The sequence below is a fragment of the Brevibacillus brevis genome (assembly GCF_031583145.1).
Taxonomy (GTDB): domain Bacteria; phylum Bacillota; class Bacilli; order Brevibacillales; family Brevibacillaceae; genus Brevibacillus; species Brevibacillus brevis_E.
Map to the genome: position 1 here is coordinate 4,727,024 of NZ_CP134050.1, position 461,373 is coordinate 5,188,396.

The window sequence follows — 461,373 nt, forward strand, 5'->3', positions numbered from 1 at the left end:
GTCTGCGATTGCGGAAAACCAGCAAAAGCCCTCTCGCGCATTCCGACGAGAGGGCTTCGTTCTTTCTTTTGCTTACGTCAACGATCGATCCGGGCGAACTCCAAACCACAATGCAATCGCGAAAAGAATGGGGACGATGCTGATTGCCAGCGCCCCTTCCCAGCCGATCGTTTCCGCGAGCCAGCCGCAGAGGAGCGGTGACAAGAATGCGCCGATATTTCCCCAAAGATTCATCCAGCCGGATACGGAGCCGGCATATTCATTCCCTAGATCAACGGCAACAGCCCAGGAGGTGACCACAGGGAAGCCAAGAGAGCCCAGAGCAAATGTCAGCCAGAGCACATTTAGCCAAGGAGTGCTCGTGTACGCGGCTAAATACATCGTAACCGCGAAGACCGCAAGTCCCCCGATCGCCAAGAATCCCCGTGCGACCATCTTGGATCTCCCCTTTTTCACGAGCCAGTCCGAAAGTGTGCCGCCCGTCATAACCGTGATAAAGATGGCCAGCCATGGCAAACTCGCGGCAAATCCCATCTTTTCAAGCGAGAATTGTCTCGCCTCCATCAAATAGGTAGGCAGCCAGACAAGGAAGAACGTAACGATATAAAGGACGACGAAGTATTGTAAGCCAAGTGCCCAAAAGCGCCCATTTTTCAAGAACTTCCCCCACGGGGCAATCTGTTTTTTCTTTTCGGTAACCGTTCTGTTCCTGACAATCAACTCCAGCTCTTCTTTGTTGACGAGCGGATGATCTTCCGGTTTGTCTCGCCCCAGCCAATACCAGACGAAGGCCACGACAACCCCGATCGCTCCAAAAATGTAAAAGACCGATTGCCATCCCCACGCTTGAAAAATGGCGACAGTAAGGACAGGAGCAATGACGGGACCAAAATAGGAGCCAGCCAGCAAGGCACTCGCCGCGCGTCCTTTTTCAGACTTTTGAAACCAGTACGTATTGAAGACGGCGTTTCCCGGATACATGGGGCCCTCTCCGACACCGAAGAGAAAGCGTACCGCAGCGAGCAGGCCGTGGGATTTTACCATGGCGGTCAAGCCCGTAAACACAGACCACCAGATCAGGGAAAGAAATACGGTGCGGCGTGCTCCGATACGTTCGGCGAGGATCCCCGCCGGAATCTGGGTTACCGCATAGCCGAGAGAAAAGAGGGAAGCCAATAGTCCAAACTGAATCTTGTCCATCGACAAGTCTTCCATCATCGGCTTGGCAATGATGGAGATATTGGAACGGTCCATATAGGCAATCAGGCCGATCAAGAAAAATAGAAACGCGAGCCACCAACGTACACGGGAAGCTGGTTTCGCCACGCTCCCTTGCTTCTCTCCATTTGTTTCTGGCATGACCTTACTCATTAAATTTTTCCCCCTTCATCTCCTTGCTAGATCTGTCCGATTTTGCGCCAAATCGCTTTCCGCTTTGTCAACCCGATTCGTAAGCGTTTGCACAACATTGAAAAAAAGCAAGCTTTGGAAGCCGATTTGCTCTTGAGCCTGTTCACCTCCTCCAGTTGTCATGAATCGACTGCCGACGAATGGTGTATTATGTGTTATGTATACATAAATACTTCAAAAAAAAGAAAAGGTGTGTCGCTGCAAGACAGCTGAAGGACCCGTCCCGCTTTACGCATCCTCCAGGCCGCGAAGAGAATCTCTCGTGTTTGCCAGATGCCCGATAATCGCCTCCGCTGCTACGGTTGGCTCCTGTGACCGCAAGGCACCGATAATTTGGCGGTGCTCAGCCAGCACTTCGACCATCCGATTTTTCCTTTTCACCGCTTGCAAGCCAATCAGTGTGCAAAGATTGTGCAAATTGAGCAGGATTTGCTCAATCAGCTCGTAATGGGCAAAACGGGTGATCGTCAGGTGGAATTCCTGATCGAGTGTAATAAAGGCGACCTCATCGCGGTTGTTCATCGCTTCTTCCTGTCCAAGGCAAATCTGTTCCAGCACCTGCAGCTCTTCGTCCGTGATGCGGTTGATCAGCTTTTGGATCACTTCACTCTCAATCGACTTGCGCAGCAAAAAAACCTGTTCCACTTCGATCGAGGTGACTTTGCGGACAGCAAGCCCCTTGCGTGGAATGGCGACGATCAGCCCTTCTTTCAAAAGATCCTGAAGCGATTCCCGCACAGGCGTACGCGATGTGTTGAGCGTGTTCGCCAATTTCACCTCTGTGAAAATCTCCTCAGGAGAAATGCGACCGCTCAAAATGGCCCCTTTGATCTCTTTGTATACGCGTTCTTTTGTGGTTTCTTCTTTGACAATGGGGCTGAGATTTAAATCATTCATATGCTTCACCCTACCACCATAAAGGTTTTTCAATTAGATTTTATTTGTGTATACATAATACAGTATTCAACACTCCGGAGTCAATGCATCTTTATACCTGCGAAAAGGCATGCCGGCTGATTGCACTCTCCTTTCCCCATTGACTATCACACCTGGGCACTTTTCCGAATAAGATGGGTTCAAAAACCACCAAGGGGATTACAGCAATGGAAAATCCTTCAACACTCTCTCCAGACTCGATGCTTTCTATCATCCGAAACGGGCTGCCCAAAACGTCCTCTCCCAAACGAATCGTCATCGTCGGAGCGGGTATGGCCGGCCTGGTTTCCGCTTCTCTGCTAAAGGACGCAGGGCATCACGTGACGATACTCGAAGCCTCCGACCGGGTTGGCGGCCGGGTCTTCACCCTTCGTTCCCCTTTTTATGACGGGCAGTACATCGAAGCAGGGGCGATGCGGATTCCCAGTACCCACCGATTGACATTGGAGTACATTTCGAAATTTCGCCTGCCTCTGAATGAGTTCAAAAACCTCACCCCAAACGACCTGCTGTATATAAACGGAGTGAAAACGCGCCGCTGGATCTACGAACGGGATCCCGACATACTCCGCTTCCCTTTGGCTCCCCATGAAAGAGGCAAGACGGCCGACCAATTGGCCTTGCTTGCGGTCAAGCCGGTACTGGATTTCGTCAAACAAAACCCCGATAAGCATTGGCCCACGGTCGTCAAACATTTTGACAAGTACTCCATGGAGCTCTTTATGCGCGAAAATCCGGCAGGCCCGTCCTTGTCCGCTACAGCGGTGGAAATGATCAATGTAATGTCGGGCTTTGAAGGATTCCCCGAGCTCTCCTTTCTGGAGATTTTGCGCGACTTCAACCTCTTCACGCCCTCTACCCGATTCTTCGAAATCTCAGGGGGCTTCGACCAGCTGCCTCGCGCGTTCCTCCCACAGCTGCAAGAGGATCTTTCCTTCCACTGCAGGATGACTAAAATCACGCAGCACGGAAAAGAGGTCACGATCTTTGGGGAACAGACTCTCACCTCGGAGCCTTTTTTGTTAACGGCAGACCTCGCGATCATTACCGTTCCGTTTACAGTACTGCAGTTCGTCCAGGTAGAACCTTTCGACCTGTTCTCTTACCAGAAGCGAAATGCGATCCGCCAGCTCCACTATGTTTCCTCCACCAAAATCGCCATCCAGTTTTCGCGCAGGTTTTGGGAGGAAGACGGGTTGTACGGAGGCCAGACCGTCACCGACCTGCCCAACCGCCTTTCGTACTACCCCAGTCATGGGTACGGAGAACAAGGAGGAGTCGTATTGGCGAGCTACGTGTGGGAGGATGACGCGCTGCCCTGGGTCAGCATGTCGAAGGAAGAGCAAGTCAGGATGGCGCTTCGGAACATGGCTGACATCCACGGCGACGTCGTATACGAGACTTTTGTCACGGGAGCCGTGAAAAACTGGGTGCTGGACCCCTTTGCGGCCGGGGCCTTTACGTTGTTTAAGCCCTTTCAGGAAACGGAAATCGGCCCGTTCATTGGTAGCCCGGAAGGCAGGGTCCATTTTGCCGGGGAACACGCATCGGATTATCACGGGTGGATTCAGGGAGCGATCCAATCGGCCATACGGGTAGCTCATGAGATCAATGCTGTCCCGCTATAGCCGCTCCTTTTCTGAAGGTGCTGCTTCCCACTTTGGCGCGGCGTACTCTTCGGGTGGGAGGAAAATAATAGAAATGTACAGAATCTATTTACCAGATTCACTCACGCTATCCCCTCATTGCTTTTCTCACCGGGATCGAAAACGGCCATGGGTTCCACATCACGATCCCGACGGCAACGTATTGATGTTTTGTCAAAGCTGAGGAGGTACCTATGCATCACATCCGGAATGTCCAGGAACACGATTACACCAGCGTGATCGCTGTCCTCAACGATTGGTGGGGAGGACGGCAAATGTCAGACATGCTGCCCAAGCTGTTTTTTGTCCATTTTCAACCAAGCAGTTTTATCGTGGAAGAGAACGGGGAGATGGTCGGATTTCTCATCGGCTTTTTGTCTCAGACCTTCCCCGGAGAGGCGTATATCCATTTTGTGGGGGTCCATCCCGACAAACGAAAGGAAGGAATGGGCGCGGAGCTGTATCGCCACTTTTTTGCAACAGCCAAGTCAAAAGGCTGCCATACGGTTCGCTGCATTACCTCTCCCGTAAACAAAACCTCGATTGCCTTCCACACGAGGATGGGATTCGAGATCGAAAAAGGCGATCATGTAGTGGACGGAATCCCCGTCTCCTCCAACTACGATGGAAAAGGAAACGATCGGGTCTTGTTTGTAAAACAGATCTGATCGTCTTTTTTCGTCCCGAACGGGTCCGATTTTAGGATTTCGGACTGTTATTCTCCGGCAAGAATGGAGAAGATATGTACCGTTACTCTTGAATACTCTTCAAGGAGGGACTGACTTGGGGAAATATCGCTGTTATTACTGTGAACACGAAACTGACAGCGTCCACCAAATCTTTTTTTTCCAAGGCAAACAGGATCGCGAGGAGCTTCTTTGTGACACGTGTTATGCGGACTGGATCGAATCCTTAAAGAGTGAGCCTTAGGGCAGAGTAACAACCCTGCGCCCACCTGGAGCGGACATGCTCTTGGGTGGGCTCGGTTTTTGCCGGCTAGCCAGACGCTTTTACTTCTTCGATGCACGCTGGAACGTCATTCTTGGCATTTCCCACCAGCGGCGAAACCGGGTATGCTTTCATCTCCTCTGCCGGGAAAGGGCGAAGGAGACGTAACAGCGGCTTCGGATCCTGGAGGCTGCGGTTCAGCCAGACGGCTTCGTCCTCGGGGTGCAGGATGACCGGCATCCGGTCGTGAATTCCGGCCATCAGCGAATTCGGGGAAGTGGTGATGATTGTACAGCTGCTCACCTTCCGACCGTCGGGCGATATCCACGTATCGTACAAGCCGGCCAAGCTAAACAGCTTTTGCGAGGTGAGCATGATTCGCATCGGTTGTTTGCCCGTCTCTGTTTTTTTCCACTCATAAAAACTGTCTGCCGGGATGATGCACCTCTTGCGTTCAAACGGGACGCGGAAAGCGGGCTTTTGCAGCAAGGACTCCGCTCTCGCATTGGTGATAGCCGTTTTTTCATCCTTCGCCCAGGAAGGGACCAAGCCCCATTTCAGCTTTCCTATCCGGTTTTTTTGCCCGTCATGCACCACTGCGATCACCATCTGAGAGGGGCTGACATTGAAGCGGGCGGTATGCTCGATCAATGCAGGGTCTTCAATGCGGTAATACTCCATCAATGCTTCCAATGAGACGGTTAACGTAAACCTGCCACACATACGACGACGACCTCCCACAAGCGTGTTTCCTTCTCCTGCTCCTTCCGATTTCTACATCAGGGCTCTTGTTTCCCCCTCTTCTTTCTCCTAGCGTGATCGTTTTACCCTTTCTCTATGATACCGACCCTCTTGCCTTCTAAACGGATCCATCAAAATTTCCTCTCGATTACCCAATCTTGTCCCTGACATCGCACGGGCGGACAACTTTTTACATAACAATGTCTTAGCGATAGAACAAGTTCTGTTTGTACACCTTGTTCGTCGCTAGCTTTGGCAAAGGAGGGGATTCTTATGGGAAACAGGCACAGGCGTGAAAACGAAGAAATTCGGGAATTGGAACGCGCCATTGAAAGGGCGATTCGCGCTCTCAGGGAGGCTCTTCGCGAACTGAGGGAATTTGACGAAGACGAAGATGAAGACGAAGACTAAGTCAGCTAGCATATGATGGCGGGCCCACCTGAGCATGTGAGGTGGGCCCGTTCGCTACAAATCATGTCTCATGCAAAGGGCAGCCCTGCCATTTCAGGACTGCCCTTCGTTTTTATTCGTCGTCCATGTCCACTACCCACTCTTGCGCATACCCCGTGTAAGAAGTGGCCCGCAACACGAGCTCCCCGCCATCGTACGCGAATGAAGGAATATCGAATTTGCCGCGTTTGATCGTTCCTGCCGCGATGACCTCATCATCGTGCATGAGCTCTACTTTCATGACCGCGGTATCGTCATACAGATCCCCTGTCATGCGAAAGCTCGATTCGTTTCCATCATCCCTACGGCTTAGCTTTTTGACACTCACGCTGCCCTCATCAAACAGCTGGATGGGGAGGGTGATGATCTGTTCCTTTTTCCTCGAGCCATCCGCATTTACGACGAGCTGCACTTGCCGGGGCAAATCAGCCCTCTCGTCGAACAGACGGGCAAAGGAGAACGAACGGCCATCGTCATCCATGTCGGCGTCTTCGCTCTTCTTGCCGATCTGCACTTGGACGGAGAGCTTTTCCTCGTCCGGCAGCTTTCCGTTGATCCGCAATTCCACACCGTCCGCAGACTCCTCGAGTGCTACCTCCACTTCCCGTTCATCGACCCATGGCTGATCGTACACGTTGACGAGGAAGGAGACGGAAGCATCGTTGAATGTTGCAGTGAGCAGAGTGGAGCCTTGCCCATTGGCGACGATTTTTCCTTTGGACGCGGAAGCGACTCTCCGGTTCTTCGACGACCAACGCGCTTCTTCGGTCACATCGCGCTTCGTGCCTTGGGCATATAAGGCAAAGATGCGAATCTCCTCGGTGTCTTTCGGCCTCATGACGAACATCCGCGTATCAGCGGTCAGCTCGACGATTTTGCCAGCTTCTACTTTGACGACCGCCTTGTCTCTTACTTTGCCGTCCAGACTCGATACAGTGATGGTCGCGGTCCCGCTCTGTCGGGCGACGAGCGTGCCCATCTTGTCGACCGTCACGACAGAGGTCCTGCTCGATTTCCAGACGAGCAGATTTTCGGTGTCCTGCTCGGGCTCTACTCGCACAGCAAGCGTGACGGGATCGTCTCCCTCCGTCATGGTCAGCTTGTGCTTCTCCAGCTCGATCTTGGTGATCGGCTTGTACGCTTTCTCCACGGTCAGCTTGTACGTTTTTCGGGCGCCATTTTGGGCGGTGACGATCACCTTGATGTCGTTGGTTCCCGGCTTGAGCGCGATAGGACCGCTGGATGCGCCGCTCTCCACTTCCTCTCCATTTACCGTCACACTGGCTGCAGCGTGTGACGTCGTCGGCGTCACACGAATGCTGTTCACTTCCTCGGCCACTTTGACCGCGTAGCTGGTGCGCCAGTAGTTGAAGGATGGAGAGAGCTTGCCTTCGGATACGCGCAAGGACGCCAGCGTTGCATCGTTGCTCGCTTTGCGGCTGATCGTGACGGTGGCCACGTTGGAGTCCGCTTTTCCGTCGTTCACCTTAAACGTAAAGCTGTCCTCGCTGATCGTGGAGCTTCCCTTTTTGGGCGTGTAGGTGTACGCGCCCGTCTCGGCGTTGGTCAGGGTGACCTTCCCTTTGCTCGCCTGGCGAACCAACTCGAACGTCAGTGGATCCCCGTCCTCATCCTTGGCTTGCAGCACGCCTTTTGCCAGCTCCGCCTTCTCCGCCAGCAAGAAGCCGTTCAACGCCCTTGGCGGATGATTGACTTCTGTCACCGTGACGCGGAAGGTTTCGCTCGCGCTGTACTTCCCGTCACTGACCACAACGGTAATCGCCGCGGTGCCATGCTCGCCCGCTGCCGGTGTCACCCGTATCGTCCGGTTGGCTCCGCTGCCGCCGAGCTCGATTCCCTCATTCGGGATGAGCGTTTGGTTGTCGGAATACGCGGTGACCGCCAACGTACGCGGATCGTCGTCGAAGTCGCTTACCTGGAATGCCACGTCTTCGGTATGCCCGCCCTGCTCGATGGTCTGATCAGAGATCGCGCTGATCGTCGGCGGATACACCGGCTGAGGTGGTACGACGACTGCCGAAATCGTCACTCTCACCGTGGCCCTGTTGGAATCCAAAGCGCCATCATTTGCCACATATGTGAAAGAATCGCTTCCGGTCGCATTTCGAGTCGGCGTAAACGTAAACTGACCGGTCGCGGAGTCGATCCTGACAGTACCCTTGGCAGGAGAACTCGCCAAGGTGTATGTGAGCGCGTCTCCGTCCACATCGCTCGCGTCAAGCCAGCCCTGCTTCACCTGGTTTTGCGTCAGTCGCAATGTCACGTCACGTGCCACCGGCGGATCGTTCACAGGAGTGATGGTCATAGAAATTCGGGCCGGTACGGTGGCGTACGCCTGTCCATCTGAGCCATTCCAGAAAAAGGAGGTACGGCCATTCCAGTTGGGATCAGGTGTAAAGAGCAGCCTGGACAAGCTGGACAAGCCGGCGACCGGAATCTCTTCTGCCGCTGCCACGTCCCTCCCATCCAGCGTCAGCTTCCCATGTGCCGGCAAGCTTTCGATCCGTACGGTCTGCAAACCATCCCCGTCTTCATCGCGGTAGACAAAGTCGCTCTCGGCAAAGTGCAGAGATGTATCCTCCGCCCCGGTCAACGACTTGTCAACAACTGTAGGCGGCCGGTTGCCTACCGTTTTCTTGATGTTGATCGTGACCACCGCCGCTGCCGCGGAATAGCCTGTGCCGTCGTGGCCTTTCCATTGGAAATCGACAGTGCCGCTCCAACCGCTCTCCGGCACATAGCTCAACTTCGACAGGTCGGATGCCGGGATGACCTGCCCGGACGTCACCGGACCTCCATCCAACTGCAGGCTGCCCGAAGCAGGCAGGCTGGCAATCTGGACCTGCTTCAAAGAATCACCTGGATCCGCATCGACAAACGCGCTCACGAAATCCTGCGCGGTAAAGGCAATAGGCTGATCCACCACCCCGGTCTTGGCGAAGTCCTTTACCGTTGGCAGCACGTTCCCCTGGGAAATGGCGAGCGAAAATTCGGCGGCCTGATCCGAATAGCTCGTACCGTCATACCCCTTCCAGGCAAACGAGTCGCTTCCTGTCCAGTCTAGGTTTGGCGTATAGAGCAGTGAAGGCGTGTCTGCCGCCGGTATTTCCTGATTGAGCACGACCGCAGTGCCATTCAGCGTCAAGACGCCGTTTTCAGGCAGCTGCACGATCTGTATCTTTTGCAGATCCGCTTTTTCCGGATCGTCAAAAACAGAGGCAAAATCGCTTTCCGCAAAACTGATCGGCCCGCCTGCTTGTCCGCTCTTGCTGCTGCTCCGCACTACAGGAGGCTCGTCTACATCCTGAATCGTGATCGTGAAGACCTGATTGCTGCTCCAGCCGGCGGAATCATGCGCCACCACGGTAATTTGGTACGTCCTTTGCGTCTCATGGTCAAAAATCTTGTTGGACAGCAGTTTATCTCCACTGATTACGAAGCTGTCCGTATCCCCGGCGGCCAGCGAGTAAGTGTACGTCGCTCCCGGGTTCGGCCCTTTCGTCTGCAGGGTGCCGATTTCGGTCAGAAGCGGTTGGTTCTCCGCGATCCCGCTGTTCGTCAGCGTGAGTTCGGGAGGTGTGCCCGGTTCGCCACGGTTAACGACAATTTGATAGACGGCTTTGACGCCGGTACTCGATGTCACTTCGATCTGCACCGTCGTGCTGCCCGGGCCGATGGAAATGGCACTGCTTGGCGTTCCGTTGGCTAACGGCGTACTCTTTTCGTTTTCCCTCAGGACCATGGTCGCCTTTTTTTCCTGGGTAGACGGCGTCATCGTCATGCTGGTCGTCGTTTCCGGGACACTGACCGTATAATTGAACACACTCGCAGAAAAATCCGGCGACAAGCTTCCCGTGCTGAGAACGAGTCGTTTCAGCTTTTCCGAAGGCTCTTCCTGTGTGAGCAGAACCGCTGTGTCCCCTCCGCCGACCGTGACCAGCTGTCTTTGCTCGGCCGAGTAGCCGATGCTGTACAAGTCGTCAGAAGTGCCCGACGATTCCTCGTCCGTCCAATTTTCTGCATCCGGGGAGACCAGCAGTTTGCCTTTTCCCCCTGCAGCCACGTATTTTCCGTTTCCGTACGCGACGGTGTAAATCTCTCCTGTAACCGTTCCCGTGGCTGCGGACCAGGAGCTCGCGTCTGTGGATGAATAGATCGAGCTGGAGCCAGTCGCCACGAATTTTCCGTTTCCGTAATGGACTCCGTAAAGCGGACTGCTCGACATATTTTTTTCACTCCAGACCATCCCGTTTGCCGAGGTGTACAGGCTGCCGGAAGAGCCGACTGTCACGAATTGTCCGTTGCCATAGGCCACACCAAACAGCGTTTCTCCGGCGTCTCCGGGGAAAATTTGCTCGTCCCACTCGATGCCGTCTGCTGACGAGAGCAAGATGCCATTGCCCACTGCGACATAGGTACCTTGGCCATCATACGCGATGCCGTATAGGTCATGATCTGTATTCGAGGTTTGAGAGCTCCAGCCGCTCGCTGCCGTCTTTCCTGCAGAACGGTAAATCTTCCCGCCGCTCCCGACCAACAGCCAGTGCTGACCGTCGTGGACGGCATCGGTCCATTCGTTCGAAGCACCTGCAGGTTCTTCTCTCTCCCAATTGGTGCCATCTTCGGAAACGATGACCGTCGCGGATGCTCCTGCAACAAGCCACTCCCCTCCGCCGTAGCGAACGGTCTGCAAGACATTTTTCGTCGGTAGCCCGGTTTCCTCGGTCCATGATGCCGCGGCTGCCCTTGCCGGCTGCGGGAAAGGGAAAGCGACGGAAAGCAGGAGCAAGCATGCGAGCATCATCCAGCAGCTCTTTCGCAGCCGGCGGATGAGCTCTCGATGAAGCAGAGGCCTGTCCATATGGAATCCCTCCATTCTTCATGAATCTTTGCGTCCATTCATTCCCTTGGGGGGAATTGCCCATCCAAGCAGATGATAAAATTCACCGCAAGATACGGCTGTCGGTTGTTATGAGGCGTACCGGATCCTGCATTGGACAGCGCCAGGACGTTCATCTGTTTGCCTGATTCCGGCGAACCCTGGTAGAGCGGGGTTTCCCGCTTGACGAACTTTCCTTGCTTGGGTGCTTGCGCCCAGACGGCATTTTCCGGGGAGTTCGTGCTTCCGACCTGATCGGCAGCCCGTGCTGTATGGCGATGGGCTGGCATCTCGATTTCCTTGAGACTGACACTCTCGGAGCCGACCTGCTGGCCAAGCTCTCTTGGGGATAGACCGCTTCCTTGTCCCCAGTGCATGGGAGCTCGACCTTGCAGATCCGGCAAAGCGAAGTTCCTCACCCCATCCCCGCCGTACCTGGGCCCGATGATCGAATAGAGGGCGGCGTACGATTCGATCGGCAACGTTTGTCCATTGCATAAAGCCCACCCGCTCGGGGCGAAATTCCCCCCAAACATTCGGATTTCACCAAGGTACCCCTCCACCAGACTCGCCCCTTCGCCTCGGGGTGGAAAAACCCCTTGCAACGCGATACAAAAATTCATGGCGAGATAAGGCTGCCGGTTTTCATGCGCCTGTCCCCCGCCTGCCGATGTCAAAGCCGCCGGTGACATGGCGAGGTTCATGATTTTGTCATCGACTGGAGCGTAGCTGTTTTCCTTGGCTGCCCATACGCTGCCTTTCGGCGAAACTTGCTGCGCCTCCTGTGAGGATACGGAAGCAGGATGGGTGTGCGTCGGCATCTCCGACCACGTCAACGTGTGCGCTTCCTCCCCGCCGAATTGCCCGAGAACGACAGTGGGGCTGGGGTGGACGGGCGCTCGCCCTTGAAGATTCGGAAGGGCAAAAGTGGTTTTGCCGTCACCGCCGTACGCTAAGCCGAGAATGGAGAACAAGGCCGTATTTTGCTGTAAAGGCATGAGCTGCCCATTGCAAAGTGCCCAGCCTTTTGGAGCGTAGGTACCTGCGAATAAGCGAATTTCCCCGATGAACGGTTCCATGCGGATTCCCCCATTTCATCCATGTGATTCCATTTGAAAAAACTAGTCCCTCGGTGGAAAAATCCCCACCAATGCAATCATGAAGCTGAGCCCGAGGGATGGCATCATATTGTCGTGAGGCTGGTTTCCGCCAGCGCTCGCTATGGCTTCTACGCTCATGTCGACCAGAGAGTCGAGCGACTTCGAATAAGAAGTCTGCGGCTGCACAGCCCAAGTATTGCCCACTGGCGTATCTGCACCTGATGCGGATTCCGCCGCGATCGTATGGGTATGGTTGGGAATCTGGTTCAGAGTCAATGTCACGCGCTCGACTCCCCCCCTCGAGCCTAGCAGGTAAGGGGTGCCGTTGTTCAAATTCCCCGTCCCGACCGGAATTCTCCCGCGCAGATCAGGCAGGGCAAACGTATTTACCCCGTCACCGCCATAGTTGGTCCCAATCAAAGAGAACAGCTCAGTATTTTGAGCAATCGGAATGAGTCTCCCGTCGCACAACGCCCATCCAGGCGGAGCGTAATTCCCCGCGAACAGGCGGATTTCACCGATATACGCCTCTGCCATTTGCAAATCCCTCCCCGTTTCATTGTTGGAAGCGCAATTGGTCTCAGGACCACTGCATGCGCACGTACACCCCATCTCCCGAGACCACCGAAAAACCCAGCCTGTCATACAATCGCTTGGCTGGGTTGGATACATGTACGCTCAAGGATAAGGTCTTTTTTTGTTGAACCGCCTCCTGCTGCAACTGCCGCAAGATGCCGGTGCCGATGCCTTGGCTGCGAAACGCGGGCAAAAGGGATACATCTACCACGTGAATGGCAGAGTCCGTCCGATCGAGGATGAGCCGACCGGCCTTGACCTGATCGACCGCGATGATCTGATGATCCGCACCGGGATACAGCAATCGGTACGATTGCGTTTGCGCCATCCATTGCATGCGAAAAAACTGTTCAGCCGTCTTTTGATCGAATCCCCAAGATGCGATTTCGTCTTCTCGGGTAGAGGCGAACAGTTGGAATAAGAAGAGGTCATCGTCTGCACAAACAGGAACGGTGGCAATCATGTAGCTCCTCACAAAAACAGATATGTACATATGGCAAGTTTTTCATTTCTCATTCTATGGAATCGGATTCTCGTAGTCAATCATCTCTCTGAAAGGATATGGTAGACGAATGGATGACTATGGTATAACTGGAGTAGATAACGTAGATCGTGATGCCTGTGCCGGATAGATTGCCGAAGCGGCTACCGTTACACATTTTGATAGATTCGGAGAGGAGATTGGGTAATGGGTCTCAAAGTAAGCAGACGCTCTTTTATCAAAACCGGCGTCGTTGCCACTGTTTCCGGCATGCTCTGGAGAGACGCCGCTCGCGTGCTGCCGATTCAGACAGCACAAGCGGCGTCTTCGCCCAAGCAGACCAAATCAGCCGACGTGATTGTAGTGGGGGCGGGCATTTCCGGCCTGGCAGCCGCAGATGCTTTGCGAAAGAACGGCTACAGCGTGATCGTCCTCGAGGCCCGCGACCGGATCGGCGGGCGGATCTGGACGGAATACGAGGGCGGCACTCCTACCGAGCTTGGCGCTTCCTGGCTGCATGGCATTCATTACGGGAGTCCCGCTCCGTTCTTGGCACAGACCTACGCCCTTGGGAAAGCCGACCCCGCCAAAGGCTTGGACTATACGTACCGCGATTGGCTCTCTCAGCTGGACATCCGCCAAAATCAGATCGTCCACGGTGTCTCCCACGATGACAACGGCGTGAGAATCGCCACTTACAGCGATGTGTTCAACGCCAAGTACGCCGTCATCACCCTCCCGCTCGGAGTGTTGAAAAGCGGAAGCGTCGCATTTTCACCCGAGCTTCCCCTACGCAAGCAGGAAGCCATCGATCGGCTGGATACGGGCTTGATGAACAAGCTGTACCTCCACTTCCCGCATGTGTTTTGGGAGCAGGATGCCGACACCATCCGCCTGGAGTCACCTTCGGGAGATGCACAAGAATATGTAAACCTGCACAAATTTACGGGGCAACCTGTACTGCTCGCCTCCTTCACGGCCCAGGCAGCCGCGGAGCTGGAAAAATGGAGCGACGAACAAATTACGGAGCATGCCATGGCTGCGCTCGTCCGGCAATACGGCGACAGCATCCCGCATCCGACTGCCAGCAAATCGACGCGCTGGGCATCTGATCCGTTTGCCCGCGGCTCCTATTCCTACCATTCTGCTGTGACGTCCGGAGAAGACATGCGCATCCTGGGGGAGAGCGTGAACAACCGGCTGTTTTTCGCGGGAGAAGCGACCAATCCCGACAACTGCGCCAGCGTCCACGGCGCGTATTTGACCGGTTTGCGGGAAGCCCAAAAAATCATGGGCATCGCCTGACCATTGCGCAGTTCCCCCCTCTCCATAACACCTCGTCGGAGAGGGGTTTTTGCGTCCCTAGCTACAGCACCCGCTCCAGCTGGATGTCCAGCGGCTCCTTTTCATAAATCCTCGGGTTGATTTCAGCTGCCAGGACGCAGCCTACGGAGCGGTAAAACTGCTGGGTTTCGACAGACGGGTGGGCAGCGATGTACAGCTTTTTCGCTCCTTTTTCCCTGGCCAGCCGGCAGCAGGAAGCAAACAGCTTCTTGCCGATCCCCTTACCTCTATGCTCGCTGGATATGTGTATGTACGGAAGCTCGAGATATTGGCCCTTGCTGCCGAAGAGCGTCCCTTCGACATTGGCAAACCCGATCAGCATTCCCGCATCGTAGGCCCCTACCACGCTGCCGCCCGTACGCACGCAATTCTTCAGGTCTTCAATGACCAGCTGCTTCTTTTGTCCATCCCATTCATCTATGAAAAAGTCGTCCTTTTGCTTCCACTCTCCGTCTTCGATATACCAGACGCGGCGGGTTTCTTGCCTCCGATGAAAGCCGCTCAGGAAATCTCCCCCCAGATCTGCAAGATTCAGTTCCCTCAGCACGCATTCCGCCATCTGATCACGCCCTCGTTTTTCTTTTCATCTTAGCACGGAAATCCCTTTTTGACTTGATTAGGGAAAAGGGTTTGTGGAACAATGAAAACTAGCAAGATCATCCAATCACGAGGAAAACGCTATCGAAAAGGGGTCCTCTCCACATGACAGCAGAACGCTTTGTTCGGGAGACGCGCACATTCAAGGCAAGTCACGTCCTTCCCCCGGACACGAACAATCACAATACGCTATTCGGGGGCAAGCTGATGTCCTACATCGATGACGTCGCTTCGGTCTCGGCCATGAAGCTGGCCCGCGGACCTGTCGTGACCGCTTCCACGGATTCCGTCGACTTCCTGCATCCGATCCCGGTCGACCACGAAGTGTCGCTCGAAGCCTTCGTTACCTGGACGCACAAGACCTCGATGGAAATTTTCGTCAAAATCGTCGCAGAAGACCTGCTGACGGGTGAGCGGACGGTTTGCGCCACCTCGTTTTTGACCTTTGTTGCGCTGGGGGAAGACGGCAAGCCAACCATGGTACCGAAAGTCATCCCGGAGACGAAGGAAGAGATTTTTCTGCACGACAGCGCTCCCGAGCGGGCAGAAGCGCGAAAGCAAAGGCGGACCCGCAGCAAGCACCTGGCTGACTTGCTTGGGACGCGCAGACCCTGGGAGCCCTAGAAACAAACTTTCGCCAGCCCCCTTTTCATCCGGAAGGGGGCTGATTTATGAGGTGAACCATGATGAATCAATTGGAACTCACGACCTTGATTGCCTATCTCGCCTTTACCGTCTTTTTTCTCGTCGCGTACAAGCTGGATCAGGTGTCGCTTCTTGGGCTCGTCCTGTGCCTGATCGGCACGGCTGTCCTGGCCGTGCTCTTTTACGTCCTCATGGGTCGTTTCTGGCCCTCATTTTGAACAGGACTTCACGCAAAGACCATTGAAAAAGGCGTAACGACCATGAATTTCTCATGGAAGTTGCGCCTTTTTGCCGTCGCTAGTTTTGAGCCAGGTAAGCCGCGAGCAGTTGCTTTGCCTGCTTGTTGTACTGATCTGTCAAGGTCTGGAGCGCTTTTGCCATCGTATCCTGCGGCAGCGGCAACGGGAGCTGTTCTACCGGCTTCCCTCCCACCAGAATCATGGAGGTCAGCATTTGCTTCTGGGCTGGTGTGAGTGCAGCGGCAGACAGCTTTTTCGGTTGGGCCGCCTTCTTTCCGGCTGGCGTGTGCAGCAGCTCCCGGAAAAACAGCTCATGGTAGTAAGCATACAGGTCCATGATTGGCTCCGGATTTTTCCCCCTCACCAGTCCTCTGCTGTTCGCCCAGCGAAGGAGATCAAGGGAAGTCATTTGGCTCGCCTGCCCCGTCTCCATGTAGTAGCACAAGGCGTACAAGTCGTTTTCACTCATGATTGTGCGATTTGCATCCTCCTTGATGATGCCTTTGGACACGAGATAGGCCAGCACTTCCTCTTTGCCCGCTTCCTTCGGCAAGCCGAGATAGAGGGCCAGGTTCGCGAAAAACTGCCGCTTGCTGTCGATGCCGACCTGCCAACTGTACGGCTTGTCGAGAGCGATCAGTTCCAAGGCGTTTTGCCGGACCAAAGACTGGTAGGCGGGAAACGCCTGCACTGTCATAGGCCGGTACGTCAAGACCGGGCTTTTGGTGAGGAATGCCGTGTGGAACAGCTCTTTCCCGTCTTGACCGAGGTAGCCGATTTGCTGCCTCGCCGTGAACAGGTAAGGAGGCTGACCCGCATCGTTCCAGATCTGCGGGAAAACGCTCTTGCTCAGGTAGATGTTCTCGTAGTTGGGTCCGGTCAGGACGTTTCCGCCGACACCCAGCAGCCCGTACAAGCCTGTCCTCGCATCCTGGTACGCGATCGCACCCGGCTTTCCGTCGCCTGTATCCAAATAATTCAGCGAGCGGTACCCCCCATTTGTGACTCGTTTCCCTTCGGAGGTATAGACGTCCCAGCCTATGCCTTGCCGGACGAACAACCGGTCCAGGCCCTCCTGGGCAACGAGCTCGCTGATCCCTTCCAGCTGCCGTGCCATCTGGCCGTTCAATTTGGCCCACACATCGTAGGATCCGTCTGGACGGCTCAGCATGAAAAACAGTTTTCCAGACGTGTTTCTCGCGGTGACCGTTTCATAGGCGAAATCCGTCACCGGCTGTATTTGACCGCCGGCAATCTGGATCAACGCCACTTTATCCGAATCCGCTTTGACCCCTGCCGTATACGTCACGTTGTCGATCGTGGCAAAGGAAACAGACGGTTGGTAAGGAGAGTCCGGCACCTGAGGAATTTGAATGTCTTTTGTCAAAAGCTCGCCTGTCTCCGAATACAGATCAGCTACCTTCGCGCCTATCGCAACGATCAGCTTGGAGCCTCCACGCTCCATATAGATGCTGCGGTACGCCTTGCTGATGGTCTCCCCCGTCTGCCGGTCCACGAGAACATACCCGGTTCCGGGGGTTCCGGTGCTCTTGAGACGCTCAGACAGAACTTCCTCTCTCGGCGGCGCGCTGTCCCCTTTGATTTCTCCGTCAAAGCCGTACGCCGTCGTTTTCCCGTCCGCCGTCCTGACGAGCACCTGGTTCGTGCTGGAATCGTAGGAGATGACGGTATTTTCCTGCGGCGGGAAAATTAGACCTTTGGATTCCGAATACAGGCCGATCCGATTGCCGTCCTTTATGCTCAGCATGCTGTACGAGCCCAAGGTGGTGTAGGAATCGAACCAAAATTCCGGCTCGCGCATCGGCTTGTTCCAGCCGGGAATGAGTCCTTTCTTTCCATCGGCGCGAACCAGCACCTGTGCGGCTGGCGGCCCCTCCACTTTCGGGTACGCAAACGGCACGACCGTCTTACCGCCGATTTCAACGATGCCGTACAGTCCTGTCTGGGTATCCTGTCCCAGCACGTAGCCGTCGCGCAAGTACTGCGCCCCTTTCCGCAGCGTGTGAGAGGTCCGTTTGGATATCGAGTAGTAAGTGACGGTGTCTTTGTCCATGGTCAGATAGACATCTTTTTCGTTGCCCAGGATCTCTACGCCGGCGAATTGCGGCTCAGCCAGCATCCGGCCGTCTTTCCACAGACCGGCGCCCTTTGGCCCCTCCACACGGACGAAGCCGTTGTTCCAGAAGTACAAGGCTTTGTAATTCGGGGCAAGCACGTTTTTCCCCGAAACGTCGACGAGCCCTTCCTTGCCGCCGGACCTGACTTTGAGATAGGCCGTCTTCGGTCCGCCTTCATTTGGAATCAGCTCGGCGTTTTTGAGCGTAAACTTCGGAGCGAATGTCGCGGGATCGTACAGCGTAATCTGCTTGCCTACGCTCGCCAACGGATAACGCACGGGATTGGCATCCGGATTGTCCGCGTCTTGGGGATTCACGAGCTCCACGAAGGAAAGCTTGCCGGCAAAAGGCTTGATCAGCTCCTTTCCGGACGGATCCAGAAGCATGGAGGTCTGTCCGACCATGTTGATCACCGTATCATGCGCCGCTGACAGGTAGTACGTATGGGCACCCGCAAACTTCGCGGACAGCTTGCCGTTCGTCAGATCCACATATTGAGACCATCCGCCTTTTTGGACGATGGCGATCTTGCCCGGACTGGGCAGCTGGATGTTGTCCCAGATGGCCGGAGTGATTTCTTTCCCGGTCTTGTTGTCCAGAATGCCCTGTTTGCCAGCCTTCGTCACGATCGTGTAGTTCGAATAGCGGCTGAACTCGTCGTACACCGGCTTGGAAACGAGCTTGGCACCATCGGTAAATCCGTATTTGTAGTCGGTCAAATAAGGCTGAATGGATGAAAACGAGGCTGCCTGTGCGGCCGGCATCCAAGCGCCTGTGCCGAGCAATAGAGCCGTGCAGGCCGTGATAATGCGTCTTTTCATAGCGCTGTCTCCTCCCTGTGGAGTCTCCATCTTGCTCTTATTCAGACGCTGGGGAAAGGAAAAGGTTTCAGCTGCCAAAAGCCATTTCAGGCTCGGACACATGCTTCGTTACCCGAATTGTGAATTTTACAGAAAAAGGAAGGTACTTAAGACTGTCTACCCGAACTCTATCAAGGACTTGTAAATCGTTAGGAGGGTGAAAGCGAATGTGGACAAGGAAGAAGTTTATTCAGGTTTGCGTAAGCCTCTTATTGTTGGCGTTGTCGCTGGGCGGAGGAGGAAGTCTTGCCGGGGCAGCAGGCAGTCCTGTTACGATCTACGAGAATTCGCACAGTGTCAGGATCGGTTTTTTGCCGATGTCGTACTATACCGTCACGATAAAGAAAGCGGACGTGCTGGTAGGCCAGGCGACGAGTCACTCCCTTTCCTACCATGGCTCCTATCTGTATGACGTCCCTCTGGATACCTCCTTATTTCAAGCAGGAGATACACTGACCGTCGATATCCAGTCTCCCATCCCCAGTGAACGGGTCACCTACGATACGGTCGTACAGGCTGTAACCAACGAGAAAACAACCGATCTCCCCTACGATCTAAGCTACCTGGATGACCTGAGCGGAAAAGTGGCGGGGAAAGTCTCAGGTTATACCATCATTACGGTAAAGAGAGAGGCCGAAGTGGTCGGACGAGCCGTTTCGCTTCCGGGGGATACGGGATTTGATTTCTTTTCCCTGACGCTTCCACCCGGCAGTCTCCACGCCGGCGATATCTTGACCCTCACCAGTGAAATTCCCGGCCGCCTGGAAAGCGATCCGGTGGAAGTCCGCGTGTTTGCCGTTGCCGAGACGGTCGCCCGCTCGAAAGAAAAGCTTTCCTGGAGTCTGTCACAAACGAACATGCCGACAACGGACGATTTCGGCTCCACGATCAGCTGGTGGTCGAGCAATCCCGATGTCATCACCACGACTGGCAATGTCTATCCTTCCACCGAAAAAGAGGAAAACGTCACGTTGAGAGCCACCATCACCAGAGGAGATGCGAGCGATACCAAAGAATTCAACGTGACTGTCCCGCAGGACCGCCCCTACCATCCGGAGCTCTACGAAAACAGCAAGTTCTTTTTCATGTCGGCGCCGTACAGTTGGTTGACCATTACGATCAAAAATGGCGAAACGCTCCTCGCTACCGTCACAGCAACGGGACAAGAACGTTCCACCTACCATTACTTTTCCTACCTCGATACCTCGCTGTTTCAAAAGGGCGATACGGTTACATTCTCCATCTATGATCCTGCAAAGGAAAAAACGTATACAGTCCCTGTCGCAGTAAAACCCGCAGCCGACAAGAAAAGCCCTCAGCCTTCGAAAATCACGGCTATCAAGGAGACGGACACAACGATTCGCGGCGAGGTCAAAAATGGGCAAAAATCATGGGTGACCATCACGAAGAACGATACGCTCATAGGCCAGGGCGTCACGAGCCCAAACTACGACAGTGTCCAATCCTTCTTCATACCCATCATGGATGGGGCCACACTGAGAGAAGGAGATCCGGTGAGAATCACGATCGAGACCCCTGGGCTCTTGCCAAGCGATCCCTTGGAAACCATCGTACATTCAGCTGATTACTCGGCAGAAGACGACGAAGCGGTCAACCAGGCCGTGCTTTGGCTGCAAGAGACCATGAGCCAGGTGACTTACACCCCTCCCAGCGTGTATCTCCCGACGGACGGCATCTATGATACGACCATTTCGTGGTGGTCCAGCAATCCCGATGTCATCTCCCCTGCGGGTGAGATTTCCCCTCCAAAACTCCAAAAAGCCCGTCTCCATCAAAAAGGACGGCACCTATCTCCTGGCGTATCGTAGCATCGACAAAGCCGGAAATGTAGAAGAAACCCACGAGCGCGAATGGAAGCTGGACCAGACGCCGCCTCAAGTAAAAGCGTCCGTCGACAAGCCAGCGTTATCGCCGGTCAACCATGAGTTGGTTCCCATTCAAGTCAGCCTCGCCTACAGCGATTCGTTGTCCGGCATTCAATCGGCGGAGTTGGCATCCATCACCAGCAATGAACCGGATATGGACCCGAGCGATATTCAGGATGCAGATTTCGGTACGGAGGACACTTCCTTTATGCTGCGGGCTGAACGGACAGGCTCCGGAAAGAAGAACTCGCCCCGCATTTACTCCATTACCTATGTCGTGAAAGACAAGGCTGGCAATGCGGCTTCACAGGTCGTAAAGGTGACGGTTCCTCGGAAATAAAAGAAGAAAAACGAGCTGCCCCATAGGGTAGCTCGTTTCTTTGATGGGGTAGGCTTTCGGGCTTAGACTTTTTTCCACCATGCCCACACTTTACTTCTCAAACCATTTGATCAAGGCCTGCGTCCCGTTGTCCTCCAACCCGTTTGCCGCCAGCTCGTCGTAGAGCGATTTGGACAGCTCCAGCCCTGGCGTGAGCAGCCCCATTTCCTTCGCCGCTTCCAGAGCGATGCCCATGTCTTTGATGAAATGCTTGATGTAGAAGCCCGGCTCGAAGTTGCCGGCGATCATGCGCGGCGCGAGATTGCTGAGCGACCAGCTGCCCGCTGCACCTGCCGCGATGCTGGAGAGCACGCGCGTCGGGTCGAGCCCCGCCTTTTTTGCGTAGGCGATGGCTTCGCACACGCCGATCATGTTGGTGGCGATGGCGATCTGGTTGCACATCTTGGTGTGCTGCCCGGCTCCCGGTCCGCCCTGCAGCACGACGTTCGTTCCCATGATTTTCAGCAGCGGCTCGACAGCATCGAAGGCTTCCTGATCGCCGCCGACCATGATCGTGAGGCGGGCTTCACGGGCACCGATGTCCCCTCCGGAAACAGGAGCGTCCAGCGAGTGCAGATCGCGACCTTTGGCTTCCTCGTAGATTTTTTTCGCCAGGGAAGGCTTGGAGGTCGTCATGTCGATCAAATAAGATCCCGGCTTCGCGTGGGCGACGATTCCTTCTGCTCCCAGATACACTTCCTCCACGTCGCTCGGGTAACCGACCATCGTGATGATGACATTCGACGCCTTCGCCAGCTCCGACACCTGTTCTTTCCAAACGGCGCCTTGCGCTAGCAAATCTTCCGCTTTGGCTTTGGTCCGCGTATACACCAAGACCGGGTAGCCCGCTTGCAAAAAGTGCGACGCCATGCTCTTGCCCATGACGCCCGTCCCGACGAATCCAATCACGGTCTCTTTCGCTTGCAAATTCACATGTACCACTCCTATCGTTCATCTCTTCTCCCCTTTAGTAGTTCTCTGAATCCTGCCGCGTTTCCTGCCTTTTCGTGACCGGCAAGATTGACGCCCACGTTTGCTCGCGGGCGCCTTCGAGGTCTTGATCGTCTTTGGCAAAGGGAAATAAGGAGTATCGCCGCCCGCCTTATTCTTTGCCGAGCTGCCCCGGATTCAGCCCCATCAGCGCTTCGTGCACGAACAGTCCGTCCTTGCGTATGAGTCTGTCGTCAAACCAGATCTCCCCGCCGCCGTACTCGGGCCGCTGGATACTGACCAAATCCCAGTGGATCGTACTCCTGTTGCCATTGTCGGTCTCTTCGTATGCCCGGCCAGGAGTCAGATGGAAGCTGCCTGCGATCTTTTCGTCAAACAAGATGTCTCCCATCGGGTGCAGGATGTGCGGGTGAACGCCAATGGCAAACTCCCCTGTATACCGGGCGCCCTCATCGCTGTCCAGGATCTGCCGGAGCTTTTCCGGATGATTGGCGGTCGCCTCCACGATCTTACCGTCCCGAAACACGAGCCGGACGTTTTCAAACAGCGTTCCTTTGTACGGGCTGGGCGTATTGTAGCTGATCGTCCCCTGGATCGAGTCGCGCATCGGTGCTGTGTACACCTCTCCATCCGGCATGTTGCGCTTGCCTGCCGCGATCTTCGTCCCGATGCCCTTGATGGAGAAGGTCAAATCCGTACCCGGTCCGACGATGCGGACGCGCTCCGTCTGCTCCATCAGTGCGTGCAGAGGGCGGCAAGCCTTCTCCAGCTTTCGGTAATCAAACGAACATACGTCGAAGTAAAAATCCTCGAAAGCTTCCGTGGACATATTGGCCTTCTGCGCCAAAGCCGCCGTCGGATAGTTGATGCGTATTCCTTTGATATGATTGTCGACATGGTGAAAGATCGATTGGAACGCTTCCCCATACAGCCTGCTTTTTTCCTCAGGGACGTCGCTCAGCTCGCTTGCATTCGTCTCCCCGTGAATCCCGATATAGCCATGGATTCCCATCCACATGCTCTCTTCCCAGCTGACCAGCTGATCGAGCTGCTCCGTTGACAGTCCCTTCAGCCATTCGCGTTGCACTTTGGGTTTTACAAAGCGGACTTGCGGATACGCGCCTTTTCGGTACAGCTGCTTGACGAGCTCGACCGCCAACGGCTCCCCTTCGTCGTGCACCATGATCATGATGTGTTCTCCCGGCTGTACGTTCAGACTGTAATCCAGCAATTGATTCGCTATTTTCGCTATTCTCTCGTCTCTCATGTCTTCACGCCTCTTTCCTCTTGGAATGGTTACCGTCAGCATACATGCCTTTTGTCAGAGGAATATCAAAAGCAAAAAGCCAGGAACGTCCATTCCCTGGCTGGTAACATGATCGTGGCTAGCGTCATTCCCGAAAAAGTGTGAAGCGGGAGAACGCCCTGTTTTCTTTTCCCTGCAAGGACTGCTTGTACGTCAAATACCCCGTGCTTCCGGCAATGGCGAACAACATGATCGTCGAAAGCCCGACAGCCTCCATGGATGGCGAAATGGAATCAGGGGACATCCCCATCTGCCATGAGCAAACCAGTTCGAACAAGGCGAAATGAGCACCGCTTGTCCACATCACCGCTGTCCCCAAGCCCGCTCTCTTTTTTTTGCGCTTGAGAATGTAGCCGTACAGGAGCGGATAGGCAATCAGGTAACCGTAAACGATCAGAGCCAGCTGCGTGTCCTGGATGAGAATGCCGATTCCCCGCGGAATGGCTACCAGCCCGAATGGCGTCATCACCAACGTCAACAGATACATGTGAAGCGAATGAAGAATCCCTTCCAGCATGCGAGTTCTCATCCCCCCGATTGGCTGCGCTTTTGCGCCTGTTTCTCCATTAGCGTACCAAATCGGGACCGGGTGCGAATCTAACTAAAGTTAGGTGCCGGGCAAAATCCCCCGCTCCGTTGCCAGCATGATGGCATGGGTCCGGTTTTTCGCTCCCAGCTTGCTGAACAACTGGTTGTTGTAGCCTTTTACGGTTCCCAAGGAAATCTGGTAGTGCTGAGCGATTTCCTGATTGGTGAAGCCTGCCTTGATCAGCGACAAAATCTCCTTTTCCCGCTTGGTCAACGGCTCGATCCATTCAGCCTGGACAGGCTGCGCCTTCTCCTTTTTTTCTTGCTTGGCCTGCCGGCGCATGTGCGCTTTGATCCTCGACACGAGGATCAAGGGATCAAACGGCTTCGTCATGTAGTCATCTCCGCCCAGCTCCAGGCCGGAAACGATATCCTCCGTGTCGTTTTTGCAGGTCAAAAACAGCATGGGAACCTCGCTGCCGTTTTGGCGCAGCGTCCGGCACAGCTCAAAGCCTGTCCCGTCTGGAAGCAGCACGTCCAAAATCATGAAATCCGGATGCTCGTGCTGAAGCATGGCCTGGGCCTGGCTGATATCCCCTGCCTCTCTCACCTCGTAATCATTGGCCATGAGATATAGCCCGACCAGCTCCCGGATGCTCGGATCGTCCTCGACCAGCATGATGACCGGTTTGTCCATCGCGTTCACCTTCTCCTTCCCCGATTTTGAGGCGGACAGGCAGCGAAAAGGTAAAGGCGCTCCCTGCTCCGACTTCGCTCTCCACACGCAGATTCCCTTGATGATGGTCCACGATTTCCTTGCATATGGCCAATCCCAACCCGGCTCCCTCGCCTTTGCGGGGACCTTTGCCTTTGTAAAAACGGTCAAATACGAAGGGGAGTGTCTCGGCATCCATTCCGCTTCCCGTGTCGCGCACACAAATGCGGGCCAATCCGCCGGATCCCGCTGTGCACTCCCACGCTACCCGCAGCGTGATGGCTCCTCCCGCAGGCGTATACTTCTGGGCGTTGACCAGCAAATTGGCGACCACCTGCTCGATTCGGACCGGATCCACCCACAAGACCGGTTCCCCTTCCACTTGGGCGGGACAAGAGGTTTCCCAGTGGAAGCTCAGCCCCTTCTCTTCAATATCCATGCGATATTTCTCGTACAGCTGACGAAAAAACGGGAGGAGCATGACAGGCTGGTAATGAAAGCGGATTTGGCGGGCCTCCATCCTGGAGAGCTCGAACAAATCGGTGATGATCCGGTGCAAATAGATCGTTTTGTCGTAAATGATGTGCAGGTAGCGGGAGTCGTCCGACTTGACCACGCCATCGATCATCGCCTTGATAAACCCCTGGATGGAAGTAAGCGGCGTACCCAGCTCATGCGCGATATTGGACAGGAGCTTTCGCCTCGACTCCTCCATCCTGCGGAGCTCTTCGTTCTTCTCCTTCAGCGCCTGAGTGCGGCGCGATACCTTCTCCTCCAACGATTCATTGATTTGTCTCAGCTCAAGGGACAGCTGCTCCACTCGCTCAAAAGAGAGCGCGATCATCCGCGACAGGTTGATCATTTGGGTGACGAGGAACACCAGCAATCCGAGCGGCGCACTGTTTTCAAAAGGCGAGAGGTTCGCATAAAACAGAATTTCGCCTATGACCGACAAGAAAAAAACGAGCAGTCCGATCCCGTTCAGCAGAGATCCCGTCCTCTTGCGGGCAGCCGCTTTCCCGTAGGCAAGGAGCAAACAGCCGAAATTGACGACCAGATAGGCTTCCATCACGGCCAGTCCTTCGGTAAAGATCCAGGTGGGCAGCAGGAGCACCAGGCTGCCGAGGATTCCCCCCGCCAGCAGCGCTCCCTTCACATAGCCACGCTTCAGTTCCTGCGGGTATTGGGAACGCACAAACAAGAGCAGCGCCATCATGGCTACGAAAGAGGTGAGGTATTCCAGCTTCACCCCTAGACTCCAGGGAAACACGGGGATGAAACGGTAAGCAAGCGTCTCTCCAAGCAGGAGGGTCCGAAGGCTGACCGCCATGCAGCACACGCTGAAGTAGAGGGCGGATTTCTCCTTTCTGCGCAGCGGGTACAGGATCAGATGGTAGATGCCCATGACAAACAGGCTCCCTGCGATCAGAGCCTCGTACACCAAGCGGGATTCCCGCTGCAGGATAATGGACTGAACCGGCCCGAGCCGGATGGCTTCCCACACTCCCCCGTTTCGCTGCACAAAATTGGAGACCTGCAGCACCACCTCCGCTTCCGGATGCTTGGGCCGGAAGACGACTACCTTGCTGTAATTTTGGGGGACCATTTCTTCGCGGCTCTTTCCGACAACGCCATTCTGTCCCAGTCTCTGTCCGTCGATCCACAGCTCGTATGCGGACGCTACGCTCGGCATGTACAAAGCGAACTGCTTGTTCGCGGCTTCTTCGTCAAACAATATCCGGAGCCGGTAGGTCGCAAAGCCGTGATTGGATACCGTCTGCCCGGCCACCCCTTTCTTCCAGGGGGAAGGAACCGGCATATACATCGATGTCTGACGATTCTGACTGGAGCCAAAAGAGTTCAGCAGCTGCTGCCAGTACACCTCCCATTCCCCATTCAGCAAAACAACATCCTGCTGCTGCCAGTTGACCCCGCGCAAGTCGATGACCCCTCTTGCTGCGAGCGGCGACGGCTCAGGGGACTGGGTTGCGGCGGCAGCTACCGATGGCACGAGCAACACAAACAGGCACAACAAGAGTGCGCAGCGGACGAACCTTCGTCTCATGTCTTTTTCCGAATCCCCTCTCATGCGGCCAGCCTATCTCTATTTCTTCCTATCCTACCAGAAAAGCAGGCAAACAGGTAGAAAGGCCCAGAATCCCTTTTCAGGATTCCAGGCCTTCCTCGTCTGCCAACTCTTCTCAACCGACGCTTTGCTGCTTCACAGCCCCGGACTTTTCGCTGTTTTCCACTCGCCGATGCTGGACATCCTCAAAGCGCTGGCTGATCCTTGCCAATGCAAACGAGACGACAACGGAAAAAATGACGATCCCGTAAAAGCCCGCGCCAATCCCGATCCCGATCCCTCCGGCAAAGAAGATCATCGCGGCCGACGTCAACCCTTTGACCTGCAAGCCGTCCTTCAGGATCACGCCTGCCCCCAAAAAACCAAGGCCTGTGACGATCTGCGCAGCCAGCCGCATCGGATCCATCATCGTGCCGCTGTTCGGGGAGCTGTACACCTTGGTGCTGTAAATGGACACCAAAGTAATCAGCGTACAGGCGACGGAGACGTACATGTACGTTTTCAGGCCGGCCGGCTTGTTTCGGTGCGAGCGATCCCATCCGATGAACATGCCGAGAACGGCGCTGACGATTACGCGAATATACATTTCCAGATTCATATAATCCATTCCATGCACCTTCTTTTTGCGATAGAGACATTATATGCGGTCGTTCGTCGAATAGACCGGCGGGATCGGATTGGGCACAAAAACGGCGGAGATCAGGGAAATGGCGCCGATCACGATCAGGAAAAGACCGACCGGGATCCAGGAGCCGGCGAAAGAGTGAATCAGCGCCGTGGCGATCAAAGGAGCCATGCCCCCTGCCAACGCCGCTCCGACCTGATACCCGACGGATATGCCGGTGTACCTCACTCGCGCTCCGAACATGTCGGAGACGAGCGTACCCATCACCGCGGTGACCACGCCCCACAGCCCCATTCCCAGAACCGTCGCCAATGTCAGCGTAAACACCGATTGGTAGGAAAGCAGCTGGAAATAGGGAAACGCAAAGAGAATGATGCCGGAGGTTCCCACGATGAAGATGCGCTTTTTGCCGACCTTGTCCGCAAGCATCCCTGCAGCGGGGATGACAAAAGCGGAGAACAGCGTCCCCAGCGTGACGGCATTGAGCACCGATACCTTATCCATGTGCAGCTGCCCGGTTGCGTAGGAAATGATGAAGGTCGCGAAAATATAGAAGGGGGCCGATTCTACCAGCTTGACTCCGACCGTCAGGAGCAGCTCCATCCGGTGATGACGCAATGCCTCTCCAAGGGGGAAGCGGGAAATGGAACCGCTTTCTTTTATTTGTTGGAAATCGGGAGTTTCCTCCAGGCCGCGGCGGATCCAAAGCCCGACGAAAACCAGCACGACACTGAGCAAAAACGGGACGCGCCAGCCCCATGCCAGAAACTGCTGCTCCGGCAGCAGCCCCACGATCGAAACCGTCACGGTCCCCAGCAGCATTCCGACAGCCGAGCCCATCATAGGGACGCTGCCTCCGAAGCCTCTCCGGTTTTTGGGCGAGTACTCCACTGCCAGCAGCAGCGCCCCTCCCCACTCCCCGCCGATGCCGATCCCCTGAATGAGCCGCAGCAAAATCAGAAGGCATGGAGCCCAGATGCCGATGGTGGCGTAATCAGGCAAGCATCCGATGAGCACCGTGGAGGCTCCCATCAGGGCGAGAGTCAGCACGAGCGTTTTTTTCCTGCCCATCCTGTCGCCGATATGGCTGAACAGGATGCCGCCGAGCGGACGAAAGAAATACGGGATGCCGAACGAGGCGTAAGCCAGGAGCAAGCCCGCAAACGAATCCAGTGTCGGAAAAAAGAGCCTGTTGAAAACTAGCGATGCCATGGTTCCAAACAGCAAATAATCGTAATACTCGATGGAACTGCCAATCAGACTTGCGACCAACGCTTTTCTCGTCTGCGTCGCCTGCGATTGCTTCATGACCACTCCTCCTCTTTCGCCCGACCGGTCCAAAGGGCTGCAAGCTGCGCTTGTAGTAAATTGAATTTTCTCAATTTTACATCTGCTAAGATGCGGCTGTCTATAGATTTCTTGCGTTTATTTGTTATTGGTTTTACTTAAATGAATATTTTGTTGTATTTATTTGTAAAAAATCATTTACACAACATAAACAAACAAATAACACAAAAATAACGCAACAAAATACACACAAAATTGCAGAGCCATGTTATACTCATTTCGAACATCCGAATGTTCAGACAACTCACATTCATTTTGGAGGGGATTTGACGTGAAAGTGCTTTGCTTGGGTGGGGCCGGGAGGATTTGCCGAGAGTCGATTCTGGATCTGGTGCAGTACTCCAGCTTTGAACGGATCACCGTCGCCGATTTCAACGAAACGGAAGGGCGTGCCGTCGTCGCGGCACTGAACGACCCGCGCGTCGACTTTGTACAGATCAACGTACGGGACCATGCCGATACGGTGAGCAAGATGAAAGGCTACGACATCGTCATGGACGGAACGACGATCACGCTGAACGGCCTCTCCACCGCTTGCATTGCGGAAGCAGGCTGCCACGGCATCAACCTGAACGGCTTCGGTGCAGAAGATGCCTACGACGATTTGTTCCGAAAAAACGGCAAAACTTGTGTGCCGGGCTTCGGCATGACACCTGGCGTCACGCAGATGATGGCCATGCATGCCGCTGAAAAGCTCGACACAGTCGAATCCGTCCGGGTCAGCCACGGCGCTTTTCGTCCCATTGCCTTTTCCCGTTCCATCACGGAAACGACAACCTACGAGTACGATCCCCTCTTGCCCGGCCGAGTCGTTTACGAAAACGGCGAGTTCATCCAGGTCCCGCCTTTTGCCCGTCCGCGTGAAATCGAATTGCCTGCACCTTACGGCAAAACCGTACAGTACATCATCCCTCATGCCGAGACAAAAACATTGGCAGCCGCCCTCGCGCACAAAAACGTTCAGCTGATCGAGGTACGCGGTACATGGCCGGCGAAAAACATGCAGCTCGTACGCGCGCTCTACGATTGGGGCTTCATGCGAAATGACCCGATCACCATCAACGGCAAGGAAATCGGGATTCTCGACTGTATCAGCGAATATTTGTTCCACTCCACGGAAGGACAGGAAACGGAGCTGTACGGCTATTCCTTGCACGTGGAAGTGATTGGCGTCAAAGACGGGCGCCGGGTCCAGCATGTTCTCTACCATACGCATCCTGCTTCGGATGGCTCGGTGGAAGGCTGGGAAAAGCTGCGGGCGTACACGCGCAACGTCGGCATCCCGATGGCAATCGCGACGGAGATGATCGCCAAAGGCCAAGTAAAAAAGACGGGCGTACTGATTCCGGAAGAGGCATTCGATCCGGCGGAAATTTTTGCGGAGCTGGAAAAGCGCGGAATCTTGCTGCATGAGGAAATTACCCAATTGGATGAGACCGTGCAGGTGACACAGTAGCCTTCCCTTCCCTTCCCTTGTATAATCAGGAACCAGAGGACGCGGGTTTTCCGCGTCTTTTTTTGACATGGGGAGACAGAAGGTGGATAAAATGCTGGCTGTCATTGCAGCAAAAAGGGCAGTCATGAAGAATGTGGCAATCCAGAAGAAACGAAGCGTGCGCCGCTATGATACAGTAATCCTGAACAATCCAAATACCGAAAGGAAAGGATGTATGCAGATGGGAATTTTGCAGCCGTTCATTTTCTCTGAGGATGCGAGAGCGCAAGCTGATTTCTACGTGAAGTCGCTTGGCGGTGAGATCGTATCCATCATTACGTATGGGGATACCATGGGGACGCAATCCGAAGGGAAGGACAAAGTCCTGCACATGTGCGTTTCTGTTGCCGGAGAAAATTCCATCTTCATGGCGGATTCCATGGAACCGATTTCCCAAGGATCGGGGATTTCCCTCAATGTCCGGTACCGAACAGAATCCGAAGCCCGGGAAGCGTTCGAGAAGCTTGCTGAGGGCGGGATTGTAAAGCAGCCTATAGGTTGGCAGCCTTTTGGCTTGTATTTGGGAGAGCTTACCGACAAATACGGGATGATGTGGATGATTAATGCCGAACCGCAAACGAAGCCTGAATGAGTCGTCCATCACGATGGCGGCTTTATAGCAGCCAGGCCAAACCGTGCGAAAAAGACGGCTGGGCGTGCGGACCAAGAAGAGCGGCAAAAACAGGCAAGCCTTTTGTACTCGGCTTGCCTGTTTCTATGGCTGCGCTATCGTTTATTCCCTCTCTATCGTCACATCCGGGCCGACGAACACCTCAAACAGGCGCTCCCACGGCAACACAATCTCGACGCCGTCCAGGCTTGCGATTTTGCCCGTGAAGGTGTGCTTGCCGCGCTTGCCGGTAGCGATGGACTCGTCTGCAAAGTAGCTTTCGTACCAGTCGTCCACTTTCGGGGAAAGCTCTTCGACCACGAAATCGTTGACCTCGTCGAAATCATCGCCCAGCCCCCATTCGTTGCCCCCCAGCTTTTGCACCAGCTTTCGGGCGTCCGCCATGACTTCGTTTCGGTAGTGGTGGTCGTTGACAAAGGACGACAGCAGCAGATTGACGTGAGCCTGCGCGGCGTCTACGGTCAAAGGCACGCCGAATTGATTCCCTTTTTCCAGAAAAGCGCTGCGCTGCAAGGCTTGTCCCAAGGCACTGCCCATGTTGTTGCCCGCTGTCCCCCACGCTGTGTAGGAAAGCAGATCAGGCAGCTTCACTTTGTCCTGCAAGCGTTCGATCAGATCGGGATCGGCCTTGTTGGTGACCGTCACATCCGTCACGGCTACCTGCTTGCCGTCCTCCAGGTGCTCGTTGATCCCTGCGACAAAGCCGTCCAGTGCTTCTCTTCTGTCCGCCTTGCTGGTACCTGCTTCGGAAGGGGTATTTACCATCAGGACGAGATCGGCGTCGTCGGCATCCTCCACCGGCTTTTCTCCTGCCGCTCGAATGTGCTTCTCGACGCTCTCATCAAACGTCGTGTCTTCAAAAGGCGCGATCCAATCGCTTCCGTCCATTCCGGAGTACTCGACGGCTACCTTCGGATGGATGCGGAGCGAATCGAGGGACAGCCGGCTGACAAGCACCGTGCCCACTTCATCCGCCCCGGGAAAGACAACCGTTCGGTCTTCGACGTGCAGATCCTTCGCCTTTTCCACCAGCGCCTCCCGCTCTGCCCGGTGCAGCCCGTGCGGAGCCGCGTCGTCCTGGGCGAGCACGAGGTAGTCGATGGTGCCGTCCTTGACCCAGTCGATCAGGAGCGAATTGATCTTGTGATTGCGCTCCCTCGCATCGAGGTAATCCTGCAGCACAGCTTCCGGGATCAGCTCCTCCAGCTCCTGCAGACGGTCTTCCTTTTCCGTCATGCCGAGGTTGTGGACCTCGTCGTACAGAATCGCCCACTCTCTGATCTGATCGTAATACTTCAAGGTCTCCGGATCGGTGGCGGTGACAGCGAGCCTCTGGATCGTGTCGAACACGTAGATCGGCTTGTCCGGCTCCTTTGCCTTCAGCCGCTTGATCGCCTTGATGTTCGCCAGTGCATCTTCGTACGACTGGTCGGCCGTACGGGAAGCGACCAGACCTCCGTACGCCAGCATGCTCACCGAAATGACCGAGCCGTCCACTTCATCCGCCGTATCGAGCAGCCAGTCCCCGATCTCCTCGCCATCTCCCGGCGTCGTGAAGTGCCCCAGCATGTCATCGTCCGGCATCACCGTCTCGACTCCCCCAGCCTTGGCGGTCATCTGCGGGAAATACGTGTTCACCGGCCGGTCATCCAGAGGGACCAGGGCGATTCGGGCGACCGGCTTTGGCGACTTGGCCTCGGCTGTGCCCAGGTGCCCGAACGGTATCCCCCCGGTCACAAGAGCTGCCGCAGCGACAGTGGAAATGAACCATCTCAACTTCTTCATCGTCTCGACTCCTTTCCATATGAACGGATCGTGCAAAGGACGGCACCTGACTGACGCAGAAGCAGGACAGAGGGGAGATGCCGTCCATGAAGCTGCCACGGCTTTGCTTAGAGAACGGCGCCAGCCTGACGCAGCGCTTCCTGCAGCCTGGATACGTTGATTTTCCGTGGAACGGTCCCATCCAGGTGCGAGATTGCAGCCGCTGTGCCCGCCGCCTGGCCGGTCGCCATGCAGCTCGGTGTGAGCCTGGTCGTCGCCAGCGCTTCGTGGGTGGTGGAAATGCAGCGTCCGGCTGCCAGCAGATTGTCGATCCTTTGCGGCAGCAGGCAGCGGTACGGGATGTCGTATGCCCCGTCTCCCTGGATGTCAGCCGCCGTCACTCCTTTGCCGGACGGATCGTGGATATCGACGGGGTAACCGCTGCGGGCGATCCCATCGTGGAACTTGCGCCCTTGCACCACGTCATCGATCGTCAGGCTGTATTCACCCGCGATTCTGCGCGTTTCGCGGATGCCGATCTGCGTGCCTACGGAGGAGATCGACGCCTGGGAGAAACCAGGAACCTTGTTTTTTAAAAATTCCGACATCAGCAGCACCTGACGTCTCCCGATCTCCTCCGCCTCCGTCAAATCCTCCACATCCGTGCCGTCCAGCCCTTGTACCCGTGTGCAGTTGATCAGCACCTCGTCCTTTTCCGGGCCGGTGAAAAAGAGCACTTGGTCGCGATTGATGGGGACCCCTGACGATTTCCATTGCGAGTAAAAGCCTTGGACGCCGGTGAGCGGGAGCTTGTTCAGCTCACCGAACGGCGTCTTGTGGTAAAAGTCTTCCGGGTGAGCCAGCATATACGCTCTGACCTGCTCCAGATCGACGCCGCGCATGCGGAACTTCATCGTCATCGGCTGGGTGCGGCCGTCGCCCTCCCGCCCCTTGCTCGTCGGCGCGCCTGATAAATGCGCCACATCGGCATCGCCGGTGGCGTCGACGAAGACCTTTCCGCGAATCTCGTACTTGCCCGATTTGGTCGTGATCTGGACTGCCGCGATTCGGTCGCCTTCTACCGCCACATGGTCGACGAAGCTGTGGACGAGCAGCTTGACCCCGGCCTCCTTCAGCATTTCCACTGCCAGCAGCTTGTAGATCTCGGGATGGTACGGCGTGACCGTATGAACGAATCCCACCGTATCCCGCAGATGTCCCGGAGATCCGCCCCGCTCCTGCAAGCGCTCGACGATCTCCTGCGCGATGCCTTTGATCACCTGCTCTCCTTTTTCTGTATGAAACGTCATCCAGGGGTACACCAGCGCTGCCGTCGACATTCCACCGAGGAAGCCGTACCGCTCGACAAGGATCGTTCCCGCCCCCAACCTGCCGCTTGCCAGCGCCGCATTGATACCCGCCGGACCGCCCCCTACGACGACGACATCCGTTTCTATCACACGTCCCACTTTCATCCTCCTCCCGTCAGTCCTTCATTCCTGTCATCGAGACGCCTTCGATAAACTGCTTCTGCGCGAAAAAGAACACGATCAGAAGCGGCAGCGTCGCCATCACGGACGCGCTCATCAAATGGTGCCAGGCCGTTCCCGCTTCATCCGTAAACAGCGACAGAGCGAGAGGCAGCGTCATCAGCTCCCGGTCGTTCAAGAAAATGAGCGGATCGTAAAAGTCGTTCCAGCTCGTCAAAAATGTAAAGATGGTCAGAGTCGCAATCGCCGGCTTCGCGAGCGGCAGCATGATGCTCCAGTAGATGCGCCAGCGCGAGCAGCCGTCGATCATCGCCGCCTCCTCCAGTTCCTTCGGGATTCCGAGAAAAAACTGCCGCATGACGAAGACCCCAAAGATCCCGCCCGCCCCGAAGATCGGCAGGACAATCAGCGGCACATGCGTATTGATAAAGCCGAGCGCCCGCATGAACAAAAACATGGGGATGGACGTCACTTCGTTCGGAATCATCATCGTGGACAGCAGGACCAGAAAGACGAGGTTTTTCCCTTTGAACGGAATCCTCGCAAACGCGTAGCCCGCGATGGATGCGAAAAAAACGGTGCCAACCGTCACGAGTACCGCGATGTACAGGCTGTTCCAGTAAAACAGGTGAAACGGCGTGCCCGAGAGGACCTCCGTGTAGTTTTCCAGCCGGATCGGCCACGGAATCAGCTCGGGCGGAAAGACGAAGATTTTGGCCGGTTCCTTCAGCGACGTCGACAGCATCCACAGAAACGGAACCAGCATGACGAGGGAGACGACCGACAGCACGATGTAGTTTAGAGAAATCCCGATGATCTTGCCGGGTCTGTTACTCTTCATGGAACACCCACCTTTTCCGATACTGCCATTGGAGCAGCGTAAAGACGAAAATGATAAAGAACAGCACAAAGGCGAGTGCGGACGCGTAGCCAAACTCGAAGTTTTTGAACGCCTTTTCCCAAATGTAGTAGACGAGCACCTTCGTGCTGCCGTCAGGACCGCCTTGGGTCATCACGTAGATTTGGCCGAATACCTTGAGCGAGCCGATAATCGTGAGCAGCGTCGTCAAGAAGATGGTCGGCGAGATCAAGGGAACGGTGATCCGGAAAAACTGCCGGGCCCGTCCAGCCCCGTCGATGCGGGCCGCTTCGTACAGATGCGCAGGGACTTGCTGGAGCGCTGCGATGAACAGCACCATGTTCAAGCCGACGTTTTTCAGGACGCTGGTGACGATGACGACCGGCATGGCCAGCTTCGTATTGTACAGCCAGGCGGGACCCGTGATTCCGAACAGCTGCAGAATCTGGTTGATAAAGCCCGTGTCAGTGGCAAACAGATACTTCCACACAATCGCCCAGACGATCAGGGAAGTCATCACGGGCACGAAGATCGCCGTACGAAAGATCCCAATCCCCGGCAGCTTCCGGGCGAGCAAGAGAGCCAAGCCCAGCGCGAGGACGATGTTCATCGGAACGAGGCCAGCTGCAAACGTAAACGTATTTCCGACGACCGTCCAAAATTCCTCATCATGAAAGAGCGCTTGATAGTTTTCCAATCCGACGAAGGTCGGCTCGCCCAGCAGGGGCCAATCCGTCATACTCATGTAAAAGGCGAGCAAGAGCGGACCGAGCAGCAAAGCCAGAAAACCGAGCACCATCGGGCTGACGAACAGCCAGCCGGCCACATTTGCTTCTCTGCCGAGCGGATTTCTTGTCGGTTTCGCTTTTCTCTGCGCAGAGGCGGGGACGTTCAAGTTGCTCTCCATTCGCTTTCCCCCTTTAACGGTCGATGGCCTCACGCAATGCTGCAACCGACCTTTTGATCTCCTCCGCTGTCGTCCCGATGGACATGGCTCCCGCGAGCAGCACCCGCACCCCCGTGTCCTTCAGAGCGGGAATGTCTTTCGGCACAATCCTTCGCTGCGTGGGAACCATCACCGGAATCCCGGCCTTCTCGACCAGTACCCGGTATTTCAGCAGATCGGAAAACACCAGCGGAGTGCCGTACTGCTCACCCGGAATGACCGACGCTTCCAGAGCCGTCACGGGAAAGTGCCTGACTGCCGAAAGGAGCGGCAAATCGAACCGGTCGTCGATGGCAAAGGTAGTCGCCACGCCCTCGGTCTGCAGCATGGACGCCGGCAGATGGTGTCCGTAGATGGAAATAAAATCGAAGCCGACGGAAGCAAGCTGTGCGAGCTCACCCGGATCGAGCGCCTCCGGAGATCCGGCAGGGACGATGCCAAGCGGCCCGTCGAACCGGCTCCGCATGGCGGCGAACACGTCCCGGTACTCCGTCAGGGGGCCAAAGCCGTTACCGCTTGCCCGGTGGTAGACATTCATGTGCACCTTCAGCCCGTCCGCTCCTCCTTCCAGGGCGGCTCCCGCCAGCTCCTCGTCATTTCGCGGCAGGCTCACCAGGAGCAGAAAAGGCTTTTGCGCCAATGCTTGCTGAAAACGGTTCATCGTGACCTGCGGCCTCCTATCACGCCGCGGCGGCCTGCTGGGCAGACCGCCGCGGCTCCGCTATTTTTTCAAAATCGGGTTGATCTTCTCTTCCAGCGACTTCATGATGTCAGCCGGCTGGGCGGTTTGCCCGAACAGCTGGTCGAAACCGGCGAGAATGGTATTGTCGATTTTTTGCCATTCCACATGGCCCGGCTGGAAGTGCGCTTTCGGCATCTCCTCGATGACGGCTTGCTTGATGTGCGCCGGGTCCGGATTGTCCGGCTGGTTCAGGAACAGGTCGGAGTTCAGCACGGAAGTACGCGGCGGCACGAAATACGCGGAAGTCGCCTGCACGCCTTCTTCGCTGGCGATGAACTTGAGAAACTCCTTCGTCTCCTCCAGGTGCTTGGTGCCTTTGAAAATGGAATAGCCCGCTTGCCCCAGCATCGGTGCGGATCCCTGGGAGCCGGACGGCATCGGCGCGATGTCCCACTTGAAGTCCTTGATCGCCCGCGCCTTGGACACGTAGCTGTAGACGTCGAAAAACATCCCGATCTTGCCTGTTTCAAAGCTGACCTGCTCCCCTGCCTTCGGATGCGATCCGTCCGCAAACATCATGCGCTGGAGCATGCTCAGCGTCTCGACGCCGTACTGGTCGTTCCACGTAAACTGGTTCATGTCCTTGCTGAACGGCCCGCTGCCATTCGACCACGAGTACGAAGACAGGATGATCCACGTCTTCCAGTCGCGGAAGAAGTTGGCCCCGTAGATCTTGCTTGCGCCCGTGCCGCTCGTGATGGCCTTCGCAGATTTTTCAAATTCTTCCCACGTCCACTTGCCTTCCTTCGCCAGGTCGTTCGGCGATTTCAGACCGGCCTTGTCAAACAGGTCTTTGTTGTAAAACATCACGGTAGGCGGTGTGGAAAAAGGAATCCCGTACAGCTTTTCATCCTTCTTGAACAGCTCCAGGGTCGAGGGGATGAAGTCATCCATTTTGAAGGAAGCATCCTGTTTCAAATCCGAAACATCCTCCAATATTCCGTTGGCCATGAACTGCGGAACCATCCGCTCGGATACCCAGCCTATGTCCGGCAGCTCCTGTCCGGCCGCCAAGACCGTCACCTTTTGCTGGTAATCGGGAAACGGGACCGATTCGAGCTTGACCTTGATGTTCGGGTGGGTTTGCGTGAATGTATCGATCAGCTTTTGGTACAGATCGAGATGAGCCTGATTGCCCCATGTCAAGAAGGAAAGCTCGACGGGTTTGTTTTTGTCTGCCGTCGAATCGCCGGACGACTGCGGCGACTGCGTGCTGCCGCTACAGCCCGCAAAAGTAAACGCTGCCAAAAGGATCGACAATGCCAAAACGATCGCCTTTTTCATGGAGTACCCCCTTTTCTCACTGAAATCATGAACTGCTTTCAGTATAAATTTGCGGGAATATTACGATAAATCATCCAATTTACAGATTTGGTATGGGATTTAAAGATCTTCTCCTTCCTCTCCCCCTTCCCGATAGCTGCCGGGGGTCATTCCTACCTCTTTTTTGAAGACGATCATGAAATGCTTGGGGCTTTGGTACCCGACCAAGCGGGATATGTCGTATACCTTCAGGCTCGTTTGACGCAACAGCTGCTTCGCCCGGTTCATACGCATTCTCGTGACGTAGTCGGAGATGTTTTCACCTGTCTCGGTCTTGAACAGCTGGCTGAGGTAGATCGGATGGAGATGGACGACTTCAGCCACTGTCTGCAAGCGCAGGTCGCCGTCCGTATGGTCCTGGATGTACGCCTTAACTTTGCGGATGATCTGCCTCTCCTCTCCTCCGCCGGACGGCGCGGGATCGCGCGGCTGCTTTTTGCGCTCCAGCGACTGGCGTATTTTTTCCAGCGTACCGGCCAGCTCGATCCGGTCGATCGGCTTGAGCAGGTAATCCGTCACTTTGTGCTTCAACGCCTTCTGCGCGTATTGGAAGTCCCCGTAACCGCTGATGATCACGATCGGCAGGTCTTCGTACATCTCCCGGACTTTGGCGATCATCGCCAGACCGTCGACCTCGCGCATGCGAATATCTGTGACGATCAGATCCGGCATTTCCGTGCGCAAATAGTGCAGCGCTTCATTGCCGTCCGCCGCTTCCGCCGCGACCGTGAAGCCTCCGATCACCTTCTCGATCAAGGTCTTGAGCCCCTCGCGAATCACCTGTTCATCTTCCACCAGCAACACTTTGTACATGCTTCTCCCCCCTATGTCCGCCATCCAGCGGGATTCTCATCGAAAAAACCGCTCCCTGGCCCGGCTCGCCGTCAATCGACAGGCTGTATTTCGGGCCGTACAACAGCGAGATCCGCTGATGGATATTGCGCAGGGCCGTTCCGGTGCGTTGTCCGCCTTTTGCCTCATTCAGGTGGAAAGGAAGGCTCACCATCGCCTGCAGACGGCTTAGCTCCTCCCGGGACATCCCCTTCCCGTTGTCACGCACGCTGATCACCACATCCGCATCCTCCTGCACCACTGCCAGTCGAATCGTCCCGCCGTTTTCCTGGCGCTCGATCCCGTGATAGATGGCGTTTTCCACCAGTGGCTGCAAAAGCAGCTTGGGGATCGGCACATCCAGCAGCGCTTCGTCTACATCCTGCTCCACCCGCAGGCGATCCCCCAGCCGCACCTGCTGGATGCGGACGTACGACGCCAGCGAATCCAGCTCCTGCCGAAGCGTCACGAACCCATCCCCGCGCCACGCGGTGTAGCGCATCAGCTTGCCAAGCGATGACACCATGTCCGACACATCGTAATTTCCCGCCCGGATCGCCATCATATTGATCGCCTCCAGCGTGTTGTAGATAAAATGGGGATGAATCTGGCTTTGCAAGGCTGCCAGCTCCGCCTCCCGCTCCCGCAGGCTGATGACGTACACTTCATTCACGAGGCGGTTGATCTCTTCGACCATGTGGTTAAACTGCTCGCTCAGCTTGCCGATCTCATCCGACGAGACGACCGGGACCCTTTCGTGGAAATGCCCCTGCTCCACTTGCAGCATTTTCTCCTTCAGGCGGACGAGCGGTTTGCTGAGCGAGTAGGCAAAGTAGCTGGCCAGTCCTCCCGCGACGACCAAAAAGAGGGCGGCGATCACCATCGTAAAGCTGCGCAGTTCCCTGGAGTCCTTGAGCAGGCTGTCCACCGGGACGATGCTGATGACGCCAAGGCCTGTCTCGGCCGACTGGCTTTCGATCAGCAAGTAGCGCTCCCCTTCCAGACTGATGGTTCGCGCTGCCTGGGACGACGATCGCAGATTTCCTGTCTGTCTCAGCAGCGCGAGGAAATCCGGCGCCTGGTCGTCCTCCCGCTTTTCATAGAACAGCTCGTTTTGCTGATTGGCGATAAACAGACTGCCCTCCTTGGTAAACGGCATGTTGGCCAGGAGCTGGTCGATCATCTCCATCTTCAGGTCGATCTTCATGACCCCGAGCGGCAGATTGGTGTTGGGCTCCCGAAGCAGGCGAGCCACGGAGAAATACGTCTCCCCCGACCGATCCACATAATAGCCCGGCCGGTGCAGCGGAATGATCACCGACGCTCCGTTTCCTTCCAGCACCCGGCGGTACCACGGTTCTTCGCTCCACTTGATCGACGACGTCAGCAGCGACGGATCGAGATCGGAGAACACCATGCCGTTCATGGACAGGATCTGGATGCCTTTCACCTCCGGACGGCTGTACGCCAGGCTGGAGATGTACAAGGTCATTTTTTGCCGTTTTTCCGTGGACAGGTAAGGAGGAGCCGAAGTTCCGTCGCGCAGCTCCCGCAAGATGGCGAGAATGCTGTTGTCGTAGAGGGGATTTAAGGAGAGGCGCTTCAGCTCTTCCATGTTCCGGTCCAGATTGCGGTTGATCTGATGGACGATTTGCGCCGTGTACTCCGACGTTTTCTCTTCGGTGGAGGCAGAAAACCTGCTGTACGTGATCATGCCTTGCAAGCTGAGAGGAATCGCGATGAGACAAAGAAACAGCGCGAGCATCTTGGCGCGCAGCGTTCCCCGGAAGGGCAAGGTCGATCGTATGCTTCGAAATGGGTTCAACGGAAGACACTCCTCACGTAATTCCGACAATTTTGACTATTTTCTCTGTCGGATTGCCGATCCCTGTCTGGGCCACTCAGGCAGCTCTCCGTGCAGGCTTGGCAAAACTCGTCTTCTTCGTTTTTGATTCTGGAATCGTCGATGCATGCAAAGTTATAATAAAAATAGCGTAAAAGACTGGCTTTGCGCGATCCATGAATGGTAAACTGATGCGGCTCAGGTTACATCCTGCAGCCGTTTCTTTGTCGCAAATTCCCTGAATTTGTCATGCAGCCTTTTGATCCGGAATGTTTCTACCACGATAATCGAACGAAGGAGTCAGGCTACTTTGTCGGACATGACAAACAAGATCGTCAAATGGAAGACCGTTCTTGTCGTAAGCCTGTTTCTGCTTGTTCTGACAGGCTCCCGCATACTCTGGATCACCATCTTTCAAAGTACGGAGCAGCCGTATGCCAAAGACGGACTCCTGGATTTGCGAAACTGGAATGCAGCCGAAGGTCAAACCATCGAGCTGGACGGCCAGTGGGAATTTTATCCCCACGTATGGCTGATCGACCCGGAATCTTCGCAGACAACGGAAAAATCCAGCCCCCAACTGATTCAAGTTCCGGGAGACTGGAATTCTCTCATGCAGCCGGGGGAGGACACGCCGTACGGTTACGGTTCGTACCGCTTGCGAATCCTCGTCGATCCGAAGCAAGATTTGACCTACAGCATTCGCATCCCCAGCGTCCGCAGTTCGTCTGCGCTCTATGTAAACGGCAGACTTCTGGCCAAAGCGGGGGAGCCGGGAGTGAACAAGAAGGAGTACAAGGTGGGGAATGTTCCCTACACCTCCTCCTTCGCAGCGAACGGCAGCAGTGAAATTGAGGTTGTCATCCAGGCGGCCAATTACGACGACCCTGGCAAAAGCGGCATCGTTCGTTCGATCAAGTTTGGAACCGAAGAAGCGATTGCCCGCCAGACCCAGCTTTCGATGACCATGCAGCTGTTGGTCGCGATCGTCTCCCTGCTGCATGCTGTTTACGCATTGATTTTGTATCTGCTTGGGAAAAGGGACCGTAGATTGCTCTTTTTCTCCCTGTTGCTTGCCAGCGCCACTTTCATGTATCTTCTTGCAACCGATGAGAAATTGATTCCTTACTGGTTCCCGATCGATTACGAGACGGGCATCAAGCTGGTTTCCTATGCCATCATCGCCCTTTCTTGCTCTCTTCTGCTGTGCGTCAAGCAGCAGTGGCCTGCATTCTGAAAAAAAGCATTTCCGGCGTATGGCATGGTGTGCGGAGCCTATGCGTTGTCGGCATTGTTTTTGCCTGCCAAGCATCTCATGAAGCTTCTGCCTCTGGATCTCTCGATTATGGGGACTTCCTTGCTCATCACCATCGTGTCTCTGCTTCGCACATCCACCATAAAGGATATCAAGGGCAATACCTTGTTGCTGCTGGCGCTTGTCGCTTTTGTGAACAACATCGTCTGGTGGGGCTTGACGGATGCGATGGGAATCAAGGTCTTGTCCTACCCGTTTGATCTCATCATCGCGCTTGCCTGCTTTGCGTCCAGCCCGAGGATATCGAAAACGGATTTCGAGCAGGCGCCAACGATTATGTATCGAAGCCGGTAGATTCGTGGGAAGTGCGGTCTCGTGTCAAAGCGCTTACCGAGGTGAAACGTTCTGTCCGGGAGCGGCTGCGAATGGAAGCAGCTTGGCTTCAGGCGCAAATCCAGCCTCACTTCCTGTTTAATACCTTGACTGCCGTTTCGGCTTTAAGCGAAATCGATCCGGACCGGATGCGCAATCTCCTGGGAGTTTTCAGCGACTTTTTACGCGATAGGTACAGGCTGCAAAATATGGACGAGCTTGCCCCCGTAGAAGACGAGCTGAGCATCGTCCGCTCTTACCTCTTCATCGAAAAAGAGCGCTTTGCGGAAAGACTGCAGGTCGTGTGGGAGATAGACGATTGCCAGGAGTTGAGGATCCCCCTGTTTACGATCCAGCCGCTCGTGGAGAATTCCGTAAGACATGGCATCATGAAGCGTTCCCGAGGCGGGACGATTGTCATCCGGATCGTCAACCACGAGACGTATGCCGAAATTTCCGTCGAGGACGACGGCGTTGGGATGGAGGAATCCGTCTTGCAGCAAATCCTTGATAAACGGATGGACGACGAGTCTGGAGTCGGCCTGCTGAATACCGACCTTCGCCTCAAACGCCATTATCGCGAGGGTCTTCGCATCAAAAGCCAACCGGGAGTAGGGACGTCGGTATCGTTTGTCGTACGAAAGCACCAGAAAGGGTAAGCCGCTGCGTGCATCCATCGGGCAGAAAAGAAAAAAGTCCCTCGGGATTTCCCCCGAGCGGACTTTGCTTGTCTAGCGGTTTTCTTGCTGAAAAAGCCTTTGTCCACGAGCTGCACATTCTCAAGCCTGGGGCTCCCCCGTCGGCTTGATCAATATCCCGCGCTTGGCGTAGAACCGTGCAAAGGTCTCCAGACTAAGGTGGACATGCTCCTGCGTCTCGGGCGTATGGCCGGACGGATTGTGAAAGATGACCTCGCGAGACTCCTGTTTCCTGCCAAACACGTACACCAAATGTCCCCCTTGCTTCGGCGGCGCCACTTCGGGCGTGCGGATGCCGGGATGGACGGAAGCGATGTACACATAGCCCTCGCCCAGCAAATCGTAAATGTCCTCGATGGGCGTGTGCTCCTTCAGCTGCGCTTGCATGCCGAACTTTTCCTCGAGAAACGAGACAAAGGGACGGTAGATCAGGCCCTTGATGGAACCATCCTCCTGGACGACGTAGCCGCCGTATGCCCGGCATTCCCGCATGAGGTGCATCGTCGGAATCACCCGGTTCTGCCAATGGGCGAGCAGCATTTTCAGGCAGGCCATGCCGCAAATATGGGAGCTCCACTCCGCATACTCAGCCGGGTCTGTCGCGCCGGACTGCTGCCAGAGCGGGTCGTCGGCCGGATCCATCCTCCCGCTTACCAGATCGAGCACGCGATCGCGCGACTCGAATTGGGCAAAATACGGCACTCTCTCCATGTTTGATCCCCTCTCCCCGAACTGGTATCCCTCTTCCTTTTCAGAGTACCTCTCCTTGTCCGATTCCCATTAGAATCTCACGATGACCCTGCCGCGCATCTGCGCCGCCACTATTTTCGACAAGGCGGCGGGCAGCTCTTCCAATCCGATTTCTTCATCGATAGAATCTTCGAGTCCATCCGGTTTCAGATCGTTCCCCAACCGCTCCCAGATGACCTTTCGCAATTCCATCGGGCAGTAGACCGAGTCAATGCCCAGCAAATTGACCCCGCGCAGAATAAACGGAAAGACCGTAGCCGGCACATCGGTACCGCCGGTCAAGCCGCTGACGGCGACAGAGCCGCCGTAGCTGATCTTGCTCAGGACGGACGCGAGCGATTTGCCCCCTACAGGATCGACCGCAGCTTGCCAGAGCTGTTTGTCCAACGCATTGATTTTGTCGCCGGCGACTTCCCCGCGGGGGATGACCTCTTTCGCTCCGAGCTTGTACAAGTAATCATGCTCGGACTCTTTGCCCGTACTGGCGACGACGTGGTAGCCCCGCTTGGCCAGGATGGAAACCGCGATGCTGCCTACGCCTCCTGTCGCTCCGGTCACCAATACCTTTCCTTTTTCCGGTGACACGCCATTTTCCTCCAAGCGATGGACGGACAGCGCTGCCGTGAATCCGGCCGTACCGAAGACCATTGCTTCTCGCAAGGTCAGCCCTTTTGGCAAAGGAACGATCCAGTCTCCAGGGATTTGCGCAAACTCGCTGTACCCGCCGAAATGGGAAACGCCGATCTCGTAGCTGGTCGCAATCACTTCGTCTCCCTCGCGAAAACGCGGATCCTCCGATGACACGACGATACCCGCCAGATCAATTCCGGGGACGAAGGGGTAGTTTTTGACGATCTTTCCATTCGGGATGCTCGCCAAGCCGTCCTTGTAATTCACGCTCGAATAGTGGACCTTGATGCGTACATCCGCTTTGGGCAAGTCGCCGAGCGCAATGGTCTTCACGTCTGCTGAAAAACCGTGCTCGTCCTTGTTCACCACGAAAGCTCGAATCGGTTTTTGCATGGTTATCCGCCTCCTTCAATTGAAAAGGTCACCGTTCATTCCTGTTCATTTTACCATCGAAACTCCCCCTCCGTCCGATGCAAACTGTCGCAGGGCAGACACATCGGGAACAGAGGGCGGACAACGGATACGACCACAAACGCAAGTCGACCTAATCCCTCGGCTGGTTTTTTCAAAATCCCGTAAACGGTAAGCTTTTGGGTGTCAGGCATTGCGTTTATTTTCCAATTCCTCTTTCCGAAAGAAGGTCGAGACATTGAAACGTCCTTTGGCTTCCCAGCGCTTTTTTCGATTCGCAGCCTATTTTGTTGCCCTTCTCCTGTTCTTTTTCAACTCGCCGCAGATTCCCACAGCAGATGCAGCCTCGTCCCGCTTCCACGAGGAGCCTGTATCCATCCAAAGCCAGGATCTGAAGCTGGCCGGAACTCTCCTCGTGCCGGACACGCCGGGACAGCACCCTGCGGTTGTCATGGTGCACGGCTCCAGCTCGTCCGATCGCGAGAAGTATCGGGGAGAAGCGGAAATGTTTGCAAAGTCCGGAATCGCCGCCCTGATCTACGACAAACGCCCCGACGGCTTCTCGAAATCCCGGGGCGGTGACCGATCCTATCAAATACTGTCGGAAGATGTGGTCGCAGCCGTCCAAGCGCTGCGCTCCCGTGCGGATATTGCTCCAAGTGCAGTCGGTCTGTGGGGAATCTCCGAGGGAGCGTGGGTCGCTTCGCTCGCTGCCTCCGAGCCAAACAGCCACGTCGCTTTTCTCATCACCGTCGGCGCCGCCGGAGTCCAGCCCGTACAACAGCAGTCCTGGCAGCTCGTGAACCGCCTGCATGACCAGGGCGTCACCTCCGCCTCGATGATTCGTTCCGTCACCAGACACGGTCTGCAGCTTGCCGTCTCCGCTGGACTTTTCGCGGAGGCTACCTACGATCCCCTCCCTGCCTTTTCATCCTTGCAGCAGCCCGTACTCGCGATCTGGGGAGACAAGGATCGCGTAGAGCCCGCCTTGGAGAGCTCTCGGAACATCCAGCATGCGTTGGAACAAGCGGGCAACAAACACGCCGTCATCCGCTTCTTTCCGGATGCGGGTCATCTGCTGCGGCTGTCTTTGGACGGAACGACGCAAACGGACGAATTTGCCCCCGGCTACTCCGAGGCGATGACATCCTGGGTCCACCAGGTCGTGCAGGGCAACGCTCCTCGCTCTTCCGTCATTGGGGCTGCACCGCAGCAAGAGCATCTCTCGCCTGCCGGAATCGGTCAGCTGTCCTGGTATCACTCAGCCTGGGTGCAATTGGGAGCGGCACTCCTTCTCCTTGCCATCTTCGGGACGTTTCTGCTCGGTTCCTTGGTCCGCGCCCTGCGGAAGCGCGGTTCGAAGCAACCGAATGATCGGCGGTCCGGATATTCCCTCCTGCTGGCAGGCAGTACGACCGTGGCGACTTTCGGGTTCTTGGCTTACTTCGGCTTTTTGATGAGCTCGGGAGCCAAGCATCTGGACCCTCTTCTGTTTGACCGGACGCTCATCTGGGGCCTGCTCCAGCTGTCTTCCTTCATCGCGCTGGCCGCTGCCGTCCTCCTTGGCTGCTCCTTGTGGCGTTCCCTGGTCACGGATCGTTCTCCTGTGGGGAGGGAAAAGGAGCGGATTTGGCTCATGATCGGCGGCATCCTGTTTGTGCCGTGGGCGCTTTATTGGCAGCTCTTGATTCCATAATGAAGGGCGGAAGCACGCCTAGCTCAGCTTGATGATGACGACCCCCGCCAAGATCATGCAAATGGATACCCATTTTACGAAGCTCACCTGCTCCTTCAGCCAGACGATCCCGATGATCGTGGCGAAGACGATGCTGATTTCCCGAACGGAGGCTACGTACGTGACAGGCGTGGTCTGCATGGCGTATACCGCCAGCGAGTTGGATACGAAGACGAACAGCCCGCCCGCCAGCGTATGCCACGGATAGCGCCTTGCCAGCGACCGATAGGAAACGTGGGAATGCGCCCTGCGGTCGATGATCCACTTGCCCGCGAACATTCCGATAAACACGACGTATTTGAACAGCAATCCCGACATCATGGAAGCGCCCATGCCGTCCATCACGCTGCTGAGGGCCGAACAGCTTCCGGCCAGGAAGACCCACTTCATGTTGTGCCAATCTTTCAGCAAATGACTGAGCTCGCGAAGCGAAAAGGAGCGCTGGTTCATGAACACGACTCCCGCGACGATGATCAGGATCCCCAGAAACCCGGTCCAGGCAATCGCCGCTCCGACGAAGACGGTACTGATGATGGTCGTCACGATGGGGGCTGTTCCCCGCAGGATGGGGTAGGCGTAGCTCAGCTGGTTGGTTTTGTACGCTTTGCCCAGGGCGACGAAGTACAAAACCTCCGAGCAGGTGCTGAGCAGCAGCCATTTGATGGCGGACGGCGGAAACGGCGAGGTTCGCCACAGGTAGAAGGCCAGTGGAAAGTACAGGATGACGGAGACGCCCAGAATCAGGGTGAAAAAGGCGTCCCTTTCTTCGATTCGCTTGGAGAGGGCGTTCCAGACGGCGTGGCAGATGGCGGCGAACAACAGGATCAACAAAATGGTGGTGGACATGGTTTTCCCAGCTTTCTGATTTGTTCTCTGCTTGTAAGGGTGAAGCTTCTATGCTCTCTTTGCGTCTGCCCGTTCGGGCTTCGGTGCTGGGGCGGAAAAAGGCGAAAACGCTCCAGGTTCGTAGGGACACTTGCATGGAAGGCATCCCTGTCCGGCTCCGCTCCAAAAGAGGAACGGCGGCCAAAGTAGTCGTCTCGAAGAAGCTTCTCATGGGTGGCCGCTCAGGCGTGTTTCCCTTTTTCCGCTTCGCCTGGGCGGCGTCCCTAATACCTTCGCTTTTTTCGCCTTTTTCCTGGACAGCTGTTGGGGACAGGCGGGCTTCTCTAAGGCATTTGCAAGCTTCTTCTTCGCGGTCTCGGGGAACTGCTAGTGAATGCAGAGCAGCTTGCGGGTTTCGCTTCGAAGCTCTCTTTGCGTCTGCCCGTTCGGGCCTCGGTGCTGGGGCGGAAAAAGGCGAAAGCGCTCCAGGTGGGTAGGGACACTTGCATGGAGGCATCCCTGTCCGGCTCCGCTCCCAAAGGGGAACGGCGGCCAAAGCTGTCCTCTCGATGAAGCTTCTCATGGGTGGCCGCTCAGGCGTGTTCCCCTTTTTCCGCTTCGCCTGGGCGGTGTCCCTAATACCTTCGCTTTTTTCGCCTTTTTCCTGGACAGCTGTTGGGGACGGGCGGGCTTCTCTAAGGCATTTGCAAGCTTCTTCTTCGCAGTCTTGGGGAACTGCTTGTGAATGCAGAGCAGCTTGTGGGTTTCGCTTCGAAGCTCTCTTTGCGTCTGCCTGTTCGGCCCTCTGTGTTGGGGCGGAAAAAGGCGAAAACGCTCCAGGTTCGTAGGGACACTTGCATGGAAGGCATCCCTGTCCGGCTCCGCTCCAAAAGAGGAACGGCGGCCAAAGTAGTCGTCTCGAAGAAGCTTCTCATGGGTGGCCGCTCAGGCGTGTTTCCCTTTTTCCGCTTCGCCTGGGCGGCGTCCCTAATACCTTCGCTTTTTTCGCCTTTTTCCTGGACAGCTGTTGGGGACAGGCGGGCTTCTCTAAGGCATTTGCAAGCTTCTTCTTCGCGGTCTCGGGGAACTGCTAGTGAATGCAGAGCAGCTTGCGGGTTTCGCTTCGAAGCTCTCTTTGCGTCTGCCCGTTCGGGCCTCGGTGCTGGGGCGGAAAAAGGCGAAAGCGCTCCAGGTGGGTAGGGACACTTGCATGGAGGCATCCCTGTCCGGCTCCGCTCCCAAAGGGGAACGGCGGCCAAAGCTGTCCTCTCGATGAAGCTTCTCATGGGTGGCCGCTCAGGCGTGTTCCCCTTTTTCCGCTTCGCCTGGGCGGTGTCCCTAATACCTTCGCTTTTTTCGCCTTTTTCCTGGACAGCTGTTGGGGACGGGCGGGCTTCTCTAAGGCATTTGCAAGCTTCTTCTTCGCAGTCTTGGGGAACTGCTTGTGAATGCAGAGCAGCTTGTGGGTTTCGCTTCGAAGCTCTCTTTGCGTCTGCCTGTTCGGCCCTCTGTGTTGGGGCGGAAAAAGGCGAAAACGCTCCAGGTTCGTAGGGACACTTGCATGGAAGGCATCCCTGTCCGGCTCCGCTCCAAAAGAGGAACGGCGGCCAAAGTAGTCGTCTCGAAGAAGCTTCTCATGGGTGGCCGCTCAGGCGTGTTTCCCTTTTTCCGCTTCGCCTGGGCGGCGTCCCTAATACCTTCGCTTTTTTCGCCTTTTTCCTGGACAGCTGTTGGGGACAGGCGGGCTTCTCTAAGGCATTTGCAAGCTTCTTCTTCGCGGTCTCGGGGAACTGCTAGTGAATGCAGAGCAGCTTGCGGGTTTCGCTTCGAAGCTCTCTTTGCGTCTGCCCGTTCGGGCCTCGGTGCTGGGGCGGAAAAAGGCGAAAGCGCTCCGAACAAAAAAATGCTTGTGCTTTTCCGGAAGCAAATGGATAAATAACAGTATACATGCCTTGCCAAAAAAAGGAGGGAAGACTTATGAATCGAACACGTGTATTTACAGGATCGCCTTGGGAGCCGGTGGTCGGTTACTGTCGGGCGATACGGATCGGCGACAGGATCGAAGTGGCCGGGACTACCGCGATGAAGGACGGCGAGGTCGTCGGCGAAGGGAATCCGTACGAGCAAGCCCGGTTCATCCTGCAGACGATTGAAAAGGCGCTGCAGGAGTTGGGGGCGGATATGTCCCATGTGGTGCGGACGAGGATGTTCGTCACGGACATTTCCCAATGGGAAGAAATCGGAAAAGCGCACGGCGAATTTTTCCGGGACGTTAAGCCGGTTGCGACGATGGTCGAGGTAAAGGGGCTCATCGACCCGCGGCTGCTGGTGGAAATCGAGGCGGAAGCGGTCGTTTGAGCGGCCAGGCTTCAGCAGGCGGTAAAGCGCAAGGAAACGACAAAAGGTGTAGTCTTCCCAGGAAGACTACACCTGCTTTTCTTTTCACTTCTCCTGGGTCACCTCGTATGAGTCGACGATTCCGACAATGACCGCATCGATGGGGACCGTCCTGCCTGGAAAAAGGATCCGTGCGGATGATCCGGACGAAACAATGACTTTTTCGCCGACACCGGCCCCGATGCGATCCGCTGCGATCACCGTTCGTCCGCCCTCCTTGTCGTTCCAGTCAACGGGCTGGACAACCAAGAGCTTCAAATTTTCCATGCCCTCTTCTTTTTGTGTGGACCAGACGCTGCCGATCACTTTTCCCAAAAACATGGCGCTCCCCCCTTCAGCGGACGTAACGGACTACAATCCCTTTCTCTTTCAGCACATCCATCGCAAGCGGAGAGACGATCGCTCCGTGGCGCAGGATCAGCATCTGATCCGGGAAATCCGCTTGTGATTGTACCCAGTCCGCGGTCACGAGCTTGGCCGCGACCGGCTGCCGGCTTTGCGGCGCGTGCTCGCCTGATCCGGCGAGGACCACCTCCCGCTGAACGTCTTCCTGCTTGCGGATAATCGCGTCCGCCATGCCGTTTTGGGCCGCAAATTCTACGCCGAGCTCCCTCATGCCGTCCAGATGCCGCAGAAACAGTGTCCGATACGGTCCGGGCAAAGACAGCGTGCGAAGACAGCGGCGGTCGGCGCGTTTGATTCCCGGCACGTCTTCTCCCACCAGAACCGGCTTGCCCAGCACGAGCGCGGAGAAGATGATCTCCGCTTTAATCGTCCCTTTCAATCCCGTTGCCACCCTGGCGGCATTGTCCAGATCGATTTCCGGGATGGCGATGCCGTCGTACTCTTTCGGCAATTCCAGCGGGGCGGGAGCGTATTCGTCCGTCGCGATGATTTTGCCCGCTCCGCCGCACTCGATCCGGTGCATGCCCAGCCACGAGGACGTCTCCCCGTCGAGAAACAAGATGTCGTGACAGATGCCGTGATTTTGCAAGGCGATGAACTGGTCGGCGAACGGCTCATGCGCCGTGCTGTCGCAAAAGATGAACAGCCATTTGGGCCTCTTTTCCTGGGAACCATTCATGGACTGCAATAGCTCGCGCGTGATGGACTCGATCATCTGACGGACATCCACGCCTACCACCTCCCTTGTGTGGAAAACAGTTTGCCATTGATCCCGATCAGGCACGCCTGGTCACCCGTGGACAGGTTGGCCGCATTCGCTTCGTCCAGGTCGATGTGAAAATCGAGCGCATAGCGCGGGCTCACCCGCACCGTCACATCCGGAAAGATGAGGGCTCGCTCGCCCGCCATCCGCAGGATCAGGCTGTCCCCGTCTTTCACCTTGGCTGCGCGGGCATCCTCCTCGGACATGTGCACATGGCATTTCGCCACGATCACGCCGCTCGGGAGCACGATGCAGCCGCTCGGGCCGATGATGGTGACACCGGGCGTCCCTTCCAGCGCGCCGGACACCCGGATCGGGGGATGAATGCCGAGCTGGAACCCGTCCGTTTTGGAAATTTCCACTTGGGTCGCGCCTCTCGCCGGCCCGAGGATTCGTACTCCATGGATGATTCCCTTCGGCCCCAGCAGCGTCACCGTTTCCTTGGCGGCAAACTGCCCGGGCTGAGAAAGTGGCCGCAGCGCTGTCAGCTGATAGCCTGGACCGAACAGCTTTTCCACATCCTCCGGCGACAGATGCACATGCCGGTTGGATACTCCCACCGGAATGCAAAGCTCCTGGATGCTTTCGCTATCCGAAGAAAGCCCGCAGGTCGATTGGTACGCTTCCACTTTGATACCTCTCCCCTTCAAAAAATCGATGGCTGCCGGAGTGAATTTGTCTTCGGCGCGTACGAGATAAGGATTGGGAATCCCGGATGGCAGCATGGCCCGCAGCGTCGTCTCCGTAATCAGAGCCATGGGCTATGCATTATCCTTCCAGCTTGGGCAGGATGAGCTCGATGTCCGAGTGCGGACGCGGGATGACATGCACGGATTTCAATTCGCCCACTTTTTCCGCCGCTGCCGCGCCCGCATCGGTCGACGCCTTCACCGCTCCCACATCGCCTCGCACCATGACGGTCACCAGACCGCCGCCGACGTGTACCTTTCCGATCAGCTTGACGTTGGCTGCTTTGACCATGGCGTCAGCCGCCTCGACCGCACCGACCAATCCTTTCGTTTCTACCATTCCCAGTGCTCCTGTTTCTCCTGCCATTGTTTATGCCTCCTTACCGATTGGTAGACTGTAGTTCCAGCAGTACGCTCTTGATGATTTCCGCGATTTCATCCCGGCTGATCGCTGGACCGGCTGCAGCCGCCGCGGCTGTCGCCTGTACGGAGGCCTGCGGGCCCTCCAGCTTCATCTCGCGGAGCCCAAAGGCCACGCGCTTGATGTTGAAAAGGTGCTCCGGTCCGATATTGTCCGAAGTCACATTGTTGCCAAACGAGCCGCAGCCCAGCGTCAGCGAAGGCGCGATGCCCGTCGTAGCGCCGATCCCGCCGAAGGTCGTGCCTGCATTCACCACGATCCGGGATGCCGGCTTATCCAGCACGAACGACTCGATCACATGCGAGTCCTGGCAGTGCAGACCGATCGTATGGCCCAGTCCGCCGAGCTCCAGCAGCCTTGTGCACAGGCGGCTGGCCTCGGCAGTATCGCTCACTGTGTACAGCGTGAGAATCGGGGCGAGCTTTTCGATCGAATACGGATGGTTCATACCGACCTCCGTCTCCTCTGCGATCAGGAGCGTAGCGTCTTCCGGCACCAGGATGCCTGCCAGCTCGGCAATCGCTTGCGGCGATTTGCCCACGATCGCAGGATTGAGTCCTCCTGCTCTCATGATGATCGCGGCTACCCGCTTGTGCTCGTGATCGTCGAGGAAATAGGCCCCCTGGCGCTTCAGTTCTTCCACGACCTTGCGCTTGATCGATTTGTCTACGACCAAGGCCTGCTCCGAAGCGCAGATCGTTCCGTAATCGAACGTCTTGCTCTGGACGGTTTGGCGCACAGCGGCAGCGATATCGGCGCTGGCGTGAATGTACACCGGCACGTTGCCCGGCCCTACGCCAAAGGCGGGTTTGCCGGAGCTGTATGCCGCTTTTACCATCGCGGTGCCACCGGTAGCGAGGATCACGTCCGTATCGCTGTGCCGCATCAACTCCTGCGAGGCTGCCAGCGTGGGGTGTGCAATGCAGCTGATCAATCCTGCCGGGGCACCTGCCCGTTCTGCAGCCGCCTGCATGACAGCAGCCGCTTCCTTCTTGCATTTGGCCGCGTGGGGATGCGGGCTGAATACGATCGCGTTGCCTGCCTTTACGGAAATGAGCGCCTTGAAAATGACGGTTGAAGTCGGATTGGTCGAAGGCACGATCCCTGCGACCACCCCCACCGGCTGGGCGATCTCCCACACCCGTTTTTGCTCATCGCGCCGGATGATCCCGACGGTTTTCTTGTCTTTGATGGATTCATACACATCCACAGCGGCGAACAAATTTTTCACGGTTTTGTCCGCCACGCGGCCGTAGCCTGTTTCTTCCACGGCCATGCCTGCCAGGCGTCCTGCCTCGGCACGGGCCGCCTCTGCCATGCGCTGCACGATCTGGTCGATCTGCCCCTGCGACATTCCCGCCAGTCTCTTCTGGGCTTCCCTGGCTCCTTGCAAACAATGGCGCACTTCCTGTACGGATTGCAAATCTGCATCTAGCATCACGATATACCGTCACCTCTTCTCAGCCGTTTGCGAGTCTTGCGAAAGGACCTCAGCAGACATCATTGCGATTGCTCGAGTTTGGGCAAAATCAGCTCAATATCCGTATGTGGCCGCGGGATGACATGGACAGAGACCAGTTCGCCTACCTTTTCCGCCGCGGCAGCCCCGGCATCCGTCGATGCCTTGACCGCTCCCACATCGCCCCGCACCATGACGGTGACCAGCCCGCCGCCGACGTGCACCTTGCCGATCAGTTTGACGTTTGCCGCCTTGACCATCGCGTCAGCGGCCTCCACCGCTCCGATCAGCCCCTTCGTTTCCACCATGCCCAGTGCATCTCCCATGACTATTCCTCCTTGCTTGTTTGCGTAGTCGTCGCCTGCTGGCTGTTTTTCGGTTTGCTCGGCTTCACAGGCTGCTTGCCTTTTTCTTTCTCCAGCTGCTGCAGCACCATCTGCATGACGCTTTGTTCTGGCCTCGGGATGACGCGGGAGTGGCGCAGCTCTCCTACCCGTCTCGCCTCCGCTTCTCCTGCGGCGACGGCCGCCGTTACGGATGCGACGTCTCCAACCACGTAGATCGTGACAATTCCCGCATCCGCCCCTTGGTAGGTGACACAGCGGACATCAGCGGCTTTTGCGGCTGCGTCGGTCGCCGCCACCAGAGCGGGAAAGCCCACCGTCTCGATCATCCCCAAGGCGTAGCCGTTTTCGAACATGTCGGATCCTCCTTTGCTGCCGTTTCTCTTTTTTCAAATGAATACCACGTTTATTTTTTGACTCTTTGTTTCTTTCCTTGATTTTCGTTGGGACTATGGGCCAAAAATGAAGGGCTTCCCGCTCGCCCCGCTTCACTCGGCCACTATCCAGTTCACGCCTGTTGCTTCCAGTTTGTTCGCCCACTCCTCCGGCGGATGCACGTCGCTGACGACGATCTCCGTTTCCCGCAGGTCCGCTACCTTGTAAAACGTGCTGACGCCGATTTTGGAGTGATCCGACAGAACGATCGTCTCCTTTGCGTTCTCGATGAAACGTCTGGCCAGCAGCGCCTTTTCCGCGTCGTACGAGGAGATGCCGTACTCCAATTGGACTCCGTCTATCGCAAGAAAGGACTTGTCGATGAAAAAGTCAGTCATCATTCTTTCGGCGTGCATGCCTACGGAGCGAAAGTGCCTGGCTTGCACCTTGCCCCCGAGAAAGTAGACGTCCCCCGACCACAGTCCCTGGTTTTGGTACTCTAAGAGAAGGTTCAGGGCCGGTACAGAGATGGTGATGAGGCAGAGGTTCTTGCGGCTCCTCAGGTACGGCAGCATGTGCATCGTTGTCGTCCCGTCATCGATCAGGAGCACGTCGTTGTCCTGCACGAGATTCGCAGCGGTGCGCGCGATGCGCTTCTTTTCGTCCGCATGGGCGACTTCCCGCGTGAGGTGGGAAGGCTCTTCCTGGTCATACCCGGTTTTGATCGCCCCGCCGTACACCCGCTTGAGCCGATTGTCCCGCTCCAGCTCTTCCAGATATCGCCGGATCGTCTCCGAGGATACCTGCAAGGTCTCCACCAGCTCGCTGGTTTTCACTTTCCCATTGCCGTTCAGCCGATCCAGGATGATTTTTTTGCGCTCTTCGCCGGCCAGAGACATAGGCCGCTACCAGAACAGGTTTTGCTCGACCGCCTGTACCAGCCGCTTCATGTCGTGCGGATATACCTCACCGATATTGCCGATGCGGAATGTGTCCGCCACGGAGATTTTTCCCGGATAGATCACGAAGCCTTCCTTTTTCAAGCGTTCGTAAAACGCCGCAAACGTGAACGCCGGACTGTCCGGATAGTAAAAGGAAGTGATGATCGGCGACTGCAGCTCTTTGGGCAGCAGCGTGACGAAGCCGAGCTTCTCCATGCCTTCTACCAGTGTGCGTTGGTTTTCCCGGTACCGGACGCAGCGCTTTTCCACGCCGCCCTCCTCCTCCAGCTCCGCCAGCGCCTGGTAAAACGCGCGAACGACGTGGGTAGGCGAAGTGTAGCGCCACTTGCCGTTATGCTTTTCCATCGTGTCCCACTGGTCGTACAGATCAAGCGAGAGGGACCGCGCCTGGCCACTGCATTTTTTCAGTTCGTCGATCTTTGCCACAACGAACCCAAAGCCGGGCACTCCCTGGATGCACTTGTTGGCGCTGCTGATCAGAAAGTCGATTCCCAGGCCGGGCACATCGATCGGGACGCCGCCGAAGCTGCTCATCGCGTCGACGATCAGCACTTTTCCATGCGCTTTCGCCACCTTCGCGACCTCTGCGATCGGATTGAGCATGCCGGTCGTCGTCTCGCAATGCACCACCGCCACGTGAGTGATCTTCGGATCCTGCTCCAACGCCTTCTGCAAAGCATCCGCCTCGGCAGCGGCCACTTCGCCAAAGTCGATGACCTGCGTCTCGATTTTCAGCACCTGAGCCATCTGGGCCAGCCGATTGCCGTAGGCTCCGTTGGTCATTACGACCAGCTTGCCGTCCGCCGGCACGGCCGAGCCGACTACCGCTTCTACGGAAAAGCTGCCGCTGCCTTGCATGAGAACGGCGGTGTAATCGTCCTGGCTTGCTTCGGCCAAACCGACCAGCTTGCGCCGAATCACCTGGACCAGATCGTTGTACTCGCTGTCCCACGTGCACCAGTCTCGCAGCATGGCCGCCTTTACACCCTTTGAGGTCGACAGCGGACCCGGGGTCAACAAGAGGTACGGATTGTCGGGCAATTGCGTGAGTTTCATCGTCATCTCTCCTTTTGCGCCAGGCGCAGGTTGATTTTCGGGATGAGCGTATCCAGCTCGCCGATGGATTCAATCACATAGTCGGCTCCGACCGCCTTGAAGCGCTTGGCCACCGCCTCCATTCTGTCGTACAGAACATCGGGGTCGCATTCCTGCACTTCCCGTTCGGTCATGCCCAGCTCGCTGCTCCCCTTGATCACTCCGACGGCCCATGCCCCGGCTGCCACCGCTTCTTTAATATCGCTGGTGGTGTCTCCCACCTTGATGATGTGCTTCATGGGGTGGACGTCCAGGTTGATCGCGTTTTGATAGCACATCCAGGGCAAGGGCCGTCCAGCCGGCATCTCGCTGGGCGTGACCATCGAGTCGGGAGCGTATCCCTTCTTCTTGGCTTCCGGCGCCACGACGGCCATCATCTCCGCCGTGTATCCCGTAGTCGATCCGATTTTGATGCCGGCGGCCCGCAGCCGCGCCACCAGCTCCAGCACTCCCGGTATCGGAGTGGTGTAGTTTTTCAAAATGGAAAACAGCATCGGCTCGAAATCGGCATACAGCATGTCGACGTCTTTCTTCTCCGGAAGCCTGCCGTATTTCGCTTTCCACAGATTTGCAATCCTGTCCATTTTCAGCATCGTGTCGATGTGATCCCACTTGAGCATCCCCATCGGCTCTCGCGCTTCCTCGTGCGTGACTTCGATGCCCCGCTTTTTGAACACCTCCAAAAAGACGTCGAGGGGCGCGAAGCATCCATAGTCAACGGTTGTTCCGGCCCAGTCAAAGATCACTGCTTGAATCATCTCTTCTCCCCACCTTTATCTTTTTTGCCATGCCCCTGTCTTCTCTCTCCATTTTTTCGTGCCGACCTCGTAGACGACCCGCACCACTACATTGGTCAGGACGATCAGCACGGACATCGCGGCTGCGGGAGCCACATCCCCGGCGTCGTCCATATTGACGATGGAGACGGAGGCGAGTTTGAAATCGGCCGAGTACAGAAAGACGACGGCTGAGATGGTCACCATGGAGTTGATGAAGTAGTAGACGGCGTTTTCCAGGATGGCTGGCAGCGACATCGGCACCGTCACCCGCCAAAACGTGACATAGAATGGAACGCCCATCGACTCGGAGGCGAGCTCGAATTCCTTGTCCAGTTTTTTCAGCGCGGTCGTTGCCGAGATGAACGGTACGGCGTAAAAGTGAATGAGATTGGCCAGCACCAGGATCATGATCGAGCCGTACATCCAGTTCAGCGGATTGTCCGGATGGTTAAAGAAGTAAATGTAAGCCAGACCGATCACCAGACCCGGCAGGGCGAGCGGCAGGATGGAAAGGAAGTATCCGACCTGGCGCAGCCCTTTCAGAAAGCGTGTCTTTTCTATCAGGTACGCATTGATGAAGGTAATGATTGTGCCGGCCACTGCGCTGTAAAAGGAGACGAGCAGGCTGTTCCAGAACGGCTGCATTCCTTCTCCTGCCACCTTGGAAAAGTCGTAATGCGTAAGCGACAGGCTCAGGTCGTACGGCCAGACCTTGATCAGCGAGGCGAAGATCACCGTCCCCAGCATCAGGAAGATCGAGGCCGTGATCAGCGAGCAGTAGACGAAGAAGGCTGTGTCCCGTCCCCGCTGTTTCGTGATCTTGTACGGTGTGGACTTGGCCGAGACGGAGGAGTTTTGCTTGCGCTCCACGATCCGGTCTACGATGAAGGCGAGAATGGCCGGCAGGATCAAAATAATTCCTACGGTCGCGCCCATTGTCGTGTTTTGCTGCCCGATCACTTGCTTGTAAATGTCCGTCGCGAGCACGTTGTACTGCCCGCCGACTACCTTGGGGGCTCCGAAATCCGTAAAGCTCAAGGTAAAGCAGACGAAGACGGCGCTGATCAAGCCGTATTTGACGTTGGGCAGTGTCACGGTGAGAAACTTGCGCAGCTTGCCCGCCCCCATCGTCTCCGCCGCTTCGTACAGGTTGTAGTCCGCAAAGGAAAGCGATACCGCCATGATCAGGTACGCCTGCGGAAAGGTGTAGATCACCTCCGACAGGATGATTCCCAGCGGCCCGTACAGCTCCAGGTCGAAGCCGGGCAAGACTCCGAAAAAGCCGGTCGTAATGATTCCCTGGTTGCCGAACAGGTAGGTCAGCGCGATCCCGTGCATCATGGTAGGCGCAAAGAGCGGCAGCAAGGCGACGTAGCGGAAAAACGCCTTTCCTCTCATATCGGTCCGGGTCAGGGCGAAAGCGTACAGAAACGCGAGCGCAACCGATAACACCGTGGTGACCCCGGAGACGTACATCGTGTTGCCGAAGGACTGGACGAGCGCCGGAGTCGCAAAGTACTTGACGAAGTTGGCCAGCCCGATGAACTCGCCGCGCTCGCTCAGGAACGCTTTGCTGAACAAATCCCCGAGCGGCAGCAGCACGCTGACAAGCAGGGTGACGACGATGCCGGCGATCAAAATCTTTTGCAGCCATTCATCCCGGCCCATCTTTTGCCGAACAGTGCGGGTGCTCATCGCTCAACCACTCCCCGTCTTCTTCGTCACGGCTGCCTGGTCGAACGCGATCAGGTTTTCCATCGGCAGCTCGAAAGCGACCTGTTTGTCGCGCGCAAGTCCCATCCGATGCGTCTGCTTGACCGGCAAGTCGATCGTGACCAGTTGCGGGAGCAGCCCGTTCTGGCGGTTGACCAGCTGCAGCGTGACGCGGTAGAACGAACCGCGAAACTCCAAGTCTTGCACGATCGCCTGGAGACTGTACTCGGCAGCGTGCTCGGTCAGGTGGATGTTTTCCGGCCGGATCGCAAACAGCCGGTCCTGGCTCACGCCTCCGCTGCCCAGCACGGATTCCTCCAGGAAGTTGATCGCCCCTACGAAGTCGGCGACGAACGGGCTGTTCGGCCGCTCGTACACCTCCTGCGGGGATCCGACCTGGACGACCTCCGCATTGTTCATCACCACGATACGGTCGGCCATCGTCAAGGCTTCATCCTGGTCGTGCGTCACCATGATCGTGGTGATCCCGATCTTCTCGTGCAGGCTTCTCAGCTCCCGGCGCAGCTTGAGGCGGACTTTGGCGTCCAGCGCAGACAGCGGCTCATCCAGGAGCAGGAAGTCGGGGGACAGCGCGATGGCCCTCGCCAAAGCGACTCGCTGCTGCTGTCCGCCGGAAAGCTGCGACGGATACTTGTCGCGGATGTGCTCCAGATCGATCAGTCCCAGCACTTCCCGCACCTTTTCCACGATCTCTTTTTTCGACCATTTCTTGGCTGAAAGCCCGTAGGCGATATTTTGTGCGGCCGTCAGATTGGGAAAGAGCGCGTACGACTGGAACATCATCCCGAAGTTTCGTTTGGCTGGCGGGAGAGCCGTGATGTCTCGGCCGCCTACGAAGATGCGTCCGCTCGTGGGCTGCTCCAGCCCCGCCAGGATGCGGAGCAATGTCGTCTTGCCGCAGCCGCTGGGACCGAGCAGGCAAATGAACTCATTCTTTTCGATTTCGATGTCGATTGACGCAAGTGCTACAAACTTGCCAAACGTTTTTCGGATTCCTTGAATGTGGAGATAGGGCTGTGTCATACGCTCCTCCTTTCCTCCTTTTGTGCGACTGGCGAGAGGATTCATGCCTGGGCGAAAGCTCATTGCTTCGGCTCGCTCTTCGTGCTGTAACGCTTATCCCACTCCGCCAGAATGCCGGCCCGGTCTGCCGCCGCTTTGTTCAGGTCGTTTTTGACCAGCTGCGATTTCGGATCTTTCGTATAGCCTTCGGGGATGCCGCCGCCTGCGTCCTTCAGCGTGATGATGGCGAAGTTTTTGTTGTACTCCTTCATCGCGTCGTCGGTAATCGCCCAGTCGAGGAAGGTTTTGGCCTCGGGCTTGATTTGCGGCTTTTTCACAAGCGCGTTGGCCTCCACGTCCCAGCCTGCTCCCTCCTGGGGAAACACGATCTCGAGCGGCGCTCCTTTCTTCTTCTCCGTGATCCCCCGATAGCCGAAGGAAATGCCGATCGGGTATTCCCCGGAGGCTGCCATTTTGGCCGGCTTGGATCCGGAGTGTGTGTACACGGCGATGTTTTCGTGCAGCTTATCCATGTAGCTCCACGCCTCTCCGTCACCCTGCAGCTCCAGCCAGGCCAGAACGGTGAAGAATCCGGTTCCCGAGGAGGAAGGGTTGGGCATGACGATCATGCCTTTGTACTCGGGCTTGATCAGGTCGGCGTAGCTTTTCGGGATCGGCAGGCTGCGCTTTTCCAGCTCCTTGGTGTTGACGACGAAGGCCGTCTCAAACGCGTCGATGCCTACCCAGTGCGCCGGCTCTCTGGAATCCTTGAACTCGGGGTCGATCCTCTCGATTCCTTTGGGAGAGTACGGCTCGAGCGCGCCCTGCAAATCCGCACCGAGCAGTTCGGTCGCTGCTGTTCCCCAGACGACGTCCGCTTGCGGGTTGTCCTTTTCGGCAATCAGCTTGGCGACGATGACGCCTGTCGAGTCCCGGACAATATTCAGCTTGATCTCTGGATGCGCCTTGTTGAACGCCTCGACGTACGCCTTGATCTGATCGTCCTCGAGAGCCGTGTACACCGTCAGCTCCGAAGAGCCCGATTTGCCGCCGGAAGCCGGGCTGGAAGACTGACCGCACCCTGTCAGTGCCGCCACAAGCATTACACCTGCGAAGAAAGAGCTGTACCATTTTTTCATTCATGACCCTCCCCTTTTTCCTGCACGAGTCTCCCACTCCACCTGGGCTTCCGGTTAAGACAACACTAATCCCACAGTAATTAGTTTGTTTTACCGTTTTTTAGTTGTTTTTTGTTTTTATTATACCTATTTGTCTAAACATTTCAAATCTTTTTTGGAAAAACAAAAAAGCAAGTCCAAGGCGGATATGGCTCGCTTCGGAAACCGCTTGCGAATCGAGTATCCGCGCGCATGGTTGCAAGTAAAAAAAGATCGGGACCTCACATGCTACACGGTCCCGATCACGTATGTGGTTTCTGTGACGATCACCGACTTTCAGCGCATCGGGACCCATCAGAAGGTAAAGCCGTCTTTACCCTTCCGTCTGCATTCGTTTTGCTTCCGTATAAAGGGCTTGAATGAATTTTTTCATGTTGATCCGGATGGACGAGCCTGACCCGGACGCGTTGTCTTTCAGCTCCCCCATCCGCTTCCACACGCTGGTGAAGTCGAAAAATTGGGACGCGTATTTTTCAAATTTCCAGTTGGACACATCCGCAAGGCCAAGCGAAGCCAAATGATTCAAGGACTGATAAATGGCCCGCCTCACCCGCTGCTCGGAGGCTTTGACTACCTTCCCCAATTGCTGCTCATCTGCGGGCTCGTCCAGCCTGGCTTGCGCGACCTCCCAAAAAATTTCCTTCAGGGCTGGAAATCCGCTTCTGAACGTATGCTTTTGTTCAAACTGATGGAGATACTCCACGATGTCCAAAAGGTCATGACTCCCGATGTCCCCCGAGATGCCCAATTCCCCCAAGAGATAGTGGCCTGTCTCCCGGATCTGTTTGCCTTCGGAGGCCGCTTGCTGACCGGCGGGGGACGGATCTTTCTGAAAAACGGCGTTCAAGGTTTTGTGGATATCCTGGATGGACTTCTCCAGGCGAATTTTCTCCATTACCTTGGAGATGATGGTCACCACCTCGATTCGGTTGACCGGTTTGATGATGTAGTATTCGCTGCCCAGCGAGTATGCCTTCGCGATCAGCTCCTTCGATTCCACTTGCGAGATCATGATGATCTTCCCCTTGAAGGCCGGCCTGATCTTGCGAATGGTCTCGATTCCGTCCTGGGTCGGCATCAGCAAATCGATCAGCAAAATGTCCACATTCCGCATGGCCAGCATGTGCCCGTCGAGGAGCGACCCGTCCTCCGCCTCCCCCACGACCTCTCCCAAATCCTCGTCTTCGATGATTTCCGTCAACATCAGCCGGACAGCCTCATCATCATCCACGATGTAAAACCGCATGTCTCCTCACTCTTTCTGCATGAAATGTTCGACTCGCAAGCGAATTTGGAAAGTCGTCCCCTCACCCGCTTCCCCATCCTGAACAGAAATGTCGCCACGAAGCTGCTCCACCATTTCCTTCACGTAGGACAGCCCGATTCCCGTGGAGGGATTTCCCAGGCGATCGTACTTCGTGGTAAAGCCAGGCTTGAAGATCAGCCGTTTACGTCTGGGCGAAACGCCGGGGCCGTTGTCGCTGACCCTGATGGTCACCCAGTCCCCTTCCCTCTCCACCTTGATCGAGATCGCACCTTGTCCTGAAATCGCCTCGACCGCGTTGGCCACCATGTTGTTGATGAGCGACAGCACGGTGAACACGTGATACGGGGGATGGCTGCCTGCGATCACGCTGTTGAATTGGATGTCCTTCTCCAGCAGTCCCGCATACTTCCGGTTCGAGCGGATGATGATTTCCACGAGCTGATGGATGTCCATATAATCCGCCAGGCTCTCTTCGGAAATGAGCTTGGACAGCCCGGCAAAAATGCGCTGGTTGTCTTTTTTGATTTCATGAACTTCGCCGGAAATGATGAGCGCCTGCCTTACCCACTCATCGGATATGGCTTGGGAGGATTGGCGCAGCTCCTGCAACCCCTGGTATAAATCAAAGGATTTGACCGTGATGTTTTCCGCGTTTTGCAATGTTTTTTTGAGGTGAATCGATTCTTCGTACAAATTGGAGACGAGCAGCAGCATGTGCTCATTTTGCATCCTGGTCTGCTTTTCCCGCGATTGCGCTTCGTAGAGCTTCATCATGTTCAAAAAGCTCAGGACAATAAAGCTGTGGGAAAGCGCGATCGTCATCATCTCCTGGAGCCCCGCCCATGTGATGATCGTATGGAAGACCCAGCGCTGGACGAACAGCTCCATCAGGTCTGCCAGCACTTCGATAATCATCCCGATACCGGCGACGAGCAATGTCCGGTCGTGAAACCGTTCCATCCTGACCAACTGAAACAGGGCGGCGTACGTGAAGTAAAAGAAAAAGGCGGAGTAATGGGCCTCTATGGAAGCGGAGAAGGCAAACGGCGCATTGCCCGCCAGGTCCAGGAGGATGCGGAACGCCACCACGACTGCCCCGGTCAGAAAACCCGGCACTATAGCCGGCGTGTTTTGAAACAACAGCAGGAAAAAGAAAAAGGTAGGAGCTCCAAAGCTGATCCGAAAGGTTTCGTTGACGGGATAGAACTTTAATTCCCCTGCGAGAGGAACCGTCACCAGCATGAGAGCAAGGATATACCTGTCCTTTTTGGCGATGGAACCGAATGTCAATCCTTCCACTTCCCCGTTTCTTTCTGTAAATGGATAACCTCTCACCCTCCTATTCTTATCGAAAGGATAGAAGAAGAACAAGCATAGAAAAAAAATTTATATAGCTGCCCGGGATAAGCTGTGACTTTTCGTTTGATTCTGTAGGTTGGGTGATACGCTGTAGGCATGTGCGCTAAAGAAAGAGTGGAAGCGCTTTCGCTTCTCTTGTCTCCAGGCATAGGCGAGAGTTTTGGGGGGTTCAAACATGGTTCAAACAGGTACGGTAGAGGACAGGAAGCAGGGTGTGCAACGATGGGAGAGTTTGGACAAATGGGTGGCAGAATGCCGTTCGATGTCCAAAAACGGAGCATGCGCGAGCTACATCCCCGCATTGAAACGGGTAGATCCCGGACAACTGGGCATCTGCATCATCGAGCCTGACGGAAACATGACCGTCTCAGGCGATTGGGAAGCCTCTTTTACAATGCAAAGCATTTCAAAGGTGATCAGCTTGATTGCCGCGTGCTGCCATCACGGCATTCCTTATGTGCTGGAGCGCGTAGATGTAGAGCCGACGGGAGACGCGTTCAACTCGATCATTCGCTTGGAAATGCACAAGCCGGGCAAACCCTTCAACCCGATGATCAATGCGGGAGCGATCACGGTCGCTTCGCTTCTCCCGGGGAAGACTTTTGACCAAAAGCTGACGTACGCAAACAGAATTTTCCAAAACCTTACAGGCGCTCAGCCCACGGTGAACGAGGAAGTCTATCGTTCGGAATGGGAAACCTCTCATCGGAACAGAGCCCTTTCCCACTATTTGAAGGATACGGGCTATCTGGAGTGCGAGGTAGAGGAAGCACTGGAGGTCTATCTGAAGCTCTGCTCGATCGAAGTGGATACCCGGCAAATCGCTCTGATCGGACTGATCTTGGCCCTGGACGGCTTCCATCCGCTCCGCCATGAGCAAGTCCTCCCGAAACAGGTCGTCAAGCTGGCCAAGGCCCTGATGCTCACCTGTGGAATGTACGACGCTTCCGGCAAGTTCGCCGCCCATGTCGGACTGCCCGCCAAAAGCGGTGTCTCGGGCGGGATCATGACAATGGCTCCTCCCAAATCGAATGCCGCCTCCCCTTTCCCCAACGGGTGTGGAATCGGGCTGTTCGGACCCGCCATCGACGAATGCGGAAACAGCGTGGCCGGAGTCCAGTTGCTTCAACGTCTCGCGAGTGAATGGGATCTGAGCATTTTTTAACCAACATTACGGATACGAGGTGACCTCATGCAGCAAATTGTTCAAGATTTGATCAGCTCCATCAACGACTTTTTGTGGTCCAATGTCCTCATTATCATGCTTGTCATTGTCGGCCTGGTTTTCACTTATAAAGGCAAATTCCTGCAAGTGCGCATGCTCAAAGATATGGTGGGGGCGATCAAGGAAGGGAAAACCGGTCCAAAAGACGGAATCTCCCCCTTCCAGGCGTTCTGTATCAGCATGGCGGCACGGGTGGGTACCGGAAATATTACCGGGATCGCGATTGCCGTCGCTTTGGGAGGACCCGGCTCCGTCTTCTGGATGTGGGTGATGGCGATCATCGGCTCGGCGTCCAGCTTCGTGGAGAGCACACTCGCCCAGATCTACAAGGTGAAGGATCAAGACGGCTTCCGCGGCGGCCCCGCCTATTACATGGAAAAAGGACTGAACAAGCGCTGGATGGGTGCGTTGTTCGCCGTTTTGATCACCCTGTCCTTCGGGCTCGTCTTCAACGCTGTTCAGTCCAATACGATTACCGTCGCTTTTGAAAACTCGTTTGGAACGAATCGTCTCACACTCGGCATCATCATGGCTGTTGTTTTTGCCCTCATTATTTTTGGCGGAGTGAAGCGGATCGCAAAATGGTCCGAATATATCGTGATCGTTTTGGCCGTCTTGTACATTGGCATGGCGCTGTTCATCATCCTGATGAATCTGGGGAAAATGCCGGCAGTGCTCTCCCTGATCGTGAAAAATGCCTTCGGGTTTGACCAGATCGCGGGTGGAACGCTCGGTGCCGCCGTCCTGCACGGGGTCAAACGCGGCCTCTTCTCCAATGAAGCAGGGATGGGGAGCGCGCCAAACGCCGCCGCTACGGCAACGACCAGCCATCCTGTGAAGCAAGGGCTGATCCAGGCTTTTGGCGTATTGACCGACACCTTGATCATCTGCACCAGCACGGCCTTCATCATCCTGCTGTCGGATGCGTACAAGCAGCCGGAGCTGAGCGGTATCGAGCTTTCCCAAGCCGCCCTCAGCGCCCATATCGGCTCGTGGGCATCGGCCTTCCTCGCCATCATGGTGTTCCTGTTTGCGTTCAGTACCTTGATCGGAAACTACTACTACGGGGAAACCAATATCGAGTTTTTGAAGACCAACAAAGCATGGCTCATGCTGTACCGAATCAGCGTGCTCGCCATGGTCCTGTTCGGCGCCGTAGCAAAAGTCCAGCTCGTGTGGGACATGGCGGACTTGTTCATGGGCTTCATGGTCATCGTCAACCTGATCGCCATCTTCCTTTTGTCCAAAGTCGCCTTTGCTGCCCTGCGTGATTACACGACGCAGAAAAAAGCAGGGAAAGATCCCGTGTTTTATCGCGACAGCATCGACGGCATCGAAAACGCGGAAGCGTGGGACTTCTCCCCAGGGTCTGACGTTTCGGCAAGAAAGAGCTCCTAATTCCATCTGCTAGATCCAAAGCCGGCCCCTCTGTCGGCATGTCCGTAAAACAACGAAAGACGTGACTGGTCGGTACGCATGAACATGCTCCGCCGGCTCACGTCTTTTGTCATTCACGGGCAGCATGTTCCTCCCCCGCGCTTCAAATACTTCGCTTCTGCACTCTTTTGTTAAATAATTCCCTATTTCCCAGTTGCAAGAGATATAATTGATTTTATGTTGGACTTGTTTCGGAGGTGTAACTGATATGGAAAACCAATTTGGAATAGGCTGGGGAACCTTGGCACTTATCAATGCCGGACTTGCCCAGGCTAAAAATCGCAGCGGAGCGAACTGGTTCTTGCTTTCCCTGCTTTTAGGACCCATTGCAACCCTGATCATTGTGGTATGGGATAAACTCCCCGAGCAAAAAAACCTGTCTCAGTAAGCATCGTGATCTTTCGCCAAGCAGTCTTACAGGAAATGAGGTGCTCTATTTGCGATGGTTCTTCTCGCCTGAGGAGAAAATGTACAAGTATGTGGTAAAAGCCGTAGTCTTCTCCTCTCTGGTCCATCTGGTATTTTTCGTCATTGTCCCAGTGTTGTCGGGATTACTTCTTACCTGCTTCTATGTGCCTGATGTCATCGACGCGTATAACAACGTGGAACATTTGCAAAACGAAGTAAGATTTGGCTTCGTCCAAAGATCAGGAAATGCGGCTAGCATATTCGTTCCGTTTTTTCCTCTGCTTTGTCGCTTATTTTTTTATTCTTTTTGTGATGAAAAAGAGGAAAAGAAAATGAAAACGATAAACCTCCCACGTAATGATAACCAACATAGGGGAAACAAAAATCCATACAGGGAGGAACACAATGGGGAAACGAGGAAAAATACAACTTTTACCGTGATTGCATCCACCATTCTTGCAAGACCAACGACGAAATATACCGATTTGAGAAAAGGCAGCCGATCACTTGTCGGCTGCCTGCTTGTCATGATTCAACGAACTATATTGCTAATCTTAAAACTCCAGCCCAACCTCCATCGCCTCTCACTTCGTTTCGTACTTTGGATATGCCGAGTGTTTCTTTGCAAATAATAAGATTGTTACACAGTAAAATGGAGGAGGATTCGCATGCAACAGGATCAGCAGGCTGATGAGAATCTGGGTATGATCATGAACCCGGAATTTGCCGGAACAGATGCCCAAAAAGTGAAACAAGAGATCGAAAAAGATATCCGCGAAGGACAAGGCGCCATGACTGCACGCGAGGCAGGAGCGATGCGCGATTAAAAAACCACTCTGCGTGGTTTTTTATTTTTCCTTTCCGCTCGACGGTAATCTCTATCCGCCAAATGACGCCCCTCATTCATCCAACGAAACCATTTTGCGCTCCCTCCGCTCGAACGTGGCGATTTCCCGATAACCGGCCATTCGCAAAAGCTCCCGCGCCCCCTCCAGATGACTGCCCAGATGATCCGGAAAATGGGAATCCGAGGACGTCGTGATCGGCACCTCGTGCTCGTGCAGGACTTGCAAAAAGTGGCGACTCGGACACATTTCCCGTACCGGATAGCGATAGTACAGCCCGGTGTTGATCTCCGTCGCGATCCGATGCTCGCGGAGGGCGCGGGCAATCCGCTGATAGAGCGGAAGCAGCTCTTCCTCCGGAGGGCGATGGCCGAATACTTTCAAATTGTCCAGGTGCGCGACGATATCGAACAACCCGCTCCGGATGGCCCTTTCCACCACCCCAAAGGTCTTTTCGTAGAGAGCTGGGAGGTCCGTTTGGCCGAAACGCTCCTGGGCATCCGGATTGTCGAAGCCCCAGCCATCTGAAAAATGAATGGACCCAATGACATGATCCCATGGATAGGAAGCAACCATCGGGGCGAGGACCGCTTCCCCTCCCACGAAGTAATCCGCTTCGATTCCGAGGCGCAAGGCGATTCCCTCTGCCTCCCAAACCGGCTGCTGAGACCTTATGAACGACACGAATTCATCGATAGAAGCCGTGCACACCTGATCCAGCCACGTACGCTGCAGCCTCCCCAGCTGGTCGTTCCCGAGGTGAATGTGTTGCTCAAAATACGGCTTGAACTCGCGAAATCGATAGAGATGGTCCACAATCCCTACTTCGCGCAGCCCGAGCTGCTTGGCTCGCTTCCGGTAAAGGTCAAGCCATTCTGGGGAAAATGCTCCTCGATTGAGCCGCTGAGCCATCCAAGCCGCCACCTGCTCCATCCACTCCAAGGTATGCCGATCGTATGGCGACTGTCGAAAGGCGAGGAGCGCCTCCGCTGTACGATTCCACCAGCGAAGCGAGTACGGCCCTTCTTCCAAATGAACATGATAGTCGACTTTCATATTCTCCCTCCTCGTGTTTTTCTGTGCATTTCCGTTGTTTTTCTGGGTTTATCTTTCCATTATAGGAAATCGAATGTATGAGTCACAATGATTTTTATATAAACAAACCTGTTCCTCTCCCAATAAAAAACGGAGCCGCTTTGACTGGCTCCGGTCTCTCATATCTGCTTCCCCGCTGTCACGATACTGCATCAGCAGTGGGCCCCTAGCTCACCCGCCGCTTTTTTCCCCCATGTATCACAGGGAGTGGAGTGGAGCCGTTGACAGCCACATCCTACGGACAGGTGATCCGATACGGATATCCGGGCAGCTGCAGGATTTCTCCCGTGGCGCCTTCCACCTCGATCTCAACGGGATGGACCGTTGCTCCGCGATCGGTCGGGTACCATGGCCGATGCTTACTCACCAGTACGAGTACCCCTTGCGGATCGCCGTAAAAGGTGAAAGACTCAGACTCCTGCTCGTATTCGTTTGGCAGGGGAGCCAAACGAGTCAACGCGTCTGAAACGTTCTCGACCGGGAGTCCGATCTCCTGAACCGATAGCCACCGGGTGCCGGGGGCTCCGGAAAAAGCGAGGACTTCTCCGATGTTTCCCTCTGGATCTTCGAAATACACTTGTTTTCCCTTCCACATGTAAGAGATGTCTATCTCCACACCTGTTTGGTTTGCGAGGAGGCACGAATGCTCCTTCAGCCTTCGATAGCAAGAATCAAAAGCGTGCTCGCTGATTCCAAACGCAAAGTGGTAAAAGGGTTTTTCCTCCGATTTCTTTTGAAACGTCAGCAGCGTGGAGCCGGCGGCCATAGTGATGGAGTCTGCCCCCTCCTCGGTCATTGGAAACTGCAGGACGTTCCCGTAAAAGCATTTCATCTCCTCCAGCATGCTCGTCTGCAATGTGAGCCTTCGAATGTTCATGGCGCCCTCCCTGACTGGTTCATTCTTCCTCCTGCTTCAAGAATACTCAGAAACCGAACTTTCGCCAAGCTGCTCCGCCGCACCTCATCCGCTAAGCTGCCCCCACATATCCATCCGCGCGTCGGAGGGCTGTTGCCGATGCCGTCTGCTTTCCCCGCTGCTCATGCCAAAAAGCCGCCTGGTTTGCCCAGACGGCTCTTTGCTACATATGCTTGGTTCGGTTGAACTTCTTTTGGTAGTAAACCGAGAAGCCGACGATGACCGGGACGAGCAAAATCGTCGGGAGAAACCAGATGAACGGGTGGACCGAGCTGACTCCCAGGAGGCGGGGAGCACCGAATACGGTAAAAGCCGTGATCGTCGCGATGCAGCAGCCCAGCATGCCGCCGAGGTGCTCCATCCACCAGTGCATGTTTCGAGTGGGCGGGCGGAGCCAGTACGCCAGCTGCGAGATCCCCAGTGCGATGCCGATGATCGGGAACCACGTGATCAAAGGAAACCCGATGATGGCGCCGTAGATGGAAATCCCGATCCCCGAGAGGAGCATCAGTGCGGGAAACAGCAGGTCGAGCCATTCGCGGTGGCCGGTCCGGCGATTTTTGAAGCGCAGTACCCGGAGGCCATACCAGGCGGTTGCCGAGCTGAGAATGCCGACGAAGATCAGGAACCAGGCAAAGGCGACCGACTCGACAGTTTTTGCGGGGTCAAACCCGATCCGCCAAATCCCCATGAGCAGGGCGGAGACCGCCACCACTCCCATTGCTGCCACGTATATCCACCCTACGCGGACGTGCGCTTTGCCGCCTTTCCTGGTCACGATCGGGATCCAGAAGACGCCAAGCGCCGTAAAGCCGGCGATGATGTGCAAAATCTTGAAGAGAGAAAAAAAGAACATGCACGTGCTCACCCTTTCTCTTTCATCCCTGTGACAGCTTCTGATACATCATCTGGTGCAGGTCATCCATGGAAAACGATTTCGCGTTGGGCGACATCACCGACTGGACGCGAATGCCGTACGTCAGCACGGTGAACAACGTCGCCGTCTTTTCCGCGTCGAGGCTTTCCGGGATCACGCCTCCTTTTTGCCCCAGCTCGATCCATTCCCTGGAATTCTCCACGCTTTGATTGTAAATATCGGTCAGCATCTCCCCGATTGTCGGGTCGTCCTTTTTGCTCAGCAAATAGAGTATGATCTGATTGGTGACGTCTTGCGGGTCCTGGATGTGGCGCAGGCCCTCCATGATTGCCTCCAGCGGGCCTTCCAGTTCATTTTTGCCCAGGTGCACCTTTTCGTAAAAATAGGCGCCGATCTGATCCAGCCGCTTGCGCAAGAGCAGTCCCAGCAGTTCATCCTTGCTTCGGACGTAATGGTAGATCGCTCCCTTCGACATCCCGGATCGCTTGATAATGTCCTGCAGCGTCGTCTGATGGCAGCCTTTTTCCTCGATCAATTCCTCGGTGATGGACAATAGCATCTGGAACGTCGGATTTTGATGGATGGATTGCATGGTTCCTCCTTCGGGTGAGTCATCATCTTTCCTATCCCTATAATACAAACCGTCGGTCGGTTTGTCAATTCCAACCAGGAGCCTATTGCGTGATCACCAGTAAATTACTTATGGAGATATGCGAGTATCGCTCGCGAACCGGATCTTTTGCCAAGCAAAACAGCGGCAAGTCCGAGAGCTTATTTTTTCCCTCTCAGGCCGCCGCTGTTTCGATTTTATCATTCAATATCCCGCAGAGCCGGCGGACTGCCTTCCCCCCATCGACCCCTCATGCGGAGCACAGAGCGAGAGGCAGACTATGTTCCCCACCATCAGTCTCTGCTTCAGAATTAATACGTTTGCGACACTTTTTTAACAATAGGGCGAACAAAGCGGATGACGGTGAGCGATGCGACGATGGCAAGTCCTCCCGCGAGCAAAAATGCCGAGGCGAACGAACCTGAAGTATCCACCAAATATCCGGTCAGCGTCGGACCGATGATCCCTGCCGTATTCGCCAGGAAGTGCATGAACCCGCCCACGGAGCCTACGTTGTTTTGATCGACGACGTCCTGGACGATCGCCCAGTAAATCGCCCCTGTCAAATAGAGGAAGAATACGGACAATGCGACGAGTGCAACAGCGCTGACCGTAGTGGAGACGATTCCCGCCACCCCGATGCACACCGCCGATACAAACAGGCAGGAAACCAGGACGACTTTCCGCGAGAACAGCGTTCCTTTTGCGGCAAATTTCTTCCGCACGTAATCGGAGACGAATCCGCCAGCTGCAAGTCCGATAAAGCCGAGGACCCAAGGAATCACCGTGATGATGCTCATATCCTTGACACTGACGCCGTGCGCCTTCACCAGGTAGCTCGGGAACCATGTCAGGAAGAAGAACAGGATGTAGTTGTACGCGAAGAAGGCGAATGCGGTAAACAACACGGTTTTTTGCTTCAGGTAAAACGTAAGCGGAATTTTTTCTTTCGGCTGCTCCTGTTGAACGGCTGTGCTTGCAGCCGCTGTCCCTTCCGGCTTTTCTTTGACGAATTTCCACCACAGCACGGCCCAGATCAGACCGATGATCATAATCAAAATAAACGAAACCTTCCAACTGTAAGCGATTGCAATAAATCCAACGATCGGACCGGAGATGGCTCCCCCGAGAGGTGTGCCGCTATTGGTCAATCCGATGGCGGATGCGCGCTGGTCTGCAGGGAACCAGTTGTTGACCATTTTGTTGATGGTGGCGGACAACGGTCCTTCTCCCATCCCGAACAGGATGCGGATGACGATCAGGCTGACAAAGCCGACGGCCAGAGCGACGGCGCCGCTAAACAGCGACCAGACAATCATGGCGACGAACAGGGTAAGCTTGGCCCCGTACCTGTCCGAAGCCACGCCGCCCAAAAAGTTGAATACGGCGTAGCCGACGGAGAAGCTGCTGAAAATAATCCCCATTTGCGTAGCGGAGAGCGTCAGATCGTCCTGGATGAACGGGGCCGCGATGGACAGCGCGGAACGGTCCAAGTAGTTGATCACGCCAGCTAAAAAAAGCAGGATAATGACGGAAAGCTTGCCTTTTGCAAACACAAAATCTCCTCCTTTGTATCTATGGATTTGCGTATCACCGAATTCGGAAAACGCATTCATTTTTTTATCTACCAGCAGGGGTAAATCGGTTTAGTATTCGAGATGAAAAAGGGAGGCCCCTTCTTCATCCCTGCAAGCATGAACTTCTTACGATGATTGCCGGTGCAAACCGCTGGATCATGGGGCTGAGCTCCTCGTGTTCCTCTTTTTTGATCCGTTGAAGCAACCGCTCGACAGCACTCTTGGCCATCTCCCTCGTCGGCTGGGCAATCGTGGTGATAGACGGGGTATAAAAGCTGGCAAACGGCACTTCGTCGATTCCGATGACCGCTGCATCGCCCGGTATTTGCAGGTTGTTTTCTTTCATGTACTTCAACACTTCAATCAGCACAATGTCATTCCCCGCCAAAATCGCCAGCGGAGGCAAAGGCTGCGCAAACAGCTCGTCAAGCGCTCCCGCGATCTGATGGGCGTCCACGGTTTTGATGTACGACTCCCGCACCTCGATCCCGTGCGATTGCAGGGCGCTGCGGTACCCTCTGATCCGCTCGACGCGCGGACTGATATTGCGAATGATGGAGGTCGTCACGATAGCGATTCGGCTGTACCCGTTTTTCACAAATTCGTCGATAGCCAGTTTGGAAGCGAGCTCGTTATCCAGCATGACAGTGTCGATTCCCAGATGCTCGATCGTGCGGTCCATGAAGACGATCGGGAATTGGTCTTCTTTCATCTGTTCGTACAGGTCGAGGTTGCCCCCTGTAGGAAAGATAATAATGCCATCGACTTGCTTCGCACGCAGCATTTCAATGTACTTCTTTTCCTTTTCCGGCTGGTCGTCCGCATTGCAGACAATGATCTGGAAATCGTGCTCGTGGAAAAAGTCTTCGACTGCCCGTATGATATGGGTGGAAAACGTGTGCAAAATATTCGCCACGACTACCCCGACCGTGAACGTCGACTTTTGCTTCAGACTTCTGGCGACGATGTTTGGCTGAAAGTTCAGTTCTTTGATCGTCTCTTCAATTTTCTTTCTGGTCTTTTCGCTCATGTAATCGTATCGTTTGTTCAGAAATTGGGAGACGGTGCTTTTGGATACATTCGCGTGCTTTGCCACATCGGCAATGGTAATGTTTTTCATGAACTCACCCATCTTTTGCTACTCATATTCTGTAACCCTTCTACTAAAGCAGATCTCGTCTGGCTTCGTCAAGGAATATAAAACGTTTTAGTAAAACGGTTTATCTTATCATAGCAAAATGATAGTGTGGATGAAAGCGCTTCTTTCACAACCCGACCAGCCGGCTACTGGAGGATCGCCGAGCAACGATGCTGCCAAAGGGACGGGAAGGCCCACCGCTTCTCGCGGAAAATGGCCATCCCGCATGGCAGTAGAGTGCCGCTGCCGAATCGAGGACTTCCGGCTGCGTCCCGATCGTCAGACGCCGGAGTAGGCCATGAATCCCCCGTCTACCGGTACGGTAACACCGGTGACGAACCCGGAATATTCGTCGTCTACCAGCCAGAGCAGCGTGCCGAGCAGATCGCTTGGCTGGCCGAATCGCTTCATGGGCGTTCCAGTCAAAATCTTTTGCGAGCGGGCGGTGTAGTTGCCTGCTTCGTCCAGCAGGAGATTGCGGTTTTGCGTCGTCAGAAAGAAGCCTGGAGCGATCGCATTCACCCGCAGCCCGGCTTCGGCAAAGTGAACCGCCATCCACATCGTAAAGTTGTTGATGGCCGCCTTTGCCGCGCTGTAAGCAGGCACCTTGGTCATCGGCGCGTAGGCGCTCATGGACGAGATGTTCAGAATGACCGGGGCTGGCGCGCTCAGCATCTCGGAAGCGAATACCTGGCTGGTCAGGAAGGCTCCGGTGAAATTGCTTTGAAACACGTGCGTGAACCCTTGCTCGTCCAGATCGAAGAACGACTTGCCGGGAGCGTCTTGCTCATACACTTCCGAGTCGGTAATCGCGGACGGGTGGTTTCCTCCCGCCCCATTGATCAGGATGTCGATCCTTCCGTACGCGGACAAGATTTCTTCCTTCGCCGACTCCAGCGAAGCCCGGCTCAGCACGTCTGCGGAAATGGACAGGGCGCTGCCGCCGTTTCCCTCGATTTCCTCGGCGATCTGCCGGCCGTTTTCCGCATTCCGATTCAGGATCGCGACCTTGACTCCATGTCTGGCCAGTTCCTTTGCCATTTGCGAGCAGAGCACTCCGCTGCCTCCTGTGATGACCGCCACTCTGTCTTTCAGATTTTCATGAATCGGTTTCATAGGGCCTGACCCTTCTTTTTCGTTTCATAGGCGTCCCACAGACCGAGCAGGTACATGATGCCGAGCGCCCTGTCGTACAAGCCGTATCCGGGACGGCATACTTCACCCCAAATATGGCGGCCGTGGTCCGGTCTGACGTATCCGGTGTAGTTTTGTTTGCTCAGCGCTTCGACGACTCCACTGACGTCGATGGACCCGTCCTGCGTGTAGTGCGACGTCTCGACGAAGTCACCGTTTTCGTAAATTTTCACGTTTCGGATGTGCGAGAACGGTGCGCGAGAGGCGTATTTTTCAGCGATTTTCACCATGTCGTTCTGCGGGTTTGCGCCCATGGACCCCGTGCACATCGTGATGCAGTTCGACGGGGAGTCGGAAATCGCAAAGAGTCTTTCATAGCTCGCCGCCCCTGTAATAATGCGCGGCAGGCCGAAAATGGACCACGGCGGATCGTCCGGGTGAATGGCCATCTTTACGCCGCATTCCTCGGCGACAGGCAAAATTTCGCGCAGGAAGAAGCCCAGATTGGTCCACAGCTGTTCCTCGTCCACACCTTTGTACGCCTCGAAGAGCTCGGAGATGCGGGCCAGCTTTTCCGGCTCCCAGCCCGGCAGCGTCAGATCGGAGGCCTCCGAAACCGTGCGGATCAGCTCGTGCGGGTCGAGATTGTCCACCTTTGCTTTTTCATAGAACAAAGCGGTCGAGCCATCCTCCAGCGGGTGAAACATCTCGGTGCGCGTCCAGTCGAAGATCGGCATGAAGTTGTAGCAGATGACTTTGACGCCAGCTTCCGCCAGATTGCGGATCGTCTGCTTGTAATTGTCGATGTATTTCATGCGCTCTTCGTTGCCCAGCTTGATAGACTCGTGGACATTCACGCTCTCCACGACATCCGTATGGAAGCCGAACGACTGGATGTACTTCACTTCTTCCTCGATTTCGGCCTTCTCCCATACCTCTCCGACAGGCTTCTGATGCAGAGCCCAGACGATTCCCCTCGTCCCGGGAATTTGCTTCACCTGATCGAGCGACACGGTGTCATTCCCTCGGCCGTACCAGCGAAACGTGATATTCATAGTGCCCCCTCCTTACTCCACGCTCTTGCGCGTATAGTTTTGGCTCAGCGCGACGACGGCTGCATGTCCGCCACTCCGATAGGCCTTGTTCAAGTCCGAGCCGATCCCGACGGCTACCGCACCGGCGTCCAGCCAGTCTTTCATGTTGCCCAGATGGATGCCCCCGGTCGGCATGACTTTCACATGCGGCAGGGGACCGTTGACGGAGCGGATAAACGACGGTTCAAAGCTGTTTGCAGGGAACAGCTTCAGCACGTCACAACCTGCCTCGAGTGCCCGCACCATCTCCCGGATCGTCATGCAGCCCGGCAGATAAGGCACGCCGTAGCGATTGCACAGAACCGCGACCTCCTCTTGAAAATACGGACTGACGATAAACCGGGCTCCGGCGAGCAGCGCATGTCTGGCCGTCTCCGCATCCAGCACCGAGCCGGCTCCCAGCAGCACGTTCTCCGACTCCAATGCCCGAAATACGTCTGCGACATGCGGGGTCGTGTAGGTAAGCTCAATGGCACGGATTCCGCCCTCGATCGCAGCCCTGGACAGCGCGGTCGCTTCCTCGGCGCTCTCCCCGCGGATGACCGCGACGACCTTCGATTCAGCTAGTGCTTGCAACACCTGGTATTTCTGATTCACCTTCTCCACCTCCTTATTCGAAGACAATCAGCGCTTTGCGGACTTTGTCCGGATTTTTCTCCACGTAGTCGAACGCTTCCTGGACACGCTCAAGCGGGAACGTATGCGTAACCAGTCCGTTATGTCTGAGCTTGCCTTCGTTCAGGAGGCGGACCACCTGGCTGAACTGGCTGGTCTGCAGGCGGGAGCCGACGATGGTCACTTCCTTTTTCGTGATCGGAAGCTGCGGAATCGCGGACGGACGCTCGTCAAAGCCGAGTACCACTACGGTTCCCGCCGGGGAGACGACATCGACCGAAAGCTCGAAGGTCATCGGCAGGCAGACAGCATCGATGGCGACATTCACTCCTTCGCCGCCGGTCCACCGCGCCACAGCTTCGCGTACGTCTTCGCGGGAGGCGTTGACTGTGACATCCGCCCCGTTTTCTTTCGCGAAATCCAGTCGCTCGTCGCTCAAGTCCGTGATCATGACCCGGGCGCCTTGCAGTTTGGCCATTTTCAGAATGCAAATGCCGATCGGACCCGCTCCCTGAATGAGCACTGTCTCCCCCTGCTCCACCTGGCCTCTCCAAACCGCCTGGGCGCCAATCGTATACGGCTCGGCCAGCACGATCTCCTCCCAGGGCAAGCCCGCATCTACCACGTGAAGCTGCTTTTCGGGAAGGACAAACCATTCGCGCATCCCTCCGTCTTCATGCACGCCGAAAACAGACAGGGAGGCACAGACATTCGGACGCCCTTTGCGGCAGGCGTAGCACTCGCCGCAGTAGCGAATCGGCTCCACTACCACGTGATCGCCCACTTTTACGTTTTTCACTTCCGGGCCCACCTCGACGACTTCTCCCGCTACTTCATGCCCGACGACCCGTGGCAAGGTCGCAAGCGGATTCGTGCCGTGGTAAATATGCATGTCGGAGCCGCAGATCCCGACTCTCCGCACTTTGACCAGGACGTCTGTCGGCTGCCCGATCCCGGGCTTTTCCACTTCGCTTGCAACCAGCTCATGTGCTTTTCTCACTTGAACCGCTTTCATTTTTCCACCTGCTTTGTCAAAAAGTCGTACACGCTTTTTGCGATGGCAATGCCGTTTTCGCGATTGCGCTCCTCATGCAGCTGCTCGATCTCTCCCGGCACATAGACGCGGTCAAATCCGGGGGCCGGTTCGACAGCTCGCAGCTCATCCATCATCCGATCCATCTGCTCGAGGAACACATCCGCATCCGTAAAGAAAGCGGGGTTGACCGCGCAGAAGTAATGACCGAGCTTACGCTTCTGATCGAGGTCGCCGTACATTTTGCTGATGTGCGGACCAAAGGCGGCTCCGGCCAGCAAGCCCGAGAAAATATCGACGACAACCGCCAGTCCATAGCCTTTTGGACCGCCGAACGGCGTCAAGGAAACGACCTTGTGCGGGTCGGTCACGGAAGCTCCCGTCTCGTCGACGCCCCAGCCTTCCGGGATGGATTTTCCCTCTTCCCGCGCCTGCAGAATTTTGCCGAGGGCCACGTTGGAAGTCGCCATGTCGAGAATAAAAGGCTTGCTCGTTTTCGCCGGTACGCCGTACGCGATCGGGTTCGTTCCCAAAAAGGACGTTTTGCCGCCGAACGGCACGACGATTTGATCCGTATGGGACATCGCGATGCCGATCACCTTTTCATGGGCGGCTTTTTCGACGAAGTAGCTGAGCGCCCCGCAATGGCTGCTGTTGATGGCGGTAACCATCCCGACACCGTTTGCTTTCGCCATCTCGATTGCATGCGTCATAGCCAGATCCGCGATGACATGACCGAAGCCGTCGTCACCATCTACTACGCCGGTAACCGGACCTGTCTGGTTGAACGAGGGGCGGGCATTCGGATTGATTCCACCAGCTTTGAGACGATTGACGTAATGCTCCGTCCGCAGCACCCCGTGAGAATTCACATGGCGCAAATCGGCGTGCACCAGAACGTCTGCGACCTTTTCCGCATCATCGGTATGTAGGCCGGCTTCCGTCAGTTTCCTGACCACCAGTTTTTTTGCTTCTTCCGCCTGAATCACGACCGTTGACATTCGCATTCCCCCTGCTTCAAGTTGGCCTGTCTTGCCTTTGCGCGAATCGTTTGTCTGTCAGCAAGCTGTCAAATCATCGCTGCGTCTGTGCGAAAAGGAACCGCCCGATCGAATGGTTGCCGAGCGGCTGACCTTCGCCGCCCCTCCCCTTATCGCTCGATTACCGCTTCCTGACGAATAAAAGGGAGCACCTCTTCCAGATAAGGAAGTCCCTCGTTGTCGCCGGAGACAGTGGTGACCAGAGCCCCAATGCCATTGGCGAAGACGAGACGCTCTTCGCAGGAATAGCCGTGGAGATAACCGTAAACATAACCGGCATCGAATCCGTCGCCTGCCCCTACCGTGTCCACTGCATTCACCGGAAAGGCTGCCTTTTCGTGCCATTTGCCTTTCGTGAACAGCTTCGATCCGTTTGCTCCATCCTTGATCACCAGCTGATCGATGGCGTACTGCTCGGCGAAAGCGGCGAGCGCCTCATCGCTGTCCTCTGCCAGAATCAGCCGGATTTCGTCTCTTCCTGTCAGCAAGATGTCTACGGATGGGAAAAGATCAAAGTACGCTTTTCTCGCTTCTTCTATACTCCAGAGCTTCAGGCGAATATTCGGGTCAAACGACACCGTGATGCCCCGCTCTTTCGCAACCTGGATGACGCGCTTCGCAATCGCGATGTTTTGCGGATCGATCGCCAGGTACACGCCCGTGAGATGCACCAGGTCAATCCCGTCAAACATCGCTGGCTGAATATCCTCTGGCTTCAACGTCAGGATCGGGGACTGGTACCGGTAATAAAACGTCTTTCCAGAACCATCCTCACGAATCTCCTTGAAATTCAGCGACGTCGGGTACCCTTCCATCAGCTGCACATCGCTCATGTCGAGCCCCTCTCCGCGTGCAAAGGAAGCGATGACGCGCCCGAACTCGTCTCCCCCCAAGCGGCTTACCCATTTCGTCCTCAGCCCCAGCCGCGCGCAGCCGATCGCAAAGTTCAATTCGGCGCCTCCCACCTTCCTCTCGAAGCTGGAAACATATCGCAGCGGCCCCTTCACGGACGGGTTAAAGGTAATCATTGCGTCACCGATCGTAAATACACCAAAATTCGATGCCATCTTCCTTCCTCCTAAGATCCTCTACCACCATTCCGAACTCAATATTTGAAGTTTTTCGCAACAGTTTTGTGAATACTAAATCGGTTTACAAAACCGGTTTAGTGCGATTATACTTGAAACCCTTTTCATCGGTCAACAGAAAAATCAAACTATTGCGTCCTTCCATCTCTCGCTGCGAGGCTTCCCGGCCCTCTGAACAAAAAAAGCCGCCTGCCGGATAGACAGGTGGCTTTGGACCATTTCCTTATGCGAGACGAACCAGCTGTTTGCCCACGTTTTCCCCGCTAAACAGCCCAAGAAACGCCGGGACGATATTCTCGAAGCCTTCCACGATATTTTCGGAGTAGGTCAGCCGTCCTTCTTTAAACCATTGGGCCAATTGAGCGACTCCCTCGTCCAATCGCCCTGCGTAGTCCCCGAGCGTAAAGCCCTTCATCATCGAGCTGGTGATGAGCAGCTGGCTCTGCATGCGCGGGCCTACGTCCGGCTTCTCCAGGTTGTACAGGGCAATTTGCCCGCAGACGACGACTCTCGCCTGCCGATTCAAAAGAGCAAGGACTTCGTCCGATATTTCTCCGCCCACATTGTCGAAGTACACATCGACTCCGTTCGGGCAAGCCGCCTTCAATTGGGCCTTCCGATCAGCTTCCTTGTAATTGATGGCAGCGTCGAATCCGAGCTCCTCCACCAAATAACGAACCTTGTCCTTCGATCCGGCGATGCCGACCACGCGGCAGCCTTTGATCTTGGCGATCTGCCCGACGACGGTGCCGACTGCCCCCGCAGCCCCCGACACGACAACAGTCTCTCCTTCTTTCGGCTGCCCGATGTCAAGCAGCCCGAAGTACGCAGTCAGCCCGGTCATGCCGAGGATCCCGAGCGCAGTAGACACGGGAGCCACCGTTGGGTCGATTTTTTTCAACTGATTCCCCGCTACGACCGCGTGCGTGCGCCAGCCGTAATGCCCCAGCACGATGTCCCCTGCCTGCAGCTCAGCCGTATTCGATTCGACCACTTCGCCGACGACGCCGCCTGTGATGACCTCGCCTACCGTATAGGGGGCCACATAAGACTTGCGGTCATTCATTCGGCCGCGCATGTACGGATCGACGGATACGTACATGCTGCGCACGAGCACTTCTCCTTCGCCCGGCTGTGGAATCGGCGCTTCCACCATTTTCAGGTCCTCTTCCGTCGGCATCCCGACCGGTCGTTTGGCCAGGATGATTTGCTTGCAGGTGTTTGCTGTCATGCATGTTTCCTCCTTGTTATCACGTTAATTAAATTGTGCACAATTTAATATTACACAATTAAACATAACTACATTTCTGCTTGTTGTCAACGAGCTTCGGTTTTTGACAGTCACCTTGAATCGATGTAAATTGTATTGTACACAATGAATCAGCAGCTTTCGATCCCTCCAAATCAGGGATTCGCAGCCTGCCGGAAAACGGAGGAACCGATCCTGTGGAACCGAACGATCCGATGAAATTGGATAATCAATTGTGCTTTGCCATTTACGCCTGCTCCAAGGAAATGACCCGATTGTATCGTCCCCTGCTGGATGAGCTCGGGATCACGTATCCGCAATATCTCGTCCTGCTGTTGCTATGGGAAACCGACGGCCTGTCCGTCAAAGAGCTCGGGGAGAAGCTGTATCTGGATTCCGGGACCTTGACCCCTTTGCTGAAGCGGCTGGAGGCAGCCCAGCTGGTAGAGCGAAAGCGATCGCGCGAAGACGAACGGAAAGTCCTCATTCACCTGACGGAACAAGGGAAGGCCTTGAGCGCGCGGGCCGCTTCCATTCCTGGGGAGATCGTAAGCCGCAGCGGCTTGTCTGCGGAGGAAGTCCCCTTATTGCTGCATACGTTCAAAGAGCTTTTGTCCTGTATCCTGTCCAAGCAGGAGAAGCCCTGATCAATAGCGGACGATTCCTGCATTGACGCTGGAGGAAATCGTTTGGTAAAATAAACCTGGTAACCATCAATTTCGTCTTGATTAGTTACATCGTTCTTTTTTTGAAGGAAACATGTGCTAAGCGGAAAGGGGGGTACTGTGATGCTGATTGCAGGACGAAACCAACTAAAGGAGAGGTTTGCCCATGATTACCGTACGCCCCATCCACGCCGATGAAATAGAGGCCTTTGCCGCCATCGGCAGCGATTCTGAGGAAATTCGCAGCTCCGTCCGGACGTATGTAAAAGACATGCTGGAAAGAGGCGCTATGCGGCTCGACTGGTGCTTTGTCCTCGAAGAAAACGGAAACAGGTGCGGGCGCGCTGCCTACTGGACGCTTCCCGGTCACGACAAGCCGCTGGATGTCGTATTGTGGGAACTGCCGTGGCACAGGGAGGACTGCCTGACACTGGCGAAAAGCCTGTTTGAAGACATGTTCGTACGCTTGCTCGAACACAACTGCACCCAAGTCGGCTATATCCTGGATTCTCCATCCATGGCTCCACAATGGCAATCCTTTCCGGAAAGCCGACAGAAAATTTTGGCTGCTCTCGGTTTCCAGCTCCAGCGCGAGACATGTCGCTTTGAGCGGCATATCGGAATCGAGGATACGGCTTCAAAAGGGAATCTGACTTACCGCACCTTGCCTGAAGTGGGGGAAGAAGCATTCGTGGAGGCGATTTTGCAGGTATCGCAGTCGACAGGCGACCGCTACATCAGCCGCGAACGGGAGACCAAGGGAGCGAAGACCCAGGCTTGGGAAATGTTTCGGGAGCTGCAGCGCATGGACTATGATCAAGACTGGTGGCAGCTTGCCTATGACGTCGACGGCCAGCTGGTCGGATTCGTCATGCCGACCAAGGCTCCTGCCTTCGCTACGATCGGCTACATCGGGGTGGTTCCCGAGCAGCGCGGCCGCGGACACATCGATTCGCTGCTGCATCGGGTTTCTGTCATACTTGGCGCTGCCAACGAAACCTATCTCCGAGCGGATACGGATATCGGAAATACGCCGATGGCCAAAGCCTTTGAACGGGCCGGTTACCGCCATTTTGCCAACCGGCAGGAGTATTCCCTGTCGCTTCGTCATCCCGGATAAAAACGGTGCCTGCTATTATTCTTTCCACCAGCCACGATCCTTTCATGCACCGGCTGGCGAAATAGGAAGCAACAACAAACTCCCTGGCTGCCATTTCAACCAGGGAGTTTTGCTTTGGGAATGAAGCCAGTCGTACAGAACCAGCAGCTCGGCCTTTTATTTGGTGGTTACCGTCACCTTTACCTGGGCCGTCTTGCCGGCATACCGGACCGTAATGGTGGCCTTGCTGCGAGCCTCCGCATCGTCCGCTACTCGGACCAGTCCTTCGCCGTCCACGGACACCACGTCCGGATCGCTGGACTCGTAAGCGATTCCCTCCGCTTCCGTCACGTCTTCCTTGCTTCCGTCAGCAAGAGTGGCCGTCACTTTCAACCGGCTTTCTTCCCCCTGCGCAAGCTTCAGGCTGCTCTCCTTCACCGCGATAGACTTGATCGAGATTTCACCGATCACGTATGAAGCCGCCTTCTCGGCTGTAAAGACTGCCAGATCCCCTTCCACGGTCAGATCTTCCGCTTTCCCCTTCCCTTTTGTTACCGGTGTCCACGACTTGCCTTGGTACATAAAAGCCTGAAGCTCGCCGCCCGCTTCGTCAGAGACGGGCAAACCGAGCAGCACCTTCACATTTCCAAAGCTGTTCAGTTCCTTGCCGTTCGTCCAGACGTGCACGGCGTACGGATCACCGGGATGAAGCACATTTTCCACCTGCTCTTTCGCTGGCAGAAGAGCGAGGCCGATTTCCTTTCCGCGGTACTTGTTCAGGAAAGACGCTGGCGCCTGAACCCACGCGTCTGACGGAACGGTCATCCGGACACTCACCCCGTATGTTCGCAAAAGCTCGCCAAGCTTCTCTTCCAGGACAAGCATCGGTTCCGCCTTCTCTTTCTTCTTGCCGGAAGCCGCATCCGCTTCTTTTTCCCCGCTCACCCGGATGAACAGGGTCGGTTCAAATCCGATCCGGTCCTGATGCTTGGCGATTGCCTTCATAAAGCTTGCGATCAGGTCGACAATCTCTTTTGCCTCAGGATCCTCTGCCCGGATCTCCTCTCCCTGCTCCACCTGCAGGGTCCCCGCTTTTTCAAGCAGGGCCTCAGCCAACGACCGCAGCTGCTTTGCCAGCTCGTCAGATACCGATTTCTTGGCCAGCGGCTCCAGCGCTGTTTGCGCCAAAGAAGTCAATGCCTGGAAGCCTTGGCGAGCCAGCTGTTCATCCTCTTCTCCGCCTGCCTCGCGCATCGATTCGAACGCCTTCTCGAGGAAGTCGCCCGTTACATCGGCGAATGCCTGCTCGCGGATGGTTCCGCGGTCTGCATGTTTTGCGGCAGCCTCCAGCACCGTGTCGATGGTATGCTGAACCGTCTCCCACTTGTCGGCCGCTTCTACCTTCTCGGAGCGGAGCACGTTTTCGAGGCTGTCCAACACCCGTGCCACTTGCCGAATGATTTCTTCTTCGCCCTTGGCTGCCCGGATCAAATCTGCCGCCTGCTCATTCAGCTCACGCTGGCTGTCCGGGGTAGGGTCGATGGGCTCCGTCACCGTCTTGGCCGGCACACGGACCCTGATAGGACTGGTTGCCGCGACGGATTGGTCGGACTCCTTCTTTACCTCGAAGACCAGCTCCACATCCGTCTGGCTTGCAGGCGGTACGATGGTGCCATCCAGCGCGATGACCTGCGGCTCGCTGGAGGATTGGATCCGGATGGAGAAGCCTTCCGGAACCTCGGGGAGAGCCAGGCGGGTCGCATCGGCAGCTGGCTGCGCAACCTCTGTAATTTTCGCCGCTACCTCCTGGGCAGTCGGTTCCGCGTCCCCGTGACTGCGCACTTTGATTTGAGCCAGGACCGGATCGTGGTCGCTGACACGGCCCTCTTTTTCCGTAAAGCCGGCATTGACGTGAACGATGTCAAAGTCGGCATCATCCGCGAGGTGATTGCTGACCAGGATTTGGTCCAGCACCTGCGAGTTGCCCTGATAGACATACGTGTATTGCTTGCCCTTCGGCAGCTCCTCCACCAGATTCGTCAAGACGCCATCTTTCAGGGCCTGGACGGGACGGGAGAAAGGAAAATCGTTCAAGTCGCCCAGTACGACCACGTTGGCTTTCGGATCGGCGGCGTGAATCTCTTTTACAAAATCATTGAGCACATGGGCGATTTTCATCCGCTGCGCTTCGCTCACCAGCTCGGGAGGCTGTTGTTTGCCGTACAGCCCGCCGTCTCCTCCCTTGGAGTTGAAATGGTTGGCGATGACGATGACCGGCTTGCCCTGGAAGACAAATTCGGCTGCCAGCGGCTTGCGGCTGTTGTCGAACGCTTCATTCGCCGGATCGACCCGGCCCGGATTCAGGGACAGGTGGGCGATTCCGTCCTGAGACACTACCTGCACGGCGGTGACGGCATCCCCTGCAGTCCCCTCCGCCAGCTGCACTCGCTCTGGATTGTAGAAAAATCCGACGCGGATGTTGCCGCCCGGCTGGCCGCCGTCCTGGTTGTTCTGCGGAGCGATGTCCACGTACCGGTACAGAGGCCCGCCTTCCGCCTCCACAGCATCGATCAAGGTTTGCGCAGACTCCCGCGCTTCGGTAACGCCTGTGTCAGTCGGTCCGTTGTTGTCCTGCATTTCCACCACGCCGATGACATCCGGCTGTTTCAGGTTGTGAACGATGGTTTCCGCGAGTCTCGCCACTTTGGCCGGATCATCTTTGGCGGAAAAATTCTCGATGTTGTAGGAGGCGATCGTCAACTCGTCCTCCTTGGGATCGATTTTCGTCACAGTCGGCTGGTAATCGCTCGGCGTGACTTCGAACGTCTCGGTATGGTACAGCTTGTAGTTTGTAAAGCTGTAGTCGATGATCCCGACAAGCGGCCCAGTCAGCCTGTCTCCCACTTTGGGCTCGGACGTGATCGGGAGCAGCTTGTCCGCCACGGTAATCCGCTCCGGGTGACTGTCGTCTGCCTGCAGCAGCACGCCTCCCGCCGGAGTGCGCGGCTGATCGGGATGCGCCTCGTCGTCGATGATTACGAATTCCACGCTGGCCGGATTGGCGAAGGTCTTGGTTTCTCCCACGACAATCGGATGGTTGATTTGCACCAGCATCCCCTCTACGCTCTCCCAGAAGTCGATGCCGTCTTCTTCGGGGTCGAATGCCGCCATGCTGTCGTTGTCGATCACGCCTTTCGGATACGCGTAGCTGCCTTCGCCCAAGACCACCGGCTGGGGAATCGGCTGCTCCCGGCTGACAATCGTGTACCCGCTGGCGTCGATCTGGGTCTGGGTCAAGTCGGTAGCTGCCCTGCTGGAGCTGACGTACTCCTTCACCACGCCATTCACCCGCACCAGATCGCCCGAGGCAACCGTTGCTCTCGGTTCATACACGTAGATGCCCTCGGATGTCCGCGGATCGCTGTCGGGCTGGGAATCCTGCATATAAAATCCTTGGACGGTGCTTCCGATTTTGACCACCGCGGTGACGATTCCTTCCACGCCGTTTACGGTCGCGTTGTCGTACTCAGACGTATGGGAGTGCCCTTGGATGTCGTGAATGCGGACGGCATCCTTCTGAATGGCGTAGGTGTAGGTGGTAATGTCGCTGTCCTTGTACCCGTCCTTTACGGCGAACGCCTTGATGGTCATCGCTGCGTCCACCTGGATCGGTCCGGTATACGTATGGCTATCGCGCGTGGGCGCAGAACCGTCCGTCGTATAGTAGATGACAGCGTCCGCCAATGCCGTTGCGAGTGTGACCTTGGTCCCTGCCGCCACCAACGGGCCGGCCGGATCTGCAGTGACCACCGGCACTTTGCTCGCGTCGGTCACCAGATCAGCCGCCGAACGGGGCACCAGCTTGAAGACGTTGAAGTCGTAGGTAACCACGCCCGTGATGCTCTCGTAGGTCGTGCCGATCGCCAAAGGCAGCGACGGCCCGGGACGTGAAACAAATGTCCCCTCGGCATCCCGCAGCGTATAGTTGCCACTTTCATTTTTTTCGACGGTGACATTGTGGAGGGTAACGAGCTGCGCTTCCACGCTTTCGCCTTTCCCTGCGGAAAAGTCGGCCGATGTGACCTGCCTCGGCACCGGTACGCCTGCTTCCGGCTGAAGCACGGTGACGTCGCCGGCGCTCGCCTCGAGCTGAGCAAGACCGTAGTACTGGTTGGTTTTCCCTTTGGCACGGATCTTGTCTCCCATGCCGACCTCGCTGGCCAAATCAGCCGCCCGCAGCACGATACCAGCCGTTTCGTCCTGCATGTACACATTGTTTTGACCGCCGGCCTCAAAGATAGCCGTCACCGTTCCCTCCACGGCAACAACGGTTCCATTGGCCTTTATCCTCGCCTCGGAAATCGGGATCGGCCTCACATCGCCGGGATTCTCTCCCGGAGGCCCCTGTGTCCCGGAAGAATTGAGCGGGCTTGGCTCAGCTGCGAGAAAATCCGCACCATTGCTATCGGTGTCCCAGCCGTTCCCTTCTCCCGGGACGATGCTGCTATCATTGGTTTTGCGGGAGATTCCCACAGTTGCCGACGGTGCTGGGGCAGGGGCGCCTCCTTCCGCGGCATTGGCCGTCGAGCCGTACCCGACGAAATCGATCACGCCGGCTTGACCCGCCGGATTGGCTCCGCTCAAAGCAGTGGCACGGTTGACCAATGCCACCTTGCCCGCAGCCGCTCCCATCGCGATGCTGCCCTGTGCGTCAGGAACAGGCAGGCTCTGTGTTCCACCCGAGCCCGCAGCCTCCTGGACCAAATAGTATCCACGGGGGGGAATGCTGCCCGAAAGTTCGGTCTTTTGCCAGGTCGCCCCAGCAGCAGAGGCGTACTGAATCGTCCAGCCGGAAAGCGAAACGGCTTGTCCCGTAGGATTGTACAGCTCGATAAAGTCATGGGTGTAGAAAGCTCCGCTGTTCCCTCCGCCCCCGTACACTTCGCTGATGACCACATGATCGGCTGTCTGTGCCTTCACCTGCGGCAGCCAACCAGACGGAGCCATCGCCCCGTACAGTACCGCTGCCGTGAGCGCCAGCTTTCGGAAGCGACTGACATTGCTCCTCTTTTTCACCATACTCTCTCTGTTCCTCCTCTATCCCGATTTGGACCTGCTTGTCTCCAAGCGTATACAAGCTGTCTAAATTTTACGTAAATAAATGGTTAATAATACAGCATAACCTTCCATTTCCATGAAAAAACCGCCGAAAGGCATAGGCTCCTTTGGCGGTTCGTAGGTCTTTTTTCATTCACCCGAGAGTCGCTTGAAGTAAAAGACGGAGGCATCCAGCTTTCCATCGGCCGATTCCGCATAATCGGGGATCTTCCCGGCCTCGGTGTAACCCAGGGAAGCGTACAAGCCGTTGGATGGATCTCCTTCGCGCGTATCCAGCACCAGCAGGCTGCGCTTTTCCTCTCTTGCCCTTGCTTCGGCCGCATGCATCAGCGAACGGCCGATTCCTTTCCGCTGGGAAGAGGGATGCACCATCAGCTTGGCGATCTCCGCCCGGTGCCGTCCGTTTTGCTTGGCGACGAGATGCAACTGGACGCTCCCGACGATGTCCCCGTTCAAGCGAGCGACCCACAGGCGGACGTGGTCTCCCAGCACCATCGACCAGTACACCCGCGCCACGTGCGGATCCAGCGGGGGCAGAAACCCGATGGAGGCTCCGTCCTCCACGACATCGACCAAGAGCTTGGTAAGTCGGTTCGCGTCTTCCGTGTTCAATTCCGTCAGTTCCTCGATGATCCAACCAGTCGTCATTGTATACTCCCCCTTGTATTGGAAAAAGAATGGAGCCCTTTCCTCTTACTATAGAGAAGGGGCTCCAAAAAGCAACCAAAAATGTTAGTTTTTCTGACATAACAACCAGTGACTCAGAGATCTCTTGTGCAGATGAACATGCCTGCGATTTAATGGGAGAAGGAAGACACTATTTTCGACAGGAGGATCGAACCTTGATCATCAAACGAATCCCGAAAGAAGCGACGTGGGAGCTTCGGCATACCGTCCTTTGGCCAAACGAAGACTTTTCTTACGTTCAGATGAAAGAGGATGAGGACGGCCTTCACTTCGGGCTGTATGCCGAACAACGACTCGTCAGTGTCCTCTCTCTGTTTGTCCGCGACGGGGAGGCGCAATTCCGCAAGTTCGCCACCTTGCCAACCGAGCAAGGAAAAGGGTACGGGAGCATGCTGCTGCGCCACGTCATCCGGGAAGCCGCCGAGCTGGGAGCGACCCGCATCTGGTGCAACGCCAGAGCCGCCAAATCGGGCTTTTACGAGAGGTTCGGCCTGCGTGCGAAGCCGGGAGAATCGTTTGAAAAAAACGGCGTGGCCTTCTGTGTGATGGAAAGGCCGCTTCCCTGATCATGGCCGGTATCCGTACATGCCGAAAATCACCATCAAACCAAAGAAAACAATGCCTGCCGGAACCATGGTGAATGCGACTCCTACCTTTTTTGCGGTCCCTCTCGTTTGCCGAAGCCAGCGGTAGTAGTTGAACAAGAGGATCAGCAAAAAGGGCAGAAAATAAAAGCCCATGGAAATCGAAACCCATTGGCTCTTTGCGTCCCAGTACGCCGTCGGTACGGGCAGTGCATAGAACTGTCGGCGGATTTCTTTCAGCTGCGTAATAAACACATACGAAAAAGCGCAATAATAAAGCGTGATGACGGCTTTGTGCCAAAAACAAAATCCATTGGTCGTCCACGTGATCAGCAAAATAATGACGAGCACAAACCACAGCGCCATGTATTCCACGGGTATCCCTCCTCAAAATGGGATTATAGTTGGATCCCGGTTGGCTCATAAGTACCAACTTTTTCTGGTACCCCCCCTCGTGCCATGAGTCGACAAATTTTGGAATAGTCCCTATAATAGACATGTAGAAAAACAGCTCTCTATTACTTATAGGAGATGGTTACGATTACATACGCTCTCTCGTTTGTGCTGTCGTTTTGTATCGTGCTAGTGTTGATTCCCCCTCTGGGCAAGCTTGCCTTTCGTCTCGATTTCGTGGACAAGCCCCGGAAGGACGTGGAACGTAAAATACATCGCGAGCCGATCCCGTTGACCGCCAGCTACGCGATCTTCGCCGGATTTGCCGCTTCTTACCTGCTTTTTTCCAAGGAGTCTGCCGTACAGACGACGGCTGTCCTGATCGGCTCCATGATGCTGCTCGTAATCGGGACCATTGACGACTGGTACAAGACTCAAGGAAAAGACTTCTCGGCCTTGCCGAAAATGATCGTCCAGGTGTCGGCCGCTGTCGTTGTATACTTGTCGGGGATCACGTTCTCCGGCTTTTACAACCCGTTTAGCGGCGAATACATCCTGCTTCCGGTTTGGCTGCAGTTCATTCTCACTATCCTGTGGATTTTTGGCGTCACGACCGTCATCAACTTTTCCGACGGAATGGATGGACTCGCGGGAGGGCTGTCTGCGATCTCTGCCGGAACACTGTTCGTCGTAGCGTTGACCAAAGGGCAGAGCACCTCCGCCGTCATGGCGATCAGCCTGATCGGTGTATCGCTGGCCTACCTGCGCTACAACAAACCGCCCGCGAAAATCTTTATGGGAGACGCCGGAGCGACGTTCCTCGGCTTCATTCTCGCCGTGATCGCACTGGATGGAGCTTTCAAGCAGGCTACGCTGCTGTCGCTGTTCATTCCGATTTTGGCCCTCGGCGTCCCGATTTTCGACAACCTGTTTGTCGTCACCAAGCGATTTCTGCAAGGCAAGCCGATCTACCAGGCCGACGCCAGCCAGGTGCACTACCGCTTGCTGCGCACGGGACTCAATCCCAAGCAGGTCGTGGCCTTCCTGTGCCTGATCAGCGTTTGCTTCAGCCTGACCTCGATCATCTTGCTGCTGCTCGGGGTGTAAAATGTTTGAAACTAGACCTGAATCAAATTACAACAGCGGCGACCTAAGACCTGGAAAGAAAGTCTTAGACTCGCCGCTGTTTTATTACGGGTTCCATTCATTATGGTGTTAGTTTTTTTCCATATACCACTTATGGGCATTTGAATACAGAACTTTCTTTGTGCCTGTTTCTCCAAGCGCTTCAGCGATAAGCTCTATGTCTTCTGCTGCGAATGGGCGTTTTGCTCTTGTCGAAGGAAGGTCCGTGCCAAACAGAAGCGCTTCTGGGTTTTCGGTATAAATCCGTTGCAGGGCTTTTTTGACATCAAAATCCACCCTTCCAAACCCTGAAGCTTTGACTTTTACACCTTGGCTGACAAGTCTAAGCAAACCGGGAAACCCTTCCTCTACCAAACCCAAGTGATCGATGGATACGGCAGGAAGACGTTCAATGATGGGTGACAATTCCTCCAGGTCAGACGAGGCAACGTGTAGTTCTACATGCCATCTCGCCAATTCATAAACTCGTTTTGCCATGGATGCCAACTGATCATGGGAAAGCGAGAGTCCATTAAAGATGTTGAACCGTAACGCTCTAACCCCTGCTTCCGCTAACTCGATTATTTCTTCATCGGTTGTTTCGTAGGGAAGCTGAACCACCCCAACGAAACCCGCCCCAAGTTGCTTGAGAGCTTCCCTTAGATAAGATTGGTCGTAGCCTTGATAAGAGGCGGAAACAACCGCTCCACCTACAATATTGAGCGTCTTGGCTCGTTTTGCATATTCATCAAAAGGGAAATATTCCGGTAGAAATCCTCGATTGGGTATCAAGGGAAACTTCGGATCAATAATATGAAAATGAGAGTCAAATACCTTTTGCATAACTACCCCCTACAATATAAACATCAAAATCAGTGTTGCAACAATAGCGAATCCCAATCCTAAAGGCGTCGCTTTATAAAGCAGGTCATTATAGAATTTCCTGGAAACTTCCTCGCTTAAACCACTGTTGCCCAGTATCAAACTACCGCCTGTAGAAAACGGCGCTAAAGCGGTTGATTGGGCGCCCACAATAATAGCAACTGCTATCAGCGAAGCACTGTAGCCTGTAGGACCTACGATCCCGGCAATCATAGGGAACATAAGCGGTGCTACAACACCCAAAGTACTACTGAAGATGGACATAATGCCGGCAATGATTGTCACAGCAATCGGAACAAGAATGGACGGCATATTATTGATCAAAGAAGCTAATAAATCGATTGTACCTGCTTTAACGGCAACATCAATTAACATACCTACCCCTGAAACAAGCCATAGTGTATTCCAAGGTACTCTTGCCAATACTTCTTTTGGTTTGTCCTCCGCCAATTTCAATAAGTAAGCCGCGATTGCGAATACCACTGCCAGCAAGGTAATGTCCGTACGTGAGTTGATAAAATGAATCGCTTTATTTTCTGGCAGGAAAGTAGCGAGCATCGGTACTCCCAGTACAAATATCATCAGAAGGATAATTAAAAAAATATTTACTTTTTGTTTTTTGGAAAAGCCTTCTGGTTTTTAATATTCAATGCAGCAATTTGACTGTTTTTTCTATCAAAAAACATCAGAATCAACATGATAAAGATAGGATAGATAAAGGAAACAACAAAGATATCCCTTGTCAGAACACTCGCCTGATCAGCCACAGCTGTTTTGCTTAGCAAAGAGTGAAAGAGCACCCCATGCGCACTGTACATGAAATTCGCACCAGAAAGGGAGCCTAATGAAACAGCGAATGAAGCATGCAATTTATTCATTCCTGATGATTTGCACAATGCCATTGCAATCGCACCCATGACTGCCACAGAGGTAAAGAAACCGGCACCCATTCCTGAAACCAGCGCTGTAATAAAGTAAAAAATGAGAGGCAGCCATTTTGTGTGTTTTTGAAATCGATACAGTAAAAAATGAGCGATTTTTTCCAAAGTACCATTCACGACTGCAAAATTAAAGAAGAGCGCTAAGGTGAAAATAACCAGGAATAATTTTGTTGGGAATGTATCCAATAAATCATTGACTGACATTCCCAAAACAAAGCAGCCGATCAAATAAGCAAAGGCTAAAGCAACCAAACCCGTATTAATGTTAAGCTTTTCCCCCAGATAGATCGAGATAATAATAGCCAGTATGATTAAAATAGAATATAACATAGCTCCTCCTCCATATCTCTACCGCTTGTATCATAGGCATTGTGTTCTTTACTGAGAGTAATCCGTATTTCTAGAACCCCGATCTTCCTAACATATTTTTTCTTATTCTAAACGTAATACGGATTTGTATTTGTACATGTCTCCACGATAGGAAGAAGTCCCTGTGAGGACGCAACATTTTTTTGCTCGTAAGTCAACACTTCTATACAAAATGGGGGAACCTGCGGAAATCCCAAGAATTTCCGAAACCTCTTCACTAGCCAGAACTGCTTCTATTTCAATTTCTCCTTCTGTAAGCGACATGTTGAATTTATTGAAAAATAGATGTGAGAAAGAATAATGAACATATTCTTCATCCGTAATTTGTTCCCCATACTTTTTTAAAAGATAACGGTTATCGATAACAACCGGGATCCCCTCTGAAAGACGTAAACGCTTTACCTGATAAACCTCTTCTCCAGGTTCTACCCCCAATTTTGCATCTACCCCTTCTGGACATGGTACGGGTCCCCGAGATAGCAGCTTAACATGAAAGCTTTTTTCCAAATACCACCCTTGAAAGAAAGTATCCAACTTGGCAATATCGGTTTGTAATTTGTCTTTTCGAACGATAAATGTGCCTTTTCCTTGGATCCGTTTTAAAAGCCCTTCTTTTACAAGCAATTGAACTGCCTGACGAATAGTCATTCTAGAGACTTCAAACATTTTTATCAGTTCATCATCGCTTAGGAATTTGTCTTTTCCCTCTTTGGTTAATTCTTCTACTTTTGCCCTTAAATGTTCTGCAATCTGAGCATATTTCGGAATAGGCAACTCGTCATTAATCATAGGTTTCCTCCCATTTATAGGCCTAGATAACGTTTACAAAAGCAACCGCTTTCATCTAGTCATCTAGATGACTTTAGTTATCTTACAACTTTGTTTAATTCGTGTCAATCTTCAGTTTAGTCCTTATAAACTATATCATTCCCCGAGCCCATGGGTTCTATTCCCTTTCATCCATTCCAACCAAAGGAGAATAACGCCCTCCTTTTTCATTCACTCGCATTTATGGCGCATCGGCAGTCTCATATTTTTGTTTTCAACGAACAAAAGCAGCCATAAAAAAATGCCGCTCGGCTCTGTAGCCTGCGGCATTTTTGCTGTTTTTGCGTCCTCCGTACTCAGGGCTGCTCCACCACTGCTTTTTCCGCCGCCTGCTCGAGCTGCTTTTTGTGCTGCTGGAGGCATGCTTGGCACTTTCGGCTCTTGCGGCCAAACTCGGTGTAATACTTGCTTTTTTTGCAAGACCGGCACGTGATGTACAGCGAACTGGACAGGTTGTAGTTTTCCACCGGCGTATTTTTCACCAGATGCACGTCCTTGTTGAATTTGACCAAAAGATGGGCCGTATGTATCGCATCGACAAGAGCGGAGTGAAGCCTGCCCTCCTGCACGATTCCCGCGGCGTCGATGGCGTCCTTCAGACTCATTTGCTTGCGGTCGGCCAGCATCATGCTGATGGGCGGCTGGATGTCGTTGTAGTTGCGCAGCCAGCCAAACTCGATCCCGAACCGAGCGCAGTGCTCAATCATCAAGCGCTTGTCGTCCATCCCCCACGAGCACAAGTAAAAATCCTCATCCTCCCCGATCCACTCAAGAAAAGCGGAAAAGGCCCTGCGGAACGGAATGAACGTCGGCATGTTGTCCTTGTCCAAACCGACAAATTTGCGAGTCCGCTCGGTAATCCTGCGCTCGATCGCAGGAAACGTGTATCGCTGAAACGTATCCACCTCGACCCCGTTTTTGCCAGGCACGATCTTGGCCGCCCCGATCTCGATGATTTCCGGTATCTTATCGCGTTGATGAGTCAAAGTCGTTTCCAGGTCAAATACGATGATTTGCATGAACGGTTCACATCCTAAGAGTATTCCTGCTCTCTCTATTATGACAGGGAAGTGGGAGGAAAAGCAAAGAAAGGAAGCGAACCGCTCCCCCCTCCATTTTGATATTCTGAGCGCCCCTCTCCTTTTTCCGCCCCCGCTGCGCCCCAAGAGCCACAGCGTTTTCTCCTTTTTCCGCCCCTGAGGCAGCATTTTCGATTAAAGAGGGCTTTTCAGCACTGGCAGTCTGATCTGGCTCGGATACCTCCCATCATGGTAAACCGTCTGCTCCGCGACGATCGACTCCGTCTCCGTCGCCAGATCCCTTCCCGTATTCGGATTTGGAAACGAGAAGTTTTCGGCCCCCGAAGTGACCGAGACCCGAATCCGATGGCCCTTTTGAAAGACGTTGGCGATTTTGGTCATCCGGATCTCGTAGCGCTCGATTTGTCTCGGCTCCAGCAGCTCCGGCTTCTCGAACGAATGGCGATAGCGCGCGCAGATGATTCCGTCCGAGAGGCGGATGGAATTGCCCTGTTCGTCCACATCGCACAGCCGTACCAGCCAGTCCGTGTCTCGAGCGGACGAGGAAGCGTACAGGACCGCCGAAATTTCACCGGCGATGGCCAGATCTTCCTCCAGCGGCTCCGAGGTGTACACGAGCACGTCCGACCGCTTTTCCACTTCCCGATAGTTTTCCGGAACGCTGTTCTCGTTTTCCGACAAATCCAGCAGGTACGGGGCCGCATCCTCAGGATCGTACGAGTAGGTATCTGCAGGATCATCCTCCGGTACGGAGAATGACAAGGTCCCGTCTCCTCCGCTCGTATTGGCCCGTCCGCCGCTGCTGAGGTACAAACTGACGTTTTGGGCCTCCGCAGGCGGCCAGCTTTCCGATGTCTTCCACTCGTTTTCGCCGACCATGTAGTACTCGACCCGCGGCTCTCTGTCTACACCGTTATCTATCCCCTTCAAATAACGGTCAAACCAGCGCAGCTGCGTGACGTCCAGATCGTAGCGGATCGCGTTGTTGCCAAACGGCACGTCGTGAATTTCCCGCGTCGTATTCGCCTTGTGGTACCACGGTCCGAGGATGAGGCGAGCATGCTCGGGCACATTGCGGGAGACGATTTCCCACGATTCGCTCGTTCCCATGCCATTGTCGTCATACCAGCCGGAAACGAGCAGCGCTGGCACCTTCACCCGATCGGCAAACCGCTTCCAGTCGGACTGCGCCCAGAAGTCATCCCCATCCGGATGCTCCATCCACTTCGTCCAAAACGGGATTTCCTTGCCCAGCACTTTTTGGGGAATTTCCTTGATGGGACGCACCTTGATGACCTCGTTCCAGTCGTCGCGGAAAAGCGCGGCGACGTTTCGCCGCTTTTCCGCCATCATGAAAATCCACGAGAGACCGCCCAGGATCGTTCCGCCTTTGCGGGGAATGTCCACGTACGGCGTCCCTACGGTCACGTAGCTCAGGATCGCTTTCAGGTGCGGGTTGCCGCTGGCTGCAGCCGCCCATTGCACATAGCCGACATACGAGCCGCCCAGCATCCCGACATTCCCGTCTGACCAATCCTGGCGGGCGATCCAGTCGAGCGTGTCGTCGCCGTCCTCTCGCTCATGGACGAGCGGAATCCATTCTCCCTCGGAGTCTTCCCGTCCCCGCGTGTCCTGCACGACCAGGGCATAGCCGCGGGCTACGAACGGTAAGCGGCGGAAAATACCATCCAGCCGACCGTACGGAGTGCGCATCAAAATGGTCGGGACGCGCTCGCCCTCCCGCAAGCCTGCCGGCAGCCACACCTCTGTCGCGAGGCGAACGCCATCTCTCATCGGGACGTCGTGTCTTCCCAAATGCAGGACGCCGTGGCTCGGCGGGGACAAAAGCGGATCCTGCCACAGCTTGAGCGGAGTCACGTCCTCCCAGCCCGCTTTTGCCAGGACGACGCTGTCACCGCGCCCGGTCAGGACGAATGCGATCACTTCGTTGCCCGAGATGATCAGGTCGATGGGCTGTTTGGCTTCCCGGACTGCCCATATCCAGGCCTGCTTTCTCTCTCCGAAGGCGACGCCCTCGATCTGCTCATGACGACGGTAATGGCCGCCGCCAGTGGAATAGACGACCTCCTCCTTGTCCCAGTCGATCCGCTTCCATTCCGCGAGCTTTTGTCCCAGCTCGGTAAGCGGGAGCTCATAGCCGGCATTCCCTTCGTCCATCTGGACAAACGGGCCAACTGCCGCCTGCGGGGCGTCCCATCCCGTGCGCCTGTGCCAGACTCCTGCCTCGTCATAGCGGATCTCGGCCGTCAGGATGCCGGATTGATAGTAGCCAAAGACTGCTTCTTCCAGTGGATGGTGCTGCATGCCGATTTCCCCCTGTTCGCTCTCCCTACTTCCACACTTCCTCGTAAATCCTCAGGAAATTGCCGCCAAGGATTCCTTCGATTTCTTCGTCCTTGTAGCCGCGCTTCATCAGTTCCCGGGTAAGATCCGGCATGGCCGCATGCGTCTTGACGACATCAAACGGCATCTCTTTCACCTTGGCGATTTTGTCCAAGGGCAAATATTTGGTCAGATCGTCGCACAAATCAAGCCCAAGTCCGATATGCTTCGCACCGACCAGCTTTTTCATATGGTCCACGTGGTCGACCAGCGCTTCGATCGTCGCCCTGGCACTTTCGCTTGCGGTAAACATGCTGCTTGCATTTACTCCGATCAGCCCGTCCTTGAGAGCGATCGCCTTGATCTGGTCGTCCGTCAAATTCCGCATCGTCGGGACAAGGCTGCGGCAGTTGGAATGCGAAGCGATCACAGGCTTCTCGGAAAACTCCATGACGTCCCAGAAGCCTTCGTCGTTCAGATGACTTACGTCGATGACCATCCCCAGCTTCTCCGCTTCCGCGATCAGGCTGACGCCAAAATCGGTGAGGCCGCCCTTCTTCCCCTCCCGCACCGGTGCGAAAAAGCTGCCGTCTCCGGCAAAATTGCGCCTGCTCCAGACCAGTCCCAGCTTGCGGACGCCCAGCTCGTAAAAGACGCGCAGCAGACTAAGATCGTTGTAAAGCGGATCCGCCCCTTCCAGCGACAGGATGAAGGATACCTTTTGCTCCGCTCGTGCCCGGCGCAAATCGCTGACGTTCCTGGCGATGACGATGCGCTCCGGCGACTCCGCCGCCTCTGCGTGCAGGGCGCTGACCTGGTTCAGCGCTTTGCGCAAAGCCATCTCCGGCACGTAAGCATCCTCTACGTACACCGCCGCAACGATGGTGTGAACACCGCCAGCCGCAAAGCGCGGCAAGTAATCCGTCTCGATCATTTTCGTGCGTCCGTAACCGCGCTGGATTTCCACATCCATCAACAGGTCAAAATGTCCGTCCAGCACATGGACACGATCATGAAACTGCCGCGCCTGCTCTCGGGTTGCTTCTGACATCGAGCTCATCTCCCGTCTTTTTTATCCAAATAGCTATAGACCGTGAACTTGGATACATCCAACAAATCGGCGACGTGCTGCACCGCTCCCTTGATCAGGAAGAGACCTGCCTCATCAAGCAAACGGATAAACTGGATCTTGTCCTCCTTTTGCATCAGGGCGATCGGTTTTCCTGTCCGTTTGAGACAGTCGTCGATCATCTGTTCCATGAGAACGGCGACAGTGGGAGCGAAGTTCTCGTCCTCTTTTCTCTCATCCTGCTTGTCTTCGATCTCCATCATGGAGCCCAGCACGGCGTGCGCCATAGCCAGGTGAGTCACGTCGATATTGATGCATAGGCTCCCGATCACTACTCCAGCCTCATCCTTGATGTAGATGGAGCTCGATTTGATCTGTTTGCCTTTGATGGTCTCGTTGCGATAGTTCAAGTCGTACGGCTCCTCGCTGACTTTGGCGCTGCGCAGCGCTTGCAGGGCCAGGTTGGTAACCGGTGAACCGACCTGCCTGCCGCTGACGTGGCCGTTGTGGATCGCGATAATGGACGAGGCAAGATCGTCCGTCAAATCGTGTAGAACGACCTCGCAATGGTTGCCGAACGTCTTGGCCAGCCCCTCGACCACCGGAATGTAGCTCGCCAAGATCGGATGGGTTTTCTTCATGGCTGCCTCGCTTTTCCCTGACTTCTTGGATTCCTGCGGATTCAGTTCCGGATTCATGCCGGGCTAACTTCCACAATCATCTCGATTTCAATCGGATTGTTGAAGGGCAGCACGGACGTACCCGCAGCCGAACGCGCATGCTTGCCCGCTTCGCCGAAAATCCCGATGAAAAAGTCGGATGCCCCGTTGATGACCTGCGGCTGCTCGTAAAAGTCGGGAGCGCTGGAGACAAGGGCAAACAGCTTCACGATCCGCGTGATCCGATCCAGATCGCCAAGCTCGTCCTTGAGAATCGCCAGCAAATTCAAGGCTGTGACCTTCGCCGCCTCGTAGCCTTGCTCGATCGTCACGTCTTCCCCCAGCCTGCCGTGATACATGGGGCTGCCGTTCACGTAGCAGCCGGCTCCGGACGTATAGACGACATGGCCCGTTTGCACGCACGAGACGTAATTGGCCATTTTCGGGGGGACCGGGGGCAGTTCATACCCCAGCTCCTTCAAACGCTGCTCCACTTTGGACACAAGCATCACCTTTCGCTTCCTTTTCTCCTAACCATACTATTCTGAAGATTCCTGATCAACAACTTTTTGTATAGCGTAAAATTTCTTTTAAGCCAAAACAAAAAGCTGTAAAAGAGTACGCCGCGATGCGTACTTTTTTACAGCCTGGTTGGCAGGAAAACCTCGACGCGCGTTCCGGCGCCTAGGGTCGAATGAACGCAGATGCGCCCGCCCATCTCCACGGCCAGTTGCTTGCAGATCGCAAGCCCCATCCCTGTCCCTTCTTTCTTTGTCGTGAAAAAGGGGGTAAACAGTTGTTTGATCTGCGACTACGTAATGCCTCGCCAGATGGTGCACCCGCTCGCACACCGCACGAAGCTCCACCAGACTTGTGTGACGTTCAGCGCTTTCGTTTTTCCGGGCGAGATTCAAAAACCCGTCACCTAAGCGTACGGACTATTCGAAAACCGTGCAGGCAGTTCCCCCTCGCCTTGCAAACAAAAGAACAATTCGTTGGAAAACCGAATTGCCCTTTGCACGATTTTTACTTTTCTTTGTTCTTCTCCTTCAGCAGTTGACGCAGCGCGTAGCTCATCCGTACGATCTCCCCTGCTGGCGATCGAAAGAAGTCGATCCAGACAACGTAGTTCCCCCGCTTGAACACGAAGCCGTCCTTTTCCACGGGAATCAGCGGATAAGAAAGCCCGTCGCTCTCCACGATGCGCAGACAGCCGTCCTTTTGCTCGATCGTCGCGGAAAGCCATTCCTCCGATACGTAGCGGCCCGTGTACTCCACCTGGTTTGCAATCGGCAGTTCGATGGGGACAATGGGATAAAGCTGTGCCTCCGCCGGCCTGCCCGCGATTGTATGGAGCAATCCCAAAGCCAGTTGGCGCACGGAAACGCCGTCGAGATTGCACAGGATCACCCCCGTCAGTCCCTTTTCGGGAAGGGCAAAAATATGGGAGCTGATCCCCTTGAGCGATCCCCCGTGCTCGATCATGAGCCCGTCGGGAAAACCTTGTGCCACCATCAGCCCGTACCCGTAGGAGCGATGCCCGTCGCATCTGGCGTAGGCTTCCTTCATCTGCCGGATGCTCTCTTGCGACAAGACTCCCTTCGCATCCGCCTCGGGTCCGATGCAAAAGATGCCCAGGTACGTCAACAGATCGCTCGCCGTCGATTTGAGAAAGCCGGCAGCACGCATGGCCGGTGCGTCGTGCCAGTACGGTGCCGCCATTACCTCGCGTACGCCCTCGATTTTTTTCGTGGTGTACAGGACGGTCACATCTTCCGGATGCTCCAGCTCCTGCACGTCAAACACCGTCCGGGACATGCCGAGCGGTCGCAGGATGCGCTCGGTGACATACTGCTCATACGGCTGGCCGCTCACCCGTTCGATGATGGCACCGAGCAGTCCGTACGCGTCGTTGTTGTAGCTGAACACCTCGCCCGGCTCTCCCAGCGGCGCCCCGTTGAAATCCGAAATGGCTGCCAGCACTTCTTCGTACGTGTCGAGATACGGGAGCTTCTGCAGCTCCGCTTCGGCCTCTGTGCCCCGAATGGCAGGGTCCTGCTCCAGGCTGCGCTTCATGGCTCCATCCAAAAAGGGCAGCGGAGGCATGCCCGGCGTATGCGTCATGAAGTGGTGAATGGTGATTTTGTTTCGCCATTCCTCCGCCCCCATCCGCAGCTCAGGCAAGTACTTTACGACCGGGTCGTGGACGGAGAGCTTCCCGGCCTCCTGCAGCTGCATGATCGCCACGCAGGTAAACGACTTCGTCACGGAAGCGATGCCGAAAACGGTATCCATGGACAGCGGCAATCCCTGCTCCCTGTCCCGGTATCCAAATGTTCCCTGGTACAGCCATTCGCCATTCTTTTTGACGCCGACCACCGCCCCCGGCGCCTTCGCTTCCCCCAGCAATGTCTGGGCATACGCTTCAAACGAATCGATCCAGCCATTCATGCTTCTCAGCCCTCCGTCGCCTGGTCGTACACGGCTTTCGCGATCCGCGCAATCGTCTGCTCCGCCGCCAGCTTGTCCTGAATGCCGCGCGACAGTACGGTGATCGCGATCGTCCCTTTTCCCTGCGGCAAAAAAATGAGTCCCGCGTCGTTGACGACTTCGTTGACTGTCCCCGTCTTGTGCGCCACCTTGGTTCCCGGAGGCAGCAAATAAGGCAGCCGGCTGTTGAACTGCTGGCGGCGCAAAATATCGAGCATCAGGTCGCACGAGGCAGGGGTCAGAATTTCTTTTTTCGCGATCATCGCGAGCAATCGATTCAAGTCGGCGGGGGTCGCCACGTTGTTGTCCAGCGTGGGCAGGGAGACGTCCAGCAGGATGTCGTACTCGCCAGTCTCCTCCCGCCGCTCGTACTCGGCAAAACCCTCCGGTGACGGATGCGGCTCTTCCATGCCGACGCAGGCGTTAAGCAGCTGCCAGCAGGTATGGCGCAGGTAGATTTGCTCAAGGCCGAGCTCGCGCATGTGCGCATTGACGTTTTCCAGTCCGACCAGTCCGAGGATGAGGTCTGTCGCGTAATTGTCGCTGACGATGGTCATCAGTGTCGCCAGGTCCTTTACCGTCAAAGCGGCTCCCGCATCCAGCTCCTGCAAAATGCCGGAGCCAGGCACGCGCTCCTCCCATTTGAGCGTCACCCGCTGGTCGAGCCTGATCTTCCCATCCTCCACATCTCGCATGAGCGTGACCAAAATCGGAATCTTGAAGGCGCTCGCCAGTTGGAACAGCTCGTTTTCCAAATGCCCCGCCGTCTCTTCCGTCTCCAGGTGAGCTGCCGCTACTCCGAATACGCCCGGCGCATCCTGCAATACTTCGTTGATCGCTTGTTGCCATGTCCCCATACGAATCCCTCCCACATCAGTGGTGAAACCTATTGCTTACGTCCATTCCCGCCTGCATGGAAAGGCCAACACGTAAAAAAGTGTCGGCCAGTCCTGCCTGAGTCTTATCCTATGGCTCCTTGTAGCCCCATTTGAAGTCGATGTAGCCCAAAGGGTCCACCGTGATGCCTTTCACCTTGTCGTTTTGCACCCAGGAATTGACGCTGCTGTAGATACCGGTGACCGGCATCTGCTCCATCAAAATGCTCTCCGCCTCCAGCAAGTACTGATTGCGCTTCGTCTCATCCGGCTCGGCGTACGCTTTGTGCACCAGATCGACGTACTTCTCGTCGTGCCAGAAGGTGGAGTTGTTGCCGCTGTTTTTCTCCATGAACAGCTCGAGGAAGTTGACGGAGTCGTTGTAGTCGCCCGTCCAGCCGGAGCGGGAGATCATGTAGTTTCCATGCTCCTGATCGTCAAACATGACTTTCAGCTCTTTGTTGACCAGCTTGACGTCCACTCCAAGCACCTGCTTCCACTGCGCCTGCAGCGCTTCGGCGATCTTTTTGTGCAAATCCGAGGTGTTGTACAGATACGTGATGTCCGGCAGCTTGGAAATTCCCAGCTCCTTCATTCCTTCCGCCAACAACTGTTTCGCCGTCTCGGTGTCGTTATCCTTGAAGTACCCTTCTTTTTTCAGGGAAGCGGACAACGGAACGAAGCCCATCAGCGGTGTCTGCCCTGCCTGGCCGATGTTGTCGGCGATGTCCTTGCGATTGACCGCGTAGGCAAACGCCTTGCGAATCTTTTCATTGGTGAATGGGGCTTTTTCCGTTTGAAACAGGAGGTAGTAGTTGGTCGCGCGTTCCATCGTTTGCAGCTTGCCTTCATCATGCAGCGGCCCGATCGCGTCGGCGGGCAGCGCGCTGATAGGTCCGCCCGCCCAATCCAGATCCCCTTTGTTGAACATCTCCAGCTCCGTGTTCGTGTCTTCGATCATGGAAAACTCGATCTTGTCCAGCTTCACGGCATCCTTGTCCCAATATTGGTCGTTTTTGGCCAGCTCGATCTTGTTTTTGTGCTCCCATGCGGCGAGCTTGAACGGGCCGTTGGTGACGATCGTCTCCGGCTTTTTCGCCCAGTCGGCGTTTCCTTCCACGACCTTCTGATTGACGGGATAGTAAAAAGTCGCGAGTGTCAGGAAGTACGGCGTCGGGCTTTCCAGCGTGACCTCCAGTGTCTTGTCATCCACGACCTTGATGCCGACCTCGTCTGCCCCTGCCTTCCCTTGGAAAAAGGCCCGGGCATTTTTGATCGGGTAAAACTTGTAGGCGGATCCGCTGCCGGTTTTCGGGTCGAGCACCCGCAGCCAAGCGAACGCGAAGTCGCGAGCGGTCACCGGATCCCCGTTGCTCCATTTCGTATCGCGCAGCGTGAAGGTGTATACTTTTTTGTCATCGGAGACCTTGATCTCCTGCGCGACGGAGTTTGCCGGCTTGCCGTCCTTGTCGAGTCTCACCAGAGCATCGTAGAGCGAACGAATGAAGGCGCCTGAGATTACGTCGTTGGACATGCCCGAATCGAGCGTCTCTGGCTCGGCGGCATTCATCCGCAGCATTTGCTCGGCAGCCTGAGTCTTCCCGGTTTGCGGAGAGGCGGATTCGGATGAAGGGGGCTGGCTGGCTGTATTGCCGCTGCACCCTGCGAAAAGACCGCCCAGCAGGACGAGCACGCTCATGATGGCAAAAGATCGTTTCATGATTTCCCTCCTGGTATGGATTCGATTGCGGAATATAGAAATATTCTGCAAATTTTATGCCATCAGCTTTCTTGCCGGGTTTGCCCCCATGTTCTATTCATAGATGAATACTTTTTCGAAAGCGCGCCTTCCGTTCTACTATTTTCGTGTTCATTCGACAGCAAAGAGAGGTATTCGCGAGTGAATATTTCTATTCACGGACGAATACCTCTCTTCTGTCCCGCTTCGCTCTAGCTGATGACCGGTTCGTACAGGTCGACCGCGTCACAGGAACGCCTGCAAAAGACGATCGGCACTTGTTTTTGTTTGGCGAGCTTCTTGATATTTTTGCAGAGATTGTGATTGACAAAGTTGATAAATACCAAGATCAGCTCTGTGTCCGATGGAATCATTGCCTTGACATCCGACTTTTTTCTGCCCGATACGTGATAAACATGGCGAAATCCTTTTTCCTGCAGCCTGTTCTCGATTGCCCCCACCCGATCTCCGCCAATTACCAGAACGCCAGCCATTCCTAGCTCCTCCCCTCTTTTGGGCTTTTCCTGCCTCTTCATTTTCCTGCGCGAATCGGCATGTTTTTGGCCTCCGCCTTTTCCGAGGGAAGCCGATACTTCTCGGTCCGCTCGATTTGCACCACCTGGGAATCGTGCACCACGATGTGAACGGAGCCGTACTCCAGGTTTTCCAGCGCCTCTGCAATCTTCTCCTTGAGCCGATCGTCCAACGCTTCCCGTTTTTTTGCCATCCGGTACCCTCCTCGAGATGTGAGCCAAAATCCAATTTATATTATTCCTACCGTTTTACTTTGTTTTATGCTCATGATACCTCCCTCCTTCCCTTTTGTCAATGAACTCCTTGATTTTTCTGGAAGGGGAGGCGCACTTCTGGGCAATCCCTACTGTTTGTACAGCCCGTATCGGATCATGTCGCAAAACGCTCCGATCTCCTCTTGGAACAGGGCCAATCGCTCCAATCCCCTGTAACGCGCTTGGGATTGGTCTCGCACGTGCTTTTGCGTCAGCGCCTCGATGGCGGCGAGGATGAAGGAAAGCGACTGCTTGACATCGAGCTGCTCCCGCCATTTCGACGTATCCACGTCGTTCAGGAACAACGAAAAATACCGTTCGTTGAATTCCGCTTCCCTCGCCTTTATTTCATCCCGGCAGCCGGCCGGACAATCGATGAAGGTCGATACCGCCATCCGGTACAGATGAGGCTCCTCTGCAAATAACTCCATTTTCACTCGCTGGATCTGGAGAAGGCGCTCCAAAAGATCGTCAGACAGCTCTTTCAAGCGCCCATCGAGGTAGGCGAAAAAATACGCGATACACGCGTCGACAACCGCCAGGAACAAGGTCTTTTTGTTGGAAAACAGGTGGAACAGCATCCCTTTGGAGACGCCTGCGCTTTGTACGATCTGATTGGTAGACCCGCCTTCATACCCCTTTTCCGCGAATTCCAGCAGGGCAGCCTGCAGCAGCTTTCTTTTGACAGGCTCCATCTGATCGTCGTCTTGCCAGATCGAAATCATTTTCTCACCTTTTTCTTGTCCGTTTTCTCTCGTTCATCATAGCGCATCTTGACCAGGTGGTCAAAACTCGTGTACGATGACATTGACCACCTGGTCAAAGGCACTTTTCATCCATTTCAAGAGGGGGATGCGTTCCGTGAAAAAACGAATAGCAGCCTTGGCCCGCGTGCTTTTGGGACTGATCTTGCTGGGGGCCGGCTTCAACGGCTGCCTGGTCATCTTCGGCTATCCGCCTTTGTTCCCTACAAGCCCTGCCGCGATGCAGCTTTTGCAGGGCTATTTGCTCGTGCTGGTCAAAACCACGGAGGTGATTTGCGGTCTGCTTCTCTTGGCCAACCGCTGGGTGCCGCTCGCCTTGACCGTCACAGCGCCCGTCGCCGTCAACATTTTGGCGTTTCATCTCTTTGTCGACCACGATTTGCTCTTGCTGGGGTGCCTGGTCGCAGGACTGACGATTTACCTCTTCGGATCCTATCGTGAGCACTTTCTCGGCTTGCTGGCCTTCTCTTCTCCGGAGGGACCCGATCGAAAACCTCGCTCGCGGCCAGCTTCAGGGTGAGAGGGCCCAGCGAGAGAATGGGCATGCTTGCTGAATCGGCAGGGCTGCAAGGCTTCCCCTAAGCCATGGAGGGCTCTGAAACAGCAAAAAGCTGCCGATCCCGGGTGAACTGCACCTCCTCTTGTTAGATGTGTCTAACAATTGGGGAGCAGTTCAGGGGAAAGGCAGCTTTTATTCGACAGAGGCTTGCCCTATGCTTACTTGTTGGAATAGCCAGACAAAGCTTTTGCGGCTTCGCGGACCGCCGGGATGATTTGCGAGTCGATCACGCTTTCGTTGATCATGCTCGTCGGCGAGGCGATATTGATCGCGGCCGAAATGACGCCGTCCCGGTCGAAAATGGGGAACGCCACCGAATAAATTCCGATCTCGAATTCTTCATTGCTGACAGCGTAGCCTTGCGCGCGAATCTCCTCCAGCTGCGCTTTCAAGTCTTCCATCATCGTCTTCGTCTGCGTCGTAAACGATTGCAGCTGGATCGACTCCATCACGGACGCCCGTTTTTCCTCCGGCAAAAACGCCAGCAGCACCTTGCCCATCGATGTGGCATGGGCAGGGAGCCGCGAGCCGATCATGACGTTCAGCGTGGAGAAGTTGGTGGAAGTGGCGGCACGTGCGATGTACACGACTTCGGTTCCGTCCAGAATGCCGATGTGGGCGGAGGCTCCCGTCTGGTCCCGCAGCTTTTCCAGATACGGGCGGGCCAGCTCGGGAAGGTGCATGGTGTTCAAGAAAGCGAAGCCCAGCTCCATGACCTTGGGGGTCAGCTGATAGCGCTTGGTCGTTTCATCCTGAAAGAGGTAGCCCAGATGCTGAAGCGTATAGAGAAATCTGAATGGAACGGTCCGGCTTACCCCCATCTTGGCGGCGATCTCCGCCAGACTCAGCGTCGAATGGGATGCGTCGAACATTTTTAAAATTTCCAACCCCCTGATGAGGGAATTGGAGAGATACCGATCTTTCTCCGTTTTCGGCATGAGCGCTTGTTACTCCTTTCTGCTAAAGGGACATGCAAGTGGTACCTTTTCACCTATTGTAGTCTTCACACGTCAACGTAACAAGTGCGAACCCGGGCAAATCCGCCGGTTATCCGATCGAAATGCGCTCGGTCTGCTTCTTTAATGTAGAAAGAACACTCAAGGCGGCGAGATAGCTCGTCTTCGGATTGTCCGGCATCGGGTCGTTTTCCAGCTGGATGCTCATCTTCCCGAATGCTCCGACCGCTTCGATGCAGTGCGTGTTTTTCGTTGCTTGCGGATCGGCCACGATCGTCACGCGGGTGTCGTCGCAGCCGAGGCCCGCGAGCGACAGGACGATGGCCACGTTGATGTTTTTCGGGAAGCGGCTGATCGCTTCCGTAGCGGTACCGGCGAAGACCACTTGCTCCTCCTCCACCCGATGCCCCAGGAGCGACGCAGCCGGCTTGCGGGTCGTGAGCGTGACCTGGTCGAGCTGTCCCAGCGCCATCGCGGAATGGATCACATCCAGACCGCCGATGGCCCCGGAAGGCAGCAGGATGCGCGTGCCCAGCTGACGGCACATTTCGCTTAGCCGCTCATACAATTTCGGATCCACAAGCGCTCCTACGCTGATGACCACGAGGTCCTTGCGCTTGGAGATGACCTTCTCGGCGTAGTCGCGCACCGCTTCGACCGTCGCCGCCTCCACCACGATATCAATCCCCGACGAAAGAAACGCCTCCAGATCCGTAAAGGCACGTGTCCCGTACGTGCGCTCCCACTCGTCTGCCACTTCCGGCCTCCTCAGCAAGGCGGAGTCTACCGTACAGCCGGGGAGCCGTCGATCGATGTTGATGCTTTTGGTCAGGAAGGTCGCTACCGTTCCTCCCCCGATGATCCCGATCTTCATCACGCTTCCCCCTTGTCAAACTTGTGCAGGAACGACAGCACGAGACGGTTGAACTCCTCCGGCTGCTCGATGTAGCACACGTGGCCCGCACGCGGGATGAGATGAAGGGTGGCACCTTCGATTTTCTCTGCGACGATACGCGATTCCGGCACCGGAGTGACCTTGTCGTCCTCTCCGCAAATGAGCATCGTCGGCAGCTTGATGGACCCGAGCAGCTCCGTCTGATCCGCATGGTAGAGGGAGTAAGCCACAGAGCGGTAACCGGGCGGCCTCACCATCGACATGATGCGCTTGGCTTCGGCGATGATTTCCGGCGCGGCGTACGGAGAAAACATGTCCGGCGTGCGCAGCTCGGCCAGCTCCTGCGGCGGCAGGTTTTCCACGTTGTGCAGGCGATTCTTCAGCTTGCGCTCATTCGTCTCCGGATTCGTCCGGCCGCCGCGGGTGCTCGCCGCGAGGATCAGTGCTTCCACGTATTCCGGATACTTCGCGCAAAACTCCATGGCGAGCGTGCTGCCCATCGAATGTCCGAGCAGGAAGATTTTCCGGAAGCCCAGAGAATCGATAAAGCCTTTGAGCAGTTCAGCAAGTTCGCCAAAGGTGCGAAACTCCGGATCCGGATCGGAGCTGTCTCCGTAGCCGGGCGTGTCCCAGGCGATGACCTGGAAGTGATCCTGCAGACCCGCAAGCTGGCGGGACCATGATTGTGAATTGTTGCCGAGACCGTGCAGCAGGAAGAGCGGCATTCCTTCGCCCGCCGTCCGGTAGTGAATCCTGAGCGATCCGACTTGTGTAAATGGCATGGCTATCACCTCGTGTGCGATTGGTTTTCGTTCCGGAAATGAAAAGACCCGGCCGTTGTTTGTGCCGGTCTTTTCGCTGTATGGGCAGGCAGCGGGAGCCTTGCGCAGGCTCCCCGATCCGCCTTTTTATTTTTGTTGCTCGGCCGCTGCCGCCGCTGCTTTTGCTTTTGCGCGTTCGACGCGGATTTTTTCCAGCTCGCTGCCTTCCGGGTAAGTCGGGATTTGCGGTTTTGGCGCGCCCAGCATAACCGCCATGATCGCTTCTTCATCGCCATCGTTGCGAACGCCGCGGTAGTAGCCTGGAGGAGTCCAGATGCAATCGCGCTCGCCGAGCTTGATTTCATGAACCGTTTCGCCGATTTGCACCAGTGCGGTGATGCTGCCTTTGATTACGAAGAATACTTCTTCCACGTCGCTATGCAGGTGCAGAGGGCCTTCTGCGCCAGCCGGCAGGTACATGTTGCTCAGGGTGAAGTGCTCGGCTTGGATGACGTTGCTGTCAGAAGTAGCGACGCCGCCGGTCCCGACATAACGGCATTGCGCGCGACGGTAAGCAGGGTTTACTTGCTCCTGGAAAGAGAGTGCATTGTAGTCGAGTTTGCGGGTTTCCAGACGTGCTACGTATTTTTGCTCAAATTCTTGAATGGAGATGTTTTGTTCACTCATGGTAATGCCTCCTCAGATTGTTTTGTATAAAAAACAACGTTTTGTATTTAAAATTATAGGTCTCTTTTCCGCAAAAGTCAATATTCGAAAGTGTAAGATAATTGCAAGCAACTACTGCCAAAACACGTACTTTCGCTGCACGACCTGAAGCAGCAGGTTGAGCAAATAGCCGACCAAAGTAATCAAAAACACGCATGCCAGCACTTTTTCCTGCATCAGCGAGGCCGACATGTAGCTGAGCAGATACCCCATCCCGATAGTCGAGCCAATCATTTCCGTCAGCACCGCGATAATAAACGCCAGCGGGAGCGCAATTTTCAAGCCGGTAAAAATCGAGGGCATGGTCGCCGGCAGCAGCACGCGCCAAAATAGTTGACTGCGACTCGCCCCCATGTTTTGCCCTGCCCACAGGTACAGCTTGCCTACCCGCGTGGCTCCGTAGTAGGTGTTCAGGACAACGGGGAACAGGCATTCAATAAAAATGAGGGACACCTTGGACGCGGAGCCCAGGCCGAGAATGAAGACGAGAATCGGGTAGAGCGCTACGCGTGGGATTGGGTAGCCGAGCGAAAAGAGAGGCTGCATCACGTCGTTGAGCATGGCGGAGCGGCTCATCAACAGCCCGAGCGGCACACCGATCACTGCCGCCAGTACAAACCCGGCAAAAACGCGGAACAGCGTCGTCGGCAGATTTTCCATGAGCATGCCGGACGTGATCAGGTCAAGCGCCACCACGACGACCTTGCCCAGTGACGGAAAAAGGCGCTCGGGCATGATCTGCAGAGAGGCGATGACCTCCCACAGGACGACGATCCAGATGAGCGATTGGTATTGAATGAGGAGATTCCATCCTTTTTTCATGTCGGTCTACCCCCTGTTCTCTGTCCACCAGAGCATGCGCGCGCGGACAGCCAGTAAAATGCGGTCGAACAAAAAGCCGAGCAAGGCGATGATGAAGATCGAGACGAACATCAAGTCGGTGCGGCCTGCCATGTCGGCGGTCAAAATCATGAAGCCGAGCCCGAGGCCGTTGGAGGAGCCGATCATTTCCGAGGAAAACAGCATGACGAACGTCAAGCCGAGCGAAACGCGGAGACCGTCGAAGATTTTCGGCAAAGCGGCCGGGAGAACGACCTTCCACAAGATTTGTATGCGGCTGACCCCCATGTTTTGCGCGGCCCAGACGTAAACCTGCCTCACTCCGTGCACGCCATCCTGCGTCGCGATGAAACAGGGGAAGAACGCCGTCAAAAAGATGAGCAGCACCCGCGTCGTCTCGGATATGCCGAACCAGACCATCAGGATCGGCAAAAGCGCGATTTTCGGAACCGGATTCAGCACGTCCACGATCGGGGCAAAAAAAGTGCCGATCGGTTTGAAGTGCCCTGCGGCGATGCCGAGGACGATCCCTACGACGGTCACCAGCAAGAAGCCGACAATCGAGCGATATAAGCTCGCGGCCGCATTGCTGAACAAGTCGCCGCTCGCGATCATGGCAAACAGTTCCTTGCCGATCACGGCAGGGCTGGACAAATACTCGGGAATCCACTGCAGGGTCGCGAGCAGCTGCCAGAGGACGAGCAATGCGACGACCTCGATCAGGGCGATTTTGTGCAGGCGTTTGTCCATCAAAACTCCTCCTCACCGCTTTGGCTGTGCTCCTGGTGAAGCAAATCCCAAATATGATTGCGGATCTCCATGAATTCCTGCGTCTTGTGCACATCGAGCTGACGCGGACGCGGGAAGTCGATCTCGATAATCTCCTTGATGACGGCGGGCCGGCCGCTGAACACAACCACGACGTCGCTCAAAAAGACGGCCTCGTCGATGTCGTGCGTGACGAACATGACGCTCTTGTTGGACTCTTGCCAGATGCGCTGCAGCTCGACTTGCATCTTTTCCCGCGTCTGGGCGTCGAGGGCACCGAACGGCTCATCCATCAACAGGACGTCGGGATTGAAGGCGAGCACGCGAGCGAGGGAAATGCGCTGTTTCATCCCGCCCGACAGCTCGGAGGGCAGGTTGTTGCGAAAATCCCACAAGTGGACCAGCTTCAGGTAATGCTCCACGATCTCGTCGCGCTTGGCTTTTGCCACGCCTTGGACCTCGAGTCCCCACGCGACGTTGTCGAACACGTTTTTCCACGGAAACAAGGCGGACTCCTGAAACATCATGCCTCGGTCCGGGCCTGGCTTGTCGACTTCCTTGCCGCGAATCCGCACGGTTCCGCCCGACTTGGGGATGAATCCGCCGACGATGTGCAGAAAGGTGCTTTTTCCGCAGCCGCTCGGCCCCACGATGCTGACGAACTTCCCTTCCGGAATTTGCAGGCTGATTTCCCGGATCGCCGTCACTTCTTCCTTTCCTCGCGTGTACACTTTGCGCAGTTTCTCGATCTCGATAGCGGGTGTCTTGGTTTGCATGGCCACTTCTCCTTCGCTGTGTCGTAATAAACAAGCGGCCCCTATGTTGGGAAATAGGGACCGCTCAACGTTTCGAGCGTTTCTTTGGAATTAGTTGGGCAAATAGGACATGTCGATGATCGCATTCAGGTCGACCGGCTTGTCCAGCCATTTTTCCTGAAGCAGGACGTCCTGGATCTTGCTCCAGCCCTCCGGATCGACCTTGCCGTCAGCAGAACGGTTGTTGTCGGTCATATTGATGTACACGTCGGGCTCTGCCTTCACTTTTTGTTTTTCAATCAACAGTTTGCGCGCTTCTTGTCCGTGCTCGTTGTAGTATTTCAGCGCGGCGACGTAATCGCTGAGGAAGTCTCTGACTGCCTGCTCATTGTTTTTCAGGAAGTCGGGATTGACCATCATGGACAGGAAATCTTCGTCTGCCTGCACTCCTGTTTTTGCGTTGAACACTTCTTTGAATTCTCCCGTCTTGAGTACCGTTGCCGCGAACGGCTGCGGGAACATCCCGATGTCGATCTTTTTCGACCTCACAGCTTCCTGCATGGATGGAATAGGAATAATGGCGTATTTCACGTCTTTGTCCGGGTCCATTCCGGCGGAGCGGATGGCTGCCCGGGCCCACATGTCCGTAGGAGATTTGAAGTCGGGAATCCCGATGACCTTCCCTTTTACATCCGCGATGCTGTTGATCCCGGAATCCTTGGAAGCCATGAACAGCGTGTTGAAGCCCTTGCCCGGCGTCTCCTTGATGACGGAGGCAATCACTTTGAGCGGGATGCCTTGGGAAGCGGCGACCAGCGTAGCCCCTTGCCCGATGGAGGCGATGTCGATCTGGTTCGCCTGATAGGCGTTCAGGCGGTCCGCATTCGCGCGGAATTGCGTGATGTTCAAGGTGTAGCTCTTCCCTTGATGAGGCGTCAGCGACGGATCGACCTGCATCAGCCACAGCGGCTCCTCCGAAGAAAATCCGCCGCCTAATCTGATCTCTACAGGCCCGCCTCCTCCGCCCGCTTGCTGTCCGCCGGAAGCCTGCCCAGAGGATGGCTGGGCGGATTGCCCCGCTCCACAGGCTGTCAAGCCGACCGCCAGACCCAAAATCATTGCGATTTTTCCCATGCTTTTTCTCATACGCGACCCCCTGGAAATAATCTAGCATTCCTAGTTGTTTTAAATAAGAAACTCAGTTTTGCTATATAAATATTATTCTACGGTTATAAAGTTGTCAATATTGAAAAACATTTAAAAAATCAGAAAAATATTTAACTATAAATGAAATGGAATAAGTGAGGAGACTAACGTGGCAGAAGCAGATTCCCGCTCTTCGCTTCGTGCTTCGCCCCTCTTGGAAGCGTAGACTGGCCGCTGCGCTGCGTATTCGCGGGGGAGCGGTAAAGCCGTAGCCGCTCCGCAGCGGATTCAGGGTACCGCTCCTTTTGCCCGCGAATGCGCTGCTCCGCTCGGTCGGGCTTCGCAAGGCCTGCGACCGGGAATCTGCTTCTCGAGCGTTTTGTGGATGTTCGGCTCTGATCTCTTTGGATGCTGTCTCGAAGACGAATGTTGGGTTAAGCAGGACGCCCTTTGAATCGTAACCGTTGGGAGAAGCAGATTCCCGCTCTTCGCTTCGTGCTTCGCCCCTCTTGGAAGCGTAGACTGGCCGCTGCGCTGCGTATTCGCGGGGGAGCGGTAAAGCCGTAGCCGCTCCGCAGCGGATTCAGGGTACCGCTCCTTTTGCCCGCGCATGCGCTGCTCCGCTCGGTCGGGCTTCGCAAGGCGCTGCGACCGGGAATCTGCTTCTCGAGCGTTTTGTGGATGTTCGGCTCTGATCTCTTTGGATGCTGTCTCGAAGACGAATGTTGGGTTAAGCAGGACGCCCTTTGAATCGTAACCGTTGGGAGAAGCAGATTCACGCTCTTCGCTTCGTGCTCCGCCCCTCTTGGAAGCGTAGACTGGCCGCTGCGCTGCGTCTTCGCGGGGGTGCGGTAAAGCCGTAGCCGCTCCGCAGCGGATTCAGGGTACCGCTCCTTTTGCCCGCGAATGCGCTGCTCCGCTCGGTCGGGCTTCGCAAGGCCTGCGACCGGGAATCTGCTTCTCGAGCGTTTTGTGGATGTTCGGCTCTGATCTCTTTGGATGCTGTCTCGAAGACGAATGTTGGGTTAAGCAGGACGCCCTTTGAATCGTAACCGTTGGGAGAAGCAGATTCCCGCTCTTCGCTTCGTGCTTCGCCCCTCTTGGAAGCGTAGACTGGCCGCTGCGCTGCGTATTCGCGGGGGAGCGGTAAAGCCGTAGCCGCTCCGCAGCGGATTCAGGGTACCGCTCCTTTTGCCCGCGCATGCGCTGCTCCGCTCGGTCGGGCTTCGCAAGGCGCTGCGACCGGGAATCTGCTTCTCGAGCGTTTTGTGGATGTTCGGCTCTGATCTCTTTGGATGCTGTCTCGAAGACGAATGTTGGGTTAAGCAGGACGCCCTTTGAATCGTAACCGTTGGGAGAAGCAGATTCCCGCTCTTCGCTTCATACTTCGCCCCTCTTGGAAGCGTAGACTGGCCGCTGCGCTGCGTATTCATGGGGGAGCGGTAAAGCCGCAGCTGATTCAGGGTACCGCTCCTTTTGCCCGCGCATGCGCTGCTCCGCTCGGTCGGGCTTCGCAAGGCGCTGCGACCGGGAATCTGCTTCTCGAGCGTTGATCGTGATTAGAATGCTATCTCAAAGATGGATGAAGGCAGGGCATAACGTCCTTCAAGGCCCAAACAGTTGAGCTGATTCGTTTTCCCCTCTTGAAATCCCCTCAAAACTCGGCAACTAGAAACCACATAAGCTCGCTGGAAAAGCAGGTTTCCAGGCGGAGCGACTCTCGGACCCGGCTCAGCGGAGCAACGAATCCACGGGATCAAGAAGCGGTACCCTGTATTTACTGCGGAGCGGCTACTAGCCTGCCGCTTCCTCGTGAATCGTTGAGGAGCGGTCAGTCTATTCCCCCTTGCAGGGTGGAGAATGGAGCGCAGAATGGAAACCTGCTTCTCCTCGCTTCAGCGATGTTGGTGTATCCCACCATTTAAAAGGTCGTTTGAGATAGGAAAGGAACCGTGAAAAAACCCCTCCACCCGGGCCCTTTGAGGCCGGTGAAGGGGTTTCGCTTTTTCCCATCGTCATGCCAATACGCGAGTAAAGAAAGCCAAGGTTTTCTGCCAGGCGTCGCGGGAAGCGGCTGCGTGGTACGCCCCGCGGGTATCGTTGAAAAACGCATGGTGGGCACCGTCGTAGATCTCGTATGTGAACGACTTGCCCGCTTCCTGCATCGCTGCGGCGAACTCGGGAACGTGCGAGGTGATGCGACCGTCCAGTTCGCCGAAAAACCCGACGACCGGGCACTGGATGCCCGCGATCTGTTCCTTCCCGAGCAGGTGCCCATAGTAGACCGCCGCTCCGGCCAGACGCGGCTCGGAAGCCGCGAGCATGAGGGACAGCGCTCCTCCCATGCAATAGCCGATCGAAACCGCTTTCTGCCCCTTGGACAGCTCATAGCCTTCCAGGTAGCTCACGGTCGCCTGCAGAGTCTCCAAAAGCTGCGGCAGCCGCTTCAGGTTGGCAAACACATCCGCATACGTGGCGCGCAGCTCCTCGCGAGCCTTTTCCGGCTGGTTCGCCAGAGCAGCCTCGCGAGCTTCCGCGTCGTGCCAGGATGGCGGCGGCAGCGCTTCGAGAAACGCCTTGATCTGTTCGATGCGCTCGTCCGTCATGCTCGCGGGCCGATCTCCATTCACCGCGTACAAATCGGGAGCGACAGCCAAAAAGCCTGCCTTGGCGAAGCGCTCCGTCACGTCCCGGATGTGGGCGTCTGTCCCCCAAATCTCCTGAATGACGATGACCACGGGCAACGGGGTCTTCGCCCGTTCCAACCGAGCAGTGTACAAGCGATGCTTGCTGCCGTCTTGCTCAAAGGTGATCCATTCCGTTTTCAGCGACAACTCATCCCCTCCCTTTTACATGCTGGTAGCCGTAAAAAGCGGACAGCTTTTCGGCTGCATCGCAAATCGCCGGCAATACACAGTTTGCCACATGGTCGTCCGGCAAAAACGACTCGTGCGCAGCGACACTGACGGCGGCCACCGCTCGCCCCGTCTCGTCGAAGATGGGAGCGGACACGGAGCGGATCCCCACCTCGAACTCGCCGCTGGAGACCGAATACCCTTGCTTCCGGACCACGTCCAGTTCCTTGAGAATGGCTGTCATCATGGTCTTCGTGTCTTTCGTGTACGATTGCAGATCGGACAGCAGCAGCAGCTCTTCCCACGCGTCCTTCGGCTGGAAGGCCAGCAGGATCTTGCCTACCGCCGTCGCGTGAGCAGGCAGACGGGAGCCTACGGACACGTGGACCGTCGACGGCCCTCTCGCCTGCTGCACGGCCACAAACACCACAGCCGTATCGTCGAGAATCCCGATGTGGGCGGAGCCGCCCGACCGGTCTCGGAGCTCTTCCAGATAGGGTCTGGCTACTTCCGTGATCTGCAGCGTGTTCAAGTACGCAAACCCCAGCTCCAGCACCTTTGGCGTCAATTCGTACCGCTTCGTTTCCTCGTTTTGCCTGAGATAGCCGAGAGACTGCAGCGTAAACAGCAGACGGAACGGCGCCGTCCGGCCGATCCCGAGCTGATTCGCGATTTCCGCCAGGGAAAGCGTCGGTTGCTCTGCCCGAAACAGCTTCAGGATTTCCAGTCCTCTGACGAGCGAGCTGGCACTGTATCGATCTTTTTCAAGTTTTGCCAACCTCTTGTCCCCCTCACATCTGGAATGGGAGCCACCCGTCCCTCCCCTCGACTTACGCGTCGAATTTTTCCAGCAGCTCTATGATGACATGGTAGTCCGAGGTCGTGTCCATGTAGGCATATCGGCCTTTCCCGTTCCAAAAGTTCCCTTTCTGGATGACCGGATAGCCTTTTTCCTCGAGGAGCGCGATCTTCTCGTCCATGTTTTTTACCAGGAAGGAAATGTGGTGAACACCCTCGCCTTTCGTCTCCAGGTGTTCCTTCCACGTGCTCGGCGAATCCCTCGGCTCAATCAGCTCGATCTCAATGAGCGGCGTCTTGATGAACAGGAACCGCGCCTTGGCTTCTGTCGGCTCTCCGCGATACACGACCTGTGTCACTTCGCTCGGTCCTTCCTTCAATACGGCCGGCTTCTCCACCCCAAGCAGTGTGCAATACGCCTCGGCTGCTGCATCCAGATCTCGGACGACGAACGCGATTTGCGTCACGGTGTCCGTACCGAGCAGCGGCTGCGGGTCGCTTTCTCCCCTCGGCTTCACTGGTGGGATCGGCTGCGGTTCATCGCGCTCCAGCAGCTCGACCATGGTCTTTAGATCCGGTACGGAGTCCACATAGGCGTAGCGGCCTTTGCTCGCAGTAAACTCGCCTGTCTGAATGACGCCGTAGCCGTGCTGGCCGAGCAGCGCCAGCTGTTTTTTCATGTCGTCCGTGTTGAAAGCCACATGGTGAATGCCTTCCTGCTTGTTCAGAAAATCGCGCATGGTGCTTGGCTCCAGGTCTGGTTCGATCAGCTCGATTTGCACGGAAGGGGTGTTGATGAAGATCAGCTTGTTGCGGGCATCGGTCGGCACCCCGTTGTACACGATTTGGGATACTCCGCGCGTCCCTGTCAAAAACCAATTCGGCTTTTCAATTCCCAGCAGGGTCGCGAACGCTTCCGCCGCTTTTTCGATGTCGTGCACGACAAAGCAAATCTGGTTCAACTCGCTTGTCCCCAATAACGCTTCTCTCATCTCTGGTTCCTCCTAACCGAGACCGCGGACGACCAGGCCGCCGTCGCTGGCCAGCACTTCTCCGGTGATCGCGCGCGCTTTGTCCGAGGCGAGCAGGATGTAAGCCCCCACGTGATCCTCCGGTTCCATCGCGATCTGGAGCGGGTTTCTGCGCTTGATGTTCTTCGCCTTCGTCTCGTTGTCCACGACGTTGACAAACGGACGCAGAGGAGCGATGACCGACAGGGCCGTCAGCGTGCCGCCGGGAGCCACCGCGTTTACCCGGATATCCGGGGCCAGCTCGAAGGCAAGCTGCCGGAGCAGACCGATCTGCGCGTGCTTGCTCGCCGTGTACCACACGCCTCCGCCATCCGGGTAGAAGCCTGCGCCGGAAACGGTGAAAATCATGTTCCCCCGTGTGCGTTTCAGCTCATCCACCGCCGCTTTTGCCGCGAAAAAGCTGCCTTTCACATTGATCGAAAACAGCACGTCGTAGGCCTCCGACATCGCTTCCGGAGTGACGTCGACGAATTTGGCAAACGCGTCGAAAACACCTGCGTTGGACACGAGGACGTCCAGCTTGCCGAATGACTCCACGGCACATTGCACGGCACGCTGATGATTCTCGTACACCGTCACGTCACCCATGATGGTACGGACGCTGTCGCCGAACTGCTCTTGCAGAGCGCGTAGCCCTTCCGCCGAGCGGTCCAAGACGGTCACGACAGCTCCTTCGCTGATGAATGCCTCCACAACCGCCTTGCCGATCCCGGAGGCCCCTCCTGTGAGATATACCGATTTGCCCGAAAGCTCCGCCATGCCGCTCACGCCTCCTTCTCTCTATACGAAAATTGCCAGATTGCGCGTATTGATCGTCGTCTGGTCGATGACGAAGAAGCGCTTGGACAGCTTCCATTCCCCGTCTACGTACGTAAACTCATCTGTCCGCTCGCCGGAGACCAGATCGTGGTGGATGTCCGTCGAACGGCTGCGATACAAGAGCAGGTAGCTTTTGACCACGGCTTTCTCGTTTGGCACATACTCCTCTACCCGGACGTTGTTGACTGAACGGCGGGTCCGGGACGGAGGGATCTCCGCCCAGGCGTAATCCGTCTTCAGACGCTCCACGCGCAGCGACAGCAGATGATGGTCGTCGTGGAACGCGAACATGTCCTCCGCGTAGTCGGGACGCTCCACGCCTTCTTTGTTGACGCGGACCGGCATGATGTACTGAATGTCGGGATGCATCAAGGAAAACCAGCCGTCAAAATCAATGTCGTCCAGCAATTTCGCCTCGCGGTACAACCATTGCTGGAATTCGTAGGTAGCCAGCATCATTTCCATGCTCATGGCGCCTTCCTCCTTCACGATTACGAGTTCATCAGATCGAGCCAGTACCGGTAGTAGTTCCGGGAGTTGGCTTCCGAGAATTTATCCCCATAGGCGACGCCTGGTCCCGGGAAGTCTTTTACCGGCTCTCGGTGCATCCCCATGGTGTAGTTGTAGGTCAATTGCTTGGCAAACGGCATCGTACCGCTCGCTGCCGCTGTAATGTCCGTAAACACTTCGGTGTCGTCCTGCTCGAAAATGCCGGATGGGCTAAAGGTGAGGATGTACGACTCGCGCGAACGCTTCTTCCAATCCTCCGACGCGTTTTTCTCCACCATAAACCAGGTCATGACCTCCATCTTGTCCGGTCCGACCGGCTTCCACAGGCGCATGGTCGTATTGGAGATGAGCTGCCCCTTCACCTTCGTGTGGGACACCAGGATCGACAGGTTCGGGAACAGCGTGCCGATCAAGTTTTTCAGGTTCGACAGCAGTTCGAACTGCTCAGGCGTCAAATTGGCCTTGTATTCATCCTTCAGCTCTTCCGGGAATGCAAAATCCGGGTTGGGCATCCCGATGAGGCAGCCGTGTCCATTGTCGGTATGCACCTGGTAGCCCTTTTTGGAATACGTAGCGCTCGGAACCATCCCCAGCTGCGCGATGGAGCCGTGCGTCACCATGGTGTGGTAGGAGTCGCTCACGAAGTTGTCGGAGCCGATCTTCCAGTTGGAATGGACGATGAACTTTTGCGGCGGTCCCACGACTTCCATCTCCGTGCGTCCAAGGGCGATGTCGAGGTACCATTTGAAATCGCTGAGGAAATCGTCCAGCGGCTGCGGATTGTCGTTCCAGGTGCCGAAGATGAGGCCGCGATACGTCCCGATCGTCACTTTGTGCAGGCTCATCTTGGACGTGTCCAATTGGCCGCCGTAAATGTCGTTTTGCAGCGGTACGCCGATCAGCTCGCCGCTGTTTTTGAAGTTGAAGCCGTGGTACGGACAGGTAAAGTTCGCCTTGTTGCCCTTGTCCGCCCGGCAGAGCTTCATGCCGCGGTGCGTGCACATGTTGTAGAACGCGCGGATTTCACCGTCCTGTCCCCGGGAAACGATCACGGAATAGCCGGCGAGATCGCGGAGCATGTAGTCGTTTTTATTCGGGATTTCGGAGACGTGCCCCAGCAGCACCCACGTTTTCATGAAGATTTTCTCGTGCTCGATCTTGTAAATCGTCGGATCGGTGAGGATGTAGGCAGGAATGGCCCCTTCTTCCGGCTTCAGCGTTTCGTTCAAATATTGCAGGGCCTCTTCCCTCGTCATTTCGTCCAAGCGCACTTCAGGCTTACCCATACGTGATCACTCCAATCTCAAATTACAGTTTCGGCCGTCTTTTACACGGCTTTCGGACGTTCCGTCTGCTTGATCAGCGTGGCTTCTGCCGCTTCCCGTTTCAAGGTGAACAGGTAGGCCACAAATCCGACCAGGCTGATGACAATGAGCATCAGGATGGATGGACCGAAGTCCCCGCCGGAAATATCGCGCATCCAGCCCATGATGTAGCTCGCAAAGCCGCCCAATATATTCGTGAAGCCCATGAGACCAGCCGCACGCCCCGCCGTTTCTGGCGTGGAGAATTTCACAATGAACAGGTTGCTCAGATGGAAGACACCACCCTGCGTCCCCATGGCAAGTCCGATGGAGATACCCGCGATGACCGGGTTCGTCGCATTTACCGCAATGCCGAGGAAGATCGCGCAGAGTCCGAACAGGATAGCCGCCAAAAGGCCCGGGCGCTTCGTTTTGTCCGACAGGTAGCCGCACACCAGCACGAAGACGAGAGCGAACAGCCAGGAGAGCGAGGTGATTCCCGCCATCGCCTCACGGGCGAAACCTTTGCCTTGCGTCAGGTACGTGGGTAGCCAGATGCTCAGCCCGAAGAACAGGAAGGACGCGACCAGCATGCCGATCCAGACGACCCAGTAACGGAAATCCTGCGCAAAGCTTTGCTTTTCTTCGGCGACCTCATCGGCGCTGCGGATGTAGGCCAGCTCTTCCTTGCTCAGTTTCGGATGCTCTTCCGGCGTATCCCGCGTCATGAAGTAGAACATCGGAATGTTCAGAATCAGGTTGCATGCCGCCAACAGGAAGAACGAGAAGTGCCACGTCATGTTGGCGATCAGGGCAGACAGGACGAGCGCTCCGAGCGCAGGCCCGATGTAGTTCCCGGAAATCCACGAGGCTTGGGCTCGCCCCAGCTCGTTGCGGTTGAACCAGTTGGCGATGAACTTGCCGGACACCGGAATCATGATCCCTTCCCCGATCCCCAGAATAATCCGGGAGACAACGAACATTTCGTAGGAAGTGGAGAGGCCGGCGAGCACCATCGTGACCGTCCATACCGCAATCCCCAGCATAGCGGTCTTGCGGGCGCCCAGCTTGTCGATGACGACTCCCCAGAACAGGTTGGACAAGGCGTACGCCACGGTAAAGATAAAGGTCAAAAAGCCGATTTTCGCGTTTTTATCGGGACCGATCAGTCCCATGTCCTGCAAGAAGCCCGGATCCGTCTGGATGACAGATATCCCCAGCTTGTCGATCTGGCCAAAGAACCAAAAGAAGAAGATTGGCAACGAAATATAAACCCATCGCATGTTTTTGCTAAGCATATCTGCAACAACCCCCTGATGACCGGACACCTGCTATGTCAGTCGTAGTTGAATGGCAACTTTGGCAAATGCTTTTGGTTAATTGGCGAATCCGTACGTATCGGCGAAGAGATCGATTCCGCACATTTGCGTCTCCCGGCTCAATCCGCTTTCTTTCAGACCCGGGAAGTCGTAGTGCAGGTCTTGGAAAATCGTGTGGTTATTGAAGAACACGGCACCCGCATCCAGCCGGTCGGCAATCGCTTCCGCGCGCTGCTGGTCGGCTGTCCACACCGAGGCGCGCAGGCCGAATTCCGTGTCGTTGGCCATGGCGATCGCTTCCTCGACATCACCGTACTTGAGGACCGGGATGATCGGACCGAATTGCTCGGCGCGAACCAGCTCGCTCGATTGGCTGACGCCAGTCGCGATGGACGGTAGCAGGAAGTAGCCTTGTTCCCAGCTCTCTTCATCCAGCTTGATCCCCAGCGTCTGGACGTCCGCTCCCTCCTGCTTCGTGCGTTCGATCAAGCCCGTCACAAAGTCATACTGTGCTTTGTTGTTGATCGGCCCCATCATGGCGTCAGGCTGCATGCCGTTTCCGACGATCATGCGCCCGAACTCGCGGGTCAGCTTGCCCATGAACTCGTCGTAGCGGGATTCGTGCACGTACACGCGCTTGATTGCGGAGCATACCTGACCCGCCGCTCGGAGGATGCCCATGCGGATGCGCAGCATCGCGGTGTCATCCAGGACGGCGTCAGGCAGGATCAACGCCGGATCGTTTCCGCCCAGCTCCATGTACAGCTTTTTCACCGTGCCGGAGGACATGCTCATGATCTGTTTGCCTGTCTCGGTGCTGCCGGTGAATGCGATGGTGCGGACTCGGGGGTCGCTGCAAATTTGCTCGCCGACCAGTGCGCCGGAGCCGGTCACGATGTTGATGACGCCGGGCGGCAGCTGCTGCGCGACGACTTTGAGCGTCTCCAGCACGGTCAGCGGACAGTCTGTCGCCGGTTTGACCACGACTGTATTTCCTGCAAGCACAGCCGGGATCACGCGTTTGAAGGTGAGGATCATCGGAGAGTTCCACGGCGAAATGACAGCGGTTACACCGCGCGGCCGCCTGCGGAGCTGGACCATCTGCCCGCCCGGGATGGACTGCACCTTCCACCATTTCACCAAGGCGTCCGCCCCTTGGCTCATGATCTCTACGCAGCGCATGATGTCTTTTTTCGCTTCGACCAGCGGCTTTCCGTTTTCGCGGACGAACAGCGGCACCGTTTGTTCGATGAGCGGAGCCAGCTTCGCAGACGCTTCCTTGACCAGCGCCGCCCGCTTTTCCGCCGGCGTCTGTGCCCATGCCGGGAATGCCTGCTCGGCGGCGTCGATTGCCTGCTTTACATCCTCTTTGGTGCACAGGGCGACTTCCCCTACCACTTCGTTCAGAATGGCGGGGTTGGTCACATTTGTGACCTTTGCCCCTTTGATCCATTCCCCGTTGATCAGAAATTGGCCGGAAATGCTTGGATATGCGTTTGACATGGCGGATCAGGCCTCCTTACAGTTTTTTCGGTTTGAACGCATCCGCTGCTCCCGGAGGGCCTCCAAACGGCTTGGCCATCGGACCGACGGCATTCATGTCCACGACGATCATCGACGGCTTTCTGCGCGCCACTGCCGCTTCCAGCTCGGCTACGAACTCTTCCGGCGAGCCGATGCGATTCGCTTCGAAGCCCATCGATTTCGCCAGCAGCACGAAGTCCGGGCTGACCAGATCGACAGCGACCTGACGACCGTACGCCGCATCCTGAATGTTGCGGAGCACCCCGTAGCCAGCGTCGTCAAACAGAATGACGATCAGCGGCAGGTTTTCCTGAACGGCTACAGGCATTTCACCCACGTTCAGCATGTAGCCGCCATCTCCCGCCATCAGCACGACGACTTTGTCCAATTGGCCCATTTGTGCGCCGAGCGCTGTCGGCAGCCCTTGGCCGATCCCGCCGCCCGATGCGTGGATGGAGGTGCGAGGCTCATAAATCTCAAACAGACGGCTGCCCCATACGTTTGCCGGTACCGTCACGTCCCGTACCAGGATGGCGTCTCTCGGCAGCACCTTGCGCATGCCGTCTACAAATTGTTCATACGGTCCGAGCGTATCGCGGAGGATGCCGCGGATTTTTTCCCGGACGGCTTTCACTTCGGCTACATAGGCTGCATCCGGAGTCACGCCTTGCGCGGCAAGCGCTTCGTTTAAGGCGCTCAGGATCGGTTTCGCTTCTCCCAACAGTCCGTGCGTAATCTCGTAGTTGCGATTGAATGCGCTCCAGTCCGCATCGATGCTGATGTGCGCCTCCGGAGCCGTCACTTTCCAGTTGGCCGTCTCGTTTCCGCGGAAGCGAACGCCGACGCTGATCAGGAGGTCCGAATTCTTCAACAGTTCCCGTACGTCTTCATACGCCGCAAAATGGCCGATGCACTGCGGGTGGTCTTCCGGAATGGAGCCTTTCCCCGACTGGCTGGTGATGACAGCAGCACCGGTCAGCTCGGCCAGCTTGGTCAGCTCGGCGGACGCTTCCGAGGAGATGACGCCGCCGCCTGCCCAGATCACGGGACGACGGGCAGAGGCTGCCAGCTTGGTTACCTCCGCTGGGATAAACGGCGCCGCTTCCTGCACGACAGCCGGTTTAACCGCTTCGATCACGCTGTTTGGAATGATCGCGGATTGGAAGTCGATCGGAATCTCCAGCGATACCGGACCGCGTGGCGCCGTCGTCGCCATCTGGATGGCCCCACGCACGACTGCTGCCGCTTGCTCCGGCTTGCGGAGACGATACGCCTCTTTACAGCAGCCCTTCATCATCGAGAGCTGGTCTTTGCACTCGTGAATGTATCCACGGCCTGTCCCCAAATACTTGGAGGAAACTTCCCCGGTCAGATGCAGAACAGGAGTGCCTGCCGCCCAGGCTTCCACGAGGGAACCGGCCGCGTTGCCCGCTCCGCTTCCCGTGCTGGTGATGACGACGCCCAGCTTGCCGGTCGCCCGCGCGTAGCCGTCCGCCATGTTGGCTGCGCCGCTCTCGCCGCGAGAGCATACGATGCGGATGCTTCCTTCGCGCAAGAGCGCATCGTAAATCGGCATATTGTGAATGCTGACCACACCGAAAACCACTTCTACTCCGGCACGCACGAGCTCCGCTACGACAGCGTCAGCCGTGGTGAATTCCATTTGTGCATTGGTTGTCATGTTTTATCCCGCCTTTTCCTTTACAGCGCTTTTCCCAAAGCTCCCGCAACTTCGATTGTCGATCCGGATACATAGCTTGCCTGCTCGGAAGCCAGGAAGAGAATGACGCTCGCGACTTCTTCCGGCTGCCCTACTCTGCCAAGCGGAATATTGCGCTTCTTGGCCAAATCGTTGTAGTATTCCTGCGGATCCATCTCGGGCGCGTTCTTCATCCGTCTGCGCTCCCATTGATCGGTCGCGATCAGGCCGAGGCTGACCGAGTTGACCAGAATGTTGTTTGGTGCCAGCTCGTGCGACAGCGTCTTGCTCAGATTGAGCAGACCGGCGCGAGTCGCTGCCGTGGCCACCATGTGGCGCTCCGGTTCTTTTGCCAGCGTCGCGTTGATGTTGATGATTCGTCCCCCGCCGCGCCTCAGCAGATGAGGATGCACCGCGCGAACGGCGTTGATGATCGCGAAATATTTAAGGTCGATCTGCTGTCTCCACTGTTCGTCGGTAATGTCGAAGAAGTATCCCATGACGCTTTGTCCGGCCGCATTGACCAGAATGTCCACGCCTCCGAATGTTTCCGCCGCCCCGTCGATAAACCGGGTCACGTCTTCCTTGTTGGTCACGTCGCAGGTTTCGGCGAACACGTGCTCAGAAGGAGCGAAGGGGGCGAGATGAGCGACCGCTCCTTCCATCCGCTGTTGGTCCCGTCCGCAGATCGCTACTTTCGCGCCCTCCTGCAAAAACATTTCCGCCGCCTTGAGCCCGACTCCGGACGTTCCGCCCATGATTACCGCGACTTTATTTTTCAGTCCCAAATCCATCGGTTTCCCCACTTTCCGCAAGCTTATTTTTTGCCGACGAGCCTGGTTGCCCAGCCCTCGTCCGGGTCGCCTTTCATGGATGCGCGCGCCCCTGGCGGCGGTCCACCGGCAATGCCCCATTGGTCCATCAAATGCGGTACGCGCTTCCAGACCAGCGCTTGCCATTTCTCATCGTCTTCGATCGAAGTCAGGTAACAGGTGTACTCCATGACGTAGCCTGCCGGATCGCGGAAGTAGCAGAAGATGTTGTTCCCCGGGCCGTGGCGTCCAGGTCCCCACATCGGCTCGACATCTGCCTTGCGCACATTGGCGATGCCGCGCATGACCTCGTCCACGCTCTCCACTTCATAGGCGATGTGGTTGACGGATGCGTGCTCATCCTGGTTGAAGGCGATCGAGTGGTGGTTTTTGTTGCAGCGCAGGAACACCATCTGATGCTCGCTCCAGTCGCTTACCTTGAAGCCGAGCACCTTCGTGTAAAAGTCGCAGATCATATCGATGTCCTTGGTGTTCATCACCACGTGGTTGAGCTTGATCGGATCGACGTTTTTCTTGCTCCAGTCCTTCGTGTGGATCTCCACCCAACAGGACAGCTCGATGCAGCGGCCTTCCGGATCGAGGAAGCGCAGCCCGTAGCCGCCGCCGGCTTCGTCCAGATAACCTGGCTCGGAAATCAGAGGAATTCCAAGTTCTCTCAGCTTTTCCGCTGCCGCATCCACGGCGTTCTTGTCGACCATGCCAAAGGCGATGTGATGCAGTCCGCGCTTTTCTCCCGCCTGCAAATGCAGAATGTGGTTCTCGGAGCCGGCTCCGCGGAAATAGACGTTGTTTTCGTCTTCGTGCAGCTTATCCAATCCCCAAATCTTTTCGTAAAAATCCGCCTGTTCCTGAAGTACCGGTGTGAACAAGCTGATGTGACGCAAATGGGTGATACCTAGCATCGTTTTCACCTCTTGATCGTCTTTATTGTTTTGCATACAAAACACTGTTTCTGCAATCTGTTAAAAAAAAGCGAGTTCTGCTTTTACCGCCTTGTAAACCCAAGCCACATTCTGCTGGAAACTCGCCTTTTTGCGTTTCTAATGTTTTATATACAAAACATAGTTTCTAATATAAATCCATTGTAGATTTTTTGTAACTATGGTGTCAATACCAAAGATTTTGATTATTCACCATAGCCAGTCATATCCAATTCATGATGTTATGCCTGCCTCTAGTTTGGCTGCTTTGCAGCTCGGACAACGTGTCTGCTATCATTCCGATTCCTTTTTCGACCTTCGCCGGATCTGTTTGAATAATGCTGAGCCGCAGGCCATTCTCTCTCGGAAACGTCCGCAGGTAGTTGTGCTCGGTCGACACGACCCGCACCTTTTGCGAGTGAAGGGCTGTGATCAGATCGTGCAGGCTGATCTCCTGCGGCAGAACCAATCGGGAAAAGATCCCTCCTCTGCCGGTCCGCAGGTGAAATGGCGGCGGCAGCAAGCGCTCGGCGCACTCGGCCAGCTTCTGCATCCGCATGGTGTACCGTTCGCGCACCAGCGAAGCGTGGTGGTCGTACATGCCGCAGTTCAAATACAGCTCAAGCGCGGCTTGGGACAGTGCCGCCGTGCTGGAATCGCTGGACGCTTTGAACAGGCGAAACGTCTCCATCAACGAAGCGGGAAGGACGACCGTAGCCAATCGCAATCCGGGGAGCATGATCTTGGAAAAGCTTTTGACGTAGATGGCTTTGCCCGCGTCATCGTAGCTGTAGATCGGGTCTGCTTTCCCGTCCGTCTCCATGTCAGCGAGGTAGTCGTCTTCCAGGATATAGACATCATATTGCTTGGCGAGCTTGGCAATTCGCTTTTTTTGCTCAGTCGTGTAGCTCGCTCCGAGCGGATTGTGAAAGCGGGGAACCGTATAGAAAAACTTGATGTGATTGTTGCGAAAATGCCGCTCCAGCTCATCCAGATCGATGCCGTCCATCGTCCTCTCAATGCCGAGCACGGTGACGCCCATCAGATCGAGGGAGCGCAGCATCCCGGAAAACGTGGGCTGTTCCACGAGCACAGCGCTCTTGCCGTTCGGAAACGGCATCGAAGCGAGAAGATGAAGGGCTTGCTGCGCACCCGACACGACGCAGATTTGCGAAGGTGCGGCAAACACCTGCGACTTCGCCAAATGCCCTTCCAGCGCCCGCCTCAATGTAAAAAAGCCTTGCGGGTCCGAATAGGAAAACAGGTGGTCTTCATACAGCTCGATCGCGCGGTTCAAACAATGCTGAAAATCTTTGTACGGCATCACATCCGCAGCAGGGCTGGCGGAAGAAAAGTCGATCCACTCCTCTCCCTGCTCCTTCCCCTGGGGCGAGCGCAAGACCGCGTAGTAGCCGCTTTTGGGAACGGAGTAGATCAAATGCTCCTTCTCCAGCTCTTGATACGCGCGGATCGCTGTATTCTTGCTGCATGACCACAGCTCGGATGCTGCGCGGATCGAAGGCAGCCTTTCCCCGGGCTTGATCGCGCTCGACAACAGCTGCTCTTTTAAAAGCGCTTTCACAATTTCGTATTTGTTTTCCATCCCCCATCTCCTCTCGAGGTCTGTATGGGTACAGAAGTGAATTTTCACTGTTTTTATATCTGGTAATGTTCAGTATATTGGATCATATATCGGGTGTAAAGTGGATATAGGAGGGGTACAGATGAAAGTAAATCACGAGCTATTACCTTATTCCATCAGTGATATAAAGGAGTTGTTGGACAGGGAACAGATTTTCCAATGGCTGTCTGGTTCGTATTGGGCCTCGGACCGCCCGAAAGAGGTGGTTTTCGCCAGCATGGAGCATTCTTTGTGCTTTGGCATTTACGGGGAAGCCGGGCAAGTGGGATTCGCCCGCGTCGTCACCGATTACGCGACGTTTTCCTGGATCTGCGACGTGTTTATCGATCCTGCCCACCGCGGCAATGGCCTCGGGAAATGGCTAATGGACACGCTCGTCCACCATCCCGCCATCGCCCATACCAACATGAGCCTGGCTACGCGTGACGCGCATGGCCTTTACGAGCAGTATGGCTTTACCCGCAGAGAAACGATGCGGCGGATGGCGAACGAAGGCATGAATGCTTCGGTGGCCAGATAAAACGGGAGAGGTCTTTCTGTTTTCACGCAGGAGGCCAATCATGGAGGGCTAGTTCCTTCTATATATTATATAGAAGAAACTGCCATTTTTTCCTGAGAGACGAGCCTGCCTCTCGTGGAATACCATGTTCTGGATTGGAGTTACGGCTACCCCCTGCAAATGAAACAGCGGCTGTCCGAGGCTACACATATAGCCTTGGACTGGCCGCTGTTTTTATGGAACGAACGGTACCCGATCGCTCATTGACGGAGAAACAGCTCCCGTACGAAAAATAAAGCCTAGCCATTCCGTTGTTTTGCTTAAGCTTAATACAAGGTTTTCGCCGCTTCGGGCGTAAAGGGAAGCAGCTCCTCGAGCCGGCCGTCGCGTATCTTGCTTGCCCATGCGGGATCGGCCAATAATGCCCTGCCTATGGCCACCAGATCGAATTCACCGCGCTCCAGTCTTTCGATCAGGCCGTCGATCCTGGTGACAGTCGAGCCCTTGCCTTCTGTAAAGAAACTCATAAATTCGGTATCGAGGCCGACCGATCCGACCGTAATCGTCGGTTTTCCCGTCAACTTTTTGACCCATCCGGCCAGATTCAGATCGGAGCCTTCGAACTCGGGCTCCCAGAAGCGGCGGGTGGAGCAGTGGAACACATCGACGCCCGCCTCGATTAACGGCTTCAAGAACTGCTCCAGTTCAGTCGGCGTTGCCGCCAATTTCGCCGTGTAGTCGGACGACTTCCATTGCGAGATACGAAGGACGATCGGGAAGTCCGGACCGACGGCGCGGCGGCACGCTTCGATGACTTCTACCGCAAAGCGGGTGCGCTTCAGGATGTCGCCGCCATAACGGTCGGTCCGCTGGTTCGTTCTTTCCCAGAAAAATTGGTCGATCAAATATCCGTGCGCTCCGTGCAGCTCGATGCCGTCGAAGCCCAGCCGCTTGGCTTCGGCTGCCGACTGAGCGAATGCCTGGACGATGGCGGCGATCTCCGCTTCCGTGTAGCTGTCGACTTGGCCGCGGGCTCCCATATGCCAAAGCTGCGGGATGATCCGACCGCCTGCCCCGTGTACCTCAGCCAATACGTTCGCCCAACCGTTTAATGCGGCTTCGCCGTAGAAATGCGGTATGTTTGGTTGGTTGGACGCATCCGGATGATTGACAGTCGTGCCTTCAGTCACGATGAGGCCGACGCCGTTCTCCGCTCTGCGGCGGTAATAGGCAGCCACATCAGGGCCCGGCACGCCTTCCGGGGAGAATTGGCGAGTCATCGGCGCCATCACGATGCGATTCGACAGCAAGAGATTTCCGCTTGTGAACGGTTGGAACAAGGGTTGAACGGATTGCGAGTATGTCATAAGAGCCTCCCAACTTACTTATCGTTTTTATTGACTGTAAGGTCAAGAATCTAACAAAAAAATGAGCCTTCCTGGCGCAAAAACATGCTACCTCTTTATTTTTCCCCAGTTGCCCCTGAACAATCCCTAAGCCCCACCTCCTTGATTTCTCGCCCGCCCGGAACGGGAGAGGATCGAGCAATCCCGACTCTACGGATCGTAGCCGGAATCGCCCCCGCTATCCTCCCGCCTCCCACTCCACTTTGAACGAGCATTCCAACGGCGCCACCAACGCCTAGCTTTCGCCTCGGATGGCCCGACTCTAGCGAGTGTTCTCCGAAATGATCAGCGCAAATGACGTACGCAGCACCGCTTCGATCTGCTCCCGGCTAGCGCCTGCCTTCTCCATAACCTTCGCCCCGACAAGCACGTTGTTCAGGTAGACTGCCAGCTCCTTGCTGGACTCGCGTGCCGTAATGAACCCTTGCTTCTGGCCGTCGCGAATGATCTTTTCGAGAATGCCTTTGACCTGATCGGACATCAGCGTTACTTCGCGGTTGACTTCGCGGTTGACTTCCCGGTCGTCCTCTCCGAATTCCAACGCGGAATTGACCATGAGACATCCCCGGCGCAACGTTTCATCCTTCTGATGCAGCATCGAGCCGCAGATAGCCTCCAGCTTCTCCAGAGGCGACGCCTCCCGGGAGGCCACCTCTTCCAGCATCGCTATGCTTCGTTTGCGATACAGTGCCAACGCTTTTAGGAACAATTCCCGCTTGTCCTTGAACACGCAATACAGACTCTGCTTCTTCACTTGCGTCGTGCGAGTCAAATCTTCATAGGAAGTCGACTTGAAGCCTCTCTCCCAGAACACTTCCATAGACTGTTGAAGCGCGCGGTCGACATCAAATTCTCTTGGTCTACTCATAGGGGCATCTTATCAATTGTTGACCGCGAAGTCAACAATTGAACCGGTTACCATTTGCCGTTTGGCTTACAATGTCACGAGCGACTAAATTCGCCATCGTTCCTATTGGCATCCGTCTGCTTGCTGTTTTTAAATCTCAGCGACAAGACGAAACAAATCAGCAAAATCATACTTGCGAGCACATACGGATAGTTGATATCCAAATCAAATAAAAAGCCAGCTACGATAGGACCTGCGATATTGCCAAGGCTGGTAAAGGCTGAGTTTAGACCAGCTACATACCCCTGTTGATCCTTGGCAAGCATCGACATTTGGGTACTGATAGCCGGTCGCAAAATATCGGTCGCCAGAAACACGATAAACGTTACGGCAAAAATCATCCAAAATGTGTGGACAAAAAGCGTCAGAACAATAAACAAACCAGCAAAGAGCAGGCTTACCGAAATGACAGCTCGCTCACCAAAACGATTCATGATCCAGCCAAAAGCCGTAAGCTGGACCACTGCACCCGCTATGGAGCCGAATGTAATGATAAAGGCGATATCTTTCGGCTCAAATCCAAACTTATGGTCCACAAACAAGGAAAAGACCGTTTCAAAATTAGCCAGTCCGAAAGACATGACAAATACAATGATCAAACTGAAAAAATAGGGCTCCCGATAGGAAAACCATAGCTGGGAAAGAAGGCTGCCTTGATGTTGCTCACTAGAAGCAGAGTCAGACAACGATTCTTGACTAGGTCGGGATTCCCTGAGGATGAACAAGGTGATGCATGCCGCAATCATCCCCGCAATCGCGGCGGAATAGAAGGGTACGCGAATACCGAATTCAGCAATATATCCGCCAATACCAGGCCCGATAATAAAGCCAGTTGTAATGGCAGCGGTAATATATCCCATCCCCGTCGCGCGTTCTTCATTCGTTGTCATATCAGCTGAGTAAGCCATGACGGCCGGCATGATCAATGCCGCACTAATACCCCCCAGCAGCCTGGATACAAACAGCAGTACAGGAGAACTCGCAACGCCAAATAGCACTTCCGAGATGGCAAACACGACCAATCCGATGACAATCATTCTTTTTCTCCCGAATGAATCGGCCAATCGGCCAGCTACGGGTGAAAAAAGGAGCTGCGTCAGCGAAAAGGCTGCGACCAACAAGCCGATAACGCCCCCGGAAATCCCCAAATTCTCCATGTACTTCGGCATAATCGGTATGACAAGCCCGATCCCTGTAAAAACAAGGAAAATACTGAACATCAGTATCAGGAGGGCTCCTCTATTTTTTAATAATAACGCCATGGTTTCTTCCTCCAATCAAAGATTACAACACTGAATACTCATTCTAGATAAGCGTGTAAAAAAAGCTAGCGGGATGGTTTCGCGATGCCAAATAAAAACACATCCATTGCCAGCCGAAAAGTCGCCAGCGCTTCCTCGCGCTGCATTCGTCGGGTGTGTTGATTCAAACCAAACATCAGGCTGTCTAAGATAATGGCGACTCCGGTTACATTCGAGATTTCAAATTCGCCGTTGTCGAGCCCTTTCTGCAGCAGCTGCCGGTTAAATTCGATATATCCATGGACCATTTCGTTAATGCGTTCCTCCACTTCCGAAGACTTTTCAGACATGTCGAATTCATCTGCGGCCTTGGTCAGCGGATGGTTCATGTAATCAATCGCAAAATGTTCGGCCATTCCATATAATTTATCCATCGTAGTCGGGTAGAGATGTTCTTTCTCCAGCCAATTCTCTTCCCATTCCTGATTCCAAATTTCAATGAGATGTAAAAACAGCCCTTCCTTGCTCTTGAAATGGTAGTAAATGTTGCCGCCGCTGTATCCGGTAGCTTTCACAATATCTTCAATGGATGTGGCCTTATAGCCTTTTTGTGCAAATAAAATTCTGGCCGCATCAGCTATCTTCTTCTTCGTCTGCTCCGTCTGCTGCTTTTTTTTATTCAATGCTGCTTCACCAACTTCCGATCTTTTTTGCATTTCATTCACACCCAAAAACACTGAACGTTTATTCAGTATTATAAGCGTTCCAAACAGACTTGGCAATCCGCGAAGATTACCCGTTCAAATTTGGAAATGGAGAAATCCCCACGCAAACGCAAACAGGAGCATTCGCCGGCAATCGCATCGGGCAAAATCCTCCTGTTTTGATTTGCTGCACTTCTGAAACGGGTGAATCGTCTTCCTTTATCGTTGCGCTGCCGCCGAGTTGACTGCCAGATTCTTCACCTGGCCCGTTTCGTCCACCTTCACCTGGTACGACAGTTTGTTTAGCTTGTCGATCATTTTCTTTTGGCTGGCAGCGTCCATCGGGGCCGGCTGGCCGTTCACGATCTTGACCGGTTTGACTTTGGAGGCCGTTTCCTTTTCGGAAAAGGACAGCTCGACCATCATCGCTTCCCTGCCTTTCGGGTTGTAAGACGTGGTGAAGACGAAATTGCCGACGCTGTAATAGATCGGCGCCCCCTTGTAGTACTCGACTCCCATAACCGAATGGCTGTGCGAGCCGACGACCGCATCCACCCCGCAATCGATGAGCTTGCGGGCCATCTCGCGGGCATATGGCTCAGGCACATCCTTGTACTCCAGATTCCAGTGCATGACTGCGATGGTCACGTCGGATTGCGCGACCGCCTGTTTGACATAGGTGAGCATCGGCTCGTACGAGTAGGCGTGGGCCAGGCCCGGCTTGTTTTTTCCGGCGAACCATTGCCGATTGGGCAAGACATGGGAGAGGCCGATGACCGCGACGCGCTTTCCTTTGATCGTTCGGATGTACGGAGCGAACGCCTCCGCTTCGTTTTTCCCCGCCCCGACGTAGCCGATCGACTGCTCGCGCAGATGCTGCATCGTGTCAAACAGCGCGTCCATCCCATAGTCCAATGAATGATTGTTCGCCAGATTGACGACATCGATCCCTGCGTTTTTCACTCCCTGAAGTGTCTGCGGTTTGGAGCGGTACGTATACTCTTTCTTTGCCGCTTGTCCGCGCGTGCTGACCGAAGTCTCCAGGTTGCCAATCGCCAGATCTGCCTGACGCAAAAAGCCGGCCGTCTTTTGAAACGGGTAGTCCACCCCATGTCGTCCGATCTGTACCCCCACACTTTTGTCCAGCATGATATCCCCTACAAAAGCCACGCGAATCGCCTGGTCCTCGGCCGCTGCCACCCGGGAGCCGTTGGCAAAAACCTCGCCGCTCACAAGGCTTCCCGCCGCAGTGAGCAGCACCGCGACTGTCAGCGCCGCAGCCTTCCTCCACCTTCCGATATCCATCCATCTCCCTCGCCCTAGCTTTTAGCTTTATTCTAGCTGGCGTCTGGCGGGAAGCCTGTTGAAGCCTGTCCGGCAGCGGCAAACATTTTTCGTAAAAAACTGACGGAGACGGACAAAGCGGGATGGAAGCGACAGCGTTCCTTTTTATTCGTTTTCATGTCGAGTGCTGCCGGAATTCCAGTATAATGTAGAAAATGATGAATTCCATCCCGGAGGATATCGTGAAAAGAGAAATCGTGCTTCCTCTCCCGCGTTCCATCATGCTCAAAACCAAAATGTCGTTGCCTGGCATTCGCCCAAGCAGCGTACAGCGCGATCAGCTGCTGCGGCAGCTGGATGCAGGCTTGGCATGCAAACTGACTGTCGTGCATGCCCCCGCCGGCTACGGAAAAACGACCCTGCTCAGCCAATGGGCACACAGGCAAGCGACGCGTCCCGCGTGGCTCTCCCTCGACGAAATGGACAACGACCTGATCCGGTTTTGGAAATACGTGCTTCATTCCCTGTCAGAATCCTGCCTCCCCGGGCTGGGTGATCGGTTGGAGCTGTTGATGAAGGCGATTACCCACACGTCCATTCTCACCTTTCTGGACTCGCTGCTCTCCGAACTGGATTCCGCCAATCAGCCTGTCTCGCTTCTCCTGGACGACTATCACGTCATCGCCGATGAGCAGATTCATGCCAGCCTGTCGTATTTCATCGACTATTTGCCCCTCCACGTCCATCTGTTTGTCGCAAGCCGAAGCGCAATGCCTTTTCCGACCTCCAAGTGGACACTGCACGGACAAGCCTGCCAGGTCACGCTCGATCAGCTTCGCTTTACCGAAGAAGAGACGGTCCGTTTTTTTAGCCTTGCGCTGGGACTCGCACCTGGCCCAAACCAGATCGGTCAGCTCCTGGCTTCCACGGAAGGCTGGGTAGCGGGACTTCAGATGGCTGCCATTTCCCTCGCCACCAACCGGGAAGACCCGGAGCGCTTGTTTGCAGGTTTCCACGGTACCCACCGCCAAATTTCGGAGTATTTGCTGCACGAAGTCTGGCTGCGGCTCCCCTCCGACATGCAGAGCTTTTTGCTCGCGACATGTGTCTTGCCGCGAATGGATGTCGCACTCTGCAACCGAATGGCCAACCGCTCCGACAGCGGACAAATGCTGGCGCACCTGCAACGGCAAAACATTTTTCTCGTCCCGCTCGACGACTACCAGACCTGGTACCGCTACCACCATCTGTTTGGTGAATTTCTGGAAGGCCGGCTCCGGCAGTCGGATCCTTCGAAATGGAACGAGCTGCACAGAAGCGCCAGCCAATCGTTTGCCGAACGGGAATTGTACGACGAGGCGATCGATCACGCGATGACCGCCGCCGACTATTCGTTCGCAGCGATGCTCCTGGAGACCCATTACCCGCAGCTGATTCAGCGTGGGGAATTTTCGACGCTGCTGCGCTGGCTGGATCGTTTTCCGCGCTCGTCCGATTTTCTCTCGCCGACGCTGAGGCTTTTGTACACCTTCATCTTGATTCTGTCTGCGCAGACGGATCGGGCTGCAGAAGAAATTCCTGCACTGGAAAAAGCCTGCGCCGCCGTGGAAAATCCGGAGGAGCAGCAGCAATTTGCCAGCGGGCTGTTTTTTGTGAAAGCCAACCTCGTCTTTGCCACCGGCCAGTTCGAAGCCTGGATCAAGGACGCGGGGACATTTCAGGAGAGGCTGCCTGAAAACCCGCTGTTTTTCAACTTTAATTACAACACGTCCGAGCCGCTCATCCGGCGGTCTTCTCTTGGGCTGAAAGGCATGCTGTCCCCGCAGACCGAATTTGTGGGAAAGGCGTTTTCGGATATTCTCGCCGCGCATGGATGGCAATCCTCGCTGTTTCATATGTACGTCGTGCAGGCCCTCGCAGAAGGTTATTACGAGTGGAATCGGCTGGAAGACAGCGCTGCGCTGCTAGAGCAGGTCGAACCGGTGGCTCGCCACAAGAAAACGCCCGGGCTTCTGGTGCCCCATGCGTTGACGAAAGCGAAACTCTCGCTTGCAAAAGGGTCCCCCCGCGAAGCGCGAGCCGTTGTGGAGGAAGCGCTGGACACCGTCCGCGTCTGGGCTGACGACTACTGGACCAGCCCGCTGTACGCGTTTCTCGCCCGGATCGACCTGGCAGAAGGCCGCGTCACCGAGGCACAGGAACGACTCTTTGCGCTGCCGCGAGACTATTGGGAAAAGCCTGCGCTTCAAAGAGAGCTGGAGGTGCTGACCTATGTCCGGCTGCTTTTGAGCCAGAAGCGGGAAGAAGAAGCTCTCCTCCTCTTGCCGTCGCTGAAGCTGGCGAGCAAACGGGAGGAGCTGCTCACCAGCCAGGTGGACATCGCGATCCTGCAAGCATTGGCCAAACAGCGGCTCGGTCAGACGGAAGAGGCGTTGTCCTTATTGCAGGAAGCGCTCGCCATCGGTGCAGCCAACGGCTACGTGCGCAGCTTTCTGGACGAAGGCGAGGAGATGCACAGGCTGCTGCTGGCCTTCCGTCAACAAAGGCAAAAGCATCCGCAAAACCAGAAGGCGCTCGCCACGTACGTCAACGGACTGCTGAACTTGTTCGCCGGGAAGAGAGAAAAAGGAAAAAAAGATCACTCCTCTTCCCTCGTCGAACCGCTCACGGGAAAAGAAATGATCATCGTCGCCATGCTGAGCCAGGGCGCTTCCAACAAACGGATCGCAGAAGAGCTGGGCAATACGGTCGGCACGGTCAAGGTCTATTTGCACCGCATCTATGGCAAGCTCGGGGTCACGAACCGGACGCAGGCGCTGCTCAAAGCGCAAGAGCTTTCCTTGCTGGAAGGCGATTCCCCCAGATGGTAAAAGGATCGGCCGAACTACCGGGAAACCAGTGCTGCCATCTGCCCAAGGTCGACGTTTCCGCCCGAAATGACGGCAACGATGCGCTTTTCGCGCAAAGCTGCCTTGCCAAACATCGCGGCTGCCACGGTAGTAGCGCTGGATGGCTCGATCAACTGCTTCATCCGCTCGAGCACGAAGCAAAACGCTGCGCGAATCTCCTCCTCGCTCACCAGCACGATATCATCGAGGTACTTGCGCAAGACGGGAAACGTGAGCTCGCCGGGCTGGCTGGTTCTAAGGCCATCCGCAATGGTAGACGTCGCCGGAATCGAGACGAGCTGATTTTGTTTCAGCGAGAGGTAGGTGTCGTTTGCCAGTTGCGGCTCTACTCCGATGACCTGAACAGACGGCTTTGTCTCCTTGACCGCCGTCAGAATCCCTGACAAAAGTCCGCCTCCTCCGACCGGCACGAGGATGGCGTCTACCTCCTCCAGCTGTTCCACTATCTCAAGGCCCACCGTTCCTTGGCCTGCCATGATGTACGGATCGTCGTACGGGGGAACATAGACCCCGTTCTGCAGCTCCGCCAGCTGCTTCGCCCGTGGCAGCCGGTCCGCCGAGGTAAGCCCGCACTTCTCCACTTTGCCGTCGTAGGCCTGGATCGCCTCCATCTTGCAGGCGGCCACATCCTCTGGAACTACGATCGTAGCGGGGATGCCGAGCTGCTGAGCGATAAAAGCGACCGCTTGCCCGTGGTTGCCGGAAGACGCGGCTGTGACAGACTTGGCCCCTTCGCGCACCGCCTGCTTCACCTTGTTCGTCGCACCCCGAATTTTGAAGGAGCCGGTTTTTTGCAGATGCTCGGCTTTCAGGAACAGATCGTTTCCACATAGCGAAGAGAGCTGCTGGGAGGACAACAAAGGAGTCGTCCGCACGATGTCCGCAATGTTCTCCCGAGCAGCGACGATGTCCGCTTTCTGTATCATGCTGCTCACTCCTCTCCCTGTCGCTTGACCGCGATGATAAAATCGATTTCGACCGGCGTATTGCCCGGCAGCTCGGCAGCGCCGACAGCCGTCCGGGCATGGCGTCCTCGCTCCCCGAAGATGCGCTCCAGCAGTTCGGAAGCGGCATCGATGACCTGTGGCTGCCTGGAGAAGCCCTCGGCAGACTGGACGTAGCCGGTGACCTTCAGGATGCGCTCGACGCGGTCGAGGCTGCCGATCTCTGCTTCGAGGCTGCTGAGGCCTTTCAGCACGCAAATCTCCGCGAGCTCTCTCGCCTGCTCGATGGTGACATCTTTGCCGACTTTGCCGACGTACGGAAGCTCGCCATCGACGCGCGGGACCTGGCCGCTGATGTAGGCGATGCCTTCGTGGACGACGACGGGGACGTACTGGTAAAGGGACGGTGCGGGCTCGGGGAGCTTTACTCCCAGTTGTTGCAAGCGTTCTCGGATCATGGGGGCCTCCTTTGGTTCGCTTTTTCTGAATGTTCAATTTCGTCTCACCCCTATTATGGGTGGAATGGTTGGGAAATGCTACCGTTTCTTGTAACCCCTTTATCCATACTCTTGCCTCGGGGGCGGAAAAAGGAGAAAACGCTGTGGCTCTTGGGGCGCAGCAGGGAAGCGTCTACTGGCCAGCTCCATTCCAAAAGAGGAACGGCGTCCAAAAGCAGCGGTTTCGGGGGAGTCTCTCATGGTTGGACGCTCAGGCGTGTTCCTCTTTTTCCATTGCGCTTGGGTTGCGCCCCAAAGGCCTTCGCTTTTTTCTCCTTTTTCCGGGGCGAGCTTTGGGTGAAAGGCCTGTTTGGGCTCTGCTTCGTCGTTTTGAAAAGCCCCTTCATCCAACGCTTGCCTCGGGGGCGGAAAAAGGAGAAAACGCTGTGGCTCTTGGAGCGCAGCAGGGAAGCGTCTACTGGCCAGCTCCATTCCAAAAGAGGAACGGCGTCCAAAAGCAGCCGGTTTCGGGGGAGTCTCTCATGGTTGGACGCGCAGGCGTGTTCCTCTTTTTCCATTCCGCTTGGGTCGCGCCCCAAAGGCCTTCGCTTTTTTCTCCTTTTTCCGGGGCGAGCTTTGGGTGGTCCCAAGGCTTTTTGAGCTCAGCTTCGTCGTTTTGAAAAGCCCCTTCATCCAACGGTTGCCTCGGGGGCGGAAAAAGGTGAAAACGCTGTGGCTCTTGGGGTACAGGGGGGAGCTCACCTGCTTAGTGGGAACGACAACATGTGGTCCGACCAGCGCCATACACCGCCACAACGTCTGCCGGGAGTGGCACACGTCTAAATTTCGGCCGATTCATTCCATTTCATTTTGACTGGGAGGATGCACTCGTGGAATATATGGGAGATAGACAGTTTTGGGATGACAAATTTGCAAGCAGGGGGAATCAGCCGCTCCCGCCGGAAAAAGCTTTGGTGGAACATGCTGCTTGCTTCAAGAAGGGTTCAGTGCTTGATATTGCATGCGGGGACGGGAGGAACTCCCTGTTTCTTCTCGAGCGTGGGTTTCATGTTACGGGGATCGATTTTAGCCGGGAAGCATTGAAACGTCTTGAAAAGTTTGCTCGTCAAAGAAACCATTTGGTTGCGACAAGGCAAGTTGACTTGAATGAACCGGATGCCCTTGCCGATTTGGGAACCTTCGACAATATCGTCATCAATCACTATCGATTGAACAAGGAATCGCTTGCCCGACTGCATTCCCTCGTTACCGATGAAGGCATCCTGTTCGTCTGCGGTTTTGGGCATGAGCATACGCATGACCCCACCATTCGCCCGGAGGACTTGATTCAACCCTCTGATTTTGACGCTGTGCAACCGCATTTCCGGCTTCTGACGTATTTGGAGGAGCAAAACGAAATCGGATCGATCGTGACGTATATGTTTTGCAAGGAGAAGGGGGAGAAATAAGCTCGATCTTGGGGAGCGCAAAAACGATCGAAAAAGCGGATGTCACAGTCTCTTATGACAGCCGCTTTTTCTTTTGCAAGGTAGTGCTGATTCTCATCTCACCGACCTGATTTGGAAACTTCTGGGACGTCCTTCGCGTATTACTTACAAAGAGCGAAGGAGCTGATTGGAATGCGCTACATAGCAGGGGATACGACCGTCACTTGTCCATGCTGCAAGCACTTCCTGTTTGACAAGGACTATCGCCAGCTAAACTCCAGAGGGGCCACCTTCTTTGGACTGGATTGGGCGAACAAGGAGGCGACGATTTTGATTTGCCAGCGTTGTTCCTATATTCTGTGGTTCATGGATGAGCCGAAAAGCCATTGAATACGTTCGAGTCACGGGGCTTTCATAGCCCCCTTTTCCATCGACGGTTTGCCCGCTACCATACCGCAACAAAGGGAACCGTCCCCCATTTTTTCATTAGGAGGCGATCCGCGTTCGAAAAGCGACCCGTTTTGCCATCTATCTGAGCTATGTCGTCCTTGCATGTTTCTGCCTCGTAGCCTTGATGGAGTATGAGCAGGTCCTGGTCGAACAGGCCAAGCTGACTTACCATAACGAATCGCTGCTCTGGTATAGTACCGTCTATCCCATCGCCATCGGGCTTTTGTTCGGCGCGCCTCATTTGATCCGCGTATGGAAAACCGATGGCCACTGGAGCTACGACTGGATCAAAGCGATCACGATCGGACTTCCCGCTCTTTTCGGATCGGCCATTTTTTTGATCTACTTCTCACCGCTAGGCGCACTCTTGCCCACTGTCTTCGTTTTGATGCTGGGAACCAAATTTTCGATGGTGTGCGGCGTTGTGTTTGGATTCGTCGTCCTGACTTGCTTGCAGAAAGCTGCCCCCACCGCCTGAGACGCCAGAGCCTCGAAGCCTGGCGTCATTCCATTTGGGAGGGAATGCCACTCCATGCTGATCGACCTTCGCAATCGTGCAAATGAACCCGTAGTTCAAGAGCTGCTCTCGTATGCCATCGGGATGCCCGTTCCTGAGAAACTGAAGCAAATAGCAAAATCATATCGGGAAGACGCGAACCTCGCCTTGTGGGGGGTTGAAGATGACGGATCACTCATTGGCTGCCTGGGCGTCCGTTGTTCGCCCCATGGGGATGTGGTAATCCTGCATCTGTCCGTTCATCCGGCGTACAGGCGTCGCTATGTCGCCAGCCGAATGATCGAGAGCTTGTTGCAATCGGGCGCAGTCCAAACCGTTTCCGCCTAAACCGACCAGGATGCCGTCGATTTTTATGCGCGCTGCGGCTTCGCCATTCGCAGTCTGGGAGAAAAATACCCCGGCGTGGAGCGATTTGCGTGCGTCTACCCTCCGTCGTAGTCACTCACCCTTTTGGGCGAATGCACATATCCTGAAATTGTCACGAGGAGGGAACATCATGAAGAACGACGTCGACGTACGCGACCACATGCTGTTTGAACACCGGTTCTGGCTGCAAATTTTGGGCGACCATGCCCGTTTTATTCACGATTCTCTCGCTCCCAAGGAAGGAGAAGAGATCGAGAGGGCCAAGTATTTCATCGAGTCCTTCGACACCCTGCTGGAATTCGCACGAAAAAACTTGTCCGCAGAAGAGCTGAATACCCTCACCCAGCATGCCAGCGCCGAGACCGAGCAGCTGCGCGAATTTAAACTCCACCTGCTGGAACGGCATCTGGTCGGGAAAATTGCAATCAGCCTCTCCCCTACTTTTCTCAACCACATGGTCAATGAGCTGGAGGAATATGAACGCATCCTGCACGCCTGTTTTTCCGGCACGCTGCCTGCCACTCACGCAGTCGACATCCATCTGCTGTGGCTGTCAGACGCCGTCGGTCATGCCGCTACCATCACTTCGCTGTTGGATATGGTCGAGTACGACACGAAACAAAAAAGCGAGAAATTCACGAAGCAGTTTCAGCACTACTATCAAAAAGCCATTGAATTGGCGGGCTACCTCCGCACGAATTTGCACAACTTCCCCGCCCTTCATCGGTTTAATCACCAGGCCGAGATGGAAATGAAGCTGTTTCAAGTCTTTTTGCACGAGCTGGAGGAAATGCGGATGCAAAACGAATTGCTCGGCGTGTTGACCCCGCTCATGGCTGACCATATGTCGCGGGAAGAGTGCTACTACCTGATGAAGCTGTCGGAAGTATCCGATGTGCAGGCGCCTGACTGTTATCCGACCAAACCGCGTGTGGAGTCATGAGCTGTTACACGACCGCAATCCACTACAGGGGCGAAGCGTACGCGCAGCAGACCGCCATTCATCATCGCCACGATCCTCTGTAAACCTTGACGCGCACATTGCGCGTTTTTTTCGTGCATGCAGGACGTATGGGACTGCTCTCATGCAAAGAGGCCCCGCTCCTCCTCCAAGCAGGCGGAGCGGGGCCTTCCTCTTCTTCTCTCTATTTCGGCTGCATCCGAATGGCGCCGTCCAGACGGATCGTCTCGCCATTGAGCATGGTATTTTGGATGATGCTTTCAGTGAGCATGGCGAATTCGGCGGGGCGGCCCAAGCGCGGGGGAAAAGGGACGGCGGCGCCGAGCGCTTCTTTTGCCGGACGGGACAGCTTGTCGAACAAGGGGGTGTCGAACAAACCCGGGGCGATGGTCATGACGCGGATGCCGTACGGCGCCAGATCGCGGGCAATCGGCAGCGTCATCCCGACGATGCCACCCTTGGAAGCGCTGTATGCCGCCTGCCCGATCTGGCCGTCAAAAGCGGCGACCGATGCCGTATTGATAATGACGCCTCGCTCCCCTTGCTTGTTCGGTTCATTGCCCGCCATCTGCTCGACAGCCAGGCGGATCACATTGAACGTGCCGATCAGGTTTACCCCGATGACCCTGGAAAACGACTCCAACGGGTGAGGACCGCTGCGGGACAGCGTCTTTTGCGCCGTGCCGATTCCTGCACAGTTGACGGCGACGTGGATGGTGCCGAACCTGCTCGTCGCCTGCTCAATCGCCTCACGCACGCTCCCTTCACTCGTCACATCCGTCTGGACAAACATCGCGTGGTCATTCCCCAATTCCTCCGCCAATGCCTGCCCTTTCTCCTGAGCCAGATCCAGAATGGCGACTTTTCCGCCGCTTTCGACCAGTTGCCTCGCCGTTGCTTCTCCCAGACCGGAAGCCCCACCCGTTACAATGGCTACCGCATTTTGAATCTCCACGCCATTCTCTCCCTTCAGGATATCCGCATTTGAAAAAAAGGGATGCAAGTTCGCTGCCATCTGTCTTTTCCTTGCATCTGCTGGTTTTGCCGCCTGTTGCCCTTGTCCCAGACAGGCGATGGGCGGTCAGGAATCAGACACCTTTGTCCGGCAGCAGGACACCTCCCACAAAAAAAGCTATCTCCACCGGGTTTTTGCCCGTTAAAGATAGCTTATTACCAACATCTGCTACTTATCTCCGGAAAAGATACAATCCAAAGCCCAGCGTATCCCTTCCCCACCTCAAGTACGTTTGGCGCCATGCCCGGATTTTTTGCAAATAGGCTCCGCAGTCCGGATCCTGCGGATTTTCATGGCAATAGGTTTCAACTGACATCGAGTAGAGCCATTCGTACTGATCCCAGTCATCCTCGCTGGCAACGCTCGACCACATGGTGATCAACCCCAGCTCCTCGGCTGTCCGGACGTTCTCATCATGGCTTTTCAGCTCGGACTCCTCTGCTCCGCCCAGCGCCTCGAGATATTCCCGGCTCGGCCGCTGTTTCCAGTAGCCTTCCCCGATCAAGATGTATCCGTCTTGCTTCACGCATTTCTGCAAAGCCTTCAAGGTAGGAACCAGTCCACCCAGGGCATGTGTCGATCCGATGCAAATACCCAGTGAAAAGCCGGGCTGTTCGTAGGCTTCCATTGCCACCTTGGCATCTGCCAGAGACCATTCCAACTGGTCTTCTGGAATTCGGCCCCGTGCTTTCCTTTTTGCCGTTTCGATCGCGCCTTCGTACGATTCAATCGCCGTTCCTCTGATCCCTCTGGATTCGGCCAAACGTATCAAAAGCTCGCACGTTCCCGCTCCGATATCGATGACCGTGTCGTCCGGCTGCAAGGGAATATGGCCCAGTACTTGATTAAGCTTCGTTTCCGGGATCGGATGATAAAAGTTGTGATTGCGATGAGCGATAGCCGAAAATTGGTTTCTGTCCATGTAGGCAGATCTCTCCTTTTCTTCTGACTGTTTGGTCGTTCTCATGCCACATATGGATATCCGAAATCATAATACCGCCCACCTCTCGTTTGATTCTCCTATTATAGCAAAGGGCGATCCCGAATGGCCCAACGGTTTATAGCTGCTTGGTCAAATGCAGCGGATCTGCTGTATCCCCAGCCTTTCGGAGAATAAAACCATTGCCATGCTGTCAAAAATAAAATTGACATGACACCATTCAGTGTCCTATAGTAAAGACACCAAAAACTGATTGCTTCATGGTCGACTGGACGCAAAATTCGTGAGGGGTGTTTCTTAATGGCGAGTGGTACATTGAATCCTAAGGTGGATGAATTTTTAACGAAATCCAAAAAGTGGAAGCCGGAATTTGAGAAGCTGCGAGAGATTGTGCTTGACTGTGGGCTGACAGAAGATTTTAAGTGGATGCATCCTTGTTACACATTCGAGAAGAAAAACATCGTTCTCATTCATGGATTTAAAGAATATTGTGCCTTGCTGTTTCACAAAGGTGCCCTGCTCCAGGATGCCCAAGGGATTCTCATCCAGCAAACGGAGAATGTACAGGCGGCACGCCAGATTCGGTTCACCAATGTTCAGGAAATAGTAGACATGGAACCCATCTTGAAAGCCTATATTCTTGAAGCCATTGAAGTGGAAAAGGCAGGTCTGGAAGTGGAATTCAAGAAGACGACAGAATTTACGGTTCCTGAAGAATTTCAAATGAAATTGGATGAAAACCCTGCCCTGCAAACTGCTTTTGAGAGATTGACGCCGGGACGGCAAAGAGCATACCTTCACTATTTTTCCGAACCCAAGCAAGCCAAAACTCGAGAGTCACGAATTGAAAAATATGTGCAGCAAATTCTCGATGGAAAGGGATTGCATGATTCCTAGATGATCAATACGGTACAGGTCTAAGAGACCGGGACTCCTTTCGAATACACGGAGTCCCGGTCTCTTCCTTTTTGATCGTGCCACAAGGGAAGCTTTGGTCCCTTATTGGACATCCCCTATCGACATTCGCAGGGCCATGCTTTAGAAGCGGGCGTAGCTGAGTGCTCTGAGAGAATAAAGTTTTAGACTGACTCGGCTGATCCTACGCGGATTTTGAATTGCAAAACCAGCCCTGGCGTTCCTTCACGGCATGTTGTCGGCATGCGCCATCTGCTTTCTTTTGTGGAGGTTCCCATTGACAAGCAGGATTCCCCCAATGATGACGGCCCCCCCGGCAAGCTGGATGGGCAAAACCGTCTCTTGCAAAAATGCATGTCCGCCCAAGACCCCGACGATCGGCACGAGATTGAGATACATCGTCGTAGCCGTAACATCCAGTTTTCGCAGCGCATAATTGTACAGCAGGTAACAGCCGGCGGAACAGAAAACGGCAAGGAACAGAATATGAAGCAGGATGGAAGGCGGAAACGCTCTCCATTCCTGATATTCGGTCAGAGCCAAGGGCACTAGCAGGATCGTCCCGAACGCATTTTGGCAAAACGTTGTCATCAAACCGGAATATTTGCTCCCGAACGCTTTGCTGCAAAACGTATACAGGACCCATGAGACCATCGCGCCCAAAATGAACAGGTTGCCCGTCAAATGGGCGGAATCGAGCTGTACCAGCCCGTTCGCCGTGATCGCGAAATACGAGCCGATCATGGCCAACGCCATGCCCGCGCATTGAACGGCAGAGATTCTCGTTTTGTACAAGATCGCGTCCAGCGCCGTCGCCAAAATCGGTATGACGGAAGTGATCAACGCCGCATTGGAGGCAGTGGAAAGTCGAATTCCCGAATTTTCAAGAAAAAAATAAAGCGTGACACCCAAAAAACCGGACACGCCCATCCTTAGCCAATCTCTTCGCTCCAGCTTCGCAGACGGCTCCCATTTTTTCAGCAGCAGCCATAGAATAAAACTCGCAAGCAAAAACCGCAAAAGAGCAAGCGTGATGGGCGGAACCGCGCTGACCGCGATTTTGATGCTCACAAAGGACGTTCCCCAAAACAATACCGTAATGACCATAGCCCCATTGCCCAGGAGATGATACTTTTCCGCTGTGTTTAGCAAGTCCTTCCACTTTCCTGACGCCACGATTTTCCCAACCCCTTCTATGTATGTTGCAGCCATTTTACAGAAGGGAGGGGAAAAGCGTATTGTAAGAAATTGCGGTTTCCTTTTTATCGAAGAAAACAGGTTATTCAACGATTCTGCCCGTTAGCTCAACAGCGGAATAGAACAACTGATGCTCCAAGATCGTGTTTATTTTTTTGTAGTCATTCATACCGTAGAGCGTCAATCGGATTCAATCTGGCTGCCTTACTCGCCGGGTATAGTCCAAAGAAAATACCAATCGCACTGGAACAGCCAAATGCAATGAGGATGCTATCCCACGTAACCAGCGGTGGTACATCGACGTATTGCGAAACGATGGAGGCTGTGCCAATACCACATAGTATCCCGAGCGTGCCGCCGATCAGACAGACGATGACGGATTCGTTCAAAAACTGCAATAAAATATCTCTGTGGCGTGCCCCTAAAGCCTTGCGAATACCGATTTCTCTGGTCCGCTCCGTGACGGATACGAGCATGATATTCATAACCCCGATTCCGCCAACAAGCAGCGCAATCCCGGCAGCAACACTGAAGGTCGTCGTAAGCGTCCCGGAAAAGCGATCAAACCCTATCAACGAATCCTCGATACTTTCAATCTGGTAATAATTTTCGCGTTCATGCTTGCGATTTAAATAGTGGACGGTCTGATCCTTTGCAGCCTGGATGGTCTCTTTTGAAGACGCTTTGACCGACATGGTTGAAATGTACTTCGTTCCGTTCACGTTTTGCATATACGTAATGGGCATATACGCTGTCATAGCTCCCCCTTGATCAAGCGAGAGCTTATCTTCCTTGACCACTCCGACGACGATTGCCGCAGCCAGTTTAAACGTAACCCGTTTGCCTATCGGATCTTCATTACCAAACAGCCCTTGCGCCAATTCTTGATCCAAAACGATAACACGCTTTGCTTCTATGACTTCCTGTCTGGTAAAAAATCTGCCTTTGACAAGAGTCAGATTCGGTTTAATCTTGAGCAAATCTCCATTTGTACCTAGCACTCTCGCATTCTGTTCCTTTTTCGAACCATGGATTGTTCCGTAATTGGGAAAAAACGGCACAGCTGCATCGATATAAGGCGAAAGCTGAGGGAGTATGTCCGCATCCTCAACTGTTAAATCAGTGACTTTGCTTCCCAGTCTAGCATCCCAGTTATAATAAACACTAAACGTCGTCGCTCCCATTTTCTCCAGTTGATCGGTGTAGGCCTGTTGACTGCCATTGCCGAGTGTCATGACGGCGATGACAGACGTAATTCCGATGATGATTCCGGACATCGTCAGGCTGGCACGGAGCTTGTTGGCTCCAATTCCGTCGAGGGCAGAGCGAATGCTTTCCAGTAGATTCATGTAAGAATCACCTCTTCGGACGCTGTTGCAAACAAACGATCTATTACTTGCTCATCTTTTATGATGCAGCCGTCCTTGAACGTAATGACACGCTCGGCATGCTGGGCTATATCTGCTTCATGCGTAACCAGCAGGATCGTCACCCCTTGCGCATGCAATTCTTGAAAGATTGACATGACCTCCATACTTGAACGACTATCCAGATTACCCGTCGGCTCATCAGCCAGCACAATAGACGGTTGGTTGACCAACGCCCTGGCAATGGCGACCCTTTGTCTTTGACCACCAGACAGTTGAGACGGTTTATGCCCCATACGTTGGCCGAGACCAACCCGTTGCAATGCAGCGGTCGCTCTTTTTTTCCTTACTGCCATCCCTACTCCGGCGTACAGCATCGGTATCTCGACATTTCGCAGGGAAGTAGCACGCGGCAGTAGATTAAAGGATTGGAACACAAAGCCGATTTTTTGATTGCGGACACCAGCGAGCTCCTTGTCTTTTAACCGGGTGACTTCGATGCCGTCTAATACGTACGACCCAGAAGTGGGTCGATCCAGGCAGCCAAGCATGTTCAAGAATGTTGATTTTCCTGATCCAGACGGACCTACGATTGCTACGAATTCGCCTTTGGACACGTGAACGTTGATATTTTTCAGCGCAAACAATTCTACTTCATCCGTCTTGTATTGCTTGGTTAACCCCTCGATGTGCAGCATAGTATCCTCCCCTCCTCCATGAGCTCAAGCGGATGGCGCCTGGAAGACTGTTTGATTTTCTTGTAGCGATTCCGGCGGATTGGCAATCAGCTCTTCCGTTCCATCCAAACCGCTTTTAATTTGGACAGACAGCTCGTTTTGGATGCCAGTCGTCACTGTTTTTTTCTTTGCTTTGCCATTTTCCGATATCCAGACGAATGTGGAACCATCCTGGTCAGTGATGACACACTCGCTCGGTACTTGCACGGCGTTGGCTTCTTTTTGCAAAACGATGTCTACGTCAACATGAAAGCCCGACTTCAAATATTCGTTGGTTTCATCCAGATCGATTATGACAGTGACCCGCGTCTTTTCGCCTTCTGTCCCTTGGGTTGTTACCGCTATCGGAGAGATCCGCGACACCTTGCCTCCCAGCTGTTCGCCACCCAAAGATATACCTGTAACGACAGCTTCCTGTCCGATTTTTATTTTTCGCAGATCGGATTCGCCTACCTCGGCCTCGACTATCAAGTTGCTGGTATCGCCAATCGTGAGAATTTCCTCGCCTTTGCTTAGCACTTTACCTCTTTTTACTTTGGTGGAAAGCACGGTCCCGTCAATCGGTGAAACGAGACTGCTTTGGACACGCTGCTTTTCATATTTGGCTTTTTCCAGATTCAGCTTCTGTATTTGCGCTTCATACGATTGAAACTCGGTCTTGTCTGGCCCTTTTTGCTTCAAAAGCAGGTTTTGCTTTGCGACCTTTACCTTTGATTCTGCCGTCAGCAGCTTTTGCTTCGCCTGTTCTACATCCTGCTGCGTGGATACTCCTGAAGAAAACAGCGATTGCGTGCGCTCAAAATGCTGCAATGCCGCCTGATAATCACGCTCATCCTGTGCCAGTTCCTCCTGGAGCTTGGTGATTTCCTCCGGCTCCACACTTTTGGATAGCTTGGCAATATTGGCTTGCAGGATCGCGATTTGCGCTTCGATATCCATGATTTGATTGCTCACGTCCGATGTATCAATGTTCCCAATGACCTGCCCTTTTCTGACTTTGTCACCGTCTTGGATGGAATAATTGCGTAGATCACCGGAGCTGCTCGCGAACAAGGTGTGCTCATTGCTTACTTTGACAATCCCGGACGTGAGAATCGTGCTTTCCATATCGGCTGTTACCGCTGTTGTCAACATGACCGAAATCCCTTGGCTCAGCATTTCCCTTGATTGAAAGGCGTAGCTACCGCCAAGACCGATTGCCAGCACCCCCGCACCCAGCACAATCCACCAGTACTTTTTCATCATAAATTCCTCCCTGCCCGAATCGAAAAGCCAACGTTTTTCGTCACGGATATACGGTTACAATGACCCCTTCCCGATTGTCTCCGGAAATCACATATTTGCGATTTGTCGGTACCTGGATCATGGCGTCCTGCGCAACCGGGTAATAAAAAATGCGATAGCTCTCACCCTCAACAGTGACTGTCATCTCTTTCACCTCTTTCAAGTAATCGAGGTACTCCTCTAGCGTAAAGTGCTTCTCCTGTATAATCGCGCTGTGCGGCAAGCCGAGATAGCGATAATGCCAAGGCTCGTACTGAATGCCCGTAATCGCCACCTTTTCTTCGGGATAGCGCAAAATAAATCCGTATTTCCAAGCGTTTTTCTTCAGCCACTTTCCTTCTGGTGCCTGCTCCATCTTCATTTGCGTTGATCCAATGTCCATAGACAGACCGAGATTGTGCTCGCTATACCCTTCTCGCAAAGCATAGTCGGGCCCCATTTTTTCATAGAGCCTGCTTTGTTCTTCAAAACCTCGATAGCCGCTATTTATCATAAAATGGTTCACATGATCAGCATTTGCTGCCTGGACCATCTCCAAAAAGGCTTCCGCCACTTTCTCTGACAATTCAATGCTATCGTCAATCAGTCGATAACCATCGACCAAGTAAGCATGCATAGACAAATTGACTACATCGGATGCCACCCCCTCTCGATGAACGGGATAATCTTTGTTGACCAATAATAAATTCCCTTGGTATACCTGAGATTTTTCAACGCTGATTGTTTTGTAGTTCAGTGTTGCTCTTTCTTGCTCTTGATTGCTTCCCTCTTGCTGCTTTTGTCCTCCCCACACGATTGGCTCCACAACCTGATAGCCGACAACCAAAAGCACGATGAAAAACAAACAACCCCACTTTTTCATTGCAGTTTCCTCCCTGGCTCGTCACTCATACAGGGTAGGAAAAACTGTTAAAAGAAAAAGTGGGGTAAAGATAAAATTTTTCTAAAATCATAAATCGCGGTTACTATCTATTCACACGGATTCTACTGGCAATCGCACTTCAAAAAGCGTTCGGATCACATCGCTTTGGGCAGATACGGTTCCCTGATGCTGCTCCACAATATTTTTGGCGATGAACAGCCCAAGTCCCGTGCTTCCTCCCTGATGAGTGCGTGCCTGATCGCCCGTATAAAACATTTCAAACAGATGTGGCAGTTCTTCTTCCGGGATCTGGTTGCCGTAATTGATAATCTGAACAACGACTTCGTCGCCTTCCCGATAGCCGTTGAAATCGACATATCTGCCATCCTTCCCGTATCGAATCGCATTGCTCAGGAAATTTTCGAATACACGTGCCAACAGCTCCCCATCTCCACGAATAAACAATTGGGGAGTCACATTCAATCTTGCTTCCAGATGATTTCTTTCAAAGGCAGGGTACAGCTCTTCGTTTAACTGAACGAGCAATTCTCCAAGGTCGATGACCTCTTGTTCAATCGTGATCATGCCGTAGTTCATCCGGGTGATTTCGAACAGCTCATCAATCAGCTTTTCCAAACGCTGCGACTTGGTGTACGCGATCGTCGCATAATGCCTGGTTTGTTCCGCGGTCATTTGCTCATCCTGCAAAATCAGATCCAAATACCCAATCACAGAGGTCAACGGCGTACGCAAATCATGTGCCAAATTCAAAACCAGCTGGTCCTTGCTGCTTTCTGCGAAATCTCCTCTTCGTACCGCTTGCTGCAATTTTTGGCTAGCCAGATTCACGTCTTTGGCAATATCCCCGAACTCATCATCGGAGGAAATTTCTACGCTTTTGGTGAAATCCCCATTTGCCAGATGATGAATCCCAGTTGAAATCTCTTGAAAATACGTGGCATACCGTTTGGTGAAAAGAAAGAAAAACAAGATGGCGAGAGGGATAAAAAAGATCAAGAAGAAGTTGATATCCCCAAATTCTCGGATGAAATAACGGATCGGTGTCAGCGGATTTTCAAACTTCACTTGTGTTCGGTAGTAAAGCTGAAGAACTTTATAGAGCGAGTAGGTGATGGTGCCTGAAAAAAGCATGCTAAGCCCGAGTAACGCGATCATTTTAAAGCGAAAGCTTCGTAGAAGTTTAGCCATTAAACGAATACCCCACGCCCCAGACCGTCTTGATTACTTTGTTTTTGGCTTTTTCCTCGCCGAGCTTCTTGCGCAAGGTTCGAATATGCACCATGACTGTATTGCACCCTTCATAGTACGCTTCGCCCCACACATGCTCAAATATGTTTTCGGCACTAAACACCTTCTTCGGATAGCTCGCCAGCAGATACAAAATATCAAATTCTTTTGGCGTCAGCTCGATCGTTTCGCCGTACATGGTGACGATGCGCTGATCCGGATAAATCGCAAGCCTGCCTGCTTCCAGAACCTTTTGGTCTACTGCTGCTGGTTGATTGAGCTGGGTGTAGCGACGCAGCTGAGCTTTGACGCGGGCCATCAATTCCAACGGATTGAACGGCTTCGTCATATAGTCGTCTGCCCCCATGATCAGTCCCGAAATTTTATCCAGATCGGACGCTTTGGCGCTTAGAAAGATGATCGGCATATTGTGCTTCTCGCGGATGACCCTGGTCACGTCATATCCGTTCATGCCTGGCATCATGATGTCTAGTATCGCCAGGTCAATCGAATGGGTTTGAACCGCTTGGACGGCCTCTTTTCCATCCAAGGCAATGACCGTTTGGTAGCCTTCTTTTTTTACATGCATGGCAATCAATTCGGCAATCTCGGCCTCATCGTCTGCGATTAGTATAGTGATGGGTTTCATTACGTGATGAGCCTCCCTGTAGGTGGTTTGGATTTTTAATTGTATTAGGTCGAGTGAGGTGTAGCTGTGGACGACTCTGATTATCAATTTTGTCACCCGATAGATTTATCTGTAAATGGGAAGTTTCGTTGTAGTGTTTTATTTCGAAAATTTAGGGGTATTCCAACTAACACCATTAAATATGCAAATTGAGAAAATGCTAGATAAACAGTATATTTTCCGAGTCTACAACATTATTTTCTTCGAACTGAGAGTCGTGCGATGCTTCATTCAGGCCATTACGTAACACAGGCTCGAAAGATTCGACTTGGCGCTGGACGCGCTATTTTTCGGACTGGCGGCAAGAATTCCTGCTCCTTCGTAGAGCGGGCTGCTTGCCGCCTTCCTTTAGCCTCACCACCACCGGCACATGATCGCTCCAAGCCCGCCACTCCTCATACGTCCCTACAGTCACCGCCTCCACCCGCGCCATCCACCGCTCGGGCAAAAAAGCGTAATCGATGTGATACCCTTTTTCCTTGGAATGGTGAAAGTAGTACGTCGGGACAGACTCCTCCCCTTGACGCTCCTGAAAAAAACGATGATACGCACTCTCCAGCCCGTACCCCCGGAGCATTTCCACGACAGCGGTATGGTTTCCCACACGCGGGTGGCTGTCCCAGATGGCATTGCTGTTGAAGTCCCCCGCGATGAGACACGTCTCCTTTTCCAGGAGCTCCTGGTACTGTTGCAGCGCCAAAAACAGCTGCCCTACGTAGCTTTGACGACGTTCTCTGTGATCCTTGGTCCAGACGGCCAACAGCGTAAAAGGCTCCGGGCCCGCGACCCGGATCGGGACGACCCAGCGATAGCGGTCATCGTAGGCGGGATGCACGGTCAACGGAATGTCTCCCGAGCTGAACACCCCGAGCCCTTTGTTCAGATTGTCCCCAAACCAGAGCGCATGCGAAAACAACGGTTCTTGGCTCCCCCTCAGCTTTTCGAGCGACTCGCACTCCGATATGACCGCGAGCTGAGGGGCAAACGGTTGCAGCCTCTCGACTTTTTTGCGAAAAGCTTGCCGGCAATTCCATGCGACGAGATTCACATGAGCCCCCCCTTCCTAGGTAGCATCCAGACCGTACTTCTCCAGCTTCCGATACAGGCTCGCCCGATGTATGCCAAGCAGGCTCGCCGCCTTTACCTTGTTTCCCTCCGCTTTCTGCAAGGCGTGCAAAAGCACCTTCTTTTCTGTCTTGGCCAATTCCGCTTCCAAATCCAGTGTCACGCTCTCCCCGTTTACGACGACTCTGCGCTCCTGCAGGTACGGGGGCAGATGCTCCAGCTCCAGGGTGCCGTGGTCGGCGAGCTGGATCGCCCGCTCCAGCACATTGTGCAGCTCCCGCATGTTCCCCGGCCAGCTGTGGGAACGAAAGACGTCTTCGACTCTCGGGCTGAAGCCGGATACGGAAGTGTACAGCTCGCGGTTGAGCTTGTGGATCAGGTGCCGAGCCATCGCGATGATGGAACCGCTCTGGACGCGCAGCGGCGGGATGGTAATGGTGAAGACGTTGAGACGGTAGTACAAGTCTTCGCGGAACTTTCCTTCCTCCATGAGCTTTTCCAACGGGCGATGGGTCGCAGCGATGACCCGGATGTCCACCTGGACGGGACGGGTAGCGCCGATCCTCTCCACCTCTTTTTCCTGCAGTACCCGCAGCATCTTCACCTGCATATCCAGCGGCATGTCGCCGATCTCATCCAAAAACAAGGTGCCGCCGTGGGCCAGTTCCACTTTCCCCGGCTTGCCGCCCTTTCTCGCTCCGGTAAACGCCCCTTCCTCGTACCCGAACAGCTCCGCTTCCATCAAATCTTTGGGGATGGCTGCGCAATTGACCCGGACGAACGGCCCCTCGGAGCGCGGACTGACTCCATGGATGGCTTGGGCAAACAGTTCTTTTCCCGTTCCGCTCTCGCCCAGAATCAGGATAGAAGAACGCGAGGACGCCGCTTTTTTCGCCATGTGAATCGTCTCCCGCAGCAAGTGGTGGTCGGCAAAAATGGAATCGAAGGAATAGCGAGTCCCCACCGCCCGCTTCAGCTCCTGCCGGTAGTAATCCAGCTTTTTTTCCATGAGGTTGCATCGCTCCACCAGACTGCGCAGCTCCCGCAGATCGTTGAAAATCACTTTGCCCATCGCGCCGATGACCCTGCCGCCTTCGCGCATCGGCACACGGCTCACGATAATGTCGCGGCTCCCCACTTTCATCAGGTGACCGAGCTCTGGCTGACCCGTCTCCATCACTTGCGGCATGCGCGTGTTTTCGATGACCTCGGTAATCGGCCTTCCGATCGCCTCCTCTATCGTCGTGCCGAGAAAGTCGCAGTACGCCTGGTTGATCATCGTCACGATCCCGTTCCGATCGCACATCACAAGCCCGTCGTAGAGCTGTTCGATCAGCTCCCGGAGCTGGTGCAGCTCCCGCTCCTGCTCGGAAATCCTCCTCGCTGCTTCCGGACTGGGTGTCATGTCCTGAATGACGGAAATCGCCCCGATGATCTTCCCCTCTTCCGTATACGGGACGCGATCCACGAGAAGCAGCTTGTCGCCGAAGCGCACCTCTGTGCGCAAGCTCGCTTTTCCGCTTTGCATGACGTCCAAGATATCCGTCCCCGGGTCGATCCGCGAGATGTGTTGTTGTCTGACTTCGGAAAGATCCACTCCCAATAGCCGGCACCCGGCTTGGTTGAGATGGAGAATGATGCCTCCCCGGTCGATGACCATCAAGCCAAGGGGCAAGGAATCGAGTAAATCCAGAATGTGGGCAGACAACATGGCAGCGCCTCCTCATCAAAAGCTCGTTGTGTTCTTGTCGCACATTTGCATCATGTCGCGTTCATGAGACTTAATATCTGTCGCTACTATGCGACACGTCCTCATTTCTATGTACGTTTTCTCCCTTTCTTTCATTCGGTACGATCCTTGCTTTTCCTAGTAGCAGATGCAAACGCTTTCAACTCAAAGGAGGATCTCATGAAAAGAAACTGGCTCCCTCTCTCCCTGGCAGCTTTGCTGCTCTCTCCGTTCGCTGTCGCGTCTTCGCCCGCAGCGCCTGCAAGCGCGGCCTACTCCCCTGTCATTCCCGGAGCCCACAGTGTGACCGTGACTGCTTTCGACGGCAACGACGGAAACTGGCTGACCACCAGAAACCCGGCGCAATTCGCAGCCGCGACGCTGTACGGCAACATCGGGCTGGCCCCCAGCGCCTGGGGTTCCAAGGACGACGGGACCGGCTGGTACCGGATGTACCAGCCGGCTAAAGTAGCGGGCACGCAAGTAAATGGCATGTTCGACGACGCCAAATTCGTCATTCGCGTCCCCGAGGACTGGAATGGAAAACTCGTGGTCGCCGGCATTCCGGCCACCCGAAACGAGACGTCCACCGATCTGTTGTTCAGCGACTACGTCCTGGAGAAAGGATACGCCTTCGCCGCGATCGACAAAGGGACGCAGGGAGAAATCGATCCCAACGACCCGTTCGCCAAAGTAAAGAATGCGCTCGTCTCCGAAGACGACTCCATCCGCGAGTGGAACATGCGCTACCGCCAGCTGACCAAGGCGGCGCAAGCGTATTTGGCCGAGAACTACCCTGACGCGCTGATCGACCGCAAAGACAAGTCCAACCCGGCAAGCCAGCTCGTCTCCAAAAGCCATCCCGTCCCGACATACGCGATGGGCATTTCCAACGGGGGATACGTCGTCCGCTACGCGCTGGAAAACGACGATCCGAAAAAGACGAAAGAACCTGCGCTGTTCGACGGCGGCGTCGACTGGGAGGGCGTGTTGTGGCGAGCCAAGGAGCCGAACCTCATTTCGACGCTCACTCCCGTGGTGAACAACGCCGAGGCGGCTGTTTTCGGCTCTGGAGAGGAACAGGAAAAAGCAGCGGAAGCGCTCTATGCGGCCGGCGTGCCCAAAGGCTCGGAAAAGCTGTGGGCGTACCACGATCAGGTGTACTGGTTCGTCACCCTCAACATTTACCGGGACGAGTTCGATCCCAAAGCGCCGCACCGGCTTGACTGGCGCGACTACCTGAAGTTCGACGAAGACGGACTGCGTGACCGCAGCAAGGACGACTCGTTCGAGGGCTACGACTACTTCAAGCGTCCCGGTACGGTGAAGAACAACGTCGCCGCCATCGAAAACACCGGAAACATTCGCGTCCCTCTCATCTCCGTCGCCGGCACATGGGATTCCCTCATCTTCCCGGATGTGCATGCCAAAGGCTATGAAGAGCTGGTGAAAAAGGCCGGCAAAGGCGACTTGCACCGTCTGTACATGGTGGAGAAGGGCAACCACGTAGACAGCCTCGTCTGGAGCAAGGCGGACGCCGATCACGAGCTGCAGCCGCTGCTTCCGTACGTGCACCAGAGCTTTGACATGCTCGTCAAATGGGTGGAGGAAAACGAGGAAGCCCCCGAAAGCAAAACCATCCCGACGCCGGCGGACAACACCCGCGTGATCGACATCGAATCCGGGGAGGAAATCGAGCCGTACTAACCTGCGGCCGTCCCACCCCCCGATTGACGCAAAGAAGCCTTGTGTCGCCAACTTCCTGTGCGACAGCAAGGCTTCTTCGCTTCCTGATTATTCGATCATCATCCGGACAAAATCGTCCAGCTTTTCGTTCGAGATGATATTGTGGTTGCAGGTCTGGCCGTCCTGGCAAATGTAATTTCCGCGCTTCGTGTAGCTTCCGTCCCCGGAGCTCTTCACTTCGGAGAGGAACATCCCTACTTCCTCGAAGCGGTTGCACAAGGCGCACACGCTCTTTTTGTTCATCGGCGCAAACGTGCCATGGAAGCCGTAGAACTTCCCCCCAACCTCGGCGATGATGTACTTTCTCTGCGTCCCGTCATCATGCCAGCTCATATAAGTCAGCTCTGTCAGATTTATGTCTTTCATAGCCGGAGCTTTCAGTTTTTTCGCCTTGGGAAACAGCTTTTTGATCGTTTGCTCGGTCACCGTCGGAAACGGGAGCACCAGCGGCTGCAGCTGGGACAGGAATCGCTTCGCATCGGCGTTTTCCTGGATGTCCCCGATCTGGATCAGCAGTGCTTTTTGCTCCTCGTTCATGTCTGGAAGCAGGCTGAGCACATTTTCCACCGCGATGTCCTTCCTGGCCCGTGCGACATTCGGATCGCTGGTGGCTGCAAGTCCGTTCAGCAAGATTTTCGTTTGCGCTTTGATGTAGTTGTATTGATAGCTTCTCAAAAAAGGATTCAACGTCCTCACTCCTTCTGCCGCCAAGCGGTTGTCGTCGTTCCACCTTCTATGCTAAACCTTCGCCCCAGCCATTCAAATGGAGAAGACGCTTCGGAACCGAACTTGGCATAAAGAGCGGGGAACGGCAAAAAGCACTGGCTGCGCTCCTGCCGCCAGTGCTTCTATCGTTGTCATAGTCATTTCGTATACACGATCTTCTTGATCGTCTCCACGGAAAGGCAATGCTCCATCGCCAGCTGCTCGAGCGACCTGCCGCTGCGAAACGCCGCTTTGATAGCGCGGTTGCGGTCATCGATGAGCTTCCTCCCGCCTGAGCGAGTCCCCCATTTCTGGTAGGCGTCCTGAGGCTTGGGAATGTAGATGGTCTCGCCTTGCACGTACTTCTGGATTTCTTCGACCAGCTTGTCTGGTAAGATCGCGGTTGCATTCACGTATTTCACTTCTGCCAGCCCCTTATTTTGTATTGAAAAATAAGGTGCAAAGCCAAAGGAACGGGACATGCAATACGCATCACGGGCGATATTGGATTACAGCGTCCGCCCCATGCAAAGTATCGCCTCTCTCATTCCAGGCTTTGCATGAGTAGCTGCAGTGTTAGGCAAACAAATCTGATTTGCCATCTCTTCACCTCCAGGTCGCTTAAAAAAGCTGCCGCTTCCTCGCTAGTATAAAACAAATCGCGGCAATTTGCAGTATGTTCCTGCAAAAAGCACTCCCTTTTAGTCAGGAGTGCTTTTGCTTTCCAGATAGGGTCAGCCAGCATCTACGCCTTCCGAAACGTATTCGTCAACCGTCCCAAATTCTCGATCTCCACGGTCACGACATCGCCGTCCTTCAGCCATACTTGCCGATCGGCCGGGTAGCCGGTGATGACTCCCTCCGGCGTTCCTGTCAGGATCACGTCGCCCGGCTCGAGCGTCATGTGGCGGGAGATGTAGCTGATGATCTGCCGGCAGGAGAAGATCATGTCCGAGGTGTTGGAATTTTGCCGCACCTCTCCGTTCACGAACGTGCGAATCTGCAGTTGATCCGGGTCGCCTGCCTCATCGGCGCTCACGAGGTAGGGGCCGATCGGGCAAAACTTGTCGCACGTCTTGCCGAGCAGCCACTGCGAGGTCGTGAACTGCAGGTCGCGGGCGGATACGTCGTTGGCGCTGCAATACCCGTAGACATACGACAGCGCTTCCGCTTCGCTCACATGGCTCGCCCGCTGACCAATGACGATGGCCAGCTCCGCCTCGTAGTCGACCTGTGCGGATGCGGCTGGCAGAGGGATGTCTTCTTCATGTCCGGCGAGCGCGTTGGCGAACTTGCTGAACAGGATCGGAGTGGCGGGATACGCCATGTTGCATTCGTCGGCGTGCTTTTTGTAGTTCAGGCCTACGCAGATAATCTTGGAAGGTGCAGGAACAGCCGGGGCATACGTGAGCGTTTCTTCGGGGTGAAACAGGCTGTCGTCTTCGTAGACGGCATCCGTCAAGCGGGCCAATGCCTGCTTGCTCGGCTCTCCACCCGAAATCAGGTCTGCGACGGATGTCGGAGCATCGCTTTCTCCTGGATATTTGGCCAATGCCGACTGGACGTCGAGAATTCCTTTGTCCGTCTTGACGCCTAACGCAATTTCCCGGTTCTTGGTAAAAGCGACGGTAATCATGAGTTCCCTCCCGCTGATTAGGATTGGATAAAGACGGTCTTGATCGAGGTGAAAAATTCTATCGCTGCCTGCCCTTGCTCGCGGGAATGGGAGCTGGACTGCTTCATCCCGCCAAACGGCGCCTGCAGCTCCACCCCAGCAGATTCGGCATTCACCCGCACGAGTCCTGCCTCGATCTCGCCGATGAAGGAGAGGATGCTCCCGATGTCGCGGGTGAAGATGGATGCGCTCAGGCCGTACTGGACATCGTTGGCGAGCGCGATTGCTTCATCCAGGGTGTCGACCTTGAGCAAGGCGAGCACCGGACCGAAAATCTCTTCCTGGGCGATGGCCATGTCGGCTGTCACGTCCTCAAAAACGGTCGGCTCCACGAAAAAGCCGCTGTCCAGTCCGTTGTCCATAAGCCTCCGTCCCCCGTAGATCAGAGTGGCGCCTTCTTCCACCCCTTTCTCGATGTAGGACAGGACGGTCTTCAACTGGCTTTCGCTCGCGCAAGGCCCCATCCAGGTGTCGCCTTGCATCCCGTCGCCGATCTGCAGCTGTGCGACTTTCGCCAGCAGCCTCTCGCGGAAAGCGTCGTAGATTCCGCTCTGTATGATGACCCGGCTGGTGGCCGTGCACTTCTGGCCGGTCGATCGCAAGCCCCCACTGATCGTCGCTTCCACCGCTAGATCGAGATCGGCGTCGTTCGCGACGATTACCGGATTTTTGCCGCCCATCTCCAGCTGGTACTTCGCCCCGCGAGCAAGTGCGCCTTGGCCGACACGCTTGCCGACGGCGTTTGAACCGGTAAACGTAATGCCGTTGATGTCCGGATGGTCGATGATGCCTTGACCGATGACGGAGCCGGGACCCGTCACCATGTTGACTACGCCGGACGGCAGCCCCGCCTCGTCCAGGCATTCCACGATCTTGGCCGCCGTCACCGCCGTCTCCTGGGCGGGCTTAAACACGACAGAATTGCCGTACACGAGAGCCGGGGCCATTTTCCAGATCGGGATGGCGACGGGGAAGTTCCACGGCGTGATGACGCCGACAACTCCCAGAGGGACGCGGGTCGTAAACATCAAACCTTCGCTGGCGGTCGACGGGATCACATCGCCTACCTTGCGCATGCCTTCTCCGGCGTAGTAGCGCAAAATGGCGATTCCCCGGGCCGTTTCGCCTTTGGCTTCCCCGAACGTCTTGCCCATTTCCCGTGTCATGGTCTCGGCGATCTCATCGAGCCGCTTTTCCAGGGCATTGGCCGCTTTGTACAAGTACTCGCCCCGGGCCGGAGCGGGGAGCTTGCGCCACGCCGGCTGCGCCTCCTTGGCAGCGGCAACCGCCTGCTCCAGATCGCCGGCGCCGGACTTTTGCACGTAGCCGACGACGTCCTCCCGATTGGCCGGATTGACGCTCGGTTCGACCTGGCCGGACGACGCCGGGATCCATGCGCCGTTGATGTAGTTCAAATACGTTTTCACGTCTGTTTTTACTGTCATCTCTCTGCACTCCTTTTCTGCAAATGGATCGTTTGCTAGTGCCCCTTTTGAATACAAAAGCTGCTAAAAAACAGGGAGAGGGACGGAGCTGCGGTGGGAGAAGCATATTTCCGTCTTCGCTTCGTGCTTCGCCCCGCGAGGAAGCGGGGACTGTCCGCTACGCCGCGAATTCGCGGGGGAGCGGTAAAGCAGCAGCCGCTCCGAAGCAACTCAAGGTACCGCTCCTTTTACACCCCGTAAACCTGCTTTACCCCACCTCGAGTACGTCCCTGCCTCTGATCAAAAAGTCGGGCCAATCCGCCAAATGCCAAAATCGTGCTGCTTCAAAATTTCGGCCTTGGTCAGCTTGCCGGAAGCGACCTGGGCAACCTCCTCGAAAAGCCGTCGGCCGACTGCCTGGATCGACTCGGTCCCGTCGATGATCGTGCCTGCATTGACGTCGATGTTGTCCTCCATTTTGGCGAAGATGGCGGAGTTGGTAGCAATTTTGATGACAGGTGCGATCGGCGAGCCGGTGGGCGTGCCTCTCCCCGTCGTAAACAGGACGACTTGGGCCCCGCCCGCCACCATCCCGGTCAGCTGCTCGATGTCATGGCCGGGCGTATCCATCCAGACCAGCCCCTTCTTGCTCGGGGTCTGGGCATAGTCGATCAGCTCCTGGAGAGGACGGCTACCCGCCTTGTTCGCCGCGCCCAACGACTTTTCCTCGAGAGAGCTGAGGCCGCCCTTGATGTTGCCCGGGCTGGGATTGCCTGTACGGATGTCTACGCCCATCAGGAAGGCCCTATCCTCCATGGCCTTGATCACTTCGTACACCCGCTTGGCGACTTTCTCATCGACGGCCCGCTCGGCGAGCAAATGCTCCGCCCCGATCAGCTCGGTCGTCTCCGCCAGAATGGACGTGCCGCCGTGATCGACGATGAGATCGCTGACGACGCCCACTGCCGGATTGGCCGACAATCCCGAGCAGGCATCGGAGCCCCCGCATTCGGTTCCTACGATCAGCTCGCTGAAGTCGCAAAGCTCCCGCTGCAGTATCGAAGCGTCCTGGACCATCCGCGCGGCGATTTTGGCCCCCTGGGCGATGGCCAGCAAAGTCCCGCCGTGATCCTGGATCGACACGACCTCCACGGGCTTTCCGGTCTTCGCGATTTCCCCCGCCACGCTCCGCGCCTGATGCGTCTCGCAGCCGAGGCCGAGTACGACGACCCCGTACACATTCGGGTTGGCCCCCATGCCTGCGTATGTCCGAAACGTTTGCTCGTAGTCGACGCCGACCTGCGCGCAGCCGTGCTGATGAATGAAGGAGACCGTCCCTTGCACCAGCTCCGTGATCTGTCTGGCCGCTTGCGTCGCACATGTGATCGTCGGCAGGATGAGCACGTGATTGCGCACCCCGACACGCCCATCCGGACGTCGGTATCCCCAGAATTTTCCGCTATCTGGCTTCGCCAAGCCGATCCCCCCTTCCCCTTTTGCCTTCGAGATTGTGGATGTGAACATGCTCGCCCGGTCCAATCTCCCGGGTCGCCACTCCGATCACTTCCCCGTACTTGAGGATATCTTCTCCTTGCCGGATCGCGACGACCGCAAACTTGTGCCCGAATTCGATCGGATCGCTGAGAGTGATATGAAAGGACCGATCTTCGCACACGACGGAGACTTCAGCACCTGCCGGAATCGGCTCCAGCGCTACCGCCACTTTGTCGTGCGGCTTCATCATGACTGTCTTGTACGCTTCACCCATGGGTTTTCCCCCTTCCGGATCTACCTGGCCGTCAGACCGCCATCTGCCACGAAATTGCTCCCGGTAATAAACGACGCTTCGCTGCTGGCCAGAAAGCAGACGAGGTGCGCGATCTCCTCGGGGGTTCCCATCCGTCCGATCGGCTGGCGAAGCTCCATCTGCCTTCTCGCTCCCTCCGGATCCGCCTGTCCTGCCAATATCTTTTGGATCCAGGGAGAGTCGACCGTACCCGGCGAGATCGCGTTCACGCGGATCCCGTGCTCGGCGAAATCCGATGCGACCGACTTGGTCAGCCCGACGATGGCCGCTTTGGAGGCGCAGTATCCCGCTCGGTTCAGCACCCCGTCCATCCCGGCGACGGAGGCGATATTGACGATGCAGCCGCGCTCCTCTTGCGTCAGCATCTGCTTGACCGCGTACTTGCAGCCGAAAAACGCCCCTTTCGCATTGACGCTCATCATCGCATCCCACTCCGCTTCCGTCTGCTCCAGCACCGTCCCCGCCTTGCCGACTCCCGCGTTGTTGACCATAATGTCAATTTTCTGATAACGTTCTGCGATTGTCTGCAAAACCTGGCTGACCTGCTCCTCGCGGCTCACATCGAGACGAAAAAACTGCCCGCGTCCTCCATCCAGCGCAAGTTCACGCGCGACCCGCTCGCCGCCAGTCTCATCCAGATCGCATACCGCGACGAATGCTCCTTCCCGGCCCAGCCGCCTGGCGATGGCCTCGCCGATGCCGGAAGCAGCTCCCGTGACGACCGCTACTTTTCCCGCCAGAGCCTTCATACCAGGAGGCTACCTTTCGCCTGGCTTCTCACCGGGTTCGCCAGCACGCCGATGCCGCCAATCTCAATCTCGATCCGATCTCCATCTGCGAGCGTAAAATCATCCGGCGGAACGATGCAGGTCCCGGTGAGAAGCACCGTTCCGTCAAAAATAGTGTTGTCCCGCAAGAGGTACGCGACCAGCTCGTCAAACCTCCGCTTGAGCTGCCCGGTGCTGGCGCTTCCCTCCACTACCTTTTCCCCGTCTCGGAAAATGCGGCACACGATCTGAAACGCATACGGATCCTCCACCGTTTCCGCCAGGCGAATGGCCGGCCCGATCGAGCAGGAGCCCTTCCACATTTTCGCTTGCGGCAAGTAGAGCGGATTTTCGCCCTCGATATCGCGGCAGCTCATGTCGTTGCCGATCGTGTACCCGACGACTCGCCCGTCACGGGAAAGCACCAAGCCCAGCTCCGGCTCAGGAATTTGCCAGTTGGAATCGCTTCGCAAATACAGGTCGCGGTCTGGAGCAACCGTCCGGGCTGCCGTGGATTTGAAGAAAATTTCCGGGCGCTCGGCATCGTACACTTTATCGTAAAAGGTCGTCGTGTCCAGCCGCCCTCCCGTCGCTTCGTAGTTGCGCGCATCCCGGCTGCGCTCGTACGTCACGCCGCACGCCCACACTTCCGCTGCTTCCAGCGGAACCAGCAGCTCCAGCTCCTCCGCTTTGACAGCAAGGGGCTCGCTTGCGGCAATCGTCTCTTGCACCAGCTCTAGCGTCGTCCGCTGCCGTACTTCCGCCTCCCTTACCAGCTCCATGAAGTCCGTTTGCCCGAGCAGATACACCTCGGATTGATCCGTCAACGCTGCAAGCACCGGCTCTGAACCTTCTTGTAAAAAGCGAATGATACGCATATGGCACCTCCACTTTAGTTTTATATTATCAAACACAGTTTTGCATTATGCTCGTGCATAAGGCTCTCCGAAATAGGCCCGTTAAACGCTTCTAGCGCCAAACCCGTAGCCCATCTCCTCGGACATCTCCTCGGCCGCTTTTTTCAGCAGCGCCAGGAATTGCTCAAGCTCCTGATCATCCACACGCGTCACCAGGGTAGAAATGCTCACCGCCGCGATAGCCTGCCCCTGATGATTGCGGATCGGCACGGCAATGCAGCGGACCCCCGGTTCGTTTTCCTGATTGTCGACCGCGTAGCCTTGCTCGCGGACTTTTTTCAGCTCCGCGCGAAAATCCGGTTCGTTTGTGATCGTTCTGGCCGTCTGTGCCACGTAGTGATAATCTTTCAAAATATGCGCCAGCTCTTTTTCGCTCTTCCAGGCGACCAGCGCCTTGCCTACCCCGCTGGAATGGACCGGGATTCTCCTCCCGATGCGCGAGTACAGGATGGTAGCCTGCGGGCCCTCCACCTTGTCGATGTAGACGCCTTCTTTGTCGTCCAAGATGACGAGGTGCGTCGTCTGTCCGGTCTTCATCGACAGGTCGACCAGATACCTTTTGGCTACTTTGCGTACATCCAAACCATGGATGACAAAGTTTCCTCGTTCGAATAGCTTCATTCCGAGCCGGTACTTGCCGTTCTCCGGGTTTTGGTCGATGTAGCCGTGCACCTGGAGCGTCTTGAGCAAGGAATGAACCGTGCTTTTGTGCAACTGCATACGCTCGCTGATATCTGTGATCTTCAGCTCCAAATCCTGCTCGTCAAAGAGATCGAGAATTTTCAGCGCGCGTTCCACAGCTTGAATAATCGGCATTTTATCCATCCTTTAACGTCGTAATCACGGAATGATTTTGGTGTTATCTTACCATAGAATTACGACCGATGACTCATCTTTTGCCGCCGCTGTCCCCGCATTCCAGCCGCGCTTGGCGGACGATTTCCACGTACGTTTTGGCCGCCTTTTCCACTTGGGCATAGTCGCCTGCCGCGATCGTCTTCCGATCGAGCAGCGTCCCGCCAATCCCCAGCGCAGTCGCCCCCGCCCGTATGAACGAAGCGGCATTGCCTTCGTCGATCCCGCCGGTCGGGATGACCGGAATGTGCGGAAACGGAGCTTTGACCGCCTGAAGATAGGCCAGTCCAAGGCTGGCGGCGGGAAACAGCTTCACCAGATCCGCTCCCCACTCGATGGCGTTGATCATCTCTGTCGGAGTCATGACGCCCGGCACGCTGATCTTCCCGTGACGCGCCGCCGCACGGATGACGTCGAGGTGGAGACTCGGGCTGAACAAAAAATCCGCACCGCTTTTGATCGCCGCCGCAGCCGCCTCCCCGTCGATTACTGTGCCCGCCCCGACGACGGCCCGCCCTTGCAATCTCCTGCTGAGCCTTTTGATCGTGGCAAACGCGTCCTCCGAGTCCACCGTGATTTCCAGGGCGGTGATGCCCCCTCTCACCAGGCTGTCCGCCACCTCTTCCACTTGCTCCCGGGGAATGCGGCGGACGACCGCGATCACGCCGCTTTCCCGCAATTTTTCCAGGATAAACGCTTTTTCCTGCAAATCGTCTCCTCCTTCTCGGCGCTCTTACCGATACACTTCCTCGTGCTCTCCCATCACTTGCGACCAGAACGGATAGCCTTCTACGTCTCCCGCCACCGTCAGGGCATAGGCGCCGATGCGGTTGCCCAGCCGCACCGCGTCACGGTACGGCCAGCCTCTGATCAGTCCCGACAGGAAGCCTGCGGCAAATCCGTCCCCCGCGCCGATCGGATCGACGATCTCCTGTACGGGAAAGCCCGGCACGTATTCTCTTCCTTCCGGCGCAGCGAAGTAAGCCCCTCTCTCTCCGAGCTTCACGACCGCTGCTTTGGCCCCGTTTTGCAGCAGCCGCTCCGCGATATTCTCCGGACTGTCTTCACCCGTCAGCAGCCGCCCTTCGTCCCAGCCGGGCAAAACGATGTCACAACGGCCCGCGATGTCGAACAGAACGGTCTGCGCCTCCTGCTTCGTCCACAGCTTCAGGCGGACATTAGGGTCGAAAACGACCGTCACGCCGTGCCTTTTCGCTTTGTCGATCGCCTGGTAGACCGCTTCCCTGCACGTGTCGCCGAGCGCCGGCGTGATGCCGGTCAGATGCAGAAACTTCGCCTGCGCGATCAGGTCTTCGCCGATGTCATCCGGCCGCATGCGGCTCGCGGCGGAACCTTGGCGATAGTAGTACACTTTCGGCTCTTTTCCCTGCTGCCTTTCCTTGAAAAAGACAGCCGTCGGATAGCCGGGGTCAAACACGACGTGCGAAGTATCCACCCCTTCCCCGCGAATGAAGTTGCGGATGTACAGGCCGAACTCGTCGTCCCCCAGGCGGCTGACCCAGCTCGCCTGATGGCCGAGTCTGGCGAGACCGATCGCCACATTCGATTCCGCGCCGCCGATGGTCTTGGCGAACTGCCCCGCAAACCGCAGCGGCCCTGTTGTCAGCGGGTGAAACAGCACCATCGTCTCGCCAAAGGTCACGACGTCCATACGCGTTCCTCTCTGACCGGCGAAGTCGGGACGGCCAGGCCAGCCGCGCCTTTTTGCGACACCGCCAGCTCGGGCGCGTAGCGGCGGATCATGTCGAGTCCGATGCGGGCGCGGCGTACCCGCTCCCGGCACAGGCTGATCGATGTCGGCTCGAGATGCTTTCCGGACGGATAGATATTCGGCGAATTGCGCAGACCGAACTTGATGTACACTGGCGCGGCCACCCGGATGATTTCCGGAATTTCATAGTGGCGGATGAAGCCGCCGATGTCATCCGGCGCCTCCACGTAGATGTCGATCGGGATGTCCACGGCGTGACGGATCGCCGCCAGCCTGGCCAGCGTGAGGTCTGTCGGCACGTTGTACGTGCCCGCCCCGATTTTCTCTATCAGGCGGATCGACACCGGATTCGCCTGCGCCATCTGCACCGACACCTTGACGAGCAAATCGGAGGGCAGCTCGCCGTTTTTCTTGAATTCGTTCACCAGCCAAAGCAGTCCCTCGTCCGCCACCAGGATGCTGCGGATGCCCATCCGGCAGGCTCGCTTGACGTCCTCGATGGCGTAGACGAGCTGATCCATGCCCTGCGAGCGCAGCCCGGCGATCTTGCCCGCGCTGGCCCAAGACATCGGAGTGATGTCCCACGTCCCCCGCGGTCCGACGAACAGGCTTACCTCGAGGTTTTCCCGTCGGCCGATCGCCGCCATCTGCTCCAGCTCTTCGTCGGTCAGGAGCATGATCCCGCTTCCCTGGGAAATGCGGTGGATGGTCACCCCGTAGTCGTTGCACGCCTCCACGACCGCTTCAAACGACGCAGGTCCTTCCACGCTGGGGATTTCCACGCGATACTGGGCGCCGTCCGGAAAGCGCTTGGCCGAACTGGGGAGATCATGGCAGTCACCGGGCGGAAAGCCCAGCTTCTCGATCATCTCTCTCGTTTGCTTCATCGTCCTGTCCCTCCCTGCTCAGTCTGCTTGCAAAAGATGGCGTCTGTCCGGTAATCCAGCACGGCTTCCTCCCACACGCTGAGCGGCACGACACCGTTGGCGGCATCCGTATGCCCCGTCATGCGGTTGCCTGCCGCCACCTGCCGCTGCCGGTGGCGGATCGCAGCCAGGCGCTGCTCGGCCAATTCGGCACGTGCCTCCCGCACAGGAGAGAACGCAAAGGCGAGGCTGCCCTGGCGAAACTGGGCTTCGTCCAGCAATTGGATCTGTCTCTCGCGCAGATCGAGGTACAGCAGATCTCCTGTCTGCAGGTACAGGATGCCGCCGCCTTCCGCTGCCTCCGGCGTCATGTGGCCGATGGCGGCTCCGTACGTCACCCCGGAGTAGCGTCCGTCGCTGATCAGCGTGGCGAGCCGTTTCAGATTGCGGTTGGCGTTGATGTGCTGCATCGGCGTGAACATCTCCGGCATGCCGAACGCAACCGGCCCTTGACCGGAGATGACGACCGAGATCTTCAGCGCCCCCTGCTCGGCCATGCGCTCGAACAGCTCGTCGTATGCCAGATCGCACCAGTCCTCGTAATGCTCGGGCGCATTGTGCCGAAGGACGGCCAGCAAGTTCTCCTGTGCGAAGCTGCGGCTCTCTTTCAGCTTCTCCAGCAATTTCGAATCGAGCAGGCTGCGGTTGGCGTCATCCTCGTTTTCGTAATAGAGGACGAAAGCAGCTTTCTTGTCGAACTCATCGAGCTGTTTTGTCGTCATCCCGCTGATCTTCACGACCGCGCTCTCGAAAAAGTTGCCGGTGAGCACATCGACTCCGCTAAACGGACGGCGCGGGGACGTCAGGATGATCGGATTTTCTTTGACGTGTGCAGCGGACAGCCGCTCCTGATCCGCCAGCCGCTCCCGCCAGGTCGTTCCCGTGACGGTGGGTGCATCTACGTCCATCGGCACGCCGTTTTGCATAAGCTCGTAAAACAGCGTCTCCATCCCCCGGCTGTTGCCGCTGCAGCACTGCATCGCCAAGGCAAAAATGTCGCGGCCCTGCGTCAGGCTGTAATCGAACAAGTCCGGCACCGGATGGGCATGGTGGATGCGATCCAGCTCCCACAGGCTGAAGCGGTAGCCTCCGTACAGCATCCCGGCAACCATGTGCATCATCAGGTTGGTCGAACCGCCGGACGCGCTGTGGATGCGGATCGCATTGCGAATGTTGGCTGCCATCACATTGGCGGCGCCGAAGGCCGGTTCGTTGATCAAAGCAGCCAGACTGTCTACAGCCTGGTTCACCTGCTCCTGGGTAGGCGGAGCCGTCAGCAGCTCGACAGCGGGATGGACCAGGCCGAGACCTGCGACGAGATGCCGGGAGCTGTTTCCTGTCCCGTTGAACGCGCATACGCCCCCTTTGCCGTCACAGGTGGCGACAGCCAGCCGCTGCTCGTATCCCTTATGCTCCGCTTTCGTGATGATCCCCCGATCGACTGCCCGCTCCAGCACGCCCTGAAACGCCGTATTGGAGGAGCACTGGAGAATGTACGCCATCGCATCACGCAAATCGTCCGCGATATCCGGCGCTCCGGCTCCTTCCGCTTTGCGGGCTACCTGCTCCAGCTCGGCAAACAGGTCCTCGGGAATCGTCCCTCCCTGCAGGACGTGGGCCGGGGCAAAGGTGGCGAAAAACGGGGCCTCCCCCCGGTATTGGCGCAGCCTGTCGAGATGAGCCACTGCGCTGACTACCCCAAGCGGCTGCTTGTCGCATCCCTGGATGACGAAGGCGCCGTGGTAGCTGTGCGACTCGAGCTGGTTCACGACCATTTGCGCGACGGCATTGCGGCTCTGCAGCGAATAGCTCATGCCCTGGTTGCTCTGCGCTGTGCCGTCGCACATGACAGGGGTCGAGAAGTAAAACGGCACGCCGCCGTTTTGCCAGATGCGGATCGCCGCCCGGCTGGAGGTCTGGAAGTCCATGATATGTGCCGGATGGTCGGGCGAGCCTCCGATAATGGCGATACGCGGCGCGTTTTCTTCCAGCCGGTTGTAGATTTCATCCAGCGTCCAGTCCGGCGCGGATCCTTCGTACGATGAGCCGAGCAGCTGCTTCGCGCGGTCGAGCAAGCCCGCTACGCAGATCGGTTCGTTCGCCTTTCCCTGGACGTTGTCGCGATACGGGTTGACCCGGCTCTGAATTTGCGGAAAACGTATGGACATGGTGCGCTTTTCCTCCTTGTCAGACGGAATTGATACTTACCACTCGGCCACGCTGCCGTCTTCGTGGCGCCAGACAGGGTTTCGCCAGTCGTGGCCCTCTTGCGCCGCCCGCGCGACCTTTTCCTCGTCGATCTCGATGCCGAGACCGGGACGGGAAGGCAGGCCGACATAGCCATCCCGATACGCGAACACGCTCGGATCGACGAGGTAGTCGAGCAGATCGCTCCCCTCGTTGTAGTGGATGCCGAGACTCTGCTCCTGGATGATCGCGTTGGGCGTGCAGGCGTCGACCTGCAGCGAGGAGGCGAGTGCGATCGGACCGAGCGGACAGTGCGGCGCTACCGCCACGTCGAAAGCCTCGGCCATCGCAGCGATTTTTTTCACTTCGAGAATCCCTCCGGCGTGGGACAAATCCGGCTGGATGATGTCCACGTAGCCGTCCTGCAAAAGCTGCTTGAAGCCCCAGCGCGTGTACTGGCGCTCGCCGGTCGCGATGGGAGCGGTCGTATGGCGGGCGATCTCCCGCAGCGCCTCGTTGTTTTCCGGCAAGACGGGCTCCTCCAGAAACATCGGGCGATACGGCTCCAGCTCCTTGGCGAGCAGTTTCGCCATGGCCTTGTGTACGCGTCCGTGGAAGTCGATGCCGATGCCGACATCCTGGCCGACTGCCTCGCGGACAGCGGCGATTCGCGAGACGACCGCCTCTACCTTGGAATGCGCGTCGATGTAGTTCAGCTCTTCCGTCGCGTTCATCTTCACGGCCGTATAGCCTGCGGCCACTTTTTCTTTGGCGGCGGCTGCCACGTCGTGCGGGCGGTCTCCGCCGATCCACGAATAGACGCGAATCTTATCCCTCGCCGCCCCGCCGAGCATTTGCCAGACGGGGAGGTTGAAATGCTTTCCGGCGATGTCCCACAGCGCCTGCTCGATCCCGGACAGGGCGCTCGTCAAGATCGGCCCGCCCCGGTAAAACCCGCCGCGGTAGAGCGTTTGCCAATGGTCCTCGATGGCGAGCGGCGATTTGCCGATCACGTATTCCGCAAGCTCGCGTACGCACGCTTCCACTGTTCCGGCTCTGCCCTCTACGATCGGCTCCCCCCAGCCCGAGACCCCTTCGTCCGTCTCTACTTTTAGAAACAACCAGCGCGGCTTTACCCGGTACAGCTTGAAGCCCGTTACTTTCATGCTCTCACCCCGCCTTGTTCGAATCCGTGCGAAAAATTCATCACGATCGGCTCTGTCAGCACTTCCACATCCGACCGGCTTCTGGCCTCGGGAAGCAGACTTTCGGAAATCCAGATGTCGCGCACATGCAAGGTGTTTTCGATGCGAACGAGCCGCACCTGGCCGAGGTCGAAGGCGTTGCACGTCTTGATCGCCGCTTTCACCGCCAGCTCCCCCGTATCGAGGAACATCGGCAGCTTCACGGTGCCAACGACCGTGCTGGTCAAGGCGTTGGCGTACCCTTTGACCCAATCGATCTCCTCGAACACCTCGCGCGTGGTGATGTCGGCCAGCCCGATCCCGTTTGCGTTGCCGTGCGTTTTTTCCGTGAGCCGGAGCACGACCGTCCGCGCTGCGTTCACTCCTCCGCTGGCGTACGGCGTGGCAAAACGTCCGGTAATGTTCGGGTCCATCCCGTCGCCCGAGATGTCTTTGCCGATTTCGTCGACGACTAGCACGTCGAGCGGATCAAATAAGATTTTCGGCATCAGCGCCTTCGCTTCGAGCAGCAGCTTCGGCTCCTCGTCCGCCAGCCGCTCGGCGGGGATCGCCACGGCCTTGGCGGGACGGTCGAAGGCGTTTTCGATCGTGCCGACTCCAAAGACAATCGGGGTGCGCTCGATCATCACTTTCGCCATCTCCTGCACGTGCTCCGCCATGTACTTGAAGCTGTAGGCATGGGCTGCCTCGGCGCCGCGCTGCTTGCCGAGGCCGATGGTGATCATCTTCATCAGGCCGCTTTCCACGGGACCGCGAAAGGCCGTATGGGGCTTGATCCGGTTGATTACGACGACCTTGTCGGCGTGGTAGGCGTTGTGGTCCATGTAGATGGGCAGGCCGTTCGGCAATCTGCCCACCTCCACGACCTCCATCGTCGCCTCAATCGGCGCTTCCACGAACGATTCCGTGACTCCCAGCGATTCCAGCACTTCCTTTTGTCCCTGCGCCGTCGCCCCTCCGTGGCTGCCCATCGCAGGCACGATGAATGGCCTCCCCCCGGCGGCTTTGATCATCCGCACCACTTCCCGCGTGATGACGGGGATCTCGGCGACGCCGCGGCTTCCGACCGCGATCGCGACCCGATCGGCCGGAGCTATGCGCGACAGCACACCGGATTCGTCGATCGCCTGGCGCACGGCCCCTGCCACATCGGGCAGCTCGGGCGCGTAAAAGTGCTGCCGGACCTTCGCCATGCGGGGGATGGGGATCGCGCGGAGCAGCTCTTCGATCACCTGCATGTATCTCTCCCCCTTACTTGCGCACTTTGGCGACCTCGTCGTACATTTCCTTGACCAGATCTTCGCCGATCTCTTTCGCGAACTTGTCGATGACCGGCTTGATGATCTCCTGCATCCGAGCCTTTTCTTCCGCCGACACCTCGTTGACCTCCATGCCTGCTGCCTTCAATTCGTCCAGTGCCTTTTGATTCTCCGTCTGGTTCAGCTCGCGCTGGTACTTCCCGGCCTCCGCGGCTGCATCGCGCAGGATTTGCTGCTCTTCCGGCGACAGCTTATCCCAGAATTTCTTGCCGACGAGGAACACGAACGGCGTATAGACGTGCTTCGTGACGCTGAGGTACTTTTGCACCTCGTTGTACTTGTTCGACTTGATCGTGGCGAGCGGATTTTCCTGGCCGTCGACCGTACGGCTCTCCAGGGCGCTGAACACCTCCGAGAACGCCATCGGCGACGGGTTGGCGCCCAGTGCGGAAAACGCTTCGAGATGCACCTGGTTTTGCATGGTGCGGATTTTCAGCCCTTTGAAGTCCTCGGCTGTAGCGACAGGATGCTTGCTGTTCGTCAAGTTGCGGAAGCCGTTTTCCCAATACCCCAGTCCGATCAGGTTGTGGGCCGGCAGCTTTTCCAGCAGCTTTTGCCCCAGCGGACCGTCCAGCACGGCATGGGCTTCCTTCTCTTCGTTGAAGACGAACGGGAAGTCGAAGATGGCGTATTCCTTGATGTCCCCGACCAGCGGCGACGTGGACGGGATGGTGATTTCCTGCGTCCCTGCCTGGAGCGCCTCCGTCATTTTTTTGTCGTCCCCGAGCTGGGCCGCATAGTACGGGATGACCTTCAGCTTGCCACCGCTCTTTTCACTGACCAGCTCGGCAAACTTCTTGAGCCCTTGCCCTTCCGGGTGGTCCTCGTTCAGGCCGATTCCCGCCTTGATCGTCCGCTCCTGTATGCCCGACGCCGGTGCGGATGAGGATGCCGTCGAAGCGCTTCCCCCTCCGCCGCCTCCTCCGCAGCCAGCCAGCAGCAGAAGTGCCGGAACCACACACCCGACTACCCATTTACGCGTCCACTTTTTCATGTACAATCCCCCCGTTTTTATCGGCTCCCCGCTGCGCCAGTGCTGCATAGCGTTCCGTGGAGCGGCTCTCTTTCCATTGCAGGCGTTCTTTCACTTCCCGATTGACCAAATAATTTGGATATTCGCCATACAGGAGCACATCGGCTACGCCCATCGCGGCTTTTGCCCTCATTTCGGCTGCGGCTTCCTCGGAGTACCAGGCCACATGCGGCGTGAGGATGACGTTGTCCATGGCCAGCAGCGGATTGTCCGGCGAAATGGGTTCTAGCTCCACCACGTCCAAGGCGGCTCCGGCGATTTGCCCCCTTTGCAGCGCTGCGATCAGCGCCTGCTCGTCGATGACCGGCCCTCGCGACGTATTGATGACGATGGCCTCTTTTTTCATCTGGGCGAACTGCTCCTCCCCGATCATGCCTTTCGTCGAAGGCATCAGCGGGGCGTGGACCGAGACGAAATCGGCCTGGCTGCACAGCTCTTGGAGGGTCGCCAGCTCCACGTCCAGACTGTCCGCCACGGCCTTTGGCACATACGGATCGTAGGCAATGACGCGCAGCCCGAGCGGCTGGACTTTTCTGGCGAGCGCCTGCGGAATCTTGCCAAAGCCGACCAGCCCGAGCGTCCTGCCGCGCAGCCTCATAATCGGCTGTGTCACCTTGAAATCCCATACGCCGTTTCGGATGGCCTGATGGGCGACGACGACCTTGCGCGACCACGCCAGAAGCAGTGCGAGAGCGTGATCGGCGACCTCGTCCATGCAGTAATCGGGGACGTTTGCCACACAGATGCCTTTTTCCGTGGCGGCCTGAAGATCGACGGTGTTGACCCCTACTCCGTAGCGGGTGATCACCTTGCACTTCTCCAGACTTTCGATGACCCTGCGGCTGAGGGGCGCGTACTGGTTGATCAGCGCATCGGCGTCACGGCAGGCGGCGATCACCTCCTCCTCTGTCCGGCACTGAGCGGGCACCAGCTCGATCTGCTCGCTCCCCAGCACTTGCTCCTCGTAGCGCAAGTCGGCGTACTCCCAATCCGTCACGACAACCTTCCATTTCTTGTCCATTTCGATACCCCCTTTACGTGAGCCATTCGAGCGGCACTGTCACAAGCGACGGGAACAGAATCAGCAGGATGAGGACGATGACCTCGACCAGCAGGAACGGCCAGATCCCTTTCATAATGTCCTCCATGCCGATTTTCCCGACGCCGCACGCCACGTTGAGTACCGTGCCGACAGGCGGTGTGAGCAGGCCGATGCAGTTGTTCAGGATAAACAGGACCCCAAAGTAGATCGGATCGATGCCAGCCTTGTCGATGATCGGCATCAGGACGGGGGTCATGATCAGAATCGTCGGAGTCAGATCCATCGCCGTCCCCACCAGCAGCACAATCGCGTTGATCACGATGAGAAGCAGAAGCGGATGATCGATGAGCGGCCCAAGCAAATCCGTGAGCATCACGGGGATGTTGGCCACGGTGATCAGCCAGGCGGACACCATCGCCGCCGCCGCGAGAAACATGACCACGCTCGTCGTCTTGGCCGAGACGATCAGAATGTGGTAAAGCTGATTGATTTTCAGCTCCCGATACACGACGATGCCGACGAACAGCGCGTAAAAAGCCGCGACCACGGCCGCTTCCGTCGGGGTAAACACCCCGCCGCGCAGCCCGACGATGATGATGATCGGCAAAAGCAGCGCCCAAACCGCTCCTTTCGTCGCGTCCCAGATCTCTTTGAGCGACTTGCGCGGGTACGACTGAAAGCTTCCTTTCCGCGTGATGATCGCCCAGGTGACCATCAGGCCGACACCGATCAACAGTCCGGGCACGATCCCCGCCATGAACAGCTTGGTGATGGACAGGCCGCTGGTGACGCCGAATACGATCATCGGAATGCTGGGAGGGATGATAGGAGCGATGATTCCGCCTGCTGCGATCAGACCAGTGGAGCGGTTCCGATTGTACCCCGCACTCACCATCATCGGGATCAGGATCGCGCCGAGCGCGGCTGTATCTGCCACAGCCGAACCGGAAAGCCCGGCAAATAAAATGCTGCCCATGATGGCCACGTAGCCCAAACCGCCGCGAATGTGTCCGACGAGAGCCAAAGCGAAGTTGATAATGCGCTTGGAAATGCCTCCCGCATTCATCAGCTCTCCGGCCAGGATAAAAAACGGGATCGCCATCAGCGGGAAGTTGTCCGCGCCGCTGATCAAATTTTGCGCGATGATTTGGCTGTCGAAGATGTCCATGTAGATCATCAGAGCGACGCCGCTGAATAGCAGTGCGAAGGCGATGGGCATGCCGAGGGCCATCACGCCCAGCAGCGAGCCGACAAAGATTCCGAGCGTCATCTACCTTCCTCCCCCTTCCGCTATTTGCTGCGGTGCCGGCACCAGCATTTCCTCTTCCGACTCCTTCACGCGGATGAAGTCGTCAACCGGACGCTTGCGGAACAAGACGCGATACAGATTGGCCACGACGACAATCGCCATGCAGATGCTCATCAAAATGCCGATGCCGTACATGAAGCCGAGCGGCATCCCGGTAGCCGGGGCCTTGCTGTCAAGGTTGATCAGCGTCATTTTCCAGCTGCCGTCAAGCACGAGCCACAGCACGTACAGGATGAGTCCGTTCGTGATGACAAACACGACTTTTTTCCAAAAGTCAGGCAGCCTTTTGACGAACATGTCGACGCCGAGATGCTCGTTGTCCGTCAGCGCGCCGATTGCCCCCAGAAAGATCAGCCAGACGAACAGGAAGCGCGACATTTCTTCCGACCATGTGATTCCCGAGTTGAACAAATACCGCAGCACGACGTTGCCGAAGACGAGAATCGCCATGAGCGCCAGGGCGGCGGCCATGATGACGTTCAGCGACGAGCTCAAAAATTTCGATGCGCTTTTCACGCGGATTCCCCCTCTCTCTTATTTGGCCTCTGCCTTGATTTTCTCTACCATTTCCTTCGCCCACGGATACGTCTGATAGATCTCGTCGTAGAGCGGTCCCGCAGCGGTCTCCATGGCCTGCCGGAAGGACTCGTCGGGCGTCGTGAACCTGATTCCCTTTTCCTGAAGGAACTTCTTGTCATCCTCGTAGCTCTTCTCCAGGAGCTCCCATTCGTAGTCGGCGGCAGCCTTGGCCGCCTCCTCGAGGATGCGCTGCTGCTCCGGTGTCAGCTGGCTCCACAGCTTGCCGTTGATGATGTACAGGTTGGGGCTGAACATGTGCTTGGACTCCAGCACGTCGGTCTGCACCTCATACCAGCCGGACGCCTTGAGCGTAGCGATCGGGTTGTCCTGCCCGTCGACCACCTTTTGCTCCAGCGCGGTGAACACTTCCGAGATCGGCATCGGGGTAATGTTGGCTCCGAGCAGCTGGCCCAGCTTGATGTAGTTCGGGATGTTGGGCATCCGGATGCGCATCCCCTGGAAGTCGTTGACGCTGGCAATCGGCCGGTTGCTGGAAAACATCCGGAAGCCGTTGGCGCTCCAGGCAAGCGCGTGAACGCCGTGCTTGCTCTCCATCTCGTCCGTCATCTCTTTGCCGATCGGGCCTTCCAGCACTTTTTTGGCGTGGGCGAAATCCTTGAACAAAAACGGCCACTCGCCAACCGCCATCTTGGGCACATCCGCCTGCATGATGAGCCCCGGTATGCCCATCTCGATCGTTCCGTTGCGCACGCCGTCGTAGAACTCCTTTTCGGCCCCGAGCTTGCTGTTGTCGTAAATTTGCACCTGAAGCGACCCGCCCGACTTTTCCTCCACCATCGGCTTGAACTTTTCCCGCAGCGCCACGTTCTGCGGGTGGTCCGTGGCGAAGTAGTTGGCTACTTTCAAGACGTGGGGCTTGCCTGCCGTCCCGCCACCGCCTGCTGTGCCGGACGCATTGCCGCCGCCTCCGCCTGCACAGCCTGCCAGGACGAGGCTTGTGGCGAGCAAAAAGCTCGAAAGGGTTGCCATTGTTTTTTTCACCTTGCATGCCTCCAATCTGCTTTCCGTATCGTTCGATCTGTTTTCTTGGCGATGGTCCGCCGCTTCCGGACGGCTAGCGGCGGAGATGTGGATGTGCTTGCGGTTCTTGGCGAATCTCGGGCAAGTCCGCTTACTGCCGGGTCTCTTCAATCGGGTTTTTGACGATGAACCAGTAGCAAAGCGCCGCGCACCCTGCGATGATGCCCCCGGAAACGAAAGCCAGCAGGTAAGAGCCCGTCGAGTCCACGATCAGCCCGGCCACCACTGGCGAAAAGGCCCCGCCGAAATACCCGCCGAAGTTTTGGATGGAGCTCACCGAAGCGACCAGGGCGGGGGGTGCCACATCGCCCGCCAGCGCCCAGGCGCTCCCCGTGATCGCCGAAATAAAGGCGAGAGCAAGCGTAAGCAGTGTAAGCGTTGCCACAATTCCTTGCACAAACGGGATGAGGATGACCACGGCAGCCGCGCCGATCGCACAGATGGCGATCAGTCTTCGCTTCGCGTTGATCGGAGTGCAGTAGCCTCTATCCACCATTCGCTTGGTGAGGTAGCCCCCGAAAATATTGCCGCAGATGCCTCCGATCCACGGAATGCTTGCATAGATGCCTAGCTGGGCCATGGAAATGTGATGGACCTCGACCAGATAGAGCGGAAGAAAGACCAGAAAGATGTTCCAAATCCAGATGGTGCAAAAGAATCCGAGGATCATTCCCCACACGCTGCGGTACGTAAACAAGGTCCGCCACTTGATCCGGGTCTGCTGCAGCCCTTGCTCAGCCCCGGCTCCATCCGCTTGAATATACGTCCGCTCCTCCTCGGAGAGCTTGCGGCTGTTTTCCGGATTGCGGTAAAACAAAATGAAGAAGATGGCAAATACAATCCCGACGATTCCGGTAATGTAAAACAGCGCGCGCCAGCCAAAGCTGACCAAGAGCAGTACGAGGATCGGCGGAGCGATGGCCGGCCCCCATTTCGATGACGAGTCCCAGAACCCCGTCGCGAGGCCGCGCTCCTTTTTCGGAAACCAGCTCGAGGTGATCTTGGCCGCCGTCGGAAAGCACGGTGCCTCTCCGACCCCAAGCAGCAGCCTCGCCGCGATGAAGGATGACATCTTGTTGACCGCCCCTGTCATGAACGTGGCGACGCTCCACCAAATGACCGCGACGGAGTACACCTTTTTCGCGCCGAATCGATCAATCAGCCAGCCGGACGGCAGCTGCATCAACGCATACGACCAGGAGAAGACGGTCCCTAAAAGCCCGATGTCCGTTTTGCTCAGTCCCAGCTCTTTCATCATTTCCGGCGCTGCGATGGAAAGATTCGCGCGATCGAGGTAGTTGATGATGCCCCCGATCAACAGCCAGATGACGACGGTCCAGCGGTAATTCTTCTTCGTCTCCAAAGGAAGGCTTTCTTTTGGCGATGGTACCGACGGAGTGCTCATGGAAACATCCCTCTTTTCCTAGAGTGGTGATCCTTATTTTGTTTTACATTATAAAACTCAGTTTTATAATGTGGCTTGAAAAAAAGCTTTCCCTAGCGAATGGCTGAAAGCGTTGTCAATTGTATGAAGCTCAAATGCTGAAAAACAACGGCACCTACCTCCTTGTTTTATATTATAAAACTCAGTTCTGAAATAAATCGGTTTAGAAAGCGCACCTAAAGATGCGCTGTGAATATTCCGTTAATTCATTCTATTCTGTTAACCATTATACTAGCGGCTGACCGGAATCATGTCAACGAAAAAGTTTCCAGCATCTTCCCCTAATAGACCCAAGCGAAATTCAGGAAAAAATGCCCTATTCCAACGGACAGCGGTTCCCTATAATGGTCAGCAAAACGACAACAACTGTCTGAGGAGAAGCCATGAAGAAGATCGTACTCAAAACAGCCGTCATCGCAGCCTTGCTGCTGTCTGCTTCCTCTCCTTTTCCGAAGCAGGCGCACGCTTTGCCGGCAGGAAATGCCGTCGTGCTGGCCACATCCCTGAACGTCCGCAGCGAACCCGCGCAAAAGGCGAGCATCGTAGGTTCGCTCCCGTATGGCGCGGTTGTCTCCGTTTCCGGTGAGGCTTACGGCTGGGCGCAGATCAGCAGCGGCCAGACGAAGGGCTGGGTCGCCGGACAATACTTGAAGAAAACAAACGCTGCGGCCCGAAGCGGCCCTGCAGCCGCGCCCTCAGCCGGCAGCCAGGGAAGCGCCAAAAGCGGCCAGACGGGAACAGTCCTCGCAGATGCCCTCCGCATGCGGAGCGGCCCCGGATTGGATCAAGGGATTTTGCGCGTACTTCCTATGAATACCACTGTTGACATCATCAGTCAGCAAAACAGCTGGCTGCGCATTCGGACTTCCTCAGGTGAAACCGGGTGGGTTTCCGCCGAATATATCGGGAAGAAAAAGCAAGGGGCTACAGCCGCTTCGATAAGTACCAGTGGGGCGAAGCCAAAAGGAAAGCACGGTCTGCAGGGAAAGCTCATCGTCATTGACGCGGGACACGGTGGGAACGATGTAGGGGCGATCGGGACCAAATACGGCGTCCTGGAAAAAACGGTCAACCTGCAGACGGCATCGAGGCTCGCGGACCTGCTACGGCAAAAAGGCGCACGAGTCGTCATGACACGGACCGGGGATAAGCAAAATCCGGCCCTGCACGATCGGGTCGCTGTCAGCGAATCCCGCAATGCCGACGCATTCGTCAGCATCCATTACAACTCCTCCCCTAAAAATGTGAGCGGCACCTTGACGTTTTTCTATTCCGAACAAAAGGACATGCCGTTGGCCCGTGCCATTGAGGCCCATCTCGGGGAGCTCGGCGGGATGAATAGCAACGGCATTTCCTTCGGCAACTACCACGTCCTGAGGGAAAACGACCAGCCCGCGGTGCTTCTGGAGCTGGGGTTCCTGACCAACTCGAAGGACGAATCGCTCGCGCGGACAGCCGACTATCAGCGGCGTTCGGCCCAGGCGATCGCGGAAGGCCTCGCGGATTACTTTGGGGGATAGGCCAAAAAAAAAGCGCTTGGATTATTCCAGGCGCTTTTCCCTATTCTTCCCATCGACTAATTCGAAACGCTCACAAACCAGCAAGAGGTCTTCCGAAAATTCCATTCCGATGGTGCGCAATGCTTCCGTAAAAAATGTTTCGTGAGCTTCCTTCCAGTAGCGATACGAGCGATCTCCTTCGCCCTCCGCAATGGCAAATTCCTCTGGAACCTCGTTCATGGGCATGATTTTTACGTCGACCGTTTGAATGATCGCGACAGGCTCGTCCCTCCCGTTTAGAATGATGCTGTAGTCTCCAGCACAAGGCAGCGGCTCGTTTTCCCTCTCATAAAAAACGAATGCAGAACAAGTGGCCGTCTTCACTCCATCGATGACCAACTGGGCCAACTGGTCCGGATTCGCTCCGAATTGCCACGCACTTACCGATGTTGGCTTTTCTTTTCCTTGAGATTCCCAATATTCATTCCAATACGACTGTGCTGCCTGGTTCATGCTTTTCCCCCTCGTAAAATGAATTCCTTTTGCTTCATTGTTCCCGTCGATCGCTCCGCCATTTCGCCGGTTTGCTCATTTGCTTCCGAATACTTGATCGATTTTCTCCCTGTCATAATCCAGTATCCAGCTGTTGAATTTCGTGTACAAAGGCGCAAGCGCCCCACGGTGATTGGAAACGACATCCAAGCCCCGATCGTCGTACATGTGAAAAATGAGATTCTTGTACGGGGCTCAAGCGGGAGATCCGGAAACACATGCTGGAGATAGTTTTGTAGCTTCATAGGCAGCCTCTCCCATTCAGCTTTTCGTTGAAGAACATCTGTTTCTTTTGCGTTCGTCTATTGATCCGCATTGGCGTTATGTGACCGACATCACTCGTCCGCCAGTCATTTGGACGAGCTGGTCCGGCGTCAGCCGAAAGACAGCTTTGGGATGGCCTGCCGCTGCCCAGATGGTCTCGAATCGGAACAAGTCTTTATCCACGATCGTCTCGATCTTCTCCGTATGGCCGAGCGGCGCTACGCCGCCTATGACAAAGCCTGTGCGCTCGCGGACAAAATCCGCGTCGGCTTTTCCCAGCTTCTCCCCCAGCCTGGATGAAACGAGTTTTTCGTTCACCCGGTTCCCCCCGCTGGCCACGACGAGCAACGGACGATCATCCGCCAGCCGAAAGAGGATCGACTTGGCGATTTGCGCTACCTCGCAGCCGATCGCGTCGGCCGCCTCTTGTGCCGTCCGCGTGCTGTCCGGCAATTCTATCACCTTATTGGCATATCCGAGCTCGAGCAATTTCTGCTGAACTCGAAGGGCGCTTTCCTTAAGTGGGTTCATCCCTGCCATTCCTCCCTTCTCTTTCAAAAGCGTGAACGCTGAAGCTTCCTCCGTTCACTTTTTATACAAATAATCCCAAACCCAGTTTCCTACCATTTTCTCACTGGAAGCACCAAATAGCCAGTCCTTTGCGCAGGCAAGCTGTCAAGAGCCATGGCAACGAGCCTGTTGGGACGAGTAACCAGTACGATGCAACGCTTCGCCGGATTTCCATATAAAAGGGGGGAGTCCCACGAGGAAGTGGGGCACGCGAGGGTAGGTGATAGGAAAATTTCCAAAATAATGGAAACCCACTCTGGATTTTCTCTTCTAACTGACAGAGGTGATAGACGATGAAGAATCATCGATTTCGTCGGCAAGGATTCAGCCTGTTCATGGCTTTGCTCATTCTGATCTGTTCTCCTTCTCCTGCCACGGCTTGCAGCTGCAGCGTGGGCACCGCCACTGAAGAGCTGCAGAAAGCGAAAGCGGTCTTTTCGGGTACGGTGTCGGAACTGAGAGAAGGGGAAGAGGCTGTCGAGGCCGTATTGGATGTGAAGAGCACCTGGAAGGGCGAAGTGCAATCTACGCGCATCGTACATTCTCCATTCGGCAGCTGCCAGTATCCATTCGAGCTTGGGCCCACCTATCTCGTCTACGCCAAACAGCGGGACGACTCCTCGCCCTATGTCGTGCACGACTGCGGCAGAACCTCGCTTGTTTCCTCGGCCTATCCGGACATCCTGGAGCTGGAGTTCGGACCGAATGCGGCTAGGAGCATTCAGCTGATCCAGCTGCAATTCTATGCGTTGCACAAGCCGCTTTACCAGACACTGGAGAATTGGCATGAAAAGGTCAAGCGCTATCTACTTCTTCATCCGCATGTGGAAAAAGACTCAAAGCAGTACGGGTTTTATTCCGCACACTTTCCCGGGGAATGAAAAGCCAGGTACCAGGAAGTTGCTCTAGATACGCAGGGCCACGTGCATGGAGAGCTCCTCGGAGAAGTATGCTGGAACCGGCTGGAGGTGCACGATTTGTTTGTCAGCCAAGAACTTCGCCGTTCGGCTAATGGTACCCAGCCGATGGAAGCGGCCGAAAGCATGGCGCGTGAAAAGCGCTGGACTATTCTTCCAAGCCAGGCTTTGAGATTTACGGGGAACTGCAAAACGCAGGCGGGTTCACGCATTACTACTTGAAGAAAGACCTGGCGATGGTATGCTTGCAACCAACGAACAAAAAGAGCAAGAGGGCCCTGCTCCTCCTTGCTCTTTTCCCATTTGTCTTTCCTTTTAAGCGATGACAGCCGACATCTTCGCCAATTCAGCCAAAGTGTGATCGTCTACTTCCAGACCCAATCCGGGGCGCTCCGTCAGCCGGATTGCCTTGCCCTCGTACGGAAACGGGGCGACATCGCGAGAGAACATGAGCGGACCGACGAGCTCGTTGGAAATAATCGCTTTCTTGGCAGCCGACAAATGCGCTCCCGCTGCCGTCGCCACCGCGGATTCGACCATCGAGCCGACTTGGCATTCCAAACCGGCCATTTCCGCTTGCGCCACCAGCTTCAGTGCCGGGTAAATTCCCCCGCATTTCATCAGCTTGATGTTCAGCTTGTCCGCCGCCTGCTTGACGATGGTTTCCCGCATTTCGCGGTCGCCGTGTACGCCCTCGTCGATCATGACCGGAATGTGGATTTGCCTGCGAATCTCAGCCATCGCCGAGATGTCGTCCGCGATCACCGGCTGCTCGATCCAGTCGATGTTGCAGTCCTTCACCTGCTCCAGCACCCACATGCTGAGCGCCCGGTTTTTCCAGCCCTGATTCGCGTCGACACGCAGCTGCACATCTTCCCCGATCGCTTTTCGCACCGCGCGAATCCGCTCCACATCCAGCGCCGGATTGTTGCCTACCTTGATTTTGATGGTACTGTAGCCGTCTTGAAGCGCCTCGACCGCCTCCCGGGCCATCTCCTCGGGAGGCAGGATGCTGACGACGTACGGTACCGGCATGACTCCGCGGTAACGTCCCCCCAGCAGATTGTAGACGGGCTGGCCTGCCGCTTTGCCCATGATGTCGTAGCAAGCGATGTCGATCGCTGCCTTCGCGGAGGGGGCTCCATAGACCGTCGCTGCCATCCGCTCGTGAATGCGCTCGATTGCAAACGGATCCTCCCCGATCACGAGCGGCCCCAGCTGATGAACGAGCATGCTGTACGCGCTCTCCCAGGTCTCGCCTGTGACGTGCTGATCCGGCGTCGCTTCTCCGTAGCCCGCGATGCCTGTGTCGGTCTCGACCTTGACCAGCAAGGTAGGCATGTCGTCGTACGTTTCATACGCGACGATAAAGGGGCGAATCAGCGGGAGCCTGATCCCCCAGACCGTAATCGATGTGATTTTCACGCAAAAGTCCGCCTTTCCATCCACGTGTAAAATTTCGCGAGCGGGATCGCTCCTCCATGAGGTAGCTGCTGAACTCCATTCCTCATTGGTACCCGCTCAAATGTGCAATGGTGACGAACAACGCCCCCAGCAAGTAATGCCCGATGATCAACGGCATGATCCACTTCGCCCATTTGACCCACGAGACACCCGCCAAAGCGAGGCCCGCCATGAAATAACCGGATGTCGGCGTGAAGATGTTGGATATTCCGTCCCCGAGCTGAAACGCCAGCACGGCTGTCTGCCGCGTCACACCGACGAGATCTCCAAGAGGAGCCATGATCGGCATGGTGACGGCCGCCTGCCCGCTGCCCGACGGGATGATGTAGCTGATCAGACATTGGACGATGTACATCCCGATCGCAGTCAGGCCGGATGGAAGCGAGCCGACAGCGCCTGCCAGTCCGTACAAAATCGTGTCCATGATCTTGCCGTCCTGCAAAATAACCAGGATGCCGCGAGCGACCCCTACGACCAGGGCACCCATCACCAAGGTGCGGCAGCCCTCGATAAATGCTTCCGCGATGTCGCTTGGCGACAGCTTGCAGACGAGCCCCATCAGTACGCCCATCAACAGGAAGAGTCCGGCGATTTCCGTCAAATACCAGCCCAGCTTGGAGACGCCGACGGCCAGGGTGACCAGCGTCGCCAGCAGAATGGTCAGGACCAGCTTCTGTCTTCCGGTCAAGCCGGTGAACGCTTCCGCCGGAGCTGCCTTTTCTTTCATCGCCGCATCCGAATCGTAGGTGATGCTTTTCGTCGGATCTTTTTTCACCTTGTCAGCATAGCGCATGACGAACCAGATACTGACCCCGACAAACACGGCCCACATGACCAGTCGCAGCCCAAGCCCGGAGAACACGGGAATCTGCGCGATTCCCTGGGCGACGCCGACCGTAAACGGGTTCATGAAAGCCGAAGCGAAACCGGCCGACGTCCCGAGCAAAACGACCGCTGCACCTGTCATCGAGTCAAAGCCGAGGCGCAGCATCAGCGGAACGAGAATCGTAATGTACGGGATGGTCTCCTCTGCCAGCCCCAGCATGGCGCCGCCCAATGCAAAGAAGACCATGAGGACCGGGATGATCAGCTTTTCCCGCCCCGCCATCCGCCTGGAGATGCTCCCGACCGCCCCTTCGATGACGTTCGTCGAGCGCAGGATGCCGAATGAGCCTCCCACGATGAAAATGTAAAAAATAATGTCAGCCGACTGCTTCATTCCGGTGTAGATGGATTGAAACACATCCATAAACCCGGCTCTCTCCGCTTCGACGGCATGGTAGCTGCCATCCACGGCGATCATGCGGCCATTGGCGTCCTCCACCCGATCGTACTCCCCAGGCGTAACCACATACGTCGCCACGGCAGCCAGGAAGATGACAGAAAACAATATGACCAATACGTGCGGCACTCTTGAAGCCATGACAGACACCCCCTTCCAATATTTACCGACAAATGTCGTAATGTAGTCGTTAATTTATAAAAAATAATAAGGAGGTTTCCTGTCAGAGTCAAGGCAATTTTCTAAAAATTGATGCGATACACCGCCCGAGGTCTCCCTTGCTGGTACGGCTGTTCTTCTCCCACGCTTTCGACGAACCGATGGGTCATGAGCTTCTTTACGATGCGCTCTGCGCTTCTCCTGCTCAATTGCAAATACTCGGCCAGGTCTGTCGCTGTGAACCGGTTGTCGCGGCGCAGCTTGACGAAGCCGGACAGCTTGCTGAGCGTGGCCACGCTGACCCCGGTTTGCTCGGATACGCGCAAGAGCTCCCGATCCTCGCTTTTCAGACGATAGGCCTTGGTGCCTGTCCCGAGCGGACCGATCACCTCTTTTTCATTCGTCACCAAAAAAGCGCTGCTGCCCGCCTGCTTGCGAGCGTGGAACAAGCCGATCCGCGCGTGGGCTTCCGCCTCTTTCGCAGTCATGCCGAAGCCGAAGCCCATGCTGACGGTCACGCCGAAGAGGTGCTCCATCTTCCCCACGACCGGCATCCGGGAAAAACGGTCGGTCATCCGCTCGATGCTTCCCCGCGTCCCGTACAGGATAAACTGGTCCAGGCCGAGCTGTTGAATGGATGCGTCTGTCTCCTTGCCCAATTCCAGCAGCATCTGCTGCAGCATGATACCGGCATCCAGCCCGCCTTCCTCCTGCTCCCATTGATTGATCGCCGCGAGTCCTACCGCGATCTGCGCGTTTTCGCTGATCAACAGTTGGCCGTAATGCGCTGCTTTCGCGACAGTCTCCCGGATGCTCTTTTCCGGGACGATCATGTTGATGCAAGGCACTCCCTGGGCACGCAGCCGTTCGTAGACGTAATCCACGCTGGTCAATACCAGATTGCTGCGTCCGCTCTCGTAGTTTTCCAGGTGAAAACGGATGATCCTCTCCGGATCGAAGGGTGCTCCGTCCTCCTCGATAATCTGGCTGTAATCCGTCACGGACCATCCGGAGCTGTCCAATTGCCACTCTGCCACGGCTTGTTCCAGATACGCCTTCTTTGGGGTATCCACGGACAGTGCCCTCAGGCCCTCATTCCGGTTGAGCAGGATGTATCCCAGATTCAACGTCAGCGTGTACTCGTCTGAAGGAATGTACACGGATGGCTTGCTTCTTTTGGCGAGGGCCTTGGTACCGAAGAAGTAAGGAAGTGGTCCGGCAAACAATAGGACGTCGCACTCCTGGATTTGCTCTACCAGTGTGCCGCATTCCATCGGATTTCGATAAAGATATGTCGAAAATTTAAGATTGCTGAATTCTGCCGCATATGCCGTAATACGGGGGGCAAAATCCTCAGGCGTTATGACAGCTACCTGTGTCCACATGAATCCCATCGACCCTCCATCCGCTCTCCCGAAAAGCCAGCGAGTTTTCCTTTTTTGCGCAAAACCAAAATACAATAATTGGTAACCGTTTACATTCCATCAATCGGGAGAGATACCTTTACGGTCGTCCCTCTTCCTTGTTGGCTCTCGACCTCGAGCGTGCCTTTGTGATGCTGCACGATTTTTTGCGTGATCATCATGCCGAGACCTGTTCCTTTTTCTTTCGTCGTGAAAAAGGGCTCCCCGATCCGCTCCAGCTTTTCTTTGGAAATACCGCAGCCTTCATCCTGAAAGGCAATGAACAGGTGATGATGGTGCCGTCTGGTCGAGATCGTCAGCTTGCCGCCATCCTGCATCGCCTCGATCCCGTTTTTCATGATATTGACAAATACTTGCTTGAGCTGGTTTTCGTCGCAAAAAATGGGCGGAAGCGTCGGCTCCAAAGACAGCACCACCTCGACATTGCTCATGTTGGCCTGAGATTCCAGCAAGGTGACGACCTCATGCAGCACTTGATTGACGCTGCGCAGTTCGAAGCGCTCCGGCTTCGGCTTCGCCAGGACAAGCAGTTCGCCGGAGATCAGCTCGATCCGCTCCAGCTCTCCTTTCATGATGTCAAAATAGCTCTGGTTTGCATCGGGGAACTCGTGTTGCAGAAGCTGCGTAAATCCTTTTAAAGAAGTGAGAGGATTTCTCACTTCATGTGCCACTGCTGCCGCCAATTGCCCGACGGCCGCCAATTTGTCCGATTGCCTGAGGATTTCGTCCATTCGCTTTTGCTGGGACGTATCGCGGCTGATGGTGAAATAGCCGGTCACTTCATCACCCACGATAATCGGGATGTTATGCGTGTTCACCTCGAAGGACTGCCCGTTTTTATGAAGCAGCTGCTGCGATATCGTGAAGGGAACCGCTTCCCTGACAAGGGTATCCCAGATGACGCTGGTCTGCTCGGCTTCCTCCGGCCGAACCAACTGGCGGTAGGTCATTTGCTGCAGCTCCTCCCGCTTGTATCCCGTCATCCTCTCAAACGCCGGATTTACCTCGAGATAGGAGCCGTCCAAATTCATCGCCGCTACGCCGTCGGAATTGTAGGTCATCAGCGACTGATACCGTTTTTGGCTCTCGATCAGCAGCTGCTCCGTTCTTTTCTGCTCGGTGACATCCTGGATGACTCCGAACATTTTTCGCGATTCGGGTTGGTAATGGGCCAATTCTCTCTGTGAACGGACCACTCTCTCCTCGCCATCGGAGCGAATAATCCGGTATTCCAGACGGAGCGGATGGCCGTTTTCGGCTTTTTGCAGTTCCTGTTTCACCCGCTCCCGATCCTCGGGATGCACCTGCGCCATTATCCACTCCAGCGAGACAGGCCCCTGTGCGGGCTCCAGTCCAAAGATGCGAAACGTTTCCTCCGACCATTTCGACACCCTCGCCTGAAAGTCCACTTCCCAATAACCGATTCCGGCGATCCGCTGCGACTGGGCGAGCGCCTTTTCGCTCAGCCTCAGCGCCTGCTCCGTCTCCTTCTGCTTGGTGATGTCCTTGGCGATCCCGTACACTCCGACGATCGCACCGTCGACGATAATCGGCACGTGGGTAATCAGCAAGTCTACCGGTTCTCCGCTTTTCTTGAGGATCCTCGCCTCAAACCGTTGCGCTGTTCCCCGCGCCGCCTCTTCGAAAAAGTGGACGACCTTTGGCAAGTCTTCCGAAAAAACATGTGAGCGAAAATTTCTGTTTTGAAGCTCCGCCCTGGAGTAGCCGATGATTCTTTCCGTAGAAGGATTTACAGTCCTGTAATTGCCCTCGAGGTCCATCGCGTAGACCGCATCAGGATGCTGCAAAAAAAGCGAGCGGTAATACTGCTTCTCCACCGTCTCCTTTTGCCTTTGCTCGGTCACGTTGCGAAACAGTACAGCCAACCCTTCCAGAGTCGGGAAGGCTTTTACTTCGAACCACGTCTGCAGCTCGGAGGCATATTCGGCAAAGTTCACTTCTTTGTTGCTCTCCCAAGCCGCATGCAATTTTTTATAGAAGGCCGACTCGTTGTAGGCAGGAAAACGCTCATAGATGCTTTTTCCGATCAAATCTTCGCGATTGCAAAACAAAAGACGGCAGCCTTTTGTGTTCACAGAGATCACATTCCAATGGCGATCAAACGCTATGAACCCGTCGCTGATGTTTTCCAAAAATTGAAGCTCGAATCGTTCCCACATCTCTAACAGCGCCATGTTTACCCTCCATCGTTATTGCGTCCCTCAGATGCATTTACCTGGTGCTTGTATCCCGTATGGACTTCTGTGCGCCACAGGAAAATCCTCTTTCTCCTTCTCTCTATGTAAATCCGTACACAAAATCGCCATAAACTCCGTTGCTTCTGTTTTGTCCACGTACTCTTCCAGTCGAAAAAATAAAAAGAGACAGGAATCCATCTCTTTTTATTCCTGACTCCTTCTATTTCTTGGACCGTTCCATCAATTCTTTGATTGCATCAATCACGTAGTGAGGCTGTTCGCGCTGGATCGAATGCCCCGTTCCCTCTGTCAAAACATACTTGCTGTTGTCCGACAGATTGGCCAGCTCCCGTTGTCTTTCCTGCCAGAAGGACTCAAAGCCTTCCAGGTAGAAGGTAGCGTCCCATTTGCTATCGTCATCCGATTTTTCCGATACACGGGCCGGGGCAACCAAGACGGTCATCGGCACATGCTTCAAACTGGGTCGGGCTCTGTAAACTTCTTCGCCGCTCCTAAGGAAATCGTCCCAGTTTGCCCATTCCGGATGGGAATCCAAAGACTCCTTCATGATGGATGTGTATTCTGGTTTGGTGTAGGGGATGTACCCCTTCTCATCGAGGAAGCGGTCAGGGGTTCCGTCTACGACCACCAAACCTTGCACTTCATTCGGATACAGGTTTTGGAACATGCGGATGTAACGTCCTCCTATGGAATGCCCGACGAGGATATAAGGAGGTTTGACGTTTGCTTTTTTCAGCAGCTCGTGAAGGTCTTCCGCGATTCCGGCTGCGGTTCTCGGACGAAGGCTGCGATCGCTTTGCCCGAGTGCTCCACGATCATAAACAACCGTACGGGCGAATTTTTCCACTTCCGGTTGTACCAGATGCCAGGTCTCCGAATATTCGCCATACCCAGATTCGAAAATGATGGTCGGCTGACCTTTTTTCTGTTCGCCCTCCACGTCCAGGAACAGACTGTATCCGCCGAGGTCGATCTTCCCTTCTTTCACTTCCGGGGAAGCGAACGCAGGCGCTTCCATAGTGCCGATGGTTGCTGCGGTTGCAAGTGCGAGTGCGGCGAGTCCAGTCATCCATTTCTTCATTTGGTTCAAAAGCTCCTCTCCCGTATTTATCTGTACTGTACTGCCTATTTATCATATGGTAATTGTATACATTTTTTCAAGCATAAACCTATTTATCCGCTTGCTTCACCAACAAAATTGGAAAAGGGAGAAAGAAACCTCCTGTTCGCCGGGTAGGAAAGAGTGAAAAGGAAAACATTGGAGAGGTTGTGAGGATATGAATCGATTGTGGAAACGCTATGCCCTCCCTGCTGCTGCAGCTGCGGTGCTGACTGTTTCTTTGGGACTTGAAGCAACGCCGATGGCTGCTGCGGCCACTGAAGCCAAACAGGAGGCCCCTCGCCTGCTGACGCAGGAAAGTGCATCTGCGCAGGCCGGTTTTCCGGTAAAGCTGCCTTCCTACTTGCCGGCGGGCTATTATTTGTCCGATCTGGTGTACGTGAAAGACCTCGGCCAGGTCATCGGTACCTATTTGAGAAATGCGGGCGGCAAACCGGCCTATTTGCGAATCAAAAAAGGGGAGATTGCCAAGGAAGCGACCGGTTTGACAGAAGTGACGATCACAAAAGGAAAAGCGTATGCAGGCAAACGGCCGCAAGAGTACGGCGAAATGAATCTACTGCTGTGGGAAGAAGAGAAAGGGATTGTCTATCAATGGGCAAGCGGCCTCGCTGTTGATGAACTGAAAAAGATGGCTGAATCAGTCGGAGTGGGGACACCTCCTACGCCCCCCGATCAATACGAGGTCGAATCCGATACGAAAGAGATTACGGCAAAAGAAGCCGAAGAATGGCTGGGCTCTCCGCTTCCATTGCCTACGAAGCAGCCTTTGGGAGCTGTCATCTCATACCGCTACGTGAAGTCGGGGAAAGAGGAGACTGTGACCGTCAATTTCGAGAGTCCGACCAATCCGGAGGACCGCTTTTTCATCGACATCATGAAAGGCGACATACAGGAAAAGGTAGGGGAAGTTCCGCTCATTGACGGCAAAAACACGGTGAGAGAAATCAAGCTGGCAAACGGAATGACTGCGTATGCCTGCCAGTATAAGGCGTGGAGCGCTCAGGATCCAAACCTGACGGCACTTCAGGTGCTGTTCTGGGAGCCGAGCAAAGGCGTCATTTACAAAACGTTTGGCCTCAAGCCTATCGAAGAGTATGTGAAAATTGCAGAGTCGATGAAATAAACGTGTGGAAGGACGGCCCAGAAGCCGTCCTTTCTTCCTTTTCCGGAGCATTCGCCCTCCTGGCTGCTTCCAGAAATAAAGCTGCCGTTGCATGAACGGCAGCTTCGCTATCTTCCCTATTTCCGCATGTTCTTTTTCGTCGCCAGCTCGGTATAGGCATCCGTCTCCTGACCGACATCCCGGGTAAAGGCTGTGCTGTCTGCGTAGTCGGGCTCTACCTGGATGTCGGACAGCTTCTTGGCAAACGCCGGATCCTTCTCCATCTTGGCGATCGCGTCCTGCCATTTGGCGATGACGTAGTCCGGAGTCCCTTTCGCAAAAGAGACGCCGGTCCACCAGAAGACGGTCAGGCCTTTGACTCCCATCTCTTCCGCCGTCGGCACATCAGGCAGGAAGGGGCTCCTCTCCTCGCCCGCCACGGCGAGAATCCTCACTTTGCCAGCTTGCAGCATCGGCATGATTTCCCCTACGGTATGCACTGCCAGTACAGCATGGCCTCCCGCCACTTTGGGGACGGAATCGGCTGCACCTTTGGTCACGATCATTCGGGTCTTGGAAAAGTCGGCTCCGATCACGTCCAGCCACTGCGCCACGCCAAAGGCAGAGAAGCCTGCCGGCCCGACAGACGTCCAGGTCAGCTCTTCCGGATGGGCCTTCACCCACTGGGAAAACTCGGCGAAGTCTTTCCATGGCGCATCTGCTTTGACGGCGAACGCGAGCGTCCCCTTGCCGATTCGCGAGGTGTAGATCTGGTCTTCGTTTTTCACGGGTGGATTCGTCATCCCTGCTGTCAGCATCGTCGTGTTCGAGACGTTGACAGCGAGCGCCGTGTAGCCGTCCGATTTGGCCTGCTTCAAGGCGTATTCCGCGCCAACCGCTCCGCCTCCGCCCGCTTTGTTGACGACCACGATCGGCTGCCCCCATTCCTTGCTCAGGTAGTCGGCCGTCGCGCGCGCTACCAGGTCCACTCCGCCGCCTGCGGCAAAAGGCACGACCAATTCAATTTGCTTGGTCGGATAATCGGGTCCTCCCTTCGCCGCTGGTTCGCTTACCGTCTGTGCCGGTGCGGCCGGAGCCTGTTTGGCGGCCGGTGGCGCGTCTTTCGCTCCGCAAGCGCTGACCGAGATGGCCATCAAAAAAGACAGCATGACTGTCGTCCACTTCTTATCCACTTTCAATTCCGATTCCTCCTGTACATTCCAGCTGCGCTAGGCAACGTCCATCCCTCGCGCTCGTTCTTCCCTGACCCTTTGATTCGTCCGTCTATTCAGCAGGATGGAGACGACCAGCAACGCCGCGGCTGCGACCAGGATGGCGAGCGAAATCGGGCGCTCCCAGATGATTCCGATATGTCCCGAGCCCATCGCCATCGTCTGGATAAAGGACTCCTCCAGGAGCGGTCCCAAAATAAAGCACAGCACCAGCGGCACGACCGGCCATTTGTACTTGTGACACAAATATCCAAGCCCGCCAAATAGGAACGCGACTGCGACATCAAACATGCTGTTTCTCACGCTGTACGCCCCGATCGTGCAAAACAGCAAAATAATCGGAGCCATGATGCCGTAGGGGACTCGCGTCAGCTTCACCCATACCCAGACCAGCGGCAGATTCAGCACCAGCAGCATCGCATTGCCGACGAACATCGAGGCAATGACCGTCCAGACGAAGGGGGCGTGCTGTTCAAACAGCACCGGGCCCGGCGTGAGTCCGTAGATCATCAAACCCGCGAGCAGGATCGCCAGCGGCGGCGAGGAAGGAATCCCCAAGGAAAACAGCGGGATAAAGCCTGCGCTGCTCGTCGCGTTATTGGCAGCTTCCGGTGCCGCGACTCCCTCTATCGCTCCCTGCCCGAATTTCTCAGGGTGTCTGGATACTTTTTTTTCCAGATCGTACGCGAGGAAAGCGGTAATGGCGGCGGAGCAGCCCGGGAGCAGCCCGAGAAAGAAGCCGACCAGTCCGCCTCTGAGCATCGGGGCCGCGCTTTTTTTCAGATCCGTCTTTTGCGGATAGACGCTCCCCGGGCGGGTGATCGCCGTAGCTGCCCGTTTCTCCTCGATCCCCTTCAGGACCTCGGTTACGGCGAAAAGCCCGATGATGATGCTGATCATGTCAAAGCCCCCCACCAGCTGGGAGACGCCGTAATCAAATCGTGGCATGCCTGACGAGGGACCCAAGCCGACCAATGCCAGCGCATAGCCAAACGCTCCCATCAAAAACGACTTGATTAAGGAACCTCCCGACAGGCTGACCATCAAGGTGAGGGCCAGCAGCATGAGAGCGAAGTACTCGGGAGGCCCGAATTTGAGCGCCTGATCCGCGAGCACCGGGGCAAAAAAGACCAGCCCGATCACCCCCAGCACGCCGGCCGCGAAGGAAGCGATCGCGCAGATGCCGAGGGCTGGCCCGCCTCTTCCCTTCTTCGCAAGCGGATAGCCGTCCAAACAGGTAGGAACGGAAGAGAGCTCTCCCGGAATATTGAGCAGGATCGCGGTGGTCGAACCGCCGTACATGGCCCCGTAATAAATGCCCGCCAGCATGATGATGCCTTGCGTCGGCGCAAGCACTCCGGTCAAGGGAAGCAGAATCGCGATGGCCGATGTCGGTCCCAGTCCCGGCAACACGCCGACGAACGTCCCAACCAAAGCGCCAATCGCCGCCATGAGCAAATTTTCCGGCGACGCAGCGGAAGCGAAGCCGTCCAGCAGCAGTTGAATGGTATCCAACGCGCCTCCCTCCTTTCAGTCCAACAAAAATCCGGTCGGAAATGTGATTTGCAGCCAACCGATAAAAATTCCGTACAGTCCTCCCGTCAAAAGCACGGCTAGCAGGATGGCGGGCCCCAGCCGGTAGGAGCCGATCAGGCGAAACAGCAGGAAGGAAGCGATCAAGGTAGCCGGGAAATAACCCAGCGCTTCCAGCAGCCATGCGTAGAGGAACAGCACGCCCAGGCACAGCAGCAGCCGCGTCCTCTCCCCTGCTTCAGCGACAGGCTCGGCACCTATATCATCCGCCTCCGACAGTTTGGGGCGACACGATTGAACCAGCAGGACCAGACCAAGTACAATAAAAGAGATCCCCAGGAGGAACGGCAGGGTATGATCGCCTACGAACGCAGAGGCGGCATAGCTCGATAGCCGGTACGCTTCCAGACTTACGGCACAGCCCAGCGCCATGCACAGGAGCGCACCGATAAAATCAGGCAAATTACGCGGGCGTATCACTTCATCACCTCACCAGTCGGAAACTATCCACAGCCTATGGCACAAACGCCCATTGTGTGCGATTCCACTTGCGTACTTTCCGGCTGTTTTCATCCCCGAATTAGAAAACCTGGCTACGCCATGCCTTTTGGCGGAGCCGCGGTTGCCCTTATACTGGATAGGAATTTTATAAATTCCTATCTGTATCAAAAAACCGCGCGGATGCAGCATCCACGCGGTCGCTTTTGCCGTTTCCCTTTACGATTCTTTCAAAAGGCAGTCATTGGCACGGGAAACAAGCGCAGGCAAAAACTGCTTATCGGTTGTCAATCAGGTTATCCGCGGTGAACTGGATGCGTGCAATAGAAAAAAGCTGCCTTCACCGTCTTCCAAAAGAAGATCAGTGAACGGCAGCTTATCCTTTTCCTTACCTGGCGGGCCGCACTACTCCATCGTCAAAACGACGCGGCCGTTGATTTGCCCTTTTTCCATCCGCTCAAACACCTCGTTGATCTTGTCGAGCGGCTGCGTCTCGATAATCGCGCGAACCTTGCCGCGTGCCGCGAAGTCGAGCGCTTCCTGCATATCCTTGCGCGTGCCCACGATGGAGCCCTTGACGGTCACGCCATTGAGCACCGTATCGAAAATCGGGATCGGCAGCTCCGCATTCGGCAGGCCGACGACGACCAGCGAACCGCCGCGGCGAACCGATTTGTACGCCTGCTCAAACGCTTTTTTCGTGACGGCTACGCTGATCGCCCCGTGAACCCCGCCGACTTGCTCCGTGATGGCTTGCACCGGATCGACCTCGCTGCTGTTTACCGTGACGTCCGCGCCCAGCTCCCTGGCCAGCGCCAATTTTTCATTGTGGATATCGACCGCCACGACGTTGTACCCCATCGCTTTCGCGTATTGAAGGGCGACGTGGCCCAAGCCGCCGATGCCGTAGATGGCGACCCACTCGCCTGGCTTCACATTGGCTACCTTCAACGCTTTGTACGTCGTCACCCCTGCGCACAGGATCGGTGCGGCATCCACATCGCTCAGCTCTGCCGGGATTCGAGCCACGTAGGCCGCCGGCGCCACGCAGTATTCGGCGTAAGCCCCGTCCGCCGAGTAGCCTCCGTTCAGCTGCTTCTGGCAGAGCGTCTCCCAGCCGCTCAAGCAATAGTCACACTCGCCGCATGCGGAGAACAGCCACGGAATCCCGACACGATCGCCCAGCTTCAAGGAAGTGACGCCAGCCCCCAGTTTTTCGACCACCCCTACCCCTTCATGTCCGGGGATCAACGGGAGCTTCGGCTTGACGGGCCAGTCCCCGTGGGCGGCATGCAGGTCGGTGTGGCAGACCCCGCATGTCTTGACACGTACCAACACCTCGCCATGCCCCGGTTCGGGTACGGGCACTTCTTTTACCTCCAGTTTTTTCTGAAACTCGTTCACAACCGCTGCCTTCATCTCAACTTCCCCCTCTTTTCTTCGCTCGGCGCTGCCGATAATTTTGTGTACTGCCGTTTTCCTATAGCAATCGCCGTGCCAAACTGAAAGCGCTTTAATTTCCCGGGATCCGCCGTCCCCTTGCCAAAGACCGGCCGAAAATTCGGCCCGTTTTGCCAAAAGTACGGCTGCCGAGCCAACCTTCCGGCCAGAAAAGGGATTTGCTCCCCGGTTGCGGTATTACTAGGTGGAAGGAAAAAGGGGGACGAAGGCATGCAAATTTCCAAGTTCATGACACCGGAAATCATCTTTGGCAACCAGTCCATCGCCCAGATCGGGGAAAGCTTGCGCAGGCTGGGGGCGACCCGTGTCTTCCTGGTCAGCGATCCCGGCGTGGCCGACGCAGGCTGGGTGGAGCGAATCATGCGGTACCTCGATCAGCAAAAGCTCGACTACCATCTGTGGACCCATGTCACGGCCAATCCGAAGGACTATGAAATCCACGCCGGCGTGGCGGAATATCGAGCGCACGAGTGCAATGCGATTCTCGGCGTCGGCGGCGGAAGCGCGATCGACGCTGCCAAGGCAATCGCACTCCTCGGCACGAATGACGGCGACATTGTCAAATACGAGGGCGTAGACCACATCCGCCACCCCCTCCCCCCTATGGTCATGGTCCCGACCACGGCCGGCTCCGGCTCCGAGGTTTCGCAATTTTCCATCATCGTCGACAGCGCCCGCAAGGTGAAGATGGCGATCATCTCCAAGTCGCTGATTCCGGACATCGCGATCATCGATCCGCAGACGCTGATGACCAAAGATCGGCAGCTTACAGCCAACACCGGCATGGACGTCCTGACCCATGCCATCGAATCGTACATTTCGCTCGCCGCCACGCCCTTGACCGAGGTGCATTCCCTGCAGGCGATGCGGCTGATTGCCAAACACCTGCGGCCGTCTGTGGCCAGCCAGTACAACGCGGAAGCGAAACAGGCGATGGCGATGGCAAGCCTCCAGGCAGGGATCGCTTTTTCCAATGCAATCCTCGGCGCCGTCCACGCCATGTCCCATCAGCTCGGGGGCTTTCTGGACGCGCCGCACGGGGAAGTAAACGCCATCCTGCTGCCCCATGTGCTCGAATACAACTACATTGCCGCCCCCGAAAAGTACAGGCAGATCGCGGAGTGCCTGGGGGAGAACACCAGCGGCCTCAGCTCCCGGGATTCGTCCCGCCTGGCCATCAAAGCCGTAAAGGAGCTTGCCCGCGATCTGGACTGCCCCGAGTCGCTGTCCGACATCGGGCTCGTTCCCGAGCAAATCGAGCTCTTGAGCAGATCCGCCCTGCTCGACGTCTGCATGACCACCAATCCGCGCGACATGAGCGCCCAAGACGTAGCTACCCTTTTCCGCCAAGCCTTGTAGGAGGTCGACCATGCAGAACAAACAGGAAATTCTCGAAAAGCTGACCGGCATCCAGTCCTCCCGAAAAAGCTACTATACGGAACTGATCCACCTCGTGGAGGAAATGAAAAAGAAGAACCGGCAGCTGGCCGTCATCAATCAGTTGACGCAAATCCAGATCAGCGCCACCTGGCCGGAAACCAGCATGTACATCGCCAGCCAGCTCACGCAGATTTTGCCGTTTGCCCACTTCGCACTCACACTCGTCAAAGGCAGCAGCTACTCCTCCTACCTCTCGAGACGGGATGGCGAAGGGTGGCAATGCCATACGCTCGTAGGCGCCGTGCCATCCGAGCTGCCCGTCCACTCCCTGGACCGAGTGCTGCATCCAGCCTTTGCCGAGCTGTTTCCTGACCACTACGCCCTGTCCGTTCCGCTGCGCAGCCAGCTCAACCAGACATTCGGCTATCTCACCCTGCTGCAAGCGGATGAACAGCGGTCAGTGCCGGAGGATGCCGAGCTGTTCTCCCTGATCGCCAGCCACGTCGGCGTGTCCGTGGAAAATGGCCTGCTCTTCCAGGATGTGAGCGAAAAGATCAAAATCGAAGCCCAGCTCGTCCAGTCCGCCAAGATGGCCGCCATCGGGGAAATGGCAGCAGGTGTCGCCCATGAGCTGAACAGCCCGCTCACCGCGATTCTCGGCAACTCCCAGCTGCTCCTGCGGGAAATGAAAGAAAGTCCGGCCGCTCCCTTGATGAACGACATCTACCAATGCGGGGTGCGCTGCAAAAAGATCATCCAAAATCTGCTCACCTTCTCCAGGCAGGACGAGTACCTGTTCTCCACCGTCCCGCTCGACGATGTCGTGGAGGATGCGCTCGGTCTGGTTGGTTACCAGCTTTCCGTCTCCGGGCTGACAATCGTCAAGGAGCTGGTGCAGCCTCCTTTGCTCTTTCACGGAAGCCGGCATCAGATCGAGCAAATCGTGATCAACCTGCTGCTCAATGCCCGCGACGCCCTCGTCGGACGAGACGATCCCCGCATCGAGCTGCGTTCGTTTACACGAGAAGAAGACGGGCGGGCCTATGCAGGACTGACTGTTCGCGACAACGGCGCGGGGATCTCCCAGGACCAGCTCCCGCAAATCTTCCAGCCGTTTTATTCTACCAAGGACAGGACCAAGGGAACGGGGCTCGGCCTGTCCGTCAGCCTGGGTATTGCGGAAGCCCACGGAGGCAAGCTTTTTGCCGAAAGCCAAGAAAACAAGGGCAGCACTTTCACCCTGCTGCTGCCGCTGTTGCGAGAGGAGGCCCGGAATGGAGAAGAAACGGATGCTGATTGTGGATGACGAAACGGAGGTCACCTCGTTTTTCACCTACTTGCTCCGGCAAAAAAACTGCGACGTCACCGTGGCAAATACGGGCAAAGACGTGGATCGCCTGCTCCGGGGCCAGCCTGCAGGATTTCACGCCGCTCTGGTCGACTTAAAGCTGCCGGATGCGGACGGGCTGGAGCTGCTCAGACGGATCAAGGCGGCTCAGCCTTCCTGCGAAGTACTGATCATGACCGGATACAGCACCATCAAATCGGCGGTGACCGCGATGCAATGGGGCGCCAAGGATTACCTGGAAAAACCGTTCGACGACCTCGACAGCCTGGAGCGGATCATCGATGCCGTGCTGGAGTCGTCGGGACACGAGGAGGATGAACTCTCGAAGGAAGCCGCCCAGTACGGGATCATGTACGCAGAAGGCAGCCCGATGGCGAAGGTCGTCGCGATCGCCAAAAAGCTGGCGAAGAAAGCCATCCACATCCTGATCGAAGGGGAAACCGGGACGGGCAAGGAGCTGATGGCCCGCTTCCTCCACGGAGCCAGCTCACGAGCCCAGCAGCCGTTCGTCGCGTTTAACTGCGGGGCTGTCCCGGAATCGCTGCTGGAGAGCGAGCTCTTCGGCTACGAAAAAGGGGCGTTTACGGGGGCGCTCAAAGCCCGCAAAGGACTGTTCGAGCTCGCCCACAACGGCACGCTGTTCCTCGATGAAATCGGCGAAGCGCCGCCCTCTATCCAGGTCAAGCTCCTGCGCACCCTGGAGACGGGCGAATTCATGCGAATCGGGGCCGAGCAGGTCGGACAGAGCAACATCCGCTTTCTTTCCGCCACCAACCGCAATCTGGAGCATGAGGTGGAAATGAATCGCTTTCGCAGCGACTTGCTCTACCGTCTGGAAGGAATCAAGCTGTCGATTCCCCCTCTGCGGGAGCGGCTGCAGGACATTCCGGCAATCGCCCACGCCTTTTTGCAAAAACGGAACGGCTCCCCCAAAGCGATCGATCCGAACGCGCTGGAGCTGCTGCAGCGCTATGACTGGCCGGGGAACGTCCGACAGTTGATCAACGTGCTGAACCAGACCATTGCCCTGCACGAATGCGACACGATCGGCCCCGAGCATTTGCCGGCAATCCTGCGTGAAAAACCGGCGATTCCCGCCCCTTCTTCTGCTGCGCCCGGCCAGCATGCCATCCTCAGGGAGATCGACCTCGAGTGCGAGCGGTTCGTCGAAGCGATCGCCCGGAAGGTCACTTCCATCGAAGAAGTCGATTTTGATTATGTAATCAAGCGGATCAAGCTGCTGGAAGGAGAGGTAGGAAGGACGATTATCGAGAAAGGTCTTTCGGAAACACGGGGCGATCGGAAGCTGCTCAGCAAGAAGCTCAACATTACCAAGCGGACGATTCGCTATATTTTAAATGAAAAAGGATCAGGCACGAGCTGATCCTTGTTTGGGAGGCTATGTGTGTGGCATCATCCAACCCGCGCGGTTCTCATTCGGCGATCAGCCGTATCTCGGCAGACTTTTCCGTGTCTGCTCTGGTCGTCGGCCTGATCGCCACGCTGGTATCTTACGCAGGGCCCTTGTTGATCGTCTTTCAGGCAGCCAAAGCGGCCCATGTAAGCGACGAGCTGCTCTCCTCCTGGATCTGGGCGATCTCGATCGGGAGCGGACTCACCGCTATCGGGCTCAGTCTCCGCTACCGGACTCCGGTCATTACGGCGTGGTCGACACCCGGGGCTGTCCTTTTGGTCGGGAGTCTCTCGCTCTACCCTTTTCCTGACGCGATCGGCGCCTATCTATTCTCGGCGGCGGCGATTACGCTCATGGGCGTCTCCGGGCTCTTCTCCACCATCATGAAGCACGTTCCGGCTGCCATCACGACCGCGATGCTGGCTGGCATCCTGCTGTCGTTTGGCGTGCAGGTGTTTGTGTCGCTGCAACAGCTCCCGGCGCTTGCTCTGCCCATGATCCTTTGCTACTTGCTGGCAAAGCGCTGGTCTCCGCGTTATGCGGTAGTGTTTTCCCTGCTCGTCGGAGTGCTCGCGGCGCTTGCCATGGGCCGCTTTGCTCTTGGCACCATCCAGGTCGCGCTCGTCTCCCCTGTCTTCACCTATCCCGCCTTTTCGCTGGATGCCATCATCGGTCTCGGGATTCCGCTGTGCATCGTCACGATGGCTTCCCAAAACGCCCCGGGGATCAGCGTCTTGCAGGCAGACGGTTACGACACGCCGGCCAGTCCGCTGGTCGCGACGACAGGGATCGCTTCGCTCCTGCTCGCCCCCTTTGGCGCCCACGGAATCAATCTCGCCGCTATTACTGCCGCGATCTGCACGGGACGGGAAGCCCACCCGGACCCGGCCAGGCGCTACATTGCCGGAATCGCATGCGGCGCCTCTTATCTCGTATTTGGCATGTTCGGCGCCACGATCGCTTCCGTGTTTTCGGCTTTCCCGAAAGAGCTGATCGCCGTCATCGCCGGACTCGCCCTCTTCGCTTCGCTCGGATCCAGCCTCGCCTCTGCGATGGGCGATCCCGCTGCACGGGAAAGCGCGCTGATCACATTTCTCGTGACGATCTCCGGCATTACCGTCGCCGGCATCGGCTCGGCATTTTGGGGACTCGTCGCAGGGGTGATCACAAATGCGCTGCTGACCGGCAATGTCCAGAAGTGGATGTCCTCGAAACGGCATTCATCCTCCTGAAGGGCTTGCCGCGCCTGTGGCCTCTGGAGTGGCCGATGATCGGGGAATGAGCGGCGGCTGCAAGCCAAAGGCCGGAAGCTACTTCCGGCCTTTTTGCTTGTCTGACGATTTTTACGACGGTAACGCTTCCCGGTTTTCGCTCCAGACGCGTGCCGCCCCATCCCTGCCGTTCTCCTTGGCCCGATACAAAGCCTTGTCACAGGCGATATAGAGCTCGTCCAGCTGGGTATGCCTGTCAGGAACGACGGTCAAAAGCCCCATGCTAAGGGTGAATGTCACGGGCAGGTCAGCCGCTGCCGCTTCCCTTGTTGTCCTTTTGATCTGTTCGGCGACGGCAGATGACTCGGCCTCGTCCATCCCGGGAAAGAGGATCGCAAACTCGTCGCCGCCGTATCGTCCGAACAGATCCCCTTCTCCCAGCACCCCTTTGATCGTGTCAACCAGATGTCGAAGGACCTGATCCCCGATGTTATGGCCGTACGTATCGTTAATTTTCTTGAAATGATCGACATCGAACAGCAAGAGCGTAATCGGTTTTTTCTTTTTGGCGTACATATCGAGGCATTGCATGGCCCGAGCGACAAACGTCCTCCGATTTAGGATGCCCGTCAGCTCGTCGAGGCTGGCCATCCGTATCAGCTCCTGGTCGGCCTGTTCCTTGAGCAGCAGGACGAAGCCCGTATTTCCCAGGATCATCACGAGATAGAGGGCCAAAAAGGAGAAGGTCTGGGCGACTCCCGGCGTGAAGATGTCCATGTTGTTTACCGATGTCAGAGCGGCCACGCCCCTGCACGTCAGCGATAGGAAGACGAGGAAATACAGTGCGCCGATCATTCTCATCAGCAGGGAGGCGTTGCTTTCTTTAAACAGCCTGTAAGCCGGAATGACCAAAAAGAGGGCGATGCCCAGCGATGCAAAACCGATTCTTGCCGCTCCGGTATTGTAGAGGTGAAGCAGCAGGTGAAACCCGCCGATGCTCAAGGCCATAAGCGAGATGTAGACCTTTCTGGCGCCCCTGTCAAAGGCCTTTACCAGCATCAGCATCGCAATCGCCTCCAGGGAAGTGCCCACGAACAGCAGCGTATACGCCATGGAAATGGATAGCCAATCGGGGATTCCCCCGCGCAGCGCAAGCAGCAGCCACGCCAACGCCTGCGTGCACTTTGCAAAAAAGAAGCTCGTGATTTTGGCATCTTTTTTGTGGTGGCGCCAGTACGCGCTGATCAGGATGACGGTAAATAAGTGCCCGACACCCAGCGAGAGAATGATTGTTTTCATATCCAGCAAGAAGTCCATCAAAAATTCACCATTCCTAGTAAAAAGAGCATGCAAATCAAGGAAGAGTATATCAAAAAAGGATGGCTTTCCATAGAAACGATTTGGAAACGATTTGGACACATTTCATCAGGCAGGAAAACAAAAAGGACCTTTCCGCTTCCGAAAGGTCCTCCCCGCTTCTTTCATCCTCTTTGCTGTTAAAAACCCTGCTCCTTCGCGTAGTTTCCCCAGTGCGGCCGGCTTCCGTCCCGGTCCGTAAACGGATACTCCTCGGACAGCCCCCAGGTGCTCCAGGCTTTTCCCGACTTCTGCGCGATATCCGGGTCCGTGGCAAGGGCCACGACTGCCCGGCCGATATAAGCGGGGGTCTCCGACATGAGGAAATGCGGGTCTTTTTTCGCGGCGTCCCGCCAATTTTCCTCGGTCACGCCGAAATGGTCCAGCATCTCTTCGGAACGCAAAAATCCAGGGGTCAGCGCCAGTGCCGCAACGCCGAACGGGCGCAAATCCTCGGCCATCGCCTGCGCCACGTGGATCACAGAGGTTTTTGCGAGGCTGTAATACAGATTCCCCCTGTACCGATAGTCGACGCCGTCGGTGATTTCAATGATCAGGCCGCGTTTTTGCCCGATCATGAGCGGCGCTGCATAATGGCTCGTGATCAGATGCGTATGGATGGCCCGCGTTTGCATGAGCAGCCCTTTTCCGAGCGTGTTCTCCCAAAACGGCTTTCCCCACTCAGTCAGCGACTCTCCGCCCCAAATATCGTTGACCAGCAGATCCAGTTGCCCGTTTTGTTCTTCTTTCACGCGCTCGAACAACGCTCGCACCTCTTCTTCCTGCGTGTGATCCACCCGCACCGCGATCCCTTTTCCCCCGGCCGCCGTGACCATCTCGGCCGTTTCCTCGATCGTCTCGGTGCGTCCGATATCTGACAGGTTTCCCCGCACGCTGCGTCCTGTCACGTAGACGATCGCTCCCGCTTCGCCCAGCGCCACTGCGATTCCCCGGCCTGCTCCACGCGTGCCCCCGGCGACCACTGCCACTTTTCCCTGCATAGGCTTTGCCATTTCCATTTTTCTTTCCCTCCCGGATTCCTGTGCTTGCTAAGCCTCTTCAGTGTACCGCCGGCAATATGACAACTGCTGTCATATTCGGTAAGATACAATCAGGAGAAGATCAAGGAGAAAGGGGAGGGTGACATGCGGGCAGATCGCTTGGTATCGATCCTATTGCTGCTGCAGAACCACGGACGGATGACTGCCAAGGAGCTGGCGGAAAAGCTGGAAGTATCGGAGCGGACGATTCACCGGGACATGGAGGCCCTCGGCATGGCGGGAGTGCCGGTCTATGCGGAGCGCGGGACAAACGGAGGATGGGCCTTGACCCAAGGATACCGTACAGACTTGACGGGACTTACGGCAAACGAGCTCCAATCGCTCCTGCTCGTCTCGCCGACCGCCACGCTGGGCGATCTGGGAATGCGCGGAAGCTTTGAGGCGGCGTGGCAAAAGCTGCTGGCGGCCTCCCCCGCAGGCACCAGGCAAGGCGCCCAGTACGCCAGGGAGCGCATCCACATCGATGGCGCTGGATGGCATCAGTCCGAGGAGTCCATTCCGTACCTGTCCATGGTACAGGACGCGATCTGGCAGGAGAGAGCCCTCTTCATCCGCTATCTGAAAAACCCGTTTCAAAAGTCTTATCAGGAAGCCGACTCTTCCGTCCGGAACTCACCCGGCTCCCCTGCGCCCACCGGCGCAGAAGACACCGTGGAGAGAATCGTCCATCCACTCGGACTGGTGGCCAAGCGCAGCACGTGGTACTTCGTCGCCCAGGTAGGAGAAGACACACGTACTTACCGGGTCTCACGGCTGGCGGAGGCGCGCCTGTTGGATGAATCCTTCGAACGCCCCGCGGACTTTGACCTCGCCGAATACTGGGAGCAATCGACAGTCGCCTTTCAATCCAGCCTCCCGCGCTATCCCGCACGTATCCGGGTAAAAGAGCATTCGTTTGCCAGGCTGAAGCAGGAGAGGTACGTCCAAATAAAATCCACCCATCCCGCAGACAAGGAATGGGTGGAGGCCGATGTGCAGTTTCATACGCTGGAGTCCGCTTGCGAAATCGTGCTTGGGTACGGTTCGCGCATGCAAGTGATAGAACCCCTGGAGCTGCGGACAAAGGTAATCGCGGAGGCGACAGCAACCCTCGCGCTGTATCCCACCTCTTAGGCTGGACTGGCCGATCCCGTCTCCCGCGTCTCTTTACCAAGCCCGAGCAACACGATGGTCCCGATCAAAAGCACGGCCGTGAACATGCCGAAGATAAACGAGTAGCTGTAATGCAGCGACGTGTAGTAGCCTACGAGATACGGCGCAATGATACTGCCGATTCTGCCGACCCCGGAGGCAAAGCCCGAGCCTGTAGCCCGCAGCGGAGTCGGGTAATTCTCCGGGGTGTACGCGTAAAGTGCGCCCCACGCTCCGAGGTTGAAAAAGGAAAGCAAGGCTCCGGTCAAAAGGAGCATACCTGTCCCGGTGCTATTGCCAAAAGCGTAGGCCATCACGCCTGTCAGGAACAAAAACGTAGACAGCGTCTGCTTGCGGCCCCACTTCTCCACCAAGTACGCCGCCGCGAAATATCCCGGCAGCTGGGCAAGCGTCATGATCAAGACATACTGGAAGCTTTTGATCATCGTGAAGCCTTTGTCGACCAGCACAGACGGCATCCACAGAAACATGCCGTAGTAGGAAAAGGTGATGGCGAACCAGACGATCCACAGCGTGATCGTTTCCCTTCGGTGTGAAGTCAGCAAGTCTTTCAGAGGGACTCGCTTCTCCTGCTGCTGGAACTTCGGCGATTCGGGGATCGTCCGCCGGATAAACCACGCGTACACCATCGGAAGCGCCCCGATTGCCACGGCCGTTCTCCAGCCGTATACCGGAATCACGAAATACGAGATGACGGCGGCCAAAATCCAGCCCACTGCCCAAAAGCTCTCCAGCAAGACGACGGTTCGTCCCCGCTTCTCCGGCGGAGCGAACTCGTTCACCAATGTGGAGGCGACGGGAAGCTCAGCTCCCAATCCCAGCCCGATGAGAAAGCGAAACAACAGCATGACCGAAAAGCCGGTGGCAAACGCGCTGGCCAGGCTCGCCGCTCCGAACAGCAGCAGCGTTAGCATGAACACCGGCCTGCGACCGATCCGGTCCGCCAAATAGCCCCCGACGAATGCCCCGATCGCCATTCCGACCGTATTGCCCGTCCCGAGCATGCCTGCTTCCTCTCCGGACAACCCCCATTCCTGCCTGAGCGCAACCATAATAAATGATAAAAGTGCCACATCCATCGCATCGAACATCCAGCCGAAACCGGAAGCCCAGAAAACCCTTTTATAGTCCGCTGACATAATTCCCCTCCTTTTCAGTTTTGCTTTCCTAAGTTTTTCCTGTTCGGCCATAGTGGATTCGCTCCAGCAAAATCGCCAGGCAATTCCCTTGCCGGTCACCAGGGAATAATTACACATCCAGAACCAAATTCCTTTATATACCCGTTTTTTATTCATGTGAAACATAAATTTCATGATACTTTCCAAAACTTGACAAGTTATTTTTTAGTAGTATAGAATTTTACAGAATCCGACATTAACTTACACAATTCGAAGTTAGTTGACAGAGAATTGCCTCTGAACATCCCTTTTCCGATGGGAGTGACGCCTTAGGAGAAGATCGAGTGAAAGAAGCAAGAACACAATCCGATTTAAAAAAGAGAGAGAGAAACATTGTTGTGGAGTGGGAAACATGTACAAACAAGTAGATTCTGCCAAAACGTTGGAACTGTTCCATCAAATCAAGGAAACGGTCTGGAGCTCCATGGGCTTTGAAATGGAGTATGCCAAGGATGGCTCCGATTTGTATTTGCTGATCGCGGAAGACGGTCAGGCAGGTGGCACTTTTGAGTTCACGCCGTATGCGAAATCGAACGCGTTTATTCATTCGCTGTTTGACGATGTCGTCACAGACGAGATGAAGGTCATGGAGGTCGACAGTCTCGCCGTTTTGCCTGCGTATCGCGGAAAGCTGGGCAGAGAGGGAATCTGCCTCATGATCGATTATGCCGAAAAACATGGCTATACACACGCGATCGGCATCGCGGACCCCTCCTTTTTTCGTTCGGTGAACGAGAGGTACCGCATACGCGCGACGCAAGTCAAAGAAAACATCTTCTATAAAGGGGCTGAGGCGATCCCGACTCTGTTTCACCTGAAAGAAGTTTATGCCGATAAAGAAAATGAGAAGTATTCGTGGTACCAACCATCCCATCCTAAAAAAGTCGAGGTCATGAACTGATATGGATCTTTTACGGAGAAGGAACAACTGGGTCGTCACCGTCTTTGCAAGCATTATCACCGTTGTTCAAATCGTCAATCTGCTGGTTGGAGTCCCGCTCTCCTTCGTTCTGACAGTATTGGGAATCCTGTATGTCGTACTGGCTCCTTTTACCTACATCTCCAACCGGCCTGAATTGCGGGAGAAAATGGCTCCCTTCATGAAGTATTTCAATTTTGTCGTGATCGGGATCTTCATGTTCGTCATCGTGCATTTGGATCCGTATATGGTCAACATCATGACGATCATGTTTTTTGTGGCTGTAATGGGCATCTATCAGGATAAGATCATCAACGCGCTGACCATTGTGACTACACTCGGTATCGTGTCGTACTACTTCTTCACGCAGGGCGAAGGGATTTTCCATACCACCTCCCCTGTCGACCTGATGTACTACCTGCTTACCTTCTGCTTCGTTTCTGTCACCAGCATGATGCATGCGTTCTTCAACAACAAGCTGCAAAAAGAGAGCGAAGCGCAAAAGCGGGAGGCCATCGAGTCCAAAGAATCGCTCCAGCGCGTATTGGATCGAATCAACCACTCTCTTGCTTCGGTACAGGAATACCAGGAAAATCTCAATAAAGTAACCGATGGCGTCAATATTCGAGCAGTCGAAACCGTGAAATCCCTGCAAGAGATTCTCCAATCGTTCAGCGTGCAAACGGACAACACGAACGAGCTGAAGAACGAAATGGCTTCCACCAACGTCCAAGTCGAGGACATGACCCGCTCCGTGACGGAGATGCACGACTACGTAGAGTCTACGAAGGAAGCGACTCAGGAAAGCCGGAAGCGCATCGGCAACATCGGCAGCGACTTCGAGCGGTTTATCACAGACATCCAAGGGACGAACAGCCTCATCCAGGAGCTGTACAAGGAAACGGAGTCCATCGAAAAAATCATCCAGACGATTTCCGACATCTCGGCTCAAACCAATCTGCTCGCGCTCAACGCGACGATCGAGGCTTCCCGGGCCGGCGAACACGGCAGAGGCTTTGCCGTCGTAGCGGACGAGGTGCGCAAGCTGGCCGAATCTTCCAAAGTGTCGTCCGAGTCGATCGCCACGCTCTTGATGACGATTCGCGAAAAAATGAAGAGAGTCTCGGACATGATTTCGTCGTCACAGCTTTCTTTTGAAAAAAATAGCGAAGGCATTCTGGAAGTGCAGGAGATGTTTGCGAATGTCGACAACTACATGCAGGACTTCGCGGACAAAACGAAGTATTTGCAAGAGTTTATCGTCCATGTGCACAGCATGATGCAGGAAGTCGGGGCGAAAGTCGACCTCAACGCCGATATCACGGACAAAAACAAGGAGAGCCTGGAGGATGTTCTCGTCCTCGTCTCCGAGCAAAAAGAAGAAGTGGTCAAAGTCTCCGGCGGGTTCGAAAAGATCGAACAGCAGATTCGCGGGCTGAACATCTAAGGCACCAAGCAAAGAATACTCTTTCGAAACAGAACAAGCTGGCGACGGCACTCATGCCGACAGCCAGCTTGTCTTTTTTTCGGGAAAAGGTCCACACCTGCTATTCATTCGTCACGGCGATCGCTTCGATCTCGATGAAAAACTCTTCCCTGATCAGCTTCCTCACTTCGACCGCAGAGCTGGCGGGCGGAGTCACGGTGTTTACGTACGCGTCGCGGACGTCCCGGACCGTTTGCATCTGCGTGATGTCAGTGACGAAAAAAGTCAGCTTGACGACGTCGTCGAAATCGGCCCCCACGGCTTCCAGTGCCGCCTTGATATTTTCGAAAACCTGACGCGTCTGCGCTGCAAGGTCTCCCTCTCCGACGAGCTGTCCGTCGCGGTTCAATGGCACCTGTCCGGAAATATACACCGTTTTTCCGCCCCTCGCCTCTACGACGTGTGAATAGCCAAAGGACCGGGGCATCGTGTCCGGGTTCAAAAAGGTCAGGCGCTTTTCGCTTGTCATGTGCGTTTTCCCCTCTCTCGTCTGTCGTTCCTCTACAGAGATTACACATCCCTGCCCGGAATCCTGCCAGCTATGTTCCCGATCGGCTAAACGGATATGCGACGGCATCAAAAGGCCGCGTACGTCAAAAAGCCAACTCCGACTATTGCAGCCGCGGGGGAAAACATGGTATGCTTTCCTTACACAAAAAAGAAGATACGAGCTCACGATGATACCGGGAGCCTGATATGGCGGAAGGCAGCGACCTTCACGCACAGTCAGGCTCCTTATTGTTTGTTATAGGGCCACGATTCAGGAAACAGGCAGCGAGAGTGTCCTCGGCCCGAATATGACGAAAAGGGTGTTGCACGTGAGGGAAGTTTTGAGGAATCGCCAGTTTCGCAAGCTGTTCCTGGCCAATTTGTTTTCGGGATGCGGCCAGGGCATGACGATGATCGGCATTTCGTGGTATTTGGTAGAATCGACTGGCTCGGCCGGCCTGCTTGGCACGACGATGCTGATCTCGTCGATTTTGACACTGCTCGTCGCCCCGTATTCCGGTACGCTGATCGACCGCTTCTCGCGCAAGGCGATCCTGCAGCTCGAACAGCTGGGCGGCTTTGTGGTTCTTGCCTGCTTGGCGGCGTGGGGGTTTTGGGGCGATTACCAGCCTTGGATGATGGTTCTCATCTTTTTGGCGTCGCTGCTTCTTTTTCAGCTTCATGAGCCGACCCAGGCGGCTTTCGTCCAGGAGACGTTTGCGCCGAAGCAGTACCACGCAATCAATTCTCTTTTGGAAATCGAAAACCAAACCGCCCTGGTCCTCGCCGGTGCGTTGGCCGGTCTGCTTCTGGAGAGCTACGGGCTGCATATCGTTCTGCTGCTGAACGCGTTGACGTACCTAGTCGCCTTTTGGCTGATGACAGGGATCGAATATGTGTCTGCGATTCGGCAGCAAACCAAAAAGTCCCACCCTGTCTCCTGGGTGGAACAATTTCGGCAAAGCTGGGTGTACATCAAAGAGAGGCGAGGCTTTCTCACCTTTGGAACCGCCGCCCTGATGCCGTTCATCGCCGTCATGCTGGCCAATCTGCTCAACCCGGTCTTTGTGAGCCAGACGCTCCGCGAAGACGTAAAGATCTACTCCCTGGGAGAAGTGACGTACTCGGCAGGAGCGGTGGCCGCCGGCATGCTGATCCTCTGGATTCAACGAAAGTGGGGCGCTTACGGGACGATGCTGGCTCATTACGCTTGGATGGCGTTTGCCTTCATTCTGACCGTAGCCCTCCCCTCAGGCTGGATGTTCATCCTGCTCTCGGCGATCATGGGCTGGTGCAACGTCTCCACCAGACTGATCCGCCAGACGATGTACATGGAAATGCTGCCCAACCGCCTGATCGGCAGAGTGATGAGCTTTTTCAAGTCCGTCGGCACGCTGATGAGGCTGCTGCTGCTCGCGCTGTTCACGACCATGACGGATTCGATCGGTCCTGCTGCCGGCTACCTCGTACTCGCGGGTCTTCTGCTGGCGGCAATGCTGGGGGTTGCCGTCTCGATGCCATTCTTGATGCGGCAGGCGGTCGCGGCGGAGGAGTAAAACTCTGTCAGCTTCCTTTGCCGACCTTTTGACGCTCCGCGAACCAGGTGAGCTCACTCACGAGCTGTCCGACTGAGTCGCGGAGACGCTCAGCCGCTTGTTCCGCTACCTGGGTCGTCCCGTCTTCCTTTCGAACCACGAGCGAATCGAGCACGAATGCTCCGGCCAGTACGTGTCTCGCTCCCAGTGCGGACAATACCGGCTTCAGGGCGTAATCGATCGCCAGCAGATGTGCGATCGTCCCGCCGATCGCTACCGGCAAGACGAGCTTGTTCTCCAATCCTTTTTGCGGCAGGAGGTCCAGATACGATTTCAGTACGCCGGAGTACGCAGCCTTGTAAATCGGGATCGCCACCACGACGGCATCTGCCTTTGCGATCAGCTCGTTGGCGGCCGCGATGGCGGGACTGTCGAAGCGAACATGCAGCAGATCTTCTGCCGGCAGATCGCGGACATGGATCCATTCAGCCTGCTGTCCTGCCTCCCGCAGCAGCTGATCTGCGTATCCCAGTACGCCATCCAATCTGGAACCTTTGTAGGGACTTCCTGATAGTATTACGATGTTTGCCATGCTTCTTCTCTCCTTTTCTACTGTGTTCAGATGTGCTCCTGTCTTGCGGATCGAAGCTGTCTCGCTCCTGCGCGCAGGAGCTTCATCCGTTGTAGCTGTCGCGCCATTTCAGCCATCTTTTTTCAAGGGAGCGGACCAGCGAGTCCGTCGCCTTTCCAACCAGGGCAAAAATAACGATCCCGACAAACACGACGGCGGTCTGGGAGAATTGCCGGGCGTCCATGATCAAGTAGCCGACCCCTTCGCTCGACCCCATCAGCTCTGCCACGACCAGTCCCAGCCACGCTGCTCCCAAGGACAGCCGCACTCCCAGAAGAATGTTGGGGAGCGCCGCAGGGAGAATCAGGTGAGTGATTTGCTTCCAGCGGCTGAACTGAAGCACTCTGGCTACGTCAAACAGCTTGGCATCGACACCCCGTATCCCCAGGAATGTATTCACATACAGCGGGAAAAATGCCCCTTTGGCGATCAGCAGCACCTTGGAAAACTCGCCGAAGCCAAACCACAAAATGAACAGCGGCGTCACCGCCAGATGCGGGATTGTTCGTAGCATTTGAACGGACGGATCGAGCGTTTGCTCCACCCGGCTGGAAAAGCCGACGGCCAGCCCGGCTGCGAGACCGACTGCACCTCCGAGAAAAAAGCCTGTCGCCGCCCGTACGACGCTGATATGCAAATGCGAAAGCAGCTCCCCGCTCGCCAGCAGATCATACGCTGCGAGCCAGATCCGTGCGGGCGTCGGCAGCATCGTCTCGGACACGATCCCCAGCTCTCCCGCCAATTGCCATGCGATCAGGACGACAGCCGGGAGGATCAATCCCTTGAGCCAGACAGAGGCCTTCGTGCTTGTGCCTGCTTTCTCCAGCCCCCTCGTCTTTTTTCGGTTCAGTCCGGCTGAAGCCGGGGCCGCTGCAGAAATTCCTTCCGCTTGATTCCTCATGTCTTCGCCACCTCCATTCAAATCCCCGATCGGTCGACCAATTCCAACTCTTCTACCTTCTCAAATTCCCGCAAGACAAGATGACGCAGCTCCTGAAAGGAACGGTTCGCCTTTTTGCGCGGGGCAGGCAGGTCGATCGGCACGATTCGCTTGATGGAGCCCGGGCGCGCATTCATGATGACGACCCGGTTGGCCAGGTAGATGGCTTCGTCGATATCGTGGGTCACCAATATCATCGTCGTCCTGTTTTTCTGCCAGATGTCCAGCAGCACATCCTGCATGTGCGAGCGCGTAAACGCGTCCAGCGCACCAAACGGTTCATCGAGGAGCAGCACCTGCGGACTGCGCAGGAGCGCCCGTGCGATCGCTACACGCTGGGCCATTCCGCCCGACAGCTCGCGGGGATAGGCTTTTGCAAAGCCTTCCAGGCGCACGAGCTGGATCAGCTCCTCCACACGCTGGCGAACGCCTGGATCTTTCAACGGCAGATTGGCAGCGATGTTTTTTTCTACCGTCAGCCAGGGAAAAAGCCGCGGCTCCTGGAAAATGAAGCCTTTATCGATGCTCGGTCCGAGCACGGGCTGATTCGCGAGCCGGACGCTCCCGGAATGCTCGGTATCCAGACCGGCAATGATCTTCAGCAGCGTGCTTTTCCCGCAGCCGCTTGGCCCGATGACAGTGATGAACTCGCCTTCCTTTACCGAGAGCCGGATGTCCCTGAGCGCTTGGGTCACTCCCTTGGGCGTCTCGAACGATTTGTCGAGCTGACTGATCTCCAGCAGCGCTTTCATATCCGCACTCCTTTCGCTCGCTGTCTTTCCTTGAGCTTTCTCTGACCCAACTCTCATCCACTCCTCCTCATGTGGTTGCAAAAAAGAGGCACAGTCGAGTGGACTTCCACAAGACCGTGCCTCCAGTTGTCTGGTTGGCAGAACCGATTTTAATCCCTATTTGTTTTGTCGGTATTGAGCGCTATGGTATCATCTCGCCTTGATCCCTGTCAAGGGAACGTCGTAGAAACGTTTTTCATATTCGGGTTGACGCCCTTCTCATTTGTTGCTATGATCCATTTCATACTTGATCACTCGGATTTACCCCTATGCCGACCGGACTACCGGAGGCCTCCTTCCCAAAGCGACCGCTACCATCGCTGACGGAAAGAGGCCTTTTTTCGTCCACGTGCGGCCATTCTCTTAAGAGGTGATGAGACATGAGCACTCCCACGCGTACGCTGCATCTGAATCTTTTCCTGTCCAGCATGGGACACCACGAAGCCGCCTGGCGCCATCCATCCTCCAAGGTAGCGGACATCCTGGAGTTTTCCCACCTGCAACGGCTGGCTCAAAAAGCGGAGCAGGCAAAGCTGGACTCGCTGTTTTTGGCGGACCGGTACGCGACTTCGCGGAAAGCCGTGAAATACGGAGCCGTCAGCGGACTGGAGCCGCTCACCCTCCTGTCCGCCCTGGCCGTCGCCACCAGACGGATCGGCCTGATCGCCACCGTCTCCACGAGCTTCAACGAACCGTTTAACATCGCCCGCCGCTTTTCCTCCCTCGACCATCTCAGCAACGGCCGGGCCGGCTGGAACATCATCACTTCCGGCACTGACGGCGAGGCGCAGAACTTCAATCACGAACGGATTTTTGAACACCACGCCCGCTACGAAAGAGCCCATGAATTCGTCGATGTGGCGCTTAAGCTGTGGGACAGCTGGGAGGCGGATGCCCTGCTTCAGGACAAATCCTCCGGCATTTACGCCGACAACAGCAAGGTGCACGAGATCAACCACAAAGGCAAGCATTTCGCGGTGCGCGGTCCGCTCAATCTGCCCCGTTCTCCCCAGGGTCGCCCGCTGCTCGTCCAGGCCGGCTCGTCCGAAGACGGAAAGGAGTTTGCCGCCCGCTATGCGGAAGCCATCTTCACCGCCCAGCAGACACTGGCCGACGCACAGGCGTTTTACGCGGATGTCAAGTCGCGGGTCGTCCAGTACGGACGGTCGCCTGAGCATGTAAAAATCCTGCCCGGGATTTGCCCGATCATCGGCGAAAGCGAAGCCGAAGCCAAGGAAAAGGAAGCCGAGCTGCACGAGCTGACCCATCCTGCCTACAGCCTGCTCCAGCTCTCCAACCGAATCGGCTTTGACTTGTCCTCCTACCCGCTGGATGGCCCGTTGCCCGAGCTGCCTGCGACCGAGCAAATCGCTGGTCACCAAAGCCGCACCCAGCTGATTCGTGACCTGGCTCAACGGGAGGATTTGACGATCCGCCAGCTGCTGCTGCGGCTTGCCGGGGGGCGCGGTCATCGGACCATCGCCGGTACGGCTCGGCAAGTCGCGGACGAGTTGGAAGCATGGTTTACACAGGGAGCGGCGGACGGCTTCAACATTATGCCGCAATTGACGAGCGGCGGGCTCGACGACTTTCTCGATCAGGTTGTCCCCGAGCTGCAAAAGAGGGGCCTGTTTCGCACCGAGTACAGTGGACGCACCCTGCGCGATCATTACGGTCTGCCCGTCCCGCCCAACCAGTTTTCGCAGGCGAATGCCATTTCCCACCAATTTCAATGACGGAAGGCTGCATGGTACCGTCCGCCGTGAAAAAGAAAGGAAGAAGCTGCTATGTCTCAAACCAATCAAGCTGCGTTTTACTGGAGCCGCCTCCTCCTTGCATCGCTGCTTCTCCTGCTGACAGCGTGCGCCAATGGGCAGACCGCCACCGGTGGTTCACAGCAGGGCCAGACGGCAGCCCAGGCTGGGGCGAAAGAAAAAGTCGTGGTCAACATCGGCATCCAGGGCAGTACCGGCATACTGGCCTACGCCAGGGACAAAGGGATTTTTGAGAAAGCCTTTGCCCAGGCGGGTGCTGAAGTAAAGTGGCACGAATTCGCCAGCGGCCCTCCCCACTTTGAAGCGATTGCCTCCGGACGCCTCGATTTTGGCGCAACAGGCGGTACCCCGGTCATTTCGGCGCAAACCGGCGGCGTCGATTTCAAAGCAATCGCCGTGACGAGCGACGGAAAGCGAAACAATGCCATCGTCATCCCGAAAGACAGTCCGATCACGGACATCCGGGAGCTCAAAGGCAAGAAGATCGCGGTCGCAAAAGGCAGCAGCGCTTACAACTTCCTGTACATGGTGCTGGATCGGGCAGGCCTCAAAGCCGATGAAGTGCAAATTATTCACCTCCAGCCGGACGAGGCGAGACCCGCCCTCGATACGGGTGCCGTCGATGCGTGGTCCGCCTGGGAGCCGTACGTCACGACCGCGCTCGTCCAGACGCAGGCAAAAGCCTTGGTAACCGGAGAAGACCTGAATATTTTCGCCCCCGGATTTTTGGTCGCGCGCACCGGCTTTACGTCAGAGCACCCCGAGCTGACCGTCCTGTTCCTGAAAACGTACGAAGAGACACGCCGCTACTACGTAGCCCATCTGGACGAAGTGACCGACGAGCTCGTGAAGACGAGGAAGCTCGAGCGCGAGATCATCAGCAGAGTCCTGCAAAACTCGAATCCCATCCTCTCTCCCGTCACGCCGGAATTCGCCGAGGCGCACCAGGAGCAGGCGGACTTTCTCTACTCCGTCGGCGCGATCAAAAAGAAGCTGGACACGTCGCAAGTGCTGGACAGCAAATTCGTAGAGCAGGCGCTGCGCGAGGCAGGTCCTTGAAGCCACTCCCGCTCCATTAAGAAAAAAACCAGGACACCGCAAGATAGCGATGTCCTGGTTTTTTGCCCGTATCATCAGGCTGCCGTACTCATCTGCAAGCCCGCTCCAGCGCCTGCAGCACCGAGGACAAATCTGCCCGAAGCTGCTCATCCGTGATGGCGCCGTTTTTGTCCATCTTCATCGTGATGTGCGGGATGATCAGCGTCCCGCCTTCCACCACTGCCGCATTGATCATGCCCAAGGTCAACAACAGGGAAGCGTGGGCCTTGTCGCCGCCCATTGGGGTAGGCGAGGCGCTGATCACGGCCGTCGGCTTTTGCAGGAAGACGGTTGTGGACACCAGCCAATCCAATGCGTTTTTCAAGACGCCCGGCACGCCGTTGGCATACTCGGGGGTGCAGATCAGCACTGCATCGGCTGCCTGTATGTGCGCCCGCAGCTCTCTGACCTCGACAGGTCCGTCTCCGTGGTCGTCGTCCGGATTGAAATGCGGGAGATCGCCCAATCCTTGATAGATCTTCCAATCCATCCGCGATGGCGCCAAGCCGATCATGGCGTTCATCAGCGCAGTGTTGGACGAATGCTTGCGCAAGCTTCCCGAGATCGCCAGTACGCTCAACTCTTTTTTCACTGCCTCATCTCCCTTTTTTTTGCACGGCCGTTTGCCAATCAGTTTCCGATCGGACAGCCAGCTTTGTCAGCTCCAGGCGATAGCGAGCCACAGCAGGATATTCAAGGCAGCCTGCGACGTCAAAAGCACCCGGCGCACCCATCTGGCAGCCAGCTTTTGCTGCTGTTCATTGATCGGCAAAAGCGGGTACCGGTTGCGGTGGCGAGCCTGGTTCCCGATCCCTTTGAGCTGGCTCGCGGACAAAAGGAGGAACAGCACGAGGACGGCCGCTTTGGCCCAAGTCCCGGGGAGCATCAGGACCAGCAGCGAACTGAGAATGACCAGGCGGAGGTACATCCCGGCCAAGTCCCCTCCGCGAAGAAACGAGGTGAACAGCAGGAGCCGTCCCGCATTGGCCGGCTTGTACGGGATCAGCCTGGCGACCCAGACGAGCCATTTTCTCGGCTTTACGCGCTGCTGCAAGGAGGGGACATCGCGAAACTGGTTGGCGATCTGGTAAAACCTGAGCCGCAGTCCGCTTTCCATCTCCAGCAGGCGGTACCACTGGTAGGCGTGTCTCTTCCACATACGCATCAGCCGGACATGGAACCAAACGAGGAGCAATGCCCACGCCAGCACGCCGTACGGAATGTGCCCGTAGGTGAGGAAGCTCCCTTCGCTGAGCATCCAGGCGAGCGCGAAGTACGTCAGGCAAAAGCGGGCCAGCGCGTACATTCTCTGCTGCTTTCTGTCGGGCAGCCTCAGCGCGATCCAGCTGCTGTATACGTTCCACCCTTTGAGCAGCAGCGGAACCAGCCAATACCACCACTTCTGAGCGCCGCTGACGCCGACTGTGCCCTGATATAGCGGCAAAAACAGCAGCAGGACGAGAAAGACTCCCACGCTTTGCACGGCGAAATTGTAGACTTGCGTCTTTCGAAAATAGCGGGCCATCTTCGTTTCCGCAGGGGTCAAAAAGAGCAAATCCGCCTCCTGCAAAAAAGTCCGGTGCGGGCTGCGGGTGACGAAGAAGGCGAACACCGCCGCGAGCGCGTACGGAACGGGAAACCACGCGGGAACCGCCTGCACAAGTCCCGGGTAGTAATAGGCGAGCAGTCCGCAAAGGAAGACGGCCACCATGAGGACGCCCCCATTTGCCATGTACTGCCCGTAGCGTACGAGCTCCGTGGAAAAATGCTTCAGCCGCGCGCGAAAAATCGCATCCAAATCGAGATTCATCTTCATTCTTCTTCCACCAGCTGCAAATAGATATCGTCCAGCGAGCGGTCGGGCATCCCCGTGCTGCGCCGCAGCTCATCCAGCGTGCCCTGTGCCTTGATCCTTCCTTTGTGCAAAATGATGAACCGGTCGCAGTACTTTTCAGCCGTCGCCAAAATATGGGTGGACATCAGGATGCCGGCCCCCTGCTCCTTGCAGCGCTCCAGCCACGTCAGCAAGGTGCGGATGCCCAGCGGATCGAGTCCGAGGATGGGCTCGTCCACGATATACAGCTGTGGACGAACCAGCAATGCCATCATGATCATGAGCTTTTGCCTCATCCCTTTGGAAAATTGTTGCGGGAACCGATCCTTGGCCTCTTCCATGCGAAACTCCTGCAGCAGCGGAAAGGCTCGCTCTTCGAACACCCGCTTTTCCAGGCCATGACTCATCGCAGCCAGCTCCAGATGCTCCCAGAGCGTCAGCTCCTCGTAATAGATGGGAGACTCCGGAATGTAGCCGTAAGCGTGGCGATAGCTGTCAGGATCGGTATGAAACGTCTTCCCGGCGATGCTGATCTCGCCTTCCCTCGGCTCAAGCAGGCCAAGGATATGCTTGATGGTCGTGCTCTTGCCGGCTCCGTTCAGCCCGATCAGCGCGACGATCTCCCTCTCCCGGATGTGAAACGAGACATCCTTGATGACCGCATGGTTGGCGGAGTACCCGCCCGTTACCCCTTTTACTTCCAGCAAGGTTGCCATGACCACTCTTCCCTTTCGTTCACTTGCTCATCCGAATAGCAGCGACAAAAATGCCTCGCGATCCAGATTGCCGAAAAACTCCTGCAGATTGACCTCTCCCAGCACCTGTCCGACGGCTTGGCGGTCGTAAGGCACATCGCGCAGCAACGCTTCGAGCTCGGCCACGTCCCGCACCCCGAAGAAATCGCCGTAGATCTTGGCTTCCTGGATCCGTCCTTTGGCAATGTCCAGCTGGACTTCGACCGTCCCGACATCGAATCGCTTGGATGCCCGGAAGTTGCTTTTCGGAGACTTTCCGTAGTTCCAGTCCCAGCTTTGGTAGCGAGCCTTCGACAGCTCGTGAATGTTCGTCCAGTCTTCCTCGGTGAGCTTGTACTCCTCGATCTCCCCGCCCCCGAATATGGAGTGCAGAATGGCCAGCCGGAACTCCTCGATGGTCATTTCCTTGTCCAAAAATTCCACGATGTTGGCGACCCTGCTGCGGATCGACTTGATCCCTTTGGATTGGATTTTCTCCGCATTGACTTTCAGGGCGTTCACGACGTTTTCCATCTCGGAGTCGAACAGCAGGGTCCCGTGGCTGAACATCCGGCCCCTGGTCGAGTACTGGGCGTTGCCGGAAATTTTCCGCTCTCCCACCTGTATGTCGTTGCGGCCGGTCAGCTCGGCTTCCACGCCCAACTTCTTCAAGGCTTGCACGACCGGCTCCGTAAATTTGCGGAAGTTGTGAAAGGACTGTCCGTCATCGTTGGTGATGAAGCTGAAATTGAGGTTGCCCAGATCGTGGTAGACGGCCCCTCCCCCAGACAGCCTCCGGACGACGTGAATGCCGTGCTCCGCCACGTAGTCTGCGTTGATTTCCTCGATCGTATTTTGATTCTTGCCGATGATGATGGACGGTTCATTGATGTAAAAGAGCAGATAGTCATCGCTGGCGGGCAAATGCCCCAGCGCGTATTCTTCTATGGCGAGATTGATCCGGGGATCCGTGATTCCCTGATTGTCGATAAATTTCATCGGACTAGCCTCCATCCCAAACAGTCTTTCCTTCATCATACCATGTTCAACCAAACATCGCTTCTTTCGCCCGGCCCGAAACCGGCAGTCGGGTGCAATCGCCCAGCCTTTGAGCGGTGGTCCTGTCAGCCCGATCGCATTGTTCGGATGCGTCTTTTTATTTTCAGACTAAATTTTATCTTCTGTCATGTCGATATAAACGGTATACTCACACAACGCAACAAGGTAGGTGTCCGCTTCATGAAATCCGTTCAACCAGCCAAGACCGTCCAGTCCCGGTCTTTGAAAACCAAGCTCGTTCTGATGTGTCTGATTCTGTTGGCGATTCCCAGCCTGATCATCGGCATTCAAGGTTATCTTTCGGCGAATAACAGCTTGAATGAACTGGGAGCTCGCTCGCTCAAAAACAACGTCAACTTTACCATCGAACTCATCGATTCCTTGCAGACGTATGTTGACGCGGGGAAAATCACCCTGGAAGAGGCCCAGGAGCAAGTCAAGTCCCACATCCTGGGGCCGAAGCAGGCAGACGGTACCCGGACGATCAATCAAAATATCGACGTCGGTGAAAACGGTTACATTTTCATCCTGAGCGACAAGGGGACTATGCTGGCCTCGCCTAAAATGGAAGGGAAGGAATCGTGGGATGCCAAAGGACCGGATGGCAGATTATTTACCCAAGAAATCATCGGGAAAGCAACCTCCGGCGGCGGATATACCGAATACCAATGGGCATCTGCCCACGACCCCAACGTCCTGGCACCGAAAATCACCTATTCCGAGCAAGATCCGGATTGGGGCTGGATCGTCTGCGCAGGGACGTATATGGAGGATTTCAACAAACCAGCCAAAACCGTCATGTACAGCGTCCTCATCTGTTTGGGCGTGTTCCTCTGTCTCGGAGCCGCCATCTCCTGGATTTTTGCCAGCCGCATCTCCAAACCGATCGCCGCGATGGCAGCTGCCGTGCGCCGTGTAGCCGATGGAGACCTGACAGTAGGACAGGTAGCTGTGAAAAGCCGCGATGAGGTCGGTCAGCTCGCGAGCGATTTCAATGTCATGACGGAAAGCCTGCGCGGGCTCATTCAACGCGTAGGCATGAGCGCCGAGCACGTCGCTTCCACATCGGAAGAGTTGACGGCGAGCGCCGAACAGACCAGCAAGGCGACCGAGCAAATTGCGGTTACCATGCAGGAGGTCGCGGCAGGCAGCGACGCACAGACAAAAACTGTCGAGGATGCCTCCCGCACGATCACAGATATGTCGACCCGTCTGCAGCAAATCGCCGTCAGCAGCGAACAAGTATCGGAGACGGTAAAGGGAGCCTCGGAGGTCGTGAACGGCTGCAAGCAGGCGATCGGCACCGCCATCTCGCAGATGAACTCGATCAGCAGTACCGTCAGCGGGCTCTCCACCTCCATCCAGCTGCTCGGTCAACGCTCGGCGGAGATCAGCAAGATCGTCGAAGTGATTACATCGATCGCCGAACAGACTAATCTTTTGGCCCTGAATGCCGCGATTGAAGCCGCGCGCGCAGGGGAGCACGGGCGAGGATTTGCGGTCGTGGCAGACGAAGTCCGGAAGCTGGCCGAACAGTCCGCCCAATCGACCAAACAGATCACCGGCCTGATCGCGGCCATCCAGAACGATACGAGCGAAGCCGTCCAGTCCATGCAGTCGACCACTACGGAAGTCGCTGCAGGGATCGAAGTCGTCAACAGCGCCGGACAGTCTTTCCAGGAAATATGGAACGGCATCCAGGTCGTCGTCGAGCAGATCGCGGAAGTGACGAAAGCCACCACGTTGATGAGCGCAGGCGCTTCCGAGGTCGTCCGCTCCATCGATGTCATTACGCAAACGGCGGAAGCGACCGCATTCGGCACGCAAAATGTCTCCGCCGCTGCGGAAGAACAGCTCGCCTCCATGGAAGAGATCGCTTCTTCCGCCGCTTCCCTCTCGCAGATGGCGGAGGAGCTGCAGACACTGGTACAGCGGTTCAAGGTGTAAGAACGAAAACTCCCGCAGCGCAGAGAAAGCGCCAGTCGGGAGTTTTTTTGCGGATGGGAGAAGCCACAATTCGCTGACGACCGAAGTGTGGATGTGATACGCTATATCTCAAAAGGAGGTATGATCCCATATGACTACTGCGCCAAACGTCGGAGAAATTGCCGTTCTGATCGGGGAGCCTTCCCGCGTCGCCATGCTGTTGAGTCTCATGGGCGGCAAGGCCCTGCCTGCAAGCGAACTGGCCCGGGCCGCCCGCATCACGCCCCAGACTGCAAGCTCCCATCTGTCCAAGCTGGTCGACGGGGGGCTGCTGGTCAACGAGTCTTACGGACGCCACCGCTACTACCGGCTGGCCAACGCAGAGGTGGCCCACGCCCTGGAAGCGTTGCTCGCCATCGCAAGCCCCAAACCGGTCCGTTCGTTGCGCGAGTCCGATCAGCTGCGGGCCATGCGCTACGCCCGTACCTGCTACGATCATTTGGCCGGAGAAATCGGGGTGGCGCTGACGGATCAATTGCTGGCCATGCAGCTGATCGAGGAAGCGGAGCACGACTATGTGCTGACGAAGGCTGGTCAACAAAAGCTATGCCAGCTGGGCGTCGATGTGGCGCCCAACCCCAAGAGTCGGCGGCGCTTTGCCCGTCCTTGCCTGGACTGGAGCGAGCGGCGCCATCATCTGGCGGGAACGCTGGGGGCATCGCTGACGAATCGGCTGTTCGAGCTGGGCTGGATCGAGCGTATGCCGGACTGTCGGGCCGTTCGCCTTACGTCTTCGGGGGCTAGCGGACTTGCCGAGCATTTCGGGTTGACGCTCACGTAAACCTCGTCGTGTTTCAGGCTTTCCGATTGGACTGCTTTTGGTTTCATCACTGCTTCTTGAAAAGCATAAAAGCGTGTTTGGGTGATCGCTTCGTAGTTCTTTCTTTGGCCTGCTCGGACTCTTGTGCCGGGGACGGAAAAAGGGGAAAACGCTCCAGGTTCGTAGGGACACTGCTTCTACGTCCTACCTGGCCGGCTGCACTCCAAAAGGGGAACGGCGGCCAAAGTTGCCTTATCGATGAGGCTTCTCATGGATGGCCGCTCTAGCATGTTCCCCTTTTTCCGCTCCGCCTGGGTCGTGTCCCTAAGACCTTCGCTTTTTTCCCCTTTTTCCTGGACAGCTTTTGGTTCCATCACTGCTTCTTGAAAAACGTAAAAGCGTGTCTGGGTGTTCGCTTTGCAGTTTTTTTTGGGGGCTCGCTCGGACCTTGTGCCAGGTACGGAAAAAGGAGAAAACGCTCCAGGTTCGTAGGGACTCTTGCACGGATGCCTTCCCTGGCCGGCTCCGATCTGCTTGGTCACTTTTTGAGAGCCGTCACAGCCAATGGCTGCTTCCGTTTGGCGGAAAACGTCCAGTTGACCAGAAAGATTCCCGCGAAGATGAGCAGGCCGCCTGCGTATACATGCCATTGGACGATCTCACCCAGCAGGAGCCAGCCAGACAGGACGCCGAAAAACGGGGCCAGGAAAAGAAAGGCGCTGGTCCGACCGGGGTCTCCCTGGTTCAGCAGGTAGAACCACGTGGCGAACTGGACGATCGAAGCCATGATTGCAAGCCAGAGGACGATGGCGATAGATGCGGGGGTAAGCACCATTTTCGGGACTTCCAGCGTCACACCCATTGCCAGGAGGAGCATGCCTCCGATCAGCATTTGATAAGCGGTCATGACCCAGACATTGAAGCGTGCGCCCCACTTTTTTACCAGAAGCGTGGCGATTGACCAGGAGACGGCGGAGCCGATGCCGAAAAGCGTGCCTGTCTCCCATTGCAGATGGGACCCGAGCGTGATGAATACGCCGACGATTCCGAGAATCACTCCTGCCCACTGCGCGAAGCGGTATTTCATGCCGAGGAAAACCGTTCCCCAGATGACGACCAAGAGTGGATTCATGAAGGTCAAAATCGATGATTCGCCAGCCGTAATCGTGCGCAGGCTGAGAAAAATGCAGCCCATGACAGCGGCGGTCTGCAAAAAGCCGATGAGACCTATTTTCGCCCATTCGCCGAGCGATGACGGTAACGGTTTTTTCCGCACCCACCACGCCATGAGCAGCCCCGCGATCGTAAACCGGAAGCCAACCAAGAGCAGCGGCGAGAAATAAGCAAGCCCCAGCTTCCCGACGGCGAAAGAAGACCCCATCAGCGACGTGGTTACGATGACCAAAACAGCGAACAATACCGGATTCATGAGAATTTCTCCCATCCTTCCCACAGATCGTTTTTTCTAGTGTATCTGATGGTTATTTCGACGGGAGACGAAGCATGAAAGAATTATTTCCGCATCGCTCTCTTGCCCCCTGGCTTGAATACGGAAAGAAAAAAGATTGCGGCGAGCGAGAGAATCTGCAGGATGATGCCGCACCAAAGCAGCGCGCTGCTTTGGCCGGACGCCGCAGCTCCAAAGGTCCAGACGTACATCCCCACGGGTCCAAGCAAAATGGCGAGAACTGACAGTACCTCCTTTGCGATGACCCAGTGATAGCGCAGAAAGCCCCAATGCGTCCATGCTGACAGCAACAGCCCGGTGACCAGCGTCCCGATGGTCGATGCCCTGACGGAGGTTTTCGACAGAGCGTGCATGACCGTGTAACACGACTGGGTCAGACCGGAATCTTGGGATGTCGTCGCGACGATGCTCAGGACGAGAAAGATGACGGCACCTCCGAGCATGATGGCTGAAAAAATCACGTGCAGCAGCAGAAGCCACTTTTTTTGCGTCATGCTGATCTTGTTCATTTATGCGTTCACCTCGTTCAGTCGGTAGGTGAAACATGCAAACGTGTCGGGTAAGCCAGTCGGGAGGTAGGCAAAGAAAAGGATGGGAGGTTACGCATCTAGCGTGGGACAAAGTACAGGTGGATTGCCAGAGAACGGGGGTAAGACCAAAGCTCACAGCATAAAGCGATAGCCCACTCCCCAAACCGTCTCAATGTATTGCGGGTTGGATGGATCGGCCTCGATTTTTTCCCGCAGCTTGCTGATGTGGACGGTCACCGTCGCGTTGTCCCCATACGCGTCCAGCCCCCAGATTTTTTCAAACAGCTCATCCTTGCTGAATACCCAGCCCGGATGAGCGACCAAAAACAGCAGCAGATCGTATTCCTTGCCCGTCAATGCGGTCTCTTTTCCGTTCACGTACACTTTGCGAGCCGGCTTGTCGATTCGGATTCCCCGGATGTGGAGCTCGTCTGTCGGCCGCTTTCGACTTTCGTCCGCGAGCAGCCGATCGTAGCGGGCCAGATGCGCCTTTACGCGCGCGACCAGCTCGCCCAGGCTGAACGGCTTGCTGATGTGGTCGTCCGCCCCGAGCCCCAAGCCGCGTATTTTATCGACGTCCTCCTTTTTGGCGGAGACCAGCAGAATGGGAATGTTTTTGGCTTCCCGCACCTGCTTGCAAATGGCGAAGCCGTCGATTCCCGGCAGCATCAGATCGAGCAGGATCAGGTCGAACTCTTCATGCAGCGCCTTCTGCAGCCCGGCATCCCCTGTTTCGGCTACCTCCACGGCATAGCCGCTCGCTTCCAGATAATCTTTTTCCACTTCGGCGATGACCTGATCGTCTTCAATGATTAGAATGCGTCTGATGTCCGTTCCCTCCCTTGCGTCTGATGCCGCGGCAGCGTAAAGGCAATGCAGGTGCCCTCGCCGAGACGGCTGTCTGCCCACACTGATCCTCCGTGGGCGTCTACGATTTGCTTTACAATGGCAAGGCCGAGTCCGCTGCCGCCCGTATCCGTATTTCGCGACGGATCGCCCCGATAAAACCGGTCGAATATGTGCGGGAGAGCCGCCGGGTCGATGCCCGCTCCGTTGTCCTCGATGCTGACCGTCACTTGCTCAGGGCCTTGTGACAGCGCGATCCGAATGCGCTTTTCTTCCTTCTCCAGGTATTTCAGGCTGTTGTCGAAGATGTTTTGCATGACCCTCCCGAGCTTTTCCCGATCCGCGAGCACCGGAAGCGGCTGGCTTTCGTCAAGAATGCAAGAGATGTGAACGTCCTCCCATCGCGGATCGAGCTGCAGCTCCTCTGTAAACGCGACGATAAACGACGTCATATCCAATCGCTCCCAGTGGAACGGGAACTTTTTTTGATCCAGCCTGGAGTGCAGAAACAGCTCGTCGATCAAGCGATTCATTTGCTCCGCTTTGTTTGCCACCATTTTCAAATACTTTTCCCGTTTGGACTGTGTATCGGCAATGCCTGCCTGCATCGCTTGCACACACGCCTGAATCCCCGTTATCGGCGTCTTTAGATCATGGGAAATGCTGGCGATCAGCTCTTTCCGGTTCTCTTCGTACTGGAGCTGGAGACGTACGGAATCGTGCAGCCGTCCCCTCATTTCCTCGAATGCTTCTCCCAGCTTCCCCAGCTCGTCTTTGCGGTTCAGGGACACTGAGCGCTCGAGATTGCCTTCCTTGATCTCCTCCGCCACTTGTTTCAGCTGGTGGAGCGGTCTGATAATGCTGCGCGAGACGAAGTAAGTCAATACGCCGTTGGTCAGGCCGATGATGACGAGAAGCGAAAGAACCAGCGTGAGCACGAAAGCCCTGCCGCTGGCAAACAGCTCTCGCGGATCCGAAAGAAAGTAGAGCGTCCCCCGGCTCTGGTCTCCGAAGGCAAAGTCAAAAGAATCCACCATAAAGCTGCCGTTTGCAGGTCGGTAGGCCATTTCGGCTGGAGGCTGCGGTCCGTGCACGAGCTTTTCCAGCTCCGCTTTTGTCACAGAGGGAGAGGCGAATGCCACCTCCCCGTTTTTTACCAGAACCATCTCGGCCTTCGCAGCTCCCAGCTCACCGTCTACGCTCGCGAGCATGCCTGGATCCAGCAGCCGGTCCGGCTCGTGGCGGGCCATGAATTTCACTCCCGCCACCAATTCGGTGCGCTGGTTAAATACATGCCAGAAAGGAGGTTTGCCGGATTCGTTGCCGCCTCTCGCCATGTCTCCGAAAAAGACAGTTGCCCAGGTCGAGGCTGCCAGGCCGAACAGGACGACCGGCACGATAATCATGGCGATATAGGAAAGCAAGAGTCTTGTCTTGATGGACATCGGCATCCTCCCCGTCTTCTCACCCAAAGGCGCTTCCACATTTTCCCGATCCAACACGGTACAAGCATTATACTACACGCAAACCAAGGGATCCTATGAAATGCGGCGAGCTTATTTTTCGGCAGGATGGCGCCAGCCGCTGACGCGCTCCACCTGTTTTCCAGCCGGGTCGAAGTGCACTGGCTGCGTTTGCGAAAAGTCGCTAAGGCTGACGTCCACCTTCACGACAAGCTCATGCTTTCGGCCCCTCTCGTCTGTACCCGCCACATGAATTTCAGCGGATTGCCCGGCGATCCGATTATCCCGGTCGATCTTCGCTTGAAGGGTGACTTGCTCCACCTCAATTTCCTGCTTCAGTTTGGGCAGCTGCAGCGGTACGTTGTGAATGTCGGACTCGCCAGGCTGCTTCTCCTCCGCGACTTTGGCAAAGAACTTCTCCGCGATCTTGTTCGCGAAAAAAGGCAGTTCTTCCTCGGTTAGCTGCAGATCGACTTCCTTGCTGCCATCCGGCAAGCTCTCTACCGTCGAGAGATCCCGGAAATGTCCGAGCATCATATCGTGTACGTGCTCCACGATGACAGGCGGTGCTGCCGGAGCATCTTCACGTTTCTTTTGCCAGCCGCCGGTCTCGATCAGCTGATACACATCGCTGTCTCCCTTTTTCACGATGACGCTGCCATCCTCTCGATACGCCTCGAAGCTGCGGCTCTTCCCGCCGACCAAATCCTCCAGCGTTCCCGCTGCGCTCATCTCCTGCCGGTCGCGGTCGATTTTGGCCTCGCCGGACAAAGTCGCCAGCCGCTTCCCGTTGTCCGTCACTTCTACCTGCACATGCGCTGTCATGCTAGTCTCCGCCTTCGTATGCTTCATCGCTTCCTGATAGATGTCCAGACCGGAATTGCCCGCGCTGGCCGGAATACCGACTCCCCACAGCAAAACTGCTCCCAATCCTACGCTCGCTCCCGCTACCCACCATTTTTTCTTCACTGCATGTCACCACCGTTTTTTGATTGTGGGCGTCTTGTTTCCCTTCGCCCTGTCTTCAAGGATAGCCATGGGGTCTTAACCGCCTCTAAACCGATTCTAAAAAAAGGCTAAAGTTTTGCGGGGCTCCTTTCTCGTACAGAAAAGAGCCCCTGTCACCTTCAGGATTATTGACAATTTGCAAAGGTAGGGTTAGTTTAAATGTGGATATGAATTAAAAAATGGATAATAAGGTAATTTTTTACTTGCCGGAGGAAACTAGTGAAATGAAAAGGAACCGCGTGTTTGACGGTTACTTTCTTGGCTATCTGCACACTTCTTGTAAAAAGACTTGGTCCTTTCTGCTACTGCTTTGCCTTTCAGTCATAATGAACGCCTGCCAAGCTCCCCCCACTTCTAAACAAAAAACCGAGACAATCGATCAAGAAACGAAATTACTTTCGGACTTCTACTATCGTGAATTAGCGGATTTGGTGCAGAAGAGTCGTTACACCAATAAAACCTGCTGACCATTCGAATATCAACAATCCGTTTAACATAGCAAAAAAAGCCACCTTTGCCACTTCTAACGAAATGGCAAGGGCGACTCAAGACTGAAGCTCATCCGCGCAGGCCCACATATTTGTCGTACACTTCGTAGACATACCGAGTAATGACAGCCGCAGAGCGTCCGCCATATCCGCCTTCCGGGACGATGACTGCGACGGCCAGCTTCGGGTGGTCGCTCGGGGCGAAGGAGATGCTGACGCCGTTGGTGACCCTTGCGTGCTTTCTCCACTGCGTCTTTTTCTTCCCTGTCTTCTCGTCGGTGATGGTGACCGGGACGTAAATGTCTTGCTCCGACGTACCGGTCTTGGCGGCGACGGAATACGGCAGCCCTTCAAAGGCCCGAACCGCCGTCCCTCCCGGCTGCGTCACCATGACCATCCCCTTCGTCAAAATGTCCCAATACGCATCAGGGTGCGGGAACGTGCTCAAGACATGCGGGGTGAACGGACGAACGACCTTTCCATCCGGCCCAGTTATTTTTTCGACCAGCTGGGGCTGCAAGCGGACTCCCTTGTTGGCAAGCGTCGCCGCATATTGCGCCAGCTGCATGCTGGTCGCGCGAATCTGCTGGCCGAAAGAGGCTTGGACCATGGCAGCCAGCGGGCCGTAGTTTTCGTTCATCACCAGATAGTCCTCTTTTCCGCTGCTTTCGTTCGGCAGGTCCACGCCGGTCTGAATTCCCAGGCCAAACATATGATAGTAGCTTTGCAGGATCGAGGCGGATTGTTTTCCCTTTTTCTTCGACAGCTCCTCTCCGATCCGTGCCATGTATGTATTGGAGGACTTCTGGATGGCTTTCTCCGGCGTCAGGACCCCATAGACGTGGCCATTGTCGTTTCTGACCCGGTCCGTCCCCCTCCCGTACTGATACGAGCCGGGATCTTGCCAGTGATCTTGCGGGGTGATGAGCCCTTCCTGCAAGCCGAGCAGAACTGTAATCGGCTTGACGACGGAGCCGGAGGGCAAGATGGAGCGCGGGTGCTTGTCGTTTTCCCGCAGGGCTGCCTCACCCGTCAGCGGCCGGGCGTCATACGGCGCCTCCCGGATGGTGCCGTTGGTGACGGCGTATTGAATCTGGTCGTACATGCGCTGGTCCGGGCCTTCGATCCAGACGTTCGGGTCGTATTCCGGATAGCTGACCATCGCTACGACTTTTCCGGTCTTGACCTCGATGGCAACCACGTACGCTCCCTTGGCATACTTCGCTTCGGGGATCGTGGCTCGCAATTGGGGCAGAAAGAGGGAGACCTCATCCCGGATCCCCAATTGGACGCGTTCGTCGATCGTAAGGGTCACATCGTTCCCGCGAACGGGCGGGACCTTCTCCAGCTGCTTCACCACGGTCTGGTCGGCGGCCACTTCGTACAGTCGATATCCGTTGACTCCCCTCAGCTGCGATTCGTAGGACAGCTCGATGCCATCCAGCCCGACGAACTGGGTCGGCAGGTACTGCTCCTTTTCCTTCCGATAGGAACCGATATCCAGATTTTCTGCGATGTGGTACGGACGGACGTAACCGACGGCCTGCACGGCGATTTGCTTCGGATCGTACTGCCGGATCGGCTTGGTGACGACCTCGATCCCTTTCAGCTCTCCACGATGTTCCCCCAGCACCGCGATCTCTTTTTCGGTCAAGTCGCTTTTCAGTTCCCTTTCCACGTATTTCGGCGTCTGTCTGGCCGTTCGGACGACGGCCCCTTTCTCGTAGGCATAGCCGACATCCATCTTCTTTAAAAGCGTCGCGCGATCGACGCCAGTCAATATTTTCTCCAGCTTGCCGACCAGGCTGACATAGTCCTCTTTCCCCATCCCGTCCTGCTCGCGAAAGACGACCAGAAAGGAAGGCCTGCTCTCCGCAATGATGTGCCCGTTGCGGTCGTAGATGTTGCCCCGCATCGCGGGAATCGGGTCTTTTTTGTAAGAACGGGTCATCAGCTCGCTGGCATACTCGGCACCTTGCTGAATTTGCAGCTGCGCGAGTCGCAAAATAATCCCGGCAAACAGGATGAACACCAGGAAGTAAACAATTTGCAGACGGGTGATGCGGTCTTTTCTCTCCGGATTTACGGGTGATTCCTTCACGTTCTTTCTCCTCCACTGCTAAGGACAGGCTGTACTCTTACCTTTTCACACATTTTGGAAAACTATCCAGATCCGGTATGCAGCGCCAATCAGCCGCCCCAGGAGAGAGCTTCGCCAGAGCGTTTTCCAGCATTACCCAAGCATCTTTCGCATTAGGCTAAGACGCTGCAGGCAGCACGATCGTTACGCGCCCCCAAATTCATCCGGAACCTTTTTTGTTGTGCTCCCCCACCTTCCCCAACTGACGGAGAATCAAAAGCTGCCGCATCCTCGGGGGAGCAGCAGCCTCTTCCTTTCTTTATGGCAGTGCGTACGAAAAAAGCCGTTTGATCTTGGCGTCGAGCACATGGCTGCCGCCTCGCCCGCGAACGTCCTCCACCATCATGACGAGCAGCAGCTTCGGGTCGTCCACATTGAATGCAGCATACCAGCCGTTCTCTTTTCCGGCCTCCCCTTTTTTCTGCTTGAGCTCTGCGGTCCCCGTCTTGCCGGCGATCCGGTGCCCCGGGACACGCGCACCCCGTCCCGTCCCCTTGGGATCCTCCATGACTTGCAGCAAATCGCGCTGAATGGCTTGCGCGCTTGCTTTTGACATGACCCCGGGCTTCCAGTACGTTTCGTGCCGCTCTCCCAGAAGGAGCGACGGATATACGATGTTCCCCTCGTTAACAAATGCGCTGTAGACCAGAGCCAGATGCAGGGGAGTCATCGTCACCTCTCCTTGGCCGTAGCCGGAGTCGGCCAATTGAATGTCGTTTCGCATGCCTGCTTGGGTGAGCTTCGACGAGGCGAGCGGAAACGGAATCGGTATGGGCTCCTCGAAGCCGAACGCTTTCGCCTGCTGCAAAAACCGTTCCTCCCCGATAGCGAGCGCAGCCTGGGCGAAGTAGATGTTGTCCGAATAAACCAGCGCTCGTTGCATGTTCACCGGCACTCGAGGGTCGCTGACGCGGGTGACTTCATAGTTTCCCCAAGACGAATCTTTTTGCCAGTGCAAGCCCGTGATGTTCTTTTCCTCTTCCGGGGTGATGGCCCCCGTATCCAAGCCGATCGCGGCTGTGATCGGCTTGAAGGTGGAGCCGGGCGCGAAGCCGCTGGCGAAGCGATTGAGCAAAGGCTTTTTGGGATCTTCGTTTAGCCGCTTCCACTCCTCGGATGACATGCCGAGAACAAAATCGTTGGGATCGTAGGCCGGGGTGCTGAGCAACGCCACGATTTCGCCCGACTTCGGATCGATCGCCGCCGCAGCGCCGGCCTCCTGCTTTATTTCCTGGTACATGCGCTGCTGGAGCTCCGCGTCAATGGTGAGCTTGATCGTCTCTCCGTTTTTCGGCAGCGCTTCGGCTACGATTTTCTTTTCCACTCCGTTTGCATCGACGATGGAAATGCGTCCCCCGGCCGTCCCTCGCAAGCGATCCTCGTAGTGCTGCTCGAGCCCCGCTTTTCCGATCCGGTCGGAGGCGCGATAGCCTTGCGCTTCTTTCTTTTCCAGCTCTTCGCGGCTGATCGCACCCGTGTAGCCGATCAGGTGCGCCAACGCTTCCTTGTACGGGTAGTACCTCACCTGCTTCTTTTGCAGGACCATTCCTGGGGTCCCTGTCAAAGAGAAAAGCCGTTTATCGTCCTCGGCAAGTGTCGCGACTCGGACGAACGTGCTGTTGGCCGCCGTTCCTGCATCCGAACGGGCCGAGAGCTCCTGCTGGGGGATGCCCAGAAGCTCGCTGACCCGCTTTTTCTCTGCCGTTGGCTGCTTGCTCCACTCATCCGGTTTGAGCCCGACCTCCACGACTGTCCGGCTCGTTGCCAGTCGCCGCCCGGCCCGGTCAAGGATCTCCCCGCGTTTCGGAGCAAGTGTCGAAGCCCGGACCTTGTCCCCCTCCTGCATGTCCGGAAGCAGAAAGCTCGGATTCCAGACGACGTACCAGCCTTCTTTTCCTTCCTGCTTTTCTTTGACCAGAGTGGTCTTGCCCGTAAACGCGATCGGATCGACAAACGTATCCATGCTGAGCCGGTAGTGCAGCAGGACGGTTCCATCTTCGCCCGGCTCCACAGGTCCGTTTATCAACGGCTGGACCGTCATGTTTTGTGCTTCAATTCCTTCATATATATTTTGATAGCGAGAAATGAACTGCTCCTTCGTCACTTGCTGTTTCGTCTTTGCGGACAATTGCTCGTACATCTCCGCGAACTGTCTGTTTTGCCAGTGGGACGTAAAAGCTTTAAAAGCCGACTGTGCCAGCTCGCCATCCCTCTTGGGGCTGTCTTGCCAAAGATTCCAATACACAAGGCCAAAACCGGCGAGCACCGCCGCAAAGACTGTCCAAAACCAAATCCAGGTCTTTTTCACGCGGATCTTCTCCCTTCCATCCACCACGATAATATAGCGGGTCTGGAAATTATATGGAGGGAAGCTGATAGGAAAGTAACAAGCTGATCAGAAGCGGATGATAATATTTTAAAAATTCTGATGTTAATTCGGCGGCAGACTCCCACAGAGGCGGGAACTCTCGCCAGTTATTTCGGGATGTTGGATGCCATAAAGCGCCCCTCTCCTTTTTCCGTCCCCAAAGCAACCGTTGGATCAAGAAGGCTTTTCAAAGACGGCGAAGCGTCGCCCCCAACTGCCTTTCCCAACCAAAAGCTCGCCCCGGAAAAAGGAGAAAAAAGCGAAGGCCTTTGGGGCGCTACCCAAGCGCAATGGAAAAAGAGGAACACGCCTGAGCGTCCAACCTTGAGAGACTCCCCCGAAACCGCTGCTTTTGGACGCCGCTCCTCTTTTGGAATGGAGCTGGACAGTTCACGCTTCCCCGCTGCGCCCCAAGAGCCACAGCGTTTTCTCCTTTTTCCGCCCCCGAGGCAACCGTTGGATCAAGAAGGCTTTTCAAAGACGGCGAAGCGTCGCCCCCACGCCTTTCCCAACCAAAAGCTCGCCCCGGAAAAAGGAGAAAAAAGCGAAGGCCTTTGGGGCGCTACCCAAGCGCAATGGAAAAAGAGGAACACTCCTGAGCGTCCAACCTTGAGAGACTCCCCCGAAACCGCTGCTTTTGGACGCCGCTCCTCTTTTGGAATGGAGCTGGACAGTTCACGCTTCCCCGCTGCGACCCAAGAGCCACAGCGTTTTCTCCTTTTTCCGCCCCCAAAGCAACCGTTGGATGAAGAAAGGCACGAAAAAAAGAGGCTACTGCCAGCCTCCCTCTTCCGTTTCCCACATATAGCCATACCGCGGTATCGTCGTCACTTTCTCTCCATAACGCCCCAGCCGCTTGCGGAGCCTGTACACGAGCGCGTTGATCTCAGCCCGCCCGACATCGGGGACCGACTTGTCCGTGCCGGCCAGGCGTTCCGGCCAGATCAGCACCATGATTTCCTCGTAGCTCACCGCCTGATTCGCACGCCCGTACAACAGCATCAAGAGATCCATGTCTTTTCCGGTCAAATGAAGCCGTTTGCCGTCCAGCCGGATTTCCCTGCGTTCCAGATTGATCGCGAGCCCTGGCAGCTCGGACGGTGCCGTATTGAGGGGAATCACATATTCACGCGTGGCGTCCAGCTCGTTTCCTTCCGCAAAAAAGACCAGCTCGACCGCCCCTTTTGCCAGACAGATCCGGTCGCCGTCATGCAGCAGCTGCGGCGTATCGTGGACGGGGACACCATTGACCTCCGTGCCGTGCTTGCTCTGAAGGTCTGCGATCGCATATTGGCCGCCCATCTTTTGCAAGACGGCATGCTTGCGGGATACGTACAAGCTGGAGAACGCGATATCGGGCTGGAACTGCGTACCCCTTCGCCCGATGGTATACGTCTCCTTCGTCAAAAACTTCCGTTTGTGCAGTTGATCGGGATCGCCCTTTTTCACCAATAGATAAATACTGTCATCCAACGTGTATCACCTCAAACCAGATCGGGGCTGCCAGCTTCTCATTTACGCAGAATTGAACCATTCGATTGATACTTTCTCATGAAGAGAGACCGCATCTCGAAAATTACACACGCGCTCCCCAAATTTTCATAGCGTCCACACTATTACCATCCTATACGTGAAAAATGGCTCAAAGTCAATAGCTTTGCATTCTAGCAACTCTCCCAGACTCGCTCACCACGTAACCGTCTACCGGAGAAAAGTAATACGCGCTCCCGTCACAATCAAACTCGTAGAATTGCCCGTAGACACCGGCAAATCCCTCCAAATTCTTGGTTCCGACGTATCTGACCGATTTTGCCGGCGGCTCGACTTCCGGACTGTTTTTCATGTACACAGTCGCTTCGGAAATCGTGAGGCCAAACCCGCCCTCCGGCATCTCCTCTCTGCGCTTCTCATCCAGCAGCCAGCCTCCGCCGCGCTTGACCAGCGTGCTGATCTCGTAATAGCCGCTGTTCAGGTCATTGGCGAACCACATCGTTTTCACGACGATGCGGCTCTCTGTCCGCTCCTGAATCGCGGTGCGTGCCAGCAAAGCGCCTGGATCGTAGTGAAACAGGTACAGACGGGTAGGGTCAACGCCACCTTTGTAGTATTGCTCGAGCTGCTCCTCGTCGATAAAGCGGTCGGTCATGAACAGCCGCACCTCTTCCCGCACCGATTCAAAAGGCAGTTCCTGACTTTTTGCTCCTGCCAATCGCTGATACGACTGATTGGAGATTTCCAGCAGACGGTCCGCGGCCCACTGCGGGCTTCCTTCCGGCGAAGCGGACGCGGCCACGGCTGGCGTGCCTATGGCTTCCCCTACTTCGGACGACGACGCTGTATCGGGTGCCGCAGGCTGCTGCGAACAGCCCGCGATCCCCAGTGCAAAGAAAACGCCAAGAAACCTTGCAAAAGACTTCATCAAAACTCTCACACTCCCCTGAAAATTGCAAATGGATCATTTCGTTGTCAGAAATGCTTCTTGCCACCCCGTACAGAAAACTGATATAAACTGATATGTAAAACCTACTCTCGTAAAAGCGAGGAATCCTATCATGATCGTGACGCGACTCTGGAAGTTGTTTCTCTCATTGTCCATATGCATCTGCTCACTCGTCATCGGGACTTTTCCGGCATCCGCTGCCACTGCCGCCTCCTCTGGCATCACGGTGCTAATGGACGGCTATCCATTAGCCTTTCCGACGCCGCCGGTGATCGAGAAGGGCACGACATTGGTGCCATTCCGCGCCATCTCCGAAGCAATGGGTGTCGACGTTCAGTGGGACGGACCGACGCAGACGATTACGGCGATTCAGACAAATGAACAAGATCAAAAAACGGTGAAAATGACGCTGGGCAATCCGCAAATTTTCGTCAATGGACAGACGGTTGGGCTCGCCGTCGCTCCGTATGAACGAAACGGCAGCACCCTCATTCCGCTGCGCTTTTTTAGCGAACAGTTCGGCGCAAAGGTGAGCTGGGACGAATCGACCAAGACTGTCTCCATTGTCTCACCCGCACGAGATATGTACAGCCTTGCCTTTTACGCGATCTCGTCTTTTGCGCAAAAAGACTTGATTTCCCGCTTTGACTCTGTCGCATTTGGCTGGAGCCGCATCGACAAAGACGGCAGCCTGACCCTCTCCGGCAGCGACTTTTACTGGCCGCAGCCAGCGGGCTCCACGACGCCGGAGACGATCATCGGCGAAGCGAAGGCGGCCGGTACGACACCTTATCTGATGGTCTTTGCGGCAGACGGGAGCGGCGAGCTCACCACCCTCCTGACCGACAGAAGCTTGCGGGAAAAGGCAATCGCGGGTATTGTCAAAATCGTGCAGGAAAAAGGACTGGAAGGCGTCGTCCTCGATTTCGAAGGTCTGGGAATGAACGGTCAGGCCACCGAAATCAAGCAAGACTACAACGAGTTCGTGCAGCTGCTCTCGGGGCAAATCAAACCGCTTGGCGCCAAGCTGACACTGGTGCTCCACCCGCTGAACGGGGCTTACCAAGGCTATGATTACGCCTCTCTGGGGAAGCTGGCGGATGATCTCGTGATCATGGCGTACGCGTACGAAAACGAGAAGGGTCCTGAGCCCATGGACAAGGTCGATCAGGCGATTCGACTGGCTTTGGCTAAAGTGCCAAAGGAAAAGCTGATTCTGGGCATCTCCATGGGAAGCGAAAACGATCAGTCCGTGAACCAAAAAATCGGTCTGGCGAAACGCTACGGCCTCAAAGGGTTTGCGCTGTGGCGGCTCGGCTTGATCAGTCAGGCGGCAATGAGCCGTGTGCAGGAAGCCGTCTCGATGAAGTAAAGAATCAGGTGAGGAAGTGTTAAGCTCCCGCAGATCGTCGGATCGCGGGAGCTTTTCCATGCGGAAAGGAAAAAGCGTGGTCTCCAGGCCGTCCGGAGAAGTTTCGCCACCGCTGTTTTCCTACGTCAAAAAGCTGTCAGGCATCCGGTCCTTTGGTCGGCCAGACACTGACAGCTTCGTTCATTTTACGAACAGTGTTGAAGTTTTGCTTGCTGTACGCCAGGCTCGATCGCGAGGACGTGACATTCTCCGTTCGGAACATAGAGCTTGTACGCCACTCCTTTGGGAACGACGATGAGCTCCCCTGCCTCTACCCATATGTTACGCTCATGATACATCATGAGCAGTCTGCCTTTTACTACAATCAGGAGTTCATCTTTGTCATCGTGCTGCTGCCAGGCGAATTCCCCTTGCAGCTTTTCCAGCTTGATTGCGGACCCGTTCAGTTCACCGACAATCTTGGGCCCCCACGCTTCCTGAAACATTGAAAAATGATGAGCGATGTTTACTTTTTCCATGATGATCTTCTCCCCTTTTGTACCTTGATGATACGAAAACGAGGGGGGAAGATAAATAGAACACGTCTCACAGTTTGTCTCACAATACCCTCATAAGATGCAGAATAGTGAAACAAATACGCGGATCACCCGCAGATTCTCCTTCGGACGAAATCCAGCACTACAGACACGTACAGCTCGTGTTCGTCCTTGATGACGCTGTGGCTGCTGTTTTCAAAAATGACGAGCTCGCTTTCTGGGATCAGACTGGCGATTTGCTCGGAATCTTCCACCGGAGTGATCCAGTCGTGGCGAGCTCCCATGACCAGCGTCGGCGCCGAGATGGCGGGCAACTGCTCCCGCAAGTCGAACGTCTTCAGGAAACCGCCGAACCCCGCGTTCAGCGCCTGATAGGAGCGATTGGATCGCGCTCGTGCATCCCTCGCCTGTTGCCGCTCTTCCTCGCTCGGTTCCGGATTGTGAGTGAACGAGTAAAGCGGGGCCATCCGTTCGTAGAAGAGCTGGAGCTGCTCCTGGGAGGAGAACGCCCCGTCCCACAGCACCTGGGCGATCTCTTTCATTTCCGGCGTCCCTCTCTCCTCGACGATTTTTTTCGCCTTGTCCAAGAACTCGTAGCTGGGCGAGGTCGTGAGCAGCAAAAGGCCCGCCACGTGCTCCGGATAGCGCAGGGCGTACGCTTGGGCGACCATGCCGCCGTACGAATGGCCGTGCAGGACAATCCGGTCCAGCCCCAGGTGCTTTCGCAGCGCCTCGATGTCTTCCAGGTTGTTTTCCAGTGTGTACGTCTCCATCGGGCCTTGCGCAGATCGTCCGCTTCCCCGATTGTCGATGTAGACGAGCTGCATCTCGTCCGCCAGCGGCGTCAATCCTGGCTTGTAGCCCGTGTGATCGCCGCCCGGCCCGCCGTGCAGGACAAAGCAGGTCGGCTTTTGCCGCAGCGTCGGTCCGTCCGGTACCCATCCCATCCCTTCCACGTCAAAGAAAATGCGAGTCCCGTTTACGTGTGCGTACATGTGCAGTCTCTCCCCTTTTTAGGAATATAGATGACACTTGACCATCTGCCCGTTCACCATCGTTTCCGCAGGCACCTTTGTCCGGCAAATGTCCATGCAGCTCTGGCAGCGCGGGTGAAACCGGCACCCTTTCGGCGGATTCGCCGGGGAGGGCAGATCTCCTTGCAAAATGATCCGCTCCTTCTTTTCGTCCGGGTCGGTGACCGGGATGGCGGAGATCAGTGCCCTCGTATACGGATGCAACGGATTTCGAAACAGCTCCTCCTTGGAAGCCAGCTCCACGATTTCTCCCAGGTACATGACCGCCACCCGGTCTGAAATGTGCTCGACCACTCCCAGGTCGTGGGAGATGAAGATGTACGTCATCCCGAATCGCTCCTGGAGATCTTGCAGAAGGTTCAGGATCTGCGACTGGATCGACACATCCAGCGCAGAGACCGGCTCGTCCGCGACTATCAGGGCGGGACGGAGCATGAGCGCCCGGGCGATTCCAATGCGCTGCCGTTGACCGCCTGAAAATTGATGGGGATAGCGGTCGAGCTGGGAAGGATGGAGTCCGACGACGCGAATGGTCTCTTCGATCAGCGAGCTCCACTTCTCTTTGGCTACCTTCTGGGCAATAAGCGGCTCTTCCAGGATGCGGCGAATCGTCAGCTTGGGATTCAATGTCGCAAACGGGTCCTGAAACACCATTTGCAGCTGGCTCCGCATGGCCCGCATCTCTTTTCCCGTCAGCTTGGTCAAGTCCTTTCCCCGGTACCGGATTTCTCCCGCCGTCGGCTCCAGCAGCCGCAGCAGGCAGCGCCCTGTCGTCGACTTGCCGCAGCCCGACTCGCCGACAATGCTCAAGGTCTCGCCCTCGTATACGGTGAGAGTGATTCCGCTTACCGCCTGGATGGACGATGCAGGCCGAAACCAGCCGCGCTTGGAGGCAAAGTGCTTTTTCAGTCCCTTCACTTCAAGGATCGGCTTTTTCACGATGATTCCCTCCCCACTGCCGCAGCCTCTGCCTCGTGCAGCCAGCATCGGCATGCAGAGCCGTCCGTCATCTTCATCAGCTCAGGATTTTGCTGCTGGCAGATCGGCATCGCCTCCGGGCATCTCGGAGCGAAGCGGCAGCCTGCGGGCCACTCCCCTGGAGAAGGTACGTTTCCCGCAATGGCGTACAGACGTTTTTCGCCGCGGGCGTTATGCGGCACCGACCGGATCAGGCCCATTGTATAGGGATGCTTCGGGCTGCGCAGCAGCGTGCGGACATCCGCTGCTTCGATCACTTGACCGGCGTACATCACCAGCACGCGGTCGCACATCTCCGCGACCACTCCCAAGTCATGCGTAATCAGCATTACCGACATCCCCGTCTCTTGCCGCATGTCGCGCATGAGACCAAGCATTTGTGCCTGGATGGTCACGTCCAGGGCCGTCGTGGGCTCGTCGGCAATCAGCAGCTGCGGCTGGCAAGCCATGGCCATTGCAATCATCACGCGCTGCCGCATCCCGCCGGAGAGGCGATGCGGATACTCCCCGTAGATCTCGCCGGCCCTGGGGATCCCTACCTGGGCGATCAGCTCGATGGCGCGACGCTTGCGCTCCTCCTGCCCGAGAGAGGTATGGAGCTTCAACACCTCCCCGATTTGTCTGCCGATCGTCAGCACGGGATTGAGCGAGGTCATCGGCTCCTGGAAAATCATCGCGAGCCGATTGCCGCGAATTGACCTCATCTCCCTTTCCTCCAGCTGAAGCGTGTCCCTTCCCTCGAACAGGACACTGCCCGCCACCACTTTGCCGTTTTTCCCCAACAGCCGCATGATCGACAGGGACGTCACGCTCTTGCCGCAGCCCGACTCTCCGACGATGCCGAGCGTCTCTCCTTTTTGCACGGTGAAATCGACCTGGTCCACGACCGTCACCGCTTTTTTGCGGCCGGTAAATTGGGTGGTCAACCCTTTTACTTCCAGCACAGGCGGTTGGCGATTCATTCGGTACCTCCGATCCGCAAGCGAACTTGCCGTTTTGTGTTATACTTCTGCTCATATTCAAAGAGAGTAAATATTCTGAAAGGGGATTCCACCATGAACATGGACAATATTGAGGCATTCCTGTATGCGTTTCAGCTCGGCAGCTTCAACAAAGCCGCAGAAGCCCTCTATTTGACCCAGCCTTCCATTACGGCCAGGATCCAGACGCTGGAGAGGGAACTGGAAGGCCCGTTGTTTCACCGGGACGGCGGCAAGCAGATCGTCCTGACCGAACGCGGCAAGCAATTTCTTCCCTATGCCCAAAAAATCCTCCACGCCTATCAGGAAATATCCTCTACGCTACGCGAGCAGCCGCATACGGAAAACAGCCTGACAATCGGCTGCACGCTCTTGATGTCGACCCATATCCTCCCGGAAATACTGCCGATCTACCGCAAAAAGTATCCGGGGGTGGGCATTCGAATCCTCGTCGGCTCTTCCGCTTACGTCATGGACAAGGTCTTGAAGAAGGAAGCCGATTTCGGCCTGGTGCGAACGGTGTCCCATCCTTTGATCGAATCGTATCACTTGCATACGGACACGCTGCGTCTGGTCGTGCCGCCCCAGCATCCGTTTCGGGCGCTGCCGTCCCACAAGCTGAACTGGGAGCAAGTGGGCAGGGAACCGCACATCGTCCTCGCCCACGGCACCATCGAGTGGCTGATGGTCCAGCGCCACTACCACCGAAATCAGATCAACCCGCACATCATGATGGAGGTCGACAATTTCGAGGCAGCGAAAAAGATGGTTATGCGCGGAGTCGGCATCAGCTTCCTGCCCGAGCTCTGCATGGCCGAAGAGCTGGCGAACGGCCTGCTTCACGAAATCAGGCCGCAGCCCGCAGCCCAGCTCACCCGCAAAATCGAAATCATCCATTTGCGGGACGCCAATCGGGAGCTGGTCGAGTTTTTCATCCATGCCGTCAAATCATTGGACCGGAAAACGCTATTGAGCAAATCCGTCTAGCTCGCTTTCGGGTCAAAGATGTCCCGCAGCGCGTCACCCAAAATGTTGACGGCAAATACGACAATCGTGATCGAGAGTCCGGGAAAGGTAGCCAGCCACCAGGCGTCGTGAATGTATTCCTTCCCTTCGCTCAGCATCGTCCCCCACTCGGGCGTAGGCGGCTGCGCCCCCAGTCCGATAAAGCTCAGCGCAGCCGTGTCGAGGATCGCGATTCCGATCTGCAAGGTCGTGTACACCAGCAGCGGGCTCATGATGTTGGGCATGATTTGGACGAGCAGGATCCGCGCATGCGAGGTGCCGACCGCCCGGCTGGCCTCGACGTATCCGGAAGCCTTGACAGTCAAAGTGGCGCCTCGCGTCAGCCTGGCGTACTTGGGAATGCCCGCAATCCCCACGGCAATCATCGCATTGGTCAAGCTCGGGCCGAGAATGGCCACAATCGCCATCGCCATGATGATATTGGGAATGGCGAGCAGCATATCCATGATTCTCATCAGGACCAGGTCGACGGCTCCGCCGACGAAGCCGCTCGTCACCCCGATGAACGTGCCGGTAAAAAAGGTAATGGACACCGCCATGACGGCCACCAGCAGCGTCACCCTGGCTCCGTGCAGCAGCCGCGACAAGACATCGCGTCCGATCGAATCGGTCCCCAAGGCGTGATCGGCCGATGGCTCCGACAATAGCGCCTCGTAAAACGGCTGAGTCGGATCGTGGGGGGCCAGCCATGGACCGGCGATTCCTACCGCGATGACGACCAGCAGCACTCCCAGGCTGTACCGCGCCTTCGGACTGCGCCAGAGTTTTTCCAGAAAGCTGTCCTCCCGCATCCATGTCGTCTTGCCTGCCCCTTTTTGCGAAGGAGCCTCAGGCGGCGCGGGAAGAACCGGACTTGCCTGATTCATGCTTACGTCCCCTCCCTCGGCTGTCCGACTTCGATTCGCGGATCGATCACGCTGTACAGGACGTCGACCAGCATGTTGATCAAGACAAACATGACTCCGATGAACAGGATGATCCCCTGGACGAGCGGGAAATCGCGGGACGCGATCGCGCTGATCGCGAGCGATCCGAGCCCCGGCCAATCAAACACCCGCTCGATGATGACCGTGCCTCCCAGCAAGGAAGCGATCTGCAGCCCTACGATCGTCACCACGGGGATCATCGCGTTGCGAAACGCATGGATGAACAACACGGCGCCTTCGCCCAGCCCTTTTGCCCTGGCCGTGCGAATGTAGTCAAAGGAAAGAACTTCGACCATCCCGGCTCTCGTCAACCGGCTGATGACGGTGGACGCCAGCACGCCGAGCGTAACGGCGGGAAGCACGAGATCCCGCAGCCCGGTGCCGCCCGCGATGGGAAACCACCCGAGCTTCACCGTGAAGAGCATGATAAGCAGAATCCCCAGCCAAAAGCTCGGAACTGAGACGCCGAGCGTGGCGATGCTCATCGCCGAAAAATCCAGCAGCGTATCTTTGAATTTGGCGGCCAAAATCCCCATCGTAATGCCGATCAAAATGGCGAGCAGCATTCCGCTGGCCGCGAGCTTCACCGTAGCGGGAAAGCGCTCCATGATTTCCGTCAGGACAGGGCGTCCGGTTTTGAAGGACGTCCCCAAATCCCCTTGCAATACGCTCGACATGTAGTGTACGTACTGCGCCGCAAGCGGCCGATTCAGTCCGAGCTGTTCCCGCAGGGCATGGACTTGCTCCGCCGTCGCATTTTCCCCCAGCATGATGCGAATCGGATCGCCCGGTATCAAATGGATCAGCGCAAAGGAGAAGAGCGAAATCCCCAGAAGAACGATCAGCCCGGAACCGAAGCGTTGGAGGATAAACGATCTCATGGCTGGTTCACCCAGCTATCCTGGTACATCAACCCTCGCAGCGGATGGATCCGGACTCCTTCCACCGGCTTGCGCACGACGTTGAACTGCTTCTCGGTGTAGAGTGGCACCCACCACGCCTGCTCTACGACGTACTTTTGAATCTCCGTGTACACTTCCTTGCGTGCCGCGCTGTCCACGGTGGTCCGTCCTTTGACGAGCAGGGCGTCCAGCTTTTCGTCGTGGACGGCGCTGAAGTTCAGCCCATTGGCGATCTGGCTCGAATGGAGGAACAGGTAGAGGACATCCGGGTCGTTCAGCGTGTATCCCATCAGTGTCATGTCAAAGTTTCCTTTGGTCGCGGTGTCTACCAACGCGCCCCACTCCAGCGTCACGATCTTCACCTCGACCCCGACGTCCTTGAGCATCGCTTGAATCAGCTGCGCCGCCTGGGCCCACGTCCCGGTTTGCGCCAAAATTTCCAGCGTCAGCGGTTTGCCGTCCTTCTCGAAGATTCCCTGCGCATTCTTTTGGTAACCGGCCTTTTCCAGCAGCGATTTCGCTTCGTCCACCTGATAGCTATATCCGTACTCCTTGACGTTTTCATCGTAGCCGAACAGCGACGGGGGCAAGGGACCGTAAGCGACGACGCCCTCGCCCTGGATGACCGCCTTCATGATCGCCTCCTTGTTGATCGCCTTGTTCAAGGCTTGCCTGACTTCCAGCTGTTGAAACACGGGTTTTCGCGTATTCATCATGATGAACAGGCCGAGTCCGTTGCGGAGCATTTCCTTTACCTCGTATTTGGGATTGTCCTTGTACTTCTTCACGTCCTTGGCGTCGATTTTCGAAGCGATATCGATGGAGCCGCTCTCCAGCGCCGCGAGCATCGTCTGGTTTTCGCTGATGAATTTGTACACCAGCTTGTCCGGATAGACAGCACCCTGGTTTTTGGCGATCGGGTCGGCCCAGTTGAAGTCCTCGTTTCGCACGAAGGAGATGGACTGCCCATTTTCCCAGCTGTCGAACTTCCACGGTCCGACGCCTACCGGTTGACGACCGTACTTGTCTCCCGCCTTTTGGATGGCTGCCATGGACAGTGGCTGCAGCCAGCCCGGGTCGCTCAAGTACTGGAGCAGCGGTGCGAACGGCTCCTTGAGGGTAAGGACGAGCGTCTTGTCATCAGGCGCTTCGACAAAGGCCACTTCGGACAAGTTGCTGCCCGCCACCTTGGCTGCCGTCGCCGGATCGAGCGCGCGACGGTATGTGTCGGCAAACGATTTGGCCGTCAGGGGAGTCCCGTCGTGAAACTTCACCCCGGAACGAATGGCAAACGTCCACGTCTTTCCATCCTCGGAAACTTTCCAGCTCTCCGCCAGATACGGCTTGAATTCGAGTGTTTCGGGGTCCTGGGTGACCAGACCTCCTCCGAGGTTGCCGGCGATCTGATTTGCGACCGCCATCCCGGTTTTTTGAATGTCCAACTGGTCCGGCTCGTCCTTGATTCCGATGGTGATGGTTCCGCCTTTTTTCGGCGCAGCACTGGAAGCTGCCGGCGTCTCTGCGGAAGGTGCCGTGGAAGCCGGTGTGGATGACGTCGTCGTGCTTCCGCCGCACCCTGCCAGCAGCGAAACGGACAGGGACAGCATCGCTGTCGTCGCCACCCATTTTTTTACAGATACGCTTTTGCGCATTTCATCGCCCCCTGAAGAGTGAACAAGATATATCAATACCGTACCATTTTTTCTGAAAATATAGATTATTGGACATTTCTATAGGGTATAGAGGGACGCTCGCACGCAAAAAAGCGGCCGACTCTACCAGCCGGCCGCTCATTTCTTATTTCCCGGTTTCATCGATTTGGCGGTTTTCCAAAGGGATCCACCCGCTCAAAAGGGCACCGCCTTCCGCATGATTGGCCACAGCGAGGTCCCCCCCGTGCTGGCGAATGATTCTTCGTGATATGGTAAGCCCCAGTCCTGCTCCTCCCGTGGCTCGGCTTCTCGACCCTTCCCCGCGATACAAGGGTTCAAAAGCGCACCGAAGCTCCTCCTCGGAAAAGCCCTGCCCGGAATCGCGAACCGCGAACGTTACTTTGCCATCCTGCTGCCGGCACTGCACCACAATTTCGCCATCATCCGGCGTATGTCTGACCGCATTTTCCAGCAGGTTGGTCCATGCGCGTTCCAGCAGGTGTGCATCGCCACTGATCATGCAGGAAGGCTCAACCGCGTTCTCCACGATCGAGATGTTCTTTTGCCTGGCTTGGAGCCTCAGGGATTGAATCGACCGCCCGATCACACCTGAGAGGTCAACGGACTGTCTGCGAAGCCCAACGTCCGGGTATTCCGTCTTGGCATACGTGAACAGATCCTCCACAAGTCTGTCCAGCTGGGCTGACTTTTCCTTGCAAACCGCTACATACTTGGCCATTTTCTCCGGAGATCGGGCGATGCCTTGCGTAAGTCCGTCCAGATAGCCTCGCAAAGCGAATAAGGGCGTACGCAAGTCATGTGCCATGGCAGCCATGACAAACCGCCGTTCCTCTTCCAGCTCCACTTGCTTCCGGAACGATTCCTTGAGCCCGGAAACCAGCACCCGAAACCCTTCTCGAACTTCTGCCATTTCCGCTATGGCTGCTGGAGGCAGCGTTCCATCAAAATCCCCTTTTGCCACCTCCCGGGCATGAAGGCTCAATTCTTCGAGCGGCTTGATAATCAATCGTCTCATGGCAACCCCGATGATGACCAAGGCGAGAAAGAAACCGGCAATCGCTGCCATCATCTGCATGGCCCTCGGATTGGATTCGTAAATCGCCACTCTGCCGATTACGCTGCCGTCCTGCACGACTGAAAACCTCTCCGTTTTCGCGAAGGCTGGTTTCTTTCCCGCGTTCGTTTGAAAAATCACCTGGTTGTCTCCCGAGAGGATGGATGCCCCCAAACCCATTTCTTCCAGCTGACGGCTCAGTTGGCTTTGCCATGCGGCGTCCGTCCATTTTTCCGGATGGTTCTCCACCAGTCGAACCGCTTGCTCTACTTTTTCCTGTTCGGCTTCATTCGTTACAAAGCGGAACGTTTTCGTTTCCATAAAATGGCCCGCCAAAAAGAAGATCCATGGCAGTAGAAACACCAATAGCAGGCTGAGAATGGTAAAATTACGAATGCGTATGGTTATCATGCTTTTCTCCCATGAACCGATATCCGATCCCCCACACGTTGACGATCCATTTCGGGTGATTCGGGTCCGCTTCTATTTTGTCCCGGAGTCGACTGAGATGGACGCGAACGGTGTGCCGGTCTCCCACGCCATCCCAGAACCGATCCAACAGTTGATCGTAGGAAAAGACGTATTTCGGGTGTTCGGCAAACAATCGCAGCAATTCGTACTCTTTGGGTGTCAGAGCGATCATCTCGCCATTGGCCCGTACCTCCCTCGCCGATAAATCCAGGATGAGACCTCCGTAATCCAGGACTTTTCTCTTGGACTCTTGTTGAACATGGGCGCGCCGCAAGACAGCCTTCACTCTCGCGACAATCTCCCCGGGCGAGGCTGTTTTGACGATGTAATCATCGCCTCCGAGCGCCAGCCCCCGAATCTTGTCTACGTCATCGCTGCGTGCACTCAAGAAAAGGATGGGGACATTGCTTGTTTCCCGGATGTGCCGGCAAAACTCGAAACCGTTTTGTCCCGGCATCATGATGTCGAGGATGATGCAATGAATGGTGTCACGTCCCAGCACAGCCAGTGCTTGAACCGTGTCACAAGCGGTTTGTACCCGAAAGCCATCGTTCTCCAAAAAATCCCGCAACAGCTCGACGATGCTTTGATCGTCGTCTACGACTAGAACCGTCTGCCATTCCTTCACGCATGCCGCTCCTTTCCCGTAGGGCCTTACTCTTCGAACACTTCAGTCCTCTCAAGTTACCTTTTTTTTCGCCCGGGAACAAGCCGGCGCATGCAGATTGTGATGGTTTGTTGATACTTTCGTGACAGTTTCCCCGCTTTTTTGGTGACAGCTGGCCGTTATTCTTTTCGGAGTGGCAGCGCCTGGGAACGATCCTGCAAGGCATACACTTGATAAACGCAAGGGAGAGCAAAATCATGAAAAAGACCGTGAGCCTATCCATTTTCGTCATCTCGCTGATGTGGGTATTGCATACCTTTTCCAAAAATTTTGTGGTGGACCCGAGTATCGCGAAATTCCTCTCGAACAAGGATCAGCTGATCCCGAATGAAGCCCTGTGGCTTTTCATGATTCGGCTTCATATTTCGCTGGCCATTGTGTCCCTGATTACCGGCCCTCTAGGCGCTCTGAAAGCGGTCCGGGCGAAATCGAAAAGCTTTCACCGCTGGAACGGCCGCATCTACGTCCTGTCGATCCTGCTCAATTTCGTCCCGGGGATGTATGTCTCTTTCTTCGCGACAGGAGGATGGCCGAGCACCGTCGGCTTTCTCCTTTTGAACACGCTATGGCTGGGAACGACCTTCCTCGGTTACCTTTTCATCAAACGGAAAAACACGATCCTGCACAGCCAATGGATCGTACGGAGCTTCTTTTTGTCCTTTGCCAATATGACGATTTACGTATTGGTGGCCATCTCCCATCACGCACTGGGCTTTTCCTATGGGGATTCGTACCGGATCGCCGTCTGGCTGTGCTGGATCATCAACCTGCTGCTTGCAGAGCTTTTCATCCGGAGGAAGACATTCCTGTAAGCGCAGAAGCACGAGCCTGCCAGGATGGATCACAAACAAAAGGAGCGTGCCGAGGCAGCTCCTTTTGTTTTCCGTTATCGGCGAACTTTCATGGGCAGGCGAGACAAGGCCTGGCCGGCAGCTGAGGGCTGCAAGCTCGCCTCCAGATCAAAGCCGGATACGGGTTCAATGTGCGAGAACGTTTCCAGAAACGTTCTCATCGCTTTGTTCACTTCCATTCTCGCCAGAGGCGCTCCCAGGCAGAAATGCGGCCCGTTGCCGAACGTCTGATGCCGGTTGTTGTTTTCCCGGTGGATGTTCAGCGTGAACGGATCTTCGAAGACTGCCTTGTCGACATTTGCCGCACTCATCCAGGCGATCACCATATCCCCTTTTTTCAGTTTGACGCCGAGGACCTCGTTATCTTCCTTCACCATGCGATCCATTTTGCTGATATGAAAACGGTAGCGCAGCATTTCTTCGACGAACGGGGACACGAGGTTGGGGTCGCTCCTCACTTCCCCGTAAAGCTTGGGATCGTCGTACAACAGCGAGTAGAACGAGTTCGCGAGCAAGTGGCTCGTTGTTTCCATGCCTGCCCCGAGGAGAAACATCGTCATCCGGACAATCTCGTCATCCGTGAACGTTTCTCCCTCGAATTCGGCTTGAATCAAATCCGAAATGATATCGTCGGCGAGGTTCGCCCTCTTTTCCACCACGAACGGATGCAGGTACGCAAAATACTCCTTCGCTGCCTTCTCCTTCATTTTGTTGACTTCCTTGGCGTTTTCCTGATGGAACGGCATGAACAAAATATCGACCCATTTTTTGAACAAAAGCTTGTCCTTGTGCGGGACGCCAAGCAAGTCGGCCATGATGATGATGGGAAGGGGTGTCGTAAAATCCCTGACGATATCAATCTCCTCTCCCATCTCGCCTATCAGATCGTTCACCACCTGCTGAATCCGCGGTTCCCAGGCTTTCAGGCTTCTCGGGGTGAATGCAGCTGAAAGCAGGGAACGGGACTTGCGATGCTCCGGAGGGTCACTGCTATGAATGTTCAGGCGGTCCGGGACGCTGCCTTCCTCTGTGCCGGTACCGACAGCCGTTACGGTACGGTCGCGCTTGCTCGAAAACAGCTCGTAGTCTGACAGCACGCGCTTCACATCTTCGTATCGAAACACATTCCAGGTATCCGTCCCTGCGTGATAATGAACGGGTTCGTCCTCCAGCATCTTCCTATACCACGCCATCGGGAAGAATTCTTCGGATTTCTTCCGGAAGCCCGTAATATCATTCCGATGAATAATTTCGCTTTGCATCAATCTGCCTCCCACTGGTTTCATAACCCTTATAGCATGAGTAAAAAATCGGCTGCTATCCGTCGTTTGGGAGGGAAAAGCATCGCTCGAACTGTCGCGGAGGAATAGACCAACCGTCCAAGGCAAACATTATCACTGTCAAAAACTTCAAGGAGGGCACCCGGAATGAACAAGCAACGTGCCAAAGAAATTGCTGCATCCCCTGTCATGGCGAATGTGACCTGCGACGGAATCCCCGTCTATATCCAGCATGTAGATGAAGAAGCCGACTTGGCGCGAATCTACCCGCTCGATCAGCCGGAGAACCAGATGAGCGTGCCTGTGAATTCCTTGATCGAACACCGGTAAGCCTGCGCAATCAAAACCGGCTTGGCCCGGTCGGACCCGGCCGAACAAAAACAGACAGGGGAGCAACGGCGGAAGCCTCGCAAGGCTCCAATCGCTGCTCCCCTACTTTTGTGCATGCCCGCGGCTTGACGGGATACCCAGTCAGTGCAGCACGTTGAGCAAAAACGTCAACGTCCCCACGCTGATCACCGTCGTCACCAGCACGCTGCTGGATACGAACTGCGGCCGCATGTTGAACTGGATCGCGTAGATCGCCGTCGTGGCGGCGGAAGGCATCGCGGCGAGAATGACCAGCACATTGCGCAGCAGCGGATCGATGGGAAAGAAGAGGCAGATCAAATACGCCAGCATGGGGGATGCGATCAGCCGAATGACGCTCGCGACGCTGAGCCCTTGCCATTCGAGGTTGGTGGACGATACGTTGGCCAGCTGCATCCCCAGGATCAGCATGATGACCGGAATCGCCGCCTGTGCTACCAGATCGATGGCCTGGTAGTAGCTCTCTGGGATGACGATCTGAAACTGCTGAAACAGGATCGCGACGATCACCGCATAGTTGGACGGCTGCTTGAAGACCGCCCGGATGGCGCTTCCTACCCCGCCTTTGCCCCGCGAAGCAAAATAGACCCCGAACACCCCCATGATGATCGAGTGCAGGACCATGATCTGTACGGCGTACGTAAACCCGGCATCTCCAAACGCGAACAAAATGATCGGCGTCCCGTAGTTGCCGCTGTTCATGAAGGCGGTCGACAGCATCATGGCGCTTTCCTGCTGCTTGTCGTACTTGAACAGCCTCGCAGTGAGCTGCGTGATTAGAATCAGCGCGACCAAGAGCAATAGCGAGATGATGACGATGTAAAAGAGCTGAAGATCCAGAGCCGTCTTGTAAAACGTGCGGAATACCAGGGCCGTCGTCAACACGTAAATCGCCAGCGTCGAAATCGGCTTGAGGTCCAGCTTGAAAATCCGCTGCAGAATGTACCCCGAGAGGAAGATCAACAGGACCGGCAAAATGACTTGAAGAAAGATCATGCGCGTACCCACTTTCCAAATCGAGTGAATGATACGAATAGTATATCAAAGCCGAAACCCTGCCCGGCGGTTTTTTTCTGACATTCTTCTGCTGCCAAACACGGAATGGGCATTGACAGTGATAATGATTATCAATATTATAATCTGTATGAAAAATGGGACGCCGTTCAGAAAGGAACATGACCATGGAACGAAGGGAACACGTCCATCCTTTTTTGCGGGACACGCTCCTGGAAATCAAGCAAACGGGCAAGCATTTCTACCCGCATGGCACCCCTGGCACCAAGGAAGCTGTACATACCCACACCCTTTTGTACGGAACAAAAGGAAAGGGCGAAGTGATCATCGACGGTTCCTCTGCCAAATTTGCGCGCAAGTCGCTTCTGCTTCTCCCCCCGCAGACGAGCCTTCAGGTGGTTCCCTCATCCCTGCAAGGGCTGGAGATGTATGCTCTTTCCTTTGAGCTGTATCGTCTCGCGGCAGCCGAGGATCACCGAAGAGTTTACGAGCTCGACCTTTCCTTTCCGCTTCGTGGTTTGGTGGAAAAGACGGGAAGCCGTACGCAGTACCTGCTCCGCCAATTGGCCAACGAAGTTCTCTCCTCGAAAGGGAGCCGCTCCCGATACCTGCTGGATCCCTTGTACGAACTGTTGGAGTTGTTGCTCGAAGAAAATCCCGACGAGGAGAGCCCGGCACTCCCCGTTTTGGAGGCCCCGGAGAGATGGCTGCCGCTCACCGTCCAATACATGCAGGAGCATTTTGACCGCGACATCAGCGTGGAAAAGCTGGGGGAACTGGCGGGGATGCACCCTGCTTATTTTTCTCATCTGTTCAAGCAAAAGATGGGCAAGACTCCCCACGAGTTTCTCACCCATTTGCGGATGAACAAAGCAAAGGAAATGCTGCTGGTCTCGGACAGAAAGATCAAGGAAGTCGCTCGTGCGGTCGGATACATCGATGAGTTTTACTTCAGTCGCCGATTCAAGACCGCCAGCGGCTATGCGCCCACCACCTATTCCAAGCAGCCTCACGTGAAAACAATCTCGCTCTCCTTTCCATATACCGAGCATCTGTTGACACTCGGGGTCATACCCTGTGCCGCCCAGACGCACGAGTACCTTCCCGCTGCCGTCAAAAGCCTGATGCTGCCCTTTCACGCGACCGACCCGTGGGAAATCAGCAGGCAGACTTTTTTGAAAATCGCCCCGGACCTGATCATCTGCAAGGACAATGTCTCCCGGATGGCGCGAGAAAACCTGAGCGACATCGCCCCGATCGTCACCGTTCCGTGGGCGAGCCTGGACGTCCTTGAGCATTTGCACAGGATTGCCGGAATCGTGAACAGGCAGCAAGCGGCCCAAGTCTGGATCGACCAGTACGAAAAAAAAGCGGAGCAGGCTCGTCGGCTGGTCACACAGCGAATCGGCGCCAACCGCTCTGCGGCGATTTGCGTCCTGCGGGAGACAGGCTGGCGCCTGTACGGCATGCGCAACATCGGACACGTGTTTTATCGCTCTCTGCAAATGTCCCCTCCTGATCGATTGTCGGCGGAAATGCAAAGACGCAGCGACGGGACCATGCCTACATGGGTAGCCATCTCCATCGACGAGCTGGGCCAATTTGAAGCGGATTACCTGTTCATGGTAGTCCCCTCGCGAGAAGAAGCGAAAAGGCAGTGGGAGCTGTTGCAAAGAAACGAAGCATGGCTGTGCCATCCTGCAGTCGCACAGGGCCGCTGCCGCTTTCTGGAGTGGGACCAATGGAAGGTATACGCACCCTATTCGCTGGAGAGGCAGTTGGACATGGCGGTGGATTTGCTTACCTCTCCCGTTAGCAGCGTCAGCTTGTAGCCATCGCCGCATCCCGAAAATCCAGTCTGGCGTGTCACGCTCTTCCGAATGTCTGCACGTTTTGGAAAAGTCCAAGGAGAAAAATCTTCATTTATGACATGTTCGAAAAGCAATTGGGTTCTTACAATAAACCTAACAGATAATGATTCTCACTATTAATGACAAGGACACCGAATCGATGAAGGGAAAAGTGTTTTCGATTGTCTTCGTGCTCGCGGTCATCGGACTTTTGCTGTCCATGTTTCTGGCCGTCTCTTACGGCGCCAAGGAGATCACGCTCACAACTGTGTGGAGCACGGTATTCGCCTACGATCCGGCCGTGACCAGCCATCAGATTATTCACGAGCTGCGCTTGCCCCGCGTGATCGGCGCTGCCGTGATCGGTGCCGCTTTTGCGGTCGCAGGAGCCCTGATGCAGGGGGTGACCCGCAATCCCCTGGCTGACGCCGGAATTCTTGGGGTGAACGCCGGCGCCACATTTGTCGTGGCGCTCAGCTTTGCCTTTTTCCCGCAGCTGCCGTACTCCGCCCTGATGCTTCTCTCTTTCGTCGGTGCTGTCATGAGTGCATCTTTCATTTTCCTGCTCGGCTCGGCAGCCCCCGGCGGCCTGACTCCCCTTCGCCTGACCGTTGCCGGGGCGGTGGTGGCAGCGCTGCTCCACTCGCTGAGCACCGGCATTGCGATTTATTTCGAGCTGAGCCAGGATTTGGCGTTTTGGTATGCAGGCGGACTGGGCGGGATCAAATGGTCACACGTGCAATGGCTCGCGCCCATCATTCTGCTGACGCTCCTGTGGACTCCGCTCTTGGGCCGCTCCATTTCCGCCATCGCACTTGGACACGATGTCGCCAGCAATTTGGGCGTGCAGACGAAGCGAATTCAAGTCATCGCGATGGTGGTCGCGGTCGTACTGGCCGGCGTCTCCGTATCGGCTGTCGGCTCCATCGGCTTTGTCGGACTGGTCGTCCCTCACATGGCACGCAAGCTGGTGGGAGTGGATTACCGCTTGATGGTTCCATTGTCCGCCGTGCTGGGAGCCATCCTGCTCGTCCTGGCCGATCTGGGCGCCCGGATGGTCAATCCCCCGAAGGAGCTCGCGATCAGCGTCATGGTGGCACTCGTCGGTGTCCCGTTCTTTCTCTACCTCGCGAGGCGGGAAAGGGGGGATTACTAGATGAACCAGCAAGAGGCGGCCAGACAAAAACGGGCTGTCCTAGTGAGCTTCTGGCTCATCCTGACCTGCGTGGCAGCGATTCTTTACAGCCTGCACACCGGTTCGATTCGCCTGTCTCCTTACCAGGTGCTCATGACCCTGCTCGGTTACGGTAGTGCGGATGATTCGCTCGTCCTGTTTGCGTATCGCCTGCCGCGCATCGTCATCACCATGCTGGCGGGGGTCGGCCTGGGGATATCCGGCGCGATCTTGCAAGGACTGTACCGCAATTCCCTGGCTGATCCAGGCGTTCTCGGACTTCATGCGGGCGCTGCTTTCGGGCTCGTCATCTTCGTCAGCTTCTTCCGCTCCCTGGAAGGCATGATCTCGCTCATCCTTCCGCTGTTTACGTTCGCGGGAGCCGTCCTGGCCGCGATCCTGATCGTCCTGCTCGCGTACGACCGCCACAGAGGCGTGATGCCGATCCGGCTGATCCTCGTGGGCATTGCGCTCGCTGCCGGGTTCAGCGCGGTGACGCTCTTTCTCTCTCTTCGTCTGGACGAGGGCACGTACGCTTTCGCCGCCAGGTGGCTGGCCGGGAATGTCTGGGGCCGGGAATGGGCGAATGTCCTGGCATTGCTCCCGTGGATTCTCCTCCTGGTGCCGTATGTCATCTCAGAGGCCAAGGTCCTGGATGCTTTTCTGCTGGGAGAGGAGGTCGCGATCGGGATCGGGACGCCTGTCAGACGGCAGCGTTACGTGCTCCTGTTTGCTGCCGTTGCCCTTGCGAGCGCCAGCGTCTCAATGGCAGGCGGCGTCGGCTTTATCGGGCTCGCCGCTCCTCATCTGGCCCGCCGGCTGGTCGGTCCTCTGCACCGATACATGCTGCCGATCTCGGGCCTGATCGGACTGGTCATTCTTGTCGTGGCGGACACCATCGGCCGGTCGATCTTTCAGCCGAATGCGATACCTGCGGGAGTCGTCGTGGCTGCTGTCGGCGCCCCCTACTTTCTCTACGTATTGGCAAAGACAAAATCATAGGATAGGTTGGGAATTCACCATGAAAAAATTCGTTGTGACCATGCTTGGCGCGCTTTCCTTGCTCGCCGTAACAGCCTGCGGACAAGCGCCGCAGCCGAGTGCCGAGAACACATCTGCACCCGCTGCAAACACGGCCCCTGCCAGCGCAGAAAATCCTGCCGGAGACGGCGATACGAAAAAGATCGCCTCCATGTCGATTCATTTGACCAACAATCTGTTGGCGCTGGGAATCACTCCTGTGGGCTCCGTCATCGGCGGGGATACCAAAGCCTTTTTGCCTCACGTGGCCGATCGCCTGAAGGACACCAAGCCGCTCGGCGTCGTAACCGATCCGGACATGGAAGCACTCCTGGCGTTGAAGCCGGATGTCATTTATCTGGACGAGAACTATTCGGGGAAAGATGTAGCGAAATACGAAAAGATCGCTCCTGTGGAAGTATTCAACCTCGATGACGGCACGTGGAGGGATACCCTGAAAAAAACCGGGAAACTGGTGAACCGGGAAGCCGAAGCGGAGAAATTTGTGTCCGACTACGACAAACAGACCGCTCATGTGAAGGAGCTCATTCATGCCAAGCTGGGCGAAGGAGCCAAGGTCATGGCGATCCGCGTCACCGCAAAGGAACTGCGCGTCTTCGGAATGAAGCGTCCGATGGGCCCCATCCTGTTTGATGATCTCGGCCTGAAGCCGGCCAACGGTGTGGAGAAAATCGACAAAGCGTACGAAGTGATTTCCCAGGAGGTACTGCCTGATTTTGATGCCGACGCCATTTTCGTGGTCGTGAATGCCGGCGACGAAGCCAAAAAGGTGTACGAGCAGCTCCAGGCGAATCCGCTCTGGCAAGGCTTGAAAGCCGTGAAACAGCATCACATCTACACCATCGGCGCACAGCCCTGGCTGGACTATTCCGCCCTTGGGAACAAAATGGCCATGGACGAAGCGGAGATCTTTTTCAAATAAGCGGTCTCCCTGCAAACGAACGAGCCCTGCCCTTCGCTTTTCACAAGCGGAGAGCAGGGCTTTGCAATATTTTTCCGGAGTGAAAAATGACCCCAGCTGACACATTCGAATGCGTGCCGCTAGCTTGTCCTCTCTATGGCAAAAACAGCTGCGGCGCCGTGTACAGAGCCGGCGAACCGCCTGTATGCAGGAACAGCACTTGGTCCTCCTTGGCAAACCTTCCTTCGCGAATCAACCCGATCAAACCTGCCATTGCTTTTCCCGTATAGACAGGATCGAGCAAAATCCCTTCCGTGCGGGCGACGAGCTGGACGGCTTCCACCATTTCCGCAGTGGGGATGGCATAGCCTGGACCGACGTACCGGTCCTCGCATTGGACGGTATCAGGACTCGGCTCACCCTTCAGCCCGATCGTCCTGGCCGTACTGCCGAGCAGCTCCAGCACCTTGGCCTCCTGGGATTGGCGGTCGCGGCTGACGTTTACCCCGATCACCCGCGTGTTCGAATTCCTCGCCCAAAATCCTGCCAAAAGTCCTGCCTGCGTCCCTCCGCTGCCGGTAGCGGTCACCACATAATCGTACGGCGTCCCCGACTCCCACGCTTGCTGCTCGATCTCCTCCGCGCAGGCCATGTACCCGAGCGAGCCGACTTCATTCGAGCCGCCGACCGGGATCAGGTAGGCTTTGCGTCCCTGGCTTGCCAGTTCATGCGCCAGCTTGTCCATGGCCGCGTGCATGTCGCCATCCGCCTCGATCACTTCGATTTTTTCCGCTCCCAGGAGGTGAAACAAAAGATGGTTGCCGCTCGCTTGCGGATCGTAGCCCCCCTCGGGCTCCGTCAATACCAGCTGGCATTTCAGCCCCTCGCGCACCGCCGCAGCCAGAGTCAAGCGGCAGTGGTTGGATTGGACGGCGCCGCAGGTGATGAGCGTGTCGGCTCCCTGTCTGACTGCGTCCGCCACGAGGTACTCCAGCTTCCGCGTCTTGTTGCCTCCTGCGGTCAGCCCCGTCAGATCGTCCCTTTTGATGGAAATGACAGGCCCTCCCAATTCCCTCGAGAGTCGCTCCAGTTTTTCGATCGGAGTCTGTCCAGTCGTGTAGCGCCTGCGCTCATAGCGAATCGGATTCATCGTTTTTCTCCTCTTTTCCTGCGTATCGTTGTCCTCTCCGATACAATACTCCCCTTTCGCCGGGATTCCTGCTGGAAACACGGCCGAAGGAGCCAGCGCCGGGCAAGCGAAAGAGTGCTCCCGCTATCTTTTCTTCCGCCTTTTCTTATGCGTTAGCAATGGAATGCCGATACATGTGGAGTGGGCAATCGCAGGATTTGCCTTCACGCAGATGCTCCGGCCTGTCTTTCAAACCCGCTGCTCTGATAAGGCCCGAATGGTTTGCGCTCCGCGAAACAGGGAAAAGATTATCTCCGGGCTTTCGACCGAATTTGGCAAAAGGAGTTACCATGATCAAAAGAAGAACCTATACCCTTCGATTCATTCTCGAGTGGCTCGTGGTCATTTCCGTTCTCGTCACGATGCTGATCGGGCTTGTTTCCTCCATACACGTCAATGAAGCCTCGCTCTCCGCCAGCTATCTGGAAAACAACTTTCGATACGCCCAGAAACTGGCGGGCAACACCACCGAGGTCGTGAGCGGCATGCAGAATACCGTGAACGCCTTGGCGATGCACACGGCTGAGCACCCGTTTTCCAACAAGGATCTGGACGACTGGTTTTCAGTCAACAAGCAGTACTTTCAATCTCTCTTCATCGCAGACGCCCACGGCATCATCCGTCAAGTCAGTCCCTCCGTCAAAGGGATCCTGCCCGGCACACAGCTTACCTCGCCCGCGTCACAGCAAGCCCTTCGGTTGAAACAGCCGTTTATCTCGGAGCCGTATTACGGCAAGGCAGGCCATCTCATCATTCTCGTTTCGTCCCCAATCGTGGACCAACAAGGGACGTACCAGGGCTTTGTCGGCGGAACCATTTACCTGGAAGAGGAAAATGCACTCAATCGGACGCTGGAGGAGCATATCTACGGAGACGGCTCCTATGTGTTCGTCGTCGACAAAACCGGCAGGCTCATCTTTCATCCCGAGAAAAAGCGCTTGGGGGATATTGTCACCATGAACCCCGCTGTCAAGCAAGCGTTGGAGGGCAAGAGCGGATACGCCGAAATCGTCAACAGCAAAGGCGTTTCTTTTTTGGCCGGGTACTCGCACGAAAAAATCACAGGCTGGGGCATCATCTCCCAGACTCCGCGCTCAGTCCTGGACAAATCCAACCGCCAGCTGGTCGGCAACCTGCTGTTGACCGCCCTGCCTTTTTTGCTGGTCACGGTCGCAATCGTCTGGCTGATCTCCAAAAACATCAGCAGCTCCTTGTCCAAGCTGGCCTTGTACTCGGATCGGTCCGTCGGGTCCGGAGGGGACGAGCCGGAGATCCCGACGACGACCTCTTCCATTTACGAGGTGCAAAAGCTGTACCAGAGCACGAGAATGGCGATCCGAAAAGTAAACCGGCGCTTGACCCAGCTTCAGGCAGAGGTCAGAACGGACGGATTGACCGGGCTTGCGAATCGAAAAACGTTCGACGCCGCCCTCCAGGAGCGAATCAGAAGGCAGGCTCCGTTTTCCCTCGTGCTGCTCGACATCGACCATTTCAAGAAGGTCAACGACTCGTTTGGTCACGTCACGGGAGACGAAGTCCTCAAGCAGGTGGCAAAGACGATGCTGGAGCAGACGCGGGAAGACGATCTTTGCTTCCGCTACGGCGGCGAGGAATTCGGCATCCTGATCGACGACGAGCACGTGCAGCTGGCCTGGCACATCGCCGAGCGTCTGCGTACCGCGATCTCCTCGCAAAAGCAGCAGACGGGCACCTCCATCACCATCTCTTCCGGTGTGGCCAACTTCCCTCTGCACGGAGCCAGGCCTGTCGAGATCGTGAGCATGGCCGATCAGGCGCTTTACCAATCCAAAGCAGATGGAAGAAACCGCACGACGCTTTTTCAGCCCAAGCAGGCTCGCTCCAGGCACGTACGCTGAAGCCTCGGTCGTTCGCCCGCCTCATGACAAAAAGCCGGTCATTCAGGACGGACTGTTCTGAATGTTCCCGGCTTTTTGCCTTTGTCATATCCCTGCTTTCTGCGCCAGTGATTCCATGACTGCCTTGCTTTCGTACAAGATGCGCTCTTCGTCCAATGTGAGCAGCTCGCGGTTTTTCATGACCAGCTTGCCGTCGATGATGACGTCCTCTACATCTTTGCTTGTGACGGATTCCACCAGGGAATTCACGAGATTGCGCGTCGGCCAGATGTGCGGCTGTTCGATGTTGACCAGAATGACGTCCGCTTTCTTCCCGACCTCGAGCGTGCCGATGTCGTCCTCGATTTGCAAGGCCTCCGCTCCGCCGGCCGTAACCATTCGCAGCAGGTCCTTGGCAGGAAGCACAAGCGGGTCAAAGACGGGCAGCCCCCAATAGGCATGGATGCCGGAGCGGAACACCCGGATCTCGTCCCACAGGCTGAGATTGGAGCCGGAGGACCCGTCCGAGCCGATGCCGATGGACATTCCCATCTGCATCATCCGCGGCGTTTTGGGAAATCCGTGCGAATTAAAGTTGGCTCGCGGGCAGTGGACGATTTTCACCTGCCGGTCCCGCAGCAGCTCCAATTCCTGCTCGGAGTACACGACGTTGTGCGCCGTCAGCAGGTTCGGCCCCAGCGCCCCCAAGGAATCCAGATACTCCACCGGCCGAAGTTTGTACTTCTCCAGGCAGTATCGTACTTCGTCGCGGTGCTCCGCCAAATGCGCATGCAGACCGGTCTTGTACGCTCTCGCCTTTTCGGCCGCCGCGGAAATCAGCTCGGGCGAGCATGACATGACCTGGCGAATGCCAAACCAGACCTGGATTCTGCCGTCCCCTTTTCCGTGGTATTGCTTGTACAGCCACTCGTTGTTGTCCAGAATCGCTTCCATCGGCTGCTTCATCGTGTCCGGCAGGAAGTCCCCGATATCGATGGACGAGCGCGTGATGGCAGCCCGCATGCCCGACTCGACCGTCGCTTCGATTACCTTGTGCATGTGGACGCCTCCCGCATCGGCAAACGCCGTCGTGCCGGACTTGATCATTTCCAGACAGCTGAGCTGGGCGCTCACATACGAATCATGCTCGTTCATGTTGCCCTCGTACGGAACCAGGATACGGGACCAGATCATCGGCAGCTCGTCCATCGTCCTCCCTTTGAGCAATTGCTGGCACGTATGCGTATGGGCATCGACCAGGCCCGGCATGCAGAGCTTTCCTTTGCCTTCGAGGACACTGGCGGCCTCGTACTTTTCCTTGAGCGCCGCATAGCTGCCGATCTCGACGATGCGGGAGCCGGCGATCGCGATCGATCGGTTCGGGGCAATCTCCCAATCAGGGGTGAGCAAGCTGCAATCCTTGATGATAATATCGCATTTCATGAAAAAACATCCCTTCCTTCGCGGGCCGCACTCAGCCGAGTGGCGGCCCGCATTCTGGTCAGACTCAACCGATTCGGTGGAAAAAGTCGTTCATAAACCGGTCCGCGTCCACCTGCACGCTTACCCTCGTAGTCGGCTCGGCTTTGCCTGTCCGATTCAGATCTTCCGTCGTCCGGCCCAAAGCGTCTTCCTCCAGATCTACCTGGATAAACATAGGAATGGTCCGCACCAGATCCGGATAGGCCGCTACCCCCACCGCCAACGGGTCGTGCAGCGCGCATCCCGGCAAATACGGGTGGAGTTCTTTATAGGCATCCAGATAAAATTGCGCGCTCGGTGCAAGCCGCTGTGCCAGTTTGCTTCCTCCATCCCGCCAGCGTTTCACATCCCGCGCCGTCAAGAGCGTTTTGCGGGTCACATCGAGCCCCACCATGGTGATCGGCAAAGTAGAGCCAAAGACGAGACTGGCCGCTTCCGGATCAATGATGATGTTGGCTTCGGCAAATTTGGTGACGTTGCCCACAGTCATGACCGCTCCGCCCATGATAACGACCCTTCCTACCATCTCCGCGATTTCCGGCGCCTTTGCGAGCGCCATGGCGAGATTCGTCAGCGGAGCGGTCGCCACAATCGTGAGCTCGGACTTGTACTTGTAGATGTGCTCGATCATGGCATCGACGGCATGACGGGTAGCGACTGGCGCTTCCACCGGACCCAGGGTGTTTCCCAAGCCGTCCGTTCCGTGGATCCTCCCGCTGTACGCGCGCGTGCGGGTAAGCGGGTTCTCCGCGCCTTTCCATACCGGCACGTCGACTTCCGCATACTCCAGTATTTTGCAGGTATTTCGATAGGAAAAGTCCACTGGCGCCATCCCGTACGTCGTCGTGATTCCGATCAGCTCCACATGGGGCAGAGCGGCGGCGTACGCAATGGCAAGAGCATCATCGATCCCCGTATCTACATCCATCAAGATCTTTTGCATCGCTAGCTTCCTTTCATGTCAGACTTGTCCTTGCGCAGATGTCCCCGGCTCCCTTTGACCGAACTCTTCCTGGCGGTTGAAGCTCTTGCCGAACACACTGACGAAAAGCCACGTCGCCAGGCCGATCAAGATCATGAGCACGAGCGAGACGTTGCTGAACAAGGCTGTTTGCGTATTCGCGGAAAAGTCCACGATCTTCGTCATCATGAACGGCTGGCCGTAAAGCATGGCGACAAACGCTCCGCCAAGGGAAGCCGCGATCGTGACCACCAGTTTTTCGACCCCGATCCCGGCACCGTGCTGATGCGTGGGCAAAAGCTGCGTGAAATTCGCCAAATACCCGGAGAAGAACAGTACGTAGCCAATGTTGAACAACCCCATGCCCACGAACGAAAAGACAACGGAAAAGCCGACGAAGAAAGCAATCATGCCCAAGCCGGCGAAAATGAATGTCCCTCCCAGCAGCGCGATGTTGCGGTATCCGATCTTTTTGATGATGCGCCCCGTGAACATCCCGATGATGAACGCAGCGATGTTTGTGATCGTGTAAAACGCGCCGATCGTGCTGGTGGACATGTGGTACGTCTTGTTCACGATAAACGGGAAGACGAAGTAGAAGCCGATTTGCGTGGCGTAGAACAAAACGCCGACGATCAAGGAACGCGTGATGCCCCGAGTCCGGAACAGTTCCGGCTTCAGGAACGGATTCTTGCTCTTGAACGTATGCCAGACGAACAAGGCTGCACAGACGACAGCACCGATCAGAAGGAGCGGGTATTGCATTTTGAATGTCAGGTACGTGATGAGGAAGGTGGAGATCGCAGTCATCAGGATCATGCCCACGGCGTCGAAGGAACCTTTCAGCGTCACTTCTTTCGGCAGGTTTTTAAACAGCACGGGCAAGCCGAAAATCGTCAGGACCGGAATCAAAAAGACGAGATTCCAGCTCAAGTACTCCGCGATGTAACCGCCGAACAAATGGCCGGCCGCGCTCGCCAGTTGATAGATGGCCGTGTTGTAGCCCAGGTATTTGGCAGCCGTCAGCTTGTCGAAGTACTTGATGGCGATAATGATCTGCAAGGCGACCGGGGCAGCGATCGTCACCGCGAAGAGAATGCGCGAAACAACCAGAAGGGTAAAGCTGTCCTGCGAAAATACTCCCAGCAGGGTGGCGACCGGAAAGGCGACACTGGTGAGCAGCATGACTTTGCGAATACTGATGATATCGGACAAGGCCGTGTACACAATCGAAGCAATCCCGAAAAACAGCTTGCTGAACGTCACAATCAGGCTGATCGTGGAAGGCGTTACCCCGAACTGCTCCGACAGGTTGGGAGTAATCAAATTGAACACATTGTCGTTGAATGTGTAGAAAAATTCGAACAACAGGATCCAGGGCATGCACCTGGCTACTCTTCGCTGGATGTCTTCCTTTTGCAATTCGTTCATCGAGGCTCCCTCTTTCCCCATAAAAATCAGGATTCATGGTGCAATGAATCAATTTGCTTCTCGGTTCGCGCCGGCATGACTACCTTCCTCACCTCCTCAGCCGAGTTCCCGATACATTCAAATGGAAGCACTATCCCAATTCGTTCTTATTTGAAGGACGTTGTTCTTCTTATATTACAAAAAAAATTATCGGGCACCCAGCCGCTTGGATATGTCATGCGCCGCCTGCTGGCATAGCCAAAGCAAACGATCTTTGTCTTTGCTCATTCGGATCTCCAATCCGGAAATCGAAAGGCCCGCGACGACATTGCCCGTATAATCGCGAATCGGCACGGCGATGCCCATCCCGCCCAACGAAAAATCGTTCGCGGAAATCGAGTAGCCTTGCTCCCTGATCGTCTCCAGCTCCCTTTGCAGCTCGGCCGGATCTACGACGGTGTACTTGGTGAAGCTCGGCAGCTCCTTTGAAATGATTTGCCGAATCCTCTCCTCCGGCAGGTAGGCCAGCAGGATTTTGGTGGTCGCACCGGCGTGGAGAGGGACGCGTTTCCCCATAGGCGACGTGTAGCGGACACTTTGGGAAGACTCGACTTTTTCGATGCAAATGCCATCCAAATGGTCTACAATCATTAGCATGACCGTCTCGTTCGTCTGCTCGCACAGCTCTTCCATGATCGGTTTGGCAATGGTGCGGATGTTGATCTGGCTGGCGGCGATCATCCCCAGCTCAAACAGCTTGATGCCGAGCGAGTATTTTTGGTTCTCCGGATTTTGTTTCACGAAGCCGCGATTTTCCAGCGTCACGAGCGCCCTGTGCACTACGCTTTTGTACACCTGCAAATGCTCGCTAAGCTCGGATACTCCCCACTCCGGCTTTTCCAGGGTAAAGCATTCCAAAATCTTCAGAATCCTGTCCCCAGTCTCTAATTTGGCTGTTTTCTTCGTTTCCATGGCACACCTTCGTTCTGCAAATAAGAACATCGTTCTCTATTTATGTTTTCTCCATTATAGTTGAGAATTTTCTCGTTGGGAATAGCGGCTCGCCAGAAAAAGAAATCTTGCCATTTGAAAAAACCCCGTACGCACCGGGGTTTCTTGTTCGTTCACCAGTTGCACAAGCCGGACTTTCCATCGGGATTCAACCCTTCGGCCGAAACAAGAGCGCCATAATGAACCCAAATACAATCGCCGCCGATATACCGGCACTGGTCACTTCAAAAATTCCCGTGACAATGCCGATCAGTCCCGTTTTTTCCGCTTCCGCCATCGCGCCGTGCACCAGCGCATTGCCAAAGCTGGTAATCGGCACGGTTGCCCCCGCGCCTGCAAACTTGATCAACGGTTCGTACAAGCCTACGCCATCCAGCACCGCCCCGGCCACTACCAAGGACGACATGGTGTGGGCCGGGGTTAATTTCACCACATCAATCAGAAACTGTCCGATCAGGCAGATCGTTCCACCCACCAGAAATGCCCAGAGAAACGTCATGCTCCCCCTCCTTACCGCTATTTACGCTTCGATCGCTACGGCGTGGGCGATGCACGGAATGCTCTCGCCTTGCTGGTACGAAATGGGGGAAAGCAGCGCTCCCGTGGCAACCACCAGCATCCGCTTGATCTTGCCTGCCTTCATTTTTCCGAGCAAATGGCCATACGTGACAGTCGCGCAGCAACCGCATCCGCTTCCTCCTGACCATACTTGGGGATTGTCCCCGTAAATCAGCATGCCGCAATCCACGTATCGATCCAGCGGAATATGTACGTTGTGATTGGGGAGCAGTTCAGAGAGAATGGAATGCCCGACCTTTCCCAGATCGCCAGTGACGACCAGGTCGTAGTGGTCGTGCGGTAGCTGCAAATCCCGAAAGTGCGTCTCCAATGTCGCCAATGCTGCCGGCGCCATGGCTCCTCCCATGTTGAACGGGTCGCTCAAGCCCATATCCACGATTTTGCCGATGGTCGCCGCCTGGATGCGCGGCCCGCTCCCTTCCTTTGCGACGACGGCTGCCCCGGCTCCCGTGACGGTCCATTGGGCGGTAGGCGGTTTTTGCCCGCCGTATTCCGTCGGATAGCGGTACTGCTTTTCAGCGGCAGCATTGTGGCTGCTGGTAGCTGCCAATACGTAATCAGCAGCCCCGCTGTCTACCAGCTGGGCTGCCAGGGCCAAGCCTTCCATCGAGGTGGAGCAAGCGCCGAAAATTCCGAGGAAAGGGATGGCGAGCGTGCGGGCCGAAAAGTTGGCGGAAATCGTTTGATTCATCAAATCGCCGGCCAGCATGAAATGAATTTGTTCTTTGGTGAGATTCGCCTTCGCGATGGCTTTGTCGCAGGCTTCCTCCAGCAATACCCGCTCCGCCTTTTCCCAGCTGTCCTGGCCCATCATGAGGTCGCCGTGAAGCGTATCAAAATCTTCGGCCAGCGGTCCCTTCGCCTCGAATGGACCGCCAATCGCAGCCGAGGCGGCAATGACCGGCTTGCTGGGAAACACCCAGGACTGGTGACCTTGGCGCATGCTTCATTCCCCCATTGTTGACAAGATGTTGAACACGGTCTTGATCAGCCCAATGAAAAATGCGGAAGTGACCCCAAATACAATCACGGATCCCGCCAGCTTGAACATGTTTCCGCCTACTCCCAGGACGAATCCTTCGCTGCGGTGATCGATCGCCGCAGACGCGATGGAATTGGCGAACCCTGTAACCGGGACGCTCGTTCCCGCGCCGGCCCACTGAGCGATCCGGTCATACAGCCCCAGTCCGGTCAGCAGGGCTGAAAGGAAGATCAATACGGCCGCAGTCGGATTGCCTGCCGTCTTCTCCGTGAAGTCAAAATAACGAATGAACATCTCCTGCAGAGCTTGTCCGATCAGACAAATGACGCCGCCCACCAGAAAGGCCCTGACGAAGTTTCGTGCCAGAGGCCGGGGAGGCTCATGCCGTTTGGCCAGCTCCTGATATTTCAGTTGCGTCAACGTAAGCTTTTTCTTTTTTTGGTCAGCCATGCAAATCACTCCCGTCAGCGTATCAAGAGCGGCCTTACCTGATCGATCACGCCCTGCAGCTTTTCCGCGTCGTACTGGTAAAACCGTTTCATCCGCTTGTCCTGTGTATCCAGGGCAAACAGCTCCAAATCCGCCTGGCATTTTTTCAAGGTGGCATACGTCAGCTTCATCTCAATGGGCTGGGCTACCTGCAATTTGTCGTCATACAAGTCCAGATACAGCTGCCCGCCTTTGTCGACTTGCCCGAGAAATACGTTCTCCAGCGCAACTCCGGCTTTTTCCAGCTCGGTCCTCAGCCATCTGCGGTTCAGCCCGATCGTCGCCAATGGTTCGTCCATGATGACGCCGTCCATAATGACCGCCTGGGGCTCTTCCGCAGGAGAGACGACCAGCTCCAGGTGCTGTGGAGTGACAGGCTGATTCTGCGACTTGAGCAGCACGCTTACTTCTCCGTTCGCTTCCATCAAGGCAAATTCCACGTCTGCCGCACGGAACACATTTTTAATTCGCAATTGTTCCAGCAGGTCTTCCGTCGTCAGCCGCTCTTTTTTCAGGTTGTCTTCCAGAATCTTGCCGTCTTTGATGAGAATCGTGGCGTTGCCCTCCACCAGATTCCGGATTGTCTTGCTTTTCAACGACAGCCAATCCATTAAAACGGGAAACAGCCCGATGATGGTCAAGGCGATCAGACTGTGGTACATGGGGCCATCCATGTCCGTCGCCATGAAGGCAGCGATGGATCCGATGGTGATTCCCACGATGTACTCGATGTATGTAAGCTGACGAATCTGCCTTTTTCCAATCAGCTTGGTCAGCACAAACAAATACACGATGGCTACTACGGACCGGATGACAAGATTAAGCCATTCAGGCATGTTCCACCTACCCCCAATTCCCTTCAGGGACCGGAAGAGGAACACTCCTCTTCCTGGCACCTGGTTGGAAGCAATTAGAATCCTTTATATTGCGGTTCTTCGTTTTCCAGTTCTGTCACGCGTTGTTCCAGGTTGGTGAGAATGGATTTGGTCTGTTCAGCCGCTTGTGTATACAGTTGCTTTGCCTGTTGGTTTTGGGTGCTGAGTGCAAACGATTCCAGATTCGCCTGCGCGCCCTTCAAACTTGCCAGGGTTTGCTTTACTTGGGATGCTACTGTCATTTTTATCACCTCCTACCCCCATTAGAATCAACTAGGTGCCAGCGTTTTATCCTTTCGCGAAAGTCTGCCGCAGCAACACATTCAGGAAGAAGAGGGAACAATATCCAATCGTCAAGAAGTCGCTCGACCGTTTCTGCGTGCCGAATTGTCGTTCGGCATCCTTGCATTTTTGTGCGGGAAAAGCAAGGCTTTGCTTCCCAACTCCCTGTATACTGGAAACAAAAGGAGGACGACCATGGCTTGGATGAAGAGAATGAACGACGCTCTCGGCTACATAGAGGAAAACCTGGCAGGCAGGATTGATCATGCCCAAGCGGCGAAAATCGCTTGCTGCTCTGTCCATCATTTTCAACGGATGTTCTCGTTTATCGCAGGAGTACCGCTCTCCGAATACATCAGACGAAGGCGGCTGACTCTTTCCGCTTTCGAACTGCAAACCACCGGCGGCAAAGTGCTCGACATCGCCCTCAAGTACGGATACGATTCTCCGGAAGCATTTGCTCGCGCTTTTCACGCGTTGCACGGAGTTGCTCCGACCGCTGCGCGGAATTCCGGTGTACCGCTGCAGGCATACCCGCGTATGGCTTTTTCCCTTACCGTGAAAGGAGAGGTCGGAATGAAGTATCGGATCGAACAAACCGAAGCGTTTTCAGTCGTAGGTTTCAAAGAACGGGTCCCTATGAAGGACGCTTTTCAAGTGATTCCCCGCCTGTGGGAGCAGGCAAAAGAAAAGGGACAAATGGATCAGCTCATCGAGCTCCTTTGGTCGGAACCTACACGTATGCCACGAGGAATACTCGGAATTTGTGCCGACGGAAATTTCGGAACCAATGACGAGTTTGATTACTACCTGGCTTCCCTTTCCGATCGGGAGCCTGCAGAAGGCATGGAGAAGCTGAATTTCCCAAAGAGCACCTGGGCCGTGTTTGAAATTACTCCGGACTTGGATGTTCAAGGAATTTGGCAAAGGCTGTACACCGAGTGGATTCCTACTTCCGAGTACGAACTGGCAAACGTGCCCGGCATCGAATGCTATTGTCCCCCTGGGCACCACCCCCAAGCCGAAGTATGGATCGCGGTCGAAAAAAAGCAGGGCAGATGATGGATCCTCTACTTCCGGATGTTTCTCCAGAAGACATAACCGATGAACACGAGCACGAGAAGCAAACCGACGAATGCCGTACCTACGGTTAAAATCGCATACCCCTCCACCTTTCCGCAAAATGGGTGCCTGCTGTGTTTGAAGTATGCGCCCTCTCTATTTTCCCTATACGGCTTCCCGCTTGCTTGCCCATTCTTTCCCCTCCTTTCTTCCGATGGGACAAATAAACATGCAAAGTATCGAGCCCGTACATAGAAATACAGTATTGACTGGCTTTCCGCCATTTTGGGCTCTCCGACGCCTGTTTGGCTCGTCCGGGATGCTTGCAAGCTACCTTCCTATACTGAGAGGGATGAAAAGTGGGATCACATCGAAAGAAAGATGGGGATTTGGTTTATGACTACATTATTGTCGGGACAGGTCCGGCCGGGGCCGTGTTGGCAAAAACGCTGACGGATGATAAAAAAACCTCCGTTTTGTTACTGGAGGCAGGGGACAATAACGATCAGGATGAACCGATCCGAGATTCAACATTCGCTCCCGAGCTGGAAGAACTATTCTTTCCACAGTATTTTTGGCAAGGCGAGGGAGTCCCCCAGGAAGCCCTGGACGACCGTTCCTTTGAATGGACGACCGGCAGGCTTTCGGGCGGCGGATCATCGATCAACGGCGAGCAGTATGTCCGACCTACATCAGCTGTGCTTGCAGAATGGGAAAGGCTCCTCGGTCCCCTTTGGTCGCCTCAGCTGGCACTGGAGCGCTTCAAAGCCTTGGAGAATTTTCACGGAATCTCGGGCACGTCCGAAGTACATGGACACAACGGTCGTATCGACATTCGCCAGGCCCCGACGGATCCGACGGTCATGGCCAGAAAGCTGGTTAGAGCGATCGAGCAGGCAACGGGATTCAAAGAAATCGTCGACTACAACAATCCGCAGACACCACTCGGCCCTTTTACCCGCTGGCAGTTGTATCAAATGCCAAATGGTCAACGGGAAAGCTCCTCCACCGCTTTTCTCTCATCGGATATCATGACTCCTGCCGGCCGTGGGGTTCAAGGCCGAAAGCTGCGGGTTCTTTATAAGTCGACAGCCCTTCGCATCCTGTTTCGTCAGCAGCGTGCCGTTGGCGTGGAATTTCTCAGGGCTGGCCAGCGCGTCCGTGCTCATGCTCGCCGGAAAATCATCGTTTCGGCCGGAATCAATAGTCCGCAGCTTTTGATGCTCTCCGGGATTGGGCCCGCTTCCATGCTTGAACAAGCAGGGATTCCTGTCATATTCGATAATCCGCACGTGGGTCAAAACCTTACGAACCACACGCTAAACTTCGCGACCTTTACCACCAATCCGCTCGATCGTCCCCTGCCTTTGAATGATCCGAATGCTCTGTATACAGGCGGAGCCTTCTTGCCAGATCCCACTCCCGGCTCCGATCAAAGCCGTCGCGGAGTGCAGCTGATCGGGCTGGGATCGGAAAATCAGCTGACGATCGCGATTCTTTATTTGCAGCCCAAAAGCCGTGGCTCCATTCAACTGCAGAACAACGATCCTTTGAAGATCGTGCTCGCAGATGAAGGATTTTTGAACAACCCGGCGGACATGGAAGCCGTAAAAGCCATCTACAGGACGTACATCAGGAATATCGCGGCAAAGCTGACGGCGATCGATCAAAGGTACCGCCTGGTCTCACCCACCCTGGATATCATCAACAACGACGCCAGGCTGGAGGACTTCATCCGGCAAAATTTTGACCATAACCATCATCAGCAGGCGTTCTTGCGGATGGCTCCTTTGCGCGAGGGAGGCGTGGTCGATCGGCGGGGGCATGTCCACGGCGTGGAAGATTTGATTGTGGCTGACGCTTCCATCATTCCGTTTACCGTTGACGGAAATACTTCGGCTGCTGCTTATCTGATTGGGTATACGATTGCTCAGCAATTGCGGAAAAAGTAGCGTTTCTTGGTTGCAACTGTTGCCGTGGGGGCGGAAAAAGCAGAAAACGCTGTGGCTCTTGGGGCGCAGCAGTGAAGCATTGACTGGCCAGCTCCATTCCAAAAGAGGAACCAACAAAAAGAGGCCGCCTGTCCGTATTTGTCTACGGATGGGCAGCCTGTCTTATCGACTGGGAGTCAAGAAATCTGTCTTGCCGTTTTAACCCAGGAACGCAATCGCTCGTTTGCTTTTTCTCGCAAAGGCGACAGGGTTGTCGATCGATTCCCAGTGAATGTACATGAGACGGGGGTTTTCAAACAGCCAGTGGTTGTGCAGAGCGGTCACTTTGATGCCTTGTCTGCGCAGGTTGGAAATCAATCGGTTGGCTTGATTTTGGAAGCAGGCGGTTTCACCCAGGCAGAGGGCACGTCCCGAGCTGTCCAGCCTTTCGAACGAGAACAGTTGGTACCGTACCAGTGGCGATGTGGTCTTCCTTCCCAAAATCGATGCGTTCAACTTTCTGGCCCTGCTCACAAAGCAAACCGGACCGGGATCAATTTCGTGCTCCCCTCCCAAGATCCTTGCAAATTGGTTGCAAAGCATTCTGAACCGCGGGCTAACTTTTACTTTTGCCATGCTGATCCTCCTCCTTTTACCATATCGTATGGACCAAGCAATCGGAGGGATTGTACACATCACCCGCTATAGTGACACATTTTTTATAAAAGGACTCCTGATAGTCAAAGCCCAATCGAAAAAAGGCCAACCAGATCTTTCTGGTTGGCCTTCCCCCGGGACATTTCCCCGGCAATCCTGGCTTACAGCTAGTTACAAGACAAAGAACAGGAAACGCAGCACTTCCATATAATCATCGGTCTCAAAGGCAACTGTTTTGGGGCCAGTTTGCTTGGCGCCAGGGTAGAATGAACCGCTGTACGCGTGGTAGTGCTCGCGAAAAGCGATCTCGACGTGGAACGATTCAGGCAAAGGAACGAGGTACTTGGACAGGTCGTCCTTATCCCCGAGAACCGTCTTTACCTCTTCCTTGATCTTTTGCAGCGCCAGATTGGGGTGGATCGAGAGCGACGCGTTGCCGATCCCTTCGCTGACGGGAACGATCCTGATGTTCGGGTTCAGCTTCTGGGCATCCTCGCAAATCAGCTTGTCGCCGGTCGCGAGCAAGACGGGTACGCCCTTGTAGGAAGCCGTGAAGGCATTGATCATCAGCTCGCTGGCGATTTCTCCGTTGATTTTCACGTATTCGTTGCGCATGTTCATGGTATGGGCGAGCGGGTTGCCGTTTTTGCCTCCGGCCGAGTGGTAGCCGATAAAGAACACGCCGGCAAAACTTTCGTCCAGCCCGGCCATCATGAGAAACGGGTCTTTCGTCCAGCCGCGGAGGATTCTCACTTTTTCCGGCAGCTTCGACGGGTCGAGGTTGCGGGCCGTGCTGTGCGCATCCTTGACGAGAATATCCTCTACTCCGGCTTCGAATGCCGCTTCGCAGGCGGCGTTCACTTCCTTGCTCATCTGCTCGGTGAAATACTTGCTGAAGGACTTCTCGATGTCGGCTTCGTCCCAGTTTGCAATCCCCGTGATACCCTCGATGTCTGCGCTAATGAACAGCTTCATACAGCTACCTCCTTTTTATAGGCAAGCGATGCCTGGACAAACGCCTGGAACAGCCCCGTGAACTTCGGGTGCCGCTTGGTCATGGCCTCCGGATGCCATTGGACGCCCAGCAGGAACCGCTCTTCCGTGCTTTCGACGGCCTCCACGATCCCGTCCTCGGAATACGCCGTCGCCACGAGATTTTTTCCCAGCGCTTTGACCGCTTGATGATGGAACGAGTTGGTAAAGATCCGCTCTTCGCCAAAGATCTCGTAGAGCTTCGACCCCTTTTGGATCTGTACGGAGTGGTACAACTCATCCGCAGCGGTATGCTCGGGAGAATGGCCCAGCGTGCCTGGACACTGGCTGTAAATGTCCTGATAAAGGCTGCCTTCCAGCGCCACATTGATCAGTTGAATCCCCCGGCAGATCCCAAAGATGGGCATCTTCTTTTCATACGCGCCCCGAAACAGGGAGAGCTCGTACTCATCCCGAATCGATGACATCGAGTGCAGCTGCCTGACGGGATTTTCGCCATAGTAGTAAGGAGCGATGTCGTTTCCTCCCGTGAACAGCAGACCATCCACCATGTCCAGGTACGCTTCGTAGTCCGCTTCGCCTTCGACGATGGGAATCGTGACAGGAAGCCCTCCCGCAGCGTAGACCGAGTCGACGTAATTGCGATTCACCGTACTGTACTTCGAAGCGTCAGACAGGAACGTCGTCACTCCAATGATTGGTTTCATAGCAGCCTCTCCCACGAGTCAGGGCCCAAAAGCTGACGCCCTCTGGCCCCTGACTTCCATCTATGGTTTATTCTACATGCGCATACTCAAAAATGGTATGACCGATATAGTTTTTCAGCACGCCTTTGACATTCGGCTTCGCCAGGAACTGATCCTCAAAGAAACGCAGCGGCATGAGCGGCATTTCATCCACCAGGATTTTTTCCGCCTTCACGAAGTTTTCCATCCGCTTTGCCTGATCGGAAATCTTGCGGTTCTCTTCGAGTAGACGGTCGTATTCGGCGCTGCTCCACCGCATGTCGTCGGACGTATTGACACTTTCGAAAATGTCCAGATTGGTCATCGGGTCCGGGTAGTCTCCCGTCCAGCCGTCATCGGCGATGTTGAAGTTGCCATTGTCGATTTCATCCCAATACACCTTCGATTCAAACGTCTGGATGTTCACGTTCACGCCCAGATTTTGCTTCCACATGCTTTGCAGGGCTTGCGCGACGTCTTTGGCGGTCTGGTTGGCCTGCACGATCATCGTGACTTCAGGCATTCCCTGGCCGTCCGGATAGCCGGCGTCGGCCAGCAGTTTTTTCGCCTCGTCGACATTTTCGCTGAACAGATTGCCCGCCACATCGCGGTATTCCTTGTCTTTTTGCACGCCGTCCGGAATACCGTACGGCACCATGCCAAACGCCGGTTTTTCTACGGACTGGACGATGTTCTTGATGATCTGCTCACGGTTGATTGCCATGCTGAAAGCCTTTCGCACTCTGGCGTCGTCAAAAGGCTTTTTGGACGCGTTGAAGTCGTAGTACTGCATGCCGATCCGCGGAATCGAGTAAAAGTCGGGCGTGTTCTGGTACTGCTTCATGCCTTCCGGGCTGATGTTGTCGGAGACTTGGATCTCGCCGTTTGTGTACGCGGCCAGCTCCGCCTCCGTGGACTCGATGAACACGATCTCCAGCGTATCCAGCTTCACTTTGTCCGCGTCTACGTAGTTCGGATTTTTCTTCAGGACGTATTTTTCTTTCGGCCTAAGTTCGGACAGCATGAACGGGCCGGTCGTCAAATACGTTTCGGGCGACTTCGTCCAGCCTTCCTTTTCCGCGACGTCTTTTCGCACCGGGTAATAGGCGGTGACACAAAGCAGCTCAAGGAAGTACGGCGTCGGATTTTCCAGCGTCACCTCGAGGGTGGTGTCGTCCAACGCCTTGACGCCCACGTCCTCCGCTTTTGCCTTCTTCTCGTTGTACGCTTTTCCGTTTTTCAGATAGTACAGGTAAAAGGCCGCGCCCGAAGCCACGTCGGGATTCAGCACGCGCTTCCAGGAGTACTCGAAATCCCCGGCTGTCACAGGCTTGCCGTCCGACCACTTGGCGTTGGGCTTGAGCTTGAAGGTGTACTTGGTGCCCGTCGAATCCAGTTCATACCCTTCCGCCAAGGCAGGGACAGGCTTTTTCCCGGATTCGTCGATCTTGTAAAGCCCCCGAAACAGATTTTGCAGAACAATGGATGACCGCGCATAGACGTTGAGCGTCGGGTCCATCTGCTCCGGCTCCTGACTCAGCGCATACACGATCTTCTGCTCGACCGCAGGCTTTTCTCCTTCCGCTTTGGGCGCGGTCTGCTCCTGTCCCTGCTGCTGTCCTCCCGCGGTCGTCCCTGAGCTGCTGCATCCGGCCATGACGGTAGTGATCGCGAGGAGCGCTGCCATCATCACACCGATTCGCTTTTTCATACTCGTCCCCCCTATTTTTCATATGTATATGAGCTGCCAAAAAATCGGCAGCATTCATATCCCCGCAAACGGAACTCCCCTTACTCGATCAGGTGGCAGGCGACGACGTGTCCTCCTCCGATGTCGCGCAGGCCCGGCTTTTCTTCTGCGCACCTGCCCATCGCATGGGGACAGCGCGTACGAAACGCACAGCCGCTCGGAGGATTCAACGGACTTGGCACATCACCTTGCAGATGGATTCGTTTGCTTTGTTCGGCTGTATCCGGATCCGCGATCGGCACCGCAGACAGGAGCGCCTGGGTGTACGGATGCTGCATGTTCGTGTAAAGCTCGTGGACATCGGCGTATTCAACCAGACTTCCCAGATACATCACGCCCACTTTGTGGGAGATGTGCCTGACCATCGACAAATCGTGGGACACAAACAGGTAGGTCAGTCCGAAACGCTCCTGGAGCTCCTCGAGCATATTTACCACCTGCGCCTGAATGGACACATCCAGGGCGGAAATCGGCTCGTCGCAGACGATAAACTCCGGCTCGACCGCAAGCGCACGGGCAATCCCGATCCGTTGGCGCTGCCCGCCGGAAAATTCGTGCGGATAGCGGCCCAAGTGATCGGCTTTCAGTCCTACCAGCTCGATCAGCTCCTTGACGCGGTCGATCCGGTCCTTTCCCTGGCAGATGTTGTGCACCGCCAGCGGATCGCCGACGATCTCCGCAACCGTCATCCGCGGATCGAGCGAGGCAAACGGGTCCTGGAAAATCATCTGCATTTTCTTGCGGTACGGCAGCATCTCCTTGTGGTTCAGTTTGCTGATCGACTGTCCGTCGTACAAAATATCTCCGGCGGTCGGCTCATACAGCTTTAGCAGCGTCCGTCCGATCGTCGTCTTTCCGCAGCCGGACTCGCCGACAAGGCCGAACGTCTCCCCCCTCTGAATCGCGAAGCTGACGTCGTCGACTGCCTTCAACAGTGTCCCGCTGCGGCCGAAAAAGTTTTTCTGCACCTCGAAATACTTCTTGAGATTCCTCACTTCGATCAAAGGCCGATTGGCTGCTCCCATCAGCTGATCACCTCTTTCGCGTACGGCTGCGCTTTGGGGTGCATCAGCCAGCACGCCGCCTGATGCGTCTCGGAGAGCGAGATCGGCCGGGGCGGGAGCTTCTCGCATATTTTCATGGCGTGCGGACACCTGGCCGTAAACGCGCAGCCCGCCGGTGGCCGCAGCAGGTCGGGCGGACTGCCCGGGATGGAAATGAGCTTTTTCTTTTCCCCTTCCGAAAATTGCGGGATAGAGCGCAGCAGCCCCCACGTATACGGGTGCTTCGGCTCGTAGAAGATTTCGCGGGTCGTCCCCTGCTCGACGATGGCTCCGCCGTACATGACGACGATCCGGTTGCACATGTTGGCGATCACGCCGAGGTCGTGGGTAATCATGACGATGGACACGTTCAGCTTGTTTTTGAGGTCGCGCATCAGATCGAGAATTTGTGCCTGGATCGTCACATCGAGGGCTGTGGTCGGCTCGTCTGCGATCAGCAGCTTGGGCGAACAGGACAGGGCGATCGCGATCATGACCCGCTGTCTCATGCCGCCGGAAAATTCGTGGGGATACTGCTTCAGCCTGCTCTCCGGGCTGGGGATTTCGACCATCTGCAAAATTTCGATCGCCCGTTTGCGCGCCTCTTCCTTGGACAGCTTTTGATGAATGCGCAGCGGCTCCATGATTTGCTGGCCGACGGTAAACAGCGGATTGAGGGACGTCATAGGGTCCTGAAAAATCATCCCGATGTCTTTACCGAGCATCTTTCTCATCGCCTTTTGGTTGGTGCGCAGCAGTTCGATTCCGTCGAACGAGATGCTGTCCGCCGTCAGCTCGGCGTTCGGCGGGAGCAGCTTTAACAGGGACAGCATGGACACGCTTTTGCCCGAGCCCGACTCCCCGACGATCCCGACGGATTCCCCTTTGTTTACGTGAAAGGAAATGCCTCGGACCGCCTGCACTTGTCCCGCTTCAATATGAAAGGTCGTTTTCAGATTCTGTACCTGGAGCAGTTTCATGGTTTCACCCGCCTCTATTTCTTTAACCTCGGATCCAAAGCGTCGCGCAGCCCGTCACCGATGAAGTTGAGGGCAAACATCGTGAGGCTGATCGCAATGGCCGGAAACAGCATCTGATACGGCTGGGTAAACAAGGTCGGAATCGCGTCATTCACGAGCGTGCCCCAGCTGGCCATCGGGACCTGGATGCCGATCCCCAAAAAGCTGAGGAACGCTTCGGTAAAGATCGCCGATGGAACAAGGAACGTGACCGTCACGATGATGGGCCCCATGCTGTTGGGGATGAGGTGCTTGAACAGGATGCGCATGTTGGAGGAGCCTGTGGCCCGCGCAGCCAGGACGTACTCCTGGTGCTTGAGCGTTATGACCTGCGAGCGCACCATGCGTGCAGTCCCGATCCAATACGTCAGGGACATGGCGAGGAGAATGCTTTGGATGTTGTTGCCGAGGAACATCATCAATAGGATGATGTAGAGCAGCTCCGGGACGCCGATGAGAATATCCACGATCCGCATCATGACCATGTCCACTTTGCCGCCGAAATACCCCGAAATGCCGCCGTAGATCACGCCGATCACCAGATTGATCGCGGCCGCTGCCACCCCGATCGTCAGACTGATGCGGGCACCGTACATGGCCCGAACGAAGATGTCCCGCCCGAATTTGTCCGTGCCGAACCAATGCTCTGCCGATGGGCCCTGGTTCTGGTTGGCAATGTCTTGCCCGTCGTAGGTGTACTGGGAAAAGATCGGCCCGAGGATCGCGGCGATCGTAATGATCAGGATGACGACAAGTCCGATCATCGCCAAAGGATCTTTGCGAAAGCGGCTCCACGCGTCTTGCCAGTACGATTTGCTGGGACGGGCGATACTCTCCGTCTGCCTCTGCGACTCGTCCAGCCTGGCGAAGTCTTCATCCGGCAAATCCGCCCACTCCTGGTCAAGTTCTTCGAGAGGAGGGGCTCCTTCGATTTGTTTCGCTGCATCGTTCATCGTGTCATCACTCCTCCATTTTTACCCGTCGGTCGATCACGGCGTAGAGTATGTCGACGATCAAGTTCGAGATGATGATGAAAAGTCCGAGGAAGACCGTCAGACCGAGGATGACGGAGTAATCGCGGTCGCTGATGCCGGTCACGAAGTCCCGGCCTATGCCTGGAATGGAGAATACCCGCTCCACGATAAAGCTGCCGGTCAAGAGCGCAGCCACGAGGGGGCCGAGATACGTCACAATCGGGATGATGGCATTTTTGAGAGCGTGCTTGAAAATGACGCGGTACTCGGGAACCCCTTTGGCTCTGGCTGTCAGGATGTAGTCCTGGCGCATTACTTCGAGCATGCTCGACCTCATCAGCCTGGCGATGTAGGCGATCGGCCCGAATGCAAGACCGATGACGGGCAGGATGTAGTGCTTCCAGCTCGACAAACCGTATGTAGGCAGGAGCTTCAAGACGACGGCGAACAAAAACAGCATCAGAACCGTAATGACGAAATTCGGGATGGAGATGCCGACGGTCGCAAAAATCATTGAGGCCCAATCAGCCCATTTCCCCCGCTTGATCGCAGAGGTGATCCCGAGCAGCATCCCGACGACGAGGGCGATGAGGATCGCTACCAGCCCGACCTTGGCGGATACCGGAAAGCCGCGGGAAATGAGCTCGTTTACAGTGACGTCGGCCTGCTTGAAAGAAAAGCCGAGATCCCCCTGGACGATGCTCTTCAAATAGTTCACGTATTGCACGCCAAGCGGTTCGCTCAGTCCGAACTTCTCTTCCATTTTCTCCAGCACGGCCTTGGGCACTTTTCGCTCTTCCGCCGGGCTGAAGGGGCCGCCCGGAACGGCGTGCATGAGGAAAAAGGTGATGGTGATGAGGACAAACATCGTGAGAATGCTCGCAAAAAGCCGTTTGACAATATATCCGGCCATCGGGCACCAAACCTCCTTATGCGCTCTTTGAATTACGGACTGTTCCTGACTTTCACTTCCTCTGCCAGCCGCTGCAGATCGATGCGGTAAATGGGGCGGGGCCTGCCTCTCTGGCTCATCGATTCGCTGCCGATCGCTTCTGCGATGCCTTTTTCCTTCATCCTCTGGACCATCCGCGCCGCGTTTCGCTCGCCCGTATTCATTCCGACGCTGATTTCCCGCGTCGTTACCTCGTTTTTCTGAATGAGCTGCAGCCAGGAAAACAGCTTGCGCATAGAAGTGGAGGCAAAATCGCCCTGCCGCTCGTCGATAAGCGAATAATCCAGAGTGTTTCTCGTTCCCAGCGGGCCCAGCACCTTCATTTGGTCGTCGATCAGGTAGGCGCTGTTGCCCGGATGGCGTTCGGCGAAATGAACGGCGCGCCCGGCATTGTACAAGGCTCGTTCGACGGTATCTCCCATTCCAATCCCCAGATTGATCGTTCCTTGCTCTCCGCTTCCGTTTTTGAGGATCGGGAAGCTCGTGAAGTCCTTTGTCACCTTTTCCACGATGCCCCTGGTCGTGTACAGCGTGTACTCACCGGGATCGCCGCTGGTCATGGAGGCGAACAATCTCTTGCTAAGGTCGGTTATTTTCTTGTAGTACCGCTCCTCGTGCTGGCTGTCTTCTGTCGGCCGAAGCCTGAATTGCAGCACCGTGATTTGGGCCAGCTGCTTCTTTTGATCCCTCGCGAGCCACAATGCCTTCCCCACGGTGTCGCGGATGAGCTGCTTCGTGCTCCTGATGAAAAAAACCGGCAGATGGTTGGCTTTAAGCCGCTGGTAAACGGAATGGATGCTCGTGGCGACAACTTGAGCCACTCCTTCTTGCCACAGAGACATGTGATGCTCGTAAAGCTCCTCGGAATTTTGGAAGCCGTCCATATTTTTCGAGTACCACTTCACGTTCGGGGCTTCGATCTCATCGAAAAATTCTTGCAGGTGCTTTGCTGGGATGCCGTCAAAGCTGATGATCGGAAAGAAATGATAATGGCGGTAAATTTGCATCATGGCCTTGTACAGCTCTGTTCCTTCAAAGGGGATGAAAACCGAGCAGGAATGAGGAGGGATCAGGTCTTGGGAGAGAAGGAACGGCACATCGCCACTGAAGAAATACACGTCGAAGACTTCCATGGTTGACTGGAGCAAGTCGCGCACATTTTTTTCGGAGTCGTAGATGAGCCTGGTCGGTTCGATATGCGGAAATTCCTGCAGTACGTCGCAAATGTCGTCGACAAGCAGCTTGGGTCCAATTACAGCAAATGAGAAGTGCAACCAATCACCTTCTAGCAGTCTTTAATTTGTCTGTTATTCATAAAAAGTAGAGGGTATGGTAAAAATAACCAGTAAATTTGAGTGAATAAAAGGTAACTCCCTTTGAATTTGTTCTTTAATTTGTCTGTAATTCGTCTTATCGTAATACTAGGCACAAAACTCAAAATTGTCAATCTATAATAAATTTTCCATCTATTCTTCAAGCAGGATGGCAAGAAGCCGTTTTCTCTCCGATTGGATGAAGGAGAGAAAACGGCTCCGGGAAACGCTGTCCCTGTTATTCAGCCACCTCATGCCTCTGCATGGCCTCGCCCGCCTATTCGACCCGCTTTGCTTCGATCGCCTGCTGCGGCAGCAGACGGTCGATGGAGAAGACATTCGCCAACCGCAGAGGGGTAAAGCTCGAAGCAAAACCAAAGCAGAGCTCTGCTTTTTGCGGATGCTCGGGATCGGGGATGCGGATCGCCAGGCCCTCCGGCTCGCGGAAAGTCAGATCGTCTCCCGCCGTGATCAATTGCCTGTCCACCAAAACTCCCGTGCTTAGGCTGACAGCCGTGATGTACGTATTTCCCTTCGGTTCCACAGAACCGCCCGATCCGTAGGAGTTGCCATCCAAAAGGTACAAATAACCGCCGTAGGAGGCGAAGCCCTGGAACGTTCCGACCTCGGGCTGCGGCACATCCGCGATCGGCTCGTATTCGCCGCGCTTCACTTTATCCAGGTCGTACAGCCCGAAGTGGAAGGAGCCGTCCTGACGGTAGCGCATCGTCAAAAGACCGTTTGCCTGATCGATGTTCACTGTGGTCCTGTCCGCCCCTTGGATCAACCGATGCTTTTCCAGCTCCGGAGAATCCGGAGTCAAAATCTTTCCGTCTGAGAATGGAAACCGCGCGAGCTGCGTGCCCCACCCGCTGCTTCCTTCCTTGACGGCATCCGTCTCCGTCCACAAATAGGCCGTATCGCCGACCGGCTCTACTCCCATTTGCACGCCATGGCCGAATCCTTTCAGATACATATGGCCCAGTTTGTTTCCGTCCAGATCCAGCTGAGTCAATGTCAAATCGCCATTTTTATCCCGCTGGGCGCCTGCGACCGGCCCGCTTTCTCCTGGAAGCTGCTGTCCCCCAGCCATCAGCTGCAGTACGTAGATCCGGTCATTCACGTCGTCGACAGCGAATGACTGCATGACGGTCCCGTTTTGCAGCTCTGCCTCCTTGACGAGCTGCGTGGTAGGGGCGGACAGGTCGAACACCTTCGATTTCAACGGTGATTTTTCCGCATGTGCGATCGGCGCTGCCGGCGCGAGCAGGCTTGCAAGAGCCAAGCCTGTCGCCAGCATCGCGATTCCCGCTCCGCGGATCGTCCTTCGGAATCGGTTTTCCTTTCGAATGATTAGACTCACCATGCTCCCTCCCATCGTTTTCTCCATGCGGATGGTTCCGCCCTTGCTCGATTCGCTTCAGCTCTTTCATGACGTGGCCATCTGTTCCAAACGCTTGATAAAAGCGGACATACAGGCGGTTCTTTGTCAATCACGCACGGCTCATGCGCTCTCGCAACTTCAAGGCGGGAGCAATATCGTTCACCGTCATCAGCAAGGAACCGCAGCCCAAAGCGTAGTACACCTGCTGCTCTGCGTCTGGCGAATAGCACCAGGGAAGGATTCCTTGCTCCTCATACTGCCGTACCCGCTCGGGGGTCAGGAGCTTCATGCTGATGCCGACCGCCCACATTTTGGACAAAGTCCCGCCGGCTCCCGGCACGTAATTGGACATCAGCTCTTCGGGAAAGCCTTGCGTTTTGCATTGATACGTATCGAAAAGGTGAGCGATGACAGCGGCGTCAAAGCTGGTAAACACGCAGTTGGGAAGCAGCCCGTACTCCCGCAGGATCGAGACTGCAGCGTCAGCTACCTCGATGGCATCCGGACTCGGCTTGATTTCCACATTCAGCAAGGTATCCGGATAATCGGCCAGCAGCTCGCACAGCTCGGGCAAAGTAGGAATCTTCAGCCCCTCGTACGCTTTTTTGAACCATCCGCCGGCGTCGAGCTGCTTCAGCTCTGCCAGCGTATGGTCGCCTACCTTGCCCGTACCGTTCGTCGTACGGTCGACGGTCTCATCGTGAATGATCACGATCGCTTGGTCCTTGGAGAAGCGCAGATCGAATTCCAGCATGTCGGCTCCCTGCTCCAGGGCCCGCTCGAAGGCAAGCAGCGTGTTCTCGGGATAAGCAGACTTCCAGCCCCGGTGCGCGGCAACGGTAATGGTCTGCCTGTTCCGCAGTGTTTCTATCATGCTTCCTTCCCCTCCTTTACTCCTTCAGCAGACGCTCGGCTTCTTTCTTGAAGGTGTCCAGAGTCGGCTCGATCGGCTTGTTGTCGTACATGATCGCCTGGATCGCTTTGAAGAACTCCTGCATGATTTGCGGCCACGCCACATCCTTGTTCGTGTCCACCGCGTACTGCAGCTGGTCATATGCCACTTTGCGGTTGGGATCCTTCGCCCACAGGTCCTTGATCGCATCCGATTCGACCATCTTTTTGGTGAATGGCAAGTAACCTGAGTCGAGGATAAACTGCTGACCGCCATTCGGGTCGGTGTTCACCCATTGGATGAACTCCCAGGCCGCTTCCTTCTTGGTGGAATCCGCCAGCATCGCGATGTTTGCTCCGCCCGTCGGCGTGGCAAAGACTTCATCTTTCGGCAGGTAGGCGGTCACGTAATCGAATTTGGCGTTGTTTTTCACCGTTCCCATGACACCGGTCGACTGGAACATGATCCCGATCTTTTCACTGGTAAACATCTGGTTGACGATGTTGCCGGAGTCCTGGGCAGGCGGATAGTACAGGGCGCCCGAGCTCTGCAGGTCTTTCAAGTATTGGAACGTCTTCACCCCTTCGCCTTTGTCGAAGCCGATCGAGGTGCCTTCCTCGTTGAAAAACTTTCCGTTTGCCTGGCTGATCATCGCGATCGGGTACCAGGTGTCGTACGGCATGCTAAGGCCGTAGCGCTTGACTTCTCCGTTTTCTTTGACCACCAGCGCTTCCGCTACCTTCTTCAGGTCCTCCCACGTCTGCGGAATCGCCAAGCCCTTTTCATCCAGCATCGTCTTGTTGATGTGCATGATGGGTGTCGAACGGTTGAACGGCAGCGACACGACCTTGCCGTCGAACACAGAGTGTCCCATCAGCCCCTCTGGAAAGTCGTCCTTGCTCACGTTGGACTTCTCCATGAATGGCGTCATATCTTCCAGGACTTCCGCTTCGGCAAACATCTGGACGTAGGCCCGCTCCAGCATGGTGATGTCGGGCGCCGTTTTGGCCGCGATCGCCTGTTGCAGCTTGGTTACCGTCTCGTCATACGTCCCCTGGAACGTCCCGACGACCTCGACGTTCGGGTGCGAGTCATTGAAGCGCTTGATCATGGCATCGAGGTATTCGCCGTTTTTCCCTCCGAGGGAATGCCAGAATTGGAGCGTGGTCTTGCCTGCCGGGCTAGCTGTCTGCTGACCGGAAGACGCCGGTTCGGTGGATTGCTGCCCGCCACCCGAGCATCCCGCGAGTGCGCCGGAGATGACGGTGGTGGCTGCCAGTACGATAGCCGATAATTTCTTGTTCATGGAAGTTCCTCCCATCTCTTATTTAATGCCGGAATAGGTGAATGCCTTGACGATCTGTCTGGAAGCGAACAGGTACACGATCAGGATCGGGACGACCAGGACCACGTTGCCCGCCATGATGATGTGCCAATTGCTGATGCCCTCCGTCTCGCGGAGCATGGCGATTCCCATCGTGAGCGGCCGGACCGCCTCGGAGTCGGTCATGACCAGCGGCCAAAAATAGTCGTTCCAATGGCTGACAAAGCTGAACAGCGCGACCGTGGAAATGGCCGGCATGGACATCGGGATCATGATTTTCCCAATAATTTTGAACTCGCTCGCGTTGTCCAACCGGGCTGATTCGATGATCTCCTGCGGGATTTGCATGAAATACTGCCGGAGGAGAAAGATCCCGAACGCATTGGACATGAACGGCAGGATCTGCGGCCACAGCGACTTGATCAGTCCCGCATCCGCCAGCATCAGATAGACCGGGATAAAGGTCACTTGTCCGGGGATCATGAACGCAAGCAGCACCATCCCAAACAGAATTCCTTTTCCGAAAAATTTGTACTGCGCAAAGGCGTAGGCAGCCGGAATCATGACCATAAGCTGCAGCAGGATGATCGAGAATGTGACGATCACGGAGTTTTTGAAATAAGTCAGGAACGGTCCCGAGCTCATCGCCTCCACAAAGTTGCTCCACTGCGGGGAAGCCGGGATCCAGGTAGGCGGAAACCGCATCGTTTCCTCAAAGGTCTGAAGCGAGGTGGAGATCATCCACAGGAACGGGAAAACAAACCCCATGAGCGCGACCGCTTTGAAAAACGCGTTCCACGCCTTCCCGCCCCTCCCTGCTCCCGTCCGCATCTTGCCTGGCTTCTTTTCTCGTTGCGACAGCACCGGTGAGGCACCTCCTTTTCTGGTCGGATCGGGGACGATTATTGGTAGTGAACCTTGTTTGCCAGCATCCGGAAGTAAATGAAGGTGAGCACCGTAATAATCGCCATCAAGACTACCCCCGTGGCGGAAGCATAGCCGATGCTGGTCGTCCGAAATTCATAAATGTAGTAAACGAGCGTGGTCGTCGAGCCGTTGGGCCCCCCGCCCGTCATGATCTTGACGGTATCGAACACTTTGAACGAGCCGATCGTCATGATGACGAGGATGAAAAAGAGCTGAGGGGAAATCATCGGCAGCGTGATCTTGTAAAACACTTTGAATTTGCTCGCATTATCAAGAGCGGCAGCTTCGTAGATCGTCTGCGGGATGTTTTTCAATGCCGCTACGATGAGCAGGGAGTAGTAGCCGACGTTTTGCCACACCGAGACGATGATGACGGAAAGCAGCGAGGTGCTCGAGCTTTGCAGCCAGGGAAGGGCAGGCAAGCCAACCGCCTTCAGGGCGTAATTGAGCAGCCCGTAATTGGGCTCCATCATCCACATCCACACGAGCGCAATGGAGACGATCGAGATGATGTGCGGCGTAAAAATGCCGGCCTGCACAATCGCATGGAAGCGCGAATTCTGATTCAGCCACAGTGCAATCGCCAGCGACAAAATCATCGTGATGGCGACCACCCCAACCGTGTACAGAACGGTAGTGGTCAATGCGTTGTAAAAATCGCCGCGGGTGAAAATCTCCGAGTAATTGGCAGCACCGATGAATTTGCTTTTATCCTTGTTCAGCAGGTTGTACTTGAACAGACTCAGCTTGATCAAATAAAAGATGGGGTACACGACAAACAGCAGGATGCCGACCATGGCCGGCAGGACCAGGGCGTACGGGCGGGCTTTTTGCCAAACTCTCGTCCTATTCATGCCGCATTCCTCGCAGGATGCTCATGTATTCTTGGCAGCGCGCGTCTTCCTGCGGAATGCACCGCTCGTCCGGGCCAAAAAAGAAGAGCTTGGAGCCCTCGACACCCAGAAACACTTCCTGATCGACGGCTAGCCGGTCATCCGTGCATTTGATCATGAACGAGTGACGCCCCGCCTTGACCTGATAAATGGTCTCGGAGCCGAGCATCTCCCGCGTCACGATCATACCTCGAACGGAAAAGGGCAGATCCTGCCTCTCTGTCGACAAGATGCCGTTCTCCGGCCGAAAGCCGAATCTGGCCCCGTCATGCGCCAAATCCCCCACGTTCATCGGAGGCACACCGATAAACTGGGCCGCGAACAAATTGCTCGGCTGGCGGTAGATCACCTCGGGAGCGGCTTCCTGCTGAATGCGTCCCTGATTCATCAGGACGATCGTATCCGCCATCGACATCGCTTCCACCTGATCGTGCGTGACATAGACGAAGGTAGTTCCCAGCTTTTTATGTAGTTCGATCAGCTCGATGCGCATTTGTGCGCGAAGCTTGGCGTCCAAATTGGAGAGCGGCTCATCCATGAGAAAGACAGACGGTTTTTTGACCATCGCCCGGGCGAGAGCCACCCGCTGTCTTTGCCCACCCGAGAGCATCGCAGGCTTGCGGTCCAGGTAAGGGGTCAAGCCGACTGTCTCGCTGATGCTCTCTACCAGCCGTTTTCTCTCCTCTTTGCCCACCTTGTTGTTCTTCAAGCCGAATTCGATGTTCTCGCGCACCGTCATCGTCGGGTACAAGGCGTAGTTTTGAAACACCATGGCTACGCCTCGCTGGCCCGGCGGTACATCCGTGACGTCCTCCCCTCCGATGAGCACATTCCCGGAGGTCTGTCTGTCCAGCCCGGCGATCATCCGCAGCAGCGTCGTTTTGCCGCAGCCCGACGGTCCGACCAGCACGGTAAACTTCCCATCCTCGATCTTCAGATTCAGATCCTTGATCACGACATTTTTGTCAAAAGCCTGCGTCACATTCACAAACTCAATAGCTGCCAATCGTACTCCTCCCCCTTCTGCACTCCCTGTTCCTCTCGCCTACTTGGGAGAAGCAGTTTCGCTTGATAATGTTCATTTATGCTCATTTATATTATAAAATAGCTTTTTTCTGAAAATATGAAGCTCATTTTAAGAAATCGTAAACTTGAATGATGGCGCTTTCATTTTTGGGGAACCGGATATGGAGCGAAGGAGCTTGCCGCATCCTCTGCCCCTCCCTCCATACCGCTCTTTCCTTGCCGAGAGATTTTCGTCTATAATTCTTGGTAGACCTTCACTGCGTCACCAGTGAAAGTCGAGATAGGTTTTTTTCCATGCTCGGTGCGCCAAGGCGGATTCCATAGCGGAAGCGAAGTCTTCTGCCTTGGCCACCACTGTATAAGTATCTGGAATCAAGCGCCTCAGCGTCTCCTGACAGTCCTTTTCCTCCATGACGCGAAGCACCGCTTCGAAGTCCGGGATGGAGCTTCGGCTGCTGCCGTAGATCGTGAGTCCCTTCTCCAGCACGTCCCGCGTATTGATGGGGACGAGATCCTCGCTGACGCCCATCGCGATGAGATGCCCCCCTGCGGCGAGCAGATCGATTCCTTGATTGATCGCGCTCTGGCTAAATGCCCCTCCTGTGCACTCCACGACGATGTCTGCCTTGTCTCCCGATTGGAAGTCGTACTCCTGCACCATCTTCGTTTTGGCAAAGGTAAACTGCCCCAGCTTTTCCCGAATCGCGCCGAAAACCGTCAATCGCTCCGGCTCGACACGGAAGGCATGATGCAGCATGGCTGCCGTCAAATACCCGACGGGCCCGTCGCCAAATACGGCGACTCTGGCAGTGGCAAGCCTGTCTTTCACCGGTCTGAGCGCCCGGTACGATACGCTGCACAGCTCGGTCAGCACGGCGATGTCGTCCGGGATGGAATCCGGGATCGGAATGGCGCATGCCTCGGGAATGACCAGACGGCTCTGTGCGATTCCATCCGTCCCGCTGCCCAGAAACTTGCTGTGGGAGCAGTAGTTGTCCGCGATTTCCCCCCTGCACGCCGGACAGCATTGCGCGGGGTCGAGAGCCTCCAGCAAAAAGCCTGCCAAGTAAGGAACGATCACAACTTTCTGACTACGGGAGAGCTTTGTCTTCTTCCCTCCCACGACTTTTCCGATGCCTTCGTGCAGCAGTGCCATCGGCAGTTTTTTGGCCAGTACTTCCGGTTTCCGGGTCCCTCCGAAATAGCGCAGATCGGCATGGCAAATGCTGGCGAGAGTCGGCTCTACTACGACATAGCCTTCGGGCACGCTGCGCAGGACATCCTCCTCCAGCACCATGTGGGGCTTCGTCAGGCGCAGCGTTCGCGAATGTACTGATTCTGTTGTTGTGGCGCCCACCAACAGAACACCTCCATCTGAAATATCTATGATTTTGAATCCCGGGTCTCTCGAGATCACCGGAAGGATTCAACACTCATACGGTAATGACGTTGATGCCCGCATCCTGAAAAGGCTTGATGTCGTAATCCGGCACTTCCTTGCCCGTGATCAGCGTGTGGATCGCGCTGTTGGGGGCGACCTCGTAGAGGGAAAGCTTGCCGATCTTCGTGTCGTCCGCAACGACGATGACTTCCTGGGAAGCGGCGATCATCCCCTGTTTGGCCAGTACGAGCTGCGCCTCTGGATGCATCAGTCCGTATTTGGGATGGATGGCAGGGGTGCCGATAAACGCCTTGGATACATGCAGAGAGCGAAGCACGTGATCCGTGAACATGCCATTGAGCATATAGCTGGATGGGTACAGCTCTCCGCCTGTGACCGTCACTTTGACCCCGGGAGCGTCCCTCAGCTCCGCCGCGACGTTGATATCGTTGGTCACGACCGTGAGATGGGAGCGGTTCACGAGATTTCTCGCGATGTGCAGCGTCGTCGTCCCCGAATCGATGATGATGTGATCCCCGTCCTCCACGAGACTCGCCGCCATTTTGCCTATGCGCATCTTCTGATCGAGCTGTACGTGGGTTCTTTCGTTGAAGGACGGCTCGTTGTGCGTCAGCTTCTCCACAATGACTCCGCCGTGCGTCCGTTTGAGCAAGCCTTCCTGCTCCACTTCCGCCAGATCCCTCCGAATGGTCGCCTCGTGCACGCCAAATTCCTTGGCCAGCACGGCGACCGACGCCGTCCGGTGCTGTCTCACATATTCAACGATCCGCAATTTTCTTTCAGCCGCCAACATTGCCCTCATCCTTTACACGTGAATAAGCGCGCAATTCACTTGTGTGTTCTTGCTCGTTTTGCGCACTTTTGCTCGTTCTTGCACTTTTAGATTACTTGGCAGATTTCCCCTTGTCAATATCGAACTTTGTCGCCGTATCCCCCCTCTACATTCCTCCCGCCAGCAAAAAAAAGCGAGCTTGTCACGCTCGCTTTCCCTTTCACACGCTCTTTGATTGCTCGATCAGTTCATATACGCTTCGGCCATCTTCATCAGTTCTTCTTTGCTGATCGGATTGGATGCTTCAATATGGTAGCGGATCGTTTGGTTCGTATTTGGCACGTTATATACCCATTGAATATTTTTCCCGGTACCAAAATCCGTGAAAATCATCTCCACCCCGTTTACTGTGAGCCTCTCCTCTTTGAAGTCCCATTCCTTGTGAACGATGAACGTTTCTTTGCCGCTTGTTCGGGACATCGAAACCCGGATTCTTTTCCCCTGCTTGATGTATGTGCTGTTGAGAATCCAGTGATCCTTGGACAGCTCTACGGGCATCATCGCATACTCTTTCTTCGTTTCCTCCGCCTGCTTTCGCAGCTTTTCCCCTATAGCGGCTTTCTCTTCCGGGCTCGGAGGATTCACTTCTGTAATCGGGGCAAAGGTCACGCTTGCACTTTCAAACTTGTACGTACCTTCCAGACTGTCGAGAATCTTCACCGATTGGTCCTTCATTTTCTTGCGAAGTGCCGACACATCGGTAAAGCTGATTCCCTTGCTCTTGGTGTAGGTCTTTCCGTCCGGAATGTCAGAGGCGACATAGAAGATAGCGGCGGTGCCTTCTTTCAGCAGCTCGTTGGCGTATCCTTCGCTTTTCAGGGAGCGCAATTGCTCTTCCTTCGAAGGCGGGGTATAGTTCGCTTCCTCCAGCGTCTTTTTCTCGTAGACGACCTCTCCCCGATTGTTTTTCAACGTCTGATAGTGAACCGCAGCGAAGGCGGTAGATACCGTCAAAACCATTCCCGCCGCTACCAAAATGCCCACTTTGTATTTCACAAAAAATCGCTCCTTTGTTTTCTGCTCCGCATGCAATTTCCTCATCACTTTTCCCGCCAAGTCTGCATCGGGAAGCCGTGGGTCATGAAAAAGTTTTCTCAAATCCTGATCCTTGTCCGATCCCATAAGGTCCCACTCCCTTTCCTTGCGTATAGTGCTTGCGGAATTTGGCAGCCGTACGTTCGTATTTTTTTCGAAGAGTGGCGCTGCTTTGATTCAGGATAAGGCTGATTTCCTGATAGCTCTTCTCCTCCACGCAGCGCAATAGGAGCAGGTTTCGTTCCTCCACCGTCAATTTTGCCATGGCCATATGGACGAACTCGTCAAAATAATGGGTTTCGATTTGCTGGTCGATGTGCTTGTTCTCTTTCTCATCCCGGTAAAAGAAGGGCAAGTATCTCGCCAGCTTTCGCCTGCGAATCACATCGATGCATTGATGGTAGGCAATCTTGTACAGCCAGGCGCCGAACGGAATCTCGCGGTTGTACTTCTCCAAATGGCGGTATGCCTTCAGGAACACTTCCTGCCCGCAGTCCTCCGCTTCGGAATCGTGACCCAGCATGTGATAACAGTAGAGGAAGATCGATTTCTGGTAGAAGTGCACGATCTTCTCGAATTTGTCGGTAGCCCCTTGCAATACTTCCGTAATGGTCTGATGGAGATCGATGTCAGCCAACCCTCCTCACCTCCTTTCACCCTACACAACGAATCAGGAACACCAGAATGTGACGCCCGTCAAAAAATCCTGCACACCAAGATTAGAAAACCTGGCTACGCCATGCCTTTTGGCGGAGCCGCGGTACCCAAAGGGCACAAGTCTCGCTCTCTCACTGTGTTCGAGTCTCGCTATGTTGCCCTTATACTGGATAGGAATTTTATAAATTCCTATCTGTATAAAGAAAAGGAGTGCGCAAAAAGCGCACTCCCAATCCGACTAGAGGGAAGGCTGCTCCGATGGTCCCTCAAACCGGAAAGCAGGGTGTTTGACTGGCGACTCTGCAGGATGATCGATTACTCGGGTGATGGGCTTTTGCTCTTGTCCGCCTCCAATGTGGATATCCGGCGTTGAAAGCTCTCCCGCCAATTGGCTTCCAGACTTTCGGCAACCGCCTCAAAGTTTTTATCTTTGAGTGCTTGAATGATCGCTTTATGTTCCTCCACCGATTGTTCGGCCCCTGCTATTCCATGGAAGTAGGTCACTTCGTAGCGTCGCAGCTTTTTCTTCAATCCGTCCAGCACATGAATCAGCTCTTCATTTTCCGATAAATCGATCATCACCTGATGGAAGCGGGCATCGTGGTGCTGGGCGCCAAGCGCATCCTCCTGTTGCAATGCCCGTTCCAATTCTTCATTGATGCTTTCCAATTCCTCGATATGCTCTTGCCTGACGTTCTCTTTGGCAAAGGAAACCGCGAGCTTCTCAAGCGTCCAGATGATCGGATACAGGCGATAGGCCTGATGAATATCCACGGGGGCTACCTGTGTCCAGCTGTTCGCTTTGCTCTGAATCATTCCCTCTTCTTCCAGTCTCAGCAAGGCTTCACGAATAGGCGTACGGCTTGCCCCCAACGCTTCTGCCAATTCCTGATCTTTTAGTCGGTCACCCGGCTTTAATACCCCGCTGATGATCCACTCCTGAATTTGCCTATATACTTGCTCGCGAATGGATGAGCGCTTCACTTTATTGACGTGCTCTGATAACAAATGCTACGCCTCCTCACTACTATCTGCATGTAATATATCACGTGCAATTTATAGGTTTCAATGCTGCCGTGAGCGCTCCTGCTTCTCTCGCAACCTGCTTGACACCGATTCAGTAGGGTGAGTAGAATGTAATATATCACATATCACCGATCAACTTTTCTAACGAAACCTGTTTTTCGAGGGTGGAGTCACTTCAGGAGGATAGCGATCGGGGTGATCGGTATTGCTATTCGAAATGAGAAACGGGGGGAACGAAATGGCAGACAGCGCTTCATTTACGTACATCGCGAATGCTCAGGCGCGCAAAATCGAGGCCGAGCACATATCCGTACCTTTTATGGACCAGGAAGTGATCGGGAAGGTCAGAAGCTTTCACAAGAGGTTTGCCGAATACCAGGTGACGCCACTGCATAGCCTGCAACAATTGTCCCGCAGGCTGAACGTTCAGAAAATATGGGTGAAAGACGAATCTCACAGATTTGGCCTGCATGCTTTTAAAGTATTGGGCGGCTCCTATGCGGTTGGAAAGTACGTGGCAAATAGGCTCGGCATCGATATTTCGGAGCTTTCCTTTGAGATGCTGAAGTCGAAGGATATGAAAGAACGGCTGGGCAATATCACGTTTGTCACTGCGACAGACGGCAACCACGGCAGGGGGATCGCCTGGGCCGCAAGCCAGCTGGGGCAAAAATCAGTCGTGTTTATGCCCAAAGGCTCTTCCGAGATCCGTTTGAACCATATTAAAAAAGAAGGCGCGACGGCTTCGATCACCGAGCTGAACTATGACGATACGGTCAGGTTGGCCAAGCAATACGCCGCCGAACATGACGGGGTGTTGATCCAGGACAGCGCATGGGAGGGTTATGAGGAGATCCCTACCTGGATTATGCAAGGTTATTCCACGCTCATCGACGAGGCGATGGAGCAGATCGAGAAAGCGGGAGATGAATGGCCGACGCATGTGTTTTTGCAAGCAGGCGTAGGTTCTTTTGCGGCCAGCATGCTCGGGTATCTCCTGTCGAGATTCGGCAAGAACAGGCCGATCACAGTCATCGTGGAACCGAATGAAGCCGCGTGTATCTACAAATCCGTTGCCATCAACGACGGAAAGCCTCATGCGGTAACCGGTTTTATGCCGACGATCATGGCTGGACTGGCCTGCGGAGAACCAAGCACAGTGGCATGGGGTCTGTTGCGTGATTATGCAGATATGTACATCTCTTGCCCGGACTATGTATCGGCAAAGGCCATGCGGATGCTTGGCAACCCATTGCCTGGAGATCCCCCTGTCATTGCCGGAGAGTCAGGGGCTGTCGGATTGGGTGTTCTCAGCTTGCTTCAGGAAGAACAAGCGTTTCATCCAATCGCCTCCCAGCTCCGGATTCACGCCGATTCACGGATTCTCTTCATTAATACAGAAGGCGACACGGATCCGGAAGGCTATCGAAAGATCGTATGGGACGGCATGTACCCGTCTTTTTAATCGGGATAGGAATGCCAAGTTGACATGAATTCGAAAAGGGGAAATGTTTCATGACGTACCATTCTTCCGGCATATCGATCGATGCTGTCCGATTGCTGAGCCGAATTGAGCAGCTTGGGCAAATAGGACGTGACGGCGAGGACAGGCTGGTCAGGCTGGCAGCATCGGACGCGGACAAGAGCGGCCGTGACGCGCTCGTCTCCTGGATGAAGGAGGCGGACTTGGAGGTAGCGGTAGATCGAATCGGCAACATTTTTGGCATCTGGCGCGCTTCATCTGCAGAAGATCAAGCGCCCATCATGATCGGATCGCACATCGATACGGTCATCGATGCGGGAGTGTACGACGGATGCTATGGTGTGCTCTCCGGGCTCGAGGTCATTCAGTCGTTGCGGTCAGCGGGCTTTGTCCCTTCTCGTCCGATTGTCGTCGCTGCGTTTACGAATGAAGAAGGGGTGCGCTACACACCCGACATGATGGGGTCGCTGGTGTATGCCGGCGGGCTGCCAGTTGAGGAAGCATTGGCTTCCGTCGGGACGGATGGCACCGTACTCGGCGAAGAATTGGCGCGGATCGGCTATGCCGGTTCGAAGGAGCCTGGCTTTTTGAAACCCCATGCCTATGTCGAGCTTCACATTGAACAAGGTCCTGTATTGGAAAAGGCAGGCGTTCAGGTAGGGGCCGTTGAGAACCTCCAGGGCATTTCGTGGCAGCGGATCACCATAGAAGGGGTCGCAAACCATGCCGGTACCACGCCTATGTCGCTGCGGGCAGATGCCGGATACGCAGCGTCACGCGTCATTTCCTTCCTGCGGGACCGGGCGGCGAGCTCACCGACACCTACCGTAGCAACGGTCGGTTGCATCAGCTTTGAGCCCAATGCGGTCAATATCATCCCTTCCCGCGCTGTATTTACCGTTGATCTGCGCGACCCCAACGAGGATCGCTTACAAGCTGAGGAAGCGGCTCTGGCGGACTTTCTCATCGAACTGGCTGCTGCCGAAAAAGTGACGATCGCCACCGAGCGCATGGCTCGCTTTACACCTGTCACATTCGACAGAGCGATTGTCAAGCTGGTGGAAGCCGCAGCCGAGCAGCGCGGATTGTCCTCAATGAGGATGACGTCCGGTGCCGGACATGACGCCCAGATGATCGCTCGCATCTGCCCGGCAGCGATGATTTTCGTACCGAGCATCGGGGGCATCAGCCACAACCCTCGCGAATTCACACCAGAAGCGGATCTGGTTGCCGGAGCGAATGTGCTGCTGGACGTGGTCAGCCAGCTGGCAAGCAAACAGTAAAAGTTGGTCGATTTGGCAAGCGAGGCAGCCCCTCTCGAAGAGGAAGCTGCCCCGCTTGTTTTTATTGCTCTTTCACGCTCTTTGCCTGAACGCGGAACGTCGCCTTTTTCTCGACCTTCCCGATCAGCATGTCGACCGCGATCACCAGAATCGCAGCCGGGATCGCACCCGCCAGGATCTTCTGGTCATCCGTCGTGGAAATGCCTCGCATGATCATCTCCCCAAGTCCGCCCGCGCCGACGAACGTCGCGATGGTAGCGGACCCTACGGCCACGACTGCCGCGATACGGATGCCCGCCAGGATGATCGGCATGGCCAGCGGAAATTTCACCTGGGTCAGCAGCTGCAGCGGCGTCATCCCCATGCCGGCTCCCGCCTCGATCATGCTTTTGTCCACGTTTTCCAGACCGGCGTACGTATTTTGGACGATCGGCAGCAGGGAGTAGAGCGCGAGCGCGACGATGGCGGTGCTATACCCCAGTCCCAAAAAGATCATGATGATCAGCAGCAGGGAAATCGACGGAATGGTCTGGATGATGTTGATGACCGACTGGATCGCCACCGCGATTTTGCGGTTGCGGGTCATCCATACCGCCAGCGGGATGCCGACCGCGATCGAGATGAGAATGGCGCTCGCGCTCATGTAGAGATGCTCCCCGGTCAGCTCCACGATTTGCCCCCAGTACCTTGTCAGAAATTCGATGGCATTCACCGTATCAGCCTCCCTTTCTGCTCTATTCTTTGATCAGGCCTTGCTCCTTCAAAAACGTCCGGGCGACTTCTTCCGGATCGCGCTTCTCGATATCTACCTGATAATTCAACGCCGTCATCGTCGCCGTATCGATCCGGTTCGTCAGCTTGCCGATCAGCTCCGTCAGCTGCGGATGCTGCTTCAGCGTATCGTTGCGGACGACCGGAGAAGCTCCGTACGGCGGGAAGAACTTCTTGTCGTCCTGAAGCGTGACGAGGTTGTATTCCTTCAGGCGAGAGTCCGTGGAGTAGGCGAGGACGATATCCACCTCCCCGTTTGCGACCGCCTTGTAGACGAGTCCGATGTCCATGGGCGTCGTTTTGCCAAAGGAGAAGCCGTACGCCTGCTTGAAGGCTTCGTACCCGTCATTCGGCCGCTCCAGCCAGCCGGAATCGGTGCCCAGGTGCAGCTGGTCCGCCACTTTCGCCAGGTCGGAGATTTTTTGCAGATGATATTTCTCCGCCACTTCCTTGCGTACCGTAAAAATGTACGTATTATCAAAGCCGTAAGACGGGAACCATTCCTGGTCAAACTTTTCGGCCACGCCCTTTTTCACCAGCTCAAAGGCTTCCTTGGGGTCCTTGCTGAATTCCTTCAGTCCTAGACTGCTCGTCAGATCCGTACCGACGTAGCGCACCGCGGAGATTTGAATGTCGCCGCTCTCCATCGCCTTGAGCACGACAGGCGTCGCCCCCAGCCCCCCCACCAGCTGTGTCTTGAGGTCGGAATTGCCTTCGATCACCTGCTTTAGCATCTGGGCCAAAATCGTCTGCTCCGTCGTCGGCTGATGCCCGATCTTGACGACATCACCCGAGCCGCAGCCAGCTGCGATGACGACCGCGAACACCGCCATGACCAGCACACGCATCCATCTGATTTTCATCTCGATTTCCCCCTTGGTCCGCACGCTCTATCTCAGCCCTTTCGGCGTGCATATCGCTTGAATTTTCCGTGTGACAAAGTCGGCAATCGTCGCCAGCATTGCGGTTGCAAGCGCTCCTGCGAGCAGCATGCTGTCGTTTGCAACCCCAAGTCCGGTAAACACCAGATAGCCGAGTCCTCCTCCGATCACTGCAGCGAGCGTCGCCCAGCTGATGGTATAGATCGTCGCCGTCCGAAAGCCTCCCAAAATAATCGAGAGGGCAAGCGGCAGCTCGACCTTGAATAAAATTTGCCAGCCGGTCATCCCCATTCCTCTCGCCGCTTCTTTCAGGGCCGGGTCCACCTCCCTGATTCCCGTATACGTATTGCGCAGCATGGGCAGCAGCGAGTAGAGGAACAAAGCTGCAATGGCGGGCACCGCGCCGATCCCCAAAAGCGGAATCATCAGACCGAGCAGAGCCAGGCTGGGGATCGTCTGCAAAATATTGACAAAGCCGATGACATACCGGTTGATTTTTTCCGTCCGGGTCAATAGGATACCGAGCGGAACCGCAATCAAAAAGCCGGCCGCCACCGCGAGTACGGAAATGTACGTATGCTGCCAGAGCAAGGACAGAAGCTGCTCCCTTCTTTCACTTACAAACTGAATAAACTCGTTCATACGCCGCTCACTCCCTGGTTCGGAAGCGCACTGCCGGGAAAGCGCCGTTTCTTGGGCGATGCCGCATGCAGCTCCTGTACGCGGCGAAGCCGTCTGACCCCAATGAAGTCGATGACGAACTGGTTGGCCGGACGCTGCAGCAGCCTTTCCGGCGTGTCGAGCTGTACGACCGCGCCATCGTTCATCAGGCAGATGCGATCCGCGATCTTGATCGCTTCGTCCATGTCGTGCGTCACAAATACGATTGTCTTGCGGATCTCCTTTTGCAGCCGAACGAACTCATCCTGCAGCTGCTCCCGGCTGATCGGGTCCAACGCGCTGAACGGCTCATCCATCAAAATGATCGGCGGGTCTGCGGCCATCGCGCGAATGACACCCACTCGCTGCTGCTGTCCCCCGCTCAGCTCCGACGGGTAGCGGTTTTTGAACACCTTGGGATCCAGCCCCACCATATCCAGCAGTTCGTCGACCTTCTTTTCGTAGCTCGCGCGGTCCATCTTTTTCAGCTTGGGTACCAGCGCGACGTTTTGCCCGATCGTCATGTGCGGAAACAGCGCGATCTGCTGAATGACATACCCGATGCTGCGCCTCAGTTCCACGGGATCCGCCAGGGAAATGTCCTGCCCGTCGATTTCAATCCTCCCTGAGGTAGGCTCGATCAGACGGTTGATCATTTTCATGGTCGTCGTCTTCCCGCAGCCGCTCGGCCCGATCAGGACGAACAGCTCGCCGGGCTGGATCTGCAAATCGAGATTCCGGATGATCGGCACCTCATTGATCGTCTTTTCTACGTGGTGAAAGGAAATCATACACACCCGCTCCTTCCCGAAAGTGGTTTTATGGAAAGAAAAAAGCCGACACACCGCTGCTGCCGGGAGGGCCCTTCCCGACAAAAGCAGATGAGTCGACTACTCTCTCACATACAACAGATGACCAAACAAGCTTGACGGCTGCCAGGCCCATGCCGCGGGATGCTGCATCAGCCGTTTGCACTCCATGCAAGCGGAAAAAAGGATCTTGTATGCTTGTTCTGCTTTAGCCGACGAGGTTAGCTGACGGGTAGGATGGCAGTTTGCATCCCTTCTGCTTGCACAGAATTAACCCCAAAAATGGTTCCCCCGCTTTCGTCCGAGACGAAACTAGGCCCGTTATGAAATTGTTAACATAACAAGGTAACAATAAAAGGTTACCATAATGCACCTGTACACTCAATTTCGAAAATTCGACGTATTCTCGTCTCTCGGATTGTCAGAGTCAGTTAACCGTAATCACCATCCCGATGCTCCTGTATTCGGCTCGTTCCTTTTTTATCCATACCCGTTGTGCAGCGATCCGGTAAACAAATGCTCCATTTTGCATACATTTATGAAAAAATGGTTGTCCCCGCGGTTATGGAAACCGGATCGGTGACAACCATTTGTCTCTACGTTACACATTGGCATGCGGCTAGTGGCGGTTCAAGAATCACCCGGAGCAGCGTCCTCAGGGGATGATCCGCCGCTCTTCCCTTTCCGAAAACAGATGCAATCCAAATGTCTTGGACAAATCCTCCAACACCCTGATTCCAGCCACACTGTTTCCTTTGTCATCGATCGCGGGACCAATGACCCCGATGCCCATGCGGTTCGGCACCACGGCCATGATTCCGCCGCTGACGCCGCTTTTGGCGGGAATGCCCACATGGATGGCAAATTCACCGGAAGCATTATACATGCCGGATGTCACCATAATCGTCAGGAGAATCTGTACCAAGCAAGGATCAATCTGCAGGGAATCGCTTCCCTCCATACGCCCCCAATTGGCCAGATACAACCCGATTTTCGCCAGATCGCTGCACCGTACCTCGATGGAACAAAGTCGAAAGTACAGATCGAGCGCCTCTTCTACATCGCTTTCAATAATGCCGGTGCTTTTCATAAAGTAAGCGAGTGCGCGGTTTCGATCTCCTGTCGCCTTCTCCGATTGGTACGTCTGTTCACTCAGGGAAATGCCGTTGTTCCCGGTCATCATTCGAATCAACCCGCACACGCGCTGAAATCGCTCTTCTACATTCCTGCCGGAAATCATGGAGGCAACGGCGATCGCTCCGGCGTTTATCATTGGGTTTAGAGGCTTGTGATGGTTCATTGTTTCCAATTTGATGATCGAGTTGAACGGGTCTCCACTCGGTTCCATGCCGACCTTGGCAAATACCTTCTCAGGTCCATGGTCCAACAGGGCAACCAGCAGGCTGATCACTTTCGAGATGCTTTGCAAGGTAAACGTCGTATCGCAATCTCCCACGGAAGCGATGCCCGTGTCCTTTGCGGCGACTGTAAGGCCAAGGGCGGCGGGATTCGCGCGTCGCAGCTCCGGAATATAATCGGCGACCTTACCCATTGCCGTGTACTTGCGGTTTTCATCCAGGATGCGCTGAAGCGTCTGTTTGTCTGCTTGTCTCATTTCTGCTTTTTCCTTCCGCCGGCTTCCCTACAGCCTGCAAACCATCTTCCCCAAGTGCTGGCTCAGCTTCAGGTTTTCCTCGGCATCCACGGGAATTTCCACGAGAACGATCTCTTTCATGCTCAGCGCTTTTTGCAGGGCCGCCTCCAGCTCCGTGACGTGGTTGACACGTATGCCGGTGATGCCAAAGCTTTCGGCGAAACGGACGAAATCCGGGTTCGCAAATTCTACCCCGTAGCTTGCGTCAAAACGATTTTTCAGCTTCCAATCAATCAACCCGTACTTTGAGTCATTCAGGAGAAGGATGGTGAATGCGACGCCCAGACGTTTGGCTGTCTCCACTTCCACTCCATTCATCAGGAAACCGCCGTCACCCGTAATGCAGATGACCGGATCGTCGGGACAGGCCAGCTTCGCGCCGATCGCTCCCGGTACGGCGATCCCCATGGTGGCAAAGCCATTCGAGATGACTACGCGGTTCGGGAGCTTGGGCTGGTAATTCCTTGCGATCCAAAGCTTATGGGCGCCTACATCGGATATCACAATGGTGTTGTCTGTGGCGATTTTGGCGACCTCATCCAGAATGGTCTTTGGCTTGATCCTTGCTCCCCCGCTGGCCGAAGGGGATGCTTCCTCTTTATGGATGTGTGTCAGCTCCTGCACGAGTTTTTGGTGAAGCTCGCCGCCAGGCATCCACTCTTTTGTTCCTTTGAGATGTGCCGTCAGATATGTCAAAGCGGCTGGGATATCTCCGACCAACTCGGCCGCGACCGGGTAATGCTCGTCTACCTCGGCGGGCAGCGTATCGATGTGGATGATCGGCTTGGGGTTGTTTTCATTCCAGTACATGGGCAAGTATTCCACAAAATCGTAGCCGATCGCGAGGATCAAATCCGCCTCATGAAGCCCGCACAGGACATAATCCTTCATTTGCAGCCCGACCGTGTACATGTTCAAAGGATGGTCGGGGGGCAACACTCCTTTTGCCATAAATGTATGAGTGACGGGAGCCTTCAACGCCTCGGCAAAAGCCTGCAATTCCTTGGATGCCTTTCGCCTTAGCACGCCATTGCCCGCAATGATGAACGGCTTTTGGCTTTTCTCGATCAGCTCCAACGCCTTTTTCATGCTCGTCTCACAGGGAACTGACACTGGCAGCGGCGTTTTCGGAAGCACTTTCGCCTCGATGTCGTCTGCTGCCATATCTTCAGGCAGCTCGATGTGTACGGCTCCCGGTTTCTCCAATTCCGCCAGCTTAAAAGCTTTCCGCACAATTTCCGGGATCGTCTGCGGCCGCTTGATCTGGATCGACCATTTCGTTACCGGCTCAAACATGGCGACTACGTCAATGTATTGGTGCGATTCTTTGTGCATCCGCTCCAACCCGGCTTGTCCGGTAATGGCAACCACGGGGGCATGGTCCAGGTTGGCGTCGCCTATGCCAGTCAGCAAATTGGTTGCCCCCGGCCCCAAGGTCGCCAGGCAAACACCGGCCTTCCCTGTCAATCTGCCGTAAACGTCTGCCATGAAGGCCGCCCCTTGCTCATGCCTGACTGCCACAAACTGAATTTGGTCAGAGGAAGCCAACGAATGGACCAGATCGATATTTTCTTCTCCAGGAATGCCAAAAATGTACTGTACACCTTCATTCTCCAGGCACTTGACCATCAAATCCGTAGCTTTCATCCTGTCACCCCCAAGAATGGATTTATCGCCAATGAATACTCACAAACTTTTCCTCCATCATTTCCGTTACGGCAAACTTGACGCCTTCTCTTCCCGTCCCGCTGTCTTTGATCCCGCCATACGGCATGTGGTCCAATCGGTAGGTAGGAATGTCATTGATCAGCACTCCACCTGTTTCAATCTCATGGACGCAGACAAATGCCCGATGGATGTCGCGGGTATACACGCCTGCATTCAGACCGTAGCGAGAATCATTGACCAGGCGGATGGCATCCTCCATGGATTCAAATGGCATTACGCTCACGATCGGACCGAAGACCTCTTCCTGGATGACTTTGGCCTGATGGGGGACAGCGGTCAATACGGCGGGTGTCATGACCGGCCCCTGCACTTCTCCCCCACACTCCACCTTTGCGCCCATTTGAACGGCTTCCTCGATCCAGCTTGCCAGACGCTCCAGCGAATCCTTGTTGATCACTGCCGTTACATCCGTCTTTTCATCGAAGGGGGAACCGATTACCAGCTGCTTGGTGCGAGCGACCAGCTTTTTCAGGAACGTTTCGTACAAGGAACGGTGCACGTAGATGCGCTGGATGGAAATACAGACTTGGCCGTTGTATGAAAACGCCCCTTCGACCACTCGATCCATTATGGCATCTGCATCAATTCCTTCATCGACGATCAAAGCGGAATTGGAGCCCAACTCCAATGTCACTTTGCGAAACTCGGCCAGCTTGCGAATTTCCTTTCCGACTCGGGGACTCCCTGTAAACGTAATGTTCTTCACGTATGGGTGCGTGTTCAAGACGGGCCCCAATTCCGGTCCGAGCCCGGGAATGATCTGCAGCACGCCGTCCGGCAATCCTGCCTCTTGAAAAAGCTCTGCGAGAAAAAGCGCGCTGAGCGGTGTTTTTTCGGCCGGCTTCAACACGATGGTATTTCCTGCTGCGATGGCCGGCCCCACTTTGTGGGCGACCAGATTAAAAGGAAAATTGAACGGAGTAATAGCCGAAACGACTCCCATTGGCACTCGCATCGTGAAACCGATGCGATTTTCTCCACCGACGGCTGCATCCATGGGGATCCGTTCCCCGTATATCCGCTTGGCTTCCTCCGCGGCGAATTGGTACGTCTGAATGGTTCTCACGATTTCCATGCGAGCTGCTTTGATCGGCTTGGCTGCCTCCGAGGCGATGATTCGGGCCGCTTCTTCTTTTCGCTGCTCCAATAAATGCACCGCGTTGGCGAGAATCTGCGCTCGTTCATAGGCGGGTCGATCTTTAAACGCTTGAAAGGCGGCATGGGCGCCCTCAATAGCTTTTTTTGCATCCTCTATTGTCGCTTGGGCAATATGAGCGAGGACCTCACCCGTATACGGGGAGTGCAACGGTTCGTACTTTTCGCCTTCCACCCACTTACCGTTGATCCACAGATGCCTTTTATCCATCTTTCCATCTCTCCTTTTCCTTCCGGGACGCCTCCCTTTCTCAAAGAGAGTCCATTTGAAGAGCCTCCCGAGTGCCGTTCGTGAACAATCGGAATTAGTGTTTCATATGAATCTGTTTTTATGTAGACCTTTCCAACTTGGGCCAGCAGAAAGCAGAAAAGACTGCCGCCTAGCAAAAAAGCACTTCCATGCCCTGCTTTTCGAGGGACACGGAAGTGCTTTTTTCGGTTCTATACGCGGAATCGCCCGATCATGCCTTGCAGCTCCTCCGCCATTTCGGACAAGGTCGTAGCCGATGCGGCGATTTCCTGCATGGCAGCCAGCTGTTCCTCGGCGGCTGCCGAGACGCTTTGTGTGCCATCCGCCGTCGTTCTGGTCACATCCGCAATCTGACCGATCGCTTCCACGACCTGCAAAGTGAAGGCCGACATTTCCTCTGCGGCAGCAGAAACGCTTTGGATTTGTCCGGATACATCAGCAATGGACGACTGGATCTGCCCGAACGTCTCCCCTGCATGATGGACGACCGTAATGCCGGCCTGAACTTCCCGGGTGCCGGTCTCCATCGACTCGACGGCAAGCCTCGTGTCTGCCTGGATCGTCCCGATGAGCTGCGCGATTTGCCCTGCGGATTGGGAAGACTGCTCGGCCAATTTCCGGACCTCGTCGGCAACCACCGCAAACCCTCTTCCCTTGTCTCCCGCCCGCGCCGCTTCGATCGCCGCATTCAACGCCAGCAGGTTGGTCTGTTCGGCGATCCCCGTGATGACTTCCACGATCTGGCCGATCGCCTCCGAATGGTTGCCCAATCCATCCACCACCCCGCTCAATTGACGCATCGTGTCGTGGATGGCGCTCATTTGACGGACGGCCGCCTGAACGGATTGGTTGCCTTCGCCCGCCACCCGAGAGACCTGGACGACCGTTTCGGAGACGCCCTTCACATTGCCGGCGATTTGCTGGATGCCCGCAGACAGGCTGTCCATGGAAGCCGAGCTGCGCTCCACGCTCTCTACCTGCCGATCGGTCCCCGTCGCCACCTCTTGGACGGTCACGGCGATCTGCTCGGTCGCTTGACTGGTCTGCTCGGAGCTGGCCATCAGCTGCTCGGCCGTAAACGCCACTTGCTTGGAGGTCGTTTTGACCTGGCCGATCACCTGCTGCAAATTGCTTGTCATTTCGTTGACGGAATCGCTGAGGTCTTTCAATTCGTCACGGTTTTTGACCGCGATCGGTTCCACTTGCAAATTTCCGTTCGCCACTTCCCTCACGTTTTTCACGATCCGCAAGATCGGCCCGCGCAAGCTGCGGGTCAGCCAAATAGCCACGACCAGGAATTCCAGGATCGATGCGACAAGCAGGATGGCGTTGTCCCGAATGCCGGTCTGATAGAGGCTCTCGCTCTCCTGAGAGGCGCGTGTCGTGCCGTCCCGATTGTACGCAATCATGGCGTTCGTGTACGTCGAGCGGTCGGCAAACAGCTCATCCTCTTTTTTCTTGGCCTCCTCCAGCTGCCGAAGGTCTTCTGCGGACACGCTTTGGGACAGATCCATCTTCTTCCCGAACGACACCATCGTTGGATTGAACTGCTTGTACGCCTCCACGGCGCTCTTCAAGCCCTCGAAGTTTTTCCGGTCTTCCTCTTCCCCTTCTGCCATGGTGGCTTGGTATGCAGCCAGCTTTTCCTCAATGACCGCAAACTGTTCATCGATCTGTCTGATGATGGCCGCCTTTTGCTGTGCGTCCATCGTGGTGAACAGGCTGCGGTCATACGCATAGACGCGCTGCAATGCCGTATCGATCTGCAGAATGGCCTCGAGCCTCGGTCTCCAGTCGTTGACGAGCTCGTCTACCTTATGATTGAACTTGTACAGCTTGTAAATCGAGAGGCCCCCCATAAACCCGAGAATGATCAAAGTCAGTGCGAAAACACTTGTCAATTTTTTGCCAATCGTCCATCTCATGCTTCTGCCCTCATTTTTCTATGAAAATAGGAAATCGCTCCTATCATGTATTACCCTGATCTGTCCTCGGTAAAACGGCGGGCCGGTATCCGCTCCATCTTACCCGTTGCTTTCCTGTCCAAAAAACTGATATATCTAGTAAGAGAAGAGACAAAAGGAATCTTGCAGGTCCGAGAAGGAGATCAGCCCGCTATGAAAATGGTATCGTGGAACGTAAACGGATTGAGAGCTTGTATGAATAAAGGATTTGCGGAGTACTTTTCCAAAGTGGATGCAGACATCTTCTGTATCCAGGAGACGAAGCTGCAAGAAGGACAGATCACCGTGGATTTTGCCGACGGTTACCATTCGTTTTGGAATTACGCAGAGAAAAAAGGCTATTCCGGGACGGCGGTCTTCACCAGGCACGAGCCCGTCTCCGTGCGCTATGGACTGGAAGAAGATCAGGAGCCGGAGGGGCGCATCCTGACGCTGGAATACGATTCGTTCTTCCTGGTCAATGTCTATACCCCCAATGCCAAACGGGATCTTTCGCGACTCGATTACAGAATGGAATGGGAAGACCGATTCCGCAGCTATTTGTTGCAGCTGGACGAGAAGAAACCGGTGATTGTCTGCGGAGATCTCAATGTCGCTCATCAGGAAATCGACATCCGGAATGCCAAATCCAATCGCGGAAATTCCGGCTTTACCGATGAAGAGCGCGCCAAGATGAGCCAATTGCTCCAGTCCGGTTTCCTCGATACATTCCGGCATTTTTATCCCGATCGGACAGATGCCTATACCTGGTGGTCCTATATGCCCAAGGTCAGGGAGCGCAATATCGGCTGGAGGATTGATTACTTTCTCGCCTCGGCCAGACTGGCCCCTTCTTTGACGGACGCCCGCATCGATGCCGAAGTGACCGGCAGCGACCATTGCCCGATCATCCTGGAATTGACGGATTTGTAGCGCACTCGCCTGTCCTGTGTGACGGCATAAATGAACATGAAATGATTCGCGCATCAAAAAAGACAAGGTACCCGCCACGCACTGTGGCGAACCTTGTCTTTTTTAATGATCACATCGGCAAAGGCTTACTGTGCATAATCCCCGTTGTAGCTGACGAGCGCGACATCCTTCACGCCTTCCAAGGCGGAAAACTCGCCCACAAACGCCGTATTGTCGTCGCGTATGCGCAGCTCGACCGTCAATTCGGTAATGTCTGCCCGTACAGACTTCGATTTCAGCGTACCGTTCATTTTCCGTACACGCCGTTTCACTTCTTCCTCTGCCGCCGCTTCGTAATGCACGATCAGCAAATAGGGAGCGGTTGCTTCTCGCCGCCGCGTCAGCCACCAAATGGTCGCGCCGACTACGAGGGAACCGATGATTGCCACCGAATAGATTTTCGCTCCCGACGCGATGCCCGCCGATACCGCCCAAAACATGTACATGATATCCATCGGATCTTTGACAGCCGTACGGAACCGGACGATGCTGAGCGCCCCGACCATCCCGAGCGAGAGCACGATATTGGTGCTGATGGTCATGATGATCAGGGCTGTGATGATGGTCATCAGCACAAACGTCATATTGTAATTATGGCTGAAAACGACGCCGCGGTAGCATTTTTGATAGACGTAATAGATGAACATTCCGATCAAAAAGGCGACCAGCAAACTCAATAGCAGATCGACCAAAGACACGCCCTCGAACGCATCCATCTTCAGCACACTTTTTTTAAACATGTCTTTAAAATTTAGCAAATTATCCATGACACACTCACTCTCCACCCGTTTGCTTTCGGAAATGCTGCTGTTTCTATGGACGAACCGTCATCTGGTGTAAATTTTTTGTCGTTCCTTGCACAATACATATTTGGATATCGTGGAACGCTGATGGGCAGTCATTTGCAGCAAGGAACGAATCATATGGGGCAAAAACTGCCTGAATTTCACTTCCAGAATGAGGCGCGGCCCTTCAATCGCCTCCCAGGTCTGCAAATCACGATCAAACAAAAGGGCAGAGTGGAATCCCGCCGCCAGCCGCTTGTCAAACGTAATACGCGTATCGCTCATCTCATCGATGTACGCTTCCCGGATATAGTCGACACTCACGGACGGTTTGAGCGCGTTCTGCTTCCAGTCCCGGTAGAAATCGGCAAGCAGCGGATGGTCTTCCCCTCGCAGCCATTCCGCATCGCCGCTCAGGAGCCGGTCTGTTTGCTGCCGCGTCAAGCTGGCTGCCTCCTTGAGGACGTATTCGTTCCATTTGCTTTTTCTCTCCAGCTTGATGATGCCGTCGCTTAGGTTGTAAATGCGAATCCGGTATTTTTTCCGCTGATACACCCCATTGTTTTTGTCATACAGCGCCGTTTCCGATAGGTTGTCGAAATACAGGCTGCGAATGTGATAGCCTTCGTCGCTTACAGAATGGCGGTCAAGCGACATCAACGTCCGAAGCCGGTTGCGTGTCGCAATGTAATCTTGCGGGTTGATATAATATTTTTGCTCATGGCGCAGCTTTTTTCCGTTCACGTGCATGCTGATTTTTCACCCCAAAGCTTCAATCGATATAGAACTCGCGCATACCATGGTACACATTTCCGTCTTCGTCATAGTAATCGTCAAATGCCGTCATTTCGTGTCCTTTGGCATCCGTAACCGTCACGCGCCAAAAGAATCGCCCTTTTCCAAATTCATCAAGGGAAATCGACGTTTCCTTCAATCCCTTCTTGTCATAGAGCGGATGGGCAAACGACGGTTCCTTGGCGATTTGCACATGATAGGTCAATTCGTCGCCTTGGAGGTCATACGACGTGCCCCAGTGAAACACAAGCTTCCCATTTTCCTTCCTCACTTGATCTAAGTAAAACGGCATGGGAACCTGCAAGCTTTCCTGGAACTTCCGCTCGTTTTCTACCGGCAGCTGAATGATCCGTTCCAGCTCTTTGTCATAGTCGGCCAACGGACCGGGCAAATAGCGAATGTCCGGCTCGCGCGACACGTATGAGTAGACAATGGGCTTGTACTTCTCGATCATGCTCCTGCTTTGCTCCGGATTGATGATCGCGCTCAGTTCCCGTACCTTTGCTACCAGCTGCTCGACGTTTCGCGGATTTTTGAAGAACCGGTTTTGCAGCTCGCTCCCCCAGTAGTTGTGAATGCCCCGCATCCACGGCGAACGCCGTCCGTGATCCTGCATGGGCGATTCAAAGAAGCCCCAGGCCCCGTCGTAATCCCACGGAAGGAAAAACCACTTCTCCGAATTGAGCGGCGAATACAGCAAGAAGTTTTGCGAGTTCGTGTCGATATTGTCCATCAGGATGTTAACGGCCATCCAAGTCAAGAAGTTGTCCCTGTCGAAATGTTGCTCGAACACTTCGTCAAAATCCTTCGACAGGTCGTTCACGTCGTCCAGCATGCGCAAAAGCTTCGAGTGATCGTCCCATCCCTTGCTTTCCAGTACCGTTTCAAACATGGCTTTGTCAAAAGCCGGATCATCCTTTGTTTTCAGCTTGTCAGGGTATCGGAAGAATTCGAAGTTTGACGCCTTGTACAAGTTGCCGTACCGGTCGAGGCCATGCATGCGCAAAAACGACTTGTTCGGCTGCTCGATTTGGGTATACAACCCGTAATCTTCAAAAGCGGCATTGGCGTTCGCATTCGGAGCCGTCAAATCTTTGACATGCAAATGCACAAATTGGGTCCGCAAGCTGGTCATGTGCGGAATCATTTTCATATAATCAAAGCTGAGTTTATTCCGCAAACGGGTGAAATCGTAGGAGTGCTTGATCAAATTGATCGTCCGCTGGTCCAGCCAGTAGCCGGCGTTCTCAAACAGCTCGATTTTGTAAGCCTTCTGCGGAGCCTTGAGCGTCGATTTACCGCGAATCTTGATCGAGGCGTTGGGATGCGACTCCTCGTACCCGAACAGTCCGTTCTCGGGTCCTTGTTCCGTTCCTTCCTGAATGATCACGTTCATCTTCCGGGAATCGTTGTTTTCTGTCGCATTGGTGATCCGGTTTAATTCCGCCCATGTCATCGGTTTCTCCGCGGTCACATTGTCTCTGGTGATGGTCATATACAGGTGGACAACGGTGTCAGGCTTGTCTTGTTCGTAAACGAGCCGGTTTTCGACCAGTTTGGGCGAATAGTCGGTTGCTTCCGCAGGCGCCGGCGCGGCACCCTTGGCGTCTGGGCCGCGTTCCCCCGCCGGTCGTGCCACGTCAGTAGGTGCACATCCCGTCGCAGCTGTGACAACGACCGACATCAAAAGCGCCACAAAGGCATTCTTCGATAGAAATTTCATCTTCTTCCTCCTAAAATCGTACAAAACCATTTCCGATACGGTTCGGGGATGAATCTCATGCTTCCGCTTTTTCGGGCATGCCGCGCTCGCTGGCAGACAGCGGCTGCGCGCTGAACGTGGCGTAATGCAGGCGGCGCATGCGGTAAACCAGTCTGGACAATGCCGCGACCAACGTGAGAATCGAGGCTGCAAACAACGGCAATCCTTGGTACTGCACATCCCGCAGCAGCCAGGAGCAAACGAGATTCGCCGCCAGCAGCAGCGCCGAAAGAGCGAGCGCTCCCTTCCGATCGTCAAAGTAGAGCAGCAGCAGCAAGACGATACTGGTCATGATGTATACGAAGAAAGCCATGACCAAGATGTTGAAGGTGTCCACCATCTGCGAAGTGAACCCGATGAGCGGCAAAAACTGAATTCCTGCAGCAATCGCGATCAGTGAAAACACCAACTGAATGCCCATCAGCATCGCCATCTCGCCGATCAGGACTTTTTCCATTTCTTTGCGAGCCACATCGATGTCCAGAATGGTCCCCCCTCCGATGACGGAATCGTAATACTGACGGAATTTGGGGTAAAAGGCCGTCTCGACGGAAATCACAAACCAGATCAGGGAGGGCAGCACCGACAGTACCGCATAAAAAACCGCTACATCGTACTCCGGCGAAATCCGGAACGTATCCTCCAGCCACATCCCGTTCCACATCCATTGGGCAAACTGGTGCTCATACATCGAGAGGCCCGTAAACAGCCCGATAAACCAAAGCGACTGATAACGTTTGGCATCCTTTCGGAAAGAAAACGGAATAGCAGGCTTCTCTGTCCGAAAAAATCGTTCGATTTCGGACAGAAGCAGGCAGGCCGTCACAAAAAATCCGCCCGCCATTCCCCATAGCAGCCCGGAAGCGGACACGGCTTGTCCGCTTCCATACAGCAATATCCAGATTCCCAGCACGGCAACGCCCATGCCGCCTGCAAATGCCACGGCGACCTTTCGATACGCTTTCATGGCGGATACATACACCACTTCCATCCAGATCACAACCAGCTCCATGTACAGGACAAACAAAGGGATCTTTTCCGCAAGCCCAAGCGGCGTGAACAAAGCGAACAAAAAAGCGGGCACGAAGGCAACAGCCAACGTGATCTGCATGCAGCTGTAGAAAGACGGCAGCAGGGCATCGTAGCGCTTTTCGTACAATTGATCCGAAACGGAACGGGTAACATACATCGCAAACGGCGAAGTAATAATGAAGGAAAAAGCAAACGCATAGGAAACGCCCGCCTGAAAAATCTCGCGGGGATGGAATGGCGCGTTTGTCTGGACAAGCAGCCAATGAATGACCGTTACCGCAAGCATGCAGCTCAGCATCGGGCCAACGGTCACAAATGACGCGTAGGAAATCGCCTGAATGCGGCCAGCCAGACCTTCCCTGTCAAACAGTCGCTTCAATTGAAAGCCAATACCGGCCATTATTCTCTCGCCCCCTCCCGCAATAACGATTGGTACATGGAGTCGTACCAATGGATAAACTGTTCGTGCGTGTACCCTTTCAGGACACGCTGAAACCCGATTTGCCCCATCTCTTTTCGCTTGCCTTCATTTTTGCAGAGCGTAATAATGGCACGTGCGATCTCCTTGTCGTCCAGAACGGGGGCGATCAAACCGGCTTGTCCATCCACACCATCCGCTTCGTTTCCGTGCAGCAGTTCCCGGCAGCTTCCGACGTCGGTGGCGACCACCGGCTTGCCTGCTGCCATCGCTTCCAGCACGGCAAGCGGCTGGCCTTCGCTGATGCTGGTCAGCACGATGACGTCCATCCGCCCGATGTACTGTTTGACGTCGACGCTGCCCGTGAATGTCAGGTCTTCCACCCCCAGCATGTCGACGAGCTCCAGGCATTCCCGATAATACTCGGGATCCTCATCGTATGGCCCCATGATTGTAAATGTGGCGTTCGGCACTTCGCGCTTTACCGCGTAAAAACTGTGGATCATCGTCTTAATGTCTTTGATGGGTACCACTCTGACAATGGCGCCGATGTGGATCGAGCCGTCATCCGGCTTTTTTCCGGGGAGATCGACATATTCGGGCGCTTTGATCCCGTTTGGCACGATGGCGATTTTGGATGCGGGGCAGCCGAGCTCCATCTGAATTTCCTTGTTTCGATGAAACAAGGTGACCACCTGATCTGCGCTCTCATACGCGCAATTGGCCAAACCGTAGAAATAGCGGATCCACAGATCTTTGAAATACCCTTTTACCCAATCCGCCTTGATTATTTCCTCTTCCCGCTCGCGCGAATAGATGCCATGCTCCGTGAGCAGCATCGGCTTTTGATACAGATACTTGCCGAGGCTGGCAATGACGCCGGCGTATCCCGTAGAAACCGAGTGATAGACATCCGCCTCCGGCAGCGTTTCACGGACGAGCTGCATGAACGGCAGGATCATCGAGCGCACGGTCCAAAACATTTCCCGAAACGGCAAGTGATCATATTGTTCTCTGCACAATTCGCTCAGGAGATCGAAATAATCGCGGCTCATCAAAAATTCCGTCGACGTCTCCCAGCGGTTGTCTCGCATCAGACGGAACAAGGTGTTCCAATCCATATCGTTCTTTCCTGACAGAAGTGACTTCAACGCGTCTCTCTCACCCTTGGCGAGCGAGAAGGAGCGGCCCCATCGACTTTCCTCCAGCAGAAAAGCGTCGAGGAACACCTCCCTGACCTCCCCGACATTGGCTGGAATCTCGTACCGAAACTTCCCCCTCGATTTCTCCTCAGCCCCGATGGCGAAAATCGTGAATTCGTGGTGCGGCATCGATTGAATCAACGCATGGATCCAACTGGAGACGCCACCGGTCACGTATGGATAAGATCCTTCCGCAACAATGCAAATCCTCATTTTTTCTCAGTCCATTCAATCGTGAAAGTTTCTTTCTCCGCCCGGACCAGATAGACCCCGTCGTCTATCTTGCGAACGTCGCAGTTTTCCGTCCGCGCGATCCGCTTGTCGGTTCGCAGCATAAAATACAGATCCCCCGTAAACCTGTTTACGTAGCCTTTCAATGCTTCTTCACGATGCTCGATTACCGGCTCGCTGATCAGGATCTTCTCTGCTTCCGCACTGGCTTCCGAGGCCGTCATGCTGCGGAGCCAGCTGTGGCGTTCTTTGACGAGCTTCAGATAATCCTCAAAATCTTTGTAGAGCTCTTTCCAGCTCGCATCCTGGCTTCGATTGTGGTCCAGCACGTCATCAGGATGGATGAAGTGTGAAAAAATACCTGACGATGTCACGGCATTCGCCATCATCCATTTTTCGTATTCGCCGATTCGATACCCATAGGTCACCCGCGGCAGCTCCACGATCCCGTCCTGAGCGAGTTCGTATTCCTGGACATACGAAAGCCCCCGTCCGTCTTCTCCATACAAGGATGATACGTTCTGCAGATCGGGCAGCACCTGCCGAAGCACTTGGCGCCCGTCTTCCCCCAATGCGTTCGACGGCGGAACGTAGGTACGCAACGGATAGTTCGGGAAAACCGTATGCACATATTGCTTGACTGCTTCCAAGGATTGAACCATGTCCCCGGTTCCTGTCCAGGATTTGTAGCCGAACATATGGGAAACCCGCTTATCGATGGTCAGGGATTGGTGATTATACCCGTGAACCGCGATCTCCCCGCCGTTTTTCAACAATTCCCTTCCAAAGATCAGCAAATCTTCCGGTTCCGCCTCACGCTTCCAATCAAATGGAGCCGTCACACGGTTGTTGTAAGTGGCGATGAGCGCCCCCGTGTACTTGAGGTCGTAGTTCCTGGCCAGACGAATCATATCCGGCCACCAAACCCTTTTGATAAACTGGGGAACATCGAGCTGGTAATCCCGAAAGATCGCTGGATTGGTTCCCTTTCGGATCGGTGCCGGAAAATCGTCGAGGTACATGACTTTAGCATTCATGACGGGATACATGAAGTCGGGAAGCAGGACCGCGATCCCTCCCGCCAGAAGGCCCCGACTCGCTTTCTCCTGCAGCATCGTTCCGTTGAAAACAAGAAAAGCGCCTTTTTCGTACGGGGTCTTCCACATGAGCGGAATTCCGTTCCCTGCGGTTGCCTGGATGAGGGCGCGGTCGTCGAGCTTCACGTGCATCACCGTGTTTTGCAGACTGTCATCCTTGAACGAGACATTCGCGTACCCCGGCAGCACATTCGTTTCAAACGTGATCCCGTGCGTATCGACATAGTTGCCGATTTCAAGTATCCCCAGCTTGCGGTACAGGTTGTAGAACGAGTCGTTCGTATCCGAGACGGCGGACAAAAACACGTTTCCCCCTTCAGCCACATACCGTTCGAGAGGTTCAATCCCCCCAAGAAGGGACAGATCAGGCAGCGCCACAATCACTGCGTCGGGTTTTTCCGCCCAAGGCACCGCTTTTCCGATCTCGATGCTTTCATATGATTTTTTCATCCCCTTCAGCACCTGTTCGGCATTTTGCTTTATCTTCGCGCTGAATGGATTGTGCGGATCGAAGACAATGACCAGTCTCTCCGGACGTATTTTTTCCTTTTCTTCAGGGGAAAGCGCGTTTGTTGCAGGCAATTCAGACGGCTTATGAAAAGACTGGGCGCTTTTGTCCCAGCGAAACACCAGCTCTGAGCGTGAAACCTGCAGCAAGGCGGTTAACAAGCAAACAAACAGCAGGAACGCCCCGATTCGTTTGAGCGATTTTGACTCTTTCATCTCCTAAACTCCCTGATTCCAGTATCGAATGAGCTGCAACGTTCGAGGCGATACCTTTACGGTCGATCGCTTCAAGCTTTCGAGAACCTCATTGAATTTCGTCCCCGCTCTCAGCGTATAGTACAGCTTCATCGCCATATAAAAAGCCATTTCCGATTGGGGATTCTCTTGAATGAAGCGCTTGCTTGCCTCTTCGGCTTTTTCGTATCGGCCCAGCCTGATTTCGCAGTCAATTTTGTCGATAAAAACCTCTTCCATGCAGTTGTCCTGGGCAATCAAGCGCTCAAGCACGTCCGCCTGCAGAAGGGAATACGTCCTTTCTGTTTCCGGGTCAAACAAGCCATTTTCGATCGATTGTTTTACGATTTCCGCGTATCGCTGAAGGACATGGATATCATCCGGCTTCTGTTCGGCTGCCACCGCTGCGCGCTGCAATTCGGCCATCATTTGACGCTTTAGCTCCAGCATCGCTGTCACGGCGTAATGGGACGTTTCGCTGTCCTCGTTCCGCACTGCCTTGGCGAGAAAGGAAGCCAAATCAAGCGAATTGTCTTTGAGCATGTCCAGCACTATGCGCCGGCGGGTGCGAAAGTCGTTCAACAGGAGCGCTTCCTCGATCGGCACGATCGACGTTTCCTTCTGCAAATCTACCTTGTCAAAAAAACCGCTCCGATCCTTTTGCAGATCGACTACTAGTTCAAAGCGGCGCGTATCCTCCAAGGCCGCCTGAGACCTCCTCCACTCTGCGACAAGCGCGAGCGGCAGACCGGCAAACGGTACGAAGCAGACGATTGCCGCCAGACCATTCTTTGCCTCTCGATGGCGGAGGGAATACAAGACGTACACTACAGCCAGCACATAATATGCGACCAACAGCCATTTACCCATAGATCGCTTCCTCGCTTACGAGCCTGGTGGCGAAACCGTTTTTCGCAAGCCGCTCCATTGCCGTATGTGCTTCACCCGGTCTGGAGTTGGAAAGGAGCAGCAGCATCTTGCCGTCGCATACCCCGAGGTAGTCGGTGTCTCGGAGCAGCCGGGAAATGCGTTGACCCGTCTTTTTCAGATCCTGGCCTCCCAGGTCGACGGACAGGAGCGTAAACTCGGAATCAAACCTCTCCTTCGCCGCCAATTTACTGCGCAGGACCTCCTGGAACGCTGCTTCCTGCAGAATCGGCGTATCGTCGACATATCGTTTGCTTCGCGTCGCATCTGTAAAGGTCAGGGCACGAGAAAACGAACTGGAGATCAGGTCGACGGAAATTTTGAACAAATTTTCGTGGTACAAGGAAAAACGCTCAAAATCTTGATCGTACACGCAGACAAGAGCCATCGTCTCGCCTTGGAACACAACCGGCGCCGCAAGAAGCGGCAGTTCCGGGGAAAGTGCCTTGTTGACCCACATTCGGTTTGTCGTGACGACATCCGCCAGCTCCGGCACGTCAGCAAGGCGGATAGACCGCGGCAGTTTCCACTCGCCGTCGTTCGATTGCAAAAGGAGGCGCAAGTAGCCTGTCGAAGAGACGGAATAGATGGAGATCCTCCGTGTTTCCATCAAATCTTCCAAAACCTTGACAGCAGCTCCCGCAACCTGTTCGGGCTCCAGCGTTTCCAGTTCGCTCACGATGGAATGGATGCGGCCCAAGCTGTCCTTCGTAGTCAAAACCTGACGCTGCAATGCGTCCTTTACTCTGCGGGTGTCTTTATGTATCTCAGTGAGCAGGCGGTAGCGCTGTTGTTCGACATCCAGCTCGTTTTTGGCAAATGACAGCTTTTTATTCTTCCTGTCTGTGACAAACCCGACGGCGAGCCCAAAAAACAGGTAGACCGCCACAAGCAGCAGCGATTCGGGATCGTACAGGAGAGAAGCCCAATCTCGCCCGTTATAGACCACACTGTCAGCGACAACCATACCGATTACAGCTGCGGAAGCCAGAAGCGACTGGCGTGTCCCGTACAATAACCCCATCAGCAAAATGTAAATCAGTCTGAAATCGAATTGCTGATGAAAGAACAGGTTGTCGGGCCGCGAAAACAGGAACACCACGGCGAAAGCCAGCACATTCTCGACATACGGACGCACGGAAGCGATCCATTTCGGTTTTGCCGGGGCCTGCACCTCATTGCCGACGGTCGTCGCGGCAGCTTCCTGCTGGAGCATCCATTGATATGTTCGGAACAACCCTTCCTGCAGCGAGTACAAGGGGAGCCAATCGAAATCGCGCTTGATTTTGCTGTTGTCCAAGCTCGATCGGATGATTTCGCCCGGGCGGCTCTCCAAGTGCAGGACGTCCGGGACGGATGCGAATGTCCGTATCAATGCAATCAGCTCATTTACGCTCGTCTCGTGCGCAGTGGACAGATTGTAGACGCCGGTTGCGCTGTTCATGGACCCCCGGAAGATCGCGTCCGCGACATCCTCAACGTAGATGAAGTCCCGCGTTTGCCCCCCGTCGCCAAACACAGTCAGCTGCTTCCCGTCGCGAACATGCTTGAGGAAGATGGAAATGACGCCCCCTTCCCCTTCGCTTCCCTGCCGCGGGCCATACACGTTGGAAAATCGCAGGCAAAGCGTGTCGAGATTGTACATCTCTTTCCACTTTTCGCAATACTGCTCACCCAGCCGTTTATTGATTCCGTACGGCGACATCGGAGAGCAAGCGACTTCTTCCGCAATCGGAACGTCCGCTTGTTCTCCATACACCGCCGCTGAAGAGGCGAAAATGAATTTTTTCACGCCGTACCGCGCCGACAATTCCAGCATGTTTACCAGCCCGAGAACATTGGTGTGCGTGTCCGTATAAGGCTGCTGAATGGAAGCGGCGACGCTGGTCTGCGCTGCCAGATGGACGACGATATCGAATCCGGCGCTGCGAAACACTTCCTCGCACGCTTTGTCCTCCACGTTGAGTTGATAGAATTTATGCGGGACGGACACGTTTCCCTTTCTCCCTGTCGACTGATTGTCGATAATGCATATGTTATGGCCTTCTTTGTAATATCGTTCGACCAAAGCTGAGCCGATGAATCCATATCCCCCTGTGATCAGGACGTTCACCTGATATCCCTCCACCGATATTTCTAGTACTTTTTCTCTACTACTTTCGCACTACGGAACAATCATAGTCCTCCGATTGTCTATATGCAACATTTTTCACAAAATCTTGTTTTGTAGGTAATTTTTAGATAAAACTTCTCCATGAGCTTTTCCTTGTCGTTGAACTCCTGTTTTTTTTCGAATATACTCACTATAATAAATTCCGAAAGCAGGGATGCTCTCTTTACCTTCCCCCATCACAAACAGGAACGCTGCCCGACTAGAGGAGGTTATGCCATGAAATACAGACGTCTATGTATGTTCTTGCTGTTATTCGCTTGCTTTTTCACTCTGGTACTCCCCGCCGGCGCGGCCAATTCCAGCAACTCAAAAGGATACAGGCTGCTCATTTACTACGGAATTCCGGCCGGGGTAAACGAGGTATGGGACGACACAAAAGCAGCCGAAGTCTTCGCCGAATACGATGTCTTGGTGTTTGGTGCCGGTTTGGAAGAAGAAAAGCATTCGTATCACGATTCAACCGCCGAGATCTTTCGTCTGATCCGGGAAAAGAATCCGGATGCCCGACTGTTCGGGTATGTCGACCTCGGCGTTACCACCTCCAACTTTTCACCTGCAGCCATGGAATCCAAGGCGAAAAAGTGGAAGGCTCTCGGGGCCAATGGCATTTTCCTTGACGATGCCGGATACGACTACGGTGTCTCGCGCGCCCGGCTGAATCAAACGGTAAACGCCGTGCATCGCTTGGGCATGTCCGTTTTTGTGAACGCATGGAATCCGGACGATGTCATGGGCAGCAAGGTGGATCGCAAATACAATCCGAAGGGCCAAGCGAGCGCTCTCGACAAACGGGACATCTATTTGCTGGAGGATTTCTTGCAGCCGACCGACATCACGAAGAAAAGCAGCCCCAGCGTGTTCAATTCCGCGTTTCGGGGAAAAATGGACAAATCGCTTGCTTACCGAAAAAAACTGGGCGTCAAGCTCATGTCCGTCAGCATCATCGATTACGCGAAGTACTCGGAAAATGCAGTCCGCAAGTTCTTTCGCATGAACGAAGCCACGGCGGCCGTTTTTTCGCTGGATGCCTATGGGATCGCCCCGACGCACTACTCCTCCGAACGTCCGAACAAACACAAGGTGCGCTCCTTCCCGTACATTCTCAATTACATGTCATACTATTCGACTAATGTCGAGTATGTCTCCAAGTACGGAAACAGGGACTTCTCCCGAGGAGGATTCCGCATCCACTCGCTGCCTGGTGAGCATTACTACAACTATCCCGCCGATGCAAAGTCCTAGCCTGCGGAGAGATGGGTGTAAGCTCCTCCCTCTTCTTAGGAAAATGGGACCACGAAACGACAGGGATATCCTACCAGTTCCATCTAAACAATTTCTAAACATGCGCTTTTCTTTCTTCTCCTGAAAATATAAAAAGGCTACTATCCGCTGGTGAACTGTTCTCCAGCGAATAGTAGCCTTTTATAACCTTCCTCTTATCCCTATCAATCCCACGCAAACCTTTGCTCTTTCCAGGGATCTCCATACATATTGTAGCCGTTTTTCTCCCAGAAGCCCTGCTTGTCTTTCTCCAAAAACTCGATGCCGCGTACCCATTTGGCGCTCTTCCAGAAGTACAGATGCGGGATGACAAAGCGCAGCGGCCAGCCGTGATCAGGGGTGAGGTCTGCGCCGTTGTGCTTGTAGGCAAACAGGTTGCCGGGCGTCATGAAGTCTTTCAGCGGCATGTTCGCCGTCCAGCCGTGCTCAGCGTGCAGCATGACGTACTTCGCTTCCGGCTTGACTTTCACCAGCTTCAGCACTTCTTCTACCGGGATGCCCTCCCATTCGTTGTCCAGCTTGCTCCATCCGGTGACGCAGTGGATGTCGTTGGTCGTGTGCCCTTTTGGCAGTGCCATCATTTGCTCATACGAGAGAGTGACTTCCTCTTCGACCAGCCCAAACAGGCGGAAGTCCCACTGAGTGGTCAGATCCGTATACTCCGGCACATCGCCGTAGTGAAGGACCGGGAAGCCGGTCGTCTGCTTCTGATTCGGGGGGATGCGGTCGCGCTGCGCATTCGTCGATGGATTCACAAACATGGTAGCACACACTCCTTTCTGTCGAAATGCTTCGTACTTCTCTTCTTATCATATCTGGAATCGGTCCGCAAGCGATTCAGCACACTCGCCCGGGGAACATCGGCGGGGATGGTTGCCCGTGCATCCGTAGGAAGACCCCCGCCGCATGCGAGGGTCTTTGTAATCGTACGGGCCGCTTATTGCAGCTAGCTGCGTGCGAACGGGACGACTTACTTCCCGACGCGCAGCAGGGCGTGGTCGACCTTGATGCACATATCGTTGACCACAGCGATCCCTTCAGCTCCCACCATGGAGGCTGCTTCATCGTTGGAGATTCCTTGCTGCATCCAGAACGCCTTGGGCTTGTGCTTCATTTTGAGCGTATCTTCGGCCACAGGAACGATGTCCTCGCTTCTGCGGAATACGTTGACAATATCGACCGGCTCGTCGATCTCCGCCAGGCTGGCAACCGCTTTTTCACCCAATACCGTCTCGCCGGCAATGACCGGATTGACCGGGATGATCCGGTAGCCTGCATTTTGCATGGCGTTTGCAACCATGTAGCTGGTGCGCTCCGGCTTGTTGGACAGACCTACCACTGCGATCGTCTTGGCGTTTTCCAGCAGCTCGCGACGTGCTTCATTGCTCGGATTTTGTACCATATCTCAACAACTCCTTTTGGAATTAAGCTTGACTGCGGCTCATGACAAACTGGGTGATGGTCCGGGTCATGACCCCGGTGCCTCCGGAAGGCTGCATGTCGCCCTTGTTGGCGTTGTAGGCTGTCCCGGCGATGTCCAGGTGGACCCACGGCGTATTGCCCACGAACTCCTGCAAGAACACACCGCCGATGATTCCGTGACCGTAGCGGCCTCCCGAGTTTTTCAGATCGGCGAAGTTGCTCCTGTTCAGCTCGCGATACTCGTCGAAGGTCGGAAGCTGCCACAGACGCTCGCCCGCGGTGTCGGCTGCAGCCAGCAGCTCATCCATGAGCGCTTTGTCGTTCGTCATCGCGCCGGAACAGAAGTGTCCCAGTGCCACGACGATGCCGCCCGTCAAGGTAGCCGCGTCCACCAGGCAGGATACGCCCTGCTGCTTCGCGTATGTAATGCAATCCGCCAGTACTAGGCGGCCTTCCGCGTCCGTCGTGATGATTTCCACCGTTTTTCCGCTCATCGTCGTGATGACGTCACCAGGACGGAAAGCGGTGCCGGACGGCATGTTTTCAACCGTGCCGATCACGGCGAGCACGTTTACCTTCGGCTTGATTTGCCCCAGCGCTTCGAGGGCGCCGATCATCGCCGCTGCCCCGCCCATATCGGACTTCATGTCCTCCATGCCTGCGACCGGCTTGATGGAAATGCCGCCCGTGTCAAAGGTGACCCCTTTTCCGATGAGTCCGATGACATCGTCCCACGTTTCCCGGCCCTGGTATTTGACGGCGACGACGTACGGCTCGAGCACACTGCCTTTCGCGACGGAAAGCACGCCGCCCATTCCCAGCTCCTCGAGCTTGGCCTGATCCAGCACTTCCACGCTCATTCCGTATCGGTTGGCCACTCCCACCGCCGCATCCTTCAAAGCGCGAGGCGTCAAATAGTTGGCTGGCTCGTTTACCAACGTGCGAGCCAGATTGGTCCCCGACACGAGCGCTGTTGCTCGTTTCACGCCCGCACGCACTTCCTCGGCGGCATCGTCAGCCGCCAGGATGAGGACCGACGCGACCGGGTCCGCTTCACGCTTCGGCTTTTGGCGGTAGCCCTCGTAGTGATAGTCTGCCAGTCCAAATGCTTCCGTGACGGCCTGCGCCAGCCGGTCAGCCGCGAGCCGGTCCGTCGTTGGCAAATCGATTGCGACCGACTTTTCCTTCCCTTTTGCAAGAACCGTCTTCGCCGCCCGCCCCCACGCTCCACGGGCTACGACAAAATCGAATTTTTCCGGATCGCCCATGCCGATGACAACCAGCTTTTTGGCTGCCAGTTTGCCCATGCTGTGGACGACAGCTACGGCCTTGGCCTCTCCGCTGATTTCTTTCTCCTGCTGCAGGACGCTCAAACTGCCGCCAAAGGCTTCCTCCAGCTCCGGATACACCTCTGCCAGCTCCTCTCCCTTCCACAGGGGAACGATCAGTTCGTGGCATGCGACCTGCACGAGCGGCAGTCGTTTTTCTACAGTTACTTGCATATACTCTTCCCTCTTTCGCTGTGATAGGATACAATTATGTGCACATTTGTGTTTTCAACGTCTCAGAATTTATGAGTGAAAGCGCTAATAAATTATCGTACGCATGGAAAGCAAAAGCCCAAATCGCGGCCGCTTTCCATAAATCGGCGTTGAAGCGGTTCTTCACGATTGGTCGATCAGCAAACGCAAGGACGGAAACGCCATGGCTTTGGCCTTTGCATATGGAATCGAGTCAGCATCAGGCAAGGCCTGCTCGCAAGATTGTATGTACAAGATAATCTGGTCGATGTCCAATCCCCAACGGGACGGGGCGTAACGGGCCAGGTACTTGCGCGCATTGCCAAACATCCACCGGGCGCCCTTGATATTTCCGCATTCCCGGTGGTACAGGCCCACCGCCAGCTGCAAGAGTCCCTGCAGGAACTTGTCGGATTTGTCTTCCATCCAGATCTCTTCCAGCAGGTCATGGCATTCGTAGTATTCTCCTTCATTGAACTTCTCAATGAATTGCAGATACTGCTCAGGGTACCGCACGCCAGCCTCACCTTCCGTTTCCTGCTCGACGAAACCATCGTGAAACATATCTTCCAATGCTTCCGTAAAAAATCTTCGACCACTGCTTCCCTTATCGTATCACAGATTGGCAGTCCGTAAAATCCAAACGAAAACTTCACGGATGGAGACCACGCCCTTCTGTTACAATAAATGAAAGAAGCGTACAGTAGAAAGGAATGGATTTTCCGTGGCGGATATTTTAGAAAACTTCCCCTTATGGGCTGCGCTGCTTGCCATAGGAATCGCCCAATTCATCAAAATTCCCCTCAACTATTTTGCCACAAAAACATGGCAATGGTCGCTGATGCTCAGCACTGGCGGCATGCCCAGTTCGCACTCTTCCGCGGTGACCGCGCTTTCGACGGCGGTAGGACTCCGCGAAGGATTTTCCAGCAATATGTTCGCCATCTCCGCCATTCTAGGCGTCATCGTCATGTTCGATGCGGCTGGTGTCCGTCGGCATGCCGGGATGCAAGCGGTCGTACTGAACAAGCTCGTGGATGAATTCAACCATCTTCTGGAGGGGATGAAGTCGCTCAAAGTGCGCCCCAACCAGGAAAAAGCCAAAAAGTTGAAGGAGCTGCTGGGCCATCAACCGATCGAGGTCCTGATCGGCGGCTGGCTGGGAATTATGATCGCGCTCCTCGTGCATCCGTTTTTCTAGGCATAAGCCAAAGGGGGACTCTCGCATGCGCATCGTTTCCATCTGCCCGAGCAATACGGAAATCCTCTATTACCTGGGCCTCGGCGATCACGTAGTCGGACTGGACGATCATTCCGACTGGCCTTTGGAGTGGCAGCACTTGCCCAGGGTAGGTCCGGATCTAACCATCGACATGGAGCGCGTAGCGGCATTGCGACCCGATCTGGTCGTCGCCTCCCTCAGCGTCCCAGGCATGGAGGCAAACGTGCAGGAGCTTGAGACTCGGGGCATTCCCCACATCGTCCTCAATCCGTCGCGGATTCAGGACATTGCGGCAGACATACGGCTCGTGGGCGAAGCGACAGGATGGCACAAACAAGCGGACCGGCTGGCGGACCAGTTTGCCGAAAGAGTGGAAACCGTCCGACAGCGGGCAGCCCGGTTTCCCCGAAAGCCCAAGCTGTTCTGGGAATGGTGGCCCAACCCGATCTACACACCCGGCCGGGATAACTGGCTGACGGATGTGAGCGAAATCGCCGGAGCGATCAATGTGTTCGCTGACTACCCCGTCCCCAACGTGAAAGCGACCCGGGAGATGGTTGCCCAGCGCAATCCCGATCACATCTGCGTCGTCTGGTGCGGCATCGAGCTCAAGCGAATCAAGCCGGCGATGATCACGGAGCGGCCGGAATGGCAAGGCATGGCCGCCATTGCACTGGGACGCGTCCACTTGCTCGAGGAAGGATTGTACTGCCGTCCTTCGCCCCGCATCCTCGATGGACTGGAAAAGCTGGTCGAACTGATCCATCCCTAACGCCAAAAACGTTCAGTACCGAATCACTGGTCTGAACGTTTTTTCTTTTCTTCTTTCATGCTGCCTGCGCAGCATCTTCGCTACGTTGCGTTTCGTTTCTTCTATTCTGTTTTTCTGGGTTAATTCTCGACGTCCGCCATTGCGGCGATTCCTTTTTGGTTGAGCGTGTTCAGAAAGGCTTCTGTCAGCTTTCCGTCGCCGCGTCGGACGACATAGACGTCCACCGCTTTTTTCCCCCATTGCTTGAACACATCTTGCTTGGTTTCGAAGTACAAGTCGATCTTGTGACCGCGAATCGCTCCTCCCTTGTCGGCCACTACTCCGTAGCCATAGCCCGGAATGTACAGGACCGTTCCAATCGGAAAGATGCGCAGGTCCGCAGCAATGGTGGAATAATCGTCTCTTCGCACTTTCACGCCTGAATATGTAATGCCGTAGGACGGATGCGACGGGTTCTTGCCCGTCGACTCGTATCCGGCGTAGTAGCCCGTCGCGATGACGCGCACCTTCGGATACTGATCCAGCAGTACGTCCGTTTTATCGATGACTTGAGTGAGCGAGCCGGACGACACCGTCCTCTTTTTGACGACTCGCTGGCCCTCCTTGGTTTCCCTGATTCCGAATGCAGACTGGATGCTACTGTCTCCTACTGCATTGTAGCCGTAGCCATCGCTGGTGAATCCCGTCAAGACCATCATGGTCAAAGCGATGATGCTAACGAATAGCTTCCCATTCATTTCTGGTAAACCTCCTCTCGGTTCTAGTCATGTCCCGAAGAGGAGGAAACTATACACAAATTTTGGATAATCGGCAAAAAATTCCGTATGTTGAGGATTTCAGGAATGTTTACAAGGCGGTGCGCAGGCTCCACAGCTCAGGAAAGAAGCGGTGGTCCAAAGCCCTTCGCAAATAGGATACGCCGGAAGAGCCCCCTGTCCCCTGCTTGTGCCCGATGATGCGTTCTACGGTCGTCATATGGTTGAATCGCCATTGCTGCTGCTGGCTTGCGATGTCCACCAGCTTTTCGGCCAGCTCGTACAGATCCCAATACTGATGGACATCGCGGTACACCGTCAGCCATGCCTGTTCGACACTTGCATGGGGCTGGTAGGGCTGCGACCAGTCCCGTTCCAGGCATTCCGGAGCGATCGGCAGTCCGCGCGTCGCCATGGCTTGGATCGCCGCATCGTAAATGCTCGGCGCGTGCAGCGCGTTTTTCAATTGCTCATGCAGCTGCGGCTGATGCTGGTAGACGGTAAGTACATGACCGTTTTTATAACCGAGCGTAAATTCAATAAGCCGGTTTTGGTACGACTGAAAGCCGGAAGAATGCCCCAGCTTGTCGCGAAACTGCAAATATTCGGCAGGCGTGAGGGTCGAAAGCACATCCCACGATTTGATCAGCTGCTGCTGAATTCGCGAGACGCGCGCGAACATTTTGAAGGCGGGCTCGAGGTCGTCCTGGCGAATGCACTCCAAGGCTGCGGCCAGCTCGTGCCGGATCAGCTTCATCCACAATTCGCTGACCTGGTGGATGACGATGAACAGCATCTCGTCGTGGTGGGTGGACAGCCTCACCTGGCTTGACAGGATTTGATCCAGCTTCAGGTAGTCCCCGTACGTCATTTCCTTCTGAAAGTCCGTATGAATGTCCTTTTCCAAAGGCGAGCTCAGCTCTTCCCGCCCTTCATGCGGTTGTGACACCATTTCCGTCGCCCCTCTCCCTATCTGTTCAATTTCCACCTGTATTTCTTGCGTCCCGGATCTCTCACGAAGAACGGCGCTCCCGGTGTGGCGAGGCGCACCCTCTGAATGTTAAGTTATCACGCATTTCGAACAATTTCCACTACATCCATGACCGAAGCGACGTTCCCACACATAAAAGTCATTTGATTCTTTTGGATATCGGATGATCTTCATTCAGCTCCAGCAAATCCCACAGGTTCCCATATAGGTCTTTAAAAACGGCAACCATTCCATATGGCTGTTCTTTGGGCTCTCTCACGAATTCAATTCCCTTTGATCGCATGTCATGATAATCTCGCCAGAAATCATCCGTATTTAAGAACAGAAACACTCTTCCGCCCGTCTGGTTTCCGATGAATTCCTCCTGCTGAGGTTTCGATGCTTTTGCTAGCAGCAGTGTGGTGCCTGCCGAGCCCGGCGGCGATACTACGACCCACCGTTTATCTTGTTCCGGTTGATACGTATCTTCCACTAAAGTGAAGTGCAGCTTTTTTGTATAAAATTCGATTGCCTCATCGTAATCTTTTACCACAAGAGCGATATGTACTATGGATTGGATCATGGACGATGGCCTCCTTCGTTGATAAAGTGATCGATACTCATTCGACCTGTAATACGAATATGTTACCTTTTTGAGAAAAAGCGAGTAAACATGATTGTTCCTCACGCAGCTGCATAGGTCCGGACTCTTGAGCGATTCATTCTGGACAGTTGTGTATACTCTGTGTTCAATTTGAACAGAAGTGTTTTGCCACTTTGTCGTTTATGGCTGCCATTTCTCGTCGAAAATGCGAAAATCATCGAATCCGAACCGTTGGTACGATCCTTGCTATTCCATTGACCGAATGATCCGAATAGAGAAAGAAATTCAGATTGGGGGGCGTCATACATGCAAGTGGAAGGGAAAGCACGGCCTTTTTCCAGGGGTTTGCTAACGGTACCGAGCCATCCGCCATGTAAAAAAAATTTTTAATGTCCAATATTGACATTATGCCATTTGTCATTCTAGATATTTTCGCAGGGAGATGATAATGTATAGATTGTTCATACTTTTTTCAATAATATTAAAAAGAGGTGCATCTATCCTATGAACATGCTACTTGTTTCTATTATCGTGTACATGGCCGGCATGCTGCTGATCGGCTATTATGCCTTCAAACGTACCTCCAATTTGACCGATTACATGCTCGGCGGGCGAACGCTCGGTCCGGCTGTCACCGCTTTGAGCGCCGGGGCATCCGACATGAGCGGCTGGCTGATGATGGGCTTGCCCGGTGCGATGTTCGCCCAAGGTCTAAGCGCTTCGTGGATCGCCATCGGCCTCACGCTCGGCGCCTATGCCAACTGGCTGTATGTGGCACCCCGCCTGCGAACGTACACAGAGGTGGCCAACAACTCCATTACGATCCCCGCTTTCCTGGAGAATCGTTTTGGGGACAGCTCGCGGATGCTCCGCCTCGTATCCGGCCTCGTCATCATGATCTTTTTTACGTTCTACGTCTCGTCCGGGCTCGTGTCTGGCGGCGTGCTGTTTGAAAACACGTTTCACCTGAACTACCAAACCGGCTTGTGGATCGTCGGCCTGGTAACGATCGCCTACACACTGTTCGGCGGATTTCTCGCGGTGAGCTGGACGGACGCCGTTCAGGGAATGATCATGGTTCTCGCCCTCGTACTCGTTCCACTCGTCACGATCCTGACGACAGGCGGCATCGGGCCTACCTTCACGGAAATTCACGCGGTCGACCCCGCATTGCTGGACATTTTCAAAGGGACAAGCTTCCTCGGCATCGTCTCGTTGTTTGCCTGGGGATTGGGCTATTTTGGCCAGCCGCACATCATCGTCCGCTTTATGGCCATCACCTCGACAAAAGAAATCAAAAAAGCCCGCGGCATCGGCATGGGCTGGATGATCTTCTCCGTCGTCGGAGCCATGCTGACCGGGCTGGTGGGAATCGCCCTGTATTCACAGCAAGGATGGACGCTGGCCGATCCGGAGACCATTTTTATCCAGCTGGGCACGATTCTGTTCCATCCGTTGATCACAGGCTTTCTTTTGGCAGCGATCCTGGCGGCCATCATGAGCACGATCTCTTCTCAGCTGCTTGTCACCTCCAGCTCGCTTACGGAAGACATTTACAAAACGTTTTTCCGCCGTTCCGCAACCGATAAAGAACTGGTTACCGTCGGCCGCCTCTCCGTCCTGCTCGTTGCCGTCATTGCTTTCCTGCTCGCGATCAACAAGAACGACACGATCCTCGACCTGGTCGGGTACGCGTGGGCCGGATTCGGGGCTTCGTTCGGTCCGGTGATTCTGCTCTCCCTGTACTGGAAGCGGATGAACAAGTGGGGCGCCCTCGCCGGCATGATCGCCGGTGCCGTCACCGTAATCGTCTGGACCCGATTCGATGTGCTGAAAGACTTCCTGTACGAAATGGTTCCCGGATTTGCTGCAAGCCTCCTCGCGATCATCATCGTCAGCCGGCTGACGGCCAAACCATCCCGGGAAGTGGAAGCGCAATTTGACGAATACGAAAAGAGCAATGAGAAGTAAACGGGTGCCCCCTTCGTGCGAATACGAAGGGGGCGTTTCCCTATAATCCCCCCTGTCCTTCCCGTACGCTACTTTCACTCTCTTTCGAATTCAAGGAATTCGTAAACAATCCTGCTTTCCACTTTTACGGCCAGCCAGTGTAACCGGTTGGCCGTTTTTCCTAAGAAAATCTTCGCCTGAAGTTATCGGGATGGGTGAATTGGGGACAATAAACCAGAGGTTCGTGACCGTTCTTTTACCATTTGCGGGAGGGCAGTTGAATTTGAAAGGATTACTTCGAGTTTTTTTCTTCCTTTTCCTGATATCTGTGACTATCGATACAGCTTATTCCCAAGACCATCAAGACCAGGAAGTTCAATCGTTTCTCCAACGACTTTTTGCTGTACGCATCCAATCTCTGGCGGATAGACAATATGAAAATTTGCAGCCATTTTATTTGCCTTCGGACAAGCGAAGTCGATCAGCGATGGTTCATGAAAAAAACAGGAGCATTTATATCCATCGATGGGCGGAAGCCCGCGGGGTCAAATTTGTGCAGTCTTCCGGTGAAATCCGTGTGATCCGTGTAAAGAACATGGGGGAACTCACGCAGGCAACCGTTGTGCAGTCCCTTCAGCTAACGTACCGTTACCCGGATAACGAGCTGCACACGATGGGAGTCGGCACGAGACACTTGTTGACCTTAAAAAAGCAAGATGGCAATTGGCGTGTTCTCAAAGAATGGTACCTGGATCCATTGGATGAAAACCCCCGGTTAATCCCGACCTTCGCGCCTGCAGACAAGAATATCATAGAGGGCGGCCCTGCCATTCAGGGGCGGAAAAGAAAATATGACCGCGAAAAGGCTGTCCGTTACGCCAACAAGTATGCCGGTCTCGCAAACAGACCGGGAACGTACCAACGATACAACCAAAAATACGTGGATTATACCTATCAAGGAGGAGATTGCACCAATTTCACCTCACAGGTTTTGGGGGACCCCGAAGAAGGAGGAGGTCTTCCCATGCGCCACGAGTGGAGGTACAAATTCAACAGGGGCGGCAGCGTAGCATGGGTTCGCACCGATTCCCTGAAGCATTTTTTGATTCGAAGCGGTTATGGTACCTTGATTGCGCGTGGAACCTATGAGCAGGTTGCGAAGCCTACTAAAAAATTCCCTCGTTCGGCCCTCGCCGAATTAAAGCCTGGAGACATCATTGGCTATGAAATGAACGGCGATGTTGACCATTTCTCCGTTGTGACAGCGAGGGATTCCAAAGGTTATGTCCTGGTGAATTCGCATACGGCTGATCGATTTCAGGTACCATGGGACTTGGGGTGGGACAAGCATACCAAGTTTCTCTTGTTTCGGATTGGGGAGTAAGGGGGTGGTACATAGTTGTCCCCCCTCCTACATAGAATGGGAAATAAAGGCTATGTAAAGAGGGCGTGGCAAATTGTATATACCCCAACTCCTGAAGGATTTCGTGGTCCGATCCTCAACACTCACGATCGTGAAACTGATCGGTGCTCTGGGGCGTCTGATCCTGTTTCGTTTACTGGGAGCAGAAGGAATCGGGCTTTATCAAATGGCGTATTCGTACTACGGCCTCATGATTACGTTCATAACCGGGGGGTTTGCTTCTAGCATTTCTCTGGCAACGGCAAAAGACATCCAAACAGGACGGCGATTGTTTCACCTCTCCTTGTTCATTCTTTTGTTTCTGGGAGCCGCTGGCGGGTTCTTTACCTATTTTTTTGCTCATCCCATCGCGGCTATTTTCAATAAAACCGAACTTGTTAGACCCATTCAGCTTTTGGCACCTGCCATTTTACTCGTTCCCGTATTAAGCCTGATCCGTGGATTCCTGCAAGGAGTATCGCGTTACGGATACATAGCGATGTCAGAATTGATTGAACAAGTCGTGCGGGTAATCGGCATGGTATTTCTAGCTGGCTATCTTTTGCAGTTTGGCCTTTCCGAGGCAGTAACCGGTGTGATCGTAGGTGCATTATTGGGGGCACTCATCGCATTCTTGTTTCTGCTAATTCCACTGTCTTCCGCAACGCCAAATTTGCCTGAGCGGCATAAACCGCAATCAACTGCTATCCCTGTATTTATCCTGTCCTGTCTCGCTATTATGGGCACTCGAATCATTCTTCCCGTTACGGATTTCATCGATTCCCTCCTCGTACCAAACCGGCTTGTTTTCGCTGGCTATTCCGCACAAGAAGCCACCGTTATTTTTGGCGAATTTTTTGGGATCACGGCTACTGTCGTTTATGTCCCCGCACTCATTACCAGCTCTCTTGGCCATATTATCATGCCTCGATTAACCACTGCCTGGTGTACCCTTGATGTTCCAGGATTTATGGCCAAGCTGAAAGTCGCCTTTACCACCGCTCTGCTTTGGGGGTTATGCTCGTCCTATCTTTTAGCGGTTTACGCCGACACGATCTCCGCTCTCGTCATAGGAAATGATTCACTCTCAAGCACCATCCGTTATCTATCCATCATTCCATTGCTTACAGGCATAAGGGAGCTTTCCACAGTCGTTCTCTGGACCATGGATATCAAGAGAAAACCATTCGTGGGCCTCATTCTGGCCACGGGAGTATCGACGATCGTGAATTTTCTGGTCATCGGAATTCCCGGATACAGTATGATGGGTATTGCACTGGGAATTCTCTCTTTTGAAATCACGTCCCTGATGGTGAATCTGGCCGCTTTAAAGAAAGAGATCGCCCCGCAAAAAATAAGGGTATTTGATTGGAAAGAGATGATGATCTGCGCCATTTTTCTCGTTTTCCTGCACGTTTCCGCCGGATTCTTCCGTTCGCCTGCCATCTTTTCGAACCCGGCTTGGGCTCCCTATGCAGCGATGGGTCTCTCGCTCCTGCTGATCCCTCCCTATTTGTTTTGGCACTTGATGTACTCCCGGCGAAAGACGCGACCTTGGTAATATTTTGACCGTGAATTCCTCCTCCAAAATTGATAGGATACTCTAGTAATCCAATCAGGAGGTGTAATCGGTGAAAACTATTTCTCGTTTAGCCAAATGGTCGGTTATTCTTGCTGCCCTGACTTGGTCAACGGTTTCTCCAATCAGCAGCGCATCCGCTCAATCTGATGTTTCCGCTCCAAGCAAGGCACATACAGCTGCCGAGTCTCAAGAGCTGGTTGATAAAATTATCCATGACGGCTTGTCGTATTGGGGCACGCCATACGTATACGGTGCTACGAGATTTCAGGATCAATCCTTTGATTGCTCTTCCTTTGTTCAATACCTGTTTTCTCAATATGGCGTTCAATTGGGGTGGAATGCCCGGGAACAAGCCCGGCAAGGAGAATGGATTCCGTTTTCCGAGATGAAAAAGGGCGATTTGATGTTTTTCTCTGATGAAGATTTCCCGAACGAACAAGGTCTCAACAAGGTTAGACATGTAGGCATTTACATGGGGAACGGGAAAATTCTCCACACTTACGAGGAAGGCATCGGGGTAACCGTCAGCGATATCAAAAACGATGCGCGAGAGAAAAATTACTGGTACGAGCATTTTTTGTTTGCGAAGCGCGTCATTTAGGACCGTTTTGCTCTTATGACCAGATGGAGAGGCGATGTTTCCCAGAAGCATCGCCTCTTTTTATTTTCTGCACCATCCGCACGAAAAAAGGACGTTTCCCCGCAGGTTTCCCTTACGGAAGAAACATCCTTCTCTTTCGGCTTTAAAACATCCGGTATCCTTTTTTGCGCAAGGTCTGAATGGTCCAGCCGCTTCCGACCGTCCCCGCCATCCCGCAGCCGAGAATGAGCGCATCCCATATTCCCGGAACGATTTTTTGGTACACCAACGCTCCGACAACCACACCGATCCCAATCACGACAGGCAGCCAGGTCGTTTTTAAAATCATGTTTAGAATAAATCCGATGCCAAAACCAAGCACGGTAAAAAGGACAATGGATACCACAAACTGAAGCAAGCTCATCGTTCGAACGCCCTCCTGCCTACTCGCTCACCACTGAATCTTTCGAAGCGGACTCTTCCTCGAGGGAATTGTTGTCGCTCCCGTTTTTCTCGGCGGAAGCGCTTTTCAAATCCTGCCCGGTGAAGAAAAAGTTGGTTATTTCCGTCTTTCAGTGTAGCCTAAATCAGACAGGCAGGTCAATATTCGAACACCTTTTGCCAGAGCCGCGGTTGACCTTGTACGGATAGGAATGTGATCCATTCCAGCTGAACAAGAAAACCGGCCACGTCTCTCGCGCAGCCGGCTTTTGGGCAGGTTTGCAATTATGGGCGGGTGGCCGAAACAGGCTCCTGTTCGTGATGCGTACCGGATCCCTCACAGTTCGGGCAGTTCTCCGTTCCGCCCAGGAGCAGATGGAAATAGCCTTGTCCGCCGCAGTACGGGCATTGTTCTTGATTGGTTCTCATGGTGAGCTCCCCTTTCCTATCGTACATGCGCTGGTAATAATTGCATGTATTTTCTGATAATTTTGATGTATCTAACTTTAGCAGATTCGCTTGCTTTTGCAAAACGCATTCTCGAACGGAAAACGCGGGAAAAACCGCGATGTAAGCGGAAACATCGCGGATTATCTATCCCTTTCTCACCATTGCTTAAAGATTTTGTAGGACGTGTACTGAAAGACAGGATCGATGTCGTACGTCTGGCCGGACATGCCACGGGCTCTCTCCGCATAACCGGGCAAAATAATCTTCAAATAGGTCGAGGAGAGCGGATCCGTCAACAGCTCGCGGATCGGCATGAAACGTGTCTCCGCGATCTCTCCTTCCTGTGGCCGGGGCTCCCCGGATACGTAATCCATCCAAAAGACGACCATATTGTCGCTGATCGACTCCCGGATGACGCCGGAACGTATCCCGGCTACCTGGCGGACGACAGCATCGACTCCCGTCTCTTCCAGCACCTCCCGAACAGCAGCCTCGTCCACCGTCTCTCCCTCTTGTACGAAGCCGGCCGGAAACGACCATTGTCCCTTTAATCCGCTATACGTTTTTTTGACCACGAGCGCCTCTTCCCCGCGAATGACGATTCCGCAGGCACCCAGCCAGACTTTGCCTTCTCGCACACCTATCGCTTCCTCTCTTGTCCGTTGCTTATGCTTTGAGTATACACCACAAGCATGCAAAAACCCCCGGTATCCCACTACCGGGGGCAGTCCAAAAGTTCATTTCGTCTCACTCGTCATCGTCGTCCAACAGCCCGTTGTCGATCATATAGCGGAGGTTTTCCCGATCCCGTTCCCGCCCTTTTTCCTTGAGGCGTTCGATGGCGGGCAAAATCAGGATATCCACTTCCCGCTGCACGTGCCAGGCGAGGTCGTGACGCTTTTGCTCCTCCAGATATGCCCCTACTTCCATCAGAGCGTTGTAGCGGTCCAGCTCTTCGCGGGTCATCAGGCCTCTGACCTGTACGCTTGCATGACGCATGGCTTACAGCTTTACCTTTTTTAGCGCGAGTCCCACGCCGCCGATTTTGTACAGGTAGCGCAGATCGCTTGCCTTTTTCATCAAGGCTGCCGCAGAGCCAAACAGCTTCTTGGATCCGACTTGACCGATGCCTTCGCCTTTGCCGAGGGATGCGAGTGTTCCTTGGAGGTGCGGGATGAACTTTTGGGTGAGTCCGCCGCGAATCATCGCGACGAGGTTTTCTCCGAGCGTTTCGCCTTCTTGCACCGCGATCTGGGCGGTCGGCGGATAAGGCCGGCCCTCATCGTTGAAAATCAGGGCGCAGTCGCCGACGACGAAGACGTTGTCATACCCGGGGGCTCGCAGATATTCATCCACTTTGACCCTGCCGCGCATCGTTTCGAAGCCGGCCTTCTCGACGATGCTGTTGCCGCGCACGCCTGCCGCCCAAACCACGGTTTGCGCCTTGATTTCCTCTCCGGTCGCAAGCAGGACGCCATCCGGCGTGCATTGCTTGATCGGGGTTCCGATTTTGAATTCGATGCCTTTTTTGCCGAGGACGTCCATCGCGTAGTTGACCAGCTCCGGGTCGAAGCCTGGCAGTGCCGTCGGCGCCGCTTCGATACAGTACACTTTCACATGGCGCGGATCGACGTCGAATTCCTTGCACAGCTCAGGAATTCGGTCTCCCAGCTCGCCGCAAAACTCGATCCCCGTAAACCCGGCCCCTCCGACCACGAACGTCACATAGTCCGTGCGGTGCGGCTCGTTTTTAAATTTGGAGAACATGTACTGGATGTGCTCGCGGATGTTGCGCACTGCGTTGATGCTGCGAATGCTGAACGCATGCTCCTTCAGCCCTTCGATGCCAAATGTCTCGGGCTCGCTCCCCAGGCCGATCACGAGGTAGTCGTACGAGAGCACGTTGCCGTTTTCCAGTGTGACGGTCTGCTCTTCCGGCTCGATGGATTGCACCGTGCCTTTGATGAAATTCACCTTTTGCTTGTCGACGATCCGGTCCAGGTCTACGCGGGCGTGCTCGGCCGAGGCCGTTCCCGCTGCGGGTTCGTGAAGCCAGGTCGTGATGTAGTGATAGTCGTGCTTGTTGACCAGGGTCACTTCCGCCTCGTTATAATGAAGCTTTTGCTGCAGCTGCAGCGTGGTGAGCAGGCCGCCGTACCCGGCACCGAGAATGAGGATTTTGGGTGTGCTCATGGTATCCCTTCCATTCTTCAGGATAATTGAGATTCTAGGAAGTTTGTGCGAAATTTCACGTGATCTGGTACAACCTCTGATGTCCCATACGCGAACGCGACTCGATTACGAATGATTGCCATGATTTATATTTATTCCAACCTGTGAAAAAATGCACAAAGCCAGATGAAAATGTGTCAATTTCTTTACAGTCACCCTCATCTTATCCAGTGCCGATCTGATTTGCAAGGCTTTTTTGCCTATCTGACGGAATTTTCTCTGCTTTTTTTCGCTTGGAAGTTTACGGTATAATGATGGGTGAGTTCGGTTCAGATTAAATCGGAGGTGCTTTGGATTGAATTTTCTGCAAAAGGACGAGCAAATCTACGACATCACCATCATCGGAGGAGGCCCAGCCGGCTTGTTCACCGCCTTTTACGGTGGAATGCGCCAGGCGAGCGTAAAGATTATCGAGAGCATGCCCCAGCTTGGCGGGCAATTGTCTGCTCTTTATCCGGAAAAATACATATACGATGTTGCCGGATTTCCCAAGGTGCTGGCTCAAGACCTGATCAATAATCTGAAAGATCAGATTTCACGCTTTCAGCAGTCGATCTGCCTGGAAGAAAAAGTGGAAAACGTCGTAAAGAAACCGGACAATGTCTTTGAAATCACTACGGACAAAGGCATTCACTTCTCCAAAGCCGTCATCATCACGGCTGGCGTGGGTGCATTTGAACCTCGCAGGCTGGAACATCCGGACGCCGTCAAATATGAAAAATCCAATCTGCACTACTTTGTAACCGACCTGAACTCCTTCAAGGGACAACGCGTAGCTGTCATCGGCGGAGGCGACTCTGCCCTCGACTGGTCCCTCATGCTCGAACCGATCGCCAAAGAAGTGCACCTCATCCATCGCCGAGACAAATTCCGGGCTCACGAGCACAGTGTCGAAATGCTGATGCAGTCCAAGGTCCAGGTGAAAACTCCCTACGAAGTATCGGCCTTGCACGGAGCCGACAAGATCGAGCGCCTCACGCTCTCCCACTGCACGACCAAGGAAGAGCTTGATTTGGAGGTGGACGCCGTAATCGTCAACTTCGGGTTTATTTCCTCTCTGGGCCCGATTAAAAACTGGGGGCTGGAGTTGGACAAGGGCTCGATCGTGGTGAACAGCCGGATGGAGTCGAACATTCCGGGAATTTTCGCGGCTGGCGACATTGCGACATACCCGGGCAAGGTGAAGCTGATCGCGGTCGGATTCGGGGAAGCGCCTACTGCGGTCAACAATGCGGTGGGGTACTTCAATCCGGATGCGAAGCTGCAGCCTGGACATTCCTCGAGCATGGATAACTTCAAATCGTAGGGCTTTTGCAAGAAGGGTTTGAACCGAAGAGCTGTTTTGGAATCAAGCGCGGAAAATTTTTTCGCGCTTTTTGTTTTTGGCCGAGAACCAGCGGTAGCAAACGGAGAAAGGTTCGGGCTGTTACTTGTATACTCCCCTGCTCTCTCGCGCAAAGTAGGAAAGACTCGAATACTTTCGTCACAGGAGGGGCGCCATGAGCTATTTATGTCCGGTTTGCAATGGGCTAGCTGTCTTCTCGCAGACTTGCCCGGGCTGCGGAGGGGGATTGTCGGATGTGGGACGCTTGTACGATTATTACGGTCCTTACAGCCCTTACCGGGAGATCGATGACACGAAAATGGACAACGCCTATCCGGACCGGCAGCGGCATCAATGCCTGCACACGGGATGGTGCCCGCAGTGCGGCGAGGAACATGTCGTCATCGTCAAGGAATGGACGGCTGACGAGCTGAACGCACAAAAGGACGCGTACGAATGACACGTCCTTTTTCGTTCTTCGCTTATTTTTTCTTCTCCGCCAGCTTTTTGGCGAGACGTTCGTTTTTGGCCTTCATTTGCTCCAGCAGCTTGGGCAGGACGGCCTTGATCTTCTGGGCATCGCCGGACTCGATTGCAGCATCGAATTCCTCGTGCGTCTGCCGGAATTTTTCCATTTGCGCCTGTCTGTCTTCCTTCTCCCCGGCAGGATCCTGCTCACCGAGGCGCTGTTCCTTCCACTCCTTGTACTTCTGCTCCATCTGCTCGCTGGTGATTTCTCCTTTGTTCACCTGCTCTCTGAGCTTCGCCCGCATCTGGCTTTTTTCTTCGCTCGCCGTCTCACGGGCAGCGCGCAATTGCTCCAGCAGCCGCTCCCGCTCTTTCAGGACGGATTGCCATTCGTTTACGCTGCCTGGCGTGTACTTTTCCGCCAGCAATGTCATGTACATCCGCTGATGGGCTCCCATATACATGCCAAACCGCTTTTTGACATGGCCATCGTGGTCGCCGCGGTTGTGGAGCGCACTGCTTTCCGCAGGGCTTGTGTGGTCTGCGGCCGAAACGCCCCCCGGAATCGCCAGGCCCATCACCAGGGCGGTTGCCATCATACTCTTTTTCCATTGCTTCATGCTGTTCACTCCTTGTCTTGAGTCTGCAATTTGGTCCCTCGCTGTGAGAGGAAAACGGCCGGTCTGTGCCTCCATGCACGGGTGTCTGTCCGCTTTCACCCGAAAGTGTGTCCAAGGCCTGTGGCACAATTGTCGAAGGGATGTGGAAAAATATGTAAATCTCTCGCGCACCCGCTAAAGAGGGCGCAGCTCATCGCGATCCAGTCCCAGCCTTTCGACCAATCCCATCTGTTCGAGATCGTGCTTAGTTTTGGGAGTCCCATGCTGGTAGAGGAACTGGTAGATCGAACGCAGGTTGTCGTCGTACTCGTCGTTGTCCCGGTCCGGCATGTCGCTCCACAGCGTATGGCCGTGCATCCACATCATGAAGTCGCCGTGCACGCAGTTGTTAAGCCAGTCGCGCAGCATCCCGACCTCGACGTCGGTCGCTTCGACTTCGAAATCGTATGTAGAGGAACCTTTTTCATCGCGGATTTCCGCCACCGTCGTGCCGCTTTGCAGCGTGACGTAATACCGTTTTTTATCCAGGGCCACCCACTCCTTTGCTTCGAACTCGGCCCTGCCTCTGAGCGGAGCCTTTTGGGGTGCTTGCGAGCATTTCTTTCTTACCTTGCGCAAACAGAAGGGAAAATATGTATTTGGCTATGCGGAAAAATGGAGCAAAATGGCTTGACGTGTCCGATTCCGGCCGACTCCATCACTTCCCTGAGCCAGGCGGAGGCGAAACGAAACGGAAGCCGATGCCGGAAGAGACCCATGAACGAACACGCAGATCAGCAATGGAGAAAAGCGTGTAAAGAATGAAGCACTTGCCGCCAGCCGCGCTATCCATTATGCTGGGCTCATAAACAGCCTTTTCCGAAAGACGGGTGATGAACACGTGCTCTCCAACTACAATACGTTTGTGCTTGTAGCGCCGGATTGTCCCGTCACGACGGGGGTCGTCCCGACTGCGAAGCCAAACGCGAAGCCGCCGATCCACGTACTTCAATACGAATTGCTGACCCGGCATCCATACCGTTTCACTTTAGAAGACTTGATCTACGAAGTGCATATCCGCCACAAGGAATTTCCCGCGGATCAGGTCAGGGAGCATGGGGAAGAAATTCGTGCGGCGTTGTTTTCGAAAAGCCATCCGTGCATGCGAGCCTCCATGCTGCCCAAAAAGTACGGCTGGGGCGTTCATTACGATTCGGATGGCCGACTGGCGATCTACGCCATGGAAACAGAGCAGTACCGCCAATTTGCCGAGGGGGATGCCGGTGGGCCCAAGCTCGTCTACGCCATGCGAAACAAGCGGGCCTAGCGCAAATGGTGCAGGGGTCCGCTGACCAGGCTTCCCATAAAAAAAGCGCGGCTGGCAAGAACGGACACGCCTCGTTCTTGCTCCGCGCTTTTTCGGCGGCCTCCCTCCATCTTCAGCGAGAAGTCCGCCTTACTTGTTTTCCTTCCGCGTGTTGTGCCGCGTGTTTTCTCCTGTCTTGGGCGGCGTGCTGCGCGACCCGGCCGAGGCCTCGGTCGGCCTTTTGTCCGTGTTGTTGTGCTTGGACATGTCGTCTTCTCCTCCTACAGCTGGAATCTCCCTGCGATTGTAGTATGCGCCTCCCAACGAAAAAACACCCTGACCCGCGCTGCAGGCCAAAGTGTTTGGTGGACGTTGCTTTGCTTTTCGATTATCGTTTCAAGCCTATTTTACAACGAGTTTGGCGACCATTTTGCCGTGGTCCGGACCGCAGATCACGTTGCAGAAAATGTTGTATTCGCCAGCCTTGTCAATTTTCAACGTTTTGCTGCCTTCTTTTTGAAGCTCGAAATCCGTACCTTCGATGCCGATGCCGTGGAAGCCTTCCGCCGATTTGAAGTTGACGGTGAATTCCTCGCCCGCTTTCACTTCAAATGTATCTTGATTGAACTTCCAGTTGCTCGCCTCGATGTTCAGCACGGTTCCTGTCGTCGAAGCCGGAGCCGCAGCAGTCTGTGTTCCGTTTGCAGCCTGATCCTTCTCGCCTCCGCAGGCTGTCAGCATCATAGCGGAGAGAGCGACAGCAGAAACGAGCAATCCCCATTTTTTCGTCATCGTGACCCCTTCTTTCCCCTTTTTCTACACTTCCATTTTACTGAAGAGTGCAGTCCAAAATCTGGGAGGTCTGTGACTGAATCGTGACTGAATGGTGACGAATTCGCTAACATCTCGCCGACTCCCGCCCGGTAATGCCTTACCTATGCGTCCGTCAGCCGAATCTGATAGATTTTCTTGGGCCTGCCCCGCAGTTTTTCCTGCTTCTTGTAAAGAATGGTGGCGACGCCTTTTTCCTCGAGCTGGTTCAGCATCCGGTTGGCGCTGCGAACGGTAATGCCCAGATGGAAAGCGAGCTCTTCGGCCGTCACTTCGTTTCGCTCCGTCTTGGCAAGGACGGCCATGATCTTCTGCAGCTGCAAGGTGGACAGATCGGTCTCTTCGCTCTTGCGCTGGACGAATTCATTGACCCGGTTTCGATAGGTCAGACAGCTCTCATCTCCAAGCGGACCGATGATCTGGTCGCTGTCCGTGATGACGAAAGTCCCCATCGTCTTGCTGGAGGCAGACATGCTGTTGGCCGACTGCGCATTGAGCCGCGCCTTGTACATGCTGTTTCCTACTCCCCAGCCGATGTGAACGGGAAAGGGCAGCGTCTTTTCTAAGTAGGACAGCAGGAGGCATTGCGTGAGATTGTCCGTCAATGCCTTCAAGTCTTTAAACGAGCTGATGATTTCGAAGCTCGCCGGCGATTTTTGAATGATGAACGGCACCTTTTGCTCCGTGCTGAACTCGAGGAGCGACTTGTGCAGCAGCATTTGCCGCAGCTCCCATTCGTTCAGGTTTTCTTTGGCGGTATCCATCTCCCCCATCGTGACGTGGCCGATGGCGATCCGGCTCTCCGCCATTTTGACGGCAGACAGCTCGCTGATGATGTACTCGAACTGCTGGACCACCGAGTCCGGCGACGGGAACAAATACAGATGGGGTACCCCGCGCTCCGTCAACTCTTCGACGATATTGCTCATCCGCGTCAGGGACATGTCGATTTTCCCCGCCTCCCACAATCGGAGGTGCTCGTATAGCACTTCTTCATGGATCCTGTCGCTGATGCGGAAGGAAGAAACGGTAATGGGCCAGGCCTCTTCCGGGAGGACATCCCTGATTCCCAGATAGCCGTTCTGGGCGGAAAGAAAGTCGATATATACGCGGGAAAAGTCGAGGTCCCGCCGCTGCAAGCTGAGCTGAAACAGCTTTTTGTAAAATTCATGCTCGCTGATTTGAAAGGTATAGGTCGGCGCCGGGAAGCTGCCCCACTGCTCCGTCAAGTACCAGTAAGCCAGTTCCGTCAAGACGAAGCCGTCCACCAGCTGCTCGTTTGTGCGGTACAGCTCCACCGTCTCGGGCAGCCGATGGTAGGGCAGCAGCACGACCTCGCAATTTTCCGCGACACGCGCCGGCACCGTAGCCAATTCTTTGAGAGAGTGCTGGGCGATGATTGCACCCAAACGGATCATACCAATCCCTCCTTTCACTCACTTGCCTATTATAGGAGATTCGGACTTCTTTGAAAATCAATTTAAAATACTTGAAATCGTCCTGACATTGATTTAAAGTATTTTTAGAAAACGTCTTTAATATGTCCAAAAATAGTTTTCACTCGTCCAAAAAGGTGGTGATCACCCTCATTCGATTGCACCGCGGCTCTCGTCCTCTCGCTTTTGGCAACAAACTTTGAAAACGCTACCAAGGGGGATCTCGATGAACGTACCACCTGCTGCAAACGGCAAACACAAATACCTGGTCCTGGGGCTGCTCTGTCTGGGATGGATCATCAATTACTTCGACAAAGTCGCCATCAACGTGGCGGTCATTCCGATTTCGCAAGAGTTTGGCCTCACGGAGACGCAGGTCGGGCTTATTCTTAGCAGCTTCTTCCTCAGCTATGCAATCATGCAGCCGATCGGCGGAAGTCTGGCCGACAAATTCGGCTCGCGCAAAGTCATTCTTTTTTCCGTAGTCTGCTGGTCCTTGTTTACCATTCTGACAGGCACCGCTTGGTCGTTTCTCTCCCTGATCGCCATTCGTTTCTTGTTCGGAATCGGGGAAGGCAGCTATCCTTCCGCCAGCTCCGTAGCCGTTGCAGAAAGCTTCCCGCAGCATGAGCGAGCGCGCGCCAAATCGATCCTGACTTCCGCGACTACCATCGGGAGCGTCCTCGCCACTTTGGTCGCGGCTACCCTCTCCAACCATTTCGGCTGGCAAGCCATGTTTATCGTCCTCGGGATCCTCGGATTGTTTTTAGCCCTGCTTTACGCCAAGTTCCTCCATCCGGGCGGCTCCCAGTCAGGGATCGCCAAAGGTGCAAAAGAGAAGCTGCCTCTGAAGGATTTGCTGAAAATTTCAATGATTTGGAAACTGACAGCAATTTATTTCGGCATTTCCATGGTGAACTGGGGCATGATGTCCTGGATGCCTTCCTATATGGTCAAAGTGCGCCATCTGGACATGGTTTCCATGGGAGCCCTCGCCTCCATTCCCGCGATCCTGTCTTTCGTTACCGTCTTGGCCACTGGCTGGATGCTGGACAAACGCCTGGTCGGACGGGAAAAGCACCTGATTGCAATCGGCTCATTCATCGGGATCATAGCGCTTTACTTGTTGTCAAAAGCCCCTACCGTAGCTCTCGTGGTCACCTACCAGACGATTGCCAGCATCGGGCTTGGGGCCGCGGTCACCACCACCCTGACCATGCCGCTCAAGTACATAGATCCGTCTTCCGTAGGCGCTGCTTCCGGCCTGATCTATCTCGGCGGACAATTGGCAGGGGTCATCGCGCCGACCGCCATGGGCTTCATGATCCAGCAGTTCAACGGCTCCTATAGTGCAGCATTCTGGCTGTTGATCGCCGCCACGGCCATTCCGTTTTTCGTCGGCATGACGCTGCGCCCCGGCCCTACAGCCGGACAACAGCCGCCGCAGGCCATGAGCGCGGGCAGCTAGCATCGCGCGCTAGTCTGCTTCCAAACTAACTACATTGCGAGGTGTTCTACATGGTAAATCGTGACAGAATTGCAGAAATCATCGAACAGAAAAGAGAACTCTTCACACAGGTGAGCGACCGCATCTGGGAGTTCGCGGAAACGCGCTTTGAAGAGTTTCGCTCCGCCGAATTGCTTTGCCAGACGCTCGAACAGGAAGGCTTCACTGTAGAAAAAAATCTCGCCGGGATCAAGACTGCCTTTGTCGGCAGCTACGGCAGCGGAGGTCCTGTCGTCGCGATCCTCGGCGAGTACGATGCCCTCTCCGGGTTGAGCCAGGAACGCGGCAATGCCGAACATCAGCCCATCACCGCTGGCGGAAACGGCCATGGCTGCGGTCACAACCTCTTGGGGACAGGCTCTCTGGCCGCAGCCGTCGCCATTCGCCATTACATGGAAGAAAACCGGATCAAAGGCACGGTTCGCTACTACGGCTGCCCAGCAGAAGAGGGCGGTTCCGGGAAAGCCTATATGGCGCGCGCCGGATTGTTCGACGATGTCGATTTCGCGATTTGCTGGCATCCGCAAAATTTCAATGCGATCATGTCGATCAGCAGTCTGGCCAACTACCAGGTGTACTTCAAGTTCAAAGGAAAAGCCGCGCACGCCGCAGCCGCTCCTCACCTCGGACGCAGCGCGCTGGATGCCGTCGAGCTGATGAACATCGGCGTCAACTACCTGCGAGAGCACGTCATCCCGGAAGCTCGCTTGCATTACGCGATCACGAATACGGGCGGCTTCTCACCGAATGTCGTGCAAGCCGAAGCCCACGTCCTCTATTTGATCCGCGCGCCGAAAACGGAGCAAGTGGCGGAGATTTACGAGCGCGTCTGCAAAATCGCCCGCGGCGCTGCCATGATGACGGAAACGGAGGTCGAGATCATCTTTGACAAAGCGTGCTCCAACCTCATCCCGAATCAGACCTTGGAGCGCGTCATGTACGAAAACTTCCAGGCGCTCGGCGTCCCGAAGTTTGACGAAGCCGAAAAGACGTTTGCCCGCCAGATTCGCACGACCATTCCCGAAGCGGATAAAAACAGCGAGCTGCACATGCTGGCCAAGCTGAAAGGGACAGGAGCGGGCGAATTCGTCAGCAAGCTGAAGGAACAGGTGCTGTCCGAATTCCTTCTGCCACATATGCAAACTCCCCGCCTGATGTCCGGATCGACGGACGTCGGGGATGTCAGCTGGATCACGCCGACTGTTCAGTGTTCGACGACGTGCTTTGCCATGGGCACGCAGCTGCACTCCTGGCAGGCCGTCTCGCAAGGCGGCATGTCCATCGGTCAAAAAGGGATGCTGCACGCCGGCAAGGTCATGGCTGCGACGGGAATCGACGTCCTGACGCGCCCGGACGTGATCGAAGAAGCAAAAGCCGAGCTGAAAGAAAGGCTGGAGGGCAAAACATACGTCTGCCCGATTCCGGCTGACATTCAGCCGGCCGCCCGTCGATAGTCTCCTTGAAATGCAGAAGGGCTGCCCTGGTGGCAGCCCTTTTGTCCTGTTCTTACCCGAAAAAGATCGTTTAGTCGTGATCACGCCCTCGCTTCCTCCGCTGTCTCAGTGGCTGATCCCGTCCATCATTCACGCACCTTGCTGGCCAGCACCTTGTCGATCGCTGCCATCAGACGACCCATCCCCTCTTCGATCCTTTGCTGCGAAGAGTGGGTGTAGTTGAGCCGAAGCGTATTCGTTTGCGGCGTACCGGTGAAAAAGGAGGCTCCCGGCACGAAGGCTACTCCTTCATCTACAGCCGCTTTCAACAGCTCAGACGTATCGATCGGCCGATTGATCGCCACCCAGAGGAACATGCCGCCCTTCGGCTCCGCCCACTCAAACAAATGGGGACCGCTCCTGGCCAGGCAAGCCTGCATCGCCTGCATCCGTCGCTCGTAAACCGCCCTGAGCCTGTCTACGTGATCTTGTACAGGGAAATCCTTGAGGAAATAATAAAGGGCCCGCTGGTCAACCGAGCTTGTATGGAGATCGGTTGATTGCTTCGATAAAGCCCCCAAGCGGATCACCTCCTTGGGTCCCGCCAGCCAGCCGATGCGGAAGCCGGGAGCGACCGTTTTGGAAAAGGTGCTCGTGTAGATCACCCGTTTTCCCTCTGTATCCATCGCTGCCAGCGGTACCGGCTCCTCCTCCGCAAAGCGCAGCTCGGAGTAGGGGTCGTCTTCCACGATCAATACGTTGTGCTTTTCCGCGAGGCGCAAGAGCGCTTCCCGCCTCTCCCTGCTCCAAACCTTGCCTTCCGGGTTCGAGAAAGTGGGCACTACGTAAATGAACTTGGGTGAATGTGCGATGATCTTTTCTTCCAGGGCCTCCGGAATCATTCCGTCCGCGTCGCTCTCTACCGCGATGATGTCCGTCTCGTACAAGCGGAATGCTTGCAGGGCTGCCAGGTAGGACGGGTTTTCGACCAGAATCGTATCCCCTGCCGAAAGAAACACCTTTGCCAGCAAATCGATGGCCTGCTGCGAGCCTGTCGTCACCAAAATGTTTTCCACATGCGAAGAGATGCCTTTTTCTTGCATCCGCTCCGAAATGAGCATCCGTAGATCGGTGTCCCCTTCAGTGGGTCCGTACTGAAGATATTTTCCTCCCGAACGGAAGACCTTTTGATAAGCCATCTCCAGCTCCTGCACAGGGAACAGTGATTCATCGGGCAAGCCCCCGGCAAACGAAATCACATCTCCCGCTTGTGTGACTTTGAGCAGATCCCGTACTGCAGACGAGGTGATTCTCTGCACGCGCGTTGCAAATGGATACGACATGACTGACCACTCCTTGCCAAACGTTTTTGTAGAGCAAGCATACGGGGCTGAGAGTAGAACAGTAAAGATCCGTTTATAACACTTTTCGAAAAATTAAAAGAACTCATACCCTTTTCCTGCTTCATGCGTTACACTGTCTGTAACCATTTTCCTGGCACGTGCGGCTTTAAACAGTAAAAGGAGAAAGAAGATGCACATCGACCTGGACAGAAACGCTGGCATAACACTTTCAGAACAGATACGCTCCTCGATCGTGGATCGGATTCAATCCGGCTTGCTGCTGGAGGGGGAAAAACTTCCCTCGGTAAGGAATCTCGCCAAATGCCTGAATGTAAGCTTGATGACCGTCTTTCATGCTTATGAATTATTGGAGCAGGAAGGCATGATCAAGCGGATTCAGGGAAAAGGCACCTTTATTCAGGGGAAAACGGACAGATTTCGGGATCGCCGGGAAGAGGGGCCGTCCATGGACTGGCAGAACAGCGTCGCCGATTATTTGCCCCGCGCCCAATACTGGCGCATGATGCAGACGCCGCTGGCGGATGTGGCGAACCTGTCGATGGCATCCCTGCACGAATCGCTCATCCCGACCGAATGGATCTCTGAGCAGCTTGCCCAGCACGCCCAGCTCGACCACACTCTTTTGACCGAATACGGCCCTGTCCAGGGGGACGGAAGCCTGCGTGAGGCGGTGCTTCCGTACTTTCGCGAAAAAGGCATCCTCGCCAGCCCGAGTGAAATCATGATTCTCAATGGCTCGCAGCAAGGGATCGATCTGGTCGCGTCTACGTTTGTGGGGCCTGGTGACACTGTCGTGCTGGAGGAGCCTGCCTATCCCTGCGCGATCGATGTCATGCGAAAGCGGGGCGCTACCGTATATACGATCCCAATCGACGCAGAGGGAATGCAGGTGGATCGATTGGCAGCCCTGTGCGATTCGCGTCCGCCCAAGCTGATCTATACGAACCCGACCTTTCAGAATCCAACAGGCGCAGTGATGAGCGCCAGGCGCCGTGCACAGCTGCTGGAGCTGGCCCAGAGCTATGGTTCCATCATTCTAGAGGATGATGCGACCAGCGATCTTTATTTTGGGGCGGAGCCTCCCCCGCCTCCTATCAAAAGCATGGATCGGCACGGCCACGTCATCTATTTGAAAGGGATCAGCAAGCTGATTTCCCCTGGCTGCCGCATCGGTTTTTTGATCGCAAACGGCACGTTCATCACGAGACTCGTCAGCTCCAAAGGGATCAGTGACCTCGGATCTCCGCTGATCACCCAGAAGGCCCTTCTCCCCTTCTTTGCATCCAGCCAGCTGAAAAAGCATGCGCCCCTGCTGCGGGAGAAACTAAAAGAGCGCAGGGATCTGGTTCTGCGAATATTGAACCGTTCGGCGCCAAAAGGCGTTCATTGGAACAAGCCGGACGGAGGATTGAATATTTGGCTCTCGCTGCCCCCTGCGCTGAATGCGGATGACTTCCACATGATTGCCCTGCAGAGAGGGATTTCCTTCTTGCCGGGACACGTCTGTTTTCCAAACCAGCAGCTATTCCACCATCTGCGGCTCTCGTTTTCCTACCTGGATGCTCGCCAGCTCGAGCAGGCCGTGATGACGCTTTGCAGTCTGCTGCACGACTTTCTTCGGTCCGATCGGCTTTCTCAGCGGATGATGCCGATTTGAGCGGCTCTGTACATGAGAAAAGCGCAGACCGAGAAGAGCTGCGCTTTTCTGTGTGCCCCTCCCCTCTATCCTCATCCGGGTCGCTGCGGTTGGTTCAGCAAATACACCGTCACTTCCGGAAAGCAGTTCAGGCGAAAAGGGAGTCTCGATGTCCCTAGCCCTCTGCTGATGGAGAAAACCCCCACCTCCCTGTCCTGTTTGGGACCGATGTGAAAATGCTTGTACGCTCCGAATGTCCTCCTGACAACCCGGATCTGTCCCCCATGCGTATGGCCGGTGAGCAAGAGATCGCCTTGGATTCCTTTTTCACGAATGAACGAGATGATGTTCGGCGAGTGAGCCAGGAGCACCGTCCAGTATGTCCGTTTCGCTTTCTCCTCTTTATCTGGCTCATAGCGCTCATTGCCGTAGGTAGAATTGTCGAAGCCGTAGACCCGTATCCGGGCATCGCCGATATCAAAGAAGACCTCCTTGTTTTCCAGCACAGTCATCTTCGCTTGCCACTGTTCCTTGCAGCTTGCGTACTCCTCTGCGGTGTACGCTCTCTTTTTCCAGCCCCGCGCTTCCTGTCGCTCGTAATTGCCCGGGACGAAACAGAACCCGTGCTGCGCCCGAATTTTTGCTATTTCTTGCATGACCCGTGGCAATTGACCGCGGTGTTGCGCCAAATCGCCAGTACAAAAGACAATGTCCGGCTCCCATCGATTGACCAGCCGATGCAGCGAACCGTTGAGATAACGGGTGCGGCCATGCAAATCGGTCAGGTGGACGAGCGTCAAAGGCGGCAGCCCCGCTGCGGTCAGATGGATGAGCGTGGTCTTCACGTAAAGCGTATGAACGAATAGAAGCATGCCTCCTGCTGCGAGGCAGAGCAAAATGATCCCAATCATCCCTGACATATTAATGGAACAAACTCTCCTCTCCTGCGTCCTATGGTGGAAGGAGTGATTCAAGATGTCGACTCGTTTGTTTTTGTCTCCCGCGATGATCGTCCTATTCGCCCTCTGCCTGCTCGGCCCCTCTTTTTTCGCGCCTCCTGCCTATGCCTGCAGCTGCACCATGCCCCCCGACGCCCAGACCGCCCTGATGCAGGCGGACGCCGTCTTCTCGGGCAAAGTGCTGGGGGCACGCGAAGTCATCGACTGGCGCGAGTTTCGGCCATTTTCAAAGCCGATTCGCAAGCAGCTGGAAGTAACTTTGGAGGTGCACTCTGCCTGGAAAGGGGTCTCCACCTCGCAGGTACAGGTAGTCACCGATCTGTCTGAGGCTTCATGCGGTTTCGAGTTCCAAGCTGGCCAGTCGTACCTCGTCTACTCCTCGTTCGGGGAGAATAACGAGCTCGGCACGCACCTGTGCACGCGTACGGCTGCACTGGCCGGCGCGGGTGAAGATTTGCTCGCCTTGGGTCAAGGCTCACCGCCGGACCAGCAGGTCGATCTTCTCGGCAGGCAGCGGCTTTGGTCGTACGGGCTGCCGGCTGCTGTCCTGGCCGTCGGATTGGCCGCCGCTGTCATCGCATCCCGCTCACACGCAAAGCGGGGACGCCCGTAATCGCGTCCCCACTCTCTCACTCCACGTATGCTTGGGCTCTGGATCTGGCCAGATTGAACGATTGCCAGTCGCTTTCTTCCTCCAAATCCTCCACTTTTTCACGGATTTGCTGCATAACCGATTCGCCTACGGACTTGTCTTGTGCCAGCGTCATGATTACCGGAACCGCATCGGAGGACAGGCCCGCCAAATACTCGGTGTCGATCTCTCCCGTCTCGTGATAGCGCTGAATGTTGTTTTCCGCGATCACGACATCGATGTTGAGGTAATTTACGATGACGTACGCTGCAATCGCCGCGATTCCGTAATATTTTGGCAAGGAAAAGCCGCTGCGCCAGATTCTCAGCAGAGCGATCGCGAACAGCACGAACAAAAAGACCATGAAGGCGTGGGCGAGCAGCCGCGAGTATGTATAACCGTAAGCCTCCTGGTACAGCGAAAGGCGGAAGTAGGCAGAATAGAGCATGAAGCTCGTACAAACCGTCAGCAGGCTGAGCAGCACTTGAACGATCCGGTACGTGAGCGGTTTTTCCCGCGATACGAGATACATGGAGCTGACGAGCAGGATGAAATTGATGATCGTCACCACGACCAGCTCGTTGAAGCCTTTTTTCGCGTATTCCGCATACGTCATTCCATCCGGGAGGGCAGTCTGTGCTCCGCCGAACAAATACGAAATCTGGATCACGGTAAATGCCGCGTACACGACGTTGATGATGGTGAGGATCGTCACTACGATGACCCCATCCCAGGCGATTTTTTTCTCTTCGCGTATGACGGGTGCCGCCGCCACGTCATGTTGTCCCGGCCCCAAACTGGAATACAGGTAGCCAAAGCTCACGAGCGCCACCGATCCGATCAAGACCAGTCGAAACAGCGCCTCTGCCGAGTCCCAGTCGAACAGCATGCGCGGTATTTCCTCCAGAAAATGCCCGAATACGCCGTCAGCCTGGGAGAGCAGCGTCAACACGACCAGGAGGAGCGGCAGGGAAATCCCGATCCCCGTCAGCACTTTCTTTGCCATTCTGTATTTGGTCCCATCCACACGCGACCTGATTCGTCGGCTCAACAGGACGAACGGGATACGCGTATGCCTCAGCGTATGGTACATCACCATCTCGACGATCTCTCCGAAAAATCCGAACGAGTGCCATTCACGCTTGTACCGCCTGCTCAGCAGCATCGTTTGGGCGACCAACAGAAACGGGACGATCATGAAATTCAGCAAGTGAAAAAACAGATTGTCGTACAAAAAAAAGGTCAGGGCGAGCAGAAAGGTCGGCAGCGTCAGCAGCCATGCAAAGGCTTGATCCTGCGAAAAGCGCAAATGGATGCGCTCCCGGGCTTGCCAAAAGAACAGCCCGTACAAGCACAGGACAAACAGCGGATAAGAAATGCCAAAATCCTTTCCGTAAAACAAATAATCCCCGATCAAACCGATCACCAGCGAGCCGATGAACAGCCAGCGCAGACTGGGTTTTCTTTCTATTTGGAAGTCCACACATTTCCACTCCTTGCCGTTGTTCCGTCATCCAGACCATCCGTCTCAAAATGACAGCCAACTGTAAATACGTGGAAGTCAGCCTGGGAGATACACGATGAGGACATCCCGACAAACAAAAAAACCTCTACGGCTCTCGTACGCCATAGAGGTCTGTTTGCACTGTCTTTGGTCAGTCGTCACACTTCTCCGCTTTGCCCTCGGCCAATGCCGTGCGGAACGACGAACCGCAGCCACAGGAAGCGATCGCATTCGGATTCTCGATGGAAAAGCCTCCGCCCATCATCGATTCCTTGAAATCAATCTCGGTGCCTTTAATGTATGGATAGCTGTCCTTGTCGACAACGATTTTCACGCCGTGCTGCTCGAAGGTCGTGTCGCCTTCCTTCATTTCCTCATCCCAGCCCATGCCGTAGGTGAAGCCACTGCAACCTCCTGGTCTTACTCCGACCCGCAGGAACAGATTGGGTTTATCTTCAGCAGCCAGCATTTCCTTGACCTTGAGGCTGGCTCGCTCTGTCAACGTAATCATGCTTCTTCCTCCTTTACAGGGCGATTTGTTTCCCATGCCTTTAGTATACCTAACAATCGTCTCTTCCCACAAGGTTCGACTGCACTTCGGCCGCCCAATCTTCCAGCCGCCTCAGGCTCCTGTAAATGAAGAAAAGAAGGGTTTCCCCTTCTTATGCGAAAAATGCCTTGTTTTCAAGAAGATAAAAGCGATAAGGTTTCTTGCTGGTCCCTACCTTAGACAGATTATGATCTATCTGGTTCAGTTCGTTGTGTAGTTGATCAATTTGTATACTGTATTCTAGGACTTCTGGATGATCTAACCCAAACTCTAACCCCATATTTACCATACGCTGTCGAAGGAGTTCGATTTTTTCGAGCAAAACATCCCGCATTTTGAAGCTCCTCCTAATAGTAGATCAGGCTTAACTACCTATATTTTACAAGATTACCTACGATTTCGCAAACAAAATTTCCCACGAATACCTATTTGTACGCAATATTTTGCCGATGATTGTAATATTTTTACAGTCGAGAGTTGGAGAACTTATGTTATTGTTCCGGCAATCCAAGAGGTTTATAATATAGGTGCTTTATTGCCCGATTTTTGCATTTTCCTGCGATTGAAACGAAAGCGTTTTTTTGTTCGATATCGCTTGAAAAATGCAGGCTGAAGCTCCCTTAAGCTACCGGGAGTGAGGCATTTTTACTACCCCGGGATTCCTCCGCCCCCATGAACGCTCTAGCCAGGGTAGCCGGACGAATCTCAACGTATTTCACTATCGATATGATTTGGAAAGGAAGTGTTTGGAATGGCGCTTGAAACGATTGCCATCCAAGACAAATCGCTCGCTGGCATCGCCGAAAAGGTCTACCACGGAGAACGACTGACCCTGGAAGACGGTGTCACTCTCTTCAACTCCCACGATCTGCTCACGATCGGACAGCTCGCCAACATCGTCAACCAACGGAAAAACGGCGACAATGTTTACTTTATTCAAAACCTGTACATCAATCCGACGAACGTCTGTGAAGCCCACTGCAAATTCTGCGGCTTCCGCCGTGACAAGGACGAAGATGGCGCTTACACCATGAACACCGAAGAGCTGCTGCACTACGTGGAAACCCGTTTCCATCCAGGCATTCGCGAGTTCCACGTCGTAGGCGGACACAACCAGCACATGCCGTTCGAATACTACGTCGATACGATTCGCACACTCAAAAAGGCATACCCTGACGTGACCATCAAATCGTACACCGGTGCCGAAATCGAGTTCTTCTCCCGCATCTCCGGCCTGTCTATCGAAGGCGTATTGAAGGAATTGATGAATGCCGGCCTGGAAAGCTTGACTGGCGGCGGCGCGGAGATCTTGACCGAGCGCTACCGGATGAAAATGAGCCCGGAAAAAGCGAGCACAGACATGTACCTGCAAGTGCACCGCACTGCCCACCAGCTGGGGCTGAAAACGCACTCCACCATGCTGTACGGTTCGATCGAAACCTTGGAAGAGCGCGTGATTCACATGCTGCGTCTGCGCGAGCTGCAGGATGAAACCAACGGATTCCTGGTCTTTATCCCGCTGGCTGTACAGCCGATCAAGGCTTCCGCGGGCATCAAGCGCCGCAACTCCGCAATCGACGACTTGAAAACGATGGCGATCAGCCGCCTGATGCTGGACAACTTCCCGCACATCAAGGCGTACTTCATCAACATCGGTACGCAGCTGACCCAGCTGTCCCTGACCATGGGGATGTCCGACGTCCACGGCACGCTCATCGAGGAGCGCATCAGCCACTCTGCCGGCGCTCTGACGCAGCAAGCCCTGACTGTCGACGAGCTGGTCTGGCTGGTTAAAGGCGCTGGCAAGCGCGCACTGGAACGCGACACGTTCTACAACGTCATCAAAGAACACTAACCCTTGCCGAAACACAAAAAGCTGATGCCCGCTCCCTTGCGCGGCATCAGCTTCTTTTTATTCCGACTGCCCCATCCGCCCTACCTGCGATTTGCGCTCCTCTCACCGCAAGGGTTCCAAACGGGGCACAATGTACATAGTAAGAAAAGCACGTTTTAGAAAGGAAAGTCCAGTTCTTCTTCTTCCTCACGCAGCTTGCGCTTGATTTTGGCAAGAAGCTCGTCTGCGGTCTCGGCCTGCACCAGGTTTCCGTTGACCAGCGCGAACGGCTGCATGTAGCATTCGCCGCAATACCCCAGGCATCCGTACTCCAATACGTCCACGTCCAAATCGGGATCCTTTTCCAATGCATCCACGACGGATTGGGTATAAGAAGCGACGTTGCTCGCGCAAAATTCGATTAAAGGCTTCATCTATCTTCACCTTCCGATACATTCGACATCGTCACGTCCTTTATTGTACCTCGTCTGCTGCAAAAATCCAGCGGAGAAAACGGGAAAAAGATTCTGCTTGCATTTTTGGCGAAAGAGACTAAAAATAGAATGGGTGCTGTATAAAACGGACATAAGAAAGGACTAGACCTTCTATGAAACGACTTGTGATCCTTGGTGGAGGATACGGGGGTCTTCGTATTATTGAGCGAGTCCTGTCCCCTGATTTACCTGACGATGTGTTTATTACCCTTGTAGACCGTATGCCGTTTCACGGCTTGAAAACAGAGTACTACGCTCTGGCTGCAGGGACTACGCCAGAATCTCACTTGCGTGTCACCTTTCCAAACGATCCTCGCCTGACGATCAAATACGGGGAAGTAACCGGATTGGATTTGGACGAGCAGATCGTCAACTTTACCAACGGGGACACCATTTCCTACGACTGGCTCGTCATCGGACTTGGCTGTGAGGACCGTTACCACAATATCCCTGGCGCAGAGCAGTTCACCTGTTCCATTCAGTCCATGGGATCTACCCGCAACACTTATTCCGCAATTAATAATGTGAATCCGTATGGAACGGTTACCGTTGTGGGTGGAGGCCTGAGCGGCGTAGAAATGGCTGCCGAGCTGCGCGAGAGCCGTCCCGACCTGAATGTACGCATTATCGACCGCGGACAAAGCATTCTCAGTCCATTCCCGAAAAAGCTGCAGGAATACGCTTCGCAATGGTTCATCGAGCACGATGTGCAGCTCGTATCCATGGCCAGCGTGACAGGTGTCGAACCGGGCGTCGTCTTCAACCACAACCAACCAGTGGAAAGCGACGTCATCGTCTGGACTGCCGGCATTCAAGCGAACCGGATCGTGCGCGAGCTTCCGATCGAAACAGACAACATCGGACGCGCCAAGCTGAATCAGTATCACCAAATCCCATCTCATCCAAACGTATACGTCGTAGGCGACTGCGCAAGCACGATCACCGCGCCAAGCGCCCAAACGGCTGAGATCCAGGGCGATCAAATCGCCATGATACTGAAAAAGGACATCAAAGGCGAAGAGTATCCTCCGTCCCTGCCTCCTCTGAAGCACAAAGGCTTCCTCGGATCCCTGGGGAAAAAAGAAGGGTTTGCCAGCATGGGGAAAGTTTCCCTCGTCGGCCAAATGGCTCGCGTCATCAAGAGCGGTCAACTGTGGATGTACAAAAAACATATGGGATAGCCCGCAAAAACCTGTTGACCATGGTCAAACAGGTTTCTTTTTTTGCAACGATTTTTCGGCCTGGCCCCCCGGAATTTTGTCAAAACAGCCCCTTCTGGAAGGACGGTATTCCGTTACGTTAAGGGGGATGGTGCACATTTTGCCCGGCTTGCACAGCGGAGATCGATGGTGTGTGCCCCTGCGGCGGGATGCGGGTAATCAGACCCAGGAGGATCAAAGTCATATGCTAGAGGCAAGCCGCACGGAGGGATGAAAGTCATACGGGAAAAAGGCCGCTGTATCCAGAAACAGCGGCCTTTTCCTATCTCAGCGTGCTGCGAAGAGCCTCCAGCAACAGCTTCAGAGTCGGTACATTTCGATTTTTGAGGAGATAGGCCAGGTACAAATCATTTTGGACCCGATGTGCGGGGTAAATGATTTTCGCTTTTTCTCTTGGCAAGACATCCTCCAGCATGTAGGTCGGCAGCAGACTGATGCCTGCACCGTGCTCGATGGCTTTGAGGAGGGCGTGTAAATCGGGCAAGACGTGCGCAGGCTGCATCAGCGGTCGTTTTTGAAAATGCTCCCGCCAAAACCTGCGAATGATCGGCAGCTCGAGTCCATAACTCATCCAAGACTGGGAGGACAGCCACGCTTCCCACTGCTCTCGATCTTCAAAGACAGGTTCCGGAAAATCGGAAGGAGCCACGATAGCAAACTCCTCCTGAACGAAATACAGGTATTCGACACCCGGCGCCGAGAGTTTTTGCGAGGTGACGATCACATCCACCTTCTCTTCCAGAAGGTAGTCGAGAACGACAGAGGCAATCCCGAAATGGGCGATGACCCGCATCGGAAAATCCGCCAGGTGCGGAGAGACCCACTCGCGAAAAAACTCGTGCGCAGCCCCGATTCTGGCGACGGGAAGAGTCGGGGAGGAGACTGCTTTGAGGCTTTGCGTCGCCTCCTCCAGTCCCTCGATGAGAGGAACCACGCGGGTATAGAGCTCTTTTCCCCGCTCCGTCGGTACCATTTTCCGGGGAGTTCTGGTAAAGAGAGGCTCCCCCACTTCCGCCTCCAGAGCGGCCAGGTGCTGACTCATTGCTGGCTGGGTCATCATCCGTGTCCTGGCTGCTTCCGAAACAGAACCGTGCTTGTAGATGCTGATAAAACTGCGGTACCATTCAAAGTCCATTCATTTCCTCTCCTCCCACTCGGATCTTTAATAGATAGGAAAAGAAGGAGCAAGCGCAAGGCTTGCCCCGTTCCCGTCTCAAGAGCGGGACTTCTGCTTTTGTTGCCGGGCGCCCCACCATGTAAAGAGAAGGCCGATGACAGTCACCAGGGAAGCGACCCAAGGAACGGCGGGAAGGCCACCGCCAATGCCGTAATCGATGACCAGCCCGCCAATGTACGCGCCTATCGCATTGCCGAGGTTAAATGCCGCGATATTGAGCGAAGAGGCGAGGGTCGGCGCTTCTTTGGCCATGTTCAACATATGAAGCTGGAGTCCCGGTACCGTGCCAAAAGCGGCTACGCCCAAAAGGAAAACCGTAATCAATGCCGCTATCTTATTTTGATCCGTCACGCTAAAGACAGCAAGTACCACTGCCAAAACGAGGAGAATGCCGAGCAGCGATGGCAGCAAAGCACGGTCGGCCAGCTTCCCCCCATAAATATTCCCAAGCGTAATCCCTACGCCGAAAAGGACCAGAATGTAGGAAACCGAGCTGGCAGAAAAGCCCGTAATATCAGTCAAAATGGGGGCAATGTAGGAAAAAGCCGTGAATACCCCTCCAAAACCGAACACCGTCATCAAGAGGGCGACTTGCACAGTGGGACGGCGCAGCACCCCAAGCTCCTGACTCAGACTGGAGGGTGACGCTTTGACCTTGGGAACGAGACCGACAATCCCAAGCAAGGCGATGAATCCGATCACGGTGATGAGCCAAAACGTAGCCCGCCAACCGTAAGCCTGCCCGATGAATGTCCCGATAGGCACACCCAGGATGTTTGCCAGCGTCAATCCCGTGAACATGATTGCAATGGCTCCTGCCCGTTTTTCCTTGGGAACAAGCTGGGATGCGATGACGGAGCCTACCCCAAAAAAGGAGCCATGTGTCAAGGCGGCTAAAATGCGCGCCACCATGAGCACCGCATAATTCGGTGCAAGCGCAGCGAGCGCATTGCCCGCGATGAAGATGATCATGAGCAAAAGAAGCAAAGCCTTTCGCGGCACTCGGTGGGTGGCGATGGTAATGAAGGGCGCACTGACCGCAACTCCCAGCGCGTAGCCCGTAATGAGCAGTCCTGCCATCGGGATGGACACCTGCAGATCGGCGGACACCTCCGGAAGCAAGCCCATGATGATAAATTCGGTCATTCCGATGGCGAATGCCCCCAAGGTCAGGGCGTACAGGGCAATGGAAGATCGTTTGGCGGAAGCTTCCCCATCGTCAGCACGACGGGCAACGCTACCAGTATTCATCTGAATCCCTCCCAAGTTTTTTGTGCGGGTAGAGTCCTCGGCCAAATGGCCTGCCCGTCGAAAGGCGAAACCAAACCAAGGCCAGTCCCTGTAAGGCGGCCTCGGTCGTTTGTTTCATGTTTCCCCTTTACTCGCCCAATTTTTCAATGAGCGCTTTTGTCACCGCAACCGTAGATTGCGGGTTTTGTCCGGTGATGAGATTGCCATCCACCTCGAAATGCTCGGACCAGTTCGGTGCTGCTACAAAAATGGCTCCGAGGTCTCTCAGCTTGCTTTCCAGCAGAAAAGGAAGGAATGCGCCTAGTCCGGTGTCCGCTTCTTCCCGGTCGGTAAAGGCATTGACGCGTTTGCCGGCAACAAGCGGCAAACCATTGGTCAGAGTCGCCCCTACCAATCCCGCCGGACCGTGGCAAACAGCCGCAACCGGTTTCCCTGCTTCATAGAAATCGCGCAGCAGTTCCTGCAGCTTTGCGTTCCCTGGCAAATCAAACATGGTGCCATGCCCGCCTGGCAGGAAAATCGCATCAAAATCGGCAGCCTGTACTTCCTGCAGCTTCCGTGTGTTTTCCAGATGCTGAGCGGCATCGAGGAAATGCTGTGGCGTCTGTTCATCCACGCTGCCCGGATCAATCGGTCCTCTGCCTCCGAGCGGACTCGCTACCGTAACCTCATACCCCTGATCGGTAAAGGCCAGGTAGGCTTCCGCAAATTCCGACAGCCAGATTCCCGTCTCCTTTCCTTCGCGGATGTCGGTATGATTGGTCACGACCATCAAGATATGTTTTGCCATCTATATCGCCCTCCTTGTGTTTTGGTTTGTCACAAGGGTTATTCTAAGGCCGCATTCTCTATAAAACAAATTATGTTTTTTGTATGTATATATAAAAAAATTTATGGATTGAGGCAGGGTTGGACATTTCTTATGGGGTCAACACGCTGTGGCCGGATCAAAGAAAACAGCGGCGTGCCAGGAAGAAAAAATCCTTGGCTGCCGCTGCTATGGTTCCCCATTCCCTCACATGACGAAATTTCCAAACGTCGCCCTTGACCGTTTGGCAAGAGCGGCGCGGTGTTGAAACTGGGTGGGAGTCATTCCCTCATGCTTTTTGAACACCCGCGTAAAGTAGCTGGAATCCGCAAATCCGCAGCTTTCGCTGATCGACGCGATCGTCTCACATTCGTGAACAAGCAGATGCTTCGCCTTTTTCAAGCGGCGGATCGTGATAAACTCCGTGATGGTGAAACCGGTTTCATTTTTGAACAAGCGACTGACATATCGCGGATGCAGGTGAACCAGTTCGGATAGCAGCTCCAATCCGAGATCTTGCTGCAGGTTTTCCTCAATATAGGCCATGAGCTTGAGAATGTCGGCATTGCTTGTAGGCCTGATGGAGTGCTCCTTTCGGGGAGGATGGCTTTTGGGGATGTATTTTTCCAGTGTTTTCTCAATCTCACCGGGGTGGGCCGGCTTCAACAGAACATCTGATTCTTGGACAGCCTGCTTCCCGAGAAGAAACGTTTCATCGTAGGCCGTCAAAAAGATGATCCGGCAGTCGGGCTGCACTGCTCTGATTTGCTCGGCCGCCATCAATCCGTCCAATATCGGCATCTTGATATCCATGAATACGATGTCCATCTGCTCCCGACTGGCGATTTGTACAGCCTCTTCCCCATTCCGGGCTTCGAATAGCTGTGTCCCCATCGGATTGTGCTGACGGATGATCATCGACACTACCTCGCGCTCCAACGGCTCATCATCTGCGATCAAGAAGTTCACTCGGCTCACCTTCCCATCCCGTGATTGTCATGCGCACCATCGTCCCCTCACCCGGTTTGCTCTCGATTGCCGTGATGCCGCACCCCTCTCCAAAAGTATGCTGCAGCCGTTTGTGAACATTTTTCAGACCGATGCCAGCGTGATCGGAACGGGGACAATCGTTTTCGGCAAAGATCGTGGAAAGGCGCTCCGCCGACATGCCGCAGCCGTTGTCCACCACTTCGAGAATAAAGCGGTCGCGCTCCCGGTAACCGCGGAGCAGGAGGTTCATTTTTCCCGCTTGCGGCTCAAATCCGTGCACAATCGCATTTTCAATCAGGGTATGGATGCAGAGAATCGGCAGCTTGATCTGTTCGCTGTCAAACGCAATCTCTTCTTCGTAGAAGATCCGCTCGCGAAACCTGGATTGTTGAATATTCAAATAATTTCTCACATGCTCAAGCTCTTCCTTGAGCGTCACCAATTGCTCGACATTGCGGAGGCTGTACCGCAGGATTTTAGCCAGCGAGTAGGTCACCTCCTGCGTGTTCTCGGCCTTTTCCAAATAGGCGAGCCGCGCAATCGTGTTTAACGTATTAAACAGAAAGTGCGGATTGATTTGCGATTGCAGCACACGGAGCTGGGTTTCTTTCAGCGCCTTTTCCAGCTGGGCACGATGCCGGTGCTCCTCGATGAGGCGCTGATTTTTCTCGTGCAGTTCTTGTTGGGCTATATGGCTGGCCCCCATTTTGACGACGTAGTTGGCTACCACGAAGAGCATTTCGGCTGCGGCCTGCACTCGTTTTTCGTTCGTGAACTCGATTTGCCGGAAGTATTGATCCAATTGTTCCTGATCAAGGGCAAGCGATCGGGTATAGGCGCGAATCTGATCGAGCTGCTCCCGATCCGCTTCTTCTATAAGCACCTGTCCGCATAATACAGCGCCCAGGTACTGTCCGTTCAAAATGATCGGTGCCGCCAGATCCACCAGGCCGGAGTGACACCGGTGAATTACCGGCTTCCCTTCGCTGGCCGCCATTTTGCCCACTCGATCATCGGAGAGCATACATAAGCGAAGCCCTTCCTCCGAAGCCTCACGGATATAGGAGCAAAACTGCGTGAAATTGCTGGGATTCGTGACAGGCACACCCTGTTCATCCGCGACCACGACCGCAAAGCCGGTCGCATCCGCAAAACGATTCTGAATATCCTGGAGTGCTTCCACATTCACAATCGAGCGCAAGGTTAGCCTGTTCATCGAACCCCTACCCTTCCATTCGCGATAATCGGCTTTCCTCCATTTTACCTTGTTCCTTCCCAAACATCCATTTCCAATCCAGCGCACCCTCGTCATGGGAGCGAACGGGAGCATCATTCCTCAAAATGTTCCGCAGCTGCTTTCGCCACGAGGACATCCTCCTCTACCGATCCTCCGCTGACACCGACGGCTCCGAAGACGCGTCCGTCTTTTCTCAAGGGAATCCCGCCGCCGAAAATAACGACTCTCCCTTGATTGGTTGCCGTGATGCCGTACAACGAGCCGCCGGGGGACGCCACCTCTGCCAGATCGGCGGTGGGCAGCTTCAGTGCCACAGAGGTCCATGCCTTATTCTGTGCGATATCAAGGCTCACCAGAAGTGCACCGTCCATCCTGTGGCAGGCGACCAGATTTCCACCTTCATCCGCGACGGCGATCACCATTGGGACATTGATTTCTTCCGCCTTTTGCTCCGCCCGCTCGATCAGCCTTTTTGCGACTTGCAACGACAAACCTGCCATCTCTCATTCCTCCCTTTTCTTTCCCGCGTGGACATACAAAGGCAATCCCTTCACAAGCCTTCCCGCATTTTTGCCAAGTGCACGGCCATTTTGCCATCCATCCCGCAGGTAGGGTTCGGGGCTTTTCAGCTTTTCGTGATGAAGATGAATCACTCCGTATCGATCGAGACCGATCCCTACTTGCAGCGGCGAGCTCTCTGCAGCGATACAGCCCAGCCTGGCAGCGGAAGGCTCCCTCTCATGCCATGGCTGCAGCCGGTACGGAACCCCTTCCTCCTCCAGGCCGGCACATACCTCTCGCAGCCACTCTCTTTCTTCCACATGGGCATCAAAGAGAATCATCACGTATACGTCCCGTTTCGCCACGGCTTCCTCCCTGCTCCGCGATCGCCTGGATCAGCCCGGTCGCAACTGCATTTCGCGGCCCTTCTGTCCCCCGGACATTGGCAAAGCCCGCCACAATCCCGTATTTCCCCAGCTCATCGGTCAGCATCTGCGGAATTTCAAAATCGAGGGCCGATCCCCCTACCATGATGACGAACGACAAATGCTTGAGATTGCCCGTCGGAATGACCCGCTTGAGGGCGCGTAGGGCATTGGTGACAAAGACCCTTCGCTTGGCGCTCCGCCTGACCTCCCGCACTGCCTCCAGTGTATGCGGCCCGGCGAGTGGCGTAAGCCCCTGCTCTTCGCGAATCACCACACGGCCATACGTCTCTGGCGGGAATGGCGCCTCGGAAAACAGCATGGTGCCATCCTCCAGCTGCATATGAAACAGACTCATCACTTTGCCCAATGGGTTTCTCTTGATTTTTTCCGCCAGCTCCCGATCCGCCAGCCCCAGCTCGGTGTCGATCAGCATGGTCACCATGTCGCCGGCTCCCGCGAGGTGAACGGAGTGAATCTCTCCAGCCCGGGTCATCATGGCAGCGTCCGTGGAACCTCCCCCCATATCCAAAATGACCAGCGGCGGCCTCGTTCCCGGTGTTGTCAGCGCTCCGCGTACAGCCATCTCCGCTTCCACTCCCCCCACCTCCACCGCAATGCCCAGCTCGGCCTGCAGCTGATCCGCCACCCGGCTGATCGAGATTTTTTCTGTCTTGACCATGGACGCCAGCGCCACGCCGCTCTCCATGGCCATCTCTCCCGCCAGCGCACCGGAAATCGACCTCGGAATCACGGCATCGACGGCCAAAAAGTCGGAAATCGTGATCTCGGCGGCAGACTGCCCCGTCAGTTCGGCCAGATTTTCGCGCAGGGCGTGGAACATGCCGCCGACATTCGTTCCTGTCTCTCCTTGCACATCAACCAGTGTCCCGATCCTGCCGTATGCCTCCATGATGACCTCCGCCCCGTCATGGATAGGCACCTCCATACGGCGCTGCGAGCCGATCAGCATGATTCTGCCCGCCTCGATTTTTCGCTCGACCACTTCCCCCTTCGGCATCTGAATGACTACTGCGGAGCGATTGCCCACCAGCGCTTTTGCCACCGGAGCGATCTGGATCGTCTGGTCCGGATCCAACCGAAAGAGCGTCGCGAGCCCGTACGGATTGCTGAGCTGGCGAATCGTGTAGCCGGGCAGCGCCACCTCCACTGCCGCTCGTTTGTACAGAGGAACTCTGTCAATGAGCGCGACTTCGTCCACGATGGGCATTTTTTTGCGCAGGCGGTTATGGATCAAGACCCCGTCATCCTTTTGCACGATGGCTCCTTCAATCGAATGACCGTTCTCGACAAGCGCATTGATCCGCGCTGCCACCCATTCGTAATCAAATTCCTTCGGGACCACGGCAATGCACGGTTCTTTCGGCAAAAGCTTTTCCGAGAGCGCATCGATGGGAACCGTCACCCCCACTGCCAACCCTGCGCCCCCCGGTGTATCGGGATTATGGCCAATCATCGATGATTCGGTAATCACCGTTTCGCTGATCAGATCCATGGCCAGGTCGCCTATTACCGGAACAGCGTCGTTTAGCCGAATCAGACGGATGGCTTCGACGCTGATCCCCGCCTTTTTCGCTGCTTCTCTCAAGGCCAGGCTGACGCCTTTCACGTTTTCCACCGTTCCCTTGATCCCTGTCGTCCTGACCAGATGCTGACCGAGGAACGTCACGCTGCTTCCTGCGACTTCCGCCAGGGCTACCTCTGTAGACGAGTTGCCCACATCGACACCGGCCACGATTCGTCGCATACAGACTACTCCTCAAGCTTTTTCAAGCGACCCCGGCGTTCGTAGACATCCGCCGCTTCGCGAACCAGCCTGGCGTTTTCGGTGGCGCCGTATTCCTCTTCCAGTTCACGGGCGATTGCCAGCAATTCCTGCTTCGTAGAGCGGTTCGGCCTGAGCGCGTTGTATATTTGCAGAATGCGTTCGTCGGAAATACGGATCAGCTCTGCTGCCCGGCGGAAGTTGTTCGCCAACTGCGTCCTGCCCAAACTGTCCGAAATTTGCGCGTGAAGCAGAAGCGTCTCGGGGCTGATCCGCATGTCTGCACTCGTGATTTCACCGGCGATGGCCGCATCGAGCGTCAATTCATGGTAAGCCTTTCGCGTAGGCGTAAATAACAGCTCAGGACGCTTCGTTCCCAATGGGTAATGCTCTTTGGTCAAAGTCTCCATCGTTTTTCCCCCTATCCGACGATTTTGAATTCCGCCATCACCTCAACCGGCCTCGCTTCCGGAACGATCGATTCGCACTCCTTCAAATACAGGATGGCCGCTACAGCCTGATACTTCGGCCTCGCCATCTGGTCATTGACCACCGGCACCGGATTGGGGCTGCCTCCTAGCGCATAGGCCGCCGCATTTCGTCCGATCGCACGGTACGTCTCGAGGGTAATCAGCGGCGATTGCGGAAACAATTCGAGGTTGCTCAACGGGTCGAGGTCGCGTTGATGAATGACGGTGGTTCCGCGCGACTGGATGCCGATGCCGATACCCGACCCGCTGAGCTTTGCCGCCTCATGGGCCATAAATGCAAGATCAGCTGTGCGCAGACTGCGGTTGATGCGTACCGCGCCCCCCTGCTCCTCGATGCCGGCGATCACTTCCCGCAGCACTGCGGCGTGCTCCACTTTCACGATCGTTTTGTTCATCTCCTTGCCAAAGGCAGGGGCAATGGCGATGACCACTTCATGAGGATGATGCCCCTTCTGTGCAGGCCCGCACTCGTTTAGCTTCATTTCAATAGCAAACGCGGATGATGTCATGCCCGGATCTACCTCCCTCAACCAAATTCTGATGGACTAATGGCTTGGCGAATCGTCTTGATTTCTTCCCACCGTTCCGCACTCATCCGATAGCCGGTTCCCGGCCCCCTGTAATCGTTCATGTCGTTTACTGCACTCACGACCACATTGTCCTTGTCAATAATCGCCGAGGTGTGCAAATAATCGCCCGCAACCCGCTGCTTGAGCATCGCAAAAATTCGTTCCGCCACTGTACGATAGCCGCATTTGGCAAGGACAAGCGCGATGTCCAGGCCCGTGATCCCCTCGCGCAAAATCCTCTCTGCAGCCTTGAGATCCTCCACCACGTTTCGCTGCGGCATGTCTTCGCTGCTGTTCGCGTACGTCGCCGCTTCCACTTCCTCATCCGTGATCTCGGGAAACCCCAATTCGTCGAAGACTGCTTGCATCGCCTTCGCCGCCTGATAACGCACTTCCAGCACGTGCTCCTCTTCTACGGGCCGCAGACCGCCGTCCACCATCATGTCTCTCTGCAAGATGAGATAATCGTCCAGATCGCCCGCATCCATATTGGAGCCGGCGAACATGTTGTCGCTGTTGGGCACTGCGCTGTACCCGGAAAAAATGAAGTCGGTGCCCGGCAGCATCTGCAACAACAGCTTGGCGCTGCGGCGAATCTCCGAGTGGGAGAACGTCTGGTCATTTCCCGAGGCCACCTCCATATCGAACAGCGTCGTCGCCAGATTTTCCGCCAAAATGGCGCGTATGCCGCTCGGGACCGCTGCCGGCACACCGATGCAGCTGATCGAACCGTTTTGCAGTCCTTGCACGCCCGATCCTTTTGCCATCATGATGCAGCGGATTTCCAGATAGAGCATCGACTTCCCTTCGGCTCCCGCCATCTGCACCTCGGACCCGGTACCCGAGGTAAACCGCATCTTCGCTCCGCGGGAAGCATAGGCAGAAGCGAGGAAGCTCTTGGACCATGGCGTATCATCCCCATCCACGAACACCTGCTCCGTCCCGTAGATCGAGATCGTCTCCGCATACGAGGTCAGCCCCAGCATCGCCAATCGCAGCTCAGTCGCTTCTTCCAGCGCATCCTGCGTCAATATTCCCCCCCTCGCTGTCTGCGAGCCGATCAACAGGGCGAGAGCATTGAAAGGAGCATAGCGAACTACGCCGACAGTCGTTTCCTCCTCGTCGAATCCGCGAAGCCCTGCTTCCGCCGCATCTGCTGCCATCAGCACCGGATTGTCGCGAACATTCGTGACATGGCATTGATTCGAGGGTGTTTTGCGCGCCCGCATCTTTTGCAAGGCCATCATCATCTCCACGACATTCAGATGATTCAGGACTTCCAGCACCTTGGCAGGCGTGATTCCTCTTGTAAGCGCTATTATTTCATCGCGTGACACATGAATATCAACCAGCTTGCGGGCGATTTCCAGACTATCGATCGCCATCACTCTCTCGGCCACTTTCGCATCGATCGTGTAATCGGCAATGAACTGGTCAATCATGTCGAAATCGCCGCGTTTTTTGCCGTCAAGCTCGATGACCCGGCCATTTTCCACCGCAATCGAAGGCTTGGGGTCATTGGGACTCCGCATAGCGACGAATCCCATCTCCGGCCACTCTGTCACAAAGCCGTCCTTGTTTACCGGACGCTGCTCGAGTATTTCAAACCGTTTCGAACGTCTCATCACTCACATCCCTCTCTCTTTCAGCTTGTTTCGCTTGGCAAAGTCAGGACTCCATCGCTTTGGAAGACGGGGCCGTTTCCAGCCGTTCGGACCCGTCTGCACCGGTATTCTCAGCGGTACGGTATTTGCCCACGAACCAATCGTACAGACCGCCTCCGATGATACCGCCAAGCAGAGGGGCAAGCAGCGGCACCCAAAAATACCCGCTCCAGCCCGGCAAAGCGACCGGTCCCCACCCAACCAGGGCTGTAAACAATTTGGGGCCGAAATCTCGCGCCGGATTCATCGCAAAACCGGTCAGACTTCCGAAGGCCCCGCCAATCACAGCGACCAATCCACCCACGGCGATCGGAAACAGCGCCTTTGGAGGGGCGAACGGGTTTCGTTCATCCACCAGGCAAAAAATGACGGCGACGAGAAAGGCTGTGATCACCAGCTCAACCAAGCCGGCCTGCAGGAAGCTGAGATACGGTGCCGGATAGGTAGAAAAAACGCTGGCCAGCTGCTGACTTTCCTCGCTTCCCCGTACGATTCCATGGGCGGCTTCATATTGAAGAAATCCTTGCCGATAGAGGGCGTAGACGACTCCCGCCGCACAGAAGGTTCCCGCCATCTGGGCTATCGCATAAGGAGCGACCTTCCCCCATGGAAATCCCCGATAAACGGCCATTGCCAACGTAACGGCCGGATTCAGGTGCGCTCCCGACAACGAGGCTGTCATATAAAGCGCCATCGTGATTGCCACTCCCCACACCATGCAAATATCCCACATGGTATACTGAGCGCCATTGACCAGCATGGAAGCCACACTGCCCGCCCCGATCAGAATCAACATGAAGCAGCCGATAAATTCTCCAAGCAGCTCTCCCCTGTTGCTTTTCATGCAAGTGCCACCTCCTTTGCGACGCGTCCCCCCTGCCAAACCTCCAGCAAGAAAGGAGAACGCTTTCCCTTATTGTAATTTTCTGACGATTGAATGTCCCGAGACGCTGTTTACCTGGAGTAGTACAATTTCTACTTTTTCGCGACCGGATATTTTCACCAGGCCTCAAGGCAGTAGAAAGCCTGGCTGTGGCATGCCTTTTGGCGGAGCCGCGGCTGCCCTTATGCTGGATAGAAATGTTATCAATTCCTGCCTGAATAAAAAAAGAAGCGTCTCTCTTCATTCGAGAAACACTTCTGTCGCGGTTTTCGCATCCGTTCCTTATCGTTTTTGGACACGCAGAACCGGTACTTTCTTCAGCTCGTACGTACCTGTCAGCACTTTTTCCGGGATGACGTTGAGCTTGACGAGGCTGTTGATTTTTCCAGTGTCGGCACGGGACATGAGCCGCCACAGGGACTGATCCGGAAGCGCGTTGTACAGGCGTTCGTCGTTGTACTCCCGCCGCTCCTGGTACGTGATCGTCAGCTTGTAATCGCCTTCTTCGACGCAGTCAGCCCCCTGGCAGTTTTCTACCAGGATGCTTCGCAGTTCGTTCAGCTCTTCCTCGACCCGTTTTTGCATTTCTTTCAACTCGTAATAACGGGCCAGATGCTCTTGCATCATCCGCTCGTCCTCCCTTGCTGGTTGCTTGCACCCAGGAAATATATGAGCGCGATCAAGGGGCTAGAACGGCGAAAAAGCCCCCGCTCTCCGAAGAGAACCGAGGACCGTTTCCTTGCTTATTTTCCCATTTGCGTCTGAACCGCTTCGCCGGGATGCTTGATCAGGAAGGTCGAATACTCGACTTCCCATGGATTCCACTTTCCATCTGCCCCGAAGCCCCAAACGGAGCGAATGTTCGAGACGGTATCGGTGTTGTTGATGCCTACTATTCGCTGTTCGCCCACAAGCTCAAACGTGCCGTTTCCATCCATGTCGATCGGGGTCAGCGAGCCAAATGGATAGGAGTATACGGACAAATCTTCCGGACTGGCCACCAGTTTGCCCCCCTGATCGTACACCTTGGCCGCTACGTACAGATCCTTGTTACCGCTCACATCAACGGTCAGAGGCTTGTCCAAATGCGTCCCTTTCCCCTCTACCTTGAAGCCGTTCACGAACGCTCCCTCGTACTTGATGCCTTCGTTTTCTTTCTCGCCGAATATGACCTGCCCTTGCTTGTCGGCGAATGTCGCGATCACGTGGCTGTAGATGCCGCCGCTCCCGCCCGTCGCCGTTTTGACAAACGCATCCGCCACATGATCGCCTGTAAAGTCGGCAAGCGTCAGCTCCCCTTCGTATCCGCCCAGGTCACCCAGGTCCGTTTTGGCATAGGCTTTGGTCTTCCCGTCCTGCACGACCAGCTTCATCCCGAAAGCGTAAATGTCATCCGGCTTTTCCTTGCTGCCTACCAGGTACACCATATCGGCTACGTTGTCGCCCGTCACATCCGCTGACTTTTGATCGATGACAGTGTAGTTCTTGTCCAGCTTCAGCTCGGAAGCGGCGGCAAAAGGTTTGCCGATCTCGCTTTCTGCATGGGCTACTTTCATATGGGAAGCCGCCAGGCCGGCACCTCCGATCACGCCGGCAAGCAGCATAAAGGTAACAGGCTTCATCCAGTTTTTGTTCATGTCGTTGTCCTCCTCGTACGTGGGTTACATCAACTACTATAAGACGAGGACCGGTAAACATCGTTACAGATGATTTACGAAGGGATGACAAACCGGAAAAAACGACCTAGGATTTGACAAAAGGCAGGAAATGAGAAAGTATGAAATGCGTGAACACAGATCCAATTCGGGATTTACCTTCACTCCCCAAACGCAACGGTACTATTCTTGTACATACAAATTGATGTTAAGGAGGGTCCCCATCATGATTGAAGCTACGCAGACAGAAATCACCCCAGAGACCATGGCGCAACTGGAAAACGTGGTTTGCCCAACATCTGTGACTTTATCTTTGATCGATGGCAAATGGAAAATATACATTTTATGGCATCTTGGCAAGAACGGAATCATGCGATTCAGTGATTTACGAAGAACGTTGCCACAGATATCGCACAAGGTTTTGACCAGTCAGCTCCGCGAATTGGCTGAGGACAAGCTCGTCCATCGGGAGGTTATTCCGGATATTCCGCCAAAAGTAGAATATTCTTTAACCGAAACAGGAAAAACATTGGTTCCGCTTCTGATCCAAATGAACAAGTGGGCAAGGGCTCACAAATTAAACCTGCAAAATGCTGAGTTGCATTCCTTTTAGGAAAAAGGAGAGAGAGTTGATCGCTAGAAACGGAAAGCCAAGGCGCAGAATTTTCTGCGCCCTGATTTTTTTAAAGTCGCTTACTATACGTTATACGTTAGCTGTAGACAATTTCGTGTTCTTCGCGTTTTTCATACAGCTCCCAGTACTTGTCGGCTATACGTTCTGGTGCGAAACGGGAGCCCGGAGCAACATTGCCCGCAATGGTTACGGTACCGACAAAGATGCCTTGGGGCTTCATTTCATCGGCCAATGTAAATGTTAGAGTGCGCAGCGCTGCTTTGCCAACGGAAAGAGCTGCGAATGCAGTTGCGGGATACAGGGCAAAGCCGCCGCCAGTGAAAAGAATCGTCCCTTCTTGTTGGGCCGCTTGATCAGGTATCACTTGCAATGCGCAGTGCAGAGCGCTGGCTACGTCTACCTGCAAGTGAGACATGAGGGATTGTGAAGTTAACGAAGTAGGTTGCCCGTCTTTCAGAACTGCGGCGTTGTACACGAGCACATCAATGGTCCCCAAGTCTTTTTTGATTCGTTCAAAAGCTGCCGTCAATGACGCTGGACTTGCCGCATCGGCTGGTACAGCATACGCTTCGATTCCTTCCGCGCTCATCTCATTTACATATTGATCGAGTGATTCCTGGTTCCGAGAAACCAAAACGACACGAAAATTGTTGGACCCGAACTTTTTTGCCACATTGTTTCCGACACCAGGACCTGCTCCGACTACGACGATCAGCTTCTTATTCATCTCTCATCCTCCTGTCATTTTGCAAACATAACGGAACAAGAGAAATTATACTTCCCATGAAGCTAGGCAAGAAGAATGCACTTTTCCGAACGCTGGTAACCAAGAGGTAACTAACTGCAGCTGCAGGCAGATCAACTACTGTATACATAGGGACTTCCGCGTGTAAGCAATTTCCCTGAAGGCCCGGCCCCGGTGGCTCTTGTCTAAACGGATCTGTCTCTTTTCCTGCGGAACAATAAAAAACGGTCAGACGGGATGATCGTCTGACCGTTTTTACCGGTCTGTATCAGGCTTCGCCTTCAGCCGTGCTTGCCAGTGGCTTCAGCCCTTCACTTTCCAGCTTTCTGCAAATATCTTTGAGCTTCGGATTTCCCTCTCCGACAATTTCCCCGGAAATTACGACAAGCGGATACCAGAGGTCTTCCTCGACAATTCTCATCGCCCAGTTTTTGTCATCGTCTGTCTGTGGCTGCTGAAAGTCGCTGTACGTGATGCGGATGCTGTCGCTTCCATACTTGCGGGAGAGCGCTGCCTGCAGCCAGTCGGCTGTCTCCTTGGCGGACGACAGATTGACGCAGCTTGCGCACAACTGCTCGGTCCCGAACACCTTGATTTCTACACTCATGCCATCTCGCCTCCCTTGCGACTGCTTCTCCCGTTTTTAGGAGAGAGCCTGTTCCAGGTCTTCGATAAGGTCTTCCACGTCCTCGATTCCTACCGAAATGCGGACCAACCCTTCTGTAATGCCCAGCTCGGCGCGGCGCTCGGCCGGAATCGAAGCGTGGGTCATGCGGGCCGGTACGCTGATCAGGCTTTCGACCGCCCCGAGGGATTCTGCCAGAGTGTAGAGCTTCACTTTCGACAGCACCTGGTCGGCACGCTCGGCGCTGCCAACGTCAAAGGAGATCATGCCGCCAAAGCCGCGCGCTTGCTTTTGCATCAGCTCATGGCCTGGATGGCTGGACAGCCCTGGGTAAAGCACGCGCTTGATGTCGCTGCGCTCAGCCAGCCAATTGGCGAGGGTCCGTGCATTTTGTTCGTGTTCTTCCATCCGTACACCCAACGTTTTCATCCCGCGCAAGAGCAGCCAGGAGTCTTGCGGTCCGAGGATGCCCCCGATCGCGTTTTGAACGAAATGCAGATCTTCGCCCAGTTGTGCGTCTTTCGCCACGACCAGCCCAGCCACGACGTCGCTGTGGCCGCCGAGGTACTTGGTCGCGCTGTGGAATACGATGTCAGCGCCCAGATCGAGCGGATTTTGCCAATATGGCGTCATAAAGGTGTTATCGACGACAAGCAGCAGTCCTTTTGCCTTGGCAATGGCGGAAATCGCGCCGATGTCATTTACTTTCAGCAGCGGGTTCGTCGGGGTCTCCATGATGATCGCTTTCGTTTCAGGACGAACGGCAGCTTCGACTGCTTTCAGGTCATTGGTATCTACATACGTAGCTTCCAGACCCAGGCGGGAAAAGACGCGGGTAATGACGCGGTATGTACCGCCGTATACGTCGTCCCCTACGACCAGGTGATCGCCTTTGTTGAACAGGGAGAGAATCGTGGACAGGGCAGCCATGCCAGAGCCAAATGCGAAGCCGCGTGCGCCTCCCTCCAGCTCGGCGATGTACGTTTCCAGAGCATGGCGGGTCGGGTTGCCGGTACGGGAGTATTCATACCCTTTGTGCTTGCCGATCGCTTCCTGCTTGTACGTGCTCACCTGGTAAATCGGAACGGATACCGCTCCTGTATGTGGATCTCCTTCAATTCCGCCGTGGATCAAACGCGTCTTGATACGCATCTTAGATTCCCCCCTGGTAAATTTTTTTGCTGAGATAGCGTTCGCTGCTGTCTGCGAACAGGACGACAATGTTCGTGCCTGGCGCCGCTTCTTTTGCTTCGCGCAATGCTGCTGCCATGGCTGCCCCCGCCGAGCTGCCCACGAGCATGCCTTCTTTGGCTGCCAGCTGCTTCACCAGCTCGAAGGCTTCCTCGTCCATGATGGTGTGGATGGCATCGAAATAGCTCGTGTCCATAAACGGCGGCAAAAACTCCATGCCGATCCCTTCCGTTTTGTGCGGACCGGATTCGCCGCCATTGAGGATCGATCCCTCCGGCTCGACGATGACCGTCTTGACGTTCGGGTCCTGTTCCTTCAAATAGCGAGCGACACCCATGAACGTGCCGCCGGAGCCGGCACCCGCTACAAACACACCCACTTTTCCGTCCATTTGTTTCCAGATCTCCGGTCCAGTCGTCTTGTAGTGCGCGTCCGGGTTCGCCGGGTTGGCGAACTGCTGCGGCACGAAAGACCCCGGAATGGAAGCAGCGAGCTCTTGCGCCTTGGCGATTGCCCCTTTGATGCCCTGCTCCGTCGGCGTGTTGACCACTTCCGCTCCGAGCGCGCGCATCAGCTCCTGCTTTTCCTCGGAAAACTTGGCAGGCACGCAAAAGATGACGCGATAACCGGTGCCTACGGCCGCCAGCGCGACGCCGATTCCTGTATTTCCCGCCGTTGGCTCGATGATCGTGCCGCCCGGCTTTAGCTGTCCATTTTCTTCTGCTGCGCGAATCAATTCCATTCCCAGCCGGTCCTTGACGCTGCCTCCAGGATTGAAGTACTCCAGCTTGGCAAACAGTCGGACTCCTTGCGGCAGATCAAACTGTGTAATTTCCACGATAGGCGTGTTGCCGATCAATTCCTTCACGCTCTGAAATACATTCACGTAAATCTTACTCCTTATATTGAAGTACTTGCTGTTTCATTATAACATGCGGCTTCTGCAAATAGTCCATGCAAGGCGCACACCGCCCGCACTTCTTTGGAGTTTTGCGGATTGGAAAGTGTCAACAGGGCATGTAAGCCATGGATTTCTCATTCGTCTATGTTTATAATAAAGGGGAGGTTGGAAAGGAGTGAATATTCCATGGATATGTTTGATCAAGTATCAGAGGTTCTCGATAAACTGCGCCCATACCTGCAGCGTGACGGTGGAGACGTTCAACTCGTCGATGTAGAAGAAGGCGTCGTAAAACTGCGTCTGATGGGTGCTTGCGGCAGCTGCCCTTCCTCTACCATCACCCTGAAAGCAGGGATCGAGCGCGCCCTGGTGGAAGAAATCCCAGGCATCAAAGAAGTACAACAAGTATTCTAATCAGGGTACTGAGATGAAAGCAGCTACGTGCACGACGCGTAGCTGCTTTTTTTACGGGAATCCGCTCGGACTGTCTGGCGCGGATTTTCAGACGTTTCCCGGTTCGCGCTCTTGACCGGGGAGCCCGTTCATCGCTTTGTCCAGAAAGGCCATGACCTTCTCTGCGTATTCGTTCGGGTGCAGGGCGTAGCTGCGCACGTGGCCGGCGTGCGGCACGAGCCAGAGTGCTGCATCCTCGTGGGAAGTGAGAGATCGCAGCCTGCTGCTGTTCATCGCCGGGACCGTGGAATCGCCCGTCCCATGAATATAGAAAATGGGTTTTTTCGCCTGCTGCACGGCCGCGTACGGCGTCACATGGCGTGGATTCGCTCCCAGCAGGACCGGGCTCAGCGTCAGGATCAACCAGTTGAAAGGAAAGCGTGGCAGGCCCGTCCATTGCGGCAAATTTTCTTGCAGGTACTCCCGGAGCGAATAAAACGGGGAATCCGCCACCACCGCCGCGATCCTCTCGTCCTTGCATCCAGCCAGCAGCGACGTCGCGGCACCCATGGAAAAGCCGATGAGTCCCAGCGTATGTCCGGGTCTGACGGAAGCGGCGTAGTCGATCGCCCCATGCAGGTCGTGCTGTTCCCGCAGCCCGATCGTCGTGAGCGCAGGGGTCGATTCGCCTGCGTTGCGAAAATCGAACATCAGCACGTCATAGCCCCCGGCAAGCAGCCTGGAGGCGAGCGACAAGGCGGGAAGGTGCGGCTCCAGCCGGTTTTGGCTGTACCCGTGGGCGAAAATCACGGTGCGATGGCGCGGATGAAAGCCGTTTTGCTCCGCAGAAAAATACCAGCCCGCAAGCGTAATCCCTTCTTCCCGGCTAGGGAACATTACCTTTTCCATGTGGTGAATGCCAAAATCCGCCGGATCCATGTCCACCGGCTTGCGCACCGGATGGGTCAGCTTCCACGTCACGTGCAGCGCAATGGCTGCTGCGACGACGAGCGCCAGCACCAGCACTCCCGCTATCGTGTACAGGAAGGTGCTCATAACGGCGTCAACGGCTTTCGGCCTTCCAATACGGCCACGATGTTGGCTGCTGCGAGCTTCGCCATGTCCGCACGCGTCTGCTCGGTCGCGCTGCCTATGTGCGGCAAGGCGACTATGTTCGGCAAAGAAAGCAGCGGATGATCCTGGGGTAACGGTTCCTGCTGGAAAACATCCAGGCCCGCCGCCCAAATTTTCCGGCTGACCAGCGCCTGGTAAAGAGCCGACTCGTCTACCGTGCCGCCCCGAGATACGTTGATGAAAACAGAAGTGGGCTTCATCCAGGAAAACTGCTGCTCGCCCATCAGAAGCCGCGTCTCTTCTGTCAACGGAGTCAGCAGCACAACATAATCGGACTCGCGCAGCAGGGTCTCCAGACTTGCCCACTCAGCCCCTGTCTCCGCCTCCGCCTGTTCCTTCCGATTGCGGTTGCAGTATTTGATCCGCATTCCAAAGCCTTTTGCACGCCTGGCCACGGCCTCGCCGATCCTCCCCATCCCGATGATGCCCAGCGTGGCGCCGTACACGTTTTGCCCAGCCATCAGCGAAGGACTCCACGACGACCACTCGCCGTTTCGTACGTACCGGTCCGCTTCAATCAGCCTTCTTCCCGTGGCCATAAGCAAGGCGAATGCCAAATCGGCAGTGGCTTCCGTCAATACGTCGGGCGTGTTGGTCACCCAGATGTCGCGCCGCTTGCACGCAGGCAGATCGATGTTGTCGTAGCCGACCGCCATATTCGCTGCGATCCGCAGCTTTTTGGCCCGGGTCAGCAGTTCCTCATCGATCCGCTCCGTCAGCATGCTCAGCACCGCCTCCGCGTCTTCCACTTCGGCGAGCAGCCGTTCGCGAGGGATCGGCTCATCGCTCTCCCACACCTTCACCTCTGCTGCCGGCTCCAACAGAGCAATCGCTTCATTCGCTACCTGTCTCGTCACTAACACCTTTGGCTTCTTCATCTTCCGGCCTCCACAACCAATCTATTTGTGGAATGGACGCGCCGTACCGTTTGGCGACCAGATGCGGATATCGCCGGAGTCCTTCTTCCATGCGCGCCAGCTCGCTTTCCAGCTGCGATTTCCATACGGTTCCGTTCACTTCCTGTCTCTCGTCCAACGGAAGCTCCTGGTAAGATTCCGCCAGCTTGAGGAATCTCCCGGGGTAGAGCATCAGCCCGTATATGACTGCGTATTCGTCGGGCAAAAGCGGAGAGACGCTGTTGTAACCGTCGAGAAAGCCCTCGATCTTCTCTTCCTGCCAGCCGCTGCGCTTCGTTTCGGCCTTGATCCATTGGCCGATATCCCGAGCCCGCATGTCAAGCACCCAGTTCCATTCACCGCCAACCAGTCGTGCGTCCTTCTCATTCCATAGCATATACCCTGTATCAAAATTTTGGTAGGCGACTTTGCCAAAGGCTGCTGTTTCCTTCACGACAATGTCGTAGCCGGATGCAAGCAAGTAGTTCACCGCGATTTCTCCCAGCTGATGCACATAGGTAAAGCTCGTCAGCAAGCATTCGTCCATCGCGGTCAGCTCGCCTTCCATCTCACCGAGTTCATCCCGGAATTCGCTGTAATGGCGCAGCTTCCTCCTCCACATGCTGGGCCAGCTTCCCAGGGAGCTGTATGGAATGAACAGTTTGTCTCCCTTGAATGTGCTGGTAGCCAGATGAAATTGGGCGAGCGACTGGCCAATGGCAAAGGACTGATTTTCCGGGACACGCTCCCGCACTCCCCGGTACACATAGTACAGCTGATCGTCCACGACGATATGGCCTTGGCCACCCTTGGTTTTTGCCAGCTTAAGCATGCGGAGATCCTGCTGTTCGTCTACATGCTTCCGTACACGCTCGATGAATTTGCTCTTGTATTTGTATCCTGCCGGCGCCTCAAACAAGTAAAACAAACCCTGATCCGTTTCCAGCACCTGGCTCGCTCCGTTTGAGCGGACATCGCGCAGGAGAAAGCCGTATTCCTCTTGTAGCAGGTCTTTCTCTTCCATCCAAAACCACCCTTCCAGCAAAGCCTTCTTTGGCGCATAGTATGTGGAAACACCGGGATAGGTGCCTATCTCGATGCAGATACTAGTCGCATGGCCGTAAGCGCAAAGGAGGGAATTTGCATGAGCGAACATCCGCTAAACAGTGATTCGTGTCACGAAGTGGTCATCGAGCTGATGGCTAAGCGAGGCGTCAGCCTGAATGACATCGCCGAGATCGTGATGTTTTTGCAGACAGACTACGTACCTGACTTGACCTTGGAATATTGTCTGGAGAGCGTAAATGCCGTCTTGAAGAAACGGGAAGTGCAAAACGCCCTCTTGACCGGCATCCAGCTGGATATGCTTGCGGAGGAAAACAAGCTGATTGCCCCGCTCCAGTCCATCATCGAGACCGACGAGCCATTGTACGGTGTCGACGAGGTGATGGCTCTGGCGATCGTCAACCTGTACGGCAGTATCGGCTTCACAAATTTCGGATATGTAGACAAGCTCAAGCACGGAAAGCTCGCCTTTCTCAACGATCGAAAAAACGGGGTGCATACGTTCCTCGACGACCTGGTCGGAGCCATCGCCGCAGCCGCGTCGAGCCGGATCGCACACCGTCAAAAGCAGCAGGAGGAGTGCTTAGGAGAGTAGACTCTTACGCCATTGCGTCAAATCTTCCGCGATGTGCGTAGGACGCGCCGGGTGGATTTCCGCTTCCGCCCGGGTCGAGTACCCGGTCAGCACAAGCAGGCTGTCCAGTCCGCTGTTTGCGCCCGCTTCGATATCCGTATACAGGTTGTCGCCGACGATCAACGTCTCTGCGGCTTTCGTGCCGAGCCGCTCCAGCGCGTATTGGACGATGATCGGCTGCGGTTTGCCGATTACGATAGGCTTCGTCGCCGACGCCACGGAAACAGCCGCCACGAGCGAGCCGTTGCCCGGGTACAGACCTTTTTCGGTCGGCAAAGCGGCATCGGCATTCGTCGCGATCAGAACCGCCCCGGCACGCACTGCCCGTGCGGCGGCAGCGAGCTTCTCGTACGTGAAGGCCCGGTCAATCCCGACCACTACATAATCCGGCGATTCGTCCGTGAGTACGAATCCGCTGGCCATCAGCTGCTCCCGCAAGCCGTCCTCCCCGATCATGTATACTTTCGCACCAGGTGATGCTTGTTCACGCAAGTACGTGGCCGTCGCCATGCTGGATGTGTACACGTCTGCCGGCGCGGCTTCGATGCCCATGGCGCACAGGCGCTCCGCTACATGCTCGGGAGAAGCCGACGCATTGTTCGTCAAGTACAAATACGGTATGTGCCGCTCCTTCAGATAAGAGATGAAGGCAGCCGCCCCCGGCACGGCTTCTCCTCCCCGATAAATTGTGCCGTCCAAATCCAGCAAGTAGCCTTTGTATGCAATCATGCTCATCCATCTCCTTTGTTTGTCGGTGCAAAAAACAAAAATCCACTCGCCATGGAGTGGATTTTTTCAAAGACTTCTCAGCCATCAGCGTACTTGTTTCACTTCAAACACGCATTTTTCTCCGCCCTTCGCCATGCAGGAGGTCTGCTCCACGTCGGCTTTCAGGACGCGGCGGAATAAGGACAGCTCGCAGTTGCACGCCTGATTGAATTCCCGGGCCACTTGCGAGATGGGACAGTTGAACTCCTGAATGCGGTAGCCTTCCCCATCCGGATCTTTCTCCCATTCCACCATGTAGCCTTTATCGTTTTGCAGCTCAGCCAGCTTGGCGACCCGCTCTTCCAGGTCTCCCTGCATATGAGCGCGATAGGCTTCCTCCAGACGATTTTCCCGGCGGCGGAACAGCATTTCCACCTTTCCGAGCCCGTCCATGTCCTTCAAATCCTGCAAAAAGTCTAGCGTCAAATGAGAATAATTGCGCGGAAACAGTTCGTCTGCCTCCTGCGACAAGGAATATACATTCGTTGGACGTCCCATCGCTTGGCGAACAAGCGTAGACTTGATCAAGTTGTCCCTCTCTAGGGTATTCAGATGGCGTCTGACAGCCATTTCTGTAATTCCCAGCTCGACAGCCATGTCACTTACCGAAAGCGAACCTTTTACCTTGAGCATGTGGAGAATTTGGTCACGGGTGGACGTTCCTTCGTTTGTCATACGTATCACCGCCCTTTCTCCCTATTGTAGCGTACCCAGTCGCTTTAGTAAACTAATGAAAGTGTTTTGTATAAAAAATCCGCAGTTACAGTTTCTTCAGAACAGCTCTTTTTCCAAATAGTCCCGCACGGCCGGAGCAAACTGGCGCAGGGCAGGCAGCGCCTCATTTACCAATGCATACATTTCCTTTCCCGGCACAGCGGTGTAGTCATTTACCAGATGTTTGCGAAACTCCGTCACGCCGGTCAATACGCGGGCTTGTTCTCCGGTGATCACTTGCTCGTCCCGTAAAATTTCCACAATATCGGCGTAGCTTCCCGGATCGCGCATGATGAATCCGTCAATCAGCGCATTCCCCACATCTACGATCCCCTCGATGGACAAGTGCAGGGCCCGTTCCATCGCAAGCACAGCCACTTCGTCCGCCAAAACCGCTTCCGCTCCCCGAGCCTTCAGCCTGTCGAGCACGTCCAGCATCGAAGACATATATGTCAAAACTTGGTCGATTCGTTTGGTATTCACATCGTACATGGGAAATTCTCCTTACTTTCTCTTTTTTGCTTTGCGCTTTGCGTAATAGATCGTAAACACAAAAGTCAGTACCAGGACGAGAAGAACCAATTCCCCTTCCTGCAAATAGGAATTGTTCACCGGATTCACCTCTTTTCCTTCATCAGTATACCAAATTTGTACGGGCCAGCGCGAATGGGCTTGTACTTTATGATACAATGGTGGGGTGAATTTTTACCGGCATAAGGGAGGACACCGAAGGAATGGAACGCGAACTGGCTCTGGAAATCGTGCGTGTAACGGAGATGGCTGCCTTGGCTTCCTCTCACTGGATGGGAAGAGGAAAGAAAAACGAAGCGGATGGAGCAGCGACCCAGGCCATGCGCGCCATGTTTGACACGATCAACATGCGAGGGACTGTCGTCATTGGCGAGGGCGAGCTGGATGAAGCTCCCATGCTTTACATCGGAGAAAAGCTGGGCAATCCGGATGCGGACGGGCCGGAAGTGGACGTAGCGGTCGATCCTCTGGAAGGAACCACCATTGTCGCCAAAGGCCACAATAATGCCATGTCTGTCATTGCCGTCGGCGATCACGGGACTTTGCTTCACGCGCCCGATATGTACATGATGAAAATGGCGGTCGGAAAACGCGCTGCCGGAAGGATCAACTTATACGATCCCGTGGATAAAATGATAGAGGTCGTAGCGGAAGCAAACAACAAGCGGATTTCGGACGTAACCGTGATCATCCAGGAACGGGAGCGTCATCAGGCCATCATCGATGCGGTCCGCGAAAAAGGGGCCCGCGTCAAACTGTTTGGGGATGGAGATGTAGGCGCAGCCATCGCCGCTTGCCTGCCGCATACCGGGATCGACCTGTTCCTTGGAATCGGCGGGGCACCCGAAGGCGTCATCAGCGCTGCCGCGATCAAATGCCTGGGGGGCGACATGCAGGCTCAGCTCAAGCCTCAGAACGACGGAGAACGAGAACGGTGCATCAAAATGGGTCTGGAGAATCCGGAACAGCTCCTGACGCTCAGCGACATGGTCAAAGGCGAGGATGCCATCTTCGCTGCGACTGGTGTATCCGATGGGGAGCTGCTTCAAGGGGTTCGCTACTTGGGAGACGACATGGTGGAGACACATTCCATCGTCATGCGTGCCCAAACCAAGACGATCCGATTCGTCCGGGCCCTGCACAACGTGGAACACAAACCGAATCTATTATGGAAGTAGAGGGAAACTCATGGCTGATTTGTTTTACCTGTACGACGATACGGAAACAACCCAGACCCGGTTCGTCAGCTTTATGGGAGAAGCGACGCGATTCGATCTCGCCGTTACCACCACCAATCGCTTTTACGGCAAAAAGCTGGTGATCAATATTCAAAACGGACGCTCGGCCATCATTGGCCACGACGATCTCGAAGAAGAAGGCTATCTCGAATTTGCTTTCAATTTGAATGAACAGGAAGCCGAAGAATTAAAGACATTTTTAGAAACCGTCATCTAGGATCGGTTTTACGATGCGAAGGAAGGGCCTTTTTAGGCTCTTCCTTTTTTTGCTTTTCACGCCGTATGGACGTTTGCCCATTTCCTGCCGGACAACGCTCCACACAGGCGAATGCCTCGTATACTGCTACTGCACATACAGACTACGAGAGGAGTGCGACTCGCACGATGCAACCTTATCAATACGACCAACATCAGAATTACCCAGTCGAGCAGGGGTACCAATACATCCCTGAAGACCAGGCTCATCCCGTATTTTTCCGGAGACGGGGTCCCGAAATTTTCTTCCCGATCGTCATTCCACTTGGACAAAACTTCTATCCTTACCCCTATCCGTATCCTTACCCTTATCCACTGCCCTACCCTTACTTCCCGTACAGCGGCGGTGGCTGGGGCTTCTGACTTGAGTTCCCGGTTCTCTCAAGTGATTCCAAGATTCCAAAACAAAACGAGCCCGAAATTGCGCGGGCTCGTTTTTATATCTGCCTGTCATTGTTTGGCTTACGAATCTCGTTTCGGCGGGGTCTGATTGGAACCTGTCGGCACTTTATCCCGTTCCCGGTTCGGACGAGCTTGGCCGGGACGACGATCCTTCCCCTGGTCTCTGCCGTTTTTATCCGGCTTCGGGAATCTGGGCTTGTCAGATCGTTCATTGCGGCCGGAGCCAGAGCGTTCCGAGGAAGGACTGTTTTGGGCATGGCCGCGCTCCTGTCTCTCCTGCTTGTTTTGGCGAGGATGAAAACGGCGCCGCTCTTTTCGCTCCCCGTACGAATTCCCCTGATCTTCTCGGCTGCTCTCCTGCCGCACATCAATGACCAGTTCGATTCCGGCATCGTCCTGTCCATTCTGCTCCCCTGGGCCCAGAGCGGATTTCACTTTTCGCAGGACAAAATAAGGACATCCAAAATTGCAGAACTCCTGCAGGTACTCATCCAAAGCGGAGATGCGCTGCTCGAACGGCACTTTGCGGTTGAGGTCTGTGTAAAAGCCCCGCAGACGAAGCTGTCCGTATCCCCAGTCGCCTACGATGTAGTCGTATTTGTCGAGGATATCGCTGTAACGCTCTTTGAATGCTTCCGGGTTCCAGCCGTCGCGATTTTCTTCCATGACTTCATAAGTACCGGCTTGCGTGCGAATCAAATCCGCTTCCTCCTTACATACATATGCTACGTCCATCTTACCATATTTCATGCAGCAAGAGATAAAATTCCCACGAAAACAGCAGTTGTCTGCTGGACATTCTATCGTGTAGGGGGGTGTTACCATTGAAAAAGACATGGTTGTATCCAGCTATCGCAGGTATCGCTTTGTTGGCTTCCGCTTGCGCAAACAACGCCGCACCTAATTACACGACGCCAAACCGCACAGCCACGAATCAGACAGCTCCACACACCACGAATTTCGACGGACTGCACACCCGCACGTACGACGGGATGCGCGCTCGCGACATCGACGGGTATCATACCCGCACGTATGATGGCGTGACGAATCGTTCGATCGACGGATTGCATACCCGAAATTACAGCGGGTATGGCACGACCGGATACGGTACCACCGGCACGACTGGTACGACCGGATATGGTACGACCGGCACGACTGGCACGACCGGATACGGTACGACCGGCACGACTGGCACCACCGGATACGGTACGACCGGCATGACTGGCACCACCGGATACGGTGCGACCGGCATGACTGGCGCGACCGGATACGGTACGACTGGACATGACGGTATGCGTCCGTACACTGCTTTCCCTGACGGCCATCTGGGAACCGGCACGACCGGTACCGCAGGCATCAGAGGATTGACAGGAGCGGGTACGACCACCGGTACTCACTCGATTTACCAGAAAAACGCTTCGAACCGCGGCGGGGCAGGGGTCATGCAGACCGGCATGCCACGTTACGGGTATATCCAGACGGATCGCCAGCACGCTCAGACTGCAGGCGCGAACAACGTCTATGTCGATCGTGACGCATTGGCACGAGCGGTTGGCAATGTGACGGCAAGCTGCCCGGGGGTACAACGTTCGACCGTACTGGTCACCGATGAAGAAGTCTTCGTCGGGTTGAATACCCAAGGCTCCGACGCCCACACTGCGAAGAATCAGGCCCGGATGAACGCGATGTCGGTATCCCCTCGCTACTACAAAGTGTACGTGACCGACAATCCGAACGACATCCAGGAGATCGCCCGCGTCGCATCTCGTCACAGCAACCTGAGCCACGCTCGCACGAACGAAACCACAACTAGCATTGACGCGTTGATCAAACGCATGGGTGGCACTACCGATGCGGAGCAAATGCGTGCTAGAAGTGCAACTACCAACAAGAGCCATATGGGGACAACCGGTCGATAACTCATCGGTTTTGCGCTTCATATAGCAACACCCTCCTGTGAGCGTACAGCCGCAGGAGGGTGTTTTCCATTATTGTGCTTGAGCGATGGTTTCCTTGGCCGCAGTGGCCTGTTCGTGCGCATGGTAGGAGCTGCGGACGAGCGGCCCGGCTTCCACATGGCTGAACCCCCGCTTCATGCCCTCTTCTTTCAAGCGGGCGAATTCGTCGGGATGATAGTAATGCTCCACATTCAAGTGCTTTTTCGTCGGCTGCAGATACTGCCCGATCGTCATGATATTGACGTCGACGGAGCGCAAATCGTCCATCGTCTCCAGGATTTCTTCGATCGTCTCGCCTACACCGATCATCAGGCTGGACTTGGTGGGAATATCCGGCTGGAGCTCTTTTGCCTTTTTCAGCAAAGCCAGCGTCCGGTCGTATTTGGCACGGGCGCGTACGCGATCGGACAATCGGCGGACGGACTCGATATTGTGGTTCAATACATCCGGGCGTGCGTCCATGACCACTTTCAACGCATCCCAGTTGCCCATGAAATCCGGAATCAACACTTCCACGGACGCAAACGGCAGGCGGCGGCGTATCGCTTTGATGGTCTCCGCAAAAATTTGGGCACCGCCATCAGCCAAATCGTCCCGGGCTACGGAAGTCACGACGACGTGCCGAAGACGCATTTGCTCCGCGGCTTCCGCTACGCGTTCCGGCTCCGCTGTATCCAGCTCGGTAGGCAGTCCGGTTTTGACGGCACAAAAGCGACAGGCGCGCGTACATATATCACCCAAAATCATGAAGGTGGCTGTTCCGCTTGCCCAGCACTCATGAATGTTGGGGCATTTCGCTTCTTCGCAAACAGTGTGCAGCGTCTTGCTGCGCATGGTTTGCTTCAGTTCTTTAAAGCTGGCTAGTTCGGATCCCGATACAAGGTTGATCTTGAGCCACTCCGGTTTCCGTTGCGTCATAGGGCTCACTCCTCATGTGACTTGGTTCTCTCTATTATAGAGGGTTGGACAAGGGGGAGCAACCTTTTCCACCCCCGGTAGTTCACCCCAAAGTATGGACCAAATGCCGGTCGGAAACTCCGAGCCACGGTTCCAGAATCCGAAGCTCCCGATCCTGGCAGGTAAACAGAAAGATTTGGTGCTTCTCCGACAGCTCTGCCAAAAATTCCAGCGTCCGCCTGAGGCGCTCGTCGTCGTAGTGTACGAAGTGGTCGTCGAAGAAGAGGGGCAACGGTTCGGAATTCTGGCTCACATGGCTCAGCAGTGCAAGGCGCTGCGCGAGGAAAAGCTGGTCTTGCGTACCGGTCGAGCATTGTTCCAGATCGAGCACCAACTGCCTCGCCGGCTCCAGCAGACGGACCGCGAAGCCTTCCTGCGGATCCAATCGGACGTCTCGGTACTCCCCTGCCGTAATTTGGGCGAACACCTCCGAAGCCCGTTCATTGATCCCGGGCGACACGTCCCGATTCCATTCGGCAACCGCTTCCTGCAGCGCGTCGCGAGCGATTTGCAGCGCTTCCCGCTTTTGCAAAAGCTGCTGCATTGCCGAAGCCGCCTCCTCCTGCTCGCTTTTCGCCTTGGCGAGCGATACGGCATCGTGTGCCGCTACTTCCCCGTTTGCCCGGGCGATTTGTTCCCGCAGATGCTGGATCTGCCGTTCTACCCGCTCCAGCTCGACCAGCATAGCTGCCTGCTCTCGCTCCAGCTCCGCCTTTTCCGTTTCCCACACCGCTCGGAGCTGCTCTCCCCACTGAAGCAGGAGACGAGCTTTTTCTTCCTGCCTGGCGAGCCGGTCTTGGAGCTGGACCGATTCACGGTCGCGAAGGCTGCCCAGCGCTTCTTCACGCATCTGTGCAAAAGTCTCCCAGCTTGGTACGCCCCAAGTGCCGATGAGGCGTTGCAGCTCGTCGTCCAGATCAGCCAGCTCCCGCTGACGGTTCTGTATCTCTTGGGCAGCGGGATCGGAAACATGGCTCGGATTTGCTTTTGCCCGCATCCTCACCCACGCCGTACCCGCCAGAAGCGCCGAACCTGCAAGCAATACCCCGGCTGGCAGCGCTTGGTCGAAAATGGCAAGGACAATCCCCAGTACAGCAAGCGCTCCCGCCATTCCCCAAAGCCTGGTGGGCGCCCCTCCCTTTTTCTTCTGCCTGTCCGCTCTGTCCTGCCGTCCTCCACGGCTCGCCATCGTCGCCGCCAGCATCGCCAGCTGCACGTGGCCTTCCTCCCACTGCCTGCGCAGCTGTACCCCTCTATCGTAGTCGGCCAGCAGACGATCCCGGTCGACGTCATCCCACTTCCCCTTCTCGACTTGAAACGAACAGGCATCCATCCGGGCAAGCGCAGCTCTCGCCTCCTCATGGATCTGCTTTTCCTTCGGGGTGCCTGCCGAACGAGACCACCCTTCCCATTCCTCGTCGGACTTCGGAGGCGTATGGCTATGTTCCCATCGCTTCTGCCAGGACTGCTCACGCTCCCGCAAAAGCTGCTGACGCTGCCGCAGACGGCTGTGCAGATGCTCCAAATCCCGTTTCTCGTCCTCCCACTCTGCGATCTGACGGGTCAACTGGCTGATGATTTTCCAGGCAGACTCTGCGCTGGCGAGCTCGGCTTCCTTCTGCGCCAGCAGCGCTCCGGCTTTGCCCAGGAGTGTGCTCTCCGCCCGCTCCTTCTTTCCGATGGCGGCCAAATCCCGATCCAGTTCGGCCAGCATGCGGCTTGCGGCCGGATTGGCCTCTTCGTTTTGGGCAAGCGCGGGCATCAGATGCTCCGCTGCAAAGAGCGGTCCCCTTTTGATCCAGGCAATATCGGTGAACAGACTGCGTGTCAGCCCCAGGTGCTGCTCCAGGAATGGCCGTTCCTTGCGTCTGTCCTCCATGTAGATGTCCGTCAGCTCCGTCCATTCCGGCTCGAGAAAAAGGCGCGACTGCTCGCGCTCTCTGAGCAGGCAGCGGTGCAGCCGGTACGATTTGTCCCCGAGCCGGTAAGAAATGATCGTCTCGTAGTCTCCTTGGTGCCAGGGGCGATACTTTTCGTACTCAGGCAGATAGCGGGCGCTCTTCACGTAATCGCGCTTCAAGCCGTAAAGCGCCGCGAAAATTCCTTGCAGCAGGGTCGACTTTCCCGATTCGTTCGGAGCTGCAAAAACGTTAAGGCCCGCCCCGAAGCGGAACGACGCATCCTGCCATTTGCCAAAGCCTTTGAGAGAAAGTTCGTCGATTCTCATCGGGCGCTCCCTCCGATCCGGGCCAGCGCTTCCCGGCGCGCCAGCCTGACAGCTTCCCGCTCCGCTTCGCTAGCTGCCTGCTCTTCCCGCTGCGCCAGCTTGGCGAGCCACCTGCCCCAGATTCCCTGCTCCGCGATCAGCCTGTCCGCATCCACATCCGGCCATGTCTGATCCGAGATGTGCAAGTGGAAAAAACGGGAGAATCGCTGATGCAAGACAGCAAGGGACGGGGAAAAATGAGCGGCCCGCTCACCGGTTAACGCAAGGTAGAGAAGGTCGCTGTCCCGCTCATCCGCCAATTTTTCCTCCAGCAGATCGATGAGCTGTTCCATCGTCTCCGCCCCTTCTAGACCGATCTGCCGCCTGCGGATCCGCCTTTGTCCGATCGGCACCATCTCCAGCGCGACCCTCCCTGTCCGATCGATTTCCCCGTACAGCACGCTGCGTTGCCCTTCCTCCTTGGCATTCAATCCTTCCGGGGAACCGGGATACGCGGCGACCGGCCATTTTTTCTGCGGGTGCAAAAACTGCCCCGGCTTGTGGATGTGTCCGAGCGCTACGTAATCTACTCCCGTTTCAGCCACTTCCTGCAACGTAATCGGCGCATACGGGTGATGCTCCTCTGCTTCCTTGCCGAGCATGCTCGCATGCAGCACCATCAGATGGTAGCGGTATCCGTCCAGCTTTCCGGGGAAGGAGACGAGCGGGGATTCGTAAGCATGGTGATTCGGAAATCCCCAGCCGTAGATGACACATGATTTGTCCGGAAACTCGTACGCTCCCCATTCCGGTGTGAACCAATGTACATTTCCGGACCAATCGAGCGTCTGGTAAAAGGAATCCGGACGCCACGGATCGTGGTTGCCCGGGGCGATGCACACCGGAACAGGGGCGACGCTCGCGAACAAATCGCGCAAAAACAGCGCGGTAGACCTGCGCCCCCCGTGGTATTCCAGCAAGTCGCCCGCGATCAGCCAGAAATCAGCCTGCCTGTCCAGGACGAGATCCCGAATTTGCCGCATCGTCTTGCGGAAATCGTCCTGCCGCAGCTCGTACCGATCAGAGAGCGCCTGAAGCGGCGCGTCCAGATGGACATCCGCGGTATGTATGAATGACAACACAATCTCTCAACTCCTCACATGACAAACGAAAGCGTCGAATGGTACAATTTGGACAACCCATCAACCAAAGACGAACATATTTTCCCTTTATGATACAGGAAGAAAAGTGGGCTTGAAAAGGAGTGATTGAAGTGCGTATCGCATATTTGGACTGTTTTTCGGGAATCAGCGGAGACATGCTCTTGGCGGCACTCGTCGATGCAGGGGCTGATCGCAGCCGCATCGAGGATCAACTGCGCAAGCTGCCCGGCTTGCACTTTCGCCTCGAATGGAGAACCGTGGTGAAGACCGGCGTCACCGCGCTAAAGCTCGATGTCATCGACGAGACACCCGCGCCTGCGCAGCCTCTCAAACCGCTCAAAGTAATCGGGCAGCATGACCACGCCCATCGTGCCTACAAGGATATCGTGGAGATGATCGAGGCTGCCGAGCTCGCCCCCCGTGTAACGGCTCGCGCCTTGGCCATTTTTGAAAAGATTGCGGTGGCTGAAGCGAAAATTCACGGCGTTCCTGTGGAAACGGTACACTTTCATGAAGTAGGGGCCCTCGATTCCATCGTGGATGTCGTCGGAATCGCGCTCGGCCTGGAGGATCTGGGAATCGATCAGCTCTACTGCGGTCCGGTCCCGACCGGAAACGGCTACGTGCGCTGCGACCATGGCCTCTACCCCGTCCCTGCTCCCGCCACGATGGAAATGCTCGTCGGCATTCCGTTGCGGCGCACGACCGTGGAAAAGGAGCTGACCACACCGACCGGAGCCGGTGTGGCCGCTGCACTGGTGCGCGAGTTTGGCCCCCTCCCGGCCATGACCGTGGACGCAATCGGATACGGCGCCGGGACCCGCGACCTGCCCGACCAGCCAAACGTGCTCCGCCTGCTCGCAGGCCGCCTGTAGCCTGCCCTCCAGTCTGCCGGACAATCCGAGCCACGCAGGCAAACATAGACAGACCTCCCTACGGACATGGTAAGGGTAGATCCATGTTCGGAAGGGAGGTCTGTCATGTCTGCGAATGTTTCCCTGCTGGAAATCCTTTTGCGCACGTCTGTCACCTTTCTAGCCATGCTCATCCTGACCCGCCTTTTGGGCAAAAAGCAGCTCAGCCATCTTACTTTTTTCAATTACGTGACGGGCATTACCTTTGGCTCCATCGCGGCTGAAATCGTCATCCAGAAGGATCTGCTCCTCTTCACGGGGCTCACCGGTCTGATCTGGTGGACGTTTTTGACCTTACTGGTCAGCTATGCCGGCTTGAAATGGCCAAAAGCTCGCATCGCTATTGACGGAGAGCCTACCATCATCATACGCCATGGGGAAATTATCGAATCGGCGATGGCCAGGACCCGTTTGAATCTGGACGATCTGACGATGATGCTGCGTGAGCGTGACGCGTTTTCCATCAGCGAAGTCGAGTACGCCATCCTGGAGCCTCACGGCAAATTGAGCGTATTGAAAAAGCCGGAATATCAATACGCAACGAAAAAGGATGTAAAGGCGAGAACGCCGCTACATCCTTTGCTGCCTGCTGAAATCATCTCCGACGGGAAATACGTCGCGAAAAATCTGATAGAGCTCGGCATCAGCACCAAATGGGTCGAACGACGACTCCATCAGGCTGGCATCCACTCCGTGCACGACGTCTTTTACGCTGAGCTGCAACCCGATCATAGCCTCTACATCGACCGGCGCAATCCCGATCAATGACCTGGTTTAGCGCAGCAATTTGAGAAACTCGCGCATAAACCCGGGCAAGTCCGGCCAAGCATGTCCGGAGACAAAATTGCCGTCGACGTGCAGCGTTTCGGTCTGGTAGATGGCGCCGCACGCTTCCACATCCGGGCGGCACGCCTGGTAAGCAGTCATTTCCCTGCCAGCCAGGTGCTCACGAACCACTGCCAACACCTGAGCACCGTGGCAGATGGCGGCTACGGGCTTGTTTGTCTCGAAAAAGTGGGCAACAATCGGTTTCAGGTGCTCATTCAGCCGAATGTGCTCCGGTGCCCGTCCGCCTGGGATGATCAAGGCGTCAAACGCCTCTGGATTGATCTCGGAAAACGCGGCGTGGGCAGACAGCTGGTACGCAGGCTTTTCTGTATACGTCTCGCTGTGAGCTTCAAAATCGTGGCAGACCGTATGCAGGGTCTTTACACTCGGCGCTGCAATGACGGTTTCGAAACCTTCTTCCAGACAACGGTAGTACGGGTAGTAGACTTCCAGCGCCTCTACTGCATCTCCTGTGACAATCAACACTTTTTTGCTCATCTCACAGCCTCCTTGGAAAATGGATAGGGAGGAAATTCTCCTCGTTTTCCAATTCTTTGAAGGGAGTCCGTGCTCCTGCTGTCTTTACACGAATTTCACAGACTTTTCTCGGACGCCAGCTGTACCGCCTGCTGGTACACCTGCCTGAGGGGCACTCCAGCCGCTTCCGCCAGCTTCGCGCATGCAGCGTATTCCGGAGCGACCTGCACTTTCTTTTCGCGATGGAATCCCAGCTTGACTGTGACTTCACCCCACTCGGTTGCCACTGTCACAAAACGGCGAGCAAGACGGTGGCACGCGACCGGGAACGAACGGATGCCAAATGTTGTGGTTTCCGTAAACAGGAGCGTTTTCAACGCTTCCGCCTCGCTCTGGTAGCACATGACCTGCAGGAGTGTACCCGGGCGGCTTTTTTTCATCGTCACCGGCTGAAAGTGGACGTCGTTGGCACCAGCCCGCAGACAGAGCTCCATCACGTAAGCGAGCCACTCCGGACTGCTGTCGTCCAGGTTGGCTTGCAGCAGCAGCATCCCTTCATCGATATGTTCTTCCTCATGGTTTCTCTGCTCCCGAACTACCGAAATCCCTTGCGCCTCGCCATCTTCCAGCACAAGAACGGCGAGACCCTCGCCCTTCTCGATTCGCTGCAGCCGTCCTTCCAGCTCGGCCAGAGGCTTAGCGCCAGCCTCGCGCAGCCATGCCATCGCCAGTGGAGAGAATGTTTCCATCCCCCACTCCTTCTTCTCTGTCAGCTCCCAGCCCGTCATCAGTTCCAGCAATGGGAGCGGCAATCCGGCAGGCACAGGGAGAGGCTGCACCAGCAGTTCGAACGGAGGGCTGTCCTGGCTTGCCACCCCCGCCAATTGAAGCAGCGCCTCCTCCTCTTCCTCCCATCGGACCGAGGGACAAAGGGCTCGCAAGCTTCGCACCTGTCCAAGCAGCGCCTCTCCCCTCCCCAAGGCAGTGTCGTCACGGTGCTCCAGCACTCCAAGTCTGCGAAGGGGGGCGACCAGGTGTCGCAAGGCTAGCGGCGCTTCGGCACGTATCACCAATTTCATGCAGGCTTCCTCCCTTTTGAGCCGTTTTGCTCTTTTCTAGCATCATACCGCAAATCTTCCAGAAAGTATGTTGGATAAACGGCCCCCGCTGGCAGAAACTACAACGGAGACTATCTGGGCTGGAGGGAGACGGGATGCGAGTTTTCCGCCTAATCATTCAGATTAGCTTGTGCGTGGCTGCCGCTATCATGCCGCTGGAATCCGTCGCGGCCGCAGATTCATCTGCTACTGCTGCCGGAGCCGATCGGCTCATGAAGGCGCGTCTGGAGCTTTTCCAGCGGATGGAGTCGTTGTATGGGATTCCCTGGACGTATCTGGCTGCCGTCGACCAATACGAGCGAACGATGAAAATACGAAGAAAGAAGGGCACGGAAGCGTCTTCTTCCCGCTTGACTTCCATCGACATTCCCCCTGAGCGTTGGGGCGGAATGTGGAATCCGGACACGGAGGACACGAATCCGGCTTCCATCGCCTTTTTCAACGGCATGGGCATAGATGGCGACAGTGACGGGATTGCGGACCGCCACAACGACATAGATGTGCTCGCTTCCGTCATCCGCTATCTGTCTGCGTACGGCTATTCCTCGGATGACTGGGGGATCGGGCTATGGTCGTACTACCAGCGAGACCGGTCGGTGAAGACGATCAAACAGTTCGCCAAAGTGTACGACAAATACCAGCACCTGAATCTGGAGCAGCGCCATTTCCCAATTCCCCCGCGCTACACCTACAGCTATCGCAGCACGTGGGGAGCCAGCCGCGGCTGGGGAGGGCACCGCATCCATGAAGGGACCGATATTTTCGCTTCGTACGGGACGCCCGTCCTCAGCACAGCCTACGGGGTCATCGAAGTCATCGGATGGAACCGCTACGGAGGCTGGCGTATCGGCATGCGCGACATGGGCAACGTGTACCACTATTTCGCTCATCTTTCCTCATTTAAAAAAGGGCTAAAGCCGGGCGATATCGTGGAGCCTGGACAAGTCATCGGCTACGTGGGCAGTTCCGGATACGGGAAGCCTGGCACCGCAGGCAAATTTCCGCCTCACCTGCACTACGGGATGTACCGCGAAACAGGCGGTGCCGACTGGGCATTTGATCCTTATCCTTACCTGAGACGCTGGGAGCGGCAGAGCCGGAAGCGCTGAGCTGCTTTCGCCCCGCGAAGCGTTGTTGCCTGAAGCGGCAAAGTCGGCCGCTTCTTTGCGTTTGACAGAAAGAGCACGGGCCTCCTACAATGGTCACATTCCATTACGAAACGCGTTTTCTACGCGAGAGAGGTGAGTCTCATGGCTGTGCTGTCCATGCGGAACCCGGCCACAGGCGAAGTACTGGGTACCGTGTCAGAAGCCACGCCCGAGCAGGTTCGCCAGACGATGAAACAGGCCCGGGCTGCCTTTGCTTCCTGGTCGGCGACTGCACTGTCGAAGCGAATCGATTACTTGGTCCGCCTGCGCCACTATTTGGTCGACCACGGCGAAAAGCTCGCTCATAAAATCAGCCAGGATACGGGAAAGGTCACCCTGGAAGCGTTCATGACCGAGATCTTCGTCACTGTCGACACGATCCGTTTTTATGAAAAGCACGCACGCCGCATGCTTTCTCCGCAAAAGGTTCCCACCGGTCTCGTTCTGTGGCCAAAGAAATCGTACATTCACTTCAAACCCATGGGAGTTGTGGCAGTCATCTCCCCGTGGAATTATCCCTTCCAGCTGGCCGTGATTCCCGTTCTTTCCGCGCTTGTGGCGGGCAACACGGTGATTCTGAAGCCTTCCGAAGTCACCCCGGCCACTGGCATGCTCATCGAAGAGATGTTTCGGGCGGTGCCTCTGCCGGATGGCGTCGTGTCCGTACTCCACGGCGGAAGAAGCGTCGGACAGGAGCTCGTATCCGCCCGACCTGATAAAATTTTCTTCACCGGATCGGTAGCGACGGGGAAGAAAATCATGGCGGCAGCTGCGGAGCACCTGATCCCGGTGGAGCTGGAGCTTGGCGGAAAGGACCCGATGATCGTGCTTGCGGACGCGCACTTGGAGAGAGCTGCCAATGCCGCTGTCTGGGGTGCCTTTACCAATTCCGGCCAAGTCTGTATGTCGGTTGAGCGCGTGTACGTCCACGAGAGCGTCTATCCGAAATTTTTGCAGCTCGTCACAGAAAAAGCCGCCGCTTTGCGCCAGGGCTACCCCGACCAGGCGGAGATCGGCTCGATGACCTCTCCCCAGCAGTTAGCCATCGTGCGGGAACACGTGGCAGACGCTTTGTCCAAAGGAGCCAGGGCCGTACTCGGCGGTCAACCTCCAGCAGACGAAGACAGTCTGTTTTTGCCGCCAACCATCCTGACCGATGTCACATCCGATATGAAAGTCATGCAAGAGGAGACGTTTGGCCCGGTCCTCCCGATCATGACGTTTTCCGATGAAGAGGAAGCCGTTCGCCTCGCGAATGCATCCCCGTACGGATTGAATGCTTCCGTCTGGTCTATGGACAGGAGGCGGGCGAAAAGCATCGCAGAGCGGCTGGAGAGCGGCAATGTCTGCATCAACGACGTCATCATCAGCTACGCCAATCCCTACCTTCCCTTTGGAGGCGTCAAGCAAAGCGGCATCGGCCGGTACCGAGGTCCCTTTGGCTTGCAGGCTTTTACCCACAGCACCTCCATCATCCACGACCCCGGCACCCGAAAGCGGGAGGTCAACTGGTATCCTTACACGGAGGACCAGCGGAAGCTGTTTCTGGGCCTGACCCGACTGCTCTTCTCCCGCGACCGCAAGTGGGAGCGCGGGACGCTGGGCGCGATTTGGCGCGAGTGGAAGCGTCTTTTTTAGTCGATCAGTCGAGCGTTCCGAATCCAACGATTTCCAAGCCGACGTGGACGTCGATTCCGGCCTTTTGGTACAGCTTCAGCCCAATGTCCCGGCTCCATTTCCCACGATATTGCCGCCGGAAGCTTTCCTCCAATTGGGCCGGATCGATCCCCGCCTTTTGAAACCGCTTGAGTGTTGCCAGCGCTTCTTTTTTAAATTGGCCTTCCAGCTGTTTCTTCAGCGTCTCCATTTCCCCATCGTTGTCCAGCCGCTTCGTTCCGGTATAGCCGACAAGAGTAACCCGGTATTCGAGGTTGATGTGGAGCTCCGGTTTTTCGAGGCTCCCTTTGCTTCTGACCCTTCCCTTGGACCAGACGAAATCCAGCACGATTTGTTCCTTTTTTCCGTCAGCAGGCAGCTCGAAGCTCATGCGAGGGAGCCGCTTTCTGCCGATGACCGCCTGAACCAGCTTGCCTTCCCGCTGGGTCATCGTATCGATCATCTTGTCCCCGCGGAAGAGAGCTGCTTTGTCTACAAAGATATCCTCTGTGTGCTTTACCAGGTAGGGCATGTTCGGATCACAAACTCCGCTCGTCGTCATGAAAATGTAATCCTTGATGGTCGTAAAAGAAGAAAAAGCCGTTTCTACACGGGGTCGCAACAGATCGTTCAAGTAGGTGTTCAGCTCCGGCTTGTGCTGGTAGTTACCGCGAACGACATCCTCTGCCCGTCCTTTGACGATCGCCACGAATACATTCTCCCCGACGATCGGATTGCGGTACAAATCCATCAATACTTTGCCGAGCCCTACCTTGCGCGCGTACTCTTCGCTGAACAGGACCACGCGCAGCTGGGAGAGCGACATCGTCCTCTCCGCCATGCTGGAGAGCTTGAGGATCGCTTCACTCGTCACCGTTGCCACCGTCGAATACGTCTGGGTCATTTCTTTCGAACGGCTGGACGGAACCGGTATGGACACGCTCACCTGCACATTCTTGTCGCCACTGTAATCGTAGCCGATGACACCGATCATCGCCATGTCTTCGAGCGATGGCGTCTCGTACTCCGACGCACAGCCTGCGAGGACCACCATCACGGCCAAAGCCAGCGCTGCGAAGAGGCCTACTCTCCTCATGCAGCCTCGCCTCCGCTTCGGCTGCGGACGGCATGGACCAGCAGCAAGAAAACGGGCCAAAGTATCACCGTGTACCCCATATAGACGTTGACCTTGTCAAACAAGAACTGCTGGAACTGGAGAGGGAGCGGACCGCGAATCATGAAATACGCGATGGTAGCCGGCAGCAGCAGATGCCACCACTTCCTTTTGCCGCTCCATTCCTCGATCCCTCTGCGAGCCACCCACAAGTAGGCGGTACTCGTGCTCAAGACGAGAAAAACCCACAAGCCTACACCCAGATTTTCCATCCGCTCCAGGAACGACAGCTCGACAGCCTTGAACAGATTGAGGATCGGGTAAATCAAATGCTCCATCTCCCACACGGAAAAATAGGCCACGCTGGTGAGCAGGATGACGACGTAAAACGCGACGACCAGCCAAACGCCGATGAGGGCGTCGCGCAACGCCTTGCTCTTCTTTTGGATAAATGGATAGTAAAAGAGCAAAAGCTCGTATCCGAACATGCTGGTAGACGATTGGTGCAAAGCGTGGAGCACATCGGATAAAGTAGTATTGAACAAAGGAAAGATGTGCATGATTCCGCCTTTGATATATCCCCATTGCAGCAAGTACACCATCCATCCGGTAAAAAAGAAGGAAATCAGGCAAAAGCGGGCAACGAGCTTGATCCCTCCATTCGTGATGTAGATCATGACCAAAGACAATCCGAGCAGTGGCAATGTGACTGTTTCGTTGCTAAGCATGGAGGTTTGCGCGAGCCTGACATACCCCGAATTGGCTGCCGCAACGTTCAGCGTGGCGTAAGCGATGACGAGGATGTTGACAAGCCTCCCCAGCCATTTTCCCAGCAGCTTTTCATTGATGACGTACAGGGAATCATCCGGGTAACGCGAGCACAGCGCATTCATGGGATAGAGCGTCAACGTCACGAGCACACCCAAAATAAATGGAAGCCACCACTGGTTGTACCCCATCGCGCTGACCGAGTGGGACAGCATAAGCAGATTGACCCCGATGCACGTATTCAGCACCAGGCCAATCACATGATACGGGTTGAGGTTTTCGATCTTCGCCTGGTCCATCAAACCTACTCCTCGCCAACCGGCCTCACTTTTTTGCGTTTTGCCCGGGACATGGTATTGCGGTAAAGCATATAAATAAGCGGCACCCGAACCAGACCATTCAACATATCCGTCCACTTTCGCGGAACCCCGGCGGTCATGTACGGAGTACCGAGTGAAGTCAAATCCAGCAGATGTGCAAAGAGAAACGCCAGCATCAGAAATTGTCCGTACATGCCCAGTAAGCCTGCGATGAGGATGAAGGCGTACCGTACGAGCCGGATCGCATTGCTCATGAGGAAGTTGGGAGGCACGAACGAGAGCAAGGCGGAAACCGATACGAGAACAATCAGGATATTGCTGGCAAGCCCCGCCTGAACGGATGCCGTCCCGATGACGATACCGCCTACGATGCCGATCGTCTGCCCGATTTTGGTCGGCATCCGGATCCCGGCTTCCCGCAAGATCTCGATGATCAGTTCCATGATCATCACTTCGACTACGGGCGGAAAAGGCACCCTGCTTCGCGATTCGGAAAGGATGGTGAGCAAGGCGGGCGGGAGCATCTCGGGATGGTACGTGAGAACGGACACGTAGCTGGACGTCAGCAAGATGGTAATGAACAGGCCGAAAAACCGAATCATCCGCAGCAAACTGGCTGTCGACCAGCGATTGTAAAAGTCTTCGGGACTGCTGAACAGCTCCAGGAAGGACGAAGGACAAATCGCCGCGTCCGGGCTTCCATTCAAAAGCACGACAATTCTTCCATCGAGGAGAGCAGCGGTGGCGTTATCCGGGCGGTTGGTCAATCCGAACTGGGGAAAAGGCGAGTACGGCTTGTCCTCCAGCATTTGCTTGAGCACCGGCATCCCGACAAAGCCATGATACTCCACATTTTGGATCCGTCTTTTCACCCGCTCCACGTTTTCCGGATTAGCGATGTCCTCCATGTAGATGACAGCCACGCGATTGTGCGTCTCCGTGCCGATCGTGCTCGCGGCGACTTTCAAGTAGGGCGAAGCGATCCTGCGGCGCAGTAGCGACAAATTGATTTCCAGCATTTCCACAAAGGAGTCTTGCGGGCCGAGAACAGTGGACTCATTTTCCGATTGGGAAATGTTGCGATGCTCGACTTGGAAAGTATTGACCTGCAAAATGAGATTCCGGTCAAGAAAAAACAGGATGGTATGGCCCCTTAGCAAATTATTCAGCAAGGGGGTAAGGTCCTCCGAATTGTGCGGCTGGGCGAGAGGCAGCACTTCCAGCGGATGCCGGCCGTCAGACCGCTGCAGCGGGAGGAGAATCGTATCGTAGATCTGGTTCTTGTCCACCATCGTATCCAGATAAAACACGTGAACGCTCTCGCCATTCATCTTCAAATCCAAACTGCTGAGATCGTCCACGTCCTCCAGCTGATCTTTCACACGCTCAGGAGTGATCGTGCTGCCGTACCTTTGCTGCTTGCTGTTTCCTTGCGAGGCGCGCACCTTTTCGACCTGTTGTCTCCACCACTCCATCGGCTTCACCTTGGAACCCCCGACCTTTTTTGGAAATTCATTCTTACTGTTCCCTGCCACGGCGTCTTTATCCAGAGGGGACGAGCTTCTCAGGTGCTCGATCTCCCCGACAAAGGGATATTTCCGGGGCAGCGGCGCTCCGGCAGTTCGAAATCCTGGATACGCCATGCTTTTATGGCGGAGCTACGGCTGCTCTTATACTGGATAGAAATTGTATACATTCCTATCTGTACAAAAAAGGACGCACATGGCGTCCTGTCGTGTCTCTCTATCCTTTTTTGCTCTGCGGTTTACGCGAACTGCTTGCTGAGATTCGCCATCTCGATTGCAGCGGCAGCAGCTTCCCAGCCTTTGTTGCCGGCCTTGGTCCCGGCCCGCTCGATGGCTTGCTCGATGGAATCCGTCGTCAGCACACCGAAGATCACCGGGATTCCTGTCGACAGCGAAAGTGCCGCTACGCCTTTGGCGGTCTCGCTGCACACGTAATCGAAGTGCGGGGTCGCTCCGCGAATGACGGCTCCGAGCGTCACTACGGCGTCGTAGCGGCCCGACTCCGCCATTTTCTTTGCGATGAGGGGAATCTCAAATGCCCCCGGCACCCACGCCACGTCGACGTTTTCCTCCTCGACTCCGTGGCGTTTCAGCGCGTCAAGAGCCCCTCCCACCAGCTTGCCGACGATAAATTCGTTGAACCGTCCCGCTACGATTCCCACGCGCAGTCCCGTCCCTACCAGATGTCCTTCGAATGTTTTCATGTCTGATCCGCTCCTTATCGATGTAAGTGAAGCAGGTGTCCCAGCTTCTCTTGTTTCGTAGCCAAATATTTGCGGTTGTGCTTATGCTCCGGCATTTGAAGGGGCACCCGCTCCTCGACCTTTAGCCCATAGCCGTCCAGCCCCCGTATTTTCCGGGGATTGTTGGTCAAAAGGCGCATCCGCCGAACACCCAGATCGCGCAAGATTTGAGCCCCGATGCCATAGTCTCGCAGGTCCGCCGGAAAGCCCAGCCTTTCATTCGCTTCGACCGTATCCAGACCTTCTTCCTGGAGCTTGTAGGCGCGCAGCTTGTTGATCAGTCCGATCCCGCGGCCTTCCTGGCGCATGTACAGGAGCACGCCGCGTCCTTCCGCCTCGATTTGCTCCAGAGCCGCATGCAGCTGCGGGCCGCAATCGCACCGATGCGAGCCGAACACATCACCCGTCAGGCATTCGGAATGCACGCGCACGAGGATTTGTTCCTGCAAAGAAATGTCTCCCTTGATCAGGGCCACATGCTCCTTGCCATCCAGCTCATTGGTGTAGGCGGCGATGCGAAAATCTCCGTACGCCGTAGGCAGCTGGACCTCGATCTCCTTTTTCACCAGCGATTCCTTCGCCATCCGATAGCGGATGAGATCGGCGATCGTAATCAGCTTCAGGTCAAACCGCTGTGCGATTTCCTGCAGCTGCGGAAGGCGCGCCATGGAGCCGTCTTCATTCATGATTTCGCAGATGACGCCGGCAGGTGCAGCCCCGGCCAAATGCGCCAGGTCGACCGCTGCTTCGGTGTGCCCCGCTCTGCGCAGGACTCCGCCCGTTCTTGCAATCAGCGGAAAGATGTGGCCCGGGCGCCGAAAATCTTCGGCAGTCCGGCTCTCGTCGAGCATCGCGAGCACCGTTTGGGACCTTTCGTGGGCCGAGATGCCCGTATGCGTGCTTCTCTCGTCAATGGAAACGGTAAAAGCCGTGCCCTGCTTGTCCGTATTGTCCTCGACCATCGGCCGCAGCCCCAGGCAAGCTGCACGCTCCTCTGTCACCGGAACGCAGACCAGCCCTCTGCCGTGAGTCACCATGAAGTTGATCATATCCGGGGTAGCCGCTTCCGCGAGGCAGACGAAATCCCCTTCGTTTTCACGATCCTCGTCGTCGACGACGATCACTGCCTTGCCCAGACGCAAATCTTCCAAAGCTGCTTCTATGCTGTCAAACATCCAATCTCCCTCCTCGACTTAGACAAATCCGTTTTCCTGCAAAAACGCCAGGCTCAGCTTCGCCGGCTGCTCATGCACTCCGCCCGACTCCCGTGTTCGCCATCCCAGCAGACGCTCGACGTATTTGCCGATAACGTCGGCCTCCAGGTTTACCTGATCCCCGACCTTTCGATCCCGCAGACTCGTCTCCGCCAGCGTGTGGGGAATGATCGAGACTGAAAAGCTGCTGTCATCGACATCCACCACCGTCAGGCTAATGCCGTCGATGCAGATGGAGCCTCGCGGGATGACGTATTTCAAAAGAGACGGATCGGCTGCGATGCGAAACAGGACCGCATTGGCGTGTGACTGCCGGGCCGAGACCGTCCCGGTGCCGTCCACATGCCCGGAGACGATGTGCCCTCCAAACCGGTCGCCCAGGCGCATCGCCCGCTCCAGATTGACGCGCTGTCCCTGTCTCAGCTGGCGCAGGCTGGTTTTGTTCATCGTCTCCGGCATGACATCTACCGTGAAATGCCGGGATGTAAAGGAGGTAACCGTGAGACAGATGCCATTCACCGCGATGCTGTCGCCCGTTTTCACGCCTTCGAGCACTCTTTGGGCGCTAATGACGAGCCGGCTCGCCTCGCCGCTGCCTGTCATGGCCTCCAGTACCCCCAATTCCTCCACCAGTCCGGTAAACATGTGTTTCCCTCCTTTTCCGATCGGTCATTCCTTCTCGAGCGGTGCCGCAGTCCACTTCGGATAGCCGACGATGCGGATATCCTGTCCGTCCACTTGCTCGATGCGAATATCGGTAAGGGAAACCGCCTCCCCCATGGCCGCAAACCCAGTCCCGCCGAACGGCGTAGGGGCCTGGCTTCCGCCGACCAGCTTCAGCGAGAGGTAGCTGACCACTTTTTGAATGGCCCTCGCTCGCAGGAAGGATCCGTTCACTTCCGCCCCTCCCTCCACCAACAAGGAGGTGATTCCCCGCTCGCCCAGTCGCTGCAAAACTTCGTCCACCAGGAGCGGACCGTCCAGCGTGATCACCGTAACCCCCTCTGCTTCAAGTGCTTCCCGTTTTTCCACAGGAGATTTCTCTGTGGCAAAAATCCAGGTCGGTACGGAGCGGTCCTGCACGATACGAGCGGTCAGCGGCGTACGCAGAGCACTGTCCAAGACCACCCTCACAGGCTGTCTGCCGTACTTCTCTCCATGCAGCCGTGCCGTCAGCTCCGGATTGTCAGCCAGCACGGTTCCCACTCCGACCAGAATGGCATCGTTCATCCTGCGCAGCTCGTGCACTTCCCCGCGCGCCGCCTCGCCGGTGATCCATCGGCTATGGCCCGTCGCCGTCGCGATTTTCCCGTCCAGCGTACTCGCCGTCTTCACCGTGACGAATGGCCGCTTGGTCTGGATGTAGTGAAAAAAGACTTCGTTGAGCCGGAGTGCTTCCTGCTCGCAGACCCCGGCCGTCACATCTACCCCGGCCGAACGCATGAGCGCGATCCCTCTCCCCGCCACCAGCGGATTGGGGTCGAGCACCGCGACGACTGCTCTGGAGATGCCCGCCGCCACGACCGCTTCCGCGCATGGCGGGGTTCTTCCATGGTGGCTGCACGGCTCCAGCGTCACGTACAAGGTCGCATCTTTGGCCTTTTCGCCCGCCATGCGCAGCGCGTGCACCTCGGCGTGCGGCTCTCCTGCCTTCAGATGGGCTCCCATGCCGACGACCTGCCCTTCTCGCACGATGACGGCCCCGACCAGCGGATTGGGGCTCGTCTGCCCTCTCGCCGCTTGCGCCAGCTCCAGTGCCAGCGCCATGAATCGTACATCCTGTTCCATCTCTCTCTCCTATCTCTCGTGGATTCCAGCCAAAACAAAAAGCCCTTGAAACCTTCGTTTCAGGGCATAGGGAAAGAAGCCTTGCTCCATCCGTTTTTTCGAAAAAAAACGGATGAGAAAGCGCCATCTGCATCTTCTCCCATCCGGACTGTACCGTCGGCTCTGGATTTTCACCAGATCAGTCGCCGCCCTGTCGGGTCAGCGAGTCGCGGGCTGGACGCGAGATGCGTCATCACCGCCGGTCGGGAATCTCACCCTGCCCTGAAGATCGCTCTTATGAAGTTGCCGCTTATTCCTAGTCTACCCTCCCCGATGAAATAGTAAATGCCCCGAGTCAAGGTCTCAGGGCATCAAGAAACAAGCCTTGCTTGTACCGTTTTTGCAAAAACGGCCAAGAGGCTATTCCAAACACCTTCTCCCATCCGGACTGTACCGTCGGCCTTGGAATTTCACCAAGTCAGTCGCTGCCCAAAAGTCAGACAGCGAGTCGCGGGCTCAGACGTGCGTTCGTCATCACCGCCGGTCGGGAATTTCACCCTACCCTGAAGGCTGGTATTCAGTTACGGTAAGTATAGCACAACTTTGGACAGCGCCGACACTTTTCAGCTGCAAAAGATTTTTGATTCAGCAAATAGCCAATAGCCCGCGCAATTCACTCAGAGCGACAACCGGAGTGACGCCCCTTCGCTCCATCTCTTGCGCCTCTCCCTGATACGCTATGAACCGGATGCCGGCATCCTGCGCAGCCTTCCCGTCGATCCAGGAGTCGCCCACCATCATCCAGGCTGCGGTCGGCCACTCGGGATGCTTTTGCAAAATATAATGGACACCCGAAGGCGACGGCTTCAACTCGGCCATTTGCTCCCTCCCCACGATTTCCGCGAAGTAATGGGCGATGCCCGTCTCCTGCAGCGCTTCCTGTGCAGCCGCACAAGCATTGTTGGTGAGTATGTAGAGCCGGTAGCGCTGATGCAGTGCAGCCAGCACTTCCGCTGCGTGGTCCTCCAGCACAGCTCCGTGCATGCCTTCCTTCTCAACTGCAGCGACGGCTTCCCACATCTGCGCCTCGAGCCGCTCGGTCATGCGGGCAGACTGTCTCCCGAGCTCGATCAGCTGCGACGCTGTATGCCGCTGCCAATCCAGGTCGGGCTGACAGCAGCCGTTTTCCAGCAGCAGTGAAAAAATTGCCTGTTTCATCCGTGCAAAGTCGATGCTTGATTTCAGCAAGGTGTTGTCCATATCGAAAATGATCCCTTTGCCATAGTGCTGGTCCATCGTTTCCTCCCCACAGACGCTTCTGCGATTCGTCTGGCCGTTTTCTTTCATAGTAACGGGAAACCTTCGCCCCGAACACCCTTTTTGTTCATACTGCTTGAAAGAGCCGCTTTTTGGTGTCGATAATCATTTGGGGATTGTGGTGGGGACAGGCTTATTTCCCTCCTAAAACAAAGCAGCGACACCCCGGACATGACTGCTCATGTGCTCCGGGGTGTCGCTTTGTTCGTCCGATCACGGCTGCTCTGGAGGGTTCAAGACATCCTGGCTCTGCGGAGTCTGCGCCCTCGGCACATCCGGCTTGCCTTCGGGACTGTTGTACAAATACTGCGGCACATCGCCGACGATCAGCGAGTGAGTGATCGGGATTTTCGTAGTGACAGTCTGCTCGTCGGTTGCAAACGGAATGACGATGCGCAGATCGACCTCCACGAAAATATAGACCGTGGCCAGCACCATGTTGATGCCCGCTTCCTTCAGCTCTGTCTCCAGCCTGGTCTTGACCGATCCGATCGGCATGAATGTTATGGGCAATTCGGGTCCCATGTTCGCCAAAAAGCTGTTGCCCGTCGCAAGTCCGAGCGGGATCGTCCGGTCCACCTTTTCCGTCTCGAACTCCTGCAGCTTGTTTTGGACGCGGGAAGTGGTCTCCCCCACGATCCGCGCGTACTCTTTGAAATTGAATTGATACGCCTGAATCTGCCCCTGGTTGTCTTTTTCGATCCGAACAATCTGATTAAAGTCGACGCCTTGTTGGGAAATCCGCTTGGTTACCGCATCCGTAATCGCCTCTTTGGCCAACTGCTCTGTCTTTTGCGAAGCCAGGATCAAGAGCGTCGGCTCCAGCCGTTTTTCCAGGAAGACCAGCGTCTGAATCGACAGGACCAAAAAGATTACCACCGCGATAAAGAACGCCTTCGTTCGGGAAAGCGGGTTCTTGAAGCGTCGACGGGGTCGAAACATCGCCACGCCCGTCACCTCCCAATTGGTACATCCTATGGCTTCGGGAGTGAAAAAAGACTATCGTTTGCGCAAGCAGTACCAAGCAAGGCCGAGCAGCCCGAAGAGAAACAGCAGCTGGGCCCCGGCCACCATCCCGAACAGTCCGAGCTGCCCTGCGAGCGGCGGAGCGGCCACGAAACCAATGAAAAAACCGATGCGGCTCAGCGTACTCTGCACGCCGATCACCCTGCCGCGAATCTCGTTGTCCGCTTGCTGAAGCAGAGAGCTCCCGTACACCTGAGCTCCCCCGGCGAACAGGCCGGCGACCGTCAGCATCACAAGCACGATCATCGTTTCCGTGCCCATGAACGCCAATGCGACCGTCAACGCCAGCATCACGGAAGCAGCAAACAGCCGTACGACAAGTCTGGTTCTCCAGCGCGCCGCCACATAAGAGCCGCCCATCGCTCCGAGGCTCATCGCCGACCACATCAAGCCGTGCAGGAGTGAATCTCCGGCCGCAAGCTTCTGGGCCAGAAACGGCAAGCCGTAATTGTGCGATGCCGTGCTGATGGACTCAAACAAGGCCAGCAGGCTGATCGCCAAGAGAACGGGCTCTTTACCCAAATACGCGAGAGCTGCCCGAAACCCAACCGTCTCATGTCCAGGCGTCCCGGCTTTTATCGGGGCCCCAGGCAGTCCCCCTCCCGCTTCGCTCCTCGCCCCGCTCCCCCAGCTCATGCGGGAAAGTACCGCGGCAGACAGGAAAAAGCTGGAAGCGTCGATGACGATGACGCTCGAATAACCAACGCCGTCTGTCAGGACACCGCCAAGAGCAAAACCGAGGATCCCCACGACAGACTCCAGCCTGACCGTCAAACCGTTGATTTTGACCAGATTCTCCTGCCCGAACATCTGTGGCAGAGAGGACTGGAAGCTGACGTGAAACTGGCTGTACAGCATGCCCTTTAAAAAGGCAGCCGCTACCACGACATAGGGGTGGGGAAAAAAGACGATGGCCATAAGGGCGAGACCCGCTCCCGCATCGCTCGCAATCATCGCCCTTCTCCTGTCGACGCGGTCGGCCAATACACCGGCAATGGGACTAAACAAAATTCCCCCGATCTGGCGGGCTACAAAAAAGGCGGTCAACCAAAACGCGCTGTGCTCAAACGTAAAGATCAGCGCGCTGCACGCGATCAAATCCATGCGCGATCCCAAAGTGGACAGCGCATTGACATACAAATACGTCCTCATTCGAATCATCTATCCAAACCTCCTGATCATCAGCAGGCGGTCCGGATCGCACGCCCCCGTCTAGCGGGTGCGTACACTGATTGTGGCAGTTGACATGCGCATGCCTCCTTGTTGTCTAAGATCGTTTGACCCAAGCTACGCTGCAAGGGACGGGGGCGCTTCCCCATGACGTCCTGCACGGCGCTTGGCACCGTACGTCCATCATATCAGCGGACATGGCATGCGGAAAAGTGCTTCTCCGGAAGTACTCCATGGACGGATCGACTTTCCCTAGGAATATACGCAAACTGCATGATACATTCATTTCATGAAGAAATCATCATTGAAGCGTCGACAAAGAACGTACACGCCCATTTGGCGTTGGAACCCGATTCGAGCAAAAAGCGCGGGAATCACCCTCCCGCGCTCGCTTGCTTCTACTGGCCGATCTGAATCGAGTCCACGATCTTTTGCACGCGATTCTCCATCGACTTGGTCTTGACCCAGTCCGAGATCGTAAAGGCGATCATGTACGCGTTTTTGCCTTTTTCCAGCAAATAAAACGTCTTCTCAAACCGGGTCCCTCCGTTTTTCCCCTGCGCAACGATCTTGTACCCCTGCATACCCGCCAGGCTGATCGCTTTGCTCTCCTTTACCACATAGCTGTAGGAAGAGGAATCTTCCTTGATCACTTTTTCGACTTCCGTGCGCACCTCTGAAAGCCTTCCGGGCCCTGCGATCACGATGGCGTTTCCTCCCGTAAACTCGTACATCCTCGTGCCTTCCGCGCCACTCGTCTCTTTCCAGTGCTCGGGAATGCTGATGGAAAAATTCAGCCCCGGAATTTTGACTGTCGCCATCGCGTCTCTGTCGATCAACTCGTCGTCCGTGATGTCCCCGAGAGCGGGATTCATCGCGCCCGTGTCGACGGACAGCGACTGCCTGATCGTCTGAATCAGCTCGGCGGCCTGCTCGGGGGTTGCTTCGGGATCGTAGGCGATCTCTACGTACACTTTGTAGTCTCCCTTGAAGAAAAAGAAGTCCTGCTCCGGGTACCAGCCGGATCCGTCCGAGGAGCTGAATTTCTGCTCTTTGGCAGGTACGCCCGCGATCGTCGAGCTCTTCACTTCCGGATCGACCTTCAAATAGCTCTCGTTCACGACATCCCGATACAGCTGTTCGTGCTTTTTCACCCAATCGTCCAGCGTCAGTCCGTCTTCTTTGGACGTGATCTTGATTTTCAGCCACTGCCGGCCATTCTTGCTGGAAAATTGCGTGAACGTCTGGTTGTACATGTTCTCCCAATCTGCGGGCACCTTGACTTTCAGGCCAAAGTCCTCATCGGTAAACCAGCGGTATTTGCCCTCGACTGTGGAGATGTCCTTGATGGCTGTCTCCCCTTTAGAAGTCCGGTGAAAAAGTCCGCGTAAGCAGGCCTTTATCACGGGTTTGTCGAATTTATATCGTAACACGATGATCGAAAGAGTGATTGAACATGAAAGCCTATAAGTCATCGGCTATCCAGCCTCAGATGTTCCAATTTGTGGATATGGATGAACTCGTACCGAAAAAGCACATCTTGCGCCAACTGAACGAAGCGCTTGATTTTTCCATCGTCCATGATTGGGTGGCGCCGCTGTATACGGAACGTACCGGACGCCCGGCGGCTGACCCGGAGCGGATGGTTCGACTCATGCTGCTTTCGTATTTGTTCAACCATTCCGAACGGGAATTGTATCAACTGTTGCCCATGCATGGGGGCTACTTGTGGTTTTGCGGACTGGATTTCGAATCCGTCTTGCGCCCGGATCCATCCAGGCCGTCCCTGCCGGATCGGACGACCTTGGTGAAGACCCGGAAATTGTGGCGAAAACACGGTATTTTCGACACGCTCATGAAACATGTCGTCGATCAGTGCATCGCCGCCGGACTGGTCCAACCCGATGTAGATGCGGGAGTCGACGGTTCCCAAGTACGCGCCAACGCTTCTATCCACAGCTTGAAAGAAATCACTCTGGCACCTGTGGAGTCGATTGAAGACTACCTGGCTCGCATGGCCCGGCAAGACGAGCAACCCGAAGGTGACGCCGCTGATTCCGATGATGACAGACGGCCGCCCGCACCGCCCACGCGAACAGAACGGCGTCTGGAAGACGAAGCGACACATGAAGATTTTCATGGCAAAAGGTTCTCGAACAAGACCTACCGCAGCGTGACGGACCCGGATGCTCGCTTGTACAAAAAGAGCAACGGTCAGGAAGCGCATTTGCGGTATTTGGTGCATCATGTGACGGATGTCAAATCCGGCGTCATTCTGTCTACGCAAGCGAGCATCGCGTCCGGAACGGCTGAACGCGAGACGAGCTTGCAACAGCTGGCCGCGATCCGTTTTGCCCATCCGCAAATCCGGATTCGCACGCTTTCTGCCGATAAAGCCTACGGTACGACAGATTATCTGCAAGCGCTGTTCGAGCAAGGGATTATTCCTCTGGTTTCGCTTCGCAACCTGGCACTGGAAGATGTACCGACTTGGAAACGCCAAACGAACGATCCGAAGAAACAACGCAAGCGTCTGGCCAAAATCCGAGAAATCCAAATCCGCAACAAAGCCAAACAAATTCAGCTCAAGGGTTCTTACCGTCATCTGCAAAAGTTACGGACGCGGTGCGAGCATGTGTTTGCCGAAAGCAAAGTCGCGCATGGCCTGGGTCGCGCGCGGAGCCGCGGCCTGGATTGCATGCAGGAGCAGGCACTGCTCACGGCAATCGTTCAAAATCTGAAAAAACTATGCCGGTTTAAGAAGAAACGACCCCAAACCGGTATTTCGGCATGTCCAAAACCGAAATCCGTGATGATGGAGGCGGTGTCGGACCTGCTCATTTCGGCGTTGGTTGGGTTGTTTTCCTCTTTTTTCATGCCGAAGAGACGGATACAACTGACTTAAATCACCGGACTTTTAGGGAAGGACAAGGAAAAGCTGTCGAGCAAATCTTTATAGCTGTTGTACTTGGCCGGATTGCGGAAGTCTGCCTCGTCCTTGATCTCCAGTGTCACGTAGTAAATCCTTGTGCCGCTCTGGTAGGCTCTCTCTTCATTGATTCCGCCGTCGTCCCCTTTGGAAATCAGCCGAGCGTACGGCTGCGTAGGATCGTTGACGTATCCTTTGGACAATACCGGATATTCCGTCGAGTCTGCGAGTCTTGTGAGCAGACCGTTTCCTGACAGGTTTTCCGGCTGCCCGTCCACGATGTAGACGTACAGCCGATACGCTTCCTTGGCATCGCTGAAGCTGACGAAGTCTCCCTGGAAGCTCTGGGCATTTTTGATCAACCCTGTCGGATACTTCATGTGCCAGCCGTAATAGCTGTCGCCAATCAGCGTCTTCCCAATGTCGCTGTCCAGAGAGACATCTGTCCGGGCGACCTCCTCCTGCTTGGTTCCGACCAGGCTGACGTCCTTTGTCTTGGCGTCCGTCGTGACCGCAATGCCCATGACCTGGTTCAACAGCGTGAGCGGCACCATCGTCTTGCCGTTTTTCACCTCGGGCGAAGCCGTCAGCGTCGTCTCCCTTCCGTTGATCCACGCCTGCTTGCTGCCTGCCTTCAGCTTGATGACCTTGCCGTTGTAGGACATTTCAATCATCTGATTCTGGCTGTCGTACTGCAAGGTGGCGCCAAAAGCGGCCGTCAGCAGACTGAGCGGAATCATCGTCGTTCCCTGGGACACGTAAGGCTGCTCGATCGCGATTGCCTGCCCGTTGACGTTTGCCTGGGCGGCGTTCAATTGGAGCTTTACTTCCACGCTTCTGTCAGAATGCTCCGCCGCCGATACCGACTGATTCGTCAGCAGGGCCGCCGACAGAGCAGCTGTCACGCAAAGCATTTGCCATTTCCTCTGAATCATCCGACTCTTCCCCCATCCTTTTCCTTGCTACGGTTTCGTCGCGAACGTCACTTTGCGCTTGATCAAGTCGCCTCCCGACTGCGCGACGATTTCCACCGTCTGCCCGGGCAAGTACCGCTTGAGCAGCTCGTTGAACTCGACGACCGTCGTGAACGGTACCTGGTTGACCGAATAAATGACATCTCCTGTCTGAAAGCCCGCCTTCTCTGCCGGAGAACCCGGGTCCACCCTGACCACCCGCAAAGGCTCCTTGGTCGGCAGTCCCACGACTGCTGCCCAGCTTTCCTCCAGCTCCGCACCCAAGTAAGGCCGGTTTACTTTCCCATATGTAAAAAAGTGGCTCATGACGTACTGGGCGGTGTCAGCCGGGATAGCGAAGCTCAAATTGTCGATCCCCACCGAGACGAATTTGAGCGAATTGATCCCGACTACTTCTCCCTTGAGATTGACGAGCGGTCCCCCGCTATTTCCAGGATTGATGGAAGCATCGGTTTGAATCAGGCGGTAGGTCGAGTTGACGGAACGGTCGACTCCGCTGATGATCCCCGCCGATGCCGAATTGCGAAGCGAGACCGAAATCGGCGTCCCGATCGCCACCACGGTTTCCCCTACCTTGATGGAATAATTGGGAGCGAAGGTGGCTGGCGATAGTCCCGTAGCAGCAATTTTCACCAAGGCCAAGTCGCTCTCCTCGTCCATATTGGTCACCGTCCCGGCGAACTGACGGCCGTCGACCGTGATGACGGTCAAGCTGTCCATCTCTTTTACGACATGCGCATTCGTCAGGATCCAGCCGTCAGCCTTGACTACCAAGCCCGTCCCATGCGCCAGATTGAAGCGGTTGTCTCTCGCAGCTCCTCTCCCGTCTGGCTTCCCCACGATCGCGACAACACTCGGCGACACGCGGGCGATGACACCGGGAATGTCCGTCTGTGCGGCGGTCAAAGCTGGCTTCGTTGCCGGAGCAGGCGTTTTGGCCGGCCCAGCCGCATGGGCCCACGGAGCACAGACGCTTGCGGCCGCGAGGGCAATTAGCCCTCCTGCCAGCAGGCATTTTTGTCTCTTCATCTTCAACATCCCCCACCGGTTTCTTTCACTACCATCCGTATACTGCCTGCTTTTCATAGCAAATGGGCCGCTCATCTCACAGAGGCGACCTGTCTCCTCCTGATGCTGACGTTCTCACCGCTTCCCTCTTCGTTTCATATTCTGATGATAAACAAGATTTCCGCTTGGGAGGTTTCACATGATTCATGCCCTACTGGAAAAAGCATTCGGCTCCCTGTCTTCTCCTACCCCTGCTGAGCTCGGATCGGCCCTGGTCTCGCTCCCGCTCAGCCTCGACACGATCATCCCGTACCTTCCGCAGCCGGCGGACCTTCCCTATGGACGCAAGGTTTTGCTCGCCACGGAACACGTTGAAATCGTCCTCATCCTGCTGCCTCCCGCCCAGGAGTCGGCTCCCCATAATCACGGCCAGTCGTTTGGCTGGGAATGGATCCTTTCCGGGGATCTTACCAACGTCATCTATACGCTTTCCGAAGACGGGCTACGCCCGGAACAAGCCTTCACGGTCGGCGCGGGAGAAAGCTGCTTCGTCGCTCCCGGAGAAATTCACGCCATCGCGAACCGCGGAGATGTCCCGGTCGTCTCCCTCAACGCCTATTCACCGCCGCTGCGCCACTGCCGGCAATTCCAAGCAGAGCAGAAGGGTACTCCTATAATTTAACATATGTGCCTGTTATTCCTTCCATGTCTGCGAACTGCCAAGCTGTATTTCGAACACGTATCTGCTCCCCCGTCTCAGCTCTGCCAAGAAAGAAAAACTCCCCGCTGACCGGTACCCGGTTTCATCCCAGCAGATGAACACCAGCACCCAGTCAAAGGGGAGCTCTTTTTGATTCCCTATTTCTTTTTCACAGTGATGGTCCAGGACGCATCATCCAGTTGTTCGTAGCGTGTAATGGAGTGGCCTGCTTCCGCTGCCCACCGCGGGATGCTCTCGGTCGCCTGCGTGCAGTCGAAATCGATGACCAGCTCATCGCCGCTGCTGAGCGTCTCCATCTTTTCTTTGGCCTCAATCAAAGGAAAGGGACATACCATTCCCAGCACTTCCAGTTTGTGTTGCATTTGCGATTCCTCCTAAGCGGTTGTCATGCTTGCGCTCTGCAGCTTTTTCGCCTGAACGCGCGGACGTACGTACACGAAATACGAAGCCGTCCACGTACCCAGTATGATGAAAAGCAGCGATACCCAGCCTTGCCATGTCATCATCGCGGTCATGACCAGCCCGTTTCCGATCGAGCAGCCGCCCGCCAGGCTGGCGCCAAAGCCCATCAGGATCCCGCCCGAGAAGCTGGAAACGGCGGTCTTGGCATCGGGAGCGCGGAAGCGAAACTCGCGGCTCGCCTTGGCAGCGAAAAAGGATCCCAGCAGAATCCCCAGGACGAGGAACACGCCCCAGTTTACGTACTTCTCGCTGTTTCCCGTGACGATGTACTGCAAAATGTTGGCGGACGGCGTCGTGATCCCCAGCCCGGACATGCGCCCGGTCGCCTCGCTCAAGGGCCAGGCCAAAAGGGCGATGAGCCCGACGAGAACAGCCGTCGCAAAAGGATGCCAGCGCTTTTCAAACAGCAGGTGAGATAGTCCGCTTCGCTTTCGCGGCAACGACGGAATCGGCACCTTTGGCTTTCGCAAGTGACGAACGGCCAGGTAAAGCGTGATGGCCGCAAGCAAGATGATGAACGGCCACACCGAGAGGCCGAACGTCGCCGGAATCGAATTGGTCGGCAATGCGTACTGTTTGAACGCGTCGTTGATCGGCACCAATACTCCGCTTTTCATGACTGCGCTCATCAGCATGTAAGCAAACAATGCGATCCAGCTGCCGATCAATCCTTCACCTGCACGATACCACGTTCCCGTCGCGCATCCGCCTGCCAGCACGATCCCGATCCCAAACACGAACGAGCCCACGATTGTGCCCAGCCAGGAAAACGTGCCCGCTTTAAACTGGAGCAGTCCCATTTGAATCAGGGCAAACACGCCAATGCTCTGAATGGCAATGGCGATCAACAGTGCATAAAACATGCGGTAATCCTTGCTCAAAAACATATCCCGGAAGCCGCCGGTCAAACAAAAGCGTCCCCGCTGCATCACGAAGCCGAGCAACGCTCCGCACAATAACCCTGTGAAGATCATTTGTCCCAACATGTTTGTTTCACCTCTATAATTCCGACTAAACTCATGAATAATTAATGTTTTTCATTTTAGCACAAGTACAGTGGGAGTCAACAGTTAATTCCGACAGCCTGACCAGGCATTAAACCATCAAATGCTCTCCGATTTCTCGCAAAACAGAAGGCACATCGCCGGTAAAACGGGATGTGCCTTCATGCAAAACGGTATAATTCCTACTATGATTACAGGCTTTCGGTAATTTCCGAGAGTTCGTCCGCCGAGCTGGCTACTTGTGCGACTGCCTGATTCATATCTTCCATGACCTTGAAGAAGTTTTCCAGCTCTTTTTGAATTTTGGCGCTTTGTTCTTTTCCTTCCATGACGGCTGTCATGATGCCTTCGAAAAAGGCGTTGGTCTCCTCGGTCATCGTCGTGCTGGAAAGAACCAGCGACTGGATCTCTCCCACGACCGTCGACAGGGCGCTGGTCTGCTGATTGGTCTTTTCGATCAGTTCTCTCACGCCGAAAACCGACTGCTTCGTCTGCTCCGCCAGCTTGCGCACCTCATCGGCTACCACCGCGAAGCCGCGGCCCTGCTCGCCTGCCCGGGCCGCTTCGATAGCGGCGTTCAATGCCAGCAGATTCGTCTGTTCCGCAATGGCGGTCACGACATTGACGATGCCGCGTATTTTTTCCGCATTTTCTTCAAGGGCGCCCATTTCTTCCGCGATCTGCTTTGCACTGGTCTGAATCAGCTCCATCTGCACCTGCTGCTTCTCCAGCTTCTCCTTGCCCTCCTGAGAGAGCTGATGCGCCTTGTTTGAGAAATTCGTTCCGTTCTCCGCGAAGCGAAGCACTTCCCGCGACTGTTCGGTCAGTTGCTCTACCGAAGCGCTGTTTTGCTCGGATACTGCTGCGAGCTCATGCGCCGAGTTGGCCAGCAGGGAGCGAAGCTCATCCTTTTTCTCCTGATCAAGTCGGCGCAGCCGCTCGTGCTCCTTCTCGTATTCTTCCAGGACGATCTGCTGCTCGATATTGAGGATCTTGGTCACCGCCTGAACCGCATGGACGAATTCCTGCTTGTCCGGAATGCTCTGATGGAGGAGATCCATGATCGAGATCAGCAGGTTTTGGAAGGCACACATGTACCATTTCGGCTCCAGCCCGATGCGCATGTGAATGACGGCGATCCGGCTGCGCTGCTCGTAATAGTCCCGGTCGATTTTCCCGCTGAACATCTCCTGAATGTGGCGATTCAGCGTCTGCTTGAGCCTGTCGATACTGCTGTGCTTCTCGACGATGGACATGAGCAGCTGTTCTTTCTCGATATTTCCATAAAAAAAATCGACTATTTTGTCAATATTTCGAATGATCAATGGCTGAAGCGCTTTTACGACAGTCAAATCTTGCTCTGTCAGCCGAATTTGGGACAGCTGCTTCGCCAATTGAGACCCCGAATCGATATGCACTTCTCCCTTGTCCTTGCTGTCTCGAAAAAAAGATTCGTTTTTCGCTTTTCCTTTGAAACCGAACAAACTGGAAATCGGGCTTGTACTCATTGGGCGGACTCCTTCTTATGAATGGGTATTCAGCGTAGTTCTCATCGTACTATACTATAAATTTTTCCAAATGGGTATATCCATTGGTTTTTCTCTATATTCCCAATGCCAGCGCTGTGTAAACAGACGGCATGCTTCCTTGAAACCATGCAAGAAGGCCGCACCTGTTTGCTGCCGGACAGATACAGCCTCCCGCTCCCCATTCCGCTTGCTTTTTTCCTGGATTCTATCGCTGCGCTTTTTTCACCGTGACACGCTCCAGCTTCCAACCGTTGTTTTCCCATTTCCACGTCGATTCCACGTAGGCGATTGTGTCGGCATTGTATACCCCGCTCACCCTCTGTACGCCATTGAGTTCGCAGGTGCCGTCCGGACGCTCGACCGGTTTCAAGACGCTGAAGGCATTCGGCATCACCTCGACTGGCTGCTGCAGCTTTCCGTTTTTGTAGATGCCGTCTTTTTCATAGATGTCTTTCCGATCGCTCAGGTCCAACACGACGTTTTGATTCGCCTCCTTGACTGTCAGCCGAACCTTGTAGCCGTCCTGATAGGAGCCGGAGATGGTCAGCGGTTGGGGTACGGACAGCACCGCCGGAATGTGTTCCTTGTCCGAGAACAGATAGTAGTCGGATGTTCCCGAGCTGCCTCCCGTAGGCGCCTGAAGCAGGATTTGCTTGGTCCTGTTTCCTGTAAAATCGCAAAAATAGAGCTCCGGCTGATAGCCTCCATACGTCGCTTGAAAAAAGGTCGCCCTCTTCTTCACCGGGTCCTGCACCATCACCTTGAGCTGATCGTAATACGGACTGCCCGGGGCAAAACGTTTGCCCAAAAGCGTAATCAGTTCCGGCTTGCCGTCGCCCGTCACATCCTCCCTCGCCACCTTTACTTCCTCGTAAATGATCGGAGCGGGAGCGATTTGACCTGCCTGCGGAGGCGGTACCGACACCCCGGAGCTCCCCGCTCCGAATCCCCAAACCAGGCTCCCCAAAATGCCGATCCACTTGCTTGCCCACATATGTAGATTCCACCTTTCGATTTTTGCTGGCATTCCTAGTATGCAAAAAAACAGCTCCGTCAAGCCGAAAGGGCCGAAGCGAAGCTGTTTTGATCTGCCGTACCGGAGTTGCCTGGCAGGACATCGGGTGGGCAAACAAATTTATCTGGCTACTTTCTCCACGTTCACGCGGCCGGAGAAAAACGTCGCTCCGCCTCCCATGTCCGCGATGCGATCGGGGGTAAGAACATTCACGTGATGCTTGGCGCCCGGCTTGTCGGCCCAAAGTCCCTGGCTCACCACGACGCCTTTCAATACGCTTTCCCCTACGGATGCCGTCAGCTCGCACTCTCCGCGATCATTCCACACCCGCACCAAATCTCCGTCCGCGATGCCGGATGCCTGTGCGTCGGCCGCATTCATATACAAGCGCGGAAACTTTTCCAGCTGTACGTGTTTTGCGTTGTTCGAGAAAGTCGAATTGAGGAAGTTGTGATTCGGCCCTGGCACGTACTGATACGGATAGCTGCTTTCCACGACCAGCGGTGTGTACGTCGGCAAAGGCGGGTAGCCGAGCGCCTCGAGCTGCTTGGAATACAGCTCGATTTTTCCGCTGGGGGTCGGCAGCTGCTCAAAGAAACGCTTGTCGACAGCGGCTTTGAGGTAATTTTTTTCGACCAGCTCCTCATAAGAAATCGAGGCGAGGAACGGATTGGCCGGAAAGTCCAGAGCCTGGCGAATCATGTCCTCTTCTGTATCGTCGAACATCTCGTCCTCGAAGCCCATGCCCTTTGCCAGCAAGCGGAAGACTTCCACGTTTGACTTGCTCTCCCCGTGCGGAGCGATCACCGGCTTTTGGAGCTGCATGTAATGATGCCAGTACGACGTGTAAAAGTCCGTATTTTCAAAGGCGGAGGTCGCCGGTAGCACGATGTCGGCGTAGGCCGCCGTTTCCGTCAAAAACAGGTCGTGCACGACGGTGAACAGGTCTTCCCTCTCCAACCCCTTTCTCACCTTGTTACCTTCCGGTGCGACCAGCGCCGGATTGCTGCTGTACACGTACAGGGAGCGAATCGGCGGATCCAGCTGCAGCAGGGCAGTGCCGATCGCATTCATGTTGACCCGGCGCGTCTGCTTGTTCGCTAGCACATCCGGGCGTTGCAGCGCCTGCTTGTTGTGTTCCAGAAATCCTTTGTTTCCTTTCATGCCTCCTCCGCCCGACACGAGCCATTGACCGGTCAAGGCAGGCAGACAAGCGATCGTCCGTACGCACATCCCGCCGTTGTCATGGTGCTGCAAGCCATTGCCGATGCGCACCAGGGAGGGCGAGGTCGTGCCGTACAGCCGCGCCAGGCGGTAAATATCCTCGGCAGGCACGCCCGTAATGGCCGAGACGGTGGAAGGATCGTATTGCTTGACGTGTTCGCGGAGCTCCTCGTGTCCGACGGTGTACGTCTCGAGAAACGCGCTATCGACCATGTTTTCCGCAAAGAGGATGTGCATGATGCCCAGCGCCAGCGCTGTATCCGTCCCGGGCAATACGGGTATGAACCAGTCGGCCCAACGTCCCGTCTGGTTTTTGTGACAGTCGATCACAACGATTTGCGCGCCGTTTTTGCGGGCTTTTTCGGCCAGCATGACCTGGTGCATGTTCGTGCTTACGGCGTTGATTCCCCACATGATGAACAGCTTGGTGTGAACGGTCTCTTCCGGGTCTGTGCCGTAATTGGCCCCCATCGTATAGTTGTATCCCACGCCACCTGCCGCATTGCAGATCGTCCGCTCCAGGCGGCTCGCCCCCAGACGGTGGAAAAACCGAAGATCCATCGATTCTGCATTGAGCCTGCCCATGTTGCCGTAAAAGCTGTACGGCAAAATGCTCTCGGGTCCGTATGCAGAAACAAGCTGCTTCCAATGGAAGGTGATGGTCTCGATGGCTTCGTCCCAGCTGATCGGCTCAAACCGGCCCTCGCCTTTGACTCCGACGCGCTTCAGCGGCTGGGTGAGCCTTTTCGGGTCGTAGATTCTTTCCGCCATATGGCGAACTTTGTTGCAAATGCTTCCCTGTGTCACCGGATGGTTGGGATCTCCCTCCACCTTGACGATTTTCCCGTCCTTTTTATGCACCAGCAGTCCGCATTGATCGGGACAATCCAGTGAGCACACCGAGGGGAATACTCCGTTTGGTTGATCCACGTATGATTTCATCGCTCGTCTCCTCCCAGGTTCGATGCCAGACAGTATTTTCTCTCTTTTCTCACTTTAACACATGTGGAAGGGAGCTGCATGACCACAAATGATTGCCTGCAAAAGGAAAACTCCGCCAAAAATGCAGGCTCGCACTCCTGGCAGAGTATCCCGTTCTTTCTCACTTCGTTACTGATCCACCGCGTGTCGTTTCGGCAGACCTTCCAGCGCCCCCGGATTCATCAGGCTCGACGTATCTCCCAGCGCCTCGCCCAAATACCGCTGCTTGATCAGACGGCGCATGATTTTTTGCGTGCGCGTCTTCGGCAGATCCGCGACCACGTGAATCTCAGCCGGTTCGTACGGCTTGCCCAAAGCATTCGTCACATGCCGTTTGAGATCGCTCGCATCTATGCTCTCCCCTGGCTTTTGGACGATGAACAGCGCGATTTCCTCGCCCCTCACCGCATGGGGGACGCCGATCGCCGCCGCTTCCAGTACCCCTGGATACTGGTTGACCACGTCTTCCAGCTCGCCGGGTCCCGTCCTTCTGCCCGATACCTTGATCACGTCGTCGGCACGCCCGTGATGGAACCAATACCCTTCCTCATCCACCATGACCATGTCTCCCTGCCACCACATGTGCTCTCCCAACGGAAAATACGTGTCCAGGTAGCGCTGCCGATTTTTCCAGAACCCGCGCGTCTGCGCCGGCTGCGGCACGGTGAAGACCAGATACCCCTGCTTGCCGGCCGGCACCGGATAGCCCTCTTCGTCCACGACCCTCGCCCCTACCGCCGGCGTCGCCCCCAGGCATGTCGCCTTTTGCGGCGTGATGCAGGTCGAGGACAAAATTTCCGCAAACACTTCGGTGCCCCCGCTCCCGTTTATGATCGGCGCCCTTCCGTCCGTCCACGACAAATACCACGTCCACGTCTCTTCGTCGATCGGCTAACCCGTGTGCCCCAAAATGCGGAGCGAGGAGAGGTCGGCAGCCTTCCGCGCGGATTCTCCGTACGTTTTCAGCATCCGCAGCGCCGTCGCCGGTGCACCGAATACCGACACCTTGTACTTGTCGATGATCTCGTACAACCGGCCTGGGTGAGGGAACATCGGGCTGCCTTCGTAAATCAGGAATGGTGCCGCGACGCTGTGCGCGGAGAAGAGCGGCAGCTGTCCCATCATCCAGCCGAAGTCGGTGACCATCGTAAACAGATCGTCGGGATGCGTATCGTACACGAACATCCCTACCTCGGCCGTCTTCACCGCAATCCCGCCGTGCACATGAACGATCCCTTTGGGGCTGCCCGTCGTCCCGGACGAATAGCTGACCATGCAGGGCTCCTCCGCATCTGTCTCTACCGTCTCGTACTGATCCGAAGCCGCCTCCATGACCTCATTCCAGTGCCAGTCGCGTCCAGGCGCAAGCACCGCCTTCCCTCCCAGACGTGCCGCGACGACGACGCTCTGCACCGAGGGCGAGGTCTCCAGCGCTTTGTCCAGCACATGCTTCAGCAGTACCTGCTGTCCCCCGCGGTAAAATCCGTCAGCCGTCACGACCGCCCTGGCTTCCACATCCCGCAGCCGCACGGCCACCGCCTCCGGTCCGAACCCGGAAAAAAGGGGTACCGCGACCGCACCTGCCTTGTATATGCCGTAGAGGGCGATGACGGTCTCCGCAATCATCGGCATGTAGATAGCGACGCGATCTCCCCGCGCTACGCCGAGACTGCCGAGGACGTTCGCGAAACGATTCGCCTGCGCTTGCAGCTGTCGGAACGTAAACCGCACCTCTTCTCCCGCCTCGCCCTCCCAGAGCAGCGCCGGACGATCGGCCGCCGCCTCGCTTTGCGCCCATTTGTCCAGGAAATTATGAACGAGGTTGATCTTTCCCCCAACGAACCACTGCGGCCACGGCAGCCCGCCGGAGACGTCCACCACGGCGCTGTATGGCTTGGCAAACTCGATGTTGGCAAAACGGATGAACGCATCCCAGAACCAGCTTACGTCTTCTTCCGATCGGCGCAGCAGCGTCTCGTAATCAGCGATCCGCTCCTGCTCCATGAAGCGCCAAAGATTGCTGGTTTCGCGCTGTTCTTGCGAAGGCTCCCACACTACATTGCGTGTCCGCATCATTCATTTCCCCTCCACCTGATTCGAAATGATCTGAAAGCGCTTACCTTTCCATTATTTTCAACTGCTTGCTATTCTTCTGTCAATAGCGGACGGGATCGGGTACCTTTGCACGCAGACCTCTTCTTGGTCTGTATGGTAAAATCAACTAGATGTTTTTCGGAAAATGAGGGACACTATGTCCCGTCCGGCTCTCTATTCAAATAGACGAGCTGACGGTCATACGTATGAGAGGAGAGCAACGGAAGGGGTGACCTGCGAATGGACACGCCAGACCAAAAGCCGGTGGCAAAGCAGCCTCCCAGCCGCCAGGCGCTTCGAAGTGCCTATGAGCTGATTCTCGCCCGCATATGGCCGCGCATGAAAGACAACCAATCTACCTGCAGGAGAATCGACAATGATGAAGATTCGCTTGATCCAAAACGGATTGATCACAGAGATTGACGACGTGGAGGAAGCCGCTTCGGCTCCCAACAATGGATTTTTCTGGATCGATGCTACTCCGTTCGACCTCGATGTGCTGCAGCCCTTGTTCGGCTTGCACCATCTGGCCGTCGAGGACTGCATCGACGAGGAGGAGCAGCGCCCCAAGCTGCAAATATACAACGACCACTACTTTCTGGTCATCAACGGAATCGCTTTTCACGACCAGGACATTTTTTTGCGGGAGATCAATGTGTTCATCGGCAGCCATACGATCATCACCGTCACGAAGCAGGAAGCACCTGAATTCGCGGCGATGTTCCCCATCCTGCGCGAAAAGGAGGTAAACCGCCCCGATGAGTTCCTGTATCATCTGGTCGATCAGATCGTGGACCGCTACTTCGATGTGATCGAGAAAATCGAAGACTTGATCGAAGACCTGGAAGAGCAGATCCTGATGAATACGCGCAAGTCCCAGCTGGGCCAGATCATCGGGCTGCGCAGCGAAATTTTGTATGCCCGCAAGATGCTGCTGCCGCAGCGTGACCTGATCGAAGCCCTGCATCGAAAGGAGCTTCCCTTGATCCATCCGTCCATGCAGAAGTACTTCGGAGATATTTGGGAGGACTCCGCGAAAGTCGTGGAAAGCTTTGAGACGTTTCGCGAGCTCATCGCGAACTTGCGGGAAGCGTACCAGTCCTCCCTCGCTGGACGGGCCAACGACATCATGCGTGTCTTTACAGCGCTGACGACCATCTTCATGCCGCTGACCATCGTGACCGGCATTTACGGAATGAACTTTGAAAACATGCCGGAGCTGCACAGCCGCTACGGCTATTACATCGTGCTGGGGGTCATGGCGATGATCGGAGTGACGATGTACGTCATCTTCAAAAAGAAAGAATGGCTGTAGCGTCACAGGACGTGCGATCAGACAAGGTCGTCGCAGGAGGTGATCATGAGCGACAGCTTTTTGGACAAGTCGCACTCGTATGGCTGAGCCAATTCCTGTCCGTCTTCATCCACGAGAATGCGGATGATCGGACGGCTGGGCATCCCCTTGTTCGAATCCACGATAACCCCTGCCGCACCGGTATTCAGCGTGACGCTCAGTCCGATCGGATAAAGCGCGATGGTATCCCGCAAAGCCTCTACATACTTCTGGTCGAACAGCCTGTCCGAGCCGGAGAACAGAATCTCCATCGCCTCATGCGGGAGCATCCCTGGCCGGTACACCCGTCGGGACGTCAAGGCGTCAAACACATCCGCGACGGCCATCAGACGCCCGAACGGATGGATTTCTTCCTTTTTCAACTGGCGGGGATAGCCGGAGCCGTCCCAACGCTCGTGGTGCTGAAAGGCGCAATGGGCGGCAAGCAGCGGGATATCGTCTTGACGGCGCAGCATTTCGAATCCGATTTCGGTATGCTTTTTCATCAATTCGTATTCTTCCGCCGTCAAACTGCCCGGCTTTTTCAGGATGGTATCGGGAATGTGAATCTTGCCTATGTCATGCAGCATGCCGCCGATGCTGATCTCCAGCACATCTTTATCCGAACAGCCGGTTTTGATGGCGAGGGCGGTGCTGTACAATGCCACGTTGAAAGAATGCGTGAAGATGTAATTGTCAAAAGCGCATGCGTCCGCCAGCAAATTCATCGCGGAACGGGAAGCGCCAAGCTCGTCGGCTACGGCAGCCATCACCTGGGACAGCCTGCGTCCGAAAGCCTTGTCCGAAAAAATCTGCTGCCACTTTTGCGGAAAGTCATTGACTGAGCGAAAAGCCTCGTGGATGATAGACATCGCCGCTCTGCGCGTACTCTCGGAAATGACGTTCTCCACCATGATATCGTCTGTCCGTTTATCCTGAATGTACAGACTGGAGATATTTTTGTTTTTCAGCCTTTCAATCATTCGCTGGGTCAGCTCTACACCTGCCCCAACGAGAACCGTTCCGTTTTCCGAAAAAATGGAACGTGCCAGCGTGTCGCCGGGCTGGCATTTTTGAATGGATTTCAGTCTCATTTCCAACATTCGCCTTTCCTCAGGGTACCCTTATTATAGCGTGATTCGACGTGATTCTACATGGTTATTTTTTTGCCGTGTTCAAACTGCAAAACGCCTTTGCCGCAATCGACAAAGGCGTTTTTTGCTTGCGTATCCCTGGGAAAACTTACAGCATTTTGACAACGGCATCCCGTCCGAGCATCCCGGCCGTAATCCCGTGCTTTTCCGCCGTTGTGGTCACCGATTCCAGCGGCGCATCCAACAGCTCCTGAATCGTCTTCACCCCAACGGCTCGCCCCGCCAAAATCTCCCGGCTGGCGAGCCGTTCATTCAAGAGGCCTACATCCAAGGCCCCGCACATGATATAGCCGTTGTCTGTCGTCACAGCGAGCAGAGTTGTCTTCGGAAGGCGGACTGTCACCGCGATCGCCGTACCTTCCGGAAAATGAACAGGCACTACCTCGACCATTCGCGAACCCTCCTTTTTCTTTCCAGTCTTGGCGTTACCATCCTATGACATGGAAAAGAAATGTGTGTTTGCGCAAGGTCAGTGTACCAGGGCCGAGGGAGAGCGTTCCTCCTCCATCGCTACCTTGCGCTTCATGACCTCGATCATATAAGTCGCCAGCATGTGGAACAGCTCTTCTCCGTCCATCTCATCGATCAGATCGAGCAGGTCCTCTCGCGAATGCTCTTCCAGGATGCCGACGACAATCGCGGTGATGTCCTCTTCCGCACCGTTGAAATGGCCTTTGTACAATTCGTACAGTTCGTCGATAAACCGCATCGTTCGCTCCCCCCTCCCCGTTAGCATGCCCAACATTCCCTCATTCAGGATGGAGTCACCCTTTCCCATCTAGGAGAAAAGGAACGCTTTACAAGCGCCTGATCGCTCACCGTTTTGGCCACCACTTCCCTCAGCATCTGCGGAAGGAAAAACTGGATGCGGCTCCCTTTCAGCAGGTCGGGGAAGAGCCGGTTGTACATGAACATATCGACGGTCCCGACCCGGTATTCCTGCTTCAAATCCAGCGGCCGTTCATTCACCTCGATCTGGACGATGCGGGGACTTTCCCCGTCGACGTAGCGGATATGCAGTCCATCCACGCCCATCCAGCCCTCGATCTTTCCGCGAAAGCCGCAGCCTCTGAGCTCTCGCCTAACCGTCTCCGGCTGGATCGCCTGCTCGAGGACCCGCATCAGCTGCTCTCCCGTCAGGGTGACCGCGCATGCGGTGATCGGGTGAGGCAGGCTGTTCAGCAAATCGGCGAACGACACCTCCCCCTGGCGCAGGTCAGACAGAAGCAAACCGCCATTGGCCAAACCGATCTGGGCCCCGGTCCAGCTCCGTATGCTTGCCGCGAGAAACGAGCCGAACGGCGTCTCCTGCGTCCAATCCGCCTGAAGGTCGCACGCCAGACGGCCGACGGGACGCAGCAGCGCGTCCTTGGCGGCTTGCTGCTGCTCCTGCAAAAACGCGGCCAGCTCTTCGTCCGGCGGAAAATCCGCGGTCGCAAACAGCTCTGCGCGAACATCCGCCACCCGCCTGGCTGAGCGATCCCAGACAAGGCGTACGTGGCCGACATGTTGCCCGAATTTTCCGGTCTGGGCGATCAGCGTTTGTCCGACCCGCTCCCCGTTTGGCAAGGTATGGTGCGTATGTGCTCCGAGGATGACATCCAGTCCCTCTATTTCGGCAGCCAGACGGCAGTCGGACTGGTACCCCAGGTGGGACAAGAGGACGATGACATCCACCTGATCGCGCAAAACGGCGACCTGCTCGCGGATGAGGGACAGCGGCTCGCGGATGTCCCAGCCCATGCTGTTGTAGGACGGTGTAAAAGGTATCGTGACGCCCAGCAGCGCCACTCGCAGATCCTGCCATATATGGATGGCATACGGTACTGCCCATTTCGGCGTTTCGCCGGATTGCGGCTCCCGCAAATTGCCCGCGATTACCGTGAAGGCAGCCTTTTCGTACAGGCTGTCCAGTCTGTCCTTGGAGAGCGTGACACCCTCGTTGTTGCCGATCGTCACATACTCATAGCCGCTCTTGTTCATCACCTCGACATTGACTTTCCCGTAGCTCGCTTCGGATTTGATGTCCATGCGGTCTACATGATCGCCAATGTCAACTGTCAGCACATGCTCGCCCATCCCTTCCCACTTCTCCCGATGCCGGCGAAGGCACGTCGCAATCTGCGGCATCGTCGCAAAGTGGCTGTGCAAATCATTCGTGTGCAGCATGTGCAAGGTACAGGTGTCCGTCACGACTCTCCCCTCCCTCTCTATCCGCGCTTACCCGAGAATGGATTCCCCGATCATTTGGAGCGCGATGCCCAATATGAGCACGCGCAAGACGAGTACGATCGTCCGCCCCTTCATCTTGCTGGCCACAATCGCGCCGAGCTTTCCGCCCGCCCATGCCCCTGGCGCCAGCATGGCCGCGTACAGCCAGTCGACATTGCCGTGCCAGACGTTGGTCACCGAGCCGATCACCGCAGAGCAAAAAATAATGACCATCGATGTCGCTGTGGCGATGTGAGGAGGAAAACGGAACAGCACCATCATCGCCGGCACCATCAGCACTCCGCCTCCCACGCCGAACAGCGAGGAGGTAATCCCGACGAAAAACGCGATCAGGATCGCACTCCATCTGCTGTAGCCGTATTCGTATTCGTTCCCCTCATGGTCGACAAAATGGCGTTTGATGGGCCATTGGATATTCTTCGGCGCCAGTTTATCCTTGACCATCATCACCACGAACATCAGCAGCTGAAATAGACCGAACAGCAGCGTAAAACCACTTAATGGTAGTAATTTATTTAGGTAGACACCCACAATAGCACCTGGGGCACTGCCGATAAAAAACAGCATGGCGCTTTGCACGTCGACCTTCTTCTGCTTCAAGTACGAAATCGACGATGACAGCGCCGTCACACCGATGACGATCAGCGATGTGGCGGCCGCGACCTGCGGCGTCATGGAGCCTGGCTCGTAGGCGTTGGCAAAAAACAGAAGCGCCGGGACGAAAAAAATGCCCCCGCCCAAACCGGCGATGCTGCCGATTACCCCCGCTGCCACACCGATCAACAGGAACAAAACAGCGATTGCTGCGAGCATAACAAGACCTTCTTTCTCCATCGATCGCGGCATGCCATAGGAAGGCGAGGCCGCTTTGCGCGTTCAAAACAATTCCATCTGCTGCGGATTCAATCCGCTGGGGCGCACGCCGAGCATGTCCGAAAATTGCTTCGCATTTGCAGCGGCATCGCCCCCAGAGTTATTGTTGAACAAAATACACACTTCATCCGCCTCCTTGGCGATCTGTCTGATTCGCGGGACCCACTCGGCCAGCTCCTCCTCGGAGTAGCGGTACAAGTAACGTACATCCCGCCAGTTCTGACCTTCGCCCGGATCTCTCCAGCCAGCGCGGTTGCGCCCGTGAAATCGGACGAGGGAGAGCGTCGTCTGGGCTACGGCCGTGACGATCGGCACGCAGCCGTCGCCTACCTGCGGCTCGTCGCACACGACATGTGTCGCTTCCAGCTGGCGCAAAAAGTCCAGCGTGCGCTCCCGGTATTTATCGTCAAACCAGCTGCGGTGCCGAAACTCTACCGCAAATGGGTACCCGGACAAAGCCTGCCTGCACGCCTGGACGTACTGGACGTTTTCCCTCGTGCATGCAAACCACGGCGGGTATTGAAAGAGCAGCGTCTTGAGCTTGCCCGCTTCGACGAGCGGCTGTATGCTCTCGGCAAACTGACGAAACAGCGCTCTTCGATCCGCGTGGGCGTCTCCCCGCTGGTGTCCGGTCATCGCCTGATAGGCTTTGACGATAAAGCCAAAACGATCCGGCGTATCCCGGACCCATGCTTCATAATTGCGTTGTGGTAAAATGGCGTAAAAGGAGCTGTCTACCTCCACAATCGGAAAGTGGCTCGCGTAGACGGAAAGCTTGTCGCGGTTTTTGACCCCTTGCTTGTACAGCTCGTGTTGGTCTCCCCAGCCGCATACTCCTATCTGGATCGTGCTCATCGTCCTGAAACCTCCAGGCTCATTATGAATAAAGAAAACGGAGGACTCCCCATGAATCCACGCTGGTTGGGCGAACCCTTTGCGTTTAAGGATAACAAATTATGCTTGGCCCGAAAAGTGCACAAACGCCTCCTGGCAGAAGCCCAAGAGGCGTTTCCGTACGAGTATTCCGCTTTGCTGACGGGACGGGGGACGATCATTACCGGCCACATTCCCATGTCTTCAGCCGGGAAATCCTTGCACACTTTTACGTGGGACGGCGCCGCCTTCCTGAAGGCGTTGACCACCATCCGCGAAAGCGATCTCCAGTGGCTCGGCGTGCTGCATTCGCACCCGAGCTCTCCCCCGATTCCGTCCAGACGCGACAGCGACGAGTGGCATTATCCATCGCTCAGCTACTGGATCGTCAGCCTGGCATCCAGTCAGCCGCAGTGGCGCGTATATCAGTGGCAGAATGGAGCATTCGAAGCGAGATCCTATACGGTAGTCGACGCTACCTGAGCCGCCTGGGCGGACAGCTCTTCCTCGCAACCAAAAAACTCCTGATACAGGGCGATGACGGCTCGCTCGGCCTCTTCCGCCTTGACTCCGAACATCATGCTGACCTCGGACGAGCCTTGGTTGATCATCTCCAGATTGATTTTCGCCGCTGCCAGGGCGGTTGCAGCCCGTGCCGTGGTTCCCACCGACTGTCTCATGCCTTCCCCCACGATCATGACCAGCGCGAGGCCGTGCGTCACAGCGACATCGTCGACCGCGAGCTCCCGCCGAATCCGCTCGACGATGCGCTGTTCCTTGTCCTGTGTCAAGTCGCGCTCCCGCAGAATGACGGAAATATTGTCGATTCCGGATGGCGTATGCTCGTACGAGAGGCCTTCCTCTTCCAGAATCTGCAGCAGCTTGCGGCCAAAGCCGATCTCCTTGTTCATCAAATACTTGCTGACGTAAATGCTGCAAAATCCGCTGTCGCTGGCGATGCCGGACACGCGCTTCGTGGATGCGGGTGGTTCGCTGACGATCATCGTGCCGGGCGCGGACGGATTGTTGGTATTTTTGATGCAGACGGGGATGTCGGCCTGATAGGCGGGGATCAGCGCCTCTTCGTGAAATACTCCGAATCCCGAGTACGACAGCTCCCGCATCTCGCGGTAAGTGATTTCCTTCACTTCAACCGGATTTTTGATCAAATTCGGATTGACCACGTACACCGAGTCGACGTCCGTAAAGTTTTCATACACATCGGCCTTGACGGCTGCAGCCAGAATCGAGCCCGTAATGTCGGATCCGCCCCGCGAAAACGTCACCAGCTCCCCCGCTTTTGTATAGCCGAAAAATCCCGGAAACACCGTGATTCCACTCCAGTCCCGAAGCGTGGCCAGCTGTTCGTAGGCTTCCGGCAATACATGGGCGTTGCCTGCCTCGTCGGTGACGAACAGGCCTGCTTCGAGGGGGCTTACGTAGCGGGCTTCCTCACCCAAATGGCGCAGGTAGTGGGCGACGATCTTGGCGCACGTATCTTCCCCCGCCGCTTTGACCGCATCCATGAACCGTTCGGCAGACAGCCCCTGCTGGTTGGAGAGCACGGCTTCCAGCTCCGCTTCTACCTGGTCGCCGACCTCAGCCGGCAGCTGCAGGCCAAGGACGATCTCCCGATAGCGCGAGAAGATCGCTCGTTTTTCGCTCGGTCCCTCCCCTGTTTGCAAATAGCGGTCCGCATAGCCGATCAACAGGTCGGTCACTTTTTCATCCTCTTTGAACCGCTTACCGGGCGCGGACACGACGATCAGGCGTCGCTGCGGATCCGCCTGTACGATCTTGCACACTTTTTTTATTTGTTCTGCATTCGCAAGTGAAGTACCGCCGAATTTTGCAACCTTCATGTTTTCTCCTCCGTCTGCCTATCTCTTCAACCGATCTTTTTACAGGCAAATCTGATACTAGATTAAGGTATCCTCCTTAAAAGCACAAGTGTCTTTTTCAGAAGGACACACCGGTACAGGCACCTCTTTTCGGCAGGCTTGACGCACGGCCGGATAGTTTGCCCCTCTCCTGGCGCATAGTAAGGGGGCGCATGTTACTTTCGTCCTGCAGCATAACCTTCCATAGCCACGAGGTGAAAAAGATGAAAAAGCAGGCTTTGTCCATCTTGATTGGCGTGGCATTGCTCGGCCCGCTGCTGGCGGGATCCGCGCGTGCCCAAATACAGCGGGATCGGGATTATTACGAAACGCGGGGGGAAATCGTCTGGGAGGTGCCTACCCATACAAAGGTCATGGCTCTGACCTTTGACGACGGACCCGATAAGGAATACACCCGCCAGATTGCCGCGCTTCTTAAGCAGTACGATGCGAAGGCGACCTTTTTTGTCGTCGGCTCCCGCGTCAAAGCCCTTCCCGATATTGCCCGCCAGCTGGTGCAGGATCAGCACGAGCTGGCCAATCACACGTACAGCCATCCGGATGTCCGGCGCATTTCCGATGACCGGCTTTTGCAGGAAATGGAGAAAACACAGGAAGCCATCTTCACCACTACAGGGGTAATCCCGCAGCTCTTCCGTCCCCCGGGCGGGTATTACAGCGATGCTGTCGTTCACGTCGCCAAAAAGGCCGGCTATCAAGTCGTCATGTGGTCGTGGCATCAGGACACGCGGGACTGGAGCGATCCGGGTGTGCGCAAAATCGTCAACAAGGTCCTGAACAACGCCCGCAACGGCGACATCGTGCTCTTCCATGACTACGGCGGCAACCGCAGGCAGACGGTACAGGCCCTGCAGCAAATCCTTCCCGAGCTGAAAAAGCGCGGGTACCAGTTTGTGACGGTTTCAGAGATGATGCGGCTGTACGGAAAGACGAAAAAAGTAGGGCAAGGCGACCAAGGGGACGATTGACGCAAAAGAAGCCCCTTCCCGTGTGGAGGGGGCTTTCGCATTCCTTGTCGGATTACTTGTCGGACGACTCTGCTGCGGCAATTTCGAGGTCTGCAGCCGCCATTTTTCCCTGGGACTGCACGCCGGCTGGCGCTCCCGCCGCCGGAGTCGACGCTCCGCCTTTCTGCATGAACTCCGCAATCATTTTGTTCATATCGAGGCCCGACACGTCCTTCAGCATCTCAGGCAGCTGCGCCATCAGCTTGGTGACATTGCCACTCAACCGATTGACGCCGTCTCCCTGGCCTCCGCCCGCGTCGACGATCGTCACCTTGTCGATCGCTTTCATCGGCTCGGCGATTTTTTCGGCCAGCTCCGGAAGCATCTTGGCGATGATGTCGAGTACCGCCGCATGCCCGAATTTTTCGAAGGCTTCCGCCAGTTTTTCCTTCCCTTCCGCTTCCGCCTCCATCTTCAGGCGGGTAACCTCTGCTTCCGCGCTTCCTCGAGCCTTTTCCGCTTCCGCGATCGCCAGACCTTCCAGCCGCTTTTGCTCGGCCATCGCCTTTGCTTCCGCCTCGATTCGGTATTTCACGGCATCCGCCTCACGCAGCTTCTTGGCCTTTTCCGCTTCCGCCGCCTGCTCGACCGAGTAGCGATCGGCATCCGCTTTCTTTTTCACTTCGGCATCATACTGCCGCTCGCGACGAAGAATTTCCTTTTCCTCCAGCTCGATTTCCTTTTGCTTGCGGACGAGGTCGATCTTCATCTCTTCCTCCGTCACCTGCTGCTTGGCTACTGCCTCCTGCAGCTTGTAGGCTTGGTCCGCGCTCGCTTTTGCCTTGTCCTGCTCCTGCTTGAAGGCGGCTACTTTCAGTTCTTTTTCCTTTTCCGCCTCCGCGATGTTTGTCTCTTTCAGCAGCTCAGCCTTGCGCGCTTCCTCTTCAGCCTGGGCCTGCCGGATGCGCGCCTCTTTGTCCGCATCCGCCTGGGAAATGGTAGCATCGCGTTTGACGGCAGCGATCTGCGGAATACCGAGAGCGGCAAGATAGCCGTTTTTGTCCCGCACGTCCTTGATCGTGAAGCTGACCACGGACAGCCCCATTTTTTTCAGGTCCTTGGTCGCGACTGCCTGCACCTCTTGGGCGAAGCGCTCGCGGTTTTTGTAGATTTCTTCGACCGTCATGCTGCCAAGAATAGCCCGCAGGTAGCCTTCCAGTACCTCTTGCGCTTCGGCCTTTAGCGCTTCGTCGGTCTTGCCCATGAACTGCTCCGCTGCCGTGGCGATGTCCTCGATCGAGCCCCCGACCTTGATGATCGCCACACCGTCCGCCATGACTGGTACCCCCTGTTCGGTGTACACTTCCGGCGTCGACACGTCAAGCTTGTGGGACAGCAGACTGATGAAGTTGGCCTGTTGAAAGATTGGCAAAATAAATGCGCCACCGCCGCGTACGATCTTCATCTTGCGGCCCGATTCGTCACTCAATACGTTTTTCGAGCCGAGGTAGCTCCCTGTCACGATCATGGCTTCATCCGCCCCAACCGTTTTGTACCTGGCCCAGAAGGCAATCCCCAATACGACGAATACCGCGACGACAATCAGCACTGTCGTCAGGATGCCCGGATCGAGTCCCAGCGTCATCGATTACTCCTCCTCTTTTTCTGAATCGTCTTGCGGAAACAAAGTGACGTACAGCACGTGGTCCCTCACCTCTACCACGACGACGCGGGATCCTTGCTTGATCGGGACGCCCTCGAGACTGGCCGCCATGTGAAAGGTCGTTCCGCTGACCATTTTCACCAGCACCTCGCCAAGTCCGTTCGCCGGGATCGTCGTGCTCACCTCGCCTACTTTCCCGCCGAGCTGGTCCATCGTGTACCCGGTCGAATTCTCGGCCCTGCTCATCGGCTCTACCCATAGAAAATAGGCAGCCACCGCCAAAGCCACCCCGATCAGAACAGCCGCTCCGCAGACAGCGGGCTGGGACCAAGCGGTGAACCGAGTGAGCAAGTAGCCAGCCGCGCCAAATGCGGTGACCCCGCTGACGAGCAGAATCGGCTGAAACAGTGGAAGATGGACATGTCCATGCCCCACCCCGTCCAAGCCGGTATGACCGAAAATCAGGGCAGCCAGCGCATAAAGGACACCGCATACGAGGCAGACTACGTAGATGGTTTCCAGGACACCCACGACTGTCACTCCTTTCCAAACTTGCATCTATTTTTCATACGTCTGGATTTGGGAAAAGTTTCATAAATAAGTAAATCCCCTCCGGTTCCACGAAGGGGATTTGACTTTCAGGCCGTCATCCGAAAAATGTCTGATAGAGCAAGTAAGCGTTCAGCACCACGATGATCCCGGCTACGATCCAGGACAGCACTTTCATCCAGGGAGCATTGACGAATTCGCCCATTTTCTTTTTGTCGTTCGTAAATTTCACTAGCGGCACGACTGCAAACGACAGCTGCAGAGACAGAATGACCTGGCTGAGGATCAGCAGTTCGGCGGTTCCGCTTTCCCCGTACAGCGCCGTGACAATGACGGCCGGAACGATGGCGATCAAGCGCGTGATCAGCCTTCTCACCCACGGCGTGATGCGCAGGTTCAGGAACCCTTCCATCACGATCTGCCCTGCCAGCGTTCCAGTCAAAGTAGAGTTCATCCCCGCTGCCAGGAGCGCGACTCCGAACAGGATGCTGCCCGCCGTCGTTCCAAGCAGCGGAGCCAGCAAGTGGTACGCGTCCTGGATCTCCGCGACCTGGGTCATACCTGCGCGGTGAAACGTCGACGCGGCAAGGATCAGGATGGCGGCGTTGATTCCGAGAGCGAAAATCAGGGCCACGGTCGAGTCGGCCGTCGCGTATTTGATCGCTTCCCGCTTGCCCAGTGTCGTCTGTTCGTACTGTCTCGTCTGGACGACGGACGAATGCAGGTACAGGTTGTGCGGCATGACGGTAGCGCCGAGGATCCCGATCGCGATATAGAGCATTTCCGGGTTTTTGACGATTTCCGCCGTCGGGACAAATCCTTGCAGAATGCCTTTCATATCCGGCTGGGACAAGACCATGTCAAAGGCGAAGCAGGCCCCGATGGTCACGATCAGGGCGATGACGATGGACTCGATGTAACGGAAGCCCTTGTTTTGCAGAAACAGGACCACCAATACGTCGAGAGCCGTGATCAGTACCCCGTACAAAAGAGGAATTCCGAACAGCAGGTTCAGCGCGATCGCCGCGCCGATCACCTCTGCCAGGTCGCAGGCGGCAATCGCCAGCTCGCACAGTACCCACAAGCCCATCGCTACCGGCTTGCTGTAGTGGTCCCGGCAAGCCTGTGCCAGATCCCGTCCGGTGACGATCCCGAGCTTTCCGGCCAAAGCCTGCAGCAGGATCGCCATCAGGTTGGACAGCATGATCACCGACAGGAGCGAGTATCCGAAAAGCGATCCGCCAGCGATGTCCGTCGCCCAGTTCCCGGGGTCCATGTACCCTACCGCGACGAGGTATCCAGGGCCTGCGAAAGCGAGAAACTTGCGGATCCAGGAGCCCTTTTTCGGAACCTTCATAGACCGGTGGACTTCCGGGAGCGACGGTTGGGAAGCTTTGTTTCTCCAACTGCCGCTTTCCTGAACCGCTTCACTTGTATTTGTTTTCGTCAGCATGGTTTTCCACCTACCCTTTTGTGGCTGCATCCATTTTTGTTGCGCGTGCGCAACTTTCAGATAAAAAAATATAGGATTTGCTATGAGCAAAAATGTTTACCTAGCGAAACATATCTTCATTATACTCCTTTCTCTCCGTTTTGCAACCGCCCGGGATGTCCGTTTTTTTTCGGGTCCCCGAGCAACTTTTTGAATAATCCTGTTCGCTTGTTTAACAATACGTATATTCCTGCATCAGGAGGTATTGCCATGAACTGGAGTGCGGAACTGGCCGTTCGTTTCCGCGGCAGCTCCGACTATCAATGCAGCCCAGTCGGCGTCCAAAAAGAAGCCTATTCCCTTCATTACCTGGAAAGTCTGGTCGATTCGACATACATTCAGAATCATCTTTTGGAAAAGCTGCAGCATGCGGATTCCGCCTTGCCTTTTGCTCCCATAGCCGATTTGGACGAGGCGACGCAGGCCATTCTTCAAGGCAGCGTAGTCATCTCCCGCAAGTCCGATCAGGCAGCCTATTTTGCTGCCGGAACGCAGCTGGAGCAAAGAAGCATCCAGGAGTCGGAAAACGAAAGCTCGCTGCGCGGCCCCCGGGACAGCTTTGTGGAGTCGCTGAACACCAACTTGTCGCTGATCCGGCGCAGATACCCCGATCCGGAGCTGAACGTCCATATCCAAGCCATCGGCAGGCGTTCGAATACCAAAGTCGCCTTGCTGTTCATCGACGGAATCGTCAATCCGAACGTCCTCGATGAGGTCAAAACGCGCCTGTCTACCGTAGACGTAGACCAGGTCATCGACAGCGGGACCATCGAGCAATGGATCGAGGACAGCTGGTACTCTCCTTTTCCGCAAGTCCAGTACACGGAGCGTCCTCCCAATGTTTTGGCGGCGCTGTCTGAAGGCCGAATTGCCATCCTGGTCGACGGAAGCCCTTTTGCGTTGATCGTTCCCGTGACATTTTCCATGCTGTTCCAAGCTCCTGACGATTATTACGAACGGTGGATCATCGGCTCTGCAATCCGCGCCATCCGGGTGATCGGCGCCTTGATCGCGCTCATGCTGCCGTCGCTCTATATCGCTCTCGTGTCCTACCATCCCGGCATGATCCCGACTCAGCTCGCGCTCAGCATTTCCGCGAGCAGAGCGGAAGTGCCGTTTCCCGCATTCCTGGAAGCCCTGTTCATGGAAGCGACGCTGGAGATGCTTCGCGAAGCGGGATTGCGGCTGCCCAAGGTCCTGGGGCAAACGATCGGCATCGTCGGCGGTCTCGTAATCGGACAGTCGGCTGTGGAGGCCGGCATCGTCAGTCCGGTGCTCGTCATCGTCGTTGCGATCACGGCGATCTCTTCCTTTCTGGTACCTGCCTATAACGGGGCGATCGCGATTCGTCTGCTCCGTTTTCCGCTGATGCTCTTGTCCGGCAGTCTCGGCCTTTTCGGTATGATTCTGGGCTTGCTGGCGATTTTGGCGCATCTCGTCTCCCTCAAATCATTCGGGATCAATTACTTCGCCCCCATTGCGCCCTATCGCCTTCGCGACTGGAAAGACCTTCTCATCCGGGCGCCGCTCACCGGCCTGGAAAACCGGCCGGAAATTCTCCATCCACTGGACCGAAAACGAATGAACACCCAAAAACGCAAAAAGGGGTGGTAATCGTGATCAAAGACAGATTGACGAGCTCGCAAATATCGGTGCAAATCTTCGCGGCAATGGTCGGCGTAGGCATACTGACCTTGCCGGAAGCGGTCGGCTCCAAAGCGGGCGTCGACAGTTGGATCGTCATCCTGGGAGCAGGGTTTCTGGCTATGGTCGCCGTTTCCATCATGGCGTATCTCGGGAACCGCTTCCCGGAACAGAGCATCATTCAGTACGCCCCCTTCCTGGTCGGCCGATTTCCGGGGACCATCGTCCTGCTGGCTTTCCTGGTCTACTTTCTGCTGTTTGTCGGGACCGTGGTGCGCATTTCCGCCGATGTGACCAAGCTGTTCCTGCTGGATCAGACTCCGGTGGAAGTCATTATCATCGGCATGCTCAGCGTCAGCACGTATCTCGCTTTGCACGGCATCAATGCGATCGGACGCTTCAACGAATTCATCCAGCCTCTTACCGTCATCCTTCTCCTGCTCGTGCTGACACAAACTATTCGCGACACCGACATGGGCCGCATCCTTCCCATCCTCGGCGATGGGCTGACGCCGCTGATACGTGCGCTGCCCACGACGTTTTTTTCTTTTATGGGCTTTGAGATCCTGCTGTTCATTCAGCCTTTCATGGAACGGACGCGGGATGCCCAGCGAGCGGCACTGATTGCCATTGGCTCCACCATGCTTTTGTATGTCATCGTCACAGTGTTGAGCATCGCCGTCCTGGGCAGGACCGAAGTGACGCTGGTCGAGTTTCCTACGCTGGCCATCATCAAAAATATCGAGGTGCCTGGCGCCTTCATCGAGCGTCTCGACTCGATCATGATGATGGTCTGGATTCCCTTTGCGGTCACGACGATTGTCATGTTTCACTACTGTGCCTCTCTGATCGCTTCCCAAATGCTCCGGCTCGAGGAGCATCGAGTGATCGCCCTGCTCTTCACTCCGATCGTTTTTTTGATCGCGGTCCTCCCGCGCAACGTCCTGGAGGTCGACAAGTGGAGCAAGTGGGCGAGCTTGCTTGGGGTCAGTCTGGTCGGCGTCGTGCCGGTCATGCTCGTCCTCGTCTACAAATGGAAAAAAAGGAGGCAACGAACGTGAACCCCCTCCTTTTCCGCCTTCTCCCTGCGCTGCTCCTGCCGCTACTGCTGACCGGCTGCTGGGATCGCGTAGAGATACAGGATCGGCTGTTCGTCATGGCCGTCGCAATCGACAAAGCGAAACCGGATAAAGGAAAGCGAAACTATTACGAGTTTACAGCCCAATTCACCGAAGCGCGGGCCTTGTCCGGAAAAGTCAGCAATCCCCATATATCGCCGGTGTGGAACGCTACCACCAGAGGCCCATCCGTTTTTGAATGCATCCGCTTGATGGCCACCCGGGTAGCCAGACAGCCGTACTACGAGCATCTACAGGTCATCATCATCGGCGAGGACTTGGCGCGGGAAGGAATCGATCACGCTCTGGACCTGTTTTACCGAGACCATGAATCCCGGCGAAAAATCAAGCTGGTCATCGCCAAAGACACTGCCAAACGGGCACTGCAGCTCAAGCCGAAGCTGATGCCCGTGTCCGGACAGTACATCGCCAAGCTGACGGAGGAGGGCGAATCGAAAACGGCGCGCTTGCCGAACACCACGTCCATCGGCCAGTTTTCCTCCAACTACCACAGCGGCAGCAACAGCATCCTGCCGTCGATTACCACGCATACGAACGAGGTGAAAATGGCGGGTGGGGCGATCGTAAAGGGAGAGAAACTGGTCGGCTGGCTCACGGATCAGGATGTAAAAACGCTCCGCTGGATCAATGGGTCGTTTTCCGCCGGAGACGAGGTCATTATGAAGAATCCGGCAGGGGAGACGCCGGGCTATACGACGATGGAAGTCAAAGCCGTTCGCTCCACGGTCCATCCCGAGATCAGGGACGGAAAACCGGTTTTTTCTGTCTTTATTCGGGGCGAAGGAAATCTGGCCGAGGATGGATTGATGCACAAGCCTACCGGGGAGAAAATCAAGGCGAGGGAGCAGTTGATGAACAAGAGCCTCAAGGCGAAAACAGAAGCGTTGATCCGGAAAATGCAAACGCAGTATCGCACGGACATCTTCGGTTTTGGCGAAGAACTGCGCAGACACAGATACGCGTATTGGAAAGCCCATAAGAAAGACTGGGACCGCCTGTTTCAGAACGCCGAGGTCCGAGTAGAGGTCCAGACCTATATCAGGCGGATCGGCCAGTTTAAATGACGACAAAGTGAACGGCCAGCACCACGGCTGACAATGCCAGCATCACATAGCTGCCTCCTTTGGCAAAAGCGGCATCGCGGTCCAGCTTTCTGTTCTGGTAAGCGACGTAGTAGCGAAAGCGCAGGATCAGGCCGGTGACGAGCAGCAGCACCACCAGATAGTACGATGTCAGGGACTCCAGGAATCCGATGACGAGCGAAAATCCCATGGGATCACCTCCTGTTTCTGATTGGATTGCAGCCGTCTCTAGTATGAGCCGAATGGCTCCTGGTTATCTGCCGCCGATCTCCAGAAGGGCCTTTTTCAGCCGACGGATCCCGTCCCCAATCGCATCCGGCGCCTCCCACGAATAGGTCAGGCGCATCCACCCCTCTTCCGCTCCGTACACGCTTCCGGGCGTAAACACGACCCCTTCGAGGATGGCCGCGTCCAGCAGTTGACGCTCCCCCACCGGCTCCCGCAGCCTGCACCACACATGGTAGCTTCCCTCGGGCACTTTCCATTCGGCGCAATCGGAGAGATGCAGGTCGAGTGCCGTCAGCATCGCTTCCCGCTGCGTACAGAGATACGTCGCCAGCCGCTCCATCTGCGCTCGCCACCTGTCGCTTTCCAGAAAGCGTCTGGCCAGCTGCTGGGAGACACTGCTCGTTCCGAAGTCCATCTGCTGCTTGGCGTCGGCCAATCGCTCCACGACGGAGCGAGGACCGACCAGCCAGCCGATGCGCAGGCCCGGAGCGATCGTCTTGGAAACGCTATTCACGTACAGGACCGCGCCGCTCGAATCCATGGCTTTGATCGGCTGAGGCGGTTTTCGGCTTCCCTTCATGGCGAGAGCGCCGTACGCGTCGTCCTCCACCAGCGGAATCCGCAGCTCCATGCAGAGGTCCAGGACCTCCCGTCGGCGGCTTTCGCTCATGACCAATCCGGTGGGGTTGTGATAGGTCGGGTTGACAAACACCATGCGCAGCTTGTTCTCCTGGTGAAGGCGGCGAATGTCGCCGGGTACGATCCCCTCTTCGTCCATGGAAAGACGGTACAGCCGCAGTCCAGCCGAAGTGAACAGCGGAAGCGAGTAGGAATAGGAGGGGCCTTCCATCGCGACGGCGTCCCCCGGACTGAGAAGGCAGAGAGAAATCAGGTGCAGCGCCTGTTGGGCTCCGGACGTGACCAGGATCTCTTCCGGGGATGCTGCGATCCCGTACTGATCGCGCAAATGCCGGGACAGAACTTCGCGCAGTCCCGGATCCCCTTTTGGATGGATGTATCCGAGCTGCAATTGCGATTGGAGCAGCTCCTGCAGCTCCTGGGGTTGGAATGTCGGAATCAAGGGAGTCGCCAGCTCGGCCTTGGCCAGATTGACGATCGACGGATCGAAGCACGCCTCCTGAATGCGCTTGACCAGCGGATACGCCGGCAAAAAGGCGCCCCCGTTCGTGTACTTGTGCCAATTCGGAACCCGCTGTACGCCCCACAAATGGCGGCTGACCCATGTTCCGCTGCCTTGCCACGACTGCAAAAGCCCGGCTGCCCGCAATTCTTCATAGGCGGCCGACACGGTTCCCCTGTTGACCCCAAGACGCTGGGCCAACGCCCTCTCTGCAGGGAGGGAGGCCCCGGGCGGCAAATCTCCCTGGATGATTTGCCTCTCGAGCCACTGGGCGATCTGCTGATACACGGGGGTATTCCCCTGCTTGTCCGGCTGCCATTCCACCTTCATCACCTTCCGTTTCTACCTGTCTTATTCTCTGACGTTCGACAAATTGGCCTACTGATCCTCCTGCCAATTGGCTCTATACTTTCTTTCCCCCCGGAAATAAGATGGGGAAAACCACGACCCGAAAGAAGAAGGAAGGGATCCAGATGAAAGTCGAAGTATCGGTGGAAAAAAGGCAAGCGAACGGGCCATTGCAGGCGGCTGAGGCCGTATATCGGGAGCGTGCGGGAATGCTCTACGGATTGCTGGGGGTTTGCAGCTTCAGCCTTACGCTTCCGGCGACAAAAGCGGTGCTTACCGCCCTTACTCCCATGACGGCCGGATTGGGACGTGCCCTGGTAGCTGCTATCCTGGCTGCCGCCGTATTGCTGCTCAAGCGGGTCCCATTTCCCACCTGGAAAGAGACCAAGCAGCTCATCCTCGTCGCAGCGGGTGTGGTCGCCGGGTTTCCCTTTTTCTCGGCCTGGGCGATGAACCGTGTACCCGCCTCCCACGGCGCGGTCATCATTGCGCTGCTCCCATTGGCGACGGCAGGCGCAGCCGCCTTTTTCGCAGGGGAACGCCCCGCCCGGCTCTATTGGATATCCAGCGGCGTAGCTTGTCTCGCCATCCTCGGCTACGCTGTCGGCAGCGGCTTCGGCACGCTGCAATGGGCGGATTTGGCGTTGTTGGCGGCTGTCATCTCTGCAGCAATCGGCTACGCGGTAGGGGGTCAGCTCTCCCGAACGATGGGAGGCTGGCAGGTGATCAGCTGGTCGCTTGTCTTCTCTTTCCCTTTTCTCGTCATCCCGATCGCGGGACCGCTCATCGAGCAGCTCCGGCAAGCCACCTGGACCGCTTGGGCAGGCTTCGGCTACGTCAGCGTCGTCAGCCAGTTCCTCGGCTTTTTTGCCTGGTACCATGGACTGGCCATCGGCGGTGTGGCGAGAGTCGGTCAGACGCAGTACCTTCAGCCGTTTCTTACCATCCTGGCTTCCTGGCTCCTGCTCTCCGAGTCGATCACACTGGGGGCCGTGTTGGCCGCAGCCATCGTCGTCGCCTCCGTCGCCAAGGGCAGGACGGCGTCCGTGAAGCAAACAGCTCGTTAGCAGAAGCAAAGAACACCGGCGGAGGCGATGCTCCCCGGTGTTCTTCTTCTGCGCTTATTCCCCTTCTTCTGCGTTGCTGCTTCTGCTCTTCTGCACCGGGAGAGTATCCCAAAAGCTGGTGTCGGCAGACTCTATCGATCTGTCGGCAATAGCCCGCACCGTCGCATCGAGCGTGGTAATGGTTTGCTTGATCAAGTACCCGTTGCTTTTCTGGCCGAGGACAGCCGACTCCGCGTAGTGATCGGACATCCCCCGCATCTCAAAGAGCAGCGTGGCGATCCCGTATTCATCGGCGATGCCGTTTCGGCCGATGGTCAATGCAGATCCCCCGTCGTACTTCCCGATGTGGCCCCAGCCTTTCGAGTCGATAGAACCGTAGACGACGGCTCCCAACCGCTTCGATTTTTCCACCACTTCCGAGGCTACGCCTTCATTGGTCGGGTACAGGATCGAGCCGGACACCAGCTTGCCGTTCACTTCGCTTTGCGTTCCCTGATGATGCAAATCGATCATGTAATCGATGCGGTACTTGCCGAGCACCTTTTCATGCAGAGCCTGCGTCTCCGGCTGCAGTTTGGCCACATGGTCGCGGTTCAGGTCCGTTCCCACGGCGTTGTACCGGGTCAAATGCCTGCCCGAGGCAATGTAGTCGTCCAGGGAAAAGTTCACATCTCCCATGGCGCCATCCGCATTCAGCATGGGGACGATGAGGATGTTGACACGATCGAGAACACCCTTGGTCTTGTTCGTTCCCAAGTGCTTGATAAACTCCAGCGCACCCTCGGTCGTCAGCTGCTCGTTTCCATGCTGCTGCGTCAGGAAAAGCACCGTGGGATTATTCTCATCCTTTATATACTTTGCCAAATAAATATCTCGCCCTTTGACAGTCTGCCCGATGACCTCCAATTCCATCGCTTTCTGTTTTTCGTCCTGCGTTTTCAAATAATCGACCATCTCTTGGTATGTATGTAGAATCTGAGTCTGAATCGTTTCATTTCCGCCGTAGCCGGGCCCTTCTCCCGTTGCGCTTGCCGGGAGGGCCGCCGCCATCCCGCCGCTCAACGCGATGAATCCTGCCAGTGATAGCACCGCCCATTGTTTTTTCATGCAAAGACCTCCTCAGGATTTTCTAGTAAAGCTGTCACAATCATAGAGTCCAGAGAGGTCCGTTTGCCATAGTACTTTTTTAATATTTTTAATTTACAGAAAAATGATGCCTTATAACCATTCCCTCCCTTCTATCTCATCAACTATGATTTATATGTTGTCTACCACCATTTTCCACAGATGCGGAGGAATGATGATGAAGAAAGCTTGTACGATCGCGGGAGCCCTGCTTTTGATGGCAAGTCTCGTCTCGCCGGTCATTGCCGCGGGCACACCGTCTCCCGGGGCACCTGATCAGCAGAACTACTCGATTTCCGGCTTTTTAAGCTATCACCAATTGGCAGAGAAGCTGAAAAAGATCGAGCGCAGCAGCCAGGGCCAGGTCAGGCTCGAAGTGGCAGGCCACTCCAACCAGGGGCGGGAGATCTACAAAGCAACCGTTGGAACCGGAGAAAAGGTCGTTTTCATTACCAGCCAGATTCATGGAAACGAGCCCACCGGCACCGAGGCGCTCGTCAGCATCCTCCAATACCTCGGCTCCAGCAACTCTGCGGAGGCAAAGAAGATTCGCAAGGAGATCACACTCGTCGCCATGCCGATGATGAACCCGGACGCCGCTTTCCTGGATCGCCGAGGCAATGACATGACGTGGGACGAGGTGGTATCGGCTTTCCCTGAGCTCGCCGATGCGAAGCCAGCATGGAATTACTACACCACCCCTCGCCAGGGCGACAACTATGCCGAAAGGCCGGGGTTTGACGTCAATCGCGACTACAATCCCGACCTGAATTATACCCCAAAAGCCGCTGATTTCCCGGGAGGGTCTTCGAAACCGGGCTGGTTCATCACGCCGGAAGCCCAAACGGTACGCGACGTCTACCAATCGCTGCGAGATGAATTCGGACAAGTCGATGTTTACATAGACCTTCACCACCAAGGTCCGTTCTATTACGTGGAGGGCACCGACGACGTGGTGACCCTGTCTTTGTCAGGCCGTTTTGTGGCGGATCCGAATAGTCCGGCAGGCGCCAAGTACGCCGAGTATGCGGAGAACTATCATTACGACTTTTCCAGGCAGCTCAACCTTGCCGCCTATCATGCCCTCCAATCGATGGGCAGCTCTCCCTTCGGCAATATCAGCTTCTACGATCAAAAGATCGATCTTCCCGGAACCGCGCTGGGAGCTTTTGCTCTCAATGGCAGCGGGACGGTGCTGTTCGAAGTGCGCGGCCAAACCCAAAGCATGGGCCAAAAGAAAAAGGGGCAGCTGGTCAAAGCGGTGGAGACGGGACTGTATGGGATCCTCAATGGCGTAGCGACCGGCAGCGTCTACGATCTCGATCCCGAGGAATACGACGACATCCCTATCACCTCCTACGAGCCTGGCATCTGACGGAGGAGACTTGCAAACTACGGGAACTGCCAGACACGAACCTATCAGGCAGCCAGGACCGCAAAAAGTCAAAGCAGTGCAGCTCACTGTCCGAGTCTGCACTGCTTTGGGAGTCGAGCAGATACGTTCGCTCACCCGTAAAACGCCCGGTTCAGGCGGATCGTCAAACGCTGTACAGCATCCACATCCACATCGTCAGGCAGCGAAGAAGTTTCCCAGGCCGACGTCATCTTGGCGAACAGATCTTCCGCATAGGCCAGCAAATCTTCCGCGCTCCACTCTCCCCGCTTGATCGACTTGAGTTCCTCCGCGTTGGGCCTGAGCACCTGCAGTTCACCCGTTTCCAGCAGTTCCCGCCCCATTTGCAGCAAGCGGATCAGGTGATGCGCGTCTTTCGCATCGTACTGCTCCCGAATCCGAGCCAGTTTGCGCAGATTGCGGATCGCATAGCCTCCGTATGAGTGGTACAGCCTCCTCGAGAGAAAAAGCCCCCGATGAGACCTCAGCTCTTCCCCAGCGTCAGACGCATACAGGACGTGCTTGGGCTCCACGTACAGCATCTCCACGATGTTGGGATTGCCTTTCACGGCCAGACGGACGTACTTGTTCAACCCATACACGACCGTATCCGGCTGCACGAGCATTGTCTGTTCGTACGCTTGCAGGCCGAAGACCGCTTCTTCCGGGGCAAAGGCGATGCCGCGCAAGTCGATGTCACTCGCATCCGTGCTCGTTCCGTAGCTGTGGCTGCCGGCAAAAGCCAGATAGCACAAGTGCCCCTCAAGTCCCGGCGCCTGCTTCCATACTTCCTGCAGCAGCGCTTCCTTCATGGCTGCTTCCTGCCCCCAAGCATGTTGCCCAAGTACTCCGGCTTGTAATGATGGTCTTCCAGCGCCCGAATCACCTGGTCCTGACGCGACCCCGCATATTCCGGCAGCGTTCTCCAATCGGCAAGGGAGACCCAGCCTGCCCATTCGATGTGTTCGTCCTCCATGCCTCCGGGTATCGGCGTCGTATCCTCGCCAATCAAGTTGGCCATCACGGCAATCCCCACGACGTGCTTTCCATCCCCCGTCGGGTCGATCCTCTCGTCCACCCAGAGCAGGCGATCCATCTCCACAAGCAGTCCCGTTTCCTCCCACACTTCCCGTCTCGCAGCGTCCTTGATGGACTCTAGGTATTCGACATTGCCGCCGGGAAGGCTGTATCCTGCCTTTTCCCGGATCAGCAAGATATGGCCCTGATGTACGACCACCACGGTCACTCGCATCCGAACCGTACTCATCCCGCTTCCTCCCTTCTCATATCGCAGGGGTACGCATGAAGTCCAAAGAATTGACTTCGGCACGGGCAAATAGCTCTTCCAGTGCGGCCAGCCCGTGTTTTTGCGCAAACAAAGCCTCCGACGGCGCGATGGCGTGCAGCATCATCATGCGAATGACGTCTACGCCGTTGGTAAAGTAATCAAAACCTGCCTCTTCGTAGTCGGCCGGTGTCGCAATGACAAAATCCAAACTCGATTCCTCCTGGATCGGCGCCGAGAGCGGAAAAATGTCTCCCGGCACCAGACGCTCCCTCTTCCGCTCCCACGTTTCCTTGATCTGCTGCGCCACTCGTGCCAAGTGGGCAATCAGCTCCCTCTCGAAGCGGTACGAGTACAGCAGACATTCGGTCGCTCCTGTCCGGTGCAGCTCCAGCGTAGCGTAGGTCCACCAGCCACGGCTTCTGTCCGGCGGATACACGGCGATCAGCGTATCGGCCTCCTCCGTGCAATACAGTTCCCCGCTGCTGCCAAAGGCGCGGCTGCAATGCTCCAACAATTGATTCACTACTAGCATATGTAAACTCCTTGCCTTGCATTGTCGAAATGAGCGGATAAGCGAAAATGGGCAAACAAAGCTGCGCCTCGCTCCCCAAAAGATTGAAACTTTTCCAGATGCAGACGCGTCTAACTGATTATTATCCATTCCATGTTTGTCACGAAAGGAGCGATTCACTTGAAACCGACACGGAAAATGATCTTTGGAACGTTGGCAGGGGCCCTCTTGTTCACGGCCGGAATGATGTCCGGCGGGACTGCCCTCGCCAAGAAGGCGACCGAGGCGGTCACCGTGAGTTTTTCCAATATCAGACTGATCGTAAACGGTACCCCGATCGATACCAAGGCGGAGCCATTCATCTATAAAGGAAACGTATACGCCCCCGTCGCCACGGTTGCCAATATGCTCGGCGTCGGCCAGTCCTGGACGAACAGCGACCCGCTCACCAAGTCGCCCGCCGTCCGATTCGAGAGCCTGGACCGAGTCGAGCAAAACGTGAAGTTCGAAGGAATGATCGGCCATGCCAACTACCCCTTGGACTACGTGTACTACACGATCGTCGGAGCGAACAATCTCGTAAACTCGGTCAATCATAAGGTGCTGTCTCTCCCCAATGTGACAGGACCGGGGCAGGTCCTGTATCCGGTGACGCGGATGGTTCACACCAACCAGTTCTTTATGGTCGAATACGGAAACAAAGACGGCAAAACCCAGGCTCACATCAACCTGTACCAGCTGGATAAAGTACAAAACACCGTCAAAATGGTATTCACCCAGCAATTGGACGAAGCGGAAAAGGAAACCGGCTTCAATCTGTATTACAACGAAGCCGACAAGACATTGACCGAAAAAATCTACAAAAACCGAAAGCTGGTCGGGGTCAAATTTTATCAGCTTTCGGACAATCAGTTCGTGAAGAAGGAAGAGATTTTGAACTGACCTCGCCGTTTTTTACCATCAGCGATTCTCTACATTGCGGGAAATCCATCCGGCCAGCTCGTTCACTCATGCTCGCAACGGCTTTTCCCCCTCTTCGAAATTATACAACATCTGACATAAGCCGGTTGCATTTCTATATCTAATTTGAGGGCACGCGCATCCTGTTAAGGATATCGTTGCCCTGGTCAAGTGTGTGGTCAACCTGCGAAAATATCGCGTGTAAAAGAAATCCATGTGCCCGCAGATAACGGATCACAATGAATACCCGGAAGCGCAATCCGCTTCGCCAAGTCGCCACTTCATCGCATGCTTTCTGAAAAGTAGGGCCTCTCTCCCTTCCCGGGTTAGAGGCCCTATTTATTGCCCGATCCTGTCTCGATATGAATTCAACCATACGTCAGTCCTTTTTTTCCAAAAATAAAACATATCCATTTTGGCATCCTATACAGAGGGAGGTGAAGCTTTACACCTTCACCTGGGTATTTCATACAATCAAGGGCAGGGAAGGAACATTGATTAAAAGTGCAGCAATTGAAAAAATATTGTGGAGTATTGCTCTGCCGGGATTTGGTCAGTTTTTAAACGGAAAGTTTTTAAAAGGTTTGACCTTACTTGGTCTTGAATTCATCATCAATCAGAAGTCTCATCTCAATCAAATTATCATTGCTAGTTTTCAAGGAGATATTCCAATAGCCGTTGAAATAACGGATTATCAGTGGCTGATGTTTTATCCATGCTTGTACATGTTTGCCATGTATGACGCATACCGGGATACCTTTTCAGGAGATATTCCTTCTTACTCGGTTTTCCCCTTTGCTTTCGCAGCCTTTTTTGCAACCATCGGCGTTATTTATTCCTCCCAGCTTCGGATTTTTGGATTCCTGCTGGGTCCTGTTTGGTTACCGATGGCGGGGTGCTTTCTCGGTATTCTCATCGGGAATGTATTGAAGTTCTTGTTTAAAACAAATCATGCTCCCAACTATCCATAAATAAGCAGCATATTTCAGGGCTTTCCTGGTGAGAATCTAAAGGAAAATAACCGTTGGACGGAGGGACTTTTGTGGAGACCATAATGGATGAACAGATGAGTCCAAAGGAACAACCCCATATCCTGGATCAACATCAGAATGATAAATTGACGTCCGCCGAGCAAGGCAAGCTTTGGGCTACGTATGTAGGAAATACCATGTCCGTTTGCGTGTTGAGTTATATGATAAATCATGTGGAAGATCAAGAAATCAAGCATGTTTTGCAGAGCACATTGCATCTGTCCGAACAGTTTTTACAAACGATCAAGGAAATCTTCGCTCGAGAAAACTACCCGATCCCCACAGGATTCACAAAAGAGGATGTGGATATTGCCGCTCCGCGACTGTTCGAAGATGACTTTTACCTTCACTACTTGAAGTATGTTGCGAAGGCGGGAATAAGTCTATACGGGATCGCCATTCCGTTGGTAACCAGAGCTGATATTCGACAGTTCTTTACTCAATGCATCGATCAGACGGTCGATCTCATTAATCAGGCAACCACTGTCATGCTAAAAAAGGGGCTCTTAATCAAGCCGCCCTACATTCCTTATCCGGAAACAGTGGATTTTATCGAGAAACACAGCTATCACAATGGTTTTTTTGGTCGAGTCAGGCCGCTGCAAGCTCTGGAGATCACACACCTGTACGATAACTTGGAAAATAATGCGACCAGCAAAGCGGTTTTGATCGGCTTTAGCCAAGTCGCAACGTCAAACCAGGCAAAGGCGTATTTTCGGCGCGGGATCGAAATAGCCACCAGCCATTACGACACGTTCCGCAGCATTATGCAGGATGAGGGCTTAACCTCTCCTTCCATTATTGATCAGCTGGTGACAACCTCCACAACTGCCCCCTTTTCCGATCGATTAATGCTTTTTCATAAATTAGACATGTATGCCGTTCGAATAAGAGCTTATGGAAATGCCATTTCCATGTGCGCAAGGCATGATGTGGTAACGAAGTACGCTCGTTTTCTCGTGGAAGTGGGGAATTACGTCGAGGATGGATCGAATATCTTGATTGACAATGGTTGGCTGGAGCAGCCCCCTCAGGCGATTGATCGAAAAGCTCTTGCCTCCAACAAGCATTGACCTTTTAAAGAGTAGCAAAGCGAATGGCCGCCTTCCCTGAATTGGGAAGGTGGCCTTTGTTCTATGTCGCACCCATTCGATTGAAAAGGACACCTTGCGTTTATACCGAGTCAACGCAGGATTAACATTGACTTACTCAAGTCTAGATACTCTTGCCTAATAAAGAACCTAAATTATATGCTGGATTTGGGTATAGCTACGCCAAAATCCCCGACACCCTAGAAAAAGTTATCAGTAAGGATCGGTTGCTACACTTGAAAAGGCAGGCCTATTACTTAAAGAAGTCATGGGTGAATTGGAAATCTATTTCGACCATACAAGGCAAGGACCTATCACTGAGCAACGCTTTTTACAAGAAGAGCAACGATACGTAGAACTGTTTTATCGACTTTGGGCAAAAAGCAAGGTTACCATCTATACAAATTTACACGATAAAGAGATTGCCTACATCAAACAGCCACTAACTCCTAACGAAATCAATCTGTTAGATCAAATTATTCAGAAGACCAAGCCCAAGGATCTGGACGATTGGTATAGCTTTGTCGATAGTAACAGACTGGATGAAATCGATCTGCTTGTTAGATTAACGCTGCGTGATAAAATCTCTACGTGTTTCATTTTCCCCAGTATAAAGACTGTACTTTGGTCAAACGGTCTATGCTACTCCGTTTATCTTGGGGATCTTTCTTCCGCAAGCTTATTACAACTTTTATGCACGACCAACGGGATCTACCTCAATTCAAATCCACAGAATCAGCAAAAGCTCCTTGGATTATTCCAGGGAGCTTTTGTGAGTTCCAAACATCTATCCAAAATGATGCACAACTCAGGCCGCTAACAAGGGCTTGCCTTCGTCCTTCATGAATGCCCAAGCCAACCTCTTGAGCCAGATAAAAATAAAATACGTGTCCGAGTGAAAAGTCACTGCAGACACGTATTTACATGTTACCAAGAAAATTGAGGACGATTCGCTATCCCTTTACGAGCGATACGTCAAAATTTAGGGGGCAAAATGGGGGCAAGCCCATTTTTGAAGCCCGGAAACCCTTGTGGTGCAAGGGTTAACCGATACTTCCCTCCATCTCGAACTTGATCAGACGGTTCATCTCAACCGCATATTCCATCGGCAGTTCTTTGGTGAACGGCTCGATGAAGCCCATGACGATCATCTCGGTCGCTTCCGCTTCGGACAGACCGCGGCTCATCAGGTAGAACAGTTGGTCCTCGGACACTTTGGAAACAGTCGCTTCGTGTTCCAAGGTGATGTTGTCGTTCATGATCTCGTTGTACGGGATCGTGTCGGACGTGGACAGTTTATCGAGAATCAGCGTATCGCACTTGATGTTGGACTTGGAGCCTTCCGACTTGCGTCCAAACTGCGACAGGCCGCGATAGGTTACTTTTCCGCCATCGCGAGAGATGGACTTGGAAATAATGGTGGACGTGCAATCCGGTGCCAGGTGGATCATTTTGGCGCCTGCGTCCTGGTGCTGTCCTTTTCCTGCTACAGCGATGGAGAGAACCGTACCTTTTGCGCGTGGGCCTTTCATGATGACCGCCGGATATTTCATCGTCAGCTTGGAACCGATGTTGCCGTCGATCCATTCCATGTTCGCATCCGCGTAAGCAACCGCGCGTTTAGTTACGAGGTTGTATACGTTGTTGGACCAGTTTTGGATCGTCGTGTAACGGCAGCGAGCACGCTCTTTTACGATGATCTCTACTACTGCGGAGTGCAGGGAGTCTGTGCTGTAGATCGGAGCAGTACAACCTTCTACATAGTGCACGAAGGAGTCTTCATCCGCGATGATCAGCGTGCGCTCGAATTGACCCATGTTCTCGGAGTTGATGCGGAAGTACGCTTGCAGCGGAGTTTCTACTTTTACGCCTTTTGGTACGTAAATGAAGGAACCGCCGGACCATACTGCCGAGTTCAGGGCAGCAAACTTGTTGTCTGCCGGAGGAATGACCGTGGAGAAGTATTCCTTCACGATCTCCGGGTACAGCTTCACTGCGGAGTCCATATCGCAGAACAGGACGCCCAGCTTTTCGAGGTCTTCCTGCATGTTGTGGTACACGACTTCCGATTCGTACTGAGCGGATACGCCGGCGAGGAATTTTTGCTCCGCTTCCGGAATCCCCAGTTTGTCAAAGGTCGCTTTGATTTCCTCAGGCACTTCATCCCAGCTGCGTCCTTGTTTTTCGGACGGCTTGACGTAGTAGGTGATGCTGTCGAAGTCGAGGTCGTCCAGATCGCCGCCCCATTTCGGCATTGGGAGGCTGTTGAAAATGTCCAGAGCCTTCAAACGGAATTCCAGCATCCATGCTGGCTCGTCCTTGATACGCGAAATTTCTTCGACGATTTCGCGGGTCAGACCCTTTTTCGTACGGAATACGGATACGTCCTTATCGTGAAACCCGTACTGGTAATCCTGTATTTCAGGGGCTTTTTTAGCCATCGTTGCTCACTCCTTTTTCAATCGTATACATGAAACGCTATTCCTGCTCGGCCTGTTTGATGCCTTGCTCCAAAGCTTTCCAGGACAGAGTCGCACACTTGATACGGGCCGGGAACTTGGCGACGCCGGACAGGGCTTCGATATCGCCCAGATCCAGCGAATCGTCGATCTCCTTGCCCTGCATCAGATCCGAGAACGCGTGGGCGAGTTGGAGAGCTTCCTCCACCGACTTGCCCTTCACGGCATCCGTCATCATCGATGCGGAGGACATGCTGATCGAGCAGCCCTCGCCCAGGAATTTCGCGTCCACCACCTTGCCCTCCTCGACTTTCAGGGAGAGCGAAATGCTGTCGCCACAGGTCGGATTGTTCAGATTCACAATGAGTCCTTCGGATTCTTCCAGCTTTCCGCGGTTGCGCGGTTTTTGGTAGTGGTCCATAATGACGCGGCGGTAAAGATCATCAAGAGAAGACATTGCCGAAATACTCCTTCGTCTTCTTCAATCCCGCCACCAGTGCATCTGCGTCTTCCTCCGTATTGTACAGGTAGAAGCTGGCCCGTGCAGTAGCGGTACAATTCAGCCAACGCATCAGCGGCTGTGCGCAGTGATGGCCGGCCCGGACTGCAATGCCGTAGCTGTCCAGCACAGTTGCCAGGTCATGCGGATGCACCGAAGCCAGATTGAATGTTATTAAACTGCTGCGGTCCTCCTGCGGGCCGTAAATCGTCAATCCTTCGATCTCGCGCATTTGCTCCATCGCGTACTTCACGAGGTGCTTTTCATGGCGCTCGATGTTTTCCATGCCGATCTCGTTCAAAAAGTCGATCGCGGCTCCGAGACCAATAGCGCCGGCGATAATCGGAGTCCCCCCCTCAAACTTCCAGGGCAGCTCCTTCCAGGTGGAATCGTACAGTTCCACAAAGTCGATCATCTCGCCGCCGAATTCCATCGGCTCCACTCGCTCCAGCACCTCGCGTTTGCCGTAGAGGACGCCGATACCGGTCGGGCCTGCCATCTTGTGGGCGGAAAACGTGTAGAAGTCGCAATCCAGATCCTGGACGTCGATTTTTTTGTGCGGAGCGCCTTGCGCGCCGTCAACCAGCAGGAGCGCGCCATGCTGGTGCGCGATCTTCGCGATTTCCTTGATCGGAGTAGTATCCCCAAGTACGTTGGAAATATGGTGGATCGCGACGAGCTTGGTATTGTCCGTAATGGTCGCTTTCACGGCCTCCAGCGTGACGGTACCGTCCTCCGCCAGCGGAATGAACTTGAAGGTAGCTCCGGTCGCCTTGGCTGCTTGCTGCCAAGGAATGAAATTGGCATGATGCTCCACGACCGTAGTCACGATCTCGTCACCCGGCTTCAGAACCGCGCGAGCGTAGCCGTACGCCACGGTATTGATCGCCGACGTCGTTCCGCGGGTGAATACCACCTCGGCGGCTTCGCGTGCATTGATAAACGCGCGAACCTTCTCGCGCGCTCCTTCGTATGCATCCGTCGCCATGTTGCCCAAGGTGTGCACACCGCGGTGAACGTTGGAGTTGTAAGCCTTATAGTATTTATCCATCGCTTCCATGACCGGAATCGGCTTTTGAGAAGTCGCCCCGTTGTCGAGATAGACAAGCGGATGTCCGTTGACCTCTTGGTGAAGGATGGGAAAATATTTCCGAAGCTCCTTGGCGTCCATTAGCCTAACTTCCTTTCGAGCGCTTGGCGGAGCCTGTTCTTCACTTCTTCAACCGGGATCTGTGCCACGACCGGATCGAGGAAGCCCAGAATGATCAGGCGTTCCGCATTTTGGCGGGTAATGCCGCGAGACATCAGATAGTAGAGGGACTCTTCGCTCACGCGTCCGACAGAAGCCGCGTGACCCGCTTTGACATCGTCCTCGTCGATCAGCAGGATCGGGTTGGCGTCTCCGCGAGCTTTTTCGCTCAACATCAGGATGTTCTCAGCCTGCACGCCGTTCGCTTTTGTAGCGCCTTTTTCGATTTTGGTGATACCGTTCAAAATGCTGACTGCCTCTCCGGTCATAACGGCCTTGCTGACCATGTCGGATTCGGAGTTGGTACCGATGTGCTGCACCTGGGAAGTCAGGTTTTGGCGTTGGGAGCCCGTTCCTACGGAAATGGATTTGGTTTCGGCTGTGGAGCCTGTTCCTTGAAGGATCGTGGTGTTGTTCGCAACGGTGTTGCCGTCGTTCATCTCACCCAGGATCCACTCCATTTTTCCGTCGCGGTCTACAGTGGCGCGGCGGAAGCTGTAATCGTGCACTTCGGCGGACAGGGAGCGAACAGAAGCTACCTGCACAGATGCCCCGGCACCTACGAACACTTCCACGACACTGTTGGCCACCATGCTCGTACCTTCGCCGGAAACGAACGTATCCACGTAGTTCACCTTGCTGTTTGCTTCAGCCACGATCAGCACGTGCGGGCTCAGCAGCGCGTGATCTCCCGCTACTTCAAAGACAGCCTGCAGCGGCTCGTCGATCTCCACGTTTTTCGGAACGTACAGGAACACCCCGCCGTTCACCACTGCTGTGTGCAGGGCTGTCAGCTTGTGCTCGTCGTACTTAACGACTTCCCCAACGTATTTTTTTACCAGGTCGGCATGCTCCACCAGCGCTTTTGCAAAAGGCGCAAAGATGACGCCCTTGCTCTTCAGCTCTTCGGAAACGGCTTCGAACACAAGCGAAGCGTTCTTTTGCACCAACAGGTTTTTTACGCTGTCGACGTCGATTTGACCTTTGACCACGTCGCTCAGTTCCCCTGCTGTCGCCGCTTTGGCAACAGTCTGGAACGGATCGAACTCGGTTGTGTTCCATTTATCTATTTTCGTTTTCTCCAAAGCGGGCAGTTGCAGCTCTCCCGCCGCCTTCAGGCCGGCGAGGCGCTTTTCCAGGAACCAGACAGGCTCCTGATTGGCTTTGGAGTACTCGGTGATCGCTTCGGAGTCGAAGCGGAGCTGTACATCCACACTCATTTCACTGCTGCCTCCTTCTTCCTACACGTTGGCGTTTACGGTTTCGTCCTCGATGCCGAGCTCTTCCTTGATCCAGTCGTAGCCTTCCGCCTCGAGGCGCTCAGCCAGCTCAGGACCACCGGACTTCACGATACGACCCTGCATCATGACGTGTACGAAGTCAGGCTTCACGTAGTTCAGCAAACGCTGGTAGTGCGTGATGATCAAGAAACCGCGGTCAGCGGAACGCATTTCGTTGACGCCGTTCGCAACCACTTTCAGCGCATCGATGTCGAGACCGGAGTCGATTTCGTCGAGGATACAGAAGGTTGGTTCGAGAAGCATCATTTGCAGGATCTCGTTGCGCTTTTTCTCCCCGCCGGAGAAGCCTTCGTTCAGGTAACGGTGAGCGAACGAATCATCCATTTCCAGCGTGCTCATTTTCTTGTCCATCTCGCGGATGAACTTCATCAGGGAAATTTCGTTGCCTTCGCCGCGGCGCGCGTTGATTGCGGAGCGCAGGAAGTCGGAGTTGGTTACACCGCTGATTTCGGACGGGTATTGCATCGCGAGGAACAGGCCTGCACGTGCACGCTCGTCTACGCTCATTTCCAGCAAGTCTTCCCCGTTGATCAGCACTTCGCCGGCGGTTACCTCGTATTTCGGGTGACCCATCAGTGTGGAAGCCAGCGTGGATTTACCGGTTCCGTTTGGTCCCATGATGGCGTGGATTTCTCCGCCCTTGATCTCGAGGTTCATACCTTTGAGGATTTCTTTGTCCTCGATCTTGGCGCGAAGGTTTTTTATTTGCAAATGCGGTACTGCTGTCATCTGAATTCCCTCCATAAACGTCAGAAGTGAGTGGGTTAATTCTCAATCCATTCTCAATACCCATCTTATAATAAGAATAATTATAAATCAAGGAATGAAACATATCTGTAATTTTTAAATCATTATATTTAGAAAGTCAGGGTTTGGCGACTGTGAAACGCCTGAACTCTCCCTCCCTTCTGGAACATTTTTCCCCCACGTGCGACTGCCAATACCTTCCCTGCACGTCCGGAAATCCGAGCGAATTCCATCATTCTATTTTCGCCAGAACTCTGCACGCACACAAGAGAAAAATGCGTGAAATGACCCGTGAGGTACAATTTGGCAGCCTGCAGGCAGCCGAGACGGCCGCAAAAGCCAAAAAAGGCGTCCCGAAGCGCACACGTCGCGCCACGAGACACCAGCTTCTTTCTACTGGAAAATAATTTTGTCTATTCTGCTACGCGCCGCTCTTTCTGAGCTTCACGTCGTCCGCCTCGGGATGCACGTATTCCTTTTCCCAGAAGTCGGCATCCGGCACCCCTGCTTTCACCGGATCAAAGACAGGGTCCTTGCCTTCCCGCTTTTGCGCCTCGTAATCCTTGAGGACGCGCAGTGCCGGCTTGGTGAGCAGCAGGATGGCGATCACGTTGAGCCACGCCATGCTGCCGACGCCGATATCCCCCAGCGTCCAGGCCAGGCTGGCGGATTTCACGCTGCCGTATACGACCATCGCCATCATGAACAGTTTCAAGACGTACTCTGTCCACACGCGCTTCGCCTTGCCGTTCAGATAGGTCAGGTTGGTCTCCGCCATATAATAGTAAGCCATGATCGTCGTAAAGGCGAAAAACAGCAGCGCAATCGCGACGAACGGCGAACCGAAGCCCGGAAGTACGGATTCGACGGCCAGCTGCGTGTAGATCGGACCGGGTTCGACATTCCCCAGCTTCTGAACGATCGGCTCGGCTCCTTCCGGGGTCACATTGTACATGCCCGTGATCAAGATCATGAAAGCCGTGGCCGAACAGACGAACAGCGTATCGACGTACACCGAAAACGCCTGCACAATCCCTTGCTTGGCCGGGTGGGACACTTCTGCGGCAGCCGCAGCGTGCGGAGCTGTCCCTTGGCCCGCCTCATTCGAATAGATCCCCCGCTTTACTCCCCACATGATGGCGGAACCGAGGATTCCCCCAAACGCTGCCTCCGTCCCAAACGCACTATTAAAAATGAGAGCAATCATGCCTGGAAGCTCTGAGATGTTGAGGAAAACAATCAGCAAGGCGATCAGGATATACCCCAGCGCCATGAAAGGGACGACGATTTGCGCCACGTTTGCGATGCGTTTGACCCCGCCGAAGATGATGGCGCCCAGGATCAGCGCCAGAACGATTCCCGTCACCCACGGATTGATGCCAAAAGCGCTCTCCATCCCGGAGGCTATGCTGTTGGCCTGAACGCCGGGAAGAAGGATGCCGGTGGCGATCACAGTCACGATGGCAAACAAGACCGCGTACCATTTGGCCTTGAGCCCTTTTTCGATGTAGTACGCCGGTCCGCCGCGGAACTGCCCGTCATGCTTGGTTTTGTAGACTTGTCCCAGCGTCGCCTCGACAAAGCCCGAGGCCGATCCGAGAAAAGCCATGACCCACATCCAGAAGACCGCTCCCGGTCCCCCGAACGCAATGGCGGTGGCCACTCCGGCGATATTGCCCGTGCCGACCCGCCCCGACAGCGCCATCGACAACGCCTGAAAAGACGAAACGCCGGCATCGGAGCTCTTTCCGTCAAACATGAGGGTGATCATGTCCTTCATTTGACGGACCTGGAGAAATCGGGTGGCAATCGAATAAAACAGGCCGGCTCCCAGACACAAATAGATCAGTGCCTGGCTCCAAATCAAATCGTTCAACCACGTCACAACTTGTTCCAATGAATTCCCTCCTTTTTCCATCCCTTATTGAATTATAAAATATTTTATTTTTATTCACCACTTTTTATTATTCAAAATGATAGAAAGAGCGAAGATGTTTTTCGACGAAATAAGCTTCCTGAAAAAAAAGAGCCGCCGGATTGCTCCGACGACTCTTTGCAGCGCTTCCTACTTTTCATTTCTCGCAAGGATACATTGGCGCGGCCAACCGCTAGGCTTGCGGCTCCCCCGTCTTCCTGTCCCAGGCCAGACTGACCAGGGACAAAAGCAATCCGCATAAAGACAGCAGCGCGCCAAACCACGGAAGCTCCGCCAGTCCGACATGCGTAATGACCAGTCCGCCCAGGAAAGCCCCGCCGGCATTGCCGAGATTGAGAGCGGAATGGTTGGATGTGGATGCGAGCGCAGGGGCGTCCTTTGCCAGCGTCATGATCCGCACCTGCAAGCCGGGCAGCACGCAAAACGCCGCCACGCCCCAGATGAAGATCATCAGTACGGTCGCCGCCGGGATCCGCTCGACGAGCCCCAGGATCACCAGCACGACTACAAGCAAAGCGAAGGTGCCGATCATCGTCGGCATCAGCTTCCAGTCCGCCAGCCGACCGCCCAAAATATTGCCGAACGTGACGCCGAAGCCAAACAGCACCAGAATCCAGGCCACGCTATGCTCGGCAAAGCCCGTCACCTGGATCAGAATGGGGGCGATGTAGGTAAAGACCAAAAAGAGGCTGCTGCAGCCGATCGCTCCCGTGCCCAGGACGAGCAGCAGCTTGGGCTGAATCAGCGCGCGAAACTGCCTCACGAGACTGGATGACTGATCCTGGCGAATGGCCGGAATGAGTACGGCGATTCCGAGGAGCGAAATGATTCCCATCGCCACAACCGCTCCGAACGAAGCTCTCCAGCCCAAGTGCTGGCCGATGTAAGTGCCAAACGGGACCCCGATGATATTCGCCACAGTCAATCCCGCCATCATCATGGAGACAGCCGCAGCTCTCCGATGGGGTGCCACCAGATTGGAGGCAATCACCGAGCCGACACCAAAAAAGGTGCCGTGGGCGAGTGCCGTGAACAGCCGTGCCCCCATCAATACTGCATAGTTCGGCGCCAGTGCCGCCACGGTGTTCCCGATGATGAACAGCACCATGAGCAGGCAGAGAAGCAGCTTTTGCGGCAGGCGATGAGTCACTACCGCCAAAATGGGAGCACCGATCGCTACCCCGAGCGCGTAGCTCGTGATCAACTGCCCCGCCTGGGCGATGGTGACGTCCAAATCGTGCGCCACATTGGGCAGAAGCCCCATGATGACAAACTCCGTCATGCCGATCGCAAATGCACCTGCTGTCAGCGAAAAGAGCGAAAGGGGAAAGCGCTCCTTTTTCGCAGCCGTTCTCGGCATGGTCTGCAATGATTCCATGTTTGGTTCCTACCCTTTCTGGCGCTCTCGCTTCCATCCGGGAAACCGTCGAACCGTCTACTCATCTGCCCGCAGGACTGCACCCTCCAGCGAAAGCTGGCGGGAGATGCTTTCTGCGCATTCTTTGACGAGTCGGCTATGGTAGACGTCTTTTTCCTTGCTCACGCGCAAGGAAGGACCCGAGATGGCGATAGCGGCGATGACCGCACCGTGCTTGCGGATGGGAGCGGCGATACAGCGAAGGCCGATCTCGCCTTCCTCGTCATCCTCCGCATAGCCCGCCGCTCTGATCCTCTCCAGCTCGGCGGCAAAAGCCTCGCGAGTGACAATGGTCCGGCTCGTTTTCGGCGTCAGCTCGATACGGTCCAGCACCCACTCCTGCCTTTTTGCAGGCTGAAAGGCGAGGATGCACTTGCCGATGGCGTCGTGATGCAGCGAATGGCGATCTCCTATCTTCGCATGTGTGCGAGCGGCGTAATGGCCGTCGATCACATGGGTGGTGACCATCTCCGTCCCGCTGATCACGCCGCAAAAGACTGTCTCGTCCGTCTTTTTGCTGAGCGCGAGGAGCTGCGGCACCGCAATCCAATCCATTTCAAAAGACGGCGCCACTCTCTCGCCCAGCAGCTTGATTCTCAGCGATTCCGCTACCTCGTACCGGTTGTTTGCGTTTCTGGCGATGAATTGCTGCTGTTCGAGCGTGTGGATCAGACGATAGGTCGTACTCCTGTTAATCTTCAACGTATCAATGATTTCCTGAATGGACAGATTCGGGCGTTCGAGGATGAGCATGAAAACATCCAGCCCCTTCTTCAATGTGCCCACTTCATTTTTCACCGGTATCACCACCACGATTTCCCGAAGCAAAAAAGCTTTCCGAGCGCCGGAAGTTTTGTGCCCCAAAATTATAGTCCCGCACCTGGGATGTGTCAAATATAGAGACTAAACCAATGTTTTTTCTCTATTATAGGGATTTTTTTAAAAAGAAGCACACCATTGACCCTCCCGGCGGTAACGCTCCATTCAGGACCTGAACACGGCCGTACGATGCGCATAAAAAAACGGCTAGACATCTTTGTCTAGCCGTTCCTGATCTGGCTTTTCTGCTCACGCCAGCCGTCTGCTTACGCTTTCGGACCCGCTTTTGCGATATCGGTCGCATTCGGGAATTTCTTTTGGAAGTTTTCGATGAAGCGGCTTGCCAAATCTGCAGCTTGCTTGTCGTACGCTTCCTTGTCTGCCCATGTGTTGCGCGGCAGCAGCACTTCTGCAGGCACATTCGGGCAAGTCGTCGGCACTTGCACGCCGAATGTCGCATCTGTCTCGTAATTCACCTTCGCCAAATCACCGTTCAAAGCTGCTGTCACCATGGCACGCGTGTAGGACAGCTTCATGCGGCTTCCTACGCCCACCGGGCCGCCAGTCCAGCCCGTGTTTACGAGGTAGACCTGGACGTTGCGCTCGTCGATCTTCTTGCCGAGCATTTCCGCGTACACTACAGGGTGCAGCGGCAGGAACGGTGCGCCGAAGCAGGTGGAGAACTCGGTTTGCGGAGCGGTGATGCCGCGCTCTGTCCCTGCCATTTTGCTGGTGTAGCCGGACAGGAAGTGATACATCGCCTGTTCCTTGGTCAGCTTGGAGATCGGAGGCAGTACGCCGAACGAATCAGCGGTCAGGAAGACAATCACATTTGGCTGCCCTGCTACGCCTGGGATGACGGCGCCCGAGATCATGTCGACCGGGTATGCCGCACGAGTATTCTCCGTATACTTATCGCTGTCGTAGTCTGCTTTGCGGGTATCGCTGTCTACGTCTACGTTTTCCAGAACGGTCCCGAACTGAATCGCGTTCCAGATTTGCGGTTCGCCTTCTTCCGAGAGCTTGATGCACTTTGCATAGCATCCGCCTTCGATATTGAACACGCCATTGTCGGACCAGCCGTGCTCGTCGTCACCGATCAGGAAGCGGTTCGGGTCAGCGGACAGAGTCGTTTTTCCTGTGCCGGAAAGGCCGAAGAACAGGGCTACGTCCCCTTCTTGGCCGACGTTTGCCGAGCAGTGCATGGACAAGACATTGCGTTCAGGCAGCATGAAGTTCATGACGCTGAAGATCGATTTTTTCATTTCGCCCGCATACTCGGTACCGCCGATCAACACGGTTTTGTGCTCGAAGCTCAGGACGATGAACGTTTCAGAGTTCGTTCCGTGAACAGCCGGGTTTGCTTTGAAGTTCGGTGCATATACTACGGTGAATTCCGCTTCGTGGTTCGCCAGTTCTTCTTCGCTCGGACGGATGAACAGCTGGCGGGCGAACAGATTGTGCCAAGCATATTCGTTCACGACGCGGATCGGCAACCGATACGTCTGATCCGCGCCAGCAAAGCCGTCAAACACAAACAGTTCTTTTCCTTGCAGGTATTCGAACACGTCTTGCTGCAACAGCTGGAATTTTTCCGGGGAGATTGGTTGGTTGACGGGACCCCAGTTGATTTTATCGTGTACGGAAGCTTCGTCCACCACAAATTTGTCCTTTGGCGAACGGCCTGTAAACTTGCCTGTCAGCGCATTGAGCGCCCCTTTGTCGGTCAAAACCCCTTCGCCGCGCTTCACTGCCATTTCTACGAGCTTCGCAACTGGCAGGTTGTTGTGCACCGTAGCCGTTGCCAGAATGTCAGCAAGCTTGTGAACTGTGTTGGTTTCCATGAGTGAACGATCTCCTTCCCAAAATGTATATCCATTTGTGACTTTCTAATTGTCGTTCAATTTGTAATTAGTATATCACATTTAGCTAAATAAGCTACATAATTTTAGTCTCGGTTTTGGAGAATGTGTGAATAACCGCTTAGGAAGCACTGAATCTAGGATTCCCAAGGACTCACTTTTCTTCTCGGCCAAAGACGAAGCCGCGGCAGTGAAATGCTGGGCGGGAAAAACGGGTGAACCGAGCATACCATAAAAATCCCGGCACCAAAAGGTACCGGGCTAAGACTGTCACGATTTTGTATCATCTTCTTCACACGGAAGCGAATGTCCGGACGACCACGTTTGCCAAAATTTCCACACCCTGGACCAGAGCAGACCGATCAAACTGCATGTGCGGATGGTGCAATCCCGGAGTCAGGTCGCAGCCGAGCGCGAGCATCGTCGCCTTGATCTGCGGCCTCATCACCGTATAGTAATGGAAATCCTCGGCGCCTGGACTTACAGGAGCTGGACGCAGGTTGTCCGGCCCCAGCACGTCGATGATGGCTTGCTCCATCAGTTGCTTGGCTTCGTCATGCACTTCGGCTGCTACCATGCGAGAGCCTTCCTGCACGTCGATCTGCGCTTGATACGTGAGGGCGACGCCTTCGATCACCTGGCGCACCCTTCTCAGCAGATCGTCCATGGCCTGGTTGGTTTGTGCCCGCAGGTCCAGTGCAAAACGAGCCTTGTCCGGGATGATATTGTAGCTCTCCCCTCCCGCCTGCAGCATCGTCATCTTGACAGTCGCCGGCACGGTCGGGTCGGTATGGACTTGCCCGATTCCCGTGACGATGGCGCTGGCAGCCTCGATAGCATTGATGCCCAGATGCGGACGAGCGCCGTGCGCGGACACTCCGGTAATTTCGCCGTACAAAAACATGGCTGCTCCATTGTAGATCGCGGGTCCGGCTGTGCCTCCCCTCGTTTCCTGAATCGGTCGCAGATGCACGCCGTACAGGTAATCGATGTCGTCCACGACACCCTTTTCCACGAACTTCAAAGCGCCTGTGCCTTTTTCTTCCGCAGGCTGAAACAAGATCTTCACTTTGCCCGGAGGCTGGTACCCGGATGCGATCAACGCCTCTACCGCTTCTACGATCAGCGTCATATGCGCATCATGCCCGCAGGAATGGTTGGCTTTCCATTCTCCGTCCACTTCCTGCCACAGCGCGTCGATATCCGTGCGCAGTCCCACCACTGGCTTGCCTTCTCCCCACTCCGCCACCAAGCCTGTACAATCGTCAAAGGTCGTGACGCGCAGACCGAGTGCGCGCATCCTTTCCGCCAGATAGCGCGTCGTATGGACTTCCTTCCAGCTGATCTCCGGATTTGCATGCAAATGACGGAATGTTTCGGCAATCGCCGACTCACGAGTACGTACCGCTTGTTTCAATGACATTGTCGTGGACATCGCCCGCGCCTCCCTGTTTCTTTCCTTTCTTTCCATTATAGCACAATGCCGCGGGCTCACTTGCTGGTGAGGCGCAAAATCGCATCCAGCTTGAGCTGATCGCGCAGCGTCCCTGCGATCCGTACCCGCTGCCTGGCGCTCGCATACAGCAGCTCGTCTCCTTCCAGGAGCATTCGCACATCCATTTCCTTTCCTTGCAACACCAAATCGGCCGGTTCCCCCGTCCATTCTTCGCAGGAAGCGCTCCCCTGTGAAAACGTGAGCTGCCACCTTAGGTCCGTATCCACCGCCACGATCCCGACCCGCTTTTCCCAGCCTGCCGTCATCGGCCGCAAATGCGCTTTGCGCTGCAGCCTCTCCGCTACCCCTGCCAGCAGTCCTCCTATCCCGACCATAATCGCCCACCCCTCTCTTCTGATTGGGTTCGTGCAGCGGAGGGTCGAATCCTTTGACGACACTTGGGAGGCGCTGTCGTGTCCTGTCATTGCGGACCACTTTCTCTCGACATGCGAATTTTTCTATTCGAAAACCTGGCTGCCATGCTTTTTGCCGGAACCGCGGTTGCCCTTATACTTTCCTATCTGCACAAAAAAACTTCCGCCGATGTGGGCGGAAGCTTTTCGCATACGCGATCCTTTGCTATTCATCAAACTCGTCTTTGTCCAGCCGAACCTCTAAATGATGTCCATCCGGTGTCTCAAAATAGAGATTAAAGCTGGTCGGACGAGTAATGGGGCCTCTGTAACAGATGTTTTCCGCTTCCAGCTTGTCGACCAGATAGTCCAGCTCTGCGCGGCTCGTCACCGAAAAAGCGATGTGATCGACTTGCCCCACTCCGCCCTTGCCATCGTCCCCATTGAATGGATGAAGACCGAGCCGTGTGTATGTGCCGATTTGAAAGTAGACAGGCGCTCCTTCCACTATATTCTCTTCCGGGATGGGAACTTCCAATATGTCTTTAAAAAAATGAGCTACCTTCACAACATCGCTACAATTCAGTGCGATGTGATGAACGCCTTTCAAATGAAACATTCACACTGCCTCCCACGTCAACTTACGGTCACGCGCTTTTTTGCGACATTTGCTTTCTTTTGTTGTACTGCTTCAACCGTTCGCTCAGCCGTTTCAAACGAATCATCAAGGCTTCGCGCCATTCCTCGTCTTTCAATTCCTTGGCGATGCCGAGCAGATCCAGCGAAATGTCGATCTGTTGCTTCAGCACGTCGGCGAAGCTAGCCGCTTCATCCGTCATGGTACAATTCTCAAACAACTCGGTTGTATTGTCAACACTCACAAAATCGGCAAAGTCCACTTCGGGTGCCTGATCTCCTTGAGCATATTCTACTAAAATTTCGTACTCTCCCTCAATAGCGGGATGGACTTCGATTCTGTCGCATACAGGACAAAACATGATGGGGACGTTATGCACCAGCGTTTTATAATGACGGACAGACCCGATCGATCCTACCATTCCGGCACCACAGCAATAACTCATATTGTCTCCCTCCTTCTTCGCCAAACCAATATCGTCTGGCCGACACTCTGTCTGTATCAGCAATTGTAGCGCACGATCCACAGAACTCTCTACCCGCAAAACATACCAATCAATTGATGGAAAAAGGAATGGTCTTCTCATTGTACCTGATTTGAAGCGGATTGACCAATGTTTTCTGATTAGTTTGAAATTTTTCCCTGCATTTCCTATCACTTATATTCAATGTTTTGCCGAATATAGAGAAGGGAAATATACATCCGAAATCAGGAAAGGAGCGACTTCCCATGTTCCGGTTTACCAGCATCCGTTCGCGAACACTCAGCATCATGCTTCCCGTCATCCTTGTCACCTTGTTGGTCGTGATGGGATTGTCTTACTGGTTTTCCACCGCTCTTTTAAACGAAGAGATCACCAGTAACATGAACTACCAGCTGGACATGATCAGCGGCACTGTAGAAAAGCGGCTGGAGGCCCACAGCAAAGTGGTGGAAAGCCTGGCCCGCGCCATCGACAGCTCTCCGCAGCCAGTCGATATGGAGCATCTGAATGCGCTGCTCAAAAAATTCGTCCCGATCAACGAAACCTCTCTGGGAATGGGCATATTCATGGAGCCCTTCCGATATGATCCAATCAAACCGTTCGTCTCGACTTACGGTACGCTGCAGGATGACGGCACAGTAACGCTCACAGATGAGTACAACGACTCTGACTACAACTATCCGAATCAGTCCTGGTACAAAATCGGGGCCACAACCAAACAGCCTGTCGATTTCTCGCTGCCATACTATGACGACGTGGCGAAGACGTCCATGCTGACGGTCGTAGCCCCCATCCACTCTCCGGACAAAAAATTCCTCGGCGTGGTCACAGACGACATCGAGCTGGGCGACATCCAAAAATTCGTCTCGGAGACAAAGGTCGGCCAAACCGGCTGGTCGTTCCTCGTCGATCAGGAAGGCCAGTACCTCGCTCATCCGCAGACCGAAAAAATGATGAAGCAAACCATTTCTTCCGATGAGAATGCATCCCTGGCGAAGCTCGCCCCCACCTTGCTGGCTCAGGCAGAAGGCAGCTCGGAATTCACGGATGGAAATGGGCTCAACCGTATTTATTTTCAAAAAGTCCCGCAAACCAACTGGACTTTGGCTCTCGTCATGCCGGAAAAAGAATTTGTCAGCCCGCTGCGCATGCTGCTCATCCGACTGGCCGCCGTCAGCGTCGCAGGACTGCTTGTTCTCGTGCTGGTGATTCATTTGTACAGCAAGAACCTCGCGAAGCAAATCGACAAAGCGAACCAGCTCTCTTTGGCCCTGTCGGCAGGCGACTTCACCGCTTCGATGGAGATTCAGACCTCCGATGAGATCGGAAGAATGGGAGAGCGCTTCAACGAGATGACGGCTCGACTTCGGGAAACACTGGAGCGAGTCAGCCACAGCTCCCATCAGGTAGCGTCAACGTCCGAACAGCTGATGGCCAGCGCCGAGCAAACCAGTCACGCTACCGAGCAGATCGCGCAGAGCGTTCAGGAAATCGCCCACGGCACCGAGGAGCAGGTGAGCGCAACGAGCAAAGGCAGTGATGTCGTCACGGAAATCGCTCAGCTGATCGTTCAGATGGAAAATGGCATGGAGGTCGTCAGCTCCTCGATGGCAGAGGCGTACAAGCAAGCTTCCGCAGGCAACCAGATGGCCGTGCAAGCCGTCGAGCAGATGAGCGTCATTCAGACGGAAATGCAGCAGACGGCTGTCATGGTCAACACGCTGGGACAGCGCTCCGAAGAAATCGGGCAAATGATTACGCTGATTACCACGATTGCGGCTCAAACGAATCTGTTGGCGCTCAATGCGGCGATCGAAGCTGCGCGTGCGGGAGAACACGGCAGGGGCTTTGCCGTGGTAGCGGACGAGGTCCGCAAACTGGCGGAGCAATCGAGCTCTGCTGCCGAACAAGTGAGCAGGATCGTCGCCGATATCCAGCGAGATACCGATGCCGCCATTTCCGGGATGAGCCATGGCGAAGCAATCCTGCAGGACGGCATGAGCCTCGTTCAGTCGACCGGATCCGCGTTTGAACAGATCAGCAGCGCTACGAGCGAACTGTTTGCCCGAACGGACAAGCTGTCTGTGGAAATGAAGCAGATCAGCGAACAAATGGAAACCATCGTCTCTGCCATCGACGACATTTCCGCAATAGCCGAACGTTCGGCCGATTACTCACAGAACGTTGCGGCCGCGGCCGAAGAACAAAATGCGTCCATGCAGGAAATCTCCGCGGCGGCCACCATGCTTGCAAAAATGGCCGAAGAGATGAACGATGCGGTCCGTTCCTTCAAGCTATCCTAGGCATCCCCGTCCTATTGGAAACCTGGCTACTCCACGCCTTTTGACGGAGACGCGGTTGCCCTTATACGGGATAGGAGTTTTATCAATTCCTATCTGTATGAAAAAAGCCGGTGCGATCGTACGCACCGGCTTTTTGTTCGCTTTTCCTATTCTTTTACCATCGCTTCGTACTTGTCGGCCGGAAGCAGCTTGTCCAGTTCAGCCGCATCTGTCAGCTCCACAGCGATCATCCACGCTTTTTCGTAAGGCGAGGAGTTGACCAGCTCCGGTGCATCTTCCAGTTCACCGTTTACTTCTACCACTTTTCCGGTTACAGGAGCGTACAGCTCGGACACTGTTTTTACGGATTCCACACTGCCGAACGGCTCGTCTTGCTTGATCGTCGCGCCGACTTCCGGCAGCTCGACGAACACGATGTCACCCAGCTCGGACTGAGCAAAAGCAGTAATGCCGATGTAAGCCTTGTTTCCTTCTACACGTACCCACTCATGCTCTTCGCTGTAACGTAGATCTTTCGGGAATTCCATCGTTTACGTATCCTCCTATCAGGTACTGTCCATACCACATACTTATTTGACGAACATTCTAGGATTCCTCTTCGATCCCCAAAATTCTAAACAGGCGTTTTTTCACCAGGTTGAGTCCCTTTTCTCCGGCCTGGAAATGGCGCAGCTGCAGGTTCTCGTCAAACAGGTAGAAGGCTGGGACATACTCGTTTTGGAAAGCATCGACGGTTTTCATCTCGTTGTCGATGGCGATAGGATGGGTCAGGTTGTGTTCGGCGATGGTTTGCTTGATCGTTTCGATGTCTGTATCCTTCTCGGAACGAGGCATGTGAATCCCGACTACTTTCAATCCATTGGCTGCATACTTGTCCCGCCACTCGTTGACGCTCGGCATGGACTCCTTGCACATGTGGCAGCTGACGGACCAGAAGTGGACCAATACCGGACTGCCTGCCAGATCGGCTTTGGTCACCTGGCCGTTTACCCATTCGGTAATCCCAGGAAAATCAGGCAATTCTTCACGCAAACGCATCCACGAACACCCCTTTGTTATGTATGAGTTTGACTCCAGTAAAAAACCTCTGCCCGAGGCCTGCACCGAAGGGCGTCCGCGCTCGGCGGAAAGCGATTCTTGCCGGATCGGGCAGAGGGTGTTAAAAAAGGGCCTAACACCGGTTAGACCCTTCTTTCTTTTGTTGAAGCAATCCTTATTTCGCAGTCAGTTGAGCTTGTCCTGGGCGCCAGTTAGCTGGGCACAGTCCACCGGATTGCAGAGCTTGCAGCACGCGCAGCGTTTCGTCAGTGGAACGTCCGATGTTCAGGTCGTTCACTACTTGATATTTCAGTACGCCTTCTGGATCGATGATGAACAGACCGCGGTAAGCTTGTCCGCCTTCTTCATCCAGTACGCCGTAATCGCGAGCAGTCGTTTTGTTGAAGTCTGCTGCCAGCGGATAGTTCAGGCCGCCCAGACCGTTTTGGTCGCGAGGAGTGTTGATCCAAGCGCGGTGGGAGTGGATGGAGTCAGTGGATACACCCAGAATCTCAGCATCCAGATCCTTGAATTCTTCGATCGCATCGCTCAGTGCGATGATTTCAGTTGGGCATACGAAGGTAAAGTCGAGCGGATAGAAGAACAGTACCAGCCATTTACCACGGTAGTCGGAAAGGGATACTTTGCCGAAATCTTTACCGTTGCCCAGTGCAGTTTCCAGTGTGAAGTCTGGAGCTTTGTTTCCTACGAGACGTTGAGCCATTATGTGAAACCTCCTTAGGAATATGATCTTGCCTACATGTCCCATGATAGCAAAAACTCTAGTTTATAGTCAATACAATGTAGGAATGATTTCAACCTGTTATTCTTTTTCAATTACACGCATTCATCTGTCCACTCACAACAATTACTAGAGTAACCAGAGAAGCTCCCTTCTATACGCGCTTCTGCCTGCGCAAAAGAACACCGGAGTCGCGAATCGATTGGGCTGCTTCCCTAAGCACATCGGGCGTCTGCACCAAGGCGATGCGGACATAGCCTTCTCCCTCCGCTCCAAAGGCGCTCCCCGGAATGACGACAACTCCTGCCTCTTCCAAAAGGGCGAAGGCGAATTCGCGCGATGTCCAGTCATCCGGCACCTTGGCCCACACGAACATGGTAGCCTTGGGAGGCTCGATCACCCAGCCCGCTTCAGCCAGTGCGGACAGCAGCACATCCCTTCGCTCCTGGTAGATCGGTCCGACTGCGTTTTTTCCGCCCGAGAGCCGGTCTGCCCTCAGCGCCTCGACTGCCATTTGCTGAACCGGCAAAAAAACGCCGTAGTCTACATTGGACTTCACGACAGCGAGCGGCCGTATGATCTCGGCATTTCCGACCACGTACGCGATGCGGCAGCCTGCCATGTTGAAGCTTTTGGAGAAGGAATTGAACTCAATGCCAACATCCTTGGCCCCTGCCGCCTGCAGAAAACTGGGGGGCTTGTATCCGTCGAAAGCCATTTCCGAATAGGCCAGATCGTGTACGACGATAATATCGTGGCGTTTCGCGAACGCGACCACTTCTTCAAAGAAATCCAGCGTGGCCACAGCCGAGACCGGATTGTTCGGATA

At 55.4% G+C, this 461,373-nt stretch carries 435 protein-coding genes, 2 pseudogenes and 3 riboswitches (1 of these 440 running past the window's edge); of the genes and pseudogenes, 108 read left to right on the plus strand and 329 right to left on the minus strand.

Features of this window, described 5'->3' with window-relative positions; translation table 11 throughout:
* Positions 1-72: 72 nt before the first annotated feature.
* Positions 73-1,326 (minus strand): MFS transporter, encoded by a 1,254-nt coding sequence (locus RGB73_RS23565; RefSeq protein WP_310774497.1) that lies wholly within the window; start codon positions 1,324-1,326, stop codon positions 73-75.
* A gap of 312 nt (positions 1,327-1,638) precedes the next feature.
* Positions 1,639-2,307, minus strand: coding sequence for a GntR family transcriptional regulator (locus RGB73_RS23570; protein WP_310765188.1), 669 nt, complete (start codon positions 2,305-2,307; stop codon positions 1,639-1,641).
* A 206-nt stretch (positions 2,308-2,513) separates the two neighbouring features.
* Here RGB73_RS23570 and RGB73_RS23575 point away from each other — a divergent pair, with 206 nt between their 5' ends.
* Positions 2,514-3,974, plus strand: a complete 1,461-nt coding sequence (locus tag RGB73_RS23575) for a flavin monoamine oxidase family protein (protein WP_310765189.1) — start codon at positions 2,514-2,516, stop codon at positions 3,972-3,974.
* Positions 3,975-4,186: 212 nt separating this feature from the next.
* Positions 4,187-4,660, plus strand: coding sequence for a GNAT family N-acetyltransferase (locus RGB73_RS23580; protein ID WP_310765190.1), 474 nt, complete (start codon positions 4,187-4,189; stop codon positions 4,658-4,660).
* Positions 4,661-4,988: 328 nt separating this feature from the next.
* Here RGB73_RS23580 and RGB73_RS23585 read toward each other — a convergent pair whose 3' ends face one another.
* On the minus strand, positions 4,989-5,663 hold the full coding sequence (locus RGB73_RS23585) for an SOS response-associated peptidase (RefSeq protein ID WP_310765191.1): 675 nt from the start codon (positions 5,661-5,663) through the stop codon (positions 4,989-4,991).
* Positions 5,664-5,954: 291 nt separating this feature from the next.
* Here RGB73_RS23585 and RGB73_RS23590 point away from each other — a divergent pair, with 291 nt between their 5' ends.
* The gene (locus tag RGB73_RS23590) at positions 5,955-6,092 is read left to right on the plus strand and encodes a hypothetical protein (RefSeq protein WP_310765192.1); all 138 of its coding nucleotides are present in this window, start codon (positions 5,955-5,957) and stop codon (positions 6,090-6,092) included.
* 112 nt (positions 6,093-6,204) lie between these two features.
* On the opposite strand, the gene RGB73_RS23595 is transcribed toward RGB73_RS23590, so the two are convergent.
* The 5 genes and pseudogenes from RGB73_RS23595 to RGB73_RS23615 form a co-directional block, all read right to left on the minus strand.
* Positions 6,205-11,013 (minus strand): tandem-95 repeat protein, encoded by a 4,809-nt coding sequence (locus RGB73_RS23595; RefSeq protein ID WP_310765193.1) that lies wholly within the window; start codon positions 11,011-11,013, stop codon positions 6,205-6,207.
* Between the two features lie 38 nt (positions 11,014-11,051).
* On the minus strand, positions 11,052-11,567 hold the full coding sequence (locus tag RGB73_RS23600) for a phage tail protein (RefSeq protein ID WP_310774499.1): 516 nt from the start codon (positions 11,565-11,567) through the stop codon (positions 11,052-11,054).
* Between the two features lie 45 nt (positions 11,568-11,612).
* Positions 11,613-12,110 (minus strand): annotated as a pseudogene (locus RGB73_RS23605) (phage tail protein); the annotation flags it as partial.
* Between the two features lie 42 nt (positions 12,111-12,152).
* The gene (locus tag RGB73_RS23610) at positions 12,153-12,668 is read right to left on the minus strand and encodes a phage tail protein (protein ID WP_310765194.1); all 516 of its coding nucleotides are present in this window, start codon (positions 12,666-12,668) and stop codon (positions 12,153-12,155) included.
* Positions 12,669-12,711: 43 nt separating this feature from the next.
* Complete coding sequence (locus RGB73_RS23615) at positions 12,712-13,170, minus strand: GNAT family N-acetyltransferase (RefSeq protein ID WP_310765195.1); 459 nt, start codon at positions 13,168-13,170, stop codon at positions 12,712-12,714.
* A 225-nt stretch (positions 13,171-13,395) separates the two neighbouring features.
* Between RGB73_RS23615 and RGB73_RS23620 the strand changes: the two genes are divergently transcribed.
* Positions 13,396-14,493 (plus strand): flavin monoamine oxidase family protein, encoded by a 1,098-nt coding sequence (locus RGB73_RS23620; RefSeq protein WP_310765196.1) that lies wholly within the window; start codon positions 13,396-13,398, stop codon positions 14,491-14,493.
* A gap of 61 nt (positions 14,494-14,554) precedes the next feature.
* Here RGB73_RS23620 and RGB73_RS23625 read toward each other — a convergent pair whose 3' ends face one another.
* Positions 14,555-15,091 (minus strand): GNAT family N-acetyltransferase, encoded by a 537-nt coding sequence (locus tag RGB73_RS23625; protein ID WP_310765197.1) that lies wholly within the window; start codon positions 15,089-15,091, stop codon positions 14,555-14,557.
* Positions 15,092-15,234: 143 nt separating this feature from the next.
* Here RGB73_RS23625 and RGB73_RS23630 point away from each other — a divergent pair, with 143 nt between their 5' ends.
* Both RGB73_RS23630 and RGB73_RS23635 read left to right on the plus strand, forming a co-directional pair.
* On the plus strand, positions 15,235-15,753 hold the full coding sequence (locus tag RGB73_RS23630; RefSeq protein ID WP_310765198.1) for an acyl-CoA thioesterase: 519 nt from the start codon (positions 15,235-15,237) through the stop codon (positions 15,751-15,753).
* A gap of 59 nt (positions 15,754-15,812) precedes the next feature.
* Positions 15,813-15,992: a hypothetical protein gene (locus tag RGB73_RS23635; RefSeq protein WP_310765199.1), complete on the plus strand. Its 180-nt coding sequence runs from the start codon at positions 15,813-15,815 to the stop codon at positions 15,990-15,992.
* Positions 15,993-16,071: 79 nt separating this feature from the next.
* Here RGB73_RS23635 and RGB73_RS23640 read toward each other — a convergent pair whose 3' ends face one another.
* Complete coding sequence (locus tag RGB73_RS23640) at positions 16,072-18,972, minus strand: WG repeat-containing protein (protein WP_310765200.1); 2,901 nt, start codon at positions 18,970-18,972, stop codon at positions 16,072-16,074.
* A 206-nt stretch (positions 18,973-19,178) separates the two neighbouring features.
* Here RGB73_RS23640 and RGB73_RS23645 point away from each other — a divergent pair, with 206 nt between their 5' ends.
* The gene (locus tag RGB73_RS23645; protein WP_310765201.1) at positions 19,179-20,840 is read left to right on the plus strand and encodes an immunoglobulin-like domain-containing protein; all 1,662 of its coding nucleotides are present in this window, start codon (positions 19,179-19,181) and stop codon (positions 20,838-20,840) included.
* Positions 20,746-21,237: a hypothetical protein gene (locus RGB73_RS23650; protein WP_310765202.1), complete on the plus strand. Its 492-nt coding sequence runs from the start codon at positions 20,746-20,748 to the stop codon at positions 21,235-21,237. The genes RGB73_RS23645 and RGB73_RS23650 overlap by 95 nt, the downstream gene beginning before the upstream one ends.
* Before the next feature lie 90 nt (positions 21,238-21,327).
* On the opposite strand, the gene RGB73_RS23655 is transcribed toward RGB73_RS23650, so the two are convergent.
* From RGB73_RS23655 to RGB73_RS23685, 7 genes are all read right to left on the minus strand, one after another.
* Positions 21,328-22,158: an NAD(P)-dependent oxidoreductase gene (locus RGB73_RS23655; RefSeq protein WP_310774501.1), complete on the minus strand. Its 831-nt coding sequence runs from the start codon at positions 22,156-22,158 to the stop codon at positions 21,328-21,330.
* A 220-nt stretch (positions 22,159-22,378) separates the two neighbouring features.
* Positions 22,379-23,494 (minus strand): aminopeptidase, encoded by a 1,116-nt coding sequence (locus RGB73_RS23660; RefSeq protein ID WP_310765203.1) that lies wholly within the window; start codon positions 23,492-23,494, stop codon positions 22,379-22,381.
* Between the two features lie 124 nt (positions 23,495-23,618).
* Positions 23,619-24,050, minus strand: coding sequence for a hypothetical protein (locus RGB73_RS23665; RefSeq protein ID WP_310765204.1), 432 nt, complete (start codon positions 24,048-24,050; stop codon positions 23,619-23,621).
* A gap of 90 nt (positions 24,051-24,140) precedes the next feature.
* Entirely contained in the window at positions 24,141-24,758 is a 618-nt protein-coding gene (locus RGB73_RS23670; RefSeq protein ID WP_310765205.1) for a response regulator transcription factor, read from the minus strand.
* Complete coding sequence (locus RGB73_RS23675) at positions 24,679-26,841, minus strand: sensor histidine kinase (protein WP_310765206.1); 2,163 nt, start codon at positions 26,839-26,841, stop codon at positions 24,679-24,681. The genes RGB73_RS23670 and RGB73_RS23675 overlap by 80 nt, the downstream gene beginning before the upstream one ends.
* A gap of 136 nt (positions 26,842-26,977) precedes the next feature.
* On the minus strand, positions 26,978-27,469 hold the full coding sequence (locus RGB73_RS23680) for an MgtC/SapB family protein (RefSeq protein WP_310765207.1): 492 nt from the start codon (positions 27,467-27,469) through the stop codon (positions 26,978-26,980).
* Between the two features lie 30 nt (positions 27,470-27,499).
* Positions 27,500-28,795, minus strand: a complete 1,296-nt coding sequence (locus tag RGB73_RS23685) for an MFS transporter (protein WP_310765208.1) — start codon at positions 28,793-28,795, stop codon at positions 27,500-27,502.
* Positions 28,796-29,105: 310 nt separating this feature from the next.
* Between RGB73_RS23685 and RGB73_RS23690 the strand changes: the two genes are divergently transcribed.
* On the plus strand, positions 29,106-30,290 hold the full coding sequence (locus RGB73_RS23690; RefSeq protein WP_310765210.1) for a saccharopine dehydrogenase family protein: 1,185 nt from the start codon (positions 29,106-29,108) through the stop codon (positions 30,288-30,290).
* 91 nt (positions 30,291-30,381) lie between these two features.
* Positions 30,382-30,921 (plus strand): VOC family protein, encoded by a 540-nt coding sequence (locus RGB73_RS23695; protein WP_310774503.1) that lies wholly within the window; start codon positions 30,382-30,384, stop codon positions 30,919-30,921.
* A gap of 141 nt (positions 30,922-31,062) precedes the next feature.
* Here the strand turns inward: RGB73_RS23695 and RGB73_RS23700 are convergent, their stop codons facing one another.
* From RGB73_RS23700 to RGB73_RS23735, 8 genes are all read right to left on the minus strand, one after another.
* A complete protein-coding gene (locus tag RGB73_RS23700) occupies positions 31,063-32,745 on the minus strand; it encodes a DUF4127 family protein (protein WP_310765211.1) in 1,683 nt (560 codons plus the stop codon).
* 107 nt (positions 32,746-32,852) lie between these two features.
* Positions 32,853-34,193, minus strand: a complete 1,341-nt coding sequence (locus RGB73_RS23705) for an FAD-dependent oxidoreductase (protein ID WP_310765213.1) — start codon at positions 34,191-34,193, stop codon at positions 32,853-32,855.
* 16 nt (positions 34,194-34,209) lie between these two features.
* Positions 34,210-35,055, minus strand: coding sequence for a carbohydrate ABC transporter permease (locus RGB73_RS23710; protein ID WP_310765214.1), 846 nt, complete (start codon positions 35,053-35,055; stop codon positions 34,210-34,212).
* Positions 35,045-35,980 (minus strand): carbohydrate ABC transporter permease, encoded by a 936-nt coding sequence (locus RGB73_RS23715; protein ID WP_310765215.1) that lies wholly within the window; start codon positions 35,978-35,980, stop codon positions 35,045-35,047. Before RGB73_RS23715 ends, RGB73_RS23710 begins: the two co-directional genes overlap by 11 nt.
* Positions 35,981-35,993: 13 nt before the next feature.
* A complete protein-coding gene (locus RGB73_RS23720) occupies positions 35,994-36,680 on the minus strand; it encodes a hypothetical protein (protein ID WP_310765216.1) in 687 nt (228 codons plus the stop codon).
* 60 nt (positions 36,681-36,740) lie between these two features.
* Entirely contained in the window at positions 36,741-38,045 is a 1,305-nt protein-coding gene (locus tag RGB73_RS23725; RefSeq protein ID WP_310765217.1) for an ABC transporter substrate-binding protein, read from the minus strand.
* Positions 38,046-38,144: 99 nt separating this feature from the next.
* Entirely contained in the window at positions 38,145-38,897 is a 753-nt protein-coding gene (locus tag RGB73_RS23730; protein ID WP_310765218.1) for a response regulator transcription factor, read from the minus strand.
* Positions 38,869-40,740: a cache domain-containing sensor histidine kinase gene (locus tag RGB73_RS23735; protein WP_310765219.1), complete on the minus strand. Its 1,872-nt coding sequence runs from the start codon at positions 40,738-40,740 to the stop codon at positions 38,869-38,871. The genes RGB73_RS23730 and RGB73_RS23735 overlap by 29 nt, the downstream gene beginning before the upstream one ends.
* 328 nt (positions 40,741-41,068) lie before the next feature.
* Between RGB73_RS23735 and RGB73_RS23740 the strand changes: the two genes are divergently transcribed.
* From RGB73_RS23740 to RGB73_RS23750, 3 genes are all read left to right on the plus strand, one after another.
* Positions 41,069-41,995: a hypothetical protein gene (locus RGB73_RS23740; protein WP_310765220.1), complete on the plus strand. Its 927-nt coding sequence runs from the start codon at positions 41,069-41,071 to the stop codon at positions 41,993-41,995.
* A 45-nt stretch (positions 41,996-42,040) separates the two neighbouring features.
* Positions 42,041-42,367 carry a hypothetical protein gene (locus RGB73_RS23745; protein ID WP_310765221.1) on the plus strand — a complete coding sequence of 109 codons (327 nt, stop codon included), beginning with the start codon at positions 42,041-42,043 and terminating at the stop codon, positions 42,365-42,367.
* Between the two features lie 71 nt (positions 42,368-42,438).
* The gene (locus RGB73_RS23750) at positions 42,439-43,044 is read left to right on the plus strand and encodes a sensor histidine kinase (RefSeq protein ID WP_310765222.1); all 606 of its coding nucleotides are present in this window, start codon (positions 42,439-42,441) and stop codon (positions 43,042-43,044) included.
* A gap of 120 nt (positions 43,045-43,164) precedes the next feature.
* Here the strand turns inward: RGB73_RS23750 and RGB73_RS23755 are convergent, their stop codons facing one another.
* Positions 43,165-43,794: a C39 family peptidase gene (locus tag RGB73_RS23755; RefSeq protein ID WP_310765223.1), complete on the minus strand. Its 630-nt coding sequence runs from the start codon at positions 43,792-43,794 to the stop codon at positions 43,165-43,167.
* Between the two features lie 69 nt (positions 43,795-43,863).
* Positions 43,864-44,856, minus strand: coding sequence for an NADPH:quinone oxidoreductase family protein (locus RGB73_RS23760; RefSeq protein WP_310765224.1), 993 nt, complete (start codon positions 44,854-44,856; stop codon positions 43,864-43,866).
* Positions 44,857-45,112: 256 nt separating this feature from the next.
* On the opposite strand from RGB73_RS23760, the gene RGB73_RS23765 reads away from it, so the two are divergent.
* Complete coding sequence (locus RGB73_RS23765; protein ID WP_310765225.1) at positions 45,113-46,570, plus strand: alpha/beta hydrolase family protein; 1,458 nt, start codon at positions 45,113-45,115, stop codon at positions 46,568-46,570.
* A gap of 18 nt (positions 46,571-46,588) precedes the next feature.
* On the opposite strand, the gene RGB73_RS23770 is transcribed toward RGB73_RS23765, so the two are convergent.
* Entirely contained in the window at positions 46,589-47,455 is an 867-nt protein-coding gene (locus RGB73_RS23770) for a DMT family transporter (protein WP_310765226.1), read from the minus strand.
* A 1,956-nt stretch (positions 47,456-49,411) separates the two neighbouring features.
* On the opposite strand from RGB73_RS23770, the gene RGB73_RS23775 reads away from it, so the two are divergent.
* Complete coding sequence (locus RGB73_RS23775; RefSeq protein ID WP_310765227.1) at positions 49,412-49,792, plus strand: RidA family protein; 381 nt, start codon at positions 49,412-49,414, stop codon at positions 49,790-49,792.
* An 84-nt stretch (positions 49,793-49,876) separates the two neighbouring features.
* On the opposite strand, the gene RGB73_RS23780 is transcribed toward RGB73_RS23775, so the two are convergent.
* The 13 genes from RGB73_RS23780 to RGB73_RS23840 all read right to left on the minus strand — a co-directional run bounded on the left by RGB73_RS23780 (position 49,877) and on the right by RGB73_RS23840 (position 60,998).
* The gene (locus RGB73_RS23780; protein ID WP_310765228.1) at positions 49,877-50,152 is read right to left on the minus strand and encodes a EutN/CcmL family microcompartment protein; all 276 of its coding nucleotides are present in this window, start codon (positions 50,150-50,152) and stop codon (positions 49,877-49,879) included.
* A gap of 13 nt (positions 50,153-50,165) precedes the next feature.
* On the minus strand, positions 50,166-50,966 hold the full coding sequence (locus RGB73_RS23785; protein ID WP_310765229.1) for a hypothetical protein: 801 nt from the start codon (positions 50,964-50,966) through the stop codon (positions 50,166-50,168).
* Positions 50,967-50,968: 2 nt separating this feature from the next.
* Positions 50,969-51,757: a phosphate propanoyltransferase gene (gene pduL / locus RGB73_RS23790; protein WP_310765231.1), complete on the minus strand. Its 789-nt coding sequence runs from the start codon at positions 51,755-51,757 to the stop codon at positions 50,969-50,971.
* A 10-nt stretch (positions 51,758-51,767) separates the two neighbouring features.
* A complete protein-coding gene (locus RGB73_RS23795; protein WP_310765232.1) occupies positions 51,768-52,055 on the minus strand; it encodes a BMC domain-containing protein in 288 nt (95 codons plus the stop codon).
* Positions 52,056-52,068: 13 nt separating this feature from the next.
* The gene (locus RGB73_RS23800) at positions 52,069-53,550 is read right to left on the minus strand and encodes an acetaldehyde dehydrogenase (acetylating) (protein ID WP_310765233.1); all 1,482 of its coding nucleotides are present in this window, start codon (positions 53,548-53,550) and stop codon (positions 52,069-52,071) included.
* 59 nt (positions 53,551-53,609) lie between these two features.
* Positions 53,610-53,894, minus strand: a complete 285-nt coding sequence (locus RGB73_RS23805) for a BMC domain-containing protein (RefSeq protein WP_310765234.1) — start codon at positions 53,892-53,894, stop codon at positions 53,610-53,612.
* 2 nt (positions 53,895-53,896) lie between these two features.
* A complete protein-coding gene (locus RGB73_RS23810; RefSeq protein ID WP_310765235.1) occupies positions 53,897-54,268 on the minus strand; it encodes a BMC domain-containing protein in 372 nt (123 codons plus the stop codon).
* Positions 54,269-54,400: 132 nt separating this feature from the next.
* Entirely contained in the window at positions 54,401-55,186 is a 786-nt protein-coding gene (locus tag RGB73_RS23815) for a DeoR/GlpR family DNA-binding transcription regulator (protein WP_310765236.1), read from the minus strand.
* Positions 55,187-55,192: 6 nt separating this feature from the next.
* Positions 55,193-56,305, minus strand: a complete 1,113-nt coding sequence (gene phnW, locus RGB73_RS23820; RefSeq protein ID WP_310765237.1) for a 2-aminoethylphosphonate--pyruvate transaminase — start codon at positions 56,303-56,305, stop codon at positions 55,193-55,195.
* Positions 56,306-56,307: 2 nt separating this feature from the next.
* Positions 56,308-57,102, minus strand: a complete 795-nt coding sequence (phnX, locus tag RGB73_RS23825; RefSeq protein ID WP_310765238.1) for a phosphonoacetaldehyde hydrolase — start codon at positions 57,100-57,102, stop codon at positions 56,308-56,310.
* A 15-nt stretch (positions 57,103-57,117) separates the two neighbouring features.
* A complete protein-coding gene (locus RGB73_RS23830; protein ID WP_310765239.1) occupies positions 57,118-58,818 on the minus strand; it encodes a putative 2-aminoethylphosphonate ABC transporter permease subunit in 1,701 nt (566 codons plus the stop codon).
* A gap of 3 nt (positions 58,819-58,821) precedes the next feature.
* On the minus strand, positions 58,822-59,880 hold the full coding sequence (locus RGB73_RS23835) for a putative 2-aminoethylphosphonate ABC transporter ATP-binding protein (RefSeq protein ID WP_310765240.1): 1,059 nt from the start codon (positions 59,878-59,880) through the stop codon (positions 58,822-58,824).
* A gap of 59 nt (positions 59,881-59,939) precedes the next feature.
* Positions 59,940-60,998, minus strand: a complete 1,059-nt coding sequence (locus tag RGB73_RS23840; RefSeq protein WP_310765241.1) for a putative 2-aminoethylphosphonate ABC transporter substrate-binding protein — start codon at positions 60,996-60,998, stop codon at positions 59,940-59,942.
* A 187-nt stretch (positions 60,999-61,185) separates the two neighbouring features.
* Here RGB73_RS23840 and RGB73_RS23845 point away from each other — a divergent pair, with 187 nt between their 5' ends.
* Entirely contained in the window at positions 61,186-61,434 is a 249-nt protein-coding gene (locus RGB73_RS23845) for a hypothetical protein (protein WP_310765242.1), read from the plus strand.
* Here RGB73_RS23845 and RGB73_RS23850 read toward each other — a convergent pair.
* A complete protein-coding gene (locus RGB73_RS23850; protein ID WP_310765243.1) occupies positions 61,351-62,283 on the minus strand; it encodes a response regulator in 933 nt (310 codons plus the stop codon). The genes RGB73_RS23845 and RGB73_RS23850 overlap by 84 nt on opposite strands.
* 6 nt (positions 62,284-62,289) lie before the next feature.
* Positions 62,290-63,546: an ATP-binding protein gene (locus RGB73_RS23855; protein WP_310774506.1), complete on the minus strand. Its 1,257-nt coding sequence runs from the start codon at positions 63,544-63,546 to the stop codon at positions 62,290-62,292.
* Between the two features lie 292 nt (positions 63,547-63,838).
* Here RGB73_RS23855 and RGB73_RS23860 point away from each other — a divergent pair, with 292 nt between their 5' ends.
* The 5 genes from RGB73_RS23860 to RGB73_RS23875 all read left to right on the plus strand — a co-directional run bounded on the left by RGB73_RS23860 (position 63,839) and on the right by RGB73_RS23875 (position 67,560).
* Positions 63,839-64,828 carry a glutaminase gene (locus tag RGB73_RS23860; RefSeq protein WP_396136131.1) on the plus strand — a complete coding sequence of 330 codons (990 nt, stop codon included), beginning with the start codon at positions 63,839-63,841 and terminating at the stop codon, positions 64,826-64,828.
* A gap of 27 nt (positions 64,829-64,855) precedes the next feature.
* Positions 64,856-66,286, plus strand: coding sequence for an alanine/glycine:cation symporter family protein (locus tag RGB73_RS23865; protein WP_310765244.1), 1,431 nt, complete (start codon positions 64,856-64,858; stop codon positions 66,284-66,286).
* Between the two features lie 247 nt (positions 66,287-66,533).
* The gene (locus RGB73_RS23870) at positions 66,534-66,713 is read left to right on the plus strand and encodes a hypothetical protein (RefSeq protein ID WP_310765245.1); all 180 of its coding nucleotides are present in this window, start codon (positions 66,534-66,536) and stop codon (positions 66,711-66,713) included.
* A 79-nt stretch (positions 66,714-66,792) separates the two neighbouring features.
* Entirely contained in the window at positions 66,793-67,365 is a 573-nt protein-coding gene (locus tag RGB73_RS30675) for a hypothetical protein (RefSeq protein ID WP_396136132.1), read from the plus strand.
* Positions 67,366-67,401: 36 nt separating this feature from the next.
* On the plus strand, positions 67,402-67,560 hold the full coding sequence (locus RGB73_RS23875; protein WP_310765246.1) for a hypothetical protein: 159 nt from the start codon (positions 67,402-67,404) through the stop codon (positions 67,558-67,560).
* Positions 67,561-67,632: 72 nt separating this feature from the next.
* On the opposite strand, the gene RGB73_RS23880 is transcribed toward RGB73_RS23875, so the two are convergent.
* The 13 genes from RGB73_RS23880 to RGB73_RS23940 all read right to left on the minus strand — a co-directional run bounded on the left by RGB73_RS23880 (position 67,633) and on the right by RGB73_RS23940 (position 81,026).
* The gene (locus tag RGB73_RS23880) at positions 67,633-68,634 is read right to left on the minus strand and encodes a histidinol phosphate phosphatase domain-containing protein (protein ID WP_310765247.1); all 1,002 of its coding nucleotides are present in this window, start codon (positions 68,632-68,634) and stop codon (positions 67,633-67,635) included.
* A 274-nt stretch (positions 68,635-68,908) separates the two neighbouring features.
* Complete coding sequence (locus RGB73_RS23885; RefSeq protein ID WP_310765249.1) at positions 68,909-69,550, minus strand: VOC family protein; 642 nt, start codon at positions 69,548-69,550, stop codon at positions 68,909-68,911.
* A gap of 202 nt (positions 69,551-69,752) precedes the next feature.
* Positions 69,753-70,445: a DUF2306 domain-containing protein gene (locus RGB73_RS23890; protein ID WP_310765250.1), complete on the minus strand. Its 693-nt coding sequence runs from the start codon at positions 70,443-70,445 to the stop codon at positions 69,753-69,755.
* Between the two features lie 22 nt (positions 70,446-70,467).
* Positions 70,468-71,058 carry a TetR/AcrR family transcriptional regulator gene (locus RGB73_RS23895; protein WP_310765251.1) on the minus strand — a complete coding sequence of 197 codons (591 nt, stop codon included), beginning with the start codon at positions 71,056-71,058 and terminating at the stop codon, positions 70,468-70,470.
* A 329-nt stretch (positions 71,059-71,387) separates the two neighbouring features.
* Entirely contained in the window at positions 71,388-72,632 is a 1,245-nt protein-coding gene (locus tag RGB73_RS23900) for an MFS transporter (RefSeq protein WP_310765252.1), read from the minus strand.
* 124 nt (positions 72,633-72,756) lie between these two features.
* Positions 72,757-73,773, minus strand: a complete 1,017-nt coding sequence (locus tag RGB73_RS23905) for a LacI family DNA-binding transcriptional regulator (RefSeq protein WP_310765253.1) — start codon at positions 73,771-73,773, stop codon at positions 72,757-72,759.
* A gap of 297 nt (positions 73,774-74,070) precedes the next feature.
* On the minus strand, positions 74,071-74,907 hold the full coding sequence (locus RGB73_RS23910; protein ID WP_310765254.1) for an SDR family oxidoreductase: 837 nt from the start codon (positions 74,905-74,907) through the stop codon (positions 74,071-74,073).
* Positions 74,904-75,980 (minus strand): mannonate dehydratase, encoded by a 1,077-nt coding sequence (gene uxuA, locus RGB73_RS23915; RefSeq protein WP_310765255.1) that lies wholly within the window; start codon positions 75,978-75,980, stop codon positions 74,904-74,906. Before uxuA ends, RGB73_RS23910 begins: the two co-directional genes overlap by 4 nt.
* Before the next feature lie 12 nt (positions 75,981-75,992).
* Entirely contained in the window at positions 75,993-76,616 is a 624-nt protein-coding gene (locus RGB73_RS23920) for a bifunctional 2-keto-4-hydroxyglutarate aldolase/2-keto-3-deoxy-6-phosphogluconate aldolase (RefSeq protein ID WP_310765256.1), read from the minus strand.
* 13 nt (positions 76,617-76,629) lie between these two features.
* Positions 76,630-77,649, minus strand: a complete 1,020-nt coding sequence (locus RGB73_RS23925) for a zinc-binding alcohol dehydrogenase family protein (RefSeq protein WP_310765257.1) — start codon at positions 77,647-77,649, stop codon at positions 76,630-76,632.
* Positions 77,646-78,668: an ureidoglycolate dehydrogenase gene (gene allD, locus RGB73_RS23930; RefSeq protein ID WP_310765258.1), complete on the minus strand. Its 1,023-nt coding sequence runs from the start codon at positions 78,666-78,668 to the stop codon at positions 77,646-77,648. The genes RGB73_RS23925 and allD overlap by 4 nt, the downstream gene beginning before the upstream one ends.
* 149 nt (positions 78,669-78,817) lie before the next feature.
* Entirely contained in the window at positions 78,818-79,774 is a 957-nt protein-coding gene (locus tag RGB73_RS23935; protein WP_310765259.1) for a sugar kinase, read from the minus strand.
* 244 nt (positions 79,775-80,018) lie between these two features.
* Positions 80,019-81,026 (minus strand): NADP-dependent oxidoreductase, encoded by a 1,008-nt coding sequence (locus tag RGB73_RS23940; protein ID WP_310765260.1) that lies wholly within the window; start codon positions 81,024-81,026, stop codon positions 80,019-80,021.
* A 233-nt stretch (positions 81,027-81,259) separates the two neighbouring features.
* Here RGB73_RS23940 and RGB73_RS23945 point away from each other — a divergent pair, with 233 nt between their 5' ends.
* Together RGB73_RS23945 and RGB73_RS23950 are read left to right on the plus strand one after the other, a co-directional pair.
* Entirely contained in the window at positions 81,260-81,691 is a 432-nt protein-coding gene (locus RGB73_RS23945) for a MarR family winged helix-turn-helix transcriptional regulator (RefSeq protein ID WP_310774510.1), read from the plus strand.
* A 184-nt stretch (positions 81,692-81,875) separates the two neighbouring features.
* Complete coding sequence (locus RGB73_RS23950; protein WP_310765261.1) at positions 81,876-82,829, plus strand: GNAT family N-acetyltransferase; 954 nt, start codon at positions 81,876-81,878, stop codon at positions 82,827-82,829.
* 156 nt (positions 82,830-82,985) lie between these two features.
* Here the strand turns inward: RGB73_RS23950 and RGB73_RS23955 are convergent, their stop codons facing one another.
* Both RGB73_RS23955 and RGB73_RS23960 read right to left on the minus strand, forming a co-directional pair.
* On the minus strand, positions 82,986-87,887 hold the full coding sequence (locus RGB73_RS23955; RefSeq protein ID WP_310765262.1) for a chitobiase/beta-hexosaminidase C-terminal domain-containing protein: 4,902 nt from the start codon (positions 87,885-87,887) through the stop codon (positions 82,986-82,988).
* Between the two features lie 168 nt (positions 87,888-88,055).
* Positions 88,056-88,574 (minus strand): GNAT family N-acetyltransferase, encoded by a 519-nt coding sequence (locus RGB73_RS23960; RefSeq protein WP_310765263.1) that lies wholly within the window; start codon positions 88,572-88,574, stop codon positions 88,056-88,058.
* Positions 88,575-88,768: 194 nt separating this feature from the next.
* On the opposite strand from RGB73_RS23960, the gene RGB73_RS23965 reads away from it, so the two are divergent.
* Positions 88,769-89,179, plus strand: a complete 411-nt coding sequence (locus tag RGB73_RS23965) for a GNAT family N-acetyltransferase (protein ID WP_310765264.1) — start codon at positions 88,769-88,771, stop codon at positions 89,177-89,179.
* Here the strand turns inward: RGB73_RS23965 and RGB73_RS23970 are convergent, their stop codons facing one another.
* Complete coding sequence (locus RGB73_RS23970) at positions 89,180-89,563, minus strand: hypothetical protein (protein WP_310774511.1); 384 nt, start codon at positions 89,561-89,563, stop codon at positions 89,180-89,182.
* Between the two features lie 165 nt (positions 89,564-89,728).
* On the opposite strand from RGB73_RS23970, the gene RGB73_RS23975 reads away from it, so the two are divergent.
* A complete protein-coding gene (locus tag RGB73_RS23975; RefSeq protein WP_310765265.1) occupies positions 89,729-90,697 on the plus strand; it encodes an MraY family glycosyltransferase in 969 nt (322 codons plus the stop codon).
* Positions 90,698-90,805: 108 nt separating this feature from the next.
* Here the strand turns inward: RGB73_RS23975 and RGB73_RS23980 are convergent, their stop codons facing one another.
* The 16 genes from RGB73_RS23980 to RGB73_RS24050 all read right to left on the minus strand — a co-directional run bounded on the left by RGB73_RS23980 (position 90,806) and on the right by RGB73_RS24050 (position 105,462).
* On the minus strand, positions 90,806-91,558 hold the full coding sequence (locus tag RGB73_RS23980; RefSeq protein ID WP_310765266.1) for an amidohydrolase family protein: 753 nt from the start codon (positions 91,556-91,558) through the stop codon (positions 90,806-90,808).
* A 9-nt stretch (positions 91,559-91,567) separates the two neighbouring features.
* Positions 91,568-92,155, minus strand: coding sequence for an SLC13 family permease (locus RGB73_RS23985; RefSeq protein WP_310765268.1), 588 nt, complete (start codon positions 92,153-92,155; stop codon positions 91,568-91,570).
* A gap of 47 nt (positions 92,156-92,202) precedes the next feature.
* Positions 92,203-92,868, minus strand: a complete 666-nt coding sequence (locus RGB73_RS23990; RefSeq protein WP_310765269.1) for a transporter permease — start codon at positions 92,866-92,868, stop codon at positions 92,203-92,205.
* A 102-nt stretch (positions 92,869-92,970) separates the two neighbouring features.
* On the minus strand, positions 92,971-93,696 hold the full coding sequence (locus RGB73_RS23995) for a GntR family transcriptional regulator (protein ID WP_310765270.1): 726 nt from the start codon (positions 93,694-93,696) through the stop codon (positions 92,971-92,973).
* 335 nt (positions 93,697-94,031) lie between these two features.
* Complete coding sequence (locus tag RGB73_RS24000) at positions 94,032-94,754, minus strand: 3'-5' exonuclease (protein ID WP_310765271.1); 723 nt, start codon at positions 94,752-94,754, stop codon at positions 94,032-94,034.
* A 195-nt stretch (positions 94,755-94,949) separates the two neighbouring features.
* Positions 94,950-97,100: a CocE/NonD family hydrolase gene (locus tag RGB73_RS24005; RefSeq protein WP_310765272.1), complete on the minus strand. Its 2,151-nt coding sequence runs from the start codon at positions 97,098-97,100 to the stop codon at positions 94,950-94,952.
* 25 nt (positions 97,101-97,125) lie between these two features.
* A complete protein-coding gene (locus tag RGB73_RS24010) occupies positions 97,126-98,169 on the minus strand; it encodes a dipeptidase (protein WP_310765273.1) in 1,044 nt (347 codons plus the stop codon).
* Between the two features lie 5 nt (positions 98,170-98,174).
* Positions 98,175-98,885: a helix-turn-helix transcriptional regulator gene (locus RGB73_RS24015; protein ID WP_310765274.1), complete on the minus strand. Its 711-nt coding sequence runs from the start codon at positions 98,883-98,885 to the stop codon at positions 98,175-98,177.
* Entirely contained in the window at positions 98,882-99,349 is a 468-nt protein-coding gene (locus tag RGB73_RS24020) for a RidA family protein (RefSeq protein WP_310774515.1), read from the minus strand. The genes RGB73_RS24015 and RGB73_RS24020 overlap by 4 nt, the downstream gene beginning before the upstream one ends.
* A 137-nt stretch (positions 99,350-99,486) precedes the next feature.
* Positions 99,487-99,600: an ATP-binding protein gene (locus RGB73_RS30680; protein ID WP_396136133.1), complete on the minus strand. Its 114-nt coding sequence runs from the start codon at positions 99,598-99,600 to the stop codon at positions 99,487-99,489.
* A gap of 272 nt (positions 99,601-99,872) precedes the next feature.
* Positions 99,873-101,297: a serine hydrolase domain-containing protein gene (locus RGB73_RS24025; RefSeq protein ID WP_310765275.1), complete on the minus strand. Its 1,425-nt coding sequence runs from the start codon at positions 101,295-101,297 to the stop codon at positions 99,873-99,875.
* Between the two features lie 5 nt (positions 101,298-101,302).
* Complete coding sequence (locus tag RGB73_RS24030; RefSeq protein ID WP_310765276.1) at positions 101,303-102,193, minus strand: serine hydrolase; 891 nt, start codon at positions 102,191-102,193, stop codon at positions 101,303-101,305.
* Positions 102,194-102,302: 109 nt separating this feature from the next.
* Positions 102,303-103,931 carry a peptide ABC transporter substrate-binding protein gene (locus RGB73_RS24035; protein WP_310765278.1) on the minus strand — a complete coding sequence of 543 codons (1,629 nt, stop codon included), beginning with the start codon at positions 103,929-103,931 and terminating at the stop codon, positions 102,303-102,305.
* A 230-nt stretch (positions 103,932-104,161) separates the two neighbouring features.
* Positions 104,162-104,443, minus strand: a complete 282-nt coding sequence (locus RGB73_RS24040) for a DUF2325 domain-containing protein (RefSeq protein ID WP_310765279.1) — start codon at positions 104,441-104,443, stop codon at positions 104,162-104,164.
* Positions 104,444-104,481: 38 nt separating this feature from the next.
* Positions 104,482-104,676 carry a YezD family protein gene (locus tag RGB73_RS24045; protein ID WP_310765280.1) on the minus strand — a complete coding sequence of 65 codons (195 nt, stop codon included), beginning with the start codon at positions 104,674-104,676 and terminating at the stop codon, positions 104,482-104,484.
* 150 nt (positions 104,677-104,826) lie between these two features.
* Positions 104,827-105,462, minus strand: coding sequence for a TetR/AcrR family transcriptional regulator (locus tag RGB73_RS24050; protein WP_310765281.1), 636 nt, complete (start codon positions 105,460-105,462; stop codon positions 104,827-104,829).
* Positions 105,463-105,598: 136 nt separating this feature from the next.
* Between RGB73_RS24050 and RGB73_RS24055 the strand changes: the two genes are divergently transcribed.
* Positions 105,599-106,021, plus strand: coding sequence for a hypothetical protein (locus RGB73_RS24055; protein WP_310765282.1), 423 nt, complete (start codon positions 105,599-105,601; stop codon positions 106,019-106,021).
* 197 nt (positions 106,022-106,218) lie between these two features.
* Here the strand turns inward: RGB73_RS24055 and RGB73_RS24060 are convergent, their stop codons facing one another.
* The 8 genes from RGB73_RS24060 to RGB73_RS24095 form a co-directional block, all read right to left on the minus strand.
* Complete coding sequence (locus RGB73_RS24060; RefSeq protein WP_310765283.1) at positions 106,219-106,998, minus strand: IclR family transcriptional regulator; 780 nt, start codon at positions 106,996-106,998, stop codon at positions 106,219-106,221.
* A gap of 109 nt (positions 106,999-107,107) precedes the next feature.
* On the minus strand, positions 107,108-107,890 hold the full coding sequence (nadX, locus tag RGB73_RS24065; RefSeq protein ID WP_310765284.1) for an aspartate dehydrogenase: 783 nt from the start codon (positions 107,888-107,890) through the stop codon (positions 107,108-107,110).
* The gene (locus tag RGB73_RS24070) at positions 107,890-108,693 is read right to left on the minus strand and encodes an alpha/beta fold hydrolase (protein ID WP_310765285.1); all 804 of its coding nucleotides are present in this window, start codon (positions 108,691-108,693) and stop codon (positions 107,890-107,892) included. Before RGB73_RS24070 ends, nadX begins: the two co-directional genes overlap by 1 nt.
* Before the next feature lie 126 nt (positions 108,694-108,819).
* A complete protein-coding gene (locus RGB73_RS24075) occupies positions 108,820-109,359 on the minus strand; it encodes a cupin domain-containing protein (RefSeq protein ID WP_310765286.1) in 540 nt (179 codons plus the stop codon).
* Between the two features lie 111 nt (positions 109,360-109,470).
* Positions 109,471-110,220 (minus strand): ABC transporter permease, encoded by a 750-nt coding sequence (locus RGB73_RS24080; protein ID WP_310765287.1) that lies wholly within the window; start codon positions 110,218-110,220, stop codon positions 109,471-109,473.
* Positions 110,221-110,226: 6 nt separating this feature from the next.
* Complete coding sequence (locus RGB73_RS24085; RefSeq protein WP_310765288.1) at positions 110,227-110,988, minus strand: ABC transporter permease; 762 nt, start codon at positions 110,986-110,988, stop codon at positions 110,227-110,229.
* Positions 110,988-111,782, minus strand: a complete 795-nt coding sequence (locus RGB73_RS24090; protein ID WP_310765290.1) for an ABC transporter ATP-binding protein — start codon at positions 111,780-111,782, stop codon at positions 110,988-110,990. Before RGB73_RS24090 ends, RGB73_RS24085 begins: the two co-directional genes overlap by 1 nt.
* A 90-nt stretch (positions 111,783-111,872) precedes the next feature.
* Positions 111,873-112,907, minus strand: coding sequence for an ABC transporter substrate-binding protein (locus tag RGB73_RS24095; RefSeq protein ID WP_310765291.1), 1,035 nt, complete (start codon positions 112,905-112,907; stop codon positions 111,873-111,875).
* A 1,337-nt stretch (positions 112,908-114,244) separates the two neighbouring features.
* Between RGB73_RS24095 and RGB73_RS24100 the strand changes: the two genes are divergently transcribed.
* Positions 114,245-114,460, plus strand: a complete 216-nt coding sequence (locus RGB73_RS24100) for a hypothetical protein (RefSeq protein ID WP_310765292.1) — start codon at positions 114,245-114,247, stop codon at positions 114,458-114,460.
* A gap of 462 nt (positions 114,461-114,922) precedes the next feature.
* On the opposite strand, the gene RGB73_RS24105 is transcribed toward RGB73_RS24100, so the two are convergent.
* The 12 genes from RGB73_RS24105 to RGB73_RS24160 form a co-directional block, all read right to left on the minus strand.
* Positions 114,923-115,741 (minus strand): dienelactone hydrolase family protein, encoded by an 819-nt coding sequence (locus tag RGB73_RS24105; RefSeq protein WP_310765293.1) that lies wholly within the window; start codon positions 115,739-115,741, stop codon positions 114,923-114,925.
* A 1-nt stretch (position 115,742) separates the two neighbouring features.
* Positions 115,743-116,540, minus strand: coding sequence for an IclR family transcriptional regulator (locus RGB73_RS24110; RefSeq protein WP_310765295.1), 798 nt, complete (start codon positions 116,538-116,540; stop codon positions 115,743-115,745).
* 52 nt (positions 116,541-116,592) lie between these two features.
* Positions 116,593-117,552: a VOC family protein gene (locus RGB73_RS24115; protein ID WP_310765296.1), complete on the minus strand. Its 960-nt coding sequence runs from the start codon at positions 117,550-117,552 to the stop codon at positions 116,593-116,595.
* 12 nt (positions 117,553-117,564) lie between these two features.
* On the minus strand, positions 117,565-118,350 hold the full coding sequence (locus RGB73_RS24120; protein WP_310765298.1) for an SDR family NAD(P)-dependent oxidoreductase: 786 nt from the start codon (positions 118,348-118,350) through the stop codon (positions 117,565-117,567).
* Positions 118,351-118,371: 21 nt separating this feature from the next.
* On the minus strand, positions 118,372-118,881 hold the full coding sequence (locus RGB73_RS24125) for an aromatic-ring-hydroxylating dioxygenase subunit beta (RefSeq protein WP_310765299.1): 510 nt from the start codon (positions 118,879-118,881) through the stop codon (positions 118,372-118,374).
* A gap of 20 nt (positions 118,882-118,901) precedes the next feature.
* Positions 118,902-120,206 (minus strand): aromatic ring-hydroxylating dioxygenase subunit alpha, encoded by a 1,305-nt coding sequence (locus RGB73_RS24130; RefSeq protein WP_310765301.1) that lies wholly within the window; start codon positions 120,204-120,206, stop codon positions 118,902-118,904.
* 41 nt (positions 120,207-120,247) lie between these two features.
* Positions 120,248-121,522, minus strand: a complete 1,275-nt coding sequence (locus tag RGB73_RS24135) for an MFS transporter (protein ID WP_310765302.1) — start codon at positions 121,520-121,522, stop codon at positions 120,248-120,250.
* 78 nt (positions 121,523-121,600) lie between these two features.
* Positions 121,601-123,046: an aldehyde dehydrogenase family protein gene (locus RGB73_RS24140; protein ID WP_310765303.1), complete on the minus strand. Its 1,446-nt coding sequence runs from the start codon at positions 123,044-123,046 to the stop codon at positions 121,601-121,603.
* A gap of 16 nt (positions 123,047-123,062) precedes the next feature.
* Entirely contained in the window at positions 123,063-124,748 is a 1,686-nt protein-coding gene (locus RGB73_RS24145; RefSeq protein ID WP_310765304.1) for a thiamine pyrophosphate-binding protein, read from the minus strand.
* Positions 124,749-124,768: 20 nt separating this feature from the next.
* A complete protein-coding gene (locus RGB73_RS24150) occupies positions 124,769-125,560 on the minus strand; it encodes an SDR family oxidoreductase (RefSeq protein WP_310765305.1) in 792 nt (263 codons plus the stop codon).
* A 23-nt stretch (positions 125,561-125,583) separates the two neighbouring features.
* Positions 125,584-126,501, minus strand: a complete 918-nt coding sequence (locus RGB73_RS24155; RefSeq protein WP_310765306.1) for a VOC family protein — start codon at positions 126,499-126,501, stop codon at positions 125,584-125,586.
* A gap of 241 nt (positions 126,502-126,742) precedes the next feature.
* Complete coding sequence (locus RGB73_RS24160) at positions 126,743-128,122, minus strand: aminotransferase-like domain-containing protein (protein WP_310765307.1); 1,380 nt, start codon at positions 128,120-128,122, stop codon at positions 126,743-126,745.
* A gap of 121 nt (positions 128,123-128,243) precedes the next feature.
* Here RGB73_RS24160 and RGB73_RS24165 point away from each other — a divergent pair, with 121 nt between their 5' ends.
* Positions 128,244-128,681, plus strand: coding sequence for a GNAT family N-acetyltransferase (locus tag RGB73_RS24165; protein WP_310765308.1), 438 nt, complete (start codon positions 128,244-128,246; stop codon positions 128,679-128,681).
* Between the two features lie 305 nt (positions 128,682-128,986).
* Here RGB73_RS24165 and RGB73_RS24170 read toward each other — a convergent pair whose 3' ends face one another.
* The 5 genes from RGB73_RS24170 to RGB73_RS24190 form a co-directional block, all read right to left on the minus strand.
* A complete protein-coding gene (locus RGB73_RS24170; protein WP_310765309.1) occupies positions 128,987-130,027 on the minus strand; it encodes an NADH:flavin oxidoreductase in 1,041 nt (346 codons plus the stop codon).
* A gap of 301 nt (positions 130,028-130,328) precedes the next feature.
* Positions 130,329-130,934, minus strand: a complete 606-nt coding sequence (locus RGB73_RS24175) for a TetR/AcrR family transcriptional regulator (RefSeq protein ID WP_310765310.1) — start codon at positions 130,932-130,934, stop codon at positions 130,329-130,331.
* A gap of 74 nt (positions 130,935-131,008) precedes the next feature.
* Positions 131,009-132,235 (minus strand): MFS transporter, encoded by a 1,227-nt coding sequence (locus RGB73_RS24180; protein WP_310765312.1) that lies wholly within the window; start codon positions 132,233-132,235, stop codon positions 131,009-131,011.
* A 65-nt stretch (positions 132,236-132,300) separates the two neighbouring features.
* Complete coding sequence (locus RGB73_RS24185; RefSeq protein ID WP_310774517.1) at positions 132,301-132,897, minus strand: TetR/AcrR family transcriptional regulator; 597 nt, start codon at positions 132,895-132,897, stop codon at positions 132,301-132,303.
* Positions 132,898-133,137: 240 nt separating this feature from the next.
* Positions 133,138-134,223 (minus strand): CapA family protein, encoded by a 1,086-nt coding sequence (locus tag RGB73_RS24190; protein WP_310765313.1) that lies wholly within the window; start codon positions 134,221-134,223, stop codon positions 133,138-133,140.
* Between the two features lie 221 nt (positions 134,224-134,444).
* Between RGB73_RS24190 and RGB73_RS24195 the strand changes: the two genes are divergently transcribed.
* A complete protein-coding gene (locus RGB73_RS24195) occupies positions 134,445-137,072 on the plus strand; it encodes a winged helix-turn-helix domain-containing protein (RefSeq protein WP_310765314.1) in 2,628 nt (875 codons plus the stop codon).
* A gap of 14 nt (positions 137,073-137,086) precedes the next feature.
* On the opposite strand, the gene RGB73_RS24200 is transcribed toward RGB73_RS24195, so the two are convergent.
* Positions 137,087-138,037 (minus strand): threonine ammonia-lyase, encoded by a 951-nt coding sequence (locus tag RGB73_RS24200; protein WP_310765315.1) that lies wholly within the window; start codon positions 138,035-138,037, stop codon positions 137,087-137,089.
* Positions 138,038-138,042: 5 nt separating this feature from the next.
* Positions 138,043-138,513, minus strand: a complete 471-nt coding sequence (locus tag RGB73_RS24205; RefSeq protein ID WP_310765316.1) for a RidA family protein — start codon at positions 138,511-138,513, stop codon at positions 138,043-138,045.
* Positions 138,514-139,391: 878 nt separating this feature from the next.
* Here RGB73_RS24205 and RGB73_RS24210 point away from each other — a divergent pair.
* From RGB73_RS24210 to RGB73_RS24230, 5 genes are all read left to right on the plus strand, one after another.
* Positions 139,392-139,961 (plus strand): class I SAM-dependent methyltransferase, encoded by a 570-nt coding sequence (locus tag RGB73_RS24210; protein WP_310774519.1) that lies wholly within the window; start codon positions 139,392-139,394, stop codon positions 139,959-139,961.
* A 171-nt stretch (positions 139,962-140,132) separates the two neighbouring features.
* Positions 140,133-140,330 carry a hypothetical protein gene (locus tag RGB73_RS24215; protein WP_310765317.1) on the plus strand — a complete coding sequence of 66 codons (198 nt, stop codon included), beginning with the start codon at positions 140,133-140,135 and terminating at the stop codon, positions 140,328-140,330.
* A gap of 184 nt (positions 140,331-140,514) precedes the next feature.
* The gene (locus tag RGB73_RS24220; protein WP_310765318.1) at positions 140,515-140,868 is read left to right on the plus strand and encodes a hypothetical protein; all 354 of its coding nucleotides are present in this window, start codon (positions 140,515-140,517) and stop codon (positions 140,866-140,868) included.
* Between the two features lie 54 nt (positions 140,869-140,922).
* Entirely contained in the window at positions 140,923-141,234 is a 312-nt protein-coding gene (locus RGB73_RS24225) for a GNAT family N-acetyltransferase (protein ID WP_310765319.1), read from the plus strand.
* Between the two features lie 169 nt (positions 141,235-141,403).
* Entirely contained in the window at positions 141,404-142,216 is an 813-nt protein-coding gene (locus RGB73_RS24230; protein WP_310765320.1) for a DUF2935 domain-containing protein, read from the plus strand.
* A 202-nt stretch (positions 142,217-142,418) separates the two neighbouring features.
* Here RGB73_RS24230 and RGB73_RS24235 read toward each other — a convergent pair whose 3' ends face one another.
* A complete protein-coding gene (locus RGB73_RS24235) occupies positions 142,419-143,189 on the minus strand; it encodes a 3-hydroxyacyl-CoA dehydrogenase (RefSeq protein ID WP_310774521.1) in 771 nt (256 codons plus the stop codon).
* A gap of 232 nt (positions 143,190-143,421) precedes the next feature.
* Entirely contained in the window at positions 143,422-144,171 is a 750-nt protein-coding gene (locus tag RGB73_RS24240; RefSeq protein WP_310765321.1) for an SAM-dependent methyltransferase, read from the minus strand.
* Between the two features lie 318 nt (positions 144,172-144,489).
* On the opposite strand from RGB73_RS24240, the gene RGB73_RS24245 reads away from it, so the two are divergent.
* A complete protein-coding gene (locus tag RGB73_RS24245) occupies positions 144,490-145,086 on the plus strand; it encodes a YdeI/OmpD-associated family protein (protein ID WP_310765322.1) in 597 nt (198 codons plus the stop codon).
* A 243-nt stretch (positions 145,087-145,329) separates the two neighbouring features.
* Here RGB73_RS24245 and RGB73_RS24250 read toward each other — a convergent pair whose 3' ends face one another.
* From RGB73_RS24250 to RGB73_RS24290, 9 genes are all read right to left on the minus strand, one after another.
* On the minus strand, positions 145,330-146,280 hold the full coding sequence (locus RGB73_RS24250) for a DMT family transporter (RefSeq protein ID WP_310765323.1): 951 nt from the start codon (positions 146,278-146,280) through the stop codon (positions 145,330-145,332).
* Between the two features lie 182 nt (positions 146,281-146,462).
* On the minus strand, positions 146,463-147,650 hold the full coding sequence (locus tag RGB73_RS24255) for an ABC transporter permease (protein WP_310765324.1): 1,188 nt from the start codon (positions 147,648-147,650) through the stop codon (positions 146,463-146,465).
* Positions 147,647-148,366, minus strand: coding sequence for an ABC transporter ATP-binding protein (locus RGB73_RS24260; RefSeq protein WP_310765325.1), 720 nt, complete (start codon positions 148,364-148,366; stop codon positions 147,647-147,649). The genes RGB73_RS24255 and RGB73_RS24260 overlap by 4 nt, the downstream gene beginning before the upstream one ends.
* 24 nt (positions 148,367-148,390) lie before the next feature.
* Positions 148,391-149,650, minus strand: a complete 1,260-nt coding sequence (locus RGB73_RS24265; protein ID WP_310765326.1) for an efflux RND transporter periplasmic adaptor subunit — start codon at positions 149,648-149,650, stop codon at positions 148,391-148,393.
* Positions 149,651-149,690: 40 nt separating this feature from the next.
* Positions 149,691-150,551, minus strand: coding sequence for a M15 family metallopeptidase (locus RGB73_RS24270; RefSeq protein WP_310765327.1), 861 nt, complete (start codon positions 150,549-150,551; stop codon positions 149,691-149,693).
* A gap of 111 nt (positions 150,552-150,662) precedes the next feature.
* Entirely contained in the window at positions 150,663-151,760 is a 1,098-nt protein-coding gene (locus tag RGB73_RS24275; protein WP_310765328.1) for a sensor histidine kinase, read from the minus strand.
* Complete coding sequence (locus RGB73_RS24280; protein WP_310765329.1) at positions 151,753-152,448, minus strand: response regulator transcription factor; 696 nt, start codon at positions 152,446-152,448, stop codon at positions 151,753-151,755. Before RGB73_RS24280 ends, RGB73_RS24275 begins: the two co-directional genes overlap by 8 nt.
* 322 nt (positions 152,449-152,770) lie before the next feature.
* Positions 152,771-153,535, minus strand: coding sequence for an exonuclease/endonuclease/phosphatase family protein (locus RGB73_RS24285; protein WP_310765330.1), 765 nt, complete (start codon positions 153,533-153,535; stop codon positions 152,771-152,773).
* Between the two features lie 15 nt (positions 153,536-153,550).
* Positions 153,551-155,263, minus strand: coding sequence for a sigma 54-interacting transcriptional regulator (locus RGB73_RS24290; RefSeq protein ID WP_310765331.1), 1,713 nt, complete (start codon positions 155,261-155,263; stop codon positions 153,551-153,553).
* A 198-nt stretch (positions 155,264-155,461) separates the two neighbouring features.
* On the opposite strand from RGB73_RS24290, the gene RGB73_RS24295 reads away from it, so the two are divergent.
* Complete coding sequence (locus RGB73_RS24295) at positions 155,462-156,988, plus strand: alpha/beta hydrolase domain-containing protein (protein ID WP_310765332.1); 1,527 nt, start codon at positions 155,462-155,464, stop codon at positions 156,986-156,988.
* Positions 156,989-157,075: 87 nt separating this feature from the next.
* On the opposite strand, the gene RGB73_RS24300 is transcribed toward RGB73_RS24295, so the two are convergent.
* The 21 genes from RGB73_RS24300 to RGB73_RS24400 all read right to left on the minus strand — a co-directional run bounded on the left by RGB73_RS24300 (position 157,076) and on the right by RGB73_RS24400 (position 178,955).
* Positions 157,076-157,714 (minus strand): FusB/FusC family EF-G-binding protein, encoded by a 639-nt coding sequence (locus RGB73_RS24300; RefSeq protein WP_396136134.1) that lies wholly within the window; start codon positions 157,712-157,714, stop codon positions 157,076-157,078.
* A 176-nt stretch (positions 157,715-157,890) separates the two neighbouring features.
* Positions 157,891-158,154 (minus strand): CD3324 family protein, encoded by a 264-nt coding sequence (locus RGB73_RS24305; protein WP_310765335.1) that lies wholly within the window; start codon positions 158,152-158,154, stop codon positions 157,891-157,893.
* Between the two features lie 323 nt (positions 158,155-158,477).
* Entirely contained in the window at positions 158,478-159,368 is an 891-nt protein-coding gene (locus RGB73_RS24310; RefSeq protein ID WP_310765337.1) for a fumarylacetoacetate hydrolase family protein, read from the minus strand.
* Between the two features lie 17 nt (positions 159,369-159,385).
* Positions 159,386-160,852, minus strand: a complete 1,467-nt coding sequence (gucD, locus tag RGB73_RS24315; protein WP_310765339.1) for an alpha-ketoglutaric semialdehyde dehydrogenase GucD — start codon at positions 160,850-160,852, stop codon at positions 159,386-159,388.
* Positions 160,853-161,131: 279 nt separating this feature from the next.
* Positions 161,132-162,307: a UxaA family hydrolase gene (locus RGB73_RS24320; RefSeq protein WP_310765341.1), complete on the minus strand. Its 1,176-nt coding sequence runs from the start codon at positions 162,305-162,307 to the stop codon at positions 161,132-161,134.
* A complete protein-coding gene (locus tag RGB73_RS24325; RefSeq protein ID WP_310765343.1) occupies positions 162,291-162,599 on the minus strand; it encodes a UxaA family hydrolase in 309 nt (102 codons plus the stop codon). Before RGB73_RS24325 ends, RGB73_RS24320 begins: the two co-directional genes overlap by 17 nt.
* Positions 162,600-162,619: 20 nt before the next feature.
* Positions 162,620-163,387, minus strand: a complete 768-nt coding sequence (locus tag RGB73_RS24330; RefSeq protein WP_310765345.1) for an SDR family NAD(P)-dependent oxidoreductase — start codon at positions 163,385-163,387, stop codon at positions 162,620-162,622.
* A complete protein-coding gene (locus tag RGB73_RS24335) occupies positions 163,384-164,283 on the minus strand; it encodes a fumarylacetoacetate hydrolase family protein (protein WP_310765347.1) in 900 nt (299 codons plus the stop codon). The genes RGB73_RS24330 and RGB73_RS24335 overlap by 4 nt, the downstream gene beginning before the upstream one ends.
* A gap of 81 nt (positions 164,284-164,364) precedes the next feature.
* Complete coding sequence (locus RGB73_RS24340; RefSeq protein ID WP_310765350.1) at positions 164,365-165,138, minus strand: IclR family transcriptional regulator; 774 nt, start codon at positions 165,136-165,138, stop codon at positions 164,365-164,367.
* Between the two features lie 73 nt (positions 165,139-165,211).
* The gene (locus RGB73_RS24345) at positions 165,212-165,886 is read right to left on the minus strand and encodes a bifunctional 4-hydroxy-2-oxoglutarate aldolase/2-dehydro-3-deoxy-phosphogluconate aldolase (protein ID WP_310765353.1); all 675 of its coding nucleotides are present in this window, start codon (positions 165,884-165,886) and stop codon (positions 165,212-165,214) included.
* A 24-nt stretch (positions 165,887-165,910) separates the two neighbouring features.
* Complete coding sequence (locus tag RGB73_RS24350) at positions 165,911-166,849, minus strand: sugar kinase (RefSeq protein WP_310765355.1); 939 nt, start codon at positions 166,847-166,849, stop codon at positions 165,911-165,913.
* Complete coding sequence (locus RGB73_RS24355; RefSeq protein WP_310765358.1) at positions 166,837-167,796, minus strand: U32 family peptidase; 960 nt, start codon at positions 167,794-167,796, stop codon at positions 166,837-166,839. The genes RGB73_RS24350 and RGB73_RS24355 overlap by 13 nt, the downstream gene beginning before the upstream one ends.
* Entirely contained in the window at positions 167,793-170,003 is a 2,211-nt protein-coding gene (locus tag RGB73_RS24360) for a dihydroxy-acid dehydratase domain-containing protein (RefSeq protein WP_310765360.1), read from the minus strand. The genes RGB73_RS24355 and RGB73_RS24360 overlap by 4 nt, the downstream gene beginning before the upstream one ends.
* A gap of 36 nt (positions 170,004-170,039) precedes the next feature.
* Entirely contained in the window at positions 170,040-171,188 is a 1,149-nt protein-coding gene (gene dgoD, locus RGB73_RS24365) for a galactonate dehydratase (RefSeq protein WP_310765363.1), read from the minus strand.
* On the minus strand, positions 171,185-172,465 hold the full coding sequence (locus RGB73_RS24370) for a nickel pincer cofactor-dependent isomerase, group 22 (protein WP_310765366.1): 1,281 nt from the start codon (positions 172,463-172,465) through the stop codon (positions 171,185-171,187). The genes dgoD and RGB73_RS24370 overlap by 4 nt, the downstream gene beginning before the upstream one ends.
* Positions 172,466-172,478: 13 nt before the next feature.
* A complete protein-coding gene (locus RGB73_RS24375; RefSeq protein ID WP_310765368.1) occupies positions 172,479-173,540 on the minus strand; it encodes a TRAP transporter substrate-binding protein in 1,062 nt (353 codons plus the stop codon).
* Positions 173,521-174,600 carry a C-terminal binding protein gene (locus RGB73_RS24380; RefSeq protein ID WP_310765370.1) on the minus strand — a complete coding sequence of 360 codons (1,080 nt, stop codon included), beginning with the start codon at positions 174,598-174,600 and terminating at the stop codon, positions 173,521-173,523. The genes RGB73_RS24375 and RGB73_RS24380 overlap by 20 nt, the downstream gene beginning before the upstream one ends.
* A gap of 13 nt (positions 174,601-174,613) precedes the next feature.
* On the minus strand, positions 174,614-175,891 hold the full coding sequence (locus tag RGB73_RS24385; protein WP_310765372.1) for a TRAP transporter large permease subunit: 1,278 nt from the start codon (positions 175,889-175,891) through the stop codon (positions 174,614-174,616).
* Complete coding sequence (locus RGB73_RS24390; protein WP_396136135.1) at positions 175,892-176,446, minus strand: TRAP transporter small permease; 555 nt, start codon at positions 176,444-176,446, stop codon at positions 175,892-175,894.
* 18 nt (positions 176,447-176,464) lie between these two features.
* Positions 176,465-177,511, minus strand: coding sequence for a TRAP transporter substrate-binding protein (locus tag RGB73_RS24395; RefSeq protein WP_396136136.1), 1,047 nt, complete (start codon positions 177,509-177,511; stop codon positions 176,465-176,467).
* Between the two features lie 130 nt (positions 177,512-177,641).
* Positions 177,642-178,955: an MFS transporter gene (locus RGB73_RS24400; RefSeq protein WP_310765374.1), complete on the minus strand. Its 1,314-nt coding sequence runs from the start codon at positions 178,953-178,955 to the stop codon at positions 177,642-177,644.
* 422 nt (positions 178,956-179,377) lie between these two features.
* Between RGB73_RS24400 and RGB73_RS24405 the strand changes: the two genes are divergently transcribed.
* Positions 179,378-180,514, plus strand: coding sequence for an N-acetylmuramoyl-L-alanine amidase family protein (locus tag RGB73_RS24405; RefSeq protein WP_310765375.1), 1,137 nt, complete (start codon positions 179,378-179,380; stop codon positions 180,512-180,514).
* 21 nt (positions 180,515-180,535) lie between these two features.
* Here RGB73_RS24405 and RGB73_RS24410 read toward each other — a convergent pair whose 3' ends face one another.
* The 3 genes from RGB73_RS24410 to RGB73_RS24415 form a co-directional block, all read right to left on the minus strand.
* Positions 180,536-181,006: an ASCH domain-containing protein gene (locus tag RGB73_RS24410; RefSeq protein WP_310765377.1), complete on the minus strand. Its 471-nt coding sequence runs from the start codon at positions 181,004-181,006 to the stop codon at positions 180,536-180,538.
* 75 nt (positions 181,007-181,081) lie between these two features.
* The gene (locus RGB73_RS30685; RefSeq protein ID WP_396136137.1) at positions 181,082-181,213 is read right to left on the minus strand and encodes a DUF3885 domain-containing protein; all 132 of its coding nucleotides are present in this window, start codon (positions 181,211-181,213) and stop codon (positions 181,082-181,084) included.
* A gap of 153 nt (positions 181,214-181,366) precedes the next feature.
* Positions 181,367-181,840, minus strand: a complete 474-nt coding sequence (locus RGB73_RS24415) for a YbaK/EbsC family protein (RefSeq protein ID WP_310765379.1) — start codon at positions 181,838-181,840, stop codon at positions 181,367-181,369.
* A 332-nt stretch (positions 181,841-182,172) separates the two neighbouring features.
* Here RGB73_RS24415 and RGB73_RS24420 point away from each other — a divergent pair, with 332 nt between their 5' ends.
* A complete protein-coding gene (locus RGB73_RS24420; protein WP_310765381.1) occupies positions 182,173-182,760 on the plus strand; it encodes a hypothetical protein in 588 nt (195 codons plus the stop codon).
* 351 nt (positions 182,761-183,111) lie between these two features.
* Here RGB73_RS24420 and RGB73_RS24425 read toward each other — a convergent pair whose 3' ends face one another.
* The 5 genes from RGB73_RS24425 to RGB73_RS24445 form a co-directional block, all read right to left on the minus strand.
* Positions 183,112-184,221: a mandelate racemase/muconate lactonizing enzyme family protein gene (locus RGB73_RS24425; protein WP_310765382.1), complete on the minus strand. Its 1,110-nt coding sequence runs from the start codon at positions 184,219-184,221 to the stop codon at positions 183,112-183,114.
* 82 nt (positions 184,222-184,303) lie between these two features.
* Positions 184,304-185,683: a YfcC family protein gene (locus RGB73_RS24430; RefSeq protein ID WP_310765384.1), complete on the minus strand. Its 1,380-nt coding sequence runs from the start codon at positions 185,681-185,683 to the stop codon at positions 184,304-184,306.
* 101 nt (positions 185,684-185,784) lie between these two features.
* A complete protein-coding gene (locus RGB73_RS24435) occupies positions 185,785-187,086 on the minus strand; it encodes a transcriptional regulator (RefSeq protein WP_310765385.1) in 1,302 nt (433 codons plus the stop codon).
* Between the two features lie 89 nt (positions 187,087-187,175).
* Entirely contained in the window at positions 187,176-189,320 is a 2,145-nt protein-coding gene (locus RGB73_RS24440) for a PAS domain S-box protein (RefSeq protein WP_310765387.1), read from the minus strand.
* A 223-nt stretch (positions 189,321-189,543) separates the two neighbouring features.
* Positions 189,544-190,425 (minus strand): alpha/beta fold hydrolase, encoded by an 882-nt coding sequence (locus RGB73_RS24445; protein WP_310765389.1) that lies wholly within the window; start codon positions 190,423-190,425, stop codon positions 189,544-189,546.
* A 196-nt stretch (positions 190,426-190,621) separates the two neighbouring features.
* Here RGB73_RS24445 and RGB73_RS24450 point away from each other — a divergent pair, with 196 nt between their 5' ends.
* Positions 190,622-191,590, plus strand: coding sequence for a DUF4367 domain-containing protein (locus RGB73_RS24450; protein WP_310765391.1), 969 nt, complete (start codon positions 190,622-190,624; stop codon positions 191,588-191,590).
* Between the two features lie 116 nt (positions 191,591-191,706).
* Here RGB73_RS24450 and RGB73_RS24455 read toward each other — a convergent pair whose 3' ends face one another.
* From RGB73_RS24455 to adhP, 4 genes are all read right to left on the minus strand, one after another.
* A complete protein-coding gene (locus RGB73_RS24455; protein WP_310765393.1) occupies positions 191,707-192,768 on the minus strand; it encodes a tripartite tricarboxylate transporter substrate binding protein in 1,062 nt (353 codons plus the stop codon).
* A gap of 30 nt (positions 192,769-192,798) precedes the next feature.
* Positions 192,799-194,316 carry a tripartite tricarboxylate transporter permease gene (locus RGB73_RS24460; protein WP_310765395.1) on the minus strand — a complete coding sequence of 506 codons (1,518 nt, stop codon included), beginning with the start codon at positions 194,314-194,316 and terminating at the stop codon, positions 192,799-192,801.
* Positions 194,317-194,331: 15 nt separating this feature from the next.
* A complete protein-coding gene (locus tag RGB73_RS24465) occupies positions 194,332-194,814 on the minus strand; it encodes a tripartite tricarboxylate transporter TctB family protein (RefSeq protein WP_310765397.1) in 483 nt (160 codons plus the stop codon).
* Between the two features lie 423 nt (positions 194,815-195,237).
* Positions 195,238-196,251, minus strand: coding sequence for an alcohol dehydrogenase AdhP (gene adhP / locus RGB73_RS24470; RefSeq protein WP_310765400.1), 1,014 nt, complete (start codon positions 196,249-196,251; stop codon positions 195,238-195,240).
* Between the two features lie 252 nt (positions 196,252-196,503).
* Between adhP and RGB73_RS24475 the strand changes: the two genes are divergently transcribed.
* From RGB73_RS24475 to RGB73_RS24490, 4 genes are read left to right on the plus strand one after another with little or no spacing between them, the layout of a single operon-like run.
* Positions 196,504-197,652, plus strand: a complete 1,149-nt coding sequence (locus RGB73_RS24475; RefSeq protein ID WP_310765402.1) for an iron-containing alcohol dehydrogenase — start codon at positions 196,504-196,506, stop codon at positions 197,650-197,652.
* 10 nt (positions 197,653-197,662) lie between these two features.
* Positions 197,663-198,979, plus strand: a complete 1,317-nt coding sequence (locus RGB73_RS24480) for an ATP-binding protein (RefSeq protein ID WP_310765404.1) — start codon at positions 197,663-197,665, stop codon at positions 198,977-198,979.
* Positions 198,948-200,405, plus strand: a complete 1,458-nt coding sequence (locus RGB73_RS24485) for a sigma-54-dependent transcriptional regulator (RefSeq protein ID WP_310765406.1) — start codon at positions 198,948-198,950, stop codon at positions 200,403-200,405. The genes RGB73_RS24480 and RGB73_RS24485 overlap by 32 nt, the downstream gene beginning before the upstream one ends.
* A gap of 23 nt (positions 200,406-200,428) precedes the next feature.
* Positions 200,429-201,667 (plus strand): benzoate/H(+) symporter BenE family transporter, encoded by a 1,239-nt coding sequence (locus tag RGB73_RS24490; RefSeq protein ID WP_310765408.1) that lies wholly within the window; start codon positions 200,429-200,431, stop codon positions 201,665-201,667.
* A 111-nt stretch (positions 201,668-201,778) separates the two neighbouring features.
* Here RGB73_RS24490 and RGB73_RS24495 read toward each other — a convergent pair whose 3' ends face one another.
* The gene (locus tag RGB73_RS24495; RefSeq protein ID WP_310765410.1) at positions 201,779-202,963 is read right to left on the minus strand and encodes a GGDEF domain-containing protein; all 1,185 of its coding nucleotides are present in this window, start codon (positions 202,961-202,963) and stop codon (positions 201,779-201,781) included.
* 179 nt (positions 202,964-203,142) lie between these two features.
* The gene (locus RGB73_RS24500) at positions 203,143-204,015 is read right to left on the minus strand and encodes an SDR family oxidoreductase (RefSeq protein WP_310774525.1); all 873 of its coding nucleotides are present in this window, start codon (positions 204,013-204,015) and stop codon (positions 203,143-203,145) included.
* Between the two features lie 132 nt (positions 204,016-204,147).
* Here RGB73_RS24500 and RGB73_RS24505 point away from each other — a divergent pair, with 132 nt between their 5' ends.
* Complete coding sequence (locus RGB73_RS24505) at positions 204,148-205,176, plus strand: helix-turn-helix transcriptional regulator (RefSeq protein ID WP_310765412.1); 1,029 nt, start codon at positions 204,148-204,150, stop codon at positions 205,174-205,176.
* On the opposite strand, the gene RGB73_RS24510 is transcribed toward RGB73_RS24505, so the two are convergent.
* Positions 205,173-206,354, minus strand: a complete 1,182-nt coding sequence (locus tag RGB73_RS24510) for an MFS transporter (RefSeq protein ID WP_310765414.1) — start codon at positions 206,352-206,354, stop codon at positions 205,173-205,175. The genes RGB73_RS24505 and RGB73_RS24510 overlap by 4 nt on opposite strands.
* Positions 206,355-206,745: 391 nt before the next feature.
* On the opposite strand from RGB73_RS24510, the gene RGB73_RS24515 reads away from it, so the two are divergent.
* Both RGB73_RS24515 and RGB73_RS24520 read left to right on the plus strand, forming a co-directional pair.
* On the plus strand, positions 206,746-207,294 hold the full coding sequence (locus RGB73_RS24515) for a GNAT family N-acetyltransferase (protein WP_310765416.1): 549 nt from the start codon (positions 206,746-206,748) through the stop codon (positions 207,292-207,294).
* A gap of 1 nt (position 207,295) precedes the next feature.
* Positions 207,296-208,759, plus strand: a complete 1,464-nt coding sequence (locus RGB73_RS24520; RefSeq protein ID WP_310765418.1) for a methyl-accepting chemotaxis protein — start codon at positions 207,296-207,298, stop codon at positions 208,757-208,759.
* A 100-nt stretch (positions 208,760-208,859) separates the two neighbouring features.
* On the opposite strand, the gene RGB73_RS24525 is transcribed toward RGB73_RS24520, so the two are convergent.
* Entirely contained in the window at positions 208,860-209,267 is a 408-nt protein-coding gene (locus tag RGB73_RS24525) for a RidA family protein (protein WP_310765419.1), read from the minus strand.
* A 349-nt stretch (positions 209,268-209,616) separates the two neighbouring features.
* On the opposite strand from RGB73_RS24525, the gene RGB73_RS24530 reads away from it, so the two are divergent.
* Positions 209,617-210,843: an MFS transporter gene (locus RGB73_RS24530; protein WP_310765422.1), complete on the plus strand. Its 1,227-nt coding sequence runs from the start codon at positions 209,617-209,619 to the stop codon at positions 210,841-210,843.
* A gap of 7 nt (positions 210,844-210,850) precedes the next feature.
* Here RGB73_RS24530 and ssuE read toward each other — a convergent pair whose 3' ends face one another.
* From ssuE to RGB73_RS24545, 3 genes are all read right to left on the minus strand, one after another.
* On the minus strand, positions 210,851-211,414 hold the full coding sequence (gene ssuE, locus RGB73_RS24535; RefSeq protein ID WP_310765424.1) for an NADPH-dependent FMN reductase: 564 nt from the start codon (positions 211,412-211,414) through the stop codon (positions 210,851-210,853).
* A gap of 82 nt (positions 211,415-211,496) precedes the next feature.
* Positions 211,497-212,354 (minus strand): ABC transporter permease, encoded by an 858-nt coding sequence (locus tag RGB73_RS24540; RefSeq protein ID WP_310765426.1) that lies wholly within the window; start codon positions 212,352-212,354, stop codon positions 211,497-211,499.
* 17 nt (positions 212,355-212,371) lie between these two features.
* The gene (locus tag RGB73_RS24545; protein ID WP_310774527.1) at positions 212,372-213,145 is read right to left on the minus strand and encodes an ABC transporter ATP-binding protein; all 774 of its coding nucleotides are present in this window, start codon (positions 213,143-213,145) and stop codon (positions 212,372-212,374) included.
* Positions 213,146-213,564: 419 nt separating this feature from the next.
* On the opposite strand from RGB73_RS24545, the gene RGB73_RS24550 reads away from it, so the two are divergent.
* Positions 213,565-214,920, plus strand: coding sequence for an LLM class flavin-dependent oxidoreductase (locus tag RGB73_RS24550; RefSeq protein ID WP_310765428.1), 1,356 nt, complete (start codon positions 213,565-213,567; stop codon positions 214,918-214,920).
* A 51-nt stretch (positions 214,921-214,971) separates the two neighbouring features.
* A complete protein-coding gene (locus tag RGB73_RS24555) occupies positions 214,972-216,018 on the plus strand; it encodes an aliphatic sulfonate ABC transporter substrate-binding protein (protein WP_310765430.1) in 1,047 nt (348 codons plus the stop codon).
* Positions 216,019-216,106: 88 nt separating this feature from the next.
* On the opposite strand, the gene RGB73_RS24560 is transcribed toward RGB73_RS24555, so the two are convergent.
* From RGB73_RS24560 to RGB73_RS24575, 4 genes are all read right to left on the minus strand, one after another.
* Positions 216,107-216,649 carry an NADPH-dependent FMN reductase gene (locus tag RGB73_RS24560; RefSeq protein WP_310765432.1) on the minus strand — a complete coding sequence of 181 codons (543 nt, stop codon included), beginning with the start codon at positions 216,647-216,649 and terminating at the stop codon, positions 216,107-216,109.
* A gap of 66 nt (positions 216,650-216,715) precedes the next feature.
* Positions 216,716-217,873 carry an ABC transporter permease gene (locus RGB73_RS24565; protein ID WP_310765434.1) on the minus strand — a complete coding sequence of 386 codons (1,158 nt, stop codon included), beginning with the start codon at positions 217,871-217,873 and terminating at the stop codon, positions 216,716-216,718.
* Positions 217,870-218,607 carry an ABC transporter ATP-binding protein gene (locus tag RGB73_RS24570; RefSeq protein ID WP_310765436.1) on the minus strand — a complete coding sequence of 246 codons (738 nt, stop codon included), beginning with the start codon at positions 218,605-218,607 and terminating at the stop codon, positions 217,870-217,872. Before RGB73_RS24570 ends, RGB73_RS24565 begins: the two co-directional genes overlap by 4 nt.
* 27 nt (positions 218,608-218,634) lie before the next feature.
* The gene (locus RGB73_RS24575; RefSeq protein WP_310765439.1) at positions 218,635-219,624 is read right to left on the minus strand and encodes a lipoate--protein ligase; all 990 of its coding nucleotides are present in this window, start codon (positions 219,622-219,624) and stop codon (positions 218,635-218,637) included.
* Positions 219,625-219,864: 240 nt separating this feature from the next.
* Between RGB73_RS24575 and RGB73_RS24580 the strand changes: the two genes are divergently transcribed.
* Both RGB73_RS24580 and RGB73_RS24585 read left to right on the plus strand, forming a co-directional pair.
* Positions 219,865-221,631: a methyl-accepting chemotaxis protein gene (locus tag RGB73_RS24580; protein WP_310765441.1), complete on the plus strand. Its 1,767-nt coding sequence runs from the start codon at positions 219,865-219,867 to the stop codon at positions 221,629-221,631.
* A gap of 130 nt (positions 221,632-221,761) precedes the next feature.
* Entirely contained in the window at positions 221,762-222,451 is a 690-nt protein-coding gene (locus RGB73_RS24585) for an ArsR/SmtB family transcription factor (protein WP_310765443.1), read from the plus strand.
* A 517-nt stretch (positions 222,452-222,968) separates the two neighbouring features.
* Here the strand turns inward: RGB73_RS24585 and RGB73_RS24590 are convergent.
* The 9 genes from RGB73_RS24590 to RGB73_RS24630 all read right to left on the minus strand — a co-directional run bounded on the left by RGB73_RS24590 (position 222,969) and on the right by RGB73_RS24630 (position 235,163).
* A complete protein-coding gene (locus RGB73_RS24590; RefSeq protein WP_310765445.1) occupies positions 222,969-223,859 on the minus strand; it encodes a DMT family transporter in 891 nt (296 codons plus the stop codon).
* Positions 223,860-223,942: 83 nt separating this feature from the next.
* The gene (locus RGB73_RS24595) at positions 223,943-224,407 is read right to left on the minus strand and encodes a hypothetical protein (protein ID WP_310765447.1); all 465 of its coding nucleotides are present in this window, start codon (positions 224,405-224,407) and stop codon (positions 223,943-223,945) included.
* A 153-nt stretch (positions 224,408-224,560) separates the two neighbouring features.
* A complete protein-coding gene (locus tag RGB73_RS24600; protein WP_310774530.1) occupies positions 224,561-225,256 on the minus strand; it encodes a response regulator transcription factor in 696 nt (231 codons plus the stop codon).
* Positions 225,241-226,719: a sensor histidine kinase gene (locus tag RGB73_RS24605; RefSeq protein WP_310765449.1), complete on the minus strand. Its 1,479-nt coding sequence runs from the start codon at positions 226,717-226,719 to the stop codon at positions 225,241-225,243. Before RGB73_RS24605 ends, RGB73_RS24600 begins: the two co-directional genes overlap by 16 nt.
* Before the next feature lie 111 nt (positions 226,720-226,830).
* Positions 226,831-227,706 (minus strand): hypothetical protein, encoded by an 876-nt coding sequence (locus RGB73_RS24610; RefSeq protein WP_310765450.1) that lies wholly within the window; start codon positions 227,704-227,706, stop codon positions 226,831-226,833.
* A gap of 597 nt (positions 227,707-228,303) precedes the next feature.
* Positions 228,304-230,334: a peptidoglycan D,D-transpeptidase FtsI family protein gene (locus tag RGB73_RS24615; protein ID WP_310765452.1), complete on the minus strand. Its 2,031-nt coding sequence runs from the start codon at positions 230,332-230,334 to the stop codon at positions 228,304-228,306.
* Between the two features lie 298 nt (positions 230,335-230,632).
* Positions 230,633-232,681 carry a penicillin-binding transpeptidase domain-containing protein gene (locus tag RGB73_RS24620; RefSeq protein ID WP_310765454.1) on the minus strand — a complete coding sequence of 683 codons (2,049 nt, stop codon included), beginning with the start codon at positions 232,679-232,681 and terminating at the stop codon, positions 230,633-230,635.
* 831 nt (positions 232,682-233,512) lie between these two features.
* The gene (locus RGB73_RS24625; protein WP_310765456.1) at positions 233,513-234,214 is read right to left on the minus strand and encodes an FHA domain-containing protein; all 702 of its coding nucleotides are present in this window, start codon (positions 234,212-234,214) and stop codon (positions 233,513-233,515) included.
* Between the two features lie 175 nt (positions 234,215-234,389).
* Positions 234,390-235,163 carry a hypothetical protein gene (locus tag RGB73_RS24630; RefSeq protein ID WP_310765458.1) on the minus strand — a complete coding sequence of 258 codons (774 nt, stop codon included), beginning with the start codon at positions 235,161-235,163 and terminating at the stop codon, positions 234,390-234,392.
* Between the two features lie 130 nt (positions 235,164-235,293).
* Between RGB73_RS24630 and RGB73_RS24635 the strand changes: the two genes are divergently transcribed.
* Complete coding sequence (locus RGB73_RS24635; RefSeq protein ID WP_310765460.1) at positions 235,294-236,553, plus strand: stalk domain-containing protein; 1,260 nt, start codon at positions 235,294-235,296, stop codon at positions 236,551-236,553.
* 185 nt (positions 236,554-236,738) lie between these two features.
* Here RGB73_RS24635 and RGB73_RS24640 read toward each other — a convergent pair whose 3' ends face one another.
* The 4 genes from RGB73_RS24640 to RGB73_RS24655 all read right to left on the minus strand — a co-directional run bounded on the left by RGB73_RS24640 (position 236,739) and on the right by RGB73_RS24655 (position 240,063).
* A complete protein-coding gene (locus RGB73_RS24640; RefSeq protein ID WP_310765462.1) occupies positions 236,739-237,071 on the minus strand; it encodes a cupin domain-containing protein in 333 nt (110 codons plus the stop codon).
* A gap of 125 nt (positions 237,072-237,196) precedes the next feature.
* Positions 237,197-238,084 (minus strand): alpha/beta fold hydrolase, encoded by an 888-nt coding sequence (locus tag RGB73_RS24645; protein ID WP_310765464.1) that lies wholly within the window; start codon positions 238,082-238,084, stop codon positions 237,197-237,199.
* An 18-nt stretch (positions 238,085-238,102) separates the two neighbouring features.
* The gene (locus RGB73_RS24650; protein WP_310765466.1) at positions 238,103-239,062 is read right to left on the minus strand and encodes an ABC transporter ATP-binding protein; all 960 of its coding nucleotides are present in this window, start codon (positions 239,060-239,062) and stop codon (positions 238,103-238,105) included.
* Entirely contained in the window at positions 239,059-240,063 is a 1,005-nt protein-coding gene (locus tag RGB73_RS24655; protein ID WP_310765468.1) for an ABC transporter ATP-binding protein, read from the minus strand. Before RGB73_RS24655 ends, RGB73_RS24650 begins: the two co-directional genes overlap by 4 nt.
* Positions 240,064-240,156: 93 nt before the next feature.
* Here RGB73_RS24655 and RGB73_RS24660 point away from each other — a divergent pair, with 93 nt between their 5' ends.
* Positions 240,157-241,068: a LysR family transcriptional regulator gene (locus tag RGB73_RS24660; protein ID WP_310765470.1), complete on the plus strand. Its 912-nt coding sequence runs from the start codon at positions 240,157-240,159 to the stop codon at positions 241,066-241,068.
* On the opposite strand, the gene RGB73_RS24665 is transcribed toward RGB73_RS24660, so the two are convergent.
* From RGB73_RS24665 to RGB73_RS24685, 5 genes are all read right to left on the minus strand, one after another.
* Positions 241,065-241,973 (minus strand): ABC transporter permease, encoded by a 909-nt coding sequence (locus tag RGB73_RS24665; RefSeq protein WP_310765472.1) that lies wholly within the window; start codon positions 241,971-241,973, stop codon positions 241,065-241,067. The two genes, RGB73_RS24660 and RGB73_RS24665, sit on opposite strands and share 4 nt — an antisense overlap.
* 2 nt (positions 241,974-241,975) lie before the next feature.
* Positions 241,976-242,914, minus strand: coding sequence for a nickel ABC transporter permease (nikB, locus tag RGB73_RS24670; protein WP_310765474.1), 939 nt, complete (start codon positions 242,912-242,914; stop codon positions 241,976-241,978).
* On the minus strand, positions 242,911-244,587 hold the full coding sequence (locus tag RGB73_RS24675; RefSeq protein WP_310765476.1) for an ABC transporter substrate-binding protein: 1,677 nt from the start codon (positions 244,585-244,587) through the stop codon (positions 242,911-242,913). The genes nikB and RGB73_RS24675 overlap by 4 nt, the downstream gene beginning before the upstream one ends.
* Positions 244,588-244,732: 145 nt before the next feature.
* Entirely contained in the window at positions 244,733-246,073 is a 1,341-nt protein-coding gene (locus RGB73_RS24680; protein ID WP_310765478.1) for a sensor histidine kinase, read from the minus strand.
* Positions 246,051-246,761, minus strand: a complete 711-nt coding sequence (locus tag RGB73_RS24685) for a response regulator transcription factor (protein ID WP_310765480.1) — start codon at positions 246,759-246,761, stop codon at positions 246,051-246,053. The genes RGB73_RS24680 and RGB73_RS24685 overlap by 23 nt, the downstream gene beginning before the upstream one ends.
* 236 nt (positions 246,762-246,997) lie before the next feature.
* Between RGB73_RS24685 and RGB73_RS24690 the strand changes: the two genes are divergently transcribed.
* A complete protein-coding gene (locus RGB73_RS24690) occupies positions 246,998-247,612 on the plus strand; it encodes a DUF2306 domain-containing protein (RefSeq protein WP_310765482.1) in 615 nt (204 codons plus the stop codon).
* 74 nt (positions 247,613-247,686) lie between these two features.
* On the opposite strand, the gene RGB73_RS24695 is transcribed toward RGB73_RS24690, so the two are convergent.
* Positions 247,687-248,913 carry a cytochrome P450 gene (locus tag RGB73_RS24695; protein WP_310765484.1) on the minus strand — a complete coding sequence of 409 codons (1,227 nt, stop codon included), beginning with the start codon at positions 248,911-248,913 and terminating at the stop codon, positions 247,687-247,689.
* Between the two features lie 165 nt (positions 248,914-249,078).
* Here RGB73_RS24695 and RGB73_RS24700 point away from each other — a divergent pair, with 165 nt between their 5' ends.
* Positions 249,079-249,261, plus strand: coding sequence for a small acid-soluble spore protein H (locus RGB73_RS24700; RefSeq protein WP_310765486.1), 183 nt, complete (start codon positions 249,079-249,081; stop codon positions 249,259-249,261).
* A gap of 141 nt (positions 249,262-249,402) precedes the next feature.
* Here RGB73_RS24700 and RGB73_RS24705 read toward each other — a convergent pair whose 3' ends face one another.
* Positions 249,403-250,296 (minus strand): AEC family transporter, encoded by an 894-nt coding sequence (locus tag RGB73_RS24705; protein ID WP_310765487.1) that lies wholly within the window; start codon positions 250,294-250,296, stop codon positions 249,403-249,405.
* Positions 250,297-250,481: 185 nt separating this feature from the next.
* Between RGB73_RS24705 and RGB73_RS24710 the strand changes: the two genes are divergently transcribed.
* From RGB73_RS24710 to RGB73_RS24725, 4 genes are all read left to right on the plus strand, one after another.
* Positions 250,482-252,146 carry an AraC family transcriptional regulator gene (locus tag RGB73_RS24710; RefSeq protein ID WP_310765488.1) on the plus strand — a complete coding sequence of 555 codons (1,665 nt, stop codon included), beginning with the start codon at positions 250,482-250,484 and terminating at the stop codon, positions 252,144-252,146.
* A gap of 178 nt (positions 252,147-252,324) precedes the next feature.
* Positions 252,325-253,320, plus strand: coding sequence for a FecCD family ABC transporter permease (locus tag RGB73_RS24715; protein WP_310765491.1), 996 nt, complete (start codon positions 252,325-252,327; stop codon positions 253,318-253,320).
* Positions 253,321-254,340: a FecCD family ABC transporter permease gene (locus RGB73_RS24720; protein WP_310765494.1), complete on the plus strand. Its 1,020-nt coding sequence runs from the start codon at positions 253,321-253,323 to the stop codon at positions 254,338-254,340.
* Positions 254,341-254,359: 19 nt separating this feature from the next.
* Positions 254,360-255,301 (plus strand): iron-hydroxamate ABC transporter substrate-binding protein, encoded by a 942-nt coding sequence (locus RGB73_RS24725; protein WP_310765497.1) that lies wholly within the window; start codon positions 254,360-254,362, stop codon positions 255,299-255,301.
* A 133-nt stretch (positions 255,302-255,434) separates the two neighbouring features.
* Here the strand turns inward: RGB73_RS24725 and cuyA are convergent, their stop codons facing one another.
* Complete coding sequence (gene cuyA / locus RGB73_RS24730) at positions 255,435-256,430, minus strand: D-cysteate sulfo-lyase (RefSeq protein ID WP_310765501.1); 996 nt, start codon at positions 256,428-256,430, stop codon at positions 255,435-255,437.
* 329 nt (positions 256,431-256,759) lie between these two features.
* On the opposite strand from cuyA, the gene RGB73_RS24735 reads away from it, so the two are divergent.
* Positions 256,760-258,346: a sensor domain-containing diguanylate cyclase gene (locus RGB73_RS24735; protein WP_310765504.1), complete on the plus strand. Its 1,587-nt coding sequence runs from the start codon at positions 256,760-256,762 to the stop codon at positions 258,344-258,346.
* A gap of 84 nt (positions 258,347-258,430) precedes the next feature.
* On the opposite strand, the gene RGB73_RS24740 is transcribed toward RGB73_RS24735, so the two are convergent.
* The 9 genes from RGB73_RS24740 to RGB73_RS24780 form a co-directional block, all read right to left on the minus strand.
* A complete protein-coding gene (locus RGB73_RS24740; RefSeq protein ID WP_310765507.1) occupies positions 258,431-259,768 on the minus strand; it encodes an amidohydrolase family protein in 1,338 nt (445 codons plus the stop codon).
* Positions 259,769-259,832: 64 nt separating this feature from the next.
* Positions 259,833-260,750, minus strand: coding sequence for a nucleoside hydrolase (locus tag RGB73_RS24745; RefSeq protein WP_310765510.1), 918 nt, complete (start codon positions 260,748-260,750; stop codon positions 259,833-259,835).
* A gap of 18 nt (positions 260,751-260,768) precedes the next feature.
* The gene (locus RGB73_RS24750; RefSeq protein WP_310765512.1) at positions 260,769-262,199 is read right to left on the minus strand and encodes an MFS transporter; all 1,431 of its coding nucleotides are present in this window, start codon (positions 262,197-262,199) and stop codon (positions 260,769-260,771) included.
* A gap of 186 nt (positions 262,200-262,385) precedes the next feature.
* Positions 262,386-263,150 carry an IclR family transcriptional regulator gene (locus RGB73_RS24755; protein ID WP_310765515.1) on the minus strand — a complete coding sequence of 255 codons (765 nt, stop codon included), beginning with the start codon at positions 263,148-263,150 and terminating at the stop codon, positions 262,386-262,388.
* A 187-nt stretch (positions 263,151-263,337) separates the two neighbouring features.
* Entirely contained in the window at positions 263,338-263,688 is a 351-nt protein-coding gene (gene spoVAE, locus RGB73_RS24760; protein ID WP_310765518.1) for a stage V sporulation protein AE, read from the minus strand.
* Between the two features lie 21 nt (positions 263,689-263,709).
* Entirely contained in the window at positions 263,710-264,711 is a 1,002-nt protein-coding gene (gene spoVAD / locus RGB73_RS24765) for a stage V sporulation protein AD (RefSeq protein WP_310765521.1), read from the minus strand.
* A 3-nt stretch (positions 264,712-264,714) separates the two neighbouring features.
* Positions 264,715-265,200, minus strand: a complete 486-nt coding sequence (spoVAC, locus tag RGB73_RS24770) for a stage V sporulation protein AC (protein WP_310765523.1) — start codon at positions 265,198-265,200, stop codon at positions 264,715-264,717.
* Positions 265,201-265,214: 14 nt separating this feature from the next.
* Positions 265,215-266,075: a DUF421 domain-containing protein gene (locus tag RGB73_RS24775; protein WP_310765525.1), complete on the minus strand. Its 861-nt coding sequence runs from the start codon at positions 266,073-266,075 to the stop codon at positions 265,215-265,217.
* A 74-nt stretch (positions 266,076-266,149) separates the two neighbouring features.
* Positions 266,150-266,356, minus strand: a complete 207-nt coding sequence (locus RGB73_RS24780) for a DUF1657 domain-containing protein (protein ID WP_310765528.1) — start codon at positions 266,354-266,356, stop codon at positions 266,150-266,152.
* A gap of 235 nt (positions 266,357-266,591) precedes the next feature.
* On the opposite strand from RGB73_RS24780, the gene RGB73_RS24785 reads away from it, so the two are divergent.
* Both RGB73_RS24785 and RGB73_RS24790 read left to right on the plus strand, forming a co-directional pair.
* On the plus strand, positions 266,592-267,458 hold the full coding sequence (locus tag RGB73_RS24785; protein WP_310765531.1) for an AraC family transcriptional regulator: 867 nt from the start codon (positions 266,592-266,594) through the stop codon (positions 267,456-267,458).
* A gap of 359 nt (positions 267,459-267,817) precedes the next feature.
* A complete protein-coding gene (locus tag RGB73_RS24790; protein ID WP_310765534.1) occupies positions 267,818-269,410 on the plus strand; it encodes a GMC family oxidoreductase in 1,593 nt (530 codons plus the stop codon).
* Between the two features lie 198 nt (positions 269,411-269,608).
* Here the strand turns inward: RGB73_RS24790 and RGB73_RS24795 are convergent, their stop codons facing one another.
* The 20 genes from RGB73_RS24795 to RGB73_RS24890 all read right to left on the minus strand — a co-directional run bounded on the left by RGB73_RS24795 (position 269,609) and on the right by RGB73_RS24890 (position 290,195).
* A complete protein-coding gene (locus RGB73_RS24795) occupies positions 269,609-270,025 on the minus strand; it encodes a DUF1259 domain-containing protein (RefSeq protein ID WP_310765537.1) in 417 nt (138 codons plus the stop codon).
* A 192-nt stretch (positions 270,026-270,217) separates the two neighbouring features.
* Positions 270,218-271,021, minus strand: coding sequence for a M55 family metallopeptidase (locus RGB73_RS24800; protein ID WP_310765539.1), 804 nt, complete (start codon positions 271,019-271,021; stop codon positions 270,218-270,220).
* Positions 271,018-271,746: a gamma-glutamyl-gamma-aminobutyrate hydrolase family protein gene (locus RGB73_RS24805; protein ID WP_310765541.1), complete on the minus strand. Its 729-nt coding sequence runs from the start codon at positions 271,744-271,746 to the stop codon at positions 271,018-271,020. The genes RGB73_RS24800 and RGB73_RS24805 overlap by 4 nt, the downstream gene beginning before the upstream one ends.
* Before the next feature lie 67 nt (positions 271,747-271,813).
* The gene (locus tag RGB73_RS24810; RefSeq protein ID WP_310765545.1) at positions 271,814-273,475 is read right to left on the minus strand and encodes a peptide ABC transporter substrate-binding protein; all 1,662 of its coding nucleotides are present in this window, start codon (positions 273,473-273,475) and stop codon (positions 271,814-271,816) included.
* 80 nt (positions 273,476-273,555) lie between these two features.
* Complete coding sequence (locus RGB73_RS24815; RefSeq protein ID WP_310765547.1) at positions 273,556-274,539, minus strand: ABC transporter ATP-binding protein; 984 nt, start codon at positions 274,537-274,539, stop codon at positions 273,556-273,558.
* Positions 274,539-275,537, minus strand: coding sequence for an ABC transporter ATP-binding protein (locus RGB73_RS24820; protein WP_310765548.1), 999 nt, complete (start codon positions 275,535-275,537; stop codon positions 274,539-274,541). Before RGB73_RS24820 ends, RGB73_RS24815 begins: the two co-directional genes overlap by 1 nt.
* Positions 275,538-275,551: 14 nt before the next feature.
* Positions 275,552-276,529: an ABC transporter permease gene (locus RGB73_RS24825; RefSeq protein ID WP_310765550.1), complete on the minus strand. Its 978-nt coding sequence runs from the start codon at positions 276,527-276,529 to the stop codon at positions 275,552-275,554.
* A 7-nt stretch (positions 276,530-276,536) separates the two neighbouring features.
* Positions 276,537-277,463 (minus strand): ABC transporter permease, encoded by a 927-nt coding sequence (locus tag RGB73_RS24830; RefSeq protein ID WP_310765553.1) that lies wholly within the window; start codon positions 277,461-277,463, stop codon positions 276,537-276,539.
* 32 nt (positions 277,464-277,495) lie between these two features.
* On the minus strand, positions 277,496-278,776 hold the full coding sequence (locus RGB73_RS24835) for a hypothetical protein (protein WP_310765555.1): 1,281 nt from the start codon (positions 278,774-278,776) through the stop codon (positions 277,496-277,498).
* Positions 278,777-279,092: 316 nt separating this feature from the next.
* Positions 279,093-280,181, minus strand: a complete 1,089-nt coding sequence (locus RGB73_RS24840) for a phage baseplate protein (protein ID WP_310765557.1) — start codon at positions 280,179-280,181, stop codon at positions 279,093-279,095.
* 127 nt (positions 280,182-280,308) lie between these two features.
* The gene (locus RGB73_RS24845) at positions 280,309-281,073 is read right to left on the minus strand and encodes a glycerophosphodiester phosphodiesterase family protein (protein WP_310765559.1); all 765 of its coding nucleotides are present in this window, start codon (positions 281,071-281,073) and stop codon (positions 280,309-280,311) included.
* 16 nt (positions 281,074-281,089) lie between these two features.
* Positions 281,090-282,397, minus strand: coding sequence for an ABC transporter substrate-binding protein (locus RGB73_RS24850; protein WP_310765561.1), 1,308 nt, complete (start codon positions 282,395-282,397; stop codon positions 281,090-281,092).
* 18 nt (positions 282,398-282,415) lie between these two features.
* The gene (locus RGB73_RS24855; RefSeq protein WP_396136234.1) at positions 282,416-283,183 is read right to left on the minus strand and encodes a carbohydrate ABC transporter permease; all 768 of its coding nucleotides are present in this window, start codon (positions 283,181-283,183) and stop codon (positions 282,416-282,418) included.
* Positions 283,184-283,317: 134 nt separating this feature from the next.
* Positions 283,318-284,196: a carbohydrate ABC transporter permease gene (locus RGB73_RS24860; RefSeq protein ID WP_310765563.1), complete on the minus strand. Its 879-nt coding sequence runs from the start codon at positions 284,194-284,196 to the stop codon at positions 283,318-283,320.
* Positions 284,189-285,241 carry an ABC transporter ATP-binding protein gene (locus tag RGB73_RS24865; protein ID WP_310765566.1) on the minus strand — a complete coding sequence of 351 codons (1,053 nt, stop codon included), beginning with the start codon at positions 285,239-285,241 and terminating at the stop codon, positions 284,189-284,191. Before RGB73_RS24865 ends, RGB73_RS24860 begins: the two co-directional genes overlap by 8 nt.
* Positions 285,242-285,523: 282 nt before the next feature.
* Positions 285,524-286,618, minus strand: coding sequence for a zinc-binding dehydrogenase (locus RGB73_RS24870; protein ID WP_310765568.1), 1,095 nt, complete (start codon positions 286,616-286,618; stop codon positions 285,524-285,526).
* 76 nt (positions 286,619-286,694) lie between these two features.
* Positions 286,695-287,456, minus strand: a complete 762-nt coding sequence (locus tag RGB73_RS24875; RefSeq protein WP_310765570.1) for a DeoR/GlpR family DNA-binding transcription regulator — start codon at positions 287,454-287,456, stop codon at positions 286,695-286,697.
* 222 nt (positions 287,457-287,678) lie between these two features.
* Complete coding sequence (locus tag RGB73_RS24880) at positions 287,679-288,491, minus strand: DUF4367 domain-containing protein (RefSeq protein WP_310765572.1); 813 nt, start codon at positions 288,489-288,491, stop codon at positions 287,679-287,681.
* 82 nt (positions 288,492-288,573) lie between these two features.
* Positions 288,574-289,167 (minus strand): RNA polymerase sigma factor, encoded by a 594-nt coding sequence (locus RGB73_RS24885; RefSeq protein WP_310765574.1) that lies wholly within the window; start codon positions 289,165-289,167, stop codon positions 288,574-288,576.
* 335 nt (positions 289,168-289,502) lie between these two features.
* Positions 289,503-290,195: a GntR family transcriptional regulator gene (locus tag RGB73_RS24890; protein WP_310765577.1), complete on the minus strand. Its 693-nt coding sequence runs from the start codon at positions 290,193-290,195 to the stop codon at positions 289,503-289,505.
* Positions 290,196-290,451: 256 nt separating this feature from the next.
* On the opposite strand from RGB73_RS24890, the gene dpaL reads away from it, so the two are divergent.
* Together dpaL and RGB73_RS24900 are read left to right on the plus strand one after the other, a co-directional pair.
* Complete coding sequence (gene dpaL, locus RGB73_RS24895) at positions 290,452-291,678, plus strand: diaminopropionate ammonia-lyase (RefSeq protein WP_310765579.1); 1,227 nt, start codon at positions 290,452-290,454, stop codon at positions 291,676-291,678.
* A gap of 50 nt (positions 291,679-291,728) precedes the next feature.
* Positions 291,729-292,979, plus strand: coding sequence for a Zn-dependent hydrolase (locus RGB73_RS24900; protein ID WP_310765582.1), 1,251 nt, complete (start codon positions 291,729-291,731; stop codon positions 292,977-292,979).
* A gap of 61 nt (positions 292,980-293,040) precedes the next feature.
* On the opposite strand, the gene RGB73_RS24905 is transcribed toward RGB73_RS24900, so the two are convergent.
* The 8 genes and pseudogenes from RGB73_RS24905 to RGB73_RS24940 form a co-directional block, all read right to left on the minus strand.
* Complete coding sequence (locus tag RGB73_RS24905; RefSeq protein ID WP_310765584.1) at positions 293,041-293,691, minus strand: ABC transporter permease; 651 nt, start codon at positions 293,689-293,691, stop codon at positions 293,041-293,043.
* A 22-nt stretch (positions 293,692-293,713) separates the two neighbouring features.
* A complete protein-coding gene (locus tag RGB73_RS24910; protein ID WP_310765587.1) occupies positions 293,714-294,613 on the minus strand; it encodes an osmoprotectant ABC transporter substrate-binding protein in 900 nt (299 codons plus the stop codon).
* A gap of 27 nt (positions 294,614-294,640) precedes the next feature.
* Positions 294,641-295,273, minus strand: coding sequence for an ABC transporter permease (locus RGB73_RS24915; protein ID WP_310765589.1), 633 nt, complete (start codon positions 295,271-295,273; stop codon positions 294,641-294,643).
* Between the two features lie 83 nt (positions 295,274-295,356).
* Positions 295,357-296,082, minus strand: a pseudogene (locus tag RGB73_RS24920) (ABC transporter ATP-binding protein); the annotation flags it as partial.
* A 213-nt stretch (positions 296,083-296,295) separates the two neighbouring features.
* Positions 296,296-296,429, minus strand: a riboswitch (cyclic di-AMP (ydaO/yuaA leader).
* Positions 296,430-296,755: 326 nt separating this feature from the next.
* Positions 296,756-297,715 (minus strand): glutaminase A, encoded by a 960-nt coding sequence (glsA, locus tag RGB73_RS24925; RefSeq protein WP_310765591.1) that lies wholly within the window; start codon positions 297,713-297,715, stop codon positions 296,756-296,758.
* A 27-nt stretch (positions 297,716-297,742) separates the two neighbouring features.
* Positions 297,743-299,401 carry an acetolactate synthase large subunit gene (locus tag RGB73_RS24930; protein ID WP_310765594.1) on the minus strand — a complete coding sequence of 553 codons (1,659 nt, stop codon included), beginning with the start codon at positions 299,399-299,401 and terminating at the stop codon, positions 297,743-297,745.
* 22 nt (positions 299,402-299,423) lie between these two features.
* Positions 299,424-300,848, minus strand: coding sequence for an aldehyde dehydrogenase family protein (locus RGB73_RS24935; protein ID WP_310765597.1), 1,425 nt, complete (start codon positions 300,846-300,848; stop codon positions 299,424-299,426).
* A 230-nt stretch (positions 300,849-301,078) separates the two neighbouring features.
* Complete coding sequence (locus RGB73_RS24940; protein ID WP_310765600.1) at positions 301,079-302,812, minus strand: methyl-accepting chemotaxis protein; 1,734 nt, start codon at positions 302,810-302,812, stop codon at positions 301,079-301,081.
* A 192-nt stretch (positions 302,813-303,004) separates the two neighbouring features.
* Here RGB73_RS24940 and RGB73_RS24945 point away from each other — a divergent pair, with 192 nt between their 5' ends.
* Positions 303,005-303,763, plus strand: a complete 759-nt coding sequence (locus tag RGB73_RS24945; RefSeq protein ID WP_310765603.1) for an exodeoxyribonuclease III — start codon at positions 303,005-303,007, stop codon at positions 303,761-303,763.
* A gap of 125 nt (positions 303,764-303,888) precedes the next feature.
* On the opposite strand, the gene RGB73_RS24950 is transcribed toward RGB73_RS24945, so the two are convergent.
* Genes RGB73_RS24950 through RGB73_RS24985 form a run of 8 tightly spaced genes read right to left on the minus strand, consistent with a single transcriptional unit; the run spans position 303,889 to position 314,905 of the window.
* On the minus strand, positions 303,889-304,569 hold the full coding sequence (locus tag RGB73_RS24950; protein WP_310765606.1) for a DUF4956 domain-containing protein: 681 nt from the start codon (positions 304,567-304,569) through the stop codon (positions 303,889-303,891).
* A 60-nt stretch (positions 304,570-304,629) separates the two neighbouring features.
* Positions 304,630-305,337, minus strand: a complete 708-nt coding sequence (locus RGB73_RS24955) for a polyphosphate polymerase domain-containing protein (RefSeq protein WP_310765609.1) — start codon at positions 305,335-305,337, stop codon at positions 304,630-304,632.
* 22 nt (positions 305,338-305,359) lie between these two features.
* Positions 305,360-307,105, minus strand: a complete 1,746-nt coding sequence (locus RGB73_RS24960; RefSeq protein WP_310765612.1) for a CotH kinase family protein — start codon at positions 307,103-307,105, stop codon at positions 305,360-305,362.
* Positions 307,106-307,160: 55 nt separating this feature from the next.
* Positions 307,161-308,576, minus strand: coding sequence for an exopolysaccharide Pel transporter PelG (pelG, locus tag RGB73_RS24965; RefSeq protein WP_310765615.1), 1,416 nt, complete (start codon positions 308,574-308,576; stop codon positions 307,161-307,163).
* Positions 308,576-310,009, minus strand: coding sequence for a GT4 family glycosyltransferase PelF (gene pelF, locus RGB73_RS24970; RefSeq protein WP_310765618.1), 1,434 nt, complete (start codon positions 310,007-310,009; stop codon positions 308,576-308,578). The genes pelG and pelF overlap by 1 nt, the downstream gene beginning before the upstream one ends.
* The gene (locus RGB73_RS24975) at positions 310,006-311,847 is read right to left on the minus strand and encodes a DUF2194 domain-containing protein (RefSeq protein WP_310765620.1); all 1,842 of its coding nucleotides are present in this window, start codon (positions 311,845-311,847) and stop codon (positions 310,006-310,008) included. Before RGB73_RS24975 ends, pelF begins: the two co-directional genes overlap by 4 nt.
* Before the next feature lie 3 nt (positions 311,848-311,850).
* The gene (locus tag RGB73_RS24980) at positions 311,851-312,735 is read right to left on the minus strand and encodes a tetratricopeptide repeat protein (RefSeq protein ID WP_310765622.1); all 885 of its coding nucleotides are present in this window, start codon (positions 312,733-312,735) and stop codon (positions 311,851-311,853) included.
* Positions 312,728-314,905 carry an NAD-dependent epimerase/dehydratase family protein gene (locus tag RGB73_RS24985; RefSeq protein ID WP_310765624.1) on the minus strand — a complete coding sequence of 726 codons (2,178 nt, stop codon included), beginning with the start codon at positions 314,903-314,905 and terminating at the stop codon, positions 312,728-312,730. Before RGB73_RS24985 ends, RGB73_RS24980 begins: the two co-directional genes overlap by 8 nt.
* A 276-nt stretch (positions 314,906-315,181) precedes the next feature.
* Between RGB73_RS24985 and RGB73_RS24990 the strand changes: the two genes are divergently transcribed.
* Positions 315,182-316,207: a hypothetical protein gene (locus RGB73_RS24990; RefSeq protein ID WP_310765626.1), complete on the plus strand. Its 1,026-nt coding sequence runs from the start codon at positions 315,182-315,184 to the stop codon at positions 316,205-316,207.
* Positions 316,208-316,410: 203 nt separating this feature from the next.
* Here RGB73_RS24990 and RGB73_RS24995 read toward each other — a convergent pair whose 3' ends face one another.
* The 4 genes from RGB73_RS24995 to RGB73_RS25010 all read right to left on the minus strand — a co-directional run bounded on the left by RGB73_RS24995 (position 316,411) and on the right by RGB73_RS25010 (position 319,704).
* Entirely contained in the window at positions 316,411-317,007 is a 597-nt protein-coding gene (locus RGB73_RS24995; protein WP_310765628.1) for a sulfite oxidase-like oxidoreductase, read from the minus strand.
* A gap of 209 nt (positions 317,008-317,216) precedes the next feature.
* Positions 317,217-317,648 carry a CoA-binding protein gene (locus RGB73_RS25000; protein WP_310765630.1) on the minus strand — a complete coding sequence of 144 codons (432 nt, stop codon included), beginning with the start codon at positions 317,646-317,648 and terminating at the stop codon, positions 317,217-317,219.
* Between the two features lie 22 nt (positions 317,649-317,670).
* Positions 317,671-319,170, minus strand: coding sequence for a leucyl aminopeptidase (locus RGB73_RS25005; RefSeq protein ID WP_310765632.1), 1,500 nt, complete (start codon positions 319,168-319,170; stop codon positions 317,671-317,673).
* 162 nt (positions 319,171-319,332) lie between these two features.
* The gene (locus RGB73_RS25010) at positions 319,333-319,704 is read right to left on the minus strand and encodes a DUF309 domain-containing protein (protein ID WP_310774534.1); all 372 of its coding nucleotides are present in this window, start codon (positions 319,702-319,704) and stop codon (positions 319,333-319,335) included.
* A 208-nt stretch (positions 319,705-319,912) separates the two neighbouring features.
* Between RGB73_RS25010 and RGB73_RS25015 the strand changes: the two genes are divergently transcribed.
* Together RGB73_RS25015 and RGB73_RS25020 are read left to right on the plus strand one after the other, a co-directional pair.
* A complete protein-coding gene (locus RGB73_RS25015) occupies positions 319,913-320,389 on the plus strand; it encodes a divergent PAP2 family protein (protein ID WP_092273048.1) in 477 nt (158 codons plus the stop codon).
* 25 nt (positions 320,390-320,414) lie between these two features.
* On the plus strand, positions 320,415-321,182 hold the full coding sequence (locus RGB73_RS25020) for a cobalamin-binding protein (protein ID WP_310765635.1): 768 nt from the start codon (positions 320,415-320,417) through the stop codon (positions 321,180-321,182).
* 119 nt (positions 321,183-321,301) lie between these two features.
* Here the strand turns inward: RGB73_RS25020 and RGB73_RS25025 are convergent, their stop codons facing one another.
* The 3 genes from RGB73_RS25025 to RGB73_RS25035 all read right to left on the minus strand — a co-directional run bounded on the left by RGB73_RS25025 (position 321,302) and on the right by RGB73_RS25035 (position 323,490).
* Positions 321,302-321,919 carry a 3D domain-containing protein gene (locus RGB73_RS25025; protein ID WP_310765637.1) on the minus strand — a complete coding sequence of 206 codons (618 nt, stop codon included), beginning with the start codon at positions 321,917-321,919 and terminating at the stop codon, positions 321,302-321,304.
* A 109-nt stretch (positions 321,920-322,028) separates the two neighbouring features.
* Positions 322,029-322,889, minus strand: coding sequence for a tryptophan 2,3-dioxygenase (gene kynA / locus RGB73_RS25030; protein ID WP_310765639.1), 861 nt, complete (start codon positions 322,887-322,889; stop codon positions 322,029-322,031).
* 178 nt (positions 322,890-323,067) lie between these two features.
* Complete coding sequence (locus RGB73_RS25035; RefSeq protein ID WP_310765642.1) at positions 323,068-323,490, minus strand: VOC family protein; 423 nt, start codon at positions 323,488-323,490, stop codon at positions 323,068-323,070.
* Between the two features lie 525 nt (positions 323,491-324,015).
* On the opposite strand from RGB73_RS25035, the gene putP reads away from it, so the two are divergent.
* The 4 genes from putP (at position 324,016) to RGB73_RS25055 (ending at position 329,046) form a co-directional block, all read left to right on the plus strand.
* On the plus strand, positions 324,016-325,482 hold the full coding sequence (gene putP / locus RGB73_RS25040; RefSeq protein ID WP_310765644.1) for a sodium/proline symporter PutP: 1,467 nt from the start codon (positions 324,016-324,018) through the stop codon (positions 325,480-325,482).
* A gap of 256 nt (positions 325,483-325,738) precedes the next feature.
* Positions 325,739-326,845 (plus strand): amidase domain-containing protein, encoded by a 1,107-nt coding sequence (locus RGB73_RS25045; protein WP_310765646.1) that lies wholly within the window; start codon positions 325,739-325,741, stop codon positions 326,843-326,845.
* Between the two features lie 103 nt (positions 326,846-326,948).
* A complete protein-coding gene (locus tag RGB73_RS25050) occupies positions 326,949-328,424 on the plus strand; it encodes an oligosaccharide flippase family protein (RefSeq protein ID WP_396136138.1) in 1,476 nt (491 codons plus the stop codon).
* Between the two features lie 70 nt (positions 328,425-328,494).
* Complete coding sequence (locus tag RGB73_RS25055; protein ID WP_310765651.1) at positions 328,495-329,046, plus strand: C40 family peptidase; 552 nt, start codon at positions 328,495-328,497, stop codon at positions 329,044-329,046.
* A 142-nt stretch (positions 329,047-329,188) separates the two neighbouring features.
* Here the strand turns inward: RGB73_RS25055 and RGB73_RS25060 are convergent, their stop codons facing one another.
* The 5 genes from RGB73_RS25060 to RGB73_RS25080 form a co-directional block, all read right to left on the minus strand.
* Positions 329,189-329,449 carry a YuiB family protein gene (locus tag RGB73_RS25060; protein ID WP_310765653.1) on the minus strand — a complete coding sequence of 87 codons (261 nt, stop codon included), beginning with the start codon at positions 329,447-329,449 and terminating at the stop codon, positions 329,189-329,191.
* A 302-nt stretch (positions 329,450-329,751) separates the two neighbouring features.
* Positions 329,752-329,895, minus strand: coding sequence for a YuiA family protein (locus RGB73_RS25065; protein ID WP_310765655.1), 144 nt, complete (start codon positions 329,893-329,895; stop codon positions 329,752-329,754).
* Between the two features lie 176 nt (positions 329,896-330,071).
* The gene (locus tag RGB73_RS25070; protein WP_310765657.1) at positions 330,072-330,554 is read right to left on the minus strand and encodes an NUDIX domain-containing protein; all 483 of its coding nucleotides are present in this window, start codon (positions 330,552-330,554) and stop codon (positions 330,072-330,074) included.
* Between the two features lie 109 nt (positions 330,555-330,663).
* Complete coding sequence (locus RGB73_RS25075) at positions 330,664-330,915, minus strand: hypothetical protein (protein ID WP_310765659.1); 252 nt, start codon at positions 330,913-330,915, stop codon at positions 330,664-330,666.
* Between the two features lie 3 nt (positions 330,916-330,918).
* Complete coding sequence (locus RGB73_RS25080) at positions 330,919-332,109, minus strand: NAD(P)/FAD-dependent oxidoreductase (RefSeq protein WP_310765661.1); 1,191 nt, start codon at positions 332,107-332,109, stop codon at positions 330,919-330,921.
* A 334-nt stretch (positions 332,110-332,443) separates the two neighbouring features.
* On the opposite strand from RGB73_RS25080, the gene RGB73_RS25085 reads away from it, so the two are divergent.
* Positions 332,444-333,454: an NAD(P)/FAD-dependent oxidoreductase gene (locus RGB73_RS25085; protein WP_310765663.1), complete on the plus strand. Its 1,011-nt coding sequence runs from the start codon at positions 332,444-332,446 to the stop codon at positions 333,452-333,454.
* Between the two features lie 193 nt (positions 333,455-333,647).
* On the plus strand, positions 333,648-333,932 hold the full coding sequence (locus RGB73_RS25090; protein ID WP_310765665.1) for a hypothetical protein: 285 nt from the start codon (positions 333,648-333,650) through the stop codon (positions 333,930-333,932).
* A gap of 22 nt (positions 333,933-333,954) precedes the next feature.
* Here the strand turns inward: RGB73_RS25090 and RGB73_RS25095 are convergent, their stop codons facing one another.
* Together RGB73_RS25095 and RGB73_RS25100 are read right to left on the minus strand one after the other, a co-directional pair.
* Positions 333,955-334,560: a hypothetical protein gene (locus tag RGB73_RS25095; protein ID WP_310765667.1), complete on the minus strand. Its 606-nt coding sequence runs from the start codon at positions 334,558-334,560 to the stop codon at positions 333,955-333,957.
* 174 nt (positions 334,561-334,734) lie between these two features.
* Positions 334,735-335,094, minus strand: coding sequence for a hypothetical protein (locus RGB73_RS25100; RefSeq protein ID WP_310765669.1), 360 nt, complete (start codon positions 335,092-335,094; stop codon positions 334,735-334,737).
* A gap of 346 nt (positions 335,095-335,440) precedes the next feature.
* On the opposite strand from RGB73_RS25100, the gene RGB73_RS25105 reads away from it, so the two are divergent.
* Positions 335,441-335,866, plus strand: a complete 426-nt coding sequence (locus tag RGB73_RS25105) for a DUF6157 family protein (RefSeq protein WP_310765671.1) — start codon at positions 335,441-335,443, stop codon at positions 335,864-335,866.
* 381 nt (positions 335,867-336,247) lie between these two features.
* Here RGB73_RS25105 and RGB73_RS25110 read toward each other — a convergent pair whose 3' ends face one another.
* Positions 336,248-336,637, minus strand: a complete 390-nt coding sequence (locus tag RGB73_RS25110; protein WP_310765673.1) for a cupredoxin domain-containing protein — start codon at positions 336,635-336,637, stop codon at positions 336,248-336,250.
* A 143-nt stretch (positions 336,638-336,780) separates the two neighbouring features.
* Positions 336,781-338,094: a helix-turn-helix domain-containing protein gene (locus RGB73_RS25115; RefSeq protein WP_310765674.1), complete on the minus strand. Its 1,314-nt coding sequence runs from the start codon at positions 338,092-338,094 to the stop codon at positions 336,781-336,783.
* Positions 338,095-338,338: 244 nt separating this feature from the next.
* Between RGB73_RS25115 and RGB73_RS25120 the strand changes: the two genes are divergently transcribed.
* Together RGB73_RS25120 and RGB73_RS25125 are read left to right on the plus strand one after the other, a co-directional pair.
* Positions 338,339-339,580 (plus strand): MFS transporter, encoded by a 1,242-nt coding sequence (locus tag RGB73_RS25120; RefSeq protein ID WP_310765676.1) that lies wholly within the window; start codon positions 338,339-338,341, stop codon positions 339,578-339,580.
* Positions 339,581-339,630: 50 nt separating this feature from the next.
* Positions 339,631-341,073 carry a M20 family metallopeptidase gene (locus RGB73_RS25125; RefSeq protein ID WP_310765678.1) on the plus strand — a complete coding sequence of 481 codons (1,443 nt, stop codon included), beginning with the start codon at positions 339,631-339,633 and terminating at the stop codon, positions 341,071-341,073.
* 125 nt (positions 341,074-341,198) lie between these two features.
* Here RGB73_RS25125 and RGB73_RS25130 read toward each other — a convergent pair whose 3' ends face one another.
* The gene (locus RGB73_RS25130; RefSeq protein ID WP_310765681.1) at positions 341,199-342,395 is read right to left on the minus strand and encodes an aminotransferase-like domain-containing protein; all 1,197 of its coding nucleotides are present in this window, start codon (positions 342,393-342,395) and stop codon (positions 341,199-341,201) included.
* Between the two features lie 190 nt (positions 342,396-342,585).
* Here RGB73_RS25130 and pdxR point away from each other — a divergent pair, with 190 nt between their 5' ends.
* Positions 342,586-344,073: a MocR-like pyridoxine biosynthesis transcription factor PdxR gene (gene pdxR, locus RGB73_RS25135; protein WP_310765684.1), complete on the plus strand. Its 1,488-nt coding sequence runs from the start codon at positions 342,586-342,588 to the stop codon at positions 344,071-344,073.
* Positions 344,074-344,144: 71 nt separating this feature from the next.
* Here pdxR and RGB73_RS25140 read toward each other — a convergent pair whose 3' ends face one another.
* Positions 344,145-344,924 (minus strand): metallophosphoesterase, encoded by a 780-nt coding sequence (locus RGB73_RS25140; protein ID WP_310765686.1) that lies wholly within the window; start codon positions 344,922-344,924, stop codon positions 344,145-344,147.
* A gap of 103 nt (positions 344,925-345,027) precedes the next feature.
* Between RGB73_RS25140 and RGB73_RS25145 the strand changes: the two genes are divergently transcribed.
* Positions 345,028-345,624 (plus strand): hypothetical protein, encoded by a 597-nt coding sequence (locus RGB73_RS25145; protein WP_310765688.1) that lies wholly within the window; start codon positions 345,028-345,030, stop codon positions 345,622-345,624.
* Positions 345,625-345,640: 16 nt separating this feature from the next.
* Here the strand turns inward: RGB73_RS25145 and RGB73_RS25150 are convergent, their stop codons facing one another.
* The 3 genes from RGB73_RS25150 to RGB73_RS25160 all read right to left on the minus strand — a co-directional run bounded on the left by RGB73_RS25150 (position 345,641) and on the right by RGB73_RS25160 (position 348,030).
* On the minus strand, positions 345,641-347,125 hold the full coding sequence (locus RGB73_RS25150; RefSeq protein ID WP_310765690.1) for a DUF4153 domain-containing protein: 1,485 nt from the start codon (positions 347,123-347,125) through the stop codon (positions 345,641-345,643).
* A 172-nt stretch (positions 347,126-347,297) separates the two neighbouring features.
* Positions 347,298-347,657: an iron-sulfur cluster insertion protein ErpA gene (gene erpA / locus RGB73_RS25155; protein ID WP_310765692.1), complete on the minus strand. Its 360-nt coding sequence runs from the start codon at positions 347,655-347,657 to the stop codon at positions 347,298-347,300.
* A gap of 151 nt (positions 347,658-347,808) precedes the next feature.
* Positions 347,809-348,030 carry a Spo0E family sporulation regulatory protein-aspartic acid phosphatase gene (locus RGB73_RS25160; RefSeq protein WP_310765695.1) on the minus strand — a complete coding sequence of 74 codons (222 nt, stop codon included), beginning with the start codon at positions 348,028-348,030 and terminating at the stop codon, positions 347,809-347,811.
* A gap of 417 nt (positions 348,031-348,447) precedes the next feature.
* Between RGB73_RS25160 and mqnE the strand changes: the two genes are divergently transcribed.
* Positions 348,448-349,551 (plus strand): aminofutalosine synthase MqnE, encoded by a 1,104-nt coding sequence (gene mqnE, locus RGB73_RS25165; protein ID WP_310765697.1) that lies wholly within the window; start codon positions 348,448-348,450, stop codon positions 349,549-349,551.
* A gap of 155 nt (positions 349,552-349,706) precedes the next feature.
* Here mqnE and RGB73_RS25170 read toward each other — a convergent pair whose 3' ends face one another.
* On the minus strand, positions 349,707-349,964 hold the full coding sequence (locus tag RGB73_RS25170) for a DUF1450 domain-containing protein (protein ID WP_310765699.1): 258 nt from the start codon (positions 349,962-349,964) through the stop codon (positions 349,707-349,709).
* Between the two features lie 173 nt (positions 349,965-350,137).
* Here RGB73_RS25170 and RGB73_RS25175 point away from each other — a divergent pair, with 173 nt between their 5' ends.
* Both RGB73_RS25175 and RGB73_RS30690 read left to right on the plus strand, forming a co-directional pair.
* Complete coding sequence (locus RGB73_RS25175; protein ID WP_310765701.1) at positions 350,138-351,205, plus strand: NAD(P)/FAD-dependent oxidoreductase; 1,068 nt, start codon at positions 350,138-350,140, stop codon at positions 351,203-351,205.
* Positions 351,206-351,366: 161 nt separating this feature from the next.
* On the plus strand, positions 351,367-351,435 hold the full coding sequence (locus tag RGB73_RS30690) for a hypothetical protein (RefSeq protein ID WP_396136235.1): 69 nt from the start codon (positions 351,367-351,369) through the stop codon (positions 351,433-351,435).
* Between the two features lie 71 nt (positions 351,436-351,506).
* Here RGB73_RS30690 and RGB73_RS25180 read toward each other — a convergent pair whose 3' ends face one another.
* The 14 genes from RGB73_RS25180 to RGB73_RS25245 form a co-directional block, all read right to left on the minus strand.
* On the minus strand, positions 351,507-352,379 hold the full coding sequence (locus RGB73_RS25180) for a LysR family transcriptional regulator (protein ID WP_310765703.1): 873 nt from the start codon (positions 352,377-352,379) through the stop codon (positions 351,507-351,509).
* A 78-nt stretch (positions 352,380-352,457) separates the two neighbouring features.
* Complete coding sequence (locus tag RGB73_RS25185) at positions 352,458-353,672, minus strand: MFS transporter (RefSeq protein WP_310765705.1); 1,215 nt, start codon at positions 353,670-353,672, stop codon at positions 352,458-352,460.
* Positions 353,673-353,799: 127 nt separating this feature from the next.
* Positions 353,800-354,462 carry a type 1 glutamine amidotransferase domain-containing protein gene (locus RGB73_RS25190; RefSeq protein WP_310765708.1) on the minus strand — a complete coding sequence of 221 codons (663 nt, stop codon included), beginning with the start codon at positions 354,460-354,462 and terminating at the stop codon, positions 353,800-353,802.
* 225 nt (positions 354,463-354,687) lie between these two features.
* Positions 354,688-355,449 carry a response regulator transcription factor gene (locus RGB73_RS25195; RefSeq protein WP_310765710.1) on the minus strand — a complete coding sequence of 254 codons (762 nt, stop codon included), beginning with the start codon at positions 355,447-355,449 and terminating at the stop codon, positions 354,688-354,690.
* Positions 355,427-356,686, minus strand: coding sequence for a sensor histidine kinase (locus RGB73_RS25200; RefSeq protein ID WP_310765712.1), 1,260 nt, complete (start codon positions 356,684-356,686; stop codon positions 355,427-355,429). Before RGB73_RS25200 ends, RGB73_RS25195 begins: the two co-directional genes overlap by 23 nt.
* A 113-nt stretch (positions 356,687-356,799) precedes the next feature.
* Positions 356,800-357,207: a GlcG/HbpS family heme-binding protein gene (locus tag RGB73_RS25205; RefSeq protein ID WP_310765714.1), complete on the minus strand. Its 408-nt coding sequence runs from the start codon at positions 357,205-357,207 to the stop codon at positions 356,800-356,802.
* 3 nt (positions 357,208-357,210) lie between these two features.
* Positions 357,211-357,573: a glycerol dehydratase reactivase beta/small subunit family protein gene (locus RGB73_RS25210; protein WP_310765716.1), complete on the minus strand. Its 363-nt coding sequence runs from the start codon at positions 357,571-357,573 to the stop codon at positions 357,211-357,213.
* Positions 357,536-359,401, minus strand: coding sequence for a diol dehydratase reactivase subunit alpha (locus RGB73_RS25215; RefSeq protein ID WP_310765718.1), 1,866 nt, complete (start codon positions 359,399-359,401; stop codon positions 357,536-357,538). The genes RGB73_RS25210 and RGB73_RS25215 overlap by 38 nt, the downstream gene beginning before the upstream one ends.
* A 5-nt stretch (positions 359,402-359,406) precedes the next feature.
* Positions 359,407-359,829, minus strand: coding sequence for a diol dehydratase small subunit (locus RGB73_RS25220; RefSeq protein ID WP_310765720.1), 423 nt, complete (start codon positions 359,827-359,829; stop codon positions 359,407-359,409).
* Between the two features lie 11 nt (positions 359,830-359,840).
* Positions 359,841-360,419: a propanediol/glycerol family dehydratase medium subunit gene (locus tag RGB73_RS25225; protein ID WP_396136139.1), complete on the minus strand. Its 579-nt coding sequence runs from the start codon at positions 360,417-360,419 to the stop codon at positions 359,841-359,843.
* A gap of 17 nt (positions 360,420-360,436) precedes the next feature.
* Entirely contained in the window at positions 360,437-362,104 is a 1,668-nt protein-coding gene (locus tag RGB73_RS25230; protein ID WP_310765722.1) for a propanediol/glycerol family dehydratase large subunit, read from the minus strand.
* Between the two features lie 43 nt (positions 362,105-362,147).
* Complete coding sequence (locus RGB73_RS25235) at positions 362,148-362,987, minus strand: MIP/aquaporin family protein (protein ID WP_310765725.1); 840 nt, start codon at positions 362,985-362,987, stop codon at positions 362,148-362,150.
* A 321-nt stretch (positions 362,988-363,308) separates the two neighbouring features.
* Entirely contained in the window at positions 363,309-363,653 is a 345-nt protein-coding gene (locus RGB73_RS25240) for a hypothetical protein (protein WP_396136140.1), read from the minus strand.
* Between the two features lie 116 nt (positions 363,654-363,769).
* The gene (locus RGB73_RS25245) at positions 363,770-364,663 is read right to left on the minus strand and encodes a hypothetical protein (RefSeq protein WP_310765728.1); all 894 of its coding nucleotides are present in this window, start codon (positions 364,661-364,663) and stop codon (positions 363,770-363,772) included.
* A gap of 283 nt (positions 364,664-364,946) precedes the next feature.
* Between RGB73_RS25245 and RGB73_RS25250 the strand changes: the two genes are divergently transcribed.
* The gene (locus RGB73_RS25250; protein ID WP_310774537.1) at positions 364,947-365,294 is read left to right on the plus strand and encodes a winged helix-turn-helix transcriptional regulator; all 348 of its coding nucleotides are present in this window, start codon (positions 364,947-364,949) and stop codon (positions 365,292-365,294) included.
* Between the two features lie 97 nt (positions 365,295-365,391).
* On the opposite strand, the gene RGB73_RS25255 is transcribed toward RGB73_RS25250, so the two are convergent.
* From RGB73_RS25255 to cysK, 4 genes are all read right to left on the minus strand, one after another.
* The gene (locus tag RGB73_RS25255) at positions 365,392-366,042 is read right to left on the minus strand and encodes an SDR family NAD(P)-dependent oxidoreductase (RefSeq protein WP_310765730.1); all 651 of its coding nucleotides are present in this window, start codon (positions 366,040-366,042) and stop codon (positions 365,392-365,394) included.
* Positions 366,043-366,328: 286 nt separating this feature from the next.
* Positions 366,329-366,667, minus strand: a complete 339-nt coding sequence (locus RGB73_RS25260) for a YuzD family protein (protein ID WP_310765732.1) — start codon at positions 366,665-366,667, stop codon at positions 366,329-366,331.
* A 36-nt stretch (positions 366,668-366,703) separates the two neighbouring features.
* The gene (locus RGB73_RS25265; protein WP_310765734.1) at positions 366,704-367,837 is read right to left on the minus strand and encodes a bifunctional cystathionine gamma-lyase/homocysteine desulfhydrase; all 1,134 of its coding nucleotides are present in this window, start codon (positions 367,835-367,837) and stop codon (positions 366,704-366,706) included.
* 1 nt (position 367,838) lies between these two features.
* The gene (cysK, locus tag RGB73_RS25270; RefSeq protein ID WP_310765737.1) at positions 367,839-368,762 is read right to left on the minus strand and encodes a cysteine synthase A; all 924 of its coding nucleotides are present in this window, start codon (positions 368,760-368,762) and stop codon (positions 367,839-367,841) included.
* A gap of 201 nt (positions 368,763-368,963) precedes the next feature.
* Here cysK and RGB73_RS25275 point away from each other — a divergent pair, with 201 nt between their 5' ends.
* Positions 368,964-369,191 (plus strand): NifU family protein, encoded by a 228-nt coding sequence (locus RGB73_RS25275; protein WP_310765739.1) that lies wholly within the window; start codon positions 368,964-368,966, stop codon positions 369,189-369,191.
* Between the two features lie 87 nt (positions 369,192-369,278).
* On the opposite strand, the gene RGB73_RS25280 is transcribed toward RGB73_RS25275, so the two are convergent.
* From RGB73_RS25280 to RGB73_RS25290, 3 genes are read right to left on the minus strand one after another with little or no spacing between them, the layout of a single operon-like run.
* The gene (locus RGB73_RS25280; protein WP_310765741.1) at positions 369,279-370,226 is read right to left on the minus strand and encodes an alpha/beta hydrolase; all 948 of its coding nucleotides are present in this window, start codon (positions 370,224-370,226) and stop codon (positions 369,279-369,281) included.
* On the minus strand, positions 370,223-371,182 hold the full coding sequence (locus RGB73_RS25285; RefSeq protein WP_310765743.1) for a 2-hydroxyacid dehydrogenase: 960 nt from the start codon (positions 371,180-371,182) through the stop codon (positions 370,223-370,225). The genes RGB73_RS25280 and RGB73_RS25285 overlap by 4 nt, the downstream gene beginning before the upstream one ends.
* Positions 371,139-372,224, minus strand: a complete 1,086-nt coding sequence (locus RGB73_RS25290; protein WP_310765745.1) for a hypothetical protein — start codon at positions 372,222-372,224, stop codon at positions 371,139-371,141. The genes RGB73_RS25285 and RGB73_RS25290 overlap by 44 nt, the downstream gene beginning before the upstream one ends.
* A gap of 120 nt (positions 372,225-372,344) precedes the next feature.
* Between RGB73_RS25290 and RGB73_RS25295 the strand changes: the two genes are divergently transcribed.
* Positions 372,345-372,860, plus strand: coding sequence for a phosphatidylglycerophosphatase A family protein (locus RGB73_RS25295; RefSeq protein WP_310765747.1), 516 nt, complete (start codon positions 372,345-372,347; stop codon positions 372,858-372,860).
* On the opposite strand, the gene RGB73_RS25300 is transcribed toward RGB73_RS25295, so the two are convergent.
* From RGB73_RS25300 to RGB73_RS25315, 4 genes are all read right to left on the minus strand, one after another.
* The gene (locus tag RGB73_RS25300) at positions 372,849-373,628 is read right to left on the minus strand and encodes a TIGR01457 family HAD-type hydrolase (RefSeq protein WP_310765749.1); all 780 of its coding nucleotides are present in this window, start codon (positions 373,626-373,628) and stop codon (positions 372,849-372,851) included. The genes RGB73_RS25295 and RGB73_RS25300 overlap by 12 nt on opposite strands.
* 84 nt (positions 373,629-373,712) lie before the next feature.
* Entirely contained in the window at positions 373,713-374,342 is a 630-nt protein-coding gene (locus tag RGB73_RS25305) for a helix-turn-helix transcriptional regulator (protein WP_310774539.1), read from the minus strand.
* Positions 374,343-374,438: 96 nt separating this feature from the next.
* The gene (locus tag RGB73_RS25310) at positions 374,439-374,873 is read right to left on the minus strand and encodes a DUF86 domain-containing protein (protein ID WP_310765750.1); all 435 of its coding nucleotides are present in this window, start codon (positions 374,871-374,873) and stop codon (positions 374,439-374,441) included.
* Between the two features lie 12 nt (positions 374,874-374,885).
* Complete coding sequence (locus RGB73_RS25315) at positions 374,886-374,993, minus strand: hypothetical protein (RefSeq protein WP_049741614.1); 108 nt, start codon at positions 374,991-374,993, stop codon at positions 374,886-374,888.
* 122 nt (positions 374,994-375,115) lie between these two features.
* Here RGB73_RS25315 and glpX point away from each other — a divergent pair, with 122 nt between their 5' ends.
* From glpX to RGB73_RS25330, 3 genes are all read left to right on the plus strand, one after another.
* Positions 375,116-376,090: a class II fructose-bisphosphatase gene (gene glpX / locus RGB73_RS25320; RefSeq protein WP_310765760.1), complete on the plus strand. Its 975-nt coding sequence runs from the start codon at positions 375,116-375,118 to the stop codon at positions 376,088-376,090.
* A 10-nt stretch (positions 376,091-376,100) separates the two neighbouring features.
* On the plus strand, positions 376,101-376,367 hold the full coding sequence (locus RGB73_RS25325) for a DUF3055 domain-containing protein (protein ID WP_310765762.1): 267 nt from the start codon (positions 376,101-376,103) through the stop codon (positions 376,365-376,367).
* Between the two features lie 167 nt (positions 376,368-376,534).
* Positions 376,535-376,768, plus strand: a complete 234-nt coding sequence (locus RGB73_RS25330) for a spore coat protein (RefSeq protein WP_310765764.1) — start codon at positions 376,535-376,537, stop codon at positions 376,766-376,768.
* A gap of 99 nt (positions 376,769-376,867) precedes the next feature.
* On the opposite strand, the gene RGB73_RS25335 is transcribed toward RGB73_RS25330, so the two are convergent.
* Complete coding sequence (locus RGB73_RS25335; RefSeq protein ID WP_463675647.1) at positions 376,868-377,542, minus strand: YutD family protein; 675 nt, start codon at positions 377,540-377,542, stop codon at positions 376,868-376,870.
* Between the two features lie 80 nt (positions 377,543-377,622).
* Here RGB73_RS25335 and RGB73_RS25340 point away from each other — a divergent pair, with 80 nt between their 5' ends.
* Positions 377,623-378,726 (plus strand): YhcN/YlaJ family sporulation lipoprotein, encoded by a 1,104-nt coding sequence (locus tag RGB73_RS25340; RefSeq protein WP_310765768.1) that lies wholly within the window; start codon positions 377,623-377,625, stop codon positions 378,724-378,726.
* 69 nt (positions 378,727-378,795) lie between these two features.
* Here RGB73_RS25340 and lipA read toward each other — a convergent pair whose 3' ends face one another.
* From lipA to RGB73_RS25355, 3 genes are all read right to left on the minus strand, one after another.
* Positions 378,796-379,683 carry a lipoyl synthase gene (gene lipA / locus RGB73_RS25345; RefSeq protein WP_310765770.1) on the minus strand — a complete coding sequence of 296 codons (888 nt, stop codon included), beginning with the start codon at positions 379,681-379,683 and terminating at the stop codon, positions 378,796-378,798.
* 82 nt (positions 379,684-379,765) lie between these two features.
* Positions 379,766-381,949: an ATP-binding protein gene (locus RGB73_RS25350; protein WP_310765772.1), complete on the minus strand. Its 2,184-nt coding sequence runs from the start codon at positions 381,947-381,949 to the stop codon at positions 379,766-379,768.
* Positions 381,946-383,070, minus strand: coding sequence for a metallophosphoesterase family protein (locus tag RGB73_RS25355; RefSeq protein WP_310765774.1), 1,125 nt, complete (start codon positions 383,068-383,070; stop codon positions 381,946-381,948). The genes RGB73_RS25350 and RGB73_RS25355 overlap by 4 nt, the downstream gene beginning before the upstream one ends.
* A gap of 131 nt (positions 383,071-383,201) precedes the next feature.
* Here RGB73_RS25355 and larC point away from each other — a divergent pair, with 131 nt between their 5' ends.
* A complete protein-coding gene (larC, locus tag RGB73_RS25360) occupies positions 383,202-383,966 on the plus strand; it encodes a nickel pincer cofactor biosynthesis protein LarC (RefSeq protein ID WP_310765776.1) in 765 nt (254 codons plus the stop codon).
* Between the two features lie 105 nt (positions 383,967-384,071).
* On the plus strand, positions 384,072-384,773 hold the full coding sequence (locus RGB73_RS25365; RefSeq protein ID WP_310765778.1) for a DUF421 domain-containing protein: 702 nt from the start codon (positions 384,072-384,074) through the stop codon (positions 384,771-384,773).
* A gap of 6 nt (positions 384,774-384,779) precedes the next feature.
* Here RGB73_RS25365 and RGB73_RS25370 read toward each other — a convergent pair whose 3' ends face one another.
* Both RGB73_RS25370 and larC2 read right to left on the minus strand, forming a co-directional pair.
* Complete coding sequence (locus RGB73_RS25370; protein WP_310765780.1) at positions 384,780-385,331, minus strand: DJ-1/PfpI family protein; 552 nt, start codon at positions 385,329-385,331, stop codon at positions 384,780-384,782.
* 95 nt (positions 385,332-385,426) lie between these two features.
* Positions 385,427-386,389, minus strand: coding sequence for a nickel pincer cofactor biosynthesis protein LarC2 (gene larC2 / locus RGB73_RS25375; RefSeq protein ID WP_310765782.1), 963 nt, complete (start codon positions 386,387-386,389; stop codon positions 385,427-385,429).
* Between the two features lie 134 nt (positions 386,390-386,523).
* Between larC2 and RGB73_RS25380 the strand changes: the two genes are divergently transcribed.
* The gene (locus tag RGB73_RS25380) at positions 386,524-387,537 is read left to right on the plus strand and encodes a M23 family metallopeptidase (RefSeq protein ID WP_310765784.1); all 1,014 of its coding nucleotides are present in this window, start codon (positions 386,524-386,526) and stop codon (positions 387,535-387,537) included.
* Positions 387,538-387,678: 141 nt separating this feature from the next.
* Positions 387,679-389,214 (plus strand): aldehyde dehydrogenase family protein, encoded by a 1,536-nt coding sequence (locus RGB73_RS25385; protein WP_310765786.1) that lies wholly within the window; start codon positions 387,679-387,681, stop codon positions 389,212-389,214.
* 4 nt (positions 389,215-389,218) lie between these two features.
* On the opposite strand, the gene RGB73_RS25390 is transcribed toward RGB73_RS25385, so the two are convergent.
* The 11 genes from RGB73_RS25390 to RGB73_RS25440 all read right to left on the minus strand — a co-directional run bounded on the left by RGB73_RS25390 (position 389,219) and on the right by RGB73_RS25440 (position 401,603).
* Positions 389,219-390,328, minus strand: coding sequence for a Ger(x)C family spore germination protein (locus RGB73_RS25390; protein ID WP_310765788.1), 1,110 nt, complete (start codon positions 390,326-390,328; stop codon positions 389,219-389,221).
* Positions 390,325-391,413: a GerAB/ArcD/ProY family transporter gene (locus tag RGB73_RS25395; RefSeq protein WP_310765790.1), complete on the minus strand. Its 1,089-nt coding sequence runs from the start codon at positions 391,411-391,413 to the stop codon at positions 390,325-390,327. The genes RGB73_RS25390 and RGB73_RS25395 overlap by 4 nt, the downstream gene beginning before the upstream one ends.
* Positions 391,414-391,418: 5 nt before the next feature.
* Positions 391,419-392,918, minus strand: a complete 1,500-nt coding sequence (locus RGB73_RS25400) for a spore germination protein (protein WP_396136141.1) — start codon at positions 392,916-392,918, stop codon at positions 391,419-391,421.
* Positions 392,919-393,199: 281 nt separating this feature from the next.
* A complete protein-coding gene (gene ribH, locus RGB73_RS25405) occupies positions 393,200-393,664 on the minus strand; it encodes a 6,7-dimethyl-8-ribityllumazine synthase (protein ID WP_310765794.1) in 465 nt (154 codons plus the stop codon).
* Positions 393,665-393,678: 14 nt separating this feature from the next.
* Positions 393,679-394,878: a bifunctional 3,4-dihydroxy-2-butanone-4-phosphate synthase/GTP cyclohydrolase II gene (locus RGB73_RS25410; RefSeq protein ID WP_310765796.1), complete on the minus strand. Its 1,200-nt coding sequence runs from the start codon at positions 394,876-394,878 to the stop codon at positions 393,679-393,681.
* 18 nt (positions 394,879-394,896) lie between these two features.
* Positions 394,897-395,562 (minus strand): riboflavin synthase, encoded by a 666-nt coding sequence (locus RGB73_RS25415; RefSeq protein ID WP_310765797.1) that lies wholly within the window; start codon positions 395,560-395,562, stop codon positions 394,897-394,899.
* Between the two features lie 24 nt (positions 395,563-395,586).
* Positions 395,587-396,705: a bifunctional diaminohydroxyphosphoribosylaminopyrimidine deaminase/5-amino-6-(5-phosphoribosylamino)uracil reductase RibD gene (gene ribD, locus RGB73_RS25420; protein WP_310765799.1), complete on the minus strand. Its 1,119-nt coding sequence runs from the start codon at positions 396,703-396,705 to the stop codon at positions 395,587-395,589.
* Positions 396,706-396,832: 127 nt separating this feature from the next.
* Positions 396,833-396,978: riboswitch (FMN riboswitch) on the minus strand.
* 133 nt (positions 396,979-397,111) lie between these two features.
* Positions 397,112-397,259, minus strand: a riboswitch (FMN riboswitch).
* 70 nt (positions 397,260-397,329) lie between these two features.
* The gene (locus RGB73_RS25425; RefSeq protein ID WP_310765801.1) at positions 397,330-397,980 is read right to left on the minus strand and encodes an HAD family hydrolase; all 651 of its coding nucleotides are present in this window, start codon (positions 397,978-397,980) and stop codon (positions 397,330-397,332) included.
* Positions 397,981-398,214: 234 nt separating this feature from the next.
* Positions 398,215-398,943, minus strand: coding sequence for a sporulation protein YunB (gene yunB, locus RGB73_RS25430; protein WP_396136236.1), 729 nt, complete (start codon positions 398,941-398,943; stop codon positions 398,215-398,217).
* 57 nt (positions 398,944-399,000) lie between these two features.
* Positions 399,001-400,188: an MFS transporter gene (locus RGB73_RS25435; RefSeq protein WP_310765805.1), complete on the minus strand. Its 1,188-nt coding sequence runs from the start codon at positions 400,186-400,188 to the stop codon at positions 399,001-399,003.
* A 407-nt stretch (positions 400,189-400,595) separates the two neighbouring features.
* Entirely contained in the window at positions 400,596-401,603 is a 1,008-nt protein-coding gene (locus RGB73_RS25440; protein WP_310765807.1) for a hypothetical protein, read from the minus strand.
* Between the two features lie 50 nt (positions 401,604-401,653).
* Between RGB73_RS25440 and RGB73_RS25445 the strand changes: the two genes are divergently transcribed.
* A complete protein-coding gene (locus RGB73_RS25445; RefSeq protein WP_310764996.1) occupies positions 401,654-403,102 on the plus strand; it encodes a transposase in 1,449 nt (482 codons plus the stop codon).
* On the opposite strand, the gene RGB73_RS25450 is transcribed toward RGB73_RS25445, so the two are convergent.
* Positions 403,099-404,061 carry a stalk domain-containing protein gene (locus tag RGB73_RS25450; protein WP_310765809.1) on the minus strand — a complete coding sequence of 321 codons (963 nt, stop codon included), beginning with the start codon at positions 404,059-404,061 and terminating at the stop codon, positions 403,099-403,101. The two genes, RGB73_RS25445 and RGB73_RS25450, sit on opposite strands and share 4 nt — an antisense overlap.
* A gap of 27 nt (positions 404,062-404,088) precedes the next feature.
* Complete coding sequence (locus RGB73_RS25455; RefSeq protein WP_310765810.1) at positions 404,089-405,129, minus strand: S1C family serine protease; 1,041 nt, start codon at positions 405,127-405,129, stop codon at positions 404,089-404,091.
* A gap of 178 nt (positions 405,130-405,307) precedes the next feature.
* On the opposite strand from RGB73_RS25455, the gene RGB73_RS25460 reads away from it, so the two are divergent.
* Positions 405,308-405,790: a cysteine dioxygenase gene (locus RGB73_RS25460; protein ID WP_310765812.1), complete on the plus strand. Its 483-nt coding sequence runs from the start codon at positions 405,308-405,310 to the stop codon at positions 405,788-405,790.
* A 176-nt stretch (positions 405,791-405,966) separates the two neighbouring features.
* Here the strand turns inward: RGB73_RS25460 and RGB73_RS25465 are convergent, their stop codons facing one another.
* The 7 genes from RGB73_RS25465 to RGB73_RS25495 form a co-directional block, all read right to left on the minus strand.
* On the minus strand, positions 405,967-406,191 hold the full coding sequence (locus RGB73_RS25465) for a sulfurtransferase TusA family protein (protein WP_310765814.1): 225 nt from the start codon (positions 406,189-406,191) through the stop codon (positions 405,967-405,969).
* A gap of 12 nt (positions 406,192-406,203) precedes the next feature.
* On the minus strand, positions 406,204-407,265 hold the full coding sequence (locus tag RGB73_RS25470; protein WP_310774541.1) for a YeeE/YedE thiosulfate transporter family protein: 1,062 nt from the start codon (positions 407,263-407,265) through the stop codon (positions 406,204-406,206).
* A gap of 221 nt (positions 407,266-407,486) precedes the next feature.
* Entirely contained in the window at positions 407,487-408,803 is a 1,317-nt protein-coding gene (locus tag RGB73_RS25475; protein ID WP_310765816.1) for a globin-coupled sensor protein, read from the minus strand.
* A gap of 226 nt (positions 408,804-409,029) precedes the next feature.
* Positions 409,030-409,818, minus strand: a complete 789-nt coding sequence (locus tag RGB73_RS25480) for a hypothetical protein (protein WP_310765818.1) — start codon at positions 409,816-409,818, stop codon at positions 409,030-409,032.
* 141 nt (positions 409,819-409,959) lie between these two features.
* Positions 409,960-412,005 (minus strand): molybdopterin-containing oxidoreductase family protein, encoded by a 2,046-nt coding sequence (locus RGB73_RS25485; protein ID WP_310765820.1) that lies wholly within the window; start codon positions 412,003-412,005, stop codon positions 409,960-409,962.
* 168 nt (positions 412,006-412,173) lie between these two features.
* A complete protein-coding gene (locus tag RGB73_RS30695) occupies positions 412,174-412,905 on the minus strand; it encodes an AMP-binding enzyme (RefSeq protein ID WP_396136142.1) in 732 nt (243 codons plus the stop codon).
* A gap of 30 nt (positions 412,906-412,935) precedes the next feature.
* Positions 412,936-414,120 (minus strand): AMP-binding protein, encoded by a 1,185-nt coding sequence (locus RGB73_RS25495; RefSeq protein ID WP_396136143.1) that lies wholly within the window; start codon positions 414,118-414,120, stop codon positions 412,936-412,938.
* A gap of 397 nt (positions 414,121-414,517) precedes the next feature.
* Here RGB73_RS25495 and corA point away from each other — a divergent pair, with 397 nt between their 5' ends.
* Positions 414,518-415,453, plus strand: a complete 936-nt coding sequence (gene corA / locus RGB73_RS25500; RefSeq protein WP_310774545.1) for a magnesium/cobalt transporter CorA — start codon at positions 414,518-414,520, stop codon at positions 415,451-415,453.
* A gap of 17 nt (positions 415,454-415,470) precedes the next feature.
* Here the strand turns inward: corA and RGB73_RS25505 are convergent, their stop codons facing one another.
* The 6 genes from RGB73_RS25505 to RGB73_RS25530 form a co-directional block, all read right to left on the minus strand.
* On the minus strand, positions 415,471-416,565 hold the full coding sequence (locus RGB73_RS25505) for an HD-GYP domain-containing protein (protein ID WP_310774546.1): 1,095 nt from the start codon (positions 416,563-416,565) through the stop codon (positions 415,471-415,473).
* A 148-nt stretch (positions 416,566-416,713) separates the two neighbouring features.
* Complete coding sequence (locus RGB73_RS25510) at positions 416,714-417,016, minus strand: YunC family protein (protein WP_310765822.1); 303 nt, start codon at positions 417,014-417,016, stop codon at positions 416,714-416,716.
* Between the two features lie 78 nt (positions 417,017-417,094).
* Positions 417,095-417,334, minus strand: coding sequence for a DUF6154 family protein (locus RGB73_RS25515; protein WP_310765825.1), 240 nt, complete (start codon positions 417,332-417,334; stop codon positions 417,095-417,097).
* 44 nt (positions 417,335-417,378) lie between these two features.
* Positions 417,379-418,818: a bifunctional metallophosphatase/5'-nucleotidase gene (locus RGB73_RS25520; protein ID WP_310765827.1), complete on the minus strand. Its 1,440-nt coding sequence runs from the start codon at positions 418,816-418,818 to the stop codon at positions 417,379-417,381.
* A 27-nt stretch (positions 418,819-418,845) separates the two neighbouring features.
* A complete protein-coding gene (locus RGB73_RS25525; RefSeq protein WP_310765829.1) occupies positions 418,846-419,670 on the minus strand; it encodes a sulfite exporter TauE/SafE family protein in 825 nt (274 codons plus the stop codon).
* A gap of 63 nt (positions 419,671-419,733) precedes the next feature.
* The gene (locus tag RGB73_RS25530; RefSeq protein ID WP_310765831.1) at positions 419,734-420,585 is read right to left on the minus strand and encodes a DUF72 domain-containing protein; all 852 of its coding nucleotides are present in this window, start codon (positions 420,583-420,585) and stop codon (positions 419,734-419,736) included.
* A gap of 51 nt (positions 420,586-420,636) precedes the next feature.
* On the opposite strand from RGB73_RS25530, the gene RGB73_RS25535 reads away from it, so the two are divergent.
* On the plus strand, positions 420,637-421,086 hold the full coding sequence (locus RGB73_RS25535; RefSeq protein ID WP_310765833.1) for a Mov34/MPN/PAD-1 family protein: 450 nt from the start codon (positions 420,637-420,639) through the stop codon (positions 421,084-421,086).
* Here the strand turns inward: RGB73_RS25535 and RGB73_RS25540 are convergent.
* Positions 421,062-422,465 (minus strand): aspartate kinase, encoded by a 1,404-nt coding sequence (locus RGB73_RS25540; RefSeq protein WP_310765835.1) that lies wholly within the window; start codon positions 422,463-422,465, stop codon positions 421,062-421,064. The genes RGB73_RS25535 and RGB73_RS25540 overlap by 25 nt on opposite strands.
* A 242-nt stretch (positions 422,466-422,707) precedes the next feature.
* Here RGB73_RS25540 and RGB73_RS25545 point away from each other — a divergent pair, with 242 nt between their 5' ends.
* On the plus strand, positions 422,708-423,472 hold the full coding sequence (locus tag RGB73_RS25545) for a polysaccharide deacetylase family protein (protein ID WP_310765837.1): 765 nt from the start codon (positions 422,708-422,710) through the stop codon (positions 423,470-423,472).
* Between the two features lie 52 nt (positions 423,473-423,524).
* Here the strand turns inward: RGB73_RS25545 and RGB73_RS25550 are convergent, their stop codons facing one another.
* From RGB73_RS25550 to RGB73_RS25560, 3 genes are all read right to left on the minus strand, one after another.
* Complete coding sequence (locus RGB73_RS25550; protein WP_310765839.1) at positions 423,525-425,096, minus strand: flotillin lipid rafts scaffold protein FloT; 1,572 nt, start codon at positions 425,094-425,096, stop codon at positions 423,525-423,527.
* A 3-nt stretch (positions 425,097-425,099) separates the two neighbouring features.
* Complete coding sequence (locus tag RGB73_RS25555; RefSeq protein WP_310765841.1) at positions 425,100-425,645, minus strand: NfeD family membrane protein; 546 nt, start codon at positions 425,643-425,645, stop codon at positions 425,100-425,102.
* A 115-nt stretch (positions 425,646-425,760) separates the two neighbouring features.
* Positions 425,761-427,116, minus strand: coding sequence for an Nramp family divalent metal transporter (locus RGB73_RS25560; RefSeq protein WP_310765843.1), 1,356 nt, complete (start codon positions 427,114-427,116; stop codon positions 425,761-425,763).
* A 249-nt stretch (positions 427,117-427,365) separates the two neighbouring features.
* On the opposite strand from RGB73_RS25560, the gene RGB73_RS25565 reads away from it, so the two are divergent.
* The 3 genes from RGB73_RS25565 to RGB73_RS25575 are packed head-to-tail and all read left to right on the plus strand — an operon-like array spanning position 427,366 to position 431,002.
* The gene (locus RGB73_RS25565; protein ID WP_310765845.1) at positions 427,366-428,769 is read left to right on the plus strand and encodes a spore germination protein; all 1,404 of its coding nucleotides are present in this window, start codon (positions 427,366-427,368) and stop codon (positions 428,767-428,769) included.
* Between the two features lie 2 nt (positions 428,770-428,771).
* Positions 428,772-429,860 carry a GerAB/ArcD/ProY family transporter gene (locus RGB73_RS25570; RefSeq protein ID WP_310765847.1) on the plus strand — a complete coding sequence of 363 codons (1,089 nt, stop codon included), beginning with the start codon at positions 428,772-428,774 and terminating at the stop codon, positions 429,858-429,860.
* Complete coding sequence (locus RGB73_RS25575; protein WP_310765849.1) at positions 429,857-431,002, plus strand: Ger(x)C family spore germination protein; 1,146 nt, start codon at positions 429,857-429,859, stop codon at positions 431,000-431,002. Before RGB73_RS25570 ends, RGB73_RS25575 begins: the two co-directional genes overlap by 4 nt.
* Here RGB73_RS25575 and RGB73_RS25580 read toward each other — a convergent pair.
* A complete protein-coding gene (locus RGB73_RS25580; RefSeq protein ID WP_310765850.1) occupies positions 430,995-431,210 on the minus strand; it encodes a CLC_0170 family protein in 216 nt (71 codons plus the stop codon). The two genes, RGB73_RS25575 and RGB73_RS25580, sit on opposite strands and share 8 nt — an antisense overlap.
* 63 nt (positions 431,211-431,273) lie before the next feature.
* Positions 431,274-432,719, minus strand: coding sequence for an aminotransferase-like domain-containing protein (locus tag RGB73_RS25585; RefSeq protein ID WP_310774548.1), 1,446 nt, complete (start codon positions 432,717-432,719; stop codon positions 431,274-431,276).
* A gap of 227 nt (positions 432,720-432,946) precedes the next feature.
* On the opposite strand from RGB73_RS25585, the gene RGB73_RS25590 reads away from it, so the two are divergent.
* Entirely contained in the window at positions 432,947-433,804 is an 858-nt protein-coding gene (locus RGB73_RS25590; protein ID WP_396136237.1) for a DMT family transporter, read from the plus strand.
* A 54-nt stretch (positions 433,805-433,858) separates the two neighbouring features.
* Here RGB73_RS25590 and RGB73_RS25595 read toward each other — a convergent pair whose 3' ends face one another.
* The gene (locus tag RGB73_RS25595; protein ID WP_310765854.1) at positions 433,859-434,911 is read right to left on the minus strand and encodes a M14 family zinc carboxypeptidase; all 1,053 of its coding nucleotides are present in this window, start codon (positions 434,909-434,911) and stop codon (positions 433,859-433,861) included.
* Positions 434,912-435,104: 193 nt separating this feature from the next.
* On the opposite strand from RGB73_RS25595, the gene RGB73_RS25600 reads away from it, so the two are divergent.
* Complete coding sequence (locus tag RGB73_RS25600; RefSeq protein WP_310774550.1) at positions 435,105-436,304, plus strand: M14 family zinc carboxypeptidase; 1,200 nt, start codon at positions 435,105-435,107, stop codon at positions 436,302-436,304.
* A gap of 131 nt (positions 436,305-436,435) precedes the next feature.
* Here the strand turns inward: RGB73_RS25600 and RGB73_RS25605 are convergent, their stop codons facing one another.
* The 3 genes from RGB73_RS25605 to RGB73_RS25615 are packed head-to-tail and all read right to left on the minus strand — an operon-like array spanning position 436,436 to position 438,142.
* Complete coding sequence (locus RGB73_RS25605; RefSeq protein ID WP_310765856.1) at positions 436,436-437,134, minus strand: nucleotidyltransferase domain-containing protein; 699 nt, start codon at positions 437,132-437,134, stop codon at positions 436,436-436,438.
* Positions 437,131-437,589, minus strand: coding sequence for an NUDIX hydrolase (locus RGB73_RS25610; RefSeq protein WP_310765858.1), 459 nt, complete (start codon positions 437,587-437,589; stop codon positions 437,131-437,133). The genes RGB73_RS25605 and RGB73_RS25610 overlap by 4 nt, the downstream gene beginning before the upstream one ends.
* Before the next feature lie 16 nt (positions 437,590-437,605).
* Positions 437,606-438,142, minus strand: coding sequence for a suppressor of fused domain protein (locus RGB73_RS25615; protein WP_310765860.1), 537 nt, complete (start codon positions 438,140-438,142; stop codon positions 437,606-437,608).
* Between the two features lie 159 nt (positions 438,143-438,301).
* On the opposite strand from RGB73_RS25615, the gene RGB73_RS25620 reads away from it, so the two are divergent.
* From RGB73_RS25620 to RGB73_RS25635, 4 genes are all read left to right on the plus strand, one after another.
* Positions 438,302-439,063: a stalk domain-containing protein gene (locus RGB73_RS25620; RefSeq protein WP_310765861.1), complete on the plus strand. Its 762-nt coding sequence runs from the start codon at positions 438,302-438,304 to the stop codon at positions 439,061-439,063.
* A gap of 512 nt (positions 439,064-439,575) precedes the next feature.
* Positions 439,576-440,052: a hypothetical protein gene (locus tag RGB73_RS25625; protein ID WP_310765863.1), complete on the plus strand. Its 477-nt coding sequence runs from the start codon at positions 439,576-439,578 to the stop codon at positions 440,050-440,052.
* 83 nt (positions 440,053-440,135) lie between these two features.
* Positions 440,136-441,185: a DUF3231 family protein gene (locus RGB73_RS25630; RefSeq protein ID WP_310765866.1), complete on the plus strand. Its 1,050-nt coding sequence runs from the start codon at positions 440,136-440,138 to the stop codon at positions 441,183-441,185.
* Between the two features lie 286 nt (positions 441,186-441,471).
* Complete coding sequence (locus RGB73_RS25635; RefSeq protein WP_310765868.1) at positions 441,472-442,023, plus strand: hypothetical protein; 552 nt, start codon at positions 441,472-441,474, stop codon at positions 442,021-442,023.
* A 223-nt stretch (positions 442,024-442,246) separates the two neighbouring features.
* Here the strand turns inward: RGB73_RS25635 and sufB are convergent, their stop codons facing one another.
* The 13 genes from sufB to RGB73_RS25700 form a co-directional block, all read right to left on the minus strand.
* Entirely contained in the window at positions 442,247-443,644 is a 1,398-nt protein-coding gene (gene sufB / locus RGB73_RS25640; protein WP_310765870.1) for a Fe-S cluster assembly protein SufB, read from the minus strand.
* A gap of 37 nt (positions 443,645-443,681) precedes the next feature.
* Entirely contained in the window at positions 443,682-444,119 is a 438-nt protein-coding gene (gene sufU / locus RGB73_RS25645) for a Fe-S cluster assembly sulfur transfer protein SufU (protein ID WP_310765872.1), read from the minus strand.
* Positions 444,106-445,332 (minus strand): cysteine desulfurase, encoded by a 1,227-nt coding sequence (locus RGB73_RS25650; RefSeq protein ID WP_310765874.1) that lies wholly within the window; start codon positions 445,330-445,332, stop codon positions 444,106-444,108. Before RGB73_RS25650 ends, sufU begins: the two co-directional genes overlap by 14 nt.
* A complete protein-coding gene (sufD, locus tag RGB73_RS25655; protein WP_310765876.1) occupies positions 445,332-446,630 on the minus strand; it encodes a Fe-S cluster assembly protein SufD in 1,299 nt (432 codons plus the stop codon). Before sufD ends, RGB73_RS25650 begins: the two co-directional genes overlap by 1 nt.
* Positions 446,631-446,651: 21 nt before the next feature.
* Positions 446,652-447,440: a Fe-S cluster assembly ATPase SufC gene (gene sufC / locus RGB73_RS25660; RefSeq protein WP_310765878.1), complete on the minus strand. Its 789-nt coding sequence runs from the start codon at positions 447,438-447,440 to the stop codon at positions 446,652-446,654.
* 439 nt (positions 447,441-447,879) lie between these two features.
* Positions 447,880-449,355 (minus strand): alanine/glycine:cation symporter family protein, encoded by a 1,476-nt coding sequence (locus tag RGB73_RS25665; RefSeq protein ID WP_310765880.1) that lies wholly within the window; start codon positions 449,353-449,355, stop codon positions 447,880-447,882.
* 211 nt (positions 449,356-449,566) lie between these two features.
* Positions 449,567-450,772 carry an MFS transporter gene (locus RGB73_RS25670; protein ID WP_310765882.1) on the minus strand — a complete coding sequence of 402 codons (1,206 nt, stop codon included), beginning with the start codon at positions 450,770-450,772 and terminating at the stop codon, positions 449,567-449,569.
* 57 nt (positions 450,773-450,829) lie between these two features.
* Positions 450,830-451,609: an IclR family transcriptional regulator gene (locus RGB73_RS25675; protein ID WP_310765884.1), complete on the minus strand. Its 780-nt coding sequence runs from the start codon at positions 451,607-451,609 to the stop codon at positions 450,830-450,832.
* A 287-nt stretch (positions 451,610-451,896) separates the two neighbouring features.
* Entirely contained in the window at positions 451,897-453,474 is a 1,578-nt protein-coding gene (gene pckA / locus RGB73_RS25680; protein ID WP_310765886.1) for a phosphoenolpyruvate carboxykinase (ATP), read from the minus strand.
* Positions 453,475-453,784: 310 nt separating this feature from the next.
* Entirely contained in the window at positions 453,785-454,927 is a 1,143-nt protein-coding gene (locus RGB73_RS25685; protein WP_310765888.1) for a M20 peptidase aminoacylase family protein, read from the minus strand.
* Positions 454,928-454,983: 56 nt separating this feature from the next.
* Complete coding sequence (locus RGB73_RS25690; RefSeq protein ID WP_310765890.1) at positions 454,984-455,322, minus strand: SCP-2 sterol transfer family protein; 339 nt, start codon at positions 455,320-455,322, stop codon at positions 454,984-454,986.
* Between the two features lie 244 nt (positions 455,323-455,566).
* Positions 455,567-455,959: a VOC family protein gene (locus tag RGB73_RS25695; protein WP_310765892.1), complete on the minus strand. Its 393-nt coding sequence runs from the start codon at positions 455,957-455,959 to the stop codon at positions 455,567-455,569.
* A 28-nt stretch (positions 455,960-455,987) separates the two neighbouring features.
* Positions 455,988-456,422 (minus strand): hypothetical protein, encoded by a 435-nt coding sequence (locus RGB73_RS25700; protein ID WP_310765894.1) that lies wholly within the window; start codon positions 456,420-456,422, stop codon positions 455,988-455,990.
* A gap of 284 nt (positions 456,423-456,706) precedes the next feature.
* Here RGB73_RS25700 and RGB73_RS25705 point away from each other — a divergent pair, with 284 nt between their 5' ends.
* The gene (locus tag RGB73_RS25705) at positions 456,707-458,764 is read left to right on the plus strand and encodes a methyl-accepting chemotaxis protein (RefSeq protein WP_310765896.1); all 2,058 of its coding nucleotides are present in this window, start codon (positions 456,707-456,709) and stop codon (positions 458,762-458,764) included.
* Positions 458,765-458,910: 146 nt separating this feature from the next.
* Here RGB73_RS25705 and gcvH read toward each other — a convergent pair whose 3' ends face one another.
* The 4 genes from gcvH to RGB73_RS25725 all read right to left on the minus strand — a co-directional run.
* Positions 458,911-459,291 (minus strand): glycine cleavage system protein GcvH, encoded by a 381-nt coding sequence (gene gcvH, locus RGB73_RS25710; protein WP_310765898.1) that lies wholly within the window; start codon positions 459,289-459,291, stop codon positions 458,911-458,913.
* Between the two features lie 58 nt (positions 459,292-459,349).
* A complete protein-coding gene (locus tag RGB73_RS25715) occupies positions 459,350-459,802 on the minus strand; it encodes a redoxin domain-containing protein (RefSeq protein ID WP_310765900.1) in 453 nt (150 codons plus the stop codon).
* Positions 459,803-459,977: 175 nt separating this feature from the next.
* Complete coding sequence (locus RGB73_RS25720; protein ID WP_310765902.1) at positions 459,978-460,526, minus strand: peroxiredoxin; 549 nt, start codon at positions 460,524-460,526, stop codon at positions 459,978-459,980.
* A 172-nt stretch (positions 460,527-460,698) separates the two neighbouring features.
* A protein-coding gene (locus tag RGB73_RS25725; protein WP_310765904.1) for an aminotransferase class I/II-fold pyridoxal phosphate-dependent enzyme crosses the window boundary here: on the minus strand, positions 460,699-461,373 show its 3' portion. 516 nt of this gene lie beyond the right edge of the window; 675 of the gene's 1,191 nt are visible here — the last part of the coding sequence; its start codon lies beyond the right edge, outside the window — the gene reads right to left on this strand; its stop codon occupies positions 460,699-460,701.

Coding starts and splice junctions, on each gene's coding strand:
- RGB73_RS24940 (WP_310765600.1), bottom strand. CDS start 302,812: ATGAGATGGACGATTGGCAAAAAATTGACAAGTGTTTTCGCACTGACT.
- RGB73_RS25240 (WP_396136140.1), bottom strand. CDS start 363,653: ATGATGCAAGAGCATCTGGCCCGTTATTACGAGTTGAAAGAAATGCAA.
- RGB73_RS25130 (WP_310765681.1), bottom strand. CDS start 342,395: ATGTCGTATCCATTTGCAACGCGCGTGCAGAGAATCACCTCGTCTGCA.
- RGB73_RS24710 (WP_310765488.1), top strand. CDS start 250,482: ATGGAACGAAGGGAACACGTCCATCCTTTTTTGCGGGACACGCTCCTG.
- RGB73_RS24505 (WP_310765412.1), top strand. CDS start 204,148: ATGCGGGCAGATCGCTTGGTATCGATCCTATTGCTGCTGCAGAACCAC.
- RGB73_RS25545 (WP_310765837.1), top strand. CDS start 422,708: ATGAAAAAGCAGGCTTTGTCCATCTTGATTGGCGTGGCATTGCTCGGC.
- RGB73_RS24495 (WP_310765410.1), bottom strand. CDS start 202,963: ATGGACTTCTTGCTGGATATGAAAACAATCATTCTCTCGCTGGGTGTC.
- RGB73_RS24775 (WP_310765525.1), bottom strand. CDS start 266,075: ATGCCTGAATGGCTTAATCTTGTCATCCGGTCCGTAGTAGCCATCGTG.
- RGB73_RS24090 (WP_310765290.1), bottom strand. CDS start 111,782: ATGCAAACCAAGACACCCGCTATCGAGATCGAGAAACTGCGCAAAGTG.
- RGB73_RS25580 (WP_310765850.1), bottom strand. CDS start 431,210: ATGGGATTTTCGCTCGTCATCGGATTCCTGGAGTCCCTGACATCGTAC.
- RGB73_RS23960 (WP_310765263.1), bottom strand. CDS start 88,574: ATGACGACTGGTTGGATCATCGAGGAACTGACGGAATTGAACACGGAA.
- RGB73_RS25035 (WP_310765642.1), bottom strand. CDS start 323,490: ATGATCCAATCCATAGTACATATCGCTCTTGTGGTAAAAGATTACGAT.
- RGB73_RS25245 (WP_310765728.1), bottom strand. CDS start 364,663: ATGAACAAAAACTGGATGAAGCCTGTTACCTTTATGCTGCTTGCCGGC.
- RGB73_RS23950 (WP_310765261.1), top strand. CDS start 81,876: ATGATTACCGTACGCCCCATCCACGCCGATGAAATAGAGGCCTTTGCC.
- cuyA (WP_310765501.1), bottom strand. CDS start 256,430: ATGAATCCGATTCGCTATGAGCGCAGGCGCTACACGACTGGACAGACT.
- dgoD (WP_310765363.1), bottom strand. CDS start 171,188: ATGAAAGTAACGGGCTTCAAGCTGTACCGGGTAAAGCCGCGCTGGTTG.
- RGB73_RS25300 (WP_310765749.1), bottom strand. CDS start 373,628: ATGATTGCATACAAAGGCTACTTGCTGGATTTGGACGGCACAATTTAT.
- RGB73_RS24245 (WP_310765322.1), top strand. CDS start 144,490: ATGGCGAGTGGTACATTGAATCCTAAGGTGGATGAATTTTTAACGAAA.
- RGB73_RS24640 (WP_310765462.1), bottom strand. CDS start 237,071: ATGGAAAAAGTAAACATCGCTCATCATTTTTCAATGTTTCAGGAAGCG.
- RGB73_RS24945 (WP_310765603.1), top strand. CDS start 303,005: ATGAAAATGGTATCGTGGAACGTAAACGGATTGAGAGCTTGTATGAAT.
- RGB73_RS23865 (WP_310765244.1), top strand. CDS start 64,856: ATGCAGCAAATTGTTCAAGATTTGATCAGCTCCATCAACGACTTTTTG.
- RGB73_RS23575 (WP_310765189.1), top strand. CDS start 2,514: ATGGAAAATCCTTCAACACTCTCTCCAGACTCGATGCTTTCTATCATC.
- RGB73_RS24030 (WP_310765276.1), bottom strand. CDS start 102,193: ATGGGGACATGGCAACAAGCGATCAACGAAGTATTGCAGGATGCGCCG.
- RGB73_RS24605 (WP_310765449.1), bottom strand. CDS start 226,719: ATGTCCATCAAGACAAGACTCTTGCTTTCCTATATCGCCATGATTATC.
- RGB73_RS23855 (WP_310774506.1), bottom strand. CDS start 63,546: ATGCTGGTGACGGTTCCTCTCGCAGGGGAATTAAAGTTCTATCCCGTC.
- RGB73_RS24210 (WP_310774519.1), top strand. CDS start 139,392: ATGGGAGATAGACAGTTTTGGGATGACAAATTTGCAAGCAGGGGGAAT.
- RGB73_RS25020 (WP_310765635.1), top strand. CDS start 320,415: ATGCGCATCGTTTCCATCTGCCCGAGCAATACGGAAATCCTCTATTAC.
- RGB73_RS23660 (WP_310765203.1), bottom strand. CDS start 23,494: ATGAGAGACGAGAGAATAGCGAAAATAGCGAATCAATTGCTGGATTAC.
- RGB73_RS24270 (WP_310765327.1), bottom strand. CDS start 150,551: ATGAAAAAGTGGGGTTGTTTGTTTTTCATCGTGCTTTTGGTTGTCGGC.
- RGB73_RS24010 (WP_310765273.1), bottom strand. CDS start 98,169: ATGTCAGAAGCAACCCGAGAGCAGGCGCGGCAGTTTCATGATCGTGTC.
- RGB73_RS24025 (WP_310765275.1), bottom strand. CDS start 101,297: ATGAATGGCTGGATCGATTCGTTTGAAGCGTATGCCCAGACATTGCTG.
- RGB73_RS23975 (WP_310765265.1), top strand. CDS start 89,729: ATGGTTACGATTACATACGCTCTCTCGTTTGTGCTGTCGTTTTGTATC.
- RGB73_RS24255 (WP_310765324.1), bottom strand. CDS start 147,650: ATGAATCTACTGGAAAGCATTCGCTCTGCCCTCGACGGAATTGGAGCC.
- RGB73_RS23725 (WP_310765217.1), bottom strand. CDS start 38,045: ATGAAAAAGGCGATCGTTTTGGCATTGTCGATCCTTTTGGCAGCGTTT.
- RGB73_RS25365 (WP_310765778.1), top strand. CDS start 384,072: ATGTCTGCGAATGTTTCCCTGCTGGAAATCCTTTTGCGCACGTCTGTC.
- RGB73_RS25395 (WP_310765790.1), bottom strand. CDS start 391,413: ATGGACCAGGCGAAGATCGAAAACCTCAACCCGTATCATGTGATTGGC.
- RGB73_RS24805 (WP_310765541.1), bottom strand. CDS start 271,746: ATGAAACCAATCATTGGAGTGACGACGTTCCTGTCTGACGCTTCGAAG.
- RGB73_RS23760 (WP_310765224.1), bottom strand. CDS start 44,856: ATGCAAAAACCGATTCGAGCTTTCGTGGTGAACAAGGACGAGCACGGT.
- RGB73_RS24860 (WP_310765563.1), bottom strand. CDS start 284,196: ATGAATAGGACGAGAGTTTGGCAAAAAGCCCGCCCGTACGCCCTGGTC.
- RGB73_RS23885 (WP_310765249.1), bottom strand. CDS start 69,550: ATGAACATTCGAAGGCTCACATTGCAGACGAGCATGCTGGAGGAGATG.
- RGB73_RS24295 (WP_310765332.1), top strand. CDS start 155,462: ATGAAAAGAAACTGGCTCCCTCTCTCCCTGGCAGCTTTGCTGCTCTCT.
- RGB73_RS23720 (WP_310765216.1), bottom strand. CDS start 36,680: ATGAACCGTTTTCAGCAAGCATTGGCGCAAAAGCCTTTTCTGCTCCTG.
- RGB73_RS24565 (WP_310765434.1), bottom strand. CDS start 217,873: ATGAAGATGAATCTCGATTTGGATGCGATTTTTCGCGCGCGGCTGAAG.
- spoVAE (WP_310765518.1), bottom strand. CDS start 263,688: ATGACGTTTCTCTGGGCATTTCTGGTGGGTGGAACGATCTGCCTGATC.
- RGB73_RS25005 (WP_310765632.1), bottom strand. CDS start 319,170: ATGCAAGTAACTGTAGAAAAACGACTGCCGCTCGTGCAGGTCGCATGC.
- RGB73_RS24360 (WP_310765360.1), bottom strand. CDS start 170,003: ATGTCCATACGTTTTCCGCAAATTCAGAGCCGGGTCAACCCGTATCGC.
- RGB73_RS24290 (WP_310765331.1), bottom strand. CDS start 155,263: ATGTTGTCTGCCCACATTCTGGATTTACTCGATTCCTTGCCCCTTGGC.
- RGB73_RS24370 (WP_310765366.1), bottom strand. CDS start 172,465: ATGCAGGTGATCGAAGAGCTGCTCCGCGCGATCCCCATCCCCCGCATG.
- RGB73_RS24580 (WP_310765441.1), top strand. CDS start 219,865: ATGAAATCCGTTCAACCAGCCAAGACCGTCCAGTCCCGGTCTTTGAAA.
- RGB73_RS24990 (WP_310765626.1), top strand. CDS start 315,182: ATGAAATACAGACGTCTATGTATGTTCTTGCTGTTATTCGCTTGCTTT.
- RGB73_RS23625 (WP_310765197.1), bottom strand. CDS start 15,091: ATGGCGGAATGCGTGCTGAGGGAACTGAATCTTGCAGATCTGGGGGGA.
- RGB73_RS23695 (WP_310774503.1), top strand. CDS start 30,382: ATGCTGGCTGTCATTGCAGCAAAAAGGGCAGTCATGAAGAATGTGGCA.
- RGB73_RS25075 (WP_310765659.1), bottom strand. CDS start 330,915: ATGCGTCATGCAAGCGTACAGGTCAGAGGCCTGATGACCCGCGAAGAG.
- RGB73_RS23730 (WP_310765218.1), bottom strand. CDS start 38,897: ATGTACAAAGTGTTGCTGGTGGAAGATGAACAGGTGATTCGCGAGGGG.
- RGB73_RS23835 (WP_310765240.1), bottom strand. CDS start 59,880: ATGACACAGCCCTATCTCCACATTCAAGGAATCCGAAAAACGTTTGGC.
- RGB73_RS23795 (WP_310765232.1), bottom strand. CDS start 52,055: ATGGCAGGAGAAACAGGAGCACTGGGAATGGTAGAAACGAAAGGATTG.
- RGB73_RS24995 (WP_310765628.1), bottom strand. CDS start 317,007: ATGTTTGTGAATCCATCGACGAATGCGCAGCGCGACCGCATCCCCCCG.
- RGB73_RS25650 (WP_310765874.1), bottom strand. CDS start 445,332: ATGGACGCCAAGGAGCTTCGGAAATATTTTCCCATCCTTCACCAAGAG.
- RGB73_RS25185 (WP_310765705.1), bottom strand. CDS start 353,672: ATGAATACTGGTAGCGTTGCCCGTCGTGCTGACGATGGGGAAGCTTCC.
- RGB73_RS24080 (WP_310765287.1), bottom strand. CDS start 110,220: ATGAAAAAAGGATGGAATCTCCTCATTCAATACCAATCGCTCATCTGG.
- RGB73_RS25250 (WP_310774537.1), top strand. CDS start 364,947: ATGGCGCAACTGGAAAACGTGGTTTGCCCAACATCTGTGACTTTATCT.
- RGB73_RS25635 (WP_310765868.1), top strand. CDS start 441,472: ATGGGTGAATTGGAAATCTATTTCGACCATACAAGGCAAGGACCTATC.
- RGB73_RS25160 (WP_310765695.1), bottom strand. CDS start 348,030: ATGCGGGATGTTTTGCTCGAAAAAATCGAACTCCTTCGACAGCGTATG.
- RGB73_RS23615 (WP_310765195.1), bottom strand. CDS start 13,170: ATGATTGCCACCGTTCCTGTTTGTGCAGACGATGACCTCTTCTTATTC.
- RGB73_RS24275 (WP_310765328.1), bottom strand. CDS start 151,760: ATGGCTAAACTTCTACGAAGCTTTCGCTTTAAAATGATCGCGTTACTC.
- RGB73_RS23880 (WP_310765247.1), bottom strand. CDS start 68,634: ATGAAAGTCGACTATCATGTTCATTTGGAAGAAGGGCCGTACTCGCTT.
- allD (WP_310765258.1), bottom strand. CDS start 78,668: ATGTCAACGGTCGTGATTCAGGCGGAAGAAGCAAAAAAACTGGTGGTC.
- RGB73_RS25455 (WP_310765810.1), bottom strand. CDS start 405,129: ATGAAGAGACAAAAATGCCTGCTGGCAGGAGGGCTAATTGCCCTCGCG.
- yunB (WP_396136236.1), bottom strand. CDS start 398,943: ATGTTTCGACCCCGTCGACGCTTCAAGAACCCGCTTTCCCGAACGAAG.
- sufD (WP_310765876.1), bottom strand. CDS start 446,630: ATGAGTGTGGATGTACAGCTCCGCTTCGACTCCGAAGCGATCACCGAG.
- RGB73_RS23995 (WP_310765270.1), bottom strand. CDS start 93,696: ATGATTAATGACGAGTTGCCTATTCCGAAATATGCTCAGATTGCAGAA.
- RGB73_RS24200 (WP_310765315.1), bottom strand. CDS start 138,037: ATGATACAGAAAGCGGACATCGTCGCTGCTCGGGAGAACATTGCGGAC.
- RGB73_RS24145 (WP_310765304.1), bottom strand. CDS start 124,748: ATGACAACCAATGCACAAATGGAATTCACCACGGCTGACGCTGTCGTA.
- RGB73_RS24720 (WP_310765494.1), top strand. CDS start 253,321: ATGAACCAGCAAGAGGCGGCCAGACAAAAACGGGCTGTCCTAGTGAGC.
- RGB73_RS24050 (WP_310765281.1), bottom strand. CDS start 105,462: ATGATTTCGATCTGGCAAGACGACGATCAGATGGAGCCTGTCAAAAGA.
- RGB73_RS24740 (WP_310765507.1), bottom strand. CDS start 259,768: ATGAAATGCGATATTATCATCAAGGATTGCAGCTTGCTCACCCCTGAT.
- RGB73_RS24115 (WP_310765296.1), bottom strand. CDS start 117,552: ATGAGAGAAGCGTTATTGGGGACAAGCGAGTTGAACCAGATTTGCTTT.
- RGB73_RS25670 (WP_310765882.1), bottom strand. CDS start 450,772: ATGGAATCATTGCAGACCATGCCGAGAACGGCTGCGAAAAAGGAGCGC.
- RGB73_RS24910 (WP_310765587.1), bottom strand. CDS start 294,613: ATGAAAATCAGATGGATGCGTGTGCTGGTCATGGCGGTGTTCGCGGTC.
- RGB73_RS23845 (WP_310765242.1), top strand. CDS start 61,186: ATGGCTCGCTTCGGAAACCGCTTGCGAATCGAGTATCCGCGCGCATGG.
- sufC (WP_310765878.1), bottom strand. CDS start 447,440: ATGACAGCAGTACCGCATTTGCAAATAAAAAACCTTCGCGCCAAGATC.
- RGB73_RS25380 (WP_310765784.1), top strand. CDS start 386,524: ATGCGAGTTTTCCGCCTAATCATTCAGATTAGCTTGTGCGTGGCTGCC.
- RGB73_RS23610 (WP_310765194.1), bottom strand. CDS start 12,668: ATGGCAGAGGCGTATATCGGTGAAATCCGCCTGTTCGCGGGGAATTAC.
- RGB73_RS24380 (WP_310765370.1), bottom strand. CDS start 174,600: ATGGACAAGAAATGGAAGGTTGTCGTGACGGATTGGGAGTACGCCGAC.
- RGB73_RS25110 (WP_310765673.1), bottom strand. CDS start 336,637: ATGACGAAAAAATGGGGATTGCTCGTTTCTGCTGTCGCTCTCTCCGCT.
- RGB73_RS23750 (WP_310765222.1), top strand. CDS start 42,439: ATGGAAGCAGCTTGGCTTCAGGCGCAAATCCAGCCTCACTTCCTGTTT.
- RGB73_RS23955 (WP_310765262.1), bottom strand. CDS start 87,887: ATGGTGAAAAAGAGGAGCAATGTCAGTCGCTTCCGAAAGCTGGCGCTC.
- RGB73_RS24375 (WP_310765368.1), bottom strand. CDS start 173,540: ATGAAAAAGTGGACGCGTAAATGGGTAGTCGGGTGTGTGGTTCCGGCA.
- RGB73_RS25715 (WP_310765900.1), bottom strand. CDS start 459,802: ATGCGTTTGCGTGAAGAATTGCCTGATTTTCCTGGGATTACCGAATGG.
- RGB73_RS25170 (WP_310765699.1), bottom strand. CDS start 349,964: ATGAAGCCTTTAATCGAATTTTGCGCGAGCAACGTCGCTTCTTATACC.
- RGB73_RS24075 (WP_310765286.1), bottom strand. CDS start 109,359: ATGAGTGAACAAAACATCTCCATTCAAGAATTTGAGCAAAAATACGTA.
- RGB73_RS25180 (WP_310765703.1), bottom strand. CDS start 352,379: ATGGACTTTGAATGGTACCGCAGTTTTATCAGCATCTACAAGCACGGT.
- RGB73_RS24820 (WP_310765548.1), bottom strand. CDS start 275,537: ATGAAACTGCTCCAGGTACAGAATCTGAAAACGACCTTTCATATTGAA.
- RGB73_RS25200 (WP_310765712.1), bottom strand. CDS start 356,686: ATGAACAGGCTAACCTTGCGCTCGATTGTGAATGTGGAAGCACTCCAG.
- RGB73_RS24830 (WP_310765553.1), bottom strand. CDS start 277,463: ATGGCCGGATATATTGTCAAACGGCTTTTTGCGAGCATTCTCACGATG.
- phnX (WP_310765238.1), bottom strand. CDS start 57,102: ATGATTCAAGCAGTGATCTTTGACTGGGCCGGAACAACCGTTGACTAT.
- RGB73_RS24665 (WP_310765472.1), bottom strand. CDS start 241,973: ATGAATCAGGCAAGTCCGGTTCTTCCCGCGCCGCCTGAGGCTCCTTCG.
- RGB73_RS24450 (WP_310765391.1), top strand. CDS start 190,622: ATGAATCGATTGTGGAAACGCTATGCCCTCCCTGCTGCTGCAGCTGCG.
- RGB73_RS23780 (WP_310765228.1), bottom strand. CDS start 50,152: ATGTTTTTGGGAAAAGTGATCGGCAGCGTCTGGTCCACACAAAAAGAA.
- RGB73_RS24545 (WP_310774527.1), bottom strand. CDS start 213,145: ATGAAAGCGCTGCTGGAGATCAGTCAGCTCGACAAATCGTTCGAGACG.
- RGB73_RS25060 (WP_310765653.1), bottom strand. CDS start 329,449: ATGAGCTTGCTTCAGTTTGTGGTATCCATTGTCCTTTTTACCGTGCTT.
- RGB73_RS23980 (WP_310765266.1), bottom strand. CDS start 91,558: ATGCAAAAGGTATTTGACTCTCATTTTCATATTATTGATCCGAAGTTT.
- RGB73_RS23710 (WP_310765214.1), bottom strand. CDS start 35,055: ATGAAGAGTAACAGACCCGGCAAGATCATCGGGATTTCTCTAAACTAC.
- RGB73_RS25705 (WP_310765896.1), top strand. CDS start 456,707: ATGTTCCGGTTTACCAGCATCCGTTCGCGAACACTCAGCATCATGCTT.
- RGB73_RS24700 (WP_310765486.1), top strand. CDS start 249,079: ATGAACAAGCAACGTGCCAAAGAAATTGCTGCATCCCCTGTCATGGCG.
- RGB73_RS24240 (WP_310765321.1), bottom strand. CDS start 144,171: ATGGACAGAAACCAATTTTCGGCTATCGCTCATCGCAATCACAACTTT.
- uxuA (WP_310765255.1), bottom strand. CDS start 75,980: ATGAATATCACGTTTCGCTGGTACGGCCGAGGGAATGACACCGTGTCG.
- RGB73_RS25475 (WP_310765816.1), bottom strand. CDS start 408,803: ATGAGTACAAGCCCGATTTCCAGTTTGTTCGGTTTCAAAGGAAAAGCG.
- RGB73_RS23990 (WP_310765269.1), bottom strand. CDS start 92,868: ATGTTATATTCTATTTTAATCATACTGGCTATTATTATCTCGATCTAT.
- RGB73_RS24040 (WP_310765279.1), bottom strand. CDS start 104,443: ATGGCTGGCGTTCTGGTAATTGGCGGAGATCGGGTGGGGGCAATCGAG.
- lipA (WP_310765770.1), bottom strand. CDS start 379,683: ATGACGCAACGGAAACCGGAGTGGCTCAAGATCAACCTTGTATCGGGA.
- RGB73_RS24705 (WP_310765487.1), bottom strand. CDS start 250,296: ATGATCTTTCTTCAAGTCATTTTGCCGGTCCTGTTGATCTTCCTCTCG.
- RGB73_RS25370 (WP_310765780.1), bottom strand. CDS start 385,331: ATGAGCAAAAAAGTGTTGATTGTCACAGGAGATGCAGTAGAGGCGCTG.
- RGB73_RS25505 (WP_310774546.1), bottom strand. CDS start 416,565: ATGAGACTGAAATCCATTCAAAAATGCCAGCCCGGCGACACGCTGGCA.
- RGB73_RS24900 (WP_310765582.1), top strand. CDS start 291,729: ATGACGTACCATTCTTCCGGCATATCGATCGATGCTGTCCGATTGCTG.
- RGB73_RS23620 (WP_310765196.1), top strand. CDS start 13,396: ATGGGTCTCAAAGTAAGCAGACGCTCTTTTATCAAAACCGGCGTCGTT.
- RGB73_RS23640 (WP_310765200.1), bottom strand. CDS start 18,972: ATGAAAAGACGCATTATCACGGCCTGCACGGCTCTATTGCTCGGCACA.
- RGB73_RS25630 (WP_310765866.1), top strand. CDS start 440,136: ATGGATGAACAGATGAGTCCAAAGGAACAACCCCATATCCTGGATCAA.
- RGB73_RS24695 (WP_310765484.1), bottom strand. CDS start 248,913: ATGCAAAGCGAAATTATTCATCGGAATGATATTACGGGCTTCCGGAAG.
- RGB73_RS24045 (WP_310765280.1), bottom strand. CDS start 104,676: ATGGCAAAAAAACGGGAAGCGTTGGACGATCGGCTCAAGGAGAAGATT.
- RGB73_RS25095 (WP_310765667.1), bottom strand. CDS start 334,560: ATGAAGCAATGGAAAAAGAGTATGATGGCAACCGCCCTGGTGATGGGC.
- RGB73_RS23645 (WP_310765201.1), top strand. CDS start 19,179: ATGTGGACAAGGAAGAAGTTTATTCAGGTTTGCGTAAGCCTCTTATTG.
- RGB73_RS24510 (WP_310765414.1), bottom strand. CDS start 206,354: ATGTCAGCGGACTATAAAAGGGTTTTCTGGGCTTCCGGTTTCGGCTGG.
- RGB73_RS25390 (WP_310765788.1), bottom strand. CDS start 390,328: ATGAGGAGAGTAGGCCTCTTCGCAGCGCTGGCTTTGGCCGTGATGGTG.
- ssuE (WP_310765424.1), bottom strand. CDS start 211,414: ATGGCAAACATCGTAATACTATCAGGAAGTCCCTACAAAGGTTCCAGA.
- RGB73_RS23905 (WP_310765253.1), bottom strand. CDS start 73,773: ATGAAAAACATTACCATTGCCGATGTGGCAAAGCACGCGAATGTATCC.
- RGB73_RS25535 (WP_310765833.1), top strand. CDS start 420,637: ATGAATCCACGCTGGTTGGGCGAACCCTTTGCGTTTAAGGATAACAAA.
- RGB73_RS24205 (WP_310765316.1), bottom strand. CDS start 138,513: ATGATCCGAGAACGCTTGCAACAACTGGGAGTAAAGCTCCCCGAGCCC.
- RGB73_RS24415 (WP_310765379.1), bottom strand. CDS start 181,840: ATGAACCCACTTAAGGAAAGCGCCCTTCGAGTTCAGCAGAAATTGCTC.
- RGB73_RS24015 (WP_310765274.1), bottom strand. CDS start 98,885: ATGAATCCGGAACTGAATCCGCAGGAATCCAAGAAGTCAGGGAAAAGC.
- RGB73_RS24005 (WP_310765272.1), bottom strand. CDS start 97,100: ATGCAGCACCATCCACTGGAAGAAGCAGTCTTTGGCTACTATCAATCC.
- RGB73_RS24325 (WP_310765343.1), bottom strand. CDS start 162,599: ATGGGTGAAGCGTACAAGACAGTCATGATGAAGCCGCACGACAAAGTG.
- RGB73_RS25235 (WP_310765725.1), bottom strand. CDS start 362,987: ATGAAAAGCAACAGGGGAGAGCTGCTTGGAGAATTTATCGGCTGCTTC.
- ribH (WP_310765794.1), bottom strand. CDS start 393,664: ATGAAAACATTCGAAGGACATCTGGTAGGGACGGGACTGCGCGTGGGA.
- RGB73_RS24310 (WP_310765337.1), bottom strand. CDS start 159,368: ATGATTACCGTCGCTTTTACCAAGAACCGGGAAATTGCGTTAGGCGTC.
- gcvH (WP_310765898.1), bottom strand. CDS start 459,291: ATGGAATTCCCGAAAGATCTACGTTACAGCGAAGAGCATGAGTGGGTA.
- RGB73_RS23940 (WP_310765260.1), bottom strand. CDS start 81,026: ATGACAGCAAACACCTGCAAGCAAATCATCCTGGCCAAACGACCGGTC.
- RGB73_RS25450 (WP_310765809.1), bottom strand. CDS start 404,061: ATGATTCAGAGGAAATGGCAAATGCTTTGCGTGACAGCTGCTCTGTCG.
- RGB73_RS24680 (WP_310765478.1), bottom strand. CDS start 246,073: ATGATAACCATACGCATTCGTAATTTTACCATTCTCAGCCTGCTATTG.
- RGB73_RS23595 (WP_310765193.1), bottom strand. CDS start 11,013: ATGGACAGGCCTCTGCTTCATCGAGAGCTCATCCGCCGGCTGCGAAAG.
- RGB73_RS24950 (WP_310765606.1), bottom strand. CDS start 304,569: ATGGATAATTTGCTAAATTTTAAAGACATGTTTAAAAAAAGTGTGCTG.
- RGB73_RS23755 (WP_310765223.1), bottom strand. CDS start 43,794: ATGGAGAGAGTGCCGTATTTTGCCCAATTCGAGTCGCGCGATCGCGTG.
- RGB73_RS24430 (WP_310765384.1), bottom strand. CDS start 185,683: ATGGCTTCAAGAGTGCCGCACGTATTGGTCATATTGTTTTCTGTCATC.
- RGB73_RS24795 (WP_310765537.1), bottom strand. CDS start 270,025: ATGGCAAAAGTAAAAGTTAGCCCGCGGTTCAGAATGCTTTGCAACCAA.
- RGB73_RS23590 (WP_310765192.1), top strand. CDS start 5,955: ATGGGAAACAGGCACAGGCGTGAAAACGAAGAAATTCGGGAATTGGAA.
- RGB73_RS24555 (WP_310765430.1), top strand. CDS start 214,972: ATGTCTCAAACCAATCAAGCTGCGTTTTACTGGAGCCGCCTCCTCCTT.
- RGB73_RS23830 (WP_310765239.1), bottom strand. CDS start 58,818: ATGAGCACCCGCACTGTTCGGCAAAAGATGGGCCGGGATGAATGGCTG.
- RGB73_RS23630 (WP_310765198.1), top strand. CDS start 15,235: ATGACAGCAGAACGCTTTGTTCGGGAGACGCGCACATTCAAGGCAAGT.
- RGB73_RS24340 (WP_310765350.1), bottom strand. CDS start 165,138: ATGCCGATTATTCAAGCTGTGGAACGCGCGCTGAAAATTCTCGATCTC.
- RGB73_RS24480 (WP_310765404.1), top strand. CDS start 197,663: ATGCAGAACAAACAGGAAATTCTCGAAAAGCTGACCGGCATCCAGTCC.
- pelG (WP_310765615.1), bottom strand. CDS start 308,576: ATGGCCGGTATTGGCTTTCAATTGAAGCGACTGTTTGACAGGGAAGGT.
- RGB73_RS25310 (WP_310765750.1), bottom strand. CDS start 374,873: ATGTACGATGTGAATACCAAACGAATCGACCAAGTTTTGACATATATG.
- RGB73_RS24980 (WP_310765622.1), bottom strand. CDS start 312,735: ATGGGTAAATGGCTGTTGGTCGCATATTATGTGCTGGCTGTAGTGTAC.
- RGB73_RS25595 (WP_310765854.1), bottom strand. CDS start 434,911: ATGAAAAAACAATGGGCGGTGCTATCACTGGCAGGATTCATCGCGTTG.
- RGB73_RS24875 (WP_310765570.1), bottom strand. CDS start 287,456: ATGTTGGCGGCTGAAAGAAAATTGCGGATCGTTGAATATGTGAGACAG.
- RGB73_RS25140 (WP_310765686.1), bottom strand. CDS start 344,924: ATGCTTCTATTCGTTCATACGCTTTACGTGAAGACCACGCTCATCCAT.
- RGB73_RS24485 (WP_310765406.1), top strand. CDS start 198,948: ATGGAGAAGAAACGGATGCTGATTGTGGATGACGAAACGGAGGTCACC.
- RGB73_RS24475 (WP_310765402.1), top strand. CDS start 196,504: ATGCAAATTTCCAAGTTCATGACACCGGAAATCATCTTTGGCAACCAG.
- RGB73_RS25335 (WP_463675647.1), bottom strand. CDS start 377,542: ATGGACGTAGCATATGTATGTAAGGAGGAAGCGGATTTGATTCGCACG.
- RGB73_RS25350 (WP_310765772.1), bottom strand. CDS start 381,949: ATGAGAATCGACGAACTTTCTCTCAAAGGCTTTGGCAAATGGCAGGAT.
- RGB73_RS25565 (WP_310765845.1), top strand. CDS start 427,366: ATGAACTGGAGTGCGGAACTGGCCGTTCGTTTCCGCGGCAGCTCCGAC.
- RGB73_RS24540 (WP_310765426.1), bottom strand. CDS start 212,354: ATGAGGAATCAAGCGGAAGGAATTTCTGCAGCGGCCCCGGCTTCAGCC.
- RGB73_RS24140 (WP_310765303.1), bottom strand. CDS start 123,046: ATGTCAAACGCATATCCAAGCATTTCCGGCCAATTTCTGATCAACGGG.
- RGB73_RS24715 (WP_310765491.1), top strand. CDS start 252,325: ATGAAGGGAAAAGTGTTTTCGATTGTCTTCGTGCTCGCGGTCATCGGA.
- RGB73_RS24810 (WP_310765545.1), bottom strand. CDS start 273,475: ATGAAAAAGCGAATCGGTGTGATGATGGCAGCGCTCCTCGCGATCACT.
- RGB73_RS24355 (WP_310765358.1), bottom strand. CDS start 167,796: ATGAAGCAAACGAGAGAGATGATCGAGAAGCTGGGCTTTCCGCCCGGT.
- RGB73_RS23655 (WP_310774501.1), bottom strand. CDS start 22,158: ATGGGCAAGAGCATGGCGTCGCACTTTTTGCAAGCGGGCTACCCGGTC.
- RGB73_RS24420 (WP_310765381.1), top strand. CDS start 182,173: ATGAAGAATCATCGATTTCGTCGGCAAGGATTCAGCCTGTTCATGGCT.
- RGB73_RS25295 (WP_310765747.1), top strand. CDS start 372,345: ATGAGCGAACATCCGCTAAACAGTGATTCGTGTCACGAAGTGGTCATC.
- sufU (WP_310765872.1), bottom strand. CDS start 444,119: ATGTCTTCTCTTGATGATCTTTACCGCCGCGTCATTATGGACCACTAC.
- RGB73_RS24265 (WP_310765326.1), bottom strand. CDS start 149,650: ATGATGAAAAAGTACTGGTGGATTGTGCTGGGTGCGGGGGTGCTGGCA.
- glpX (WP_310765760.1), top strand. CDS start 375,116: ATGGAACGCGAACTGGCTCTGGAAATCGTGCGTGTAACGGAGATGGCT.
- RGB73_RS23585 (WP_310765191.1), bottom strand. CDS start 5,663: ATGTGTGGCAGGTTTACGTTAACCGTCTCATTGGAAGCATTGATGGAG.
- RGB73_RS25465 (WP_310765814.1), bottom strand. CDS start 406,191: ATGCAACACAAACTGGAAGTGCTGGGAATGGTATGTCCCTTTCCTTTG.
- spoVAC (WP_310765523.1), bottom strand. CDS start 265,200: ATGGCTGACCAAAAAAAGAAAAAGCTTACGTTGACGCAACTGAAATAT.
- RGB73_RS23810 (WP_310765235.1), bottom strand. CDS start 54,268: ATGTTCGAAAACGGCTACGCCTTGGGGATGATCGAGACGGTGGGCTTT.
- RGB73_RS24120 (WP_310765298.1), bottom strand. CDS start 118,350: ATGGCGGAGCTTTCGGGCAAATCGGTATATCTCACAGGAGGGGCCTCC.
- RGB73_RS25610 (WP_310765858.1), bottom strand. CDS start 437,589: ATGAGTACGGTTCGGATGCGAGTGACCGTGGTGGTCGTACATCAGGGC.
- RGB73_RS30685 (WP_396136137.1), bottom strand. CDS start 181,213: ATGTACGACGATCGGGGCTTGGATGTCGTTTCCAATCACCGTGGGGCG.
- RGB73_RS24410 (WP_310765377.1), bottom strand. CDS start 181,006: ATGAACCAGGCAGCACAGTCGTATTGGAATGAATATTGGGAATCTCAA.
- RGB73_RS24000 (WP_310765271.1), bottom strand. CDS start 94,754: ATGCAAATCATCGTATTTGACCTGGAAACGACTTTGACTCATCAACGC.
- kynA (WP_310765639.1), bottom strand. CDS start 322,889: ATGGTGTCACAACCGCATGAAGGGCGGGAAGAGCTGAGCTCGCCTTTG.
- RGB73_RS25065 (WP_310765655.1), bottom strand. CDS start 329,895: ATGAGAACCAATCAAGAACAATGCCCGTACTGCGGCGGACAAGGCTAT.
- RGB73_RS23805 (WP_310765234.1), bottom strand. CDS start 53,894: ATGGGAGATGCACTGGGCATGGTGGAAACGAAGGGGCTGATCGGAGCG.
- RGB73_RS25125 (WP_310765678.1), top strand. CDS start 339,631: ATGGTAAATCGTGACAGAATTGCAGAAATCATCGAACAGAAAAGAGAA.
- RGB73_RS25515 (WP_310765825.1), bottom strand. CDS start 417,334: ATGCGGTTTATCGACGAACTGTACGAATTGTACAAAGGCCATTTCAAC.
- pelF (WP_310765618.1), bottom strand. CDS start 310,009: ATGAGGATTTGCATTGTTGCGGAAGGATCTTATCCATACGTGACCGGT.
- pckA (WP_310765886.1), bottom strand. CDS start 453,474: ATGGAAACCAACACAGTTCACAAGCTTGCTGACATTCTGGCAACGGCT.
- RGB73_RS24655 (WP_310765468.1), bottom strand. CDS start 240,063: ATGAATCGCCAACCGCCTGTGCTGGAAGTAAAAGGGTTGACCACCCAA.
- pdxR (WP_310765684.1), top strand. CDS start 342,586: ATGCACATCGACCTGGACAGAAACGCTGGCATAACACTTTCAGAACAG.
- RGB73_RS25615 (WP_310765860.1), bottom strand. CDS start 438,142: ATGCTAGTAGTGAATCAATTGTTGGAGCATTGCAGCCGCGCCTTTGGC.
- RGB73_RS25265 (WP_310765734.1), bottom strand. CDS start 367,837: ATGCGTATCAAGACGCGTTTGATCCACGGCGGAATTGAAGGAGATCCA.
- RGB73_RS25460 (WP_310765812.1), top strand. CDS start 405,308: ATGATTCATGCCCTACTGGAAAAAGCATTCGGCTCCCTGTCTTCTCCT.
- RGB73_RS24735 (WP_310765504.1), top strand. CDS start 256,760: ATGATCAAAAGAAGAACCTATACCCTTCGATTCATTCTCGAGTGGCTC.
- RGB73_RS23850 (WP_310765243.1), bottom strand. CDS start 62,283: ATGCGGTTTTACATCGTGGATGATGATGAGGCTGTCCGGCTGATGTTG.
- RGB73_RS25190 (WP_310765708.1), bottom strand. CDS start 354,462: ATGGCAAAACATATCTTGATGGTCGTGACCAATCATACCGACATCCGC.
- RGB73_RS25590 (WP_396136237.1), top strand. CDS start 432,947: ATGCTCTACGGATTGCTGGGGGTTTGCAGCTTCAGCCTTACGCTTCCG.
- RGB73_RS25120 (WP_310765676.1), top strand. CDS start 338,339: ATGAACGTACCACCTGCTGCAAACGGCAAACACAAATACCTGGTCCTG.
- RGB73_RS25230 (WP_310765722.1), bottom strand. CDS start 362,104: ATGAGACGTTCGAAACGGTTTGAAATACTCGAGCAGCGTCCGGTAAAC.
- RGB73_RS25435 (WP_310765805.1), bottom strand. CDS start 400,188: ATGATTCGAATGAGGACGTATTTGTATGTCAATGCGCTGTCCACTTTG.
- RGB73_RS24660 (WP_310765470.1), top strand. CDS start 240,157: ATGAACATGGACAATATTGAGGCATTCCTGTATGCGTTTCAGCTCGGC.
- RGB73_RS24435 (WP_310765385.1), bottom strand. CDS start 187,086: ATGTGGACACAGGTAGCTGTCATAACGCCTGAGGATTTTGCCCCCCGT.
- RGB73_RS24335 (WP_310765347.1), bottom strand. CDS start 164,283: ATGCGTATCATTCGCTTTTTACAAGAAGGTTCAGAGCCGGTGCTTGCA.
- RGB73_RS25685 (WP_310765888.1), bottom strand. CDS start 454,927: ATGTCCACGACAATGTCATTGAAACAAGCGGTACGTACTCGTGAGTCG.
- RGB73_RS24440 (WP_310765387.1), bottom strand. CDS start 189,320: ATGGCGCTGTTAGAGATGTGGGAACGATTCGAGCTTCAATTTTTGGAA.
- RGB73_RS23650 (WP_310765202.1), top strand. CDS start 20,746: ATGTCATCTCCCCTGCGGGTGAGATTTCCCCTCCAAAACTCCAAAAAG.
- RGB73_RS24690 (WP_310765482.1), top strand. CDS start 246,998: ATGAAAAAGACCGTGAGCCTATCCATTTTCGTCATCTCGCTGATGTGG.
- RGB73_RS24675 (WP_310765476.1), bottom strand. CDS start 244,587: ATGCGCAAAAGCGTATCTGTAAAAAAATGGGTGGCGACGACAGCGATG.
- RGB73_RS25530 (WP_310765831.1), bottom strand. CDS start 420,585: ATGAGCACGATCCAGATAGGAGTATGCGGCTGGGGAGACCAACACGAG.
- RGB73_RS24060 (WP_310765283.1), bottom strand. CDS start 106,998: ATGCCGAAAACGGAGAAAGATCGGTATCTCTCCAATTCCCTCATCAGG.
- RGB73_RS24125 (WP_310765299.1), bottom strand. CDS start 118,881: ATGAGCATGGAAATGATGCTGGCTACCTACGAATTCCAGCAATGGTTG.
- RGB73_RS24225 (WP_310765319.1), top strand. CDS start 140,923: ATGCTGATCGACCTTCGCAATCGTGCAAATGAACCCGTAGTTCAAGAG.
- RGB73_RS24150 (WP_310765305.1), bottom strand. CDS start 125,560: ATGGATTTGGGACTGAAAAATAAAGTCGCGGTAATCATGGGCGGAACG.
- RGB73_RS24960 (WP_310765612.1), bottom strand. CDS start 307,105: ATGAAATTTCTATCGAAGAATGCCTTTGTGGCGCTTTTGATGTCGGTC.
- RGB73_RS24405 (WP_310765375.1), top strand. CDS start 179,378: ATGAAGAAGATCGTACTCAAAACAGCCGTCATCGCAGCCTTGCTGCTG.
- RGB73_RS30675 (WP_396136132.1), top strand. CDS start 66,793: ATGTACAAGTATGTGGTAAAAGCCGTAGTCTTCTCCTCTCTGGTCCAT.
- larC2 (WP_310765782.1), bottom strand. CDS start 386,389: ATGAAATTGGTGATACGTGCCGAAGCGCCGCTAGCCTTGCGACACCTG.
- RGB73_RS23840 (WP_310765241.1), bottom strand. CDS start 60,998: ATGAAAAAATGGTACAGCTCTTTCTTCGCAGGTGTAATGCTTGTGGCG.
- RGB73_RS23775 (WP_310765227.1), top strand. CDS start 49,412: ATGAATCGAACACGTGTATTTACAGGATCGCCTTGGGAGCCGGTGGTC.
- RGB73_RS24635 (WP_310765460.1), top strand. CDS start 235,294: ATGATCGTGACGCGACTCTGGAAGTTGTTTCTCTCATTGTCCATATGC.
- RGB73_RS25700 (WP_310765894.1), bottom strand. CDS start 456,422: ATGAGTTATTGCTGTGGTGCCGGAATGGTAGGATCGATCGGGTCTGTC.
- ribD (WP_310765799.1), bottom strand. CDS start 396,705: ATGGAACAGGATGTACGATTCATGGCGCTGGCACTGGAGCTGGCGCAA.
- RGB73_RS23970 (WP_310774511.1), bottom strand. CDS start 89,563: ATGGCGCTGTGGTTTGTGCTCGTCATTATTTTGCTGATCACGTGGACG.
- RGB73_RS24935 (WP_310765597.1), bottom strand. CDS start 300,848: ATGGATAAAAGGCATCTGTGGATCAACGGTAAGTGGGTGGAAGGCGAA.
- RGB73_RS25410 (WP_310765796.1), bottom strand. CDS start 394,878: ATGTTTGACAGCATAGAAGCAGCTTTGGAAGATTTGCGTCTGGGCAAG.
- RGB73_RS25585 (WP_310774548.1), bottom strand. CDS start 432,719: ATGAAGGTGGAATGGCAGCCGGACAAGCAGGGGAATACCCCCGTGTAT.
- RGB73_RS25285 (WP_310765743.1), bottom strand. CDS start 371,182: ATGAAGAAGCCAAAGGTGTTAGTGACGAGACAGGTAGCGAATGAAGCG.
- RGB73_RS24085 (WP_310765288.1), bottom strand. CDS start 110,988: ATGGACAAACGCCTGCACAAAATCGCCCTGATCGAGGTCGTCGCATTG.
- RGB73_RS24175 (WP_310765310.1), bottom strand. CDS start 130,934: ATGAGTAGACCAAGAGAATTTGATGTCGACCGCGCGCTTCAACAGTCT.
- RGB73_RS24525 (WP_310765419.1), bottom strand. CDS start 209,267: ATGACAAGCGAAAAGCGCCTGACCTTTTTGAACCCGGACACGATGCCC.
- RGB73_RS24190 (WP_310765313.1), bottom strand. CDS start 134,223: ATGGATATCGGAAGGTGGAGGAAGGCTGCGGCGCTGACAGTCGCGGTG.
- RGB73_RS25115 (WP_310765674.1), bottom strand. CDS start 338,094: ATGATCCGTTTGGGTGCAATCATCGCCCAGCACTCTCTCAAAGAATTG.
- RGB73_RS23600 (WP_310774499.1), bottom strand. CDS start 11,567: ATGTTTGGGGGGAATTTCGCCCCGAGCGGGTGGGCTTTATGCAATGGA.
- gucD (WP_310765339.1), bottom strand. CDS start 160,852: ATGACAGTAAAAACAGACGTGAAAACGTATTTGAACTACATCAACGGC.
- RGB73_RS24595 (WP_310765447.1), bottom strand. CDS start 224,407: ATGAACAAGATCAGCATGACGCAAAAAAAGTGGCTTCTGCTGCTGCAC.
- RGB73_RS24750 (WP_310765512.1), bottom strand. CDS start 262,199: ATGAACGAATTGCAAAAGGAAGACATCCAGCGAAGAGTAGCCAGGTGC.
- RGB73_RS24515 (WP_310765416.1), top strand. CDS start 206,746: ATGTACAAACAAGTAGATTCTGCCAAAACGTTGGAACTGTTCCATCAA.
- pduL (WP_310765231.1), bottom strand. CDS start 51,757: ATGGCTCTGATTACGGAGACGACGCTGCGGGCCATGCTGCCATCCGGG.
- RGB73_RS24135 (WP_310765302.1), bottom strand. CDS start 121,522: ATGCTTAGCAAAAACATGCGATGGGTTTATATTTCGTTGCCAATCTTC.
- RGB73_RS24520 (WP_310765418.1), top strand. CDS start 207,296: ATGGATCTTTTACGGAGAAGGAACAACTGGGTCGTCACCGTCTTTGCA.
- erpA (WP_310765692.1), bottom strand. CDS start 347,657: ATGATTACGTTGACAGAGCGAGCCAGCCTCAAGGTCAAGGAAATGCTG.
- nadX (WP_310765284.1), bottom strand. CDS start 107,890: ATGAAGATCGGGATCATCGGGGGAGGAACGGTAGCGACCTTCCTGACC.
- RGB73_RS23890 (WP_310765250.1), bottom strand. CDS start 70,445: ATGTTCTTTTTTTCTCTCTTCAAGATTTTGCACATCATCGCCGGCTTT.
- RGB73_RS25550 (WP_310765839.1), bottom strand. CDS start 425,096: ATGACGCTGGGACTCGATCCGGGCATCCTGACGACAGTGCTGATTGTC.
- glsA (WP_310765591.1), bottom strand. CDS start 297,715: ATGAGACAAGCAGACAAACAGACGCTTCAGCGCATCCTGGATGAAAAC.
- RGB73_RS24130 (WP_310765301.1), bottom strand. CDS start 120,206: ATGGGTAAGCCTGAAGTGCGCTTGGACGAAATGACGAGGGAAGAGGCC.
- RGB73_RS24815 (WP_310765547.1), bottom strand. CDS start 274,539: ATGGGAGCAGCCAATCGGCCTTTGATCGAAGTGAGGAATCTCAAGAAG.
- dpaL (WP_310765579.1), top strand. CDS start 290,452: ATGGCAGACAGCGCTTCATTTACGTACATCGCGAATGCTCAGGCGCGC.
- corA (WP_310774545.1), top strand. CDS start 414,518: ATGAAGATTCGCTTGATCCAAAACGGATTGATCACAGAGATTGACGAC.
- RGB73_RS23895 (WP_310765251.1), bottom strand. CDS start 71,058: ATGCAATCCATCCATCAAAATCCGACGTTCCAGATGCTATTGTCCATC.
- RGB73_RS24975 (WP_310765620.1), bottom strand. CDS start 311,847: ATGAAAGAGTCAAAATCGCTCAAACGAATCGGGGCGTTCCTGCTGTTT.
- RGB73_RS24280 (WP_310765329.1), bottom strand. CDS start 152,448: ATGAAACCCATCACTATACTAATCGCAGACGATGAGGCCGAGATTGCC.
- RGB73_RS23875 (WP_310765246.1), top strand. CDS start 67,402: ATGCAACAGGATCAGCAGGCTGATGAGAATCTGGGTATGATCATGAAC.
- RGB73_RS25275 (WP_310765739.1), top strand. CDS start 368,964: ATGGATATGTTTGATCAAGTATCAGAGGTTCTCGATAAACTGCGCCCA.
- RGB73_RS24500 (WP_310774525.1), bottom strand. CDS start 204,015: ATGGCAAAGCCTATGCAGGGAAAAGTGGCAGTGGTCGCCGGGGGCACG.
- RGB73_RS25425 (WP_310765801.1), bottom strand. CDS start 397,980: ATGGACCAGCACTATGGCAAAGGGATCATTTTCGATATGGACAACACC.
- RGB73_RS25605 (WP_310765856.1), bottom strand. CDS start 437,134: ATGAAGGAAGCGCTGCTGCAGGAAGTATGGAAGCAGGCGCCGGGACTT.
- RGB73_RS25205 (WP_310765714.1), bottom strand. CDS start 357,207: ATGGCAGGTTTGTCGTTGCAAGTCGCAAAAAGGCTGATCGAGCGGGCG.
- RGB73_RS23715 (WP_310765215.1), bottom strand. CDS start 35,980: ATGGAGAGCAACTTGAACGTCCCCGCCTCTGCGCAGAGAAAAGCGAAA.
- RGB73_RS25560 (WP_310765843.1), bottom strand. CDS start 427,116: ATGCTGACGAAAACAAATACAAGTGAAGCGGTTCAGGAAAGCGGCAGT.
- RGB73_RS23770 (WP_310765226.1), bottom strand. CDS start 47,455: ATGTCCACCACCATTTTGTTGATCCTGTTGTTCGCCGCCATCTGCCAC.
- RGB73_RS30680 (WP_396136133.1), bottom strand. CDS start 99,600: ATGGGGCTTGCGATCTGCAAGCAACTGGCCGTGGAGATGGGCGGGCGC.
- RGB73_RS23680 (WP_310765207.1), bottom strand. CDS start 27,469: ATGGATTATATGAATCTGGAAATGTATATTCGCGTAATCGTCAGCGCC.
- RGB73_RS24385 (WP_310765372.1), bottom strand. CDS start 175,891: ATGACGCTCGGAATCTTTGTCGGCTCGCTGCTGGGCGTGATGGCCCTC.
- RGB73_RS24570 (WP_310765436.1), bottom strand. CDS start 218,607: ATGGCAACCTTGCTGGAAGTAAAAGGGGTAACGGGCGGGTACTCCGCC.
- RGB73_RS25145 (WP_310765688.1), top strand. CDS start 345,028: ATGTCGACTCGTTTGTTTTTGTCTCCCGCGATGATCGTCCTATTCGCC.
- RGB73_RS25255 (WP_310765730.1), bottom strand. CDS start 366,042: ATGAATAAGAAGCTGATCGTCGTAGTCGGAGCAGGTCCTGGTGTCGGA.
- RGB73_RS24220 (WP_310765318.1), top strand. CDS start 140,515: ATGGAGTATGAGCAGGTCCTGGTCGAACAGGCCAAGCTGACTTACCAT.
- RGB73_RS25485 (WP_310765820.1), bottom strand. CDS start 412,005: ATGAAATCATACGTGGATCAACCAAACGGAGTATTCCCCTCGGTGTGC.
- RGB73_RS23685 (WP_310765208.1), bottom strand. CDS start 28,795: ATGAAGCAATCGCAGGCGACGCAGACGAGAAAAGCGTTGGTCGCAAGT.
- RGB73_RS25540 (WP_310765835.1), bottom strand. CDS start 422,465: ATGAAGGTTGCAAAATTCGGCGGTACTTCACTTGCGAATGCAGAACAA.
- RGB73_RS25280 (WP_310765741.1), bottom strand. CDS start 370,226: ATGAGCACCTTCCTGTACACGATAGCGGGAGTGCTGGTGCTGGCGCTC.
- RGB73_RS24215 (WP_310765317.1), top strand. CDS start 140,133: ATGCGCTACATAGCAGGGGATACGACCGTCACTTGTCCATGCTGCAAG.
- RGB73_RS25690 (WP_310765890.1), bottom strand. CDS start 455,322: ATGGTCGGGATAGGAGGACTGCTGGCAGGGGTAGCGGAGAGGCTGCAG.
- RGB73_RS24230 (WP_310765320.1), top strand. CDS start 141,404: ATGAAGAACGACGTCGACGTACGCGACCACATGCTGTTTGAACACCGG.
- RGB73_RS24095 (WP_310765291.1), bottom strand. CDS start 112,907: ATGAGAAAAAGCATGGGAAAAATCGCAATGATTTTGGGTCTGGCGGTC.
- sufB (WP_310765870.1), bottom strand. CDS start 443,644: ATGGCTAAAAAAGCCCCTGAAATACAGGATTACCAGTACGGGTTTCAC.
- RGB73_RS23925 (WP_310765257.1), bottom strand. CDS start 77,649: ATGAAAGCGGTTCAAGTGAGAAAAGCACATGAGCTGGTTGCAAGCGAA.
- RGB73_RS23570 (WP_310765188.1), bottom strand. CDS start 2,307: ATGAATGATTTAAATCTCAGCCCCATTGTCAAAGAAGAAACCACAAAA.
- putP (WP_310765644.1), top strand. CDS start 324,016: ATGAACATGCTACTTGTTTCTATTATCGTGTACATGGCCGGCATGCTG.
- RGB73_RS24855 (WP_396136234.1), bottom strand. CDS start 283,183: ATGGGGTTTGTTTTCCCGTTCCTGTGGATGATCTCCACCTCGCTTCAG.
- RGB73_RS24755 (WP_310765515.1), bottom strand. CDS start 263,150: ATGGAAACGAAGAAAACAGCCAAATTAGAGACTGGGGACAGGATTCTG.
- RGB73_RS24180 (WP_310765312.1), bottom strand. CDS start 132,235: ATGGCGTTATTATTAAAAAATAGAGGAGCCCTCCTGATACTGATGTTC.
- RGB73_RS24350 (WP_310765355.1), bottom strand. CDS start 166,849: ATGGACGTCGTGACCTTTGGCGAGACGATGGTGCTGTTTCACCCGCTG.
- RGB73_RS25695 (WP_310765892.1), bottom strand. CDS start 455,959: ATGTTTCATTTGAAAGGCGTTCATCACATCGCACTGAATTGTAGCGAT.
- RGB73_RS24160 (WP_310765307.1), bottom strand. CDS start 128,122: ATGGAAAACAAATACGAAATTGTGAAAGCGCTTTTAAAAGAGCAGCTG.
- RGB73_RS25525 (WP_310765829.1), bottom strand. CDS start 419,670: ATGCTCGCAGCAATCGCTGTTTTGTTCCTGTTGATCGGTGTGGCAGCG.
- RGB73_RS24550 (WP_310765428.1), top strand. CDS start 213,565: ATGAGCACTCCCACGCGTACGCTGCATCTGAATCTTTTCCTGTCCAGC.
- RGB73_RS24590 (WP_310765445.1), bottom strand. CDS start 223,859: ATGAATCCGGTATTGTTCGCTGTTTTGGTCATCGTAACCACGTCGCTG.
- RGB73_RS23985 (WP_310765268.1), bottom strand. CDS start 92,155: ATGCTCGCTACTTTCCTGCCAGAAAATAAAGCGATTCATTTTATCAAC.
- RGB73_RS24930 (WP_310765594.1), bottom strand. CDS start 299,401: ATGAAAGCTACGGATTTGATGGTCAAGTGCCTGGAGAATGAAGGTGTA.
- RGB73_RS24725 (WP_310765497.1), top strand. CDS start 254,360: ATGAAAAAATTCGTTGTGACCATGCTTGGCGCGCTTTCCTTGCTCGCC.
- RGB73_RS25510 (WP_310765822.1), bottom strand. CDS start 417,016: ATGGTCGAGGTAGTGCCTGTTCATTTTCCGGAAGGTACGGCGATCGCG.
- RGB73_RS23580 (WP_310765190.1), top strand. CDS start 4,187: ATGCATCACATCCGGAATGTCCAGGAACACGATTACACCAGCGTGATC.
- phnW (WP_310765237.1), bottom strand. CDS start 56,305: ATGAAACTCACGCAATTGCCCGACAATCCGTACCTCTTGTTGACCCCG.
- nikB (WP_310765474.1), bottom strand. CDS start 242,914: ATGAGATCGTTTATCCTCCAACGCTTCGGTTCCGGGCTGATCGTTCTT.
- RGB73_RS25385 (WP_310765786.1), top strand. CDS start 387,679: ATGGCTGTGCTGTCCATGCGGAACCCGGCCACAGGCGAAGTACTGGGT.
- RGB73_RS25330 (WP_310765764.1), top strand. CDS start 376,535: ATGCAACCTTATCAATACGACCAACATCAGAATTACCCAGTCGAGCAG.
- RGB73_RS25305 (WP_310774539.1), bottom strand. CDS start 374,342: ATGACAAACGAAGGAACGTCCACCCGTGACCAAATTCTCCACATGCTC.
- RGB73_RS25000 (WP_310765630.1), bottom strand. CDS start 317,648: ATGGTACAAAATCCGAGCAATGAAGCACGTCGCGAGCTGCTGGAAAAC.
- mqnE (WP_310765697.1), top strand. CDS start 348,448: ATGGCGCTTGAAACGATTGCCATCCAAGACAAATCGCTCGCTGGCATC.
- RGB73_RS24165 (WP_310765308.1), top strand. CDS start 128,244: ATGAAAGTAAATCACGAGCTATTACCTTATTCCATCAGTGATATAAAG.
- RGB73_RS25480 (WP_310765818.1), bottom strand. CDS start 409,818: ATGTGGGCAAGCAAGTGGATCGGCATTTTGGGGAGCCTGGTTTGGGGA.
- RGB73_RS25025 (WP_310765637.1), bottom strand. CDS start 321,919: ATGAATGGGAAGCTATTCGTTAGCATCATCGCTTTGACCATGATGGTC.
- RGB73_RS23935 (WP_310765259.1), bottom strand. CDS start 79,774: ATGGCATCGAATTTTGGTGTATTTACGATCGGTGACGCAATGATTACC.
- RGB73_RS24400 (WP_310765374.1), bottom strand. CDS start 178,955: ATGAGCACTCCGTCGGTACCATCGCCAAAAGAAAGCCTTCCTTTGGAG.
- RGB73_RS24155 (WP_310765306.1), bottom strand. CDS start 126,501: ATGCTAGGTATCACCCATTTGCGTCACATCAGCTTGTTCACACCGGTA.
- spoVAD (WP_310765521.1), bottom strand. CDS start 264,711: ATGCGCCAAGGTCACCAGTCCTGGGTGTTTCCCAGCAAGCCGGTCATT.
- RGB73_RS25175 (WP_310765701.1), top strand. CDS start 350,138: ATGAAACGACTTGTGATCCTTGGTGGAGGATACGGGGGTCTTCGTATT.
- RGB73_RS23700 (WP_310765211.1), bottom strand. CDS start 32,745: ATGAAGAAGTTGAGATGGTTCATTTCCACTGTCGCTGCGGCAGCTCTT.
- RGB73_RS24645 (WP_310765464.1), bottom strand. CDS start 238,084: ATGTACGCACACGTAAACGGGACTCGCATTTTCTTTGACGTGGAAGGG.
- RGB73_RS25260 (WP_310765732.1), bottom strand. CDS start 366,667: ATGAGTGTAGAAATCAAGGTGTTCGGGACCGAGCAGTTGTGCGCAAGC.
- RGB73_RS25080 (WP_310765661.1), bottom strand. CDS start 332,109: ATGAGCACACCCAAAATCCTCATTCTCGGTGCCGGGTACGGCGGCCTG.
- RGB73_RS24845 (WP_310765559.1), bottom strand. CDS start 281,073: ATGATAGAAACACTGCGGAACAGGCAGACCATTACCGTTGCCGCGCAC.
- RGB73_RS24800 (WP_310765539.1), bottom strand. CDS start 271,021: ATGAAGCTGTTCATTAGCGCAGACATCGAGGGTATCACGGGGATTGCA.
- RGB73_RS25600 (WP_310774550.1), top strand. CDS start 435,105: ATGATGAAGAAAGCTTGTACGATCGCGGGAGCCCTGCTTTTGATGGCA.
- RGB73_RS24035 (WP_310765278.1), bottom strand. CDS start 103,931: ATGAAACGATCTTTTGCCATCATGAGCGTGCTCGTCCTGCTGGGCGGT.
- RGB73_RS23945 (WP_310774510.1), top strand. CDS start 81,260: ATGAAATTGGATAATCAATTGTGCTTTGCCATTTACGCCTGCTCCAAG.
- RGB73_RS23870 (WP_310765245.1), top strand. CDS start 66,534: ATGGAAAACCAATTTGGAATAGGCTGGGGAACCTTGGCACTTATCAAT.
- RGB73_RS24785 (WP_310765531.1), top strand. CDS start 266,592: ATGGCTTGGATGAAGAGAATGAACGACGCTCTCGGCTACATAGAGGAA.
- RGB73_RS25445 (WP_310764996.1), top strand. CDS start 401,654: ATGAAAGCCTATAAGTCATCGGCTATCCAGCCTCAGATGTTCCAATTT.
- RGB73_RS25495 (WP_396136143.1), bottom strand. CDS start 414,120: ATGATGCGGACACGCAATGTAGTGTGGGAGCCTTCGCAAGAACAGCGC.
- RGB73_RS24585 (WP_310765443.1), top strand. CDS start 221,762: ATGACTACTGCGCCAAACGTCGGAGAAATTGCCGTTCTGATCGGGGAG.
- RGB73_RS25215 (WP_310765718.1), bottom strand. CDS start 359,401: ATGCGACGAATCGTGGCCGGTGTCGATGTGGGCAACTCGTCTACAGAG.
- RGB73_RS25720 (WP_310765902.1), bottom strand. CDS start 460,526: ATGGCTCAACGTCTCGTAGGAAACAAAGCTCCAGACTTCACACTGGAA.
- RGB73_RS24330 (WP_310765345.1), bottom strand. CDS start 163,387: ATGAAGGCTCTGGCGGGAAAAGTAGCGGTCGTCACGGGAGCTGCTTCC.
- RGB73_RS24780 (WP_310765528.1), bottom strand. CDS start 266,356: ATGACAGTAGCATCCCAAGTAAAGCAAACCCTGGCAAGTTTGAAGGGC.
- RGB73_RS23675 (WP_310765206.1), bottom strand. CDS start 26,841: ATGAGACGAAGGTTCGTCCGCTGCGCACTCTTGTTGTGCCTGTTTGTG.
- RGB73_RS25290 (WP_310765745.1), bottom strand. CDS start 372,224: ATGGAAGAGAAAGACCTGCTACAAGAGGAATACGGCTTTCTCCTGCGC.
- RGB73_RS24955 (WP_310765609.1), bottom strand. CDS start 305,337: ATGCACGTGAACGGAAAAAAGCTGCGCCATGAGCAAAAATATTATATC.
- RGB73_RS24170 (WP_310765309.1), bottom strand. CDS start 130,027: ATGACATACTCGCAATCCGTTCAACCCTTGTTCCAACCGTTCACAAGC.
- RGB73_RS23815 (WP_310765236.1), bottom strand. CDS start 55,186: ATGTCTCTGGCCGGCGAAGAGCGCAAAAAAATCATCCTGGATCGGCTG.
- RGB73_RS25220 (WP_310765720.1), bottom strand. CDS start 359,829: ATGGAGACTTTGACCAAAGAGCATTACCCATTGGGAACGAAGCGTCCT.
- RGB73_RS24070 (WP_310765285.1), bottom strand. CDS start 108,693: ATGCCATTTACACAAGTCGGATCGCTCAGGATTCACTACCGGACGGCG.
- RGB73_RS25415 (WP_310765797.1), bottom strand. CDS start 395,562: ATGTTTACCGGACTGGTGGAGGAATTGGGGGTACTGGAGGCCATGACA.
- RGB73_RS24575 (WP_310765439.1), bottom strand. CDS start 219,624: ATGAAATTTATCGACAATCAGGGAATCACGGATCCCCGGATCAATCTC.
- RGB73_RS24745 (WP_310765510.1), bottom strand. CDS start 260,750: ATGCAAAAGATCTTGATGGATGTAGATACGGGGATCGATGATGCTCTT.
- RGB73_RS25325 (WP_310765762.1), top strand. CDS start 376,101: ATGGCTGATTTGTTTTACCTGTACGACGATACGGAAACAACCCAGACC.
- RGB73_RS24260 (WP_310765325.1), bottom strand. CDS start 148,366: ATGCTGCACATCGAGGGGTTAACCAAGCAATACAAGACGGATGAAGTA.
- adhP (WP_310765400.1), bottom strand. CDS start 196,251: ATGAAGGCAGCGGTTGTGAACGAGTTTCAGAAAAAACTGGAGGTAAAA.
- RGB73_RS25090 (WP_310765665.1), top strand. CDS start 333,648: ATGAGCTATTTATGTCCGGTTTGCAATGGGCTAGCTGTCTTCTCGCAG.
- RGB73_RS24840 (WP_310765557.1), bottom strand. CDS start 280,181: ATGGTGAGTCTAATCATTCGAAAGGAAAACCGATTCCGAAGGACGATC.
- RGB73_RS23860 (WP_396136131.1), top strand. CDS start 63,839: ATGGTTCAAACAGGTACGGTAGAGGACAGGAAGCAGGGTGTGCAACGA.
- RGB73_RS24850 (WP_310765561.1), bottom strand. CDS start 282,397: ATGAACAAGAAATTATCGGCTATCGTACTGGCAGCCACCACCGTCATC.
- RGB73_RS23635 (WP_310765199.1), top strand. CDS start 15,813: ATGATGAATCAATTGGAACTCACGACCTTGATTGCCTATCTCGCCTTT.
- RGB73_RS24445 (WP_310765389.1), bottom strand. CDS start 190,425: ATGAAGAAATGGATGACTGGACTCGCCGCACTCGCACTTGCAACCGCA.
- RGB73_RS23670 (WP_310765205.1), bottom strand. CDS start 24,758: ATGGACAAACCGGTCATCATGCTGGTCGAGGACGATCCGAGCATCCGG.
- RGB73_RS23910 (WP_310765254.1), bottom strand. CDS start 74,907: ATGAAACCGATTCATGAAAATCTGAAAGACAGAGTGGCGGTCATCACA.
- RGB73_RS25225 (WP_396136139.1), bottom strand. CDS start 360,419: ATGACATCATCCGCGTTTGCTATTGAAATGAAGCTAAACGAGTGCGGG.
- RGB73_RS24825 (WP_310765550.1), bottom strand. CDS start 276,529: ATGAACGATGCAGCGAAACAAATCGAAGGAGCCCCTCCTCTCGAAGAA.
- RGB73_RS23665 (WP_310765204.1), bottom strand. CDS start 24,050: ATGCTGGAAGGGATTCTTCATTCGCTTCACATGTATCTGTTGACGTTG.
- RGB73_RS25470 (WP_310774541.1), bottom strand. CDS start 407,265: ATGATCTTCACAGGGTTATTGTGCGGAGCGTTGCTCGGCTTCGTGATG.
- RGB73_RS24915 (WP_310765589.1), bottom strand. CDS start 295,273: ATGAACGAGTTTATTCAGTTTGTAAGTGAAAGAAGGGAGCAGCTTCTG.